Source organism: Saprospiraceae bacterium (assembly GCA_016712145.1).
In the GTDB taxonomy this organism is placed as follows: domain Bacteria; phylum Bacteroidota; class Bacteroidia; order Chitinophagales; family Saprospiraceae; genus Vicinibacter.
Genome location: JADJRO010000001.1, coordinates 1,211,099 through 1,672,471, shown reverse-complemented (window position 1 = coordinate 1,672,471; position 461,373 = coordinate 1,211,099). Strand labels below are relative to the sequence as shown.

General features: G+C 35.6%; 356 protein-coding genes, 7 tRNA genes and 11 pseudogenes. 209 read left to right on the top strand and 165 right to left on the bottom strand.

Features of this window, described 5'->3' with window-relative positions; genetic code table 11:
- The first annotated feature begins 4 nt into the window (after positions 1–4).
- The 3 genes from IPK91_07160 to IPK91_07150 all read left to right on the top strand — a co-directional run bounded on the left by IPK91_07160 (position 5) and on the right by IPK91_07150 (position 6,351).
- On the top strand, positions 5–1,765 hold the full coding sequence (locus IPK91_07160) for a hypothetical protein (GenBank protein MBK8297043.1): 1,761 nt from the start codon (positions 5–7) through the stop codon (positions 1,763–1,765).
- Between the two features lie 196 nt (positions 1,766–1,961).
- On the top strand, positions 1,962–4,712 hold the full coding sequence (locus IPK91_07155) for a TonB-dependent receptor (GenBank protein ID MBK8297042.1): 2,751 nt from the start codon (positions 1,962–1,964) through the stop codon (positions 4,710–4,712).
- A gap of 121 nt (positions 4,713–4,833) precedes the next feature.
- Positions 4,834–6,351 (top strand): amino acid permease, encoded by a 1,518-nt coding sequence (locus IPK91_07150; protein ID MBK8297041.1) that lies wholly within the window; start codon positions 4,834–4,836, stop codon positions 6,349–6,351.
- On the opposite strand, the gene IPK91_07145 is transcribed toward IPK91_07150, so the two are convergent.
- From IPK91_07145 to IPK91_07120, 6 genes are all read right to left on the bottom strand, one after another.
- Positions 6,293–7,969, bottom strand: coding sequence for an Omp28-related outer membrane protein (locus tag IPK91_07145; GenBank protein MBK8297040.1), 1,677 nt, complete (start codon positions 7,967–7,969; stop codon positions 6,293–6,295). The genes IPK91_07150 and IPK91_07145 overlap by 59 nt on opposite strands.
- A gap of 401 nt (positions 7,970–8,370) precedes the next feature.
- Positions 8,371–8,616: a membrane protein insertion efficiency factor YidD gene (gene yidD / locus IPK91_07140; protein ID MBK8297039.1), complete on the bottom strand. Its 246-nt coding sequence runs from the start codon at positions 8,614–8,616 to the stop codon at positions 8,371–8,373.
- 8 nt (positions 8,617–8,624) lie between these two features.
- Entirely contained in the window at positions 8,625–9,800 is a 1,176-nt protein-coding gene (locus tag IPK91_07135; protein MBK8297038.1) for a hypothetical protein, read from the bottom strand.
- A gap of 344 nt (positions 9,801–10,144) precedes the next feature.
- Positions 10,145–10,226, bottom strand: a tRNA-Leu gene (locus IPK91_07130).
- Positions 10,227–11,243: 1,017 nt separating this feature from the next.
- On the bottom strand, positions 11,244–11,603 hold the full coding sequence (locus tag IPK91_07125; protein MBK8297037.1) for a carboxymuconolactone decarboxylase family protein: 360 nt from the start codon (positions 11,601–11,603) through the stop codon (positions 11,244–11,246).
- Between the two features lie 28 nt (positions 11,604–11,631).
- Entirely contained in the window at positions 11,632–12,099 is a 468-nt protein-coding gene (locus IPK91_07120) for a hypothetical protein (GenBank protein ID MBK8297036.1), read from the bottom strand.
- A 32-nt stretch (positions 12,100–12,131) separates the two neighbouring features.
- On the opposite strand from IPK91_07120, the gene IPK91_07115 reads away from it, so the two are divergent.
- Both IPK91_07115 and IPK91_07110 read left to right on the top strand, forming a co-directional pair.
- On the top strand, positions 12,132–13,244 hold the full coding sequence (locus tag IPK91_07115; protein ID MBK8297035.1) for an AI-2E family transporter: 1,113 nt from the start codon (positions 12,132–12,134) through the stop codon (positions 13,242–13,244).
- Between the two features lie 114 nt (positions 13,245–13,358).
- The gene (locus tag IPK91_07110) at positions 13,359–14,033 is read left to right on the top strand and encodes a hypothetical protein (protein MBK8297034.1); all 675 of its coding nucleotides are present in this window, start codon (positions 13,359–13,361) and stop codon (positions 14,031–14,033) included.
- Between the two features lie 254 nt (positions 14,034–14,287).
- Here IPK91_07110 and IPK91_07105 read toward each other — a convergent pair whose 3' ends face one another.
- Positions 14,288–14,668, bottom strand: a complete 381-nt coding sequence (locus tag IPK91_07105; GenBank protein ID MBK8297033.1) for a DUF2237 domain-containing protein — start codon at positions 14,666–14,668, stop codon at positions 14,288–14,290.
- A gap of 315 nt (positions 14,669–14,983) precedes the next feature.
- Here IPK91_07105 and IPK91_07100 point away from each other — a divergent pair, with 315 nt between their 5' ends.
- The 8 genes from IPK91_07100 (at position 14,984) to IPK91_07065 (ending at position 23,180) form a co-directional block, all read left to right on the top strand.
- Positions 14,984–15,877 (top strand): OmpA family protein, encoded by an 894-nt coding sequence (locus IPK91_07100; protein MBK8297032.1) that lies wholly within the window; start codon positions 14,984–14,986, stop codon positions 15,875–15,877.
- A gap of 432 nt (positions 15,878–16,309) precedes the next feature.
- Positions 16,310–17,131: a MotA/TolQ/ExbB proton channel family protein gene (locus IPK91_07095; protein MBK8297031.1), complete on the top strand. Its 822-nt coding sequence runs from the start codon at positions 16,310–16,312 to the stop codon at positions 17,129–17,131.
- 24 nt (positions 17,132–17,155) lie between these two features.
- Positions 17,156–17,761, top strand: a complete 606-nt coding sequence (locus tag IPK91_07090) for a biopolymer transporter ExbD (protein MBK8297030.1) — start codon at positions 17,156–17,158, stop codon at positions 17,759–17,761.
- A gap of 33 nt (positions 17,762–17,794) precedes the next feature.
- Entirely contained in the window at positions 17,795–18,361 is a 567-nt protein-coding gene (locus tag IPK91_07085) for a biopolymer transporter ExbD (protein ID MBK8297029.1), read from the top strand.
- A 47-nt stretch (positions 18,362–18,408) separates the two neighbouring features.
- Positions 18,409–19,227, top strand: coding sequence for an energy transducer TonB (locus IPK91_07080; protein MBK8297028.1), 819 nt, complete (start codon positions 18,409–18,411; stop codon positions 19,225–19,227).
- Positions 19,228–19,625: 398 nt separating this feature from the next.
- The gene (gene rmuC / locus IPK91_07075) at positions 19,626–20,933 is read left to right on the top strand and encodes a DNA recombination protein RmuC (GenBank protein MBK8297027.1); all 1,308 of its coding nucleotides are present in this window, start codon (positions 19,626–19,628) and stop codon (positions 20,931–20,933) included.
- 211 nt (positions 20,934–21,144) lie between these two features.
- Positions 21,145–22,233 (top strand): hypothetical protein, encoded by a 1,089-nt coding sequence (locus IPK91_07070; protein ID MBK8297026.1) that lies wholly within the window; start codon positions 21,145–21,147, stop codon positions 22,231–22,233.
- The gene (locus IPK91_07065; GenBank protein ID MBK8297025.1) at positions 22,164–23,180 is read left to right on the top strand and encodes an Omp28-related outer membrane protein; all 1,017 of its coding nucleotides are present in this window, start codon (positions 22,164–22,166) and stop codon (positions 23,178–23,180) included. Before IPK91_07070 ends, IPK91_07065 begins: the two co-directional genes overlap by 70 nt.
- A 232-nt stretch (positions 23,181–23,412) precedes the next feature.
- On the opposite strand, the gene IPK91_07060 is transcribed toward IPK91_07065, so the two are convergent.
- The 4 genes from IPK91_07060 to pyk are packed head-to-tail and all read right to left on the bottom strand — an operon-like array spanning position 23,413 to position 28,478.
- Entirely contained in the window at positions 23,413–24,627 is a 1,215-nt protein-coding gene (locus IPK91_07060) for a peptidoglycan DD-metalloendopeptidase family protein (GenBank protein ID MBK8297024.1), read from the bottom strand.
- On the bottom strand, positions 24,624–25,394 hold the full coding sequence (locus tag IPK91_07055; protein MBK8297023.1) for a DUF4292 domain-containing protein: 771 nt from the start codon (positions 25,392–25,394) through the stop codon (positions 24,624–24,626). Before IPK91_07055 ends, IPK91_07060 begins: the two co-directional genes overlap by 4 nt.
- The gene (locus IPK91_07050) at positions 25,391–27,031 is read right to left on the bottom strand and encodes a tetratricopeptide repeat protein (protein ID MBK8297022.1); all 1,641 of its coding nucleotides are present in this window, start codon (positions 27,029–27,031) and stop codon (positions 25,391–25,393) included. Before IPK91_07050 ends, IPK91_07055 begins: the two co-directional genes overlap by 4 nt.
- Positions 27,032–27,053: 22 nt before the next feature.
- Positions 27,054–28,478, bottom strand: a complete 1,425-nt coding sequence (gene pyk, locus IPK91_07045) for a pyruvate kinase (protein ID MBK8297021.1) — start codon at positions 28,476–28,478, stop codon at positions 27,054–27,056.
- 153 nt (positions 28,479–28,631) lie between these two features.
- Between pyk and IPK91_07040 the strand changes: the two genes are divergently transcribed.
- The 4 genes from IPK91_07040 (at position 28,632) to IPK91_07025 (ending at position 31,900) form a co-directional block, all read left to right on the top strand.
- On the top strand, positions 28,632–28,868 hold the full coding sequence (locus tag IPK91_07040; protein ID MBK8297020.1) for an acyl carrier protein: 237 nt from the start codon (positions 28,632–28,634) through the stop codon (positions 28,866–28,868).
- Positions 28,869–28,938: 70 nt separating this feature from the next.
- The gene (fabF, locus tag IPK91_07035) at positions 28,939–30,180 is read left to right on the top strand and encodes a beta-ketoacyl-ACP synthase II (GenBank protein ID MBK8297019.1); all 1,242 of its coding nucleotides are present in this window, start codon (positions 28,939–28,941) and stop codon (positions 30,178–30,180) included.
- Positions 30,181–30,251: 71 nt separating this feature from the next.
- The gene (gene rnc / locus IPK91_07030; protein MBK8297018.1) at positions 30,252–30,938 is read left to right on the top strand and encodes a ribonuclease III; all 687 of its coding nucleotides are present in this window, start codon (positions 30,252–30,254) and stop codon (positions 30,936–30,938) included.
- Between the two features lie 14 nt (positions 30,939–30,952).
- Positions 30,953–31,900, top strand: a complete 948-nt coding sequence (locus tag IPK91_07025; protein MBK8297017.1) for a hypothetical protein — start codon at positions 30,953–30,955, stop codon at positions 31,898–31,900.
- 340 nt (positions 31,901–32,240) lie between these two features.
- On the opposite strand, the gene IPK91_07020 is transcribed toward IPK91_07025, so the two are convergent.
- The 4 genes from IPK91_07020 to IPK91_07005 are packed head-to-tail and all read right to left on the bottom strand — an operon-like array spanning position 32,241 to position 34,634.
- Positions 32,241–33,086: an arsenite methyltransferase gene (locus tag IPK91_07020; protein ID MBK8297016.1), complete on the bottom strand. Its 846-nt coding sequence runs from the start codon at positions 33,084–33,086 to the stop codon at positions 32,241–32,243.
- A gap of 45 nt (positions 33,087–33,131) precedes the next feature.
- The gene (locus tag IPK91_07015; protein MBK8297015.1) at positions 33,132–33,464 is read right to left on the bottom strand and encodes a winged helix-turn-helix transcriptional regulator; all 333 of its coding nucleotides are present in this window, start codon (positions 33,462–33,464) and stop codon (positions 33,132–33,134) included.
- A gap of 48 nt (positions 33,465–33,512) precedes the next feature.
- Positions 33,513–34,082, bottom strand: coding sequence for a hypothetical protein (locus tag IPK91_07010; protein ID MBK8297014.1), 570 nt, complete (start codon positions 34,080–34,082; stop codon positions 33,513–33,515).
- Positions 34,083–34,106: 24 nt separating this feature from the next.
- On the bottom strand, positions 34,107–34,634 hold the full coding sequence (locus IPK91_07005; GenBank protein MBK8297013.1) for a sigma-70 family RNA polymerase sigma factor: 528 nt from the start codon (positions 34,632–34,634) through the stop codon (positions 34,107–34,109).
- 279 nt (positions 34,635–34,913) lie between these two features.
- Here IPK91_07005 and IPK91_07000 point away from each other — a divergent pair, with 279 nt between their 5' ends.
- Positions 34,914–35,933 carry a proline iminopeptidase-family hydrolase gene (locus IPK91_07000; protein MBK8297012.1) on the top strand — a complete coding sequence of 340 codons (1,020 nt, stop codon included), beginning with the start codon at positions 34,914–34,916 and terminating at the stop codon, positions 35,931–35,933.
- Between the two features lie 6 nt (positions 35,934–35,939).
- On the opposite strand, the gene IPK91_06995 is transcribed toward IPK91_07000, so the two are convergent.
- From IPK91_06995 to IPK91_06985, 3 genes are all read right to left on the bottom strand, one after another.
- Positions 35,940–39,563: a gliding motility-associated C-terminal domain-containing protein gene (locus tag IPK91_06995; GenBank protein ID MBK8297011.1), complete on the bottom strand. Its 3,624-nt coding sequence runs from the start codon at positions 39,561–39,563 to the stop codon at positions 35,940–35,942.
- Between the two features lie 77 nt (positions 39,564–39,640).
- Positions 39,641–40,672, bottom strand: coding sequence for a hypothetical protein (locus IPK91_06990; protein MBK8297010.1), 1,032 nt, complete (start codon positions 40,670–40,672; stop codon positions 39,641–39,643).
- Complete coding sequence (locus IPK91_06985) at positions 40,641–41,510, bottom strand: hypothetical protein (protein MBK8297009.1); 870 nt, start codon at positions 41,508–41,510, stop codon at positions 40,641–40,643. The genes IPK91_06990 and IPK91_06985 overlap by 32 nt, the downstream gene beginning before the upstream one ends.
- 989 nt (positions 41,511–42,499) lie before the next feature.
- On the opposite strand from IPK91_06985, the gene IPK91_06980 reads away from it, so the two are divergent.
- Positions 42,500–45,316, top strand: coding sequence for a TonB-dependent receptor (locus IPK91_06980; GenBank protein MBK8297008.1), 2,817 nt, complete (start codon positions 42,500–42,502; stop codon positions 45,314–45,316).
- 103 nt (positions 45,317–45,419) lie between these two features.
- Positions 45,420–47,246, top strand: coding sequence for a T9SS type A sorting domain-containing protein (locus IPK91_06975; GenBank protein ID MBK8297007.1), 1,827 nt, complete (start codon positions 45,420–45,422; stop codon positions 47,244–47,246).
- A 610-nt stretch (positions 47,247–47,856) separates the two neighbouring features.
- Here the strand turns inward: IPK91_06975 and IPK91_06970 are convergent.
- Complete coding sequence (locus tag IPK91_06970; GenBank protein MBK8297006.1) at positions 47,857–49,428, bottom strand: GNAT family N-acetyltransferase; 1,572 nt, start codon at positions 49,426–49,428, stop codon at positions 47,857–47,859.
- A 238-nt stretch (positions 49,429–49,666) separates the two neighbouring features.
- Between IPK91_06970 and IPK91_06965 the strand changes: the two genes are divergently transcribed.
- Together IPK91_06965 and IPK91_06960 are read left to right on the top strand one after the other, a co-directional pair.
- The gene (locus IPK91_06965; GenBank protein MBK8297005.1) at positions 49,667–50,686 is read left to right on the top strand and encodes an alkaline phosphatase family protein; all 1,020 of its coding nucleotides are present in this window, start codon (positions 49,667–49,669) and stop codon (positions 50,684–50,686) included.
- Positions 50,687–50,705: 19 nt separating this feature from the next.
- Positions 50,706–51,527, top strand: a complete 822-nt coding sequence (locus IPK91_06960) for a UDP-2,3-diacylglucosamine diphosphatase (GenBank protein MBK8297004.1) — start codon at positions 50,706–50,708, stop codon at positions 51,525–51,527.
- A gap of 15 nt (positions 51,528–51,542) precedes the next feature.
- Here the strand turns inward: IPK91_06960 and IPK91_06955 are convergent, their stop codons facing one another.
- From IPK91_06955 to IPK91_06880, 16 genes are all read right to left on the bottom strand, one after another.
- Positions 51,543–51,839, bottom strand: a complete 297-nt coding sequence (locus IPK91_06955; protein MBK8297003.1) for a winged helix-turn-helix transcriptional regulator — start codon at positions 51,837–51,839, stop codon at positions 51,543–51,545.
- A 230-nt stretch (positions 51,840–52,069) separates the two neighbouring features.
- Positions 52,070–52,972, bottom strand: coding sequence for a 4-hydroxy-tetrahydrodipicolinate synthase (locus IPK91_06950; protein MBK8297002.1), 903 nt, complete (start codon positions 52,970–52,972; stop codon positions 52,070–52,072).
- A gap of 48 nt (positions 52,973–53,020) precedes the next feature.
- Positions 53,021–53,986, bottom strand: coding sequence for an acetyl-CoA carboxylase carboxyltransferase subunit alpha (locus IPK91_06945; protein MBK8297001.1), 966 nt, complete (start codon positions 53,984–53,986; stop codon positions 53,021–53,023).
- A gap of 341 nt (positions 53,987–54,327) precedes the next feature.
- Entirely contained in the window at positions 54,328–55,239 is a 912-nt protein-coding gene (locus IPK91_06940; protein MBK8297000.1) for a hypothetical protein, read from the bottom strand.
- The gene (nrfD, locus tag IPK91_06935) at positions 55,214–56,536 is read right to left on the bottom strand and encodes a polysulfide reductase NrfD (GenBank protein ID MBK8296999.1); all 1,323 of its coding nucleotides are present in this window, start codon (positions 56,534–56,536) and stop codon (positions 55,214–55,216) included. Before nrfD ends, IPK91_06940 begins: the two co-directional genes overlap by 26 nt.
- 9 nt (positions 56,537–56,545) lie before the next feature.
- Entirely contained in the window at positions 56,546–57,481 is a 936-nt protein-coding gene (locus IPK91_06930; protein ID MBK8296998.1) for a 4Fe-4S dicluster domain-containing protein, read from the bottom strand.
- Between the two features lie 364 nt (positions 57,482–57,845).
- On the bottom strand, positions 57,846–58,181 hold the full coding sequence (locus IPK91_06925; GenBank protein ID MBK8296997.1) for a cytochrome c: 336 nt from the start codon (positions 58,179–58,181) through the stop codon (positions 57,846–57,848).
- Positions 58,182–58,368: 187 nt separating this feature from the next.
- The gene (locus IPK91_06920) at positions 58,369–60,621 is read right to left on the bottom strand and encodes an MMPL family transporter (protein ID MBK8296996.1); all 2,253 of its coding nucleotides are present in this window, start codon (positions 60,619–60,621) and stop codon (positions 58,369–58,371) included.
- A 42-nt stretch (positions 60,622–60,663) separates the two neighbouring features.
- Positions 60,664–61,176 (bottom strand): hypothetical protein, encoded by a 513-nt coding sequence (locus tag IPK91_06915; GenBank protein MBK8296995.1) that lies wholly within the window; start codon positions 61,174–61,176, stop codon positions 60,664–60,666.
- A gap of 102 nt (positions 61,177–61,278) precedes the next feature.
- Positions 61,279–62,232 carry a hypothetical protein gene (locus IPK91_06910; protein MBK8296994.1) on the bottom strand — a complete coding sequence of 318 codons (954 nt, stop codon included), beginning with the start codon at positions 62,230–62,232 and terminating at the stop codon, positions 61,279–61,281.
- 16 nt (positions 62,233–62,248) lie between these two features.
- Positions 62,249–62,497 carry a hypothetical protein gene (locus IPK91_06905; GenBank protein MBK8296993.1) on the bottom strand — a complete coding sequence of 83 codons (249 nt, stop codon included), beginning with the start codon at positions 62,495–62,497 and terminating at the stop codon, positions 62,249–62,251.
- Positions 62,498–62,647: 150 nt separating this feature from the next.
- Positions 62,648–63,424 carry a YceI family protein gene (locus tag IPK91_06900; protein ID MBK8296992.1) on the bottom strand — a complete coding sequence of 259 codons (777 nt, stop codon included), beginning with the start codon at positions 63,422–63,424 and terminating at the stop codon, positions 62,648–62,650.
- Positions 63,425–64,215: 791 nt separating this feature from the next.
- Entirely contained in the window at positions 64,216–64,395 is a 180-nt protein-coding gene (locus IPK91_06895) for a GIY-YIG nuclease family protein (GenBank protein MBK8296991.1), read from the bottom strand.
- A gap of 219 nt (positions 64,396–64,614) precedes the next feature.
- The gene (locus IPK91_06890) at positions 64,615–64,812 is read right to left on the bottom strand and encodes a GIY-YIG nuclease family protein (protein MBK8296990.1); all 198 of its coding nucleotides are present in this window, start codon (positions 64,810–64,812) and stop codon (positions 64,615–64,617) included.
- Positions 64,813–64,851: 39 nt separating this feature from the next.
- Positions 64,852–64,925, bottom strand: a tRNA-Asp gene (locus IPK91_06885).
- Positions 64,926–65,064: 139 nt separating this feature from the next.
- Positions 65,065–65,856: a M48 family metallopeptidase gene (locus IPK91_06880; protein MBK8296989.1), complete on the bottom strand. Its 792-nt coding sequence runs from the start codon at positions 65,854–65,856 to the stop codon at positions 65,065–65,067.
- A 223-nt stretch (positions 65,857–66,079) separates the two neighbouring features.
- On the opposite strand from IPK91_06880, the gene IPK91_06875 reads away from it, so the two are divergent.
- Together IPK91_06875 and IPK91_06870 are read left to right on the top strand one after the other, a co-directional pair.
- Complete coding sequence (locus IPK91_06875) at positions 66,080–66,529, top strand: DUF4397 domain-containing protein (protein MBK8296988.1); 450 nt, start codon at positions 66,080–66,082, stop codon at positions 66,527–66,529.
- 46 nt (positions 66,530–66,575) lie between these two features.
- The gene (locus tag IPK91_06870; protein ID MBK8296987.1) at positions 66,576–66,752 is read left to right on the top strand and encodes a hypothetical protein; all 177 of its coding nucleotides are present in this window, start codon (positions 66,576–66,578) and stop codon (positions 66,750–66,752) included.
- Between the two features lie 156 nt (positions 66,753–66,908).
- Here the strand turns inward: IPK91_06870 and IPK91_06865 are convergent, their stop codons facing one another.
- Positions 66,909–70,061: a M1 family metallopeptidase gene (locus IPK91_06865; protein ID MBK8296986.1), complete on the bottom strand. Its 3,153-nt coding sequence runs from the start codon at positions 70,059–70,061 to the stop codon at positions 66,909–66,911.
- An 84-nt stretch (positions 70,062–70,145) separates the two neighbouring features.
- Here IPK91_06865 and IPK91_06860 point away from each other — a divergent pair, with 84 nt between their 5' ends.
- The 11 genes from IPK91_06860 to IPK91_06810 all read left to right on the top strand — a co-directional run bounded on the left by IPK91_06860 (position 70,146) and on the right by IPK91_06810 (position 77,104).
- Positions 70,146–70,487: a DUF2853 family protein gene (locus IPK91_06860; GenBank protein ID MBK8296985.1), complete on the top strand. Its 342-nt coding sequence runs from the start codon at positions 70,146–70,148 to the stop codon at positions 70,485–70,487.
- An 85-nt stretch (positions 70,488–70,572) separates the two neighbouring features.
- Entirely contained in the window at positions 70,573–71,163 is a 591-nt protein-coding gene (locus tag IPK91_06855; GenBank protein ID MBK8296984.1) for a hypothetical protein, read from the top strand.
- 50 nt (positions 71,164–71,213) lie between these two features.
- The gene (locus IPK91_06850; GenBank protein MBK8296983.1) at positions 71,214–71,636 is read left to right on the top strand and encodes a 2Fe-2S iron-sulfur cluster binding domain-containing protein; all 423 of its coding nucleotides are present in this window, start codon (positions 71,214–71,216) and stop codon (positions 71,634–71,636) included.
- Positions 71,637–71,679: 43 nt separating this feature from the next.
- Complete coding sequence (gene paaA / locus IPK91_06845; protein MBK8296982.1) at positions 71,680–72,612, top strand: 1,2-phenylacetyl-CoA epoxidase subunit A; 933 nt, start codon at positions 71,680–71,682, stop codon at positions 72,610–72,612.
- Between the two features lie 92 nt (positions 72,613–72,704).
- The gene (paaB, locus tag IPK91_06840; protein MBK8296981.1) at positions 72,705–72,986 is read left to right on the top strand and encodes a 1,2-phenylacetyl-CoA epoxidase subunit B; all 282 of its coding nucleotides are present in this window, start codon (positions 72,705–72,707) and stop codon (positions 72,984–72,986) included.
- Positions 72,987–73,748, top strand: a complete 762-nt coding sequence (gene paaC / locus IPK91_06835; protein ID MBK8296980.1) for a phenylacetate-CoA oxygenase subunit PaaC — start codon at positions 72,987–72,989, stop codon at positions 73,746–73,748.
- A 48-nt stretch (positions 73,749–73,796) separates the two neighbouring features.
- Positions 73,797–74,279, top strand: coding sequence for a phenylacetate-CoA oxygenase subunit PaaJ (gene paaJ / locus IPK91_06830; GenBank protein ID MBK8296979.1), 483 nt, complete (start codon positions 73,797–73,799; stop codon positions 74,277–74,279).
- A gap of 17 nt (positions 74,280–74,296) precedes the next feature.
- Positions 74,297–75,073 carry an enoyl-CoA hydratase/isomerase family protein gene (locus tag IPK91_06825; GenBank protein ID MBK8296978.1) on the top strand — a complete coding sequence of 259 codons (777 nt, stop codon included), beginning with the start codon at positions 74,297–74,299 and terminating at the stop codon, positions 75,071–75,073.
- A gap of 12 nt (positions 75,074–75,085) precedes the next feature.
- Positions 75,086–76,228, top strand: a complete 1,143-nt coding sequence (locus IPK91_06820; protein ID MBK8296977.1) for an NAD(P)-binding domain-containing protein — start codon at positions 75,086–75,088, stop codon at positions 76,226–76,228.
- A gap of 334 nt (positions 76,229–76,562) precedes the next feature.
- Positions 76,563–76,808, top strand: coding sequence for a type II toxin-antitoxin system ParD family antitoxin (locus tag IPK91_06815; GenBank protein MBK8296976.1), 246 nt, complete (start codon positions 76,563–76,565; stop codon positions 76,806–76,808).
- Positions 76,805–77,104, top strand: a complete 300-nt coding sequence (locus IPK91_06810; GenBank protein ID MBK8296975.1) for a type II toxin-antitoxin system RelE/ParE family toxin — start codon at positions 76,805–76,807, stop codon at positions 77,102–77,104. Before IPK91_06815 ends, IPK91_06810 begins: the two co-directional genes overlap by 4 nt.
- Before the next feature lie 50 nt (positions 77,105–77,154).
- Here IPK91_06810 and IPK91_06805 read toward each other — a convergent pair whose 3' ends face one another.
- Entirely contained in the window at positions 77,155–77,949 is a 795-nt protein-coding gene (locus IPK91_06805; protein MBK8296974.1) for a hypothetical protein, read from the bottom strand.
- 160 nt (positions 77,950–78,109) lie between these two features.
- Here IPK91_06805 and paaI point away from each other — a divergent pair, with 160 nt between their 5' ends.
- Entirely contained in the window at positions 78,110–78,529 is a 420-nt protein-coding gene (gene paaI, locus IPK91_06800; protein ID MBK8296973.1) for a hydroxyphenylacetyl-CoA thioesterase PaaI, read from the top strand.
- A 51-nt stretch (positions 78,530–78,580) separates the two neighbouring features.
- Here the strand turns inward: paaI and IPK91_06795 are convergent, their stop codons facing one another.
- The 3 genes from IPK91_06795 to IPK91_06785 form a co-directional block, all read right to left on the bottom strand.
- Complete coding sequence (locus IPK91_06795) at positions 78,581–78,994, bottom strand: DUF1761 domain-containing protein (GenBank protein MBK8296972.1); 414 nt, start codon at positions 78,992–78,994, stop codon at positions 78,581–78,583.
- Positions 78,995–79,026: 32 nt separating this feature from the next.
- Entirely contained in the window at positions 79,027–79,440 is a 414-nt protein-coding gene (locus tag IPK91_06790; protein ID MBK8296971.1) for a hypothetical protein, read from the bottom strand.
- A gap of 138 nt (positions 79,441–79,578) precedes the next feature.
- Positions 79,579–80,169, bottom strand: coding sequence for a YceI family protein (locus IPK91_06785; protein ID MBK8296970.1), 591 nt, complete (start codon positions 80,167–80,169; stop codon positions 79,579–79,581).
- 414 nt (positions 80,170–80,583) lie between these two features.
- Between IPK91_06785 and IPK91_06780 the strand changes: the two genes are divergently transcribed.
- The 5 genes from IPK91_06780 (at position 80,584) to paaZ (ending at position 86,001) form a co-directional block, all read left to right on the top strand.
- A complete protein-coding gene (locus IPK91_06780) occupies positions 80,584–80,919 on the top strand; it encodes a carboxymuconolactone decarboxylase family protein (protein ID MBK8296969.1) in 336 nt (111 codons plus the stop codon).
- 19 nt (positions 80,920–80,938) lie between these two features.
- Complete coding sequence (gene arsS / locus IPK91_06775; GenBank protein MBK8296968.1) at positions 80,939–81,976, top strand: arsenosugar biosynthesis radical SAM protein ArsS; 1,038 nt, start codon at positions 80,939–80,941, stop codon at positions 81,974–81,976.
- Positions 81,977–82,120: 144 nt separating this feature from the next.
- Positions 82,121–83,329, top strand: a complete 1,209-nt coding sequence (locus IPK91_06770; GenBank protein MBK8296967.1) for an acetyl-CoA C-acyltransferase — start codon at positions 82,121–82,123, stop codon at positions 83,327–83,329.
- 120 nt (positions 83,330–83,449) lie between these two features.
- Positions 83,450–83,908 carry a hypothetical protein gene (locus IPK91_06765; protein MBK8296966.1) on the top strand — a complete coding sequence of 153 codons (459 nt, stop codon included), beginning with the start codon at positions 83,450–83,452 and terminating at the stop codon, positions 83,906–83,908.
- A gap of 11 nt (positions 83,909–83,919) precedes the next feature.
- Positions 83,920–86,001: a phenylacetic acid degradation bifunctional protein PaaZ gene (gene paaZ, locus IPK91_06760; protein MBK8296965.1), complete on the top strand. Its 2,082-nt coding sequence runs from the start codon at positions 83,920–83,922 to the stop codon at positions 85,999–86,001.
- Between the two features lie 3 nt (positions 86,002–86,004).
- On the opposite strand, the gene IPK91_06755 is transcribed toward paaZ, so the two are convergent.
- The gene (locus IPK91_06755) at positions 86,005–86,733 is read right to left on the bottom strand and encodes a helix-turn-helix transcriptional regulator (GenBank protein ID MBK8296964.1); all 729 of its coding nucleotides are present in this window, start codon (positions 86,731–86,733) and stop codon (positions 86,005–86,007) included.
- The gene (locus tag IPK91_06750; GenBank protein ID MBK8296963.1) at positions 86,717–86,878 is read right to left on the bottom strand and encodes a hypothetical protein; all 162 of its coding nucleotides are present in this window, start codon (positions 86,876–86,878) and stop codon (positions 86,717–86,719) included. Before IPK91_06750 ends, IPK91_06755 begins: the two co-directional genes overlap by 17 nt.
- Before the next feature lie 153 nt (positions 86,879–87,031).
- Between IPK91_06750 and IPK91_06745 the strand changes: the two genes are divergently transcribed.
- Both IPK91_06745 and IPK91_06740 read left to right on the top strand, forming a co-directional pair.
- Positions 87,032–89,173 (top strand): TonB-dependent receptor, encoded by a 2,142-nt coding sequence (locus tag IPK91_06745; protein MBK8296962.1) that lies wholly within the window; start codon positions 87,032–87,034, stop codon positions 89,171–89,173.
- Positions 89,174–89,177: 4 nt separating this feature from the next.
- Positions 89,178–89,798 (top strand): HmuY family protein, encoded by a 621-nt coding sequence (locus IPK91_06740; protein ID MBK8296961.1) that lies wholly within the window; start codon positions 89,178–89,180, stop codon positions 89,796–89,798.
- Positions 89,799–89,862: 64 nt separating this feature from the next.
- Here the strand turns inward: IPK91_06740 and IPK91_06735 are convergent, their stop codons facing one another.
- Complete coding sequence (locus IPK91_06735; protein ID MBK8296960.1) at positions 89,863–91,023, bottom strand: DUF3179 domain-containing protein; 1,161 nt, start codon at positions 91,021–91,023, stop codon at positions 89,863–89,865.
- 24 nt (positions 91,024–91,047) lie between these two features.
- The gene (locus tag IPK91_06730; GenBank protein MBK8296959.1) at positions 91,048–91,770 is read right to left on the bottom strand and encodes a hypothetical protein; all 723 of its coding nucleotides are present in this window, start codon (positions 91,768–91,770) and stop codon (positions 91,048–91,050) included.
- Positions 91,771–91,901: 131 nt separating this feature from the next.
- Between IPK91_06730 and IPK91_06725 the strand changes: the two genes are divergently transcribed.
- From IPK91_06725 to galE, 4 genes and pseudogenes are all read left to right on the top strand, one after another.
- The gene (locus IPK91_06725; GenBank protein MBK8296958.1) at positions 91,902–92,966 is read left to right on the top strand and encodes a hypothetical protein; all 1,065 of its coding nucleotides are present in this window, start codon (positions 91,902–91,904) and stop codon (positions 92,964–92,966) included.
- Positions 92,967–93,052: 86 nt separating this feature from the next.
- Positions 93,053–93,883: an SPFH domain-containing protein gene (locus IPK91_06720; protein ID MBK8296957.1), complete on the top strand. Its 831-nt coding sequence runs from the start codon at positions 93,053–93,055 to the stop codon at positions 93,881–93,883.
- A 133-nt stretch (positions 93,884–94,016) separates the two neighbouring features.
- Positions 94,017–95,776, top strand: a pseudogene (locus tag IPK91_06715) (excinuclease ABC subunit C).
- Positions 95,773–96,798, top strand: a complete 1,026-nt coding sequence (gene galE / locus IPK91_06710; GenBank protein ID MBK8296956.1) for a UDP-glucose 4-epimerase GalE — start codon at positions 95,773–95,775, stop codon at positions 96,796–96,798. Before IPK91_06715 ends, galE begins: the two are co-directional and overlap by 4 nt.
- A 2-nt stretch (positions 96,799–96,800) precedes the next feature.
- Here galE and IPK91_06705 read toward each other — a convergent pair whose 3' ends face one another.
- Entirely contained in the window at positions 96,801–97,346 is a 546-nt protein-coding gene (locus IPK91_06705) for a metal-dependent hydrolase (protein ID MBK8296955.1), read from the bottom strand.
- A gap of 85 nt (positions 97,347–97,431) precedes the next feature.
- Positions 97,432–98,595 carry a radical SAM family heme chaperone HemW gene (gene hemW / locus IPK91_06700; protein MBK8296954.1) on the bottom strand — a complete coding sequence of 388 codons (1,164 nt, stop codon included), beginning with the start codon at positions 98,593–98,595 and terminating at the stop codon, positions 97,432–97,434.
- Here hemW and IPK91_06695 point away from each other — a divergent pair.
- Together IPK91_06695 and IPK91_06690 are read left to right on the top strand one after the other, a co-directional pair.
- A complete protein-coding gene (locus IPK91_06695; GenBank protein ID MBK8296953.1) occupies positions 98,549–99,835 on the top strand; it encodes a hypothetical protein in 1,287 nt (428 codons plus the stop codon). The two genes, hemW and IPK91_06695, sit on opposite strands and share 47 nt — an antisense overlap.
- A gap of 17 nt (positions 99,836–99,852) precedes the next feature.
- Positions 99,853–100,338, top strand: a complete 486-nt coding sequence (locus IPK91_06690; protein ID MBK8296952.1) for a hypothetical protein — start codon at positions 99,853–99,855, stop codon at positions 100,336–100,338.
- Here the strand turns inward: IPK91_06690 and IPK91_06685 are convergent.
- From IPK91_06685 to IPK91_06665, 5 genes are read right to left on the bottom strand one after another with little or no spacing between them, the layout of a single operon-like run.
- On the bottom strand, positions 100,325–101,245 hold the full coding sequence (locus IPK91_06685) for a hypothetical protein (protein ID MBK8296951.1): 921 nt from the start codon (positions 101,243–101,245) through the stop codon (positions 100,325–100,327). The two genes, IPK91_06690 and IPK91_06685, sit on opposite strands and share 14 nt — an antisense overlap.
- Positions 101,242–101,877 (bottom strand): O-methyltransferase, encoded by a 636-nt coding sequence (locus tag IPK91_06680; protein ID MBK8296950.1) that lies wholly within the window; start codon positions 101,875–101,877, stop codon positions 101,242–101,244. The genes IPK91_06685 and IPK91_06680 overlap by 4 nt, the downstream gene beginning before the upstream one ends.
- Before the next feature lie 41 nt (positions 101,878–101,918).
- The gene (locus IPK91_06675) at positions 101,919–104,744 is read right to left on the bottom strand and encodes a gliding motility-associated C-terminal domain-containing protein (GenBank protein MBK8296949.1); all 2,826 of its coding nucleotides are present in this window, start codon (positions 104,742–104,744) and stop codon (positions 101,919–101,921) included.
- On the bottom strand, positions 104,654–106,330 hold the full coding sequence (locus IPK91_06670; GenBank protein ID MBK8296948.1) for a hypothetical protein: 1,677 nt from the start codon (positions 106,328–106,330) through the stop codon (positions 104,654–104,656). The genes IPK91_06675 and IPK91_06670 overlap by 91 nt, the downstream gene beginning before the upstream one ends.
- A complete protein-coding gene (locus tag IPK91_06665) occupies positions 106,327–110,727 on the bottom strand; it encodes a gliding motility-associated C-terminal domain-containing protein (protein ID MBK8296947.1) in 4,401 nt (1,466 codons plus the stop codon). Before IPK91_06665 ends, IPK91_06670 begins: the two co-directional genes overlap by 4 nt.
- Before the next feature lie 207 nt (positions 110,728–110,934).
- Here IPK91_06665 and IPK91_06660 point away from each other — a divergent pair, with 207 nt between their 5' ends.
- Positions 110,935–112,230, top strand: a complete 1,296-nt coding sequence (locus IPK91_06660) for an aminotransferase class V-fold PLP-dependent enzyme (GenBank protein MBK8296946.1) — start codon at positions 110,935–110,937, stop codon at positions 112,228–112,230.
- A 393-nt stretch (positions 112,231–112,623) separates the two neighbouring features.
- Here IPK91_06660 and IPK91_06655 read toward each other — a convergent pair.
- The 18 genes from IPK91_06655 to IPK91_06570 all read right to left on the bottom strand — a co-directional run bounded on the left by IPK91_06655 (position 112,624) and on the right by IPK91_06570 (position 130,565).
- Positions 112,624–112,708: transfer RNA gene (locus tag IPK91_06655), tRNA-Leu, on the bottom strand.
- A gap of 121 nt (positions 112,709–112,829) precedes the next feature.
- The gene (locus IPK91_06650; protein ID MBK8296945.1) at positions 112,830–114,257 is read right to left on the bottom strand and encodes an SET domain-containing protein-lysine N-methyltransferase; all 1,428 of its coding nucleotides are present in this window, start codon (positions 114,255–114,257) and stop codon (positions 112,830–112,832) included.
- Positions 114,258–114,375: 118 nt separating this feature from the next.
- A complete protein-coding gene (locus IPK91_06645; protein ID MBK8296944.1) occupies positions 114,376–115,497 on the bottom strand; it encodes a hypothetical protein in 1,122 nt (373 codons plus the stop codon).
- Positions 115,481–116,029 carry an SET domain-containing protein gene (locus IPK91_06640; GenBank protein MBK8296943.1) on the bottom strand — a complete coding sequence of 183 codons (549 nt, stop codon included), beginning with the start codon at positions 116,027–116,029 and terminating at the stop codon, positions 115,481–115,483. Before IPK91_06640 ends, IPK91_06645 begins: the two co-directional genes overlap by 17 nt.
- A 66-nt stretch (positions 116,030–116,095) precedes the next feature.
- Positions 116,096–116,734 carry a 7-carboxy-7-deazaguanine synthase gene (queE, locus tag IPK91_06635; protein ID MBK8296942.1) on the bottom strand — a complete coding sequence of 213 codons (639 nt, stop codon included), beginning with the start codon at positions 116,732–116,734 and terminating at the stop codon, positions 116,096–116,098.
- 14 nt (positions 116,735–116,748) lie between these two features.
- Positions 116,749–117,303, bottom strand: coding sequence for an HAD-IIIA family hydrolase (locus IPK91_06630; protein MBK8296941.1), 555 nt, complete (start codon positions 117,301–117,303; stop codon positions 116,749–116,751).
- Positions 117,304–118,002 carry an NTP transferase domain-containing protein gene (locus IPK91_06625; GenBank protein MBK8296940.1) on the bottom strand — a complete coding sequence of 233 codons (699 nt, stop codon included), beginning with the start codon at positions 118,000–118,002 and terminating at the stop codon, positions 117,304–117,306. It abuts the gene before it with no gap.
- A gap of 2 nt (positions 118,003–118,004) precedes the next feature.
- Entirely contained in the window at positions 118,005–118,583 is a 579-nt protein-coding gene (locus IPK91_06620; protein MBK8296939.1) for a D-sedoheptulose 7-phosphate isomerase, read from the bottom strand.
- A 4-nt stretch (positions 118,584–118,587) separates the two neighbouring features.
- The gene (locus IPK91_06615; GenBank protein ID MBK8296938.1) at positions 118,588–119,613 is read right to left on the bottom strand and encodes a dehydrogenase; all 1,026 of its coding nucleotides are present in this window, start codon (positions 119,611–119,613) and stop codon (positions 118,588–118,590) included.
- A complete protein-coding gene (locus IPK91_06610) occupies positions 119,600–120,733 on the bottom strand; it encodes a glycosyltransferase (GenBank protein MBK8296937.1) in 1,134 nt (377 codons plus the stop codon). The genes IPK91_06615 and IPK91_06610 overlap by 14 nt, the downstream gene beginning before the upstream one ends.
- A 5-nt stretch (positions 120,734–120,738) precedes the next feature.
- Positions 120,739–121,677, bottom strand: coding sequence for a glycosyltransferase family 2 protein (locus tag IPK91_06605; protein ID MBK8296936.1), 939 nt, complete (start codon positions 121,675–121,677; stop codon positions 120,739–120,741).
- Positions 121,678–121,782: 105 nt separating this feature from the next.
- Positions 121,783–122,307, bottom strand: a complete 525-nt coding sequence (locus tag IPK91_06600; GenBank protein MBK8296935.1) for a DUF4199 domain-containing protein — start codon at positions 122,305–122,307, stop codon at positions 121,783–121,785.
- Positions 122,308–122,391: 84 nt separating this feature from the next.
- Positions 122,392–123,663, bottom strand: a complete 1,272-nt coding sequence (locus IPK91_06595) for an amidohydrolase family protein (protein MBK8296934.1) — start codon at positions 123,661–123,663, stop codon at positions 122,392–122,394.
- A gap of 3 nt (positions 123,664–123,666) precedes the next feature.
- A complete protein-coding gene (locus IPK91_06590) occupies positions 123,667–125,301 on the bottom strand; it encodes a hypothetical protein (protein ID MBK8296933.1) in 1,635 nt (544 codons plus the stop codon).
- Positions 125,298–125,696, bottom strand: coding sequence for a BatA domain-containing protein (locus IPK91_06585; GenBank protein ID MBK8296932.1), 399 nt, complete (start codon positions 125,694–125,696; stop codon positions 125,298–125,300). The genes IPK91_06590 and IPK91_06585 overlap by 4 nt, the downstream gene beginning before the upstream one ends.
- 61 nt (positions 125,697–125,757) lie before the next feature.
- Entirely contained in the window at positions 125,758–127,275 is a 1,518-nt protein-coding gene (locus IPK91_06580) for a right-handed parallel beta-helix repeat-containing protein (GenBank protein MBK8296931.1), read from the bottom strand.
- Positions 127,276–127,611: 336 nt separating this feature from the next.
- Positions 127,612–128,235: a hypothetical protein gene (locus IPK91_06575; GenBank protein ID MBK8296930.1), complete on the bottom strand. Its 624-nt coding sequence runs from the start codon at positions 128,233–128,235 to the stop codon at positions 127,612–127,614.
- Positions 128,220–130,565, bottom strand: coding sequence for an AAA family ATPase (locus IPK91_06570; protein ID MBK8296929.1), 2,346 nt, complete (start codon positions 130,563–130,565; stop codon positions 128,220–128,222). Before IPK91_06570 ends, IPK91_06575 begins: the two co-directional genes overlap by 16 nt.
- 362 nt (positions 130,566–130,927) lie before the next feature.
- Between IPK91_06570 and IPK91_06565 the strand changes: the two genes are divergently transcribed.
- Positions 130,928–131,617, top strand: coding sequence for an OmpA family protein (locus IPK91_06565; GenBank protein MBK8296928.1), 690 nt, complete (start codon positions 130,928–130,930; stop codon positions 131,615–131,617).
- 237 nt (positions 131,618–131,854) lie between these two features.
- Here IPK91_06565 and IPK91_06560 read toward each other — a convergent pair whose 3' ends face one another.
- Positions 131,855–133,519 (bottom strand): amino acid permease, encoded by a 1,665-nt coding sequence (locus IPK91_06560; protein ID MBK8296927.1) that lies wholly within the window; start codon positions 133,517–133,519, stop codon positions 131,855–131,857.
- A gap of 276 nt (positions 133,520–133,795) precedes the next feature.
- Here IPK91_06560 and IPK91_06555 point away from each other — a divergent pair, with 276 nt between their 5' ends.
- The 3 genes and pseudogenes from IPK91_06555 to IPK91_06545 all read left to right on the top strand — a co-directional run bounded on the left by IPK91_06555 (position 133,796) and on the right by IPK91_06545 (position 137,134).
- A complete protein-coding gene (locus IPK91_06555) occupies positions 133,796–135,196 on the top strand; it encodes an arginine decarboxylase (protein MBK8296926.1) in 1,401 nt (466 codons plus the stop codon).
- Positions 135,197–135,265: 69 nt separating this feature from the next.
- Positions 135,266–136,135: an agmatinase gene (gene speB, locus IPK91_06550; protein ID MBK8296925.1), complete on the top strand. Its 870-nt coding sequence runs from the start codon at positions 135,266–135,268 to the stop codon at positions 136,133–136,135.
- A gap of 25 nt (positions 136,136–136,160) precedes the next feature.
- Positions 136,161–137,134: pseudogene (locus IPK91_06545) on the top strand (deoxyhypusine synthase family protein).
- 9 nt (positions 137,135–137,143) lie between these two features.
- On the opposite strand, the gene IPK91_06540 reads toward IPK91_06545, so the two are convergent.
- The 3 genes from IPK91_06540 to IPK91_06530 all read right to left on the bottom strand — a co-directional run bounded on the left by IPK91_06540 (position 137,144) and on the right by IPK91_06530 (position 140,733).
- A complete protein-coding gene (locus IPK91_06540; protein ID MBK8296924.1) occupies positions 137,144–137,590 on the bottom strand; it encodes a TraR/DksA family transcriptional regulator in 447 nt (148 codons plus the stop codon).
- A gap of 780 nt (positions 137,591–138,370) precedes the next feature.
- Positions 138,371–139,414: a magnesium/cobalt transporter CorA gene (corA, locus tag IPK91_06535; protein ID MBK8296923.1), complete on the bottom strand. Its 1,044-nt coding sequence runs from the start codon at positions 139,412–139,414 to the stop codon at positions 138,371–138,373.
- Positions 139,411–140,733, bottom strand: a complete 1,323-nt coding sequence (locus tag IPK91_06530; GenBank protein ID MBK8296922.1) for a polysaccharide deacetylase family protein — start codon at positions 140,731–140,733, stop codon at positions 139,411–139,413. The genes corA and IPK91_06530 overlap by 4 nt, the downstream gene beginning before the upstream one ends.
- A 47-nt stretch (positions 140,734–140,780) precedes the next feature.
- On the opposite strand from IPK91_06530, the gene IPK91_06525 reads away from it, so the two are divergent.
- The 3 genes from IPK91_06525 (at position 140,781) to IPK91_06515 (ending at position 146,079) form a co-directional block, all read left to right on the top strand.
- Complete coding sequence (locus IPK91_06525; GenBank protein MBK8296921.1) at positions 140,781–141,551, top strand: hypothetical protein; 771 nt, start codon at positions 140,781–140,783, stop codon at positions 141,549–141,551.
- Between the two features lie 39 nt (positions 141,552–141,590).
- On the top strand, positions 141,591–142,466 hold the full coding sequence (gene lipA, locus IPK91_06520) for a lipoyl synthase (protein MBK8296920.1): 876 nt from the start codon (positions 141,591–141,593) through the stop codon (positions 142,464–142,466).
- A gap of 97 nt (positions 142,467–142,563) precedes the next feature.
- Positions 142,564–146,079 (top strand): gliding motility-associated C-terminal domain-containing protein, encoded by a 3,516-nt coding sequence (locus IPK91_06515; protein MBK8296919.1) that lies wholly within the window; start codon positions 142,564–142,566, stop codon positions 146,077–146,079.
- Between the two features lie 137 nt (positions 146,080–146,216).
- Here IPK91_06515 and IPK91_06510 read toward each other — a convergent pair whose 3' ends face one another.
- The 4 genes from IPK91_06510 to meaB are packed head-to-tail and all read right to left on the bottom strand — an operon-like array spanning position 146,217 to position 149,704.
- Positions 146,217–146,465 carry a hypothetical protein gene (locus IPK91_06510; protein MBK8296918.1) on the bottom strand — a complete coding sequence of 83 codons (249 nt, stop codon included), beginning with the start codon at positions 146,463–146,465 and terminating at the stop codon, positions 146,217–146,219.
- Between the two features lies 1 nt (position 146,466).
- A complete protein-coding gene (gene bcp / locus IPK91_06505; GenBank protein MBK8296917.1) occupies positions 146,467–146,955 on the bottom strand; it encodes a thioredoxin-dependent thiol peroxidase in 489 nt (162 codons plus the stop codon).
- 17 nt (positions 146,956–146,972) lie between these two features.
- A complete protein-coding gene (locus IPK91_06500; GenBank protein MBK8296916.1) occupies positions 146,973–148,700 on the bottom strand; it encodes a M23 family metallopeptidase in 1,728 nt (575 codons plus the stop codon).
- Between the two features lie 5 nt (positions 148,701–148,705).
- A complete protein-coding gene (meaB, locus tag IPK91_06495; protein ID MBK8296915.1) occupies positions 148,706–149,704 on the bottom strand; it encodes a methylmalonyl Co-A mutase-associated GTPase MeaB in 999 nt (332 codons plus the stop codon).
- Positions 149,705–150,032: 328 nt separating this feature from the next.
- Between meaB and IPK91_06490 the strand changes: the two genes are divergently transcribed.
- From IPK91_06490 to IPK91_06475, 4 genes are all read left to right on the top strand, one after another.
- Positions 150,033–151,253, top strand: coding sequence for an IscS subfamily cysteine desulfurase (locus IPK91_06490; protein MBK8296914.1), 1,221 nt, complete (start codon positions 150,033–150,035; stop codon positions 151,251–151,253).
- Between the two features lie 77 nt (positions 151,254–151,330).
- Positions 151,331–151,726, top strand: a complete 396-nt coding sequence (gene iscU, locus IPK91_06485; GenBank protein MBK8296913.1) for a Fe-S cluster assembly scaffold IscU — start codon at positions 151,331–151,333, stop codon at positions 151,724–151,726.
- Positions 151,723–152,049 (top strand): iron-sulfur cluster assembly accessory protein, encoded by a 327-nt coding sequence (locus IPK91_06480; GenBank protein MBK8296912.1) that lies wholly within the window; start codon positions 151,723–151,725, stop codon positions 152,047–152,049. Before iscU ends, IPK91_06480 begins: the two co-directional genes overlap by 4 nt.
- A 52-nt stretch (positions 152,050–152,101) precedes the next feature.
- Positions 152,102–153,394: an O-antigen ligase family protein gene (locus IPK91_06475; protein MBK8296911.1), complete on the top strand. Its 1,293-nt coding sequence runs from the start codon at positions 152,102–152,104 to the stop codon at positions 153,392–153,394.
- 14 nt (positions 153,395–153,408) lie between these two features.
- Here IPK91_06475 and IPK91_06470 read toward each other — a convergent pair whose 3' ends face one another.
- From IPK91_06470 to IPK91_06450, 5 genes are all read right to left on the bottom strand, one after another.
- Complete coding sequence (locus IPK91_06470; protein ID MBK8296910.1) at positions 153,409–153,924, bottom strand: hypothetical protein; 516 nt, start codon at positions 153,922–153,924, stop codon at positions 153,409–153,411.
- Between the two features lie 66 nt (positions 153,925–153,990).
- A complete protein-coding gene (gene rseP, locus IPK91_06465; protein ID MBK8296909.1) occupies positions 153,991–155,328 on the bottom strand; it encodes an RIP metalloprotease RseP in 1,338 nt (445 codons plus the stop codon).
- A 78-nt stretch (positions 155,329–155,406) separates the two neighbouring features.
- Positions 155,407–157,065, bottom strand: coding sequence for a DEAD/DEAH box helicase (locus IPK91_06460; GenBank protein ID MBK8296908.1), 1,659 nt, complete (start codon positions 157,063–157,065; stop codon positions 155,407–155,409).
- Positions 157,066–157,210: 145 nt separating this feature from the next.
- A complete protein-coding gene (locus IPK91_06455) occupies positions 157,211–157,543 on the bottom strand; it encodes an RNA-binding protein (GenBank protein ID MBK8296907.1) in 333 nt (110 codons plus the stop codon).
- A gap of 134 nt (positions 157,544–157,677) precedes the next feature.
- Positions 157,678–158,358 carry a hypothetical protein gene (locus IPK91_06450; GenBank protein ID MBK8296906.1) on the bottom strand — a complete coding sequence of 227 codons (681 nt, stop codon included), beginning with the start codon at positions 158,356–158,358 and terminating at the stop codon, positions 157,678–157,680.
- 102 nt (positions 158,359–158,460) lie between these two features.
- Here IPK91_06450 and IPK91_06445 point away from each other — a divergent pair, with 102 nt between their 5' ends.
- The 5 genes and pseudogenes from IPK91_06445 to IPK91_06425 all read left to right on the top strand — a co-directional run bounded on the left by IPK91_06445 (position 158,461) and on the right by IPK91_06425 (position 167,623).
- On the top strand, positions 158,461–160,353 hold the full coding sequence (locus IPK91_06445; protein ID MBK8296905.1) for a hypothetical protein: 1,893 nt from the start codon (positions 158,461–158,463) through the stop codon (positions 160,351–160,353).
- Positions 160,343–161,449: a DNA-protecting protein DprA gene (gene dprA, locus IPK91_06440; GenBank protein ID MBK8296904.1), complete on the top strand. Its 1,107-nt coding sequence runs from the start codon at positions 160,343–160,345 to the stop codon at positions 161,447–161,449. Before IPK91_06445 ends, dprA begins: the two co-directional genes overlap by 11 nt.
- Positions 161,450–161,601: 152 nt before the next feature.
- Positions 161,602–162,588 (top strand): alkaline phosphatase, encoded by a 987-nt coding sequence (locus IPK91_06435; protein MBK8296903.1) that lies wholly within the window; start codon positions 161,602–161,604, stop codon positions 162,586–162,588.
- A gap of 523 nt (positions 162,589–163,111) precedes the next feature.
- Positions 163,112–167,038, top strand: a complete 3,927-nt coding sequence (locus tag IPK91_06430; protein ID MBK8296902.1) for a T9SS type A sorting domain-containing protein — start codon at positions 163,112–163,114, stop codon at positions 167,036–167,038.
- 227 nt (positions 167,039–167,265) lie between these two features.
- Positions 167,266–167,623 (top strand): annotated as a pseudogene (locus tag IPK91_06425) (four helix bundle protein).
- A 235-nt stretch (positions 167,624–167,858) separates the two neighbouring features.
- Here the strand turns inward: IPK91_06425 and IPK91_06420 are convergent.
- Positions 167,859–170,162 (bottom strand): DUF3494 domain-containing protein, encoded by a 2,304-nt coding sequence (locus IPK91_06420; protein ID MBK8296901.1) that lies wholly within the window; start codon positions 170,160–170,162, stop codon positions 167,859–167,861.
- A 402-nt stretch (positions 170,163–170,564) separates the two neighbouring features.
- Here IPK91_06420 and IPK91_06415 point away from each other — a divergent pair, with 402 nt between their 5' ends.
- A complete protein-coding gene (locus tag IPK91_06415; GenBank protein ID MBK8296900.1) occupies positions 170,565–170,927 on the top strand; it encodes a DUF3127 domain-containing protein in 363 nt (120 codons plus the stop codon).
- Positions 170,927–171,475 carry a hypothetical protein gene (locus tag IPK91_06410; protein ID MBK8296899.1) on the top strand — a complete coding sequence of 183 codons (549 nt, stop codon included), beginning with the start codon at positions 170,927–170,929 and terminating at the stop codon, positions 171,473–171,475. The genes IPK91_06415 and IPK91_06410 overlap by 1 nt, the downstream gene beginning before the upstream one ends.
- 35 nt (positions 171,476–171,510) lie before the next feature.
- Here the strand turns inward: IPK91_06410 and IPK91_06405 are convergent, their stop codons facing one another.
- The gene (locus IPK91_06405) at positions 171,511–172,980 is read right to left on the bottom strand and encodes a proline--tRNA ligase (GenBank protein ID MBK8296898.1); all 1,470 of its coding nucleotides are present in this window, start codon (positions 172,978–172,980) and stop codon (positions 171,511–171,513) included.
- Between the two features lie 181 nt (positions 172,981–173,161).
- On the opposite strand from IPK91_06405, the gene IPK91_06400 reads away from it, so the two are divergent.
- The 6 genes from IPK91_06400 to IPK91_06375 all read left to right on the top strand — a co-directional run bounded on the left by IPK91_06400 (position 173,162) and on the right by IPK91_06375 (position 179,683).
- Positions 173,162–174,400, top strand: coding sequence for a hypothetical protein (locus IPK91_06400; GenBank protein MBK8296897.1), 1,239 nt, complete (start codon positions 173,162–173,164; stop codon positions 174,398–174,400).
- Between the two features lie 57 nt (positions 174,401–174,457).
- Entirely contained in the window at positions 174,458–176,032 is a 1,575-nt protein-coding gene (locus IPK91_06395) for a hypothetical protein (protein MBK8296896.1), read from the top strand.
- Between the two features lie 106 nt (positions 176,033–176,138).
- Positions 176,139–176,903: a peroxide stress protein YaaA gene (gene yaaA, locus IPK91_06390; GenBank protein ID MBK8296895.1), complete on the top strand. Its 765-nt coding sequence runs from the start codon at positions 176,139–176,141 to the stop codon at positions 176,901–176,903.
- Between the two features lie 8 nt (positions 176,904–176,911).
- Complete coding sequence (locus tag IPK91_06385; GenBank protein MBK8296894.1) at positions 176,912–177,817, top strand: penicillin acylase family protein; 906 nt, start codon at positions 176,912–176,914, stop codon at positions 177,815–177,817.
- Positions 177,733–179,331, top strand: a complete 1,599-nt coding sequence (locus tag IPK91_06380; GenBank protein MBK8296893.1) for a penicillin acylase family protein — start codon at positions 177,733–177,735, stop codon at positions 179,329–179,331. Before IPK91_06385 ends, IPK91_06380 begins: the two co-directional genes overlap by 85 nt.
- Positions 179,318–179,683 (top strand): hypothetical protein, encoded by a 366-nt coding sequence (locus IPK91_06375; GenBank protein ID MBK8296892.1) that lies wholly within the window; start codon positions 179,318–179,320, stop codon positions 179,681–179,683. The genes IPK91_06380 and IPK91_06375 overlap by 14 nt, the downstream gene beginning before the upstream one ends.
- Here the strand turns inward: IPK91_06375 and IPK91_06370 are convergent, their stop codons facing one another.
- From IPK91_06370 to IPK91_06360, 3 genes and pseudogenes are all read right to left on the bottom strand, one after another.
- Complete coding sequence (locus IPK91_06370) at positions 179,684–181,324, bottom strand: hypothetical protein (GenBank protein ID MBK8296891.1); 1,641 nt, start codon at positions 181,322–181,324, stop codon at positions 179,684–179,686. It lies immediately after the preceding gene.
- On the bottom strand, positions 181,318–181,743 hold the full coding sequence (locus tag IPK91_06365; GenBank protein MBK8296890.1) for a DoxX family protein: 426 nt from the start codon (positions 181,741–181,743) through the stop codon (positions 181,318–181,320). Before IPK91_06365 ends, IPK91_06370 begins: the two co-directional genes overlap by 7 nt.
- A 16-nt stretch (positions 181,744–181,759) precedes the next feature.
- Positions 181,760–182,109 (bottom strand): annotated as a pseudogene (locus tag IPK91_06360) (iron-sulfur cluster assembly accessory protein).
- Positions 182,110–182,215: 106 nt separating this feature from the next.
- Between IPK91_06360 and IPK91_06355 the strand changes: the two are divergent.
- The 12 genes from IPK91_06355 to IPK91_06300 all read left to right on the top strand — a co-directional run bounded on the left by IPK91_06355 (position 182,216) and on the right by IPK91_06300 (position 200,484).
- Entirely contained in the window at positions 182,216–182,686 is a 471-nt protein-coding gene (locus IPK91_06355) for a hypothetical protein (protein ID MBK8296889.1), read from the top strand.
- A 99-nt stretch (positions 182,687–182,785) separates the two neighbouring features.
- A complete protein-coding gene (locus tag IPK91_06350; GenBank protein MBK8296888.1) occupies positions 182,786–184,408 on the top strand; it encodes an ATP-binding cassette domain-containing protein in 1,623 nt (540 codons plus the stop codon).
- Between the two features lie 118 nt (positions 184,409–184,526).
- Positions 184,527–185,075, top strand: a complete 549-nt coding sequence (locus IPK91_06345) for a glutathione peroxidase (GenBank protein MBK8296887.1) — start codon at positions 184,527–184,529, stop codon at positions 185,073–185,075.
- A 639-nt stretch (positions 185,076–185,714) separates the two neighbouring features.
- Positions 185,715–195,353, top strand: coding sequence for a hypothetical protein (locus IPK91_06340; GenBank protein MBK8296886.1), 9,639 nt, complete (start codon positions 185,715–185,717; stop codon positions 195,351–195,353).
- 8 nt (positions 195,354–195,361) lie between these two features.
- The gene (locus IPK91_06335) at positions 195,362–196,339 is read left to right on the top strand and encodes a hypothetical protein (GenBank protein MBK8296885.1); all 978 of its coding nucleotides are present in this window, start codon (positions 195,362–195,364) and stop codon (positions 196,337–196,339) included.
- Positions 196,340–196,399: 60 nt separating this feature from the next.
- A complete protein-coding gene (locus IPK91_06330; protein ID MBK8296884.1) occupies positions 196,400–197,509 on the top strand; it encodes a T9SS type A sorting domain-containing protein in 1,110 nt (369 codons plus the stop codon).
- Positions 197,510–197,740: 231 nt separating this feature from the next.
- Complete coding sequence (locus IPK91_06325) at positions 197,741–198,700, top strand: Fic family protein (protein ID MBK8296883.1); 960 nt, start codon at positions 197,741–197,743, stop codon at positions 198,698–198,700.
- A 438-nt stretch (positions 198,701–199,138) separates the two neighbouring features.
- Positions 199,139–199,211: transfer RNA gene (locus IPK91_06320), tRNA-Gly, on the top strand.
- A 101-nt stretch (positions 199,212–199,312) separates the two neighbouring features.
- A complete protein-coding gene (locus IPK91_06315; GenBank protein MBK8296882.1) occupies positions 199,313–199,663 on the top strand; it encodes a four helix bundle protein in 351 nt (116 codons plus the stop codon).
- Between the two features lie 111 nt (positions 199,664–199,774).
- A tRNA-Leu gene (locus IPK91_06310) sits at positions 199,775–199,860 on the top strand.
- Between the two features lie 118 nt (positions 199,861–199,978).
- The gene (locus IPK91_06305; protein MBK8296881.1) at positions 199,979–200,248 is read left to right on the top strand and encodes a helix-turn-helix domain-containing protein; all 270 of its coding nucleotides are present in this window, start codon (positions 199,979–199,981) and stop codon (positions 200,246–200,248) included.
- Complete coding sequence (locus tag IPK91_06300) at positions 200,248–200,484, top strand: hypothetical protein (GenBank protein MBK8296880.1); 237 nt, start codon at positions 200,248–200,250, stop codon at positions 200,482–200,484. Before IPK91_06305 ends, IPK91_06300 begins: the two co-directional genes overlap by 1 nt.
- 207 nt (positions 200,485–200,691) lie before the next feature.
- Here the strand turns inward: IPK91_06300 and IPK91_06295 are convergent, their stop codons facing one another.
- From IPK91_06295 to IPK91_06245, 11 genes are all read right to left on the bottom strand, one after another.
- Positions 200,692–201,036, bottom strand: coding sequence for a GNAT family N-acetyltransferase (locus tag IPK91_06295; protein MBK8296879.1), 345 nt, complete (start codon positions 201,034–201,036; stop codon positions 200,692–200,694).
- The gene (locus tag IPK91_06290; GenBank protein MBK8296878.1) at positions 201,033–201,491 is read right to left on the bottom strand and encodes an HAD family hydrolase; all 459 of its coding nucleotides are present in this window, start codon (positions 201,489–201,491) and stop codon (positions 201,033–201,035) included. Before IPK91_06290 ends, IPK91_06295 begins: the two co-directional genes overlap by 4 nt.
- A gap of 151 nt (positions 201,492–201,642) precedes the next feature.
- A complete protein-coding gene (locus IPK91_06285) occupies positions 201,643–202,986 on the bottom strand; it encodes an NAD-binding protein (protein MBK8296877.1) in 1,344 nt (447 codons plus the stop codon).
- Positions 202,987–202,993: 7 nt separating this feature from the next.
- The gene (locus IPK91_06280; protein ID MBK8296876.1) at positions 202,994–204,259 is read right to left on the bottom strand and encodes a tyrosine--tRNA ligase; all 1,266 of its coding nucleotides are present in this window, start codon (positions 204,257–204,259) and stop codon (positions 202,994–202,996) included.
- Between the two features lie 192 nt (positions 204,260–204,451).
- Positions 204,452–204,853 carry a hypothetical protein gene (locus IPK91_06275; GenBank protein MBK8296875.1) on the bottom strand — a complete coding sequence of 134 codons (402 nt, stop codon included), beginning with the start codon at positions 204,851–204,853 and terminating at the stop codon, positions 204,452–204,454.
- Positions 204,850–205,887, bottom strand: coding sequence for a hypothetical protein (locus IPK91_06270; protein MBK8296874.1), 1,038 nt, complete (start codon positions 205,885–205,887; stop codon positions 204,850–204,852). The genes IPK91_06275 and IPK91_06270 overlap by 4 nt, the downstream gene beginning before the upstream one ends.
- The gene (locus IPK91_06265) at positions 205,884–207,332 is read right to left on the bottom strand and encodes a hypothetical protein (GenBank protein ID MBK8296873.1); all 1,449 of its coding nucleotides are present in this window, start codon (positions 207,330–207,332) and stop codon (positions 205,884–205,886) included. The genes IPK91_06270 and IPK91_06265 overlap by 4 nt, the downstream gene beginning before the upstream one ends.
- 14 nt (positions 207,333–207,346) lie before the next feature.
- The gene (locus IPK91_06260) at positions 207,347–207,541 is read right to left on the bottom strand and encodes a hypothetical protein (GenBank protein ID MBK8296872.1); all 195 of its coding nucleotides are present in this window, start codon (positions 207,539–207,541) and stop codon (positions 207,347–207,349) included.
- Between the two features lie 176 nt (positions 207,542–207,717).
- On the bottom strand, positions 207,718–208,368 hold the full coding sequence (locus tag IPK91_06255) for a phytanoyl-CoA dioxygenase family protein (GenBank protein ID MBK8296871.1): 651 nt from the start codon (positions 208,366–208,368) through the stop codon (positions 207,718–207,720).
- A 404-nt stretch (positions 208,369–208,772) separates the two neighbouring features.
- On the bottom strand, positions 208,773–209,021 hold the full coding sequence (locus tag IPK91_06250; GenBank protein ID MBK8296870.1) for a hypothetical protein: 249 nt from the start codon (positions 209,019–209,021) through the stop codon (positions 208,773–208,775).
- Positions 209,022–209,662: 641 nt separating this feature from the next.
- On the bottom strand, positions 209,663–210,721 hold the full coding sequence (locus IPK91_06245) for a type IV secretion system DNA-binding domain-containing protein (protein ID MBK8296869.1): 1,059 nt from the start codon (positions 210,719–210,721) through the stop codon (positions 209,663–209,665).
- 231 nt (positions 210,722–210,952) lie between these two features.
- On the opposite strand from IPK91_06245, the gene IPK91_06240 reads away from it, so the two are divergent.
- From IPK91_06240 to IPK91_06230, 3 genes and pseudogenes are all read left to right on the top strand, one after another.
- A complete protein-coding gene (locus IPK91_06240; GenBank protein ID MBK8296868.1) occupies positions 210,953–211,747 on the top strand; it encodes a hypothetical protein in 795 nt (264 codons plus the stop codon).
- A 179-nt stretch (positions 211,748–211,926) separates the two neighbouring features.
- Complete coding sequence (locus IPK91_06235) at positions 211,927–212,616, top strand: recombinase family protein (protein MBK8296867.1); 690 nt, start codon at positions 211,927–211,929, stop codon at positions 212,614–212,616.
- Positions 212,574–213,659, top strand: a pseudogene (locus tag IPK91_06230) (recombinase family protein). Before IPK91_06235 ends, IPK91_06230 begins: the two are co-directional and overlap by 43 nt.
- A 48-nt stretch (positions 213,660–213,707) precedes the next feature.
- Here the strand turns inward: IPK91_06230 and IPK91_06225 are convergent.
- The 4 genes and pseudogenes from IPK91_06225 to IPK91_06210 all read right to left on the bottom strand — a co-directional run bounded on the left by IPK91_06225 (position 213,708) and on the right by IPK91_06210 (position 217,446).
- Positions 213,708–214,025: a hypothetical protein gene (locus tag IPK91_06225; protein ID MBK8296866.1), complete on the bottom strand. Its 318-nt coding sequence runs from the start codon at positions 214,023–214,025 to the stop codon at positions 213,708–213,710.
- A gap of 286 nt (positions 214,026–214,311) precedes the next feature.
- Complete coding sequence (locus IPK91_06220; GenBank protein ID MBK8296865.1) at positions 214,312–215,682, bottom strand: hypothetical protein; 1,371 nt, start codon at positions 215,680–215,682, stop codon at positions 214,312–214,314.
- A complete protein-coding gene (locus IPK91_06215) occupies positions 215,679–216,401 on the bottom strand; it encodes an alpha/beta hydrolase (protein MBK8296864.1) in 723 nt (240 codons plus the stop codon). The genes IPK91_06220 and IPK91_06215 overlap by 4 nt, the downstream gene beginning before the upstream one ends.
- A 125-nt stretch (positions 216,402–216,526) precedes the next feature.
- A pseudogene (locus IPK91_06210) lies at positions 216,527–217,446 on the bottom strand (DUF4268 domain-containing protein).
- Between the two features lie 451 nt (positions 217,447–217,897).
- Between IPK91_06210 and IPK91_06205 the strand changes: the two are divergent.
- Both IPK91_06205 and IPK91_06200 read left to right on the top strand, forming a co-directional pair.
- Complete coding sequence (locus IPK91_06205; GenBank protein MBK8296863.1) at positions 217,898–218,233, top strand: helix-turn-helix transcriptional regulator; 336 nt, start codon at positions 217,898–217,900, stop codon at positions 218,231–218,233.
- Between the two features lie 6 nt (positions 218,234–218,239).
- Positions 218,240–218,743, top strand: a complete 504-nt coding sequence (locus IPK91_06200) for a hypothetical protein (GenBank protein MBK8296862.1) — start codon at positions 218,240–218,242, stop codon at positions 218,741–218,743.
- Positions 218,744–218,764: 21 nt separating this feature from the next.
- Here the strand turns inward: IPK91_06200 and IPK91_06195 are convergent, their stop codons facing one another.
- Genes IPK91_06195 through IPK91_06170 form a run of 6 tightly spaced genes read right to left on the bottom strand, consistent with a single transcriptional unit; the run spans position 218,765 to position 227,761 of the window.
- The gene (locus IPK91_06195) at positions 218,765–221,068 is read right to left on the bottom strand and encodes a helicase (GenBank protein MBK8296861.1); all 2,304 of its coding nucleotides are present in this window, start codon (positions 221,066–221,068) and stop codon (positions 218,765–218,767) included.
- Positions 221,038–221,934, bottom strand: a complete 897-nt coding sequence (locus tag IPK91_06190; protein MBK8296860.1) for a DUF1837 domain-containing protein — start codon at positions 221,932–221,934, stop codon at positions 221,038–221,040. The genes IPK91_06195 and IPK91_06190 overlap by 31 nt, the downstream gene beginning before the upstream one ends.
- 18 nt (positions 221,935–221,952) lie before the next feature.
- The gene (locus IPK91_06185; protein MBK8296859.1) at positions 221,953–222,528 is read right to left on the bottom strand and encodes a restriction endonuclease subunit S; all 576 of its coding nucleotides are present in this window, start codon (positions 222,526–222,528) and stop codon (positions 221,953–221,955) included.
- Positions 222,471–224,492, bottom strand: a complete 2,022-nt coding sequence (locus IPK91_06180; GenBank protein ID MBK8296858.1) for an N-6 DNA methylase — start codon at positions 224,490–224,492, stop codon at positions 222,471–222,473. Before IPK91_06180 ends, IPK91_06185 begins: the two co-directional genes overlap by 58 nt.
- A 3-nt stretch (positions 224,493–224,495) precedes the next feature.
- Positions 224,496–225,245 (bottom strand): TIGR02391 family protein, encoded by a 750-nt coding sequence (locus tag IPK91_06175; protein MBK8296857.1) that lies wholly within the window; start codon positions 225,243–225,245, stop codon positions 224,496–224,498.
- Positions 225,246–225,247: 2 nt separating this feature from the next.
- Entirely contained in the window at positions 225,248–227,761 is a 2,514-nt protein-coding gene (locus IPK91_06170) for a DEAD/DEAH box helicase family protein (GenBank protein MBK8296856.1), read from the bottom strand.
- A 235-nt stretch (positions 227,762–227,996) separates the two neighbouring features.
- On the opposite strand from IPK91_06170, the gene IPK91_06165 reads away from it, so the two are divergent.
- The 3 genes from IPK91_06165 (at position 227,997) to IPK91_06155 (ending at position 229,962) form a co-directional block, all read left to right on the top strand.
- A complete protein-coding gene (locus tag IPK91_06165; protein ID MBK8296855.1) occupies positions 227,997–228,347 on the top strand; it encodes a hypothetical protein in 351 nt (116 codons plus the stop codon).
- 167 nt (positions 228,348–228,514) lie between these two features.
- Positions 228,515–228,994: a JAB domain-containing protein gene (locus IPK91_06160; GenBank protein ID MBK8296854.1), complete on the top strand. Its 480-nt coding sequence runs from the start codon at positions 228,515–228,517 to the stop codon at positions 228,992–228,994.
- Between the two features lie 26 nt (positions 228,995–229,020).
- A complete protein-coding gene (locus IPK91_06155) occupies positions 229,021–229,962 on the top strand; it encodes a DUF1738 domain-containing protein (protein MBK8296853.1) in 942 nt (313 codons plus the stop codon).
- Positions 229,963–230,026: 64 nt separating this feature from the next.
- Here the strand turns inward: IPK91_06155 and IPK91_06150 are convergent, their stop codons facing one another.
- The 9 genes from IPK91_06150 to IPK91_06110 all read right to left on the bottom strand — a co-directional run bounded on the left by IPK91_06150 (position 230,027) and on the right by IPK91_06110 (position 235,651).
- Positions 230,027–230,290 (bottom strand): hypothetical protein, encoded by a 264-nt coding sequence (locus tag IPK91_06150; protein MBK8296852.1) that lies wholly within the window; start codon positions 230,288–230,290, stop codon positions 230,027–230,029.
- Positions 230,291–230,747: 457 nt separating this feature from the next.
- Positions 230,748–231,110, bottom strand: coding sequence for a hypothetical protein (locus IPK91_06145; protein ID MBK8296851.1), 363 nt, complete (start codon positions 231,108–231,110; stop codon positions 230,748–230,750).
- A gap of 98 nt (positions 231,111–231,208) precedes the next feature.
- Entirely contained in the window at positions 231,209–231,520 is a 312-nt protein-coding gene (locus IPK91_06140; GenBank protein MBK8296850.1) for a DUF3892 domain-containing protein, read from the bottom strand.
- A 237-nt stretch (positions 231,521–231,757) separates the two neighbouring features.
- Positions 231,758–232,258, bottom strand: coding sequence for a hypothetical protein (locus IPK91_06135; protein MBK8296849.1), 501 nt, complete (start codon positions 232,256–232,258; stop codon positions 231,758–231,760).
- Positions 232,259–232,282: 24 nt separating this feature from the next.
- Positions 232,283–232,660: a hypothetical protein gene (locus tag IPK91_06130; protein MBK8296848.1), complete on the bottom strand. Its 378-nt coding sequence runs from the start codon at positions 232,658–232,660 to the stop codon at positions 232,283–232,285.
- Between the two features lie 38 nt (positions 232,661–232,698).
- The gene (locus IPK91_06125; protein ID MBK8296847.1) at positions 232,699–233,100 is read right to left on the bottom strand and encodes a hypothetical protein; all 402 of its coding nucleotides are present in this window, start codon (positions 233,098–233,100) and stop codon (positions 232,699–232,701) included.
- 169 nt (positions 233,101–233,269) lie between these two features.
- A complete protein-coding gene (locus IPK91_06120; GenBank protein ID MBK8296846.1) occupies positions 233,270–233,932 on the bottom strand; it encodes a response regulator transcription factor in 663 nt (220 codons plus the stop codon).
- A gap of 9 nt (positions 233,933–233,941) precedes the next feature.
- On the bottom strand, positions 233,942–234,715 hold the full coding sequence (locus IPK91_06115) for a hypothetical protein (protein ID MBK8296845.1): 774 nt from the start codon (positions 234,713–234,715) through the stop codon (positions 233,942–233,944).
- Positions 234,716–235,315: 600 nt separating this feature from the next.
- Positions 235,316–235,651 (bottom strand): hypothetical protein, encoded by a 336-nt coding sequence (locus tag IPK91_06110; protein ID MBK8296844.1) that lies wholly within the window; start codon positions 235,649–235,651, stop codon positions 235,316–235,318.
- A 330-nt stretch (positions 235,652–235,981) separates the two neighbouring features.
- On the opposite strand from IPK91_06110, the gene IPK91_06105 reads away from it, so the two are divergent.
- From IPK91_06105 to IPK91_06065, 9 genes are all read left to right on the top strand, one after another.
- Complete coding sequence (locus tag IPK91_06105; protein ID MBK8296843.1) at positions 235,982–238,837, top strand: T9SS type A sorting domain-containing protein; 2,856 nt, start codon at positions 235,982–235,984, stop codon at positions 238,835–238,837.
- Positions 238,838–239,247: 410 nt separating this feature from the next.
- A complete protein-coding gene (locus tag IPK91_06100) occupies positions 239,248–241,029 on the top strand; it encodes a hypothetical protein (protein MBK8296842.1) in 1,782 nt (593 codons plus the stop codon).
- Positions 241,030–241,758: 729 nt separating this feature from the next.
- Positions 241,759–242,529, top strand: coding sequence for a hypothetical protein (locus IPK91_06095; protein ID MBK8296841.1), 771 nt, complete (start codon positions 241,759–241,761; stop codon positions 242,527–242,529).
- Positions 242,530–242,547: 18 nt separating this feature from the next.
- Positions 242,548–243,417 (top strand): hypothetical protein, encoded by an 870-nt coding sequence (locus tag IPK91_06090; protein ID MBK8296840.1) that lies wholly within the window; start codon positions 242,548–242,550, stop codon positions 243,415–243,417.
- Between the two features lie 156 nt (positions 243,418–243,573).
- A complete protein-coding gene (locus tag IPK91_06085) occupies positions 243,574–245,016 on the top strand; it encodes a type IV secretory system conjugative DNA transfer family protein (protein ID MBK8296839.1) in 1,443 nt (480 codons plus the stop codon).
- Positions 244,997–245,155, top strand: a complete 159-nt coding sequence (locus tag IPK91_06080) for a hypothetical protein (protein ID MBK8296838.1) — start codon at positions 244,997–244,999, stop codon at positions 245,153–245,155. The genes IPK91_06085 and IPK91_06080 overlap by 20 nt, the downstream gene beginning before the upstream one ends.
- A gap of 137 nt (positions 245,156–245,292) precedes the next feature.
- The gene (locus IPK91_06075) at positions 245,293–245,538 is read left to right on the top strand and encodes a hypothetical protein (GenBank protein ID MBK8296837.1); all 246 of its coding nucleotides are present in this window, start codon (positions 245,293–245,295) and stop codon (positions 245,536–245,538) included.
- Positions 245,535–246,503, top strand: a complete 969-nt coding sequence (locus IPK91_06070) for a relaxase/mobilization nuclease domain-containing protein (GenBank protein ID MBK8296836.1) — start codon at positions 245,535–245,537, stop codon at positions 246,501–246,503. Before IPK91_06075 ends, IPK91_06070 begins: the two co-directional genes overlap by 4 nt.
- 374 nt (positions 246,504–246,877) lie before the next feature.
- Positions 246,878–247,660, top strand: coding sequence for a hypothetical protein (locus tag IPK91_06065; protein ID MBK8296835.1), 783 nt, complete (start codon positions 246,878–246,880; stop codon positions 247,658–247,660).
- Between the two features lie 62 nt (positions 247,661–247,722).
- On the opposite strand, the gene IPK91_06060 is transcribed toward IPK91_06065, so the two are convergent.
- Together IPK91_06060 and IPK91_06055 are read right to left on the bottom strand one after the other, a co-directional pair.
- Positions 247,723–247,974 (bottom strand): hypothetical protein, encoded by a 252-nt coding sequence (locus tag IPK91_06060; protein MBK8296834.1) that lies wholly within the window; start codon positions 247,972–247,974, stop codon positions 247,723–247,725.
- A gap of 23 nt (positions 247,975–247,997) precedes the next feature.
- The gene (locus IPK91_06055; protein MBK8296833.1) at positions 247,998–249,071 is read right to left on the bottom strand and encodes a hypothetical protein; all 1,074 of its coding nucleotides are present in this window, start codon (positions 249,069–249,071) and stop codon (positions 247,998–248,000) included.
- A 444-nt stretch (positions 249,072–249,515) separates the two neighbouring features.
- Between IPK91_06055 and IPK91_06050 the strand changes: the two genes are divergently transcribed.
- The 4 genes from IPK91_06050 to IPK91_06035 all read left to right on the top strand — a co-directional run bounded on the left by IPK91_06050 (position 249,516) and on the right by IPK91_06035 (position 253,905).
- A complete protein-coding gene (locus IPK91_06050; protein ID MBK8296832.1) occupies positions 249,516–249,833 on the top strand; it encodes a hypothetical protein in 318 nt (105 codons plus the stop codon).
- Positions 249,834–249,932: 99 nt separating this feature from the next.
- Positions 249,933–251,549, top strand: coding sequence for an AAA family ATPase (locus IPK91_06045; protein ID MBK8296831.1), 1,617 nt, complete (start codon positions 249,933–249,935; stop codon positions 251,547–251,549).
- A gap of 165 nt (positions 251,550–251,714) precedes the next feature.
- A complete protein-coding gene (locus tag IPK91_06040; protein MBK8296830.1) occupies positions 251,715–252,050 on the top strand; it encodes a T9SS type A sorting domain-containing protein in 336 nt (111 codons plus the stop codon).
- A 70-nt stretch (positions 252,051–252,120) separates the two neighbouring features.
- Positions 252,121–253,905: a T9SS type A sorting domain-containing protein gene (locus IPK91_06035; GenBank protein MBK8296829.1), complete on the top strand. Its 1,785-nt coding sequence runs from the start codon at positions 252,121–252,123 to the stop codon at positions 253,903–253,905.
- Positions 253,906–253,980: 75 nt separating this feature from the next.
- Here the strand turns inward: IPK91_06035 and IPK91_06030 are convergent, their stop codons facing one another.
- The gene (locus IPK91_06030; GenBank protein ID MBK8296828.1) at positions 253,981–255,195 is read right to left on the bottom strand and encodes a site-specific integrase; all 1,215 of its coding nucleotides are present in this window, start codon (positions 255,193–255,195) and stop codon (positions 253,981–253,983) included.
- Between the two features lie 119 nt (positions 255,196–255,314).
- Between IPK91_06030 and IPK91_06025 the strand changes: the two genes are divergently transcribed.
- From IPK91_06025 to IPK91_06015, 3 genes are all read left to right on the top strand, one after another.
- Positions 255,315–255,394, top strand: a tRNA-Leu gene (locus IPK91_06025).
- A 102-nt stretch (positions 255,395–255,496) separates the two neighbouring features.
- Positions 255,497–255,775, top strand: coding sequence for a four helix bundle protein (locus IPK91_06020; protein MBK8296827.1), 279 nt, complete (start codon positions 255,497–255,499; stop codon positions 255,773–255,775).
- A complete protein-coding gene (locus IPK91_06015; GenBank protein MBK8296826.1) occupies positions 255,744–256,163 on the top strand; it encodes a fibronectin type III domain-containing protein in 420 nt (139 codons plus the stop codon). Before IPK91_06020 ends, IPK91_06015 begins: the two co-directional genes overlap by 32 nt.
- A 224-nt stretch (positions 256,164–256,387) precedes the next feature.
- Here IPK91_06015 and IPK91_06010 read toward each other — a convergent pair whose 3' ends face one another.
- Together IPK91_06010 and IPK91_06005 are read right to left on the bottom strand one after the other, a co-directional pair.
- The gene (locus tag IPK91_06010) at positions 256,388–257,227 is read right to left on the bottom strand and encodes a hypothetical protein (protein MBK8296825.1); all 840 of its coding nucleotides are present in this window, start codon (positions 257,225–257,227) and stop codon (positions 256,388–256,390) included.
- A 68-nt stretch (positions 257,228–257,295) separates the two neighbouring features.
- Positions 257,296–257,880: a sigma-70 family RNA polymerase sigma factor gene (locus tag IPK91_06005; protein MBK8296824.1), complete on the bottom strand. Its 585-nt coding sequence runs from the start codon at positions 257,878–257,880 to the stop codon at positions 257,296–257,298.
- A gap of 211 nt (positions 257,881–258,091) precedes the next feature.
- Between IPK91_06005 and IPK91_06000 the strand changes: the two genes are divergently transcribed.
- The 16 genes from IPK91_06000 to IPK91_05925 all read left to right on the top strand — a co-directional run bounded on the left by IPK91_06000 (position 258,092) and on the right by IPK91_05925 (position 273,434).
- Positions 258,092–258,775: a hypothetical protein gene (locus IPK91_06000; GenBank protein MBK8296823.1), complete on the top strand. Its 684-nt coding sequence runs from the start codon at positions 258,092–258,094 to the stop codon at positions 258,773–258,775.
- Between the two features lie 13 nt (positions 258,776–258,788).
- The gene (locus IPK91_05995) at positions 258,789–259,106 is read left to right on the top strand and encodes a hypothetical protein (GenBank protein ID MBK8296822.1); all 318 of its coding nucleotides are present in this window, start codon (positions 258,789–258,791) and stop codon (positions 259,104–259,106) included.
- 43 nt (positions 259,107–259,149) lie between these two features.
- Positions 259,150–260,133, top strand: coding sequence for a protein kinase (locus IPK91_05990; protein MBK8296821.1), 984 nt, complete (start codon positions 259,150–259,152; stop codon positions 260,131–260,133).
- Positions 260,134–260,175: 42 nt separating this feature from the next.
- The gene (locus IPK91_05985) at positions 260,176–261,630 is read left to right on the top strand and encodes a serine/threonine protein kinase (protein ID MBK8296820.1); all 1,455 of its coding nucleotides are present in this window, start codon (positions 260,176–260,178) and stop codon (positions 261,628–261,630) included.
- A 5-nt stretch (positions 261,631–261,635) separates the two neighbouring features.
- Positions 261,636–263,162 carry an FHA domain-containing protein gene (locus IPK91_05980; GenBank protein MBK8296819.1) on the top strand — a complete coding sequence of 509 codons (1,527 nt, stop codon included), beginning with the start codon at positions 261,636–261,638 and terminating at the stop codon, positions 263,160–263,162.
- The gene (locus IPK91_05975; protein MBK8296818.1) at positions 263,156–264,100 is read left to right on the top strand and encodes a hypothetical protein; all 945 of its coding nucleotides are present in this window, start codon (positions 263,156–263,158) and stop codon (positions 264,098–264,100) included. The genes IPK91_05980 and IPK91_05975 overlap by 7 nt, the downstream gene beginning before the upstream one ends.
- A complete protein-coding gene (locus IPK91_05970; protein MBK8296817.1) occupies positions 264,097–265,773 on the top strand; it encodes a serine/threonine-protein phosphatase in 1,677 nt (558 codons plus the stop codon). Before IPK91_05975 ends, IPK91_05970 begins: the two co-directional genes overlap by 4 nt.
- Before the next feature lie 26 nt (positions 265,774–265,799).
- On the top strand, positions 265,800–266,465 hold the full coding sequence (locus tag IPK91_05965; GenBank protein ID MBK8296816.1) for a hypothetical protein: 666 nt from the start codon (positions 265,800–265,802) through the stop codon (positions 266,463–266,465).
- Positions 266,462–267,055, top strand: a complete 594-nt coding sequence (locus tag IPK91_05960; GenBank protein MBK8296815.1) for a hypothetical protein — start codon at positions 266,462–266,464, stop codon at positions 267,053–267,055. Before IPK91_05965 ends, IPK91_05960 begins: the two co-directional genes overlap by 4 nt.
- 11 nt (positions 267,056–267,066) lie before the next feature.
- Entirely contained in the window at positions 267,067–268,293 is a 1,227-nt protein-coding gene (locus tag IPK91_05955; GenBank protein ID MBK8296814.1) for a hypothetical protein, read from the top strand.
- Positions 268,290–268,796: a gliding motility-associated C-terminal domain-containing protein gene (locus IPK91_05950; protein MBK8296813.1), complete on the top strand. Its 507-nt coding sequence runs from the start codon at positions 268,290–268,292 to the stop codon at positions 268,794–268,796. The genes IPK91_05955 and IPK91_05950 overlap by 4 nt, the downstream gene beginning before the upstream one ends.
- A gap of 2 nt (positions 268,797–268,798) precedes the next feature.
- On the top strand, positions 268,799–270,490 hold the full coding sequence (locus tag IPK91_05945; GenBank protein MBK8296812.1) for a hypothetical protein: 1,692 nt from the start codon (positions 268,799–268,801) through the stop codon (positions 270,488–270,490).
- Positions 270,474–271,448, top strand: coding sequence for a type IX secretion system membrane protein PorP/SprF (locus tag IPK91_05940; protein ID MBK8296811.1), 975 nt, complete (start codon positions 270,474–270,476; stop codon positions 271,446–271,448). Before IPK91_05945 ends, IPK91_05940 begins: the two co-directional genes overlap by 17 nt.
- 9 nt (positions 271,449–271,457) lie before the next feature.
- Positions 271,458–271,772 carry a hypothetical protein gene (locus IPK91_05935; GenBank protein ID MBK8296810.1) on the top strand — a complete coding sequence of 105 codons (315 nt, stop codon included), beginning with the start codon at positions 271,458–271,460 and terminating at the stop codon, positions 271,770–271,772.
- Between the two features lie 510 nt (positions 271,773–272,282).
- A complete protein-coding gene (locus IPK91_05930) occupies positions 272,283–273,002 on the top strand; it encodes a hypothetical protein (protein MBK8296809.1) in 720 nt (239 codons plus the stop codon).
- A 15-nt stretch (positions 273,003–273,017) separates the two neighbouring features.
- Complete coding sequence (locus IPK91_05925) at positions 273,018–273,434, top strand: DsrE family protein (GenBank protein ID MBK8296808.1); 417 nt, start codon at positions 273,018–273,020, stop codon at positions 273,432–273,434.
- A 46-nt stretch (positions 273,435–273,480) separates the two neighbouring features.
- On the opposite strand, the gene IPK91_05920 is transcribed toward IPK91_05925, so the two are convergent.
- On the bottom strand, positions 273,481–274,101 hold the full coding sequence (locus IPK91_05920) for a hypothetical protein (GenBank protein MBK8296807.1): 621 nt from the start codon (positions 274,099–274,101) through the stop codon (positions 273,481–273,483).
- 479 nt (positions 274,102–274,580) lie between these two features.
- Here IPK91_05920 and mnmA point away from each other — a divergent pair, with 479 nt between their 5' ends.
- From mnmA to IPK91_05905, 3 genes are read left to right on the top strand one after another with little or no spacing between them, the layout of a single operon-like run.
- Positions 274,581–275,681, top strand: a complete 1,101-nt coding sequence (mnmA, locus tag IPK91_05915; protein ID MBK8296806.1) for a tRNA 2-thiouridine(34) synthase MnmA — start codon at positions 274,581–274,583, stop codon at positions 275,679–275,681.
- Between the two features lie 7 nt (positions 275,682–275,688).
- The gene (locus IPK91_05910; GenBank protein ID MBK8296805.1) at positions 275,689–276,480 is read left to right on the top strand and encodes a hypothetical protein; all 792 of its coding nucleotides are present in this window, start codon (positions 275,689–275,691) and stop codon (positions 276,478–276,480) included.
- Positions 276,477–276,995, top strand: coding sequence for a hypothetical protein (locus IPK91_05905; protein ID MBK8296804.1), 519 nt, complete (start codon positions 276,477–276,479; stop codon positions 276,993–276,995). The genes IPK91_05910 and IPK91_05905 overlap by 4 nt, the downstream gene beginning before the upstream one ends.
- On the opposite strand, the gene IPK91_05900 is transcribed toward IPK91_05905, so the two are convergent.
- A complete protein-coding gene (locus IPK91_05900) occupies positions 276,992–278,299 on the bottom strand; it encodes a hypothetical protein (protein ID MBK8296803.1) in 1,308 nt (435 codons plus the stop codon). The two genes, IPK91_05905 and IPK91_05900, sit on opposite strands and share 4 nt — an antisense overlap.
- A gap of 66 nt (positions 278,300–278,365) precedes the next feature.
- Here IPK91_05900 and IPK91_05895 point away from each other — a divergent pair, with 66 nt between their 5' ends.
- The 13 genes and pseudogenes from IPK91_05895 (at position 278,366) to IPK91_05835 (ending at position 322,879) form a co-directional block, all read left to right on the top strand.
- Positions 278,366–278,974, top strand: coding sequence for a uridine kinase (locus tag IPK91_05895; protein MBK8296802.1), 609 nt, complete (start codon positions 278,366–278,368; stop codon positions 278,972–278,974).
- Positions 278,975–279,348: 374 nt separating this feature from the next.
- On the top strand, positions 279,349–283,365 hold the full coding sequence (locus IPK91_05890; GenBank protein MBK8296801.1) for a hypothetical protein: 4,017 nt from the start codon (positions 279,349–279,351) through the stop codon (positions 283,363–283,365).
- Positions 283,366–283,943: 578 nt separating this feature from the next.
- Positions 283,944–288,050, top strand: a complete 4,107-nt coding sequence (locus tag IPK91_05885) for a hypothetical protein (GenBank protein ID MBK8296800.1) — start codon at positions 283,944–283,946, stop codon at positions 288,048–288,050.
- A pseudogene (locus tag IPK91_05880) lies at positions 288,050–288,163 on the top strand (hypothetical protein). Before IPK91_05885 ends, IPK91_05880 begins: the two are co-directional and overlap by 1 nt.
- On the top strand, positions 288,155–296,782 hold the full coding sequence (locus IPK91_05875; GenBank protein ID MBK8296799.1) for a T9SS type A sorting domain-containing protein: 8,628 nt from the start codon (positions 288,155–288,157) through the stop codon (positions 296,780–296,782). Before IPK91_05880 ends, IPK91_05875 begins: the two are co-directional and overlap by 9 nt.
- A gap of 228 nt (positions 296,783–297,010) precedes the next feature.
- On the top strand, positions 297,011–299,452 hold the full coding sequence (locus IPK91_05870; protein ID MBK8296798.1) for a hypothetical protein: 2,442 nt from the start codon (positions 297,011–297,013) through the stop codon (positions 299,450–299,452).
- Between the two features lie 8 nt (positions 299,453–299,460).
- Positions 299,461–299,808 (top strand): hypothetical protein, encoded by a 348-nt coding sequence (locus IPK91_05865; GenBank protein ID MBK8296797.1) that lies wholly within the window; start codon positions 299,461–299,463, stop codon positions 299,806–299,808.
- Positions 299,809–299,939: 131 nt separating this feature from the next.
- Positions 299,940–302,234, top strand: a complete 2,295-nt coding sequence (locus tag IPK91_05860; protein MBK8296796.1) for a hypothetical protein — start codon at positions 299,940–299,942, stop codon at positions 302,232–302,234.
- A 204-nt stretch (positions 302,235–302,438) separates the two neighbouring features.
- Positions 302,439–306,866 (top strand): T9SS type A sorting domain-containing protein, encoded by a 4,428-nt coding sequence (locus tag IPK91_05855; protein ID MBK8296795.1) that lies wholly within the window; start codon positions 302,439–302,441, stop codon positions 306,864–306,866.
- A gap of 228 nt (positions 306,867–307,094) precedes the next feature.
- Positions 307,095–314,726 (top strand): HYR domain-containing protein, encoded by a 7,632-nt coding sequence (locus IPK91_05850; GenBank protein MBK8296794.1) that lies wholly within the window; start codon positions 307,095–307,097, stop codon positions 314,724–314,726.
- Complete coding sequence (locus tag IPK91_05845) at positions 314,665–319,302, top strand: T9SS type A sorting domain-containing protein (GenBank protein MBK8296793.1); 4,638 nt, start codon at positions 314,665–314,667, stop codon at positions 319,300–319,302. Before IPK91_05850 ends, IPK91_05845 begins: the two co-directional genes overlap by 62 nt.
- A 279-nt stretch (positions 319,303–319,581) precedes the next feature.
- On the top strand, positions 319,582–321,597 hold the full coding sequence (locus IPK91_05840) for a M36 family metallopeptidase (GenBank protein ID MBK8296792.1): 2,016 nt from the start codon (positions 319,582–319,584) through the stop codon (positions 321,595–321,597).
- Between the two features lie 55 nt (positions 321,598–321,652).
- On the top strand, positions 321,653–322,879 hold the full coding sequence (locus IPK91_05835) for a M36 family metallopeptidase (protein ID MBK8296791.1): 1,227 nt from the start codon (positions 321,653–321,655) through the stop codon (positions 322,877–322,879).
- Positions 322,880–322,969: 90 nt separating this feature from the next.
- Here IPK91_05835 and IPK91_05830 read toward each other — a convergent pair whose 3' ends face one another.
- From IPK91_05830 to IPK91_05820, 3 genes and pseudogenes are all read right to left on the bottom strand, one after another.
- On the bottom strand, positions 322,970–324,331 hold the full coding sequence (locus tag IPK91_05830) for a DUF4403 family protein (protein ID MBK8296790.1): 1,362 nt from the start codon (positions 324,329–324,331) through the stop codon (positions 322,970–322,972).
- Between the two features lie 94 nt (positions 324,332–324,425).
- Positions 324,426–326,341, bottom strand: a pseudogene (gene acs / locus IPK91_05825) (acetate--CoA ligase).
- Positions 326,342–326,398: 57 nt separating this feature from the next.
- Positions 326,399–327,283, bottom strand: coding sequence for a sterol desaturase family protein (locus tag IPK91_05820; protein ID MBK8296789.1), 885 nt, complete (start codon positions 327,281–327,283; stop codon positions 326,399–326,401).
- A 148-nt stretch (positions 327,284–327,431) separates the two neighbouring features.
- Between IPK91_05820 and IPK91_05815 the strand changes: the two genes are divergently transcribed.
- Positions 327,432–327,893: a hypothetical protein gene (locus tag IPK91_05815; GenBank protein MBK8296788.1), complete on the top strand. Its 462-nt coding sequence runs from the start codon at positions 327,432–327,434 to the stop codon at positions 327,891–327,893.
- Between the two features lie 14 nt (positions 327,894–327,907).
- On the opposite strand, the gene IPK91_05810 is transcribed toward IPK91_05815, so the two are convergent.
- On the bottom strand, positions 327,908–328,540 hold the full coding sequence (locus tag IPK91_05810; protein MBK8296787.1) for a hypothetical protein: 633 nt from the start codon (positions 328,538–328,540) through the stop codon (positions 327,908–327,910).
- A 21-nt stretch (positions 328,541–328,561) separates the two neighbouring features.
- Positions 328,562–329,449, bottom strand: a complete 888-nt coding sequence (locus tag IPK91_05805) for a hypothetical protein (protein MBK8296786.1) — start codon at positions 329,447–329,449, stop codon at positions 328,562–328,564.
- Positions 329,450–329,591: 142 nt separating this feature from the next.
- On the opposite strand from IPK91_05805, the gene IPK91_05800 reads away from it, so the two are divergent.
- The 3 genes from IPK91_05800 to IPK91_05790 all read left to right on the top strand — a co-directional run bounded on the left by IPK91_05800 (position 329,592) and on the right by IPK91_05790 (position 336,087).
- Positions 329,592–333,110, top strand: coding sequence for a T9SS type A sorting domain-containing protein (locus tag IPK91_05800; protein MBK8296785.1), 3,519 nt, complete (start codon positions 329,592–329,594; stop codon positions 333,108–333,110).
- A gap of 9 nt (positions 333,111–333,119) precedes the next feature.
- Entirely contained in the window at positions 333,120–333,845 is a 726-nt protein-coding gene (locus IPK91_05795) for a DUF3667 domain-containing protein (protein ID MBK8296784.1), read from the top strand.
- 67 nt (positions 333,846–333,912) lie between these two features.
- The gene (locus IPK91_05790; protein ID MBK8296783.1) at positions 333,913–336,087 is read left to right on the top strand and encodes a S46 family peptidase; all 2,175 of its coding nucleotides are present in this window, start codon (positions 333,913–333,915) and stop codon (positions 336,085–336,087) included.
- A 6-nt stretch (positions 336,088–336,093) separates the two neighbouring features.
- On the opposite strand, the gene IPK91_05785 is transcribed toward IPK91_05790, so the two are convergent.
- The 7 genes and pseudogenes from IPK91_05785 to IPK91_05755 form a co-directional block, all read right to left on the bottom strand.
- Complete coding sequence (locus tag IPK91_05785; GenBank protein ID MBK8296782.1) at positions 336,094–337,215, bottom strand: T9SS type A sorting domain-containing protein; 1,122 nt, start codon at positions 337,213–337,215, stop codon at positions 336,094–336,096.
- A 14-nt stretch (positions 337,216–337,229) separates the two neighbouring features.
- Entirely contained in the window at positions 337,230–339,050 is a 1,821-nt protein-coding gene (locus IPK91_05780) for an ABC transporter ATP-binding protein (protein MBK8296781.1), read from the bottom strand.
- A 38-nt stretch (positions 339,051–339,088) separates the two neighbouring features.
- Complete coding sequence (gene accC, locus IPK91_05775) at positions 339,089–340,435, bottom strand: acetyl-CoA carboxylase biotin carboxylase subunit (protein ID MBK8296780.1); 1,347 nt, start codon at positions 340,433–340,435, stop codon at positions 339,089–339,091.
- 12 nt (positions 340,436–340,447) lie between these two features.
- Positions 340,448–340,945 (bottom strand): acetyl-CoA carboxylase biotin carboxyl carrier protein, encoded by a 498-nt coding sequence (accB, locus tag IPK91_05770; GenBank protein MBK8296779.1) that lies wholly within the window; start codon positions 340,943–340,945, stop codon positions 340,448–340,450.
- A 3-nt stretch (positions 340,946–340,948) separates the two neighbouring features.
- A pseudogene (gene efp, locus IPK91_05765) lies at positions 340,949–341,514 on the bottom strand (elongation factor P).
- Between the two features lie 106 nt (positions 341,515–341,620).
- Positions 341,621–343,054, bottom strand: coding sequence for an OmpA family protein (locus IPK91_05760; protein ID MBK8296778.1), 1,434 nt, complete (start codon positions 343,052–343,054; stop codon positions 341,621–341,623).
- Between the two features lie 172 nt (positions 343,055–343,226).
- A complete protein-coding gene (locus IPK91_05755; GenBank protein MBK8296777.1) occupies positions 343,227–343,736 on the bottom strand; it encodes an asparaginase in 510 nt (169 codons plus the stop codon).
- A 308-nt stretch (positions 343,737–344,044) separates the two neighbouring features.
- Between IPK91_05755 and IPK91_05750 the strand changes: the two genes are divergently transcribed.
- Complete coding sequence (locus tag IPK91_05750; protein ID MBK8296776.1) at positions 344,045–345,265, top strand: T9SS type A sorting domain-containing protein; 1,221 nt, start codon at positions 344,045–344,047, stop codon at positions 345,263–345,265.
- A 116-nt stretch (positions 345,266–345,381) separates the two neighbouring features.
- Here IPK91_05750 and IPK91_05745 read toward each other — a convergent pair whose 3' ends face one another.
- Positions 345,382–345,852, bottom strand: coding sequence for a hypothetical protein (locus tag IPK91_05745; GenBank protein MBK8296775.1), 471 nt, complete (start codon positions 345,850–345,852; stop codon positions 345,382–345,384).
- 138 nt (positions 345,853–345,990) lie between these two features.
- On the opposite strand from IPK91_05745, the gene IPK91_05740 reads away from it, so the two are divergent.
- Together IPK91_05740 and IPK91_05735 are read left to right on the top strand one after the other, a co-directional pair.
- On the top strand, positions 345,991–348,096 hold the full coding sequence (locus IPK91_05740; protein MBK8296774.1) for a thioredoxin domain-containing protein: 2,106 nt from the start codon (positions 345,991–345,993) through the stop codon (positions 348,094–348,096).
- A gap of 10 nt (positions 348,097–348,106) precedes the next feature.
- Complete coding sequence (locus tag IPK91_05735; GenBank protein ID MBK8296773.1) at positions 348,107–348,862, top strand: 1-acyl-sn-glycerol-3-phosphate acyltransferase; 756 nt, start codon at positions 348,107–348,109, stop codon at positions 348,860–348,862.
- Between the two features lie 173 nt (positions 348,863–349,035).
- Here IPK91_05735 and IPK91_05730 read toward each other — a convergent pair whose 3' ends face one another.
- The 5 genes from IPK91_05730 to IPK91_05710 form a co-directional block, all read right to left on the bottom strand.
- Complete coding sequence (locus tag IPK91_05730; GenBank protein ID MBK8296772.1) at positions 349,036–349,401, bottom strand: methionine-R-sulfoxide reductase; 366 nt, start codon at positions 349,399–349,401, stop codon at positions 349,036–349,038.
- A complete protein-coding gene (msrA, locus tag IPK91_05725) occupies positions 349,398–350,057 on the bottom strand; it encodes a peptide-methionine (S)-S-oxide reductase MsrA (GenBank protein MBK8296771.1) in 660 nt (219 codons plus the stop codon). Before msrA ends, IPK91_05730 begins: the two co-directional genes overlap by 4 nt.
- 273 nt (positions 350,058–350,330) lie before the next feature.
- Entirely contained in the window at positions 350,331–351,512 is a 1,182-nt protein-coding gene (locus IPK91_05720) for a T9SS type A sorting domain-containing protein (protein MBK8296770.1), read from the bottom strand.
- A 16-nt stretch (positions 351,513–351,528) separates the two neighbouring features.
- The gene (locus IPK91_05715) at positions 351,529–352,698 is read right to left on the bottom strand and encodes a hypothetical protein (protein MBK8296769.1); all 1,170 of its coding nucleotides are present in this window, start codon (positions 352,696–352,698) and stop codon (positions 351,529–351,531) included.
- 14 nt (positions 352,699–352,712) lie between these two features.
- On the bottom strand, positions 352,713–353,882 hold the full coding sequence (locus IPK91_05710; GenBank protein ID MBK8296768.1) for a T9SS type A sorting domain-containing protein: 1,170 nt from the start codon (positions 353,880–353,882) through the stop codon (positions 352,713–352,715).
- 153 nt (positions 353,883–354,035) lie between these two features.
- Between IPK91_05710 and IPK91_05705 the strand changes: the two genes are divergently transcribed.
- The 7 genes and pseudogenes from IPK91_05705 (at position 354,036) to IPK91_05675 (ending at position 359,103) form a co-directional block, all read left to right on the top strand.
- Positions 354,036–356,096: a sensor histidine kinase gene (locus IPK91_05705; GenBank protein ID MBK8296767.1), complete on the top strand. Its 2,061-nt coding sequence runs from the start codon at positions 354,036–354,038 to the stop codon at positions 356,094–356,096.
- Positions 356,096–356,734 carry a response regulator transcription factor gene (locus IPK91_05700; protein ID MBK8296766.1) on the top strand — a complete coding sequence of 213 codons (639 nt, stop codon included), beginning with the start codon at positions 356,096–356,098 and terminating at the stop codon, positions 356,732–356,734. The genes IPK91_05705 and IPK91_05700 overlap by 1 nt, the downstream gene beginning before the upstream one ends.
- A 157-nt stretch (positions 356,735–356,891) precedes the next feature.
- Positions 356,892–357,206, top strand: coding sequence for a DUF3817 domain-containing protein (locus IPK91_05695; protein MBK8296765.1), 315 nt, complete (start codon positions 356,892–356,894; stop codon positions 357,204–357,206).
- A gap of 74 nt (positions 357,207–357,280) precedes the next feature.
- Positions 357,281–357,787, top strand: a pseudogene (locus tag IPK91_05690) (TIGR00645 family protein).
- A gap of 21 nt (positions 357,788–357,808) precedes the next feature.
- Positions 357,809–358,420 carry a YceI family protein gene (locus IPK91_05685; GenBank protein MBK8296764.1) on the top strand — a complete coding sequence of 204 codons (612 nt, stop codon included), beginning with the start codon at positions 357,809–357,811 and terminating at the stop codon, positions 358,418–358,420.
- A 269-nt stretch (positions 358,421–358,689) separates the two neighbouring features.
- A tRNA-Met gene (locus IPK91_05680) sits at positions 358,690–358,762 on the top strand.
- A gap of 206 nt (positions 358,763–358,968) precedes the next feature.
- Positions 358,969–359,103 carry a GIY-YIG nuclease family protein gene (locus IPK91_05675; protein MBK8296763.1) on the top strand — a complete coding sequence of 45 codons (135 nt, stop codon included), beginning with the start codon at positions 358,969–358,971 and terminating at the stop codon, positions 359,101–359,103.
- Positions 359,104–359,522: 419 nt separating this feature from the next.
- Here the strand turns inward: IPK91_05675 and IPK91_05670 are convergent, their stop codons facing one another.
- The gene (locus IPK91_05670) at positions 359,523–360,104 is read right to left on the bottom strand and encodes a PorT family protein (GenBank protein MBK8296762.1); all 582 of its coding nucleotides are present in this window, start codon (positions 360,102–360,104) and stop codon (positions 359,523–359,525) included.
- A gap of 609 nt (positions 360,105–360,713) precedes the next feature.
- On the opposite strand from IPK91_05670, the gene IPK91_05665 reads away from it, so the two are divergent.
- On the top strand, positions 360,714–361,346 hold the full coding sequence (locus IPK91_05665) for a sigma-70 family RNA polymerase sigma factor (GenBank protein ID MBK8296761.1): 633 nt from the start codon (positions 360,714–360,716) through the stop codon (positions 361,344–361,346).
- Complete coding sequence (locus IPK91_05660) at positions 361,327–362,208, top strand: hypothetical protein (GenBank protein MBK8296760.1); 882 nt, start codon at positions 361,327–361,329, stop codon at positions 362,206–362,208. Before IPK91_05665 ends, IPK91_05660 begins: the two co-directional genes overlap by 20 nt.
- Here IPK91_05660 and IPK91_05655 read toward each other — a convergent pair.
- The gene (locus tag IPK91_05655) at positions 362,195–365,149 is read right to left on the bottom strand and encodes a CHAT domain-containing protein (protein ID MBK8296759.1); all 2,955 of its coding nucleotides are present in this window, start codon (positions 365,147–365,149) and stop codon (positions 362,195–362,197) included. The two genes, IPK91_05660 and IPK91_05655, sit on opposite strands and share 14 nt — an antisense overlap.
- A 439-nt stretch (positions 365,150–365,588) precedes the next feature.
- Here IPK91_05655 and IPK91_05650 point away from each other — a divergent pair, with 439 nt between their 5' ends.
- Positions 365,589–369,356 (top strand): T9SS type A sorting domain-containing protein, encoded by a 3,768-nt coding sequence (locus IPK91_05650; protein MBK8296758.1) that lies wholly within the window; start codon positions 365,589–365,591, stop codon positions 369,354–369,356.
- Between the two features lie 339 nt (positions 369,357–369,695).
- Here IPK91_05650 and IPK91_05645 read toward each other — a convergent pair whose 3' ends face one another.
- Entirely contained in the window at positions 369,696–370,361 is a 666-nt protein-coding gene (locus IPK91_05645; GenBank protein ID MBK8296757.1) for a PorT family protein, read from the bottom strand.
- A 425-nt stretch (positions 370,362–370,786) separates the two neighbouring features.
- Here IPK91_05645 and IPK91_05640 point away from each other — a divergent pair, with 425 nt between their 5' ends.
- The 8 genes from IPK91_05640 (at position 370,787) to IPK91_05605 (ending at position 385,419) form a co-directional block, all read left to right on the top strand.
- On the top strand, positions 370,787–371,722 hold the full coding sequence (locus IPK91_05640; protein ID MBK8296756.1) for a DUF1295 domain-containing protein: 936 nt from the start codon (positions 370,787–370,789) through the stop codon (positions 371,720–371,722).
- Between the two features lie 432 nt (positions 371,723–372,154).
- Positions 372,155–375,220, top strand: a complete 3,066-nt coding sequence (locus IPK91_05635) for a T9SS type A sorting domain-containing protein (GenBank protein MBK8296755.1) — start codon at positions 372,155–372,157, stop codon at positions 375,218–375,220.
- Positions 375,221–375,553: 333 nt separating this feature from the next.
- On the top strand, positions 375,554–376,021 hold the full coding sequence (locus tag IPK91_05630; GenBank protein MBK8296754.1) for a T9SS type A sorting domain-containing protein: 468 nt from the start codon (positions 375,554–375,556) through the stop codon (positions 376,019–376,021).
- A 20-nt stretch (positions 376,022–376,041) separates the two neighbouring features.
- Positions 376,042–377,817 (top strand): hypothetical protein, encoded by a 1,776-nt coding sequence (locus IPK91_05625; GenBank protein ID MBK8296753.1) that lies wholly within the window; start codon positions 376,042–376,044, stop codon positions 377,815–377,817.
- 33 nt (positions 377,818–377,850) lie between these two features.
- Positions 377,851–378,186 (top strand): hypothetical protein, encoded by a 336-nt coding sequence (locus tag IPK91_05620; protein ID MBK8296752.1) that lies wholly within the window; start codon positions 377,851–377,853, stop codon positions 378,184–378,186.
- A gap of 359 nt (positions 378,187–378,545) precedes the next feature.
- A complete protein-coding gene (locus IPK91_05615; GenBank protein MBK8296751.1) occupies positions 378,546–381,806 on the top strand; it encodes a PKD domain-containing protein in 3,261 nt (1,086 codons plus the stop codon).
- 362 nt (positions 381,807–382,168) lie between these two features.
- A complete protein-coding gene (locus IPK91_05610; protein MBK8296750.1) occupies positions 382,169–384,271 on the top strand; it encodes a PKD domain-containing protein in 2,103 nt (700 codons plus the stop codon).
- Positions 384,238–385,419: a PKD domain-containing protein gene (locus IPK91_05605; GenBank protein ID MBK8296749.1), complete on the top strand. Its 1,182-nt coding sequence runs from the start codon at positions 384,238–384,240 to the stop codon at positions 385,417–385,419. The genes IPK91_05610 and IPK91_05605 overlap by 34 nt, the downstream gene beginning before the upstream one ends.
- A gap of 222 nt (positions 385,420–385,641) precedes the next feature.
- Here the strand turns inward: IPK91_05605 and IPK91_05600 are convergent, their stop codons facing one another.
- Together IPK91_05600 and IPK91_05595 are read right to left on the bottom strand one after the other, a co-directional pair.
- A complete protein-coding gene (locus IPK91_05600) occupies positions 385,642–386,682 on the bottom strand; it encodes a mannose-1-phosphate guanylyltransferase (GenBank protein MBK8296748.1) in 1,041 nt (346 codons plus the stop codon).
- A gap of 200 nt (positions 386,683–386,882) precedes the next feature.
- Complete coding sequence (locus tag IPK91_05595) at positions 386,883–388,178, bottom strand: pyridoxal phosphate-dependent aminotransferase (protein MBK8296747.1); 1,296 nt, start codon at positions 388,176–388,178, stop codon at positions 386,883–386,885.
- A gap of 86 nt (positions 388,179–388,264) precedes the next feature.
- Between IPK91_05595 and IPK91_05590 the strand changes: the two genes are divergently transcribed.
- From IPK91_05590 to IPK91_05570, 5 genes are all read left to right on the top strand, one after another.
- A complete protein-coding gene (locus IPK91_05590) occupies positions 388,265–388,996 on the top strand; it encodes a TIGR00730 family Rossman fold protein (GenBank protein MBK8296746.1) in 732 nt (243 codons plus the stop codon).
- Between the two features lie 79 nt (positions 388,997–389,075).
- Positions 389,076–389,819 (top strand): energy transducer TonB, encoded by a 744-nt coding sequence (locus tag IPK91_05585; protein ID MBK8296745.1) that lies wholly within the window; start codon positions 389,076–389,078, stop codon positions 389,817–389,819.
- A 16-nt stretch (positions 389,820–389,835) separates the two neighbouring features.
- Positions 389,836–390,567 carry a hypothetical protein gene (locus tag IPK91_05580; protein ID MBK8296744.1) on the top strand — a complete coding sequence of 244 codons (732 nt, stop codon included), beginning with the start codon at positions 389,836–389,838 and terminating at the stop codon, positions 390,565–390,567.
- Complete coding sequence (locus IPK91_05575) at positions 390,479–391,795, top strand: amino acid permease (GenBank protein ID MBK8296743.1); 1,317 nt, start codon at positions 390,479–390,481, stop codon at positions 391,793–391,795. The genes IPK91_05580 and IPK91_05575 overlap by 89 nt, the downstream gene beginning before the upstream one ends.
- A gap of 477 nt (positions 391,796–392,272) precedes the next feature.
- A complete protein-coding gene (locus IPK91_05570) occupies positions 392,273–393,433 on the top strand; it encodes a PLP-dependent transferase (protein ID MBK8296742.1) in 1,161 nt (386 codons plus the stop codon).
- Between the two features lie 135 nt (positions 393,434–393,568).
- Here IPK91_05570 and IPK91_05565 read toward each other — a convergent pair whose 3' ends face one another.
- The gene (locus IPK91_05565) at positions 393,569–395,821 is read right to left on the bottom strand and encodes a hypothetical protein (protein MBK8296741.1); all 2,253 of its coding nucleotides are present in this window, start codon (positions 395,819–395,821) and stop codon (positions 393,569–393,571) included.
- A gap of 1,391 nt (positions 395,822–397,212) precedes the next feature.
- On the opposite strand from IPK91_05565, the gene IPK91_05560 reads away from it, so the two are divergent.
- The 9 genes from IPK91_05560 (at position 397,213) to IPK91_05520 (ending at position 404,636) form a co-directional block, all read left to right on the top strand.
- Positions 397,213–397,704, top strand: a complete 492-nt coding sequence (locus IPK91_05560; GenBank protein ID MBK8296740.1) for a UpxY family transcription antiterminator — start codon at positions 397,213–397,215, stop codon at positions 397,702–397,704.
- Between the two features lie 170 nt (positions 397,705–397,874).
- Positions 397,875–398,381, top strand: coding sequence for a hypothetical protein (locus IPK91_05555; protein ID MBK8296739.1), 507 nt, complete (start codon positions 397,875–397,877; stop codon positions 398,379–398,381).
- Positions 398,382–398,539: 158 nt separating this feature from the next.
- Positions 398,540–399,427 carry a toll/interleukin-1 receptor domain-containing protein gene (locus tag IPK91_05550; GenBank protein ID MBK8296738.1) on the top strand — a complete coding sequence of 296 codons (888 nt, stop codon included), beginning with the start codon at positions 398,540–398,542 and terminating at the stop codon, positions 399,425–399,427.
- Positions 399,428–399,594: 167 nt separating this feature from the next.
- A complete protein-coding gene (locus IPK91_05545; GenBank protein MBK8296737.1) occupies positions 399,595–400,758 on the top strand; it encodes a hypothetical protein in 1,164 nt (387 codons plus the stop codon).
- A 423-nt stretch (positions 400,759–401,181) separates the two neighbouring features.
- Positions 401,182–401,796 carry a hypothetical protein gene (locus IPK91_05540; protein ID MBK8296736.1) on the top strand — a complete coding sequence of 205 codons (615 nt, stop codon included), beginning with the start codon at positions 401,182–401,184 and terminating at the stop codon, positions 401,794–401,796.
- Positions 401,797–401,882: 86 nt separating this feature from the next.
- Entirely contained in the window at positions 401,883–402,788 is a 906-nt protein-coding gene (locus IPK91_05535) for a T9SS type A sorting domain-containing protein (protein ID MBK8296735.1), read from the top strand.
- A gap of 199 nt (positions 402,789–402,987) precedes the next feature.
- Positions 402,988–403,464 (top strand): hypothetical protein, encoded by a 477-nt coding sequence (locus tag IPK91_05530; protein ID MBK8296734.1) that lies wholly within the window; start codon positions 402,988–402,990, stop codon positions 403,462–403,464.
- 41 nt (positions 403,465–403,505) lie between these two features.
- On the top strand, positions 403,506–403,826 hold the full coding sequence (locus tag IPK91_05525) for a hypothetical protein (GenBank protein MBK8296733.1): 321 nt from the start codon (positions 403,506–403,508) through the stop codon (positions 403,824–403,826).
- Between the two features lie 297 nt (positions 403,827–404,123).
- The gene (locus tag IPK91_05520) at positions 404,124–404,636 is read left to right on the top strand and encodes a GNAT family N-acetyltransferase (GenBank protein ID MBK8296732.1); all 513 of its coding nucleotides are present in this window, start codon (positions 404,124–404,126) and stop codon (positions 404,634–404,636) included.
- A gap of 197 nt (positions 404,637–404,833) precedes the next feature.
- Here the strand turns inward: IPK91_05520 and IPK91_05515 are convergent, their stop codons facing one another.
- On the bottom strand, positions 404,834–405,799 hold the full coding sequence (locus IPK91_05515) for a dienelactone hydrolase family protein (GenBank protein MBK8296731.1): 966 nt from the start codon (positions 405,797–405,799) through the stop codon (positions 404,834–404,836).
- Positions 405,800–406,239: 440 nt separating this feature from the next.
- Between IPK91_05515 and IPK91_05510 the strand changes: the two genes are divergently transcribed.
- From IPK91_05510 to IPK91_05495, 4 genes are all read left to right on the top strand, one after another.
- Complete coding sequence (locus tag IPK91_05510; GenBank protein MBK8296730.1) at positions 406,240–406,605, top strand: DUF4406 domain-containing protein; 366 nt, start codon at positions 406,240–406,242, stop codon at positions 406,603–406,605.
- Positions 406,606–407,067: 462 nt separating this feature from the next.
- Positions 407,068–407,517: an SRPBCC family protein gene (locus IPK91_05505; protein ID MBK8296729.1), complete on the top strand. Its 450-nt coding sequence runs from the start codon at positions 407,068–407,070 to the stop codon at positions 407,515–407,517.
- 19 nt (positions 407,518–407,536) lie between these two features.
- Positions 407,537–407,953: a glyoxalase/bleomycin resistance/extradiol dioxygenase family protein gene (locus IPK91_05500; GenBank protein ID MBK8296728.1), complete on the top strand. Its 417-nt coding sequence runs from the start codon at positions 407,537–407,539 to the stop codon at positions 407,951–407,953.
- An 84-nt stretch (positions 407,954–408,037) separates the two neighbouring features.
- Complete coding sequence (locus IPK91_05495) at positions 408,038–408,571, top strand: GNAT family N-acetyltransferase (GenBank protein ID MBK8296727.1); 534 nt, start codon at positions 408,038–408,040, stop codon at positions 408,569–408,571.
- Positions 408,572–408,984: 413 nt separating this feature from the next.
- Here the strand turns inward: IPK91_05495 and IPK91_05490 are convergent, their stop codons facing one another.
- Both IPK91_05490 and IPK91_05485 read right to left on the bottom strand, forming a co-directional pair.
- Positions 408,985–409,656 (bottom strand): fibrobacter succinogenes major paralogous domain-containing protein, encoded by a 672-nt coding sequence (locus IPK91_05490; GenBank protein ID MBK8296726.1) that lies wholly within the window; start codon positions 409,654–409,656, stop codon positions 408,985–408,987.
- A 143-nt stretch (positions 409,657–409,799) separates the two neighbouring features.
- On the bottom strand, positions 409,800–410,036 hold the full coding sequence (locus IPK91_05485; protein ID MBK8296725.1) for a T9SS type A sorting domain-containing protein: 237 nt from the start codon (positions 410,034–410,036) through the stop codon (positions 409,800–409,802).
- A gap of 191 nt (positions 410,037–410,227) precedes the next feature.
- Here IPK91_05485 and IPK91_05480 point away from each other — a divergent pair, with 191 nt between their 5' ends.
- The 5 genes from IPK91_05480 to IPK91_05460 all read left to right on the top strand — a co-directional run bounded on the left by IPK91_05480 (position 410,228) and on the right by IPK91_05460 (position 416,601).
- Positions 410,228–411,007, top strand: a complete 780-nt coding sequence (locus tag IPK91_05480; GenBank protein ID MBK8296724.1) for a hypothetical protein — start codon at positions 410,228–410,230, stop codon at positions 411,005–411,007.
- 190 nt (positions 411,008–411,197) lie between these two features.
- Positions 411,198–412,325, top strand: a complete 1,128-nt coding sequence (locus tag IPK91_05475; protein ID MBK8296723.1) for a regulator — start codon at positions 411,198–411,200, stop codon at positions 412,323–412,325.
- A 197-nt stretch (positions 412,326–412,522) separates the two neighbouring features.
- The gene (locus IPK91_05470; protein ID MBK8296722.1) at positions 412,523–412,885 is read left to right on the top strand and encodes a hypothetical protein; all 363 of its coding nucleotides are present in this window, start codon (positions 412,523–412,525) and stop codon (positions 412,883–412,885) included.
- Between the two features lie 708 nt (positions 412,886–413,593).
- Positions 413,594–414,499 carry a BlaB/IND/MUS family subclass B1 metallo-beta-lactamase gene (gene bla, locus IPK91_05465; protein MBK8296721.1) on the top strand — a complete coding sequence of 302 codons (906 nt, stop codon included), beginning with the start codon at positions 413,594–413,596 and terminating at the stop codon, positions 414,497–414,499.
- A 554-nt stretch (positions 414,500–415,053) separates the two neighbouring features.
- A complete protein-coding gene (locus IPK91_05460; GenBank protein MBK8296720.1) occupies positions 415,054–416,601 on the top strand; it encodes an SDR family oxidoreductase in 1,548 nt (515 codons plus the stop codon).
- Positions 416,602–416,695: 94 nt separating this feature from the next.
- On the opposite strand, the gene IPK91_05455 is transcribed toward IPK91_05460, so the two are convergent.
- A complete protein-coding gene (locus tag IPK91_05455) occupies positions 416,696–417,310 on the bottom strand; it encodes a nicotinamide mononucleotide transporter (protein ID MBK8296719.1) in 615 nt (204 codons plus the stop codon).
- 71 nt (positions 417,311–417,381) lie between these two features.
- A complete protein-coding gene (locus IPK91_05450) occupies positions 417,382–418,356 on the bottom strand; it encodes a hypothetical protein (GenBank protein MBK8296718.1) in 975 nt (324 codons plus the stop codon).
- Between the two features lie 106 nt (positions 418,357–418,462).
- Between IPK91_05450 and IPK91_05445 the strand changes: the two genes are divergently transcribed.
- The 10 genes from IPK91_05445 to IPK91_05400 all read left to right on the top strand — a co-directional run bounded on the left by IPK91_05445 (position 418,463) and on the right by IPK91_05400 (position 434,201).
- Positions 418,463–419,179: a ribonuclease H-like domain-containing protein gene (locus IPK91_05445; GenBank protein MBK8296717.1), complete on the top strand. Its 717-nt coding sequence runs from the start codon at positions 418,463–418,465 to the stop codon at positions 419,177–419,179.
- Positions 419,180–419,276: 97 nt separating this feature from the next.
- Positions 419,277–420,170, top strand: coding sequence for a T9SS type A sorting domain-containing protein (locus IPK91_05440; GenBank protein MBK8296716.1), 894 nt, complete (start codon positions 419,277–419,279; stop codon positions 420,168–420,170).
- 23 nt (positions 420,171–420,193) lie between these two features.
- On the top strand, positions 420,194–420,862 hold the full coding sequence (locus IPK91_05435) for a ribulose-phosphate 3-epimerase (GenBank protein MBK8296715.1): 669 nt from the start codon (positions 420,194–420,196) through the stop codon (positions 420,860–420,862).
- 49 nt (positions 420,863–420,911) lie between these two features.
- A complete protein-coding gene (locus IPK91_05430) occupies positions 420,912–423,422 on the top strand; it encodes a TonB-dependent receptor plug domain-containing protein (GenBank protein MBK8296714.1) in 2,511 nt (836 codons plus the stop codon).
- Positions 423,423–424,144: 722 nt separating this feature from the next.
- Positions 424,145–425,272: a hypothetical protein gene (locus IPK91_05425; GenBank protein MBK8296713.1), complete on the top strand. Its 1,128-nt coding sequence runs from the start codon at positions 424,145–424,147 to the stop codon at positions 425,270–425,272.
- Positions 425,269–425,835, top strand: a complete 567-nt coding sequence (locus IPK91_05420) for a hypothetical protein (protein MBK8296712.1) — start codon at positions 425,269–425,271, stop codon at positions 425,833–425,835. The genes IPK91_05425 and IPK91_05420 overlap by 4 nt, the downstream gene beginning before the upstream one ends.
- Before the next feature lie 111 nt (positions 425,836–425,946).
- The gene (locus IPK91_05415) at positions 425,947–426,996 is read left to right on the top strand and encodes a toll/interleukin-1 receptor domain-containing protein (GenBank protein MBK8296711.1); all 1,050 of its coding nucleotides are present in this window, start codon (positions 425,947–425,949) and stop codon (positions 426,994–426,996) included.
- Positions 426,997–427,068: 72 nt separating this feature from the next.
- On the top strand, positions 427,069–429,138 hold the full coding sequence (locus IPK91_05410; GenBank protein MBK8296710.1) for a DUF4062 domain-containing protein: 2,070 nt from the start codon (positions 427,069–427,071) through the stop codon (positions 429,136–429,138).
- Positions 429,125–430,204, top strand: a complete 1,080-nt coding sequence (locus IPK91_05405) for a tetratricopeptide repeat protein (GenBank protein MBK8296709.1) — start codon at positions 429,125–429,127, stop codon at positions 430,202–430,204. Before IPK91_05410 ends, IPK91_05405 begins: the two co-directional genes overlap by 14 nt.
- A 148-nt stretch (positions 430,205–430,352) precedes the next feature.
- Complete coding sequence (locus IPK91_05400; protein ID MBK8296708.1) at positions 430,353–434,201, top strand: DUF4062 domain-containing protein; 3,849 nt, start codon at positions 430,353–430,355, stop codon at positions 434,199–434,201.
- Between the two features lie 125 nt (positions 434,202–434,326).
- Here IPK91_05400 and IPK91_05395 read toward each other — a convergent pair whose 3' ends face one another.
- The 5 genes from IPK91_05395 to IPK91_05375 all read right to left on the bottom strand — a co-directional run bounded on the left by IPK91_05395 (position 434,327) and on the right by IPK91_05375 (position 439,648).
- Positions 434,327–436,924: an AAA family ATPase gene (locus IPK91_05395; GenBank protein ID MBK8296707.1), complete on the bottom strand. Its 2,598-nt coding sequence runs from the start codon at positions 436,922–436,924 to the stop codon at positions 434,327–434,329.
- Between the two features lie 15 nt (positions 436,925–436,939).
- Complete coding sequence (locus IPK91_05390) at positions 436,940–437,197, bottom strand: hypothetical protein (GenBank protein MBK8296706.1); 258 nt, start codon at positions 437,195–437,197, stop codon at positions 436,940–436,942.
- 130 nt (positions 437,198–437,327) lie between these two features.
- A complete protein-coding gene (locus IPK91_05385; protein MBK8296705.1) occupies positions 437,328–437,555 on the bottom strand; it encodes a hypothetical protein in 228 nt (75 codons plus the stop codon).
- Positions 437,556–437,602: 47 nt separating this feature from the next.
- Positions 437,603–438,655, bottom strand: a complete 1,053-nt coding sequence (locus IPK91_05380; GenBank protein MBK8296704.1) for a hypothetical protein — start codon at positions 438,653–438,655, stop codon at positions 437,603–437,605.
- A gap of 501 nt (positions 438,656–439,156) precedes the next feature.
- Positions 439,157–439,648, bottom strand: a complete 492-nt coding sequence (locus tag IPK91_05375; protein ID MBK8296703.1) for a hypothetical protein — start codon at positions 439,646–439,648, stop codon at positions 439,157–439,159.
- Positions 439,649–440,086: 438 nt separating this feature from the next.
- Here IPK91_05375 and rpsP point away from each other — a divergent pair.
- From rpsP to IPK91_05345, 6 genes and pseudogenes are all read left to right on the top strand, one after another.
- Positions 440,087–440,537 (top strand): annotated as a pseudogene (gene rpsP, locus IPK91_05370) (30S ribosomal protein S16).
- A 157-nt stretch (positions 440,538–440,694) separates the two neighbouring features.
- Complete coding sequence (locus IPK91_05365; GenBank protein ID MBK8296702.1) at positions 440,695–442,083, top strand: hypothetical protein; 1,389 nt, start codon at positions 440,695–440,697, stop codon at positions 442,081–442,083.
- Between the two features lie 146 nt (positions 442,084–442,229).
- On the top strand, positions 442,230–443,228 hold the full coding sequence (locus tag IPK91_05360) for a hypothetical protein (protein MBK8296701.1): 999 nt from the start codon (positions 442,230–442,232) through the stop codon (positions 443,226–443,228).
- Between the two features lie 6 nt (positions 443,229–443,234).
- Positions 443,235–444,050 carry a 3-deoxy-8-phosphooctulonate synthase gene (kdsA, locus tag IPK91_05355; GenBank protein MBK8296700.1) on the top strand — a complete coding sequence of 272 codons (816 nt, stop codon included), beginning with the start codon at positions 443,235–443,237 and terminating at the stop codon, positions 444,048–444,050.
- 1 nt (position 444,051) lies between these two features.
- Entirely contained in the window at positions 444,052–445,605 is a 1,554-nt protein-coding gene (locus tag IPK91_05350) for an FAD-binding protein (GenBank protein ID MBK8296699.1), read from the top strand.
- Between the two features lie 69 nt (positions 445,606–445,674).
- The gene (locus IPK91_05345) at positions 445,675–447,732 is read left to right on the top strand and encodes a tungsten formylmethanofuran dehydrogenase (protein MBK8296698.1); all 2,058 of its coding nucleotides are present in this window, start codon (positions 445,675–445,677) and stop codon (positions 447,730–447,732) included.
- Positions 447,733–448,189: 457 nt separating this feature from the next.
- Here the strand turns inward: IPK91_05345 and IPK91_05340 are convergent, their stop codons facing one another.
- The 4 genes from IPK91_05340 to IPK91_05325 all read right to left on the bottom strand — a co-directional run bounded on the left by IPK91_05340 (position 448,190) and on the right by IPK91_05325 (position 455,318).
- On the bottom strand, positions 448,190–450,154 hold the full coding sequence (locus tag IPK91_05340; protein MBK8296697.1) for a caspase family protein: 1,965 nt from the start codon (positions 450,152–450,154) through the stop codon (positions 448,190–448,192).
- Positions 450,155–450,252: 98 nt separating this feature from the next.
- On the bottom strand, positions 450,253–450,978 hold the full coding sequence (locus IPK91_05335; protein ID MBK8296696.1) for a hypothetical protein: 726 nt from the start codon (positions 450,976–450,978) through the stop codon (positions 450,253–450,255).
- A 329-nt stretch (positions 450,979–451,307) separates the two neighbouring features.
- Entirely contained in the window at positions 451,308–452,030 is a 723-nt protein-coding gene (locus IPK91_05330; protein MBK8296695.1) for a hypothetical protein, read from the bottom strand.
- Between the two features lie 141 nt (positions 452,031–452,171).
- A complete protein-coding gene (locus IPK91_05325) occupies positions 452,172–455,318 on the bottom strand; it encodes a CHAT domain-containing protein (protein ID MBK8296694.1) in 3,147 nt (1,048 codons plus the stop codon).
- Positions 455,319–455,688: 370 nt separating this feature from the next.
- On the opposite strand from IPK91_05325, the gene IPK91_05320 reads away from it, so the two are divergent.
- The 3 genes from IPK91_05320 (at position 455,689) to IPK91_05310 (ending at position 458,639) form a co-directional block, all read left to right on the top strand.
- The gene (locus IPK91_05320; GenBank protein ID MBK8296693.1) at positions 455,689–456,252 is read left to right on the top strand and encodes a sigma-70 family RNA polymerase sigma factor; all 564 of its coding nucleotides are present in this window, start codon (positions 455,689–455,691) and stop codon (positions 456,250–456,252) included.
- 4 nt (positions 456,253–456,256) lie between these two features.
- Positions 456,257–457,066 (top strand): DUF3808 domain-containing protein, encoded by an 810-nt coding sequence (locus tag IPK91_05315; GenBank protein ID MBK8296692.1) that lies wholly within the window; start codon positions 456,257–456,259, stop codon positions 457,064–457,066.
- A gap of 61 nt (positions 457,067–457,127) precedes the next feature.
- Positions 457,128–458,639, top strand: coding sequence for a hypothetical protein (locus IPK91_05310; protein ID MBK8296691.1), 1,512 nt, complete (start codon positions 457,128–457,130; stop codon positions 458,637–458,639).
- 8 nt (positions 458,640–458,647) lie between these two features.
- On the opposite strand, the gene IPK91_05305 is transcribed toward IPK91_05310, so the two are convergent.
- The 3 genes from IPK91_05305 to IPK91_05295 all read right to left on the bottom strand — a co-directional run bounded on the left by IPK91_05305 (position 458,648) and on the right by IPK91_05295 (position 461,272).
- A complete protein-coding gene (locus IPK91_05305) occupies positions 458,648–459,445 on the bottom strand; it encodes a T9SS type A sorting domain-containing protein (protein MBK8296690.1) in 798 nt (265 codons plus the stop codon).
- 60 nt (positions 459,446–459,505) lie between these two features.
- Positions 459,506–460,393, bottom strand: coding sequence for a hypothetical protein (locus IPK91_05300; protein MBK8296689.1), 888 nt, complete (start codon positions 460,391–460,393; stop codon positions 459,506–459,508).
- A 225-nt stretch (positions 460,394–460,618) separates the two neighbouring features.
- Entirely contained in the window at positions 460,619–461,272 is a 654-nt protein-coding gene (locus IPK91_05295) for a c-type cytochrome (protein MBK8296688.1), read from the bottom strand.
- Positions 461,273–461,373 lie beyond the last annotated feature (101 nt).

Genomic DNA, 461,373 nt, shown 5'->3' with positions numbered 1-461,373 from the left:
TTATATGAAGAAAGCTTTACACCTTTTATTTTTTTTACTTTTTTTCTACAACGTTAATAGCCAAAAAGTTGTGGTTAATTCACCTTCATCTTTGTATGGCATTTATCAATTTGGAAACACCCAACAAGGTACAGCAAGCCAATGGGGTGCTGATTTATTATCTAATGTTTGGACTGCTGATGCAGTATTAGTTCAAACAAACAGCGCAACAATCCCAACACAAGGTTGCGATACCATTGTAAACAAGGCAGCATTGGCCGGTAAAATTGCATTAGTTGACCGGGGAACCTGTAATTTTAGTTTTAAAGCACTCAATGTTCAAGATTATGGAGCGATTGCCTGTATTATTTTTAACAATGCACCTGGTGCAGGTGTAGCAGGTATGGCTGGTGGCACTTTTGGTGGATCTGTTACCATACCAGTCGTAATGTTATCTTATGAAGATGGTTTAAAAATTAAAGCTGCTCTTGCTAATGAATCAGTTAATATTTCAATTGGTAATATTAGATTTTCTAATGATCTTTCTACTAATAATAGACCAGGTATTAGCCATGCTTCCTTTGGAACCTATCCATTTTCGTGGATTAAGAAAACAGGTGATTATCAATTAATTCCGGGCTCAACAGTTAAAAATGTTGGGAACAATTTAATTTCTAATGCAAAAGTAAATGCAAAAATCAACTTTACACCTACTGGAAGTTCAACTAATGAGTTTTATAATAAAACTTCTGCTGATGGCATTTTTGTTGAAATAGATTCAGCCTATGATATTATTCTGGATTCTCAGGACTTATTAGGACATGCTAATTCAACTGGGAAAGGGATCATTTCCTATGTGATCAGTTCTGATAGTTCAGAACAAATTTCAATTGGAGATAATTCTGCTACATCAGAATTTTATTTATCTAATAATATTTTATCAAAATCCAGACTAGCTGCTGATGGAAGAAACCCATTTATTACGAATAATTATCGTCGTGGTGATGGGACCAATGCTGAATATATGACAGGTTTTAAAATTCCTTATGGTAAAGGATGCAAAATTGATTCCATTCTATTCAGTTTGGCATCAGTTGCTCCTGCAACATTAGCTGGCCTAACTCCAGAAGCAAATTTATATGGATGGCAGGACTTAAATGCAGATGGTGATGCTTCAAATGATGAGTTAAGCTTCCTTGCTTTAGGAACCTATACCTTTGACGCCGGTGATACAAGAACTTCAGCAATAGCTAGAGTACCATTGGAGGATTTTAATACCAGTGAGGCCGGTTACACTATTCCTGATGATAATATTAATGTTTTTGTGGGGATTAGATATTCAGGTACAGATCAAGTTCCATTTTTTGGTTTTGACGAAGGAATGGATTATACTTGGAATAATGGCTTATTAAATGCTGCCGGACAGTTAACAATAACAGATATTCCTTATCTTGGTATTTCAAGTTATGATCCCAATACCGGCGTCCCTGATGTAGACAATGCATTTTCTTTTACAAATTTCGAAGGTGCCTTAGCTGCTTCTTTAGTTTTTTCCGGTAATTGTTTTGTTGTTAGTTCTAAAAATTTGGAAGAAATAAACGCTCAAATTACTATTTCACCCAATCCAGCGCAGGAATTTTTACAAGCACAAATAAAATTGCAGGAATCTACTTCAAAATTAAGTTATAAGATATATAACAATTTTGGCAAAGTTATTTATACAGGAGAGAATAAAATAAGCTCAGATCAATATTTAGAGCGTGTTAATTTGAATAATTTCGTTTGAGGTATTTATTATTTCCAAGTGATTTCAGACAAAGGACAAAAGTCAATATCATTTGAAGTCATGAAATAATTCGTAAAATTGATAGAATAAAGAAAGGCTGTTGGCATTATTGCTGACGGCCTTTTTAGTTTTATCAAAGAATTTTAGATATTAAAAAATATGTTTAATTTCACTTATTCAAATTAAAAACCAAATTATGAAAAGAACAGTGTTGTTTATATTTTTTAGCCTGATGTATTTATTACAGCTTGAAGCCCAACGCATCGTAAATGGTACAGTGCAAGATGCCACTGGGAGTCCACTCATTGGCGCCAGTGTGTATGTGGTGGGTACTACCACGGGCACCGTATCAGATGCAAATGGTCGATTCAGTATTAAAATGAATGAAGGCCAGCAATTGCAAATTAGTTTGGTGGGTTATAATCCAGTCACTATTTCTGATTTTAGCAATCCAAATCTGATTATTAATATGGAGCCTTCGATGACGGCTTTAGAACAAGTGGTTGTCGTCGGTACCCGCAGAGCCAATCGCATCCAAACCGAAACCCCCGTGCCGGTTGATGTATTGCAGGTAAGTCAAATGCAATTTCCAACCGCAAAGATGGATGTAACATCCATGCTCAATTTTGCAGCTCCATCTTTTAACTACGCCAAACAATCGGGATCAGATGGTGCTGATCATATTGATTTAGGTACACTCCGCGGAATGGGACCGGATCAAACCCTGGTCTTAATCAATGGAAAACGCAGACATCAAACTGCTTTTGTTTCAGTATTTGGTACCCGGGGTCGTGGTAATTCTGGAACGGATTTAAATGCAATTCCTCAATCTTCCATTGACCGCATTGAAATATTACGCGATGGTGCTTCTGCTCAATATGGGTCAGATGCCATCGCAGGCGTTATGAATATTATTTTGAAAAAGAATCCCGGAAAGTTGACTGGAAGCGCAGGGTACGCTGCGTATTATGACAATAAATACAATACGATTTTATCTAAAGATCAGGGCTATCAGGAATATGATAAAAAAATGGATGGAGCCACTTTTAATGTAGGTGCCAACTATGGGATTTCTCTAGGTAGTAAAGGAGGTTTTTTAAATATTGGAGCTGATTTTGCGCAGATTGATAAAACCTATAGACAGGATCCCGACCAAATCCTTCCATTCAACATCTATCGTAGAACACATGGCGATGGTTCTGTAGATGCATATGGCGGTATGGCCAATTTAGAATTGCCATTAATGGATGATAATAAATTGAATGTGTATGCATTTGGTGGATACAATTTTAAAAAGTCAGATGCCTTCGCATTTACCCGTCGCTTTGATGACAATCCAGAACGTTTTCCAACAGATGATCAGGGAAACTTAATACCCGTTCCTGGAATCATTAAAGCCACTGCAGATGGCAGTAGTTTTTATTACAATCCACACATTCAAACGGAAATTAAAGACCTATCTGGTGTAGCCGGTTTAAAAGGTCAACTAAGATCAGGTTGGGATTGGGATCTTAGTGGAAGTTATGGAAAAAATGATTTTCATTTTTTCGGGGATCAAACATTTAATGCAGGTTTAGGGGCAAGTAAAACGCATTTTGATGATGGTGGATTTAGTTTTTCACAAGCTATCGGCAACTTGGATATTGGAAAAGAATTTCCATCCATTTTAAGTGGATTGCATCTAGGCTTGGGTGCTGAATTCCGTTCAGAAAATTATCAATTGACGGCGGGTGAAGAGGCCTCTTATGCAAATTATAATGTTGATAAGCCCAGCGGTTCTCAAGGCTTTCCTGGTTATCAACCGGGTGATGAAGCCGATGAAACCAGATCAACCTTTGGTTTCTATACCGATCTCGAATTGGATGTTACAAAATCCTTTTTAGTAGCAGGCGCTGTAAGACTGGAAAATTATTCTGACTTTGGTTTTACCGACAATTACAAATTGGCTGCTCGCTATAAAGTTGATAATATGACCACATTGCGCGGCTCTGTCAGTACGGGTTTCCGTGCACCTTCCTTACAGCAAATTAATTTTAGTTCCACCTTTACCACAGTGCAAGGTGGATTGATTTCAGAAGTAAAAATTGCACCCAATTCGAGTCCGATTACAAAAGCAGCCGGTATCCCCGAATTGAAAGAAGAGGTTTCAACAAATTATAATGTGGGTGTCAGCATTCGCCCAAATAACAACATTACATTTTCAGTCGATGCGTATCGCGTCCTTGTTAAAGACCGCGTTGTTTTATCCGGACAATTTAGTGCGGATGATGCCAGCTTGAGTGCTGAATTGCGACAAACTTTACAAGACTTGAAAGTCAGTTATGCACAGTTTTTTGCCAACGCGGTCAACACCACAAATTCCGGCATTGATGTGGTGCTGGATTGCAATCATAAATGTGGCATGGGTAGCTTACGCTATTTGTTTACTGGAAATGTGCAGCGTATGGAAATTGATAAAATTAATGTGCCAAAAGCATTAAGTACTTCACCCTCTAATATTGAATATTTTTATAGTATCCGTGAACAAAACTTTTTATTGGCATCTGCTCCAAAAACAAAATTTGGAATGAGCCTGGATTATAATTGGAAACGTTGGACCATCGGTACCCGTGTAAATTATTTTGGCCAGGTTAATTTATACGGTTACGGTGATTTCGCAAGTTTGTTGCCCGAAGTTCCAACAGATGCGGATGAAAATGTACGGGTCGCTGATTTGTATTTATACAAACCAAAATGGGTTCAAGATGTATTTGCATCAGCTAAAATTATTGACGGACTTACCTTATATCTCGGTGTTGATAATATTTGGAACGAACATCCAGACTTGGGTTATGTACCGAGTGCTGCAGGATGGGCTTACAACAATGAAACCGGCGGTCCCTGGGATGCAGTCCAAATGGGCGGCAATGGTCGTAAATTGTTTGCACGCTTAGGATTTAATTTCTAAGTAAAGATTTTCTTGAGCAATCTTTCTGCATTCCCATCTCTTCCCAAACCAAGGGTTTAAACCCTTGGTTTGGGAAGAGATGGGAATGGGAAAGGAATGCTTTTTCCGATTGAATCATCCCATGCCACAACTCTCTCGCCAACTTAGCTATTCAACACTCTTAGCCATTGTCATTGGAGCCGTCATAGGATCCGGTATTTTTTTGAAGCCGGCCAGCATGGCCATCCAATTTCCTTCTATTTATGGGATTTTGGTTCTTTGGTTGTTTGCAGGAACTATTACACTTATCGGTGCATTGACCAATGCAGAAGTTGCTTGCTTGTATCCGGAGACGGGCGGACAATACGTATTTTTTAAAAAGATGTTCGGTGATTTTGTTGCATTCTTATACGGTTGGGCCTCAATAGTTGTTTTTAATACAGCCGGCATTGCGTCCATTGCATATGTAGCTGCTTATTATCTGGATTATTTAATTCCATTATTTCGGTTTCCAACAAACATCGAGCAAATGTATTCTTTTCATTTGCCGGGTGTCGGTACGTTTTATATTTTGGAAATGTTTGGTAGGAAAATCCTCACGATCGGAGTGATCATTTTTTTTACCATTTTTAATTGTTACAGTACACAGCAAAGCAGTTGGATACAACGTTTTTTGACCGGATTAAAACTTGGTAGTATATTTTGTGCAATCCTATTTTTGTTTTTGTTCTCGCAAAATAATTTTATTTCAAGACCACAAACACCACTTCTTGATAGCAGTTTAGGATGGTCAGGATTTATAGCAGCATTGGCAGGTGCATTTTGGTGTTTTGATGGTTGGAATAATCTCAGTTTTGTTGCAGGAGAAATTAAAGATCCAAATAAATCCATAGCCAAAAGTTTGCTTTTTGGATTGCTGGTTTGTACTGGAATTTATTTATTATTTAATACCGTATTGTTTTATGTACTTCCGTTCAATGAAATCCAGCAATCAGAGTTTGTAGCTGCAACCGCTATGGAATATGTATTTGGCAGCACCGGTGGATTGTTAATTAGTTTTATAGTCATCATTTCAGTATTGGGCGCTGTAAATGGAAATGTCTTTGCTTGTTCTCGGGTGACCTATTCCTTTGCTATCGATCATCGATTTATATCCGGCATTGGTACGATTCATCCAAAATACCAAACTCCTTTTAAGGCCATTATTGTCAATTCAGTCTGGGCATGTTTATTTGTATTGTCCGGTTCATTTGATCAATTGACTGACATCTTGATTTTTGTAAGTTGGATTTTTTATGGATTGAGTGCATCCGGTGTTATAATGTTACGGTACAAAAACCCACAACTTGAACGACCTTATAAAGTGCCATGGTTTCCGTATTTGTCAGGTTTGTTTGTAGTGTTTACTGGATTTTATTTGTACACCACCATTTACAATGATTATATAAATTACATGAACGGTTCACAACCGGTACTCAAATGCATTGTAGGCCTGTTGTTAATTTTAGCAGGAATTCCTTTATATTTTATTTCGAAACGGGCAAAAAAATCGCCACGATTAAGCTCAATCCTGGCGATTTTATTATGTGTTGATTTATTTATTAAAAACGAATCAACCGGCTGGTACCGATCAATTGATTATTTTGATTCAGTTGAATAAAATAAACCCCACTGTTTAGATTTTTTAAGTTCAATGGAATTTGATTCAATCCACTAGTTATATAAATTGATTGATCATCAAGCTGATTTCCGTTAACATCCAATATTAATAATTGAGCAGTTCCTGATTGATTGCTGTTGTATTCAAGAGTACTAAAGTCACTGACAGGATTTGGAAATAGTTTTAAACGAGTCGAGTTGGAGACATCCTGATTTGAAACAGTAACGGTATACGTCCCAAAATCACGTTCTGCCGTGCCAACACCTAATACTCTTTGTTGAATAATCAAGTTTATTTGTTCATCAAAAATTTTATACGTACCATTTAAACTGCTGGTAGAGTTGATGGTTTGTACGGTATAACAGCGGTCTTTATCAAGATTCAGAAAGTAGGTTCTGGCTATGTTGTCAGGAAACGGACCATCAGACAAAATCAATTTGCCCTGATCGTCTTTAATGGTAAAGCTTAATAAGGCAGGTTGGGCACCTGGCTTCATTTCAAAAGTCGAATTTAAAGTGGTGGAAGGTGCTGCCTGAAACGTTAAGAGTGCAGCATTGTTGATGGTATTGATATCACTGCCTCCATTTACTTGTTGCACTTCAATTTGCATGGTATTCTGACCTTTGTATGCAGTATAATTGATTGCAGGCAACACGATATCAACTTCTTTTAAGAAATCCAGTTTACCAGTCCACTGATAAGTAGAAGGGCTGCCGCCATTTACACGATAACTAAAATCAAGCGAAGTCACGGGTAGATTTCCGGTATTAATAATTTTTACAATCGGGGCAGTTTGATTTCCACAAATTACTGTATCTGTAAAGTTACCAGTTGGGTTTGCTTGTTTAATCGCAACATCCAAACCTGCGGTAGGGGTAAATAGCACTTCTTTGTTTTCAGATTGATGAATTTCTTTAGTGGCATGATCCTGAATAAATGCAGCCGTCTCCAGATTTTTAAAATTGTATAACTTGTCAAATTTATAAACGTACTTAAATGTTTTCGTTTGACCAGGTTGATTGATATCTGAAATCGAAATTCCTTTTGAACTTGGCAGGTATTTTTTCATTACATGGTAGAAATTCTTTTCTCCATTGGTGCCTGGCGGACTGGTCCAACTTATAATTTTTTCCAAAACGGCAATGCGCAATACCGGTTTAGTAGTGCTTGCACCGGTCAGTTTAACCGTCACTTCAACTTCAATTGAGTTGTAGTCAGGCAATACGGTATTGCTGATGCTGATTTCATAAGGCGAAGGTTTTAAATATTCATTTTGTATGCTGGCATCTGTGATGGTGGCAGTTGGATTTCCTGAGCTGTAGGCATCGAGAAAAATATCAGGAACTCCTGTAACACCATAATAATTTACCCGGTCCTGTACTTCTCCAGGATTGTCTTTGTTCATAGGGTCTACGCCTGGCCAGCTTACCTGATGCGTGATTTTTGTAATTTTAGTTTTGTTGCGTTCCAGAATGGGTTGTAATTGTGGATTGATTGCAGCACAAGGTCCACAGGAAGCCTGAGTAAAATGTTCAATCAACACTTTACGTTGGGATTGCCCCAAAAGGGAAGCAGTCCAAAGACAAAAGAATAGAATGCTTAGGTTGAAGGATTTCATAATTTTTTAAATAAGGACTTAAAGGTAATGGATGTAGTCAGATTTTGGAGGGGCCTTAGTCATTTTTAACGTAAAAATTCCCTGCCTTGATAAATATTAGCATAATTTCTAAAACCAAATAAAACATTGTCTGTTTGCATCTGAACGGAAGTATCCGAAAGAGCCTCCCCGGTAGTTGTCTTATAAATCTGTCAAAGGACAAAGGTTGGTTATTGTTGCTGCCGGGGATTTTTTAAAAATATTGCTTCTGTAACAAAAGCCAGCCAAGAAGCTATAAAGCTGTTAAGCTGAAACGCTCAATTTCAGACTCCTCTTCTCATCTTATCCACCTCTCCACTCCTCCCTCTAGCCTCTAGCCTCTAGCCTCTAGCCTCTAGCCTCCTCCCTCTAGCCTCTAGCCTCTAGCCTCTAGCCTTCTTCTTAGGTACCGGATCTGCTCCACTTTTGCCCCAAGGATGACAACGACTGATGCGCCGAAGTCCTAACCAAAAACCTTTAAAAATTCCCCACTCTTCAACTGCCTGAATCATATAGGTAGAACAAGAAGGTTCGAAACGACAATTTTTTCCTAATAGGGGAGAAAGTAGGTATTGATACGCTTTAACGGGGATTATAATCAAGTATTTGAGCACCTTCAAGTGAATTATAAATTGAATTATTTTACTTTATCTTTTATGATGTTTTTTACCTGACTTTTAAGTTTCTCAACAGCATCCAATAACAGCGTTTCGTTGCTTGGAAAAGCTACTAAGCGGCCTTTTAATATGCGTTCACATTCATCGGTTACGTAGCTCCGATCCCCTTTAATTAATCTGGCCATTTTGTTTTCAAACACGCCTTCTACTTGCAAGCTTTTAGTATATTCAATATCGGAAGATCGTACATTAATAAATTCCAATCGACCTCCAACCAAGACGGATTTGAGTTGACTAATTTCTTCGATGGTTGCAACATAACGGCTTACAACTTTTTCTTTAATTTCTTTACCCAGAGAATCTCTTCTTGGTTTATCATTTCTATCTTTCACCACTTCTTCTTTAGTGATTTCATTTACATCATCATATATCCTTGTTTTTTCACGTTCAGGACTAAATTCCATTTGAGTTAAATTGAGTAGGATGTAATGATCGTAGTTTAATGCTGGATTTGCTCTAACATCAACATGTTTAAAGTTAGCATTCAATCCACCCACACTCCATTTTAATAATTCAGCTTCAACATCTGCAGGTATTATCTGGTTGGTTTGATTATTTATTTTAACCAGATAATTTTCCATGCTTAAATTGAGAGCATCTTTTTTTAACTGTTCTTTTTCTTTGTATTGACTAAATAAACCATCTATTTTATAGAGGTAATTATAAGCTTCCCGTGCAGCGTTCTTATCACCACTTCTTCTAGATTCATCAATTAGACTGAGTGCGGATTGATAATAAAAATCAGCAGTATTGCGCTTGGATTCTTTTTTAAGTTCATCAATATTTACAAAATTAAAAGTGGCTTGATATCCATCATTTGTTTCCAAAGGCAATAATCCTTCAATTTTATTTTGCCTGGAAGTAATTTGATTGTGGATGGAATAAACTCGGGTCCAGTTTTCTGGAATGTTTTCATCACGCAATGTTTTTTCTGTCCTCAAATCACGGTCCTGTGCTTTTTTAAAAGCATATTCCAATGCAATGACTTCATCTTTCTTTTTATTTTTCTTTCCGGCAAGTTTGTGTACCAATTTATCAATAGCCTGATCATATTGACCCTTGTCAATCATTTTATCTACATTAGCACACGAAGCTAAAACCAACAAGGAAAGCAAATAGTAACATAGATTTTTCATTTCATTTGAATTTATAATTAAGAATGTAAGACTACAAACAAATTGTATTTAATTATAGGATTTAAATTGGTATAAAACGCTTAATGAGTTAAAAGGATTTAATAGAGTTTTAACGGAAGTGTTAAGGAATTTGAAAATGTTTCAATAGTTCAATGTTCCAATGTTCCAATGTTCAAATGTTCCAATGTTCCAATGGTTTATTATTACAATTTTAAAATTATAGCATTGTACCATTGCAGTATTGAACCATTGTAGAATTGTACTATTGCAGGATTGTAGCATTGAACCATTTAATCCACCTACAGTTTACAGCCTATAGACTTCCTCTCTTAAATCTTCACAAGTGCCCGGAACAGAAGTCGAATCTGCACACCTTTCGGCATACGCCCCTCAAACGTACGTGTCTACCAATTTCACCACCCGGGCAGAATGGGGCAAAGATAAAACGGGAATGTTTGTTTTTTCTACTCTTGGTCGCAGTCAAGGATAATTTGTTGAACGGATTTTAGGTTCAGTTTAATTCCAAAAGCGTAAACCTTCATGTTTTAATGCCCTAATTATCAAGCCTAATATACAAATCAATAATTTTTAATAAATATTTAATATTATTATATTATGTAATATATAATTCATTTATTTGCAGTGTTTAATATGTATTAAATCTCCAAACAGCTTAATGTCTTTATAATTAATAATATTATATATAAACTTTTTTATAATATTTTTCGTTGATTATTTGGATATTTGAATGCTAGAATTTATTTTTACGTCAAATCCCAGCGACAGTATATCTATAACGATCAGATACCCTATCGCTCCATTTTATAAGTTTTAATTCAAATTGGTTTATCCAATTCAACCAGACATCTATTTAATTTTAGATAAAGAACGTAGTTTTCTTATTTTGAGACCTTAGTCGAAAGAGCCTGAATTTGCGCCTTGCAAATTTGGGCTTTTTTTTTAGCGATAGGCTATAGTCTTTGGTCTATGATCAGCTTCACCCCACTCGTTACGATCCCCTAACAACTAATTAATTTCTCGCGGAGCCGCAGAGCCGCAAAAAGGACAATTAATAATTAATAATTAAACTTAAAGCATTCAACTGTCACCTAACACCTACCAACCATCAACTATTCTCACCTCTAGCCTCTAGCCTCTAGCCTCTAGCCTTTAGCCTCTAGCCTTTATCCTCTAGCCTCTAGCCTCTAGCCTCTAGCCTCTAGCCTCTAGCCTTTATCCTTTAGCCTCTAGCCTCTAGCCTCTAGCCTCTAGCCTCTAGCCTCTAGCCTCTAGCCTTTATCCTTTAGCCTCTAGCCTCTAGCCTTTATCCTTTAGCCTCTAGCCTCTAGCCTCTAGCCTTTATCCTTTATCCTCTAGCCTCTAGCCTCTAGCCTTTAGCCTCTAGCCTCTAGCCTTTATCCTCTAGCCTTTATCCTTTATCCTTTATCCTTTATCCTCCTCCCGATTCCCAATCAATTCTTCCCAATACTCAGCCGCCCTTCGCGTGTGTGGAATACAGATCGAACCACCAACCATATTGGCGATTGCAAATACGTCATAAATCTCTTCTATACTCACTTCATTTTCAAAACATTTTTGTAAATGATATTTGATGCAATCATCGCAGCGAAGTACCATGGAGGCAACTAGTCCCAGCAATTCTTTGGTTTTCACAGGAAGGGCTGACTCCTGATACATTTGATGATCCAAAGAAAAAAATCGTTTTAAAGGAAGGTGATCGTGCGATAAGATTACATCGTTCATCCGAGATCTGTAGTCATTAAATTCCTTTACAAGTGACATGGTTTTATTTATTTTGAATTTGCTAAGATTAAACTGTGTTTCGATTGTATTGTTTCCAAATACTTGCAATCATTTTTAAGGGAATACAACATCCGGAAAAAATAAAGGCGCTGGCGAAAAAGATCATTTCAGTTCGAATATAAACAGACAAGCTGGATTGATCGGCTTCATTGAGATGTGAAACAAATTCCTGAATTCCAACTTCATCCAGATACCCTTTGAATCCATAGAACGAGGTAATGCCCCAAAATACGACCGGTATCATTAAGAAGAGTACGACCAACTTAAAAGGGATCCACCAGGCATATGGGGTATATTTCCAAAGAAAGATCCATCGGACAAATAAGATCAATCCCAAAATATAAAAAAAGTTGACCGTATAAAATTCAAATTCAATTTTGTAAAAATGGATTGGAAACAGAATAAGTCCTGCCAACAGCGCTGCTGATATCCACCAAATGAGTTCGATTGTCCAAATATTACGAAGAACGTTCATGATTTGTTTTTAATAGAATTTTAGATCAATCCGTGGAAAAGCGTGTAAATGTAAGCCACAGCTTCCTCATTGAATTGTATCTTTACTCCATGTGGCAAAAATACTACCGGTACATCATCGGGATCGGTATCTTGATCTTTTTATTATTTGTACTGAGTTATTTCAGTGAAGTCGTAAGTTATATTCTTATTAGTTGGGTACTCAGTATGATTGGTCAACCCATTATGGGTTTCCTATTGGTCCGCCTCCATTTGTTGCGTTTTCCTTTTGGAAAATCATTAGCTGCTTTGTTAACCTTAATCAGTATGTTTAGTATTTTAGGGGTTTTGCTTTGGCTCTTTGTGCCTTTGGTAATTCAACAGGCAGTCGTTTTATCTAAAGTTGATTTTAATGAGATTTCTTTGGCTTTGCAAGAACCCATCAACAAACTGAATTACTGGTTGCGTTCAATGGGTTTGGAGCCTGGACCCAGTGCGGGAGACCAGGTTAAATCGTTTATTGGATCTTATTTTGATCCCAGCCACATCAGTGATTTTTTTGGGACCTTACTCAGTAAAGCAGGATCCATATTTATTGGCTTGTTTTCAATTTTGTTTATCAGCTTTTTTTTCTTGAAAGAACGTGGATTATTTACAGAAATCGTGGAGTCATTTGTCCCTACCGGACAAGAGCGAAAAATTCGGAATGTCATTGATGATGTAAGTATTTTATTAACCCGTTATTTTGGAGGGATTGTCCTTCAAATGACCATTCTTATGCTCCTTTCAACAGGATTTTTAAGTTTTTTCGGAATCAAAAATGCCTTATTGATTTCATTTTTTTATGTCGTTATGAATATCATTCCTTATTTAGGTCCGGTGATCGGTGCAGCTTTTGCTTGCTTACTTACAATTTCCTCTAATCTGGAAATGAATTTTTATTCACAAACGCTTCCTTTGTTATCAAAAGTGTTGATGGTTTTCATCGTTATTAAACTTCTGGATGATTTTATAATCCAGCCATATATTTTTTCGAAACGCGTACAAGCACATCCTTTGGAAATATTTATTGTCATTATGATTGGCGCCAGAGTGGGTGGAATTATTGGAATGGTTGTAGCAATTCCAGCATATACGATTTTCAGAGTATTGGCTAAAACCTTTTAAGTGAATTTAAAGTGATTCGTAAAATTACAGAAGATTTAAGAACCAAGGAATTGACAACAGAAGAGGATTAATTTTGAAATATATTTGTTTCATCAGCATTAACAAATAAATACTATGTATTCCGATATTCAACACGCATTTGAAGGGTATCTGCAAAGTTTAAGCAGCATGATTCCATCGATAGTAAATGCTTTAATTATTTTAATTATCGGATGGATATTGGCAAAAATTATCCAATGGCTGGTTTATAAATTAAGTCATGCATTGGGAATCGATCGATTGGCTCAAAAATCCGGTGTACATCGGTTCCTTGAAAAAAGAGGCATTAAACGGGGTTTTTCCGGACTCGCTTCTTCTATCTTTTTCTGGATGATCATTTTGATTGTGATGGTCAAATTTTTTAATCTCCTGGGTTTAGAAGTTGTATCCGATTTACTCAATCAGTTTTTGTTTTTTATCCCCAATGTCTTAATCGCATGTGTTCTTATTATACTTGGCTTTTATCTTGCAGAATTTGTTTCCAGCCTGGTAGTAGGATCATTGGAAGAAAGCAGTTTTGAAAACCCTGAATTGATTGGCAAATTGGTTTTCTACTGCATTGGTTTTTTTACACTGGCAATAGCCCTAACCCAAATTGGAATTGGTGAAACCATCATCACCAATGTGGTGAGTATATTTTTTGGCTCCATTGGATTGGCCTTTGCCATTGCATTTGGACTGGGTGCAAAAGACTGGGCATCTGGTATTATGAACAAGTATTTTTGGAATTCCAAAGATTCGGAAGAATGAAAATTGGAATCAATGTTCCAATTTTTCAATCCTGCAATGTTCCAATCATAAGATGTTTCAATTGAATATCAAAAGCTAGGCGTAGCTTGCAGCTACGTCAAACGGGAAGAAGAAAATGCTACAATGTTTCAATGCTGCGATGTTCCAATCTAGCGATATTTTAATAATGCAACATTTCAATTTAATATCCAAAGCTAGGCCTGGCTTGCAGCTACGTCCAACGGGTCCATTCAGAAATACGGGGCAGTGTTTTTTTACGACAAACTGTTGGTTTCAACTTTAAATTCCAACAATACTTCAAACGGAATGTATTTTAAAACATCTTGATTCGTAGATTCCAAAATAAGTTCAGGAGCAGCACCGGCTTCCCAGGCCTCTTTCCATCTCAAGGCACATAAACACCATTGATCACCGGGCTTAACTCCGGCAAACTGATATTCTGGTCTTGGGGTAGATAAATCATTGCCTCTGAGTTTTGAGAATTCAAGAAATTCAGTTGTAGCGCGGATGCATACCGTATGCATTCCAAGATCATCAGCCCCAGTTGTACAACAGCCATCGCGGTAAAACCCGGTTAAAGGATCCATACTGCAAGGCACTAAAGGCTTTCCAAACACATTTAATTTTAAGTTCATCAATCTATATTTAACTGAATATCAATTATTTATATTAACACAGCGGCTCAGTTTGTAGAGTTGAATCTGTAGTCTATCTAAAATCAGTTGTCAGCAAGTAGTAATCAGAAGTCAAAATTTGTCCACTATAATCTAATAGTCTTATAGTCTATCTGTCTTATAGTCTATCAGCCTTATAGTCTATCAGTCTAATAGTCCAACAGCCCTTTCAACCTATTTCCTCTTCTCCACATCATTAACATATATTTTATCAATAAAACGTGTCAAAATTGTACTTTTGTGGCAAATTTTAAAATATTTAAACAATATACCAAAATGAATAAGATTGTAACGCTTGCTTTTTCTGTTTTGTTCTTAGCTTCTTGTGTATCAAGTAAAAAATACAAAGATCTTCAGTCTGAAATGGAAAATGCTAAAATGAGTTTGCAAAAATGCAATGACAACCTTGCAAACTGTGAAACTGAGAAAGCTAAAATAGCTTCTGATTGCAAAAGTCAGGTAGCTACCTTGGATGCTGAATCCAAATCCAAATCAAGCAAAATTAAATCGCTTGAAGAGCAAATGGAAATGCTGAAAAAAACCAATAACAATTTATTGGATCGTTTATCAGATTTATCCATTGTAAGTAAAGCAGGTGCAGAAAGTATTAAGAAATCCTTGGATGCCTTGAATGAAAAAGATCGCTACATCAAGGATCTTAACAATGCGATGGCTCGTAAAGATTCCCTCAATATGGCATTGATCCTTAACCTGAAAAGATCGCTTTCAGGTATTAATTCTGAGGACGTAAATATCGAAGTTAAGAAAGGCGTTGTGTTTATTTCGCTTTCTGATAAAATGTTATTTAAAACAGCGAGTGCAAGTATCAATGAAAAAGCAGGAATGGTTCTTGAAAAAATTGCTAAAGTCTTAAATGATCATAAAGACCTGAACATTATGGTTGAAGGCCATACGGACAATGTACCGATGTCTAATGACTGTGTAGCAGACAACTGGGACCTGAGTACAAAAAGAGCAACTGCAGTGGTTCGTATGTTGGAAAAGAAATACAAAGTGAGCCCAAGTCGCATGACTGCAGGAGGTCGCTCAGAATATGATCCAAAAGCAGCCAATGACAATGCAGAAGGAAGAAAAGCAAACCGTCGGACCGAAATAATTCTGGTACCACAATTAGATCAATTCTTTAAATTGATCGCCCCTCAGAGCTAAGCCCTGATAAAAAATTAATAGCTAAAATGCCATGTACATTCCTTTTGTACGTGGCATTTTGCATTTTTATTGACTCGAAATTTTATTTTGCCAGCTAAACAGGATGGAAACCCATTAAAACCTGAAAAATTGGAAGGATTCAATACGTTCTCAAGATTATATTTTGGTAACATTAAAATGTCTGTTTTATTTATAATGTATATAAGATCAAATAATAGCGCATTATGTATTATAAATATAATTAATATATTTTTTTTTAAATTTCCATTTCCTGCAAGCACATTTTTTCAACGAAATCGTTTTATCATTACGCAAACAAGAGGAAATACCGCTATGCTAAAACTTTGCATTTGTTTGGTTTGGCTGTTTTTTCTTCTATCATTTTAGAATAAAATTTTTTAATTCATTCAAAACTGTTAATTCCAGTCGGTTATGAGTAATCCAAACACAAAGGGTGCAGAAGCATCCAGTAGTAAATTCAGTTCGTTATTTGCAGCCATTGTTATCCCTGTGGCAATCGTTGTAGGTGTATTAGTTTACATGTTTATTCTTGGAAGTCCAGCTCACTTTGAAGGGGGCGATCCAAATGGACATCCCCATCCCGGTGATTATTTAGGGATGATGTACAAAGGAGGAATTCTGGTTCCAATCCTTATGGGTCTTTTTATGATTGTTATTGCTGTAATTATCGAACGGATGTTGACCATTGGTGCTGCATCAGGAAAAGGTTCGATTCAGGGGTTTGTTCGCAAAATCAAACAACTCTTAGATGGAAATCAAATCGATCAGGCCATTGCTGAGTGTGACAAACAAAAAGGTTCTGTTGCCAATGTGATCCGTGAAGGTTTGACAAAGTACAAAGAGATGACAAAAGCTACAGATCTTGATAAAGATCATAAAGTATTGGCTATCCAAAAAGAAATTGAAGAATCGACTTCTTTGGAATTACCCATGTTGGAAAAAAACCTGGTAATTCTTGCTACGATTTCTTCAGTGGCAACCCTTTTCGGATTATTAGGTACTGTATTTGGAATGATCCGAGCATTCTCTGCCATTGCAACCGCAGGAGCTCCGGATGCAGTAGCCTTATCAACGGGTATTTCTGAGGCTTTGATCAATACGGCTTTAGGTATCTCTACCTCTGCACTTGCCATCATATCATACAATTATTTCACAACAAGGATTGATGGATTGACTTATGGTATTGATGAAGCGGGTTTTACAATTGCTCAAACATTTGCTTCCAAGCATTAATCTATAAACCACTAGCATACCATTATGCCAAAGGTTAAAGTTCCACGAAAAAGTACGGCCATTGATATGACTGCGATGTGTGATGTCGCATTCTTACTATTGACCTTCTTTATTCTTACTACCAAATTCAGACCACAAGAGGTTGTGCAAATTGACATCCCTTCTTCAACGGCCCAAATTCCAATTCCAGATAAGGACATATTAATGATCCATATTTCACCGGATGGAAAAGTATTTATGGGTTTGGATGATCAAAATACCCGTTTGGCTTTATTGGATAAACTGGAGGAAGCCTACAGTATAAAATTTTCACCAAAACAACGGGATGCATTTCGACTCACTGAATTGTGGGGAATGGATATTCGCCAGTTGCCTCAATTTTTGGATCAGGATATTAATACCCGTGCAACAGCTGCACAACCAGGTATGAAAATTGATACCGCGGGAGGTGAACATCAATTGCAGGACTTGATTTTATTTTCAAGACGTGCCAATAATAATTTAAGAATTGCCATTAAGGCAGATAAGACAACTGAATACAAAGCCTTTGATAAAGTAATTGAAACGCTTCAGGAACAAAAAGTCAATCGTTTTAATTTAATTACATCGGCTCGAACCGGTAAAGAGTAAAATCATTTTTAAAGCAAACAATTCAAATGAATTATGGCTGAAATGAATGTCCCGGAAAGTGGGGCGAAGAAAGGAAAAAAGAAGGCGCGATCGAAAAAGATGTCTACTCGTGTAGACCTTACAGCGATGGTGGATCTGGGCTTTTTATTGATTACCTTCTTTATGTTGGCAACTACCTTCAATAAACCCAAAACCATGGAGGTAAATAAACCGGCCAAACAAAAGGAAGATGTTGAAGAACCACCCATCAAAATGTCCAAAACTGTCAATTTCCTTTTGGGTAATAATAATTTAGTGTATTGGTATGTATCTCCGGATGAAATCAATGCCGATACCAATTTGGAATTAGACAGTGTGGATTACAGTGCCAATGGCGTTCGTCAAATTATTAAAAGGAGAATCAAAGAAGTCCACGAAATGTGGACGGATACGACCAACTTGTTTGTAATGATTAAACCCTTACCAGGGTCTAAATACAAAAACATCGTTGATATTCTGGATGAAATGACCATTAACAATGTTCGGACTTACGCAATCTTAAAGCCAAATGATCCAGTGGACAGTCTGGTTTGTTTAAAGATTGGTCAATCCAGGAAATAAATTGAAGAAATTTTTGTTATACCATTAATACGCTTAAATAAAAAGCAATGGAGAATAAAGATTATATGAAACTAAGCATGGATGAAATCGTCTTTGAAGGACGAAATAAATCCTATGGTGCCTATTTGTTGCGTAAAATTTACGACGACAACATGGCTCGTTCTGCCATTTTGGGCATCTTGCTTTTTATATTGGGAATCAGTATGCCCATGATCATTAAAATGGTGAAAGGTTGGATCCCTGAAAAAGCAGATAAAGAAATTATGAAAGAAGTGGTTTTAGCAGATGCACCACCGCTGGATCCTAAAAAACCACCGCCACCTCCTCCACCAAAAGTAGAGCCTCCACCAATTAAAGATCAAATAAAATTTGTTCCCCCGAAGGTTAAAAAAGATGAGGAAGTAAAAGAAGAAGAACCACCACCTCCAACAATTGAGGAAATGAAGGATAAGGAAATTGCCACAGAAACGAAAGAAGGCGATAAAGATGGAATCGATGCATCCTTGCTTGAACCTCCTCCACCAGTAGTTGAAGAGAAAAAGGAGGAAGAGGTATTTAAGTTTGTTGAACAAATGCCCGCATTTCCAGATGGCGATGCAGCCATGATGAAATACATACGTGAGCACATCCGTTATCCGGCTATTGCCAAAGAAAACGGAATTGAAGGAACCGTAGTAATCCAGTTTGTCGTAACCAAAGATGGCGACATCCAAAGGGTACAGGTTGCCCGAGGCATTGGCGGCGGTTGCGACGAGGAAGCTTCACGGGTAGTCAAATCCATGCCAAATTGGAAACCAGGCAAACACAATGGCAAAGCCGTCCCGGTGAGTTTTACGCTCCCAATCCGATTTAAGTTGGAGGGCTAGTGCTCCTGCGAAGGATATTTTTCATTTTATTGGGAATCAGCTACATCGTCTTGGGTGGGTATGTATATTTCTACCCTATAATTTCAGCACCTTGGGGCTATGTGTTTTCTATTGCCTGCATCCTCTACGGAAGCTGGAGAATTTACAGAGGGCTAAAACTAACAGAATAATTAATTTAACCAACCCATTTCAAAACCCGGGATCACTCAAATTTGTTTTAATTTTAATCCATGCAATCATTTGATTTTATTTCGCTCTTACTCGGGCTTGCAATCGGTCTGATATTTTTTTTACTCAATTATTTAAACCAAAATAAGAAAGGAGAAGCACTTAGAAATTTGTGTAGTTCGCAGGAAGCTCGAATAAAGTCAGCTGATGAACGACTCAAGGAATATGATATGCAATTATTGCAGAATAATTTAAAACTTGAACAGAAACAAGGTGAACTCAATAGTTTGATTTCTGAAAATGCATCGCTGTTGAGTCATATTCAAAATGCTAAGGAACAGTTGCAAAAAGCAGTTGGTGAATTAACTGAACAAAAAAATGAGAATTACGCGCGCCAGAATGAAATTAATCAGCTGAAACAAAACCTGGCTGAAAGCAAAACTCAAAATCATTTTTTTCTTGAAAAACTGGAAAACCAAAAACGTGATTTTGAAGAGATGAAGAATCGTGCACAGTTGGAATTTCAAGAATTGGCACAAAAAATTCTGGAAGAAAAATCCCAGAAATTTACATCTGCCAACAAAGAAAATCTTGACAGTCTTCTAAAACCTTTGGGTGAAAATATAGATCAGTTTAAAAAACGTGTCGAAGAAACTTATGATAAAGAATCGAAGCAACGTTTTTCACTGGAAGAACGTGTCAAGGAGTTGGTTGAAATGAATCACAAATTAAGTAAGGAAGCCAATAACCTTGCATCAGCACTTAAAGGACAATCTAAAAAACAAGGAAACTGGGGTGAAATCATATTAGAAAGTATTTTGGAAAAATCAGGTTTGCAGAAGAACCGGGAATATAAAGTTCAAGTCAGCATGCAAACCGAAGATGGTAAACGCCTTCAACCGGACGTTGTGGTGTATTTACCTGATAACCGGACGATCATCATTGATTCAAAAGTTTCACTCATCGCTTACGATCGTTTTTCATCTTCTGAAACAAAAGAAGATCAGGATGCAGCTCTTAAGGAACATGTAAAATCCATGTACCAACATATTGATCAATTAGGTGATAAAAAATACGATACCTTAGTTGAAAGCCTGGATTTTACCATGATGTTTGTACCAATCGAACCGGCTTATCTCATTGCAATGCAGGAAGATCAGGAACTGTGGGCCTACGCCTATGCCAAACGAATATTGTTGATTAGTCCGACGAATTTAATCACCTCCCTAAAATTAATTGCTGACCTCTGGAAGCGCGAACAACAAAGTAAAAATGCATTGGAAATTGCCAAACAAGGAGAACGTATGTACGACAAAATCATTGGGTTTTTAGAAAGCATGGAAGATGTTGGCAAGCATCTCAATAAATCACAGGATGCATATCACAAAGCAGTTGGACAGTTACGAGATGGCCGTGGAAGTTTGGTCAGTCGCGCTGAAAAAATGAAAAAACTTGGACTCAATTCTCAAAAAGAAATACCCGGAACCCTAATGTCTTTTGATGAATCAGAAGAAGAAGAGGAAACAGACATAATTTAATATTTCATAATAGTAATTTTCAAACTAAACGAAAGCTAGCCGTAGGCTGAGCCTACTCCCAGCGTAATATGTTGCAGGAGTAGACCTAGAATCAGCCTAAGTCCTGCAAAGCGATCCATTTCAACCACAAAACGTTAATTTTCAGCTCATTTTTAATCTAATCCTTATATTTGGAGCCTTTAATAATTTATTCACAGAAAAAATTACTGATATGAAGAGAATTTTACTATTGATTTTCATTGGAGCAAATTTCGGCAATGTGTTTGCCCAAAATTCGTTTTCGGACGATTTTGAGGCATACACAGCAGGTGCTTTCCTTGGGGTTAGTTCAACTAAATGGACTACCTGGAGTGGCGTAAAAGGGGGTGCTGATGATACCAAAGTGAGCAACGAACAAGCACACAGCGGCACAAAATCCATTAAATTTTTAAGTACCGCCGCAGGTGGAGGGCCAGCTGACGTGATTCTTCCATTTGGAGGCCGTAAAACCAGTGGAATATTCACATTGGAAATGTGGATGTACGTAGTAAATGGCACAGGTGGTTATTTTAATTTCCAGGGAAATGCCGCAGTTGGAGGAATCTGGTCTTTGGATGCATTTTTTGATCCTAACGGAGATGTTCGATTTACCTTAGGTACGGGTGGTGCAGGAACGATCGCAAAAGGTACACATCCGAAAGATGCTTGGTTTAAAATAAAAGTGGTTGCCAACATGACCGATAATAATTGGGAAGCTTTTATTGATGATAAATCCCTTGGATCCTGGGCTAATCCAAACAATGCTGTGGCTTCAATGGACATTTATCCAACCAGTTCAAATAACCTTGCGACTTATTATGTTGATGATGTAAGTTATACCTACGAACCTTTTGTTGCACTTAATCTGGATGCTACTTTATCTGGTGTTACCGTTAGACCAAAAAATTTGACTGGAGGTACAGCACCTGCATCCATAAAAATTAAAAATGTTGGACGTACTAAAATAACTGCTGCCGAAGTGCAATGGTCTGTAAATGGTGGACCAATAACCACAGAAAATTATGCTTTAAACTTAGACAGTTTAAAAGAATCTGCTATCCTGCCATTGAGTGGAAGTATTAATTATGCTGCAGGAATTGGTAAAATTGATATTGCAATTACTAAAGTAAATGCAAGTGTAGATGATAAGCCATCAAATAACAGCCGCTCTGTACCATTAAAGGAGTTACTCCGGCTCCAAATAAAAAAATTGTGGTTGAAGAAGCAACCGGAACCTGGTGTCAGTGGTGCCCAAGAGGTGCTGTTTATATGGATTCTCTAACAAAATTATTTCCACAACATTTTGTTGGAATTGCAGTCCACAACAGAGACCCTATGACAGTAGCAAATTATGATGCTGGGATTGCTACTTTCCCTGGCTTTTCAGGATATCCAAGTGTAATCATGGACAGAAAAAATTTATTAGATCCAAGTGGAATGGAACCGATTTTTTATGATCATGTGGTAGAATTGACACCAGTAATTATTGATCTTGGTGCAAAATATGATGCAGCTACCCGCGAAGTTACTGTAGAAGTTAAAGCGGACTTTGAAGAATCGGTACAAGGAGATCACCGCTTTAACATGATGGTAGTTGAAGATGGTGTTAAAGGAACAGCATCAACGTATAACCAATCGAATGCATATGCAGGTGGCACAAATGGTGTTATGGGTGGGTATGAAATTTTACCCAATCCAGTACCAGCTGCTCGAATGACATACAATCACGTTGCACGTGCAATCATGGATGGTTGGTCTGGTGTGCCTGGTGATTTACCTGATGATATTCCAGCAGGAACCAGTTATATTAAATCTTATAAATACATTATACCAGCTACAACGAATCTTGCAAAATTGAAATTTGTTGGAGTCATCTTAGATCCTAACGGAGAATATATTAATGGAAATGAAGCATCTTTTGATGAAGCTGTGGCTAGAGGATTATTTACTGCAACTGGAGATCCATCCGTTTCAGTAAGTAATTTGAATCCAACGCCTAATCCAGCTAATTCTATAACTGAAATCAGCATCAGTTTAAAAGAGGCAACTGCTTTAAAAATAGAGCTGTTGGATTTAACCGGTCGCGTCGTTTCATCTAAAAATTATGGTCAACAATCTGGTGATATTATTTTACCGATTCAGACTAACTTGTTGGAAAACGGAAATTATATGATCCGTTTATATCAAGGAACTACTTTACAAACTTCTAAATTAATTGTTGCTCATTAAAGAACAATTGGATATTAAAATAAAAAAGCCATTCCATTGGGATGGCTTTTTTATTTTCAATCGATTTAATAAATTTAACATTGACCAATGTGAATGAAAATACATTTCAAAATATATCAAAAGACCATTTGCTTTTCGAATTATTTTTTGGCAGACTGAACAAAAAATTATAGTTTTTCTGCTATTAAAAATTAGACTTTGTATGATCCTGTGATAAAATAAGAACCGCGAATTATTTTAAAAATTTCATTGGATTTGTAGGTGTTTTGCCTTGCCAGGTTTCAAAATGGAGTTCATAAAATCCCTGTTCGTTTTTAGCTGCTTGTCCTATATTAGTTCCACTTTCTATGCGTTCTCCATTCCGAAGTAACACTGAATTTAGATTGGAATACACAATGTAATTATCATCAGATTTTGTAATTAGTAAATACAATTGATTGGGCATTTTTCGAATTTGAACAACTTCTGCTGGATTGGCTGCACTCACAAAAGGATTTTGTGATTGAAGATCGATTCCATTGTTGCGGATGACCAGATTTTTATTACCGGATTCCATGTTTTTCCCAAATCTCGAAATGATTGTAGGGGACTGCATGGGATACCGCATCCTTTTAATCTGATTGGTTTTTGAAGTGGATGTTTTCGTTTTTACAAGCTCATGAACGCTGGCCTCTATCCATTTAGTCAGCGCTTCTTTTTTCCTTTTGTAATTCGTAAGGGTTGCATTGAGATTAGCCTCTTTACTATCCAATTCTTTAATAAGCAGTCCCGAACTGGATAGATCTTGTTTTAAACGCAGTTCTTCGGATTGAATATTCTTCAATAAGGAATCCTGGGTATTTAATTCCAGTTTAAGCTTTTGAAAGTTTTTTGTATACAATTGATTCCAGGTTTTTAAAGAATCCAGCGTTTGTATTCGTTGCTTTTCCAGTTTTTCCAATAGATACCATTTTAAAACTTTAGCATCCAGATCCTCCGGATGGAATAATGTCAACATGGGATTATAGGTAATTCGGTGAATAATCTTATTCTTTACCAAAACAGCATATTGTTCTTTAAAACGTTGCAGTTTTAATACATTGGACTTATTTTGCTCTTGTAAATTTTTTAATTCATTCTGTGTAGTGGCTAATTCATTCGTAAGTGCATTTTGTAATTCAGTTCGGTACGAAATCTGACTTTGATACAATTCAAGATTTTTAAGAAGTTGATTTTTTTCCGATTTATTTTGCTTGATCAATTGACCAGTCTGGTCAATGGCCTGTTGAATCTCTTTAATTTGACTATCCTTTGGTTTATTTGCTGGATTGGTTTGGCTAGTTAATTGGTACCATAAAATAATGCCAATAGGTATAAACAAACTGCTGCAAATCGCATGAAAAATGTACCTATACTGTGGATGTAAAAGGAAATTTATGCGAATGGATTTTAGGGTGAATTTGTTCATCTTTTTTTATAGTGATCGGGAATGCTAAATTTTACCTGATGGATTGGATCCAACTTAATTTCATTCCAAATTAAATCCAAATTTAAAACAGATTGATCGATCGATTCAAATTCTATTTGAAATTTTGAAGGAATTGACCTGTTTTCAAGTTTTAAATAGTCGCTTACGATTAGATTTAATGCATATTGTGAATTTTCCAGTTTAAAATCTTTACACAACACTTCTGGATTGGACAGGGTATAAGCAATAGCATACGCTTTTGAATTTCCTTGAAGTATAAAATTAAAAGCAGAATCCGTTACATGATATTCCATAAATTCTTTTATAAAGCATCCACTGCTTAACAAATTTTGTAACCAGTCAAATTTAATTTCCAATTGATATTGATTTTGTAAATCGGAATAGTTGAGATTTGAATATTCCTGATTTAAGCGGTCTATTACAAGGATGTGATCGGGCAATAATAAAATTCTAAAAGCCTCCACTCCTAATTTTTTTAATGAAATTAAACAGAGGCTATCTTTTATTGCGTAAAGTGTAATGCGGGCATCCTGACGGTCATTTTCAAATCGATACCGAATGGATCCTTTACCCATAAAGTAGTGTAAATTTTGATTTGCAGTTATTTTATTAAGCAAGCAATCGACATTGCAAGAGTCTAGTTTCTTTGCATTCGAATTGCGGTCGATTTCGGATTGCTTTTTAGCTGTATGGCAAGAAGCAATCAGGATACACAGGATTACTAAATTTAAAAGCAAAAATTTCATTTTCCCTTGCTTTGAAGCATAAATGGATACTCCATGCGTTCTTCTGAAAATTCATTGGCTGTTACTAATGAGAGATTAGCTTGTTGCGTATCTCCTAAAGCTTCATAAACGGATGCAACCATTTGAAACAATTCTTTCTTTTTCGCAATAGGGAATTTTAATGTTTCTTCCAGGTAATCACGTGCTTTTGCAAAATCTTTCCGATTGAAATAAATTTGTGCAATTTTGTAAAATTTGGTTGCAAAATGAATTTGACCTGATTTCAAAAGCGTAGCGAGTGTGGCATCACTAATTGAACCATTGATAACAGATTGATCGAGTGAATATTCCAATAATGCAAGTTCATTGTAGTTTGAACGCAAGGCTTGCTGCCATGCGGAATCAGACGCAACCAATATTTGATTCATTTTATACAATCGCGCAGCAAGTATAAGTGCATCTGTATTTCTGACTGGATTGTATTTTACTTTTAAAAGCAGGGTTTTTAAATCCGACTCAGAAAAATTAAGTTTATGTAACTGTAACGAAGCTAAGAGTTGACAGTAGTTTGGAAAACTTTGTGCAGGGTAGAAATCCATACACATATTTGAATAATAAGAAAGTGCATTCCAATGTTTTAAAGAAATAATGCAATTCAATAAGTTTTCCCAAACTGAATAGGGGACTGTACCTAACGAAATTGTTTTGATATAAAATCGGCAGGAGTGCACTAAATCATCCATTTGAAAATGCAAATCAGCCATCAACGCATATGATTTTGGACTCTCCGGATATTGTTTGATTAATTCACTGGTTAATGGAATTAACGATTGAATTCCTTGTGTATTCGAATTTTTTATATAATCAGTCAGCGTTTTGATGATTGTTTTAATTTTTTCATCCAATGAGACCGTTGTGTTATTTATTAAATTTGTTAAGTTTTGTTGGGCTTGTTGATTTTGTGATTCGACATCTACAGATTTAGTTTTTAAGCCATATTTATTTAATAGGTCAGTATTGTTTTCTTCGAGGGCGATGGATCTGATTTCTTCAATTAATTCTAAATGACCAGGATATTTTACCAAGCATTCTTCCAGCAAGCTCAATGCTTTTTTAGATTTTTTTTGAAGAACTAAAATTTTGGATTTTTTAATGCCAATGGGTGGTAGGAGTCCAAAATGTAATTGCGATGCATTCAATACGATCAAAGCATTATCAAAGTCTTCAGCTTTGAGATAATTTAAAGCTGCATTGTCGTAATAAGTATAATTATCAGGTTCCAATTGACTCAATTTCTGATATACTTCTGCAATGATTTGAAACTGCCCGTAATCTTCTGCCAGATTCGCTTTCAGAATCAAATACCATTTATTCTGAGGTTCAGCGGCGATGCTTTCGTCAATGGCACTCATAGCCTCGTCGTGTTTACCTTGTTCCCGATAAATACGAGCTAAATAATAATTGCTGACTCCTTTGGTTTCAGGAGCATATTTAAGTTTAATGAACAAATCAATGGCTTTTTGCCGATTACCGATTTGTTCTTCTTTCAGGGCATCAATTAAAATACCTTGGTTCAGGAGGTTTTTTTCAACTTCCTGACTAAATGCTGTGAAAGAAACTAAAATGTTAATTAAAATTGTATGATATAATCTATGCATGGTTTAGACATAAGGGCTAAAATTATTCTACTTCAGTTACCTTGAGCATGTTGGTCCGCAATTTTTTATGAATGGGCATGCTACCGGTATTAACAACGAGATCTCCCGCTTTCAGTTTATGATCTTTCTTTAAAATTTCAATAAGATCTTCAATAGTTTCATCGGTTGAACTCATTTTATCATAATAATAACATCGAACGCCCCAAACCAGATTTAAAGTTCCCAGCATGTGCGTTGCACTGGTAAAAATATAAATCGGGCAATGGGTTCTGTAGGAAGACGTTTTAAAGGCAGTGTAACCGGAAATCGTGAGCCCAATGATTGCTTGGGCTTTGATATCTTCTGCTGTCTTTGCAGCATTAAAACATACCACATCCGACAAAAAAGTAGAGGATTTATCGGAAGGACGGGGTCTTTTAGTTAAAATAGCATAATGTCTTTCTGCTTCAAAGATGATCTTATTCATTGCAGTAACCACTTTTACGGGATGCTTACCAACAGAGGTCTCAGCCGATAACATGACTGCATCTGTACCATCCAATACCGCATTGGCCACATCGGTTACTTCTGCACGTGTTGGACTCGGATTATTAATCATACTATCCATAAGCTGTGTAGCCACGATCACCGGTCGGGCACGTTGAATGCATTTTGTGATGATTAGTTTTTGAATCGTTGGCAATTTTTCAATTGGAAATTCAACGCCCAAATCCCCACGGGCGATCATGATGCCGTTGCTGATTTTAATAATGGCATCTAAATTTTTAATGGCTTCCGGTTTTTCAATTTTGGCAATCACTTTGGCCGGATGTTTGGCTTTTTCTACTAATTGAATGAGCTCTTCAATGTCTTGAGCTTTTCGTACAAAAGAAAGGGCAATCCAGTTGACTTTGTGTTTGAGTATAAAATCAAGGTCTTTGAGGTCTTTTTCAGTTAATGAAGGCAAGGATATTTCAGTATCCGGAAGGTTAACGCCTTTGTTTGACGATAAAATACCACCAAAGAGACATTTCAGTTGGACTTTATCAATTCCATTGGTGGTAAGAACCTCAAATACTAGTTTTCCATCATCGATTAAGATGGTTTCTCCAACTTTGACATCTCGGGCAAAGTTTACATAACTCATGTAAATCTGTTCTTTTGTTCCAATGCATGGCTTATTTATAAAGTTTAATACCTCACCCGGCAGAATTTCCAAACCATTGTTTTCGATGGTTCCAATTCTTAATTTAGGACCCTGTAAATCACACAAGATGCCCACATGGGTATCAAATTTTTCATTGATTGCATGAATATGCCGAATTACCTTTTCATGGTCTTCATAGCTTCCATGTGAAAAATTAAGCCTGAATACGGCTACGCCTTCTAAAGTCAAAGCCACCAATTGATCATAAGATGATGAGGCTGGTCCGACTGTCGCTACAATTTTAGTATTATGGTGAATCATAAAATAATTATCAGATTTAGGGAATTATTTAGCAAAACTTTGGTTTACAATGTAAAACAGGGCTAAGGTCTTTAAAAAAAGCGAAAATTATTTTGGTAATCCTTTAATGAATCCCTTAATTTGCGCCTTGATTATAAAAAAATCTAAATTATCATGTCAACAATTGCTGAAAGAGTTAAAAAAATTATCGTAGACAAATTAGCTGTAGATGAGGCTGAAGTTACCATCGAAGCGAGTTTTGTTAATGATTTAGGTGCAGACTCCCTTGATACTGTGGAACTTATCATGGAATTCGAGAAAGAGTTTGATACATCTATCCCAGACGATCAGGCAGAAAAAATTCAAACTGTAGGGCAAGCTATTGCCTACCTTGAGGCTAACTGTAAATAATCAATTTAATAATTTGTTATTTTAGCATGCCTTTTGAATGGTTCAAGGGCATACGAACAATAATTAGCGAATGAGACGGGTCGTAGTAACCGGAATCGGCGCATTAACGCCTATTGGCATTGGCCAGGATGCTTTTCTTGCAGGTTTACAAGCAGGAAGGAGCGGTGCTTGTCCAATTAGTTATTTTGATGCAAGCCTGTTTCGGACGCGTTTTGCCTGTCAGCTTAAGGATTTTAATGTTGAAAATTTCTTAGATAAAAAAGAAGCCCGAAAAATTGACCCATTTTCTCAATATGCCTTAATTGTAGCTGAAGAAGCCATGAAAGATTCAGGGATCCAATTGGATCAGGTGGATTTGGCTCGATTTGGTGTAATCTGGGGATCTGGAATCGGCGGATTTAATACGCTTGAACATGATATTTCTGAAGCAGCTTTAGCGAGCGGACCACCGCGTTATAGTCCTTTTTTGATACCTAAACTTATTTCAGACATTGCACCAGGTCATATTTCTATAAAATATGGCTTGATGGGTATTAATTACGGGACCGTGTCGGCTTGTGCTTCCTCAGCACATGCCATTTCAAATGCTTTTGATTATATTCGTTTGAATAAAGCGGATATGATGGTAACCGGAGGTTCAGAAGCTGCAATTACCCGCGCCGGGGTAGGAGGATTTTCCTCCATGAAGGCATTGTCTGAGCGCAACGATGATTTTATGACGGCATCAAGACCTTATGATAAGGATCGGGATGGATTTGTCTTGGGTGAAGGTGCAGGTTCCCTGATTTTAGAAGAATACGAATCTGCCAAAAAACGCGGAGCTAAGATATATGCAGAAATGGTTGGTTCTGGCGCTACTGCAGATGCTTTTCATATCACGGCCCCCCATCCGGATGGACTGGGTGCCAGTACAGCCATGCATTTGGCTTTAAAGGAATCCGGCTTAAGCCCTTCTCAAATAGATTATATAAATACCCATGGTACGTCCACACCTCTAGGTGACATTGCTGAGGCCAAAGCAATTGTAAATGTTTTTGGGGATGATGCTTATAAAGTTAATATCAGTTCAACTAAATCTATGACTGGCCACCTCCTGGGTGCTGCAGGTGTTATAGAAGTTATTACTGGAATTATGGCCATTTTACATGATTTTATACCACCTACCATTAATCACTTTACTGAGGATCCGGATTTGGATCCAAAACTAAATTTTACTTTTAATGAAGCACAAAGTCGAAAGGTAAATGCTTTTTTAAGTAATACCTTTGGATTCGGAGGGCATAACAGTTCAGTGATTTTTAAAAGATGTTAGGATTCCTAGTTAAGTTTTACAATAAGACCAATCACAAGTTTTTCTCTAAGGATAAACATTTTGCAGAGCGTTTGCATCATTTAATTGGATTTACTCCATCCAACATCTACATTTTTAAACTGGCTTTTTATCACAAATCCACACTCAATAATTTTCCTAACGATACCAATGGCTTGTATCAATCCAATGAGCGGCTGGAGTATCTTGGAGATGCTTTATTGAGTTTTGTGGTTGGAGAGTATCTATTTAAAAAATACCCTTCTGCCAATGAAGGATTCCTCACCAAAATGCGTTCTAAAATTGTAAAGCGTAAAATGCTTAATTACATAGCCGAACAAATGGGCTTAGATCATTTGATGATGGAGTTTAATCAAACAGCCATTTCGCAATCGATGTTGGGCAATGCATTGGAAGCATTGGTGGGTGCAATCTACATTGAGCGTGGGTTTGAATTTACAAAACACTTTATACTCAGTGCCATCCTCAAGAAATTCATCAACATGGATCAACTGGAAGAATTTGATGATAATTACAAAAGCCAGTTGTTGGAATGGTGTCAAAAGCATTCCAGAGAAATTGATTTTAAAGTATTGAGTAAATACAAAGTAGATAAAAGGGATCGCTTTAAAGTGGGTGTATTTATCGACGGACAAGAAATATCTTCAGCAGAAGATTACAACAAGAAAAGTGCGGAACAATTTGCATCCGAATTGGCAATCCAACATCTTGGGGTTAAGGATGATCCTGATAAGGATTAAAGCGCTTATTAATTATGGCGGAAGCCCAATATTTTAAAAGGCTCAATTTTCAAAAAGAGCAAAAACTTCTGGAAGCCGTTTCACTATTTAATAGTTGGTTGGATGAATTATTGATTGCAGGCATTTCACAACTGCAACATGATCCTGATAAACTAAACGAAATTGCAAGCCGTATGGTTGATTACGGTGCTCCAGGGATTGCTAGGAAATTGCGCATGATTCCAGAGCGAATTGCTAAAGGATCCAATTGGATGGAATTTACCTTCCAACAATTGGGTGAATTTTATTTAGTAGTAAGGTCCTTTAAAAACATAGTTGCGTTGAATGAATTTGAAAAGGAGGACTTGTTAAACTATTGTGGAATTCCATTTACAAAAACCAGTTTTTCTGAAAGTTCTTTTTATACAGACGATTGGCTTTATCTCGGAACTGTTTCTGAAAAGGAGGATAAATTAATTGTAAATCGAAACTGGTTTTATGGTTTGAATTGCAAGTCTTGTGTATTGTTTTTAGAATTTCAATTCAATCGGTTTGTTCCAATCAAGCAATTTAAAAATGGCAGTATTTACAAGAGCTCGGTACAGTTTTATCCATCTGCTTCACCACAACGAATTAAAGAAATGCAATCCGAGTCCAGTTACCTCGCTTCAGAGTATTTTATTAAATCACATACAATAGAATCCGCCTTGGATCTTTACTGCGAACGGATTTCTATAAATCCACTATTAAAGCAATATTGTTTTATTCTCAATTCTGTAAAATTTACTTCACACCAGGAATCCTGGTATCTAAAAAGTGAATCCGGACAATTGATTCGATTGACAAATAGTATCGCTGAAATTCAACAGCTGCTCACCTATACAGCGAATATTCAAAATGTTATCATCGGAGAGTATGAAAACAATTCTTTAAATGTTTTTTCTGTAATAATGGATTATGAAATAGTTAGTATAATGCAATAAGTTTAGTAGAATTAAGCTCAAGAAATTGAAATTTTAATAGCGGATGTTTGACTATCAGAAGCTCAGATTGATTCTTCGATAGGATTTGCGGAAATAAAACTCAATATAATTTAATCAAAAAGATCAGTTCCTGAAGTTATCCCCGCGGAGGGTAGAGTGAAGTATTTCGCAACGAGGTACCTCTTAAAGAAAGAGCAGGATTTAATCTTTTTTCAACATATTTCGCAACGAATCATCGCCGTGGACGGCTTAAGAAATGAGTCGTTCTAACCCCAAAAATCCAATCAGCTAATTCCTTTCAATTTTGAGCTGTCTATCTCAGACTTATTCACATCTTCAATTAACTACAACAACCTGGGGCACAACAAGCCGATTTATTTTTTGGTTTACTTGCAAAGACAGTGATGCTTTCGATACCGTATTCCCCTGCATGATACTGAGCTAATTGATTCGCATCCAGATACTGATTTAAAATATCATCTGGTATCCTTATGGGTTTTTGTTTTTGAATTTGGATGTTTTCAAATTGAAGTTCCTGAATGTGGTCGATATAGCTTTGTTTTTGAATTGCACCGGAAACACATCCAGCATACATTTCGGCACTGGCTAAAACTTTTTCTGGCAGTTGACCAAATAACACGATATCAGAAATACTAAAATGTCCACCAGGTTTAAGCACCCGATATATTTCAGAAAATACCTGTTTTTTATTGGGCACTAAATTTAAAACACAATTACTCACAATGACATCGACCGTGTTATCAGCTACTGGCATGTGTTCAATGTCACCTTGTCTGAATTCAACATTGTGGAAGCCAAGTTTTTCTGCATTTTGTCGTGCGCGTTGAATCATAGCTTCTGTAAAATCGATACCAATCACTTTACCATTTACTCCGGTTTCAGCACGCGCTACAAAACAATCATTCCCCGCTCCAGAACCTAAATCCAGAACTACATCGCCTTCTTTAATTTGGGCGAATGCAGTTGGAAGACCGCATCCCAATCCGAGATCGGCGTCTTTTTCATACCCACTTAAGTTTGAGTAGTCATCGGTCATTATGTTGTAAACCTCTGTACTGCAACCAGATGCACCGCAACAAGACGCTTGATTTACATCCTTATCCTGTAAGGCGATTTCCGAATATTTCTGGCGAACCATTTCTTTAATTTCCAAATCTGTTTTCATAAATTATTTTTTATTAAAACGTAATATTACGATAAAAGGTTTTGGTTAACAACAATTATTTATAGATTTTTGTCCGACATCAAAAAACTTCCCGATGCTTTCACTCATAGCGGACCAGGTTTTAGGATCAATGCAGTAACATACAGCAGGACCTTCGATAGTACCCTGAATGATTCCGGCATCTTTTAATTCTTTTAAATGTTGGCTAATAGTACTTTGTGCAAGTTGGATTTCATCCACGATGTCACCGCAAATACAGCGTTGTTTCTTTAGTAATAGTTTGATAATTGCTATTCGTGCAGGATGAGCCAAGGCCTTTGCAAATGCTGCTAATTTTATTTCGTTCTTTGAAAATAATTCTGTTTTACTGGCTCCCATCTCTTTTTATCGCAAAAATACGATAAATCAATGAAACCTACCAGCCTATCAGGCTGCAATTTTAAGCCACTGAAGAATGGCTTTAGTTGGTTTTTCAGAAGTAACTTCGATATCGTGTTCTTCCCCAATTTGCATGGTAATATAATCTCCTGCTATCATAGAAACCTCCCTGCAATTGCCGTTTTGATCTTTGATGTGGCAGATGCAACTACCTTCTAAAATCATAAAACTCTCTAGCATATCATGATGAATTTCTTCAGGTACCTTGTTTCGAACCCAAGCTACAAATAATTGGACTTTATCATCTTGATGGATAGGCTCTAAATGAATATCCTCAAAATCCTTAGGGGGCTCAATTCCTTTTAATGCAAGTGTCCAATCAAGAAGATTGGATTTTTCTGTCAAAAGTGGCGGGTTTTTTAAGTCTATAATTTGCCGTCCGGCATTTAACACGGAAATCTGTTCTAATATTCGATTCTTAAGGTCAAAGGATGGGGTCTCTTGAAAACAACGTGCATATTGCTCCAAAGCATGTTCAGTTTGCTGAATTATTTCAGAATTCTGGTTTTCAATCCAATCTGAAATTTGAGTTTTGTTAATTGTTAGATCTTTTCTCAAGCTCGCTTTTTTAATTTAACGGAATTAAACGGGTTTTGGTTGTTCAAATAATTCTCTTAGCTCCCTCAGACCATTCCGAGCACGCGTTTTTACAGTCCCAAGCGGTAAGCCGTACTCTTCAGAAATTTCCTGTTGAGTAAGGCCATCAAAATACATCCACTCCAAAACCTTTCGGCAGGAAGGATCGATTTTTAATACCAATTGACGTAAATCAAGGGTATCTTCTTGTTGAGAAACGGATAGAACACGGCTTTCTATAGATACGAGAGAATCCAGATTTTGGTTTTTGGTTTCCCTTATAAAATGTTTGGATCTTGTATGATCAATCGCTGTATTTCGGGCAATATTAATTAACCAGGTTGCCAGACTCCCTTTTTCCACTTCGTAAGTTCCTATATAACGCCATATTTTCACAAAGCAATCTTGCAACAAGTTTTCTGCATCTTCCTCTTTTGTCACAATTCGTTTGATGATCCCAAACAGGGTGGCGGCATAATGATCGTATAAATATTCAAATGCAGCATTGTCCCCTTGTTGCAGTCGATCGATCAATGTCTGGGTATCCAGTTGGCTGTATTTTTAAATTGAAAATCAGAATTTTATATAAAATGCGCGCACTGGCGAATGAATTTAAACCAAAGATAAAAAAAACCTTGTATGTTTTAACTGAAATCCAGATTCATCTTGAAATCGTATCTATAGGTATCTTGTTTAAGCGGTAAATTTGATTAATTTTGATTGGTGTAAATCGGGACAATTTTAATTAGCTCCTACTGAGATAAAATTGGTTTTCATCTTGTATAAACTGTATTTTTTTTTAAAATCTTTATTATGAAACAAGTTATTTGGGTGTTCCTTTTAATTTTAGCTGCATCCTGCCAGCCAATTGATCAAAAAAAATCAATGGATGGATCCGTTTCTGATTATTGTGATTTGGCTGAACCTGGAATCAAATCGGGAGGGGTACGCCTGATTTCTGTTGAAAACAGAAAATATAAGGTTTGGACCAAGCGTATCGGAAATAATCCCAAGATAAAAGTATTGCTACTTCATGGTGGACCGGGTGCAACGCATGAATATTTTGAATCTTTTGAGAGTTTTTTACCAAAAGAAGGCATTGAATTTTATTATTACGACCAATTGGGTTCGGCATATTCTGATCAGCCAAAAGACAGCAGTCTCTGGGTGTTAGATCGTTTTGTAGAAGAAGTTGAAACAGTTCGTAAAGCCTTGAATCTTGATAAAGACAATTTTTTTCTACTGGGTCATTCCTGGGGTGGTATTCTTGCAGCCCAGTATGCTCTTAAATATCAACAGCATTTAAAGGGCTTGATCATTTCAAATATGATGATGAGTGCACCTTTGTATGGAAAATATGCAGAAGACGTTTTAGCAAAACAAATGGATCCCCTGGTGCTCAAGGAAATTCGTGAAATAGAAGCTAAAAAGGATTTCAGCAATCCACGATATATGGAATTGTTAATGCCCAATTTTTATATCAAGCATATTTTAAGATTGCCTATAGAAGAATGGCCAGATGCAGTGAATAGAGCTTTTGCTAAATTAAACAATACAATTTATACGATGATGCAAGGTCCAAGTGAATTTGGACTTTCCGGAAATTTGGAAACCTGGGATGTTACTAAAGAATTAAACACAATAAAAGTTCCAACCCTGGTGATTGGTGCAAACCACGACACCATGGATCCGGAACATATGAAATGGGTTGCAAGTCAATTTGAAAAGGGTCAGTTTTTATTATGTCCCAATGGCAGTCATATGTCTATGTGGGATGATCAAACGATCTATTTTACCGGCTTGATTTCCTGGTTAAAAACAAATGGAATTTAAGTAAATTTATTTTAATAAACTGATATTTCCTTTTTTTGAATAGTTTCTACCTCCTATGCAAAGGACTTCAAGATAATAAGCAAAGACATCCGGACTTAATTTCTTGTTTTTGTAAGTTCCATCCCAACCTACATTCAATTGGTTGGATTCAAAAACTTTTTCTCCCCAACGATTGTAAATAATTAAATGTATGTGATTGATATTGTTACCTCTGACATAAAGTACATCATTGTGTCCATCTTCATTGGGTGAAAATGCATTTGGAATGAACACAGTGCTCGAATCACAATCAGGAAATACAACTTTAATAGTAATTTGAAAAACATGAGGACAATTGAATCGATCGAATACAGTGACTTTTAAACTAAAATCATTTTTTGGGATAATCGTGATACAAGGACAACTGGGGCAATCAATAAATTCATTGGATTCCCATTGATATCGAATACCTCCTTCAACACAATATGTTGCAGCCTTGCCCGAAAACAAAATGCTATCACCTATAAATCGGATCGTATTGGTATCTTCCAATACTTTTAAATAAAAACTGTCTGTTCCTGGGCAAAAAAATTCATCTTTAAAATGAAGTAAAATTCGCTCATCCTTCCAAATAGGTAGTAGCTGCTGAAAGGCTCGCTCATCAGAAATGGATGCACCTTCCCATTTATAATTTTTGCGGTTGCCCGCATCCAGAGCAATAAATTCTCCTGGGCATGCCTCATAGTAATAGACTTTATTTTCTGGAAGTTTTCTTAAGTTGAGTTTATAATGAATGATTCGGTTGCATTGATCAGGGAAGGACTCTAACAAGCTCCATTCTAAAGTAGTATCTTGACTTAAATTAATATTTGAATGGTATACAAATTGACTGCAAGTGTCGCAATCAGTGGTTCCTTGTGTCCATACATACTGAGCATTTGGATCAGGCGATATCCCAAGGAAGATGCTATCTCCAGCACAAATGGTAAATGAATAAACTTGTTCAATTGTTTGGTTGATATGAAGGCTAATGGTATCCGAACGGCACAGGCAATTCGTAGTCACTAATATAAAGTTGCAACTGCGAAGGCCAGATTCAAAAGGGATGCTATCAAATAAATAGCTTGAATCACGGTCAAAATAGTCTCTATTAATGCAAACCGTGAAGAAGCCTTTATCCGTAGAATCAATTATTTGATTTGAATTAAAATCTGCATACAATTCAAAACATAGCTTGTCTTCGTGTATCAAAAGGGCATTTTTTAAAGTAAAGGAAAGTCTGAGCAATTGGATTAGGCTATCTGTTGAATTGTATATATGCAAACGATCCAACTCAATGGAAGGGGCTTCCAGTTTAAAGCTCTGTTTATTCATGCCTGACTCAATGAAAACCGGACAAAGTTCCTGATTGGATTTACACTTTGTTTCTACATTCCGAAAGCAAATTAATTGAATCTGAAATTCCTGACATTGCAATTTTGACAATCCTTTCAATTTGAATACGAACTGAATGCTATCTCGCGCAGCAATGTTTTCTGGAATTTTTAAATGCAATACAGTGTATCCATTTTCTTGAATAATTATTGGATTTTGTTGGATGAAATTTTTAATGGGAATCAAAGAATTTGTTACATATTCCAGGGCCTCTGGAATTACAATCATAATGCTGTCGCCTGGATTCGTTATGCCATTTCGGAAAAGATTCACGTATACCGGAAATTCGTCCACACAATTCACTATAGAATCTGCTTTGAAATTTACAGAATATTTAAGGGGAATTTCAAGTCCGCTGATTTTAATCAGTTGACCCGTTTTTAAAATGGAGTTTGTGGGTCTTTTACAGGCATCAAATCCCTTAAACTCGAATTCAGGAAATCCATTTACTACGGATTGACAACTTGTCAATAATTTTAATTTCACTAAAATACTGTTGTTGGGAATTTCAGTAATTCCTGCCAAACCATTGGACTGGATTTGAGGGATGAAATTTGCGAAAGTCCATCGGAACAGACCCGGAGAAATCAGAATCGCTGTAGGTAATGGTTTAAATGGACTTCCTTTTGGATAACTGTATAAAGCCTCTGCAAGCTCAATTCCAGGAGGAAGGGTATAATTCAATAAAATATCATAAGCTGCACCTTTATCAGCATTATAAAGTTCCAATTCAATTTCAGGCAGTGTGTCACATAGCATCACTTCTTTTTGCAATTGATTCAGATCGAGTTCGAGCTCTGGTAGATCTGGAAGCAGTATAAAAATAAAGGTATCCAAATTACAGGTATCTTGTAATTGGATATCTTGACCTTCACAAAACCAACGACTCAAGAGGATTAAGCTGTCTGTTTCGCATGCCTGGAAATCCGCCAGAATATTCAATTGGTAATTTTGCAATGGTTTCAAATCGATCAATCTGAAGTGCATGCTATCAATTATGTCAATTTGACCTCCCGGATTAATTTGCAAACGAATATTTTTTATTGAATTGTTGTTTGAAATAATTTTAAATTCAAATCCGCCAGGAAGTTTTAAATTATTTATAAGAGCGCTTGCTGAAATTTTACCTGAAGACCCAAATAGAATTTTTGATGAAAAGCTGAATTGCTCATTGCCATTATATATTTCTAAAGTATTGGCTCTGGAGTATAGTATTTTTTCATAAAATCTTGAGATGCTATTTATATCGTAAAATTTAGTTTGTTGAATTCCATTGATATAATAACTTGAAATCAGCGTATTGGATCCATCCCGAAATGTTTTACAATCCGTAACATGGGCATAAGGAGTGATTCTTATGGTATATGCTTCATCAAATTGGTAATTCGCTAAAGTATCGGGCGGAATTTCCCAAAAAGCACCGCGTTTTCTGGCTAAAAAATGTTTATCAAAAAGAAGTTGATTGCCACTTGAGTCTGAATAAAAGAATTCCAGTCGAATGCTATCAACTAAAATATTGTTATTGTTTATTTGAATGCGGAATGAATCTAAGCCATAAAAAGGTCTGAATTCATAAGGAAAAAAGTTATTGAGCTCTTTGGTTCCTTTAATGGTTGCCCTGGATAATTCTATGTAATTATTACATATCAATAAATTCGTAGAGCTTTGATCAAAAGATATCCCAAGGCTTGCTTGAATAATGGTATCAATTTCATGCATGCAGGAAAAAGGATCCACTGTTAAATGCGATCTGTCAATAAAAAAAGCCCGGTAATTGATTGGTATACTTAAAATACGTTCACCAACATAATTTGCAATTCGTCCAACGATTACGGCATGGATTTGGTCGCCTTGCTCGAATCTAAACCCATTAGGCAAATTAGCTCCATATGTATTAAGAAGTTCAGGGGTAATTGGAATCATTATGCCACGTCCATAGCCCGTGCGGGCAGCAATCGTATATTCGCAGTTTGGGATTCCTCCAGGTTGTTGATAATTTGTAAAGAGTGGGTAAGAACATTTGTAATTAATCTGTGTCGAACTGTCTATTATTTCCAATTCAGTAAACACCGTATCATAGCTTAAATTCGAACTTACAAGGAATACAATTGAATCGTAATTATATTTTGATTGATCTTTAACTACCCTGGTAAAATATTCATGCACAATGGTATCTCCGGTTATAAATCGTTTGGTTGCAACCTTGCTTAGATCCAATGGAGCAGATTCAAAAATGCGATCATTATCAGAATCTGCATAGCCATAATTTTTCCGAAATGTTTTAATGGTTCCATCTAAATAAGCGAAAATACTGTCTTTGTGTGCCGGAATTTTTTACATTCGACATCAAAATTATAAACTGCAGTGTTGCATGGACCGCAATCGAATTCTCGATCCGGACAACTTAATTGGGCAAATATGCAAATTTTTGCAGCAAGACTTGTAATTAGCTGTTGTTGATTGGGACAAGAAGAAAGAAAGAGCGTATTGAAGAAATTTTGATTTTTAGTTTTACACAAAAAGTCGCAATCTAAATAGATAGGAAATTCATGAAGGAGATCCAAATTAAATGGTGGCGCATAGGTCAATTGGATGATCAGACTGGAATCATCCAGTATTTGTTTACTTACAGGTGATTTTCCATTTAGAAGAAAACTTGTGTCAGCAAGCCGGATTGGACAGGGTAATGCAAAATTGAGGATCAGATATTGATTGCTTATATTTTTAGAAAATTTGAATTTGCTTTGAATTAAATAATTCTTGTTCTCAGATAATTCTCCAAATGCATCTTTGATGGTATAGTCTATAGTGAAATTTTTTGAAGGGTTTATAATTTCTCGTGTATTGTTAACACTAATTTGTTTGCTATTTTGTACACAACGGGATTCATATTCATATGAAAAATACCAAAACATATTGGATTCAATCTGACAAGCAAGGCAGGTAATGTAATTAAATTCAATTTTAGCTTCCTGACCTGGTAAAAGCGAAGCCATTCTTAAATGAACATAGGCATAGCCATCTGAAGTTTGGCAAGTGGATAAAGTAACTTGTTCCATAAATTGTGTATCAAGAATTGTTGATGCACCGCTCATTTTTAGACTGTTTCTTAATATCCCAAATGGATTTTGAGAACTTGGATTTAAAGTAGTTCTTAGAATAATGTGAATGCTATCAGCAACTTGCATTCCAGTATTTCGAATCGTTAATTCTTGAATGGCACCTTTATCAGAGCAAATACAGTTCGGATAATTTGTATTGCTTGAAAATTCCAATTTAGCTAGCTGGGCAGGTTTAAAAAAAATCGATAAAACTGTACTCTTCATATTTCTGGCAACTGTCTTGAAAACAGCTCCAGTATGCATTAAATTTTGATTGGATTTTTTCTACCACGCAGGATGTTTGTTCTATTTGTTCTGTTATTATAATGGTTTCATCACGTTCAAATAAACTATCCCGATCTCCAATTTTTGTAAAATCTGTTTTTGTTAATTCTAAGTTTAATAGCTGATCTGTTTCAATAATCGTATTGCCGTTAGTGGACTGAATACGAATTGGATCGTGGTGGTCTTCAAAGAAAAATGATTCCAATGAACCTAATCGACTGTTTGTGATTTGAATGCTCCGTTGCAGTTTCGATCCTGTGGGAGTGCTAATGGGAGAAACGTCTTGAATTACCAAAAATGGAGTTGCTATTTTATAAGGTTGTAATGAACTCGCAGAATCTGCGCTAATCATACTGTAAAAAGCCCATTTATTGCTAAAGCTTATGGATTGATTGATTTGATCTAAAAGGCTGCATTTAAAGCTAAGACTCAATTGAATTTTTAGGCTATCCAAAGCTTTCAATAAGTCAACTTGAAATTGGACGCGATTTAGTTGGGAAATATTGAGTTCGCTGGCACCTTGTACACTTCCGGGAACATATTCAATCCCAATGGGCAATTCAAGCCACAATGTCGCATTGGTAATATCAATGGTACCTGTATTTATCAATGTGCTACCAGCTTCTGCGGTTTGACAGAGTTGGGCATTTACGGGGTCTGATACAAACAACTTGACCTGTTGGCCAAAGCCTAAGAAATGGCTATAAAGCACTAATAGCAGGATGTTAAAGCTGCAATTTCTTCTTAAATCCATTCGAATTTGCTGAATATTCATCATGGGAATTATCAGGGTCGGCCAAGCAAATATAAAAAATTAACGATAATCATCCAACTGAACCAGAGGGTTTTAACTCTTTTTAGTTCAAATTTTAACCCTGAAACAGCCAGTTTAAATCAGGATTTTGTTTGGGGATTTGAATTCCATGATTTGTGTTTTCCTTTATTTTAAAAATACAATTAGCACACAATTACTTAACATAAAGATCAAATAAGGATAATACTGGCATAATGGATCTGGAATCACACTTGTTGTAACTTTGTATTGTATACTTTTTAAAGAAAATGTTGAAAAATTGTATTGCTGTTTTATTGTTATTTTTAAAACCCTAAAATTTACAATAACAAGCAATATTACTTAAACAGGCGGATTAGTAAAGATTAAGAAATTTGTAATTCAACAAATTGAATGAATCGAACTATCAGCAAAGTAAGTAAGCAACGAACTATTTTTATTTAACATAGAAAATTGCATGTTTCAATATTAATTTAAAAGTATTTCAATTAGATTTTAAATAATGGATCGTATTATTATTTTTTCTACATGTTAATTTAGAAAATTTAATAGTCTATAAAGAATCATTTCAACACTTTTTTACAGCAGCTACCTGTTTGTTCAGGTGGCTGTTTTTTGAATTTCTATGGTATATACATTGTTTTTTATTGACTAATAATTTTCTGTGTATAAAATTATCTGTCCCAAATGGCCTGAAATATGGAGCTTTCAGGTGTATTTCAACTGTATAAATATAAACTTAATATCATCCTGAAATTAAGTTAAAGTCTTAATTTAATATTTTGTATTTAATTATTTTCTGTTTACCAGTTCCGTTAGAATGGTTTCCTATTTTGGTTTTGCAACTTCTGTGTTAAATTCTCTAATAACTTTAATTTGCCTTAACAAAAAATCTATATTTAATATTAACTTAATATTGCGTCGAATTCAATTGGGATTGGCAGCGGTAACTTTGCAACGTAAATATAAACGCAATGAAATTAACGCAAATGAACCTAAACTACAAGAAAAGCAATTTTCTTTTGGTTTTTTTATTCCCAATATTGAGTTCTTTTTCAATATCGCAGAACCTCAGTATTATTTCTGGAAAAATAATTGATAAAACCAATGGAGAAGCATTGATTGGAGCAACAATAATTTTAGAAGGAACTACAAAAGGAGCTGTTACCGATATCGAAGGAAATTTTAAACTAACAGTTGAACCTGGCACCTATACGGTTAATATCCGATATATTGGTTATGAACCAGGAATCATCAAAATTGAAACAAAATCAGATGAAGTAATTCATCTTGATTTTGCAATGGAAGAGGCAAGAGCTCTTTCATTGAATGAAGTCGTTGTATCGGCTACACTTGAAAAATCAAGTGATGTAGCCATGAACATCGAATTACGAAAAGCAGCTCTAATCGCTAGTGGAATAACAGCTTCCGAAATTCGAAAAACCCCAGACCGCACCGTAGGGGATATACTTAAACGAGTTACAGGTGCTTCCATTCAGGAAGGACGTTTTGCAATTATTCGCGGCATGAACGATCGGTATAATGCCGGTTATTTGGATGGCGCTTTGTTATCTTCTACGGAATCGGATCGTAAGGCATTTGCTTTTGACGTGGTTCCTGCAAATTTAATTGATAATTTAATGATCGTCAAAGCAGGTTCTGCAGAATTAATAGGCGATTTTGGTGGGGGTGTAATTAAGATTAATACCAAATCTGTTCCTGATAAATTGGTCCAAAATATATCTGTAGGCGCTCAATACCATTCGCTTACAACATTTAATGACTTTAAACAATTTAAAACCTATGCATCTGAAAAGTTGAACTTTTTGAGCGAAGAGCGAAATATTCCAAGTTTTGAAGAGGGTGCTTTAATATTATCTTCTACTTTTCCAAGCAGTGCAGATAAAATCAGGTTGGGTGCTATATCTAAAACATTTAATAATGATTGGTCAAGTAGTTCAATTAATGTAACTCCCAATGCCCGATTAGCATATTCAATTGGATTTCCAATTCAATTGAATGATTATAGAAAATTAGGTGTGATATTTGCTTTAAATTATTCCAATACACGTAGAATATCTGGAAACGAGATCAATTCGTATGATGGTGCTGGACAGGTATCGGGATTTACTGATAAATCCTATCTTAGGAATATCACCACGGGTGGAATTTTCAATTTGAATTATATAGGTGCGAATACGCAAATTAATTTTCATAATTTATTGAACATTAATACAGACAATAATTCAATTTACAGAACGGGTACTGCAAATTTTACAGATGTTCTAACGGTTCAAAATACAGCTAACGTAATAAATTATAATCGACTATACAATGGCATAGCTTCTTTGAAACAACTTATTGGAGATAGTATATTATGTGTAAATGCTTCTTTGAGCTATTCAAACGTACATCGTGAAATACCGGATTACCGAATTGCAAGTTATTTCAAATTGCCTGATTTTCCATCTTACCAATTAACATTAGGTGATTTCTTTAATTCTAGTACCGGACGATTTGCATCCAACCTGGATGAAAATTTATACAGTGGAACAATTGAACTCACTAAGAAAATCAGAACTTCTAATATTAAAACTGAATTTAAAACAGGTTATTATTTTCAAACCAGGAACAGAACATTTGAAGGAAGAAGTTTTGTATATGGGGGTACACCCAATGAGACTACTTTAAACCCTGAAATTGATTTGGGTTCAAAGAATATTGATGCAACAAAATTATTCCTTATAGAAAAAACATCAAACGACCTTGCGTATTATAGAGGTAAATCTTTTGTAAGTGCATTTTATGGTTCGGTTGATCAGAATTATTTCAATAGATTCAGAGCAATTTATGGATTGCGTTTTGAAGATATTGATTTGAATGTAGACAATCAAAAAGTGAATGCGCCAATAGCAGACATTAAGAAAATGTCTATTTTACCTTCTGTAAACCTCACCTATTCATTGAATGAAAAAACGAATATAAGAGCAAGTTATTTCTCTTCAGTAAACAGACCTGAGTTTCGTGAACTTGCACCTTTTGCCTTTTACGTATTTGATAAAAATGCCGAGATCAGGGGGAATAATGATTTGAAGATTGCAAATCTTAGGAATTTTGATATTCGTTATGAATTTTATCCTCAAGGCGGACAGTTGATTTCAATTGGTGGTTTTTATAAATCAATTGAAAATCCTATTGAACTGAGCTTGGATATTACTCAAGCTCAAACAACATTTACTTTTCACAATGAAAAAGAATCAAGAATTTACGGTATTGAGCTTGAATTGAAAAAGAAATTGGACTTTATTGGAAGATCTGATTTATTCAGAGACTTTGCGGTTTATTCCAATTTTTCAATAATACATTCTGAACTGAGTTTTAAAGAGGGCTCACAAGCTAAGTCTAACAGGCCATTGCAAGGACAATCACCCTATATTATTAATGCGAGACTCCAGTATGAAAATCCAAACAATGGATGGTCTTGTAATATCGGTCTTAATAGAGTAGGACGTAGGATTGCTTATGTGGGTGTTGATCCAAAATATGGTAATACACGACAAGATATTTATGAAGAACCCCGCACCGTAGTGGATTTACAAGTGGGTAAAACATTTAATAATATCAACATCAAGTTGACTTTAGGGGATTTATTGCATAAAGATTTAATTTATTATCAGGATGTAAATAATGATGGTAAATACACTTCTTCAAATTTGCAAAATTCTGATAGGTTGATGTTCATTTTTAGCAATGGATTTACCTCGACATTAAATCTTAGCTATTCATTTTAATTTAATAGACTTGATACAAATGAATTCAAATAGTGGTTCCGTCATTTTTGACAAAAGTATATTAATAATAATACTAATTGTAATCTAAAATAAATTATTCACCATGAAATTGAATTTACTTGTACTTATTACATTGTCGATTTTTATTGCAAATAGCAATAATGCACAAAGTAATTTTAAACTTACATCCACAGATTATGTGGGTGCGTTCTCTAAGGACCTAACGAATGATTGGACAACAGGCTGGACCAATTTTGATCCAAAAAACACGAATTATCCAGATCCAACAGACACAACCACATTGAATGGGATGTTGTCAAGTTTGGCAATACCTGGAGAAAAAAATATTGACGGAGGGACAACACTTACCTTGGATGCATCAAAAGTGTATTTGCTTAAAGGATTTGTAGTCGTAAGAAACGGCGGTAAATTGGTAATACCAGCGGGTACCATTATCCGTGCAATAGCAGATTTAAATGCATCCCCTAAGAATTATGCATCCATAATTGTAGAGCGGGGAGGAAAAATAGAAATAACGGGTGATAGAAATAATCCCGTTGTAATCAGTTCGGCAAAAGCAGCAGGCAGTCGTGAACGAGGAGACTGGGGAGGCCTATTGATCGCAGGAAGATCCATACATAATTTATGGAATGCAGGCACAGATGCCGTTCAAATGGAAGGATTTAACAATGTAACATTTGATGCAAATTTGGCTCGATTTGGAGGAACAGATCCACTTGACAATTCAGGGATCATAAGTTATCTGAGATTGGAATTTGGAGGTTTGGCATTTGAAAATAATAAAGAGATCAATGCATTGACATTGGGTTCAGTAGGATCTGGTACCGTAATCAATCATGTTCAGGCATCTTATTCAAATGATGATTCATTTGAATGGTTTGGAGGTTCAGTAAATTCGAGCCATTTGATTGCATGGAAAGGAACAGATGATGATTTTGATACAGACAACGGATACAATGGAATTAGCCAATTTGGAATAGGAGTACGCGATTCATCATATTATGATTTGACGTACGCATTGCCATCTGGATCATCAACATCAGAAGGATTTGAAAGCGATAATGAAGCAACAGGAACTGCAAATTTAACTGGACCCTATACAAGTGGTGTATTTTCAAATTATACGATGGTAGGTCCCGTTCCGGTAGGTACAAAATATACTGACTTAAATTCAGTAGCAAGATCAGCATTCCGTCGAGGAGCACGAATCAGAAGGAATTCCAGTTTAAGAATCGTCAATAGCATCTTCATGGGCTATAGAAATTTTTTAATGATAGATGGAGATAGTTGTGTACGAAATACAAATTATCCTGGAGCATTGTCATTGGTAAATCCAAATACACCAGTAGATGTAAAAAGCAAACAAATTTCATTTGCAAATAATTTAATAGTCAATACAGGATCTGCATATACAACAGCAGGTGATACCACAGCAAATGGATTGGTAGAAGTATCACGTGGAGCAGGTTGTGGACCCAAATTGAATGCACTGACAAATTGGTTAAGAAGTGGAGGAGATTTAGCAAATAATATTGATCCGGTGCCATTTACAATGGGTACCGTATTGATAAATCCATTGGCTGCTTCAACAACTCCAGATTTTCGTCCGGTGTCCATTATTTCGCCAGCATGTGAAGGCGCTAATTTTAATAACAATCCGGTATTAAATAATCTTGTTAGTACGCATGAAGAAATTGAAAATGCTAAATATCAGGCTGTATATCCAAACCCTGTAGAAAATGGCATTTTAAATTTTGGACATGAAGTACTTTCCTTTGGTATATTTGATCTTTCAGGAAAATTAATACTTCATGGATTTGATTCAGACCATGCAAAGGTGAATGGATTGCCACAAGGAATTTACTTAATCAAATTGGAAGGCAGAATTCAAAAATTTATTGTACAATAATCTAATTAGTGCAGATAAGAACTATTGGTTTCATAGCAAGTAATATTTTGTAAACACATTGTTTATATTTACACAAGGCCATTTCGTTGCGGAAATGGCTTTTTTTTTTTTTTTTTTTATTGATTTTTCATTTTAGCATGAATTTAAAATAGTAATAACAAATCGTTATTAATTTCTTAATATTTTAATTGTGCAAGTAGTTAGCGGCTTAAATATCTTTGAGTGATTGAATTTTAAATTATTAGCATTTAATAATTTAAATTTCAGGAAAGCTGAATGCTGTTTATTTGCTGATAATTGTGTGTGATACTATTGGAAGTTGTTTAATATAATGGTTCTTGTTGATTAAGAGCTTCCAAGTCTTTATAAAAAGAGGATCTAGATAGCTAGGTCCTCTTTTTTCTATTTAATCAGAAATTGTCATAGGAATTCTATTGCGAACCAAAATAACTTAAAATACTGAACACTTTTTGAATTTCGTACCTATCGAAATTAGTGCGTTGATTCTACCTGATTTTTTTGTGTGGAATCAAGTCTTAATTTATCTTTTGACGTTCACTACAAGTTTAAATTGTAAAAAAATTGTCAGCTAGGATGGAAGTTTGTTATTTTAAGTAATGTTTTTTGTGTTTTCAGTTTGTAGTGTATTGTCTAGTATATGTTTGAATTCAGTATTGATCTCCTGATAATCTAATATCAAAAGCGCATCTAAAACATTTTGAAACTTAGGATCTTTGTTAAAAGCAAGAACTTTTGCATTTTGTTTAAGGTACTGCCTCAGCAAGACGGGAAGTTTAATGGCGTCTGCTTGTATTTCTGAAATAAGTTGGTCGAATTTTTGAATATCTTGTTCAAAATTCCGAATAATTATATTCTCAGTTCCTCGAATATTTACAAATTTAAAAGGTTTACGGGGTTTAAAGAACAAGCTGAATTCTGTGTGTTTATAATATTTGCTTAAATAATCAATGATCAGAAGTCGGCTAATTTTTGAATATTCCTGACTTATGCTTACTGGTCCAATAATATAGCGATTTTTAGGGTTTTTGAAAATGTATTGATAAAGTGCTTTCCACATTAGCAACAACAGGAAATTGGACTTTTGATATTCAGGGATGATAAAAGATCTTCCAAGTTCTACAGTTTGCAAAAGGGTTTCAGTGAATTCGGTTTTAATTTTAAACAGACTTGAAATATAGAATCCCTTTTTACCAAAATTTGGGATAATTTGGTGGCCTTCAGCAAAGCGATATCCTCCGACAATTTTCAATTTAGTCGAATCCCATACAAACAAGTGTTTATAGATTGGATCATATGAATCCAGGTCTACAACAAATCCAGTGCCTTCTTTGGCATTTCTGAATGTCAATTCGCGAAGTCTACCAATTTCTAACATACAATTGGGAGCCTTATTGAAATCTATAATGTAAAGTTCAAATTCATTCCATTTTGCAATACAATGTTCGACTTTTAAAGATTTAATTTCATCAGATAATGCGTTTGTTGGTATTGGGCTAATTATTTCTTGTGGAATGGTGTTCCCTGTAATCCATTTATTTAGTTGGATCAGTTTGTTTTCTTTCGACCCGGTTTCCAAGATTTTAAGTCTACTTATTAAATACCTTTTAAGTTGAGAAATACCAACAAAAGATTTAAGTTCGGAATGTTGAATTGAATGGCTGACTCTTAATATATATTTTATAAAATCCGTTTCTTTTGGATTTGAAAATTCATTAGATTTAAACACAGTCTTTAACAATTGTTTAAATACTTTTGAGTTTTCTGTGATCAAATTGCAAACAACGATGGATGGTTTAGATTCTAGTAGTTGTTGTAATTTGTTATTTTCAGATTTTACAATATTCACAATACTAAGCCAGTCAAGGATTTGTTCCTTGGTATTGGTACCAAGCAGCAGAACAGTAATCGTTGGATTTGGGGATATGGGCTTTGAGGAAAGTGAATCAACAGGAATTGAATCGACGGCAGGTTCACCATTCGTTGTTTTAAATAATTTTATATCATGATCAGGGTTCTGACTTTTAATTGTCTGTAATAGCCAATTAATATTTTTTTCAGATATTGATTTGTTACAAATAATTAAACCCTGATCTTGATTTATTTTGAGTCGCTTGCAATCCTTATTCGAAACATAAACGTTTTGGCTATTTATTTGCGACATGTTATATTAGAAATATTAACTCAAATATAGAAAGCTTGATTTGAAATCCATTGCGTAGCATGAAGCGAATCTATTTGTTTACATTTTAGTAATATTAATTTAATAATAGTTTTACAATAGGAAAAAACATAATGACATATTTAATATTATTTTAATGTATAAATAATAATTCGATAATGCTCGTTATTAGCTGAATCCTTTTTAGTCACGCTAATTTTGTACTTATAATCCAATTCCGATGCGTGACTTATTTTTAATTATTTTAATTGTATTCTCGTGTATTACATTTAGTTTATACGGGGCAGAACGAAAGGTGTTGCTTATTGGCATCGATGGCCTTCGTTCTGATGTAGCATTTCTTGCAAATACGCCGAATATTAAGTACTTGGCAAACAATGGTTTTGGTACCTATAATTCATGGCATCAGGATATCACCATTTCTGGCCCATCCTGGTCTAGTATATTATGTGGTGTTTACCATGACAAGCATGGAGTTCTAGATAATTCATTTAATGGAGCTTGTTATACGAAGTATCCTATGATCAATACCTTGGGCAAACGGATAAATCCAAATTTGAAATTTGGAATGTATATGGAATGGGATAAATTAGCAAATCAATGCAAGCAATTGCAATGGGATGAGTTAATTGAAGGCAAATTAGGTAGAACTGGACGCACCCAGCGAGAAGGATCGCAATGGTTGAAACAGACGGATTTGGATTTTTGTTTTATTTATTTAGGTGCTGCGGATTGCATAGGTCATATAAGTGGATTCAGTTTGAATAATCCATTTTATGTAAATGCTGTTGAACGAATTGATAAGGCAGTTGGATCTTTTATTGAAGCTATTAATAGTAGACCAAATTATGAAAATGAGGATTGGTTAATTCTTTTGACTACAGATCATGGAGGTTACCTGTTTTCACATGGTGGACTTTCTGTAAGCGAAAGGCAGTTAGTTTGGATAGCATATAGCGATCGAATTAAAAAAGTGAAGGTTCAAACTGTTGATTGTGGAAACATGAATGATGCTTGTAATCCATATACTAGTAAGGATTACAGAAGCTGCCCGGTGCAAGTTGATATTGTAGCAACTTCTTTGGATCACTTATTATACAGAGAAAATCAAGATTTATACAGTTGCAGTAATTGCAACATTGAGGGCAGGTCCTGGTTAAATGAAATGGGATTAAGTAACAGCAGAACGAACGATACTTACATCGCCTTGAACGGTTCTGGATTACATGGAAGGAAATGAAATTAATATTGTAAAATAAATGGAACGTTCACTTCGTATTGTGGTAATTTCTGATGTACATCTGGGAACATTTGGTTGTCAAGCTAGAGAATTATTAAATTACTTGCAATCCATTAAGCCAGAAATACTGATTTTAAATGGTGATATTATTGACGGTTGGCAGTTTAATAAAAAATATTTCCCACCAATTCATATTCAGGTTATTTATGAAATAATGAAAATGGCAATGCAAGGCACTAAAGTTTATTATTTATCTGGTAACCATGATGAGTTTATACGAAAATTTATACCATTCTATTCCGGAAATATTTATTTTCGAGACCAACTTTTATTAGAAATGGATGGAAAACGGCATTTCTTTTTTCATGGAGATGCTTTTGATTTTTCAGTACAATTTTCTCCATTTCTGGCTAAAATAGGTGGAATTGGTTATGATACTTTGATTCGGATCAATACAATTTTAAATAACATCCGTTTTAAACTTGGATTAGAACGTGTATCGTTTGCACATCGAATTAAATCCAGTTTAAAACAAGCTATAAATTTCATTCAAAATTTTGAGGATGCAGCAGCACAGTATGCTAGTTCAAGAAATGCAGATGTAGTCATCTGTGGTCATATTCATATTCCAAAGATGAAGAGCATTGATTTAGGGAATAGAAAATTAACTTATTTAAACTCCGGAGATTGGGTGGAAAATTTAACTGCCTTGGAATATAAAGATGGAACCTGGTCAATCTATCAATATGATGAAATGGAATACCAATATTTAAATCGGCATCTAATTTTTAAGGAAGCTCCAGCAAAAGCATTTAGTGAGGTAATGTCTTTAAGCCTCTGATAATTTTTATTCGAATCAAATCATATTAACATCGTGAGTTTCCAATATAATTTTATATCCAACTCCTTTAATTGATTTAATAAAGCTTTTATCTATTTTTTTTCTTAATTGTACTATGTGTACATCAACAGTGCGATCATTCGATACCAATGGGTTGTCCCAAATTTGTTTATAAATCTGTTCTCTTGTATATACACGACCTGGATCTTTGCACAAAAGACTCAATATTTGAAATTCCTTTCGGGTCAAATCCTGGATAATCTGTTCATCCTTAACTACCTGATGACGGGTGCTATCTACAATGAGTTTCATTTTTACAGGTTGTTAGTGTATTCTATCTACCTGTAAAGCTACCAGCAAATTGTAAGTCTAAGGTTTAGACTAAATTATGAAATTATTAAGTTTAAGCAATCTGCCCAAAACCCTAATCCTATTTGAAGCATTTTTTAAGCAAGGTATTTACAGCAGTAAAATCGAAGTTTTTAATAACGAAAGTCCTCGTCTAAAGTGTATTCGTAGAACCGCTATCTTAAAAAAAAGTATTAAATGGAATCAGTTCCAATTAGATTCATTTCCTCTACCAGCTTATTAAAATTAGTTTGACTCATAGGGACAAGCGGCAATCTCAAATTGTTTTCACACAAACCCAAATGGAAAGCGGCAGCCTTGACTCCTGATGGATTCCCATCGATATAAAGCCATTTATGCAAGTCAAATAATTTTAAATTCAATTGCTGCGCTTTAGTAAAATCACCATTTAATGCATATCGGATGATATTTGAAAACATGCCAGGATAGATATTGGCGATTACTGAAATCACACCGGTTCCACCAATTCCTATTAAACCCAAGGCTAAAGGATCATCTCCAGAAAGAACTTGAAAATGAGCCGGTTTATCTTTTATAATTTTTGTTGCTTGTGTCAAATCGCCGGAAGCTTCTTTGATAGCTGCAAATTTATCTGAAGCAAATGCCAATCGGAGGCAGGTTTCAGGACTAATATTTGATGCGGTTCGTCCGGGAACATTGTAAATTACAATGGGGAGATTGGAGTGTTCGGCCAATTCCATATAATGTCTGTAGATCCCTTCCTGGCTTGGTTTATTGTAGGCTGGACTGCTAGATAGAATGCCAGAAAGTCCTTCAGGATTGAGAAGTTTGCATTCCCGGATTAATTCTGCGGTATTATTTCCACCAACCCCAGCAAGGATCGGGATCTGGCCATAGCAAATTCTAATCGTGTGGTAGATCACTTCCAAGCGTTCATCAAAACTTAAGGTCGCTGCTTCTCCGGTACTGCCCATGCTCACCAAATAATCTACCCTTCCATGTATGCAATGGTTAATTACAAGATTAAGTGAATCATAATCTACATGTCCAGTTTTTGTAAATGGTGTTATCAGTGCAACTCCAGTGCCTCGTAAAAAGTCGTAATTGGTATTCATTGCAAATTTAGTTTCTGAACAGATCGAAGATAGAAAAATTAAATTTGATTACGTTTTAATGGGTTCTTCAATAAATTTACCCATCGCACTGTATTTATCGATTCGTCGGCTTAATAAAGTTTCAACAGGTAATTGTTGTAGTTCATTAATTTGATTCAGCAAATGATTCTTTAAAATAGTCGCCATGGTTTCAGGATCTGAATGAGCTCCTCCAATGGGTTCGTATATAATCCCATCGATTAATCCAAAATCTTTCATGTGATCGGCTGTCAACTTTAATGCTTCAGCAGCTTGTTCTTTGAAATTCCAACTTCGCCATAAAATAGACGAACAAGATTCTGGTGAAATTACTGTGTACCATGTATTTTCAAGCATAAATACGCGATCACCAACTCCAATACCTAATGCTCCTCCGGAAGCGCCTTCCCCAATGATATAACAAACAATCGGAACTTCCAATTGGGCCATTTCAAATAAATTCCGTGCAATGGCTTCCGCTTGTCCTCTTTCTTCTGCTTCTATTCCGGGGTAAGCACCTGGAGTATCAATTAAAGTGACCACTGGGATTTTAAATTTTTGCGCCATTTTCATTAGACGCAATGCTTTGCGATATCCCTCCGGATTTGCCATTCCGAAATTTCTTAATTGGCGCATTTTAGTGGTATTGCCTTTTTGATGACCAATGATCATTACAGTTTGACCATCAATTTTACCAAGTCCGCCAACGATGGCTTTGTCATCCTTTACGGTACGATCCCCATGAAGTTCAATAAACTTTGAACACATGTTTTTAATATAGTCTAAGGTATAAGGTCGATTTGGATGTCTTGATAAACTTACCCGCTGCCAACCAGTTAAATTACTGTAGATTTCTTTGCGTTTATCCGAAATTTTTAATTCGAGTTCTTTTATTTTTTCGGACATATCAATGTCGCTATCTTTTGCAATTTTCCGTAGCTTTTCCAGATCTCCAAATAGTATTTCCAGAGGCTTTTCAAAATCCATAAATATCATAAAATCAAAATTTTATGGCATTTCAGCCGTAATCAATCCGTTTCGTTTTAAAAGCCAAGTTAAAGGAAAGTCGGCTGAGAATATTATTATCGGACTACTTTTTCTAATAAGTAATATAAATTGTTATTAATTAATATTATATACATTAATAATAATAATAATATAAATCAAAATTTGTAACTCCAACCGCTGTATCGAGGAAATACTAAAAACTCCATCTATGGCTTGACTATGGGCTGATTTGGATATTAAAAAGCTTCGTTTCTATGAATGACAGCCCGGTTGATTTCCAGTTAATAAATAGGTGCCAATTGAATTGTTTAAAAAATTTTTGGTTTAATTTATTTCTGTAAACCCAATCGTCTAATTTTAAAAAATTGGAGGATTAAATAAATTAATGTACCCCAAACTGAAAAAATGATGGAGTATGCCAACACTGCCAACCAAACAGGAACTTTATCCCCCCTCGCCCACAGACTTCTCGCTTCAAAATGGGTATTAATAAAATGGCTTGGTATACCCCAAGGTACTTGAAGTGAGGTTTCAAGATTTCCAAAGAGTTCATGATCTTCAATTTTTGCAACTAAGTGAATCATTCCAGTTTGATCTCCAGGTATTGAATCCAATTCAAAATCAGCAACCCCCCTACCGGTAGAATCTGTTGTTATTGTTGCTTCTTTATTTATGGGTAAAACAGATGCTAACCGTTGTACTCCAATTTTTATTTCAACATCCACTGCAGGAATCCAACTGGTATCTTCCAGGCTTAAGACTTGGACCAGTAGCTTTTTTATTCCATCCTCCTGAATCGTATCCAATTTAATTTTTGCCTTTGTAATTTCAACTTCTGTTTCCAGTATTCCCATTTCATCTACAGAATCAAGTCTTGCAATAAATAGATTTGGATTGGTTGATTTCCATAGATCAGCAAATACTGGACTGATAACTGTTTGAATTCTACCCTGGTCATTGGTTACAAAATCACCAATTTTATTTTTTTCATCTTCTGCATCATTTATATAAATATGAATTGGACGGTATGAAATCGGATCTAGACGCTCTTTCGATTTTATTAATCCTTGAAAATTAAGAAACTGAATTTTATTTTCTAAATTAAAATAACTTAGTTTAAGGATGGCTTTCTTTTTTACTACAGGGACAAGCGTATCAGACTGACTAAGTATAATGTTTAGCTGACTTGTAATAAAAACCAAGATGAGTGCTAAATTAAATAAGATGCTCTTCGTTTTCATCTTCACCAATTATTGTTTCATAAATAGGAATTACAGGAAATACTCTAGCGAATAAAGTAATGATCAATAAAGCACCAGCAAGCGATCCAAAAGCTATAGCCCATTCATGCCAACTTGGAAAATAGACTCTGAATTTTTCAGGTACGTCTTGCATGGGAAGAAAGGGGTGTAACAAAGTAGGGGTCACAATGAGATAGCGCTTAAACCATGCTCCCACAACCACCATGATGCCTGCAATAAATACTAACATGGGTTTTCTGCCAGCTTTTGTAATTAGAATTGCTATTGGAAGCAACATCCCAACGATGATTGCAAACCAAAACATAGGTGCAAAATGTCCGGAAAATAATTCAGTAAGATGAATTTCTTCCGGTTTTTTCATTTTAAATGCAGGGACTAAGTATTCATTGACATTGAAGTATAAATAAAGAAATGCCAATAAAACCACCGCTTTTCCCATTCTGTCAAAATGCTTTTCGGTTATATAATCACTCAATTGATACATTTGACGGAAGACATACATCGCAATGACAACAGCACCAGCACCTACAAGAAATGCTCCTGAAACAAAATAGGCACCAAAATTTGTACTGTCCCATCCGGGTCTGTAGGTGGTTGCAAACAACCAGGACGTAACGGTGTGAATGCAGAAGGCCACCGGAATGATCATGATGCTTAATATTTTAATACTGTGATTGTTTAGTTGTTTTTGAACTTTGCTACCAGTCCAAAAAGATCCAAGCCAAGTGTAAAATGTACGCATCCATTTCGGCATATCTTTACTTTGTTTTAAAAGTATTTTTATATCCGGAAGCAATGGGAGATATAAGAGTAACAAACTGATTATAAAATAGGTACCGATTACAACCACATCCCAAATGATAGGAGACTGTAGCCTGGGGTGTAAAAACAAATTGTATAAACGTTCGGGACGCCCCATATCGACGATGATAATCAACGATGCAAAAAATATAGCACTTACTGCAATAATCTCTGCGATTCGTGTAATGGGCGTACTCCAATGAATGTTTGCCAGTCGGAATATTGCTGTTATTAATGATCCAACCAAACTAATAGCCACAAAAAACACAAAGTTGGAAATGTAAATACCCCATGAAACATAATCCCCCATCGCTGTGACCACCAAACCATCGCGAAGTTGACAATAATAGGCATAACATCCGACGATGCAAATTGCTATTAGAAAACCAAGCCACACTTTTCCCACTTTTCCAAATGCTCTTGGTTGAGTATCTTTTATTATTTGTTCTGTCTTGGAAATTGTAACGGCATTCATAGCTTGGATTTAATGTGAATGTGAATTTGCAGGGGCTTGATTTTCTAATCCGCTTTCATAGGGAAAATTTCTACTTACCGGAGGTAAATAATAAACACTTGGTTTAGTACCTAAATCTTCCATCAAACGGTATCCGGCTTTGTCTTTGATTAATTCAGAGAAGCGAAACGTTTCAGCGCCATTAGTTACAGAATCTTCAATAAGGTCCCCAAAAAAGAAAACGCCATTCGGGCAAGAAGACACACAGTGCGGTAGTTCTCCTTTTCTTACAGCATCCGGACAAAAATCACATTTGCCAACTGTTCCTTTCTTTTGAGGCGTACTGCTTTCACAGTCATAAGCTTTTTGGGCAATTTCTAATGGGATATCTGGTTCCTCCCAGTTAAAAACTCTGGTTGAATATGGACACGCTGCCATACAAAAACGACAGCCCACACAACGATCACTATCAATTAGTACAATGCCATCTTTTCTTTTAAACGTTGCATCTACTGGACACACTTTTACACATGGAGGTTCGTCACAATGCATGCAAGTGGTTGGCTGCCAATATGGCGCTGTATGTTCAGCTTCCTGCATTGAATATACTTTAATCCAATTTTGACCGGGGTGAACATGATGCACATGATTACAAGCTTGTTGACATTTTTTAAGATTTTTGCAACGCGACAAATCAATCACCATTACAAATTTTTTACCCTCAATTCCAATTCTTGCTTCTTCATTTGATATTGGTGGTAAATCTGGAACTGGTTTTAAAAATGCGCGATCCACCTCAATGATCTCTCCATCTACCGATAATAATTTTACCATGTCTCCGGATGGCAACCCGGATTCATCCGTAATAAATGGATGTTGTTTTTGATCACACGCATTCAACATCAAGGCAGAGATCAGGCCTCCTCCAAGAAAAGCTCTTCGTGTTTGTGATTTATTATTGTCCATGCTCACGATGATTTTAATTATTTATTTTTAATCCAGGAAAAGATATCTGAAGTGTAAATTTTAGTTCCCTTCTTATTTAAATGTTTTGTATCTACCTCAACTAATTTACCATCTTCAGTTAGAAATTTCATACTGCTTTTTGGTTTTGAAGTAAAAAGTTTAAATCGAATTGCGGTAAGAAGAATTGCAAAGCCGCCCATCCACACAACGAAGTTTTTTCTTGATATGTTAGTTTTAAATAAATTCATATTGCAAAAAATTAATAGAAAATCTGTTCAATCCAAAATACCGAGGATTAAAGAATGATGTATTTATAAATAATAGGAGCTGCCGGTACGATGACCGGCAGCAAATATGAAAAGACTTACTTTTTTAAGGTTCTGATGAAATTTACTAAATTCCAAATATCATCGGTATCCGGAATTTTCTTTTTGAAACTTGGCATGTCTTCTCTGCCTTCCAAAGTTTTATAAAAAATGGAGCCATCAGTTTGTCCCTGAAACTTTGCAATTGTAAAATCCCCTGGTTCTGTTTTAAGTTGGGCAGCTTTGGATCCATCCCCCATTCCGGTTTTGCCATGACAAGACTGGCAATGTCTGGTCCATAATGATTTACCAGCTGCTATAGAAGCAGGACTGCTTTTTATAGGATTAGCTACACCAATGGCTTTTGCTGGCGCATTCCAGGCATTTTGAGCCATTAAATTTTGAGAATAAACGATAAAAACCCCGGTTAGAATCGAGAGATAAAGGGCCTTTTTTAATAAATTTTTCATTTTAGATAACATTTAATTTTTTGAAAATTGAATCGAAATTCATTATAAGTGCAAGGTAGCATACTCCGTTATACTGACTATTGATACCAAGCATGTATTACTATGATAGTTATCAGTGGTATTGGTTATCAATAAACTTGTTAAAATATTTACGAATTATAAAAGGCAGGAGAGTCAAATGGCATATCCAAACAAAAACGATGCTCATTGAAATCATTATGCCCATTGTATAAATCCCTTTAAAATCAGAAATCAATAAACTTAAAAATCCGCTCAGCAGTATTAATGACTTGATAGTTAATGGTTTAGCTATTAATACACCAGTAGCTCGTAAGGCATCATCCAAATGTTTGGATTTTGAATTCTCAGTTTTAAACCTATTTAAAAAATGAATGGTATAGTCCACAGAAAGAACAAAGGCAAAAGAAAAAAGGATGGCAGTATCTGCTTTTAGATAAATCCCCGTTAATCCCATAAAGCCGGCTAATAGAATCATAGGGAAAAGAATGATAAATAGAGCAATGGGAATTAACCATGCCATGTTAAAATAGGTCCACATCAGGATTGATAAAATGAAAAGTGCAATCACAAGGCTTGGTAACATTGTTTCAATCAGCGAATAGGGAATCAGTTCCATTGTATATGCAGCTCCGGTTTGCTGGACTTTGAACGGCATTTGGTTGGAAAAACCTGTGATTTTTTTATCGAACGTTTGCTTTTCTATTAATTGTAAATCAGCTCGAGTGCCACTAATTCTTAACTGTTGACCATCTTCTGTTAGGTAGCGTCTGAGATCTTCAGCATATTCTGTCTGCATTATATTTTGCAGATACCCATTTAATTGAGACTGTTCTTTTGGAAATTCATATTCCGTTGGATTGCCTCCATTATATGCTTTGTTGGTTGCTTTAATAAGTGAAACAGGAGATCGGATTAATTGTAAATTACAGGAATCTTCCAGAAATTGTATGAATGTATCCACTTTTTGCAATTGCGACAACTCATAAAAGCTTTCATTCTTTTTCGTATTGGTTAACACAATCTCAATGGGGTAACTTCCGCCAAATTCTTTTTCAAAAAACAACAAAGCGCTCGTTATTGGGTGCTTTGTTGGAAATTCGTTTAAATGACTTCCATTGATCTTAATTTTAGTGATAAAAAAAATTGAAACGATCAATATAGAAAAACTAGAGACTATTATTTTTACAGAGTGTTTCACTAGGAAATTGTAAAATCTAGTATAAAAAGGATACCATGTTCTGTGTGATAGTTCAGTTCGAACATTTTGGAATCCGGGAAGGAATCTTTTTAGAAATAAAAGGCTAGTTACAAACACAATCATTATTCCAAGCGCGGTAAATAATCCAAAAGTTTGTAAAGCTTGAATATCCGAAAAAATTAAGGCAAGAAAGCCAATTGCACTGGTTATTGATGAAATTAAAACAGCCTTTTCACCGGTTGAAAGGCTATTATAAAAACGGTTGTTGTGGTTACGCGATGTCTCTAGCTCCGTGTTTATTGAAATCAGATGAATGATTCCGGTAAGGCAAGTTGTTATAAGAATAATTGGCAACAAACTACTTAGTAAATTTATAGTTTGGTTTGAATACGCCATGATAGATAATACAATTACCAGGCTAATAGAAAGGGCTAGTATTGGAATGAACAATTGTTTTATTGATTTGAATATTAAAACCCAACCTATAGTGATAAACAAAAAGGAAATTATTGAAAATCGAATAGCTTCTTTTTTTATTTGTTGTACATAAGCTTGTTCGATGAGTTTTGCTGAAAGAATATGAACCTGAGAGAGATTCAATTTATTTAATTCAAGCATCAACTTATTATTAAATACATTGAATTGGGTACTTATAAGCGGTGTTTTAAACAAGACCGTCAGTGCACACGCTTTGTGATTCTTAGAAAAGAAGTGTTTATAATATTCTGGGGATGAGAAAATATAAAGTGAATCTTGTTCATAAAGTTCCGGCTTGTCAATCCGAACCAATGATCTTGCATTAAATTCATTATTTGTAAAGTAGATACAATTTAAATTGGTAATGGAATATACTTTTGAAATAAATTCCTGAGAGCTTAGAAAACTACTCAGACTATCCAGTTTATATAAAAAATGTTGGTTAAAAATGCCGGCATTTGCAGGAATTACAATGATCATGGCATTTTCATCAACATGAGCGTCAAATGTTTCCACAAATTCATCGTAGAATTTAGTATCTGAGCTTGTGGATGGGAATAATTTACGCAGATTGAAATCAAAATTTAGATTATTATAAGTATAAATCGAAAGGCCGAGCAACACCATGCTGGCTATCAGGCTTATTTCAAACTTATATTTAGTTGCCATATATTAAGGCTCTTAATCTGATTTGTTGGTCTGTGCGTTGCATTATTTGACTTTTAAATAATAATGAAGTCCTTGCTCTAAATTAGTTATATCAATCCAGACGGGATGTTTATTTCCATTAAATACAATTAAACCATAGGGATCATCATAGGCATCAAGATCAATTATATTTTGAATACCGGTGTCATGTTTAAATACAAGAAATCTAACATTTTGGGCATCCACAATATTTAACTCACTCCAATTGGATCGAATTACTTTTTTAGAATATTTTATTTGAAATTGAAGTTCATGCAACGTACCATCCAGTATTTGTGGATCTGTAATCGATTGAATCGTTTTCAATTGAATGGAATCCGGGTAATAAAAGACAGCTGTTGGACCTGTAATTTCTAAACTATCTGAATAGTTTGATTTGGGTTTATGCTTAACTTGTTTATTTGTATTTGTTTCGATTCCGGATCGTTCGCTTTTTTGTTTGCATGAAAATAGAAAGCATACCTCCAATGAAAGAATTAGTAATACAGTGAAGCATAGGTTTAATCTATTGTACATGGTACAAATGTATTAATAAATTAAAAAACCCCGAATCGTTTAGTATTCGGGGTTTTATAATACTGAAATTGAATAAAATTAGGTATAATTAGTTAATACTATTCAATTCCACAATCTGGTAATGTTAAATCCAATTAAAAAGGTTCCGCCTTTTACTGTATTGTTATTGGCATCTTTGTAATCTATTGGATTGTTTTTATTGAAAATATTGTTGCGCTGTGGATTTAAGAAAGCATAATTACCTGCAAAAATTTGAAATGAGTGGCCGCTGGTATTGAATTCAAATCCAAAGGAAAGGTTAGGATTCGGATTGTTAATCGTGTGCTTCGTGATGGGCTGATCGTAGTTAGCCATTATTGAAATGGATTCAGTTAATTTGTATCTACCTGAGAATGCGATCGCAAAATGATTGTGATTCATTTCATTTCTAATCTCTTTTGTAGAGTCATTGACTTGAAAATAATAGCCGTTCACAAAATTTTGGTGTGAAACGCTTGGTGCAACTTGAATCGATAGTTTGTCAGTAATCTTTCTGGCAATAATCAATTGATTAAAAAAGCGGAGCCGGTCTGTTTCATATTTGTACAAGCTCTTATCAGGATCTTCTTTAAGATCGTATGACATATTTCCATAGTAAGTTATACTGACAGGAAATGTCCAACTATCCTGAGTTTGTTTCAAAATAGCATATTTTATACTGCCATCTAAGATCATGCGTTCTTTTGTCAACCCACAACCAACATTTAAGTTTTGAATTGGGGCATAACTTACACCAAATCGAATATTTGATGGTGCAAAGAGGCCGTACAAATCTTCAAATCCATTGTTTACTTTTCCAAACCTGTGTGCGATGTCAAACTCGAAGGTACCTTTATAAGGGACCATAACGGTTTGGTTGTCAATAAGCCAAACACTTTCAAAGGTGTTTTTTACATATTTTCGTGGAGCTTTTTCCACGCTTGTTTCTAATTCCTGTGCCATGACCCAGCTAAAACAAGTTAGAAAAAATATAAAGCTGATGCCCAGTTTTATAATAGAGATTTTATTTGCTTTCATAATTTTCGTTTTAATATCAATTATTTGGTGCTCCGTTTCGAATCCAATCGTAAATCAATTGTTTATCTGCTTTAGATGGAATAAACTCTGACATAGCTCCGTTTACCTGCTTGTAAAGAATGCTTTCTTTTGGTAGCAAAGTATTTACAAATCCACCGCTTGTTATATTTCTAAACGAGAGTGATACATCTTCCATATAAGGCTTATGAGCTCCATTTACATGGCATCCTACCGCTGTGCACTTTGCATTAAGTAGTGGGGCCAAATCATTTTTAAAGCTGACTGATTGCGGCGGACCATCCGGGTCTCTTTCAGGGCTAATTACATCTTCATAGCAACCTATTATCAGAAAACCAAGAAGAAGTATAGTAGCCAGTTTTTTTATATTGAGGTTTCATTGTATTGTATTTTGGATTTATTTATTATGAAAGTTAGCATTGCACTGAATTTCTATAATGTCTGCAATACTGGTGCTGGTAATGCCATAATCTCTGCAATTAAACTGAAAACTTAATTGTAATCCAAATACATCATAAGCTGCAGCAGTTCCAAATTGAACAGTTTGCTTTGGAACATAGCTCAGTTTTGCAGGGATTGTTTTAGTAAGGGGTGCTGTTAATTTTCCCTGATAAGTTAAATCAAGCGTTACAATATACCCATTGCTTGCAGGGTCAAATTTTATTTCTTTGGTTTTAATTTTTGCTAAATTTTGTGGAGTTAAGTTTTGTGTTCCTGTAACAATCGCTACAGTACCCATTCCAGCAACATTGCAACCCGCATCTCTACCAGGTTCACCGGTATTAGAGGTATTGATCTGTACATATCCGTTAAAATAACTTTTAGCTGGTTCATTTTCATAAAATGCCCAGGAAGAATCTGGTAAGGGTTGTGTAGTAACAGTGTAATTGATAGCCTTTGCATCGATGACATCATGCAATCCAAATTGATTGAATCTACCTGTCAGCAAACCAGATGCTCCAACATATCGTGTTTGCCATAGTACACTGGAATGTACTTTATCAAATTTCCATTCATTGGGATTTCCTGTTGTAAGGTTTCCAGGTAAATGAACATTTGTTCCTCTTGTTATTTTAGGACCTGATGGAGTGATATTATCATCATCGTGTGTGCAAGTCCAATAAACTAGGGCTGTAGTTACTATAGCCATTAAGAAATATACCTTCGATTTCATATTAAATAATTTAATTTTAAATAGTTAATTTTTCACAATTTTAGTTTTGATTAAATTATTTAATGATGACGGGGGTCAAACGATCGAATGATATCTGTCAAGGAGTATAAATATTCAAAGTGTATTAAGTTTTTTTGATTGCTTCTTAATTTAAGTTTACATGTACTTTATCTATACTAAATTTTTTAGTAAACGATTCACAAGCCTTTTGAAATCAAGTAGAATTAGTATAAAATAGCTATAAGCAGTAGGAATCTATCAGATCGAATTCAAACTCAACTGACAATTCTGGATTTATCAATTCGTTTTGAGAAAACTTAAGTGAAACAAGCGATAGGTTTGAAAATATTTTTGATCCATTCAAATTTATACCCAGTTTAAAGTGTTTGAAGACAGCAGGTATCATCATTGTGAAATTCAAAAAAGACTTTAGAGATGAATGAATTTCTGAAGCCAAAGAGTTTCCAAACGATTCCTTATGGATTGTTTGGAAAATTAAAATCAATAAAAGGAGTTTTAGGCTTGCATTTCAGATACCCTCACAAAAGGGTGGGGACCTGAGTTGCGGACCGGACGGGAGCGAGTCCCCATAGCATTGTGGGGATCGAACTCGTCCCCACAGAATTGTGGGGACCGAACCCGTCCCCACAGGATTGTGGGGATGACAGTGCGGCATACAAACAATGAGGAATTTAGAATTTAAGGAATAAAAGTCTTGACAATATTTTTAGGAGAATCAATCAAAGCCAAGATCCTTTCATTAGGCGCTTTTTTCAAATTTTTTTCCCTAATCAAAGCATCAGACTTGGAAGAAAACTGCTCAACATAAACCAGTTTCCAAGATTTAATTTGGAAGTATATTTGGATAGACCATCATTATGTTGCTTAAGTCTAAGAACGGGGTTCAGAGAAAACCCTTTGTAAAAAGTACAATTTTGCAAACTGACAATGATGTAGACAAAAAAAGGCATATAGAAAAAAAAAAGCTCCACCAAATAAGTGAAGCTTTTGCGGACCGGACGGGAACCAGTCCCCATAGCATTGTGGGGATCGAACCCGTCCCCACAGGATTGTGGGGATGACAGGGCGGCATACAAACAATGAGGAATTTAGAAATTAAGGAATAAAAGTCTTGACAATATTTTTAGGAGAATCAATCAAAGCCAAGATCCTTTCATTAGTCGCTTTTTTCAAATTTTTTCCCTAATCAAAGCATCAGACTTGGAAGAAAACTGCTCAACATAAACCAGTTTCCAAGGCTTAAATTTGGAAGTATATTTGGATAGACCATCATTATGTTGCTTAAGTCTAAGAACGGGGTTCAGAGAAAACCCTTTGTAAAAAGTACCATTTTGCAAACTGACAATGATGTAGACAAAAAAAGGCATATAGAAAAAAAAAGCTCCACCAAATAAGTGAAGCTTTTGCGGACCGGACGGGACTCGAACCCGCGACCTCCGCCGTGACAGGGCGGCATTCTAACCAACTGAACTACCGATCCAAAGTAGAAATTGGAGGTGCAAATTTACAATTATTCTATTGTTTTCAAAGGATTCGAAAAATTAAAACTCAAATCACATTAAATTAAAAAATAATATATAATTTTTTAATAACCAATTATAAATATATATAATATTTATTTAATTTGGTTGATTCTTATATTTTTGAATGGCTTCCCGAATTCGTTCGATCCGATTTTCAGGATCTGGGTGTGTGCTCAATCGCTCCGGGGTTCTGTTTGGACCACTTGCAGCTTTTAAAATTTCCATGACTCCAATCAATTCTTCTGGATTGTAACCAGAATCCATCATGAGTTTCACTCCAATATCATCGGATTGCAGTTCCTGATCTCTCCCATAAGGCATAGAAAAAAATTGATTCAGTAAGGCAGAAACACCTTGTCCGGTAGCATAATCTCCTGTTGCGACCGTTGCTGCACCCGATAAGCCTTCAAAAAGTTCGGTCTGTGTAATGCGTTCGCCGCCATGTCGTGCGATGACGTGACCTATTTCATGACCAAAAACCCCTGCCAGCTGATCTTCATTTTTCAATTTATTAAATAATGCGGCGGTGATAAATACCTGTCCTCCCGGCAACGCAAATGCATTAATAACTTCCTCATCGGCCAATAAATGAAAATCATATTGATACGGTGTTTTACTAGCTATAGTGCTTTGCACCAGCTTTCGACCCACACTTTTTACCAGATCTTGTCCTCGTTGATCAGGATGTAAACCCCCGTGTTGTTGAATCATTGCTGGAGCCGTATTTAAACCAAGCGCAATTTCTTGTTCAGGACTGATACCAACGTGTTGATATTTGCCGGTATATTCATTGTAAGTCTTTGTGCTACAGTATTTAAAGTACGAAAAACCTGCAATGATTAAAGCCAATATCAGGGTGCTTCCAATTCTTGAGTTACCGAATCCCATCTGACTCACTGGGTTCCGCTCGTTGGACCTTCGTAGTATACTCATTTCTATATTTTTTCCAAATCTACAAAAGCTTTTTTTTGATGCACTATAAAATGAATATTTGCGTTTAATTTGTTTCTGTAGTATATTTACAGAACGAATCGCCCTCTTTCAATATTCTTATTAAGCACTAACCCTATTTTCTGGGAAATCTTTTTGATCACCTAAATTTATTTGTATTATGAAAAATTCAGTTTTTACTACTGCAATAGTAGTCCTTTCCATCGTTTGTTCATTTTTTGGCTGCAGCTCATCAGACGATGGTCCTTCTGGCCCATCTAAGCTTATGTTTATAAATGGTATTTTAGATGGAAAATTAAGTACCGTTCTGGTAGAAGATTCCGTAATTGTTGCTCTTACTGCTGGGTTTGGTGGAATTACACAATATCAGGAAATCAATAGTGGGAATCAGAATTTTAAAATTCGGGATAATATATCGAATGCATTTGTTGTAAATGCCAATTTTAATATTGGATCTGCTAAAAATTATTCGTTGATGGCCATAGGGACACTAAGTTCACCCGAACTCATAATCAATGAGGATGATTTAAGTGTTGCAGATACAACCAAAGGGTATATTCGGTTAATCAATTTGTCTGCAAATTCCAATCCAATGATCATCATCCATTAGTTCAGGAGCTGATTTGGTTTCTGGAGTAAATTATAAATCAACCTCCTTGTTTACAAGTTTGACACCTGCTAAACACGACTTGACCATAAAATCCGGTGCGACCGTAGTTGTTAGTATATCAAACCTAAATATTCTTCCAAATAAGAAATACAGCATTTTGATTACAGGTTTAGTAAATCAGACTCCAAAGGCAAGCTATAACATCATTGTTAATAAACTGTAAGGGTGGATTTGGTTAAACTCCCCGATGCCAGGTTATTTAATTTAAGTATTATTACTAAGTTTGGATAATTCATGCTGCAAGTTATTGCAAGCAGTGTTGAAGTATATTCTGTTAGATTCTCCAATGAGTAATTTAACCCTCAAAGGTTTATTGTAATTAAATCTGTAAATGTTTTAACAATTCTCTGAACTCAGGAACCTGCAAATTAATTGAAAAGCAAACCCGGTTCCAATAGGAATTGTTTTCAACAGAATTGTACAATGTATTAATATACTTTGAATTAACCAATGGGAAGTAAATACAAAACCGATCGTATAGTAAATTCAACTGGATGCCACCACTATAAATAATTCTATTTTTTGCTTCTATTTGTTTTTGATCGTAATACCCTAAATCTAAATATGGTTTAATGAACGTACCTATTTTTGGGATAGGCAAATCCGTTTTTAAATTTAATGAGCCCACAAATCGATTGCTATTGCCAATGTTATCGCGTTGTCTTGCTCCATGATTCAATTTAAATCCACCCTGGCGAATAAAAATTTGTTGTGCGCTTAATCCATGATCTGCCGATCTTCCAAGAAAGAGCGCTTCATTTTCACCGTCTAAATAGTTTTGAAAAGCCAAGCCAGTTGATCCAACATAAGAAGTCGTTTTAGAGCGACTGGAAATAGCATCTGATTGTCGTTCACTGTTGTATGGGTAACATGATACATACATCCTGGCTGAAAAATAGCGCTTATTACGATAACGGAACTCTTTCTGAAATTGCATTTCAAGGTTGACTAGGGATTGTGTCCCACCGTAAACCAGAGCATGTTTGTAGAAGTTTAGGTGTAAAGCCAATTCAGAATTTCCTAAAATTGAAAACTGATTGTATTGATAGTTTAGTTTATGCGCTGAACGCCAGAAATCAGATACCGTACCATTGGTTGTTAAACTATCATCAAAGCGAAGGTATTCATCCTTGATAAAATAACTGGTCCATTGGATGTTTGAAGTTCGGTTTAAATAGGCTTCATGACTAAAATCTAATTTTAAGTAAGGGCTTAATTGGTAATATGCTAATGTATTTCCTTGTAATTCGTTAAATGCATACGTTTTTAAATTTAAACCAAGCTTGATTGAATGAATGGATTGATCCGCCACATACCAGATATAACTTAGTTTGGATTGGCCACTTAACGAATTGCTTTTTAAACTATAAAAAGGCACTAGATCCATTCTGAAATTTTGACTGGGTAGCCAGGGTTTTGAAATAAACAGCCCAATTTGAAGTCCATTGTATTGATTGTAAGCCAGACAGGGTGTTAAACCAATATCTGTTTGATGGTTTTGATCAATCAATGGAAACAAATGAAATTTTAACGCCTCTGTCTTTTTAAATATACCTGATGGCCGGATGTAATTGTTGTAATCTTTTAAATCAAACGAAATGTGATTGGGGTCCAGGCTGATATAATCAAAAGCTAATTTCGGAAGTTGTATGGTTTTCGAACCTGTAAATCCATCGATCCATTTTACATAGACAGCGCTGTCATTTTTGAACATTCCAATTTGAATCGGTGCATCAATTGATTTTTTATTGCAGATGGTTACTGATATAGAATCCCCTTTTGTTTTTATTTTAGACAATGCATAATCACATTTTCTTTCCGAACTAAGCAAGCCATCAAACAGCCAGGAATAATTGCTGGAAGTTTTTTGAAAGAATATGTTTTGCAAATCTTCCGGGTATGGATGTTTAAATTTCCATGCTTCATAATAGGATTGCATGATTTCATTGAATTTTGTCTTACCAAGATAGTGTTCTATATATTCAAAAAACCAGGCCGTTTTATAATATACATCCAATCCATAGTTTAATTCACTAAACATTTTTGAATGCTTGTTTGGGTATTGATCTATGGCCTGTTTTGCAAATAATTGATACTGTAACTGTTTAAAATTGGTATTGCCTGTAATCTTTTTTAACGGACCTGTTAGTTCAATATATGTTGACTGTGCTTCTGCACCACGAACATACATGTTTTCATAAAATGTATTGATCCCTTCATCCATAAATGGATGCTCACGCTCATTGCTTGCTAATATTCCATACAGCCAATTATGACCAACTTCATGAGCAATGACTTCGTCTAAATACGTTTTGCTATAACTTGGGCCGATCACGGTGATCATGGGGTATTCCATGCCGCCACCTACACCCAAACTGCTTTCAACAGCACTTGCTTGAGGATAAGGGTAGGTTCCAAGTTGTTCTGAATAAAAACGAATCGACTTTTTAACGGATTGTATGGATTCATCCCAAAGATCTGGAGAAGTGAAATAACTTTGACACAATACCGAACGAACGTTTGTTAGTTGCACAGTATCCTGCTGGATTAAGAAGGATTTGTCTGCAAACCAGGCAAAATCATGAACGTCCTTAGCAACAAATTGAAGTGTTTTTAATTGAATAACCGACTCAACTAAAAACAGACTGTCTGCTACCGTTTTATTTGTAAGAACATCCTTGGTGAATTGGATTCGTTGATTAATAAATTCGCGTTCATTTTCAGTTTCCAGTGTTCCGGTTGCAGCTACAACATAATTTTTAGGAAGCGTAATCTGTACATTAAATTGACCAAATTCTGAATAAAATTCACCTTGATCCAGATAGGGCATTAGGTGCCAGCCTTTCCGATCGTATACCGCAGGCTTTGGAAACCATTGACTGATTTGGTAGGATTGTCCAATATGGCCCATTCTACTGACCGTAATAGGCAGTTTAACATAAAAAGGGGTTTCTATTAAAATACTGTCTCCGGGTTGTAATACCTCTGGTAACAGGAGCCAGGCCATATCTACAGGCAAATTGGATTGATCGAGGACAGCAACTAAACCGTTCACTTTAAATTGAAGGCTATCTATAGATCCAGTTTCCGATTCATTCGCATTATAAAATTTCAGATCTCCCTGTCGAATTTTCTGCCTGGCAAATTCAGTTTTTTGATTTTTATAGGCATTCGGCCATAAATGAAATCCAATTTTATCCAATAAATCCGGACTGTTGTTTACATATTTTAATTTGAGAAAAGCAGATAGCGCATGGTTTTGATCATCCAATGTAACTTGAATCGTGTATTCCAAGCGTTGTTGAAAATAAGGCGTTTGGGCCTGTATTTTAATGCTCCAATCAAAAATTAAACAAATGACCAGTATTACGAATTGAATTAAAATCTTGGATGACCAATTACGATTTCTGTTTCTTTTGTTCAAAGCAGTTTGAAGGTTGTTAGAAGATGAAATGACAGGTATTAATGGCATTTTAAGCAAGGGATGATTTATTTAAAATTGTATTCTGCTGAGATGGATTTCGTAGTAACTTTAGGACAAATAAACCAAAATTTTATGAGTGCGTTTGATGATAAATTAGATTTTCTGCTTGGTGAAGCCACAAAACTGGGTTTGAATGTAAATCTGGACTTGTTTTCAAAAGTTGCAAAAGGATTGGGTCCATCCTTATACAGCGACGATGCCTCCTTGGTGTCAAGTTCTGATCCAGATGAAATGAATCGGGTTAAAACCAGTTTTTTAAATGGAAAACTAGGAATAACCGATGATCAAGCCATTGAAGAGGCTTTGGCTGAAGTTACTGCCCAGTTCGGCTCCAGTAATCGAAATAAATATCGGGCAATATTTTATTACCTTTTAGTAGAAAAATTTGGAAAAGGCTCCGTTTATGGGGATTAAATTTTAATAAATTCCATTTTTCCAAAAAGAATTTGTTTGAATAATTGAGTATTGAACTCTGCTGTGATTATGGTAAATTTGCGCTATGTCACATGAATTGTACGAGTTAAAAGTACAAAATATAAGCCGCGAAACCGATGATTGTGTAAGTGTTGAATTTGCAGTTCCGGATTCATTACAAGATATTTTTCAATATTCACAGGGCCAATACATTAGTCTTGAAAAGGAACTAAATGGTCAACTTTTACGCAGATCGTATTCCTTGTGTTCCGCCCCTTTTGAAAAAAAATGGCGCATTGCAGTAAAAGAAGTGCACAATGGGGTTTTTAGTTGTTTTGTAAATCAACAACTTAAAATTGGAGATATCCTTTCCGTTCAAGTACCAGCAGGACGATTTTTTACAAAACTGAATCCAGAACAATCCAAACGATATGTTTTTGCAGCGGGAAGTGGTATCACACCGATTCTGGGAATTATTAAACAAATTTTAAAGGTAGAGCCCGAAAGTTCTGTACTATTATTTTATGGCAGTCAGCGAACGGAACAAATTATATTTTTGGAAGAATTATTAGCGCTTAAAAATTTAAATAAAGAACGCCTGGCACTTCATTTTTACTTTCTAGAGAAGAAACAGAAGAAGAATTATTTCACGGTCGAATCAATGCAGAGAAACTAAAGCGATTTACGCAAAGCATCTTTAAAATTGAAGACATCGATGAGTTTTTCATGTGCGGGCCAGAAACCATGATCCTTGAACTTCGTGAACAACTTCAGCACATGGGAGTGGATCCTCACCATATCCACATGGAATTGTTTGGAGTGCAAATCCAAAAACCAAAACCACATTTTAATCATGCATCGGATACTGAAATCTGTTTAGTTCGCATGACTTTGGATGGGCGCACCTTTGAATTTAGTTTGCCTTTTAATACAGATAATTTATTGGATGCAGCTTTAAAGCAAGGTGCAAATTTGCCCTATGCATGCAAGGGAGGGGTTTGTTGTACATGCAAAACCAAACTTGTAAAAGGCGATGTAGAAATGATGGTTAATTATGGATTGGAAGCAGATGAAATTGAAAATGGATATATTTTAAGTTGTCAATCCTTTCCGAAATCATCAAAAATTGAAGTTAATTTTGACAAATAACAAGCAGTTAATTAATTGAACCCATTAGTAAATAATACAGCCTATGTTGCGCATTGATTTGGAAGGACATTTTCAAGAAAAAATTGACAAAGAAGATCGGATTGAAGCAAAAGATTGGATGCCTGAGGCTTATCGGAAAACATTGATTCGACAAATCAGCCAGCATGCTCATTCTGAAATCGTTGGGATGCTTCCTGAAGGAAACTGGATTACCCGAGCACCCAGTTTAAAACGTAAAGCCATTTTGTTAGCAAAAATTCAAGATGAAGCAGGTCATGGATTGTATTTATACAGTGCGTGTGAAACATTGGGGATTGATCGGGAAGAATTACTAAATGAATTACATACAGGCAAAGCAAAATATTCGTCGATTTTTAATTATCCGGCATTGACCTGGGCCGATATGGGTGCAATTGGCTGGTTAGTAGATGGAGCGGCTATTATGAATCAAATCCCTTTATGCCGAACTTCTTATGGACCTTATTCAAGAGCCATGATCCGGATTTGTAAGGAAGAAAGTTTTCATCAACGACAAGGTTATGAAATCATGTTGACCCTTTCCAAAGGTTCTGATGAACAAAAAAACATGGCACAAGATGCCTTAAACCGATGGTGGTGGCTAAGTATCATGATGTTTGGTCCAAATGATAATGATTCTACGCATTCAGCGCAAAGTATTAAATGGAAAATAAAGCGTTTTTCTAATGATGAATTGCGCCAACGATTTATTGATATGACCGTTCCACAAGCTGAATTAATTGGTTTAAAAATTCCAGATCCGGATTTAAAATGGAATGAAGAACGTAAATCCTACGATTTTGGAAAAATTGATTGGGATGAATTTTGGAATGTTGTAAAAGGAAATGGTCCGTGTAATAAACAACGCCTTAAGGATCGAATTCAAGCCTATGAAAATGGTGAATGGGTTCGGGATGCTGCGGTGGCGTATGCGGAGAAGAGGAGGGAGAAAAATTAATTACGAATTACGAATTACGAATTACAATGATTTTATTTACTAACAGCCCAACAGCCCAACAGTCTAATAGTCTAACAGCAAAAAAACCTCTTATGAAAAACTGGCCCTTATTTGAAATATTTATTCGGAGCAAGTCCGGATTGAATCACAAACATGTTGGAAGTTTGCATGCAGCAGATGCACAAATGGCAATTGAAAATGCGCGCGATGTTTATACACGCAGACAGGAAGGCATTAGTATCTGGGTTGTAGAATCAAAATACATAAGTGCTTCGGATCCGGTGGATAGTGATCCCTTTTTTGAACCTGCTTTGGATAAAATTTATAGGCATCCTACTTTTTACGATTTGCCGGATGAAGTAAAACACATGTAAATGAATACCAATTCTCAACATAAAATTGATTACCTGCTTTATCTTGCCGATACTGCTTTGATATTGGGTCAACGTCTTGGGGAATGGTGTGGTCATGGACCGGTTTTAGAGCAAGATATTGCTATGACCAATATTTCTTTGGATTACATAGGTCGCTCCAGATTGCTTTACCAATACATTGCTACACTTTCTGAAACAGAAACAGATGAAGATCGGCTTGCTTTTTTAAGAGATGAGCGTGAATTTAAAAATGTATTGATGGCCGAACATCCAAATGTTGATTTTGCGTATTCTGTTGGTAGGCAGTTTTTATTGGAAGCTTTTCATTTTCCCTATTATACTGCTTTAAAAAACAGTGCAGATCCTCAGCTTGCAGCGATCGCAGAAAAAACGGTGAAAGAAACAGCCTATCATTTAAAATGGAGTGCAGAATGGGTCATTCGATTGGGTGATGGCACCTCCGTTTCACATCAAAAAATGCAAACGGCTTTGGACGAATTATGGTCCTATACAGGAGAATTATTTACACCTGCCATATACGAACAAAGCATGCTTGAAGAACAAGTAGCACCGGATTTAAGCTTAATTCAAAACAGCTGGAATCAGAAGGTACAACAAGTACTTGCTGAAGCCACTTTGGTTCAACCTCAAAACCAGTGGATGCAATCAGGAGGGAAAACAGGCATTCACTCAGAAGCTATGGGTTATATATTAGCAGATATGCAATACATGCAACGCTCCTATCCGGGATTGACCTGGTAAGGGATTGCCCATGGATGGAGTTCCAGCCTTTTATTGATAATAAACAAGATGATCACAAGGGAACATATTTTCGAAATTTTAGAAACCATATTGGATCCTGAAGTTCCCGTATTGAGTGTTGTGGATTTGGGAATTATTCGCAAGGTAGAAATCCTTGATGAACACGTTAAAATTCAAATTACACCAACCTATACCGGTTGCCCTGCAATGAAATTGATTGAAATGAATTTGCAAGCGGCTTTTGATGTAGAAAAAATTTCAGTAAGCATCGAAACGATTTTAAGTCCAGCCTGGACAACCGATTGGATGAGTGCCAGCGGAAAACAAAAATTAAAGGAATACGGCATTGCAGCTCCTGTTGGATTTTCAGGACGTATTCCAGCATTATTTGAAAGAGAACTTGCGATTGCTTGTCCCCGATGCCAATCAGAACACACAGAAAAAATCAGCGAATTTGGTTCGACAGCATGCAAAGCACTTTACCGATGTTTGGACTGCAAAGAGCCCTTCGATTATTTTAAATGTCATTAATGCGTATATTTGAAAGTATGGAATTTATTAATTATCAATTGGAGGATTCAATAGCCTGGATTACTTTAAATCGGCCACAGGTTTTTAATTCATTTCATCGGGGAATGGCTATGGAATTAATTCAATTATTGGATGCCATTCAGGCAGATGATTCCGTTCGATGTGTAGTCATTACAGGAACAGGGAAAGCATTTTGCGCCGGACAAGATTTGCAGGAAGCCATGGATCCTGAAGGTCCGGGATTGGAAAAAATATTGAAAGAACATTACAATCCAATCATCTTAAAAATCAGAAACTTGGATAAGCCGGTTATTGCTGGTGTAAATGGGGTTGCTGCAGGAGCAGGTGCCAACATTGCATTGGCATGTGATGTGGTGGTTGCCAGTGAATCTGCTTCATTCATTCAGGCATTTTCAAAAATTGGATTGGTACCAGATAGTGGTGGCAGTTATTTTTTACCCAGATTGATTGGGTGGAATAAAGCATCCGCATTAATAATGACAGGTGATAAATGTACAGCTAGCGAAGCTTTCCAATCAGGAATGATTTATAAAATGTTTAAAGACGAGGAGTTTAAAGAGGAGCTTAATAAGCTGGCATGTAGAATTGCACAAATGCCTACCAAAGCATTGGCCTTGACTAAAAAATTATTGAATCAAAGTTTTGGCAATAATTTAGAAGAACAATTACAGGCCGAACTTCAGTATCAAAAAGAAGCCGGTGAGACAGCGGATTACAAAGAAGGAACGCAAGCGTTTTTAGAAAAACGGATGCCAGTTTTTAAAGGCAAGTAAGATCATCAATTCATGAAAACATTTAAAATAGGAGTCATAGGTGCAGGTACCATGGGAATTGGAATTGCACAACTTGCAGCACAATCTGGTCATGAAGTGATCTTGTATGATGAAATGGAAGCAGCCATGCAAGCTGCACAAAAAAAATTACAAGAGGTTTGTAATAAGCTGGTGGAAAAATCCAAATTGACAGCCCAGGAAGCCGTGGCGATCATGGGTCGGATTTATTTTGTCAATCAGTTGCAAGCTTTTGAATCCTGTCATTTGATAATTGAAGCCATCGTTGAAAATTTACAGATCAAAAAAAGTTTATATTCAAAGCTGGAACCAATTGTTTCCCCAGAATGCATACTTGCCAGCAATACGTCTTCATTGAGTATTTCAGCATTGGCTGCAGCGTGCAACAATCCATCACGTGTTATTGGACTGCATTTTTTTAACCCGGTACCATTAATGCCTTTGGTTGAAATCATTCCGGCTGTTCAAACCAATCGGATTCATGTCGATGCATTGCAATCCCTCATGGAGTCCTGGTCAAAATGGCCGGTTGTGGCAAAGGACACTCCTGGTTTTATTGTAAACCGAATAGCGCGTCCGTATTATTCAGAAGCGATCCGTATCTACGAAGAAGGCTTTGCAGATTTTGCAAGCATTGATTATGCTATGACCAGTGTGTATGGATTTAAAATGGGACCTTTTGCCTTAATGGATTTTATTGGCAATGATATTAATTACGCAGTGACGCATTCAGTTTGGGAATCTTGTTTTTTTGAAAGCCGATACAAACCCTCGTTTACACAACGCAATTTAGTAGCAGCGAATTGGCTGGGAAAAAAAACTGGTAAAGGATACTATGATTATTCAAACGAACTTCCCGGACCAAATATCAAGGATCCTGAATTAATTAAAAATATAGCCTGGCGGATTTTAGTAATGCTTATCAATGAAGCGTACGATGCCTTGTATTATAAATTGGCAAGTTATCAGGATATTGAAGCGGCAATGACCAAAGGTGTCAATTATCCAAAAGGCTTATTGTCTTGGGGAGAAGAAATTGGGAAACAACATTGTATTGATACCATGAATCGCTTGTATTTAAATTATAAGGAAGAGCGATACCGCGTCTCTATAGGCTTAACTAATCATGTTTATTAATTTTAACTGAATGTTAGTATTCCTTTTAAAACAGTGATATTGTTCCATTGCTATTGGTAATCTACATTGCTTTGTTTTCGACAAGTTGATTTCCTGGAAGGAAGGTTTTTTTCTTTACCAAAGTTATTGTGGTTATACTCACAGAGGAAGTTGAAAATATTGTCTGGGTGTCTTTTAAGTTATAAATTATTGATTATTGTATCAAGAGTCTAACAAGCAGGATCAGAAAATTTAAATTTTGACGGAGAGGTATTTTTAACTAAAAAAGACTTGGTTTGTTTTAATTATTTATTGACAAAATTACCAAAAATTGGTATTTTTGTAAAAAAATAGCATGTCTAAAAACACATCGATTTCACTTGGGGATCATTTTGAGGAGATAATTGAAAAAGGTATTAAATCTGGAAGATTTGCCTCAGCCAGCGAAGTAATAAGGGCAGGATTAAGGCTTATTGAAGTTGAAGAATCAAAAATTCAACTTTTAAAAGAAGCCATTGAAAAAGGAGAAGAAAGTGGATATGTCAAAAAATTTGATCCAATAAAACACCTGGCTAGTTTGAACGACAAGCACGCTAAATGAAATTTCTTTTTGAGTTAAGTAATTTGGCTAAAACAGATTTAGAAGAGATTTGGATTTACACAGTAAATGAATGGTCCATTAGGCAAGCAAATAGTTATTATAAGTTTATTATCTCAAAAATTGAAGATATCTGTAAAAATCCAGCAATTGGAAAGTCAATTGCCAACATCAAACAAAATCATAAGGTTTTAAAAGTAAAATCGCATCTAATTGTATACCAGATAAAGGATGAAAAAATATGGATCGATAGGATCTTGCATAAGAGCATGGATGTTGAAACTAGAATAAAAAATTAATGCAACCTTCATAGCAAATTTAACCTATCTGCTGATAAAGGTATTCTCATTTATTCCTTATAAAACAGTGATTTTATTCCATTGCTACTGGTAATAAGCATCGCGCCGTTTTCTATATAATATTTTCCCAGATGGACTGTATTGGTTTTGCCATCTTCTATAGTAACCAGATACAGTTGATTGGATACATTGTACCAAAATACATTGGGCAATGCCTGAAAACCTCCTTCACTTTGTCCTAAATAATTGGATCCGCTGAGGGTTGTTTGAGATCCTCCATCGGCTACTGCGCCGTTGCTGTAAAGGATTAATTTTTGACTTGAACTCGCACCCATATAAGTATCTCCAAATCCAGAATTGTATTGTTCTTCTTTTCTCCAAATTCCGCTTAGTTCTGGATTGTGTTGAGCCTCTTTTGGAAATTTAAAATTTATGGCCTGGTTACTTGGGCTTGAATTTGAATGAGCAGGTGGCTTAGCATCAGATGCTTGTTGATCCTGGTTCAAGTTAAAAATCAGAGGTTCTGTCATTCCAATCTCTGCTAAAAATAAGGAGACGATTAATTGTTGTGATTCCAACTTTGCAGTAAATTGAAAATCAAGTCCCATGGATGCCTCGGTAGCGAATCCTACTAATTGGGATTCTTTTAATTCAGCTTTGATGTTGAATTTTTGCTGACTGTCTTCCATAGTCCCTTGAAACTGATTGGCAGAAACGAGTTGCAAATTGAGTTTAACCTGATCTCCATTGACCTGTCCTGAATACGTTCCACTAAAGGATGTTTGAGAAAAAAGACTCACAAAATAGCAGGTGGTTAACAGTAAAAAGCAAGTTGTTTTTTTCATGTGAGTTAAGTAATTAATCAAAGTTAAACAATTAAATCTGAATCAAGTATTTGAGCAAATATAGATGCTAGGGTAGTGTAGTAGTAGAACTTCAAAGGGTTTTAGGTCTGGACTTTATAAATGATCCATTCATTGATTACTTTTGAATAAAATTGAAGGCATGAATTTAAAGTCCAGGGTAACGGAAATTGTGGATCAAATGTATTTTAACGATCCTTTCAGTTTGTGGTTGGGTATTGAACGAATTGAGGAAGGCTTGGGGTATGCAAAAATTCGGATGAAGGTTCGTAAAGAAATGTTGAACGGATTTGGGGTAGCTCATGGTGGGATCAGTTTTTCATTAGCAGACAGTGCATTTGCATTTGCCTGCAACAGCCATGGAAAACATGCGGTATCGATAGAGTGTTCGGTAAATCATGTGCGGCCTATTTTTGAAGGAGACGAATTAACTGCAGAAGCCAAAGAAATATCCAGAACCAAGACCTTAGGAAACTACGACGTGGTGGTCCGCAATCAAAAAGAGGTCATTGTGGCATTATTTAAAGGCCTTGTTTTTGTAAAAGATGCTGAATGGAAATAAAAAAACCGTTGAAGCGAACTCCAACGGTTTATAATAAATGAGCTTATTAAATTAAGATCTTCCCAACCACCAGCCGACAAGTCCGGCAGAGATGGCCCACATGATTGTAGAAATCATGACATCTAAAAGGGCGCCACTCATTTGCATGCAATTGGTTGTACCGTACATCAGCATGTCCCATCCAAATGAAAAAAGAAAGCCAATGATAGCTCCCGCTTTAGCTCCACCCATAAAAGTTGTAATTCCTGCCCAACTGCTCCACATAAATGCTACCAGATAGCCAATGACTAGATTACCTATAATCAATGCCCACCAAACCATTTCGCTGTCTGCACGCATTACATTGGTTGCTGATCCTGCCATTCCGGCCAAGGCCTCTTTAAAAAGGATTCCATAAAATAGCCATCCTAAAAGGAAAGACGATAAACCGCCAATTACTGCGGCAATTATAATTTTTGAATTCATAATCGTTTGTTTGTAATTAAAAAATTAAGAAATTAAGATCTGCCAAGCCACCATCCAATCACAGCACCGGCAGAAGCAGACATAAAAATTGAAATTGGAACATCCATAAAGATGCCATTAAGCTCCATCATATTGCTGGTTGCATACATAATGAGGTCATAACCTATAGAAAACAATGCACCAACGGTAGCAGCAGCTTTGGCACCTCCTGCCCAGCTGGTTACACCTGCCCAGTTACCAAGAATGTAAGCCATCCCTAAACCCGTAGCAATATTGCCAATGGCAATTGCCCAAAGAAGCATATCTGCTTCCCCTCTCATGACACCGGTGGCGGAACCCATGGAGCTGTTCATAGCATCTTTCAGTAAGACCCCATAAATCAACCAACCCAGCAGGAAATAACATACCCCGCCCAGTAGGCCAGAAATCAATGTTTTTGTGTTCATAAAATTTTTGTTTTGTTTGAAAAAAACGTTTTGTCATTTCAAATATACGAAATGTTTGATATGAAGGTCAAGTATGAACATAAAAAAACCGCTGCAAATAATTGCAGCGGTTTATATATTATAAAATTATTTAATTTGTTATTTCTTGGTTACAAGCTTTACATTGATATCAAATTCATCAAAAATGGTTTTGTCGCCCAAGTTTTCAAAAAAGGATCCTGAACCATATTTTACATTATAATCAGCACGGTCAATTTTTATTTCTGCATTGGCAATTTTATTGCCATTTTCTTCTTTAACTGTTGCAGAAAATTTAATAGGTTTTGCAGTTCCTTTAACGGTTAAATTTCCGGATATTTTATAAAGTTCATTCCCTTGGTGCATTGCTTGCGTAATTACAAATTTTGCAGTTGGATGATTGGCAGTCCCAAAAAAGTCATCGCTTTTTAAATGACCGACTAATTTATCTGCGTATTCACCGGTTAAATCAGTGCAGAGAATACTGGTCATGTCAATTTCAAAACTTCCACCTACAAGTTTGTTTGCATCAAATTTCAATTCACCGGATTTCATTTGGATGGATCCTTGGTGTTTTCCCGAAACTTTATAACCAGTCCAGGACACAGACGATTGTTGTAAATCCACTTTATGTGCTACAACAGCTGGTTTAAAACCAGATTGAACCAAAAATAGGGTTCCTAAAAAGCATAGTAAAATCATTTGTTTCATTGCTATTAATTTAAGTTTTTATTTAATGTAAGTAAATGTATTATTCATTCAAATTGTTTAACCGATTTAATAAACTGATTTCTTTTTAACACCAATTTAACTAGCATTCAGTTAACATGTACTGCGAATTAACTCAGGTATAATGGGCAAGAAATTAAAAGGTTTAGTTTATTATGTTAAATGCTTCACTGACCCGCTCGAAACAAGAATTTTCAAGGATGAATTGGTTAGTTTAAAAACTTTTTTGGATCCAGGTACGGGATCTCAATTTATAAAATTGATACGATTCCATTATAGGAGCTGGCAAATTTTATAAATTTAACTAAGCCAAGTATTTTAATAGCCTATGCACTTTAATTTGTCCTTGATGAATATAGTGTAGGATTCAATTATATTTGCAGAAACTTAATTTAAATGAGCAATCACTATTACAACGCAGTTGATTTATCCAAATTTGGAAATATAGGAGAATTTAAAAAGGATCTTGCAGACAAATTTTTTTCCTGGTATGGAGATGTATTTAATGAAGGGGCTTTAACCGTTCGCGAAAAATCATTGATTGCACTGGCTGTAGCTCATGCAGTCCAATGTCCTTATTGTATCGATGCATATAGTACTGATGCCTATGAAAAAGGATACAGTGAAGCACAAAGGATGGAGGCCGTGCATGTTGCTGCCGCTATCCGTGGAGGTGCTTCTTTGGTTCACGGGGTTCAGATGATGAATAAAGTGAAGGAAATCAGTATGTAATTAGTACGGCATTCAAAGTATGAAAAGTTTAAAAGCAATGCATCATGCATTGGCAGATTCAGGGTATCAGATTAATTTATTAGAACATGAAGCGAATTTAATTCCCTTCACACAAAAATTGATTGAGTCTAATCTATATCCATTGCAACCAAGAAATCTGGAAATCTTTCAGATTAATATTGGTAAAATGTGTAATCAAACCTGTAAACATTGTCACGTGGATGCAGGTCCGGATCGTAAAGAGATCATGACGCAAAACACTATGGAAACTTGTTTGAAAATTTTACAATCCAACAAGCTGTTTACTGCAGTTGATTTAACTGGTGGAGCTCCTGAAATGAATCCGCACTTTCGTTGGTTTGTCGAACAAATCAGAGCGCTTGGAATTCATGTGATGGTTCGATGTAATTTAACCATTATCCGTGCCAATAAAAAATACCATGATTTACCTGATTTTTATAAATCAAATCAGGTGGAAGTGATTTCTTCATTGCCTTTTTATTCTAAAGATCGTACCGACAAACAACGCGGAGATGGGGTTTTTGAAGATTCCATTGAAGCTTTACAAATGTTAAATAAAGTTGGTTACGGACTGCTAGACAGTGGACTGATTTTAAATTTAGTTTATAATCCATCTGGAGCATTTTTACCTGCTGATCAATCCATCCTTGAAAAAGAATTTAAACAAAGTTTACAGCGGGATTTTAATATTGTTTTCAACCAGTTGTATACAATTACTAATATGCCAATCAGCAGGTATCTGGATTATTTATTGGTAAGTGGTAATTATGAAAATTATATGAATAAACTCATTCAATCATACAATCCAATTGCTGCTTCAAACGTCATGTGTAGAAATACCTTGAGTATTGGATGGGATGGATTCATATATGATTGTGATTTTAACCAAATGTTGGATTTGAAAGTACACGCAAACAGTCAGCACATCGATGATTTTGATATCAATGAACTGATGCACCGGAACATCGTAGTCAACCAACATTGTTTTGGATGCACTGCCGGTTCTGGCAGCAGCTGTGGTGGAACCCTTGCTTAATTTAAACCTGTTATTGGACCGACATAAACCTTTCAATGAGCTTATTGTTTTGCTGTCTATCGGGACAATCTGGTTGACATAAATTAGCTAATTTTGCTTAACAATTGCTCGGGTTTTTTATAATATATTATATAATTATTTAATATGAACGAATGTTACCTTGTCAATGGCATCCGCACTCCCATTGGTAAATTTGGCGGAAGTTTGGCAAACATTCGTACAGATGATTTAGCAGCACTTCCCCTTAAATGGTTGCTTGAATTGAATCCAACCATGGATCCAATGCGTGTTGATGATGTATTATTGGGTTGCGCCAACCAGGCTGGTGAAGATAACCGGAACATTGCCCGAATGGCCTTATTATTGGCGGGTTTACCCTGGAGCGTTCCTGGAGAAACTGTCAATCGATTGTGTGCTTCAGGTTTGGCGGCAGCAGTTAATGGCTTTCATGCAATACGATCTCATGAAGCAGAGTTGATTATTGCCGGAGGAGTCGAAAACATGACACGGGGTCCCTGGGTTATTTCAAAAACATCCACTCCTTTTGGCAGAGATGCCGAAATGGCTGACAGCAGTTTCGGCTGGCGTTTTATTAATGGTAAAATGAAAACGCTTTATGGCACAGAAGCGATGGGAGAAACTGCAGAAAATCTGGCTAGAAAGTATTCAATATCGAGAGAGGCTCAAGATGCATTTGCATTTCACAGTCAGCAAAAAGCGTTTGCAGCTCAACAGTCCGGTCGTTTGGAAAAAGAAATTCATCCAATTGAGTTGCATTCAAAAAATGGCAACGTTTCGATATTTGACAAAGATGAATTTATAAAAGGATCTACAAGTATAGAAACACTCTCCAATTTAAAACCGGCATTCGATAAATTGAATGGTACGGTAACTGCTGGAAATGCATCTGGATTAAATGATGGTGCCGCGGCCATCTTGCTGGCATCCGAAAAAGCGATACAAGAACATCAACTGAAACCATTAGTGCGCATTGTTTCCTCAGGAGTCAGCGGAGTCGAACCTTCTATTATGGGAATAGGTCCAGTGCCTGCAACAGCAATCGCACTAAAACGTGCAGGATTAAAGTTGGATGATATGGATCTTATTGAATTAAATGAAGCCTTTGCTGCACAAGTTTTATCTTGTCTAAAAGAATGGAACATCGAATGGAATGATCCTCGCTTAAACCCAAATGGGGGCGCAATAGCACTTGGACATCCTTTGGGTATGTCGGGCACACGTTTATTACATTCTGCGGCCATTGAACTGCATGTTCAACAAAAGAAATTTGCATTGGTTACCATGTGTATTGGAGTTGGACAAGGATATGCTTGTGTGTTGGAAAGAGTTTGATTAATTAAGAATTAAGAATTTCGAGCTACGAATTTTTTGAACTTATTTTAGTATTTATTGCTTTGTTTAGGAAATACTAATTTTTTTTTTTAATACGTTGTTTTTGTTTTAAAAATTGACATGAAAGAAAATTTTCTTAAAAATGAATACCTTCCATTGATTCGCAGTTTGAATCCAGACAGCAATCGAAAATGGGGAAAGATGAATGTGCATCAAATGATAGAACACATGACCCAAGCATTTAGAATGGGAAATGGAAGGGATATCTATACCAGCATTCTTACTCCAGATGAACGAATTTTAAAAGCACAGGCTTTTGTTATTTCGGATATTCCTTTTAAAGAAAATACAAAAAACATTTTACTTCCAGATGAACCACTCCCAGTTGAAAAGCATTTGTTGGAGGAAAGTATCACTGAACTGGAAACAGAAGTAAATCATTTTTTTGAAACCTGGTCAAAAAATCCTCATGGTATTATAAGAAATCCTTTTTTTGGAGATCTTGATTACGAACATTGGGTTGGACTTCTTTACAAACATGCCTGGCATCACTTAAATCAATTTGGCATTACACAATAACTAATTAAGCTATGAGTAAACTACAAAGTTTTGCATTAGGTTCCTGGATTGAAGGCGATGGGGAAGGTCAAATTTTACTGAATGCTGTAAATGGTGAACCCATTGCATCGGTATCTAGCAAAGGACTTGATTTTTCAGCAATGCTCAATTATGCCAGAACCCAAGGCGGTCCTGCATTACGAGCCATGAGTTTTCAAGAAAGAGGCAGAATGTTAAAAGCATTGGCTTTGTATCTCTCTGAGCGGAAATTAAATTATTATCCACTTAGCTATAAAACGGGTGCAACTAAAACAGATAGTTGGATCGATATTGATGGAGGGATCGGTACTTTATTTGCATATTCAAGTCTGCGAAGAAAATTTCCCAATCAGTCTTTTTATGTCGATGGTGAAATGGCCGGTTTATCTAAAAACGGCAGCTTTATTGGACAACACATTATGGTGCCTAAAGAAGGGGTTGCTATTCATATCAATGCATTTAACTTTCCGGTATGGGGTATGCTGGAAAAAATTGCTGTTAATTTGTTGGCAGGAGTTCCTGCAGTTGTGAAACCAGCAACCATCACAACATTTTTAGCAGAAGCAGTTGTTAAAGATATCATAGCATCTGGCATCTTACCAGCTGGTGCTTTGCAATTGATTTGTGGATCAGCGCATTCAATTTTGGATTCAGTTACCAATCAGGATGTTGTAACCTTTACTGGGTCTGCCAGTACAGGACGCATGCTTAAATCGCATCCACAAATTTTAAATGAATCGGTCCCTTTTAATATGGAAGCGGATTCATTGAATGCTTGTATTTTAGGTTTAGATGTCGCACCTGGATCCGCAAATTTTGATTTATTTATCAAGGAAGTGCACCGGGAAATGACTGCAAAGTGCGGTCAGAAATGTACCGCCATTCGACGAATTATTGTACCACAACAATGGATTGCTGAGGTGCAAGCTGTATTGTCACAAAGATTGCAAAAAACCATTATTGGAAATCCGGAATCAGAAGCAGTGCGCATGGGTTCATTGGCTGGAATTACTCAATTAAATGAAGTAAAAGAACGGGTAGCTCAATTGAGTGAATTTTCTAAAATAGTTTATGGAACCTTAGATTTTCCAGAAATTATAGGAACAGATTCTAAAGCCGGTGCATTTATGTCTCCCATACTTTTGTTAAACGAATTTCCATTTAAAAATTTAATATCCCATGAACTGGAAGCATTTGGGCCAGTGAGTACGATATTAGGATATAATACAACAGAAGAGGCGGTAGCAATTTCTAAGTTGGGTAAAGGTTCATTAGTTTCTTCCATTGTTACAAACGATCCTAAAATTGCAAGTGAATATGCACTTCAAGCGGGAAGCCATCATGGCAGAATTTTAATTCTTAACGAACGATGTGCAAAAGAGAGTACCGGTCACGGTTCCCCAATGCCTTTGTTAATGCATGGCGGACCAGGCCGTGCTGGTGGAGGTGAAGAAATGGGTGGTATTCGCGGAGTAAAGCATTACATGCAACGTGTGGCCTTGCAAGGTTCTCCGGAAATGGTAACTGCGATTACTCAAGTATATCAGCAAGGAGCTTTAGCAAATCAAACTCCAATCCATCTATTTAGAAAATATTTTGAAGAATTGCAAGTTGGAGATCAATTGATTACAGCAAATCACACCGTTTCAGAAGCCGACATTACCAATTTCGCAAACGTTAGTGGGGATAACTTTTATGCACACATGGATGCAACCTCTTTGGAAGGAACTTTATTTACAGGAAGAGTAGCACATGGGTATTTTATTTTATCCAAAGCGGCCGGTTTGTTTGTCGATGCAAAAAAAGGTCCTGTATTATTGAATTACGGAATTGATGAATGTCGATTTACAAAACCGGTTTATCCAGGCATGACCATTGGTGTAAAGTTGACCGTAAAAGAAAAAGTAGATCAAGATAATACAATTAAAATTCCTGCAAAAAACGAATCAGAACTTCAAGAAGAAGTGAAGTGTGGAATTGTCCGCTGGTTAGTTGAAGTAATAGATCAGTCAAATGAAACGGTTGCTATAGCTACTATTTTAACAATGGTAAAGAAACAACAACAAGGAAATTAGATCTTAGGAATTGCTGCTTAGCTTTTTCGGCGTGACTCCAAATTGTTTTTTAAATGCTTCAATAAAATGGCTTGTATTGCTATACCCAATTTCAAAAGCCGCCTCTTGAACCTGAAACTTGCCGGAGCTTAATAATTGTTTCGCTAATTCTAATTTATGAGCCATCAGAAAATGATAAGGGCCTTGTCCATAAATTTCTTTAAATCCGGTTTTTAATTGAAATTCATTTAGCTGAACTTGCTTTGCAAGTTCAGGAATTGTTGGAGGTTTTCTATAATTTTTTATTAAAATTTCTTTCGCAGCTTTAATTTTTCGCACCGTAGTCTCATTTTTTAGAAACGGACAATTTTCTGTAGTTTGTGTTTTTTCAGAATAGAGTAAACTGAATATTTCCAGTATTTTAGCTTGAAAAAATAAGCGACTGTAATTTTGCAACTTACTTTTTTGTAACACCTGGTTAAGTACAACCATTAATTCTGCCGGTGCTTCTTTTTCTTCGTAGGATTTAGAATGAATAAAGGAAGGATTAAAAATAGGAGCTGCCTGAGTTTCCGGACTGTATAGCTGGTGTAATTTTTGCAGACTTAAATGCAACCAGATAATTGATGATGGAGTTTCACATTCAAAACTACATTCTAATTCTTTTTCGGGATTGTAAATTATGAAAATCTTTTCTGGTTCAAGTTTGCGGCTATAAAATGGACTAAATCTAAAATTAATCGGAGTATTCAAGCAGAAAAAAATGAACCCGGAGCTTACTTAATTGGTGCGATTCAATTTGAAATTCAGGATTTAAATCAATTACAGCTAGTTGTAAATCGGGTTCATCAAAACAAGGTTTGGTATTTCCGATCTGGGTATTTTTTTTATTGGGCATGATAGGATTTTAAACAAGCAATCAGCTAAAATATGACTGTTTGGCCATATTATAGGATCAAAGTAAAAAAAAAATGGCTAAATTCATACGCCAAGATATAACGTTTTGGGGTAGGCTTTATTCTGAATGGGTTATTTTTAAATTCATTGCTGTATGACTTTTGTGGTCCGAATGAGATTGTTGACCATTATATGCCTGATTTTCCTATTGAATAAGCTTATAGCCCAATCGGATAGCATTCAGCTCAATGAAGTAATAATTACTGCTACTAAAACAGAACGGAGTATTGGGACAGTCCCGATGCCGGTTTCTGTTATTAAAGCTAAAATGATCAACCTGAGTGGATCAAGCCGTCTGCAAGATATTCTCAACGAACAAAGTGGTTTAAATGTAGTTGCTCAAATCAATGGTTTTGGGAATGGCATTCAAATGCAAGGTTTAAATCCTGATTACACTATGATATTATTGGATGGTGAACCGATTATCGGAAGACTGACTGGTAATCTTGAATTAAATCGGGTCACACTGGCCAATGTAAAAAAAATTGAAATTATCAAGGGCCCAAGCTCAAGTTTGTATGGCTCAGAAGCCTTGGGTGGCGTTATCAACATTATTACAAAATCTCCCTTACAAAGTCAATTGGATTTGGGTTTGAAGTATGCCACAAACAATACTGTAGATGCATCTTTAAATACCAATTGGAATCATTCCAATTTAAATGTCAGTCTATTTGGAAATCATTACAGAACCGCTGGATTTGATTTTCACCCTGATATTTATGGACAAACGGTGTCACCGTATTCTAATTCCACCTTGCAGTTTCAGATTAAGCAAGACTGGAATGGTAAACATCTTTTATTGTTGAATACAAAAGCTTTTAGAGAAAATCAGGAAAACAACTACCAGGTTGTTAATGCATCAGATTCAATCCGGGTCTTTGGGAAAACGCAAATCAATGACTACAGTATTTCACCACAATACAAATTGAAAATTGGAGAACGGGCATTTGTAAACCTTACAAGTTATGGAAGCATGTATCAAGCATACACCTATCTAAATCAAAATGTCAGTGGGCTTGCATACTATACAGATAGTTTTGAACAACGATTGTTTAAACCGGAAATTCAGGCAAGTTGTTTTTTTAATGCTGCACATAAATATACAATAGGTGCAGGTTTGGCATATGAAGGTGTAAAAACCAACCGCTATGATGATGACAAGTTTCGGATTCAACTAACCAATTATTTATACATACAACATGAATTCAGTTGGCGCAATAAAGTCGAATGGGTAAATGGAATTCGTTATGATATGAATCCTGTTTATGGCAATCAATGGAGTCCGAAAACAGCCATTCAATGGGCAGTGTTTCCTGAATTAAAACTAAAAACTTCTTTTGGAACCGGATTTAAATCACCTGATTTTAGATATTTATATCTGAACTTCAGAAATGCTGCAGCCGGATATTTTGTGTATGGCACCAGTGAGTTAAAATCTGAATTGGAATCATTAGATCAAAAAGGTGAAATTCAGCAATACCTCTATGATGTCAATTTAATTGGTAAACTCTTTCCTGAAAAATCAATTGCTATTAATCTTGGAGCACAATATGATTTTCATTCTAAAGCTCAATTTGAAATAAATTTATTTAGAAACGATTTAAAGAATTTGATAGAAACACAGGCAGTCGCAATTACTAAGGATCTCAAGACAATTTATTCATACTCAAACATAAAAAAAGCATATACACATGGAATTGAGGCCAGTATTCGATTTAAAATTAAGGATTGTATCCAGACTGAATTAAATTCCCAGGTATTATTTGCTAAAGACAAGGAAGTTTTAAAATCTATTGAAGATGGTCTTGTTTTCGGTAGAGACCCAGTAACAAAAGTAAGTTATCAGATTTCAAAATCTGATTATTTCGGTTTGTATAATCGTTCCCGGCATACTGAGTCGATTAAATTATTTTACGAAAATTCTAAATCAAATTGGAATGCTTCATTTAGGCTTATCTATAAAAGTAAATTTGGAATTTCAAATACTGCTGGCAGCGTTCAGGGGAATGTAAGGCCATCATCAGATGCCAATTCAAATGCAATATTAGATCGCTTTGATCATTTTGTTTCTGGTTATTTTCTCTGCAATATTTCCATTTCAAAACTTTTTTATTCTAAATTAAAATTCCAGCTTGGTGCTGACAATTTATTTAATTACAAAGATCCAGACCGAATTCCAAATTTATTTGGACGCAATTTGTATATCACTATTAATTATAAACTTATAAAAAATTGAAATTATGAAAACATGGTATTTATTATTGGGAGTTGGAATTATAAGCAGCCTACTTTCATGCAGTGATGATGATCCAATTACAGGAGTTAACATTCAAACTGTAAATATTAACAATCTGGCTGCAGATCCTGCCACATCTTATGATCCGAATACCGGTGCACCTTCAGGGTTTTCAAATTTATTTACCTTTTTTAGATTTTCAGATAGCACGATTGTACCGAATTCCGACAGCGCTACTGCAAAATGGGATATTGCATTTCGTTCAACAACAATTTTAATCAATAGTCAATCCAGTGGACCCGGTCAAGCTGAAGCATTTACATTTAATGGTTTATTTTCTGATTTAAAAGTAATTCCACAAGATTCGGTTTTCAAAAAGGACCTTACACCAACAGAGCTTGCTATCGGTAAATCTTGGTACAATTATGATCCGGTAAGTTATATTATAAGTCCAAAGCCAGGTAAAGTATTTGTAATAAAAACAAATAATAACAAATATGTTAAAATGGAAATTTTAAGTTTTTATAAAGATGCTCCGGCAAATCCAAATGCCCAAAGGGACCCTGCGCGATATTATAGTTTTCGCTATGTCATCCAAAATGATGGAAGTAAAAAATTTGAATAGATTGAAATGCGGTTTTATAGAAAGCCCGATAATTGTTATCGGGCTTTCTAATTTAATTACCTGTTTAATAAATTCGAGAATTTGAATGAAAGGTTCTCCAGCTATGCCAAAATTCCTGGTATGCCGGTAAGGATATGAGATTTTTGGATGCATCAGTTTCTGGGCAATCGATACACTTTCCATTTAAACTATAACGAAACTGATCCAGGAAGATGGTGTCTTGTTTAAGGTTGATGTTTTTAAATTCGAACGGGACTTCAAAAGCAAAATAGTCTGCATTCGAAGTTGTCAATGTGATAAAGCAATTTTGACCACCTAAATTAAACACAATTTGTTTTTCGCGTTGCAGACGATTCCAATCAATTGCTAGATGTTCATTATTTTTTGAGATGCCAATGACCCAGGATTTTTCTCCCCATGAGCTTGTATCAGTCTTTGTTAAAGATCCTTTTGACTTTCCTTGTTCAAATAATGCCAGACTATCATAGCTTGAATTAAAAGCAGGATCCGCCTGCATGATTTTACTGTTTGGATATAATGCCAACCATTGAGCTAAACTGAGCTGTGTACTCGGAAAAAGTTCCAGCATTTGGCCTTTCAAGGGTCCGGTAATTGCTTCTCCATTTTCTTGTCGCCACCAGCTTCCGGTTTTTGAATCTTCAAACATTGCATTGAACTGATCCATCCCAACCAGTCGAAAAGTTTCCGTTTGCCCATTAACTTGTGGTATAAAAACTCTTCCGGAGCGACATACAGAACAATAACTAATTAATGCATCCTGCCCATTAATTTGATCACGAACCTGATGGTGGTAGGTTAGAAATGAAATGGGATAGGCTTTTGCTTCTTGACCTTGTTGGATTCCAATAATTTGACGGGTTAAAGGAATCTTATTTTCTGAAGAATTTTTTAAAATGAGTTGTTTTGGTTGATAAAACATAGTGTCAGCCATCATTTGAGTTTCTATGAAAGTAATTGAAAAAATCACAAACACAAGAAATAGCATACTTTTTATTTTGGACTGCTGATATGCAAAGTGTAGGTTTAGTAAAATTAATAAACAACAAATACTTCGAATCAACCATCTGTTTTGATGTAATCCATAAGCAATATCCACAGTTTGAAATTTTTGACTACCAGGAAGTGGCATTATAAAATAGACTCGCAAGAATTCAAACAGTAGGAGGGCCAACAAACTAAAGAAATACCACTTTAACGATTTCATATTGAATTGAGGCGTTGGATACTATTAAAATAGATATTGGTTTCCATCTGGAAGTTCAAATCCAAGGAGTCCCTGAACTGAATAAAAGATTTTGTATTTTTCATTGGTCTCATAATTTGAATAAACTTGTTGTAATTTTTTACCAGCAACGATCAATTCAGGATCGAATGCATAATTCGATTTAAATAAATTGGAAATTCCTCGGTCTAAAACTGGAAACTTTAAAGTATGCACTTTTTCCCCAGACAGCGTGCCATTATTTAAAACAAGGCTTATTTCTAAAATATCGGCCATTTTGAGTTGGTCTAATTGGCTGTTAAGTTCGTCTAAGAAGACATATAATGTAATGTGTATTTCACGAATTGCTACCAATGCGGTCTGGTTGATTAATTTACATTGATATACCCTGCTTGCATAGAATACCTGGTTTGTTTTTGAAGAATCCTCATAACAAGGAATTTCAAAGAATGAGCGTTCACTTTTGGAAATTATCGGGAAACTATCCACCCTAAAAGGACAAGTTGCTCCAGTTTGAGAACTGGCAATCAAAATTTGACCGCTATGATAAGGGATCCAATCGAAGCTAACTTCAGCTGGTCTCAGCGACTCCAATTCATAATGCCGAGAGCAGGGTTCAAAATCAGATTCTGGAACATTGCAGTTTGTTAAAATCAATACCCAAAGGCCAAGAAATAACAAATTGATAAGGCAAAGTGAAGAATCCAGACAGACGAATTGAAATTTCAAAAATTAAAATTTATTTAAATGATTGATTTACATTGAATTATAATACAAAACCGGGGTTTTGTTAATGGCTCTCAAAGAAAAGAATGAAATTAATAAAACTTAGGAATTTTGTGATCTTAAATAAATGTCTGATGAAATTCAATACAGTTTTAGTTTTAATGGTATTTGGAAGTCTCTTTAATTTACTTGGTTGTAAATCTGAACCAAAAGCGTTGCCTGAACAAGCACAAACAGCCCAGGCAATTGCTGACGAAAATCTTGCCGGATCAACCTATGCAGTAACCCTGGATGGAAAACCATTAAAGGAATTGCCGGAGCCGGATTCCATTAAAACACAGAACAACGCAAAATTGGATGCAAGCCGAAATTTTTATCTGGGCCATTTGGACGATGTGAAGTCTTATGTTTCTTATGGTGCCCAAAATTTAAAATGCGGTTATGTTGAAAATGCCATTCAGGTTTTGAGTAAAGGCATTGAACAATTTTCAAACACAGCGGATCTGTATTTATATCGAGGCATTGCTTTTGTTCAGGGCAGGCAATTTGGTCCTGCCGTAAATGATTTTTGGAAAGCAGGAAAAGCGGTTGAAGGACAAAAAGATGTGAAAGGGATGCTTGAAAAAACAGAGATCGAGAAAAAAATCAATGCAGGCATGCATTATGAAATTTACAAGTGGATGGGATTGGCATTTCAATGTCAAAATGATTTTCCAAACGCTGAAAAAATGTTTGAAGTCTGTGGTGATTTTTCAACTAATTCAGATTTGTATTGCATGGCTTATTATTGGCAGTATCAGGCCTATAGCCGATCTGGCAGAGTACAGGATGCAAAAAACATATTAGAATCTGCAGATCCAAAGATGTTTATCATGCCTGTTACAAAGCCCTATTTAGATGCATTGTTATATCTTAAAGGAAGCATTAAAGAGTCGGAATTAGTAAATCTTGACCAACTTCCAACGACTTCTGAAGAAGCATTGGCTTGGACTGTTAAAGCATATGCAATCGCTCTTAAAGCGGAATTGGCAGGAACTCAGGATAAACAAATTCGTGTCCTTGAAAAAATCGAGAGCAGTCCGTTTTGGAATCAAATGGCTTACATAGCTGCAGAAGCCGATTTACATCGTTTAAAAGGCTTTAAATATGAAGAAATGAAAGCCAAAGAACTTAAATCAAACGGTAAAAGGAACCAATAATTCTATTAGTGTGTTAAATAGTATACTGGCCATTTAGCCAGAATTTATTTGTTTAACTATTTATTGACCGTTTAATACGAAAACACATGGATGAAAAAGTGTTTAAACCAATTTCGGGTTGGATCATGCTATTGTTCGCCTTGGTAATTGTAGTATTGATTGTTCTAGTTGAAGATCCTGTATTTAAAATTATTTCAGGATTTGTCCTTGCCTTGGTTTTACTGGGTTTTATAATTGTAAACCCAAACAATTCCAAAGTAATGACACTTTTTGGAAAATATGTTGGTTCGATCAAGCAGGATGGATTTTATTGGGCCAATCCGTTTTTTCTAAAAAGAAATCTATCCCTTCGTGCTCGGAATTTTGAAAGCGATCGCCTAAAAGTGAATGATAAACGCGGGAATCCCATTCAAATTGGGGTTATCCTGGTTTGGAAAGTAAGGAATACGTTTAAAGCACAATTTGAAGTTGAAGATTATTTGCATTTCGTGAAAGTGCAAACAGATGCAGCAGTTCGGAAACTTGCAGGAAGTTTCTCCTACGATCATGTTGATGACCATAAGGAAATTACCCTACGATCAGAAGAAAGTGAAGTGAATAGAGTATTGGAAAAAGAACTTCATGAAAGGCTGGAAATTGCTGGCATTGAAGTTTTAGAAGCCAGAATTGGCTATCTAGCCTATGCTCCGGAAATTGCTGCAGCGATGCTTAAAAGACAACAAGCAGAGGCGATTGTATCGGCTCGATATAAAATAGTTGAAGGAGCTATTGGCATGGTAGATGGAGCTTTAAAGCAATTGTCTGATAAAGGAATTGTCAAAATGGACGATCATGAAAAAGTGAAACTGGTCAGTAATCTAATGGTGGTGTTATGCTCAGATAAAGAAACCGTTCCGATCGTTGAGGCTACTGCCTAATTAAGTTATTAAGTATCAAGATATTCAAAGCTTCTAAAGCCTGCGCTTTTGGATTATTTTTGCATTCGTGACTTTAGATGACTTTAAATTGATTCTTGATTCCATTCCCAGAGATCCCGGGGTATATCGCTTTATGGGAGCTAAAGAGGAAATTCTTTATGTTGGGAAAGCTAAGAATCTAAGAAATCGTCTCAACACCTATTTTGGAGAAAAGAAATACATACTGGCAAAAACCAAGGCATTGGTGCGCAAAGCCAAATCAATTGAATTTACAATTACTGACTCAGAACAAGATGCGCTTTTATTAGAAAATTCCTTAATTAAAACCCACCAGCCCCGGTATAATGTAATGCTCAAGGATGGGAAAACCTACACCTATATTTGTATAAAAAAGGAAGATTTTCCAAGAGTATTTTTTACACGTAGATTGATAAAAGATGGTTCTGTTTATTTTGGACCCTATGCATCTAAATATAAAGCTGAAATTATTTTGGATTTGATAAAAACACTTTTTCCACTTCGAACTTGTAATTTAAATTTAAGTCCTGTTGCCTTATCCAGAAATCAATATAAAGTTTGTTTGGAGTACCATATAAAAAACTGCCATGGCCCTTGCCAACATTTTGAATCTGTTGAAGATTACAAACTTAAAATTGACCAGATTAAAAATATACTCAAGGGGCACTTGAAAAAAGTTAAAGAATTTTTACTCTCCCAGATGAATGGCTTTGCAGAGAATATGGAATTTGAAAAAGCACATCAATGTAAAATTAAATTAAATGCATTTGAAGATTATCAGGGAAAGTCAACCGTTGTAAGTACTTCAATTAAGGATGTGGATGTGTTTTCTATTGCATATGATGATCAGGAAGCCTATATTCATTTTTTAAAAGTAATTGACGGTGCTGTAATCCATACGTATACACTCGAAGCAACAAAAATTGTGATGAGGATCCGGCTCAGATCTTAGCATTAGCTATTCCGGAGTTGCGGGATAAATTTGATAGCCAGGCTCCTGAAATTATTGTTCCGTTTCATGTATACATCCCTGATGACAAAACAGAAATTACGGTTCCTAAGTCAGGTGATAAGAAAAAATTATTGGAATTATCAATTAGTAATATTCAATATTACCAGCTTCAAAAAAAGAAGGAGCGAATGAACCATGGCACCAAAATGCTTCCTTATGAACGCATTTTGAAGACCTTGCAGGAAGAATTGCAATTAAAAGAACTTCCGATCCATATTGAATGTTTTGATAATTCCAATATTCAGGGATCAAATCCAGTGGCCGCTTGTGTAGTGTTTAGAAATGCGAAACCATACAAAAAGGATTACAGGCATTTTAATATCAAAAGTGTGGTTGGGCCAAATGATTTTGCATCCATGGAGGAGGTTGTTTACCGCCGATACAAACGATTGCAGGATGAAGGACAAAGTTTACCCCAATTAATCATTATTGATGGCGGAAAAGGTCAGTTATCCTCAGCTATAAAATCCATTGAGGCATTGGGATTACAAAATCAACTTGCAATTATTGGTATTGCAAAAAAATTGGAGGAGATTTATTTTCCAAACGATCCAATTCCATTACATATCAATAAAAAAAGTGAATCTCTAAAGTTAATCCAGCAATTGAGAAATGAAGCACATCGATTTGGACTGAATTTCCATAGAAATCAACGCTCAAAAAATTTTATAAAAACAGAATTACTCAATATCAAGGGGGTTGGTACCAAAACAGCACAAAAAATATTGACAAAATTTGGTTCGATTCAAGGTTTGAAGGATGCAGAGAAAGACGAATTGCTTAATTTGGTTGGTCCCGAAATTACTAAAAAAGTGTTGGATTATTTTGACCAAACTGTTTTGGAATTTAAAAATGAGGAATGAATACTAAAATAAAAATAGCGGTTACTGGTGGATGTGGGTATATCGGGAGTCATGCAATCATTGATCTGTTGAATTCCGGATATGATGTAATTTCTGTTGATTCATTGGCCAATAGTTCGGAGGCTGTATTGGATGGGATTCAAAAAATTACAGGTAAGCGAATTATTAATTACAGAATTGACCTGTCTGTTGAAAATTCCTGGCGCGAGTTCGTTTCAAAAGAGAAGGACATTCAGGGAATCATTCATTTTGCTGCATTAAAAGCAGTGGGTGAATCCGTTCAACATCCATTGACTTATTATAAGAACAATGTAGGTGGATTGATAGAAGTTTTAAAATGGATGAAATTTGCAGGCATCCCTTATCTAATCTATTCATCATCATGCACGGTGTACGGTCAAACAAACGACTTACCAGTTACAGAAGCGACTGCTTTTGGTGAAGCAACTTCACCCTATGGAAGGACAAAACAAATTGGCGAATGGATGTTACAAGATTTGTTTACAGGTCCTGATCAAAAAGCGATTTCACTTAGGTATTTCAATCCAGCTGGAGCTCATGAGTCCGCTTTAATTGGAGAAGCACCAACAAATCCGGCTTTAAATCTGGTACCGGTAATTACTGAGACCGCTATTGGAAAGCGCGATCAATTTATTGTTCATGGAACAAATTATAATACGCCGGATGGAACTTGTATCCGGGATTATATTCATGTAATGGATTTGGCAAATGCTCATACTAAAGCCTTGAATTATTTAATGAATCATTCGGATGGTTTACCTTTTGATGCATTTAATCTTGGAATTGGGAAAGGTCATAGCGTGTTGGAAATGATTCATTCCTTTGAATTGTTGAGTGGTGTTAAATTGAATTATCAGATGGGCCCAAGAAGACCAGGGGATACTGAAAGTATTTATGCGGATAACACAAAAGCTATTCAGTTATTAGATTGGAAACCTACGAGAAACCTTGATATGATTCTAGAATCTGCCTGGAAATGGGAAAAAAACAGAATGTCCTGATTTTATTTATTAAAAAAGTATTTCCTCCAATAATATCCGGAAATCAAAACAAATCCTGAAACGAACCCTATAAACTTCATTTCTTGTTTAAATATGGAAAACCCGAAACTTGTAAAAAATGCTTCAATATGCATGGACGAAACAGGTATTGGCCTAATTGGAAAGAAAAAACGTTCGTTGTAAACTGGAATAAAAAAACCAACTCCCAATCCTCCATCTGTCATCGCATCCAATAAACCATGACTTAAGGTGATTATAAAAAAGAAAAAACTTATTAAAAAGCGGTCGATTTTAGTTTCACATTCATCGTTAAAAAATAGATAACTTACAGCTACTCCAGTGATGATTGAAAAGAGAATGGAATGTGAAAATCCCCTGTGACCCCACACCGAACCATAACGAATGCCTGCTTCAAACCCAATCACATCCAGATCCGGGATCGTTGAACAAACCATTGCTAAAATTAGGCTGAGCAATAATTTGTTTTTAAAGGGTCTGAATGGACTCAAACTAAGTGCGAAAATAGCATGACCGATTGCTGAAGGCATTTATAATTAAATTACGAATTTATAATTGCGAAATTGTACTTGCTAAATAAGACCAACATAAAGTTACATAATAAAATTATAGTAATTATTTATCTCTAACTACAAACAAATCTGAACTTACAGAATCTGCAATCGTTTTTCCTTGACGGGTTAATTGAAAACGACCATTCAGGAATTGGATATTTTTTAAATTAAGCTGCTTTTGCAATGCGGTTTCTGCATATGTTAAAAACTCTGGAAAATGATTCGCTATATATTCTAAATCAAGTCCTTCTATTCTGCGGAGTTGCAGCATCATATACTCGTTGTAAAGTTCATTAGCATTTAATTTTTCTTGCATAGAAAACGATTCCTCACTGATTAATGCTTTGATATAAGCATTATTATTTGATACATTCCAACTTCTATAAGGGTGTATATAGGAATGTGCTGATGGGCCAAATCCAAGATAGGGAATCCCTTCCCAATAGGAACTATTATGTTTTGAGCGAAACCCAGTTTTGCTAAAGTTTGAAATTTCATAAGCTTCATAATTATTTAATTCACAAAAGTCTAATAAATAATTCATCTGCCGAATCGTTTCTTCATCAGGTGGAATTGTTATTTTTTTTTCATTAACTAAATGATGCAGCGATGTGCGTTCTTCCAGTGTCAAAGAATAAGCTGAAAAATGGGGTATATTATATTTTATAAGTTCATTCAGATTGTATTTCCATCTATTTTGGTCTGTGCTTGGAAGCCCATACATCAAATCAATACTCAGGTTTGTAAATCCAGCATTTATAACAGTTTCAATAGCATCCCGAGATTGATTGGCAGTATGTGATCTATTCATCCACTTCAAGTCCTCTTCAAAAAAGGATTGTATGCCGATACTAATTCTATTGAAGCCCAGATTTAATAAACTCGTTGAATAAGCATTTGTAATATCATCTGGATTGGCTTCTATGCTTATTTCTACTTCAGGTAATAATTGGTAATTGCCTTTTATGGTGTGTAAAATTTCATACAGCTCGGTTTCAGTAAATAAGGAGGGGGTCCCTCCACCGAAATACAAGGTATGGATGGTATGATTAGGTAGATTAGAAGCCCGTATTTTTATTTCTTTAAGCAATGCTTGAACTAATTCGTTTCGTGTACTTAAATTCGTGGAGAAATGAAAACAACAATAGCTGCATTTTCGTTTACAATAAGGAATGTGTATGTATAATCCAGCAGGATTGAGATATGGTCTATTGGTTTCACCCATCCAGATATTAATTTGGTTAGTGGTTATCTATGCGGGTATTGCCGTTGGGATCTCTCAAACAGATCATATTAACTTGTCGAATCAGGAAAAACCAGATAGCAATACGTTTCTAATTGCAAATGTAAAGGATACTCATGAACTTAAATTAAAAATTGAACATTGGATATTCAAGCAATTGCAAGATGGTCATTTGCTTGCAAGTCAAGATTCAGTTTTTTTAAATCCTCCGATTCATGCTAAACTTTATAAGGGTTCGCAATATAAAATGGCTCTAACGGAATTGGATAGCTTAGAATCAATAGTTGGTAATTTTTCGAATAAGCGTTTTTTTCAGTTGCAGCCAGCGGATCTTGTCAATTTGATGAATGCATGGGTTCGAAACCAGGCAAACTTAGGATATCCATTTTGTAAGATTGAATTGCAAGGCGTTCGCGTTTTAAATGATACCCTCCATTATCAAATCAATAAGATCCTGGGTCCGAGAATCCAGTTTAGGCAAACAGAACAAAGGAACAAGAAGCCTTTAAGAGATTTTGTATTAAATCGGTTGACCAGAATTTTTCCTGCATCAATTTACAATCAAGAATTGGTTGAAAATATCCCATTTGTATTTAAGAATATACCTGCAGTGCATTTGAGCAGTGAGCCACGGGTTTTATTTTTAGGAGATGAAGGAATCGTATGGCTTTATCTGGATAAAAACAAATTAAATCGATTTGACTTTATATTGGGATTTAGTCCAGAAACAGGTTTAAGCTCCAGGAAATTCAGACTCACAGGTGAAGGTGGTTTTGAATTGCATAATGCTTTTCGTATGACAGAACGTATTTTTATGAAGTATGAAAATTTGAATGATCAATCTCCACGGCTGAATTTGGGATTTGAATTTCCATATTTGAACTATTTGCCGATAGGGGTAAGCCAATTAATTAATTTATACAAGTATAGAGAAGAGTACTTTGATTTATATAATCAATCAGGCATTAGCTATCCAATTGCATTCAATCAAGGAATCAAAGCAACATTCAATTATCGTTCTTCTAGCTTATTAAATCCGGATACTTTGCGTTTGCTTAGTACCAAACGATTGCCAGAGCAGTTAGATTACCGGTATCTTTCTGGAGGCTTTAGCTATCATTGGACCAGTCTGGATAATATAAACCTACCTATTAAGGGATTTCAATTTCGTGTAAATCTGCAATATGGAAAAAGAAGATTAAGGAAAGTAGCATTTTATTAGCTTATAATTCAGATGCATTGAATGTAAAGCAGCAATACGATAGTTTAAATATTAATCAGGATCAGGCTTTAATTCAATTAAATTTAGATTACTATTTGAAATTGAGCCGACGGCACACATTCAAGTTGAGCACAAATCTCCAAAGCATTTTAGCATCTGGAAGTCTGGTGTCAAATGAGCTTTTTAGAATTGGAGGCTTTAAAGATTTGCGCGGTTTTGATGAAGATTTTTTTAAAAGTTCTGATGATTTAATTCAAACACTTGAATATCGATTTTTCCTTGATCGAGCAAGTTTTATTAATTTGTTTGTTGATATGGCTTATTTAAATCAATCAATTGGAACTGCTTTTGAGTGGACCTATAATATGGGTTTTGGAACGGGTATTCAATTTCAAACTAAAAGTGGTAATTTTAGTTTACAATATGCATTAGGACAATCTAAAGATCAGACACTTAGCTTTTCAAATGGAAAAATTCACTTTGGATACACTAATTTCTTCTAAATTGGCCTAACCAATTTCTAAAAACTAGTTTGATTTTGCAAATCCAATGCGTATTCCAAGTATATAAGTAGTAGTGTTCTATTGCAGCTCCAAAGCTTTGTATAAACTTTGCAATTCCTGGAATCATACTCCCTTCAAAATCAAGGTATATATCTTTTCCGGAATATGCATGTATCGTATGATCCAAAATTGCATGCATTGCATCTACAGATCGACCCTCCGATGTGGAACAAGAATATAAATAGACGATCCGATTATTAAAATGGGTAAAAAAGGCCATTGCAATTGGATTTTGTTTACTATCCATCACATATTTAATAAATCCATGTTGTTTTTCAATGCAAGTAGAAATGAGGCTTGAAAGTAGTTGCGCGTTTTTATAAGCGTCCGGGATTGTTTTATTGCTGTTATTCAAGTAAAATTCAGCAAATTGGAATGCATCAATACTGAAGAGGACACTGTGCTTATTTTTATTCAAACTGTTTTTTAGTCCTGAGGAGTAATTTTGACGAATGTGTTTATATTCAGGTTGCAGGTAAAGAATATAATTGTTTCGTTGCACTTTAGTAAATCCTGCTGGTAATAAATTAATGTTTTGAGACCATGAAATAATTCCACATGGAATTTTAGAAGTAATTATTTCTAATAATTTATTTTCAATATTATTTTCATGATTTGTATAAATTGGATCCAACCGTTGAACTCCTGGAGGTAAAAATGCATTTATACCGATGAAACTTTGTTTTACTGGAACCAGAACAATACATCCATTTTGTTCAACTAAATAGCAATTTTTAATTAACAGTTTAAAATACCAGGCTTGGTGTACCAGATTTCCATGGTTACTAATTTTCATTGAAACCTGTTCAGGGTACAATTCATTATTTGAAAGAAATTGAGCGCTCACCCTGTTTGTTTTATCGAAATACTTAATCCGTCACGTAATGCTAAAATTTGTGTTTCCCAAAGAGGGGATTGCCGTAACCGTTTATTAAAAAGATCCAGCGTGTTTGTTTCTTCATCTTTTTCAGAATCCAATACTTTTCCATACCAAAGTACATTATCTGCAATTAAAATGGCTCCTGGTTTAAGTGTTTCTTCTAAAATATCAAGGAATTCCAAGTATTTGTTTTTGGCAGCATCAAGGAATACGAGATCCCAGGAATAATTTAAATTAGGAATTAGCTTCAGTGCATCACCATAATGATAATGAATTTTAGAAAAATAGCTTGACCTAGAAGCAAATGATGTGACGATATGTCTATAATCTTCAGTAATTTCAATAGTATGCAATTCCCCATTTGGTATTAAGCCTTCGGCCAAACACAATGCACTGTAAGATGTAAATGTACCAATTTCAAGTATGTATTGAGGTTTACTTAGTTTAGAAATCAGACTGAGTAAGCGACCTTGCATTTTGCCGGAAACCATTTGCGGAGCAATGGTTTGTAAATAGGTTTGTCGTTCCAATTCATTCAAAACAGCATCTGGCTGGTGGGTATGACTTTCACAATAAAGTTCAAGATCCCTTTGATTCATAAATGTAAATTATAAGACAAATAAGGCTATTAACAGGCTTATTATTGGATTAAGCTGATGTCACCTGTATAAATTTTAGGCCCATCCACTTCTTGAATTTCTACCATATAAATAAAAACACCCGGATTTAATTTTTCATGTGATCCACTAGTGCCACCCCAGCCATCTTTTTCTGAATTTAATACAAAATTTTCTTTTGAAAATACAAGATTACTCCAACGGTCGTAAATATTAAAAATATTTATCGGAGAATCTGAAGGTAAGCCTATTGGATAAAAATAATCATTGATATTATCACCATTTGGAGAAAAGGCATTTGGAAAATAAACCTTACTCTCTTTTTTTACGATTACCTGTATTGTTGCTGTTGCTGAACATCCATTTTTATCAATAACGGTAACAGTTATTAAATCGTCATGATTTGCTGTAATCTCTGGATCCGGACAGTTAGAACAAGATAATTGATCTGAAGGCGTCCATAGGATGCTGTTGATATCAATAGGATTTGAAAGGATCGTTAAATTCAATGTTTGTTTAGATCCAAAGAGCAATTCAATTTTAGGTGAAACCAATATTCTAACATCGCCTGTTTCAATAATGTTAAAAGCCACATTAAATTGACAACCATTTGCATCTTCTACAATTAAGTTATAATTTCCAGGAGCAAAATCGATTGTAGAGATGTCATTGATAAAATTAACGCCATTATCAAGAGAATATTTATAGGGCAGTTTTCCCCCTATAATTTGGTTTATAAGCAATTTACCATTATTTCGATTGCAACTTGATGAAACACTTTGGGTTGAAACGTTTTGAATTCTATTGGTATCCTCCAGAATATCTATAAAGCTAGAATTGCTGCAACCGCTTCGTGGATTGGTTATCGTACAGAAATAACGACCTGGAATTTTTGTTGCAAATTGAGGAAGCGTATAATTGAAACCATTTGGTCCCGTCCATTTCATAGTAAATCCTTGCAAACTGGAAGAAGCTTTAACCGGCGCACTGTTTCTAAGACATGTGATCGTATCGGCTGAAAGACTTAAATCAGGTGTCATCGTATCAATACTGATTTGAACCATTTTAATTAATTTACAATCTGCAGAATTGGTCACCGTTACAAGATAAGTACCTCCCATCTGTATTGTAGGATTTTTAAGTGTACTATTAAAATTATTCGGCCCACTCCAATTAAAGTTCAAATCGGTATCGTTGCTATTTAGCGTTAAATTAATTGAAATGCGTTTACAATTTAAACTATCATTAGCTACAGTAAAAGTTGGAAGTTTTCGAATATCTTGAATCGAAACGCTGTCTGAAGCAATACAACCGAAATCACTGGTTAGAACCACCTTGTAAGTTCCTGGTTCGATTGCCACTATTGAGTCCGTATTTGCTGAAAAGCCATTTGGTCCAATCCAACTAATTGTTTTAGTTTGATTTGTGGATTGGATTTTTAAATTGACCGTACTGTCTTTACAACTGATAAAATTATTACTGGCTATCAAGTTAAGCACAGGGATATCAGCAAATTTTGAAATGAAAATTTGCTTTATCGACTCACAACCATTTGGATCGGTTACTTTCAATGTATACAATCCGGAATCTTGTATTTCTGGTCGTGCCATGTTTGAAGTGAACCCATTCGGGCCTGTCCATTCAAAAAGTACACCTTGTGTTGCAGATCCCGCCCGAATTATTAATTTTTGTTTAATGCAACTTAATGTATCATCACTTGCAAATATGTCAGGGAGTTGATCCTTTTGAAATACAAAAATTGAATCCGTAAAAACACAACCATTCGTTCCGATAATTGTCAAAACATAAAACCCACTTTTTGTTATGGTGGGATTCACAAGATTTGAAACAAAATTATTAGGACCTGTCCATAGAATTGGAAGTCCGGCTGGCGTGTTTAGTGCTCTGATGGATGCAGTGCTTTTGCATTGTATTGTGTCAGCTTCCAATTGTGCACTTGGTTTTACAAAATCTTCAATAATATTTATAGTTTGAGTTTGAGTGCATCCATTTGATCCAGTAATCTGGAGCATATAATTACCCCCTGTGGTTAACAAAGGATATTTTAGTGAACTAGTAAAGTTTGCGGGTCCAGACCAATTGAATTTGGAGATACTGGAATCTACTGTAACACTTGGAATAACAGCCGTGCGGATACAATTTAAGGTATCCCATGAAATTTGTAGCGAGGGCAAAGCTTTGTCTTCAGCAATCGCAATGTCAATGGCATTCGTGCAACCATTAAATCCAGTCACAGTTAGTTGATACGTTCCTTTTTCTTTTACAACAGGATTCAATTGTTGACTGACAAATCCATTGGGTCCAGTCCAGGAAATCGTTTCAACCGACGAACTCGTAAGTTTTAATATCAGGCTATCTTTAGTGCAGGTTAAGGTATCAGGAAATCCGAATAAACTTGGGATTGTAACATCTTTAAATATGTTGATGCCTTTATTGACACTACATCCATTGGGCCCTGTTACAATTAAGGTATAGTTTCCAGAATCTGAGGCTGTGATATTTGATTGGTTAAAAATGGTATCAACAGGTGTAATCCATTTTATTTGAGCTCCTGTAGTATTGCTTCCTCCATTTATTTGGATGCTTGGTTTGCTACATGTAATGGTGTCATTATTTGAAATATAAAGATCGGGCACATCAGAAGATTTGACAACAAAAATTGAATCAATTCCCTGGCAGCCAGTTCCTGTTGTAATTTGGACCACATACCAACCTTGATCTACGACAAATGGTTGCCTTAAATTTGAATTAAATCCATTTGGTCCCGTCCAAAAATCGTTGCACTGGTATCGGTAAGCAATTTTAATTGTACGGATTGAATTGCGCAAGTTAAGGTGTCAGCATTAATTGCTATCGCTAGTGAAGTTTGTAAGTCTTTTACATAGAACGAGTCGATTTCCTGGCAACCGAAACTATCGAGTGTGGTTAAATAATACCAACCCGTATCTTTCACAATTGCATTTATAGAAGAATCTTTTTTAAATCCTAAGGGTCCTTTCCAAGAATAAATTGGTTTTAGTCCAATTGATTCTGCCTTTAAAATGGCTGAATCTATATTACACGTAATGCTATCACCAATAATTTCAGCCTCAATAAAACTTCGGTTGTCTTTGAGATCTACTTTTGCGGTAGATTCGCATCCATAGGAATCTGTAACTTTTACTGTGTATTCCCCAGCTTCAGTTAAATTATAAATATTGGCACGTGTATTATAATACCCATTGGGTCCATTCCATTCAAATTGCGGTGAACTGGATTTGCTACTGGCTTCCAAACTTCCGGTTGGATTTTTGCAATCGATATTGACAGCTTTTATTTTGATATCTGGAGGTGTGGTGCTGCCGTTTACCATTACCATAACTTCCTTTTGACACCCATACAACCCGGTTATTTTTAAAGTATATGTACCGGGGGTATCTATTACAGGTGTGAGGGTTTTATCTCCACTTACAATATGACCATTTTTTGTTGACCAATCATAGCTAATTCCTGGACCGGTAGAAGATCCTGAAGCATCTATCGTTAGTGGTCTATTCGTACAATTGATATCATCAACAGGATTCACATCTGCAATCAAGTCATAAACTGTTACAGTAACCTCATCTTTTTCTTCACAACATTCTTTTACAGTAATGTCGTCAATGGCGCACATACTCGCAGCTCCCGTTCCACCATAATTTGCTAAACAGAAATTTGCGGTTGTAGCATTCCCTGAATTCCATATGAAACTTGCATCTGCTTCAACACAGGTGCCGCTAATAGCATCTATGCTTCCTACAAAACTTCCATTTACTAATAATCCAATTGTGGGAGGTGGGCCAAAAATATAGGGGATTCCAAATACTTTATATTCAATTTTATAATCTGTATTTTTACTAACATTAATTTGTTGACACCAAATCATGACATTTGATGAAGTTGGAGTAATGGCCATTGTAAAGCTACCAATATTCGGATTGCAACCAAATGCTTGTGCAATTTGTGGAACTGACATTATCATATAACCACCAGTAGATCCTATTAAATTCGGTATGGTATTATACTGAGTATATTGACTGGTTGAAGGATTTATAGAACCTGTTTCAAATCCACCATTTGCAATTAAATTTCCTGACATGGCTCTTGCTGTCAAAGTATACGTTGTAGTCATGCTGGGGTTTGCAACAGGATTAAGTGCATTTGGATTACTCAATCCATCCGGAGGTTCCCAACTGTAATTTGTTGAATTACTAACCGTCCCGGATAAATTTTTTCCTTGACCTGCACAAATTGTGATATCCGGTCCAGCATTCACAGTAATCCCACAGGAATTGGGCATAGCAAAATGATGCTGAGAATTGTTTTGTGCTTGACTATTGATCAAGCATGGAATAAGCAAGCACAATAAATTTATAATTCTTCTTGTTTCTTTCATCTAATTAATGTTACATCTCCTTTTACGACCCATTTTAGTCCGTTTATTAATTCTACTTCTCCCCAATAAACATATACACCGGGATTGCATTTTTCACCTTTGTAATTTCCATTCCAACCATGAATTAAATCATTTGGTAGGAATTCTTTTGATTCAAAAACCCGATTGCCCCAACGATCGAAAATCTGGAAAATATTAATTTTAGTCACTTCTGCTTTAGATCCAAATATGGTCAACCAATCATTGATATTATCTCCATTTGGGCTAAATACATTGGGCACCCAAACTTTTGGTATTTCAACTAAAATGCGGATTCGTTGAGTAGACTCACAACCATTGGTATCTATGACTGTAACAGTATAAAAACGACTTACCCATGGATTGGCAAATGGATCTTCGCAATTTGAGCAGCTCAAATCATCCGTTGGGCTCCAACTTATTGAATCAATTAATCCCCTGTCTGACAGGATGTTTAAATCCAGTTTAATTGAATCACCTAAACTAATGGTAATTTCAGGTTGGAGATTCGTTTCAATGTAAGGCAACTCAATAATATCAAAATCTTTCTGAAATTCACATTGTTGATTATCAATTACGAATAATGTATAATGCCCTGCGACCAATTGATTCAGATTGGGATTACCAGAATAGGTTTTTTTGAAATCAATTGAATATCTGAGATCTGAATGTCCGCCAATTACTTTGGCAATTTGTGCTGAGCCAATTTTATTTCCACAGGTGGGGTTAGTAGGTTGGATGAGCACATCAGTGATAATCAAACTATCAGCAAGAACGGTTTGTGTTTTTTGAGTGCGACATCCATTTAAAGGATTTACAATTTCTGAAAGGTAAGCACCAGGTTTTTTGGTTTTATAGACTAACTGATTCGTTAACAAATTGCCTTGAGAATCTTTCCAGCTGAAAATACCCGGATTTATATTTGTAGATGCAATCAAGTTAGCTTCTGTATGAATACAATCTATAGTATCTGATTGTGTTTTTAATTCAGGATGGATGGTATCTATGGAAACAAATACATTTGAAGTTTGAGTGCAAAAGTTTTTTCCTGTTACATTGATTGTGTAATTTCCAGGAATTGAAGTGTTTATTTGACGGGAATTTGATTTAAAATTTCCAGGACCCGACCAATCATACAACAATCCATTTGTTTGAGACATTGCCTGGATTTGTGCAAGTTGTTTAATACAATTCAGGGTATCATCTTGTACTTGAAGATCTGGTGAAATCGTATCAACAGCTATAAAAATGGTTTGGGAATTTGTACAATAATTGGGTGCAGTTACGCTAAAACTATAAGTACCTCCTTCTTTTGTTTTAATAGAATTTGAGTTCACCGTTTGCATGTTGCTCAGTGTCCAGGATCCAACCAATTGAATTGGCATGACCATAGCAACCAAGTCAACTTCTCGTTTCATACAATTTATTGAATCAAATTGTAATTGAAGTCTGGGTTTAATAGTATCTATTAAAATATTCAGACTATCAAGTGTTGTGCAATAATTTGTACCTGTAAGTTTTAGAGTATAATTTCCACCGGAGCTAATAATGGGATTTTGCAAAGAAGAAGTAAATCCACCCGGTCCACTCCAAGCAAACGATTGTATAGGATCCTTTGAACTAAATCGAAGGCTGGTTTGTGTTTTTAAGCAATTTAATGTATCTGAGAAAACAATTAATTGAGGAGAAATGGTATCCTGGGGCACAAAGACTTGTAAAATAGTGAAACAATTTTCTGGTGTAGATACCTTAATTGAATAAATACCTCCCTTTGTTACTGAGATATTTTTTGAAGATGAAATAAAACTACCAACTTCATCGGTCCAACTATAGTTCAGGCTATCCCTTGTTGAGCTAGCAGTTAAATTTCCAATTCGCTTTAAGCAATTGAGTGTATCTGTAGTTGTCTGGAGATCTGGTTTGCGAATGTCTTGTAAAATTGTCAAGATCGCACTGTCGCTACAACCATTTTTACTTTGGGATTTTAAAATATAACTTCCCGGCTCTTTTATATAGGGATTTAATTGGTTAGATGAAAATCCATTCGGACCAATCCATTGAAAAATTGCAGTCGGATCAGAACTACTTGCTTTTAATTTGATGCTATCCTTACTGCAAGTAAGGGTATCATCACTTAATTGTAAAATCGGTTTTGTGATATCTTCATAAATATGAAGTAATAAACTTGATTGGCACCCATTGGATTTTCTTGCGGTTACTTGATAATCACCTGCCAAATTGATCAATGGGTTTTTTAATGTACTATTAAATCCTGATGGTCCAAGCCAACTATATTGAGAAGTTCCATTGTCAGAAATGAGAAAGTTAAGTTGAGTTTTAATACAAGTCAATGTATCATTCATGCCAGTAAGCAATGGTCTTAAAGTATCAATAGAAATGAACACATTTGCAGAATCCTGACATCCATTTTCAGCGATGGCATTTAAAAAATAGTTACCAGGTACATCCACCCAAACGGTATCTGCTTGTGACTTAAAATTGTTTGGACCGCCCCAATTTAATATTAATTTAGAAGTACTTTTTTTAGGAAATAAAGCTATTGTTGTTTGACTGCAATTTAATGTATCTGGAAGCAGTTGAATGTTAGGAGCTAGGGTGTCTATTGGTATGTCTAAATTTAATATTGAAACACAACCGTTGTCAGATTCCACTTGAAGTGAATGCCTACCTGCAGTGGCGGTCCGTATCGATAACGAATCAAGCCACCTATAATTTCCTAAATTTTGCCAAGACGCTGATTTTACATTTCGATTGCCGGTAACTAAAATATCAATAGAGTCTTTCAAGCAACTGAGTGTATCAAAACTGTATTTGAGAATCTGTGCTTGTTTGTCCTTTAATATCCGTACCGAATCAAATTTAATACAACCAGTTGGAGAAGTTACTTTTAAATAATACCAACCACTATCAACGACATTCCATTGAGATTTTGTTGAAGTATCCTTAGAAGGTCCTATCCATTCAAATAAAGAGCCTGGCACTGTTGAACTTGCAATTAAGTAAGCAGTATCTGTTTTGCAATTTATTGAATTTGATTGAATTTGAATTTTAGGATTGTCGCTTCGCTCGAAAATAGTAACCGAGTCAATTGTTTTACAATTGTAGTCATCCGTAATCGTTATGGTATATTTCCCAGCTTCTGTCACAACAATAAATGGGTCTAATGAATTAAATCCATTGGGACCACCCCATTTATAATCTAATGGAAACACGGTACTTCTGGTATTTACGGTTACACTCAGTCGATTACATCCCAATGTATCTTTAGTTATAATTTGAAGATCTGGAGGAGTTATATTTCCACTTACAAGGATAGATTCTGTTTTACAACAATTTGGAATTGGAGAGCATACAGTAAGAAAATAAGTTCCGGGTCCTTTAATTACAGGTTCAAGTGTATTCCCACCTGAAATAATTTTTCCATCCGCACTGGTCCATTGATAGGTCCATCCAATTCCAGTAGAGGAGGCTTTTGCATTTAAACGAATACTGGGTTTATCGCAAGTAACAATTTCTGGATCTTCGATTGAAATAATAATTTCCTCCACTTCAATTTTCATGGTGTCTTTGACTTCACAAATTTTTCTAAAACCAAGATCATCTATAGCAAAGTCATTTCCACCCGTTGCTGTATTTTCATTTAATATGCATATTTCTGCATTGGTATTGGATCCAGAATTCCAGGTTACTTCATATTTTTCCCATTGGCAAACCGTTCCACTAGATGAAAAATTTGGACCAATTGGGCTCCCATTTATTGAAAACTGCAATACAGGGGGAGAAGCAGACACCACCGAGGTGATCCATGCTGTAAAGACATAATCCATATCTGGCATTACGACAATGTCTTCACACCAAACATTTTGAAAAGCGGCTGACCCATTTATTACCATCATCATCCCACTGCCGGAAGTATGGTCCATGCAAGGAGCAAATCCAGTATGTCCCAATTGTGGATTATTTATAACGTCATAGGTACCCTCACAATCTAAATATCCAAATCCATAACAGGATGTGGTTCCAACCATATAATCTGTTGTAAACCCAGTTCTTCCTGCTTCAAAGTTTCCATTTATAATTAGATTTTGAGTACTTAAGCCTCGGGCTGTTAAAATATATTCTTGTGGACCGGAGACGGTCGCTTTTGTAACAGGGGATTTCGGATTGCTAAGTCCTGTGGGCGGTTCCCAAAAAATTTCTTGAATACTGCCAGTTACTTTTCCATTAATCATAACCATGTCGCCGGGCCTACAAACCTTCAAATCAGGTCCGGCATCCACACTGATGTTACACTGTGCCAATAGGTTTGACCCATTTAGAATGGAGAGGAATATCAGAATTGGTAGGAATCTCTTCATATTAAGCTGAACTTCAAATTTAATACCTGAATCAATCAAATGCAAATTGCTTTGGAACCATTTGTTGACAAAGCTTATACATATTAATGTAAAGTAAATACAATTATAAAATAGCAGGCTTCCCTGTCAAATATCCCTTACTCAATAAAAATATGACCGATTTGGCGTTAAGGGGTTTTTAGCTTTCAAAATTGTATATTAACTTGCATGACTATGCATCGACGATCAGCACTGCAGTGGTTTGGCTCCTTAACAGCCGGAACCCTATTACAACCTTCGGGAACCTTAAAGGCTCTGGGGAATTCATATGATAAGTCCAAATTTCAAATGGAGCAATTGATTAAACCATGTGAAAACGAGGAAGATTTTTGGCATCAGATCCGACAGGCCTATTCAGTGTCTTCAAGTATAATAAATTTAAATAATGGGGGCGTATCTCCTCAACCCAGGGTCGTGCAAGAAGCCGTTGAATTTTACAACCGATTAAGCAACGAAGCTCCATCTTATTATATGTGGAGAATTTTAGACCAGGGGAGAGAACCCCTCCGTGAAAAGATGGCCAAAATTGCAGGATGCCATGCAGATGAATTGGCTTTTAACCGAAATAGTTCGGAAGCTCTGGAAACAATTATTTTTGGATTGCGATTGAATGCAGGAGATGAAGTCGTCCTCACAAAACAAGACTACCCAAACATGATCAATGCCTGGAAACAACGAGCGCATCGGGATGGGATTGGTTTAAAGTGGGTTAATTTTAATTTTCCAATTCAGGAGGATGACGAAATTGTAAATGCATTCGCCAGGGAGTTTAATTCAAAGACAAAAATTGTTCAAATAACCCATATGATTAATTGGAATGGTCAACTATTGCCTTCCAAAAAGATTGCGGATAAAGCGCATGCATTGGGTATTGAAGTTTTAGTGGATGGAGCTCATAGCTTTGCTCATATTCCTTATGCAATTCCAGATTTAGGGGCAGATTATTTTGGAGCCTCACTCCATAAATGGTTGAGTGCTCCATTTGGTAGCGGATTGCTTTATGTTAATAAGTCAAAAATTAGTAAGCTGTATCCTCTTTTTGCAGGTGGAGATCCTGAAAGTACAGACATTCGTAAATATGAAAACCTTGGGACGCGGTCATTTGCAATCGAACAAGCCATTGGAAATGCAATTGATTTTTATGAAATGATTGGAGCTGAACGAAAATTCAACAGGTTGTATGAATTACAACATTATTGGACTGAACGGGTAAAAGATCATCCAAATGTACAGATCAATCATCCAATGGATAAGCATTACAGCGGAGCATTGGGCAATGTGGGTATTAAAAATAAAAAACCCGAAGATTTAGCGTCATTCTTATTTGAAGCATACAAGATTCATTGTGTAGCGATTAACTGGGAAAATATTCATGGTGTGCGTATTACTCCAAATGTTTATACCACAAAAGCTGAATTGGATAAATTGGTCAAAGGAATTTTGGAATTCGCCGATTCAAAATAACAAGATAAAACCATATAATTTATAAGCTACAGGTGTTTATTAGAAATTACTCCTTATCTCAAATTTGGGATAAGATTATTATTTCGAGTAAAAATATTTTCAAATTCGAGATGCTATTCGAAATTCCTAGCAATTAAAATTCTCACTTCGCCTTGATATGGATTTTTTAGGAGGCGTATTTTCATTATTGTATTTTTAACTCACAAGCTATTGCTTAAGAAAATTCTGAGCTAATTCTGTTGTTAAGTTCTTAGCAACGTATTATTTCAATTAATTTTTTGGATTTGAATCTAAACAATTTGAGATTCTAAAAATTAAAGGCTAAAATACTAAGGGAGCCATTGGATAAAAAGCTTCCTTAATCGTTGAATGAAGGGTGTTTCCAAAAAAATGTGCCGAAAGTGGGACTCGAACCCACACGACTTTTAGGGTCACTGGATTTTGAGTCCAGCGCGTCTACCAGTTCCGCCATTTCGGCATTTAATTGGCCTGCAAAGCTAAAAACGATTTGATTATATCAACAAGTAAATTCAATAAAAAAGAAATTTATTATATTATAATAATAAATAATATGAATATTATTTATGAACATTTTAGTCCTATGCGAGTGCTTTGACTGTTTTTTTACCGGCAGGTTCCTTTTGATTACTAATCCAGCTACGGCAATTCGGACTTCCGCAAGTGCAAACAAACGCCTCCATTTGGTCATCCAGGAATGAAGCATAATCAAGTGTCAACTCTTCATTTTTTTCAATATCCCTGGAGGCGATCACATTTAGACCCGAATATTGAGTATTTGGGTTACAACTGTGATTTTGTGGAGCCCATTCTTCAGGACGGGTATCCCACAATATATATACATCTGAGCCAACAGGATAGGCGTATTTTCTAAATAATTCCTTTTCAGCTGCATTCCAGTTTTTATCTACAAACGCTTTGGTCACAATACGTTGGCTTCGCTCTTCTCCTCTAAATACGACCTCGCCTTTTCTGATTTTTAAATTCGCATAAATTCCATAGCCGGATATGGAATTCTTTTTGAGGTAGAATTTCTTTTGTTTACGTTTATGGCGATTGATGCCTTCGCGAATAATGTGTTGCAAGAAGCCGGCCTGGCCAATTCCATCAAGATTTAAAATATGATCTGCGGAACCTTCAAACCCAACTGGGTAAAATACGGAACAGGTAAAGTTGACTTCTAAAAAATATAACTTACCTTTTGGATTCATACGAAAATCCAATCGGGCATATCCTTTTCCTCCAAATTCACGGAATATTGCAGAAGCTGCTTTTCTTAGTTTTCGCTCAATAGTTTCTTCGCGACATGCAATATTGCTTTCTGGATGCAATTCAGAAGTTTTTAAAGCATAAGTTTTAAATGAAAATCCAGGAGGAAAGAGATATTCAACGGGCTTAAAACTGATGCATTTTTTATCATCCTTAAGATCTGCTGCTACCAATATGGTGAATTCTCTGCCTTCGATAAACTCTTCCACCATAACTTCACCAAACTCTTCTAATAAATCTCTTACTTTAATAAAAAGCGATTTTTCATCCTGAACAAAAGAATGATCATCTACCCCCAAACTATCTCCGGCTTTGGAAGGTTTAATGAATAATGGAAATTTTAATTGAGTTGTAAGATCATTTAGGTCATCTAAATTTGACACCACCCTAAAATTTGGCACTTCGACTCCTGCAACATGCGCAACATACTTCATCAGTTCTTTTGATGGGTCATAAAGTTCTTGCGTTGGGCCTGTATATGGTAAATTTAATAAATCTAAGGTATAGATTACATCAATTGATGGAACGTCCCATTCTAAGTATGCCTCACACAGATTAATAAATATGTCATAATCTTTATTGGCCAGAGCTTTTAATTGCTTATACGTAGTAAGTTTATTAAGAAAAACATGATCTACCTCGTCATTAGGTAATAATGAACTGAGATTTCTTGGTGGATCATATTTTTTATAATCTACATTTGAAGGACTATAATCGGGTTGAAGTACACAAACTTTCATGGATGGATTCTAAAATAAAGCACTAAAATAAGAAGCTTTATTATAATAAACTTGATATATGATACTTTTCTTTAACTTATTTAATTGTGATTTTAAACTTCAAAATAACTTATTGATTTCATTGGTTTGATTTTTCAGCATGTCTTAAATAAGCATCATATAAAACTTCTTTAATCAAAAAGCTAAATTTCGTATTTTCAAATCTCAATATAGCACCAATGCTTGTATAGTTTTCATCTTCTGATAGGCCGCATTGAGCATTTACTTCCAGAACCTGAATTGATCCAGTTGCTTTATTTCTTCTTAAGTCAACTCGCCCATATCCTGTTCCATTTAGTGCACAATATGCATTCCAACTGATTTCTTTAATTTTAGAAATTAATGTTGGATCCGGAATGTGATAATGCCATAGCGCTTTTTCATCTTGCAAAGGGGCTTCGTGTTCATATATTTCCCATAAGCGATCAAAGGATAAAAATTTTTCATTAGCCGGTAAACTCTCATCAAACAATCTTTCAACCGGAGCATAGATTTTTGATTCCTTATCATGTCGTTCGCTTCCGACAATTAAAGTGGTGTATTCTTCTCCATCTATAAACTCCTCAACAAACAAGCCTCCCTTAATAAAATCCCATCCATTATAACCATTTTGGATCGTATCGATATACGTTTTAAATGATTCGGGATTGGTAACAACAGCATTTAATCCAAGCCCAAGACTCCCTGCAGATATTGCAGGTTTTATAATAACTGGGGGCTTAAGTGTATTAAACACCTTTTTTATTTCAGGATTTTCAGGGTTAATGATCAACCACTTGGGTGTTGGAACTGCATGTTGATCAAATAATTTCTTCATCGGAATTTTGGAGGTGGTGATTTCATAAAAATATGGATCGGATCCTGTGTAAATCAGTTTTAAAGATTCAAGTAATTTGACGACTGATAATCCAGGAACCCCATTTTCTTCATCCCCATCACACAGGTTTAAAATTAGGGGCACCTTTGGAAAGGACTCAGCTTGAATATTCCGAATAATTGCATCATAATTTTCCAATGAAACGGATTGCCATTTCCAATCCAAGCCTAACTCGGCAAATACCAGGGTGTATTCCTGGATACTTTGACTAAAATCATAATAATATTGAAGATTTGGATCTTCCGTTTTCAAGTATGGGGCTAAAACCCAAACAAGCCAGTTTTTATCGTTTAAAAAGTGATTAATATCACAATTCAAAGACATGCTTATGGATCTTCTTTAATTTGCCTTGAATGAAATCTGTAAAGCGATATTTGCGAATGTTTTCCTCATTGAGGTAGCGGGCTCCTTTGATTTCATTTAAACAATGAGGGCTCAAGCATTGACAATCAAAGGTCTCTTCCATATCCCATTCAGTGGAAGGATAAAAAAAAGTAAATTCTTCCCCTCGTTCTATGTTTCTTATACATTTGAATTTAAAATCATTTGTATCGAAAAAACTATTTGGATCGCAACTATGATTTACATACTCCAAATAGAGTGGTGAAAGAATAATATGTTTGTCTTCTCCGGTTTGCACCGTATACCGGCTTGGACTGGATAAAATTTCAGCATAACTGAAATGACAAATTATAGATCCCTTTTTAAAATCTTTGAGCGCAATCAGTCGGTTTTGTTGAAGTTTTGGGTCAAAATCAATTTTAGCAAAGCTGGATTTAGTTTGCTGTCTGTTGGCTATTTCCATCAGGACTGGTTCTTGTTTGTAATTGACTGCAAAGTAATGCAGATTATTCATTCATTAATTTATTCCAATCCAAAATTTCTTTAATTTTTTTTCAACTAACATATAAAATGTTGAAAACTAACGGATCCCTAATATTTTATGGGATTGTAGGCTTAATTTCCATTGTGGGTTTTCTAAACAATACTTCATGGATAATTTGATATTTTCTTGAATTTGACTTCCATCCATTGGTTGGATGTAAAAATGTTTGAAATCCATCCACTCAAAATCTTTCGGATTTAAATCTTCCTGGGGATATACAAATTTAAGTTCATCACCCTGTTTGACTTTAATTTGGCTGGCTGGTTTCGGACTCATGCATACCCAATCAATAGACTCTGGCAGTTCTATGGTTCCATTTGTTTCGATACCAATTTCGAAACCATTCAAATGGAACGCTTCGATAAGTGATTTATCCAATTGCAACAACGGTTCACCACCAGTACAGACAAAGTATCGTTTACATTTCGGACTGGAATGCTTAGGCCATAAGTTTAAAATTTCATTAGAAAGTGCTTCAGCTGTTGCGTATTTACCACCAAAGCTTCCATCGGTACCAACAAAATCAGTATCGCAAAATTTACAAATTGAAGATAAACGGTCAGCTTCTCGGCCATTCCATAAATTACATCCACTAAAACGCAAGAAAATCGTCGGCCTCCCAGTTTGAGCACCTTCACCTTGTAAGGAATAAAAAATTTCTTTTACGGCATACATACTAGCTGTTCAGTTTAGTTATTTAATATTGCCGGTAGCACTTCAGTTCTCAATTGTGCCAAAGATTCAATGATATAATCGGGATTTATGTCTTGGAATCGATTGTCATTTTTATACTTAATCATCCCTACTGAAATCAATCCGGCTGACTTTGCAGCTTCTATATCTCCCGGACTGTCTCCAATCATAATAAGGATATCTTGCTTTAATGTAGGAAAATCCAAAATAGCCTGTTCAATCATACCGGTTTTTGGTTTCCTGCAATTGCAATTTTGATCTATTAAATGTGGACAATGGTATACAGCATCAATTCGACCTCCAGCGGCAATGGTTTCAGACACCATATAGTCATGAATCTTTTGAAGGGCCTCCTGAGTCATTCGCTTTTTCCCAATTCCTTGTTGATTAGTAACTACAATAATAAAGTTGCTGGATTTTGAGAGGTATTGAATTTCACTTAAAAAATCGGGTCGAAATACAAATTCAGGAATGGATTTTACATAATCATTCTCTATTTGTTGGTTTATAATTCCATCACGATCCAGAAAGATACTGATTTGTTTTTTCATTTAGTTTCTATCTACCAGTAAGGTTTGAGACCTCGAAAAATCTTCGGGTACACCAATATCAATAAACAATTTTTCCATAGGTGCTGCATAGATTTTCCAATCGTTGATTTTTTTCTCAAGGATTTCTGTTTCAAATGAAAACACAGCTTTAAGCTTACAATTTAAAAAAGCTTGTTTAGATATTAAATAAAATCCAGCATTGATATAGGCCTTGGAAATTGGTTTTTTTTCGTGAAAGTGCCTTATTCGCCCTTCGTCATCGAAATCCAAACTACCAAATCGATCTGGATTTTCAATTTCTGTAGTTGCCAGAATTAAATCTGCATGTTTTTGGTGGAATAGTCTTTCCATTAGCTCCAAATCAGCAGGAAAATAAGTATCCCCATTGGTTATAAAAACATGAGAAGATTTAGCTGCCTGAATCGCTTTCGCGATGGCACCTCCTGTTCCCAGTGCCTGATCTTCAACAATAAGGGTCTTATTCAAAGAAGGAAATTGCGAATTCAAATACCCAATGACTTGTTCGCTTAAATACCCTAATGAAAAAATGAAGTGCTCAATTCCGGATTGCAATAAGTAATTGATCTGGTATTGAAGAAATGCTTTTCCATTAACTGGAGCAAGACATTTCGGCAGGTTAGGGAGAATGTGTTGGATTCGACTTCCTTTGCCACCGGCCAAAATGATTATTTCTTTCAAAATCAAGAATTAAAGATTCGTTCTTCGACCATTTGGCAAATAATATGTCCCAAAAGGATATGTGACTCCTGAATCCTAGGGGTATCATCTGATGGAACTCCGATCCAAAATTGACAGATTTCTTTCAATTGGCCGCCTTTTGAGCCTGTAAGGCCAATTGTAATCATATTTTTAGCATTGGCAGATTCAATAGCACGAATTATATTTTTTGAATTTCCAGATGTACTAAGTCCAATTAAAATATCATCTTCTTGTCCAATCCCTTCAATCAGTCTTTGGTAAACAACTTCATAACTATAATCATTGGCTACAGCGGTAAGATAAGAGGTGTTGCAATGCAAGGCTTCCGCGGGCAATGCAAGACGGTCTGTATAAAATCTTCCGGATAATTCTGCAGCAAGGTGTTGCGCATCGGCTGCACTCCCTCCGTTTCCACAAAAATAGATTCGTTTTCCTTTTTGTAAAGATTTAATAATTTTCAGGCTAACTTGTTCAAGTTGTTCAATGATTAACTCATTACTTAGTAATTTTAATTTTACTTGAATGGATTCTTGTATAATTTCTCGAATAATTTCTTTCATAAATTTAATTTATACGCCAACTCTGTACGCCGTGCTTTGTAAATTGAAAATTCAGGAAGTACCCTTTATGCTTTTGTAATGCTTCGATAACTGCATACCGTTTGTTTTCAGGACAATAGAAAAACATAAAACCACCACCACCTGCTCCAGATATTTTACCTCCTGCCGCACCTGCTGTACGTGCAGATTCATAAATTTCGTCTATATATGGATTGCTGATTAAGCTGGCCATTTTTCTTTTTTGATGAAAGCCAAAATCCAATATTTCACCAATTACGCCCATTTTTCCTTGAAGCAAAGCATCTTTCATCCGTTTGCTTTGTTCTTTTAATTGATGCATGGCTTCAATAGAATCTTCTTTTTTATTGATTACATTTTTTTGTTGTTCTTTAATGATGTCAGAAGATTCTCTATTTGTTAGAGTAAAATAAAGCAAGAGGTTATTTTCAAGTTCATGCAAATATTCAGATTTAATTCTAAGTGGATTTACAATGACATTATTGTCTTCATAAAATTCCATATAGTTAAATCCACCAAACGTTGCTGCATACTGATCTTGCTTCCCACCAGCAAGTTTTAGTTCGTTTCGTTCAATATCATATGCTAAATGCGCCAGATCGTAATCACCATAAGGAATATTTAGCAGCTCTGAATATACTTTTAGGATGGCGACAACCAGCGTTGAGGAGGTTCCCAAGCCACTGCCAGCCGGAACGTCCATAGAAGTTGTAAGTTTAAAACCGCATTCAGGAAGCAAATGTTCTCTATACAATCGATTGTAAATTCCACATTGCAAATTAAACCCTTTTACTGAATCAAGGATCCTTCCTAATGGAAATGAGGCCTCAAGTTTTTGATCAATCGAATGAAAAATAATTTGTTTTTCGGCAATTAATTCAATGGTAGCATGGGCAAATTGTGAAATCGTTGCATTCAATACGGCACCCCCAAATAACTCACTGTAAGGACTTACATCTGTGCCGCCACCAGCCAGGCCTAATCGGAAAGGTGCTTTGCTACGAAATATCATGATAAAAGTTTACAAGCTGATTAACAAAATGATGCCAGCTAAGTTTAGCCCGTATCGTTTGAATTCCCTTAATAAAATAAGATGGATCCAATTCAAAAAACTGAAGTACTGCATGACTTAATGCCAGGGGTGTTGGTTCACATACAATACCGGCAACCATGTGGGGTACCATTGCTGGCAATCCTCCAACATTACTGACAATCATAGGCTTTTCAAAATGGTAAGCAAGTGGACTCACACCACTTTGGGTTGCATGCCGATAGGGTTGAACCACGACATCTGCTGCAGAAAAATAATATCTGATTTCACTGTCAGGAATAAAATGAGTGTGTAATAACACCTTGTCAGACAGATTTAAATTTTCAATAATGGTTAGATACGGTTTTGAATCTTCGTAAAATTCACCAGCAATTAAGAGTTTGATCTTTGAATTTATTATTTCAGTATGGGAAAAGGCTTCCAATATTAAGTCAAGTCCTTTGTAATTCCGAATAAAACCAAAGAACAATACGATTTTATCCTCTTGAGAAATATTTAATTTTTCCCGTGCTGTTTTAATATCCAATGCGGTACCGAAATTATCATACAGTGGATGCTCTAAGGTCATATTGGGTACATTTGGTCTTAGTGTTAGTAAGTCTTTTTGTACTTTTTCACTCATAGTTATAAATCCTTGTGGACTGCTGATAAAATACTTTGTAAACCATGTATCACCAGGCCTTCTTTCATGAGGGATTACATTGTCAGCAATGCATATTATTTTAATTGATTTATCCATTTTAACCAATCGCAGGATTGTACCCAAACAGGGTCCCATAAAGGGAAGCCAGTAGCGAACAATGATTAAATTGGGTTTATATTTTCGAATACGCCTTCCAGTCTTAATCCAATTAAATGGGTTTATGGAGTTAATGCAAACGTGAATGTCTAAATCTACTGGAGGTTTTTCATCAGAGTATTGGCTCGTTCCTGGAAATAAAAGGGAAGGATATTGGAGTGAAAAAGTATAAATCGAAGCTTCCCAGCCTATTTCTTTAAATGCTTTGCAAAGTCTTTCGTCAAATGATGCTAATCCACCCCGAAGTGGGTATGCTGGGCCTATAATAGCCAATTTTAACATGGATATTAATTAAGGCTTTTATCAATGAGATAGGTATTTCGTTCAGAGGCATTTCTAGTAACCAATTCTGCTAAAAATCCTGTAAGAAATAGTTGTGAACCTATAATCATAGACACTAAAGATAGAAAAAATGCAGGTCTTTGAGTAATTCCCATTTGTCCATAAGCATATTTTGTAAAGGCTAAATAAGCTACAAAACACAAGCCTAAAAAAAAGACTAACAAACCAACCGATCCAAAAAAATGCATGGGCCTTTTACCAAATCTACCAATAAACATAATGGTTGAAAGGTCCAAAAATCCATTAATGAAACGGCTCATTCCAAATTTGGAATACCCATATTTTCTGGCACGATGCTGAACAATTTTTTCTCCAATTTTTCGAAAACCTGCCCATTTTGCTATTACTGGAATGTATCGATGCATTTCTCCATAAACTTCTATGGATTTAACAACTTCTGAACGGTATGCTTTTAAACCACAATTCATATCGTGAAGTTTTACACCGCTCATCCAACTGGTCACTCCATTATAAATTTTGGATGGAATGTTTTTCGTCAAGGCATTGTCGTATCTTTTTTTCTTCCAACCTGAAACAACATCATAGCCGCCTTCTTTAATCATACGGTATAATTCAGGTACTTCTTCCGGACTATCTTGTAAATCAGCATCCATTGTAATTACAACGTCGGCCCGACATGAATGAAATCCAGTATTTAATGCGGCCGATTTTCCATAATTTCTTCGAAATTTAACACCTTTAATTTGAGGGTGTTTGAGGTTTAATTGCTCAATCACAGACCAGGTTTGATCCGTACTCCCATCGTCAATGAACCAGATTTCATACTTAAGGTCAGTTGGATCTAAAACTTTTTGGATCCACAAAACCAATTCTGGAAGTGATTCTTCTTCGTTAAATGCGGGTATAATTAATGCGAGATCCATCTGGCAATTGTATTGTAAAAATAGAAAGGTTCTGCCATTCTTTTAGATATATATAAATTAATTGTATATATGTGCCAATTATCTCTATAGAACGGGCTTTCAGTATCAATATTTTGAGAACAATTCTTTAGGATCATTCTTTTTTACAACAGCTGCAATAATGCAAGCAATAATAAAATAAATGATCATTGCCCAAAAAAACATCATTATATAATTACTAAATGTAGCAAAATTTTGAGTCTCAATTTGCGCTAATTGTTCTTCAGCTGCTGCATCTCCCATCCAGGACCGCATACTCTCGATCATTTTTATGGCTTGTTCTCGTTGCTTTTCTTGTAATCCAGGGTCAATAAATTTTACAAGGATCCAACTAAAAAAGCTTGTAAAAAAACTAGAAACTATAGCGCACAACCAAATTGGAGTTAATGCTAATTTCCAGCTGATAAAGCCTCCCAATTCTTCTCTTTTTTCAATACCTGCACGATACATAATATAAATACCAAAACAAAAGATAAGGATAGCAGCCATTACATTTTCCATCATGCCCAATAAATAAAGGAGCAAAGTGGTTGCAATGGAAATTCCAGCCCAAATGAGTCCAAGTTTTATTGTTGATTGATATGATTTCATAATTCCTTAAATATAGTGCTTACAAATTTACCAAGTATATGGTATTATTTAAAATTATCATCCATTTCATAGCATTCTAGTATTTTAACTTGAATAAAAACTGGATTTACTATAACATCCTAAAACTTTTCCCTTGAATGTTTTACCACTAAAAGGACTATTTTTTGAAAGCGAAGCACTGTCTGCCAGCTCATAAGTCCATTCTTTATTTGGATCAAACCAAGTAAAATCACCCGTAGAACCAACTTGAATGCTGCTGATTGGTATTTGGAGGATTTTAGCAGGGTTGATACTAACTGCTTGAACCCAATGCTCAATTGAGAGTTCCTTTCCCAACAATGTGGAATAGGCGGCAAATGCCGTTTCTAAATTAATTGCTCCAAAAGCAGCGGATTGAAATTCTAAGTCTTTCATTTCGATATCCCATGGAGTATGATCCGAACAAATAATGTCAATGGTGCCATCTTGTATTCCTTTAACAAGTGCTTTCCGATCCCGTTCTGACCGTAAAGGGGGTTCCAATTTAAGATTTACATTAAAATCTTCAAGCTGTGTATCATTGTACAATAAATTAAATACAGATACAGAACAAAATAAATTTTTAATTTTTGACTTGTCAATCTTCAGTTGACTGACTGCTTCTGCGGTAGATAGTTTATGAATTAATAATCTGGATTGTGTATATTTTAGAATTTCAATATCCCGATAAATATGGATCGTTTCTGTCAAAGAAGGTATTCCTTTGAGTCCTAAAGAAGTACTCGTATAAGCTTCATGCATTTGTCCTGATCCAGCAATTCCTTTATCAATGCATGAATTAATAATCAATCCATTAGGAATGAGTCTCACATATTCAAGCGCCCGCATTAAAAGTCCACTTTTTTGAATGGGTCTTTTCCCATCTGAAAAAGCAATGGCTCCGGCTTCATCCATTTGAAGTATTTCAGCGAGTTCTTCTGATTTGCATTCTTTGCTCAAGGCACCTATTGGATATATATGAACTGGTAAATTCGAAGATTTGGTTTTTATAAAATTTACTTCGGATTTAGAATGTATAACTGGATTTGTATTTGGAAAACAACATATTGAAGTATATCCTCCTTTACAAGCGGCATTTGCAATTGATTCTAAGGTTTCTCTGTGTTCAAATCCAGGTTCGCCATGCAGACATCCCAAATCAATCCAACCAGGAGACAAACACGTATCTTTTCCTTGAATTTCTTTTACTTTCTTACTCAGGTTGATTTTCGCTTTAATTTCAACAATGGTTCCATCTTTAATCCAGACATCACGCACAAGTTGGTGATTTGGACTATTGGGATCTATGATCCGGATGTTTCTAAAAATACATTCCATATTCTAATGATTTTTCCAAAACCGGATTAAAAGGGATTCAATAATCAGAAATATAAATGATGCAATTAATAAATACCACCAAAGAAAGGGGCCTGATCGCTCAGATTTAATTACACTCGTAAAATCGGAATTGTTATTGTCATTTATTAATTTACAAAATCCCCCATAATATTTAGATAATTCTTCCGGTCTTATGACAGCTAAATTGGATTCCCGCCTGCTATCATTAAAGGCTGAATAAGCTAATAGTTCTTCTTTATTGTTGATCGTATAAATTCCTGCGGTTTTAAGTTGATCGTATAAGTCTATAATTAAATTTTTAGCGGAAATTCTAAATGAAGGAATAAATGTTTCAGGACCAATCAAACTGACTATAAAATCTTGTTCATTGATATTTTCCTGAAGGGTCAAATTAATTTGTGGATTATTACTTAAATCATAAGTATAATTCTGGTTTCTTTCTGATGCGATCGCTGCTTTAAATAGTAATGGTAAAAATATTTCAGCATTTTTTGATAAGTCATTAAATTTTTGATTCAAAGGGCATGCTGAAATAAAAACAGACGCATTTCCGGCTTTAATCCGGCTTATCATTGGCTGCCCGTCGCGAAACGTAACAATCTGTTCATAAGGCGCCCCACCGATCAGTGTATAATGTCCAAAACTTGTAGGCAATTTAATTTGATCTCTCGTCGGATTAAAAACATCTTTAAAGATATCTGAATCTAGATTGGCATGGGTGGCAAGTTTTCTTGCGGTATCGAAATTTGTAAATTGTGGAATATTTAAAACAGAAAATAAATGAATATTATCATTTTGCGCAGTTACTGGTCTTGGGAAGATAAATAAATTGCAAGCTTGTTGTGTCGCTTTTTGCAATTCAGTTGCCATTCCAGTGCTTATATCAGCCAATTCATTTAAAATAATCAATCGAAAACTTCCAAGTTTACTATAATCAATTTGATTTTGCTGTTGACTTTTAACTTTAAAAAAGGGTATTGATTCCAATGCTTTTAATAAAATTACTGGAATTTCTTTTGAATAGAGAACCAACACATCAATTTGTTGGTCCGTTTTACAACACATATAATAGGAATCATCAAATTGAACTGGGAAATCTTTTATTTTGATGATAATTTTTTGCCAGGACTGATCAGGGACTTTTATGTAAAAAGTATCTATTTTAGATTTTCCAGTTTGAATAAAAATAGGTTTTCCAGGATATTCTTGTCCGTTAATAGAATAAGAAGTACTTAAATTTTCAACCGGACTGTTTCCAAAATTACTTACTTTATAAATTAAAGCGTGTGTTTGCCCTGGGAGTAATACTGGGGAATCAAAATAGGCTGTATCAATACTGACATTATTTTCTTCTACACTTTGAATAGGCACTAAATTGATTTCAAGGCTTGAATCCACTAAATTTGAATCCAGGTCACAAATGGACCTTTGAAAGTCGGATAATAAATACGCGGTACCGTGCGCGACCCCTGCATTCTTAAAACATTGACTTTGCTTTGCAATAATTTTCGATAAAGGTTGAACAGCAGGCCCACTTTTAATGTCTTCCAGAAAAATCAATGCATCATCTTTTGATACAAGCCTTTGATGTTTACCTTCAAAATCATTGGTAATCAATTGAAAGCGATCATTATCTGAAGAAGCGCGGATAATATCCCTGGTTGTCTTTTTGCTTTTTGTAATAAGCTGCCATCCTCAGAATTCGCATTCATGGACCAACTATTGTCTATGTAAATACTGATGGATTCTGTTTGCTTTATTGCACTTCGACCGGAGTTTGAAAATGGTTGCGCAAATGCAAGGATCAAAGCTGCCAACGCAAAAAGTCGGGACAACAGGATCAATAAATTTTTAATACGATTTCTGGTTGCAGTTTCTTCAACCAATTCCTTAAGAAAGCGAACATTGGTAAATTCAATTTTTTTATACCGTCTAAAATAAAAAAGGTGAATTAAAACAGGTATTGCTAAAATGAATAGAGTCCAAAGAAAAGTAGGAAAAACAAATTGCATGTTTCCGAGTAGGTGCCTGCAAAGTTATATAAAATCCAGTAAATTCCTTATAAATTCAGGCTTAAAGCCTCTTTTTTATTTCAATTCGATCTGAATGACTGCTTTTTTCATTAAAAACCTGAATCGTGTAAAATCCAGCTTCTAAACCGTTAAAATCCATTTCAAAGGCATTTTCTTCATTTTTATGTTCACGTATCACATTGCCTTGAAAATCATATACTTTCACATAGAATGGCATGTTTTCTTCGTTCCAAACCGTATAAATCTTTTGGTCTTTTGTATACAAACTGCTCCAATAGGATTTAATCCCTGTGGAAGGAATTTCTGTTTTGAAATTTTTTAACGAGGGTAGAATTCGATTTGTAAATTCTATGGCCCCAATATCCACATGAAAGTCTACCTTTCGTTTGTTACCTTCATAATCGGTATCAGATATCAAACTATCAAGACCGGCATTGATTGCAGGACTATTCCCTTTTAACCGAAAATTGAATTGATCATTTCCTGGTTTAGCAAACTCAAACATTGGATCTGCTTTAATGGCCCCATTTCCATATTCACTGTTGACACAATTGTATTGCAAATTATTTTTTATAAGAATTTCTCTGCTCACTAATGTTGAAATTCCAGATTTGCCTTCCGAGGAATAAATGATATTATTTAATACATTAATATATTCACTTCCAATCAGTTGGATCTCCGGATGCTTGCAAATGTGATTTTCAGAGTTTCTATAAAAACTGTTATTTATAAGATCGATTCCAAGGGCATTTTCCATCCAGATGGCTCCGGAACCATTGGTATATAGGATATTATTATGGATTAAAACTTTGGATTTATATCGACTTTCAGCTTTTTCTGCCATGTGTACCCGCATTACAGGACTGCAGGAACTTACCAGACTGGAATCATTGACACTGTTTTTTTCAAAGGTATTCGATTGAATAAAACTATGTAATCTATTGATATCATCCGTAAAAACGCCATTCCTTAATTCCAAAGTTGCTTGTCCTCCTGCTTGTAGGGCATTTTTAAAAAATTTATTATAACTTAAAGTAAGATAATCGAAATAATTTGCAAATACAGCACTTCCTCGGTGGTCTTTGATGAAATTATTGTATAACTTAATATGGTTGCAGGGTGCCTCATAGCTGCCGTCCAAATAAATCCCTGTAGTAATGGAATCTGATATCTGTGTTTGTGTCCCAAATATTTTTTGTGTCTGAATTGTAAGTCCTTCGATACTTACATAATTGCAGGAGCTTAAATGGATTCCGTATTTAGTCTTTACTTGTAAAACAGGTTGATGATTTCTGTAATTTTTAAATACAATCCATGCATTCTCTGTTCCGCTTTTATCAAAATCAATCAACGCCTCGGAATCTGAATAATAATCTCCTTTCATGATATAGACCGTATCCCCTCCAACGGCCATGTTTGCAGCTTTTTGTAAAGTTCTAAAAGGAAGAAACCAATGAGTCCCTTTATTAAGGTCATTCCCAGTAACAGAAACATAGATTCCTTTACCAGAAGCTGGAACAAATAAACATCCTAACAGGAATATTGAAATAAACCGCATATCGAACTATCTAATCAGGCAAATTTAGTCTAAAGAAGACCTAACTTGGTCAAACGCTGCTTTTAATTTATATAAATTGTAAGGTTAAGGGAAATGTTTTAAATGTAGCTGAAATTTTTAAGTTACAAATCAATTATTTCGCAAGCTTTATTTTTTATAGAATTGGTGAAAAAATGATTTCCCATTTAATTAAGATTACAATTTTTGAAAATGAATCCCAGGTAAAGAAAACCAAATAAAATTCCTTTAATAAGCCCCGTAATTTATTATTCGTTTTGATAGATTTAATGATTTCAGGACTTGTATGAAATTTATAAAGCCCAAGAGCATGATTTATCAGGCCTTTACTTTATAATAGGATTCAATCAAATTTTTATAAAGGCTGGATGTGTTTAATACATCTTCATTACCAATTAAGATGATTTGATCACGTGCTCTGGTAAGCGCTACATTAAGTTTTCGATCAACCCCATCAGCATTTACTGAGCTGATTTGGATCATCTGGGAGGGGTCAGAGATAACCGTTGAAAGTATAATAATATCTCTGGAGCCACCTTGATATCGTTCAGCGGTATCTACCGTAATCAGATTTTCATCCAGGGCAAGGACTTGAAGTTGCTGTTTTATTAATGCGATTTGTGCCCTGAATGGAGTAATAACACCCAGGGTTAAATTGGTCCAGTTTATTTGTTGTTCTTGGTACAAAATATATAGAGATTGAACGATTTTAGCAACCAAAATGGCTTCAGTTAAATTTATTTTTGCTTGTACTGAATCCGTTTCATTTTTACAATCAATAAATACAATGCGTTCGGTACAATGCCAAGAGGAATTTGAATTTGTTTTTTTGAATTTTTCAGAATAATTTTCAAGCTGTTTTAAACCAAAGTCATCTGGCAGGGTTTGAAGTCTTTCCTGATAAAAAAACGTTGATGGAAATTCCATTAATTGTCGATGCATTCGACCCTGAAAATGAAGCATATCATAACAGTGGGTCCAATTTTTTGTTGGACAATATTTAACATGCGTTCAAAATAGGACGTGCTCAAACTTTTAAATCCTTGTTGGAGTAGCAATTCAGATTGAATTTTAGATTCATCCTCAGTTTGTGCCGTTACAGCTGGTAATTGCATATGATCTCCAATCAGTATAAATCGTTTGAATCTTGATAGGATTCCAATTAATTGCGATTCTAGTATTTGGCTGGCTTCGTCTATGATAACGGTATCAAAATTTTTAAGTTGGAATAATTCACGTTTTCCTTGAATGGATGCAAGGGTTGCGGTAACGATTCGGGTACTGTTGATCAATTTTTGCAATTCTCTTCTGGTTTTAAAACCACTTATTTTTTCTTCCAATAAGTTTTTTCTGAATTTTGGATGCACTGCATAGCGCGAACCGATTCGTATAAAATCCAGATCACTCGATAGATTTATGGATTCAATAGCCTCACAGATTTCATCTACCGCACGGTTGGTGTAAGCAAGTAATAAAATAGATTCCTTGCTATTCTGAAAGAGAGATGCTGTAAGATATTTAATAACCATACTCGTTTTACCACTCCCAGGAGGACCCCATAAAAGAAAATAATCTTTTGACTTGAGTATTTTTTGTAAGACAGATTGGATTATGGAAGGTGTGTTTTCAATTAACGGAATTCCATTATTTAATATACCAGGTTCTTGCAATCCTAATAACAAGGCTCTTTTGGTTTCTTCCGACTGACAAAATTCTGTAAGTCCTTGAAATTGTGTTGTAAAATTGCGATCCATGGAATCATGTTCTAAATTCCATTTTTTACTTTGAGCGATTGCAAGTTTTGGAAATTGTCTGGTTCTTAATCGGATGTGGTATTCTGAAGGAAATTGTTCTATCAAGGTACATTTATAAACTTGCACTCGCAATATATCCGGTTGTTGATACAACACCAGGGTATCCCCAATTCGAAAATTTGATAAAATTGAAATCTCCTGTGGAAATTTAAGAATAAGAATCGGGTAGTCATCCCGGGGAGTAAGCATCGAACTAATTTCTAAACCAGGCAAAATCATAAAAAATTCAATTTTTTCTGATTCTGACAACAGCCATAAAGATGCAAGTCCTTCAGTATACTGAATATTTGCTCTGCCTAATTTAGCAATAAATTGTTCACGTGCAATAAAACCTGAAAACACTTTGAAGTATTCTTTTTCAAATGAATTTAAGCTTTTATAAATGTTAAGTAAAAATCCTGCATCTCTTTTTGTATAAGATTCTGAATTACTAAAATGCTTATCATTTAAACTGTCCAGAATAAAAGTATCTTCTTTTTTTCTGTAGGCGAGATGTAAATGCATTAATATTATGGAATTCCTTATTTGAATTAACTCGTGTATGATCTCTTCTATAGCCGGTGCAAAGCGGAGTGAATTTTCAGACTGACTGGAATAAAGTACATGGCACTTGATGCGTGAATCATTTCCATAAACTGATTGAATTAATAAATAATACAACATGATTTGTGCATGATGATCCGTATTAATTCCATATTTGTTTGGTAAATAGGGTTTGCCACTTTTTAGTTCGAGAATCCAGTAAAATGCTTTTTCATAATTTTCATATAAGACATCCAGTCGTCCTTGGATTCCAAATTGAACAGAATAGAAACTAGGTTCTAAGAGACAGTCTTTTAATTGGATTTCTTCTACATTGAAGCGGCTATCAATTAGGGTTTTTATGTTGTAAAAATGTTGACGGACCGTGTCATAAAATTTTTCAACCTGTACATCATCAAATAAGGAAAAAGCTAAAGGATTGTGTTTAAATAATTGGGTGATTAGATCTTCAAGTTTTAAATCAGGGTTTAGTATTAATTCATCTAAAAATAAATTGACTGAGGTTCCGATCAATGTTGAAAATCCGGGTGGATTGTACCAAAAGTTTGAAACCAATTGTTTTAAAACCTGACTGCCTTGATGGTTAAAACAAGAAGCAACTGAAGTTACATCGATCAAGTAATCAGGCAATAAAACAACCGCATCTGCTTCCCAAACGGAATCATGCTGTATTAATCCATGAACATATAAATCAATAGGCCCTTGCAGGTAATTAAAAATTTGGGACAGTTGTTTTTGAGTTTTATCTGTAAGTTTTACAGTAGTTAAAAGCTGTATGTCCTCCTGATTTTCAAGAAGATAAAACCTCAGTATTTTCTCTTCCTGGGAATACTCAATAGCATGAATTCTAGTTGATTTTAAAGATTGGGATCTTGTCGGTTCTATTACATTTTTACCTGAGAGGGTAGATTCCAAAGGGTTCATTTTATTTTAAGGATGGTGTTCGTCCAAATGTATGAAAATTTTATTGTACCGTGTAAAATGTTAATTATCAACAATTTAAAAACACGTTGCGTCACGGAATTCATTTTTTGTCGTTAGTATTTATAAAGGCTGAATGATTTCATTAGGCTGGTTCAGGAAACCCTGCATGGCTGACTATAAATTTTTGGTTGGCAAATTATTATTTGTTTTTTTGTGACTTTTATGCTTTAAATTTTAAATAATTGTTAATAGTCCTTAACTGGAGAAACATTATTTTGTTATCTTCGTTTTCCTAATATTGGTTTTTAGCATTAAAATCGTAACTATCAACAAATAAGTCATCAATACAAACCATGAAAATTTCAATTAAGCCAATACTGTTTCAGAACAAGCGACAGGAAATTGTATTTATGATTGCATTTATGCAAATGTTGCTTTTGCTGATGGCTTTTTTATTTATGCAATGTAAAAAAGCTGAAAAGTTGCCTTCTGGCAATTCGCCTTCGGAATCGACGGCGGCTGTAGACACTTCAAAAAAAGCAACTTATTTAGTCGATACAAATTACGTTCCGATTGCATATCATCATCCAGAAACAGTTAAACAAACTTTAAAAAATCTGGAAGCCCTGCATTTTACAGAAGGCGGTATTGCTGCGCAGGTTTTAGATTATCTAAAGCGAGGTGATAATGATTTTGGAGAAGATTTTAAATTTATCTATTTACAATTTAAAGGTCGAACTGCTGAAATCATCGAAAAGTTTAATAAAGAAATTCCTGAGTTGGCCAACATCATGAATAGTTTTCCCAATTTAAAAGTTAGGTTAATGGCCTATACAGATGATATTGGTGATGAAAAGGCAAATGAAATCCTGGCAGAAAAGCGAGCAAAAGCTATTCAAAATCAATTGGTAGCTGCAGGAATTGCAACCGATAGAATTCAAATTAAATCCTTTGGTGAAAAATATCCAGTTGCAAACAATAAGACGTTTGACGGTCAAATGCTTAACAATCGTATTGAGATGTTGATCATTAGTAAATTTTAAATACTTAGAAACACATAAGAATTTTACCTACTACTTAAAAACCGGTGTTTAAATGTAAACACCGGTTTTTTATTTTTTGGAGCCCTGTAACGTGCTTAAAGAGTATATTCTTTGCCAGTTAAAAAAGAATGGTTTTGCTAACAATCTTGATATAAGTTTTTTTTTATAAATTCAGAAAAATTTGAAATTGAGATTTTCTAGCCTAAATCCGATTCAAATAGAATTTATTTATTGTTATTAATTGAGACGACTTTTTCTCATCCCGTAATAAAAATAGATAATCAAGCCAATCAATAACCAACAAACGAACCAAGCCCAGTTATTTGCCGTCATTCCAGTTAGTAAATACGAACAACTGGAAACTCCAAGTAAAGGGATCAGGGATAAATTTTTCACATATGCCAAACCTGAGAGAATTAATAGTAAACACCAAAAAATTATGCTCGAAATTTTTAAGGTTTCTTCGTTGCCATCCAAAACAAAAAGGTTTTTAAAATAATCTGGAAATAGAAAATTAATGATAAAAAATGTGAATAGAACCATCACAGGAAATACAAATTTGCCATTGATGTATTTTAATTGAAATCTACCTGCAATTTTTTCTTTTCTTGGAATGAGTAAAATTCCACCACAAACAAGGGCAAATGCAAATAAAGTTGCAATGCTTGTAAAATCCAATACAAACGTTTTATCAGTAAAAAGTATAGGAATACCTACAACCAAACCAGTAACGACTGTTGAAAACGAAGGGGTAAGATATCGTGGATGAATTTTTTTGAAAGCAGGAGGCAACAATCCATCACGACTCATGCTCATCCAGATCCGTGGTTGACCCATTTGAAAAACCAATAACACACTGGTCATTGCTATTACAGCTATAAATGAGACAATTAATTGCATCCACGCATTGTGCTTCATTTCAAAAATAAATGCCAAAGGATCTCCAACGCCATCAAATTGTCTGTAATCTAAAACACCGGTCAATACAAGTGCAAGTAAGATATAAATGACCGTGCAAATGACCAGCGAATAAATCATTCCTTTTGGTAAGTCCCGTTGAGGATTTTTGCTTTCTTCCGCAAAAACACTGATCGCATCAAATCCAATGTATGCAAAAAATACCCCACTGACCGCACTCATCACCCCACTAAAGCCGTTGGGTAAAAATGAAGGATGGCCTTCTGAATTTAAGGGCATCCAGTTTCCTGCCTGAATGTACAAGGCACCCACAGCAATCACTAAAAAGATCACCAATAATTTTAGAGCGACCATGACGTTGCTAAAATTTCTGGATTCTTTTACACCTATATATACTAGTATTGTAATCAACACATTGATAATAAGGGCAGGCAGGTCTAATATAATTCGAAGTGAACCAAACATGGGTGCATGATTCCAAGCGGCGATCAATTCGGCATTTGTAGATTGGTTGGCAAAAGCTTTTTTAGCTTCAAGGTAACTGCAGGTCAGATATTCAGGAATATGAATGTGCAATCGTTGCAACAAGGAGGTAAAATAATCGCTCCACGAAAAAGCTACATAAATGTTGCCAATTGAATATTCCATTAAAAGTGCCCAACCAATGATCCAGGCGGCTAATTCACCAAAAGAAACATAGGCATAGGTATAAGCAGATCCAGCCACAGGTAATCTGCTGGCAAATTCAGCATAACACAAAGCAGTAAATCCACAGGCAATGCCTGTTATAATAAATAATAAGACAACCCCGGGTCCTCCTTTAAAGCAAGCTTCGCCCAGACTGCTAAAACTTCCGGCCCCTATAATTGCGGCAATTCCTAAAGCTGTTAAATCCTGAACGGTTAACACTTTATGAAGGCTATTGGTATGAGAGGCTTCAAGAAATGAAGCCATTGATTTTTTACGGAATAATTTTTCTAACATATATTAAAATTATTTAATATGATTTTTAGATTGCTCGGTAAACATAGTCAATTTTATGGTGAAATGGCTTGGGATCATGTAGCCTGTTTCCAGATCAAAGGGGGCGAAAGCTTGCTTTTATTCAATAAATGAACCGTTCAGGATCTGATACAGAATCTTTGACAATCGACTTCTGATAATTTTTAGCAAATTCACAGGTCCATTTACTATTTTAAAGCTTCAATCTACCCATTTTCCAATATATTTGTGCCCTTATAGAAAAACGATTATGCCGAAATGGTAAATAAATATTTTGACCTCATTGACCAGTCTTATTACTTTCCACAGGAAAGTTTTGATCTGGAAAAAGACGAACTCATTTTCAACGGAATTCCGGTCATGAATCTGATTGAAAAATATGGCACACCTTTTAAAATGACCTACCTTCCCCGCATTGGAGATCAAATTAAAAAAGCAAAAAACCAATTCAATAAAGCCATGAAGTCATTAGACTATGATGGCAAATACTTTTATTGTTATTGTACAAAATGTTGCCACTTTTCATATGTTCTAAAAGAAGTATTGCAGCACGATGTGCATTTGGAGACATCCTCTGCTTTTGATATCGATTTGATTGAAAATCTTTATAAAAATGAGTTGATTGACAAAGATCAAATCATTGTAAATAATGGATACAAACCCAGACAATATTTGCAGAATATCGCAAATTTGATTAATTCGGGATTTAAAAATGTAATACCGGTTTGTGATAATATTTATGAAGTAGATCGCTTTGATGAATTGATTCATAAAAAATGCAAAATTGGACTTCGTGTCGCAACGGAGGAAGAACCCAGTTTTGAATTTTATACTTCTCGATTGGGTATTCGATCTTCACAAATTGTCCAATTCGCAAAAGAAAAATTTAAAAAGCATAAAAAATTTGAATTGTATATGATTCATTTTTTTGTGGATACAGGTATTAAGGATACTGCATATTATTGGGGTGAATTAAAAAAAGGAATTAGTACATATACCGAATTAAAGAAGCATTTTCCATCTATTAAAGCCATTAATATCGGGGGTGGCTTGCCCATTAGGAATTCACTGGGTTTTGAGTATGACTACAAGTATATGATCAATCAAATAGTAAAAATGATCCGGGACAGCTGTGATGAAGCGGGTGTCGATCATCCGGATATTTTTACAGAATTTGGTAAATATACCGTTGGCGAAAGCGGAGCTACAATTTTCTCTGTACTTGAACAAAAGCAACAAAATGATTCTGAAATCTGGTATATGGTTGACAATTCATTGATGAATACCTTACCGGATAGTTGGGGAATCGCTGAACGATTTATACTTCTTCCAATCAATAAATGGCACAATGATTATTCTAGAATCAATATTGGTGGATTGAGTTGTGATAATTCAGATTATTACAATACGGAGGCATTAAATCAACAATTGTTTTTGCCCAGATACAGCCGAGAAGATAAGGAGCCCTTGTTTCTTGGATTTTTTCATACCGGAGCTTACCAGGATGCTTTGTCAGGGTATGGAGGCATAAAACATTGTTTGTTGCCATCGCCAAAACATCTCATAGTAGATCGGGATGAAAACGGAAATCTTGTAGACTGGATTTATAGCGAAGAACAGACTTCAAAAGATATGTTGAAAATTTTGGGCTATAATTAGTTAAGGAATTTTGATTAATTTTATTCCGAACCCTGAAATCGGTTTTATTTCATTTGAATTAAACACATTATGAAAGAAAAAATTCAAACCTATGCCGGTATTCCTGCAAAATATGCAAGCTATGATTCAGCAGGTGTATTGTTGACATCTATACCTTTTGATGGAACGAGTACCTGGGGTAAGGGTGCTGATGAAGGATTTAAAGCATTTATGGATGCCTCTGCCAATATGGAACTTTATGATATCGAAACGCAGTCAGAGCCCTATAAAAGAGGCGTTTTTCTGGAAAAACCTTTAAAAGTTAAAAAATCTACACCAGAAGAAATGGTTGAGATCGTTTATAAAACAGCCATCCAACAAATCAAATCCGGCAAACTTCCAACCTATTTTGGAGGAGAACACAGTATCAGCATTGGAGTTTTAAGAGCATTTGCACAGAAGCACAAAAACCTAACAGTTGTTCAATTAGATGCACATACCGATCTGCGTCAGGAGTATATGGGCACAAAATTCAATCACGCATGTGCATTGGCAGAAGCTCAGAAATATACCAACTTGATCCAAGTTGGAATCAGGAGTATGGATATCAGTGAAAAAAAATACCTTCAAAAAGAAAAGGTTTATTTTGCTCATCATATCATGGATAATGATTTTTGGATGGAGGAGTCTTTGAAAAAGATGACAGACAAGGTTTACATCACGCTCGATTTGGATGTTTTTGATTCTTCCTTGATGCCAAGTACGGGTACCCCTGAACCTGGAGGCATGCAATGGTATCAAGTGTTGCAATACTTACGCATGATATTTTTAAGAAAAAAAGTTGTAGGATTCGATATTGTTGAATTAGCACCCAATCCACACAATCAGGCGCCAGATTTTTTAGCTGCCAAACTCTATTATAAGATGTTGGCTTACTATTTTGAACGTTCTGCAAAATAACTTTATAAAAGATTATAATAAATTTATGAATAAAGGTCCGGTTTCTCAATTTATAGCACACCATTACAGACACTTTAATGCTGCTGCTCTTGTGGATGCAGCAAAAGGGTATGAATTGCATCTTACAGAAGGCGGGAAAATGATGCTCACGCTGGCAGGTGCAATGAGCACTGCCGAACTGGGTGTATCACTGGCAGAAATGATCAGGCAAAATAAAGTCGATATTATCTCATGTACAGGTGCTAATTTAGAAGAAGACCTGATGAATCTGGTTGCACATTCACATTATAAACGAATACCACATTATCGGGATTTAACGCCACAACAGGAATGGGAGCTTTTAGAGCAAGGGCTCAATCGGGTGACTGATACCTGTATTCCGGAAGAAGAGGCTTTTAGGAGATTGCAAAAACATATTTATGAACTTTGGAAAGATGCTGATACTACCGGGCAACGTTATTTTCCACATGAATATATGTACCAAATGCTATTGAGTGGAGTACTTGAACAATATTATGAAATTGACCCCAAAAATTCCTGGATGCTGGCCGCCGCTCAAAAAAATTTACCAATAGTTTGTCCGGGTTGGGAAGACAGTACCATGGGAAATATTTTTTCATCTTTTATTATTAAGTCAGAATTAAAAGCATCCACGATGAAAAGTGGCATCGAATACATGGTGTTTTTAGCGGATTGGTATCGTAAGAATTCAACCGGGAAAGGAGTAGGATTTTTTCAAATAGGGGTGGCATTGCAGGCGACTTTCCAATTTGCGTGGTTCCCATGATGTATCAGGATTTGGAATGGCACGACGTACCATTTTGGTCTTATTTCTGCCAAATATCAGACTCTACAACCTCCTTTGGATCCTATTCAGGTGCAGTACCCAATGAAAAAATTACCTGGGGTAAACTGGACATCCATACACCAAAGTACATTATTGAAAGTGATGCAACAATTGTTGCTCCTTTGATTTTTGCCTGGATTCTCGGCTGGTAAAATGTGATTTTATTCTAATGGAGGATTGTCTTCCTCTTCTTCTTCTGAATACATGGTTGAATCATTCCGCACTTCTGCAGGTGGAGCAGATGGAAGCTCACTTTCTTTAGCTTTTACACTTTTTGTAGCATGAGGAACTAATAACAAGCGCTGTTTTTCAATTAAATCACCGGTTACAGTACAAATACCGTAGGATTTATTTTTAATTCGAACTAAAGCCATTTCGAGGTTTTGAATAAACTGCTTTTGTCGTTCGGCCATTTTTGTAAGAAACTCTATTTCAGTATGAATAGAACTATCATCAAACCAGTCTCCACCTTGTTCGTCAGCCATATTATCTCGCAACTCCATCATTTGTTGCTCAATATCCTCCAACTCTCTTTTAGTGCTTTCCAGCTTATCATCTATGACTTTTTTAAATTCAATCAATTCCTCATCTGAATACCGAGTCTTCATACGTTTTTAAATTTGGGCAAAATTAGATATATATATTTTCTTGATGTGAAAAATTTATTCTTTTACAAGACAATAATGCAACATGCTGATAAACAACACATTAAAAATTAACAATAATATAATATATAAGAAAATTATAATACATGTTGATTTCGATTGCTGGGATTGCTTCGTTTTGATGAATCGGTAGTTGCTTGGTACCTTACAAAATTTAACGTGTTATATGTTACACTCAATATTATGTAAAAAAAAATTATCTTTTTTTTTGAAAATGAAATAATTTAACACAGGACTATCAAAGCTTTGTTATACCTTTGATCTATCCATGAAGGATGCTGTAAACAGGAGTTTTAAACAACATTTAGGAATTTTGATTATTGCGCCTTCATCTTCAAACAACAAAAATCTTCTTTATTTTTTTATTTAAGGCGCTTAAGCTGATAAGCTTTTGGTGTTTTTGGTAATAACTAACTACAAGCGGTTGTTGACTGGTGATTTGATCCAATTTTTAAAAGTATTCATGTTGCATAAATCGCCAAATAAATTATAAATATTACATATATTATTATTTTATATTTGTACGAATATTAATCCATGAACTATAAATCCAATTATTAATGAAAAACCTGTTCAAAAAGAAAACTTCCAAAACGGAAGCAAAAACAGAAGAACGGAGGTTTTTTGAATTCCAAAAAAGAAAATCCTGACACCGATTTAGTTTTAGAAAGTTTACCTAAAGGTGATTTTCTTGAAACTGATGAAGATTTGGGGTATTGTTAATCAAATCATCTTCTTTCGTTTAAGAAAACCAATCATTGTAAATACGACCACACTGATTCCGATCCACCAGATTAAGTAGCCGTATTTCCATTTTAATTCTGGCATGAACTCAAAATTCATTCCGTAGACACCTGTAAAAAATAAAATGGGAATCGACACGGTCGAAACCATTGCCAGCCATTTCATATCTTTATTCATTTGCAGATTGGTACGGCTCATCACCAATTCTCGAATCCCATTGAGCAATTCTCTTTGATTGTCCAGCGTTTCTATTAAATGTTGAATATTGTCTTGGAGATCTCTTAAAAATAAAAAGGTTGAAGCATCAATTAAATTCGTCTCCAGGTTTTTTAACTGATTGATTTCTTCTCGCAACGGAAAAACCACCCGTTTCATAGCTAAAATGTTATTTCGTAATATGTGTAAATCTTCTAAATGGAGGACAAACTTTTCTTGTAATACCTTCTCTTCCATAACTTCAATCTCATCGTGAAATGCTTCTACCGTAATGTAGTAGCGGTCAACCAAATAATCGATGATGGCATAAAATAAATAGTCCGATCCCCTGGTACGAATTCGGGATAAGGGCATTTGCATACGATTTCGAATGATAGAAAAACTATCATCCGGATCTTCTTGAAAACTGATCAATACACTTTTATTAAGGTATACCGATATCTGTTCTTTTTTTAATGTTTTCGTTGCTTTGTTGTACTCTACATTGTAAATAATTCCAAAAAGGGCTGCATCATAATCTTCAATTTTAATTCGGTGACCGGGATCCAATACATCCTCCAATATGAGGCGGTGAATATTAAATTTTTCCCCAAGTTGACTAATCAGATTTACATCATTTATGCCTTTAAGGTCTAACCAATATTGGAATCCTTGTTTCAAATTAAGGTTTAAGCACTCTTTTTCTGAAAGTTCGGAATAATCGTTTGGGTTGTATTGAATTCCTTTAACAATAGGTTTGACATCCAATTGCTTGCCTGTGTAGACCAAACTACCGGGAGAAAGTCCAATTTTCTTTTTGTTGCTCATGTTGTTTCTGTGCGTTTATTAAAATAGTCAATTATATCATCAAATACGTGATCCCAGCCTGTCCATTCTCCTTTAAAATCAAAACTGCTGTTATGCCATATCAAATGAAATTGCCCTCCATACTTTTTTACCAATTCAAATAACTGAATTATGGATTCTTTAGCTTGTTCCGGACTATATTTTAAATAATCCAGGTAAGTCCGATCCATACAGCTAATCGGTATTAATTTTAAATTGCTTTGCATTTCATTTTTTAAATCATACCAATAAAAGGGCCTACAAGTTCCTGCTCTGAACCCTGTTTGATCTGCAAAACCCAAACTGTAATCTATTAAAATATTATTTTCGATTAATGCCGGATAGGTTTTATCAACTTGTAACCGAAGGAAATGCTGTCGGGAAGATTTGATTGGAATGCCACAAGCGGTTTCTAAGTTTTGTTTTTCAATTTTTATTTTCAAAGATGCATCCATCGTATTATAAGATGGATGCAAACCAATTGTTCCTATAGTTTTTAGAAAATCTAATGTTTGAAGGACTGGTTTCAATTTTAAGGAATGATTTTTATCATAGCTACTGTTTCCTCCACTTAATATAAAGAATGTCAATTGTTCTTTAGCAATTGGAGTATGAAGAAAATGGATCGTACTGTCAAATGGATCCTTTATCAGTCCACAATAAATTTGAATTCGTTCAAGATAGGCATTGTATTTTCCATAAGCAAAATCACGGAGGGTGCCTGCCAATTTTATACCAGTGGATTTATATTTATGCTTATAAAATTGGTCAATGTCAATGCCTATGGACCATTCTGGTTTATATTTTCTAATTGGCAAGCTTATATTAAATGTAATTTCCAAGGCTTTTAGAAAATTAAAAATCCATTCGTCAACAACTGCTTGTTGTAGCACACCCTGTTTTGCCAAAATACTAGATGATGCATTGAATCGGTGGTGTTTATCTATCTCATGCAATTGGTACTCTTCCACACGGGCTAATAAATAAAATACGGCTGCAAATAAATCAAACCGATCACTTTCTAAGTCTGGAAAAATTTGGAAATATTGCTCAGATTTCCTGATTATAGGTTCTGTTAATTGCTCCAGTGGGTGGTATAAATTGCCACTTTCTTTAATAAAATATTCATTGGATTTGATAGAAGTTCTGCTGTAATTGATAGAGGGTCCTGGATATACCGTAAATTCTTCTATTGATGTCGTAATTCTGAAGCTGGTAGCAGTTATATAACTTTGTAAAACAGATACTACATACTGTAAGCGTGGATGGATCGTTTCATTAAATAGAAGAATTTGATTCAAAGGGCTATTTTTGTTGCTCCAATTTAAAAATATTGTACTTTTAGGATGTGAAAATAATACAGTTCATTCTCTGCTTGGGTCTTTGGATTGAATTATCCGCACAATCCAAGTCATTGGTCGATATTCCAGCTTCCGTTAGGAAAGGGATTATTTATAAATCTGAATGGTCTATGGACATTGCTTTGCACACAAATGGCTTTTTTCTGGGCTATAACAAAGCAAAAATTAAAAACTACCACACAAGTACATACCTTCACGGCGATTTGGGTTTTTTGTATCACCCTAAAGAAACCCGCTCAACGAAGCCTAATAATAGTGGATTTAAGAGTTTTAACGCCTATAAATTCGGAAAACAAAACCAGCTGATCAATCTTCGGATTGGGCGTGGCATCATCAAAACTCTCAGTGAAAAAGCTCGAAATAAGGGAATTGCATTGGGTTTAAGACTTGAAGGGGGCGTAACCTTGGGATTATTAAAACCAAATTATTTAAAAATTTCTGACGAACAAGACGGTCATTTTGCAATAAAAGATATCAAATATTCAGACAATCCGGTTGATTTTCTAGATCCAAACCATATTTTAGGCGCTTCTAGTTTTTTTAAAGGAATTGGAGAAATCAGCCTGGTTCCAGGTATGTTTGCCCGAGCTGCAATTCGCTTAGATCCTGGTGCCTTTGAAAAAATGGTTCGCTGTTTAGAAGCTGGAATCCAATTAGACCTTTACACAAAAAGACCTGCAATCCTCGCCAATCATAGCAATCCGCTCAGCTATATAAACCTTTACCTAAATTTGCAGTTAGGTAAAAGAACGAATTAATTTTAAGTAATTTACATATAGTAAAATTATATAATATAAATGATTGAGTTGGATATCGTTCAGGATTCTTCTCCCAGAGCCAGACGTCCTGAATGGCTTCGGGTTAAATTGCCAATTGGAGAGGACTACCGCCGGGTTCGGGAACTAGTCGATCAGTATAAATTGCACACCATTTGCCAAAGTGGTAATTGCCCTAATATGGGCGAATGTTGGGGTGCCGGGACTGCAACTTTTATGATATTGGGCAATGTTTGCACACGTTCTTGTAGTTTTTGTGCAGTTAAAACCGGCCGCCCGCCAGAATATGATGTAGATGAACCTCATCGGGTTTCCGAAGCAATCCAACTCATGAAAGTCAAACATGCAGTTATAACCTCTGTTAATAGAGATGAACTTCCGGATCGAGGGGCTGAAATATGGTACCAGACGATCCATTTGGTAAAACAACGATGTCCTGAAACGACGATAGAAAGTCTCATTCCAGATGTTAAATCCAATTGGGATGCACTGATTCGAATGATCAGTGCAGGGCAAGAGGTCGTATCACACAATATGGAAACAGTGGAGCGACTGTATAGACTGGTTAGACCCCAAGCCAAATACAGCAGGAGCCTGGAGCAAATAAAACGTACAAAGGACTATGGAAAACGGACTAAAACTGGGATCATGCTTGGTTTGGGAGAGCAAAAACCTGAAGTGTTAAAAGCAATGGATGATTTACTGGATAATGGTTGCGATGTATTAACTTTGGGGCAATATCTCCAACCCACTAAAATGCATCTGGAAGTGGACCGTTATGTGCACCCGGATGAATTTGCGGAATATAAGGAGATAGGACTTTTGAAAGGTTTTGCTTTTGTAGAAAGCGGTCCGATGGTTCGAAGCAGTTACCACGCTGAACGCCATCTTGGATAATTTTTAAAAAGCAGACTTTACCATTTTTCAAAGCTTCAAATTTCAATCCCTGGATTATTATTGTACAATACTCATTACTAGATAAACTAGTTACAACATGCACCGTAGATTTATTTTATTGATTTTATTAAGTTCCTGGATATTTGCAAGTCAGGCTCAAAATTATGTAGTCAACTCATCAAATGATGTGGATGATGGTATGTGCGATGGGGTGCATTGCAGTTTGCGTGAGGCTATAAAAGCTGCTGAAGCTGACGGAACGCCTTCCACAATTGCATTCAATATTCCTTTAGCGGGACCTCATCTTATTAATCCGACGGGCCCTTTTCCTAATATTACACAGCCTGATTTAAAGATTGTTGGGGAAACACAACCTGGTGGACCAGGTGCTTTGGTCATAGAATTTAATTACAGACAGTTTTTTGGACTCCCTTTTTGGCAAATCCTCGCTCCCAGATTTTCTATCAGTGGATTTGAAATTCGTAAATTTTTATTTGAAAATCCTGGAGAAACGATCATGCAATTTGGGAACGGAGCGATCCCAGCTGCTAACTGCCAAATTCGTAATTGTGCAATTTATGAAGACAATTCTTTTGTGCCCGGCCTTAGTAAACAACTTATTACTGTTAGCAATGCACCGGATCTAGTTATTTCTAATAATAAATTTGGAATTGACTTTGCAGTTTCAAATATTTTTAAAATGGAAGGCTACCTTGCTATTGAAGCTACTCAAGGTGGTACTTTGGTCACCATTGATTCAAATATTTTTGTCAATAAAGTAAAAATGATTGACGTAAAGGGTGGTGATGTCTTTATTTCAAAAAATATTTTTGGTGCGGTTGATACCAATAAGGCAAATAATTTATTGCTTCCAAGTTTTGCAATCGTTTCTAGTAACAATTCCAAATTAGATGTTATAGATAATTTCTTTTTTGGAATCACAAATGCTGCGATCTCTTTGGCTAATTCCAGTTGGATTCAATTTATTTCTAAAAACAGATTTTATAATAATTCAATCGACTTGATTTCAGCTGGTGGAAACGGACTCCCAGTGCTTGTTTCTGATAATACAGCTCGCGATGGTAAATATTTTGTTTTTTCTCAAGACAATCTAGAATTGTATGTAGAACGAAATAATATTAATAATTACGATACCGTAATTTATAATTTAAACGAGCCCCTTTCTAAAAAAATCCGTTACATTGATAATCGGATGACTTGTATTAATGACAAAGTGATCGTAATGGATCCATCAAAGTTTCCAGCACATCCGGTTCCTATCATCTTGACGGTCAATCGCAATCAGATTACAGGCGCAGGCTTTCCAAATGACAGTGTCATCGTGTATTCCAATAACAGAATTTTATGCCCAAATGCGGTTTGTCAAGGTGGTGTAGAGCTTGGAAGAACGCGTTGTGATGCAACAGGAAATTGGATTTTAAATGCAGCATATCCTAATAGAACCAGTATTTCAGCATATCAATTTGAAAGCAATCCTGCTACACAACCAAGTATCTATTCTGAGTTTTCAAACTGTTACCAGTGTCCGGGTCAAGTTAAAATAAACTTTACACCAAGCTTGTGTTCAGGTCAAACGGTTACTTACAGGGGAAAAGTTTATTCCGAGGCTAACCCAAAGGATTCCACTTTTGTTAGAGGAGATGGAGTGAGCGTTTGTGATTCTGTAGTTTTAGTCAGTGTTAGTTTTACACCCAATTACCGAATCAATTTAAGGCCTAATTTATGCATTGGAGATACCCTTCGCTTTGGACTTGTTGAAATTCATAAATTTCATTTGACAGATTCCATTGTTACCAAAACGGCCTCTGGTTGTGACAGCGTTGTTACAATTGTAGCAACAGAAGTTGGCGCCGGAACTTTTGCACAAACTATTTGCGATAATGCCTCTGTAACAATCGGAGGAACTCGATTTGATAAAAACAACCCTTCAGGTGTTGCTACAATTAGTGGTGCTGCTTTAGGTGGTTGTGATAGCGTCGTGACGGTCAATTTAACCATCAATAATTTTACAGAATCTTTTATAAGATTAAATATGTGCCCGGGCCGGGATACATTGGTTGCAGGAACTTTATTTAATCAGGCAAATCCAATTGGTGATGTAACATTAAAAAACGGTTCCAGCACCGGTTGTGACAGCTTGATTCACGTAAATCTAAATTATCCAGACAACACGGGAAGGTTTACTGCAACCATTTGCAGAGGAGATAGCATATTAATCATTAATGAATATTTTTCTGAAACAAAAACCAATGGTCAAATTATAATTGCTAATGGTTCCAGTTTTGGTTGTGATAGCATTTTAGATGTCAGTATTAATTTAATACCTAATTCTCAAGGAAGCTATACCAATACCATTTGTCGTGGCGACACACTGAATTTACATGGAGAGCAATTTTTTAATGGAAAAACTACAGGAACGATCTTGTTGGCAAATCAGGCAGCAAATGGATGTGATAGCATGATTCAAGTGGCGATATCCATATTGCCTGATGCAATTGGAAGTTTTGATACCACACTTTGTGAAAATCAAACCATAACATTGTATGGCCAGGTATTTTCATTGGCACGCCCCAGAGGCAATTTAAAAATCGATAATGCCTCCTCCAGAATGTGTGACAGCTTTGTTATGGTCAATGTCAATTTTGTAAATGAAGCAATGGGTAGTTTTACACCTTCAATTTGTCGTAAAGGACAAGTTCAGGTGGGCAATCAAGTCTTTACTGCCAGCAACCCTACAGGTCAGGTCCGTTTGCCCGGAGCTTCAGTTGCAGGATGTGACAGTTTGGTGAATGTTGCCGTTACAATAATTCCTTCCATCGGAATCAATTTTACAGAAAATGCTTTAAAATGCAATGTTGCAAACACAGGGTCACTTACCTTAAACAGTATAAATGGTGGAACAGGCAATTACCAAATTTCAATTGACAATGGGGGATTGATCAATTACACTCCGGGTCAAACAATTCCAAATTTAGCTCAAGGAAATCACAGCATTCGAATTGTTGATCAAACGGCTTGCGCTACGATTTATAATTTTAATATAGCTAACTCACAAAATCTATTTTTGCAACTGCCAAACGATACGGTAATTAAATTGGGGAATGTTGTAAATATTACAACACAACTTAATTTTAATCCAACCAGCATTCTTTGGGATCCAGATCTTTATTTAAGTTGTAATAATTGTTTAAATCCGCAATCCATTCCGGATCAAACGATTACTTATATGCTTACCGCACAGGATTCAAACGGATGTGTCATTAAAGATGAAATCACTATTACAGTCTTAATTGACGAAGCAGATATATTTGTTCCTACTGCATTCTCTCCAAATGGAGATAATATCAATGATTTCTTCCATCCAGTATTCAAGTTTCCTGAGAAAACATCCATTCTGATATTTAGAATTTTTGACCGCTGGGGGAATATGGTTTACGAACGCACGAACGGATTACCAGGAGACCCTTTTGGTTGGGATGGCACCTTTAATAAAGACAAAATGAATCCTGGCGTGTATACGTTTGCAATCCAATATGCCGGTGAAGACAAATTGGGTAAATGGAAAACAAGTGATGTAACCCTGATAAGGTAAATCAACAATAAAGTCACGCTATAAGCTCTGAGATAAAGCTTGCATTTTTTTTAATTTGGGTTTTACGTCTGTAAATATGAGGAGTTAAAAAGATGCGTAACGAAGTATAAGGAACTTTTAAAGCTTCCCTATACAATTTACTTTGGTTGATAAGCCTCATTCAATTCATAATCCATTCCACAAGCAGGACAAACTCCGGTTGTATCACTTCCGCTGCCTTTGCAATGCATTGGACAAATGTATTTTGAAGTGAATTCCGGACCGGTGTTGTCAACTTTTTCCATTACAGGCTTTTCTGTTGAATTGGTTTCAGCTGGTTTGTTTTTGCATTGAAAATTAATGCTTAAGCTTAACAATAAAATACTCGAAAGAATTAGATTTTTCATATTATGAATTTATAGATTCTAGAATTTGTTGGTGGTGAATAGCGGAATCAACAGGATATATAATCTTATGAATTTTATGATGTTTGTTTAAAATGTACGTTGTGCGATGAATCCCATCGTAAACAATTCCCATGAATTTTTTAGTACCCCAAACATCATAGGCACTTGCAATCCGATGATCTGTGTCAACAATAAGATCGTAGGGTAAATCAAACTTTGAAATAAATTTTTGATGTTTCGCTTCAGAGTCGGGGCTTATACCAAATAATGCAGCACCTGCTAATTTTATTTCGTCAAAGTTATCCCGTAAGTTACAAGCTTCTTTGGTACAGGTAGGTGTATTGTCCTGCGGGTAGAAAAATAATATGATCCAATCTGCTTTAATATGCTTTAATTGGATGGTACTCCCATTCTGTATTTTGGATTTAAAATCGGGAGCATTATCCCCAATTTGTAATTTAAAATGAGGCTTGTAATCTGATTGATTCATTCAACCAAAGGTATAAATTAACTTCGAACAAAAGTACCCGAGTATGTTTTTGCATTCCCAAGGTAATCACTAACACTGATTTCATAAGCGTGTTTACCTTTTCCTAACCAGTTTTCAAAGTTGTGACGGATGGAATTAGATTTTTTATCATATTCCATCAATACCCATTGACCATCAATTTTTAAATCGTAACGAATTGCTGGGACTTCACGACTGGTTGAAATGTTGTCAAACATTCGAAAAACCAATTGATTTTTTAAAACTCCTTTTCGCTTTTTACTGACCAATAAACTCAATTTGGGGGCGGTGGTATCCACCATGATCGAAAAGGGTCCTAAGGATCTTGCACGACTAACTAATAGATCGCCTTCCCAGCTTCCACCTATTGATTGAACAGATTTACCTTTTTGAATTGCAATGAAACATTTGTTTCGCAGATGCAATGGAATCTCTTTCGTAGCTTTTAAACGAATTTCAGCAGCTAGATGAACTGGAGCATTTGCCGGACGCAATCCTGTCCATTCAGTAAAAGCTAAACGGGACGGATTTGTATTCGTACATAATTTGCAATTTAAATCTTCGTAAACAGAACCTGCAGGGTAAGAAATTCTGGCAAATTCATTTTGAAACAATTTAGATTGATCATGATAAATCCAATCAGCCAGTTCCATTTTTTTTATAGGTGTTTTAAATGGACGTTTCACAATTTTAAATTCAATTTCACTTTCATTTCCCTGTGCATCTCCTGTTACCAGTCTAACCTCATGTTGTAAGCTATCTGCCATGTAAAAGAATCCATCATTTTGAACAGTGAGATAGGTATTCATTTTATTTCCAGACAATAAAAAACAGCGATGAAATTGTCCTCTGGCCTTTGCTTTTGCATTAAAATCTATATGCGCATTGATATATTTGGTATCATCACGCTTCCACTTGTCTGCACTAAAATGATAAAAAAGTCCGCCATCAATATATAACTGAATGGATTTGATTCCCGTGGTATTCCAGGATTTATTAGAACGGTCGAACGCATCCATGCTAACTGAAAACACATCACCTGCAACTTCTATTGCATTCTTCGCATTTGTTAATTGGGTTTTAGTTAAAACTTTTGACGATGTTTCCTGACCAGCATCATCATAACCATAAATTTTTACACGTCGGATTACCGGTGCAATATTGTCTTCAAGAGGTAATCCAAAATGCAAGGGGTCCCAAACCTCATCACCAGTTGCATTTCGTACCTCAAAGTGTAAATGTTTTCCTCGGCTGGCTCCTGTATTTCCCATATAAGCAACCAAATCACCTGCTTTTACAGGAAAATCATCCGGATCAAAATGAAGATCTTGTTGATAGGATTTGAGCTCATATTGTTTTGACTTTATAAAATCACTCAAATCTTTTCTAAAATCATGTAAATGAGCATAAACTGTCATCAATCCATTGGGATGCGAGATGTACAGACTTTTACCAAGGTTGTCGGGTTCAATCATTATTTTGGAAACATACCCATCTGCAGCAGCCAGGATATCATCACCTTGTGGACCATGTGAAGATCTAATATCGATGCCACCATGAAAGTGATTGTTTCGTAGTTCACCAAAACTACCGGTGATTGAAAGTTGATGACGCACCGGAGCGACCAATTTAAATACGGAAGGTATGGTGTTTACATCTGGATAGCTGGCATAATCAATTTTAAAGGAAAAGCAAAGCCAGATGAAAACCCAAATACCTTTTTTCATTTCTACTACTTCTTATTAAAGAGCGCAAAAATAAACGCTAAGCTGATATCTGTTGCCTCTTCTGGACTAATTTCACGATGAAGGATGTTTTTTTTAGTTTGAATTAGAAATGCACTTAGTTCCGGATTTTGTTCCAGGGTTTCCCATAATTTCTCTTTGAGATTTTGATTAAAATAATCAACCATTTGTTGCTGCCTGGAAGCTTTAATAGCTTGATTTTCTTCAATATACAGTTTAAATTTTTCTATTTCCTGTACCAGATTATCTATTCCTTTGTTATGCAGTGCACTGATTTTCAATATTTTTCGATCCCATCCAGGATATCTGCTTTGTGTAAATTGGGATGCCGCTAGCAAATCTTTATAACTGGAAATCAGGCGAATGTCTTTATCATCGTCTGCTTTATTTAATACAATGATATCGGACCATTCTAAAATTCCCTTTTTGATTCCTTGCAAATCATCTCCTGATCCAGGCAGACTAATTAAAAGGGTCAGATCCGTCACGGTGGAAACGAGGTATTCTGATTGACCAATTCCAGCGGTTTCAACCAGGATGTAATCAAATCCGGCAGCTTCACAAAGCCATATACTTTCGCGGGTATGCCGGGCCACACCTCCAAATTGATTTCCTGTCGGACTGGGACGTATAAAGGCATTGGCCTCTATTGCAAGATTTTGCATACGGGTCTTGTCGCCCAGGATACTCCCTTTAGTAAGCGCCGAACTCGGGTCAATGCTCAAAACAGCTACTTTATAATTTTGTCGGATTAAATGCAGTCCGAGCGTTTCAATCAAGGTTGATTTCCCGGCACCTGGAGGTCCTGTAATCCCAATTCGAAACGAATTTGAATTCAATGAACCCATTTGATGGATCAATTGAGTGGCAATGATTCGATCTTCCGGAAGCTGACTTTCAATAAGGGTTATTGCTCTTGATAAGGCATTTCGGTCTCCACTGCGAATCGAAGCCATCCAGGATGTAATAGTTTCCGGAGTATACAATATAATTAAATTTAATGTATAAAATACTATAATTCAGCAACAAAATTAAATATTTTGCCTGATTAATCCAAAGCTATTTATTGAATTGGGGTCTCGATTTTTAATTTAAATGGGATATGTTTAGGATTATGAAAATTAAATTTTTGCAAGCAAGGACATTTCGCACGGTCCAAACTTTTTCAAGATTGGATTTTTAAATATTATGACAGAAAAATTAAGGATTGGAATTTTATTCTGCTGGGCCCATTGGATGAAAGGAACATTAAACCAATCCGCATTCACTGTGTTATCTTTGTATCTCAATAAAATGCTATAAATCAAAAGCTTAATGTCTTTACACAAAGTTTATCTGGACAATAATGCAACCACTCCTTGTGACCCAAGGGTTGTGGATGCGATGTTGCCTTATTTCTATGAACATCCTGGAAATGCAGCCAGTAGGAGTCATCCCTTTGGATGGGAGGCTGAGGCAGCTGTTGACATCGCCCGTCAACAAATTGCTGATTTAATTGGTGCAGATGAGAAAGAAATCATATTCACTTCTGGAGCAACTGAGGCTGATAATCTGGCAATCAAAGGTGTTTTTGAAATGTATGCCCGTAAAGGCAAACATATTATAACTTGTAAAACAGAACATAAAGCGGTTTTAGATACCTGCAAAGCCCTTGAAAAAAGAGGTGCTGAAATCAGTTATTTAGAGGTAGCCTCTGACGGTTTAATTAATTTACAGGAACTGGAATCATTGATTCGTCCAGACACAATTTTGGTTTCAATTATGTGGGCTAACAATGAAACAGGAGTGATACAACCTATGCGCGAAATAGGTGAAATCTGTGCCCGCAAAGGGGTGTTATTTATGTCAGATGCAACCCAAGCCGTTGGTAAAATCCCCGTAAATCCACGGGAAAATGGAGTTCATCTGATGGCGTTCACAGCTCATAAAATGTATGGTCCAAAAGGAGTTGGTGCTTTGTATGTGAGTCGAAAAGATCCTCGTGTAAAAGTTACCGCACAAATGGATGGTGGAGGTCATGAAAGAGGGATGAGAAGCGGAACTTTAAATGTACCTGGCATTGTTGGATTTGGTAAAGCAGCAGCTATTGCTAAACTAGAAATGCAACAAGATGCCGAGCGTCTGTCTAAATTACGGGACAAATTGGAAAGTCGATTAAAATCTGAAATGGAGGAAGTCTATATTAATGGAAATGTACTTCACCGCATGCCGCATGTTACCAATATGTCTTTTAAACACGTTGAAGGAGAAGGATTAATGATGACCTTTAATCAGGATATTGCTTTGTCTTCAGGATCAGCATGTACTTCTGCTTCTTTAGAGCCAAGTTATGTTTTGGTTGCTTTAGGATTAGGAGATGATTTAGCACATTCTTCGCTTCGGTTTTCCTTAGGTCGTTTTACCTCCGAAGCAGATATTGACTTTGCCATTGAGGCAATTAAAAAGGGAGTAAATCATATGCGCGATCTTTCTCCCATATGGGAAATGTATAAAGAAGGAATCGATTTAACAAAAATTGAATGGAGCGCGCATTGATTAATTACGAATTAGGAATTACGAATTACGAATGTTTACACCTAACAACTATCACCTAACAACTATCAACTAATATTATGGCTTACTCAGAAAAAGTGCTTGATCATTTTAAAAATCCAAAAAATGTTGGAACATTAGATAAAGCAGATCTAAATGTTGGAACAGGATTGGTTGGCGCGCCAGAATGTGGTGATGTCATGCGTTTGCAAATTAAAGTAAATCCTGAATCAGGACTTATTGAAGATGCAAAATTTAAAACCTTTGGTTGCGGTTCTGCAATTGCTTCTTCTTCATTGGCAACTGAATGGCTTAAAGGAAAATCCTTAAATGAAGCTATGGAAATAGACAATATGGCCATCGTAGAAGAACTTGCCTTGCCTCCGGTTAAAATCCATTGTTCGGTATTGGCTGAGGATGCAATCAAAAGTGCTATTAAAGATTATAAAGAAAAGAATACCGTGCCTGTTGTATGATTTATCTTGGAGCATCTGCTAAAGAAAAAATTGAACAATTACGCAAAGAAGCGGGAATTGGATTGGATCATTTCATACGTGTTTCGGTTACAAGTGGGGGTTGTAGCGGATTAAGCTATAATATGGATTTTGATAATGCCCCCCAACCAAATGACCAGGTTTTTGAAGACAATGGTGAAAAAATTGTGACCGACCTAAAATCATTCTTGTATTTATTTAATTCTACTTTGGAATTTTCAGGAGGGCTTCAAGGTAAAGGCTTTTATTTCGAAAATCCAAATGCATCACGTACTTGTGGATGTGGCGAAAGTTTCGCTGTCTAAGTTAGTATTACAATTTAATACTTTTTCTATTGCAATAGTTAGAAGTTAAACTATGCAACCAACTGAATATCGAATTTCTTTTCTTGAATTCAGTTTATACATTTATATTTTACTTTGTGGATTTCAAAATATCTTGCATCTTCCATTATTGGAAGAAAAATTGCAAGTTTCTGATTTGTGGTTTTTAGTCATTTTGTTCCAACTTGAATATTCCTGGAAAACATTTCATCTCGTTTTTACTAAATTAAGTTCATTTAAATTTATAAGGATTTATGGCGTTCTGTTAATAGCTTTTCTCAGTATTAACTTCATTTCTTGTTTGATAAATTTTTCTACAGGAGGCTTGTTGGACTGTATTGGTAAACTGTATTTGGTATCAATGCATATTGTATTCATCGCTTGCTGTGTGGTTCTCAATTCGTCAAATCCACAAGTAAGAATCTTCCGGGCTTTTATTCATTTAGCTGTGATTATTTCTGTCATTGGACTTATAGGTTGGATTCTAAGTATTTGCGGAATCGAAAATCTGACCACAGAAATCTACAAGGGATATCCATATTTTGGAGATGCCCATCGAATAAGAGCATTCAGCCCGACAGCTTCATTTTACATCTCAATTGTAAGCATTGGCATTGCATCAGCGCTTTATGAATTTATATTTCTGTCAAAAAGAAACGTATATGGATTCCTGGCATTGTTGATGAGCTTAGTAGCCGTATTATGCTTTACAAAATCCTTTTTGTTTATTCTTTTGATTTGGATACTTTTCTTTCTGTTTAAAATACAGGCCACTTTTAAATACATGCTCTTCATTACAGTTGTGTTTTTAGCTGCGCACTTAGCAGCTACTCATTTTTTATTTATATCAAAAAATCAATTTAATAATTCAAGCCTCCTCAATGGGCCCTTTGCTTCTGGAGAAATACTGTATAAATCCAATGAATTTGCAATTGCGGCAAGTTCCTATTATCAATTAAAAAAGACAAGCTGGAAAATTTTTGCAACAAATCCATGGTGGGGGATTGGACCTGGTAATTTCAATCATGAAATTGCCAATTTAAAAATGCAAGGAAATTACCCGGTGCAACTATCAAATTATGATCCGCATTCTACGATATTGGGTGCTTTGGCAGAGACAGGTTTGTTTGGTTTCTTGATTCTGATAGTAATGGTTATTTTTTATTTAAACTGTTTGAGTTGGTATCAAATAAAGAAAGATCCGATTACTTTTTTATTACTCGTGTTGGTATTGATAATTGGTGCAGAGGGACTCTCTATGGATGTTTTGAACTTCCGGCACTATTGGATTGTATTATCTCTGGTAATTTGGAATCGTATAAAATGAAATAAATTGACTGATTAGATTTCGCTTTCTGAATTTGACAAATTTTCACGTAAACGAATAAAGTACTTTAATTTAAAATAATAAAATTTCATGTGATTTAGTATTTCTGGATCGCGATTACCCTGGTCGAAGTCTCTAAATATTGGATGAATCTTATTTTGAGCATTGGTTTCAGCTAAACTAAGTTCTTCCATTAAGCGATTTAGTTGTTTGGTATCCTGTAATTCTTTTGCTTCAAAGATAGCTTCGTGTAATTCCATCATTTGAATGAGAAATTCTTGTGGCAATGTCTGTGTATTTTCCTGAATCGGACCCTCAGTCAATTCAATGATATATTTTAATCTGCTGAGTGGATTTAAGAGGATTTTGTATGCTTGGTTATTATAAGCTGTGTGAAAATCAAGATCGGGTTTATTTTGATTTATATCTGGATGAAACTCGCGACTTTTTTCATAATACTTTTTGCGCAATAGACTGAGATCAATTTCATGAGCTATTGGTATGCCAAAGTGTTCAAAGTAATTTTGCATATAGGTAAACAATTAAAACCACAGATTCGAGATTCAGTGGATTGCCAAAACGGATAGCGGATCAATTTATTTACTAAATCCTCTGACTACATCCAATCCGTTGGCATACAACATTAAAGCCATTAGTAGGAAGAAGCCAATCATCGTTGCTTTTTCCACAATTTTATCTGGTACTTTTTTGCCAGTAACCACTTCGATTAATAAGAATACAACATAGCCGCCATCTAATGCCGGAATTGGCAACAAATTCATAAATGCTAAAATAATAGATAAGACAGCTGTCATTGCCCAAAATGCATTCCAATCCCAAGTTGCCGGAAACATTTTTGTAATGGATGCAAATCCTCCTAAAGAGTCTTTTGCTTTTATAGTTCCTGCAAACATTTGTTTGAATGCTTTCAACTGGGTAGTTAATATATCAACCCCTCTGGTCACTCCTGCAGGAAGTGCAGCTAGAAAACTATAATTTTCAGTTTCTACTTTAATAAATTTATCGATGGACTCCCATTGTACACCTAACATTCCTTTATCATTGGTAGTAATGTTAATAGCCAGTGTATCCATGCCACGTTTTAATTGAATTTCAAATGGCGTGTTGATTTTTCCTTTTATCCGTTTTGTAACATCCTGAATGTACAGGGTGGATTCATTATTTACTGAAATAATTTCATCACCCGCTAAAATTCCTTGTTGTTTAGCAGGGCTGCCGTCAGCGACGATTGCAACCTGGGCTGGTAAACGAATTGTCCATAAATCCAGACTTTTAAAATCAGGTTTAGTCAACAAGCTGATGTATTTTGGATCAACTGAAATATGTTGAGATTGTCCATCTCGAATGATTTCAACTTGATGGGATTCTTCAAAAATAAGTGTTTTTAGAAGCGTTCCTCGATCAAATCGATCGATAGCAACCGATCCAATTTTAGTTATTTGATCACCATCCCTGAATCCCATGGTATATGCCAAACTATCAACGGCAATGCCGTATTTCATTTCTTTAGTTGGCACGTATTGAATGCCATCTTTCCAAATTAAAATTGCAAATACTAAAAACCCAAATATAAAATTAACCGTAACGCCACCAACCATTATGATCAGTCGTTGCCAGGCTGGTTTTGAACGAAACTCCCATGCTTTAGGTTCCGATTGTAATTGTTCGAGGTCAAAACTTTCATCGACCATTCCTGCAATTTTAACATAACCACCTAAAGGGAGCCAACCGATTCCGTATTCTGTTTCGCCAATTTTTTTCTTAAAAAGAGAAAACCAGGGGTTAAAGAAAAGGTAAAATTTCTCCACCCGTGTTTTAAACCATCTGGCTGGAAAGAAGTGACCGCATTCATGGATAACTACCAGAATGGTTAAGCTAAGTAAAAGCTGACTAATTTTAATTAAGATGTCCATTGCTATTCAATACTACGTTTAACAGCGTTAAATTAAAATTGTTTTTTGAAATTTAGCTTGATTAACAGGTTTTAAACGTTAATCGGGTTTTTTAATTTGAATTTCCCGGCCTTTGTATTTTAAATTTTTACAATGCAACAACTTGGTAGAGGATTCAGGATCGGTCATAAAATAGGAATAGGTATTTTTCATATCAATATCCCTGATTACGCGTCCACTGATTTTAGTCAATTTAAATATTTCCTCACGTATTTCATCATATTTTAAATTGTCTTTGCGACCGAGATTAATATGCAATCGCACATTATTTGATTTTTTAGATGGAGCTGAAGATTCAGTACGTCTTCTGGATCCACCTCGACCGCGACTGTCTCCGGATCTGTCATGATGGCTGCTACCGGAACTCAATTTTTCTTCTACATTAATATCCGGCATGGAAAGATAATTGGAATTAAATTTTTTCATTTCAGAATGTAAAATAATTTCAACCAATTTTTCTTTATCCATTTGCATTAAAGGCCAAACCCATTCATTCTTAAAAGGTATTAATTTAGTTTCATCGACATCGTTTGTGATTTGTTCGATAAAATTCACAATCCTTGCCTGATAAACTTCTTCTGCACGTGGAATGGTATAGCGCTCAAATTTTAAATTGGCCATCCGTTCAATCCGGTGTAATTTATAGGCTTCTTTAATGTGCAACAGTACAATTGAAAAACCTTTCTGGCCAGCACGTGCCGTACGACCACTTCGATGTGTATAGTTTTCAATATCATCCGGAAGATGAAAGTGAATGATGTGAGTTAAATTTTTAACATCGATACCTCGGGCAGCTACATCAGTTGCAAATAAAACTTTTACTGATTTATGTCTGAATTTACTCATGACTTTATCCCGTTGGCGCTGTTCAAGATCGCCATGAAGGCAATCTGCGGCATAGCCATCTTTCAACAGGATGTCACTTATCTGTTGTGTTTCAATTTTTGTATTACAAAATACAATGCCATAAAAGTCAGAATGAAAATCTACAATTCGTTTGAGTGCAACGACTTTATCTTTTGCTTGTACGACTGCATATTGATGGGTAATATTTGGCTGCATCAGGTTTTTCTTCCCAGCAACCAATTCTTTTGGGTGATGTAAAAACCGACCCGCTATTTCTCGAATTTCTGGCGACATGGTTGCAGAAAACAAAGCTGTTTTCTTTTCAGCCGGAGTGTGTGCTAAAATGGATTCCATGTCTTCCCGGAAACCCATATTAAGCATTTCATCGGCTTCATCAAGAATTACAATTTTTACCTGGTTAATCTTGACGCTTTGACGTTCCATTAAGTCCATGAGTCGACCCGGTGTAGCCACAACGATATGAACCGTTTGACGTAATTCTTTAATTTGAGCAGAAATACTGCTCCCACCATAAACAGCCAGGATGCGTACACCTCTTAAATGGCGTGCAAACTTGTTAAGGTCTGATGTGATTTGGAGACACAACTCTCTGGTAGGTGCGATGACCAATGCCTGGGTAAATGGTTTATCCAGTTGAATATTTTGTAAAATTGGGAGTCCAAAAGCGGCAGTTTTGCCGGTACCGGTTTGAGCTAATGCTATTAAATCATGTTCCTGATCTAATAAAACCGGAATTGCTTTTTCCTGGATTTCGGTTGGAGTTGTATACTCTAAATCTGTAATGGCTTGAAGCAACTGCGCCTCAATACCTAATTGCTGAAATGCTGACATTGAAATGTGAAATGGAGAATGGAAAATACGGTTAAAAAAATACCTGCCACGGTTGGGCAGGTATTTTTTTTTGTTCTGTTTATATCATTTAATTTCAACAACAAACTTGTTGAAGAAACGACATATTCTGCGTTAAAGACCAGAATTAAAATCTTCTGCGAAAATCACGGTTGTTTCCACCACCGTTGCCGCCGCTACCACCACCACCTGGGCGGAATGGACGTCTTTCTTTTTCTTGTGGTGGTCTAGCTTCAGATACGGAGATCTGACGCTCTTTAATGGTTTTTTGATCGAGATTTGTAATCGCTTCTCGACCTTCATCATCGTTAGGCATCTCAACAAAAGCAAATCCTTTGCTTTTGCCAGACATCTTGTCGGTAATGATTTTAACTGAAGTAACTTCACCAAATTCTGAAAACATGGCTTGAAGTTGGGCTTCCTTGACGCCATAGTCAAGGTTTCCTACATAAAGATTCATTGAAAAAAATATTTAAAAATTAAGAAAAATTTAGACGGGTAAGATAAAATTGATTGATAGGCAATAATATATATAAGGCAAAGGTATTACAAATAAATTGAAATAAATTATAATTTTTTTGAAAAAAAAAGATTTTAATCCCTCTGAGGTCCATTTAATAAGAGCAAACGGATCCCAAAATGCTTAAAATTACCGGATTGAATGCCTGTAGATCCATTAAGTGTCTGTTCTAATGGGGACAGATCAAATTGCTCCCAGGGCAAAAAATAGTAGGGTTGCAATGCGATTCTGCATACAGAACCATTTGATAATCCGACATTTATATAAAATTGGGAACCCCAGGCAGTTTGTCGGGTAATTTGAGTTTTGTTAGTATTTGGGGTAAACTTATCCTTAATGCTCAAATAATTGAGATTAATTGAAGTGCCGAATTGGATCCACTGGCTCCCTGTTTCCAATAAAAAATTATAGGATTCTAATTTATAATATATCGTTCGATTGTATTCCAGATTGTCTGAAGGATTGAGGCCTTCAGCCTTGGTATTGGCTTGACCATAGGTCCAATTAAATCCACAGGACCCAATCCTTCCTGTGTATCGAAGTCCAATTTGCAGGCCATTTAATACTTTAATAGCCCCAAAACCAGAGCTTAACCAAGCATTTGAAGCGTTGTATTTTTGTAAAATCTGGGTGTTTTCAGCTAAATCCATAAAAGACAAACCGTAACCAACCTGAATATTAATCTGGGCAATTAAGCTAGCTGAAAATAGAAAGCTGCATAGGAGGCTTAAAAAACGGGGGGTATAAGCTTTCAATATTTGAGAAAAACCTTTGAACCACAAACATATTAATTATTTATTTAATATTAAAATTTTTTTTGCTTTTCAATATCTTGCAGCACGGATTAAAAAAATAATATGTCAAAATCATTAACATTCAACAGGTTATCCTCTACAAGCTTGCGTAATTATTTTGTCTACCTGATCTTATTCGGATTATCATTTGCATTATACAGAGAAGCTATCGGGTTTGGATATGTATTGGATGATGTGATTGTTTTGTCTGAAAATAGTTTTGTCCAAAAGGGTTTTAAAGGAATTAAAGACATCCTGAGCAAAGAGAGCTTTACGGGATATTTTGGTACACAAAAGGATCTGGTAGCCGGATCGAGATATCGTCCATTATCTATTGTGAGTTTTGCAATCGAACACGAATTTTTAGGGAATTATCCGGCTGCAAGCCATCTGATTAATATCCTCTTGTATGCATTCACTGCATGTCTGATTTTTCGTTTGTTTCAATTGTTCAACATTTCAAAACCGGATTCGCCCTGGTATCTTGCTTTGCCCTTTATAGGAGCTTTGCTGTTTGTTGCACATCCCATTCATTCTGAAGCAATCGCCAATATCAAAGGCAGAGATGAAATCCTTTGTTTGTTATTTGCAATTGCAGCATTGATTTCCTGGATTCGCTTTTATGATACAAAATCCAAAGTACATGCTGGTGCATCGATGTTGTGGTTTTGTTTGGCTTTGTTTTCAAAAGAAAATGCAGTCACCTTTGTATTAATTATTCCACTGACAATTTATTTTTTTAGATCCTCACCTTTAAAGTCGAGTTTATTGAATGCTTGGCCTTTATATCTATGCTTTGTTTTTTTTATTCTCGTTCGTTGGAAAGTAATTGGTTATTTTTTAAGTAATGGAGTTGTAATAACCGATTTAATGAATAACCCTTTTGTAGGCATGAGTTTGGATGAAAAGGTAGCAAGTATTTTTTATACGATTTTGTGGTACTTTAAATTACTGATTTTTCCACATCCCTTAACACACGATTATTATCCTTACCATGTGCCTAAAGTAGGATTTACAAATATCATTCCGATCGTATCAGTTTTAGTTTGTGCCATCTTGTGTTGGTTGGCCTATCATTTTCGTTCAAAAAATAAAACCATCAGTTATTCCATTTGCTATTATTTTATCACGTTTTCGATTGTATCCAATTTTGTGTTTCCTGTAGGAACATTTATGAATGAACGATTTTTATATATGCCGTCGCTTGCATTTAGTTTGGTTTCTGCATTCGCAATAAGTAAATTGATAGAATTTCAAAAATACAAAATACCGGCAATGCTGTTTACCCTGTTGGTACTTATTGCCTATAGCTACAGAACCCTAACGCGTGTACCAGATTGGAAAGATGGATTTACTTTAAATTTATCTGCAGTAAATGTTTCAAAGAACAGTGCCCGGATCAATTTATTTACAGGGGTATCTTATTATCAAAAATCACAGCCGGAAGATAATGAGGCAAAGAAAATGGAGTATTTAAAAACTGCTGAAATGTATATTGACCGTTCCTTGGCAATTTTTCCTGAATACGGCCAAGGCTTAAATATGAAAGCAGGAATTTTGGCAGAATATCTTAAAAAAGATAATGATATTCATAGTTTTCTTAAAAAACTGGAACCGGTCATTAAAGCAAAACCTGATTTGGATTTTGTGACAAAGTATATGGAGTTTTTGACCAAAGACCCTGAGAATAATGGAATTATGTTGCCTTATTTAAAACATGTAGGATACGACTTGTTGTATAAAGAAAAACGCAATTACCAATTCGCATTACACTTTTTAGGTATGGCATATAAAATCAATGATCACGATCCGGAAATCTGTTATTATATTGGGCTTTGTTATCAGGAGATGGCACGATTTGGGAAAGTAAGCAGTGCCAAAATCCAGGAATTTGAGAACAATGCTAAAGCCTTTTTTAACCAGGCCGCATCACTAGACCCTAAATATGCACAATGACGAATTGCTCTATGCAGTAGCACTGACAAAAATTGAAAAAGTTGGAGCGGTAACCGCAAAAAATCTGATCAGTTATTGCGGCAGTCCGCAAGCTGTTTTAAAAGAAAAGAAACAACATCTATTGCGGATCCCGCAAATAGGGGAGGGTATTGCGCAGGCGATTCAGGATCCTACAATTTTTTCTAAGGCTGAGGAGGAATTGCGTTTTACTGAGCAAGAACAGATTCAAGTAATTTATTATCAGGATACGCTGTATCCAACCCGCCTAAAAAATTATCAGGACAGTCCCTTGATCCTTTATTATAAGGGAACTTCGGATTTAAATCAGGAAAAAATAATAGCGGTCGTAGGTACCCGAAAAGTTACAGAATATGGAAGAAGGTTGATCCAACAATTGATTGAAGGCATCCGCGATTTAAACATCTTGGTGGTAAGTGGTCTGGCTTATGGGGTCGATAGCCTGGCACATAAAAAATGTGTTGAAGAACATATAGAAACAGTTGGCATCCTTGGTCATGGTTTGGATCGTATGTATCCAGAAGTGAATACCCATTTGGCCAAACAGATGCAAATGCATGGCGGTGTTTTAACAGAGTTTGGAATGAATACCAAACCGGATCGGGAAAATTTTCCAAAAAGAAACCGAATCGTTGCCGGAATGAGTGATGCTGTTTTGGTAATTGAAACCTTGCGGGAAGGCGGAAGCATGATTACTGCATCTTATGCAAATCAATACAATAAAGATGTATTTGCATTTCCGGGTAAAACTTCAGATGCCTACAGCAGTGGATGTAATTTTTTAATTAAAAATCATCAGGCACAGCTCATTGAGTCTGCTGAAGATTTGATCCTTAACATGCGTTGGGATGTGGCCGCTAAATCACCAAAAGGCATTCAGCAATCCTTGTTTGTTGAATTAGATGCATCCGAAAAACAAATTATAGAAATTTTACAAAATAATAATACAGTTCCTATCGATTATTTTTATCAAAATACGGAATTTAGCCCCAGCCAATTGGCAAGTGTGTTACTGAACCTGGAGTTTAAAGGATTAATACAACTTGAACCTGGAAAAAAATATTCACTCGTTAATTAATTAAAATGAAACTCACACAAATCTTGTTGTTGCTTGTTATTTTAACATGTTTTAATTCCTGCGGAATTCATGATTCACAGCAAAGCTTGGTTGCAGTGAATTCGGATTTAAAAATTCAAAGTAAAAAAACAGTTCCTAGAAATATAATATTGATGATAGGAGATGGCATGGGAGTGAGTCAGATTACGGCTGGTTTGTATTCAAATAACAATTCCCTCGAGCTCGAACGCTGCACCCATATCGGATTGCATAAATGTCATTCTGCGGATGATTTGATTACAGATTCTGCAGCGGGAGCGACTGCGTTTTCAATAGGAATGAAATCAAATAATAAGTATTTGGGATTGGACTCCTTGGGATTTCCACACCAAACCATTTTAGAATATTTATCCAGCAAGAAATATAAAACCGGATTGTTGGTAACTTCAACCATTGTACATGCAACCCCTGCTGCATTTTATGCCCACCAAAAATCAAGAAACGACTACGAAAAAATTGCAGTTGATTTAATGGCAACGGATGTTGATTTATTCATTGGCGGTGGTAAGAAGTATTTTAACCGTCGTACTACGGATAGTATAAATTTAATTGAAGCATTAAAAAACCGGGACTATCTGGTTCAGGATTATTTTGATCAGGATTTGAATGCCTGGCAATTTCCATTAGGACAAAAATTGGCATTTTTTACAGCGGATGGCGATCCGGAAAAACAATCTAAAGGTCGAACCTATTTACCTCAGGCAACTGCAAAGTCAATTGCATTTTTAAATCAACCATCCAGTAAAGGATTTTTTCTGATGGTAGAAGGTTCGCAAATTGATTGGGGAGGACATGATAACGATGCAAATTATATCATATCAGAAATGCTGGACTTTGATAAAGCCATAAAGGAAGCTTTGGATTTTGCAGCAGCAGATCAAAATACCCTGGTTGTTATAACAGCTGATCATGAGACAGGTGGATTGGCAATTATTGGCGGTGAAAAATATGGAGCCCTTAAAACGGCATTTACCACAGAACATCATACGGCAGATTTGATTCCGGTTTTTGCCTATGGACCCGGAGCAGAATTGTTTTCTGGGATCTATGAGAATACAGAGATTTATAAAAAAATGATGCAATTGATGGGGAAGGAATAGCTTGAAGTCTTAAGCTGTAAAGCTAATAAGCTGGCAAGCTATATGCATTGGATTCCGACATAATTTTTAAATTGCCTAAAGTCATTCCACATCCTTCATAAAGAGTATAAAGGCTTCACAACATATCAGCTTATCTACTTATCAGCTTATTAGCTTTTCAGCTTGATATCTTAACAGCTTTATTCACCAATCCAATTTCTACTCATATCTTAAATATCAACACTTTATAAATATTATAAAAAAATATATAAAAATAATTCATATATAATTTGCTTTATAATCTAACTACTATATATATTTGTCCCATATATAAATAATATTTATATATATACCTACCTAACCTGAGCAATCCACCATTGGTGGATGATGTTTTCATCTGATAATAAGCCTTCAAAAGAAATACCTTCTATTTCAGGAAACTGAAGCTCTTGAAATCGTCGGTTACACTGTAAAATGATTTTGTTGCGCCCGGTATTCTTCGATCAAAGAAACCGGTATGCAGATTACTTAAACCTTGAAGCTTATGCAACCGATAACTACATTTGGTTTCGGATTAAGAAAACTACGCCCTTCGGGGTACCTCCTTCCTTTTAATTGGATGTTACTCTGTTTCATCTTGTTAATTGCGAATTCTACGAACTACCTTTCTGCACAATGTCAATTGGCTTGTAAGGGAAAAGTCAATGTTTCAATTGGCTTTGGTTGCGAGGCTGAAATCACTCCCCAAATGTTATTGACAGGTGGAGTCGATGGCTGCCCTAATGCCCGTTTTCGGGTGGATGTATTGGGCTATGACCGCAAACCCATCCCTTCTAGTCCATTTGTTACGGGAGCTTATCTGAAACAAGAACTCATTGCAATGGTGTATGATTCCAACAGTAAAAATTCGTGTTGGAGTAAAATTTATGTTGAAGATAAATTCGGTCCTTACATCGAATGCAGAATGGACACCGTTTATTGCAACGATACCCTTGCATTTTCAACACCGGTATATTATGATAATTGCGATCCCTATCCAACGATTAGTTTATTAAGCGAAGAAGTTGAAAATATTGATTGTGATCCATACCTGCTAAAAAAATTAACCCGCTATTGGCAAGGTGTAGACAATCTTGGTAATAAGGGAAAAATTTGTACTTCCATGTTTTGGTTGAAACGAATTCCAATTGATTCTGTTTCCTATCCAAAAAATTTTAACAAAGCAACGGATTGCATTTTAGAATGCAATGGTGTTTATGAAAAAGATGCCAATGGCCATCCGCATCCAAATGTAACCGGTGTACCCAATGTACACGGACTTTCCTTGTGGCCTTCTTATTTGTTTTTTTGTAACCTCTCTACGAATTATGAGGATCAAGTTATAGTGGATCTTCCTTGTAAAAGGAAAATACTGAGATTGTGGAAAGTTGTGGAATGGTGGTGTGGCACGGCTGTCGTACACACCCATCCACAAACCATTGAAATTTTAGATACCAAACCTCCGGTATTGCATTGTCCTTATGATTTTACAGTAACCACCGCTGGTGGATATATCTGTGAAGCCAATGTGTGGATGCCTGAAATTGCTGTACATGATAGTTGTCAAAATCATGTCACGGTAGATATCTATTATCCTGGTGGAATTTTACATAATTCCAATGGAGGCTATATTAAATTATTACCGGGAATCAACAAAGTGGTCTATGTTGCCAGCGACAGTTGTTATAATTCGGATAGCTGTGAAGTCTACGTAACTGTTTATGATAAAACACCACCTGTAGCTGTATGTCAACAAAACACCGTAGTCACGTTGACTCGGGATGATATTGTTGCAGTTCCAGCAAGCGTTTTTGATGATGGTTCGTATGATGATTGTCATATCGACAGTTTATTGGCCAGAAGAATGGATAATGGAGATGCCTGTAATTTTCGGGATACTTTTTTTAGACCTTTTGTAGAGTTTTGTTGTGAAGATGCGGGCAAAGAAGTAATGGTCATCTTCAGAGTTGTTGATAAATCTGGTAATCACAATGATTGTATGGTACGCGTTGAAATACAAGATAAAACGCCACCCGTCATTAAATGTCCACATGATTACAGCGTGACGTGTTCAAAACACAATGATACCATAAATTTAAAACGATTTGGTGAAGCAACTTACTATGATAATTGTGTAGTCCACATGCATGAATACGTTGATTCATTTTTAAATCAGTGCGGTTTAGGCTATATCGAACGGGTATTCGTGGTTCGCGATAATATGAATCGCTATGATAGTTGCCGTCAGCGGATCACTGTCTATGATGATGATCCTTTCGATGGAGGCGATATTATCTGGCCTTATGATTACCATGTAAATTCATGTGGTGGTGATTTAGATCCAAAAAATTTACCGGATACGTTTGGTTATCCTATTTTCATCGACAATGATTGTTCTTTAATTGGAACCAGTTATGAAGATCATCAATTTAATTATGTACAGGATACCGCGGTTTGTTTTAAAATTTTAAGAAAATGGAAAGTTATTGACTGGTGTCAATGCTATTATGATACCCAATTAGGTCAAACGGTTTGTCCGAGTTGGCATCACGAACAAATTATCAAAGTAAGTAACAAGAATCCACCAAAAATATTGGATGACTGTGATACCGTGCGGGTGTGTATAACAAATCAAAATTGTTTAAAAGAGCGCGTTACCTTGAGTCATGAAGCGAAAGATGAGTGTACTCCGGATGATCGTTTGTTCAGTTCCTTCAAATTGGATTTATACAACAATGGTTTGTTTGACAGTACCTATGCAGTTATAGGAAATAAAATTTCATTTGATGGAGAGTTACCTATTGGGGAACATCGTTTCTTGTGGATTTTTGATGACCTGTGTGGAAATCGCGAAATTTGTACACAAATTGTTCAGGTTAGAAATTGTAAACCCCCTACCGCGTATTGTTTAATAGGTATCAATATCAATATCATGGGCATTGATACCAACGGAGACGGTCGTTTAGAAGGCATGATTGATGTTTGGGCCAGTGATGTTGATAAAGGAAGTTACCAGTATTGCGGGAATCCAGTGACGCTGTCATTTTTCAGTGATACAACTATTAAATCGATCCGATATACTTGCGACAGCTTGGGTATGCATAAAGTAAATTTATGGGTAACGGATCAAACAACAGGCTTGCAGGATTATTGCACGACAACGATTACAATACAAGATAATAATAAGGTGTGCGGAAACAGACCTACATTAAATGCAAACCTTGCAGGATTAATCGTTACTCCTTTTGATCAACCGGTCAGTGAAGTAACCCTTAGGGTAGATGGCCCACAGGGCATCTTGCAAAAAGAATTTAATGGAAGTTTTGAATTTACGAATCTCCGGATTGGAGACGATTATAAAGTTACAGCATTGGTTGATAAAAATTATCTCGATGGGGTAAGCACAATGGATATTGTAAAAATTCAACGACATATATTAGGCACAGAAATATTTCCATCGCCCTGGCATTTATTGGCTGCAGATGTCAATGGTGACCATAGAGTAACCGCTGCAGATATTGCTGCCGTAAGAAAATTAATCTTAGGCGTTGATGGAAAATACAAGAGCAATTTATCCTGGATGTTTTTAGACGCAAACTATCAGTTTCCAGATCCCAATGATCCATGGATAGAGAATCTGCCAGCTGAATATAACATTATCAGTTTAGCAGGACCTATGATGTATGCCGATTTCAGAGGAATCAAAGTAGGGGACGTGAGTCAAACTACCTGGAATGGTTTACACCATGCAGAGACGCGCAGTTTGAAAAATATGGAATTGGAACTGGGCGAACCGGTCAACAAGCATCTTGTACCAATATTTGCCAAAGAGGCTATGCGTTTAAGTGGCATGCAGTTTACTTTGAAATTTAATTCAAGCCAATTAAACATTACAGGAATTAAACCCGGTAAAATTGCAATCATGGATCCAAATATCGGCTGGGCGTATATTGATAAATCGTATATTCTGGTTTCGTGGAATGCAGATCAGGATGTTGATATTAGCAAAGGGGATCTGTTGTTTTTTATAGAAACGGATCAGGATCTTACAGAACAAATTGTTTCGTCTATTGAATTTAATTCTGATGTCATCAATGCAGAAGCGTATACTGAACAGGATGAAATTTTGGGAATCCATATAAGCAAGAACGAATTCAATCCAGATGAGGACATTATTATTGGCGAACCAGTGCCCAATCCATTTGCACAACTCACGACGCTCAAATTTTATTTGAAAGAGCGCACAGATATTCAATACAGTATTTCAGATTTAAACGGAAAATTAATCTATCGTAAAAAAGAAAGCTACCAAGAGGGACAGAATACTTTGACTATTAAAAAGGAAATCTTGTCCGGACCTGGAGTTTATTTACTGAAGATGGAAGCTGGGGAATACACTAAAAGTATCAAACTCGTGCTGTTTGACAACTAGGCTTCAGGTTTAAATATCATATTACAGTGAACCCTTCTCGTTGCAAAACGGGAAGGGCTTTTTTGTAAAGGGATTAGGCTGATGGACTTTTAGACTTTTAGACTGTTAGACTTACAGGCTGATAGGCTGATAGACTAATAGGCTATTAGGCTGCTGGTTAATTATTTTATTATTTATTTACCTATAGAGTGTATTTTTGAAGAATAAACACCTAAAATATTTTGACTATGAGAGATTACACTAAGTTGCGTGCATTTATTTTATCAGATGATCTTGTAAGGGAAGTTTATACCTTAACCAAGAGGTTTCCAAAAGAGGAAATTTTTTGGTCTTACTTCACAAATTCGAAGATCTGTAATAGCAGTTCCTTCTAATATTGTTGAAGGGAGTTATCGTGACAGCCAGAAAGAATATTACCGTTTTCTCGAAATTGCTTTTTCTTCTCTTAAAGAAGCCCACTATCAAATAGGGTTAGCGGTAAAATTGAATTTCTTAACAAAAAAGGAGTTGGATTTATGTGAATCGAAATTTATTGAAGCTGAAAAGGTTTTGGCGGGCCTAATCCGAAAACTTAAAACACTATAGAGGAAAATCAGAGTAAAGAAATTTGCTATTGTCTATTAACCTAACAGTCTAACAGTCTAACAGCCTAATAGTCTAACAGTCTATCAGCCTAACAGTCTATCAGCCTAACAGTCTAACAGTCTAACAGCCTAATAGTCTAACAGTCTATCAGCCTAACAGTCTATCATTCTAACAGTCTATCAGCCTAACAGTCTAACAGTCTAATAGCCATTAACTATCAACTATCTGCAATCAACTATTTATAAATTAAAATTTTTCGATTTATTACCTGGTCCCCGTTTGTGATTTTATAAAAATAGATTCCAGGGTTTAGTTCGTCTGCATTGAGTTCCAATGTATTCATTTTGCCTTTTAAAATTTCTCCCTCAAATAATTTTGAAATCAACTTGCCCGACAAATTATAGAGTTGAATTTCAACATAAGAATCCTTAGAAAGATTTTGAAATAACATGGTGGCTTTTGAATTGAAGGGATTTGGATAAACATAAACGTCTATGTTATTCGTTTGCGGTTTATTATTAAAATCCGAGTTATGATTGTCAGACCTTGAAGTAGAAGATCCTTGAAATAAAACGACCACGGTAGCTGAACAGGTATTCGTGCATCCATTTGCATTGGTGGTTGTAACAACATAGGTACCGGGAGCTGAAACGGTTATACAACAGATTTTTGCACCATTATTCCAATTGTAAGCAAGATAGCCACTGGTTGCACATAAAGTAGTCGTTTCCCCAGCCCAGATTTCTCGAAGCCCTGAAATTGTGCAAGTTGGATTTTTAATTACTTGAATGCTTTTATTGCAGACACTTCTACAGCCATTCGAACTAGTAACAGTTACGGCATAGTTTCCAGCTTTAACAATGTTTATACAATTGGCAGTGCCTCCTGTACTCCAGGCATATTTTGCAGCCCCAGGCGGAGCGCACAGTTGCTTGCTTTGGCCTTCGCACAAACCATTTGTTCCGGCAATGCTGCATCCTGGTAACGGATAGATAGTTACAACGACACTGCAGGTATTTGTACAGCCAGCTTTTTTTACTTTTACTGAATATGTTCCAGCAGCAGTTACTTTGATGCTGCTCGCAGTTGAACCTGTACTCCATAAATAAGTGGTTCCACTGCCAGTTGGGGCTGATAATAGGGTAGCAGTTCCTTGACAGATTGCAGTACCCCCTGATATCAAACAAGGTGGAGCATACGAAACGGATTTGCTACAAACGCTCGTGCAGCCAATTGAATTGGTTACGGTTACAAAATAAGTACCTGGAACGGTGATATTGGTGCAATTTGAAGTCGCACCTGTACTCCATAAATAACCAGTCAAACCGGAAGGAGCACAAAGCTGGACTGTTTGTCCCTGACACAACCCTTGATTACCTGATATCAAGCAACTGGGTGGATTAATCACTGTGATGGTGACCGAATGCGATAAATCACATCCTGTGGAAAGTATAGTTTCTTTAAGCGTGTATAGTGTTGTTGCTGATGGGTTAGCAATTGGATTAGCGATTGCGGAAGAACTTAAGCCGGTTGCAGGTGTCCATAAATAACTATGGCCTGCGATAGGGCTGGTTCCAATTTGAATGCTTGCTCCTGTTCCACTGGAATTTGAAATACAGATTGTACGGTTTGGTCCGGTGATAGCCAATGGCAAAGGATTTACAATTACCTGGATGTGATTTGAAACAGCACTTCCACATCCTGTAGTAACGGTTACAAAATAATCTCCTGCGGTGCCAGTTGTAATGGATGGACTCGTTGCTCCGGTGCTCCAAGTTCCTCCTGGATTTCCAGATAAGGTCACCTGATCACCTTGACAAATTGTAGTAGAACTGGAAGCTGTTATCGTTGGAGCAATGGGATTTAACACCAGCGTTACCACATTATTATGCAACGAAATGGCTCCTGCTTGTGAAAGTGCTCTGCCAAGTAATGAAGAACCTTCTAATAAACTAATTGCGCCATTTACAAGTAATGTTCCTCTAAAAACACTGCCATCTCCCAATGCAAACGCACCATTGATTTGCCAAAAAACATTGCATATTGATGCAGAATTTATCAAAATTACATTTGTAAACGTACTGGTAGACAATGCACCATTGATCTGAAATATAAATACTGCATTTGGATTCCCTTGTCCATCTAAAATTAAATCTCCATTTAAACTGGATGCACCTCCCAAACAATAAATGTTTGGAGTCAACAGTTGATTGTTTCCGAGGGTTGTTCCAATTACCAATCCACATGTTAAGCCAGCAAGGTAACTGTAAGCAATTGCTACATCGCTTGCAGCTTGTGCGGAAATTGGATCCGCCACATGAATTTGTCCGACCAAAATGCCCGGAGGGAAACCAGTAAATGCACCCACATTTGTTCCTATATCTCCGGTTACAGTTGAAGTACCTAAATTGTTAAAAGCTCCTGCTGCAGTAAATAAGGTAAAACTGGATGTAACACCTAAATTAGGAACTTGACTAAAATTTGTATTCGGTAACAAAAAGAAGATTGCAATCAGTAATGGAAGGAATTTAATTTTCATGATTTTAAATTTATTATCCCCGATTGGAGGCACATTTGTGAATTTTTTTTTTTCAATTCTAAAGATCGCATAACTTCAGTCGTACGCATTACATAAATACTTGTCAGAATTACATCTATTCCACATATAAATTAATCTTATATAATAATTGACATTATTAAAATGCTTATCAAACCAACTCAAATTCTAATTCAATCAGAATTTATTCAATAATATAAAATCAGGAAATGCATTTAAATTTTATAGAGATTGGTGGGTATTGCAAATTAGTTTTTTGCAAAATGATATCAATTTTTTCTGCCTGATTTTAAAATAATAGGGTCGATTAGAACAGGTAAAACCCTATTAATTGCTCATTTGTACAATGCTTTAATTTTTTTACCTTTGTGGAAAATCTGCAATATGAGTTTTCAAATAAATGGCAAACTGGTTAAGAAAATGGACGCTGAAAGTAAGACAGCCAGTTTTACGACCAGAGAGTTTGTAATTGTCACCCAGGAGCAATACCCACAGTATGTAAAATTTCAATTGGTACAGGATCGATGCGGTGTAATCGACCGCTTTAATGAAAATGATGAGATCACAGTCCATTTTGATTTACGAGGACGTGAATGGCAGGGTAAATATTTTACCAACTTAAATGCCTGGAAAGTAGATGCAGCACAGGCTTCTGGAAATTTGGCCGGACAGGAATTGGTTGCAGATAAAGATGCACCGGATCCGTTTGCAAATGCCTCAGAGAATTTTGACGACCTGCCTTTTTAATGTACGCTTTTTTTAGAGCGGTCTTTATTGGTGCATTGGTCTTGTGTGCTACGGTAGGATTTTCACAAGACATACAATTTATGCGGAGTTATTACGCAGATGATTTTCGTGATTGGATTTTTTTCGATACAGAAGATCAGGAAATTGGAAGTTTGCGTGCCCGTTTTCAATTAAAGGAAGACTACAGCCAATGGGATTTTAGATTGGGAGAGTTTTCCGGTTTTATATTGCAGCGATGGAATGGCCGTGCCAATGAATGGGAAATACGATCTGGAAATACATTTATTACAGTTTCAGCAACCTGGCCTGGTCAATTTGACTCCTGGCGAATTACAAGCAAAGACCAGGTGTATTATTTAATTCGCGATCGGGATCCACAGGATTTTAATTGGGAACTTAGCTATAATCAAAAAACGCTGTGTCGGATATACAATATTTATTTTCGAGATCCCCGAGATTGGGAAATCGAAAAATTTGTTGAAGTACTGGATCCTGCATTAGAAATGACGGCCTTGTTTTTAGTTGGTTTTTATTCTGTAAAAGAGTAAAACAAAAAATTGATTTGAATCCGCCAGTAAAAACTTCAATATGCTTTCGCAAACAGCACCCTTCTTTTAGATTCTTTTCCAGTTAATATGCATGTGCCGATTTCTTCTTTTGCATCCAATGGAATGCAACGAATCGTCGCTTTGGTTAATTCTTTGATTTTATTTTCGGTTTCATCGGTACCGTCCCAGTGTGCGTAAATGAAACCCGGACGCTCTTCCAGAATTTTTACAAATTCATCCCAGCTATCTACTTTATGAGAATTTTCTTCCCGAAAAGCTAAAGCTTTTTGAAACATGTTGTTTTGGATTTCATTCAACAAATCTGCAACGTGACTTACGACTTGATTCGTTGGAATGCTTTGTTTTTCTTTGGTATCTCTTCGAGCAACTTCCATGACTCCTTGTTCAAGATCACGGGCACCAATTCCAATCCGCACAGGAACTCCTTTCAATTCATGTTGTGCAAATTTAAATCCCGGACGATTTTTATCATCCTTATCGTAAAAACAGCGGATGCCTAGTGCGCGAAAAGCATCCATCAATAAATTTGCATGCGCTTCAATTTCTTCGCTGGGCTTTGGTATGGGTACGATTACTACTTGTTGAGGCGCAAGTTTTGGTGGAAGTATTAATCCATCATCATCCGAATGAGCCATTACCAATGCACCAATTAAGCGCGTACTAACACCCCAGGAAGTAGCCCACACATATTCTTCTTTATTTTGATCGGTCAAATATTTCACTTGAAATGCTTTTGCAAAATTCTGTCCGAGAAAATGAGAGGTCCCGGCTTGTAAGGCTTTACCATCTTGCATCATGGCTTCAATGGTGTAGGTTTCATCTGCACCGGCAAATCGTTCGTTGGCAGTTTTATATCCCTTGATGACCGGAATGGCCATGTAATCTTCAGCAAACCGTGTATAAATTTCGTGCATTTGTTCAGCTTCTTGAATGGCTTCTGCTGCAGTAGCATGCGCAGTATGACCTTCCTGCCATAAAAATTCGGTAGTCCGCAAAAATGGGCGGGTTCGCATTTCCCAACGCACAACATTGGCCCATTGATTGATTAAGATGGGTAAGTCGCGATAGGATTGGATCCAATCCCGATAGGTATTCCAGATAATTGCTTCAGAAGTGGGCCGTACGACCAGTTCTTCGTCGAGCTTGGCATCCGGATCCACCATTAATTTGCCTTTTTGATTTGGATCTGCTTTTAATCGGTAATGGGTCACTATGGCACATTCTTTTGCAAATCCTTCTGCATTTTTTTCTTCCGCTTCAAACAGACTTTTAGGAACGAATAATGGAAAATAAGCGTTTACATGTCCGGTGTCTTTAAACATCCGGTCGAGAATATCGCGCATGTTTTCCCAAAGGGCATATCCATGCGGTTTAATTACCATGCAACCCCGGACGGCCGATTGATCTGCTAATCCGGATTTGTAAACGATGTCATTGTACCATTGCGAATAATCCGCGCTTCTTGTACTGATTTCTTTTGCCATATTAAAAAGTCTTATGATTAAACTTTTATGCTAAATACCCTGTCTTAACTATGTGGGGGGGCATGTTAAAAAAATTAACCCATTACACAAGAAATCTTAAATGGATTTTAACTAAGCCCGGACACAAAAGTAATAAATTGCAGACGTTATCTATATATTAGACCATAAATAACAGAAAACCATGAAAAACACGTATCAACAGCTCGTTTTCGCAAGTTTCTTAGTTTTAATATCACAAGGAATAAAAGCACAATTTGATGATGTGTATTACGATCCTAGTAAAGTTCGTAAAGAAGACAACTATTATAAGGAAACCATCAAACCGAATGAGAAAGAAATTCGTCCGGAAGATGACTTAAAATCAAAACAGCAAGAGGAATCTTACAAAGATTCAGGTGACTATGATGATGAATACAGTGAATATGATGATCAGGATTATTATTATGCATCCCGCATCAAACGCTTTCACAGACCCTATAGAGGATTCTCCTATTATGATCCTTGTTATGTAGATTATTATTTTTACGATCCTTTTAGTTATGATCCCTGGTTTTTTGAACGGGATATTTACTCTGCGTCCTGGTATTATTCTCCCTATTACAGTTATACCCGCTATCATTACCGCCCATGGAGATATAATTATTGGAATTATTGGGATGGATATTATGGCTGGGGATGCAATCCTTACAGCTATTCGTATTGGCCGGGAAGTTATTACTCAAATAATTATTACTATGGGGGAAATTATTACAACAACTACCACAACAACCACCATGGAAACGGTTATAATGACAATCCAAAAGGGACCTATAAAGGAAGTCGTGGATTTGGGTTGACCAATACCTCTAAAAGAGGACCTGTTCGTGTGTACAATCCGTCTCCAAAAGTATTTACGGATTTACCAGGCGATCATGTAAAACCTTCACCAGAAAAACGGGTGGTGCGTTCAGCCGATGGGGATTCCTATACTCCAAGACCGGAATACAAACCAGAACGCAATTCAGTAAGAAAAGAATTGCCAGGAAATAATAACGAGACACCCAAACCAGAACGGGGTGGAGGAAGAGATACTTATAAACCGAAAGAAACTCCTGGCGAACGGACTGCACCGGATAGACAAACGACTCCACCTAAACGGGAGTATCGTCCAGAGCGATCTGAACCTAAACCAATGGATAATACAGCGCCTCCTAAACGCAAAGAACGCGAAGAAGGGGACCGCTTTAAACCGCATCGCGATTTTCAATCGGAATCACCTTCCATGCCACGTCCGGAATCTAAACCAAGAGAACGGTCGGAATTTTCACAACCTAAAATGGAACGGACTGAATCAAGATCCCCTAATAATTCGAATTCCAATTCAGGATCAAATTCGAATAAAGAGTCATCCTCGGGAGGAAACCGTCGCACACCCAGATAGGATGAATGAAATTCCTTCAAACTGGATTCTGATTAATTAATATTCAACAAAAGCTAAATGGCTAAATTTAAAATTGGCACCTTGTTATTGCTGTTCATTTGGAGTGAACTTCTTTTCGCACAAACTGCTTCAGAAGCACTACAATACAGTTTAACCCGTTCGGTAGCAACTGCACGATTAAACGGAATTGGAGGCGCTATGGGCGCTTTGGGGGGTGATTTTGGAGCTATCGGAATCAATCCTGCAGGATTAGGCTTATTTAGAAAATCAGATTTTTATATTTCAATGGGCCCTGCCTATTTCCAAAACAATTCAATACTTAAGGGCACAGGAAATGATCGTTATGATGAAGGTAAGACTACATTTAATTTTAATGGATTGGGTTTAGTAATCACTAATGAACCAATAGGCAGTAATTGGAAAAATTTAAGTTTTTCATTGCAGATTGCTAAAGTGGCGGATTTTAATCAAAACACCTATTTCAAAGGAAAGAGTCCGGGCTCAATAACAGATCGTTTTTTAGAATTGTCATTAGACCCAACTCAAAGTGGATTGATCGGTTTGGATCCGAATGATCTGGATGATTTTGAAGCAGGGCTTGCATACGAAACCGGTGCCTTGTTTGATCCGGTTGGAAATCCAAATCAGACTGTTTATACAACCGATTTATTAGCCTATGCAGGAACGGCAATCCCTAAAGAACAATTATTGAAAACCCGAGGAAGCATGTATGATTTTTCAATCGGATTTGGTGGAAACTACAAAGAAAAATTAGCACTGGGTGCCGTAATTAATATTCCAACTGGAAATTTTAAACGCAACAATACGTATAAAGAATACGAATCAACCCGGGATGAATTTCTTCCATTCATCGATCTTGAATTCAAGGATAAATTGGAAACAGAAATTTCAGGTGTTAATGCCAGATTGGGCCTAATTTATAAACCGATTCAGGCATTGCGATTTGGAGTTGCCTGGCAATCACCTGGTGTCTTGAGTTTAAAAGATAAATTCAATACGGAATTAAGCTATACCTATTACAATGGCAGGAGAGATACTAGTCTTACTGCGTATTCACCGGATGGGGAATTTAATTATCGATTGCGTACGCCCATGCAATGGGTTTTGAGCATTGCAGCCATTGGAACTTACGGTTTCTTATCTGCCGATATTGATTTTGTAGATCCTTCAACTGCAAAATACAATCTTACCTCTGATAGTGACAATCCTTCTGATTACGAATATGAAAAACAATTAAATTCAGATATTAAAAAGCAATACAAGCCAAGCATTCAATACCGTTTTGGAGGTGAACTGGCTTTAAGCAAATACCGCTTCAGGGCAGGTTATGAATTGATTCAACAAGCTTATAAAAATGTCGATGAATACAATCCGGGATATAGTTTAGGAGTAGGCTATCGTGGCAATCGGAGCTATCTGGATTTCTCATTCCGTCGTACTAATTTTAATCAATCCTATGCACCTTACAGCACGGGTAACTCAGATTTTGATGGCAACGGTACCATTGATGCGCCGACACCCTTAGTCAATCAGGAATCGTTTTATCAAGCATTTACCATTACGTTTGGATTTAAGTTTGGAGCGATTCGATCGTATTCTTATGAGGATTAGTTTACTAATGAGTTGGGTCAAATTTTTTTAATAAGTTGATGTTCTAAAAACCGGATTGGATTAGAAGCATCCAATAATTTTGTATCTATGTACCAGAATTACTGGTATGCTTGCAATTGTATCCCCTTCCAAGGATCTGAATTATAAATCACCCATTCCTATTCAATCCGATGACTTGCCTCGGATGGTGGATCGTTCCATGGATTTAATAGCTGCACTGCGAAAGAAATCCGTTAAAGCATTGATGAAGCTAATGGATATTAGTGAAAAATTAGCTCTTGAAAATTTTCAACGCTATCAAAATTTCTCACCAGCGTTTATACCTGCTAATTCGAGACCAGCCATGTTTGCATTTGCAGGCGATGTATATCGAGGTTTAGACGCATATACTTTGGATAAAAAGCAGATTCAATTTGCAGCAAATCACGTTCGAATTTTATCTGGCCTATATGGTTTGTTAAGACCATTGGATTTAATGCAAGCCTATCGTTTAGAAATGGGCATTCCCTTAAAAATAAATCGCAAAAAAAATTTATACGGTTTTTGGGGTGATTCTGTAACAGCGTTGTTGCAAGAAGATTTAAATAAAACCAACAGCCAGGCCCTAATCAATTTAGCATCTCAGGAATATTTTGATGTTTTAAATTTAAATAAAATTGAACAGCCGGTAATTCACATTCATTTCAGAGAATACAAGAATGAAACCTTGCGCTTTGTAAGTTATACTGCAAAAAGAGCCAGAGGGCTTATGGTACGCTATTTGATTTTAAATAAACTGACAAAGCCGGAAGCACTTAAATTATTTAATTTTGAAAACTATGCCTTCGATCCGGAATTATCCAGTTCGACAGAATGGTTTTTTATCCGATAAAATTTTATATGAAATTTTTTAAAATACTGATACCAGTTTTCTGTTCGATTGCCTGGTATATCTTATTAAATCGTTCCTTAGTAATTGGGGATTCGAGTTTACCACCTCTTGGCAAATTTTTCAGTCCTGCTACTGGTTTTTGGAAAAATGTCTTGCATCCGGATGCTGTATTTCCAAAGACAATTCATGGATTGGCTGATAGTTCGCAAGTAGTTTTTGATGAGCGATGGGTCCCGCATATTTTCGCCCGATCTGCAAAGGATGCTTATTATATACAAGGTTATGTGCATGGTATGATGCGCTTGTGGCAAATGGATTTTGCCAGTCGCGCGGCAGAAGGAAGGATCTCAGAACTCATTGGTCCCAAAGCACTTGATTTTGATAAAAACAAACGGCGAAAAGGCTTGAAAGAATCTGCGCTAAAGAGCGTTGAAGCCTGGCGGTGTTGTCCGGAAGCCTTTGAAATGGTGCAGGCATATTCCGATGGATTTAATGCATATTTAAATACATTATCCGAGGCAGATTTACCCATTGAGTTTAAATTAATGAATTACAAACCAGAACACTGGAGTCCATACAGATCTTCTTTATTTCATAAAAGCATGTCGGAGGTTTTGTGTGGACGCGATATGGATATAGAATTGACCAATGCCCGCAATTATTTTGGAGCAGATTTTAATTTTCTATTTGAGGAAATGGATTCACTTACAGATCCGGTTATTCCAAAAGGAACTAGCTGGGATTACATTCAATCCATTAAAAAGATTCAAGCGCGAGTTTTGGCTTATTTGAAAATTTTGACTGGCAATCTGAAAAAGGAAACGCTGGATTGGGAAGTAATAATTGGGCAGTGGGTCCCACTAAATCAAGTACCGGAAATCCAATTCTCTGCAATGATCCCCATTTATCATTGACTTTGCCTTCCATTTGGTTTGAACAACAAATTCAAACACCGGATATGAATGTATATGGAGTAACATTTCCTGGGATACCGGGAGTCATCATTGGTTTTAATAAAAATATTTGCTGGGGAGTCACCAATGCTGGTTGGGATGTGATGGATTGGTATAAAATTAAATGGAAAGATGCAGCAAAAACTGCGTATGAATTAGATGGTCAATGGATACAAACAGAAACGCGCATTGAAGTCATTAAAGTAAAAGGAAAACCAGATGTTATTGATTCCGTCTTATTGACGAAATGGGGTCCAGTAGTTTATACAGATGCCGGATCAAAAAAACAGGATTTAGCCATGCATTGGATCATTCAGGATCCATCTGATAAATTTGAGATGAATACGTTTTTTGATTTGAATAAGGGAACAAATTATACAGATTATCGGGCAGCAATTACTCAATTTCCGTATCCAGCTCAAAATTTTGCATTTGCATCAACCAATGGCGATGTTGCAATATCTGTGCAAGGCAGGATGCCCATTAAAAAAAATCAGCAAGGACGTTTTGTGTTGGATGGATCAGAAAGTAAAAATGCATGGCAAGGATTTCTTGAAATGGATGAAATACCTAAAGTATTGAATCCTTCCAGAGGATTTATTTCGTCAGCAAATCAGCGCTCAACGGATTTGTCATTTCCAAATTACTACAACAATGGTGATTTTAGAGATTATCGTGGAACTTTAATAAATCGTTTGTTGGAAAAAAAGGATCGCTGGAGCGTTGAGGATATGAAAGCCTTGCAATACAACAGTTACAGTTTGCGGGCAGAAACGGCATTACCAGCCATGTTAATGCAAATCGATTCTTCAACATTGACAGCAAATGCTCAAGCGATTTATACCAAATTAAAAAACTGGAATTACAATTACGATTCTACAGCTATTGAGCCGGTGTATTTTGATGTTTGGTTTACTTGTTTTCATAAAATGGTTTGGGATGAACTCTTGCTCGACAGTACTAAAAAATATGTTGCGATTCCATCCGATGAATCCACCATCAATTGTTTGCGTTTAAAACCCAAGAGTAGCTATTTTGATTTAGTTAGAACGCCTGCCATTGAAACTGCACAAGAAATCGTGCAATTTGCTTTTGATAGTTTAATCTATTATGCAAACAATCAACTAAAAGTAAAAGATTGGGCCGCATATAAAGATGCAAGCATTTCACATCTGGCAAAGATTCCATCTTTTGGAGTTTCTGTAAGAACTTCCGGAGCTGCAGACATCATCAATGCACATGCTAAAACCTTTGGTCCTTCCTGGCGCATGATCGTTGAACTGGGAAAAACAAAAATGAATGCTTATGGAATTTATCCGGGAGGACAATCCGGGAATCCTGGCAGTCCACATTATATGGAAATGATTGATACTTGGTCAGCCGGAAACTATTACGAACTTAAATTTTTAGATACCATCCCGGATTTAAATTCCGGTTATAAATTAATTCAATTTAAATGCAATGAATCAAAATAAAACCAGATTTTTAATTTTAACAATTTTAATGGCGATAGCTTCTTTGTTTATTCCATTTTGGTTTGCCGTTTTTATTTTAGCAATGGGCTGCAGTATGGTGTTCGAAATTTCACCAGGAATTAAAATCGTTTCGCATTTTATTATTTATTATGTTGTATGCTTGGCATATTGCATCTATGCAATGTTGAATGGGAGCAATTCGCTGGTACAAATGATTTCAGGTGTTTTTCAAGGAGTAGCACCATCGATTCTGGTGGTTTTGACAGGTTTTATTTACGGTGTAACCGCTTTATTAGGAGCCTGGACAGGCAACTCCCTGCGAAATGTATTTTGGCCAACCGAAGCCAATTAATTATTTATAAACCTGGAATGAATTTCCGTACAATAAAGAATCATTTGCCAGAATTCGTATAAAATACGTTGCAGGCATTTGATTTTTAAAATCCAGTTCGATTTGTTGATTTTCAATAGAAGTTAAATTTTTAAAATAACAGCTTCGTCCATGAGCATCCTGAATCCAAATAGAAGCCTTTTTAATAGCAGTCTTGGTTTTAAAATAAATTTTTATTTTTTCAGTAGCAGAATTTGAATTCACCTGAAATGAAAAATCTTTCTTTGGTGTATAAAAGTTGCCAATATGATTCGGGCTAGCTGGTATGTAATTAATTTTTATTAAGTACGGATTGCTGATAGTATGTTTTGCCTGATCTTTTTCCCAGGGATTTCGTTCGTTGGTTGGATTGTAAATGCCGCCAAAAAGGGTTCCGATGAAAACTGAATCATTTGGAAGTTTATTTAAATCAACAATATCCTGAAAAAACAATGGCAGATCCGGACTTAAAAGTATTTCAGAATTGGTTCCAAAATAACCGGGCAATTCTTCTTTCAACAAGGATTCTTCAAAGTGCCCGTTGTGTTTGCGTGTAAGACAACTGACAGATTTTACAAAGGGAACGAGCGGATCTTGCACGATTTGGTTTAAAGAGTCTCTATAGTATTCAGCCATTCCTCCAAAAAAAACCTGATGAAATTCATTGTTAATGGAATCGTAGAGACCTATTCTCGAACACGTGTAAGATGCCAGTTTATGATCAAAATCAAAACGTTCCTCATAAGTTGTGCGATCAATAAGAGCCGTATTTAAAAAAGGTCGATTGATGTTGTATTGGAATACCCCTGAGAAGACCATCAATTTTTTATTCCCTTGTTCATCGATGATGGGATTTAAATTAAAATCCCGGCGATGAAAATTAAAGTCATTACGAATTTCTGCAAGCGTATTGATGTAAAAAGTGTCGGGTGTATTTTGGAGGCTAAACATTCGATAGGCATCGGTATAACGTTGCACTGTTTTACTCGCATCGTCGTTGTACTTTCCAGAAAAATAGTGACCCCCAACTAAATAAAATATAGAATCCAGGATGCGAAGCTGACCCCCGGCGATTGCGAAGGTATCATCAACCACATATTTAATTGAATTGCTGATATCTTGTTTTGTGAGAATGCTTGATATGATATTTTTTAAATCAAATCGTGCAAATACAGAATAGGTTTTGAATTCACCCAGCACTGATTGCGCATATCCTCCCATCAGGTAGAGGTAAGAACTGTCTTGCACAAATTCAGCATTAGAAGCAGAAAGAAAATCAAACAATTCAATCGGAAGTCCATCTAAATTTTGTTCAATGATTTGATTGGTTTGGGTATTCCATAAATACATGGATGAATTGTTGGAAGTAATTTCAAATCCGGTTTTTTTATCGTGGATACCATCTTTTCGTCCTCCAATTATTAATACATGGGGAGGCATAACCGCATAAGCAAACGAATGGATCGCAGGCCAATCCGGAATTTTTACAGTATCGAAACGGAAACTACCCAACGATTGGGCAGATGCGGAGTGCGTCGCAACAATAACCAAAATAAAAACTAAACATCGGAACCAAGCTTTTGGAAGCTGTTGAATAGCTCTGAAATAAAAACGAATCACCATTTCTCTTTTGGTAATTTGGTTACGCCAAAAAAGCGACGCACGCTGTATTTACCAGTGCCATAAACTAATACGTGGATCATTCCACCAATAAATGCAATATTTTTCATAAAGTGGATCGCTTGTACATTGCGTATGTGACGAGGATCATCCCAAAATGAGTACACAATAAAGGTAACCGGGACCCAATAGAGTAGTAATAATGTAACCGCTAAAGCAGGACGGTATCCAATCAACAGGAAAATGCCTCCAACCGCTAAGGCCAGGGCAGTGCTGTAGATCAGCAAGTCAGGATTCCAGGTAAGTCCATATTCCAACATGGTTTCTTTGGTACGATGCATAAACCATACGGAAGTAAAAGCTTCAAAAAGGGAGATCGTTGCGATCATCGCCCGTGCTAATAAATCAAATAAATCTTTCATTTGGGTTTGAGTCGGCTTAGGCTGAAAAGGATTGCCCACAGCCACAGGTATCTTTTGCATTTGGGTTAACAAATGTAAATCCACGGTTATTAAGACCTTCTACCCAGTCAATTTGCATTCCGACCAAATAAAGAGAATGTGCCTTATCCATTAAAACTTTGAAACCACCTATTTCAAAAATTTGATCTTTTCCTGAGCCAAGTCAAATCCCATAACATAGCTAAAGCCGGAACAGCCTCCGCCTTTTACACCTACTCTAAGTCCATGACTATCAGGTATTTGTTGCTCATTTTTGATGCGCTCCAATTGTTTGATAGCGGCATCTGATATGGATAAGGGCGCTTCAAGGATGGTTTCAGTCTGCATAAACAGGTATTTAATATTTAAACACAAAGTTAAGGCTTTTGGTTCTTTACAAACGGATTAAAGCCAGCTCTTGTAATTGATTAAATTTGCAGCCAATTTGATAGGAATGAATGATTTTTTTGAAGTTTTGAAGTACACCCTCCCATCAACCGTAGTTTTTCTGACGGTCTATTTCTTACTTAAACAGTATTTTGAGCAGGAGCGCATCAAACTATACACTCTTCAAAATAAAGAGCGGTATAAGACCAGCTTGCCATTAAAATTGCAGGCTTATGAACGCATTACCCTATTTCTTGAGCGATTAAAAATCACAAACCTGGTACTTCGATTTCCAATTTCCGGATCAAAGCCAGCGGAATATTGTGAATTGCTTTCTATGGGGATTCAACAAGAGTTTGAACACAATTTGGTGCAACAATTATACGTCAGTGAAAAACTTTGGGAAATAGTGGTATGGACCAAAGAAGAAATTTTAAATGAAATTGATCGGACAGGTCATGAATTAATATCAACAGATTTAAATACCTCTAAAGATGTTTTAATCACCCATTTACATCAAAAACAACACCGATCTTAGATAAGGCACTTTCTGCAGTAAAAAAAGAAATTCAATTGTTAGTGTAAATTATTTTTTAATCCATTTTATTTTTTTAGAAAAAACAAATATTTCAGCAAAATGATCAGCACTACGAATGTCAGCCTGGCTTATGGAAAACGAATTTTATTTGATGAAGTCAGTATCAGTTTTACCAAAGGCAATTGTTATGGCATTATTGGAGCCAACGGAGCAGGTAAAAGTACCTTTCTTAAAATTCTCAGCGGAGAATTATTTCCCAATAAAGGAAGCGTAGATATTTCTCCTGGAGAGCGATTAGCAGTACTCAAACAAAACCAGTTTGAGTTTGATAATCATTCTGTATTGAATACGGTATTCATGGGCCATAAAAAATTATGGAATTTGATTTTGGAGCGGGAAGCATTGTATGCAAAACCAGATTTTAGTGAAGAAGATGGAAACAAGGCAGCTCATCTGGAAGAAGAGTTTGGTGAAATCGGAGGTTATGAAGCAGAAAGTGAAGCTGCAACGTTATTGAGTTCGTTGGGAGTTCCGGAAACAATGCATTCCAACTCAATGAGTGAAGTGGCGTCTAATCTGAAAGTGCGTGTGTTATTGGCGCAAGCTTTATTTGGGAATCCTGATATTTTGTTGTTGGATGAGCCTACCAATGGATTGGACGTTGATACCATCAAATGGCTGGAAAACTTTTTAGCAGATTATGAAAACATTGTGGTGGTTGTAAGTCACGATCGTCACTTTTTAGATGCAGTTTGTACGCACGTTGCAGATGTGGACCGTCAAAAAATTGCGGTGTATACTGGGAATTACAGTTTCTGGTACGAGTCCAGCCAATTGGCTGCGAGACAACTATCAGATAAGAATAAAAAAGTCGAAGATCGCAGAAAGGAGTTGATGGATTTTATTGCCCGATTTTCTGCTAATGCATCAAAAAGTAAACAGGCAACGTCCCGGAAGAAAGCATTAGAAAAATTAAACATCGAACAGATTCATCCTTCGTCCAGAAAATATCCGGGCATTGTTTTCAAACCGGAACGGGAAGTTGGAGATCAAATTCTGAATGTACAACATCTTGGCGCCGTGGTAGATGGGCAGGTATATTACAAGGATATTTCTTTTGTGTTAAACAAGGGTGATAAGGTAGCTATTATCAGCAAGAACCAAAATGCCATCCATCACTTTTTTGATGTATTGTCAGGCACCAAGGAAGCTCCGGAAGGAAGCTACAGTTGGGGCACCACGATATCCAAGGCATATCTTCCATTGGATATCAGTGAGCATTTTCAAAACGAATTGAACTTGATGGATTGGTTGCGTCAGTATGTTCCCGCAAGTTATACCGATGTAGATGAAGTGTTTTTAAGAGGCTATCTCGGTAGAATGCTTTTTAGTGGCGATGAAGTCATGAAGAAATGCAAAGTTTTGAGTGGTGGTGAGAAAGTGCGTTCTATGCTCAGCATGATGATGTTGCAAAATCCCAATGTCTTGTTATTGGATGAACCCACCAATCACCTGGATTTGGAAAGCATCCAGGCATTCAATGAAAACATGGTAGCATTTAATGGCATTGTGTTGATCAATTCTCACGATCATACTTTTTTACAAACTGTGTGTAACCGGATTATTGAAATCACACCCAATGGCTGTATTGATAAACTGATGAATTTTGATGAGTACCTGGCAAATGAAGCAGTCCTGGAGCAGCGAAATAAAATGTATTAATTTTTAATTCCAATTTTCAAATTTACAGAGCGATTCATTTTTAAGTTTAAAAACTTTAACAAGACACTCGTGTTTAGTTTGTAAGGCTTCTGATTTACACAATTTAATGTTTTTAAAAATGAAACACATTTTACTTTTTGCTTGTGGTTTTTTATTTCTTAACCAATCCTATTCCCAACAAATGAATCTAAAAACACTTTATGATTTTAAAGCGCTTACCATTGACGGCCAGGAATTTGATTTTAATACACTCAAAGGCAAAAAAGTACTTATTGTAAATACAGCTTCCTTGTGTGGCTATACCCATCAATACAAAGAACTTGAAGAACTGTATACGATGTTTGGCGGTGAACAATTTACGATTATTGGCTTTCCTTCAAATGATTTTGGGGAACAGGAGCCCGGCAGTAATACGGAGATCAAAGAATTTTGCAGTAAAAACTATGGAGTATCTTTTCAAATGATGTCCAAAATTTCAGTAAGTGGAGAACATACAGACCCTTTGTATAAATGGTTAACTACGAAAGAAGAAAATGGGGTACAAGATGCCCCGGTCAAATGGAATTTTCAAAAATTCTTAATTGATAAAAACGGACAATGGGCTGGAATGATAGCCCACCGTGAAAGTCCATTGTGTGATCCGATTGTCAATTGGATTAAAGAGTAAATTGAATTAGTCAGCCCCACAACGTATTTATTCAGTTTGTTTTATTGCAATAAGCTGAATACAAGCGTTATAGTTCCCTCAAAGAATAGTCACCCTTATAACCGAAATACTTCATTGATAAAACATAGGTGTTTTGATCGATCCTACCTATGAATTTTTATAATGTATAGGGGTACAGACTCAAGGCAGAAGGTGCTTTTCTGCAATTGTTATCATATTTGATTAAATCGTAATATTACAAACATATAATTGGATATTAATATTAATTAAAAATTAATATATCATTATTTTTAAAATATACAATATAAAATTTGTTAAATAAGTAACAATAGTTTTCCTTTGCATCGAAGCTGGGACCTGTAACCCAAAACCAGGCTCAAAAACCGATGAAGCAAAGTAAGTGCATATCACTTCTTTTGGTTGGACTTATTAATAGTCGATCGAAGCAAGCAACTCCAATGTCATGGAGTTCAAAATCATCTCTATTGATTATACGATCAATTAGTCTGACACCTATTCAAACAAGTGAACCGGTTGTTTCAACAGCGAATCTTTTAATGACGAATTCATTTAGTTTTTTTGCCATGGGTTCCCATTTATTTACAAGCAAATCAATTTCTCATTTCAAAACGAAAACGTATGAATCATTTAATTTCCAGGCTTAGTTTTTATTTAATGAGCCTTTTCTTTTTAGTATCATTTTCAGAAGTGAAAGCAACTGAATTTGGTTCTGGTGACTGGGATGTATCCTACAATACGTGTGGAGGATACATGGAAGTAAATATACTTTATTACAATAAGGATGGCATAAATGATTGGATGGAATGGATGTATTTATATTACAAAAAATCCAATGGCGATTACGAACAAGTACTAGCATGGGCGAATGATGATAATTATAATATTGATGGTCATTGTTGTTCTGACAATACGGACGGCACCCCTTTCATTTATCATATAAATAGTCCAACGACCTGGACTTTTTTCTATGTTGAGTTTAGTAATAACGATTTGGTTAAAATGAAGATTCGGATTTACAATTTGCCTGCAGATTTAATGGGAACCAATGTTACAATGCGAATCAATGGTTTTTGGCATGGTGGAGGTGGCGATAGCGATGTAAGTATTTCAAATTGGGAAAAAACTACTGCAACCACTTCGATCAATGCACCGACTGCTTTGTCTGCATCCTTTGATGATTATTGCGAGAAGGTAAGGGTAGCTTGGACAAATCCTGCAAGTAATCCTTGCCCAACTGGAGATTGGAGAGTTTATGTTTATAGGAATAATAACTTTTTAGGAGATGGTGGAAAAAATGGATATTACGATGACTTTACTGCTGTTAAAGGAGTGACTTATTCTTATAAAGTAAGAGCGTTGTTCCAACCTAATAATTATATAGATAATTACTCTGGGTATACCGATCCACCAGTTGACGGAAGGGTGATTGGACCATTAGATCCTCCTACAAATGTTTCAGCCTCAACCGACCGATGTGATGGAAAAATTTTAGTGCAATGGCAATGGCCTGGATCGAATCCGGTTAATTTTCAATTAGAACGAAGTACTGCACCAAATTCCGGATTCAGTATATTATCCAGCACAATCGCTGGTGGAAGCAGATCCTATTTAGATGCTGCAGTATCTGCTAATCTAAATTATTATTATAGACTTATAGCAAAAAATACCTGTGGCGATTGGTCAACTACTTATTCAGGAACAATCAGTCCGCCAGGTAATGCTGCTGGAATTCCTAATGAGCCTACCGGAGTAACAGCAATGGCAGACACCAACAAAATAAAAGTCAATTGGGTTGATAATTCGAGTAATGAATCCGGATTTATTTTGGAGCGAACTTTCACCGGCGGAGGTGCCGCATTGTTGATAGAAGTCCCCGCCAATACCACCATGTACACAGATTTAGATGTCAATTTGTGTGTAACCTATAAATATAAAATTAAAGCAAAATCAGCTTGCTACCCAACAGGCAATGGAACTAAGTTTGCGTCTGCTATGTTAACCCCTATGCTTGAACAAACTTATGGAGCTAACGCGTTGCAAGCTTCCAAAGGATATTTTACAGATAAAATTCAATTGGAATGGACGAATGGAAATGAAAATATTATTAATAAGCATAAAATTTATAGAAGAATTCTGGGAAGCCTGGATTCGTTTTCGTTATTGGCATCTGAAAATAGTGGTTCCAACATTTATGTAGATCAATTTTCAGAAGCAGGTGTATTGTATGAATACCGCATACAAGCTGAAGGTTTGTGTGAAGCGACCACTGTGTATTCTAATACTTCTGAATCCATTGGATTTCGTACTAAAACAGGAACTGTTACCGGACAAGTCACATACTCTGGGGGCATCGCAGTAAAAGACGTTAAAATTTCTTCTGAAAATACATCTGGAAATAATGGAAAAAGTTTACTTTTTGCAGGTGGCAATCTAGTGATACCAAACAGTCCATCGCTTGCATTTGGTTCGAATTTAATTCTTGAAACCTGGATTCGACCGACTTCGTATGCTGCAAATTTTACCATTTTTGAGAAAGTAAATTGCTTCAGTTTAAAATTCATTCAAGCATCCAATCAATATAGATTGATAATTTATGAGAGCCCAGCAATTAGTTCAACTTTAAATATTTCAAGTTCAAATATTCCAATAAATAATTACAGTCATATTTTAGCTCAAGTGACCAATGACAGTTTGCAACTATTTGTCAATGGACTCAGAGTAGCATCTCAGGCAGTACCCGCAAGCTTTTTGCCCACGGTCGATATCAATGAAACCAGTAACAACCTGACCATTGGGAATGGTTTGATGGGGAATTTGGATGAACTTCGAATCTGGAATATGTCAAAGACAAAGCAAAAGATAGCACAGGATTTTGCCCGCATCATTTCAGGAGGTGAACCTGGAATCGCCCTATATTTAAGAATGAATGAAGGCCTTGGCAACTATGCTTACGATGGATCAAAAAATGGAAATTTATTTAATAAAAATCATGCAATTTTTTCTGGTTCGGTTTCTTGGTCAAATACAGTTCCGACAACATCTCAATTAAGCTCTGCCGGATATACAGATGTATCGGGTAATTATACCATTGTAATACCTTACAACAATGCCGGAGAAGTATTTGTATTAACTCCCAGTTATCTTGCCCATGAGTTTAATCCCTCTACAACGGCGTTATTTATTGGTGATGGAGCTTCAGTCCACAACAATATAAATTTCACAGATAAATCTTCATTCCGTGTTCAAGGAACATTAAATTATCTGAATACAACATGTGGAGTAGGTGATGCATTCATAAAAATTGATGGAGATTTATTGATCGTAAATGGTACAGCTGCAAAAACAGATCCTACCGGAGCATTTGATGTTCAAGTTCCGATTGGTGAACATTTTATTCAAGCGGAACAACCCGGACATATTTATTCGGTAAACAGATTTCCTGCCACAGGTAAATATAATTTTCAGGATGATTTGGCTGGAATCAGTTTCATCGATTCTACTTTAATTAAAGTAGTTGGTCGAGTAGTGGGTGGATTGCGTGAAGCTTCTAAAATTCCCGGACTTGGTAAGTCTAAAAATAATATTGGAATAGCAAAAATAATTTTAACTTCTCAACAAGGTGGTGGTTGTTCTAAAGATACCATCATTACAGATCCACTTACCGGTGAGTTTGTAACATTTATTCCCCCTTTGAAATATGTACCTAGTGTTCAGATTTTGAATAACCCGACTATTAATTTTGGAGTATTGAGTTTATTGGATCTTTCGGGTACACCCATACTTACCACAAAGTATGATACCGTGTTTAATACGCAAGGTGGGGTAGTAAGTGTTGATTCGATTCAGTTTCACAGGCAACTTGATTATATCTATCGGGTGAATCCAGAAATTGCAGTTTATGATAAGGACGGTTTAAGTCCATTTATTGGAGATTCGGTATATACGCACACCAACAATGTAACCATGGTTACTACGACTCGCAATTTGCGCACGGATCCATTTCGCTGGCCCGTTTTTCATCAAGGAGATGAAAATTTTCAATACAGATGTTTGATCAAAGTGTATGAATCTTATACCAACTTTGATATTTTACCATATAAAATAGACAGTGTGCCAACAACGGATGGAACACTTAAATTTGATAATGAATTGTCTCATCTACCAAAAGTTGAATTGGATTTATCTGAAGTAAATACCTTAGATAGTTTAAAGACTTTGATCTATTCTTTTAAACCAGGCATACCCAATTTTATTGAAAATTTATCCATTCCTGAATACAGTTATACGCGGAAATTTGAAATAAATTTAATTACCAGTGGCGGTACTTCAATTCCTTGGTTGCCGGTTCCAGTAGGAATGATTCCTACAGGAGGAGATGCAACGTTTCATGGTTATTTGTTAGGAACACAATCAAATGGTGCACAATTTGTGACCTTTGGTCCTCAAGTTCCAGAATATATATTACGAGATCCCCCAGGATCTGCAAGTACAGCAACCCGATCTGTTGGTTCAACAAAATCTGAAATGACTTCCTGGAAATGGAATCTTGGAGCAGCAGTTCATACCAAAGACTATATTTATGTTGGAGCAAAATTTACAGCGGGTTTTGGAGTATTGTTGGAAACCGATGTAGAGTCTAATGTCTCTGCTGGATTTAAAGCTGAAATCGGTGGAGGAAATAATGGCACACAATCTGTAGTTACAACCAACACTCGGGAGTGGTCGACTTATGGAGGTACTGTAATTTCACCCGGTGCAAATAGTGATCTGTATATTGGAAAATCGAAAAATCTCCAATTTGGTGTTGCTGAAGAATTAGCAATTATTCCGGATGGACTCTGTACAGATGTCCAATGCATAGGTGGCAGTTCATCGCAACCCGGTGGTGCTTTTTCATTCGCAAAAAAATATGGATTGTCTGTGGTACCCGGTGGTTATCAAACTCAATTTATTTTTAATGAATACGATATTAAAAATTTCACGATTCCAAATTTGCAAGTTTTACGCAATTTAATGTTGCAGAGCAATCCTAAATATTTGAGTAAATTACCCATAGGACATGCGAATTATGGAAAAAATAACGATGATAAAGCCTTTGGTGTTTTGGCATCTACCCAAACACCCTATACCGGAGAATATGCAGATTTAGATGGTCCTAGTTATAAGTACAGTGCCATCAACTTAATAGATAGTTTGAATGGTGATTCTGTAAGACTAATAAACAATCAAATTCGTCTTTGGACTGAAGCCATCCGATTGAATGAATGGGAAAAAGTGAATATTAAAAATCAAACCGCAATTGATAGTTTAAAACAAATTGAGCTGGATAATCTGGATGATGAATATTCAGAAGTTAAAGCCGCTTATTACTCATTAATTGTTGCAAATGGTTTGGGTGGCATTGTGATTGCTTACGGATTGATAGCCATACCGGTTCCGGGCACTGCATTTGCAGGGTATGCTACATTTGCCATAACTACTGGAACTGGAATTGCCCTCGCAGAAATATTTGAAGAGTTTCAAACGTATCTTGCACTGAAACAACGAATTGAAGATAAGTTTGCGAGTCTAGGTTCACCTACTAATTATACTCTGACTGGTGGAACTTCCATTTCATCCTCCATGAGTCATCAAACGGCTAGTTCCTATACACAATCCGTAGAATATGCTACTACTGCCAATTTACTGTTGGAAGTAAAAGGAAAAATCAGCAACAATGGAGTTGGTTTTGAAAAAGGCATTGAAATGAAATTTACTAGTGGCAGAGACTGGACACATGACGAAGACAGTTCAGAAACAGTTTCCTATAAATTAGACGATCCGGACATTGGTGATTTTTATTCAGTAGATGTGTTCCCTTCTATTTTAGGATGGGGTCCAATTTTTAAAAACAAAGCAGGAGGAGCTACTTCTTGTCCACATGAACCTGAAACTAAAACAATCTATTACAATCCGGGGACTATAGTCAGTGAAAGAACTCTGCAAATTGACAAGCCCTCCATCAGTGCCAGTCCAACCATTCAAACCAATATTCCGGTGGATGAACCAGCCGTATTTAATCTTACATTAGGCAATGAATCAGAGATTGGTTTTATAAATGGATTTACGGTGGATGTGGTAGGAGCTACCAATCCATTTGGTGCCATTGTAGCAATCGAAGGATTTCCTTTTCAGAATGTGATCATTCCAGGGGGTACTTCGATCAACAAAGTTCTGACCATAAGAAAAGGTCCAGGTGCAGTTTATGACTATGATAATATTTTAGTTACAATCCATTCACAATGTCAATATACAGGAGGTGCAGGATTTAATACAGATATTGTAGATTCTGTCTATCTGTCTGCCCACTTTTTACCTTCTTGTTCTAAAACAAGTCTGGCATATCCTGAAGATCAATGGGTATTAAATAATTCATTTCATGATACCATGCCGGTTGCAATTGTAGATTATAACATCAACTTCTTTGATCTTGAAAATTTGCGATTTGATTATAAACCATCCAGTTCACCCAATTGGATTGGATTGGAAACATTTTATAAAGACACAACAGGATTAGGCGATCCAAATGCTAAACCTATTCCACAAAACACTCCGTTTACTTTGTACGATTGGGACGTATCACAACTTACTGATGGAGCTTATGATTTACGAGTGGTTTCTAATTGTGCTTTAGCGGAAAAAGTATCCGAAACCCATTCAGGAATCATTGATCGCATCAATCCCCATGCTTTTGGTGCACCATCACCTGCAGATGGAATTTTATCACCCAACGATGAGATCTCTATAAAGTTTAATGAACCCATCGATTTGGGATCTATTAATCCAGCATTTAATTTTGATATCAGAGGAATTGTAAATGGAACCGATGTTGATCATGCGACTTCTCTATTGTTTGATGGGATTGATGATTGCATGACTATCAATGGAGGAGTGCCTTTAGACAATCGTGATTTTACTATTGAATTGTCTATAAAACGAGCTTCTTTGGGGCAACAAATTATATTATCTCAGGGAGTAGATGTCAATGAACGCATTTCACTTTCATTTGATGCAAATAATAAATTGGTATTCACGATAAATAATTCGACCGTAACATCAACAACAGCAATTAATGATTTTAATTGGCATTTTATTGCTTTAAGTTATAATTACAAAACGGAAACTGCTACAATGTACCTTGCAGATGCTGCAACAACGGCAACAGTTATTAATACAGGAGCTACCAGCATTCTTGCCAAGTATATTGGATCTTCCAACATGATTATCGGAAAAAACAGTGTAGCAACGCAACCGGTATATCCATTTAAAGGTAACATTCATGAATTGCGAATTTGGAGTAAGGCACGTTCTTTGGCAGAATTTTCACTTTATAAATCCAAGTTGCTGGCAGGTACAGAAGCAGGATTGTTATTCAACTGGAGAATGGATGAGGCGAGTGGTAATTTATCAGTCGAACATTTAAAACGTAGAGATGCAATCATCAATGGTCCAACATGGCAAATTTCACCCAATGGATTTGCTGCTGATTTTACTGCAGCAACTGCTTATGCGAAAGCAAGCACCGCCAATATTGCCATCACCGATGAGATGGATTTTACATTGGAGTTTTGGTTTAAATCCAATCAAGCAGGAGTAGCCAGTTTGTTTTCAAATGGAACCGGAGATGGATTGCAATCGGATTCATTGGTATCCTGGAATATTGAAAAAGATGCAGCAGGTATGATCCACGTCAAACACAATAAAGTAGATTTTGTAGCTACCACAAAAAATTATTTTGATGGAAGCTGGCATCACATGGCATTGGTAATGAAACGGGAAGGCAATTTATCCGTTTACATGGATGGCTTGTTTGAGAGTTCGATGTTGGCTACTAATTTCAGGCAATTGAGTGGAGCATGCATGTATCTCGGTGCAAAAGGATATACCATTGCTCAAACTGAAACCGTCAATAATTATTTTAAAGGAGGCATGGACGAATTCCGCTTTTGGAATTTATCCAGAACCAGCGAACAAATTTTACGCGACAAGCAAAACAGGATGATTGGTGATGAGCTTGGATTGGAAATGTATTTGCCGTTTGAAGCATATACAAAAGATCCAAGTGGCATTCACGTATTAAGTCAAACCTTTATTGATCAGGCTTTGGTCAAACATACAATCACTCCGAATGGAGCTACGTTGGTCAATGTTACACCTACAATTAAAATTCAAAGACCGATTCGACGCATTGCATTTGATTATTCTGTAAACAATGATCAAATTATTTTAACGCCAACCACAGCACCGGAATTGATTGAAAATGTTACACTGGATATTACAGTAGAGGGGATCAAAGATTTACATGGCAATGTGATGGAATCTCCTGTAACCTGGATTGCATATATTGATAAAAATCAAGTGGTATGGCAAGATCAGTTGTTGGTTTATTCAATAATCCGCGGAGATAATCTTGCATTTTCTTCAGCAATTTACAACCGGGGTGGACAAGCTAAAAAATTTGATATTGTCGATATCCCATCCTGGTTGACAGTCACACCTACTACGGGTACGATTGCACCAAACAGTGTGATTCCTGTAAATTTTAAAGTTGATCCATTGATCAATTTGGGACAGTATAATGTCAATCTTGGTTTGTTGACAGATTTTAATTACAAAGAAAAATTGAGTCTGGATCTTAAAGTCAATGCAAAAGAACCGGATTGGGTTATTGATCCATCCAAATTCGAAAACACCATGAGTATTATTGGGCAAGTAAAAATCAATGGAGTTTGGTCCACCGACGTCAATGACAAGTTGATGGTTATGGTTGGGCAGGAAATACGCGGGATAGCCCATGTGGAATACGTACCACAGATCGATAATTACCGAGTATTTTTAAATATTTACAGCAACCTTTTAACCGGAGAAGCATTGACCTTTAGGGTATGGGATGCAAGTGGTGGAAAAATTTACTCAGATGTTACTGTTGTCCCAGCCAATCTGACCTTTGAAGCCAATTCCATTGTTGGAACATTGATTGATCCAAAAATATTTCAAACCAATGCCAATGTGTCTTATGAATTTCCAATCAAGAAAGGTTGGAATTGGCTTAGTTTCTTTTTAACCACACCCAATCCATTGGATTTAGGAACAATTCTTGCATCTGTTGCAACTAATGGTGATCAGATTAAAAATCGAGATGCATTTGCAAATTACAATGGAACCCTTTGGACTGGATCTTTGGTTTCAGGTGGAACGCCTTATGGCATTCGACCAGAATCCATGTACAAATTGTATAAATCGGTAAATGATACTTTAGTATTAAAAGGAACGGTAACCAATCCGACTTTAAAACCAATTACACTTACAACAGGTTGGACTTGGTTAGGTTTTATATCCATCCGTCAACAATCTGTAGCCCAAGCATTGGGGGGATTAAATCCAGCCATTGGAGATGTAATTAAAAGCAAAACAAATTTTGCAATGTATAATGGCGTATCCTTAGGTTGGGTTGGTAGTTTGAAAACATTGGTACCCGGAGAAGGATATATGTATAAATCCAATGCAACACCAAGTAAAACATTCTACTTTCCTATTGCCGGTATGTTTGATAATTTAATTGATTTAACGGTGCGGACCGGAGATGAAGACTATTGGGAAGTAGATCACAGTGCTTATTTTTCCAATATGACTATTGTTTCGGAAGCATTGAATCCATGTACAGAAAAATTTAAAGCAGGGCAGTATGGCATTGGATTTAAAGATGCAAAAGGAACATGGAGAGGAAAGGCACCATTCGAACAATTGTACGATAAGGATTATGGATTTATTACCATTGCAGGTGATCAGGATGAATCTCTGGATGCTTACTTGATTGACAAGAAAACAAATGTGAGTTATAACTTAAATCATAAATTGATGTTTGGATCAAATGATGCATTGGGAAGTATAGATTTCCCATACCTCATTGAAATTCCTAAATCAATTTGTGAGAAATTATCTACAGAAGAAAACAAAGAACGATTCAGTGTATATCCACATATTTTTGAAGATCAGATACACATGGAATACAATGCAATTCAAGCGGATCCAACAGCAATTATTAAAATAAGTAACTTTCAGGGAAAGGTCTTGTTTGTTAAGCAAATTGATTTGAATGAAGGATTTAATTTAAAGCACATCGATGTTTCTAAATTGGATTTAGTGCCATCCGGATACATCTTTGAATTAATTACGTCGGACAAACAAAAGTCACAGACGATATTTAAAACCTATTAAAAATTTGTATGATTCATACAAAAATTTGGACTAAACTGTTTATTGTGATTGCTGTAATGGCAATCACAATAACCGTCCAATCTCAACCCAACTGGAACTTCGATCCGGCCTTGTATGAATACACCATGACTTTGACAGGTGTAGCAGTAATTCAGTGTAAGGAGTCTAAAGACGAACGCGATATGATTGGAGCTTTTATTGGAGGTGAGTTGCGCGGTGTGCAACGTTTTGATGGCGTCGTAAATGATCGCAATTATGCTTATATGGTTATTTACGACAGCATTATTAGTGGAAACCAAGTACACTTTAAATTGTATGATGCATCCCAGGATAAGATCATAGATCTGCCCCAGCATCTAATATTTACAGAGAATGGTAATATCGGCAACGATGCAGATCCCTTTGTCTTTGAGCCGGTTCCCGATTCCTTGAAAATTGAAATCAGCCAATTGAGTGTTTATAAATATTCAAAAGTGGGTGATACGCTTTTACAATTTTGGACAAGCAATGTAATGAAAGACAGTTTGGAGTCAGAGTATCAGTTTATCTATGATTCTTTGGGAGTAGATAATCATTATTTTAAAATTCATGGACAACAACTTGTATTGGATGAACCAATAGATCAAGTCAGTCAGACAAATTTAAAGCTGCACATTGTATCAAAGACGAGTACTTCGTGTTCTAAAGATATAAATTTTGTTTTAAACATCAATGAAGTAGTTTCTGCGAAAGAGGCTGATTCAAAATTGGCATCACACGCCTTTGTGTATCCAAATCCGGCTTTTGATAATATCTATTTAAGTTCCTTATCAGATACCCGGAATGTGCAGTTATTTGATCCAATTAAGAATCGGTTTTCAGCTATCAGTATAGAATCCGGCAACCGAATTGCAATTGATCATTTAAAGAATCAGATTTATTACTTAGTGATGCATTCAGAATCTGGCTGCGAATGGATCCGTTTTGCAGTGGTTAGAGCTGAGTAAAAAAAATTAAAAATTAAAAATTAAGAATTAAAAATAGTATTTTGCAATAAATTTCCTGTTATGAAAGCTAAAAACAAAGCAGCTTTTGTGATTGCACTAGTTGTTGCAAGTTTATTTTTCAATCCATTTATTTTTGGCCGCAGTTTGAAGCATGCCGACCTGATTTTGAATTGTCCAGCTAATCAAACCGAGGCTGCTTGTCAGACGCAATCCAGTATTGATGCTAAATTTTCAAACTGGCTGAGTACGGTAAGTTTTACTGGAGGTTGTAATGTAAATTTATCTAATAATAATTCCGGTGCACCGCCGGCCTGTGGCGGAGTAGTGGTAGTAACATATACGGCAACCAGTACCTGTGATCCAACGGTAACATGTTCGGCTGTTTTTAGTGTAACGGCTGCTCCTCCAGTTGTTTTAGTATGTCCTATGAGTCAAGTAGAAGCTTCATGTCAGACGCAGGTAGCAATTGATACCTTATTTGCTATCTGGTTGCGGACCGTTTCATTTTCTGGTGGCTGTAATGCTGCATTAAGCAATGACAACAATGGAGCTCCATCATTTTGTGGGGGTATCAAGACTGTGTGGTTTACGCTAACTAGCGATTGTGAGCCTCCAAAAACCTGCAATGCTACATTTTCTGTTACCGATGCACCACCGGTTATATTAAACTGTCCAATGGACCGTGAAGAAGCAGCCGGACAAACGCAATCAGCAATTGATGCAAAATTTTCAGCTTGGTTGGCATCTGCAAATTTTAGTGGAGGATGCAATCCAATTTTTTCAAATAATAATTCAGGTGCTCCACCCAATACGGGAGGTTCTACAGACGTAAGCTTTGAAGTAAAGAGCAGTTGCGAATCCCCTAAAACCTGTACGGCTAATTTTACTGTAAAATTTCCTAATGACTTGGAAGATGTGGGCATAATTCAGGCAGTGCGTATTGCAACAAATCCTGTTACTGATTTTGGATATATCCTATTTAAAATTAATCAACCTGCAGTAGCACACATCGAGCTTTTAAATGCTTCCGGTCAGATCATTTGGAAAAGCATTTGGTCTAATTCGACGGATAAGATTCCAATAGATTTTAGAACCTACGCCACGGGTATATACTATTTGAAAATTACAGTGGGAAATTCTGTTAGGTATTATAGGTGGATGCATATTTAAGGTTCCGGACAGGTATGTATATGCAATTCAAAATATAGTAGAATTTGAATTTAATTATTTTTTAAAGCATTCATTCAAGGCTTACTTTTCAAGAGTTGTCTTTCGACCGGAACTTTGTGCCAGAAGTCCGAGCTTATGCAATCCCAAATCCTTGAGCCATTTTTAACTTTAAGTTGGGTTCAAATTTAAATCTTTTACGTACATTTGATAGTATCAAATGATAGTATCAAAATGCCAAAGCCACCTTACGAGCTGAGTTCAGAGATATTAAAAAGCATTACTTCTATTTCTCAAAAAATTGGAGAAGTAAACGCCAGGTATTTAGTAAAGCAGAATCCAAAGCTTCGAAAGCAAAACCAAATCAAAACCATTCATGCTTCGTTGCGCATTGAGGGAAATACACTTTCGGAAGAGCAGATTACTGCAATTATTGAAAGCAAACGAGTCGTTGGCCCAGTAAGAGACATTCAGGAAGTGGTAAACGCATTGGCAGTTTACAAAGAGCTAAAAAAATATGCCCATGATTCGGAAAAAGATTTTTTAATCGCACATAAGCAATTGATGATTGGACTTGTAGAATCTCCTGGAAAATATAGGACAAAAGCTGTTGGAATCGTAAAAGCATCAAAGCTTGAACATATTGCCCCTCCACATCAGAATATAAAATATCTCATGGGTAATTTATTCAAATATCTACAAAACAAAACCGAATTAACACTGATAAAATCTTGTGTTTTTCACTATGAATTGGAGTTTATTCATCCTTTTATGGATGGGAATGGTAGAATGGGAAGACTTTGGCAAACATTGATTCTTATGAGTGAATATCCGCTGTTTGAATTTTTGCCATTTGAAACCATGATTTCTAAAAATCAAAAAGCGTATTATAGGGCACTTTCAATTTCTGACAAGGAAGGAAAGTCAACAAAGTTTATAGAATTTATGCTAGGTATCCTGGATAAATCATTAGATGAATTACTTGAATTGGGTACAAAAAAATTAAATGAAACAGAACGGTTGGCTCAATTTTTAAATGATTCCTCCCAAACTTTTACAAGGAAAGATTATTTGAAACTATTTTCCGAGATTTCAACGGCTACAGCCAGCAGAGATTTGAAAAATGGAGTTCAAAATGGACTCATCGAAAAATTTGGTGACAAAAAGACAACGCAATACAAGAAGAAAAAATAATGCAGCTACCTTCAACAATGATTTTTCTAAATTACAAGCCATTTAAACTTTCAAAAATGAAATCTTTGATATTTAAGAATTTCTATTGTCCTAAAATAGCTATACAAGCCAATAAATAAATCCCGTCATTTAGCAACCAATCATTTTAGAATGGAAACATCGCTTACACTTCAGGGATTGGTATTTTTTTATTAGGAAACAAATAGCGACATAAAAACGTAATATCTTAAATTTGAGAAATATATATATGTTATAAATAGTTAATATTAATCCATATTGCAGAATATATTTTCAATTTCATTAGCAGGAATTCCCTGAAATTGTATATTTGCAGTCCCTAAAAAAATAGCCAGCTTATTTAATGAAATAGCTGGATGAAATACCAAATTTTGATTTTTTTCCTGGATTTTAAGGAAAAACCAATCAAAATGATATTATGCGGGAGTAGCTCAGTTGGTAGAGCACGACCTTGCCAAGGTCGGGGTCGCGGGTTCGAGTCTCGTCTCCCGCTCAAATTAGTGGTCAGTAGTCAATAATCAGTAGTCAGTAAATGGTTGGCAGTATTCGATAGACTTTGACACAAATGATATTAACACTATTTATGAAGACACCATGTTCAATGAAAAGTATCGGGTTCGGACTTTTGATTTTGCATTGCATGTTTTGCAATATTTAAGACAAATACCTGACAATCAAGAATCTAGAATTCTTAAAAACCAAATAATTCGATCTTCAACTTCAATAGCTTCTAATTTTAGAGCAGCTTGTGTAAGTAGGTCTGAAAGAGAATGGTATTCTAAAATCAGTGTAGTTATTGAAGAAACTGATGAAACACAGTTCTGGCTTGAGCTTTTAGAGCACTTGTATCCAGAAAATATTAGAGGATTAACACTACTTAGAGTAGAATCCACCGAACTTCTTAAAATATTTTCAAAAGCAAGGGGTAAACTAAATTCCAAATAATATCTTTGCGACCCTATTTATTACATAGGTAATAAAAATTCAAGTTTAAAGTCAATGTTTAGCATCTTAAGTCTTACTGACTCCTAACCACTGACTCCTAACTACTGAATTGCCCAGGTGGTGGAATTGGTAGACACGCAGGACTTAAAATCCTGTGGTCAGTGATGGCCGTGCGGGTTCAAGTCCCGCCCCGGGTACTAGGTTCGGAGAAATCCGGACCTTTTTTATTTTAGTCGGGTCGAACATAGGTCGAACATTTTACACCATTCTATACATATTTATTTTCCTTCGTAATTTTTTGCGTATTTTTATTCTATGGAAGTCATTTGTCTGGAGGATGAAGCCTTTTACTTGTTGATTGAAAAGGTAGTCTCAAGGATTAAGGAAAAGGAAGGTATAAAAGAGGATAAATGGATTTCCGGTGATCAAGCCATGGATAAGCTAAGGATTAAAAGTAAGACTACTCTTCAAAAACTTAGGGATGAAGGGAAAATCCGATTTTCCCAGCCGGAAAAGAAAATTATTCTGTATGATACTGATTCTATCAATGAGTATTTAAATAAACATTCAACCGATAAGTTCTGATGGATATAGAAGAAATTCAATTTATTGTCGGATTTAATAATGCGTATATTTTGGCTCAATATGAGCCTAAAATGCTTGCTTTATTATTAAAGGATATTCGACCAATTAATTCATACTTATCTGGCATGTCTTCTGGGCAAAGAGAATATGAATTGGGGTATACAAATAAGTCCTTAAATGATTTGGGAAAGATCAGACAAAAGTATCGGGATGAAAAAAATATTACAAAAGATTAGAGGAAAAATTTTAATAATTACAATATCTTGTATTAAAATTCCAATAGATTTAAATCTAAACATCTTTCGTTGTGAAAATTATTCTTTCGCCTCTATCAAGCCTTGTATAATTCAATACTTCAAGACCTAACTGATTTAATAAATTTATAGAAGCCGAATTGCTTGGATGGACACATGCCAAAAGTTTTGAATAGCCCAATTTTATTCCTAATTCAATTTGTGCTTTTCCAATTTCTTTACCAAATCCTTTTCCCAATTGTTTTTACAAATTACAAATCCAAACTCAATATCAGTATTATTAAATTCCTTATTAAGATGTAATCCTGCAAAACCAATTATTACATTTGTCTCCTTAATAAGCAATGTTCCCAATCCAATTAAAGAATCTGTACTAGCGAAATACTCATTCACAAACACATCAAACATTTCAAATTTAACAGCACCTTTGAAAACGAATTTCATTACTTCATTGTCGGAGCAAATTTTTGACAATTCTACTTTATCTGTTAATTGATAATGTTTTAAAATAAGTCGGTGTGTTTCCAGGATCATTTGATTAATTTTAGGAGGTCTATCAATTCTTCTACTGTATCTGTTGGATAAATTCCAGTAATAGCAGGTGTTTCTGAAGCAAACTTGCCCTTTTTAAACCAAACTGTTATACATCCTAATTCGATAGCAGGTTTAATATCTTTCATTAAGTAATCCCCAACGACTAAAGTTTCAGATGGTAAGCACTCCATTGATTGCATCGCTTTCTTATAATTACTTTTTTTGCTAATATTTCCTTTTGTAAAGTAAATTTTGTTTACATAGCGAATGTAATCTTGCTGGTAAAGTAACTTTTCTCTGTCTATATTACCTGCTTCTTTTCTACTTACGATACATATATCAATTTTATTTTCTTTAATTTCTTTCAATAGTTCAGTGGCCCCCACATTCTCTCTTTGTGTATCATGATTAAGCAGAGTTCTATTAAAATCAAAAATGACAAGTTTTACTTTCATGTATATTCATATGACTAACATAACTTTCTACTTTTGCAGATTATTTAATTTATCAATATTCTCTTTTAGAAATATATCAAAAAACTAAAAACCAACTGGTAGTCTTGTCAAAACTAACCTAAATTTTATGAAAATTAATAAAAAAATATAATTACACAAACTCATCAAATTCAATACCTGATTCATTAAAAAAATCACTAAGATTTGTTTTGTTAATTGCATCATTAATTATGTTGTTATTATACCTTATTGGAGATGCATTATAGAATGCAAGCCCACGCTTAAGATGTTGCAATAATTCTTGGGCTTTTTTATCATATTGGTCACTAAAGTTTCCAGTCAAAATATATTTCGCTGCTTGCCTTGCTCCACCTAATTTTGCTGAGCAATACAATAACATAGAAACATAGGGCATAATGGCTTCACCATGCGCAATAGAAGCTTTTTTAGGTTTGTGCTTTGGTAAATGGTCATCTGCAATATATTTAATCCCTTTAGACAAACTGTCTATTTCACTATTTATTTTTTTAACAACCTCTGCTAATGAAAAATCTCCTTTAGCAAAATTATCTATTTTTATTCCACCTCTTTCATCTATTGAAACATCGACAATTATAGACTTATTTTTCATTAAAGAAATATCATTAAACATTAAAACGTCTGGGGATGATTGCCCCTTAACAAAGGCAGTAAGAATAATCGCACTAGCATTATTTACTAATTCTGATGTTAGAACTGAACCTTTTAAAACTTTGATTTTTGGTTGATCGGTATACTTTTCTTTAAGTTTTTCAACTAATTTTTCGTTAGGTTCAACAATAATTATCTCTTCACATTTATCAATACCATTTTTAAGAAATTCATTAACAGAAGCACTGCCAACAACTCCACCGCCGGAAATAATAACTTTTACATTATTTTGCCCATGTTCAATAAAGTTTTTTACCGCAAATTCCGAAGCTATTTCTCCTGCAAACACGGACATGGCTCCTCTTATTGGAATTATAGTGTCGGTACCGATATTTGATCCATCAAAAATTGCACAAAAATTTCTTTTCTTAAATAGAAAACCAACTCCACTTTCATCATCAAATGCTCCTGAATGCAATGCACCTATTCTTAAAAATGGACTTGGAATAAATGTTTCATAAGCGCAAGGCTCCTTTAAAGCATGAACAACATCTGGTGCAGGCATTGAAGACAATTGATGCTCAAATAAAACTTGTCCTCCAATTTTTAAATACGAGCTATCAAGAAAGTCAGCCCTAGTTCCTGCTCCTTTTATGAAAAAGAAATCAAGTCCTACTCCATTCAATTCCAACCATTTTTTAATTGCTTCGACTTGTTCTGGAACCAAACCAACACGAGTTTCACTTTCTTTTTTATTTCCACTTTCGTCTAATCCTTCGCCAATGTGCTGATCAGTGCCAAGTAAAAATATTGCTTTTTTGCCACTTAATTTTTCGACAGTAGGGAATTTATCTAAGTATTTCATCCTCAACTTATATTAAATTTATGAGAAAATAATTTTTCTTACCTTTTCTAACCACAATAAATTTTTCTTCTATAAAAAGTGTTTTTGTAATTATCAAATCTGTTTGGGAAACTTTTTCATTATTGAGATATATTCCTCCACTATCAATCAGTCTTCTTGCATCAGCCTTCCCAATAATAATTTGGTTTGTAACCAAAAAATCAATTATATTAATATTACCCTCCTCAATATCTTTTATTGGGAAATTTGAAGAAGGTACATCATCAAATATGTCCTTAATTTCATTGGCAGTCAATCCTTTCATATCGCCACCAAATAATATCTGAGAAGCAGATTTAGCCTTGTTTAGTAAATCAATTCCATGAACTATTTTTGTAATTTCTTCAGCCAATACCTGCTGTGCTTTTCTTTGACCTGGATTAATTTTAGTTTCGTTTCCAAGTCCATCTATTGATGCTTTATCAAGCCAAGTAAAGTATTTTAAATATCTAATTACATCTTCATCTGCTATGTTGAGCCAAAATTGATAGAACTTATATGGTGAGGTTAAATTTGCATCAAGCCAAATTGTACCTGATTCTGTTTTCCCAAACTTTACACCTGTTGACGAGGTTACTAATGGGAAAGTAAGTCCAAAAGCTTGTTTTCCTTTTTGCTTTCCGATTAAATCAATTCCGGCAACAATATTACCCCATTGATCGCTACCTCCCATTTGAACTGTGCAATTATTTTTTTCATATAAAACAAGAAAATCATAGGCTTGTAAAAGCATATAGCTAAACTCTGTGTATGAAATCCCTTCTTCTTCTCTTTTTTTTACGGAGTCCTTAGACCGCATGTAATTAGTCGTGAAATATTTACCAATATCTCTCAAAAATTCCATCATTGAAACAGAAACTAACCAATCGGCGTTATTTATAATTGAAGCAGGATTATCATTAGTCTCGAAATCAAGAAAACGCGAAAGTTGTTTTTTTATACCATTCAAGTTTTCTTCAATTGTTTCTGGAGTTAATAATTGCCGTTCTGTTGTTTTACCACTTGGGTCGCCTATCATACCCGTACCGCCACCTACAACTGCAATAGGTGTATGTCCAAATTTTTGAAGGCGTGCAAGGCACATAATCGGAAGTAATGAACCAACATGTAAGCTTGCTGCCGTTGGATCAAAACCGATATATACTGTTACCCTGTTTTCAGCCAATTGCTTTTCTGCATCATTAGTGTAGTCCTTTACTACATCTCTCCATTGAAATTCTTGAAATATGTTCATTTTATTTAATATTAATCACGCTTTAAAAATAAAGGTAAGGAAATCTAATTATTTTTAATTCCTTAATAACTATTTAATTTTGATTTAATTTATTATGCTTGAAATTACCAAAAAGCCGTTAAATGATATTCTTTGTTCAAGTATAACCGAATTATTACATTTAAACAACCTATAATAGTTGCTTGAAAGGTGCTAATTTACTACTAAAAATCTACAGTTATGGTGAAAGTCATAAGAAAGCCAATAAAGGGACATATGCCATTTTACATCATGATAAATATATAGGCAATGCAATTCACCAAACCTTGAATTCCATAATGCCCCAGGAAAAACTATCTTATAATTCTCCCATTCCTTAGGTATAAGTTGTGAATTACTGATAAGGCTTAAAGCCTGTTTATAGCTAAACAGTGCATTACATTTTTTACCCCTATTCAACATCTCAGTTCCTGTTACATACTCCTCGTCTCTCGAAACAAAGTCCCATAAACAAAACTTATTTACAGGAATTATTTTTACCGATAAATTGTCCTGATTATTAATTACTTGCCATCCTTTTTTTTGCAATTTTTTGATCAAGTTATATTTTTTCATTTTGCATCATTGAAAGCATTCATAATTATATTGTACATTTCTTTACTCATTCTACTTCTTATATTTTGGTTACTATTTAATAGAGAAACTAATTCAGATGAATTCGATATTAAATAAAAATTTATTAATCCAAATAAATATTTCGAATCCTTACTTGATATTTTTATTCCCCTAAATTTAATAATTTTCATCACTTTTTCACAATAAGGCTGATTTATTAATTGTCTATTTAGAATTTTTTTACAAGCATAAGTATAAGGGTCGCTATTTAAATTTAACTTCTCCGAAATCTCTAATTTTAAATCCATATATATTGATTTTAATAATTTAATACGTCTATAAATATCCCTTGCTGATAATTCCCTTATGATCAAGGCTTGATTTAGTTTTTTCTTATAAAATTTAGGGAGTATTTGTAATTTAAAAGAATTCTCAATTCTCCATTTAGGATGTGGGAAAATTGAACCATTAACTAGGTAAATCAATTCAACAATATCGGAAATAGCATTATTCAATATAAAGTGGGCATTACTTATTAATCCCCTATGGCATTGCTTAAGAGGATGAAATTCAATTGATGCTGGCAACATGGCAAATATTTCAATAAGCCTTTTGCTGGCCTGTTTCTTGAATTGCTTTATTTTATGCTTTATTAGATTCGTTATTTTATTTTGTTTATCAAAGGCAACTATCCCATTCATATAAGCTTCAACTTTTACAGCATTCCATGTTGAAGATTTTTCTAGTATAAAATCCTGCTGATGGATATTGAATGATAAATATTTATTTCGTGAATTTAGGATTTCAAATTCAAACTCGAATCCTGGAAGCCAATTTGGAATTTTATTTAGAGGCTTTATAACAAATACAGAAATATCAACGTCTGAAAATTTATCAAAATGTTGTTTCATGCCTAATCCACCAAGTAAAACAATTCCCAATACTTCAGGCTTTTTAGATAGTCTAGTAATAAAATCATTAACTGTTGCTTGAAACAAAGGGTCGATTGAATTATTAGAAATAGCGATTTTCATTTTGGGTAGTTTGCTTTAAATTCATTAGCAGTCAATGGCTTAGTTGGAAGTTTATCAAAACACACTTTTTCACTATTTAATAATTTCATAAATCTATTTATTTCCTTGGATCCAACAAAAGGAGACATTGGATAAATCTTAAGAATATTTAAACATTTTATGTTTAAAAACGACTGATAATTCGCCGCAAACCCAAGTATTGGAACCATTTTGGAATTATTTCTTGATATAAATCCAAAGAAATTGAAGCAATATGTGTTCATCTCTTCAATAATTTCTCCACTAACAATATTAAGATTGGAATACATATTGGTATACTGCTGAATAATTGGAATAACTGCAATACAGAAACCTTCACCAAACTCATTTATAATTTTAAATTCATCTTTATTTAGACTTGAAAGTAATTTATCCTTTATTTTCATCATTTGAATTACATAATTTTGGAAACCGTCATATCCTATCTCTTGTAAAGCAATCCATGCAGAAATAATCCCATCACCACTTCTTGAATGCTCTATAGTGTGGTGCTGAATAAAATTATTTCCAGGCTTATCAAGTTGATTTTCAATCAGAGTCATTCTGTTTATGGAGTCCAAATGCTTTTTATCTCTCACTAAAAAAACACTTGTATTGTAAGGACTAAATGCGTTTTTGTGAAAATCAATACCCGCAGAGTCAGCATATTTAATTTGTGCTATTTTTTTGTATGTTTTATTTATCTTCTTAATAATATCAGAATTTACATAATATGATTTTTGCTCAAAGTTAAATTTTCTAAAAACTAACCAAAGCCAACCTATTACAGAATCAACATGAATATGTGGTGTATAATCAAGTTTAAAATTCTTAACCAAGGACTGAACAATAGCATAAATTGATTTGATAGGATCAATTGCATTATTTATTGAATTTCCTCCAGAAAGAATAATGCAAGCAATTTTCTTTTTTTGTTGAATTAATTTAATTAATATTTCTTTAAAGACTGATAATACAACTCTGTCTTTTTTGTCGACTTTGACTCTTATGCAGTTTGATGTGCCAAGTCCAAGAAGATTGCAAACATACTCTATCGAATAATGGCAAGAATCCGATGTAATAACAACATAATCTTTATTTACTATTCCTTGCGTTATAGTTGATCTATCACTTTTATTAATACCTATTTTTACTGCATATATTAATGAAGCTTTCCCCCCAAAAGTAAATACCCCATCTACTAAGTCCTTATTCCATTGAATCAATTCCTTCAATTTATAGATAACTTCTTTTTCAAAGGGAATAAACTGGCCGCTTACATAATCCCAAAGACAATTTGGATTGTATAAGTTTACTAAAACACGAAAAGCCACCGTGTCTATAAGCGGGGAAGGATTTATATTATGCATTACAAGAGGATGTTGCCATCGAATCATGTTTTCAAAAACTTCAACAGCTCTTTCCATAACTTCCGACCTTGCTATTCCAAAATCTGGTATTTTTTAAACTCTCTGGCTTGACCATTGCTCGACTTGCTATTAAATTTTGGTGCCTTAAGATCGTATTTATTTTTAACAATTTCATGTAATAATAAAATTGCTTCAATCACATCTTTGAAATTACTTTCGTCAATATCTAAGAAGTAGTTTTTGTATTTTTGAAATGAATCCTTCATAAATTTATTAAATTAGAGATCACTCTCTTGTATGTCATCCATAAGTATAATTTGATCAAATGGCGAATAATAATTTGCCCCTGTTCTCCACCCTCCAACATCTCCAAGCAATCTTCTTTGCCTTGTTGTGCATTTCAATAATAGCTGTTCGCCGGCAGATATATAATCATAAGGTTTCATAAATAGTTGATTGTAACAAAAACTAAACTTTTACGCTCAGTCAATGATCTATTTATCGTTGCGCCATGCCATAAAAGATGCGAAAATATTACGACATCTCCGGCATTAACTTTTAGTTGTTTAAGGGCATTGGACATTAAATACTCATTTTCCTTACTTTCGTCAAAATAATTTTTATGGCTTCCAGGAAAATATATAAAGTTGCCAGAGTCTTTTTCTTTAACATCAGTTAGAAAGTATTGAACTTTTATTTGAAAATTTAAACCTTTACTTGAATATTCTATCTTTCTCATTGCCTGGCCACCGTCCGTATGAATAAATCCTTTGAAATGATCTCCAGGGGGTCTTATTATTGCATGAGACATGGCTAATTGAATATGATAACCTAACAGCTTTAAAACTATACTAAAGGTTGAAGGATGATCTATTAAGTTAATAAAGTTATGATCTTCTGATACAATATTTTTCCAATCTAGTCCAACCGAGAATGGTCTTTTTAAGATTAGCTCTTTTTTATCTAAGTAAAGTTTATCTATGCATAAATTATAAAGCTCAATTTCAGTTCTACTCAAAGCATTTCTAATAATCAGAAATCCATTTTTATCGAAGTTCTTTTTTTGAACATTTAACCTTTTCGAATTTTCCATAACAATTTGATGTATTTTATTTTAATATTTAAAACCAACATATATTTAATTTTGGTTTTACTTAACACCAATTAGCTAAAACAACGCATTTTATGTAAGATTTACCTAAGCCCTATACTAATTTCAATTTTAAAGAAATAAAAATCAGTTCTGGACCATACATGATTGCACTACAGACTACAAATCTCAGATAAATATAACTTACTAGGAATATTCCTTGTATAAGTTTCAAGTGATTTTATTTTCTTCAATTCGCATTTCTTGGCATAAGACTTCTAAGTCTCCTCCATTTTAGTGATGTTCTTCAAAATTAAATTAATTATAGAACCCAGTCAACTGATACTCAAAGTTTCGATTAGAATAGAATAAAAAAGCCCAGCATATTATTTTGCTAGGCTTTACTTTTAATACCATCCAAGTCTACTTTTAACAAGCTTTTTCCTACAAATTCCGTCTTGATGACAAAGAATGCACTTCATTGCTGGAGCTGTATGTTCACCAGAACCGATTGAACCCAATTGGCCACCAGTAAAGCAAGCCGTGTAACTAACAGCTTGACAGCTAGAATTCCGATTCTTACATTCTTCCATTTCTTCAAAGGATTTGTTTTGCTTTTGAAGTAATACTTGGTTGAGACGAATTTGATTTTCCATGGTCTACATTATTAAATTGTGAATAACAAATAGCTCTTAACTAAAGAGCTTTTTTTTAGGTATGTGTATCACAAACGCAAAGAACAGCTCTCTAGGATGAGGGACTGTAATAGCGATAAAAATTGTAGCCAAAGAATTTCATAGTTGCCTTTAGAGTATATCAAAACTTGAAATAATTGTCAAACAGCAACTGCAGTTCAGAATATTTTTCATTAGAATTAGTCAATAAGTAGGAATATTACATTTTCAATTATTTTTTGGATATATATATCCACTTGATCCTTGTCATTAATAGCAAAGGGAAGAAGGCCAATTTCCTTTTTTAAATCATTCATCATTAGTTAAAATTAATCTAATTTGAAATGCTAGAATGGTGAATATTACAATTAATACCAATCACTTTTCAAATTAAATTTTACGGTTAATTTCAGTCTACTATTCATTATGCCAAAACCACGTTAAAGCCATCGACAATGCATCAAATAAACCGATATTCCTATCCTCGCTCATCCATGACTTTCTGTATTAGTCTACGAGTACTTTTTCCAGTTCGAGAAGATTGACAGCTACCCCAAAATTAAGACCCATTTTCATCCAAACAGTCCGCAATCAAGAGTCACTTTGAGGTTTAATTTTACAAACTAATTATAAGAAATCGTGTTCCCACTAAACGGTCTACTCGGCTTCCCATCTATCATTAGCTTTAAATAAATCCTGTAGTTTGGGAGATTAATAAAATCTTCTACATCAAATTCCGGATACATTTCCTTCGCCATATGCATGGCGTCTTCTGTGCCTATTCGGAATGATATTACTGTTCCAGCATTGCCGAGTACAGCACTTTTGATATCAACATCCAATTGATTCATGTATTGGTGTGCCAAAGTCATCCCTACTTTGAATTTGCGCAATTCAGAAAACATATTGACCAAAGATAATGTGGTGAAATTGTGAAATTCATCCATGTAAACCATAAATGGAATTCGTTTTTCTTCTTCGGTATCCACTCGACTAAAAGAAGCCGATGCAATGGAAGTTATGAAAAGTGCACCTAGGATATGGGCAACATCTGCACCGACATGGCCTTTTGAAAGATTGACTAGTACAATTTTCTTTTCATCCATTGCTTTTCGTAATGAAACTTCTTCCTTATTCTCAATTAAAACTCGTCTAATTGCCGGATGCACCAGCATACCACCAATCTTGTTCATTACCGGTAGTAAATCATATTTCATATATTCCGGAAATTCTCTTTCCCAGAATTTCTTTACACTTTCACTTTTGACATATCGAAGAGCATTTCTTCTAAAGCTTTTATTCAGTAATATTTCAACAATATCACCAACATTAGCTTCTGGCTGATCAAGCAAGGTTAGAATGGCGTGCCTTAATATATGCTCCAATTTGACTCCCCAAGCACTATCCCAAAGCTTTGAGAACACATCTAAGATACCGGAAGCAACCAAAGACCTTTTTTCCAAGCTAACTCGTTTAAATGGATTATATCTGAGATTTAGTTTTGGGTCGGTAATATTGAAATAAATTAAATCATTTTTACGACCTTCAGGAATAGCCTTCACAACCTTTTCCACTAGATCTCCATGAGGGTCAAGTAAACAGCATCCTCGTCCTGCATGAATATCTTGCATAATCATTGTTTCTAAACAAGTCGATTTTCCAGTTCCCGTTTTACCAATCATGTAAGTGTGCATTAATCTATCTGTTTGTTTGATGCCAAACAGCTTATTTTGATTCCGGAAGGTGGTTCTTCCAAAGTAGGTAATATCAGAATTAAGATTTTTAGGGGTGTTTTTTCATAGTCCATGAATTGATTATACGACCTGATAAATTTAAACAGAGACAGCAGAAATTTCCATTATGTCATTAAATGCCGTCTAGATATCGACTATATCCTGATTAACATTAAGTAAATGGATAATAAGGAAAATAAATTAGCAAACTGGATACCATTTCCAAGAAAAATATCTTCGGATTTTCGCAATGGAGTCATCACCTTAAGTGAGATGCAAGTTTACAACTGGCTCCGGCTTAATGCTAATCCTTATGGAATTGCTACCACCAGTCTAACAGACATCTCAATAGACCTATTTAAAGGTAGAAAGTCAGAGAATTCAATCAATAAAATACTTTTGGCCTTAAAGCGGAAGAAGTGCTTGTATTATAAGAGAAGAACTGGAAGCAGAGGTTCTTTTGAAGTTCGTTTTGGTGAATTCATTTTACCTTCAGGGCAAATTAATACTCTTGATAGATTCTTTGAAGCAGAGAAAGGCAGAACATTTGATATACAATCTGGCATTAGTGAAGCAGAACAAGAGCAGAACTTCGGTTGTGAATGTCAGAACTTTAGTGATCTAAAAAGCAAGATAAAATCTGTTGCTTTATCATTTTCAGTCAATACTGATGGCAGGACTCATGATATCGACAATGATAAAGAAAATAATATATCGACTTCCATTAAAGCAAAAACAAAGTTATCGGATTTCGAACCTCGGAATCTTGATGAACAACTTTGCTTAAATATTGCTACCAACCTTAAGGAAAGATATATAAATTTCATGTTATCTACTTTTAACAAATATGGCAAAGATACTCTGGAAAAAGTATGGCGTATTTTCAATGAACATGAATCAAAGACCGCTATTAAAAACCGTGGAGCATATTTTAATTCTTTGATTAAGAGGATTACCAATAATGAAAAGATTTAAAGTCATGGATCTTAATCCCGAAAAAGAAATAATTTTTTCAGATGTGGAATTGGAAAATATTTCCGGCTTCTGTTCTCTCTTACAAAAAATCCGAAATAGACTTATTTCTGAAGGATATTCTATTGAAGAGTTGAAAAAGCAACTATCCGATCAAAATTTACTATGATATAATTAATCTAATGAAAAAAGTAGAGGAGGAAAAACCATATAAAAATCACTATTTGAGCTACAATCGCAAAAGTACGGATGATGTGGATAATCAAAAAAACTCTTTAGCCTACCAGGTAAGTGAAGCAATTCCATTTGCCAAGACAAATCATCTCCCTATAGCTTTTGTTGATATTGATAACTTTTGCAAGGGCGGTATCATAAGAGAAAGCCATACTGGATTTAAAGAAGATGAAGATTTCGAAATTGATGAAGGTGGAAAAGTCACATATAAAATTGAGAGACCAAAATTCTTAAGATTAGTAAAATTTCTAAAGGAAGGATATTTTAAGGGAGTTATTTTCCTATGTTGGGATAGGGCAAGTCGGAATAAAAACGATGATAGTGTTTTGCGGAAATTAATGAAGCAAGGAGTTGATATTCGATTTGTGCAAGCTCAATATGATTCTGATAGCAGTGCCGGAGAGCTACACATGGATGTGGATTCAATGTTTGCTCAGCATTATTCCCGAGTAATAAGTGAGAAAGTTTCAAATCAGAATAAAAAGCTCCGTCAGGAAGGAATTTGCACTTACCGAGCTCCGGTTGGATATTTAAATGTAGGGAAAGCGGAACACAAACCAATTGATCCCATCAAGGCTCCAATAATTAAAGCAATTTTGAAAAATATTCTGAGGGTACTTGGAGTCTTCATGATTTAACAGAATGGGCAAAACAACAAGGACTTACAATGTCTCCTTCAAGACGAAGGAGAACTTCTGCGGAAATGCTATCTGATGAAGTAATAAAACTAGAACCGATTTGCAGAATACCAACTTATCAACAAATTCATCGAATTCTCAGCAATCCATTCTATATTGGAATGATCAATGACAAGGATTCTGAAAATGGATTACGCCTCAGCAATAGTCATCAACCCCTTGTAAGCAGAGAGCTTTTTAATCGTGTTCAGTCAATGTTAATGAAAAAACGAGTAAGTGTTCATTATACTGAAAAGCTAAAATTGCCATATCGTGGTTTGATTCGCTGTGCAAACTGTCAGCGTATCTATACTCCATACGTTAAGAAAGGCATTACTTATTATGGTGCAAGATGTGAAAAGACTTGCCCTAATCCCAATAAAAGTATTAATGCAAAATACATTGAATGCAAGGTTGGTGAAGTTATGAGCAAGCTTTATTATTCTGAGCAAGAACTTGAAGAAATTGATAAGCTTGTAAAAACTGATTTAAAATCCCTCGAATCTAAGCGACAAAAGTCCTTGGAGCAAACTGAACGCCAAATGAGTAAAGTCCGGGAAGACCTTGCTTACCTTCGAGAAAACCGATTGTCGTTACTAAAAAGCACAGTATATTCTCCCGAAAGCTTCCTTCAGGAAGAATCAAAGTTAATGGAACGTCTCCAGAACTTGCATAATGAAGAAAACGCATCGGACATTGCGATTGATGAAGTAGTAAAAGACCTTGTGATTCTTTCCGAACTCTTAAAAGATGCTTATTTATATTATTATTATGCGCTTCCGTTTGAAAAAGAAGAACTCATGCAAAAAGTCTTTTCCGAACTCAATTTATTTGATAATACCCTTACATATAAAGCTAAAAATGGATTTAAGCTTCTTGAACGAAGCGAACATGCACTATGCGGGCCTAATGTTTGGATTTCAGAACTTGTAATGCTCCATCCACTAATAAAGACAAGTATAGCAGAATTAAGGAATTATTCTATGTTATACCAAAATGAATAGCCGAATCCATAAGAATCCGGCCATTTTTTGTAATTTTTTCAATAAATTTTAATCATTCTCAACTCCAAGCTCCAAACGAATATACTCTTCTGCATCAGCAAACATTGGATAGAAGGTATCTTCTTCATTTGTACCTTCAACAGGTAGCTTTTTTGAATAAGCACTATCCGGTCTGGCACTTGATAATCCTACTGTCTGAAAATAAAGTGCTTGGGCTAATGCAAAATCAGGATAATAATACCCTATGCATATTTCATTTTTTCTTGCGCCAGGAGTTGCAAACATTTCAGGACAATCCTCCTGCATAAGTTGCATTTTTTTCAGAATGTCATCTTGAGTGATTTCATTTAAAATTACTTTTGTCATAATATTATATTTTAATGAATAAAAATTTAGCAATTTTAAGCTTCCATATAAGTGAAAACCTAAAATAACTAAACTTTTATTTAAAATTAAATTTCAAATAACCCCTGAATTTCAGGTAAATCTTACCATATATTAGAAAAAATACAAGGATGCGGGCGTAGTGTGTGGTTTTCCGAACTAATAATGTTACATTCACTGGTAAAAATAAGTATAGCAGAATTAAAATATTTTGATAGTAAAGATTGATTCTTACAGATAGCGATTAACTGGGCTCGTCCCTTAGGCGTTATTCTAAATTTTGAATTTCCTCAATCGAGTGATTTTTTTTAAAAAACATTGAATAGTGGTAAACAATAAAACTATTATCTTCAATGTGTTCAAGCATTTTTTCTTTCTTTTTCCAAATTACGTTCTCAGGCATAGTTATTGCGCTTAATTTTTTACGGTTCCATTCTTTATCATTAATAATCACTTTTGTAAACCGCTTAAAGCACCTATAAAAATCTTCACACAAATATTGAGGATTTTCAAGGTTAAAATCGACATGATGAATTATTAAGTAGCTATTATTCGAATAATTGTCTGACATTTCTAATAGTCTCGCACTATGTGTAACATCTGCATCAAGATACACAGGTTTGTTGACGATAATAATTTTCCTAATTCTATTCTCTTTTGGAGAAAAGTTGCTTATTTTCTCCACAGCCATCTTTAGATCAATTTTCATCAACTGACATACTGCCAGAGCTACCAGTGATTGTTCAATAAATAGTCTAGTTGGAATATAAAGCGTAAGTTCAATTATCCTGTCAAAAACACTTACTAGAACTTTATTATACTGGGAACTAATAAGCATTATATCGGCATTAATATTAACATTTGCAGAATATGTAATAGCGACATTATAATTAATAGTTAATAAATAATCGTCAGCTTTATTAATAACTGCTTTTGTATTAGGTTGTATTATCTGGATCTTACCTTCAAATATATCTTTTAATGAATTAATAGTCTTAACACCAATATGCATATTTTTAATGTTTAGCAATACTGCGATATTTGGTGTAATTAATTTGGCAAGTTCAAAAACATGGTGTTTCCTATATAAAGACATTTCCAACACCACGACCTCATGAAAATATTCTAAGCAATTGACAATATATGAAAAAAGCGTAAGTGGTGTAATTCGCTTGGTGTACACTCTCAAACTGGAATATTTTGTCGAAATCACATCTTCTAATAATGCGGTGGCAGTTGTTTTACCAACAGAACCAGTAATTGCAACTATCTGGGGATCTACTTGAGTTAACACATAATGGAAAATGGATTTGGCAAAACCTATAATATCATTCACTACTATTAACTTTACAGAATTATTTTCAATTTCTTTTAAAGTACCATGATCAATCACATAAGACCAATTTTTGTATGTCTCTATTTTATTTTTAATCTCTTTTCCTCTATCAAATACTTCGTTATACCAGCCTTCTAATTCCGGCTCATTATCATAAACACAAAAATATAGTACGTTATTATCAATTAACGGGTTACTATTAATTTTAGCAATATCCAAAAAATCAAACTCTTCATCACCATTGAAATTAACAAAATCCGCTTCGTGATCAATTAATTTAAGTATGCTGACATTAAACTTCATGTAGCGAAACATTTAATAATTTCAACTATCTGTTCATAGTTAGTAGTCGCAATATCATGTCCTCCCCCTTCAATAATGTGTAGATTATCCAAAACTTTGCCTTTGCCAATTCTTGATTTAAATACCTGTGGTGGTGTTGCGGAATCTTTTTCACCAAAGATTAAAAGTATTTTATCATTTGGAATCTTTATTAATTCATCTGCCAAATCAATCTTAACAATATTAAGATATGAATTTCTCAAGAATTTAGTTCCTTGTAAATAAAAAGAATTCTTTATTATAAATTTAAGATAAATGTGCCTTAAGTATTTTGATATAAAGAGTGGAACTAACTTTTTCCCAATTGTTAAATATTTTGTTTCTTTTCGCTCTTTATAAGCTCTTGTTATGGCTGGTGAAACTAAAATAATTTTTGAGTTATTGTGATAATTTAATTTCCATTTAATTGCAACAGCTCCGCCAAAAGAGTATCCAAGAACATAATCTGGTTTTATCCTAGACTTTAAAATAAATTGCTCAAAGAAATCGGCGTAATCTTCAAGATTCCAATCTTTTGGTGGCTCCGGTTCACCGCAAAATCCAGGTAAATTCAATTTAATTACATTGAAATATTTTGATAACTCTATAATAAAATCATTTCTGTTTGACCAAGCATCTTTACAGCCATATTTTGAATAATTAGTATAATTCCAGCCATGAATTAGAAAAACGTTTTCCATATTATTATATATTATCTAGTTCATAAAATTACATAATAACTTACAATTTACTAACTTATTGACATAATATTTAGGCTTTCTAATTAATAATGTTCCATTCACTTTCAAAGAAAAGTATAGAAGAATTAAAAATAATTAGGAAAGACTAATTTAAATTTCTCAGCAACACCAAGAAGCCATGAAAAGTAAGTTTCCCAATTTTGCTCCTGTTCGAAATATCCAGTATATGAAACTTTAATTCTACTGGCCTTTTTTTCCGGAAGTTCCATCCACTCTAATTTTTCACTTAGTTCGTTTTCAATCTCGCTTTTTACGCCTATTAATTTCGTAAATAATTCCTTATTATCAGGAATATATACTTCAACCCCAAATAGATTTTCCCTTGAATTTATTGTAAGTGAAATATGACAATCACTACTCCCAATACTTATGTTAGTCCAGTGTTGAGGATAGCTCTTTTGGAAGCGTAGAGATGTGTTCGTTTGTTTCGCATAACTTTTAAAAGCGTCCCAGAATTGCAATTGTTTAATCTTTGTATCTGTAAGCTCAGTGCTATCAACAGAACTTTTTACTACTTTTGCCCAATCATTTGGTTTAGAGATAATCTCAAACTTAGGTGCGAGTGGCGAATCAGCGATTTGCCATAACTCTATTTTTAATAAATAAAACCAATCTCTTCAATAGTGTTTTCATTGAGCCAATCAATTGCACGCCGGTGTTCTTCTCTTACATTTTTAACAACCCAAATAATAATTCGGGCATCATAACCGGAAGCATAAGTGATAATTTTACCCAAGTGGTCATGATTAGTTATTTCTAATTGATTTTCTATAATTATTTTATGTCCAGTGTTTTCTTCTTCTCCCAGAATATCAACATTAAAACTACCGACTTTCGCTTCGGTTTGGATGAGCTTAATGTCAAATCCAATCTCATTGCTCAATAATAAAAGATTTTCTTCTTGAGCTAACCATCGGGTGAAATCCATAGCTTCGTGTTTCCACCCCTCTCTTAGTTCAACCTTTTTAAGTTTACCTAGACTCATACTTTTTATATTAGCACAAATAATAAAAAATGCATTACTCAGCAAATATATGAAAATACGACTTGACAAAATGTAATTAACTATTCTAAAATACAGGTATCACGAAGGACTGTATGGGTTAACATCTTGACTTCAGATACTTCCTCTCTTATTTCGATTATGAACCATGTAATCGAATTTAATTTCCTTAGCAACGGTGCCTTTGCACCGTTGTATTGCAATCTGCGACAACCTTCAATATGCACAGCATTTGCGTTTCGACAGGGGCAGAGGCTCCTGTTTTATAATTTTATATTAATCGGATACTTATTGAAGCATAAATTTATAACCAAACATGGATCTAGGGCGAAAAAATTGACAAATTGGCAATTTCTACCGTCTACGATTGATAACTTTAGAAGAATAAACTTATGGCATCAGGATAAATAATTCCTGGTGCCCATTTTAATTTATGACTTCTCCACCAAACTATTTAAAAGTATATCGCAAACGGTCCGGATTAGTCCAGGAAGATATTGCCTTTCTATTGGATTTACCGGATTACTCCAACATTTCCAGATATGAAAAAGGTCAGAGAACTCCAACCATTGAACTATTACTTATATATCATCACTTATTTGATGTCCCGATTGAATCCTTGTTCGAGCAGGAATCTCAGATTATTAAATTAAAACTTATCCAGAAATTAATTCAATTAGTACCAGAATTAAAAAAAGATCAAATAACATTAAAGAACACCCAAAGAATTAGATTTCTTGAAGAAACCATTAAAAAATTAATTAGATAATATCACATGAATACACAAAATGAAAAATCAAAAATTGTTTATGCTATTTATCCAAATGCCAATGGCTTTGGCTTTGTTTACATGAGTGGACCAAGAAAATTAATTGATTACGGAATTGTCCGGATGAACCCCATCTGCAATTTCCGGCTTTTGGATAAAATTAAGGATTCAATAACTTATTTTAAACCAATGGTTTTGATATTGTTAGACCCGGAAGGTAAATCATCAAGAACCGGAAATCGAATCAGAAGTTTGATTTCAAGAATTACAGCTTTTGCAAAAAATGAGAATCTTCATGTGGCTCATATTTCGAGAGATGAAATCCGGGATGTATTTGAAAATTTCGGAGTTACCTCCAAATTTGAAATTTCTCAATGGTTATTAACAGAGTTTAAAGAACTTGAAACACGCCGACCAAAAAAACGCAAACTCTGGACTAGCGAGGACAGGAATACAGGCCTATTCGATGCTCTATCGCTTGCAATGGCATGGTTTTATATGTATAACTAATTAATAAATAAAATCAAAATTCTATACATTTCTATTTTCTTTTCTTTTGATAATCTTTTCTACCCTCTCAAAAATACCATTCTCATATTGATCAAATTGAGACTTAATATTGTCTGAGTTTGTTGGGTTTTCATAATAATCAACAATTGAGGAAGGTACTCCATAATCACTTGCAATTCTTCCGTTTTCTGTTATTGCATTGTATTCAAGCTTGGTAAGCAGTCGGTCAATTCCATTAATATTTTCAAATGTATTGCCAGTATTTTTAGACTGAGAGAGTTTATACATCACATTGAATACTCCTAAATATTTGACAACATGGTATTTAAGAATATTGTAAACAAAATCAGAAGTTTCAGTAATTGCTTCATCAATACTTATACCATGCTTTAATTTATATCTAATAGAACCTGAAAATCCTTCCGAAAGATAAAAGTAAATTAAATGGGTCAAAACAGAGTATTCCCCATTTTTTCCTTTATATTCAATTAAAAATTTCATTTTCGGATTAAGAACAATTGGCTTGATAATATTTAAAACAGTTTGAAACCCATCATAATCAATATTTAATTTAAAATTTATTTGTCGAATCAATGCTTTAATAGAACTCAACTCCGCTATAGTCATATTTTGAATACGATCATAAAGCTGAATCTTATGCAAGCGACTTACGACTTTATAAAGAGCAAAAACGAAATCCGGGATTCCACGCTCTTCCTGCATTGAAACAATATTCAACTTCCTTTGTCTATCTTCAGGCTTAAGGAACTCCTCAATTGTATAGAACAAATCAATCTCATCCTTTTGTGCGTCAAGATCATAATTTCTATGCTTGATCCCTTCAGCTTCAGAATTTATTGCATTCATAAATTTGTTATTTAAAACAATTACTCTCCCACTATAGTGGAATAAAAATCTTCCTGCTCTACCAGCAATATTCTTTGCATCAAACTTTTTCAATTCCTTATTTCCTTTCTTGTGGTGAAGCACAATCAAATTTTTTGCCGAAGTATTCACTCCTTCCGTAATGGTTGTGGTTGAAATTAGAACTCTTAATAATCCATTATTGAACAAAGAGACAATCTCTTTTTGTAGATACTTTGGAACCAAGCCATGATGAATTCCAATTCCTTGTTTAAGTGCTTCAATTAGAGTCCAGTCTTTATTGAAGTTTTCTTCAATATGAGATATAAATTCAGAATATTCTGCATTATTATGATCACTCAACAATCTAGATGCCAGCAATTTTTTTGCGTATGATTCAACTGAAGCCTTGGAATAGCAATACACAATAGAATTCTGTTTAATAGAAATTACTGATTTTAGCGTTTCAGTTAATAGTGTATCTTTTTTGTTACTTGAAAAATCTAACGTCAATTCATCATCTACAGTATATTCTCGACTACCTTTAATATCAACATATGTTTTATTCACAATTTCGTAATTGTTATAATCCATCAATTCGATTTGATTTTCTGAACAAAAACGGTCAAATGACGAGTTGTATTTTGGATCATTCTGTTGAGTAAAATCTATGTATGGACCTGCCAATAAGACATCAACATGAGGTTGTAGTAGTTCAAACACCGCTAATCTATATGCTACATCTCTTTCATTTTCTCGTACCTCTTCATCAATGATGTATTCATTATCAATTTTATAAACTTCATCTATAAATGCAAAATCGAATTTTATATCACTTGTTTTATTTTCAATGAATGAAAGAAATCTTTCAGGTGTGTAGATAAATAAATTCTTCTCACTAAACTCTCTTACTTCACTCAGTGTGTGAATATCATAGTTATTCAAAAAATACTGATAGTTATGTGAGGATATGAGCCGTTCCAAATTCTCCGAGAGAAGTGCAATTGTCGGAAAAATCAAAACCACATTTTTATACTCCATCTTTTTGATTATTTCAAAAACGATATGTGTTTTGCCAAATGAAGTGCTAGCAGAAAGAAAATACCTATTGAGCGCACCCGGGGTATACTTTTCTAATATCCGCTTTTGAAATTTATGAACCTTGATTTTTTCATCTAAATTCAAAGTACTTTCGTAAAATATTGCAGAAAGTGTATTTAGGTCAAAGTTTTCAATGGTAGTACTTTGATTGAACTTATCTAACAAATCAAAAAAGTGAGGAATTCCGATTATATTGGAAATAAATTTCAAAAACCTCCTATCCGATTCTGTTATTTCTTCTCCTTTTATCTTATCAAAGTAGGTGCAAACAGTTTTTATCAAATCATAATCTTTGATTTCACCGTTGCGATATTGATTGATTCCAATTATTACAGAAGTTGCTTCTTTGATTTTATCCATGATAATACATCTATTTTAATTGCTTTTACGTCTTCTACAGGAATGAAAACAAAGTATAAAAAGCAAGGAACCGACAATGCATATTCTTCCACTATATAATTCTTTTTGATATATTCAGGAATAGCTTTAATGCTTGCGTCATATCCATCTTTGTTTTGTTGAAATAAGATTATTATAGGATACACTAATTCAATTTGATATTTATTTAGTTCATTTGTAATAATAATATTCGGATTCTTATCCCAATCATTCAAGAGTGCTTCAAGTGTTGAACCTTGAATATTTAATCTGTCTTTGTTCTTTCGTAGTGTAAGAAGATTTTTCCTTAGGTAGTCATCCGATAGCGCTAGTTTTATTTTTATCAAAACATCATTAACAGCTTGCGTGTAGTTCTGATGAAATTTAGTTTCTCCTACCCACAATTGTATTTTAGAATCACTTTCTATAAGGTGATAAGCATCATAGCCTTTGGATTCAGAATTCTCTAATGGATTATACAAGACACCTCTTGCAATCAAGGCATCAACGCCAAATATTATTTTCAGGATTGCATACAAAATGACCTCGCCGAAAAAACCATACTTTAATTGTGTTTTGTCCGAATCATTTTCATCAAATCTGATTCTGTCCTGAAAAGCGATTGTTTGAAGGTCATTGTATTCCTTTTCGTTTATTTCAAATTCATTGAATGAATATTCAATAATTGAGTTATAAATAATTTCTGCAAGATCGTTCTTATTGGTTGCTTCGTAACACTTGTCATTTAAGTTTGAAAAAATTGTTCGTTCTATGTTTGCAACAGTATTTGGCAATTCATATTTGAACAGAATAGTCTTTTTAACTAGGTCCAGTAATTGTAGCCTCATGTTTGGTATTCACAAATTTTATTCCTCTGCTGCTAATGTCATTATTCCCTCACTCATTGCATAATCCTTAGGTGCTGCCTGCCATAACTTATTAATTTCATCTTTTATTTTTTGCTCAAAAATTTCTACGAGTTTCTTGTTTGAGTTTACCAATGCTTGTTCATCTTCAATGCGCTTTACAATTTCTTGTTGAACACTAATTGGTGGAAGTGGAATTTCTAAATTCTCAACATCTGTCTGGTTTATACTCGGGTAAGCTCCCTTTCCCATTTTACCAATCATTTGATTTTGCATAAAATCAGTAAATAATGACTCATAAACATATTTTGGAAGTACTTTCTCCTTACATCTTAAAACAGCAAATCCAGTAGATGCAATTGAATTCTTCGGGATATTTGAGAGCAAAGCAAATGCTTTCAAATTTGGTCTAACTGTTGATAGCAAAACATCATTTTCCTTTATTTCTCTTCTTGCTCTACTTGGTGCATCATTTACATCCAATATATTTTCAATTGAGTATTCACCAGTTTTATTATTTACTGAGGAAATATCAAAATAAATAAATTTACCATCTTTAGCAACCTTATTTGGCAAAGTATTTTTGGATTAATTTCACATACTTTCACCAACTCCATCATTTGCCAATTTTCTTTTATATCAAATTCTGGTTTGTAGTTTTCTACTACTTCTTTAGCTCCGTTGATAATGGATTGATACTTTTTAATCTTAGAAACAATTGCGTTTTGAATATTTAAGGGTGGTAATGGAATCTTAACACTTCTAACAAGTTCACTATTCAGATTTCTAACAACTCCACCTGTTGCCAATCTTTCATACTGTTCTTTTGTTAAATCGCTTCTTAAAACTTCATACAAATAATCTTGGTTGATTCTTTCCTTGTCTTTCATTCGCAAGAGAAGCCAACCGTCATGAATTGCTCCAGTTATTTTTACTATATATGGCCGTCCAAAACTCATGGAGTTCGAGAGAATAAAATCTCCATCATAAACCATTCTTGTTTTCTTCAAACCTTCCTTCTTTATTTTTTCTTTTGTGCTTAAAACGAATTTAGCATTTTCAGAAACATCACCAATTTTAATCCAGTTAATTCCTTCCTGTTCTTCTGTGATGTATTGTTCAATTGGCCTTGGTGAACCACCTCTTTGTATTTCGCAAATTTCTGAAATTGCAACCATTTCAAAATGGCTCTGCTTTACATTTACATTTTCACGATAGCGATCAACAGATAAATTATATTCTTCTTTCTCGGCGATTTTTTTCTTTTCTATTAGGAAAACATTTTTGCTTTCACTTTTAAATTCTTTAGTGCTCTCCAATGCAATTTTATATTGATGCAATGATACCAACACTTCAGTTAAATCGTTATTGCCAATCTCCTTTCGTTGCGCTCCCAGGTCAAACCCATCAGCTTCCACTTTAGCAAATAAAATATTATCAGTTTTCTTTGCAAGTACTCTGTCTAAAAATAAGATAGAAGTCTTTACACCAGAATAAGGGTTAAAAACTCCTGCAGGTAGAGATACGACTGCCAATAAATAGTTATTCTCGATTAGATATTTTCTTAATTGTTTGTAAGCACCATCGGATTTAAAAATAATCCCTTCCGGCACAATGATTCCGGCACGACCATTAAGGGTTAAGTGTTCTGCCATGTAATCCACAAAGAGTACCTCACTGCGGTTTGACTGAACTGAAAACCGCTTATGAGGTTGAATACCGCCTTTTGGTGACATAAATGGTGGATTGGCAAGAATAACATCAGCATTTTCATCCCAGCGCTTTTCATCGGAAAGGGTATCGTATTCATATATTTTTGGCTCCGGAAATCCATGTAAATACATATTGACCAAAGCCAACTTTACCATGTCAGGAGATATATCGTATCCTGTCAGGTTATTCATTAGCTTTAATTTTTCCTCGGGAGATAGAGGCTTGTCTTTATTGGTCTTTAAAATATGTTTATATGCAGAAATCAGGAAACCTGCGGTGCCACAGGCCGGATCAAGAATCTTTTCAGTCTTCTTGGGGTCTATAACGGCCACCATAAAATCTATGATATGACGAGGAGTCCGAAATTGACCAGCATCACCTTGACTACCTAATACAGAAAGTAAGTATTCAAAAGCATCACCAAGATCCTCGCTGTGTTCATAAGTAAACTCATTTATTTCCTTAAGAAAAAGAGAAAGTGTTCTTGGGTCATTGTATGGTAAGAATGCACCTTTAAATATATCTCTGAATAATTGCGGGATGTTTTGATTTCTGGATAATGACGAAATAGATTGCGTATAAAGATCAAGCCGTTCTTGACCAGATAGTTTTTGATCCAAAAGTTTTGTCCAAGCGTATTTAGAAAATCCATTGGCAAAAAATTTAGCTTCACCACCTAACTCTTGGGATTCCTTGTCCATATCATCCATAAATTTATAGATGAGTGCTATAGTGATTTGCTCTACTTGTGCTTTAGGATCAGGAACTTTACCCACAAGAATTTGTCGTACAGAATCTATTTTTCTTTTTGTATTTTGGTCGAGCATAGTTTATTTTCTATTGATTAAATCATACGCCAAGCTAGCTAGTGATATGTAATGGATGGCTAAATTTTTATCAAGACTTTTAGCTGGGGTATGAGCTTTTTCATTTCGCAGATTCTGAATTGACATATGCAGAAATTTAACTCCTTCAAAAAAATCCTTTTCGGCATCATCTTTGGGCTTCCTACCAAATATTTTTTCTGTGTTTGCATCTGCAAAAGCAAGATGTGCCTGTTCCTTTCCAGTAATTTCCTTGAGTTTTTGCCTTACTATTTTATAGGATTCTTCAACTGCATTGTAATAATGACCGTCGTTTAATAGCTTTTGAACATGATCAAATATTTCTTTCTGAAGCTTAATATTAATATTCCCATTTTTAAAACTTGCTTCTGACTTTGTTTCTATTATTAATTTTCCGTCAATAAGTTTTTCAGAGATTGATTTTGCCTCTAAGATTACTTTTTTTGAAAAATCTTCTTGATTTAATTTACCTAGATTAATTTGATTTTCTATATATTCTATAAGCTTTACTATACTTTTTCCTACTATTTTATCATCTGCATTGAGCCAAAACCCACGAACTCTGTTGGCCTTAGAGCCACTTGCATAAATATATTCCTTATTGTAGATATCAATATCTACATCATCCCTAAAAAACTCACCCATTGTCCTATCCGAGAAATTAAGTACATAGCCACTATTCATTTGGAATAGTTTTTCAAGTATTTGCTTTTCTTTTGTCGTCAGATTCGCCATAATTATAGATATTGATTAATAGGAACATAATCTTTTACGTAATCAGGAATAGTTTCCCTCCATCCATTCAGTGCTTTGAATTCCGACATGGAGAATCCACCATACACATTCAGATCGGCAAAATGCTTGTTATTAATTATTTGGCGGAATTTATCATCTGCAACATACGCCTTTAGGTAATTTTTGATGTGGGGTACATATTTACTTTCCGGCTTGTATATTGAAATAAATTTATCGCACTCATCTTCGATCTTTTCGTCTTTGGATTTAAATCCATCGATAAAGCCAAATGCACGTTCCAGAAATTCCCGCCATGTAATCCGGCGATCAAGGTTTTCGCTTTTCCGTATTTTATCAAGATTCAAAAACAATTGAGGTTTATCCTCATACTTATCTCGAACTATCTGTATGGCTTTTTCCCATTGCTCATTTTCAATAGCTGATTTTACTTCAGTATCCTTATGTAATTCCTCTCTGGCTTTCTCAAATAACTTACGGTCAACCTTCATTCCTTCAATTCCTATAGGTGTCTCCATGATTGACTTAACTTTATCAGGATTAAAAATCTCTATCTGGTCAATATCAACACCCTTAGGATCACTGCCACCTGTACTTTTTTGTTTTATTGGAATTTTTAAAATTTCATCGTAGTCAAATTTTTCTTCAAAATATTCGCAGTTGGCAAAGAAGTCGAAGAACTTGAAATTTTGCTTGGTCGCTTTGTGTTTTTCTCCGTACTCATCTGTATATTCAAAGCTGTGCTTGCGAGTGCCTCTCCCTTTAATCTGTATGAAATCCGTTGGTGAAAAAATAGGACGCATCAAGGCGAGGTTTAAAATATCTTCACAATCATAACCAGTGGTCATCATACCTACCGTAACGCAAACTCTGGTCTTGCTAGATTTGTAATTATCTAAGATTCTGGTGTGACCATTTAAGTTGTTATTGGCGAAGTTTATTGTGAATTGTTGTGCATCCTGGATGTTTGAAGTTATTTGCAAAGCAAAATCAGAATTGTATTTACCAGGCCATAATTGACTTGCCAATTGATTCAAAATCTGGGTAATCTTTGATGCATGTTTTTGACTCACGCAAAAAATAATACTTTTACCAATCTCTCCGCTAATAGGATCTCTAAGTGCATTTTCAATAAAGGCCTGGCAAAATACAGTATTTGTTTTTTCAGAAAAGAATTTCTTCTCAAAGTCTCTTTGAAAAAATGATTCTTCACTTTCTCCGCCTTCTTCGTTGTCCACCATTATGGAATAACCTTTTTCGGAAAGTAATTCTGTTGTTATGTCAGTTCGTGCATCAGAAACAATTGGGTTTATTAAAAAACCATCTTTTACTCCATCTAATAAACTAAACCGGAAAGTAGGTTCTCCATTTTTACACCCAAATGTCATATATGTATCCAATAGCTGGCGACGCTCCCAAGCACGAGGGTCTTTCTGAGATAACTTCTCGGAATCAATATTCTTGAGGTAGTCTTTTGGAGTTGCGGTAAGTCCTAATTTATATCCTACAAAGTATTCAAAGACTGCTCTAGAATTTCCACCAATTGCTCTATGAGATTCATCAGCAATGATTAAATCAAAATCCGTTGGTGAGAAGAGTTTTTTATATTTATTCTGAGTCGATAAACTTTGAACTGTTGTAATAACAACTTCCGCCTTTTTCCAATCATCTCTATTTTGTTTATAAACAACTAGGGTAAAATCATTACTTAAATATCTATCAAAATTCTTCTTTGCTTGTCCTTCTAGTTCCAGCCGATCAACAAGGAAAAGAATGCGTTTTGCGTTACCAGTTCTTAAAAAGAGTTTTATTACTCCAGCAGAAATTAAGGTTTTTCCGGTTCCAGTTGCCATTTCAAATAGAAAGCGGTCATTGCCTTCTCCGGCTGATCTTTGTAGTGCGTGAATTGCTCTTAACTGATATGGTCGTAAAATCCGCAAATTTTCATCCCAGAGATATTGATCTCTTGTTGCTTCATTTTGGTAGAGAGGGTCATTTTTAAAATTAGCATTTTGAGTTAAAGCAATGTAATCGGAATCTACTTTTTCTTCTGTTAATCTTTTATTGTTTGGTTGAAATCCCTGACGATGTTTTAATGATTCTTGGGTAGGAAATTCAGTAATGATTTCCGGATCACCACGTTCCAAATCCCAGAAAAAGTGGAGATTACCATTTGATAAAATTATGAATCGTACATTTTGAGATTGTGCATATCTTCTAGCTTGCTCTTTGCCATCAAGAGGATTCTTGTCTTCCTTTTTGGCTTCCAATACCGCTAAAGGAAATCCATTATCATCTAAAAGAAGAAAATCAATAAAACCTTTTTTTACAGATTCAAAGTCATCACCGAGTTGATCAGTAAAGGACTTGGCAATTTTGACATTTATTTCCAGAGCAATATTGGAGAAGCCTTTTTCACTGTCAAAAAAACTCCATCCGGCATCTTCAAGGAGTTTATTTATTTTGATTCTGGCTTTTGCTTCTTTTGAATTGGCCATATTGTTTTATCGTGTTTCTTTGTTTGATTGAACGTAATTTAGTATAGCATTTTTAAGGGTTCATTACAATTGGATTCCGGTTTGGTTAAATTTTATTAATTTCATGGGTAAATATAGCTAAAATATTAAAATTCAGTGCTTTACCTTTTGTAATTTAGAATTAAATACACTAATTTTGTGAATAATTGGTTTTAACCCGTAATTTTACTTCTTCATTAATTTTTAATTCAATTCAATGGAAATAAGAGAATTTGAAACTAATAATAATTTTTTTTTAACAGAATGTGGAACATGTTCTGGTTGGACATTCAATGTTTCTTGTAATAAATCTTTGAAGCAAGGAATTATCCAAATATCGAAATGCAAAAACGAAAATCAATACACGGTTGAGGCAACTTCTCTTGAGGAAGATTGCAATATTGAAAATAGAGATTATCCAACCGAAAGAGATGCACTTATTAGGTTTCTTTCTCAAAATTTTATGAGAATAGATAATAGCGATCCATGTGAATCATTTCATGAAGATCATCCATTATGTCCAACATGTAATGATGAAACAATTGCGAGTGAAAATGAGCTTATCTAATTAAGAGTTGCATTTATTAACTTAATCTACAGTAATAAATTATTATTTAAATATCATTGATGCATAAATGAAAATTGCCAAGATGACAATTTCTACCATCTTGGTTTAATGCATCGTCAATATTACACTGGTTTGGAATTATTCTTTAACAATTTAAACCAGTAATTATGAAAAATCAAAATGGCGAGAGCCAAATACCTCCACTTTTGCAAGTAGCTGAAGTAAAGGTTAAGTATCAATCCAATTTACCATTATCTAACCATCTAAGAGTTAATAATTCTTCGGATGCAGAAAAGATATTCCGGATTAATTGGGGTGATGATATGGAGTTGGTTGAGGAATTCAATGTGTTGTTCCTTAACCGAGCAAATTATGTAAAAGGTCTATTACGACTAAGTCGTGGCGGATTGACTGGAACTGTAGCTGATCCACGGATTTTATTTGCCACTGCATTGAAAGGTCTTGCTGTAGGAATTATTGCCGGGCATAACCATCCTTCAGGTTCTTCTAAACCAAGCACCCAAGATATTGAGTTGACCAGAAAGTTGAAAGAGATTGGAAAATTCCATGACATTCAACTAATTGATCATATCATTCTTACACCACAATCCGGATTTTATTCCTTCGCTGACGAAGGAATGCTCTAATTCACTAACCTCTAAATTTGATTGAAATGAAAAATAATAATAGCGAAGAAGCTGTCATTGGTTCTCCGATTCCGAAGATAGACTTATATCATGAGGTGACGAATAAAATTATAAAAATGTTAGATTCCGGAGTTGCTCCTTGGCATAAACCTTGGAATTCCTATGGTTTGGCTAGAAACTATGTTTCTGGTCATATATATAAAGGTATCAATTACATCTTGATGAATTTTTCAGAGCATAGAATTCCTTACTTTCTGACTTATAAGCAGGTTAAGGAATTAGGAGGCGTTTTGAGATTAGGAGCGAAAGCGGAGAAGGTCATTTACTTTAATTTGGTATATAAGAATTTAGAAGGTAGTAGACTGAGTGAAAATGAAGCTAAGGAGATGATAAAGAGTAAAATAAAGGTAGAAGTCTCTCGTCTAATTAAATACTATCCTGTCTTCAATATTGAAGATGCGGAAGGTATATCAATAGGAATGCAGGATTTAGAACTGAGTCCAAATGAGAAAATCCGAACTTGTGAAGATATTATTGATAACATGCCAAATAGACCACCGATTAAATTCATAGATTCCGATCAAGCCTATTACTTACCTTCAAAGGACTATATTAATATGCCTAAGATGGAGCAATTCCAATCAAGCTTTGCATATTATGCTTGCTTATTTCATGAGTTAGCTCATTCGACCGGACATAAATCTAGACTTAATAGAGAAGGAATTGTAAATTCTGAAACTTTTGGAAGCGTGGTTTATAGCACCGAGGAACTCATTGCCGAGCTTGGAAGCTCTTATTTATGCTCAATAGCACAAATTGATAATGATACCCTTTTGCAAAGAAGTTCTTCATATTTATATGATTGGTTGAAAGTTCTAAAGGAAGATAATCGATTTATCTTTAAGGTTGCTTCACAGGCTCAAAAAGCGGTTGATTATATTTTAAACCGGAAACAGTTTGAAGGCTAATAACACCTTCCATTCTAAAAACATCTATTGCACAATCCCTGTAAAAACAGGGATTTTTTTTTGATTAATTCTTTCGTGTTACCAGAATATTAACTACAAAAAAGCTATCGCGATGCCGATATTCCATCCAAAATCTAATTGCACTAAATCTCCCATAAACATTTGAAAATCCAAAGTCAATCATCACAAAGTGACTACCACTTGTTCCATTACCTAAAAAATCTATATTGGCAAAGGCACTGTCACCCAAAAAAATAAAATACCTTTTTTTATTTGATTTGAATTTTGAAGCCTTCAATAAAATATCATCGCAAATATTTTGCATCATAAAAATGTTGATGCAATTGAATTCCTATTCTCCATCGATTGGAAAAACGTAATTAAAATCTAATCAATAAGTTATTTAATTTTTGGACGTAACTAATTGCTACTTTGATAGTATTTATAATGTGCTTTAAGCAGTGTATATCATTACATTAATTTTCTTATTTCATTTAAAGTTGAATTTACAATGGATGGTATTTCCTTCCTTTCAATTTGCAAGTAATTTACTTGACATTTCTTAAATACGTCTACTGCAATACAATACTTTGGATTGAGTACATTTTGTTGTGAGAAATGCAGCTTAAGGTATCTATATAATAGGTCCGAGAACATTGCTAATTCCTCGATTCGAAAACCATTCAATTTGGCAATGAACCATATTGCCCCTACTTCTGTTTTATCATCACCTAGAATTGTAAAAACATGCTGAGGAGTAATTTGTATTTGAAGTCCTCTGATTATTAAAACAGATTTTTCTTTATGCTTCTTTTGAAAGACCACTTTTTAGTTGCTCTCCATTTTTTTAGGTCAAAATCCTGATACGTCGATAAAATTTCAATATTTCTACTATACATTGTTTTGATTCTAGTAGAGTCTGTCTTATTCATTTTTGCCTTCAATTCATCAATTTTGTCTTTGATAGCTTCTAAGTCGTTTAACTTATAACTATTGCTAATTGCACTCAGGCAACTAATCCAATAATCCCCACCTCCTTCTGAAGCTAATTTCACCTTATCAACCTTTAGGCTGGTCACGAAATTCTTTTTACTTCGAGCAGACTTTCCTCTGAATTCAATAAGATTTTTTATTGTTAAACTTCGCATGCATAAATATTAAATTAATACTCACAACATTAAATTTAATGAGCTTGATTTCAATTAATGAATTAGAGGAATTGATTTTTAGATAGGATAATTAAAAACTAAGGTGATATCCAATCAAAATCGATAAGATGAGCTAAATTATCTGTTCTTTGGTTGTCAGGATTTGATCTTAAGTATTTACCATTGAACCCATTTACAACCTGGACATTTTCTCCGATACTCCACCCAGCAGTAATATAATTCCATACCCATGTGGTAGCACTGTTTCCGGAAGTTTCTAAAAGAGTAATCGCTTGTGGTTTTGATATTTTAGTTGCTCTGCTTGTGGTTTGCCCACCGGTATGAAATGCATAATGTGTAATTACATTGCTAGAATTTTTCCAAACTCCCGAAATTCTATAAATTGGCATTTATTTAATTTTTATTTTGTTAATAGATTTTATTGCGAAGTGAAAATTCCTAATTTCAAAATTGTATATAAATATAAACGGGTTTATATTTTAATTATTCTTTTAAGAGAAATTGTGTATCAAATCTTTCTTTGCAAATTAGCATAACGCTTTCTCTAATGCAGGATGCGGATGAACTGCGGATTCAAAGGCTGTGAAATTTTGTAGGTTGTCATGACTTCCAATCCACACAAATATTTATAATTGATTGTCTTTTTCAGCCTCAAGCGGTGCGGACATTTTTTTAATTAAAGCTTCCATATATTCTTGCAACATAGCAGGAGGAGGTACAGGAACCAACCTTACTCGAAGGAGGCTTGAACCTTCCACTTTATAGTCATATTTACTAGAATAAGATGCATTTACAGATGCAGTAAACGGTCCGAATCCTCCACTAGCGGATACACCAATTTTAGCTTCGGTAGAAGTGGCCATTGTAATGGCCATTTTTACTTCAATAATAGATTCTGCAAATTGATAGTATCCTGGGAAAAAACCTAAAGCAATTAATGCGAATTCTACTTCTTGTGACGGATCAGCAATACTTGGTAATTTAATTTTGGTGTCAGCCATGAATTTTGCCACTTTAGTGCTGTTCAAATCCAATTTAGTTTGAGCATCGGCGATACCTAAGGCTAATTTTTGTACCATTTCCGGAAATGGTACATTTAATAATTCTTGTCCAACGTTGTTTGGCATAATAAGAGGTTTTAATTATAGAAATTAATCAATTTTAGTTTTCATAATTGGTTTTACTGAGAATTTGATTGTGCTTACACTTTGTGGATTTAATTCGGAAGGATTAAGTTGAGTAAAGTAAAGTTTTTCCGATTCGAGCGAAATTCCACCCTTTATTTCGACATCAAAATCTTCAATCTCGAACCTTGGTACATTTTCATTTTCTGCAAACTTAATTGACTCATTGTTTACATTATTAAGTGCCTCTTTAAAATATCCGGCAATATCTTCAACTGTTTTTTTGTTCCTTTGACCGATTGGTTCGTTTTCAGTAAATTGAATCCCTGGGTTTTCTCTAAATAAATTTATTTTTTGATCAATCAATTTTATTTTATCCTCTATTAATGCAAGATCGGATTCCAACTTAGAAATGCGTTTAGAATTTAAGTTAAACGGCCACATTATACTTTATTGAATATTTCCAATGAAAATGGTTGTGGAACTGGCACAATTCTAACTTTGATTGAACTGCTTCCCTCTGATTTATAATTATAACTATTTTGATATTTAGCATTAAATGGAGTAAAAAATAATTTCTTTTTATTTGTTTCTGTTGTTTCATTTTCTTCGTAATAGACTGCCATTTTGAGTTCAACCTGGACTTCGGGTATTTGGTACCATGTTGCTTGATATCCCAAATCCTGCAACTCTTTATTCAGGATGCTTGTTTCAATACTTTTCTGTAATTCTAGTGAATGAGAATCCATTGCCTGCTGTGCTTCAGCAATATCCTTTCCAATCTCACTTATAAAAGAGGTCAAAGGACTTATTAAAACTTCATGATAATTAATTTCTTTTGGCATTAGATAAAGCTAGAGTAATAAAATAGTTTAACTTAAAAGCAAATATAATTTTCAAAATGAAATACTCGCTTACGACAAAAGTATCGGAAATGAATGATATTGATTAATTATTTTTAGCATTTTCCAATTACTATAAATGGTAATTTTGCAAGCCTTAATTTTGATAAACTCAAAGGAGAATATTATGCTTGGCACAATACATAAGAAGCTCCGCAGTATTATGGGATTTAGTTTTTCTTAGCAATGCTGTTCTATATTTATCAATTGAATCTTTGCTTTTAAATAATTCCTTACTTATTTGCTTTGATGTTTTTCCTTTAGAAATAAGTCTTAATAAATTCAATTCAGTCTCACTGAATTCCACCAAAGCCATCTCCCGCAAAGGGTTAATATGATTTTTATTAATTACATCTTTAAGTAGTGCTTCCTTTACAAATTCATTAGAATAAACTCCCTCTTCTAATATTGACATGATTGCTAAATGAACCTCTTTTGGTTTTGCCGTTTTAACCAAATATCCATTGACTTGGGCTTCGAAAGACTTCACAACGAAGCTAGGTTCATCATACATAGTCAACATCAAAATTCTTACGTTTTTATCTCTTTCTCTGATTCGTTTGCAAGTTTCAATTCCATTAAGATTCGGCATGTTCAAATCCAAAATTATCACATCAATAAGATTCGAATTATATTTCTCAAGTAATTCTTCTCCACTATTAGATTCAAAGACTACATTTAAATCATTGTAATCATCTAATAATCGAATAAAAGATGCTCTAAATATATTATGATCATCTATAACAGCAACTCTGATCGGGCAGGAATAATTCATAAATAGCAACTAAAGTAAAGGAATTTTAATAAATATATCATAATCATGCAAATATACATTTGTATTAAACAATATAGATCCTCTAAGCATTTTCAGTTTTTGTTCCAATATTTTTAAGCCCAATGATTCTGTACTTCTCAACCAACCGGCATAATCTTGAGCACTTATTTTCGTTCCATCGTTGCTCAAATAAACTTGCAAATTAACTTCATCGGATTCTAGTCTTAACTTTATAAACTTTGCTCCTCCATGCTTAATCGCATTTATTATAAGCTCTTGAATAATTCGGTAAATAATTAATTGTTCAAAAGATCCAATATTTAATTCACAAATTGTCGAATGTAATTCCAAATTAACTTTTTTTGAATTATTGATTACTTTTGAAAAATCACTTAAACCAAATAATAATCCGAAATTTTCAATAGCAGCTGGATGCAGTTGATGAGAAATTGTGCGAATTTTTCTAATTGCAAGTTCTAAATTATTAATAGCAATTAATATATTATTTTCGCAATCATTATTTGATTTATCGACTAAGCTATTGAGATTAATTAGCGCACTCACCAACACCGGAGAAATATCCTCGTGCAATTCTTCTCCTAATAATTTGCGCTCATTTTCTTGAGATTTAATTATTGCCTCGGTAAGTTGTTTTTCAAAAATGCTTTCTCTATTAGCTACTCGATTTTGAACAATTGCTACAAATACAATAAGTAGAGAAACAAATACTAATAGAAGTAAAGTGTAGAGAAGAATATAATTTTCAATTCCTATTGAATCCATAAAAACCCTACAAAAATTAGTATGTTTTTAATTATATTCAATATATTTTGTCCCTCCCAAATATAAATAAATAGTTCCTGTTTAATGGGTAATAGCTGTGTTCCTAGCAAAATTAGCCAGGAACAACCATAGTATATTAAAAAAGCAGAAATAATCCAAAACATTGGTACTTTAACAATATTTTTAAACATGGGATTTTTAATCTGATTTACAAAGTATAACAAACAAAATAAAAAGACCATAAAAGCTTCAAACATTCCAGAATAAGGACTGAAATGCTCAGTAGAGTCAAATATAAAGAAAATAATCAATAATAACGTGTAGGCAAAAATTAATAAATATATCTTTTAATATTTGAAAAAACCTCAGAGGAAGTATATAAAAATTGAACTATTGTAAAAAATTCAATAAAAATTAGTACGTAATAAAATAATATATTATTAAGACCCTTTATAGCAAATGTAAATGCGATAATTTCAACAGAAGCATTAATAATACAATAAATTACTATCCAATAATATAAAGTAAATCTATTTAATTTCAATAAGCAATAAATTGCCAATGCAACTGTTGAAAATATCGAAAATGTTGTTATTAAATTCAACCTAATGATGTTAATGGGGCGCAATAAGGCGGACATGGGGTTGAGAATTCTAGAATATTTCCACTCGTCATATCATTTCCATTCTCATCAACACCAACCAGGACAAAACGCCGCTTGGAATCATAATATCCGTTATAAATCCGAATTCCTTCACAACCTGATTGATCTAAAATCTCCTGAATTCTGTCTTTTCCAAAAGCGGAGGCTTTTGGATTTGCTTCATTTATAGACAAACTCAAATCTCCTTGCAAGGTAATCCAGGCTGAGACCATATCCTGCCCTTGACTTAGAGTAATAAAACTGCCCGTTGTTGGGCTAAAAGACTCTGGCATAAATTTGAAATTTAAAAATGGTGATTAATTAAGATATCAAAACAAATATCTATTTGATTTGATAATCCAATTATCTTAATATTTACAAATTGCGAAATAATTATAAAAATACTATAAATAGTAATTATTCATTACTATAATTTGTAATAATTTAATAACAGAAAGCAAAACTAACCTATCAATAATACTCAAATAATAAAATACTACAAATAGCAAACAACAATTACTACAAATAAATATTCCTGTAGCCATAGTAACCATAGTTTTGACGCAATTACCTAAAGTAATTCAAATTTAAATTTCTATTTCTTTAATTTTAAACCACAATTTATGTCTAACTTGAATTCAAGAAAAAGGCCATCTTCCCTTTCTCTTTTAGTATTTATACTATTAATAAGCATGGTTAAATTAACTGATCTAAATGCAAGTTGCACATGCGGTGGTAGCCCAACTGGAACAATAGGTGATGGCTCAAATATGCCTAAAGCTATTTCTGGCTATGTTCCAGGAAATGGAATTATTACTAGTGGGTGCTACATTGTAAAAGGCTTTGTATATCTCGATATAAATATTCTAATTACAGGTGGTCGATTTGAAATGGAGGCAGGTGCAGAAATCAGAGTACCTAGTGGCAAGAAGTTAACTATTAGAAATGTTACAGACAATGGTGGAATCTATGGTTGTGATGCCTTATGGAGAGGTTTAAATATAACAACAGGTGGAACCCTGGAAATGAATGGCACAATTATACAAGATGCCCAATATGCAGTTAAAGCATCCGGAACGGCAAATATTATGATAAACAACAATACTTTCCTACACAATTATATTGGAGTTTACATTCCTACAACCGGAACAAACGCTATACATAACGTTAGATTAAATGCTTTCTCAAATACATTTGACGCTCCAGCGATTGGTGGTATATATGGCCTTTTGCGATTTAGCGGATATTCTGGAATAAGTCCAAGTACAAATAGTAGAGCCTTTGCGGGTTTTGAAATCAATAATGCAAATATTCAAATCGGTAGTCTTGTGGCAGGATACTTTGGCACAAATACCGTACAGCACATGCGTGTTGGTGTATATGCTAAAAACAGTACTATACAATGCGACTATCTAACGGCTTCAAATTTAATTCCATATTACAGCAATCGAGATTACACTGGACCAGATGGAATAGGAATTCTTGCATTCAATACCACTTTAGTTGCTTCACACAATACTATTTCAAACTGCTTGGGGGGAATTACTGGAAATGGCTCTTGGTTAAAAGATATTTATGATAATGAAATATACAGCATTGATGTGGGTATTTTAGACCGCGGAGCATTCAATTCTCCAACCATTATAAATAATTCTATTCAATATTTTAGAAATAGAGGGATTGAAATATCCAAAGCAAATAGTCTAATTTATCCGATGATTAGCACTAATAGCCCAATTTCAACAAATGGCACCAGTCCCACCACTAACTACAATTCAGTTGGTATAAAATTAAACTTAGTGGGAAATAGATCTATTGGTGGTGTGCTTGAATACAACGATATCCATATTCATTCCAATGGAACCGGAATTCATAATAATGCTGTCACAAATATCGGTTCTGGTTTCAATGATGTCAGATTCGATGATCTTTCCCAGACCGCAACCTTGGGAATAGGTATTTTACACACAGACTCAAAGGATTGTTTTGTAATAGACAACTCAGTAATTGTTGAAGATGAGTTTGAAAATATTACTTGCTTTTACAGTGAAGTAACTCCAAATACAATTTACTGTTGTAATGGTGTATCAGGTGCTACTAATGGATACGTATTCTCAGGAAATTGCAGGAGATTAAATTGTTTTTCCCATAATGTAATAGATGGAGAAGAAACTGGAGTTTACTTAGATTACTCATCAGTTATTGGGAAGCAGTTTGACAGAGGAAACAATTGGAATGATGATAATTATTCTTTAGCTAGTGCAATAGGATTAACAAATGCGATAATACTCTATGAATCCAAGTTTTACATTGAATCTTGCGATCAACCACTTTGGCCTCCAACGATATTGCCAACTCAAGCTGATTGTGGCCCTGGTTGGTTCACTTTATCTGATGGAGAATCCGAAGATTGCAATGAAGATTCTGGTTGCGACCCTATTTTCCTTAGTCCTGACCATGATGTAAGCTTTGCTCCATTAGACTCTGCAGACATTCTGGTATCAAGAGGTCAATTTAAATCTGGAGAATTTGGATTTTCACTTGATTATGAATCCAGAAAAAGCCTTTTTGAACGAATGTGGTTTGACCCTTCCAGTCATAGTCAAAATGCATATATTGATAGTTTTTATTCAGCCTCGTCTAGCAGTACCATTGCTGACTTTAACAATATTGCTAGGAAAATTGATACTTTATTGCAATACTCAAACATCGAACTTGACACAATTGAGTCTATAGTAAGTAAATTGGCAATCACTAGAGATACTATGCGAATTTTGGATAGCCTATTTTATTTGTCTGCTAATCTGACTGACAGCACACAATATATAACCTTGCGAGATACTAGCATGGGATTATTAGATTCTCTTACATTGTATTACCAGCAAGTACTTCGGGATTATAAAACCAGAGTCCTGTCTGGGAAAAGCGCGTTAATATATTTAAATAGTATAATAACCCCAATAAATAAAATTGATTCAAACGAACAAATTGTAAATGATCTGTATCTAACACAACTAATGGAAGATGATTTTCACTACGATAGTATGCAAGGTGTTCTACTATTGAGTGTAGCAAAACAATGTCCTCGGGAAGGCGGTTCCATAATATATAAAGCAAGGATATTATACCAAATTGTAAAAGATACTTTGTTTGATGATTCCTCATGCAAATTAGCTCCAACTGTTGTAAGATCAAATAAAGACAAAACGAATAATATAGAAATTATATATTCACCAAATCCAGCCCACAATTCAATTACTCTCGAATTGATAGATTTAAAACAAAATGAAGAGTTTTCCATCGCAATTTTAGATCTGAATGGACGGGATAAATTTACACAAAAAATCACAAATCCAAAATCAAGAAATGTCACATTAACAATTCCAGACAATCTATATGGCATTTATATTGCTACTATTAAAGGCAAGGATGATGAAATTCTACACAAACAAAAATTGGTTTTCGTAGGAAATAGATAATTCTTATGAGCATGCTTACTCGAGTGGCAGTCTGCAATATAGCCACTCGAGTATTTTGCTTTAATGAATGAAAATCTAGCAATATTTTGATAATTGCGGCAACAGCGATATTTTTGGCTATCAAGCAAACGAATTCCTAATGAATCTCGTACTATTATTGTTGCCATTTAAACTACTTTCCTTTTTGCCCTTTAAGCTTAATCATTGTGCTATAAAATTTACAATTTTTCCAGAAAGTGCAGATAAAGCTCCCCCCTTCTTGCTAAATAATTCAAATCATATTATATTTATTAATAATGTGTTATTTGAAAAATATTATTTTATTCGATTTAATTTAAACCTCAAAGACTTTCATAATGATGGAAGTTTTCGTGGTTTAAATTATTTATTCACTTTTAAAATTTAATTATATGAGAAATTATTTCTTCTTATTCTTCGTTTCATTTCTATCCATCCACTCAAATGCTCAAAAACACGATTTCAAATGGCTCTTGGGATACAGCTTTGCGGACAATCCTTTAGATACTGGATTTGGCTCCAGTTTTATTGATTTCGATACCCCGAGTGGCAATCCGTTGCTGTACGAATCAAAATATAAATTAATTGATTTTCAAATTAGTTCTGCCAATATTTGTGATTCAAAAGGAGTATATCAATTTGCTTGTAATGGTGGCTTTGTAGAAGGACCTAATGATAAATTAATGGAAAATTCAGACAATTTATCTGAAGGATTAATGTATCCATTGCTTGGCACATCGTCATCACAAGCAATATTAATATTACCTAATCCAATTTCAACAAATCAATATTTCCTATTTCATAAGGATCTTACTTATATTGATAACTATGGATTAGCAAATTCCGAATTATACTACTCATTAATAGACATGAACAAAAACAACGGAAATGGTAAAATGGTTGTTCGCAAACAAAGTCTATTAAAAGATACATTAGACGATGCGTGCCTTACAGCAGTAAGGCACGCAAATGGTCGAGATTGGTGGGTAATTGCTTCCGAAGATACCAAAATATCGTATTACATTTATCTAGTTACATCAAATCAAGTTAAATTAATTAGAAAGCAAGAGTTTGCTGGATTTAAATCAAGTGGAGAAGGCGGACAATCAACTTTTTCAAATGATGGAAATTACTTTGTTAGTTCATCAGTAAATCATTTATTTGGACATTGTAATGTGTTTTTAAGCAAATTTGATAGATGCATTGGTCAAATTGTAGATTCAAAATTAATTAAAATATATAGTTGGGATGGATACTATAGTGGATGTTCTTTCTCGCCTGACAATAAGTATCTATATGTTTCTACTCATGATAGTTTATATCAAATTGAATTTAAAAATGATTTAAGCTTTAGTAAGAATACTGTTGGCTATTATGATGGATTTAAAGAACGTCTTACTCCTAATTGGGTAATGGCTACACAATTTGGCATGATGCAATTGGCTCCTGATGGAAAAATTTACAATTCTGGAGTTGGTAGCACTGTAAAATCGATTCATGTGGTAAACAAGCCAAATAAATATGGCGAAGAATGCAATTTCTTACAGCATTCAGTTAATTCTGCAACTTTTAAATCATGTCTCCCGAATTTTCCAAACTACCGATTAGGTCCAATCGATGGAAGTCTATGTGATAGTCTTGGCATAGACAATATACCTTGGTCTTACTGGAGGTATGATCAAGATACTGTAGACTATTTAAATTTTGAGTTTACAGATTTAAGTGCTTACAATGTTGAAGACTGGTTTTGGGATTTTGGAGATATTTCTAGTGGCGATAAAAATAAAAGCAACTCTGTCAATCCTATACACAAGTTTTCATCAAATGGAGTTTACAATGTTTGTCTAACCGTTAAAAACAAATTTGGGTACAACACTATGTGTAGAACCATAAACATTGGCAATGTGGTCAAAACCAAAGAAAAAACTTTTATTCCAGACATTCAGTTTTGGCCAAATCCATGTAAAGATTATTTTGTAGTTAATGTGGCAGATTATAATCCAGAAAAAATGATACTTCATTTATTTGATAATCAAGGAAAACAATTGATTTCTCAAAGACTTTATCAAGGAAGCAATATATTCAATGCAGAATTTTTAAATCTTGGAGAATATCACATATTAATTCACGAAAATGGTAAAGAATTGAGAACAGAAAAGTTGGTAAAACTTTAAGTTTTTTAATTAAATCATTTAACCACTGCAGTTTTATCGCAGTGGTTTTTTATTTTACAACAAACACTTTTAAATCGTAGATTCAGCAAATTTTCGAATTACAATTTTTCTATCTAAATATTACTATTTATAGTAATGCCGCCAAACAAGGTAATTTAAGTGCTTGTTTCTCAAAGCTTAAGTATCAAATCTAATACTTCAATTTTAATTTCAAATTCTCAAATTACAGTTACGTATCAAAATGCTGGCAGCGGATTTAATCTTTGATGTATCTTGAATGTAGACCCGTTCATTTTCAAACGAAGCAAATAAGACGAACAACCACAAAAGGAAACAAGCTTGAGGCCTATGCTCAAAGTGTAAATTGTCTTGGTCAAATTTGTAATTATGGCAGTAGTTCCATTATTTAAAAAATAAAAAAAGAAGCCGGCCACTGCTTTGCCGTGCCGGCCTCTGATATTGTCTCCGATCACCCTGAACAAGTCTCGGATTCAAAGAAGAGGTCAATGATAACCCATTCAGAGGCATTATATACCTCTTTATGAGAAGTATCAACCACGGCAATTGTGGATAACCGGCGTAAACTCTTGCGTCGATGAAAAAACTAATAAAATATAAGGGCTCTTTTGATTCTATTCCTTTGTGCCATCACTCATTAGTAGAGTCTCGAATTACATTACCCATGAGGCAACTCATTAATTATAAGTTTACATTAATAAAATTTTCTGCATGAAAAATTTAATCCTTACCTCATTATTCTTAGGCATTGTTTCGTATGCAGTTCAAAGTTGGAACGAGCAACGTATACAAGCTAATGTAAAAGTAGAAACATTTGTGGATGCATCTACAATTAGTTATTCGGCAATTTCAGTCACCTTCTATCAAGACGCAAGCGGAAGTATAAAAGACAATGGTATTGAAATAATCTCGACCGAAATTTTCATGCCATATTTTGATGACGTAACCAGGGATATTCAATTGTCCTTTGGAATTATCGACAATTTATCAGCAGAAAAACTTATTGCAGTCTCCATGGCAAAACTAAACTTTTTCAAACCGACACTTCAGGATTTAAGAAACCTAAATGTTGTCGAAAAAAGAAAGGAGAAAGAACGTTTTGAGTCTGCTTTGAAAAAGTATAAAGTAGATAGCATTCAGTACTACCAAGATCGACGCACTAAATTTGAAGATTTTTGTAAGAGGGCTGAAACCGTTTTAGACGTATACAGAACTAATCTCTCTGGACAAACTGATCTTAAAACAGCAATTGATATCGCTGATAAGGTATTTGAGTTTCCGGATTTCAGTTCCAGCAAGAATTTCCTTCTGCTATATTCAGACGGTCAGGATACCTATCACAGAAAGATAAAAAAGCTACGCAACAAAGCCGAAGTGATTTTGATAAACGCGGGGAGAGATATTCCTACATCAGTTGATGCAATCATTTCAAAAAAATTACAGTCGCCGGAACAAGCGATTAAATATACATTAATTCCTTAATCATTTAAAATACTTATAATGAAAACAAGTAGACTCGATGCTCATAAAGCAATAAAGGAAATTCAGAATCTGGTAAAAGATTTATTGAATCTGTTTCTCTTCTGCAAATCCAGAAAAGAAGAGGTAGCTAAACTCAAAGAGAGTATGGATGAACTGGACAAAAGTAATCCAGAATACAATGAAATATTATTAGACAATCGTGAAAATATTCGTATGAATTTCAGATTGATAATTTTGATCCTCAGCTTCTTTATAGACTTCTTTCTTCTTTATGAAGCATTGATCATTCTTTGCGATCAATTCGGTTGGTCTGAAGTATGGAAATTTTTGATTCCGGCGATTCTGATAATTCTAGAGGTTGCTGTAAGTTATTTTTCAATTTTATACTCACGAGATGCAGATAAACCATCACGGATTTCCAGAAAACTTCAGTATTTCATTCTGCCGGTGTTAGTTGGCTTCTCCATTTTGGCTGTCTATTTCCATTTTCAAGGATACAATCCAGATATTGACGGAGCATTATTCGGTTTTCTGACCTTTAGAATTACGATACAGTTAATTATGCTTGTTTCAAGCATAATGCTACACCTGTGGTTGATCTTAAACGCTGAGGATATGGCTGAGGCATTGGCATATCTGCGGTATAGGAACGCTAGGAAAAAGATAGATAGCATAATAATAAACATTGAGGAATCAAATGCAGCCAGATACTATCCTGAATTCACAAGGCTTACCCACAGATTTGTCAGAGATAAAAACATTTTCGTGACTAGTTATCCTGAAATGCAATTCGATTTTGCCGCTTCAATGCCACAAGAACTAATTGATGGCATCAATACCGTAATGGGAAGGGTTGTAATCGGAAATACAAGTCCAAATCCTGGATAAAATGGAGTCAAGGTCAGGTCAGGTTTTTTTCAAAATGTTTCGAACGTTAATGATCATTAGCGTAAAATTGTTGGCTTTAACGTTCGCTTTTCTTTGTAAAATTTCTGGTTCCGTGCTTCTGAAAACCGGAGAGGCATTGGAGAAAATGCTCATGAAATGATCTCAATTATTAAAATTGCGTTTGATTTGGTATATCTACTACTGGATGAAGTTGTTTCTATATTTTTTACAATGATAACATCATTAATCAGTCCAAAAAGAAAGACTGAATTTGATGCAAATTTTGTTTCTACCAATGAAGTTTTGAGCAAGGAAGAATTAGGATTTTGCCTTACTGGAAACTATAGTTTATCAATAGCCGATAGCTATAAAAATGCCATTGCGCTAGGAGGATCGGGATCTGGAAAGAGTTCTGCGGTTTTGATAAATAGTGCTTTACTTATGGCTAAGGGAAATTCAAGCCTTGTAATTAACGACCCTAGTCATGAGATTCGATTAAAGGTATCTGGCGCATTAATGGCGGAAGGATATGAAATAAAAGTCATTAATTATAGTAGTCCAGTTTCGGAGTGTTTTAATCCACTTAAACGATGCAAGACCATTTCAGATATTCAGAAGCTGGCTTCTTTGCTTGTGCGAAACTCATTAGGAGATGCTAAAGATCCGTTCTGGAATAAGTCTGCGGAGGCGATCATTTCACTCTTCATTAGATATCTGATTTTTTATGCAGAGCCGGAACATCGAACGCTCTATAATGTACTCCACTTAGTCAATGTATTTGCGGGTAGTCCGGAAAAAATAGACAGGCTTATTGTAAAAACTAAGGATGAAAAAATGCTTTCAGAATACAAGGCATTTGTTTCGTACGGCGACAAAACCTTGTCTTCGATACTCGCAACAGTAAAGGCTTCATTAACATTGTTTACAGATGATGTAATAGCATCCATAACTTCAATTGATACGATTGATTTTGCGGAGTTTAGAACCAAGAAGGTGGCATTGTTTATTAACAATTCAGTGCCAGACATGCACTATTATGGAGCTTTAACTTCTCTATTCTTTCAGCAATTTTTAAATGAATTATTGGTGCGTATTCCAGATAAGAATGAAAATAGTATCTTCTTTCTTCTTGATGAGGCATCGTCAATGTATTTGCCGGGACTTTCAACCACAATTTCAAATATTCGCAAATACAATAGTGGAATACTTTTAATCTACCAAGACTATCATCAGCTAGAACATATTTATGGAACTTATGAAGCAAAGAATATTACCGCTAATTGCTACGCCAAAGTCTATCTCCCTGGGCAACCTATTGGAACATGCAAGGAGCTTGAAACAATTTTAGGACGATTTGAGTATTTGGGTGAAGATGAAGTTAGACATACGAGACAACTCATGACAGCAGATGAAATTAGGATGACGGACAAAGCAATTATATTGATTGGAAACAAACCGCCAATTCATGCACAACTAAAACCATTTTACAATGACTGGAGGCTAAATTCAATGACAAAAAGACCTCCTTATGAGCCATCCAATAAACTTCCTTTTGATGTACCACCTTTAATTCAATTGGATGAAGAGAAGAAGGCTTAATTCCAAAAGCAATTTATATTCCCATTTGAAATCCAGTGGTATTCTTGAAAACGGAAACCATGACGAGATTCAAAAAATTAAAAAGAGTATTGGAGAGAATATAAAAGAAAATGGAGGAACAATAAACGAAAAATGGTAAATGAAATCACCATTTCTTTTACCCGAGAAGAGTTCAAAGAAATTAGTAATGAATCAAAACGACATAAATTAAACAGAACCAATTTTATTAGGCAAGCTTGCTTTGCATACCTAAATAAATCTTTCATTGTACCTGATTTGAAAGAAGTCAAAAAAATATCTCAAATTCTTACAATGTCATATAACTCTATTCAGGAAATGACAGAAGAAAATAAAATTGATTTTAAATCCGGCAAATCAATTTTTGAAGCCGTTTACAAATTGGAACGAGAAATACTTCCGGTTTTAAAAAATCCAAAATCTTTAGAAGTATTAATCAAAGAGCATATTTTGAAAAATACCAAGAACAAAAACTCATTGATTGAATTCATTAATTCAATATGATTCTAAAGAATCTCACAAGAAGATCAAATACTGGCCAATTGGTAAATTATCTTTTCAAACAGGAAAAAGATAATAAACCAAAGCCAATTTTAAAGCACAATTTAAGAAGTCGAACGACCAAAGGTTGGACAAAGGAGTTGGATAAAAATTTTGAATTAAGATTAAATAGACGGAAAGACAGCATCCGCCTTCATCATACAATCATTTCCTTTTCAAACAAGGATAAAAAACAAATTAATCCGGAATTGTTAAAGGACATAACTAAAAAATACATCGAACTTCGAGGCAAAGACAATATCTATTTGGCTTCGTCCCATCATGACAAAGAGCATATCCACCTTCATATAGTTATGTCCTCTACCAAATTAATCACCGGTGAATCCAATAGAATTTCAAGACAGGAATTCAGAGACTTGAAACTCGCTTTGGATGAGTATCAAAAAGAAAGGTATCCTGAACTTGTAAATAGCCTGCCTGCTCACGGGAAATCACAAAAACTTCAGCTTTCTGATCCTGAGCTTAAGCTTCAGGATCGTGAAGGAAAATTATCACAAAAGCAAGAACTTTTGGGAACCGTTCAGTCGGTTTTTGATCGATCAAAATCGCTTGATAATTTTCTTTCTGAGCTCAAATCCGAGGGATATAATTCGTATAGCAGAAGTGGTAAAGTATATGGAGTAGAAGATGAATCCGGAAGACATTACCGTTTCAAAACTCTCGGATTTGACCTCAATAAGCTGGAGGAATTAGACCAGAAAGATCAAGAAGAAGCTAAGCAACTTCAAGAGCTTTCCAGTCTAAGGGATTTCAAAAGTCAGGATAAAGAATTGGAAGATGTGTTTGAAAGAGAAATTGATGATGAACGAGAGAATGAATCAGAAGATGCAGAATCCAACGATATAGAAGTTGAAAATGACGATTTAGATACAGAAGATTCGGAAGATGAGGATTCAGTAGATGATTAGCTCAGGATGCTTATTTGGGTAAGTTGCAAGATTGCATTTCGCCATGGCGATATGTATATCTGCCTTAAGGCGAAATGCAATCTTGGCGGGAGACCCGCACCCCTTTTGTTTATTGAAATCAGTTGGCTAATTTAATCGTAAATTTAAGTTTTAATAAATATGCTTGGGCGATGGAATCCTTAAACTTAACTGATCTTCCACAAGATCCCATTGAATTGAGAGGCCTGCTATTCTCTCACGGCATTGATGCAAGAATAAAATCGAGCCTAAATTATATCCAGATAGAGTTTTCAAACAAACATTTGCTTTACAAATGTTGTAATTACTTTGATTACGTTTATATAGATATATTCAAAGCAACTTATTGGGAGGAAATGAAACATGGTGGTTTTCCTTGGATAGAATCAAAAGATCAATTTGATTATTCAATCAAACACGCCCTAATCGGTTCTTACAAAGCAGCCATTGACCATTTAAGAAGTTGTTTAGAATTGTCTTTGGTTTCGGTTTATTTTGCCTTTCAAGAAGATACTGCTGAACATTGGAGTGTTCAAGAAAATATTAAAGCATTTTTTGAAAAAGAAAAAAGGTGGTTAAATTCCTTATCAAATACTCCCTTTTTTTCAGAGATGAAAAAATTGATCTCAGAAAATCATAGGATAAAAAAAATAAACCAAAACCACACTTGGTTGAATGAATTATCAAAAACCTACGGTGCACTTTCCGATTACACACACATCAAAGGATTTAGCTACGGAATACAAAATTTGAGTTCTCCTGATATCAGAATTAGTGGAAGTAGTATTCCAAAAATTGAAACATCAAGTTTGGATAAATACTTATGTTTACTAATTCAAACAGTAGAACACATTGTAGTTCTGACTTCGTTATATAACCCAATTATATTAATTGAATTACCACTTACTGAGAAATTCGGAATTAATGAACCAATTGGGTTTATTCATCCAGGGCAAACAGAAATCGTGAATGAATTAATAAATGTGAAGTATAAAATATTCTTCGAACAATTAAAAAATGAGGACGAGGATATTGCTAGTATCATTGAATGGGTAAATTCTCGGCCTGACTTAACAGATGCTGATATTCAAAAACAAATTGAGGATTTTAACGACCTGCTATACAAAAAAGAAGCTTAATGAGTTTTAACATACATACTTTGAGATATTTTGGAATAATAGTAATTCCATTTAGATTCAGCTTAATTACTTACGCTTAAAATGAGGTCGTTGTGATCTAAGACATACAATTGAAATCTTTGGTTGTTAATAATCCAAAATCTTCCAGGCCAGTTTCCATCATGTAATTGTGCAATTTCAATAGATGATTCAAAAAAATCATTTCCATTTTTATCAATTCCAAATTCCGCAACAAGTTTGTTAACCAAAACGGCAACCTCCCATTCAAAAATAAAAGATGAATAGTGCCTAAAATGTTTAAATAATTGAATCAAAAATTTTGAACTTGGTAATTGTGTTAATTGAAGTCGGTTAAAAAGTATAGAATAGGATAGTCTAATTTATGTAAAACATACTGATTTAGATTGCCATCCAATCCCTGCTTAATTATGAGTGATGTTTGTAGACAATTATTAATCGCTTCACCTAAGCTCAAATGCGAATTGATATTCAGGGTCGCTATTCCAAAATATGTCCAAATAAATTCTTTGGTATTACATACTATTGTTTCTATATTAAAATATTCATATAGTGCTTTGGATTTATGATAAGTATTCTTGTCATCTGTTACAAAAAAATCACAATGCGCGCCATAATAAGCATGAAATGCATCCTGAATTAAATTTTTCATTCGCTTATCTCTCTGATATCCCAAAAAATCAAGCAATATGTAATGATTTGTAAAAATATCGAATTTGGATGGTTTCTTGTTTTTAAATTGAGACTTAATATTATTCTCAGCGAATTCTTCAAAAGTCATATTTAGAATGCTATTTTTAAGTCTCTTGCTTATTTCTTTAATTGGATTTTCACATTTTGAATAATCTAATAGCAATCCAGCTTCTTCAAGAACAGCATTTCTTAATTGTCTATACATATCAGGATCTTCATGGTATCCAGCGATTATATCGAATGATCCTTTCAATAAATCATAATAATTTGTGTTGGATTTATTCAAACAGAAAGTATCTTTGAATTTATCAAATTTTGGAGGCAATAGTTTATATTTATCAGGATCAATTCCAGAAGGAATAAGTTTGAGCTTATCTAAAGAAGCATTTAGGGAGTCGTTCAAATCTTTGTTGGAAAAATAATTTAGAAAATTATCGAAGTTTCCAACCTTGATTGAATCACCCTCCAATAATTCAGCGAAGTACTTATTTATTGGATAAGCAAATGGATATGTTGATTGGCTTTGATAATCATATAAAATACAATTATTAGTCGTTAATTTTTCAAGATAGAGTAAATCCAGTTCCGTTTGAATTTTACCTGTTTCACTTTGCTTGTAGCTAGTTAATAAATCTGACAGGTGGGCAGATGAGTATGGAATTAATACATTATTGGTATTCTTAGTTAAGATTCTATTCAATGAGATATATGGCTCCTCGAAATCATGCAGATTCTTAAGCGATGAAATAACTCCCCAATCTAGATATGTCCTAATCACAAATACCAAACTTTAAAAAATATGCCAAATCAAAATTTAATGTTCTTTTGGCCGATTTTTAAGTCATTTTCCTGATATTTGGCAGGCATGACACAAATTTGTCATGTTTGTGGTATAAACTAGGTACGGGAATGGCTTCATGAGTTAACATCTTCGCGATTCGTAATCTGGCTTAGGCTCTAAGCAATCCTTACGGGAGACTTGCACCACTAATAATTTAAAATTAATCACTTGAAGTAGATTAAATCGAAAACCTCAATCTTAAAATTTATTTAACTTTAAACAATATTGGCATAAATATATGTCATTTTGGCTTATATGTTTCCATGGCACAATTTTCGACCTAAAAAATCTAAATTCAATCAAATGGTAGACATAAATACAATTAAAAGACTGACTAAAAAATTAGCTCTAATGAATCTTAAAAGATATAATTCTCTAAATGAAGTTAGAGATGACTTTAATAAAATTGCTATTGAACTAAATGATTTTGTTGCTGAGAATGGACATGTAACTCAAGTTCTAAATAGGGCCTCAAAATACTTTAATTTATTAACTGAAGAAGATTTCTCATCCAATGATCGAGAATTATTGAATGAATCTAAAGCCATTATTTCAAAATTTACCACAGAACTTAATAGTTTGCTTAATAATTGGAGGAGTCAGTTGTCTACTGAGAATTAATACTTGATTGCCTGAAATATCAATTGATAAAAAATAAAATGGAATATTAAAAATGATAGGCTTTGACAAGAATTTATTTGCTTCACTATAATTTATTTTATGAAACCAACTTTCAACATTCCAGGAAACGGTAATTCTTCAACGAAAAATTCTATTTCGCATGAAGGCCCAATCGTATTAATTGGTAAAAATGGTTCTGGTAAGAGTCGATTAGGAATATGGATTGAACAAAATGCACCAAATATCTTCAAGATTAAAAGAATATCTGCACAGAAAGCTCTTCAAATACCTCCTAACATATTAATTCAAAATTCAGAGAATGCAGAAATTGAATTATTGTATGGAGTTACTGGTCAGCCAGAAAACTATCTAACTAAACTAAGATATCTTTACCAAAACAAGCCACATAACTTTGTTCTAAATGATTTTCAAAGAGTTCTTTCGCTATTATTTTCAAAAAAAGCCACTAGGGATAGTAATGCAATCAAGGAATTTAAGAGAACAGGTGCAATGAGTTCAATCTCTAAGGATGAAATAGATTTCATTGAAGATATCTGGAAATTAATATATCCCCAACGAGAAATAATGCTTGTTGATTCTAAAGTTCAGGCCAAGCATCCCGCTTTTGCAACTTCTTATGATGGCACGGATATGTCCGATGGCGAGCGAGTAGCTTTGTATCTAATGGCTCAAATATTATGCATCCCTGAAAAGAGCATTATTATAATAGATGAACCAGAAGTTCATTTGAACAGAACTATAATATCTACACTATGGGACAAACTCGAAGATTACAGACCAGATTGCCTTTTCATATACATCACCCATGAGCTTGAATTCGCACAATCAAGAAGAAATAGTAAATCCTACTTCATTTCTTCATTTGATGGCACAAATTGGAATTATACTGAAATATCTGGAATTGAAAGACTTCCAAGAGAAATACTTATGGATTTAATCGGACCAAGAAATAAAATTCTGTTTGTTGAAGGTGAAAAACAAAGTCTAGATTATCAACTTTATAATCAGTATTATTCCGGTTTTAAAGTAATTCCTGTAAAGTCTTGTGAAAATGTTATTAAATACACCCAAAGCATTAATCAAAATAGTACTTTACATGCTTTTGAAGCTTTTGGCATAATTGATAGAGATCATAGATCGGAAGATGAGATTGCAAAATTACAATCGCATAAAATATATACATTGAACCTAGCAGAGTCAGAAAATCTTATGGTAACTGAACAAATAATGGAAGCAGTCGGCAATTATTTAAAATTTGGAGATATTAAACAAATAATTCAAGATGTTAAAGATGAAATAATTAATCGCTTATCAGTTGAAATAAATAATGAGAAACAACCGACGGACTTTGCAAGTCAACAAATCAAATACGAATTAGGTAGCTTCGAAATCGACCATAGAAATTTAAGTAAATTAAATGATCATTTTAATACACTTATTGGCTCAATCAAAATAAATGAAATTTTTGATCATCATCGTTCTAAGTTAGAAAACATTGTTAGCTCAAAGAATTATGGTGAAGCGTTAAAGTATTATAATAGGAAAAGTCTAGTTACAATAGTTGCTAATAAATTAGGTATGACTAGCGAGGCATATCGAAATCATATTCTATACTCAATTCAAGAGGAATGTGAAAATTGTCAAAAAGATAATATTTTGAACGCCTTAGAAAATTATTTGCCCATAATTTCTTAGTAGCATTACAGCAGAGTTTTTTTGAAATTAGAAATTTATTACTGAATCCAGCGCTTCATCAGTATCCTTATTAAGGAAGTTAGATTGTCAGTTGCCAATAGTTGTTCTAGATCGGGCGGAAGATCTGTGATTCTGGCAAGACAATTATTTCAATTACATGAAAATTTGGATTTTGATAATGATACACTCTGTCAACCTGAATCGGAGCCACTAATCTTGGGAACAGGATCATCTAATAACACCAAGTTGCAGTTAAATGTATATCCTAATCCTAATAATGCCAACTTCGTCATTGAAATCAGAAACCGGAATATTCCGTCTAATTCAAAATTGTATATTTATGATTTAAATGGAAAGGAAGTATTTAACAAACTAATCTTAACTGAAAGCCAGAAAATCGTAATCTCACGAGGAGAAATTGGAATGGAAGGGGTTTTTATTTGCAAGTTGATTTCTAGTGATGGTCTTTTATATTCTCCTAAAATTGTCTTGAAAAAATAGATTATTCTTAATTTTGTATTTACCGAATTCAGTTGAATTCGGTAAATACAATTTTTACTAAATTAAATGAATGCGAATTATCTATCTAATTTGTATATTTTTTTTTATCCAAAGTAATTCCATAAATGGTCAAAAATATGATTATACCTGGCTTTGGGGATACGATGCAAGTGATAATGTATCAGACACTACCTATGGCACGACAGTTATGGATTTTAATACAAATAGTCTTTTCCCTAAGATATATTATGATGGCTACAAATTGATGGACTTTACCTATTCATCAGGAATTAATTGTATTTCAGATTATAAAGGAAAATACATGTTTGCTTTCAATGGCAAGGAATTTGAAAATTACTCAAACGAAAAAATTAAAAATTCAGACCCCCTTTATATTTATTATACGGATGAAATTCCTGCATTTGGCATCTGCTCTGGCTTAGTGCTTCCACATTTTACTATAGAAAATCGTTATTTCATTTATTTTATTATCTATAAAATTATTAGATCTGCTAATCCTTTCGGTGCTGGATTTAAAATAATTCAAAGCGAAATTGACATGAATTTAAATAGTGGGAAAGGAGAAATGATTAACAAATACCAGCTTATTTATCAAGATACTTTAGAATATAGTACTCCGGTTGCCACAAAACATGCAAATGGAAGGGATTGGTGGATAATAATGTCAAAGCGTAATTCTAATGTTTACCATACATTTTTATTAAGTCCGTACGGGGTTTCTTTACACCATACCCAACAGATTGGCGAGCCAATTATTACTGATTGGGGTCAAAATGCTTTTTCACCTGATGGAAATTATTATGCGAAAAATTCAGAATCCGAAATAAAAGATTCAAGTTATTTTCTGCTTTTTAATTTTGATCGATGTACAGGACACTTATCAAATAGTCATTCATTTAAATTTAAAACAAATAGCCAGGCAAGTGGAATTAGTTTTTCTCCTAATTCTAAATATCTTTATATAGCACATCTTTTTGATTTATTCCAAGTAGATTTAAGTGATAATCAATACCAATTAGAAAGTGTTGTTGTCTATGACAATTTTATTGGAGACATAGATAGAGGATTTCCGTACAAAAATGCATTTGGTTTTATGCAAATTGCTCCTGATGGTAGAATATATAATAGTCCAATTTTTGCGGGTGCTACTTATTTAAATGTCATTGAGTATCCTGATAAAAAAGGGTTTCAGTGTAACGTAAAACAACATGGACTACGACTACCTGCACCACAAAGAACTATGCCTGTTAATCCGAATTATAGACTTGGGCCCATTGATGGAAGTATATGTGATAGTTTAATGATTAATAATTATCCTGTTGCTGAATTTCGTTATAATCAAGATACAACCAATCCTTTAAAAATAGAATTTACCGATCTAAGTTATTATGAACCTACTGAATGGTTTTGGGATTTTGGTGATCCCAGTAGTTCTATGCCAACTTCTATAGACACATCTCCAATTCATACATTTTCCACGACAGGACTTTTTAAAGTATGTCTTACTGTTAAGAATTCAAATGGACAAAATACAATTTGCAAGAATTTGCAATTAGGCACTGTAGCTACAGAAGGAACCGATAAAAACAAATCAATTGTATCGATTTATCCAAATCCGGTCAAAGATAGATTCAATTTAATAATTAGCGATTATTTACCAAGCGATGCTCGTTTAATTATTTCTGATGGGGTGGGTAAGGAAATTTTTAGATCCAAAATCTATCATGGGTGGAATAACATTAATATTCAGAATTTACCAAACGGAATTTATTACTTTTCTTGTTATGAAAAGAATTTAGAAATTGGTAAAGGTAAATTGGTTAAATTGAATTAGTGGTAATTGCACTAAATGGCTGAAATTCTAGATCAAATTCTGCCAATCTTTTTCGGACTAGATTGATTATAAAATCTAGTATTTAAGAACACTACTTAGAGCTTCATCAGCTTCTTTATTGATAAAATTTGATTGGTACCCAATAGTCGTCAATATTGATGTATGTCGATATAGCTTTTGTAGCATCTGAATTGGAATCTTATCACCGGATAAATTTCCAAAAGTATGCCTGGCTATATGCATTGTGAGCTTTTTATTGATGCCAAGTTCAAAGGCGAGTTTTTGCAACGCTTCATCTATAGTCTTAGTAGCATTAGAAATTTTCTTCTGCACTTCAAACAAATCGGACTGATTACGGACATTCTCCAGATTGGAAAAAACGAATCCAGTTTTATTTTTCGTCTTGAGCATATAAAAAGTCAAAATTATCGAGGCCTTTTCTGGTATTTTTAAAGAACCCCCTTTCGCGTTTTTACCCATAGTATAAGTTAGTCTGCCATTATCAATATCCGACCATTTCAATCTAAGCAAATCAGAAATACGCATTCCGGCAAAGTAAAATGACAGGAGCCATAAATTACGAACATGATTCAATGAAGATTCTACTGACAATTTAGCATTCTCGAGTTTTTTAACTTCTTCAATAGTGAGACTGACTTTTTGTGAGTCTGGAAATTTTATTTTTATCTTATCCTTACCAAATGGGTAATACTTTGGGTCAACAAGATTCCCTAAAATAACTTGTGAGAATATTGAACGTATAACTACAAGATGATTTACAATAGTCCTATCCGTTATCTGTCTTGTTGATTTTAGGTAAGCTTTAAATTTATTGAGTAGCGGAATAGTAATTTCCTGAAAAGTAATATCTCCTCCTTTAGAGAATTCATAGAATCTAGTGATCCTTGGCTTATCGGCTGAATACCTATTATACTTACCTTGCTTTTTTAAATTATCCAAATATATTTCAGCTTGGCTTTTAAAGGTGGTGTTATCGTTATTAGTTAATCTTTGCTTTATGGATTTAGCAGAAACTACTTCCTTTTCAGTAGCCAACTCTAGGTATTTGCCATTTGCCTCCGTTAACTTTCGTAGCAGATACTTATTTAACTCTGCATGATTCGAATTGGTCTTCTTTACTTTTTGTTTTGTCTCATCCCAATCAATTGCATCGATGTATTGGCCAATATGAATTAGTGATGCTTTCCTATTTTTAATAATCTGAATACAAATTGGGAACTTTCCTTCCTTGTTTGCTTTCTTTCTCAGAATAAGTTTAAGCGATGCCATAAACAAAGATAATACTTTTGGGTCGAACATAGGTCGAACATTTTTTGGTTTTATATGGTCTTATGTGTATTAAAACAAAAATTATAATGTTGTAATTTAAGGTTTTACATATTTATAAAACCACATGAAAGCATAATTGGCAGGACTTAAAATCCTGTGGCCAGTGATGGCCGTGCGGGTTCAAGTCCCGCCCCGGGTACAAAAATCAGAGCGAGAAACAGAGCGAGAGCGATGGTTCTTGCTCTGATTTTTTCTTCATTCTCATTCTGTTTCTCACTCTTTTTCAATCAGCATCGAGAACATGTTTGAATTCCAAAATCTGGAGATCTATAAAAAAGCCAAGGCATTTCATGTTGCAATGAATTTACTGATTCAAAAAACCAAATTGCAAAAAAACATTGTCGATCAACTATATAGGGCATCTTTCAGTATTTCATTAAATATTGCGGAAGGATCCGGAAGATTTTCAAAACCAGATCGTAGGAATTTTTTTATTATATCAAGAAGTTCAGTTTTTGAATGTGTTGCAATTGTTGATTCCATTTTGGATGAAGGACATTTTTCTAATGCGCAACACTGATTTTCAACTGAGTTATAGATACGAACTCTCTTATGGAAAATGGAGTACGTATATACCTTGGATTGGAACAAGTGGTCCAGGATTGCAGCATGTATTTACCAATCTTTCTCCAAATAAGCGATACCAGTTTCAAATACGTGCTAAATGCTTTAATGCCTATTCTCAAATTACTACTGGAAATTTTACCACTTTAAATTCCTATAGTCCGGATGAGATAGGGAGTAGAAATTCAAGCTCCGCTAAAAATGAAATTCATAGCATCCAATTAATTCCAAATCCAGCGAATGATAAAACAACAATTTTTGTGGAAGGATTTTCAGAGATTTCTAAAAGTATCCATTTGTTTGATTTGTATGGAAAATTAATTTATAGTGTGAGTATAGTATAGAAGGAAATCAAAAATTTATTGAACTCGATATCCTCTAGCTGAATCTTGACTCTGGAATTTACTACGTCAGGGTTTCAGATGAATTGAATCAACTTTCCTAAAAATTAATTATAAGTAAATTATGATAGTTTAAAAAATACGGTTTAGTAAAATGAATATCGTAAAATTTACTTGGTCGCAGTTTAAATTAGATTCAACCAGCTAAAACATAGAAGTTTCCAATATTAATGCTTTTTCAGATTTGTAAATTTGTGAAAGCAGTCTCTTGTATCTATTGTAATTAGCTCTTGCTTATCGATCCATGTAATTAAATTGCCATGATGCTTATCAAAGCAGTTTATAATACGCTTTAGTTGATCATCTCCAACAAAACTTAATACCAAGGTATCATTTGAAATGGAATAACTGTTTTGGAGGCCAGATTTAATGATTACTTTGACATTAAAACTATCTACTTTTATTGTGTTGTTTAACTTATATAACTTGTTTTCAAAAGTAGCATTTTTCTGTTTTGAATGATTGTTTGCCTGATTGGGATTCGTTAAAATTATGGTCCGATCACTGTTATTGATTGGTTCATGTGGATTTTTACCTGCTTGAGAATTACCAGGTCTGTCAAGTTCAGTTTGTTCATTCTTACTGTAAGCAATATCATTTTCCCCTTGAATGACGGAGCTTACAGACTGGTTTGATATTTCAAGTGATATTATATTGAAGGAATCTGAATTCTTTTCATTGATAGTTTTTTGAATTTGATTTGGTGCGTGTTTTGTTATTGATTGAATTCTATTTGAACTATCATTTTGACCGGAATTATCCGATAGGATTGATTCGGATTGAATTAACACATTTGATTCACCGGCTTGCATCCATTGAAAGTAAAAAAAGCAAAAACCTAGAATACAGGCAGCTGCAATTCCTGTCCAAGGTAGAAATTTTCTAAAAATCAATTGCTTCGTTTTGTTTCTTGTCCGGATTTGTTGAATTCGTTTTAATTTATGTTCCCGTTCAAGATGAGTAACCGCCTTGGAAATTAAATCTTCAAAATTATCATTAGTGTTCATTTAAACTTTAATTTATATATATAATTGAGGGGTACTGAATTGTTATATTATATTAATACTTTTATTGGCTAAATGTCTCCAAAATAGTTGGGATATTTTTTTACCAAAATATTTCTTAACTTTTTAAGGCATTTTTCACGCCTACCTCTTATTTTACCAGCCTCCAAGCCTATTAATGTTTCACTGATTTCCTTATCACTCTTTTTATCGTAGATTCGAAGCGTTATTATTTTATAACAAATGGGGTCAAGACTTGATAATCCTGAGATTATTGCCTGGTCCTTAAATCCCATCTCAATAAAATCATCTTCAGATTCGGGAAAATGTACAAAATCCGATCCCAGGGATGGTAAGTTTCTTTTCCTTCTTTTTAATTCATTAAGCCATTGATGCTGGGCAATACTATATAAATAGGTACTTATCTTAACGGTTGCTTTATATAAAAATTTACCCGCCCGGATATTTTCATATAAGATAATTAAAGCCCTTTGTTCAATTTCATCGGCATCGTGGTAGTCTCCTCCATTATTAATGACAAAGTCTCTAAGCAGCTTGGTATGACTTTCAAGAAGGGCCTTATAAGCCCAATCTTTGTCATTTTGGAGGCCTTCAAATAATTCCTTTTCAGTTGGTATAAAAGGTCGAGAGAACATTCTACTAATTATTCACAGGAATTGAATTGCAAAGTTAATTGACATTCCATTTAATTAAATTGTTATATATTATTGACTTCAAAAGAAATACATATAAACTATTATTATATGTATTAGATTGGATTGAAATTTTAAAAAAAAAATGAGGTTTTAAGGCGACAAAGTCGAAAGAAATCTATTAATATTGAAAAACAATAACTTCAAACCAATTATGAGAAAATGTAAGAATTGTAGTTACAAATTGATGGAATATGACCCCGACCAATGTCCACAATGCGGATCAAAAGATATACTAAAAGATACTTCGACCTTTAACACGGTTAAAGGCGAGCAAGATCAAATTGAGCAAAAGCATACTAAAATGGGTCGACAATTTGACGATCTGGAACCAATCAATATGACAGTAAAAGGTAAACAGATGGACAATCCAAATTCGCCCGGACAAGCACCAAACCAGTGTCCACATTGTGGTTATCCATTAATAATAATTAGCTCCGTGTGTCAAAATTGTAATAAAAGTATTGCGCAAGCAAAGCAGGATGATCATCAAATTGTGAACAGCAAAACAATTTCTTTAAAAGACTTAATTGAATCTGAATCAAATGAGAGTCGACCCTTTATGGAGCTTATTCCACTAAACAAAGGGGAGGGACCAATCAAAATAAAATTAAAGGATGGGGGTGAAAGGGTGTTAGGCAGAATCGAAATTGACCCACAAGACGAAAGCTTAAGCCAGAATCAGCATGTTAAATTTAGTTTCAAAGAAAAAAACTGGACATTAGATAATGTTGCCTCAAATCAAGCCGTATTTAAAATGGTGCGCACAGAAGAAAAGCTACAAGATGGAGATATAATTATGATTGGTAGGAATAAGTTTTATCAAGTCAAGTTGTAAATCTATCTTATTAATGTCTATTTATCAAGAGCATACAGGTCATTCGACCGATTTTCCGGGAAGAATTAAATTCCAGCAAGGAGACATCTTGAAATTTATTAATGGGGAACAGTTTCGCGTTACAAGTGTATTAGGAGAAGGCGGTTTTGGTACCGTATACAAAATAAACAACTTGGATAACCAAAACAGTTTTGCTTTAAAATTATTGGAATATTTTAGAATGAAACCTTCAGAAATTAAGCAGATTTCTAAAAGATTTTATGAAGGTTATAAAGCAGGACTAATTTTATCTGATTATCTGGTAAAAAATCATAGTTCAGGTTTTTTTTAATGGCAATCCTTTTGTAATAATGGACTATTGTCCCAATGGAAATTTGTCAAATAACAAAAACCGCTATCGATCAGAATATGATGTTCTGAATCTCACCAGTCAATTATGCGCAGGATTAAATGATTTACATAGAAATGGTTTTGTGCATAGGGATTTTAAGCCAGAAAATATATTGTTTGATCAATACAATACTGCTAAATTATGTGATTTTGATATTTCAGGCAGATTTGGTTTGAAAGATACCAGATTGACTACTATGAATGATAGTGGTGAAGTTGTAGAGGTTTATGGTACACTAGCATATTCAGCACCCGAACAAATGGATCCAAAAGGTGCATACAAATATTTAGGACCACAAATGGACCTGTTTTCTCTTGGAGTAACGCTCTATGAAGTTTTGTCAGGGGGCAAATTGCCTTTTGGAACTTATCAAGAGATTAAGGACACCCCATTAAAATATACTAAAAGGATTAAAACAAAAAAATATCAACCTATCAGTGAATGGAGATATGACTTGTCAACTAAATGGAGTTATTTTTTTGAAAAGACACTGGAACCAGACCCGGCCAAAAGACCAAGTAAAATAAATGAAGTCTTAGAAATGCTTGATATTGATATGCCTAATAGTAAATTCAAATCAAGCGAATCTAATGAACCTAACACCTTAATTGTAAGATCCGGCGATAATATAGGTGCAATATTTTCCTTGGAAAAACTGTTTCGAGATGCAGGGAAGAATATTATAAGAATAGGAAGAAGGGATGAAGGAAATAATTTTAACGAAATTAATTTAGATGAAACTCAAAGTTCCTACATATCAAGAAAACATGCTACAATCGAGAAAATAGGAAATAGGCATTATATTCGGGACGGTCAATGGAATATGGATTCAAGCAAACCAAATTGGACGTTTTCTTTGAATGGTACTTATTTAAATAATTCAAAGCTGTTACCAAATGAATCTCGTTTACTTGAATCTGAGGATATAATATCTCTCGGAAATGTAATTCTTCAATACTTTTTTTAAATGGTCATGATGGAGCCTGGAAATAGAATTGATACATTTACCTTGAAACGTCTAATTGGCAATGGCGGTTTTAGTACGGTTTGGGAAGTGGAAGATACACTAGGTCGTCAATTTGCAATGAAAATATCAAATTCGGATCCATTTTCCAGGAGAACTGCGGAATTGATAATTCAAGAAGAATATTTTAGATCTAAAGATTTAGTACATCCAAATTTATTAATTCCTATAGGCTATCAGCAAAAAGAGGATGGCTTTTCTTATGTAGTAATGCCACTTTGCAAGTGCAGCCTAATGGATGAAATAAATTCTAGAAAATTAAAAGTTAAAAGTAAGGTCAATGGAATTTTTGATCCTTTATTTAGTGAATTGGAAATAGCTAGTCTAATTCATGACATATCAGATGCACTGGTCTATTTGAAACAAAATGGAATCGTACACAAGGATATAAAGCCTGATAACATAATGATTATGTCTCAAGGTGCCAGGGTTAAATTTCTTTTAGCAGATTTTGGAATTAGTGAAAATCACAGTGTTTCTAATTTATCAAGAGAAACTGTAGATATGAATTCGAAAAATCAAGGAATTTCTAAAGCCTATGCCCCTCCTGAGATTTTTAAAGGTCAGGTAAATTCAAAAACTGATATTTTTTCGTTGGGAGTCACCCTCTTTGAAATGATAACTGGTAATGTTCCTTTTGAAAATCAAGGAAAGGTTTATGGTGAAAATAGCAAGAATAGCAAAAAGAATGTTTTTGATGAATGCCCCATCGAAGTTGTCGGTATTTTAAAACAAATAATTAATGTCTGTTTGCAATTCGATCCAAAAGAACGTCCTTCCCCGGAAGAATTGACAAAATGGGGAAACTACTTTCTCGAAAATAATTTTTGGTTACCAATTAAGCGAAATTCGGAACATGTTATTAATGCGAGGAAGATATCGGCTGGATTAATTGTTATTTGTTCTTTAATTGTTTTGATTGTTGGTTCTGATTATTTGTTTCATAATTATAAAGTAAAGCTTGTGAATAATTTAATAAGTAATGGTGAATTGAAAAAGGCAAGAGCGGAATTTGAGGATACTAAGTTCTGGTTTTTTAGTTCCAATGGTTTGCAAGAAAAAAAAGATAGATTGGACCAAATACTGGCTAGTAATCATCAAAATTACTCGGTAGGCAATGGATTTTTAATAAGTGTAGATCCTACTGGCACCAAGCAACTTTTGGACCAAAACTTTAAAATACTAGCCTCTGGATCCATTAGTGAAATTATTCCATTAACAGAAAATGTGTTTTTGATTCAACAGCAAGAAAATAATCAAACTTGTCCGACCTGCTGGCTGGTTGGATCACATGGAGCATTAAATGCTAAACTTACTAATAATACTTTCGAGCGGAACGAGCAGAAGTTTTCATGCCGATTGGCTTTTAAAAATTCGGATGAAAGTATCTTCATCGTGGACTGCGAAGGACTTAAAATGCAACTAACCAACTTAAATTAATTAATATGTCAAGGCCGACACAAAAACAAAGTTTTGGAAATACAATTCGTCAGGGAATTCAGATGCTCTCTGGAAAAAATGTTGAGAATTATACTCTGGTCTTTTTAGATCCAACTTCTGAAGAATCCAGAAATAGCGAACAAACTATTTGGAATCCATACATCACGATTGGCCGTGGTAGAGATTGCACCATCAGATATTCTGAGGTGTATTCTACTGTATCCAGGCGTCATGCAACAATTAGTTTAAACGCTGGTCGCTATTTTTTGGAACCGAATGCCGATGCAACAAACCCAACTTTGGTAAATGGTCAAACAGTGCAAGGAAGCAAAGAACTTCAAAGTGGTGATGAGATCCGATTGTCTTTTGAGGGTCCAAGGATTCGGTTTATAAATACCCCAGCAACTAAGAGTACCGCAAATATGAATTTCACGCAGCGATTTAGAGAATTCGGTAAGCAAGCTTTAAGGCCCTACAAACAAGCCATTGCAATTTTGAGTTTCTTAATATTAGGATTATCCACTTTTTTAATTTGGAACATTTTCAAATCAAATGAATCTATAACGAATATCAATCAAATAGTTGCAAGTCAAGATACTATAATTAAGACACAGATAAAAACTATTGAAGAGCAAAAAAAAGATATTCAAATGACAAAGGAATTATTTGATAAAATTGATAGGCGTACTGCTAGTGGTAGAGAAATTATTACTAAACCTATCATAGGGCCAAGTCTAAATCAATCCATGCCATCTTCTTTAAAAGAGCTTGAAAATAGTATTTATTTTATTTACATTACCAGTGTGCAAGTTTATCATCCTGTAATTAATAATGCTTCAAAGCCCTTTGAATTGGATAAGGATCTTAATTATAGATGGTCTGGAACAGGATTCTTAACAGAGGATGGTTCTTTTATTACTGCAAGACACGTAATTCAACCATGGAAATTTAACGTAAAGTGCGGAGGCATGGAGTCTGATGATATGGATCAACAGGTCAAAACATTTCTAAATAATGCTGAAATTATGAACGGCACGGTGAAAATCACTTATAAAGCAGTTGCCCCGAATGGAGATAATTTTACGTTTACAAACGCAGATGTTAAAATGGATGTTTCAAAAGATGTATTGGATTGTGGAGGTGGTGATAAGGGATTTGGTATAAGTAGATGTATAGAAGGGAGCACAGATTGGGCTGTATTCAAATTTGCAAATAAGAAAGGAAAATTAAAAGTTAATAATGAATTAGCAAAAGGACTTCCAAAAGGTACTGAAATTATTGGTTTGGGATATTCTTATGGTGATTGGTTGCAATCAAACTATAGAATTGAACCACTCTTAATAGAGGGGAAAGTAGTACAATCAAGAACTACCAACGGAATGATATCAGTAGCCGCATCGGCATTAGCACCAGGAAGTTCTGGGGGTCCTATAATGATTAAAATGGCTGATGGAACATATGATGTAGTAGGTATTATTAGTAGTAGATTATCCGAAGTCCAATTTTTAGTTCCGATTTCAGAAATATGGTAAAAACATTTAAAATGAGAATATACTTTTTTGTATTAACGTTTCTGCTTGCCAATATGCTTTTTGGGCAAGACACTATGCGCATTGAAGACATTTTAAGAAAAGCTAAAAGTAAAAACCAATCTGGCAGTGGCTGGCGTATAGAAAACACTTCATCAATAAGTGGTCCTGCCCAAGATCAACTTTCTAAAGCCTTGGATCCATATGTATTTGTTGTTGAAACACAATATCGCTTAACCAAGGATGGAAAAACTTATGGCAAAGAAGATTTGGCATATTTTGGTCATGCTTATGGTCTAGCAATTTCTCAAGGCAAAGAACTATGGATGGATCCAATGTTGGTTAGACCATGGACTATTGATGCCGATTATGAGGATTTTAAAACTGAGTATGATGCCAAGTTGCATCAGGTTAATACAACTGCTATAATCAATGGAGCCGGTGATGAATGGTCAGCAAATAATTTTGAAGGTAAGGTAAATGATCATAACATTGGAATTATCAATTTTTTTGGTAGGTCATATCAAGCACTAACATCTTCAGAAAATTTAAATTCTAATGGTATGTTAGTCCTTTATTTTGGTAGCTGGGATCAACCAATTGACTCCATGCAAAAAAAAGTTCAATTTATCCAAGCTGATTGGAAAGACGGAAGAGCTGCGATTCAAATTGGCGACCATAAAAATTTACTGGGCGGTTTTTATCTTGAATGCATACCGGAAAGGGGATCTATAAAACTTAAATTAGCTGGAATTGTAGTTAGTTCGACAAAGAATCTTAAAATTAAAGAACTGCTTTCAATCCGCTCAGATGATAAATTGCCAGCAAAAGAGGATCACAAGGATGTACCTGATAAAAAGAATCAGCAAGTTAAAGCGGAAAAACCGAGAATTACTGAAATTTCAAATAAGAAGAACAAGAAAAGCAGTTCTAAGAAATGAATTTGACTTCAATTGAAACTAAAACTGCTTGGATGATCCGACTGTCTGGCTTCACGGATGTTGGAAAAATTCGGGAACACAATGAAGATGACTATAGGATCTGTTGTGATTTAGAGCAAGGTATTTGGGGGCATAGCCAGGAAGAACGGAATCCTCTTTCCAAATCAGGAGCCTTAATGGTTGTAGCTGATGGGATGGGAGGTGCCGATGCAGGAGAAATTGCATCCAGACTTGCAGTAGAAGCAGTAAAAAATTATTTTTTAGAATTGATTTTAAGCGAAAATGCCACTGATGATGCAATTAGGGATCATTTGAAACTTGCATTTAATAAAGCCCTTCAGGCGATTTCTGCAGCCATTGAAATAAATCCTGCATTGTATAAAATGGGGACCACACTTACAGTTGCTTGGTTGATACCGCAAGGCATGTATATAGCTTGGATTGGGGATAGCAGGGCTTACCTATTTAATAAAAATGGAAGATTAAATTTACAAGTCGATCAATACAAAAACTGTTCGGACCGACTTAAGATTTTGACAGATGATCATTCATTGGTATGGCAAGAAGTAATTAAAACAAATGGGGCTTTCTCAGCTGAACAAGCAAGGGTATCACCTGAAAGCAACATTATTTTACGATGTCTAAGTAACGAATACTTAAATGATGAACCCGATCTTGTTGGGCCAATTAAAATTCAAAACAATGACCGTATCCTTCTCTGTTCTGACGGGCTCAATGGGATGCTTCCAGATACTAAAATTGAAGAATTAATTGCAGAATATGAAGATGATTTAGATGCAGGAAATGCTTTGCTTGATGAAGCTAACCAAGCAGGAGGCAAAGATAATATTACTGTATTGTTGGCTTCAATTTTTGGTCCGGAGAATAGCCAACCTGGAGTAATAGAATCAACAACAATCAATTTTGATAAAACTTATAAAAAAAGAAAAACTACCCAGAAAAAATGGTTGATATCCGTTACAATTTTTTTAGTTATTCTTGGTTTATTATTTTTTATTATTTGTGTCGCCAATAAATCTTTACATACAAGTTCCTTGTCTTTTGACAATGCACCAACTCCTATTATTGGTACAAATAAGTTGGATGCAAAAAAAGACTCCCAGACAAACGAAATTTTAGTGCAAAAGCCTAAAACTAATGGAAATAATAAAAATGATTTGAATATCAAAAATAATTTATCTTATGTAGTTAACGTTAATTCTTCAAAAATAAACAATGACACTCCATCAAGTAAATTAGAAAGTAGTATCGTATTACCAACAAAACTACCAATTAATTTAAATGCTATACCTCCTAATAATAAGGATATTAAAGTGATACAGGAAAAACAATACCATACAATATATGTAGAGCAATGTAAAGATGGAAGACTTGAAAGCTGCGGCTCTGCAACTACAAAGGTAGAAAGAGTAAAAAGTCATAACGCTACAAGCAATAATGTATATTATTATAATAGTAAAGACGATTCCAATAAATTCAAAAATAGAACTGCATGCAATGAAGCAAAAATAAATGAACTTCTTCAATCAACTAACAGTGTAGAATTAACCATTGAATTCAACCTATTGAGAGAGCCAGGTGAAAATTGCAAGGATGCAATAATCATTAATATCAAAAAGATTTCTTCAGAAGATAAAAGGATCTTCAAATAATGATGTCAGAAAGTAAATATTGTAATTTGAAATCAGGTATATTAATCCTTTTAATTAGCTTGATGATCTATGGGGCTTGCACTCAGGGCAAAACTACTGAATCCCGTTCCAGGCTTAACTTTACTATAAATGGGGATAACGCGCAGCCTAAAATATTATTAGGAATATTAAATAAAACTGATTCGAATTTGTGTTATAAGGCATTGGTTGGGATCCCAATTACCCTAAAGACAGAACTTGAATATGAAATCGCTCAATGGACCATAAATGGAAAGCCGTATTCTGGCCAAAAAATTCAATTCCAACTTGAAAAACCTGGAATATTTGAGGTGGTTTTGTTTAATAAAACCACCTCTGAAATCTGTAAAAAATTCATATATATTCGAACCAATGAAACTCAAACATTAAGATCTGATTTTAATGGAGATCTTTCCAATTTTAATTGTAGCAAATTGCAATTTTCAAACAATCGCTTTTATGCCACCATTTCAGGTTTGCCGGATGGTTTATACCATTTAATTGTCTTAGAAAACAGGAAAATTAAAAATTATCGAACCAATTCAATTAATAGAGAAGCTATTATTAGATTTGATACCTCATATTCAGTCAGACCGGAGGTAATACTTAGAAGTGTTACCAATAGTTTGAACAATGGAATAAATTGTATATTTTTAGCCAACCAATCTTTATGAAGCATTTTAAATATTTTCTTCCTTTGATATTTGGTTTATTTTATAATCCAATAAGCTATTGTCAGGCCCCTACACTGGCAGAAATTGAGCAACGAGCGCTGGAAAAGGCTCGAGAATTGGGTGACCTGCTTAAAATTATCGGAGACAAGCGAAATGACCGAAAAATCCGTCAAAATGCAAAAGATCTTGCTATTGACTTATTTGAAAGTGATTCGAATAAGATTGAGGTTATTTCAAAATTATCGAAGAAGAAGTCAGTTTTTAGTATCCGGGAGTATCTGAATAGACTAGACCATTTACCATATGATGATGTTCAAATTGAATGGAAATACATTCAGGTGGTTGAAGATATAAAGCAAAAAGAGGATGGCAGTTATTATGGTAAGCTTAGAGTGTATCAATTATTTGAAGGCCAGGGCGCAGACAAAATTGCGGCATACAAAGACATAACTGAGAAAGACATTGAAGTTAAAATCCAGGATCAGCAAATCGAAACCGGTCTAGGTGCAGGAAGGAAATATTTTAATTTGAAATTTGGTGATATGACTGTATATCGTTTATTGGATGATACAGATAAGAATAAGCCATGAAAAAATTGTGCATGAGTCTAATTGTTTTATGCTTGTTTGCTAAAGTACTTTCGGTAAATGGACAGTCAAATGCCTACTATATTCAAAAGGCAGATAATTTTGTTAAAAATTTTCATGCCCAACTTAACAACATACATAATAATGCTTTTTCAGTGATCAACCTGGAGAATGAAGCCATTGCAATTGTTCTGGATGAAATGATAAAAGATAGAGATATGACATTGCTTTATGACAATGTCGCAAAATCATACATTACCAATAATTATGTCAGCGCACAGAAGTATATGGATATTTACCAGGCGTATTTTAATGATAGATTGAATAAATTTAATGGAGTATATTCAGTGCAATGTACTTTTGGAGATTTCAAAGAAGATACCGTTTATAATGATACCAGTGGTTTAAACAAGGTTTGCAGAATCAGCCGTGTTGTAAATATTCACTATATCAATGAAAAGGAAAAAAAATTGCATCGGTCCGATACGATATCATTTTTTGTGCTTTTTGAAAAAGGTAATCCAAATACTAGATTAATTATTGGTTCAGTGAAATACATTCCATTGCCTCCAACCCCTGTAGTGCTTGATACTGATGGTGATGGAATTCCAAATCAAAGAGACTCATGTGTTTTGCTACCTGGTTCAGTAAATTGTTTTGGGTGCCCGGATACTGACCTGGACGGAATTTGCGACAAAGAAGACCAGTGCATTGATAAGTCAGGACCTATGGAATGCAGTGGTTGTCCGGATACAGATGGTGATGGGATTTGTGATCTCGAAGATCTTTGTCCTATTGATAGTGGTTCTGTAAAAAATTATGGGTGTCCTGATATAGTAAATAAGCCTACATTGATTGAAATTGGTAGCTATCCTAAACTTCAAATACCATTTTCATTTGATATCGAGCAAATAGTAAATGCACCAAGTCATGAATATGAATTGGAATTGAAATCAGGCTATAAATATGATTTAAGCGAATTTTATCTTGATGACTTCAAGGGTGATGAAACTTTTAAAATTGCGATCAAAGTAATTTCAAATAGAAAAAGTAATAACATTTTAATTGAAACAGATTTAATTGGTATAACTTTATCAAATGGTAAGTATGTATTGCTTACGTCAATCAGTAATGATATTTATATTAAATCAGATAAGTTAATTACAATGAAAAAATTATATGACATTGATTTAAATTCACAAGAATTGTTGATAACTGAATTAAAAAATGCCTACAAATGAAAAATTTAATTTTAGCAACATACATGATACTGTTTTTCTTTTATGCATTAGCGCAATCTCCATTTCATGCCGATTTGCAGTTAATTGGATGCGCTGGGAGTAATGTAAAGTTTGCATCAAATGATTGGCAAGTTTCTTATTCTGTAGGCGAGATTACAATAAATCAATCAGCTACAAGACGAGAAGGATTTCAACAAACGTATAGTAACTCAATAAATCCACCTTCAAAATCAATATCGGAAGACTATAATTCAATTATTACGCCTAATGGAGATAGTTATAATGAATATTTTACTTTAAACCCACAGTTGATTGAACCTGCTATTTTTACTGTATACGATAGATGGGGTACAAAAGTATACTTTGAAGAGAATTTTGACAACAAATGGAATGGTGTCGATTTAAGTGGAGATCATTTGCCTGATGGAGTTTACATATATTTGATTGTAAGCAAACAAAAAAAATTATTATATAAAGGCACCATTACTATCAAACAACAATAACCATGAAAAACAGCATTCTACTTCAAGTTATTTTACTTCTGCTGACTAGCAAAATTATTTTTAGTCAAGCCATTCCAAACAAATTTAACTACCAAGTATCTATACGCGATGATAATGGTGATCCAATTGTTGATAAAGAGGTGAGTTTCAGGATTAGCATTTTAGTAAATCCGAATAGTCCATCAAATTTTTCTTATAGGGAAGAACATTCAAAAGTTTTCACTTCAAATGGTGTGGCATCTTTTATAATTGGAAATGGGAATACAAAGTATGGTAGGTTTGATACGCTTTCATTTCAAACTCAAGCATATTTTTTAAAAATTGAATTAGACGAAGGTAACGTATCAAATTTTAAAGATCTTAGCATGGCTCAATTGTTAAGCGTGCCTTATTCTATGGTGGCAAAACAATTAGATAAGAACAATGCACAAATAGGACAAGTACTAAAATGGGATGGATCCAAATGGAAGCCAGACATTGATAATTCTTCCGGAGGAGGAACATTAGCAGGCGATGTAACGGGATCTACTAGTTCTAATAAAGTAGAAAAGATTCAGAATAGACCTGTATCAGCAACAGCACCATCCACAGGACAAGTTTTAAAGTTTGACGGAACGCAGTGGAAGCCAGACATTGATAATTCTTCCGGAGGAGGAACATTAGCAGGCGATGTAACGGGATCTACTAGTTCTAATAAAGTAGAAAAGATTCAGAATAGACCTGTATCAGCAACAGCACCATCCACAGGACAAGTTTTAAAGTTTGACGGAACGCAGTGGAAACCAGACATTGATAATTCTTCTGGAGGTGGAACATTAGCAGGCGATGTTACAGGATTACAGAATTCTAATAAAGTAGAAAAGATCCAAAATAGACTTGTTTCGGCTATAGCTCCAAGTTCTGGTCAAGTTTTGAAATTTAATTCTAGTACTAATACATGGACACCAAGTGCTGATTCGGATCAACAAACATTAAGTATAGTTGGAAGTGCTTTGTCAATTTCAAATGGTAACAGTATAAATTTACCAAATAACAATGGAACTAACTTATGGTCTACAATAGGTAATGCTATTTATAATTCGAATCAAGGCCCTATTAAAATTGGATATAATAGTCCCACTGATGGAGAATTGATTGTGCATAAAGGGAATGAAAAACCTACAGACAAAATATTATTTTTTGGATATAAAATTGGAGCAAGTCCTAATTTTGGGAGTTTAGCAAACATTGGGATACTTGACAAGGGAACCAATATTTTAAGAATTGGTTTTAGATATACAGGTTCAACTTATGAACTTTTTGGTACTACTAAGTCATTCGTTGTTGATCATCCAAAATATTTCGATAGTTTAATTGTCTATACATGCATTGAAGGTCCAGAAGCTGCGGCATATGAACGTGGCACTTCCAAACTAGTCAATGGTAGAGCTGACATTAAGTTCTCTGAACATTTTGGTTTGATAATTAATCCTGGTACACTGACCATTCAACTTACACCGGGATCTCTTGAATCCAAAGGATTAGCAATAATTGAGAAAAATGCACAGGGGGTTACCATTGGGGAATTGCAAAATGGGAAGGGAAACTATTCCTTTGACTGGGAAGTTAAAGCGGTCAGAAAGGGTTTTGAAAACAATCGGGTAATACGCCATATTAGCGAATATCAAATCAATCCCAATGAATCTCAAAAATGAATTGAATGCTTGTTTTGCATTGACAGTTGAGATTCTATTGCTATCTGTATTTTCTGTTTCTGCACAACTAATTCCTATATCTTATAATTTAAATAATAGAACTTTAATTAATATTTCCGCCCCCCATACTGAAAAAATACAAAATAATTTCAGTCCGGTACATGAGCTCGTGATCTTGAATAGAACCCAATGGACAGGATTAGATCAAGGCCTAAAATGGAATGGAATAAGTTATGATATCAATTTGGACGAAAATACCAGAGTAGGTTGTAATATCTATCATGAATCATTTGGTCCATTAAAAAGTCTATTTGTTGCAGGAAATTATGTTTATAATTTAAATATAAATTCTTCAAATCAAATTTCTGGAGGAGCTTCTATTCAATACAATTTAAATCAACTAAATACTTCAAAAGCTTCTGTGACCCATCCTGTAGACCCATTGTTAGAAAATAATCCTTCAACATCATTTATAAGTTTTAGTCCTGCAGTATGTTATTCAGGTGTAATTCCTTCTTCTGACATAGGTTTGGTATTTGGGGCTTCTTATCATAATGCTTTAAATATAGAGATTGGAAAATTTAAAGCTTTTACTCCATTACAGGTTTTGGTGTTTAATGGATCATTAATAAAATTTTTGTCGCCAGGTTTTAGAGATGTGAGTTCTATCGAAGGAGGAGTGGTTTATAGAAAATACAGTTCAATATCTGATGATGTTCAACTCTATTTAAAATATAATTGGCATGGAAAGTTAAATATACGCCCCGGACTAAGATTTGGAATAGCTCAAGAATTTGGTGTACACGGCTTGCAAATGGATATTGGTTTTCCTCTGGCTAAAATATTTAAATTAGAAAGAAAAATAATTGACCTTAACTACGTATTCGAATTGCCATTTCCTTCAAGTCCAGCCGCATTTGGAACAACTCATGAAATAAGTTTGTCAGTCCTATTTTAAAATTAAATTATGAAATACCTTTTGTTGTTATTTGCCTTTCTCACATTTTCTGAGTCATATAATCCAATTATATATGAGAATTATACTAAAAGTCTAAAAAAAGGAACTCAGTTTTCTCAAGAAAGGAAAAGATGTATTGGTATAAATAGAAGAAATGCTCAATGCGGAAATAATGCAAACCCAGGAAGTAATTATTGTGATTGGCATGAACCAAATAGAATTAGATGCATAGCAATAGCAAAATCGACTGGGCGTCAATGTAATAATTCACCAGACCCAGGTAGTAAGTATTGTATGGCTCATAGTAATAGAAAATATAATTAGTTTGTTTAATTTACAAATATGGAATTTGATGGTTATAATGATATTAATATTCCACTTCTAAAAATAGAATGACACTTTAGTCTTTCTTTTCTTAGTAGTTGGGTATATTTAATATTGTGGATAATTGAGATGAGTCCATGGGAATAGTTACGTTACAATAATTGTCTTTTAGTGAAATTTTATTGGAATTGAATTTAAGCCAGGTGATTCTGCATACTTATAAGGATTACTTTTCTCCAACTATTCCCTTCCTACCCAATCTCCCATACTTATGGGATTGACATGGGATATACTTATCCTCATCTTTGCTTGCGATAGTATTTAATGACATTAATAGAATTGCATTTTCAACCAGGCTTTTTGGGAATTGTAATAAAGAAGTTTTATTTAATGGTATTAAGACTTTAGATAATTCTCGATAAGTGTTTCACTTGTTGTTTAAAATATACATGAAATGTTTGTTCATTAAAATTTAAATCCAAATTATTTTACGCAATAAATAAAATAAAAATGACTGACGACAAATTAAATCAAACCACCGAGCGCAGAGGTTTTCTCGGTGCCATTGCAAGTGTTGCAACTGCACTTGGATTAACTGCCATTGCTTCTCCGCTCAATCTCGTTGGACAACAACAGAAACCAACTACTGCAAAAGCGCGCCCACCGGCAACGCATCCAGCAGATTTATGGTTTAATAAAATAAAAGGTACCCACCGTGTCGTTTACGATGCTCCGCATCCAAATGGCTTGTTTCCCTTTGCATGGCCTAAAGTTTTTTTATTAACTAACGGAGCAACCGGAAGTCCTCCGAGTGATTGCGGTGTAGTGGTCGTGCTGCGTCATGATGCTATTGCCTATGCTTTTGAAGATCGCTTATGGTCCACTTATAAATTTGGTGAGACGTTTAAGGCAGAAGATCCCAAAACCAAAACTCCTGCAACGCGAAATCCTTTTTGGATGCCTATGAAGGGAGACTTTAAAATTCCTGGAATTGGTGAGGTTGAAATTGGAATCAATCAGTTGCAATCCCAAGGTGTTTTATTTTGTGTTTGTGAAGCTGCAATCACGGTTTACAGCGCAGTAGTTGCCGAACAGATGGGCAAAGTGGCCGCAGATGTTAGAAAAGATTGGATCGAGGGATTACTTCCCGGAATTCAATTGGTTCCTTCTGGTGTTTGGGCTTTGGGTCGTGCTCAGGAACATAAGTGTAAATATATTTTTGCAGGATAAAATAAGCTCATTGAAATGAAAAACGCAGTGCTATTTAGTTGTTTGCTCTTGTTGTGTGGCAATATTTTAAAAGCGCAATCCGCTCCTTATAACGTAGTATTTGATGTAACTTCAAAAGATACAATTGTCCACCAAATGGTCATACGTTGGATTAAAGAAATTACAAATATGTCTCCGGATGCAAACATTGAAGTCGTCTTTTATGCAAAATCAATGGATATGATTACCACCGGCAACTCGGTGGTTTCTAATGATGTTATTAAGTTTGCTGCGAAAAAAAATGTCACGTTTAAAGTATGTGAAGTTGCACTGAAAAACAATGCATTGGATAAATCGCAACTTTTACCTGGCGTCCAAACGGTACCGGATGGGATTTATGAAATCATATCCCGCCAACACGAAGGCTGGGGTTACATCAAAGCAGCGCGATAGTTAAAATGTATTTGTAATTAAAGACTTATAAAATAGAAATTGAATTCTATTTAAATTTATATTGAAATCCTAGTCCATAACTCCAAACAGCAGAACTGCTGCTGAGTTTATGGTGCAATCCAAGTTCAGGACGGATTGCCCATTTTTGAAGATTCTTACTTACCCCAAATCCGATTGAAACAGAATAGAAACGTTCAAAAGAACCACCGACTGCAATTTCCATTTTCGGAATCAGTGAAATATCAAGATATTGACTGATTGGTTGGGTTAATATAATTTTAGGACTTAGGGTAAAGAGTTTGCCTTCATTGCCAAAATAAAAACTCAAGGGAATGCTGGCAGCAATTTTATTTTTATAAATTGAATATTTCGGACTTATACAGAAATGATGATTTAGGTCAACCAAACTTAAATAAGAATAACTCAGCTGTAAATCAAATCGATTTGTAATTCCATATCCGAGACGAAGTCCAAAATTCCTTATGTATTCGTTATCCTGGTATTCCGGTGAATGATCACATACCAATTGAAGACTGGAATAATAGGAACTTAGATTCATGCCTTTTTTACCAAGCGTTGAGGCAGATTCATAATTTTGGTTTAACTGTGCTTTTAAACTAAAAGTTAAAGCAATTAAAAAAAGAAATGAAAGGGTACATTTTTTCATGTTGCTTATTTTATGGTTTTAATTGGTTATTGTTTATGATTATGTTTAAAAAATTATAATAATTCACAAATGTCAATCACCTAAGTCCCATTAGCTAATAATTTTCACGCAAAGACGCAGAGGAGACAAAAAGCAATGAAGCAAAGAAGCAAAGAAGCAAAGAAGCAAGGAAGCAAAGAAGCAACGAAGCAAGGAAGCAAAGAAGCAAAGAAGCAAAGAAGCAAGGAAGCAAAGAGATGGCACTGTTCCTGCTATCAACTATCATCCACCAACTATCACCTATTTGCTGATTCATTTTCAATACATCCATTCCCCTTCACGAAAACAATTTCACTGAAAAAATCTTAATAAAGATAAGAAATTGCAATTCATGTTGCATTCAAATCGGGAAATTGATCCTAAGAAATCTGATATCCCATGAAATTAAATTAATATTACTGATTATTATAATGTATTATATCTTTGTATCTTAGTCTTTTATGAGTAAAAACGGCAAAATATTGGTGGCCATGAGTGGGGGTATTGACAGTACCGTTACGGCGCTATTACTGCATGAAGCCGGATACGAAGTGATTGGGGTAACCATGAAAACCTGGGATTATGCCAGTTCGGGATCCTCCAAAAAGGAAACGGGCTGTTGCAATTTGGACTCCTTACAAGATGCCCGGAGAGTGGCTGTTGATATGGGTTTTCACCATTTCATACTGGACATCAGGGATGAATTTGGAGATGCGGTTATTGAAGATTTTGTGGATGAATACCTTGCCGGCAGGACGCCAAATCCTTGCATCCTGTGCAATACACACATCAAATGGAATGCGCTGTTAAAAAGGGCAAATACCTTGGATTGTGAATTCATTGCAACGGGTCATTATGCGCGAATTCATCAAAAGGATGGCCGTTATTTTGTTTCCAAAGCCCATGATCTCAATAAAGACCAGTCTTATGTACTTTGGGGTTTAAGTCAGGAATCCCTGCGTAGAAGCATGTTTCCCTTGTCTGAATTATTAAAACCGGAAGTTCGTAAAATTGCGTACGATCGGGGTTACAGCGATCTGTCGAAACAAGCTGAGAGCTATGAAATTTGTTTTGTTCCGGATAATGATTACCGGGGTTTTCTAAAACGACGCGTTGAAGGATTGGAGGAAAAAGTAAAAAATGGAAATTTTATTGACAAAAATGGAAATGTCATTGGCCAACATGAGGGCTATCCTTTTTTTACCATCGGCCAACGCAAGGGTCTTGGAAAAGCGTTTGGCAAACCCATGTTTGTGGCAGAAATTTTTCCGGAAACCAATGCAGTGATGTTGACTGAAGAAGACGATTTAATTCGTCAAAAGTGTTTTGTAAATAAAGTCAATTGGTTAAAATATCCTGAAACAAATGCCAACACGGAATACGTTACGAAAATAAGATATAAAGATGCAGGTCATCAATCAATCGTTAAGTCTACAGGAGATCATTTGGAAATTGATTTTATCGGTCCGGTAAAGGGAATTGCTCCCGGCCAATCTGCTGTAGTTTATGAAGGAGACGATGTGGTTTGTGGAGGAATTTTATATCGATCAATAATTAATTAATGCATCCATGATAAATTTCAACATTCCAATTTCATCAAGAAAAAACAGAAGCAACATCTTACATGCGCTTGTTTTTGGAATGTGTATATTGACTTGGTGTGCTTGTTCAAAAAATGAAACCGATCCATTAGATGATGAACAGCTTGGATATAATTATTTTCCAATAAGCATTGGCAATGAATGGATCTATCAAACAGATTCAATTATTTATTCCTTGCAGGCTACAGTTCAAATTGATTCTTCCCGTTCGTTTATTCGTGAAGTCGTCGTTGACACGTTTAGAGATGCAGTCAATCAATTAATTTACAGGCTGAATGTATTTTATGCCAGGGACACTTCATTGGGCTGGGAATTGATAAATTCTTCGTTTATTGAAAGCAATTCCTTGCATGTAATTAAAAAGGAAAATGGATTGTCATTTGTCCGTCTGGTGTTTCCGGTGTTAACCAACAAGGCATGGGATGGCAATAGCATGATACAACCCAAAACAAGCATAGTGATTCGCGGTGAATTGCTGGTTGCTTTTGATGATTGGTATTACCGGTACAAGTATGTAGATAAACAAGAGCATATTGGAACAACTGTTTACGATAAAGTATGCAAGGTGGTGGAAGTTGATGACGAAGACATTATCAGCAAGCGGTATTCTGAAGCACGCTATGCGCGAGGCATTGGTTTGGTATTTCGCGAACTGTGGATTTTGGATACCCAGAATACCAATCTGACCCAATCCTTCAGAGATCGCGCGGAAAAAGGTTTGATATTAAAGCAAACGCTTGTTTCATCCAGGATTTTATGATTCAATTAATTGAAGCAGGAAAATCGTATAAAGTATATGGACTCAAAGGAGCCCTTTGGATCTCTATTGATAAAGCATACCAGGCATTTGTAAAAAAAAATAAGGTCATTTTTTTTAATGTTGAAGGGAATCCAATTCCATATTTTATAGACAAAATTTCTGCTGACGAAAGTTGGTTGGTAAACCTACGCGATGTTACCAATCCGGAAGACGCTGCCCTATTGAGTAATCAAACCATCTATGTGGATCAATCCAGAATGAAAGACGTTCCAGACACGACGCAATCAGAAGAAGAAATAGAACCCAGTTGGGTCGGCTACATTTTAATGGATGAGACTTCAGGACAATCGGGTATCATACAGGCAATTGAAGAATTTCCCCAACAATTGATGGCGGTTATCTTGTATCAGAATAAAGAACATTACATTTTGTTACGGGATGAATGGATAACAGAAGTGGATGATACTAAGAAAACCATTCACATGCAATTACCAGATGGGATGTTCGAACTTTAAGCCTGATAGATCATACCAGCCACGCAGGCGGTCATCAGACAAGCAATGGTTCCTCCAATCAGTGCTTTAATTCCCAACAAACTTAAATTCTCCCGTTGATTTTCAGCAAGTGTACTGATACCACCAATTTGAATTCCGATACTGGCAAAATTTGCAAATCCGGAAAGCGCATACGTTACAATCAAGGTTGATTTTGAGAAAGGCTCTAAAATATTTTCATTCAACATTTTTGATAAAGTGCCATACGCATAAAATTCATTGACCATCATCTTCTCACCTAATAATTGACCAACCGATAAGATATCTTGTAAAGGCGTACCAATTAACCAGGCTAAAGGTGCAAACAAGTAACCAAACAAGAGCCGCAGACTCAATCCGTCGTATCGGTTGTTGGTCCAATCAATGATGATCGCATTCAAATGAGTTAAAGATCCTATTTTCAATAACAAGGCATCCGTCAAATAAATCAGGGCAGTAAATACAATCAGCATCGCACCCACATTGACGGCTAATTTTAGACCATCTGTTGTTCCCATGGATATTGCATCCAATGCATTTCTACCCAAACTTGATTTTGGAACTTTAATATCGCGTTGCAAGTTGGATTCATCCGGATTTGGAAACATAATTTTTGAAACTACGATGGCAGCTGGGGCAGAGATAATAGATTGAGTCAATAAATGAAGTGCATAATAGGATTGTGCAGCCGGGTCTGTTCCGCCAAGCATTTGTACATAAGCACCTAAAACCGAACCTGCAGTATTTGCCATGCCACCAACCATAATCAATAAGATTTCGGATTTATTCATGGCTGCTAAATAAGGTCTTATCATAATCGGTGCTTCTGTTTGACCCAGGAAAATATTAGCAGCGGTGGATAAACTTTCAGCACCCGAAAGTTTCATCGATTTTGAAAGCAACCAGGCAAATAACCAACATATTTTTTGAAGGATGCCTAAATAATAAAGCAAAGCAGACAGAGCAGAAAAAATGATGATGGTGGGAAGCACTTGGATTGCAAAAACAAAAGCCCAGGCTTGTCCGGGGTCTGCTAAATTCCCAAATAAAAATTCTATGCCTTTATGAAAGATTCCAATGAGGGTTACAAATCGCGAAGAGATCCATTGGAAGATGATGTGAATAAAATTTACTTTCATCACACCCAATGCAAACATGATTTGCAAAAAGCAGCCAACAGCTACTAATTTCCAATTAATATTTTTCTTGTTGTTGCTAAATAAATAACTTATTAAAATCAAGGAAGCCAAACCAATCACCCCTCGAAGTATTTCAATTCCGTTCATACCTTGAATAAAAAAATGAAAAATAGAAATAAATACTCAAATTTATGCTTCTGAATTGATAAGTATATGTTTATAGGAATTTGCGGGGGAAGTGGGGCCGGTAAAACGGCATTCATTGAAAATCTGAGAAAACGGTTTTCAGAGGAAGAACTGGGATTGATTTCTGAAGATAATTACTACAAACCCAGCCAATTCCAAACCATGGATCCACAAGGTGTCATCAATTTTGATATCCCTGAAGCCATTGACCATGAGTTATTTATTCAGGATTTGTACAAATTGCAAGCAGGCGAGCCGGTGATCCACAAAGAGTATACCTTTAACAACGACAGCCAGGAATCAAAGACCATTCACATAAAACCTGCTCGTATTTATATCATTGAAGGGCTGTTTATATTGCATCATGAGGATACCAGATCCTTATTGGATCTCTCTGTTTTGATTCATGCAAAAGATAATTTGAAAATTATCAGACGAATCAATCGGGATAAAACCGAACGAAATTATCCTTTGGAAGATGTGCTCTACCGGTATGAGCATCATGTGGCACCGGCTTATGATAAATATATAGAACCCTATATTGATGAGTTGGATCTCATTATAAACAACAACAAAAGTTTTGACCGGGGAGTAGATGTCTTGACAGCCTATATCAAAGCACAGATTAATAAATAGGAATTGCAACACAGGCTTACCTGTTGAGGGATTCGGATCCCTGAAAATTATTGGTCAACTAACATGGTCTCAAACATGCAACATTCAATATATTGAGTAAAACCCGTACAAGATTGCAGTATTGCAGAATTGTACCATTGCAACATTCCTTTCCCCTCAAGCTACATTTTACATTTTTTAATCATATGAATTAATTATCATACATAATTATATTAATATATGTAATTAGTTATTAATCATTAATATATAATAGATAACTTCTTTAAATAGTTATCAAATCCGGACGCATTATAAATAATTGGTATATATTTTGAAGGGTATGCGGCAAGAGCTAAGCTTACACGTGATTACTCTAAACCTTAAACTGTTTATCCATGAACCGAAGTTTGATTTTATTTAAATGGCTCCGTTTGTTTTTTGTGCTGGGATGTTGGATCCCTACAATCGGAATTGCAGCCAACAAGGCAAATGCCACCTTTTTGCCACCTTTGGCATGTAATGATGTTGTTCAGATTTCATTAAATACGTTTTGCCGGGCAACGGTAACACCTGAAATGGTCTTGGAAGACATGATCGGTGTTGCTGCCGACTACACCATTCAAGTGTATTACAAAGACGGCTCTTTGCAACCCGATTTATTATTTGACGCCAGTGATATTAGAAAAACCTACAGTTTTAAAATTTGGCACAATGCATCCGGCAATTCGTGTTGGGGAAAAATATATATCGAAGACAAATATCCGCCAGAACTTATTTGTGCACCTGATACCGTTCGTTGTGGTGATACCATTACTCCCGAAGTATTGGGCTTTCCAATCCCTTCTAGTTTTATAGTTTCCATTGATTCGATTGGACCGACTTCGTATCTGGTCAATGGTTGGGATTATTGTGGTGCTGTAATTTTAAGTTATTCAGATAATGTAAAAACATTTCCATGCGACAGTTATTGCATTCGTAGAATTATAAGAACCTGGTGGGCGGAAGATGAGAGCGGAAATACTTCACATTGCAGTGATACCATTTGTGTAATTCGCCCTACGTTCATTGACATCGTATATCCGCATCACTATGATGATTTTGATAGAAGGCATATTGCATGTGATACCATTTATCCCAAATTACCAAATGGTGCACCATCTCCAGCTTTTACCGGTTGGCCTGTACCATCAGGTTGTACCACATTGAATGCCAGTTATTCGGATTTAATAATTCCAATTTGTGGAAGTAGCTATAAAATTCTTCGTCGTTGGGTTATTTTGAATTGGTGTGATGGAGACATTATCGAATACAACCAGATTATTAAAGTGGTTGATGATAAAGCACCAAAATTCAGTTGTCCAAAAGATCTTACCATGGGTATGCAAGCGTATTCTTGCAGTAGCTACGGTAAATTGCCCGCACCAGATTCTGTGTATGATTGCAGTGATTGGCATTATGAAATATTTACCATGCTTGCAGATTCTAAATCAGGGACACCTCAAACTCGGGGTAAAACCTATTTGGTTTATGATTCCATCCAGCAATCTTATTTTTTAGATGGCGCACCGGAAGGTAGAATTTGGATTATTTATCAATTAACAGATGTTTGCGGAAATCAATCAACTTGTACCATTGAAGTAGGTGTAGTTGATAATTTGGCGCCCATACCAGTTTGTGACCAAAAAACGGTCGTATCCTTAAATATAGATGGAACTGCAAAAGCATATGCATATACTTTTGACGATGGCTCTTTGGATAATTGTGGAATCGATTCCTTTAAAGTTCGCCGAATGGACGATCCATGTAAAACTGGATCTGACATATTTGGGGATTATGTATGGTTTTGTTGTGAAGATGTAGGAAAAACCATTCAAGTTGTTTTACAAGTTTCAGATTTTTATGGAAATAAAAATACTTGCATGATAGAAGCTACTGTTCAGGACAAAGAACCACCGGTAGTTATTCCACCAACAGATATAACAGTAGAATGTACGTTTCCAATTGACTGGAATAATTTAAGTCAATTTGGAGTTGTCCGATACCATGAAGCAGATCGCCAGCAAATTATTATTGCGGATCCGTATTATCAAAAATCAAATTACATAGCTGGACGCGATGGAATTGCTTTCGATAATTGTGAAGTTCAATTATCCGAGCGTTATGAGAAATACATCCAGTGTAATTCGGGAACCATTGTTCGTTGGTTTGTTGCAACAGATCGACAAGGTTTAAAAGATTCCGCATACCAATTAATTACAATAATTAATTCACACAAGTTTAATTCATTAGATATTCACTGGCCGGATGATGTAACCATCTATTCATGTGATAATGTACAAACGCATCCGGATCAAACTAAATATCCATGGTATGATAATAAAAACTGTGCACAAATTGCTGCAAATTATACAGATACCAAATTGTTTGTGGCTGATAGTACCTGTTTTAAAATTATCAGACATTGGGTAGTTATTGATTGGTGTCAATACGATCGCAATGATCCAAACTCTTATTGGGATCATACACAAGTGATTGCAGTAAAAAGTTCGGAACCACCTACGATTGAATCTTGCGGTCCGGTTGAATTTTGTGATCAAAATGCATTTTACAATGGTACGTCCAAGCAATGTCTTGGAAGTTATAAACTTGAAGGGAAGGGATTTGATGATTGTACCGAACCACAAAATCTGATATGGAATTACCGTCTCGATGAAAACAACGACGGTAGTTTTGGTCCGGTTAAGTCTGGAAGCGCTACAGCAGGAGTGCTGCCAATTGGTACGCATCGCTTGCGTTGGATTCTTACTGACCAGTGTGGTAACAGTTCGACCTGCGACCAGGTATTTACAATAAAAGAATGCAAGAAACCAACACCTTATTGTATTAATGGAATTGTAACTGTGGTTATGCAAGGCAATGGAACCATTACCGTATGGGCGAAAGATCTCAATCTAAATAGTTTTGACAATTGTACACAAACGGATCAATTGCGCTATTCATTTTCGCCTGATATCAAAGATGTTTCGATAACTTATAATTGCGACAGTTTATTCAGGCAGCGAGTGGTTACAAAAACAGTTCGGGTGTATGTAACTGACGAATATGGAAATCAGGATTATTGTGAAACTACGATTCGGATTCAAGACAATAATAATGTGTGTCCAACCAATGGTCCGGGATTTAACTTATCAGGAAAAACGAATAAGGAGAATGCAGATGCAATTGGAAATGTAGAAATCTCATTTCATGAACCAACAACGGGAAGTGCCCTTTCACAACAAACCAGTAATCCAAGTGGAAATTACGCATTCCAGGATTTACAGTTAATTGAATTTTATCTTACAGCGAGCAAAAACGATGATATAACCAATGGCGTAACTACACTTGATATTGTATTAATACAGCGACATATTTTAGGATTGAAACAGTTAAATTCTCCATATAAAGTATTGGCAGCTGATGTAAATAATTCAAAAAGCATTACAGCACGAGACGTTTCAGATATTAGAAGAGCAATTCTTGGAATTACCACTGAATTTCCAAATGCAACACCGGTATGGAAATTTGTTCCAACTTACCACCAGTTTGCAGATTCTGAAAATCCCTGGGATGCTCCATCTTATATAGACAGCAAAGAATTACAAGATCGTTTTAACAATGCAGATTTTACAGGTATTAAAACGGGAGATGTTGATTTGTCAGCAGTATCTAATTCTAAAGATGAGAAAAGCATCAACCGGGCTGAATCTTTCAGTTGGAATATCGGACCGATTGTTCGTTTGGAAAATGGTTTGTATCGAATCGATATACAAGCTTCCAAAGATCAGCGAATCGATGGATTTCAGTTGGGTATCAAAACGCGATTTGATAATTTGCAATTCGTTGATTTAGTATCAGGTACCATTGCAATTGAAAAAGAAGAATACAAGCTAACAGAAAAACAACTAAAAATAAGTTGGGCATCCAATGCAAGCATGGAAATCAAAAATTCAGATATCTTATTTTCGATTATCTTGAATGATGTTCAGAAAACACAATTGGATAAATCATTTTTTGAAGGCATCGCTGGTTTTCTGAGCGAAGTGTATTTCAATGATCAAGCGCATCCATTAAAAATAGGAGTTTCAGGAAAACAAGCAGTTGATTTACCAATGATAACATCTCATTCATTGAGTCCAAATCCATTTTCCGAAGAATCTATTTTGCGATTTGAATTGCATGAGCAAAGCCTGTGTCAACTTAAGCTATTTGACCTAACTGGCAAATTGATATTGAGTAAAGAACTGACAGGTGTACGCGGTAATAATGAAGTAATCATACACAAGAAGGAATTAGGTTCCGGTGGATTGTTTTACTATGTTTTATCATCAAGTTATGGATCTGTATCCGATCGAATGATCGTCCAGGATTAAGTTTATAGGTTTAATTACAGTATTTAAGCCGGTTTGGATAGGTTCCAAACCGGCTTTTTCAATTTTAGGTATCTATAAAAAGCTTTGGGTTCATTTTACCGCTTTTTACAATGGATATCCATTGGGTTCAACAAAGCAAAACCCCTGGCAAGAAATGAAAGCTAAAAGAGGCAAGAAAATTGCCAGTGGTTGCAAAAGCTTAACGAATTACCCAAACTCAATGAATTAGGAATCATAATGTATATAAGTGTAGAATGATATATGTAACGAATTTATATATTTTTAAATTCGAAGGGTTCGATTTCTAGTAAAATATATAATTAGCTATTAATCAAATATATAAACATTATAAATTAGTATAATATTTAAATATAAATAAATCATATTTAATTTTTTTTAATGTTTTGATGATTAAATTGTAATAAGTTATATATTTGCATTGGAGATATATATAGTATTTTCATCCCACTAGTCTCCATCTCTTTAGTAATCAACGAGTTAGCAACTGGTTTAGATCATGCTGCGCGTGCAGACCGTCTGAATCTCACAATTTTGAGCCAAACTTATTGATTCATAAAATGAGAAAACTAATACTTACACACACAACTGGATTTTTTCATTTGACATGTTCCACAATGGGATTTCGTCGGATGTCTTTGCTGTTAGTTCCAGCATTGATTTTATTTTGTCAAACACTTACGTATACGCAATGTCAGACAAAGCCAAATGAAATCCAGGGAATTGTATTCCTGGACCAGAATTACAACGGACAATTGGATGCACAAGATCTGGTCCAATCACAAGTCAAGATTTTGGCTTTTGGGAAAGATGGACAACTTGCCGCACAAGCCATTTCGGATGGAAATGGGGCTTACCGCCTCAGCGGTCTGGTAAATAACATCGTGTACCGCTTGGAAATGCAAAAGCCAGCTAATTTCTATTTTGCAAAATCATCTGCTCAAGGAGCTCACGACATTCGTTTTACAACGGCACCTGCTTGTGATGTTAATTTTGGATTGCAAAATAAAGAAGCGCTCTGCGCACCAGAAATAGCAAATGTATTTACAACGTGTTTTGTAAAAGCAGATGGTTCGGATGCAGCACCTACCTTGATTCAAATGCCTTTTCAATTTAAGAGTTCGACAATGCCTTCTAAAATTGCGATGCAAAATCAAACAGGATCGGTTTGGGGTTTGGCATTTAATCGTTCAAGACAGGCATTGTATTCATCCGCATTTATTAAATACGGAGCCGCATTGGGCGTAGGTGGTTCAGGAGGTATTTATATTACAGATCCTGCAAAACCAAGCACAGAATTATTTATAAATTTAAATACCTATGGTATTCAAACAGGTCCTGGACAATTTTTGAATCCTTTAGATTGTGGATACTCGAAACTTGTAGGAAAAAGTGGTTTGGGGGATATGGATATTTCAGATGATGACCAGTATTTATTTGTAACGAATTTATACAATAAGTCCCTGGTTATTATTCCTACAGATCATCCAACGGCATCTTCTATTTTAGAAATTAAAATACCGGATCCTGGATGCAATCAGGGTGATTATGTTGTTGGTGCGGTTGAATATTACAATGGTCAGGTTTACTTAGGAGTTACCTGCACAGCAGAAACCAGCAAAAATAAAAGCGACTTTGCATTTCATATTTATCAGTTTAATCTGATATCTAAATCGTTTAATCTTATTTTTTCAAGTTCATTTGCCCGTGAGTATTGGTTAGCGAACCCAACAGTGGAGCGTCCAGTTTCACAATGGCTTACCAATATCGCTTTTGCAGATGACAACTTTATGATTCTGGGTATTGCAGATCGGACAGGACACACCTATTGTGATCCAGTCTATCCATTAACCGGAACTTATGGAGATATTTTAATGCTGTATAAAAGCGGCACCTCCTGGTTTCTAGAAAATAAAGGAGTGGCTGGAAGTCGCACTGGTAGCGGACCGTATAATTTTGAAGGTCCTGGTGGAGGTGAATTTTTTGGAGACGATTTTTGGACCATTGGTCCTGGATTGCACCCTGAAACTTCCTTTGGAAGTGTTTGTGTATTGAAAGGCACACCGAGTGTTGTCAATGCCGTCTTTGATCCAATTTACGAATCATTTGCAGGTGGATTACACAAGTACAGTGTGTTAAATGGTAAAAAATCGTCTGCTATTCAATTGTATAATTCATCCAGTTCGGCTTATGGAAAATCTTCCGGATTGGGTGACATGGCTTTATTGTGTCCACGAATTCCTTTGGAAATTGGAAATTATGTCTGGATAGATGACAATGAAAATGGTTTGCAGGATGCAGGCGAACAAGCAATTCGCAATCTTCAAATTTCATTGTATGACAGCCAATGCAATTTAATTGGCACTACCACAACAGATGCCAATGGAAACTATCTTTTTAATAGTTCGAATGTAGATCTTGATGGAGATGGAATAACCGATCCAATTAAGTCATTTGAAGATTACTTTATTCTTGTCAATGATCCTGCATTTAACAAATCGCTTTTAAAATTAATTATAGCAACAGATACGTTTAAATTAGCAATTCATAATATAACATCAGGAATTGAATTAATAAATAGCGATGCTGATTTAACTTCAGTTCCGGGATGTCCTGATTTTGCAGGGTATCCAGTCATTAAAGTTCACACAGGTGGATCTGGTCAAAATGATTTTAGTTTTGACATGGGTTTTGTAAAAACAAAACCTGTTCAGGTGCCAGTTCCAGAAAAAATTTATGACCTTGCATTAATTAAGCAAGTAAATGGTTCTAAAACCGTAAAAACCGGAGATGTAGTTACATTTAATATTCTAGTACAAAATCAAGGAAATCAGGCCATCCCAAACATTGAAATTACCGATTATGTAAAAGACTATTTCACATTTGAACCTGGTTTAAATCCAGCATGGACCTTTGACGGAACACAAGCACGCTACAACATTAGCACAGGCTTAGATCCACAAAAGGAACTGATCGTTCCGATTCATTTGAGATTAAATAAATCATCCAAGCCTTCTGAAATTATCAATACAGCAGAAATTTCAAAGATGACGGATGCATCCGGATTGAATTTAAAAGATGAAGATTCAACACCAGATACCATTGAAGATAATGATAAAGGGGGTATTCCAAATACGGATACAGATAATGTACTGATTTCAAATCCAAACGATGAAGATGATCATGACCGTGAATCTTTGCCATTGGTTGATTTGGCTTTATTAAATAAAACCAGCAATACGGCACCCGTTAAATTAAATGAGATTGTTCAATTCAATATGGAAATTTACAATCAAGGAAATGTAGCTGTTAATAGTATAGACCTTGTAAATTATATTCCATCAGGTTTTCAATTCGAACAAGTATTAAATCCTTCATGGACATTGAATGGCACCAAAGCCTTATTGAAATTGAATGAGATTATTTTGCCGGGTCAGTCGAAAACAGTAAGCATCGCACTTCGATTGAAATCAAGAGATTTGACAAATTTGATAGATGTTGCGGAAATAGCTGCTATGTATGATGCTTCTGGTGTTAGTCTGAAAGATTATGATAGTACGCCAGATCAAATTCAGGGCAATGATGTAGGCGGTGTTTTGTACGCTAGTACTGATAACATGATCCTGGATGATGGAAGTATTGATGAAGATGATCAAGATCCAGCATCAATTCAATTATTGGATCTTGCTTTAATTCTTACAACTACTGAGACAAAACCAGTAAAAAAGAATCAGGATGTTTTGTTTCAGGTTACAGTATGTAATCAGGCGAATACACCTGTAAGAAATATAGGAATTGTAAATTATTTACCCGCTGGTTTAGAAGTAAGTCCATTTGACAATCACGGTTGGTTTAAAGTGGGTACTGTATTAAGAAATGTAATTGCAACTGAACTTGCACCGTCTGCATGCACTACCCTAGATTTATTAGTTCGTGTCAATCCCAATGCAAAACCAAGTGAATTGCTCAGCAGGGCCGAAATTACTTCTGTTGAAGGATTGGGTTCAGAAGATTATAGCAATCGCGACTGGGATTCGAATCCTGATTATAATGATGGGAATGATGCCGGTGGACAGGTATTTACTGCTACTGATAATATTTTTAACGGGGATGGCATCTTTGATGAAGATGATTCGGATCCGGAAGCATTATTGCTAATGGATTTGGCTTTAATTAAAAAATATACTTCCGGAAGTTCATTAAAGTATAATGGAACGGCTTCATTTTCGATTCAACTATTTAACCAGGGTAATGTAGCTGTACGTGATATTGAAATTACAGACCTAATGCCTAATGGTTTTGAGTTAACACAAGAATCAGCAGCCAATGGCTGGAGTGTTATTGGAAATCAATTGACCTATACAGGAACCAATACATTGCAAGCAGGTGCCAGCTTTAGTGTTAACTTATCTTTAAAAAATATCGCAAGTGTTAATCCTTCCGTATTGATCAATCGGGCAGAAATTTCAAAAGCATTCGATTTGAAAGGAATTGATATTTCTGATCGTGATTTTGATAGCACACCGGATACCGATCCAACAAACGATTTAGGTGGAGAGGTAAACACGATAACAGATAATGCAATAGATCTTGAAGCTTCAGTAGATGAAGACGATGAAGATCCGGCCGGTATCCCGGTATTTGACTTAGCGCTAAGAAAAAATTAATTGGAGATCGCATTGCATACCGCAAAGGAGATACGGTTGAATACAAAATTGAAGTATTTAATCAAGGCAATGTAATCGCTAGAAATATTGATGTAGTTGATTATTTGCATGCAAGCTATATCTACCTGCAAGAATTAAATACAGATTGGACTTTAGTAAATCCAAACGTAGTATCAATCAAACATATAAATCAATTGAATCCAGGTGAATCGTTTGCGGTTACCATTCAATTAGTAATTAAAGTGTTGGATGAAGGAAAGTTTATACCAAATTATGCTGAAATAGCGTATGCTGAAGATAATGCTGGAAAAATTGCTGTTGATTTTGATTCAAATCCGGATGCAATCAGCGACAATGACAAAGGAGGAGTTCCAGGTTCGGCAGAAGATAATGTACTCGACGACCATGGTGCGTTGGATGAAGATGATCATGATGGTGCAGAATCCAATCCTGTAAATTTTGACCTGGCTTTGGTAAAAGATATTGACCAGGCAATTGTTAAAAAAGGAGAACCCATTAAGTTTAGAATTCGGGTTTACAATCAAGGAATTGTAAAAGCAGATGAATTGGAATTGGTTGATTACATACCAGATGGTTTGGAATTGGAAGATGCTGATTGGGAGATTCGTCATGTAGAAGCCGGTATTACCCGTGCTTATTATAATATGACTCCTAAAAATGGTCGATTGCCACAAGATGGATTGTTGCCTGGTGATAGTGTGACAGTTTATATAAACCTTCGTGTGAATCCAAATCAGCTTCCAGGAATTTTAGTAAATCGTGCTGAAATATTCCGTGCTGTAAATTATGGAAATGTTATTGACGATGATTCAAACCCAGATGATGATCTTGGAAACGACAAAGGGGGAATCGTTTTTGACGATTCGGATGGAAGTTCGGCAGATCCATTTCCAGAAGGATTGGAAGACGAAGACGATGCAGATCCTGCTGGAATTATTGTGGTTGATTTGGAACGGTCTGTTCCATGTTTCTGTTTGGATAATGCAACTACACAAGACAACGGACAGTTTTATGAAGAAATTTCATTTAGGTCCATTTCCGGAGATTCGTGGTTTATTTATCAGGTAACTGGATTTTATCATGAGCTCAGTCAGTCCCCACCTAACATTCCAATTTTTTTTATTACTGGACCGGGTGGATATATTTTAGATGAAACTAATCTAGGTGATGGTACCAGTATATACACCATTCGGGGAATTCATATTGATGGCATAGGGTATTCCTTTATTTTATCCAATCAACACGGAGTAAAACTGAATACCGGGGTTAATAAATGTTTTTATAAAGATCCTATTTTATTAAAATCACAAAATAATGTTTGTGCTGGTCAAACAATCCGTTATGAAGTTAAGAACATTCCAAATGCAGTTTATAATTGGACTTTATTAACCGGTGGTACAATTGTTACCAATCCATTTAAAAGTGCAATTGATGTTCAGTGGACAGGTAATATTGGATCTACGCATGTTTTAACAGTTGATGTTGATCAAACGGATTCTTGTTACAGTCCGTTACAAATTCCTGTAACCATTGGTTCTACTTCTGGACCTATCAGTTGTATAGGAGCAATTCAGGTTTCATTGGATAATAATTGTCAGGTACAAATTACTCCACAAATGTTATTATTGGGTGGCCCATATGATTACAATTCGTATGCAGTCATGGTATTTAATAAAGATGGATCCATAGTTCCAAACAGTGTTTTGTACTATTCTCACATTGGAAAAACATTGGTTGCAAAACTTATTAATGTATGTAATGGAAATTCATGTTGGGCAAATGTTACGGTAGAAGACAAAGTAAGACCAACCATTGTGTGTTTAAACGACACCATTGATTGTACATTGATGCGTTCTTATCTAAAACCATTTATCAGTGATAATTGTGATCCAAATCCAGAACAAATCGTATTGGATGAAAGAATAGAAAATACACCATGCGATCCTAATTATTCTAAAATTGTTACCCGGGTTTATATTGCAAAGGATCATTCCGGAAATGTATCACTTCCTTGTACCACAAACATATTTTTACGACGTATTAACCTGGATTCAATTGTATTTCCAGATTCTTTAATTCGGGCAAATTTAAATCCACTAATTTGTTCAAGATTTGCAACAGATTCACTGGGACATCCATTGCCTTCAGTTACTGGTATTCCTACGTATCGCGGATTACCTGCTTGGCCTAATACAGACAATAAATATTGCGATTACGCAGTAAGTTATGAGGATATAGATTTTATCAATGGTAAAAATTGTGTGCGAAAGTTGATACGAAACTGGAAGTTTACGATTTGGTATTGTACAACTTTTGAACAAGTGAATTATCCACAATTAATAGAGATTATAGATACCATTGCACCGACCATTGAGTGCCCATATAATATTATAACTACAACAAATTCTAGGACCTGTGATCGGGATGTTTGGATTCCAATGCCAAAAGTGTTTGATAGTTGTGGAGAGATATCACGCATTGATTTATCCTATGATGGGGGATTTGTAAAGGATTTTAAAGCATCCTATGTGAATCTACCAGAAGGAGAATACTTGTTGCGATTTACAGTGTACGATTTATGTTACAATTCATCAACCTGTAATATGGAAGTGGCGGTTTATGATCGCACACCACCTGTTGCTGTTTGCGACCGTCAAACAGTAGTGACCTTAGATCGGTTTGGAGAAGTTTGGGTTCCGGGAACTGTATTTGATGATGGAAGTTATGATGATTGCCATATTAAGTCAATGCAGGTGCGCCGCATGAGCCCTAATTCACCTTGTGATCAGGAAGGTCAAGTTTTCAGAGATTCCATAAAATTCTGTTGTTCTGATGTAGGCAAGGATGTGATGGTTATGTTTAAAGTAACAGATGCTCATGGCAATGAAAATACGTGTATGGTATTGGTAGAAGTACAAGACAAAACCATTCCACATATTTATTGTCCACATGATGTGACCATCAGTTGTGATTATCATTTTGATTTAAATGATTTGTCTGAATTTGGGACTCCAACGGTTTCTGATAATTGCAATTTGATCTTTAGAGATAGCCTGGATGTTCAAATCAATCAGTGTAGAGAGGGATATATTGATCGCATTTTTATTGCAGGGAATTCATTTGGATACGATGTATGTGTTCAACGTATAACAGTTGAAAATCCAGATCCATTTAGTTCAAAAGATATTGTATGGCCAAAGGATTTAGATACCAATACCTGTATTTCAAATGGTTTATTACCAGAGACCTTGCCTGCAATTTATGGGTTCCCACGAATTACAGAAGATTTTTGTGATTTGGTTGGTACTTCCTATGAAGATCATGTGTTCAGATTTATAAACGGAAGCGATGCTTGCTATAAAATTATTCGTAAATGGAAAGTAGTAAATTGGTGCAGATACAATTCTCCAATTTTCTTACCAAACAATAATCCAGCAATTTTCGTCCACGAACAAATCCTCAAAGTATTTAATACAGAACCACCCGTATTTTTAACTGGATGCAAAGACACTACATTTGCGATCATTGATACGAGTTGTTCAGGAGGTGATGCCTATTTGGTTGCTACTGGACATGACTTATGCACACCTGATAATGAATTAATTTGGGAATACCATATTGATTTAGACCGGGATGGCATTGAAGATTATTCTGACTTGGGAGTTGGTGCTAAAATCGATGCAAGTGGTTTTTACAGACTAGGGAAACATAAAATAAAGTATGTTTTTGAAGATCGTTGCGGTAACAAAGCAGTCTGTGAGCGTAATTTTGAAATTATAAACTGCAAACCGCCAATTGCCTATTGCAGGGTTGGACTTTCAACTTCTCTGGTACCAATGGATTTAAATGGAAATGGAAGTATCGATGCAGAATTGGTTACAATTTGGGCTAAGGATTTTGATCAGGGTTCGTATCATCCATGCGGATATCCTATTACTTATTCCTTTGGAAGAGATACTTCTAATAAATCAATAACCTACGATTGTGACAGTATTGGCCGTCGTGTAGTTACTTTATGTATAACAGCATCTAATGGAAAACAAGCATGTTGCAATACGTTCATTGATATTCAAGACAACAATAAAATTGATTTATGCGGTTGTGTTAAATTTCCACCAAATGTTACCATTACTGATTGCAGTCAACAGACTAATCCTGAAATAATTAATTCTAAACCTTCAATTGGTAATTGTACAGGTTGTACTCATAAATCAACAAATTACAAAGACAGTATCGCATTCAATTACCCGAATGCATGTTTTGCTGTTTACCGAAATTGGAGAGTTGATTTTGAATGTGTTGGTGAACCAAACAGAACGTTTGACCGTACGCAATTGATCGTAGTTACTACAGATTTAAAGGAATCTGATATTGTATGGCCAAAGGATTCATTCATTGTTGATAATTGTATTGGTTCGATTGATACTGCATTGATTGGTGAAGTTCCACGCTTTTGTGTGCACAATGGAAATGTGATGTTGATGTACACCGATAAAGAAATAAGACGCGAACAAGATTGTATTTTTTATGAAAGAATCTGGACTGTATTTAGTAAATGCAATCCATCACAATCATATGGTTTCCGCCAAGTATTAAAAGTGATTGAAGGAGCGGGCATACGCTTTATCGTACCAGACAATATAACCGTTACCGATTGCAAGAAGCCTTTGTTGCCGGATTCTTTAAATGGATTCCCGCGTACCAATTGCCCTTGTAATTTTACAGTGCATAATTTTAAGGATTCCATTGTAAGTACTATTCCAAATACCTGTTATGTAGTTTACCGAAAATGGACTTCTACTTTTAATTGTCCACCATTGGCAACTGGAACATTTACGGGAACTCAGATTATTACTGTCCGAATTAATTTAGATCCAAATGATATTATATGGCCATCGGATTCTGTGTATGTAGACAATTGCAGAGGTTCTGTTGATACTTCTATTATAAATAACGTTCCGAGATTAAGAAAGGATTACTGCGGGTATGTAAGCATTCGATTTACAGATCAGATTATCTTACAAAATGACACCTGTCGAAAAATTCGCAGAACCTGGACAGTTGGAAATGAATGCAGTGCAGGTCAATTCAGACAGCAATTCAGCTTCAATCAATTATTGAAAGTTGTAAAACCTAATGGACCGCAAGTAGATTTCCCGGATGATTTAACGATAACAGATTGCAAGAAGTCATTACTACCGGATTCCTTAAATGGGTATCCAAAATTGAATTGTCCTTGTAATGTATTTACGCATACTTATCAGGATTCTGTAGTACAAAATGTTCCAAATACCTGCTATGTTATTTATAGAAAGTGGACTTCAATCTATAATTGTCCTCCAGAGGTAAGTGGAACCTTTAAAGGAACTCAAATTATTACAATTCGGATTAATCTTGATCCATTGGATATAAAATGGCCAAAGGATACAGTAGTTGTAACAAATTGTCCAGGATATGTTGACACATCCTTGATAAATAATGTTCCAAGATTAATGAGAGACTACTGCGGATATGTAAGCATTAAATTTTCTGATCAGACCATTTCAACCAATGATACGTGTAAAATCATACATAGGACTTGGGTGGTTGCAAATGAATGTAGCTCAGGGCAATTCCGTCAGCAATTTAACTTTAAGCAAGTTTTAAAAGTTACAAATCCAAATGGGCCTAGAATTAAATTCCCGGCAGATTTAACGATTACAGATTGCAAGAAGCCATTTTTACCAGATTCATTGAATGGCTATCCAGTAGCTCTTTGTACCTGTGATTCCATTAAAGCAAGTTATAAAGATGATACAGTATCTACCTCTAATGTAGAGGTGTGTTATATTGTTGAGCGAAATTGGAGTGTGCGTATTAAATGCAAACCAAACTACGATTCCACGATATTTCATATTCAACGGATCACCAGAGATGTCGATTTAAATCCGAATGATATCATCTGGCCTGTTGATACGGTGACAACCTTCTCCTGCAATCCAAATTTAAATCCAGGCATTACTGGATCGCCCAGTTTGCGAAGGGATTATTGTGGATTTGTTACATTTACTTTCCGGGATTCAGTTGTTGGAAGTGGTGAATGTCGGACTGTTTTAAGAAAATGGACTGCTGTGAATTCATGCAGTCTGAATCAACGTCCTATGTTTACGCAGCATTTAATTACAAAGAATCAGGAGGCGCCATCTATAACCTGTCAACCAGATACCATTGTAAGTGCAGATCCAAATTCTTGTGGAGCAACATTCCAATTGAGAAATCCACGATTAAATAATTCTTGCAATACAGGTGTTACATTTACAAACAATGCACCCAGTACGTTTCCGGTAGGAATGACTTTTGTGGTGTTTACTGCAAAAGACAGCTGCAACCATACTGCTACTTGCACTGTAAAGGTTACTGTAATCGAAGACATTCCGCCTCAAATCAGTTGCCCGGCGAATGTAACTATAGATTGTAGCATAAATACCGATGATCTGACAAAATTTGGGATAGCAAATGCAGGAGACAATTGTCCTGGCGTAGTAATTATTGAAACGGTTACCAGATCTCAGAATATTTGTGGTATCGGATCAATTACCAGAAAGTTTGTTGCAATAGATGCTTCTGGCAACAGGGATTCTTGTTTTCAGACCATTGTTATTAACAATACAGATCCATTGGAAGATCAGGACATTAATTGGCCGACCTCTCCAATTACAATAGATGAATGTGAAAGCATTGATCCAGCAAACACAGGATTTCCTTCATTTGATACTGCTGGAATCAGTTGTTTCAAACCATTGATAACTTATATTGATACTAATCTCTGCAGAATTAGAAATACCTGTGATATTGAAAGAACCTGGACAATTTTTGATAGTTGTAGTAATGCTACCTTCAATTTTGTCCAACTTATCATCAGAGATGATCCAAACTCCCCAAATATTTTGGGTGTACGGGATACAACCGTATATGCGAATGATTCGACCTGTAATAATTTTATAATCTTAAAGGCACATGTAGATAATTGTGATTCTGCTTCGATCATCATCACAAACGATTCTCCTTATGGCTTTAATGATTTTGAAGACGCCTCTGGATTTTATCCACCGGGTGTAACTACAGTGATATTTACTGCAGAGGATGCATGTTGTAATATTTCATCGAAATCTGTGCGGATTACGGTGATAGATACCGTTGCTCCAGAATTTACATGCAGAAAAGTAGTTAAGAAAATTCGCGATAATGGTTGTGCAGATTTCAATGCCAGAGATTTTATAGCGAGAATACGTGATAATTGTACGGATTCTATTTTAATTAAATCATCATTCGATCGAAATGACTTTAATGACACCATTCGAACTATTTGTTGTGATTCAATAACAAATTTTGAGTATACAACTGCAGTGGTAGTTTATTTTATGGACTTTGCTGGGAATATGGATTCATGCAATACGTTCTTGCAAGCGGTGGATCAAGACACGATTTGTGGTATCACCTTCTCGTCGCATGTGAAAGGTTTGGTTCAAAGCAGAAAAGGAATCTACATGCCTGGAATCGATGTGATGCTTAATGAAGGTATCAATGGTTCAACTCAAACCAGAACGGATGGTTTTTATGGATTTTACAATATGCCAAACGGAGGTAGTTATAAAGTGGCTGCACAACATGATATTAATCCACTAAATGGCGTTTCTACGGCAGATATCATCCATATCCAGCGCCATATACTAGGAATTGCAACGTTTACAGATCCTTTGAAATTTATTGCGGCGGATGTAAACTCCAATAAGCGCGTTACAGCGGCGGATGTTGTGGAAATCAGAAAGTTGATTTTAGGTAAAACAGATCGATTTGCAAATAGTCCAAGTTGGAAATTTTTATTGACGGATTATCAATTTAAAGATCAGGAAGATCCATTAAATGAAAACTATCCAACCAGTTTCCAGATTGACAATATTAATAAAAACCATTACATCAATTTTACGGGTATTAAAATTGGGGATGTAGACGATTCCAATAATCCGTTACAATTCAATGACAAGGTTGCGGTTAGGAATCAAAATACCCGATTGTTAGTTGCAAATGACTTAAATCTTCAAAAGGCTCAAGATTATGACGTTGAGTTTAATTTGAATCGATTTGATGAATTGGATGGGATGCAGTTTGAAATCCAGTTGGACCCTGCAAAGGCGAGTATTGTAAGTGTTTTAGAGGATGCAACAGGAACACTTTCTGAGGAAATGTACCAGTTGAATGCTGAAACCAATAGCATACGGGTATCCTATGTTAAAAGGGAGTATACTGAGAATGATTGGGTCATTAAACTCCGAATTCGCGCAAATGCTAATTGCAAATTGAGTGATATAGTTGAAATGAATGCAAATGCATTTAACTCTGAAGTTTATTATACCAATGGGGAATCAGCACCTTTACGGGTTGATTTTATAAATCAGTATAGTGGACAAGAAGGAATTAGTTTGTTTCAGAATATTCCGAATCCATTTAAACAGTCTACAATTATACCATTCCAAATATCGGAACGATCTGATATTGAAATGCGTATCGTGGATATAAATGGCAAGTTAATTTATGAAACAAGGGCGACCTATAATAAAGGGTATCACGAAATCGAAATTCAGAAGAATCAATTAGATCGGAGCGGAATATATTATTACCAGCTTAAATCAAATAAATACAATTTATTCAGACGCATGATTTTGATCGACTAAGGTCTGAAGAAATAGTGTGTAGTAATCGGTTTCGTTTTTCAGCTCCTGTAGGAATGCAGGAGCTGTTTTTTTATTTTTAAACAAAGTTGTTTAAAAATAAAATATGTGAAAAATATATAATATGTTAATTATTTGATTTATGTTTGCCTCAGATTTCCCAAAATCTATACTTATTAGGGCGTTTGCCGGATTTAGCGAAGATATTTTTTCATATTCAAATTCTCAAGAATGAAAATTACTACTTCGCTGATTTTAACTATTGGCATTTGTGCTTTTATGTTTAATAATGTCCTGTTTGCACAAGTAAATTGTGCAAATGATGTGACACCGCCAACTGTGTTGACTTGTCCACAGGATTTTACCTTTGATATTACCAGCGGTGTTTGTCAACCAAACTTGTATTGGCCTCCTCCAACTGGTTTTGATGATTGTCATACCATTTTAAATGGGTTTGTCAATACCACTACATTTTCAAACTGGACTCAGTCTGTAACAGGTGCTGGTGGAACTGCAGTATTCAGTAATTTCAATCCGGATTCGATGCGAATACGGGGCACCACAGGAGGTACCCCATTTAATAATTCGAATGCAATCATGTGCTATACTGCAGCATGCAACGGTACCATCAGTTTCAATTGGAGAGCTCGCAAAACCGCATTAAGTGCCTCTTTTATTGGAGATCATGCTTTTTATTCATTAAATGGAAATACAGTTCAATTAACTCCAAATGGATTGGGTTCCTTCGCAACTGGAAGCGTCAACATCCATGTCAATTTAGGAGATATTTTGTGTTTCTTTGTTCAATCCAATAATACAGGTCCACAGACGATGTTGACCATTTATGATTTTGTTTATGATAATTTGAGTGTATTTCAAACCGCAGGTCCCCATCCGGAATCAAGTCCTGGAGCTGGAAACGGAACTCCGGTAGGAGCAGGGGTTTATCCAATTGAATATCATCTTGTAGATTGTGCTGGGAATATTAGTTTGTGTTCATTTACAGTTACTGTTACAGATGGCCCCCCTTCAATTACCTGTCCTTCCAGTGCTACTATTTTGTTAGATACCTTTGATTGCAATCGGGTCTATTGTTATAATGTGGAAGCAACAGATAATTGTATCAATACGAATCCGGTACTTCCTCCAGGATATCAATTTTTAGGAATTCATAATGGGAATACCTATTTTATTTCGCCACCAGGATTAGCTAATCAAACCAATTGGTTAACGGCCAATACCATTGCGGCTAACTTAGGAGGACATTTGGTTACGATTGAGGATGCAGCTGAAAATAACTTTTTAACTTCCAACATACCAACACTGTTAAGTTTATTTGACAATCAGTATTGGATAGGATTGAGATATTTTCCAATAGTTGGAGATTATAAATGGACAACGGGAGAACCCTTGGGATTCACAAATTGGGGCCCGCTGCAACCTGGTTTTATTGATGGAGATTATGTTTTCTTTTGGGATCTGATAGCTGGTACCTGGTACGATTTACCAAATGATTTCTTTAGTAGAAGACATATTATTGAATTTGAAGGGGGACTCCAAATAAAATTAATTAGTGGTATACCCTCAGGAAATCCTTTTCCTCCGGGAGTTACTACCAATGTGTATCAAGTGTGTGATGCTAACGGACAAACTGCAACCTGCAGTTTTAATGTAAATGTGATTGGTTCAACAAGTATTTCATGCAAGAATATCAATGTATCACTTGATGAAAATTGTCAGGCTTTAATAACACCTGCCATGTTACTCGCAGGATCTTATAATTGTTACGATGTATTTAATGTGAGTTTGAGTTATTATGGTCAACCAGTGCCTAATCCGGTTGATTCCCATTATTTATATAAACATTTAGTCGCGACTGTAACAGATCCAACTACAGGAAATAGTTGCTGGTCAGATGTACTTATCGAAGATAAATTAGCACCTACCATCATATGCAGAGCGGATACGACAGATTGTTATTCTTTTCATTTTAATTACCCTTTAAACTATGAGGGATTTGATTGCAGTCATTATTCAGTTAAGACAATTGATGAACGAATAGAACATCTTTATTGCAATGAAGATTATATTAAAGTGGTTTATCGTGATTTACAAATAACAGATTACAGTGGTTTGACGGACGTTTGTACAGATACCATTTTGGTGGAAAGAATTGCAGCTGATGATATTGACATTTATTTACCAACAAGCACTTTAAATTGTTCAAAAGTTATTGAACTAGATGCAAATGGTAACCCAAGCCCTTTGGTTACAGGAATTCCAGGTTTTACATTATATACAGGGACATGGCATCTCATTTGGCCATTAAATGAATTATTGGATTGTAATATTTGGGTTGGTTATGAAGATATAGATCTTGGCGAAATAGGCTGCGTTCGGAAGATTATGCGTACCTGGACGGTTCGTGAATGGTGGTGCAACACCGAAATTGTCAGAACAGCTCCACAGCTTATTATTATCGAAGATACTGAAGGCCCCGAAATCACACACATGCCTTACGGATTTGAAGCTACCACGGGAAGGAGAGATTGTGAAGCACGGGTATTGTTACCAAGCATCGAAGCAGTAGATGCCTGCCATAATAATTTGCGAATCGATATCATCTATCCAGGAGGTGTATTGGAGAATCGAAATGGGGGGAAGCGTATATAATAATCCATGTGAGAGATGAAACAGAACCGGTAGCGGTATGCGATCGCAATACGGTAGTAGCATTAAATCACAGTGGCTACAACTGGGTACCGGCAGAAGTATTTGACGATGGCAGTTTTGATGAATGCCAGTTACATCACTTTGAAGTCAGACGGATGGATGACCAAGCATGCGGAGCGAGAGGAGCAGATGATTGGGGTCCGGAAGTAGGATTTTGTTGTGAGGATGTAGGCAAGACCATCATGGTAGGATTTAAAGCAATCGATCACAGTGGGAATGAAGCGATCTGCATGGTAAGTGTAGACGTACAAGATAAAGACATCCCGTTGATCAGCTGTCACCAAATATTACAGTAGATTGTCGGTTTGATATAGACCGGAATCATTTAGAAGTATTTGGAAAAGTAGTAACGGAACAAAGTTTAAGAGAGAAGATCGTAATCGATCCAAACTACTGGCATAAAATTGGAGGCCATCCATTAGATGGCTTGGCAGAAGATAATTGTCCACCGGAAATAGTAGAAGAAGTAGACTATGGCGGATTGAATCAATGCGGACTAGGCTATATCTACAGGTATTTCAGAGCTAAAGACCAACAAAATAATTACAGCCCATATTGTTTGCAGATCATATCAGTAATCAATCACGAAAGTTTTGATGTCAATGACATTGATTTTCCGGATGATCTGGATACATTTGGAATCTGCAATCCGGATGAGTTGATCCCAGAGCGATTAGCATACCCATATGGAAAACCAGTCGTGAATGATGACGAATGTAGTTTAGTAGGGTATGCGTATCACGACCACGTATTGTCAGCAACAGTACCCGGGGATCCATGTTTTAAAATCATACGGGTATGGAAAGTCATCGATTGGTGTCAGCGGGATATAGATAACAATGTGATCATCTGGCAGGATACACAATACATCAAAGTAAGAAATTTAATAGATCCAACAATAGATCGTATAACGAAGGATACAGTAATATGTAGTTACGATGTAAACTGTAGGCCGATCCCGGTAACATTTTCAATAGAAGCAGGAGACGATTGTACAGATCCGTTGTTGATGCTGTATACGTATAAGATAGATTTTGACAGCGATGGAACGATCGATGTAGTGAGAGCAGGAATCGGAGAACGAGTCGCAAGTGGGACGTGGCCATTGGGAAGACATACGGTGAAGTGGGAAGTAGAGGATCGATGTGGCAACACAGCGAAAGAAAGTTTTATAATGGATCTAAGAAATTGCAAACCACCGGTAGCGTATTGTTTGAATGGGGTATCGACCAATCTAACGCCAATGGATTTAGATGGAGACGGAATACCTGATACAGCAATGGATAGCGTATGGGCAAAAGATTTTGATGCGGGCTCATATCACAATTGTGGATATTATGTGACATTAAGTTTTTCAGCCGATACGAATGATAAATACCGAGTGTATGATTGCGATGATCGGGGCTTGCAAGCAGTCGAGTTGTGGGTAACAGATATCAATGGCAATACCTCATTCTGCAGAACGTTTATCGACGTACAGGATAACTTGGGATTTTGTCCACCGAATATCCGGAATTCGAATGTAGAAGGAATCATAACGACGGAGAAAGATGACCGGGTACAAAATGTATCAATCAATCTGGTAAACAGCGGACTGAATGAAGTGAAGACAGATATCGAAGGCAAGTATTCATTCTTACAATTACCAAACGGACAAAGCGTAACGGTAAGTCCAAGTAAAACAGACGGCTGGTTGAATGGAGTAAGTACAGCGGATATAGTAAAAATCCAAAGACACATATTGGGATTAGAACCTTTGAGTACAGCCTATAAAATGATAGCAGCGGATGTCAACCGGAGTAAGAGCATCACAGCAAAAGATATATCCGATTTAAGAAGATTGATCTTGGGTGTTACTAACGATGTACCGGGAAATACGAGCTGGAGATTTGTACACCAGTTGTATTCATTTAATGATGTAACCAATTCATTAAATGAAAACTTCCCAGAAAGTTATGAGATCAATGGATTAACCACAGATATGAAATTGGATTTCTATGCAATCAAAACGGGAGATGTAACAAATAATGCATTGACCAAAGGATTTGGAAACAGCACGACACGAAGTAATAAGACACTGGAATTAGAAACACCAGAACAACAACTGGAAGTTGGTCAAACGGGAGAAGTAGTGATCAAAGTTAAAAACGGGTCGGACTATGAAGGAATGCAGTTTACCATACAATGGGATTCAAGAAAGTTAGACTTGGAAGGAGTAGAAGGCAACACTGCGATCCGCGTACGGGATGATAATTATTCAACGCAACATGCAGCAGAAGGTAAATTGACATTTAGTTACAATGGCCCGATGACAAATGGAGAATGGATCTTGAAGTTGAAGTACAAAGCCAAACAAAACATCCGGATGTCAGAAAGCCTTGTAGTAAATTCAGGAATCACACCAGCGGTATCGGTAGTAAAAGCAAGTGGAGAAGAAGGTCAGGTGGTCATGAATTTTGCAGGAATGAGCGAACAGGAATTTGTAGTAATGCAAAATGAACCAAATCCATGGACGCAAGAGACGACAATAGGAATGATGCTGCCACAAGCAGGAGAAGTACAGATCAGTATTTATGATCTTGCAGGAAAAATACAGTTAAAAGAACGGGTAGAGATGAAAAAGGATATAATGAATACCAATTATCCAATGCAAAGATCAGTCAGGCAGGAGTATACTATTACCAAATTGACTATCAATCAAATACTGTTACTAAAAAGATGATTATTACAGAGTAAGAAATCAAAAATAGAAGTAGTGAAAAGCCCTTGGATGTAAATCCAGGGGCTTTTATTTTAAAAAATATGTGAAATAATTATAATATATAAAAAAAAGACTTAAGTTTGCAGTAGGAATTATCCCAATTGTATTCCTTTTAGCACAGTTCTCGGATTTAGCGAAGTAATTTATTTACTAAAATCCATTCAAATGAAATTTACTACTTCGCTGATTATCAGTTTATTATTTCTCCAATTTACGGTGGTTTCTCCGACAAATGCAGGCATTGTATTTGATGGGAGCTTTGGTACAAATGCACCAGCTGCATTTGTTGGGCCCTATCTCATGACCCCATTTGCACCGGATACTAGACCATATGGAAGTGAAACCCAAGTATTTACCGATGCCAGTCAAACAACAGCCATTGATTTTTCAGCAGCTGCCGGCCATACAGCTATTGGTGTTGGATGGGCTACCTGGTCACATGGATATTTGGGGGATGTTTACTTTGTAAATGATCAAACAATTACCATTACGCTGCCTTTTGGTACCAATGCATTTTATGTTTATGTGGAGCCAAATGTATTTTCAGATTTTGATGTGGAGGCATTTGCAAATGACGGAACCTCCTCAGGATTAATTTCTGTTTCAGGGATTGCAGGAGCTACAGGTTTTGCATTTTATACAACTCCGGGTTGTACTTTGACATCCATAACAATCAATGTAGACCCAAATTCTGTGGGTTTTGCAATTGGGGAGTTCGGAATAAATCTATGTGCTCCGAATGGTGCCTTGTCTTGTAAAAATATAAATGTTTCTTTGGATGAGAATTGCCAGGCAACAGTTACACCTACTATGGTCTTGACTGGTAGTTATACGTGTTATCCAGCATTTGAAGTGAATCTTACCCATTATGGTAAACCGGTTCCGAATCCTATCAACGAACTTTACTTAGGTCAACATATTACTGCAACGGTATTGGATACATTGACCGGCAATAGTTGTTGGGCAGATATAGTCATTGAAGATAAATTGGCCCCTACCATCATATGCAGGGCTGATACTACGGATTGCTATTCATTTCATCATTTTTTTCCATTAACTTATGATGGATTTGACTGCAGTCATTACTCAGTTAAAACAATAGATGAACGGATAGAGCATTTTGATTGCAATGAAGATTATTTAAAAGCAGTCTATAGGGATCTGCAAATTACTGACTACAATGGGTTGACTGACGTATGTACGGATACTATATTAGTAGAACGGATTCGAGCAACAGATATTTACTTGCCATATTTACAATATGATTTACAGTGCGATCAACCTTATTATCAAGATGCAAACGGGAATCCGAGTCCATATGTAACCGGTTTACCTTATTTCTATTCACACGATTTATCATACATTCAAATTTGGCCTCTAAATCTAATTTTAGATTGTAATGTTTGGGTTGGGTATGAAGATTTGGATTTAGGTGAAATTAATTGTGTCCGTAAAATTATGCGAACTTGGACAGTACGGGAATGGTGGTGTAATCAAGAAATTGTAACGAATTCATTGCAATTAATTATTATCCGAGATGAAGTAGGTCCAAAAATCACGCACATGCCATACGGATTTGAAGCTACCACGGGAAGGAGAGATTGTGAAGCACGGGTATTGTTACCAAGCATCGAAGCAGTAGATGCCTGCCATAATAATTTGCGAATCGATATCATCTATCCAGGCGGTGTATTGGAAAACCAAAATGGGGGTTATGTAAATTTACCAGTAGGAGAAGATACAGTATATTATAGAGTGTATGACGGCTGTTACAATTTAACAGAAGCGTATATAATAATCCATGTGAGAGATGAAACAGAACCGGTAGCGGTATGCGATCGCAATACGGTAGTAGCATTAAATCACAGTGGCTACAACTGGGTACCGGCAGAAGTATTTGACGATGGCAGTTTTGATGAATGCCAGTTACATCACTTTGAAGTCAGACGGATGGATGACCAAGCATGCGGAGCGAGAGGAGCAGATGATTGGGGTCCGGAAGTAGGATTTTGTTGTGAGGATGTAGGCAAGACAATCATGGTAGGATTTAAAGCAATCGATCACAGTGGGAATGAAGCAATCTGCATGGTAAGTGTAGACGTACAAGATAAAGACATTCCGTTGATCAGCTGTCCACCAAATATTACAGTAGATTGTCGGTTTGATATAGACCGGAATCATTTAGAAGTATTTGGAAAAGTAGTAACGGAACAAAGTTTAAGAGAGAAGATCGTAATCGATCCAAACTACTGGCATAAAATTGGAGGCCATCCATTAGATGGCTTGGCAGAAGATAATTGTCCACCGGAAGTAGTAGAAGAAGTAGACTATGGCGGATTGAATCAATGCGGACTAGGCTATATCTACAGGTATTTCAGAGCTAAAGACCAACAAAATAATTACAGCCCATATTGTTTGCAGATCATATCAGTAATCAATCACGAAAGTTTTGATGTCAATGACATTGATTTTCCGGATGATCTGGATACATTTGGAATCTGCAATCCGGATGAGTTAATCCCAGAACGATTGGCCTATCCATACGGAAAGCCAGTAGTGAATGACGATGAGTGTAGTTTAGTAGGGTATGCGTATCACGACCACGTATTGTCAGCAACAGTACCCGGGGATCCATGTTTTAAAATCATACGGGTATGGAAAGTAATCGATTGGTGCCAGCGGGATATAGATAACAATGTGATCATCTGGCAGGATACACAATACATCAAAGTAAGAAATTTAATAGATCCAACAATAGATCGGATTACGAAGGATACAGTTATATGTAGTTATGATGTAAACTGTAGACCGATTCCAGTAACATTTTCAATAGAAGCAGGAGACGATTGTACAGATCCGTTGTTGATGTTGTATACGTATAAGATAGATTTTGACAGCGATGGAACGATCGATGTAGTGAGAGCAGGAATCGGAGAACGAGTCGCAAGTGGGACGTGGCCATTGGGAAGACATACGGTGAAGTGGGAAGTAGAGGATCGATGTGGCAACACAGCGAAAGAAAGTTTTATAATGGATCTAAGAAATTGCAAACCACCGGTAGCGTATTGTTTGAATGGGGTATCGACCAATCTAACGCCAATGGATTTAGATGGAGACGGAATACCTGATACAGCAATGGATAGCGTATGGGCAAAAGATTTTGATGCGGGCTCGTATCACAATTGTGGATATTATGTGACATTAAGTTTTTCAGCCGATACGAATGATAAATACCGAGTGTATGATTGCGATGATCGGGGCTTGCAAGCAGTCGAGTTGTGGGTAACAGATATCAATGGCAATACCTCATTCTGCAGAACGTTTATCGACGTACAGGATAACCTTGGATTTTGTCCACCGAATATCAGGAATTCGAATGTAGAAGGAATCATAACGACGGAGAAAGATGACCGGGTACAAAATGTATCAATCAATCTGGTAAACAGCGGACTGAATGAAGTGAAGACAGATATCGAAGGCAAGTATTCATTCTTACAATTACCAAACGGACAAAGCGTAACGGTAAGTCCAAGTAAAACAGACGGCTGGTTGAATGGAGTAAGTACAGCGGATATAGTAAAAATCCAAAGACACATATTGGGATTAGAACCTTTGAGTACAGCCTATAAAATGATAGCAGCGGATGTCAACCGGAGTAAGAGCATCACAGCAAGAGAAATATCCGATTTAAGAAGATTGATCTTGGGTGTTACTAACGATGTACCGGGAAATACGAGCTGGAGATTTGTACACCAGTTGTATTCATTTAATGATGTAACCAATTCATTGAATGAAAATTTCCCAGAAAGTTATGAGATCAATGGATTGACATCCGATATGCAATTGGATTTCTATGCAATCAAAACGGGAGATGTAACAAATAATGCATTGACCAAAGGATTTGGAAACAGCACGACACGAAGTAATAAGACACTGGAATTAGAAACACCAGAACAACAACTGGAAGTTGGTCAAACGGGAGAAGTAGTGATCAAAGTTAAAAACGGGTCGGACTATGAAGGAATGCAGTTTACCATACAATGGGATGCAAGAAAGTTGGACTTGGAAGGAGTAGAAGGCAACACGGCGATCCGCGTACGGGATGATAATTATTCAACGCAACATGCAGCAGAAGGTAAATTGACATTTAGTTACAATGGCCCGATGACAAATGGAGAATGGATCTTGAAGTTGAAGTACAAAGCCAAACAAAACATCCGGATGTCAGAAAGCCTTGTAGTAAATTCAGGAATCACACCAGCGGTATCGGTAGTAAAGGGAAGTGGAGAAGAAGGTCAGGTGGTCATGAATTTTGCAGGAATGAGCGAACAGGAATTTGTAGTAATGCAAAACGAACCAAATCCATGGACGCAAGAGACGACAATAGGAATGATGCTACCACAAGCAGGAGAAGTACAGATCAGTATTTATGATCTTGCAGGAAAAATACAGTTAAAAGAACGGGTAGAGATGAAAAAAGGATATAATGAATACCAATTATCCAATGCAAAGATCAGTCAGGCAGGAGTATACTATTACCAGATTGACTATCAATCAAATACTGTTACTAAAAAGATGATTATTACAGAATAAGAACATAAACTTAAACTGTCAAAATACAATAGCCCTTACAATTTGTAAGGGCTATTGTATTTTAAGGGTATATGATTGGTTTTTTTATAAGTATTGTTGGAATATGTGTGGAAATGATATTAAAAATTATTATATTAAAAAAAAACTATATATATTTGCCTGAATATTCACCCTTAAACTGAATTCTTTGGTGCAAGCGATTTGGTAAAACCAAAACTACCGAATCACATGTACTCAAAAACCGATACAATTGCTACATATTGCAGTACGGCTAATTCTTTATTCCACGCTATTGGAAAAGGAATAATTTTTAATAAGGTATTTGAATCGCTTTACCTCAAAATCCTGCAAAATTTAAATGGAATTATAAACCACAAACGGCAATTGTCGTTTTTAGTTTGTTTTGTTTTTATACTGGGTTTTAAGGTAAATGCTCAATTTACCTGCGGGACGCCGCCGAACATTTTTTTCATCAATGCCACGGATACCGCTCAATGCTTTATTTCAAATACTCCAAGACTAGGTGAAAATTGCTGTAGCGGAACAAATCGCTGCGTTCGATTTAATATAACATTTTCCAAGCCTTTGTGTTTTAGTTTGACCTATACTGGAGGAATGCATTCTGTTTGGCAAGATGATTGCACAATGCCTGTCCCAAATCTTGATAAAATTATCCCTACACTTCCTGGATCCATGAGCCTGCTAGTTTGTAAGGCAGGAAATGATGCTCAAACCTATACGATCTGTTCTAAGTTGTGTTGCACTTTAGATGTTGACTGCCCGCCTGATGAAAATTATCAATGTGTTGAAGATGTTCCAACTCCTGCTTTAGATACAGCTGCATTCAGAGCCTTAGGAGGTGGGGTCAACGATTTTTGCGATTCAGTTAAAATCAGCTATACAGAATCTCGCAATATGGGAACTGCTTGTATAGGAGATACACTTAAAATTTTAAGAGTTTATAAAATAAAAGATTCAAAGGATTCAATAAGTTGTGCAGTTACTTATAATGTAGTTGATACGACCAGACCAATGATAACCTGTCCGATCAATGTAACTGTAAATTGTGATGCAAACAATCAACCACCGGCAACAGGTGTAGCAACTGCAACAGACAATTGCACGAATGTGGTAACAAATATCAGTTCATCAGACAATCGTACCAACGGATCTTGCAATGACAATTATTTAATTACCCGGACCTGGACAGCAGTAGATAGTTGTGGAAACACCAATACCTGCAATCAACTGGTAACGGTACAAGATACCACCAGACCAATCATCACGTGTCCGATAGACGTAACCGTAAATTGTGATGCGAATAATCAACCACCGGCAACAGGAGTAGCAACGGCAACAGATAATTGCACGAATGTGGTAACGAATATCAGTTCATCAGACAATCGTACCAATGGATCTTGCAATGACAATTATTTAATCACACGGACCTGGACAGCAGTAGATAGTTGTGGAAACACAAACTCTTGCAATCAATTGGTAACAGTACAAGATACGACCAGACCAATCATCACGTGTCCGATAAATGTAACCGTAAATTGTGATGCGAATAATCAACCACCGGCAACAGGAGTTGCAACGGCAACAGATAATTGCACGAATGTGGTAACGAATATAAGTTCATCCGACAATCGCACCAATGGATCTTGCAATGACAATTATTTAATCACACGGATCTGGATGGCAGTGGATAGTTGTGGAAATACAAATACCTGCAATCAACTGGTAACCGTACAAGATACGACCAGACCAATCATAACCTGTCCGATCAATGTAACTGTAAATTGCGATGCGAACAATCAGCCACCGGCAACAGGAGTTGCAACAGCAACAGACAATTGTACGAATGTGGTAACGAATATAAGTTCATCCGACAATCGCACCAATGGATCTTGCAATGACAATTATTTAATCACACGAACCTGGACAGCAGTGGATAGTTGTGGAAACACCAATACCTGCAATCAACTGGTAACAGTACAAGATACCACCAGACCAATCATCACGTGTCCGATAGACGTAACCGTAAATTGTGATGCGAATAATCAACCACCGGCAACAGGTGTAGCAACTGCAACAGACAATTGTACGAATGTGGTAACGAATATCAGTTCGTCAGACAATCGTACCAACGGATCCTGTAATGACAATTATTTAATAACACGGACCTGGACAGCAGTAGATAGTTGTGGAAACACCAATACCTGCAATCAACTGGTAACCGTACAAGATACCACCAGACCAATCATCACGTGTCCGATAAATGTGACCGTAAATTGTGACGCGAACAATCAGCCACCGGCAACAGGAGTAGCAACGGCAACGGACAATTGCACGAATGTGGTAACGAATATCAGTTCATCCGACAATCGCACCAATGGATCCTGCAATGATAATTATTTAATTACCCGGACCTGGACAGCAGTAGATAGTTGTGGAAATACAAATACCTGCATTCAACTGGTAACAGTACAAGATACCACCAGACCAATCATCACGTGTCCGATAAATGTAACTGTAAATTGTGACGCAAACAATCAACCACCGGCAACAGGCGTAGCAACGGCAACAGACAATTGTACGAATGTGGTAACGAATATCAGTTCATCAGACAATCGCACCAATGGATCCTGCAATGACAATTATTTAATAACACGGACCTGGACAGCAGTAGATAGTTGTGGAAACACAAACTCTTGCAATCAACTGGTAACCGTACAAGACACCACCAGACCAATCATCACGTGTCCGATAAATGTGACCGTAAATTGCGATGCGAACAATCAACCACCGGCAACAGGAGTTGCAACGGCAACAGACAATTGCACGAATGTGGTAACGAATATCAGTTCGTCAGACAATCGCACCAATGGATCTTGCAATGACAATTATTTAATCACACGGATCTGGACAGCAGTAGATAGTTGTGGAAACGCAAACACTTGCAATCAATTGGTAACGGTACAGGATACCACCAGACCAATCATCACTTGTCCGATAAATGTAACCGTAAATTGCGATGCGAACAATCAACCACCGGCAACAGGTGTAGCAACTGCAACAGACAATTGCACGAATGTGGTAACAAATATCAGTTCATCAGACAATCGTACCAACGGATCTTGCAATGACAATTATTTAATTACCCGGACCTGGACAGCAGTAGATAGTTGTGGAAACACCAATACCTGCAATCAACTGGTAACGGTACAAGATACCACCAGACCAATCATCACGTGTCCAATAGACGTAACCGTAAATTGTGATGCGAATAATCAACCACCGGCAACAGGAGTAGCAACGGCAACAGATAATTGCACGAATGTGGTAACGAATATCAGTTCATCAGACAATCGTACCAATGGATCTTGCAATGACAATTATTTAATCACACGGACCTGGACAGCAGTAGATAGTTGTGGAAACACAAACTCTTGCAATCAATTGGTAACAGTACAAGATACGACCAGACCAATCATCACGTGTCCGATAAATGTAACCGTAAATTGTGATGCGAATAATCAACCACCGGCAACAGGAGTTGCAACGGCAACAGATAATTGCACGAATGTGGTAACGAATATAAGTTCATCCGACAATCGCACCAATGGATCTTGCAATGACAATTATTTAATCACACGGATCTGGATGGCAGTGGATAGTTGTGGAAATACAAATACCTGCAATCAACTGGTAACCGTACAAGATACGACCAGACCAATCATAACCTGTCCGATCAATGTAACTGTAAATTGCGATGCGAACAATCAGCCACCGGCAACAGGAGTTGCAACAGCAACAGACAATTGTACGAATGTGGTAACGAATATCAGTTCATCCGACAATCGCACCAATGGATCCTGCAATGATAATTATTTAATCACACGGACCTGGACAGCAGTTGATAGTTGTGGAAACGCAAACACTTGCAATCAATTGGTAACCGTACAAGATACGACCAGACCAATCATAACCTGTCCGATAAATGTAACTGTAAATTGTGACGCGAACAATCAACCACCGGCAACAGGAGTAGCAACGGCAACAGACAATTGCACGAATGTGGTAACGAATATCAGTTCATCCGACAATCGCACCAATGGATCCTGCAATGATAATTATTTAATTACCCGGACCTGGACAGCAGTTGATAGTTGTGGAAACTCGAATTCCTGCAATCAACTGGTAACAGTACAAGATACAACCAGACCAATCATCACCTGTCCGATCAATGTAACTGTAAATTGTGACGCAAACAATCAGCCACCGGCAACAGGTGTAGCAACGGCAACAGACAATTGTACGAATGTAGTAACGAATATCAGTTCGTCAGACAATCGCACCAATGGATCCTGCAATGATAATTATTTAATCACACGGACCTGGACAGCAGTAGATAGTTGTGGAAACGCAAACACTTGCAATCAATTGGTAACAGTACAAGATACGACCAGACCAATCATCATCTGTCCGATAGACGTAACCGTAAATTGTGATGCGAATAATCAACCACCGGCAACAGGTGTAGCAACTGCAACAGACAATTGTACGAATGTGGTAACGAATATCAGTTCATCAGACAATCGTACCAACGGATCCTGTAATGACAATTATTTAATTACACGGACCTGGACTGCTGTAGATAGTTGTGGAAACACAAACTCTTGCAATCAATTGGTAACAGTACAAGATACGACCAGACCAATCATTACCTGTCCGATAAATGTACCCGTAAATTGTGATGTGAACAATCAACCACCGGCAACAGGCGTAGCAACTGCAACAGACAATTGTACGAATGTGGTAACGAATATAAGTTCATCAGACAATCGCACCAATGGATCCTGCAATGATAATTATTTAATCACACGAACCTGGACAGCAGTGGATAGTTGTGGAAACACCAATACCTGCAATCAACTGGTAACAGTACAAGATACGACCAGACCAATCATCACGTGTCCGATAGACGTAACCGTAAATTGTGATGCGAATAATCAACCACCGGCAACAGGTGTAGCAACAGCAACAGACAATTGTACGAATGTGGTAACGAATATCAGTTCATCCGACAATCGTACCAACGGATCCTGTAATGACAATTATTTAATAACACGGACCTGGACAGCAGTAGATAGTTGTGGAAACACAAACTCTTGCAATCAATTGGTAACAGTACAAGATACGACCAGACCAATCATCACGTGTCCGATAAATGTAACCGTAAATTGCGACGCAAACAATCAACCACCGGCAACAGGAGTTGCAACAGCTACAGATAATTGCACGAATGTGGTAACGAATATTACATTCAGTAACAATCGCACCAATGGATCCTGCAATGATAATTATTTAATCACACGGACCTGGACAGCAGTAGATAGTTGTGGAAACGCAAATACCTGCATTCAATTGGTGACAGTACATGATACGACCAGACCAATAATATCGTGTCCAATCAATGTAACTGTAAATTGTGAGCCAGGTATACAAGCCTCAGCGACAGCTACCGACAATTGTACAAATGTGGTTATGAATATTTCATTTAGTGATACTCAAGCTAACATTTCCTGTAATAACGGTTATGATTTGATACGCACCTATACGGCAACGGATAGTTGTGGAAATTCAAGTTCTTGTATTCAGATTATTACTGTTCAGGATACTACTGAACCAATTATTGTTTGTCCTTCTTCACCACAAATAAGAGGAACTGAACCAGGTGAATGTTTTTATTTTGTTGCGGGAATTGAATTAGATGCTCTTGGGTCTGACAATTGCACTCCACTAAATGATTTGATCTTTTTCAATTCATTTAATGGTGGAAATTCCTTAGATGGACAATTGTTTTTAAAAGGCAGTCATTTAATTGAATGGACTATTTCTGACAATTGTGGTAATATATCAACTTGTAATTTTGTATTGAATTTGGTAGATAGTGAGAAACCTGAAATAGTTTGTCCTCAGAATATAGTAATACCATCCAATCAACAAACATGCACTGCAACGGTAAGTTATCCAGATCCAACGCTGTTTGATAATTGTCCTTGTGCATCAATCAAAACAATACCAGGTTATATTTTGATGGATACATTTGGAGGGCATGCTTATTATTATTCAATAGCACCAACGAGCTTTGTAAATGCTGCTGCAAATGCAATTTCTGCAGGAGGTCATTTATTAACCATTACAACTCCAGCTGAAGATTTTTTCATAGCAGCCAATAGTTATTTTGAGCGATGGATTGGCTTATCCGATCAAACCATTGAAGGAACGATGCAGTGGATTAATGGAGAGCCATTTGTTTACAACAATTTTTGTCCAGCTCCGGGATTTCAGAATGATCCTGCACAGGATTTCGTTTTTGTGGGTCAACTGAGCTGCAGTCCGGACCAATGGGCATTTAGTCAGGATAATGTATTGAGACAATCCATATTGGAATTTGATTATGTACCGCTGGATACATGCAGGATTGAATTGCTGAGTGGATTAAGCAGTGGATCTGAATTTCCATATGGAATAAATAATGTGCAATGGATTGGTTATGATGCATCCGGAAATACGGATACCTGTACCTTCAGTGTTATTGTGAGCGATGGAGGAGCGCCATCAATAACTTGTCCTCCTGCTATATCCATTAATTGTGATGTAAGCCCAACACCAGCAAATACGGGGAATCCTATAGTACTTGATAACTGTGATCCAAATCCAACTGTTATTTTTAGAGATGTTTTAGATAATGGTCAATGTCCTCATACCTATTCTTTCACCAGAACCTGGGTGACATTTGATGCAGCTGGCTTAAGAGATAGCTGCGATCAATTCATAATGGTTCAGGATACTACTCGCCCAACGATCAGTTGCCCAAAAAATCGAACGATTAATTGTGAAGATCTGGCTCAAATTAATGCTTCAGGAACTGCAACTGCAACTGACAACTGCACCAGTGTAGTTACCAATATTACGTTTAACGATCTATTGAATGCGGGTTCGTGTTTGGATAATTTTACGGTCAACAGAACCTGGATTGCTGTAGATAGTTGTGGAAACAATACAAGTTGTGTGCAATTTATAAACGTTCAGGATACGACAAGACCTCTGCTTAGTTGTCCGCCAAATATGACTGTAAATTGCGATGCGATTATTCAAGCACCTTATACAGGTACAGCCATTGCAAGCGACAATTGTACCGATCTGATTACAGATTTAACATATACTGACAATCGCACCAATGGATCCTGCAATGACAATTATTTAATTACACGAACCTGGACAGCAGTAGATAGTTGTGGAAACACAAATACCTGCAATCAACTGGTAACAGTACAAGATACCACCAGACCAATCATCACGTGTCCGATAAATGTAACCGTAAATTGTGACGCAAACAATCAACCACCGGCAACAGGAGTAGCAACCGCAACAGATAATTGCACGAATGTGGTGACAAATATCAGTTCATCAGACAGTCGCACCAATGGATCCTGCAATGACAATTATTTAATCACACGAACCTGGACAGCAGTCGATAGTTGTGGAAATACAAATACCTGCAATCAACTGGTAACAGTTCAAGATACCACCAGACCAATTATCACGTGTCCGATAAATGTAACCGTAAATTGTGACACGAACAATCAACCACCAGCAACAGGAGTAGCAACGGCAACAGATAATTGCACAAATGTGGTAACGAATATTACATTCAGTAACAATCGCACCAATGGCTCCTGCAATGATAATTATTTAATCACACGAACCTGGAAGGCAGTAGATAGTTGTGGAAATACAAATACCTGCATTCAACTATACCACTCGCCCGGTTATAAGCTGTCCAATTGATTTAACGTTTGATTGCGATGTTTTTAGTCAGCTACCTAACACGGGAGTGGCTACTGCAACAGATAATTGTACGGATGTTATTACGAATATTGTTGTTACTGACAACAGAATTGATGGAACCTGCAGCAATAACTTTCAAATAGAAAAAACCTGGATTGCAACAGATAGTTGTGGGAATACGAATCGTTGTATACAAACGATTACTGTACAAGATACCACCAGGCCAGAAGCTAACTGTCTTGATATAGAAATAGAGTTTGATCAGGATAGTATCGTTGTTCTTGATCCATATCAGATAAGTGATGATAGCCGCGATAATTGCGATGTCGATCCGATTTTAAATCTTGATATGGATACAATTCGATGCAATTTGGGAATGGCTAGTGTAAATGTTATATTGACGGTAACGGATAGTTGTGGTAATTCTTCAACATGTATTTCTGTTGTTTCTATAATCGATCGAGTAGAGCCGGTTATGAACTGCATTGGCGATTATGACCTTGTGCTGGATGGTTGTGAGTGCTTTGGAAATCTTTTAAGAGATCATCCATTAAATTTTTATCTTAATGCAACAGACAATTGTGATACCAGTTTGACGTTCGTCCAATTAGCCCCGGCGGGAATTCCGGTTGATTCTATTCCGGTTGGAACACATATTTTTACATTTGTAGCAATTGATGATTTTGGAAATGATGATACCTGTTCATTTACTGTTCATGTATTGGGTGCTATTACTGGTGATATTTCTTGTAAATCAAATGTCAATGTATCATTAGATCAAAATTGTGAAGCTTTAATAACTGCCCACGCAGTATTGGCAGATAAAAATTGTGAAGAACGGTTTTATGATGTTGAGTTATTTACTAAGTATGGAATTCCTTTACCCAATGACATTGTAACATCAAATTATGTCAATGCAGAATTGATTGTAAAAGTCACAAGTTTATGTAATTTTAACTCATGTTGGTCAACGATTAAAGTTGAGGATAAGTTTCCTCCTATTTTAATTTGTTACACAGATTCAATTTATTGTGGTTTAGGAACAATCAACCCACTTCCAAAAGTAATTGAGAATTGTGGCCCATATACATTGAACTTGATTGATGAGAAGCATCAACCAATTGAATGCGATCCATTGGTCATTGGATTAATTCAAAAAACGTATCAGGCAATTGACGCTTCAGGAAATGTAAGCGATACCTGTACCATGAATATTTATACAAAGCGATTGTCATTGGATTCAATTATTTTTCCAGGCTCCTTGCGATTACCATGTTCGGATAAACTCGTTTTGGATAAGAATAACAATCCTGATCCATTGATTACAGGTACACCGTTCTTTAATAGCATCGATTTGTATTATCCTAAGAATTTTATTTGCAACCTATTTACAACGTATGAAGATTTGGATTTAGGTGAAATTAATTGTGTCCGTAAAATTATGCGTGTTTGGACGGTTCGCGAATGGTGGTGTAATACAGAAATTGTGAGAACGGGTATGCAGGTGATCGAACTTTTTGATAATCTGGGCCCCGAAATCACGCACATGCCATATGGATTTGAAGCGACAACAGGAAGACGGGATTGCGAAGCACGGGTATTGTTACCAAGCATCGAAGCAGTAGATGCCTGCCATAATAATTTGCGAATCGATATCATCTATCCAGGAGGTGTATTGGAGAATCAAAATGGGGGTTATGTAAATTTACCAGTAGGAGAAGATACAGTATATTATAGAGTGTATGACGGCTGTTACAATTTAACAGAAGCGTATATAATAATCCATGTGAGAGATGAAACAGAACCGGTAGCGGTATGCGATCGCAATACGGTAGTAGCATTAAATCACAGTGGCTACAACTGGGTACCTGCAGAAGTATTTGACGATGGCAGTTTTGATGAATGCCAGTTACATCACTTTGAAGTCAGACGGATGGATGACCAAGCATGCGGAGCGAGAGGAGCCGACGATTGGGGTCCGGAAGTAGGATTTTGTTGTGAGGATGTAGGCAAGACCATCATGGTAGGATTTAAAGCAATCGATCACAGTGGGAATGAAGCGATCTGCATGGTAAGTGTAGACGTACAAGATAAAGACATCCCGTTGATCAGCTGTCCACCAAATATTACAGTAGATTGTCGGTTTGATATAGACCGGAATCATTTAGAAGTATTTGGAAAAGTAGTAACGGAACAAAGTTTACGGGAGAAGATTGTAATCGATCCAAACTACTGGCATAACATCGGAGGCCATCCATTAGATGGCTTGGCAGAAGATAATTGTCCGCCGGAAATAGTAGAAGAACAAGACTATGGTGGATTGAATCAATGCGGACTAGGTTATTTCTATAGATATTTCACGGCGGTAGATCAACAAGGCAACAGAAGCCCGTCATGTTATCAATTAATCACAGTAATCAATCACGAAAGTTTTGATGCCAGTGACATCGACTTTCCGGATGATCTGGATACATTTGGAATCTGCAATCCGGATGAGTTGATCCCAGAGCGATTAGCATACCCATATGGAAAACCAGTCGTGAATGATGACGAATGTAGTTTAGTAGGGTATGCGTATCACGACCACGTATTGTCAGCAACAGTACCCGGGGATCCATGTTTTAAGATCATACGGGTATGGAAAGTAATCGATTGGTGCCAACGGGATATAGATAACAATGTGATCATCTGGCAGGATACGCAATATATCAAAGTAAGAAATTTAATAGATCCAACAATAGATCGGATTACGAAGGATACAGTAATTTGTAGTTACGATGTAAACTGTAGACCGATCCCGGTAACATTTTCAATAGAAGCAGGAGACGATTGTACAGATCCGTTGTTGATGCTGTATACGTATAAGATAGATTTTGACAGCGATGGAACGATCGATGTAGTGAGAGCAGGAATCGGAGAACGAGTCGCAAGTGGGACGTGGCCATTGGGAAGACATACGGTGAAGTGGGAAGTAGAGGATCGATGTGGCAACACAGCGAAAGAAAGTTTTATAATGGATCTAAGAAATTGCAAACCACCGGTAGCGTATTGTTTGAATGGGGTATCGACCAATCTAACGCCAATGGATTTAGATGGAGACGGAATACCTGATACAGCAATGGATAGCGTATGGGCAAAAGATTTTGATGCGGGCTCGTATCACAATTGTGGATATTATGTGACATTAAGTTTTTCAGCCGATACGAATGATAAATACCGAGTGTATGATTGCGATGATCGGGGCTTGCAAGCAGTCGAGTTGTGGGTAACAGATATCAATGGCAATACCTCATTCTGCAGAACGTTTATCGACGTACAGGATAACCTTGGATTTTGTCCACCGAATATCAAGAATTCGAATGTAGAAGGAATCATAACAACGGAGAAAGATGACCGGGTACAAAATGTATCAATCAATCTGGTAAACAGCGGACTGAATGAAGTGAAGACAGATATCGAAGGCAGGTATGCATTTATGCAAGTACCTAATGGACAGCAGCTAGAATTAAAACCAAGTAAAACAGACGGATGGTTGAATGGAGTAAGTACAGCGGATATAGTAAAAATCCAAAGACACATATTGGGATTAGAACCTTTGAGTACAGCATATAAAATGATAGCTGCAGATGTCAACCGAAGTGGAAGTATTACTGCAAAAGATATATCAGAATTGAGAAGGCTTATACTAGGTATTACTGATGGAATTGAAGGGAATACAAGTTGGCGATTTGTACATCGTTTATATGCATTCAATGATATCAACAATTGTTTATCGGAAAATTTTCCTGAATCCTATTGGATGAAACCTTTGCAATCCGATATGCAATTGGATTTCTATGCTGTTAAAACAGGAGATGTAACGAATAGTGCTGTTACAAAAGGCTTTAATTTGAGTAAAGATCGAAATAGAAAAGTGCTTGAATTAAGCATTGAAGATCGCATGCTTAAAAAAGATCAGTCTGAATTTATTGAATTGAAAATTAATAAGGGCTTGGAATTTGAAGCAGTCCAATTTACTTTAGAGTGGGATCCACAACAGTTGGAAATTGAAGATATTGAAGGCAATACTAAACTTAAAATAAGCGGTGAACATTATTCATTGATGCATTTGGCTGATGGTAAACTAAGTTTTAGTTGGAATGGCGCATTTCCAGAATCAGATTGGTTGTTAAAATTAAAAGTAAAGGCAAAAAAAGCAGTGAAATTATCAGAAGGACTGCGTGTAAGTTCAACTGTAACAACTGCGTTGTCTGTACTCAAAGCAACTCAAGAGGAAGGCGAAGTTTCATTAAATTTCAATGGAATGATGCTTCATGAATTTGTGGTATTGCCAAACGAACCCAATCCATGGAATACTAAAACGACCATTGGATTATGGATGCCTCAGGAGGGAGCAGTAAGTTTCAGTGTATATGATCTGTATGGTAAATTGTACTTGAAAAAAGATCTGCAATTCGGAAAAGGCTATCAGGAGATTCAATTAGACCCGTCTGGTTTGGATCAAAAGGGAGTCTATTATTATCAATTGGATTATCGCAACCAAAGCATTACAAGAAAAATGATTCTCAGCGAATAAGGTCAAACCCTTATTAGGAGTTTAAAAATCAATAAAACGAAAGGCCTGTAAGCAATAGGCCTTTCGTTTTTTTATGCAGGTATTTTGAAATGCAGCAAGCGCAGGGTACGATCCATTGATATTCAATAATTTATAAATTAAATAAATTACATATATTAAATATAATTAACTTATATATTATTGTGAATCAATATTATATAGTATATATTTTATAAATATGTAAATTATTTATAATATATTTGTTAGTTGAAATATGAAATTAACTTTCAAATGTAAATTATGAATCCAGGATTATTCAGGCGTTTTTTAACAGTAATTTTATTGATTTCAAGTTTTTCAATAAGCCTTTATAGTCAACAGGCTGGATCATGGACATTAAATGATATTCAACAAAAAATCAAGGATCCGCTTTTTAGTAAAGAATCATTTCAAATTTCAAGTCAATATTTGGATGAGCATACCGGTATCAGACATATCTACCTTCATCAATTTTTGAATTCAATTCAAATCATTCCAGTTGATCTTGCTTTTCATTTTAATAAAAATGGATTATTAGTTTATTCAACTGGAACTTTTATATCAAATCCAGATGCGAGGTTATTAAATAAGCGTGCAAGATTTAAGGCTGATCAGGCAATCCAACAATTATTTAAGATTAAATCGATTGAGTTAGAACCAACTGACCTTTTAATGCCAAGAACTTTGCCAAATCCCGGTACTGAAATTCCAATAAAAGTCAAACAATTGCCAGAAGATAAATTAACCATAAGGGAAATTTATTATTTAAATGGTCAGCAAGAATTAATACCGGCATTTATTATTAATTGGAACCGTAAAAACCTGAATGAGTGGTTGCAGTTATATTTAGATGGCATTAGCGGCGTGCTGCTTGCTGAATACAATCAGATACAATCCTGTGATTTTGAGCATATGACCTTTGAAAGTAAAAGTTTATTTCAAGTTCATAAGCAAGAAGAACCTTTTTTGCCAATTGGTAATTATCGTGTTTTTTCAATGCCAACTGAAAGTCCAATTCACGGTACAAGGGACCTTGTAAATCAACCTTGGTTAAAAGCAAGCAATGCAAGTCCATTTACCTGGCACGGAGATGGAAATTTTTTATACTATGCCAGCCGAGGCAATAATGTGGATGCTTATGAGGATAGTGATGGAGATGACCAGGCAACAGGAGGGGATGCTGCACGTGCCTACGGAGGTTCTCAATTAAACTTTGATTTTAATTATGATCCTTTATTAACACCCTTACAAAATAAAAATGCAAGTGTTACCAATTTATTTTATTGGTGTAATTTAATGCATGACGTTTGGTATCAATATGGCTTTCATGAACAAGCAGGAAATTTTCAAATTAATAATAATGGCAAAGGTGGTTTGGGAAATGATTATGTAATTGCAGAAGCAATTGACTTGATTAACAGTGCACGAAACAATGCAAACTTTGGAACTCCCATTGATGGTTATCCGGGTGTAATGCAGCTCTATGCATGGCAACCACCTGTTCAAGATCAGTTATTAATAGAATCCCCCGCTTCAATTGCAGGAAAATATACCTATGTACATACCCCAATCAGCCCAATAATTTATGCACCAATTTCCAGACAAATTGTGTTGGTTAAGGATGGATCAAGCTATCCAAGTTATGCCTGCTCCAATTTAATTAATGCCGCTGAAGTAAATGGTAAAATCGCTATGGTAGATAAAGGAATTTGTTCATTCACCGGTAAAATGTCACGAATTCAGGCAGCGGGTGCCGTTGCTGTAATTATTTGTAACAATGATAACAATCCACCTTCAGGTTTTGGTGGTTGGACGAATGGATTGACTATACCGGCAGTTATGCTTTCTAAAAGCGATTGTCAAAAAATTAAAGTTGAATTGAGTAAGGGGGTTTACAGTACCATCTTGCCAAGTTCGAAAATTGAATTTAAAGTGAATCAGAAATCCTATGTGTTTTCCAGAGCTTCATTTGGGCCAGTGATTCCAAACTTAAGTTCAACATTGGTTCAGGCAATGGACAATTACAACATGCTTACCGATGCTTGTGACTTTATTACAAATGGAAATCAATTAGCTGGAAAAATTGCGATTATTGATGAAGGAAATTGTGAATTAACGTATAAAGCATATCAAGCGCAAAATTACGGAGCCGTTGCAGTGGTAATCTGTAAGCAAAATACGGGATATCCTGATTCAATTCCTAAAGGAAGTTATGGGCAATATCTTCAAATTCCCTTGATTGAATTGAGCCAAGCCGATTGTCGGAAATCAAATTAATTCCATCTCCAACGGCCAATTTGTAAACCAATCGCCTCAATTATTAGATGGGGATATGGATGCAGGCATCATATGCCATGAATATGGCCACGGAATTAGTAATCGGTTAACGGGTGGCCCAGCAAATGTTTCTTGTCTCAATAATGCCGAACAAATGGGCGAAGGGTGGAGTGATTATTTTGGATTGGTGATGACCATGAAATCTACAGACCTTGCTTATCAAAATAGAGGGATGGGTGTATATGCAAGTGGACATGCCATAAGTGGTGTTGGAGTTAGACCCTATCCTTATAATGTTGACCTAACTGTGAATCCTGCGAACTACAGTCAGTTGAGTGATATGGTTAAAATTTCACAGCCGCATGGGATCGGCTATATTTGGTGTTCGATGATTTGGGATATGACTTGGGCTTTAATATCTCATTATGGCATGGAACCTGATATTTATATTTCTAATTCGTCAAAAGGTAATAGCATGGCTTACCGTTTGGTAATGGAAGGTCTTAAATTGCAACCGTGTTCGCCTGGTTTTGTAGATGGACGCAATGCCATATTAAAAGCTGACAGTTTGTTGTTTGGCGGAGTTCATTCATGTTTAATCTGGAATTGTTTTGCAAGACGCGGACTGGGTTTTAGTGCAAATCAGGGAAGCAGCTCAAGACGTGACGACGGGATTGCTGCAAGTGATTTACCTTCTGGCTGCAACTTAATGTCGGATTCAGAATTGTTTTCATCCGTTTTTTTAGCTGACTATGAATTGATATTAGTAGCCCAGGCACAAGAAAATTCTGTTTTATTAAATTGGAAATTAGATCCATTCTATCAGGATAAAAATTGGATCCTTGTTAGGCGCCAGGGAAATTCAACAGATGAGAAAATTATTTACCGATCTAATGGTTTTTCACATTCAATTCCAGAACTTGAAGATAAGGACGTAAAACGTAATGAAACCTATTTCTACCAATTGCGGATCCAGGATGGATCTGAGATTGTCGCGCATTCAGATTGGATTAAATGCAAATTAGATGTTGGAAATGATCAACTTACATTATATCCAAATCCAGTCACAAGCACACTTTTTATCAATCCAGATCCTAATGATTATGGAACCTTCGAATTGGAATTGTTCAATCAATCCCTCCAGTTAATAGAGGGGCGTACTCTAAATTATAAAAAGGGGGACTTGCTTAGTTTAAATTGTGCAGGTTTGCAAAATGGAATTTATTTTATTCGGATGAAATCTGGAGGTGAAATTAAAACACGTAAGTTTGTAAAACATTAGAGAATCTCTGAAAATTTAATAGAACATTTTATTTTTAATTAAAATAATCGCATCTCAAGCAATTTTTATTGCAATTAATATGTACTAAACTTATCTTATTAATAGACGGTCATCAATCGTCTTGATGTTGGCTCCAATTTTTAGAATGCTATGAATATTAAAATACATTCTAAAATTGACAAATTTAATATCCTTGATTTCGTAGTGTGATAAATCACCCTCTAAAAACAAGCCTGGGATAACCTCTGTATTGTGTATCATGTGTTGAACCTGATTTACATAGTCGATTAAGCTTAGATTGATTTGCTCTTCAATGGCTTTTTTTAATTTATTTTGTGCTATTCCTTTAACCAGGGAAAACATAATTTTATCCATTTTAGGTCCACTTACAGGTTTTAATTTTAAATGCTCAAGCTCAATGCTTTTGGATTCTAACTGGTAAACAGGATCAAAAAATAAATCCATTTTTCCTTTGTATGCACCTGCAAGTTCTAAATGAATAATCATGGTTTGGTTTACACCTTCCATGTGAATTTTTTTTACAGTCAACTGACTAATTCCAGAACCGAACGGCTGGTTTTCAATTGATTCTCGAACCATTTGTTCTATATACGGTAAGGGAATTCTTGATTGGATGTCAAACGTCGAATTGTTGTCAAAATATGGTCTGATTGAAAAAGTCATATCATTTTCTAATTCAACCGGACGCGTTTCAGCTACAACGGATTCAAAGTAAATCATGCATGGAATCACTAATTCAGTAGAAGTCATAGACATCGGACCCAGTGCAATTTCCTGTGGACTTGCAAAAATATGGATGATACTGTCTTCTGTAGAATATAAAGCTTTATTAAAATATTTTCTTACTGAATTTTTTATTTTATCCAGCTTAACATTTTTTTGAATGGTTTCATCAATAGCTGTACAAATAACTGATTTATATTTTTTTAATAAAAAATTTGAAATTTGTTCAATGGGTAATGAAATTCCAACAATGTTTAATATCGGTTTATTAATCCATCTGTGTGAAACCAATTCAGTTTTATTTAACAATTGATCTTGAAAGATATCAATACTGGTAGAGAGCTGGATTTCTATTTCTGCTTTTGCTTTGAGCTTACTTAAAAACCCTTTTGGGCTAATTTCAATTTGCAATGGAATTGAATATAAAAGTGCATTATTAATTGTTTGAATGTCAAGTGGACCAGAAATCCTGGTTTGAATTTTATAGTCTTCTTCAAATGTAAATCCATCATTAAAGGAATTGGTAACCACTTTATTAATGACTCGGTTTAATTCGAATCTTGAAATTTTAACGGGTAGATTTAAATTGGAGGTCATAAGCGTTGGAGGAGTAATAATTAAGTCAGTTTGTTCCGGATGTAATTTTTTGGTACAGCGGTACTGAAAAACTAGTAAGATGAATGCTAAAAGCAGATATTTTCTATTCATAAAAACAATTGCAGACTATAATAACTTAACTCTTGCTTATTTAGTATTTAAATAAAATAAATGATTGTGATTTCTTAGTTGAATCAAAATTAAATTACAGCAGCCTGTCCCTAATGATATCATCTACTACTGCGGGATCGAGTAGGGTAGAGGCATCTCCTAATTCATGGAGTTCCCCTTCTGCTATTTTTCGTAAAATCCTACGCATTATTTTCCCACTTCTTGTTTTTGGCAATCCGTTTACGAATTGAATTTTATCGGCTTTAGCAATAGGACCTATATGATCCATGATGTGATCGTTAATATTAGCTTTTATTTTTTCAACATCGGACTCCTGTCCATTGTAAATTACAAAGGCATAAATAGCCTGACCTTTAATAGGATGTGCGTATCCCACCACAGCACTTTCTGTCACATCTTCCAGGCTGTTGATGGCATTTTCAACTTCGGCGGTACCAATTCGATGCCCACTGATTTTTAAAACATCATCCACTCGGCCGGTAATTCTATAAAATCCATTCGCATCTCGTTTTGCTCCATCTCCTGAAAAATAGAGATTTTCAAATCGATCAAAATAATTTTTTCTGAAACGTTCATGATCTTTATAAGTGGTTCGAAGCATTCCAGGCCAAGGAAACTTGATGCATAAAAATCCATCTGTTTCATTATCCAAAATTTCTTGACCATCATCTGTAACTAGGCAAGGCTGTATTCCAGGTAATGGTAAGCTTGCATAGGTTGCTTTTTGAGGAGTGACGCCTGCGAGATTTGAAATTAAGATGCCTCCGGTTTCGGTTTGCCACCAGGTATCTACAATCGGACAGTTGGAGTGACCAACTTGTTCAGAATACCATTCCCAGGCTTCTTCATTTATGGGTTCACCAACAGATCCTAAAACTTTTAAACTAGAAAGATCTTTATCCTGAAGCCAGGAATTGCCATAACTCATCAAACTTCGAATGGCAGTTGGTGCTGTGTACAGAATCTCGGCTTTAAATTTTTCGATAATTTTCCAGAATCTGTCTGGTTCAGGCCAGGTAGGAATGCCTTCAAATAACAGTGTTGTCGCTCCTGCACACAATGGACCGTATACAATATAGCTGTGTCCAGTGATCCAACCGATATCAGCCGTACAAAAATGAATTTGGTTTTCCTGGTATTGAAATACGTTTATAAAACTGTAGCAAGTATAGATCATATATCCTGCACACGTATGAACAACCCCTTTTGGTTTACCGGTAGATCCGGAGGTATACAAAATAAATAACATGTCTTCTGCATCCATGGATTCGGGAGGTATGCTTAATGACTTTACCCGATCTATTTTAGTTAGTTCTTCATGCCACCAAAAATCACGTCCTGTTGCCATTTGTGTTTTAGAATGGGTACGCTGATAGACTATAACTGTTTTTACAGTAGGACATTCTAACAACGCTTCATCAACGATTGATTTTAATTCAATTGATTTGGACCCTCTAAATGCTCCATCACAGCAAATGACACAGCTTACTTCAGCATTCTGGATCCTATCAGTCAAACTTTGAGCACTGAATCCGCCAAAAACCACATTGTGTATTGCACCAATTCGTGCACAGGCTAACATGGCAATAACCACCCTGGAACCATCCCCATGTAAATACAAACCCGATCTCCTTTTTGTACCCCATGCATTTTCAAAACGGCAGCAAATTCACAAACTGACTGATGCAATTCGTTGTATGTTATTTTTCGTTCTGGTTCAGATGGATTATTTGACTCCCACAAAATGGCGAGTTGATCCCGTTTAGTTTCTAAATGACGATCTAAACAGTTTTCAGTAATGTTGAGTTTGGCACCCTCAAACCATTTTATCCTGGGTTCTTTAAAATTCCATGACAAAACATGATCCCATTTTTTATAAAAATTGAAATGGGTTGCTATCTCAGCCCAAAATCCTATTGGATCCTCAACACTTTTTCTGTAGTGCTGGTCATAGTTTGATTTGGACTTTATTTGAAAAGGAAATGGCATGAATATTTTTTGCAAAGATAAAGTTCCTGACAGGAAGCAATGACTTTATTAGCACCCTTAATTCTTTAATTTCTTCAAGGCTGCTTTTATAGGTTGTGTCATTTGACTAAAAAAACTTTTTGGAAATGTATCGCAATTTTCAAATCCTAATTTTTCATCGCGACCATTGGAAGGCATATACACGGTACCGTATAAATAATCCCAAATGCTTAAGCTCAATCCATAATTAACACCATAAGATCCTTTGGGTAAATTTTCAGCATGATGCCAAATATGCATTTGTGGTGAATTAAAAATATATTGTAAAGGTCCTAGAGGTAAGTAAATATTAGAATGATTGAGGTGACCAATTGCCAGGGCAAAAATATGTACGACAAAAAAATCAGTCAAACCAAAACCAATCATTGCAAGGGGTATATATTCCAAAGTACGGTAAACAATTGTTTCCATAAAATGGTAACGCAAATGAGCCGCAAAGCCCATTTGCTGAACGGAGTGATGAACTTTATGAAATTCCCATAAAGCAGGTACCCGATGTAAGAGTCGATGGACATTCCATTGAATAAAATCCCTCAAAATAAACATCGTTAGTAATTTAAGCCAGAGTGGCCAGCCACCAATTTCAATTGCAACTAAATTTTGAATTCCAAACCATGCTAAAAATTGGTTAAACATCTTTACAATTACATCTGAAAATGCATTGTAAACGATTAATGAAAAAATAAAGAAATTGAAAAACATATAAAACGCATCAAGCCAAAAATCCTCACGGAACCGCCCTTGTTCTTTTCTCCAGGGAAATAGGAGTTCTAAGGTAAATGCAAATAAAGAAACTCCTATGAGCCAATAAAAATAATTGTGCCAGCTGGGGTTGCTGATTTCATTAATAAAATAGCTCCAGTACGATTGATAGGCATTTTTAATGGTTTCCAGATAAGACATATTTAAAAAGGATAAGAGTTAAATAGAATAGAACATTGTTTGACCAAATATAGTAGAAATACTGGATTCTTAAAGACTGATAATTATTTTACAAAATTTAAACCAGCATCTTTTATCTTTGAATATTCTTTAAACACAATGTATTGATATGTACGATTTATTAATGGTATTACATTCCTGGTTGCGATGGGTCGTCGTGGCCTTAGCAATTTGGACGATTCTCGAAAATTATAAGGGCTGGAAATCTGGCTTAACGTACAATGCAGGGGTAAAAAAATGGAATACATTTTTTATCGCCTCATTACATACCCAACTAGTAATAGGATTAATACTGTATGCATTTGTATCTCCAATGATGCAAAATATTTTGAGTGATTTTGGAGCTTCAATGAAGAATTCTGAGACTCGTTTTTGGAGTGTAGAGCATATTTTCGGAATGATTTTGGGAATTGCAATCGCTCAAATTGGAAGTATTAAATCTAAAAAACAGGCAACAGATAGTGCAAAATATGAAGTGGCCTTCAAGTGGTTTTTAGCTGGATTTATTATTATCTTGCTTATGATCCCTTTTGGAATCTGGAATATCGAGCGGCCGTTTTTTAGATTTTAATTGAAGGTTTCTGTTTATTTGTTGCATACGCGATCCCCTGCACCTAAAGGTGCATAACGACAGACTTCATACACTATACTAAGTTCCATTTCAATATCTAATGTAAAATGGGCGAGTGCACCTTTTGGCAGACCCTCTCCGGTCATAGTAAAACTTAAATCCGTGTCAAAGGTATTTGCTGCATACCGTTCAATAGCTCGTCTAAGCTCAGTAACTCCTTTTGAATTCAATTGTTGATTAATTAAGGTGCTGCCAATCACCAGTGGTAGAAATAAATTCTGTTGATCAATTAACAGAAAATTAAAAGAACCATCAGTAGTCACCACATGAATATCTACAAAAAGACTGCGGCATCCATTGTCAGCAGCAGCTGTATAATTTAATTTAGCTGAACTTAAGCTGGCTTTTTTAACCGTCGCATCTGCTGGAATTTGCATGGCTTTTTTAACATTTTCACCGGTAATTTTATTAGCATATCCAAACGGTTTTGCATCATTGATGGTAAAGGGTGCCTTGATATTTACTTTACGTGTTTCTGTGAAAATTTGATCCAGGCACGCATCATCTGAACCACCTAAATATTCTTCTAGGCCGCAACAACCGGACATTAAAACAAACAGCATCGAGAAAAGTGCTAATTTTTTCATGATCTTTTTTTTTTATAATTTTTAGAAATCTAAAGATAATCCCAAGGCACCGGTAACCGGTCCAGAATAATTAATGGCTCCATGAACATTTAGAATCCATAGTTTTAAAGAAGCAGATAATTCGGCAACAAAATGATTGTCAATGCCAATTTTAAGTTCTTTGGTTTTTACTTCTTCATCTTTGGTATAGGTATAGCTGAGATCTGTTTTAGCATCCTGATATCCTAACATCAACTGAGAAGACCACCAACGACCCGATTTGCCAATGTGCAAGGATCCTAAATGCATTTTTGAATTAATATAAGGATCATCTTTAAACTGATGAAAATAATATCCAACTGAAAGATCGATGGGTAGTTTTGGAAAGTATGGATTGATAGCATGTCGAAAGCCTAATCCCAATAAAGAAAGGGAACCTAAATTGTCATCCAATTCGATGGCAAAATAACGACCCGACAGTTCGGTATTAAAGAAACCACCAATTGTTATTTGTGGACTGGCCATGGGCAAAGCCTTCAAATTATATCCACCTGGAAATATATAACTGGTTCCATTAACACCATTTACTTCCACTGGCTCAATAGCACCTATAATCGTAGGGGCTTCTGCCGTTGAAAAGGGTTCAAAAGATTCATTAGTTTTGGCAGTAAAGGTTTTCTGTGCAGATGAAGGATAGGAACTCATTACATTAATACCAATTCGTATATAAAAACTGCTGTCAATAGCCGACCATTCTCTTAAACCTGTATTCAAGTTTGCAGTCATAAGTTCAAAAAGTGGCTGTACGAAAGGTCCGGTGTTATCATCAATGTATGTATTGAGAAAATCTTCAACACCCTCCTGGCTCTTAACTTCATTCACAGTCAAGCTAAAAACAAAAACTAAGCTTGCAAAAAAGACATTCCGCATGGATAAGATTTTTAGTATTTGAAATAGGCTTCTTCGTTCAAATTTACTATAAATATGGTTAATTTTAATATCCCTCCTGATTTTATGTTTTTTTTTACGGTTTTCCGGCATTTATTGCCTTAATTTTGAGCAAAGATTTAAAATGAGAATACTAATTGGACTGATCTGTTTGATGGGTTTTATAAATGGTTCACAGGCACAGGTAAAGTTGCTTCAGGATTATATAGAACAAGGAAAATCTTACCAGGAAATCTGTAGCAAAGCCGAAAAATTAATCCGAAAGAACAAACTAGAGGATGAAAGCTATCGGGAAAACATCTTTAGAAAGAAACGCAAGAAAAAAGATTTTCTGGATGACGAAAAATTGAAATTCGAACGCTGGAAATGGTTCTGGAGAGACCGGGTTACCGAAGGGGGTGCCTTTCCTGATTTACAAAGACAATGGCAATTGTACAATCAAATTACTCATGAAGCGCGTACAAGCTATCGAAATGCACCTTCATGGAAACACGAGGGTCCAAACAGAAATTCTGGGGGCTATTGGGGTATGGGGCGGACTACGCACATTGCTTTTCATCCAAATCAACTTAACACATTTTTTGTAGCTTCACCCAATGGAGGGCTTTGGAAAACAACAAACAATGGCTCAACTTATAGTTCTATTGGTGACAATTTACCTTATCAACCTGTAGGTATTGTACTGATAGATCCTCAAGCACCCAATACCCTCTATGTCAGTTTAGGTGAAAAAGATGGATGGTGGCAATACAATTTGGGAATTTACAAAACAACCGATGGAGGATTGACTTGGAAACCTACCAATCTTAATTGGAAACTTACGGATAATAAGGTAATTTATGCATTGGAAATGAATCCCCTAAACTCCTCTATTTTAATTGCAGCTACCAATGATGGCATTTATAAAACATTTAACGGAGGAACCACTTGGTCTAAGATCAGGACTGAGAATTTTTCAGATATAAAATTCAAACCGGGTGATACTTCGATTGTATATGCAGCTCTGAATGATTATTGGGGGAATTGCAATGTCTTCAAATCCACAGATGGAGGAAATTCATTTACTAAAGTCACTGATTTTGGTTTGCAAAAAGCATTTTTGCGATTAACCACTACAATTGATGATCCGGAGTATTTAGGTATAAATATGAGTGTAGATGGGGCTAAGAAATTTTACCTTTCAAAGAATTCTGCAAAGGATTTTAATTATATTTCTGATATGCCGGAGAATTCAGTTTTGTATTTCTCTCAACAAAATAAATCCGTTTTGTATTGTGGTTACGTGGTTATTTATAAATCAACCGATGAAGGCAAAACCTGGAACCAAATTACGGATTGGTGGGCTAGTGGCCAGGGTTATCCGGAAATCCATGCGGATCATCATTATATTGCCTCTAATCCAAAATCTAAAAATGATTTGTATTTCTGTTGTGATGGCGGATTATATCGGTATCATGAAAATACAGAAAGTTGGGACGAATTGGTGAATGGTCTTGCTATTACTCAATTTTATAAATTGGGAGTTTCTACAACCATACCTCCTGTTATCATAGGAGGTAGCCAGGATAACGGAGGTTTTTTAAAGCGCGCCAATGGATCCTGGTCAAATACCAATGGAGGCGATGCCATGTCTCAAGTTGTCGATCCAACAAATCAAAACATTGCCTATACAGAATATTGGGGTGGAAATGCCGTGTATCGAACTACCAATGGATTTAATGATCTGAAGGAGATTACTCAAAACATTGGTGCAGAATTACCAGGTCAATGGGTAACCCCTTTTAGTTTAAATCCACAAAACCCAAAAACTTTTATCATTGGCTACAATGATGTCTTTGTCAGCTTCAATCGAGGGAATAGCTTTATTAAAATTACAAATAATCTTACAGGAAATAAGGACAACGATTTAAGGGAAATTAAAATAAGTCCTGTTGATACCAATTTGCTGGTTGGATTTAGATCAAACATCATGTATGTTTCAAAAGACTTTGGAAAAACCTGGAAAAATACTTCTTTAATTACCAATCTTGAAATTACAGGAATTGAATTTCATTCAAAGGATACCAACAGAATGTGGTGTACACGGGGAGGTTATGGAGCCTTAAAAGTGATGACATCCAAAGATAAAGGAACTAGCTGGAGCAATATCACAAAAAATTTTGTAAACACTCCAGTCTCTTGTATTGCATTTGATGAAGCATCAAATACTTTATTTGTTGGGACAGATTTTGGTGTTTTCTTTTCTGATGCAGATAATATTGATTGGCAATATTATGGCATTGGCTTACCCCATACTGCTGTGACAGATCTTAAAATTCATCAGGCTCAACGCAAACTTTATATTTCAACTTTTGGAAGGGGATTTTATTCAATTGATTTACCGGATTGTGCACCTGCGGTAATCAATCTTGAAGTAGCTGTCAATAAAAGAAATTTTGAAAAAGCAGACACTTTAAAAATTTGCGCAGGATCTACCATCCGATTAAAAGCTCAGGATAGTTTAAAAGGTATTTTCAGATGGAAAGGGCCTGGTTTGGATACAAGCATCTTGAATAATCCACAAATAGATCTGGGTTTTTTTAATACCATTCAGAAGAATGGTAATTACAGTTTGGAATTTACTTCTGAAAAAGGATGTAAGCGATTGGATACCATAAACATTCGGGTACTCAACAAACCCAATCTTGAAATCAAACAAAGCCATCCCTATTTTGATTGCAACCACCAAACCATTAGATTAATTCCAAATTTAGCAATGGATACGATCAATTTTACATATCGATGGACCCATGCAAATGGATTAGATACGGTTGCATATTCGTTAGATATCAATCAGGAAGGAGATTATCAATTGGAGTTAACCAATAAATCTGGAAACTGTGCATTTTACTTTAATACTAACATTTATAAGGTGGAATCTTCTTCTATTCAAAACAAACAATTTGTTCATAATAAGTGCTATGGAGAAGCGCTTGGATCTTTGGCTTACACTGAATCCGGTGGGAAAGCTCCATTAAACTATTTATGGTCCACGGGCGATACTAGCAGATGGATTACAAATTTGAAAGCCGGAATCTATTATTTAACAATTACAGATGCGAATGATTGCAAGACATTGGATACCTTTCAAATAAATGAACCGGATGAAATTAAAGTAAGCCTTGCAATCAAAAATTCAAGTGGAACGGATGGAAGCATCATGGCAATGGTACAAGGAGGTGTTGCTCCTTACAAATACAGTTATTCTCAGAATGGAACTTTAATTGCTTTGAACCCTGATATTTTTGACTTGAAACCTGGTGTATACGATCTTGAAATTGAAGATGCAAACGGATGTATTGTATCTCGTAAAAATATTGTAGTTGAACAACTAGTTGGAAATTCAAATCTGACGAAGTCCGATATTCGATTTTATCCAAATCCGGTAAATGATGTATTGTATTTGCAATTTGATAAGCCACAATACAATACTCCGGAGTTTATGGTCATCAATGCAACCGGACAAATTTGCCCTGTTTCTATTAAGCAAAAATCACATGGAACGATGCAGTTGAATGTCAGTCAATTGATCCCAGGAGATTATATTCTAAAGTTTAATGGTTTTGAACAGCAAATAGAATTCCGATTTGTAAAAGTGAAATAATCTGGATACGTGTCTGTGCATTATTGTCCGAATTGTGGTGGGGAAGTGACAGCCCGTTTTTGTGGACAGTGTGGTGCAAAATACGGTAAAAAGGACCTTGACCTAAAATCGCTTTTTCAGGTTGTTTTTGAAACCATTACGAATTGGGAACAGAAAATGCTGGTTACCTTGCAGGTTTTGGCAAAGGAACCTGGGAAAATAGCCCGAGCCTTTATTGGAGGAGAGCGGAGAAAATATTATCATCCAGTAAAATTTCTGCTATTTTGGGCAAGTGTCAACTTATTTATTGCACTGACGCTCAAAGTGAGTTTTGGTGAAATCGATACCAATTCATCGGAATTGGAACAACGATTCAATCTATTCATTCAAAATTATATTTCATTAATCTATGCGTTTTCTGTTCCTATGATGGCTTTAGGTCCTTTTTTAGTATTCAGAAAACTCGATCCTGTATTTGTGAATTATAATGTGATGCTCTGTTATATAGTTGGTGCCGGACTGTTGATTAACATTCCATCGTATCTTATGGTTGCTCTGTGGAGAGATGCAGAAATTTTAAGAAATATTATCGGGCCTTTATTTCCAATCGTATTTGCAAGTTATTTCTATCATTCTTATTTCAAAAATGCATTATGGAAATCTGGAGTTGCCGGTGTATTAACCGCATTTTTTCTCTTTTTAGCATCCTTGATCATACTAACCACAGTTTATACCATTTTTCAGCTGATTGAATAAGTCCTTTTTATAAAATATTTTTTTCCGGTGTACCTTTGTGGGACACATTAACTTTAATTCAAATTGAATGTTTAAACAGAATCATTTTTTTGCAATCTGCTTTTTGACCATTTCTCAGTGCCTATTTGCTGGAGAAGGCATGTGGCTTCCCATTTTTTTAAAATCTTTGAATGAGAAGGAAATGAAATCTATGGGAATGAAAATTTCTGCGGATGATATTTACAATATTAACAAAGGGTCTTTAAAAGATGCCATCGTTCAATTTGGTGGGGGCTGCACGTCTGAGATTATTTCAAACGAAGGGTTGATGTTGACAAACCACCATTGTGGTTTTGGGTATATTCAAGCGCTGAGTTCAGTAGATAAAAATTACATTCGTGATGGATTTTGGGCACGAAATAAAGCAGAAGAACATGCTTGTTCAGGTTTAACTGCAACTTTAATCGTCCGCATGGAAGATGTTACCAGTAAAATATTGGAGGGTGTTGATTTAAAAATGAGTGAACTCCAGCGAAGAAATAAAGTTGATGAGAATATTGAAAAGTTAAAACTTGTGTTACCTAAAATGGCAGATCAGGATGTGATGATCCGTGCGTTTTATAATGGGAACCAATATTTTGCTTTTGTGACTGAAACGTATAATGACATTCGTCTGGTTGGTACTCCACCAGAATCTATAGGAAAATTTGGAGCAGATACAGACAATTGGGTTTGGCCAAGACATACGGGTGATTTTTCACTTTTTAGAATTTATGCCAACAAAGCCAATCGTCCTGCTGCTTATTCTAAAGACAATGTTCCATACAAACCAAAACATTTTCTTCCAATTTCTTTAAGCGGAATAAAAGAGGGGGATTTTACCATGGTTTTTGGTTTTCCAGGTCGCACAACGGAGTATTTAATTTATGAAGCCGCCCGCCAGCAAGTCGATGTATTAAACCCTGTTCGAATCAGTTTGCGAGATAAGGCTTTAAAAATAATGGATAAATACATGCGTGCAGATGAGAAAACAAAAATTCAGTATGCATCAAAATATGCAGGAATCGCAAATGCATGGAAAAAATGGATCGGTGAAAATCTTGGGATGCGAGTTACCAATGGATTAGATAAAAAGTTACAGGATGATGCTGTTTTTCAAAAACGGGTCGAACAAAACCCAAAATTTGAATCGTATCGCAAACTCATTCCTGATATGGAATTTTTATATAAACGGCTGGAACCGTTTACAAAGGCCAGAGAATACTATGCAGAAACGTTTGTCAGAAATGTCGATGTGTACGATTACTATCAACTGGTTAAGTCATTGATCAATACATATGAAGGGAGAGGTGAAACAAAATTTAATAGTAGTAAAGAAGATGTTTTGAAAAATGTGGATGCCTACTTTAAAGATTTTAATACATCTATCGATCAGGAAATATTTACCAGTCTATTAGAACAATTTATTAAAGAGATGAATCCTGCGTTTGTTTTTAATTCTTTAAAAGAAGATTTGAATAAACACAAGGCAGATTATAAAGCCTTTACTAAGGCCCTTTATTCCAGCAGCAGGTTAACTAATAAAGATAGTTTGGCAATCCTTATGGCTCTGGATTATTCACATTGGATTAATGCAGTGAAATCAGATCCGCTCTATCAGTTTTATGAAGACATGAATTTTTATCAAAATAACGATATCAATAAATTGTGTTTTGAATTGGAAGAGCAAATCAATGCACTCCGACGTACACACATGACTGCTCTGATGGAAGTGATTCCTGAGAAAAAATATTATCCGGATGCAAATTCAACACTCCGAATAACATACGGGAAAGTAGAGGGTTTTAAACCACGTGATGGCGTTCATTATCTTTCCAAAACCACATTGGATGGAGTTATGGAAAAGTATGTTCCGGGCGATTATGAATTTGATGTACCTAAAAAATTGCAAACCTTGTTTAAGAATAAGGATTATGGTATCTATGGGGATGATGGCAAAATGCCATTAGCATTTATTGGATCCAATCATACTACAGGTGGTAATTCCGGAAGCCCTGCCATTGATGCCCATGGAAATTTAATCGGATTAAATTTTGACCGGGTATGGGAAGGTACCATGAGTGATATCAATTATGATCCCAGCATTTGTCGTAACATCATGGTTGATGCGAGATACATTTTATTTATCATTGACAAATTTGCCGGAGCCAAATGGCTGGTAGATGAAATGAAATTGGTTTATCCTAAAGGAAAAAAGAAATAACGATTCTCATTCAACTATAAACCGGGCATTTCCAAGTTCTTGAGCCTTGTTGTCTAGTAACTGGAAAATATAAGTCGCAGCTTTTAATCCATGGATTTGAATCGGATGCGATTCATTTTCTATCAATTGAATTTTAGCTGACTGAATCGTTTTACCAGTAACATCTAAAATGCGATACGTATACCTTCCGCCAGGTAAAGAATAATTACTTACTAAGAGCAGGTCTTGTGCTGGATTCGGATAAAGACTCAATGCAACTGAATTCGTTCCATTTGCAGTTTGTAATTGAATCCGATCATCTGGTTTGTATTGCACGGCTGCTGGCAAACCAAGACTGTCTGTTGTTATATAGGCTATATATCCTTTTGTTTCATTGGATATAAAAGCATATGCTGTTGTATTTAGATCTCCAAAAAAACCGGCAAATAGACCACTAGCTAAACCGGTTACATCAATCCAACCCAGAAATTGTACTTTGGCATCGATGGTTGTTTTGCTTACGGTATTGATTTTTTCGCGCAATACCTCCCAGGATTTAGCTGGTAATTTTAAAGTTCCCCATGCATCGGCTTCTTTGTGAAATTTCGTGTTAAAATTAACCCGAAAAGAATCCGGTTTTAAGGGCAATGAATTTAATAAGCTATCGGGTAGAATGCTGGATGAAAATGCAACAGAACTGATCGTTTGATAGGAAAGTGTATCTAAACAGTTTTCAGGATAACGCAAAACAGTAGCCGGCTTAGGAAATACATTGGCACCCCCCAAACCGGGTATCGGACCTCCTCCGCGAGTGGCAGTTCCTAAAAGATCTACCCGATTTGCATACATTCTGTAATACATTTCAGTAATTCCTTGAAAAACGACTGCATCGGCTGTTGGAAAACTGGACGCATTTACACCCGCACTTTTCGGTAAATACACTTCAGAACGACGCACATTGGAATTTAAATTACTGAAATCCCAAATTTGATTAGGTCCAGGATTTCCCAATGCAATTGAACCCACTACGGTATCGTAACGATACCCAAAGGAATCTCCAACGGCTGGTCTTACAGCACTTGTGATGGTAGTTTGGGCATTTGCAGTCCAGGCCAATGAACATAAAATCAAGCTGTATAGATAATTCATACTTTTATTAAAATTTATTGAAATGATTGTAAAGATACAAAGCTGCTGTATTCACCTCCCTTTTTTAATAGAGATTCATGATTGCCTTCCTCCAGAATTTGTCCTTCCTTCAAAACGATAATCTTATCAGCTCGTTGAATGGTAGATAAGCGGTGCGCTATAATCACTGCGGTACGCCCTTCAAGGATTTCTGTCATGGCCTCCTGTATAATTTTTTCTGAGGCAGTGTCCAAAGCAGACGTAGCTTCATCTAAAATCAGAATTTGTGGATTTCTGATTAAAGCTCTCGCTATGGTTAATCGTTGGCGTTGTCCGCCACTAAGTTTCATTCCACGGTCTCCAATGGTATATTCCAGCTGTTCAGCTTGTTCGGATACAAATTGCTCTGCATGCGCTGCGCTCAAACTTTCCCAAATAGCGGATTCAGATTGTTGGTCCTTTCCAAATAAGATATTGTTTTTTATAGTATCATTAAATAGAATTGGATCCTGGTTAACCATTCCCATTAAACTTCTTAAATCCGTTAATCGAATGTCACGAATATCAACACCATCGATGGTGATTTTTCCTTCAGTAACATCATAAAAACGTCCGATCAAATCCACCAAAGTCGTTTTCCCTGAACCGGATGAACCAACAATGGCCAAAGTACTTCCTTTTGGAATCACCAGATTAATATTTCTTAAAGCATAAGCATTTTGATTCGTATATCTAAAACTGACATTTTCAAAACGAAGCTCGTGTTTAAATAGATTCTTTGATAATGCATTGGGATTGTCTCTTATTTGGTCTTCTGCATTTAATACCTGATTGATGCGATCTGCGGCAGCCATTCCTTTTTGAATATTAAAGTAAGCATTTGATAATGCTTTAGAAGGTTCGATTACATTAAAAAATGCATACAGGAATGCTAAAAATACAGAGCCGGACATTTCATTTGCAAAAACCAATTTGGCTCCATACCATAACAAACAGCAAACCACTGTGATTCCTAAAAACTCAGACAAAGGCGATGATAAATCCCGTCTACGATAAATTCGGGTTACCATGTTTCGGTATGCATCCAGGATTGAATTAAATCGTCCGATTACATAATTTTCTGCACCAAAAGATTTTATCACGCGCAATCCTCCAAGACTTTCTTCCTGTACAGAAATTAAATCGCCCATTAAATGCTGTGCAGTATTTGATTGTTTCCTCAATGTTCTGGAGATACCCCCTATGACAAGTGAGGTAAACAACATCAACATGAACACAAATAAAGTCAATGCAGGACTGGTGTAAATCATAATGGCCATACTGCCTAATATCAATAATGGATCTTTTACAAGTGTTTCAAGGGTAGATAAGATGCTGAATTCTATTTCCTGCACATCCGTAGTCATTCTTGAAATTAAATCGCCTTTCCGTTCTTCAGAAAAATAGGATAGAGGCAAACTCATAAATTTATTGAATAAATTTTGGCGAAGTTTTGCGGATACACCTACCCGGACTGGGGCCATGGTATGAATTGCCAGGTATCTAAAAAAATTCTTTAGAAAAAAAATAGCAGCCAAACCTCCACAAATAATCATCAATCGCATATTCGGATCGTATTGATTGATCCAAACGCCAAATCGATATTTAATTAATCCTATAAAATCACTGATACTTTGTACCTGACCAGGATCCTGAAAACTTGGCATCTGTTTTTGGAAGAGCATTTCAAACAAGGGAATGATCGCAGGAATGCTCAATACTGTAAAAAGTGTAGCCAGGATATAAAAAAAGAAATGAGCCAGTACTCGGTATTTATAGTCCCGGAGCAGACTCATCAATTGTAAAAATGCTTTCACTCAATAATCAATTGCAAATGAACTGATTTGTTCATTGATTATTTCTGGGGTTCCAGTTTAAAATTATTTAAGAAGCCGGTATGAAAATTCCCTGCTCTAAAATCAGGATTTTTCATAAGCTGCTGGTGAAATGGGATGGTGGTTTTAATTCCTTCCAGAATAAACTCGTCTAAAGCCCGTTCCATTTTTGTAATGCATTCCTCGCGGGTTTGAGCTTTACAAATTAATTTAGCGATCAGCGAGTCATAATATGAGGGTACCGTATAACCAGCATACACATGCGTATCTACCCGGACACCATGTCCTTTAGCCGTATGCAATGAGGTTATTTTGCCTGGGTTGGGTCTGAAATCCATATAGGGATCTTCAGCATTGATCCGCACTTCCAGGGCATGCATGGCTGGAAAGTAGTTTTTACCAGTAATCGGGATGCCGGCAGCAACCTTAATTTGTTCTTTAATCAGATCGTGATCAATCACTTCTTCTGTAACCGGATGCTCCACTTGAATCCGGGTATTCATTTCCATGAAATAGAAATTTCGGTATTTGTCCACCAGAAATTCAACGGTTCCAACCCCTTCGTAATCTATTGATTTACCTGCTTTAATGGCTGCTTCCCCCATGAGCTCCCGAAGTTCGGAAGTCATAAAAGGCGATGGACTTTCCTCCACTAATTTTTGGTGACGGCGCTGTATTGAACAATCCCGCTCTGAAAGATGTACCACACGACCGTGTTGATCGCCAACAACCTGAAATTCTATGTGTCGGGGTTCTTCAATAAATTTTTCAACATAAATCCCATCATTAGAAAATGCGGCTTTTGCCTCTTGTCGGGCAATATTCCACATGGATTCAAATTCATCTTCTTTCCAAACGATGCGCATGCCACGTCCTCCACCTCCGGCGGTTGCTTTCAGAATAACCGGATAACCAATGTCAGAAGCGATGCGTTTGCCCTGGGCTATATCTTGTAATAAACCGTCTGAACCTGGAACAACAGGAACTCCGGCTTTGATCATGGTATCTTTTGCGGTGATCTTATCACCCATTTTGCGAATTTGATCGGGTGTGGGGCCGATAAATTTGATTCCGTATTGATGACAAATTTCAGCGAACTCTGCATTTTCGGCTAAAAAACCATAACCAGGGTGAACCGCATCGGCATTGGTGATCTCAACCGCGGCCATAATTTTTGGTATGTTGAGATATGATTGGGAAGAAGCTGGCGGACCGATACAAACAGCTTCATCAGCAAAACGGACATGCAGACTTTCGCGATCTGCGGTTGAATAAATTGCAACCGTTTTTATACCCATTTCACGGGCCGTTCGAATGATACGTAGCGCGATTTCACCGCGATTTGCGATTAATATTTTATTAAACATGCGGGGTATAAATTAGGGTTCGACTAAGAATAAAACCTGGTCGTATTCAACCGGTGAGGCATCTTCAACCAGTACCTTAACAATCTTACCCTTCACTTCACTTTCAATTTCATTGAAAAGTTTCATTGCTTCGATGATACAAACGGTTGATCCTACTTCAACGGGATCTCCAACTTTTACAAATTGGGGTTTATCTGGTCCGGATGCCCGATAAAACGTACCAACCATGGGAGATTTGATTTCTAATAATTTTTTATTTGAATTGGCTTCTTCTTCAGAAGCAGCTTTTGAAGCGGAGGTTTCTTCTGCAGTTAAAACGGATCTGGAAACCGGTAAACTCGCTGGAATTGCAGGAGCAGCCGGAATATATGGAACCGAAATTGACGGATTTGTTTTGACTTCCTTGCCTGTTTTAATTGTCAATTCAAAATCACCTTCTTTCATTTTAAAAACAGAAAGATCAGATTTGCTGACCAGACGTATAAGTTCCTGTATTTCTTTAAAGTTCATGATTTATTGTTTTACGCGTTCAATATACTCCTTTGTCCTGGTATCAACCCGAACATGGTCCCCTTCTTCAACAAAAAGTGGCACCTTTACCAAGGCACCTCCTTCTAAAGTGGCCATTTTTTGTGCATTGGTTGCAGTATTTCCACGGACACCAGCTTCGGTTGATATAACAGCCATGACTACATGGGCCGGAAGATCCACTGTTAATGGAATTTCCTTTTCTACATGATACAAGACTTCTGCTTCCATTCCCTCTTTAAGGAATTCACCATTTTCGATCAGATTGATATCAATGGCCTCCTGGTCATAAGTCTCTGAATTCATAAAATGGTACCCAGAATCATCTTTATAAAGGTACTGCATTTTCGCCTTTCCACCCGAACATCATCCACATCATGACCGGCTACAAATGTATTTTCTACAACCTTTCCTGAAGATAAACTTTTCAATCGGGTTCTTACAAATGCATTTCCTTTACCGGGTTTGACGTGCTGAAATTCAACAATCACGTAAATATCGTTATTAAAATTAATACACAAACCATTCCGAATATCTGAAGTATTAGCCATGAGATTTTTTTTTAAGAAGGCGCAAAGATAATCCAGAATGCCCTACTAAAAAGCAGTATTCAGGCCTTATAGCCTAAAATAATAAAGCCAAAATCGGTTTTATGACCTACCTGGGTACTAAGTTGAATTCTACCCGACGATTCAAATAACGACCGGTTTCATTATTATTGCTTGAAATGGGTTTAGCAGACCCAAAACCGGCATAACTCAATCTGGAGGCATTTACACCTTGAGAAATCAGGTATTCATAGCAGACTTTTGCCCGACGTTCCGATAAATCCAAGTTGAATTTAGCTGAACCTGAGTTGTCAGTATGTCCATGAATAGACAAATTGTAATCCGGATATTTTCTCAATATTTTGGATACTTTATCTAAAATATTAAAAGATTCAGATTGCAAGGTTGCACGACCAAGGTCAAATTGTACGGCACGCATCGCAAAATCCAGGGTTTCTTTGTCAGCCTTTTCAATTGCTGGGCAACCCTTATTGCTTGCAGGTCCAGGAGTATTTGGGCAACTGTCGATTTTATCCATAACACCATCTCCATCTGAATCCGGACAGCCTTTAAATTGTACCAATCCTGCAGTAAACGGACATTCATCCTGATCGTCCGAAATACCGTCTGAGTCACTGTCTTTTTTTAATTCATCTGGACATCCTGCTTTCGATTTAATACCGGCAACATTTGGACATTTGTCATCTTTATCCGAAATGCCATCGCCATCTGAATCCGGACAACCATTAAATTCGACTAATCCGGCTTTATCCGGACATTGATCTTTTTTATCAGAAACCCCATCACCATCCGCATCTGCTTCAGGGCAACCTTTATTTTCTTTGATTCCTTTAAGATTAGGACATTCATCTTCATTATCTGCAATGCCATCCTCATCGGTATCAGGACAGCCCATAAATTTTTCAATTCCTTTTAATTCCGGACATTTATCGTCTTTATCAGGGATGCCATCACCATCTGAATCCGGGCAGCCCATGAACTTGGCTATGCCGGGTGTATTTGGACACAAATCAAATTCGTCTATGATGCCATCTTTATCGGCATCAGGTTTTTCCATAATAACTTCTTTGTTTTGGTTTTTCTTATTTCCCAGTAAATACACAAAGCCAAAATGATGTTGGATATGCGATTCAGAATTCGCAATGTTTAACCTGTAATCTGATTGCCAATGAAGGTAAAATTGTGGGTGAACCATAAAATTAATTCCAAGTCCAAGTGGAACTTCTACTCCAAAATCGCCTTCTTTTGGAATTACAAAATTGACTCCTGCAACCAAGATCGGATTGGCCCACCTTGATTTTAAAACATGTAAATTGCCTTGCGCGCCCAAAGTAAAAAATGGATTTTTTATTGATTCATTGGTGCTGTCTTTATAAATACCCAATCCAAATGGAATTGTTACAGATAAATTATGCGGAAAGTTGCGGATGTAAGCCAATTCAAATCCATTTTGAAACTGGCGAAAAGCTGCAGCGTCTTTATCCCTAAATGTATTGTAATCAAACAAGGTTTTACGTGCCATAAGCCCCTGTTTAAAATCGGAAAATTGAGCTTGAAGAGGGCTCATCATGTTAAAACATATAAAAAATACTAAACAGAGTACGTGTTTCATATAGGGTTTTTTGACCATGCAAAGGTAGGTGAAATTTAGAGGAATGTATTGAAATTTGGCAGTTTGTATCATTAAAATGAACTTAATAAGTTGCTTCAAAAAAACCGGTTCCTGTATTCTTTTTAACCTGATCCCATGGAAAGAAACGTCCATTCATTACAATGTAAACACCCGGATTGAGAGTCTGGACAAAAGCAAGTGCGGACCCCAGGTTAAAAAAACCATCTGATGAATTTCCAAAAGCATATGGAATCATGGCGCCGGTTATTACGATCGTTTTCCCTTGAAGTGATGCTTCTGCCAGGACTTTAGCCGTTAAACTCATGGTATCCGTACCGTGAGTAATTAATATGTGATTTGAAATCGATTTTTTGCAATTGTGAATGATTATTTGACGGTCTTCTTCAGTCATTTCCAGACTATCCACCATCATCAACGTTTTAATGTCGATGTCAAGGGTACAACGGCCCCGTTCCATCATTTCGGGCAGGTGGGTGTCTTTAAAAAAGAGCTGGCCATTTACAAAGTTGTATTCTTTGTCAAAGGTTCCACCAGTAACAAATATTTGAATGAAATCAGTTTTTGGGTCCATACAAGCAATCAACTACTTCCTTCAAAAATAGGGCCAGATCTTTTATAAGTATAAGTTAAATTAATTTTTAATATGTAAAAAATATGTTATATATTTATTCTTGAAATATAGTCTTTTATATTTAGAAATGAATCCTTATACGCTTGTCTTATTGAAAACCAGGACTTGCATTATAAAAGTGTAATCAGCACATAATCAATCGTTTACACATTTTGATTTTTCTGAAATTTATACATTGTAGCTATTGGCATATTATTTGCGACAGCTTGCTTGCATTCTAATTATTCACGCCCGGTTAAGTAAAATCCATGCAAACTAATTTTATTAAGCTATTTTTCTTTGTTATAGGCTTGGTCCTTTGTTCAACTAAACAATTGCACGCGCAATGTGCAAATGCTACCTTGACACTTAATGGATTTAGTGCGGTTGGTGGTAGCGGAACCTACGATGATCCGGCTATTGGAATGGTCTCCATTGATTTTTGTATCAAACTGGATAAATACTTTGAGTTAAATACCAATTGGGTTCATGGTGTTTTCATTTCATTTGATCAAATTCCTAAAGGGGTTAAGATTTGCGAAGGCCCTACCGGTTCACAACCCTGTCAACATGGAAGTCGCTTTTGGGTATTTTTAGATTCAACCAAAGCAGCTCAAAATAATTTGCCTGGCCCTGGATTTTATGTTGACGAAGGGGATGGCAATCCGGCAAATAATTATGGAGACAATGGAATTGGAACGCCTCAAGCAACTTTTCCAGATTTAAGACCCTTCTGTTTTCAAGCAAAAATTGATTGCAATGTCAGCTCAGCAATGGCTTATTTACCTAAAATCACGATAACGGGTGACGGTACTACGGGTGCCTGGGAAAATGGAGCCTGCGATGGGGACGTGTTTCGAGCTATAGACGGAGGTCCAAATGGTAATGGAACCGTTGTGGTATGTGGCGCCGTATTACCTGTAAAATTATTGAGTTTTACCGGGGAGGCTCAGAGCAATGGAAATGCCCTTAAGTGGTTGGCTTCTTCGGATCAGCTATTTTCTCATTTCGAACTTGAACGCAGCAAAACAACGTCTGCGCGTTTTCAGACTATCACAAAAATAGAAGCTAAAAAAGGGAACACAGGCAACGGCAGCGAAATTGTTGAATACAATTATTTTGATCCTGAATCGAATTTAAATAGCTATTACCGACTTAAAATGTTGGAAAAAGATGGTTCTTTTAATTATTCAAAAATAATATCCATTCAAAATAAGGACAAAGGATTTACAGGTAAGCGATTTATCATCTATCCAAATCCAACTTCAGATATCTTACAAATGCAAAATGAAGCAGATGATAAATTGGGGCCCTTGGAGTGCAGGATCTATGATATTTGCGGACAATTAATGGCGAGCATTCCATTTAATGTAGATCGGTCAAGTTCAAATTTATATTTTGACATCAGCGAACTATCTCAAGGAGTTTATTTTGTCGATATCTTGTCAGGAGAGCAGTCCATCGAAAAGCTGAATTTTATTAAACAGTAGTTGGGGAAAAGCTGATAAGCTATTAAGCTAAAACGCTAAAACGCTATTTAGTTATTTAAGTAAAAATGGAATGAGTCTATTGCATTTTGTCTGAAAGGATAAAACAGCCTCTTCTCCTAAACAACCTTATCTGCACAATACGATGAAGCAAATGCATCGGGTTTTGCTTTAAAGATAAAACCCATACTTAAAATATATCCCATGGCTTCTTTTAATGCAGTATTTGATTTAAAACCAGGATCCGTATTTATGTCTGCGTGAACTTCCAGTGCAATGCTATATTTTTCAAGCAGATCACACAATTGATATGCAATTTCGATTGATTTGGCTACTTCAGTAATCATACGTTCTTTAATGCGCATAATCCCTTTGTGTGTTGAATGGTGAATAAACATAAAACCACCCCGACCTTCTCTTACAAAAACGATCACCGTAGCAAAGTCAACATGATCCATTCGAGTTTGACTATCGGTGCCAATGCATAATTTAAGTTTGTAACCTGCTGCTTGTTCGCGGAGAATCGTCTGTTCAACCGCATCTAAAATTGGGGTATCTATCAAATCCCCATTTAATCGTCGCCAACTCATGAGATTTTGGAATTTAGCTTAAAAATAGTTAAATTTTTCATATTTGTATTGCGAATTCTAACGCACATTCTGAATGCAGGGTTACCGTATTAAAGCTTACTTTTACACGGCTTTTCAAAAAAAAATAAATTCAGATACATGTATATATTGAAACATGGGATTCCCTTATTGCTTTTTTTGCTTTTAATAGCATGCAAACCATCCAGCAGTCAGACAGAAACAAAAAGTAACCATCTAATCAAAGAGCATTCAACCTATTTGCTTCAACATGCCCATAATCCGGTCGATTGGTATCCCTGGTCGGATGAAGCCCTGGCAAAAGCTGTAAAAGAAAATAAACTGATCATTGTGAGTATTGGCTATTCTTCCTGCCATTGGTGTCATGTAATGGAAAAAGAATCTTTTTCGGATACCGCAGTCAGTCGTATCATGAATACGAATTTTGTTTCCATTAAAGTAGATCGTGAAGAACGTCCGGACATTGATAATATTTATATGGAAGCTTGCCAAATCGTAAATCAAAATGGAGGATGTGGCTGGCCGCTAAATGCTATTTGCTTATCAGATGGAAGACCGGTTTGGGTAGGGACCTATCTTACAAAAAACGAATGGATGCATTTGTTAAATCAAATATTGGATGTTTACAAAGAGGATCAGAATCAATTGCAAAAAGCGGCTGCACAAATTGCAAACCATCTCCAAAGTGAGCAGCAATTTAATGTGAATGATCAGGAGCTCAGATTTGAATCAAAATTCATGACAGACGCTCATGCCAGAATCCTTGCATCACTTGATTTTCAAAATGGAGGTCGATCCGGACAAATAAAATTTCCATTGCCTCCTTTGTTAGAATATAATTTAGAATACGCATTTGCAACTAAGGATATTAAAACCAAGCAATGGCTTGATCTCAGTTTGACCAATATGATGGAAGGTGGTATTTACGACCAGTTGGCCGGTGGATTTGCAAGATATTCTACGGATGCAAAATGGAATGTTCCACATTTTGAAAAAATGCTTTATGACAATGCACAATTAATCAGCATCTATGCAAATGCATATAGGTTTACTAACAACCAGGGATATAAAAATTTAATTACGGATTGTACTAAATTTATGTTTAATGAATTTAAATCTCCGGAAGCCGCATATTATTCTTCTTTTGATGCAGATTCAGAAGGAGAGGAAGGCAAGTTTTATGTGTGGACTTTAAATGAACTTAAAACAATGCTGCCGGATGCAAACCAATTGAAACTGGTTATAGATCATTTTGATATCACCGAAGCTGGAAATTGGGAACATGGAAAAAATGTGTTAAAAATCCACATGACTCAAAAGGAATTGGCATTAAAATATAAAATTACAGAAACAGAAGTTGGATCTCAATTGGAAAATGCAAAGCAACAAATGCTTGCCTATCGAAATAAGCGGACTAAGCCAGGACGTGATGAAAAAATAATTTGTTCCTGGAATGCCATGATGGTTCAAGCATTGTGCGATGTATATGCAGCAACGTCTGATAAGTCCTATCTGGATGAAGCTATAAAAACAGCAAATTTTATTAAGACGAAATTGCTGCAGAATGATCTTAAATTGTTTCGAAGTTATATGAAGGGTAAAACCGGGGCGCAAGGCTTTTTGGATGACTACGCGTTTACAATCTTAGCCATGATCAGGCTTTATGAAGTGAGTTTTGATGAAAGCTGGTTGCAGCAAAGTAAAGCGATCTGTGATGTAGTAATCAAAAATTTTACCGATGAATTCGGATTGTTATTTTATTACACTTCTTCGGAAGATAAAGCCCTCATTGCCCGCAAAAAAGAATTATCAGATCAAGTTATTGCCTCTTCCAACTCGTTGATGTGTGAAGTGCTTCATAAATTGGGATTGTATTTTTACAATGAATCCTATTTGGATCGTTCCAAAAAAATGCTTCACGCAATTGCTCAACAACAAGAACTTATGGATCCTATATTTATTTCGAATTGGTTGCGCATTCAAATTGGATTTGTAAAACCTCTTTATGAAGTTGCTATCGTTGGCAAAGACTTTGCTGCATTGCATACCAGTATATTAAATAAATACACCCCCAACGCCATCTTGTTGGGTGGAGCTTCTGAAGGCAGTCTGGAGTTATTGAAGGAAAAATTGCAAGAAGATCAGACATACATTTACGTTTGCAGAAATAAAGTCTGTAAGTTGCCGGTACAGGATGTTAGTAAGGCCATTCAATTAATGAATTAAGTTGAATGGAATGATTGTATTCAAACCATTGGGCTATTTACTCGCAGCGATTCGTTTTGCCATAATCATTGGCACGATGGCTGTATTGATTGGGATTGGATTGATGTTGATGAAGTTAAAACTAGCCAATCAGGAATTGGCATTTGCCATTCGAATGTATTGGTGTAAAATGGCCTTGTGGGTATTGGGTGTGAAGGTTCACAAATCTGGAACGGTTGATGTAAGCGATGGCAATTTATATGTTGGAAATCATCGGTCGTTTGTGGATCCCTTAGTTGCATTTAGTTTTATTCGAAGAGCTTATGGCGTTAGCAAAAAAGAGGTTTCTGGATATCCATTAATACATACCGGAGCTGTTCTCTCTGGAATCATTTATGTTGACAGGCCCAATTCTGATAGCCGGCACACTGCAAAAGCACAGATTGAAGAAAATTTACGCATTAACCGGAGTATTTTAATTTTTCCGGAAGGGACCACCACGACAACTCCTGAAACTAAACCTTTCAGAAATGGATCATTTGAAGCTGCAGCTGTCTCAGGCCATCCTGTAGTTCCATTTGCTTTGGAAATGGGAAACCCTGAAACTGATTTTTGGCATGAAGAAAGTTTAATGGGTTTATATTTTAAAACATTCTCCAAATGGAGAACGCACATTTATATTCATTTTTTCGATCCCATTTATGGCTCCTCCGGCGACCAATTGGCAAGGCAAGCAGAAACTATGATAAATGAAAAGATCAAGGAGTTTCAAAAAAATTGGAAATAGTAGGGAGGGAATGTTGCAATGGTACAATTCTGCAATTCTGCAATTCTGCAATGGTACAATGTTAAAATGTTTTTAATGGTGTAAACTAATTTTTTGATGGTTGTTCCAACTATCAACTATCAACTATCAACTATCAAACTATCAACTATCAACTAACAACAATCAACTAACAACTATTTAAAATCAATTGAAATCGAATTCACACAATGCCTGACATTTTTTGGTGTAAATTTTTCTCCTTTAAAGACATGTCCTAAATGGCCACCACAATGGTTGCATAAAATTTCTACGCGACGGCCGTCTGCATCCGGTTGGTAGCGGATTGCACCGGGAATTTCATCATCAAAACTGGGCCAGCCGCATCCGGAGTCAAATTTAGCTTCGGATTTATATAATTCTGCATCGCATTGTTTACAAACATAGGTTCCGGTTTCATAGTGTTTGTTGTAAATGCCTGAAAAGGGTAATTCGGTACCTTTCTTTAAAATGATCCGTTGGTCTTCGTCTGTTAATTTATTATAGTCTTTAGGATCTTTCATTTTTTTTTAAGTTTTCCTTCAAATTTAGCTTTGAATGTTTTCACTTTAGGCGCTATGACCATTTGACAATACGGTGCAGATCCATTTAGATTAAAATAATCCTGGTGATAATCTTCTGCTGGATAAAATGTTGTAAATGCTGTAACTTCTGTAACAATTGGATCTTCCCAAATTTGTGTTGCCACTTCAGATTTTGATTTTTCAGCTGCATTTTTTTGTGCTTCGCCGTGATAAAAAATGGCTGAACGATATTGGGTACCGGCATCAGCCCCCTGGCGATTTAAAGTTGTTGGATCATGGGTAGTCCAAAACACTTCAAGAATTTCTTCAAAGCTAATTTGTTTTGGATTGAAATGAATCTGACACACTTCAGCATGTCCGGTAGTGCCGGTGCATACTTCGCGATAGGATGGATTTTTAACACCGCCCCCTGAATAACCGGATTCAACTTTTACAACTCCATTGAGATCTTGAAAAATTGCTTCTACACACCAAAAACAACCGGCCCCTAAGGTAGCTATCTCCAAACTATCGTTTCCTGTTGTTTGATCCTGAATTGTAGTCATAGATGCATTCATGGTTTCTTGTGAACTAATGGGTTTTGGCTGGTTTTGGCAGCCAGCCAGACTTAATACTAAAAAACTCAATACTTTCATTCGAATTAATAAATTTCCTGGTTCAATAACAAATAATCATCAATTTAGTTCGATGAAAAGGAAACGTTCAAAATAAATAGATTTTTGTGCTTTCAAAATTTTTCAATAGAAAATGGATCGGAAAAGAAACTTGACCAAATTCTAATTTAGACATACGCTTGCAATTGAAATTTGGATTCCGGACGAAGTATTTTAGATTGTAATAATAAAATAGCCCCAATTTCTTAGAAATTTGGGGCTTCATCCAGTAGGTATTTTAAAGATGGTAAACAATTACTCAAAAATGATCCTTCGATTTATTTTTTGATGTACAGTGGTTATTTGTAATAAGAAGATACCCGAGCCAATCATCGATTTCTTTAAAGTGATTGGACTTGTCAATGGCAGTTGCTGATTATAAATTTGTTGTCCCATGATATTAAAAACCTTCAAAGTCTGTATGGGTGAATCCAATGTATTTGATAACCGAATGTTTATTTCATCCGATGCTGGATTGGGATAAATCAACAGGGAAGAATCTTCATTTTTGCTTTCTGTCGAACTGATTCGTGATACAGATTTAAAAAATTCCCAAAACAATTCAGCTTCAATTGGAGGATTTGGTAATTGATTCAGGTAGTTGGTTCCATTGAAATATTCATGTTCTAACCCATAAAAGATGCTCCATCTGAAGTATCCCTTTGATTCACCCGGCAGGGGATCGGTAAAAGTATAATGGATAATGTAGGCATTTGAGTCTTTGGAATAATTCCAACTTAAACCCATAGAGGTAAGGTGGTTGGAAAGGTTATTGGAATTCACTGCAACAGCAGTATCGTTAAATGGGCAGGGTCTTCCCAATCTATCTATAAAATTATGATCATGAGTTCCACGGATAGCCCATGTAGGAACTTTGGGATTCATTGGTTTAATATCTCTTTCATCCAGATTACCACTTCCGCATCCAACTGCAGCAAAGACTCCAGGCATTTCAATCGTTAATTTTGGAACCATTGTGCCACCACTTGAAAATCCGGATGCAAATATTTTATTTGCATTTATAGGTATAATAGCTGATATCGTATCAATCATTTTATAAAAAAAGGGAATATCATCTCTTAGGGTATCACCTGGGCAAAGTATCGAAAAGGTATTGCCATGACTCCACTTTGTTTGAACCCCTTCTGTAGTACAATAAATAAGTGCAGTAGGAAACACAACTATAAATTTTTCACGCTCTGCCACTTCCTTCCAACCTGATATATTGTAAAATTGCGGTCCGGATTGATTGGAGCCGTGCAACATAAAAACCAAGGGATATCCTCCAGCAGGTGGATTGCCTGAAGGTTTAAAAATTACCAGTTCACGCAGTTCATTATTGATAAACAGTTTTGCATCTATCCGTTCTTGAGCAATACCATAATTATAAAAAATCCATGAGCATATTAAAGCGAAGTATTTAATTTCCTTGATCATAGGTTGTTGTTTATAGTTATTTGAAAATAATTTTATTTGAATAAACCTGATGATCAGTTTGCAAGGTTAAGATGAACAATCCAATTCCTGCTTCTGATTTTTTTATTAGAAGTTCGGAGACGTTGTTGTGAATGCCACTGCTTCGTATTTTTCCTGAAGCATCCTGGAGTTTCCACAAATAATTTCCATCATATTCAGGGATTGAAATTTGTACGACGTCTGAGGAGGGATTGGGAAATACACTGGCTGTTGGAATTAATTTGGAGTGATCTGAATTTTTTACAACCACACTGGATTTAAAAAATTCCCAAAACAATTTAGCTGCTTCCAATCTAAAATTCATTCCATTTGGATACACATGGAACATATCATTGACCAATGTAAATCGATACAATTGTCCGGTATCTCCGGAATTACTTTCTTTAAAATCATAGCTGTGTGTAATGGCTGTTTCAAATTTTGTGAAATTTTGAGTTACACCTTGACAATCAATCATCCGTTGAAGTGCTCTGTTAAAATAGACTAACACCGAATCATCTCCGAATGGAATTTCAGTGAAGGGGGGTCTTATCGATTTGTCATCTCTTGTTCCCATCATGGCCCATACGGGAATGCGATGGATTGGTTTTGCAGAATCACCAACTGGTAAAAAGGAGCCGGATCCAGCGCATGCAGCAAAAACATCTCCGGCATCAATAGCTAGTTTATGAATCATTCCACTTCCATTTGAAAAACCTGAAGCAAAAATCATTGCAGGATTGACTGGAAACGTGTCTGCAATTTTTTTAGCCAACAGTTTTAAAAAATTGACATCACTGATGTAGTTCTGTGGTGGTCCTGAACATGGATTATCCGTTACTTGTCCGTTTACCCATCTTAAACCATGGGTTTCTACACTGTCATCCACATAACACCATCTCAAGGAGGTAGGAAAAACGGTGATAAAATTTTCTTGTTCGCCTAATTCCTTCCAACCGGATACATCATAAAAGTATGGTCCATCTTGATTTGTTCCATGCAACATAAATACAATCGGATATCCTCCAATCGGCGGAGGGCTGCTCGGTTTAACAACAATACTTTCTCTGAGTCGGCCTTCGGACATTAGGTTTATATCATAACGTGTTTGAGAGAATAAACTTACTAAGCAAGTCATATAAACCACACAACTGAGATTAAATTTCATAAGATTCGGATTCATTAGTTAAAAATAATTTTTTGACTTAAAACACCTGTGCCAAGGTCTGCACGAAACAAGAATAAGCCGGTTCCTAATTCCGATTTTTTGAATTGTACTGCCTCGCCGTTCGCTTGATTCCCTTTTAATCGTAGGTTTCCCTGCGTGTCATAAAGACTCCAATGATAATTTCCATGATATTCAGGAATAGAAATTGTTACGAGATCATTGGAAGGATTTGGATACGCATAGATGCCAATTGATCCCTGATGTTGATGCTCGGTTGCAACGGCTACCGAACGTTTAAAAAACTCCCAGAAAATTAATGGGGCACTTACAGGATAATTTGCACCATTGGGATATTGATGGGTCATTCCTTTTAACAAGGTGAAAATATATGGTTTGGAAATTTCACCGGCTAAATTTTTTGTAAACTGATAGGTATGTGCACTATCCTGTTCAATTTTAATAAATGCGGTATCCAATCCCTGACAAACCAAAGCCCGGTTGAGAGAACCTTTTAAATAACCTAAGATCGAATCACCACCAAAAGGCAATTCAGTAAATGGAGGAACAATAAATCGGTCATCTAGTGAGCCCACCATTAACCAAACAGGAATTCTATGAATTGGGCGAGCAGAATCTCCGACGGTTAAATTTGCGCTGGTTCCTGCAACTGCTGCAAAAACATCTCCGGCATCTATAGCCAGTTTATGTATCATCGAACAACCATTCGAAAAACCGGAGCAGAAAATCATAGATTCATTTACAGAAAAGGTATCTGAAATTCGCTTTGCGAGTACTTTTAAAAATTTTACATCATCTACATAATCCTGTGGGGGTCCGGCACATGGAAAATCCGTAACATTTCCATTTACCCAACGGGTATTGTTTTTTTCAATACCATCTTCTATGAAACACCAACTCAAAGAAGATGGAAATACTGTGATAAAATTTTCTTGTTCACCAACTTCTTTCCATCCTGAAATATTGTAAAATTTTTCACCATCTCCGCTGGTTCCATGTAACATAAAAACTACCGGATATCCACCGGGTGGTGGTGCTGTACTTGGGACTACAATGATGCTTTCGCGCATCCTGCCATCTACAGGAAATTGAACATCGAAGCGACGTTGACTAAATACCTGAAACAGGCATCCTAAAATAAATCCGATTGTAAAAATTCTTTTCATATGCATTTTATTTAATGGTACAAATTTAGACTTTTATGGGTGTGATGACTTCACCCCAAAGGGTGATTTCTTTTAGTTTTTTCAATATCACCCCAAAGGGTTATTGAAAACCTGCTGCATCAATCTATCTTTGGATTCAGATTTTAAGCTCTATTGAAACAGTTAAAAGAAATATTCCTGCTGATTTTTAGTTGGTGCCTTTTGTTTTTTACAACACAAGCTCAGAATCATTTGGCACCACCAGATCGTTTTCAATTAGAATCGATGGCTATAAAATTGATAGCCGACAGCCCAGAAAATGCTAATTCAATACTGAGTAAGTGGATTCACTCTTATCAAGAGCAAAAAGAATCCAGACTGGAAAATTTATGCAATGTGTACCTGGCAAAGGCATTTATTGAAATGGACAACTCAGAAGATGCCGTGGTGATTCTAAATAAACTGATTCCAAATTCTGAACCATACACTGAAGCCATGGCCTTGAAAACCCTGGCAACTGTTGATTTTAAGAACGGTCGTTTTTTTGCATCCACAGTAAAGATTCGCTCTGCAATGGATCTTGCAAAAGCCAATCGGGAGGAAAGCCTGATGGCGTCTTTGCAGGAAGACTTAGCGCTAGTATTTGATAAAATCTCCAAGCCGGATAAAGCCATTCAATTTTACAGACGATCGCTGCAATTGTTTACAAAATTAAATAACAAATCGGCCATGCAAAAAAATGCACTGTCATTGGGCCGCATTTATTTGTCATTGGAGAAATTGGATTCTGCATATTATTTTATCAATCAAAGTTTGGTTTTATCAACGCAGGAAAATTCAACAAATGCGTTCTATGAATCTAAAATTGAACTGGCCAATTTATATTATATTAAAAAGGAGTATGCCAGTATGAAGGAAATCATTCAGGAGATCGATACTGCAGCCGCTAAACCAAAACAGGATTTTTTTAATGTTCGATTATTTGTACTTAAGGGAAATTATGCAATGGCCCTTCATTCAGAATCAGAAGCACTGGAAGCATTTAACAAAGCTGAATCATTGTCCCACCAGGGATTTACTCCATTTATTGATTATTATATTAAATCGAATCTAGCGGAAGCCTATTATCGCAATGGAAATTTATCAAAAGCATATGAATTGGTCAAGTATTTAAATCATAATAGCAACAGTTATTCGAGTAAGGAAAATCAAAAGCTGGCAGAAAGCATCGCAAAGAATTCAGAGTTAACGATCCGGGACAAAGAAATAGACTATTTGAAAATTCAAAATCAGTTGAATGAAGAGCGATTGAAACGGGAATTGATGTTAAGAGAGGGTCTTCGAAGAGAAAATGCACTGAAGGATTTTTCATTAGCACAAGAACAACAATTAAATGCAGCAGCGATTCGGGAAAAGACATTGCAAGCACAACAATTGGAAAAGGAAAAAGCACTGAGCTTGTCCTTAATTCGGGAAAATGATTTGCGAAAAGCAACGCTGGCAGATGAACGCAATTTTCAAGCGTTCCTGTGGACCGGTATTATTTTATTAATGGCATTGGCTTTATTGGTTTTTTATTTATTTAGGAAACAGCAGGAAAAAAATTCAATTATTCTTAAACAAACCAAAGACCTGGAATTTGTCAATAAAGAAGTGCACCATCGGGTTAAAAATAACCTGCAGGTAATTTCGAGTTTACTGGATTTGCAGTCAAAATATACCCAGGATGTGCGGTTTGAAAGTTTGTTGAATGAAAGCAAACACCGGGTGCAATCCATGGCATTTATACATCAGAATCTTTATGAGTCCGCTGGCATGAATATGGTGGATATGCCCAACTACATTCAAAATCTGGTAGATCATCTGTGGACAGCCTATCAAAGAGATGGCGAGCAGGTCGAGATCGAAGTGGATGTCAAACCCATGCAATTGCATATGGATCTGGTGGTCTCTATAGGAATGATCATCAATGAGTTGGTGACCAATTCTCTAAAATATGCTTTTGTTGATCGGACGAATGGAAAAATTTGTGTTGCACTTTCAGAAACGTCGAATTTGTTTCAACTTGAAGTATCAGATAATGGAATCGGTATTCCGGAATTCATAGATGTTGCCGGTGCAAACAGTTTTGGTTACAAGATGGTCCGTGCATTTGTTCAAAAACTTAAAGGAACGATGCAAATTGCTCGTGATCATGGTACAACGATTCAAATTCAATTTACCAAGAGATCCTAATGGAAGCTATCAATTATAAAGTACGCGTATTGATCGTTGAAGATGAACCATTGATTGCAGAAAATATAGCCATGTATTTAAACAATCATGATTACGAAGTGGCTGGTATTGCTTATGATTACGAAGAAGCCATTTTGAAACTGGAACAAGAAAAACCAGACATTGCGCTGTTGGATATCAATTTGGAAGGGGAGCGTGATGGCATTGATGTGGGAAAATTTATACATGATAAAATGGGCATCCCTTTTGTTTTTTTAAGTTCGTATTCAGACAAAAACACTTTGGAGCGAGCTAAACACATACAGCCTTCAGGGTATTTGGTTAAACCATTTCACGAAAAGTCATTAATGGCTACCCTAGAAATTTCGTTATCAAATTTTGCAAGTGATGGAAACAATCAACATGCTGCGCTCCATTTTGATAAAATAAATTTGAAATTGAGCAATCCACTCTCTCAGCGTGAAATGGAAGTTCTTACTTTGATTTATTCCGGTAAGACCAACCAGCAGATCATACAGGAGCTATTTATTTCAATCAATACCTTGAAGCGACATATTAATAATGCGTATATGCGTTTGGAGGTCAATTCCCGAACTACTGCGATAAAGAAATTGAGGGAATTGATGAATTGGAAATAAATGTATTTTGGTATGAACCTTTCAGCAGTAAAAGGTATTTATACCTGGAGGCATCCAGGAAACTTTAAAAGATCCTAAAACTCAGAAAATAGTATTTTAAGTCCAGTACTTGCCTGATTGTTGTTAAATGAACTTATTTTCACAAATTAATAGTTAAATGCTTAATTCAAATTTTAAAATTGGCATAGCCCGGTTTAGAATGATTGCAATCTGTGAAGGCATTTCATACCTGGTTTTATTATTTATTGCAATGCCTTTAAAATATATTGCTGATTTGCCACAAGCGGTACTAATAATAGGATGGATTCATGGAATTTTATTTATAGCCTATATGATTGCCGGGCTCCATGTAGCATTAATAAATAAATGGGAATTAAAAAGAATTTTATATGCCTTTATTGCATCACTGCTCCCATTTGGGCCATTTATTTTAGATCAGAAAATTCTAAGCAAGGAATTACAGGAAGTTTAGAACTTGGGTAAGTAGCCCCCAAAATTAATTAAATTGCACTGAGGCAAAGTATATTTGTATTTACAAAAATCATTATGAACAAATTTGAAACAATATTTGAACGACTCATTTTTAGCAGCCGTTGGTTGCAAGCTCCACTTTATGCAGGACTTATAATTGGAGGTGTTTTATACGCCTATAAATTTATAGTAGAATTAATTCATTTATGCACCTCGATAACCGTAATTTCAGAAACTGCATTAATGCTCGGTGTGTTGACATTGGTAGATATTACCATGGTAGCAAATTTACTTATAATGGTCATTATTGGTGGGTATTCAACATTTGTAAGTCGATTGGATATTGATCAACATTCGGACAAACCGGAATGGCTGCAAAAGGTAGATGCAGGAACTTTGAAAGTAAAATTAGCTGGTTCCTTAGTTGGTGTGTCAGGAATTCATTTATTATAGATATTTATAAACATTGAAAACAAAGATCCGGAAGATGTAAAATGGCAAGTAATTATCCATATTGTATTTCTGATATCTTCTTTGGCACTGGCTATTACAGAAAAAATATTGCATTCGAAGCATCCTTAATTTAAAATTAATTATTAAAAGATGAAGCTACCGGTTTGTTTTGCAGAATTCATTGGGATCCTTGGTGTTCTTTCACTAGTATCAAATAAATTTCATACAGATGTTTATAAAGTCGATACCAATTTAAGTTCGTTGGAATGGATTGGAGAAAAAATCACAGGCAAGCACCATGGAACGATTAAATTTCTTAATGGAGAAATCCGTAATAACCACGGCACCATAACGGGTAAGTTTGAATTTGATATGAATTCAATAGGATGTCTTGATTTGGAACCTGGAGCAAATAGAGAAAAGCTTGAAAATTTTCTTAAGTCCTCGAATTTTTTTGACGCGCAAGTATATCCGAAAGCAGTATTTATTCTAAACTCCGCAATCCCAGTGAAGCCAGGTGACGGAATTAATTATACCCATACAGTAAAGGGGCTGCTCACCATCAGGGATAAAACGAATGAAATTTCATTTGGAGCAAATATTAAAATAGAAGGAAGTCAGTTCTCATGTCAAGGATCAGTATCCATTGACCGCACCCAATACGATATTAGATATCGTTCTAAAACATTCTTTCCGGATATTGGTGACAAGGTGATTTATGATGAGTTTAAATTAAACTTTAATGTGATTGCAGGTAAATAAGTGCAAGGTATTGAGGCGGGGATTTTGAAATGATATAAATTATTTTGCATGTGTGAGGGGGATGGGAATTTAGTATATACTTCTGTAGAATGATCAGGTTATTAAGAACCTGGCTATTATGAAATTTGAATAATTGATTTACAATTATTCCAAAATTAGGATTTTTAAACAGGGGACACTATAAGATATTCATTAACAGGCAGTTAGTATTTAATTTTGCTTTTAGTTCGTCAATATACCAGAAATAGCGTATCTTTGCACCCTCATATCGCGGAGTGGAGCAGTTGGTAGCTCGTTGGGCTCATAACCCAAAGGTCGTAGGTTCGAGTCCTGCCTCCGCCACAAAAGAAAAAGCCGGTTTAAAAAGCCGGCTTTTTTTATTAAAGGAAAGTTGATCGAGAGCAGACGAAGCTTTGCTTGTCGGCATGCTGACAATTCCGGAAATGGGACAAAAAAAGAACAATGGGTTTGATCTGGAATTCGTCAGTATCCTGCCTCCGCCACAAAAGAAAACGCCGGTTTAAATAGCCGACTTTTTTATGGAGGAAATCTATACAGTTTACGTTTTATATTCTGCTATATTCGATAAAATCTATATCGGTTATACTAATAATTTGATTCAACGATTTCAATCACACAATCAATTAGGAGTTAAAGATTGGACAAAATATTCAAGAGGTTGATATGAATGTATTGAGATCAGTAATCTAAATTTACATAAGCTTAAAAATGAATTTAACTGCTTACTAATTCATGCCCACTAATTTCTGCTCTCCGACTAATTCCTGACCACTAATTATTGATTACTGTTTAAGGGGTTGTTCCCATCAAAATGGGTAAAACAGGGTAAAAGAATCTGGTTAGTTTTGAAATTGACCTAAATTTTGGAAAAGGAAGCTTAGACTCATCCAGCTACCAACCTCGATGTATCTATTCTTTATACTGCCTGCATTGACATCGTAACTACAAGTTTCCATCTCAGTTAAGGATGGTAACCCGATCTTATTACTTTATTTACCACTAGCTTAAGAAAGCCATATTTTATACATCTTGTCAAAAAAAAAGGGCCTTTCGGCCCTTGTCAATTTCTTAAAAATTCTGCTTAATTGTGTTTAAGTAAGTAGAATAGTCCTACTTGAATTCCTTGATTTTTTGAAGTAGCCGAACCTTCAGAATTGATGTTGCTCAATCCTTTTACATACCTTAGGTCAATTCCAAATCCTGTTGGTGGGTGTACATAACTAATTCCGCCTGCGATGCCAACATCAAATGAATTTAGTTGATCTTTTACATCAACATTGGAACTTCCGGTTTTTTGTTTGGCATTTAGTAACAGTCCAAATTCCGGACCAGCTTGAATCCGAAACCCATTGTTGAACATATATTGAAACAAGATGGGTAACGTAATGTAACTCAAATTAAGCTTGGTATCTTGATTTGAAATGCTGTTTTGAGCTCCTTTCATTGAAAATTGGAGTTCAGGTTGCATCGCAAAGTGCTTGGTAAAGTGGGTATGGCCAATCAAACCAGCATGCAGGCCCAGTTTTGAATCGTTAGTTGAACCAGGGTCATTTTGAATGGTGAAAATATTTAATCCAGCTTTAAAGCCTAGATTTAAATGTTGTGCAATTGCAAACTGCGTAACTAAAAAGAAGATCGAGATTAAAACAGATTTTAAATTCATATTAATTTTTTACTTGATGATTGATTCTATTTTTTGGTCAATTGGGAATTGATATTTGAAACTAAATCTCGAATTATGAATTGTAGATTCAGCAATCCGATATACTACACATTACAATTTGCTCAGTTTGTAGTTTATTTTTCCAGTAACGAAGCGAATGAGCAGTGTCATGAGGACTACGATCAGCAGGATATATATATAGCCGTCAATACTTGACTTGAGATTTACTGTGGTCCAAAGAACTAACAAGACTGATGCAAGTATATAAAGAAACAAATTCATAATTCTAAGGATGGCGATTTATTCTTGGTGTAAGTTTGCAATTAATTACGTTTAATAACTTATGCAAATTTGAGTTTTAGTTACATAAATCACTGATAATCAGATTGTAATTTGGTTTATTTCTTAAGTTTTGGTATGTATTATCCAAATGAAGATCATTTTGAACTATTTTAGTCTTGAACACCTAATTTATTGAACTTATAAATATTTAGCTATTTTGTAACAAATTTTAAGTTACCGGTTACATTTTCTTAGAATTCAACATGCACATATGAAAACGATTGGAACCCTCAATTTTAAAAGTCTAATTAGTTATAGTTTAAAAGTATGAGTAGAATTCTAGAGACTTTTTTTAATAGGGAATCCAGTAATATAAATAAAAGATATTTGGATCCAGCTTTGTTATATAGCGATTTAAAAATTGAGGAAGGAATGGCCATTCGTTTTTTGTACTCAAAATGTTCTGCGACGATTTATAAATTGGGAAAGCAATTTAATCTTACAGATGAGGATATTGAGGAGTTAATTTGCGATTGTATTACTTTATTAATCATGAAAATCAGGGAAAACAGTTACACATTTCAACAAAACAATCCTGCTACCTATGTGATCGAAGTAGCAAAAAATAAGGTCAGAAATTATAACCGTAAAGAAACTAAAAACCAAAGTATTGACTTGGAATCAGCTGCCGAACCCTTTTTTGAAATGGATTTGGTTGGAAGTGATAATGAAGATTTGATTAATAAATTATTGTTTAAATTGGATAGCAATTGTCAAAAATTGATACGTTTAAAATATTTTGATGAATTTCAAGATTCAGAAATTATTATTACAGGTTTGACACAATATACAACGGTGGATGCATTGAAAAACCATAGATCAAGATGTATGAAAAAATTGGTAGAGTTGACACAGAATAAATCCTTAAATATTTTAAGAAATGAGCAATCAAGAGGATAAAATTGAGAGTTATTTATTAGGACAATTATCAGGTTCAGAATTACAAGAATTTGAAATTGAATTAAAAAATAGTCCGGAGTTGCTGCGTTTAGTTGATCAACACAGAACGGTTATTAAAAGATTAGATGCTTACCGAATCCGAACTAAAGTTAAATCGGAAATTGCAAACAATTCCCAAAAACAAGGTAATTCAAACCTGAAGTGGGTTATCGGTGTAGCTGCATCTTTTCTGATCATTTCAATGATTACCTGGTTCTTTATATTGAGTGATAATAGCTTTAAGAATGGAGAGTTTACTCATGAAGGAAGTGACGATATAAATCAATCTTTTGATAGCCTTAGTCTTAAGATTAACCCAATTGACACAAGTGAACAACTAGCAGCAATAGATGAAAATCAAAATGAATCAACAACGACTGAAATTATAGGAAGAAGGAAAATCGCCACGTTATTTCTTGTGTTTCCTATGTTGACACATGTACGGGACTTGGAAAAATTAGATAGTTCTGATATTAAAAACTCATTTGTAATGGCTAAGCAAGCTTTTGATAAGCAAAACTATAAAGAAGTCCTTAAGTATCTAGATCGTTATAAGATTAACCCGGATGATGGGGAGTTGCTTTTTATACGGGCTATTTCAAATTTCAAAACGGGTGCATTTGATAAAGCAGCACTTGATTTTAATTTACTAAAAAGTAGCTATCAATATAAAGCAGAAGCTGATTTTAATTTTATGCTTTGTAAGTTGGCTCAAAATAAGATTCCAGCAACGTTGCAGTTGATAAATTCAATGATTAAGGATAAAGAGTATCAATACCGGAGTCAGGCCATTGCTTTGAAAACTAAGATTAATTTAGAATAGCCCCCATATTTCCAATTGGAATGAACCCAGCCCAGAAGAATGGATGCGAGGCTTGGCCTGGATTGTTTTTCATATAGTTTCGTTTTGCCTGAGCAAGCGCAGTGTGCTTTTGTTTGCCAAGCTTCAATTCCGTGTAAAACTGATCAACTAATTGCATGGTCGATTTATCATTTACTTTCCAAAGCGTTGCGACAATGCTTTTGACACCTGCATGAGCAAATGCACTTGCAATGCTTACAACGCCTTCCCCACGATGAATTTCTCCATTGGCTGTTTCACATGCAGATAGAATAACCAGGTCTGCATTTAATTTTAAATTATACAATTCTGCAACTGATAATAAATCATATTGATCTTGATTTTCCTGTGATGAAAACGCAATGAATGAAAAATCACCATCTTTATAATTTGCCTTGCCATGGGTTGCCAAGTGAATGATATGGTAGTTTTTAGAAAGTTCCTCAAATTTTTGTCTGGTGGCGTCTTGACCGGTAAGAATCATCGAATTGTTAGGAAAATTAGTTTTGGCACGTACTATTTCTTCCCCTGAATATGGCAAATTTGTAAGTTCGTATCGCTGTGCCATTTCCTTTTGGGGCACATCATCTGGCCGTAATTGTTCTTTATTAAAAAATGGAGCGAATCCTAATAAATTCACCGTGTTTTTATGAATTGTGTCGACCCGGGACATTTCAACCAGCATGCCTGAAGAAAAAGAATATTGGATTGAGTATCTATTGACCAGAAATGGAAATGTTTTAAAATTTGAAGGATCTCTTGGTTGGGCAGTTAAAAGTGCATCAAAAGGGATATTTCCTAAGATTGCATCCGGAATGATGATTAATTCTGGTGTTAAATAATTGGCAACAGGCTTTAATAGGAGATTGTAGAGATTTCTTGCAGATTCAATATAAGTATCTAATTGCTCCTTGTACATTCTATCAGTTCGAACTTTTGATGTGTGGTATGCATAAATACTGTTGTTGAGATTTTTTATCCAGGTCTTTAAAGCAATATCAATTTTGATCTCCTTGACATATGAATTTGATTTTTGGATAATAAAAACGAATAAGCTTGAATCGCCACAAAAATATTCCAAAATGGTTTGATTGGGTTTTATCAATTCTTTTACTTGTGGAATGGTAACAGTTTTGTGATCAAATTTTTTACTTAAATAGTGAGGATATTTATTTTCAAGATTTGTGATTAATTCTTGTCTTTGTATTTTGGTTTTAAAAATGCTTGTGTTTAGCTTTAAAACATTGGTATCAGTAAGTGAATAATTATTGTTTTCTAAGAGAAAATTACGGTGTTTCTCGAGCTTTGTAATTTCTGATCTATACACGGAGTCTTGTGTTAGCAAATCGGGTGGTATCCCTGAATTAATTAGTGCATTATTATCTTTAAATTGAAAGTACAACAAGTAACTATGTAAAAATTCATTTAATTCCCATATGCGATGAATTGTCGTAGAATCACTTTTTTTTCCATTATTTAATTTTAAATGGCCGTTTATACATTTTTCAAAAATACTCACTGCATCAATTAGCAGATTTCTTATTTCAGCTGGATCTTTTTTATTAATCAATTTATTTTGAATTTTATATGTGGCAGAATCATAATGGTATAATGATTTAGCCAAATAATATGAATCTCCTGTTTTATTAAAATAGGAAGCATTAAGATTTCCTAATTCTTTTTCTACCGTATAAAGGCCATCATACGCATTTCCATAAAGGGCAATGATTATATTTTTAGAGTTATTTAATGCAGCTACTGATGAAGTATAGTCTCCTTGGGCTGTTTTTACTCTGCCTATATACAGTAAAGTCATGGCAAGATCAGATGAATCATTGTTGTCAGCGGGTTTTCCAATGTTTTCAAGAGCTTTATTAAACCAAGTTTGAGCTGAAATTAATTCATTATTTAGCAAATAAGCTTTACCTAGGTTTATACAAGCATATCGGTATATTTTCTCTTTTTCTAGACCTTGCAGCATTTCTATCACATTCTGACTGGCAACTAAAGCATTGTTAGGATCTTTTAAAGTATAATACGCATCACTAATTCTGGAATAACATTGTGAAACCTTCTGGGAGTCTAGTGGGTTCAGTTTTAAGGAAAAATCCAAAGCTTTTTGGAAATACAGTAAAGCCAATTCGATTTTATTTAAGGAATGGTATGCTCCACCAATTTCCAGAAGGCATTGGGTCGTTTTATTGTCTTTTGGGCTGCTGCTTCTTTCCAGATACCAAATTGCTTGTTCGTTTAGAGAAATACTTGATAAATGGTTCGCTTGATTTTTATAATTGGAAGCCAGCTGCATTAATACTGAAATACAATATTTTTCTTCTACTCCGTATTCGGGCTTTGTCAATTCAATAGCTTGCTCATAGTAAAGGGTTGCTTGTTTGAAATTACCGCTTAAATTGTACAATTGGGCGACCAACAAGTAAGTTTTTATAATTTCTGTAGCATTTGCAAAATAAGAATTTTGGATTGACAATGCCTTTGTACTAAGCTTAATAGCCTCACTAATATTTCCTGTCCGGAATTCGATATAGGCCAAATAATAAAATGCTTTTGCTATTTGTATTTCATATTTAGGAGTATAGCTTTCCCAGATTGAATTCGCCTCAATTAATAAATCTTTTGCTCTGGTATAATTTTTAAGTCTGTAAATCGATCTTCCAAATTGATAGGCGGCTTCAGCAAGTTCAGGGGATGATTTTGAAACATTATTTTGATAGAAATTATACGCAATTTCAGCTAGTTTGGAAGATTCTTTAAAGCTATCTAAATCAAATAAAGTGCTTGATTTACTTAGCAGGTTTCTTGCTTCTACGGAATCTATTGTGATGTTTGGAACTTTATTCTGGGAGAAGCTATCATTTGGGAACATCCAAAGGCATAGGAAAAGAAGCATGCCAGATTTTTTCATTGACAGAATTTTATTTTAAGCTTAAATTATTTTGTATGCCATGACTTTGTATTTGTAAATATACCAATTGTTTGAACATGATGGCATTCATTGTTTAATTGGATAGCTTGTGAATGTCTTTTTTAACATAAAATTAATTGGTATTTATTCAAAAGCTTTTATAATATAAGGGTAATGGACTCTGATTTCAACGTATGTGTGTATTCACCATCATAAGCTTAATCCTCACAGTAAGGAAGTTAAAATTGGCTGTAATAGTATGCAATAGGGTTTTCATTGAATATGGAGTAAATTCACTATTGTCTTAGAGTTCTATCTGGTTCATGGTTATCTGACAAAGTTTTTTAAAAAAAAATCAGTATTTGGGTTACAATTCCGGTTTAAATGGAGATGAATGGTTTGATATACAAAATTTCGTCACTTTTTAAATTTATCTTTTATGGAATTATTTTACTCATGGAATAACAGAAGACCTGTATTTTATTCTCTAAACTTGTTTTTATGGATGTTTTTGATCCAATTTATTTTCATTTTCCAAAATAGACTTGAAGCTCAAGTCTCCTGTTGCAATATCCTAACAAATGGAAGTTTTGAATCTGGAAACTCCGAATTTACCTCGGGTTTACCTCAAAACTGCATGTGTACTGCAGGATCTTACTGCATTGGGCTTAATTTTCAATCAAAATGCAGTGGTTGGCCTAATTTGTCAGATCATACCGGAGGTGGTAATTTTTTAATTATAGATGGTCACCCATCCAGCCCGGTAGATGTTTGGACTAAGTCTACACAAATTGTTGCAGGTACCAGCTATTGTTTATCTTTTTGGGTTGCCAGTGTTTATAGCGATCCATTTTCTCTTGGACTTGCGGTAAACGGAATCCTTGTTCCAGGAGCAACTTTTAATGTTCAACAAAATGTTCCAGGATGGACTCAATATACCTTCAATTGGATTGCCGCAGTACCGGGTGGAACGTCAATTTCAATCCGTCAATTAACTGGAGGAGCTGTTCGGGATTTTGGATTGGATGACATTGAGTTTGGGTCTCCAATTTCTGCAGGGTTCAACTTTCAAGTCAATCCAATTTGTGGTTTATCAGTAAATTTTACAAACACATCTGTTGGACCTTCCCCAATAACTTATTTATGGAATTTTGATGATCCTGGTAGTGGTTCAAGTAACACATCTACTTTATTAAATCCATTTCACATGTTTTCAGATTGTGGAGTTTATAATGTTTGTTTGACGATTACAAGAGGTTCATGCACAGAAACAATTTGCAAAAAAGTAATTGCAAATGATCTCATTCCACCAAAAGCCATTTGTCAAAATATTGGTTTAGTATTAGACGATAGTTGTAAGGCTTTGGTTACTCCAAGTTTAATTGATGGAGGCTCTTCAGACAATTGCGGAATCAAATTCATGACCGTCAATCCTTCAATTGTTTCGGGTTGCGGAATTTCTCAAGTTTCATTAATCGTTGAAGATTTTTGTGGAAATAAAAGTTCTTGCATTGCAGATGTACAAACTATAGAAACAGTGCCACCAATTATTGTTTGTCCGCCAAATAAAACTTTTTCAGCCTATCCACCGGATTGTACTTTAAAAGTGGATAGTATTAAATGGGTTGCCGTTTCTGATAATTGCAGTATTCCAACGGTATCCTATCAAATTAGTGGTGCCACTCAAACATTTGGAATAAAAGATGCCAGTGGTGTGGTATTTAATCAAGGGGTTTCTACTGTGACCTACATTGCAACGGATGCTTGTGGCAACACTGCTTCATGCAGTTTTACCATCACTATTAATTGTGGTTGTTGTCCATTAGGCTCAATACAAGGCCCGAATATGATTTCTAACCCAGATTTTTCTGCAGGCATTTCAGGATTTAATTCTGATTACAGTATACTAAATCCAATTTGTACACCGGGACTTTATAATGTTGAATCCAGCATTCCTGTTTCAGGAATGTGTGTTAATTGGAATTGTGTGGATCATACAACAAATTCCATTACTGGGAAAATGTTTGTCGCTGACGGCAGTCAAACCATTGGATTGGCAGCATGGCGCCATCCAGTATCGCTTGCACCAAACACCAATTATTCATTTTGCGCTTATGTAAATAATTTAAATGAACCCATCCTTGACAGGGATGATCCAATAGTGGAAGTTTATTTAGTGCCGCAGACCGGACCTGCTATTTTACTTGCAACAAGGACACTTCCTGAATCTCCGGATCAATGGGAATTTATCAGTGGAAATTATTTTACACCTGCGCTAGTTTCAAATCCTTATAACTTAGAATTTCGTACGGCTTCAACTTCTTACGAAGGAAACAATTTTGCAATTGATGATATTAGTTTTAATGCTTGCTTAAAGATGGATTCATGTGCTTGTGGTCCTTTTGAATTCTTTTATAGCATTGGCAGAGGTCCATTACTACCTAAAAATTGTGGTGATACATTAACGGTACCCGATCAAAGTTATCCTATAGGTTTTTTAAGTTCATTTCAATGTTTAGGACTAAATTGTCCTCAAACAACCATAGATTGGCAATTGACGGGTCCAACTGGGTTTAATACCATTTCACAAAATGGAGTTGTAGCATCACCCAATTTTACCATACCAATCTCCAATGCAACATTTAATTACCCAGGATTGTATACACTTACAATTATTGGCCATTGTGGACAAAATAGATGTCCTTGTACAATTTATTTTTACAAACCGGATTGTTCTTGTGAAGGAAATTTGGTTTTAAATCCGGGATTTTACGAAGGAGCAATACCAGGTGATCTAGGATTTACAGGTAATTCTAATAATTGGAATGTTGCAAGCGGATCTCCACAAGTAGCTTTTAGTGATTTTTGGTGTGATGAAGTAAGTATCCAACTATGGGGTAAATTGGATGCCTGTGAATCCATTTGTCAGCCATTTGCTTTTCAAAATGGGCACGCTTATTCTGTTGATTTTTTTGCAAAATTTGTCAACTTAACTACATTTAATAATGTACAGTTTGAGTTTATTGCTGCCATTGGTTGTATTGATCCTATTACTAATTCAAACTGGGTTAGTATGGGCATTACACCTCCAATTTCTAGTACTTCGTGGGCATCTTTTAGTTTACCAGTTTGGACCGCACCATTAAATCAAACTTTTGATCACTTGATAATACGGGCTACAAGCAATCAAATTGCAGAAACACCATTTGGGAGAATAGACAATATATGTATTAAGGATGTTACGGTTCCTTGTGATAGTATTGACCATGCAAAAGACTTGGTTGCACATTATCCTTTAGACAATTTAATAAATGCAAGTGCTCAATCGGTACCTGATTTGAGTACCAATAATATCAATGGGATTGGTGGTGATTTAGCTCCTACAAATGCAGCGTTGCTAGGTGGCCATTTTAATGGTACTTCAACATTTGTTGATTGTGGTCCAAACACAAGAGGCATTACAGATAAAGTTTCTTTATGCGCATTTGTAAAAACCACAGAAAACCAAAACGGTATGTGGGTAGCTGGGCAATATAATGTTGCAAATGATCATGGTTATTCATTGCAGATTGGGGATAGACAAAATAATTTTATTGGCTTTCCTGCATTTGCTGGACGTGACGGAACCGGAGTTTATCATTCATCTGGATTTAATACTAACGGCCCTCAAATCAATGATGGAAAATGGCATTGCTTGGTTGGTATCGCTGGTAATAATACATGGTCAATATACGTAGACGGTATACTAGTTAGCAGCCAATCGGGCACAACCAACAATCCAATTTCTACTAGTTCTATTAACGAACCTTTTACAATAGGATATCATGCTACAACTACACCTTTATGGTATAATGGTGAAATGGGTGACATTCGATTATACAATAGAGTACTTACAGAATGTGAAATTGATTCTTTCTGCCTTATAAATTTTCTTACATCTTCGAAAGATGTTGTAAAGTCCGAATCCTTTCAAATTTATCCAAATCCTAACAGCGGTATTTTTACTGTTAAATTGAATGATTCTCATACACTGCATTCAAAGTTAAGAATACTAGATATGACGGGTCGTGTATTGCACACGCAATTGCTATCAGAAAACAGTTCCACAGAACGTATTGAACTTGAACATTTGGATGATGGTGTTTACCTGATTCAATTGATTTCAAAAGGCAAAATAGTAGCTTGTGAAAAGTTTATAAAACATTAAATTCTTTCGTTTATTTAATTTATAATTAATCGCTCTGGTATTTATTTATCAGAGCGATTTTTTTTTAATTTGGATTTATGGATATTCTAGCTCAATCAAATGATGCGACGACTGATTTTAGAATATTAATTTTACGTTACTGGCAGTTGAAATGGACTGATTTAATAAAATAACGGAATCAGTGTCTTATTCTTTACTCAATAATTCTTCTAATACTTGTTTTAGCTTGGTGAGTGAATTGCAATAAATACCCAAAGCACTTGAAGTTTATTTAAATATTGAATCAGTTAAACACCTATTAAACAGATTCGTTTAAATGATTTTAGGTGAGTATAATTTTCAATTTAAAGACGATCTGTGTCCTAGTATATAAAACACACCCAGTTGAAAACCTTGGTTCTTTGAAGTTTCAGGACTTTCAGAATTGATATTTGCCAGTCCTTTTACATAACGAAGGTCGATTCCAAAACCAGTTGGTGGATGAACATAACTTAAGCCTCCGGCTAATCCAAAATCAAGTGATTTAAAATCGTTTTTGACATCAATGGTCAAACTGCCTGTTTTTTGTTTTGCTTGTAGCAGAATACTAATTTCAGGACCGGCTTGTATGCGGAATCCATTATTAAACATGTACTGAAATAAAATTGGAATTGAAAGGTAGTTTAGACGCAGTTTATGGTCCACATTGGCAAGTCTGTACAAAGCACCTTTAGAGGAATAAATTAATTCAGGTTGTACTGCAAAATGTGTCGTAAAATGAATGTGTCCAATTAATCCACCATTGATTCCGATTCTTGGATCAAAAGAAGAATTATCGTTGTTATCAATATTAAATACATTTAATCCGGCTTTAATGCCCATGTGCAGGTGTTGAGCATTTAAGTTCTGCGTAGCTATCAAAACCATGCAGGTCATTACTATTTTTATATTCATATTAAATTGTTGTTTTTGTTTTATCTTGATGATCATAAGTTGACAGGTTACTTTACTTTTGAAATGACCCAAGTTAAGTCATTTTGTTCTGTAGGATATTTTACTTTCAAATACAAGTATAATTTTTGGATTCATTCATATTAATGTGATTTTTCCAACAGCATTACTTTTCGATAAAACCAGATTCGAAATAACCAATGAAAAGTAGATGCATTGATCTCAATTGGAATTTAAGTTAACCGAAGTCCATAATACTACTAAAGAACCGGTTAGTAAATTAACACAGCCATTCATGAGCTGAATGAACGATTAAATTCTAATTGTAAAATTCATAGTAAATCTTTTAAAGGAATTATGCGATTGCAGGTTATTATTGCATAAATCACACATTTTTATATTATTCCTTTATAATTCCATAAATTATCTGCATGCTTGAACCGTAGTTTACATATTTTGTGCTTTAATTAAATCTATTAAAATAGCGTTTGAAAATGAATATACTCAAAACAGCAGGTTTGCTGATAATTACCTTGATGTTGGTTCCTGTGTATGCTTATTTTTATGGAAAATCTCTTGGTCCCATAGAATCAGAGGCGCTTTCAACTTTAATTAGAATTTGTTTGGGATCAATTTTATATTGTTTTGTGATTTCAGAACTTACAAAAAATTACAGTCAGGTAGATAAATTGTGGAGTCTAATACCCATAGTCTATGTTTGGGTAGTTGCCGCTTATGGGGACTATGCACCCCGATTCATATTGATGGCAGTTTTGGTTTCAATTTGGGGTATTCGTCTTACTTATAATTTTGGTCGCAGAGGTGCCTATCATTGGAAATTCTGGGAAGGCGAAGAAGACTATCGATGGCAAGTCCTGAAACAGAAACCAGAATTTAAAGCACCTTGGAAATGGACTTTATTTAATTTGTTTTTTATTTCGATCTATCAAAATATGCTGATTTTACTTTTCACGCTGCCTTCCTTGGTGGCACTTCAAAATAGTGAACAAGTATTGGGCTTTTGGGATTATTTTATTGGAATCACCATGTGTTGTTTAATAATTTTTGAAGCCATCGCCGATCAACAACAGTGGAATTTTCAAACTCAAAAGTGGGCCCTTCTAAAATCGGGAAAGCCGATACCCAAAGAATACGAAAAAGGTTTTATAACTAAGGGACTTTGGGCGCATTGTCGCCATCCAAACTATTTTGCTGAACAAGGAATCTGGTTTTGTTTTTACCTATTTAGTGTTTCTGCCAGTGGACAATGGTTTAACTGGAGTATCTTAGGTGCTTTGTTACTCATCTTATTATTTCAGGGAAGTGCCAATTTTAGTGAGGAAATAAGTGCTGGAAAATATCCGGAGTATAAATCATACCAGAGCAGGGTTAGTAAATTTATTCCTTTTTGGAAGGCAGGTTCTGTATTCAAGTAAATCGTCAGGATCATGATTTGTTGTAATTCAGACTTTGTCTGAATTACTGGATTTCAGGATGCTTAGGATTTTTAATGTTGTGACTTTGAAATGCGGATATGAAAGCAAATTTAAATCCTGTTAAATCCCCGCCTGCCAGAGCTGAATTGTAACAAATTAAAAAATTATCATCAGTCAAATCGGGCAGGCTGATTCAGACAAAAGGAGGGAAGCTTATTGCAAAGAAATTTATAAAAGAAAAGTCTTTAGAAAGGTCTATAGAGAAATGCTGCAATCTTACAATGTTACAATCTCTTTAATCCCAAAATCCTGAATATCTTGATTCCGACAGTGGAAAATGAATTTATTCAATAACAAACAACCTCGATTCCGTTTTTTGCGTATGATCTTTTTAACAAGGCTCACTACTTTAATCATTTTAAAATGCGCATCATGTGGCATCAGATCGTTGTGAAATTCCCATTGTCGGTTATTCTGTTGAGTGTTTACACCCAATTATATTCCCAAACTTTACAAGTTCCGGGATTGATTTCTCCTTCGGATCAATCTACGCTTCAGGTTTTAGGGACCCGCTTAAAATGGAATCTCAATTCTGAAGCAACCAGCTATACACTCAGGATTTATTCAGATCAGAATTTGACAAAGCTTGTTTTTAAAGATGATCAAGTAACCAGCACCAGCAGGGTTGCAGAAAACTTGCAATACAATACGGTCTATTATTGGACCATACAAGCATTTAATTCAAGCAGAAACAGTCTTGAATCCAAGGCCTGGTCTTTTCGAACCATGCCGCACAATGCGCAGGCAGTCACAACACATCCCCGCTTATTAATTACACAAGAAGATCTTCCGCGCCTGCAGTCCTGGGCCAATGCAAGCAATCCAATGTATCCGGCATTCAAACAAGTTTTGAATAGCGCAATCCAAACCTATGATGCTAAGTTTTTTCCAGGTGGAATCGCTAATCCGAATTGGCCGGATATAGGCAACACGACGTGGTCAGCTTATGTTACAGAATCGTATGCAGAATTTTTTGCATTTTGGTCATTAATAGATCCGGATCACACGCAGAGACCTGTTCATGCACAACGTGCCCGAAATTTGTTGATGTATGTGATAGATCAAGCATTATTAGGTCCGGCCACAGGGGTACCATTTCGCGATCCTGGTTTCATGACCTATGACCGTTCGCGCGTTTATGGTGAAGGCTGTCCGCTTACAATGGACTGGATTTACAATGCAAAAGATATCAATGGAAAGGACATCCTGACTAAACAAGATAAAGCTAAAATCAGAACGGTGTTTTTGCGTTGGTGTGAAGAACAGCTGACTGCATACAATCATCCAACTCCAATTGGATTAATCAATGACAAACAAATTCAAATAACCAATCGGTGGATATTAAATAATTATTATTCCGGTCATGCACGGAATATGACCTTTATGTCACTTTCCATCGATGCTGAAGATGATCCGGAAATCAATTCGAATTTGCATTATTCAGCACTAGGAAACAGTTTACGCAGTTATCTTTTTAATGCAACCGGTGCCTGGTTGTATGGACAATATGCTCAATATGAAAAACCAGAAATTGTTGCAGCAGATTACAACATTCCAAATCACGGTTTGGGTATGGGCAGTGGCGGATTATCTGTTGAAGGCTCTTTGTATGGTTTGAGTATTGGTTGGGTCGCGCAACAAATGCTTGCACTGAAAACAGCTGGTTGGGCAGATGAAACGATTATTGGCAAGCAAGCAAAACTTTTGGAAAGTAGCTATTGGAGTCGCTTGATGGAAGGCATGCTTCATCAAATTGCTCCAGAGCCCTACATTCCACCACAAGCCACTTATTATGGTCCGATTTATCCAGTTGCTAATTATGGAGATTTGTTGCGAACTTGGGTAACTCCTGAATTAATGCAATTAGCTGCACCAATCGGTTTAATTGATATGAAATTAGGTACGAATCCAGCACGATTAAATCAATGCAGGTGGTTTTCAAGAAATGTATTACAAGGGGGAGCAGGTTTATTAAATTATAGATTGTCAAACACCTGGTCAGGTAGCAATGCTACCGATGCCTTATATTATTTTTTACTATTTGATCCGGCTGCTAAAGTTCCAATTGATCCTCGACCTGATTTAAATACAACATTTGTGGACACTGCTTTCAATAAAATATTGTCTCGAACAGATTGGACTGGAAATGCTTCTTGGTTTAACTGGCAGTGTCATTGGACCAGTATCAATCATCAAAGTGGGGATGGCAATCAATTTGAATTTTTTAGAAAAGGGGAGTGGTTGATCAAAGAACGAAGTGGGTATACCAATGATGGCATTGGATATACTTCTGCGTTTCACAACACGCTTGGATTACAAAATACATTGCCTGCAAATTTACAATGGTATGAAGCGCCAACCATCGAACGAGGTGGTCAATGGACACAGGGAGTAAATGCAGGCGATCCGTATGTGATCACCAGCATCCATCCAAATTTTGTTTATGCAACCGGCGATGCAACCAATTTATACAACCGACCCAACCCATTCAGTGCCAATAATGCATCAACTGATATAGAATTTGCAAGCCGATCCATTGTCTGGTTGAAACCAGATCACATCATTATTTATGATCGTGCAAAATCAAAAGTACCAGATCGTTTCAAACGATTTTATATTCAATTAACAGCAGCTCCAGATGTTTCTGGAAAATCCATGCAGGTGTCAACTCCCGGTGGGCAAAACGTTTTCTTATCCAATCTTTTACCTGAACATGCCGTATTAACTCCATCCGTTGCAGAAGACATTCATGTTTTGGCTCAAGAGGAATTTACTACACACCAACTTAGCATTGAGGATCCGGCCAACCCGCAAGATGTTCGTTTTTTGAATGCAATCCAAGGAGCTGATGGAAATGCATCCGCTGATTCCGTTTTGCTAATTCAATCGGATTCAGGGACTGCATTTGAAGGTGCTGCAATTAAAAATACTTTGGTGTTGTTTCCAAAGATCTGGGGCGAACAATTAAAAACCACCAGTTATATTATTCCAAATCACATTACAAAACATATTGTCACAGGATTAATACCGAATGGAGGCTATCAGGCAACATTGCTTCCAATTGGATCTCTTTGTCGGGTAGAACTCAGTCCGGGTAATCAATTGCATGCAGATTCCGGTGGCGTACTCATTATAGATCACAGCCTTACCGATGTAAAGAATACTAAACTCCTGGAGTCTGCAAGTTTGCAAATGAGCCCTAACCCTTTTCAATCCAACATACAAATACAATTTGATTTAAAAGAGTCTGAGGTTTTGAGTCTGTATATTTTAAATAGCAATGGGCAGAAAGTCCAAACCGTTTTTAAAAATAAATATTTCCCTAAGGGACAGATTCAACATACTTGGACGACAGCACATATTGCAGCTGGAAATTATTTGGTCCTGTTGCAATCTGGCCAAAATGTTTTAGCCCATGCTTTTATTTGCAAACAATAGAAGTCGGAATAAATTGGATGAAACGCATCGATTCTATTAAATAGATATTGATTGAAGGAGGAATTACATTTTAGTCATTGAATGTTTCCGAATGCTAAAGTAGTTTATGTAAAAAATAATTTGTTCAACACACACATCTGAAAGCCCCGTTCAAGGGGTTTGGGGTTCAGATGAATTTGGATGGAGAACAACTTTCAAATTTATCGGGAATTGTCAATTCTAAATTTCGATTCCTAAAAAAAAATTACGTTCGAAGCAAGACCTGAATACTTATCAGCCGTTTGATTGAGAATTGTCACCCAATTACAAGCAAATTTGTAGTAATATTGGAAGATGAAAGCAATTTTGTATCTTCCTTTATGTATGGTTTTAATGTCCTTAAATCTGGCCGGGCAATATGCCATTGATGCAGCTGGATCTTATGTTAAAAATGGAGCTTATTCTGCAGCTTATTCGGTAGGTGAAGTATCCACTTTAACGGTAAGGGGTGTACATTCAACGTATGTTTCCACGTCGGGAGTCATACAACCAGATCCATTAAGTATTACCGGAACGAAAAATCCAGGAATTGCTACCATCCGAATATATCCAAATCCGGTAAATGATTTCCTGAGACTTGAAACGGACCGAACTGATTTAATTCAGTATGTCATTTATTCAATGCAGGGTAGCTTTTTGGCACAGGGAACTGTCAGGGGAATGTCAGTACAACTTGATTATTTGACACCGGGCATGTACCTGATCAAATTTAGTTTAGTTGATTTTCATGAAAGTCAGTCTTTCTTAATTTCCAAACTATAATGTCCAAACAATTTTTCAATATGATGAATCTATTTACATTTTTTAAATCCATCGCTAGGATTAATTGCAGTCAGTTTATTATTTTAATTTCTAGCTTGCTTCTATTCAATAGCAGCACTGCACAAATTCCAAAAGGTTTAAATTTTCAAACCATCGTGCGCGACAATACCGGCAAGCCATTGGTATCCCGGAATGTGAATTTTAAGTTTTCGATTTTGCAGGGTGGTACCAGCGGAACGTTGGTGTATGCTGAAGAACACCGGGCCATAACCAATGAATTTGGTTTAGTAAATTTATTGCTTGGCTATGGTTTTCCGCTTAGTGGAAAATTTGATCAAATAAAATGGGCTGATGGAAGTTTGTTTTTAAAAACTGAAATAGATCCCAACGGTGGAATCAACTACGAGTTATCCAATGTATCTCCATTCTTAAGTGTGCCTTATGCACTCTATGCAGAAAATACCCAACTGACTGCCGGTCCAGGAATATTAATTGAAGGAAACAAAATCAGCAATACCGGAGATCCAGACCCTGCAGATGATTTAAAAAACGGTTCACCGGTTGGTGGTGATTTATCTGGAACCTTACCCAATCCTAAAGTAACGGGATTGCAAAACAGGCCAATCATGGATATCAATCCACAATTAAATCAAGCATTGGTTTGGAATGGAACCCAGTGGTTGCCAGTAAGTGTAGACCACGATCCAACTAATGACTTGTTGATAAATAGTCCTGCAGGAGGTGACCTCATTGGAAATTTACCCAATCCTAAAGTAATTAAATTAAATGGGTTTCCGCTTGCTTCAACTGCACCAGATTCAGGGGATGTGTTGGTTTTTTCACAAGGAGAATGGAAGCATCTGCCTATTGGATCATCACCATCCGCAGGAGTTTGGAAACGCAGTGCAAATGACGTGGTCCTTGAAGATCCTGCTGGAATTCAAAGGGTTAATGCTTCAAATGCATTGATACAAACACAAAATTCATTTGCTGCCTATAAGGGAAGTGATAGTACTGCAGTTTCACCAGTTGGCATTCAATACATCCAGGGTAGTGGTGCAATGCAAGCACGATCCTTTCAGGGCGCCAATACGCATGTATTATCTTATGGGAACAAATATTTGTATGGCCTTAATAGTTTTACAATTGGAAGTCCCTATGCAGAATTGGAATTTTGGAATAACGATCTCAGTCAAAAAGAAATCCGAGCTGCATTAAATCCATTTGAATTACGCTTTGATGTGGCAACACCAGATCGGGGTGGATTTTATTATGGAACCGGATTTACCATAGATCGAAAAGTCAAAGATTCACCACTTGAATATGCAGGAGTTGAATTGCGGGATAGCAGCATGTATTTCTACAGTGGGAATAAGGATTTTGCAGGGATCGACGTAGCTACAAATTATGGTGGAGGACTCTTTACCTATGATAAGAATGGAAAAGATCGTATGTATTTTTCTTCATTAAATAGCGACCAGACTCAACCGTATATCGGATTGTTTTCAACAAAGACGAATCGGGCTGTTGCAGAATTGCAAAGTTTTAATTCAGCAGGCGAATTTGTTTTGTACAATTCCAATACGGATCAATTTAATGTTTATGCGGGATATTCCACCAACGGACCTAATTATCCATGGCTTGGTATTGGAGATGCAAATGGAGGAAGTTCGGCTGGAATGTATTTAAGTACGAATGGACTTGGGACCATTTTTGCTGACATAAAAAATTTCAGAATGGATGATCCTGCCGATAAAGATCGTGAAATCTGGTATGCATGTATCGAAGGACCATAAGCCGCTGCTTATGAGCGTGGCACAGGGCATTTAGTGAATGGAGAAGCTTTTGTATTCTTCTCAGAGCATTTTAAAAAAGTAATTAATCCTCAATCCATTACAGTGCAACTAACTCCCGGATCTGCAGAAACATTCGGAGTGGCAGTTGTTGAAAAGAATGCTGATGGATTTCGAATTAAGGAATTACAAAAAGGAACAGGCAACTTTAGCTTTGATTGGGAAGTTAAAGCAGTGAGAAAAGGTTACGAGTCCTATGAAGTGTATCATAAGAAAGAAAATTTACGAGCGGTGCATGAAACTTCAGGATTTGCACCATCAAATAAACAGATTCATTCCATGCGGCATAAATTGGATCATAGTTCAAAATAGCGAAAAAGAATCTGATAGAATCAGATTTCTCAGGCAGGTATGTGATTGTCAGCAAGCAGTCAGGCAGGAAATATTCGGTTTCAGTGGTGATTCACTAATTAAAATTTGGCGAATGAGCTAAATTTGGCACAGTTTTATGGTTATTATCAGTAGGTAGCATTGAACACTGGCCTGAACACTGGCCCGGATATAATTGCAAATTAGTTTCTAAGACTTGGTAGATAAATGTAAAAATTCTTGAAGGCGAATCGAATTCTAAGTTCGATTCGTTTTCAATAATTTATTGTTAAAGTGCTGACAACTCATAAAAGTATAGTTGATAGTACCTATATTACGTTAAATTTTAATTTTAATAATACATGAAATACAAATTACTTCTGGTTTTAACTCTTTTTATTTCTGGGTTGGCAGTTTCTCAATCTGTCATTTTTAAACCCTTTGAGTATCCCTTGTCTCATCAAAAATTTTCTTATTTAAGTGATTACAGTTTATTGCAAACACAAGTTAGCGATATTCAGAAAATTTTAAACAATACTCAAGGTAATATTTTTAAACTCATTTTAAGGACTCCTGAACAGGCTTTTCAATTGGAGTTGACTGAGTATAATTTGAACAGTACAGATCGCATGCGCACTACAGGTGGATTGGATGCAATCAAACAATTGCCTAAGCGAACGGACCTTCGTACGTTTAAGGGTACTGTAAATGGATTAAACAATTCGTTGGTGTCCATGACCATTGCAGATGGATATTTACACTTAATGATTGATGATAGAATCAATCGATATTTTCTTGATAAAATTGAAGATGTTGATCATGTTTTTTCAGGTGAAGAAAATGGCCAGCGTTTTGTTTTGTATAAAACCAGTGACGTACTTCCTGTTCCAGGTGTAAGTTGCGGATCTACAGAGCTCACTAAAAATTTACATCAGGTTCAACAACAAGTAAAAGTTACAGGAGTATTCAGAAACCGTCCATGTTTAACATTGTTCATCGGACTTGCTGCCGATTTTAGTATGATTCTTAAACAAGGTGGACCTGCGAATGTAGATAATTTTATGTCAGCGACTTTAGCGGATGTTCAGACCGTTTTTGACGACGAGTTTGTATATGAAATCGAGCTAGTACAGTCAGCCACATATATTGCAGATATGATGGCAACAGACCCATTTAATGGAATTACCAATATCAATACCCAACTAACCCGTTTTGGTCAGATAGCTAATATTATTTTTTCAGGACAAAACCACGTAGTTGGAACTTGCTGGTCTGCAAAATACCAATTGCCAGGGACCGTAGGAGTTGCTGATCAACCGGGAGTTTGTTTTGCAACGAAATACAATGTTTGTAGTTGCTTTGCACCAGGTCAAGGGACCCAGGCACTCTATTTAACACTGCAAGCACATAATTTAGGACATAATTTTAACTGCATTCACGACAGACCGGGCGGTGGTACCATCATGGATGGTGCAAGTTTAGCAAATACCAGTGTGATCTGGAGTTTCTTGTCAAAAGATGCTGTTAAAGATTTTATTGAAATGCAAGGATTAGCCGGTGCATGTATGCCATTTTGTCCAGGTTCCGGCATACCAATGCCGGATTTTAGTTCAGATATTGTGTACGGTTGTCAACCTATGACGGTGAAATTTAAAGACCTTTCATCCAATGCAACTGATTTTAAATGGACCTTTCCAGGTGGAATTCCGGCAACTTCTACCGATAAAAATCCTGTTGTTGTTTATTTGGTCGCTGGAAAATACGAAGTATCTCTGGAAGCAAGTAACCCTAGGTGTAAAATGTCCATTACAAAATTAAATTATATAGAAGTAAATGATAAACCAGCTGCTAATTTCAATTATGGAATCAATGGCAAGGAAGTATTTTTTACAGATTATTCTGCAAGAGGAGTCGAGTACTTTTGGGATTTCGGAGATGGAGAAACCAGTGAAGAACAAAATCCTATCCATGTATTTGAACGCGATACCTGCTACAATGTAAAACTTACCGTGGTTAATGATTGTGGTTCAAATACCATTACCAAACGAGTTTGTGTGGTTAGTTTACCAGTTGCAGATTTTGATGCAGATACCACCGCAGGTTGTGCTCCAAAAATTATTAAGTTCATAGACAAATCAACCAACAACGTTAAGAAATGGGAGTGGTTGTTTACGGGAGGCAATCCATCCGTGTCCTTTGCACAAAATCCAATTGTCCGCTACGACAATCCAGGTACCTATGATGTCAAGTTAACAGTTTACAGTTCATCATCAAATAACAAGTTGACTAAAAAATTATACATCACCATAGATAGTTTACCGGATGCAGAAATATCAAATTCGCTCAATGGTAGTATTGCAACATTTACCGGAATTTCAAGATATGCCAAAACGCATTTTTGGAATTTTGGAGACAATACAACAAGTACAGAGATCAATCCGGTACATAATTACAATGACGGCCGGTATGAAGTAATGTATATCGTAACCAATGGTTGCGGAAGTGATACAGCAAGGACAGTGGTTACGATTGGAGCAAAACCAATAGCTGGATTTCAGGTAGCGGATCCAAAAGGATGTTTGCCATTTACGGTACAGTTTCAAAATACATCTACGATAGCAGCAACAGACTACAGATGGTATTTCCCGGGTGGAAATCCATCCACCAGTACCCAGAAAAATCCAGTGGTTACGTACAACAGTGTAGGTAAATACAATGTAAGTTTAGTAGCCTCCAATTTTCAATATTCGGATTCAGTAGGTTATGCTGATTTTATTGAAGTTAAAACAGTTCCTACAGTAGACTTTACCAATTCAATCATAGGATTTAAATCCGCATTTACCAGTCAGGCGACTGGAGCCAATTCCTATTTTTGGCAATTTGGCGATACAAAAACCAGTACAGAAGCAAACCCGGTACATGATTATGGAGTGGAAGGAGAATTTGATGTACGGTTGATTGTATCCAATGATTGCGGTCAGGATACATTTGACAAACACATCGCGGTGTATCTGGTACCAAAAGTAGATTTCACAGCAGATACAATCAGAGGATGTGTACCCTTCACAGTAAATTTCAAAGACAAATCCTCGATAGATGTCAATGAATGGAACTGGGAATTTGAAAATGGAAATCCAGCGACCTCAACGCAAAAGAATCCAGTAGTAACGTATACGAAGAAAGGAAAATTTGCAGTCAAGCTGACCGTAAAGAATACAAATGGAAATAATGGTCGGACCAAACTGCAATACATAGTAGTGGTATCTTCGGTGTTGTGTCCAGAAAAACCAAAGAAAGACCGGAATTTAGTGGATAGTAAAATTATAGAGTTTCCATTCGATTTAGGATTTGAATCAAGATCCCGAATCAATGAGATGAGTGAAGAAGTACCGTTTGTATATCCAAATCCTGCCAAGGATTACCTAACGGTTGTAACAGAGGCAAGCAGCAGCAATCCGGTACAATTGGAATTGTACAATTTATCCGGAAACCGGATGGCAAAGTACAAAACCAATGATACGGTATATAAAATACAAACAGAAAGCTTGCGAAGTGGAACGTACTATTTGCGAATCCAGGATGGCACCAGTGCAGTCATTCGCAAATTTGTGATATCAGAATAAGCTTAAAACAGCATATAATAAAAAAGCCCGTGATCGAAATCATGGGCTTTTTTATTGAATCTGATTTGTTGAAGGCTCGCTTCGATTACTTTTCGTATTTAAGATCTAATATTTCAAAATATAATTCTGAATCCTCAAATATTATGGTCTATATTCAAAATATAAAATTGATTAATTGTCTATTTAGAAATATTATATTACTTGCTTTTAATTGTAAGGACAGGGAAGATAAATTGCTAGTATAAAAAGTAAGATTCAAAACCATTGATATTATTCAACTGAAAGGCTATTTGAGTGTTAAAATTCTGTTCAATTTTGTATAATTCACTATTTTTCGCTTCTTTTCTAAACTTTCTAAAAACATGAAACACATTTTACCCCTGATTTTAATGTTTATCTACTGTCAAATGGCCAATTCACAGACGGTTGTGATGAAACCATTTGATGCACCCGCAGCACATAGTAAGGTATCTTATTTAAAAGAATACAGTTTATTGCAGACCAGTGTAAAGGATATTCAAAAAGTCTTAAACACGACACCCGGTAATATTTACAAGCTCATATTGAGAACTCCAGAGCATGCATTTCAATTAGAGCTTTTTGAATATGCTCTGAGTGCTCCAGACCGGATCCGGACCACGGGAGGCATCGATGATATCAAAAGGCTTCCTGCAAGGACAGACTTACGCACATTCAAGGGAACTGTAAATGGTATCAATAATTCATTGGTGTCTATGACCATTGCAGATGGATTTTTGCACCTGATGATTGACGACCGGAGCGAGCGTTATTTTATAGATAAAATGGAAGATCCTGATAAACAATTTATCAGTGAAGAAGATGTCCAGCAATTTGTTTTGTATAAAGCCAGTGACGTATTGCCTGTTCCAGGAGTAAGTTGCGGTGCAACGGCTTTGAACAAAGGTCTTGAAGATGCAAAGCACCAAGTTCGTATTCATTCAGATTCAAGAAACAGAGCATGCTTAACTACTTTTATTGCATTGGCAGCTGATTTTACAATGTTTCTAAAACATGGTGGTCCAAATGGTGTGGATAATTTTATGATGTCCAACCTGGCGGATGTTCAAACTGTATTTGATGATGAGTTTTATTATGAAATTGAATACGTTCAAACAGCTACCTGGATCGCTGATATGCCAAATACGGATCCATTTAATGGGATCAATGATATTTTTGCTGAGTTAGATAAATTCAGACAAATAGGAGATATTTTATTTGCTGGTGCCGGTTATGTAGTTGCAACTTGTTGGACTTCAAAATTTACATCAGGTGCCATTGGAGTTGCTTATTTACCCGGTGTCTGTTATGCAGACAAATACAATATTTGCAGTTCGTTTATTCCAGGCAGCGGCCCACAAGTGCTCTATCTGACATTACAGGCACATGAATTAGGACATAACTGGAATTGTCAGCATGACCAACTCAGTGCAGGTACCATTATGCAGGCTACGATTAATCCCAGTACCATCTGGAGTTTCATGTCCAAGGATGCTGTTAAAAATTATATTGAATTCCAAGGTTTAGCAGGTGGATGTTTGCCATTTTGTCCAGGTTCTGGCGTTCCAATGCCCGACTTTACTTCTGATAAAGTGTATGGTTGCCAGCCAATGACTGTAAAATTTAAAGATTTGTCTACCAATACAACGGATTGGAAATGGTCATTCCCCGGTGGAACACCAGGAACTTCTACAGAGCAAAATCCAACGGTTGTGTATCGGGTTGCTGGATTCTATGAAGTCAGTCTGGAAGCAAGCAATCCACGTTGTAAAATGTCCATCACCAAATTGAATTATATTGAAGTGAATGATGCACCCATTGCTAATTTTAGTTTTGGAGTCAATGGAAAGGAGGTGTTTTTTATTGACCTTTCTCAAAGGGCAAAAGAGTATTTATGGAATTTTGGAGATGGTGAAACTAGTGAAGATCCTAATCCTCAGCATACCTACGATCGCGATACCAGTTATGATGTGACGCTTACAGTTATTAATGACTGCGGTACTCATACAATTAAAAAACGGGTAAATGTGGTGAGTCTTCCTATTGCAGATTTTGAAGCAGACACCACCGGTGGCTGTGCACCAAAGAATATCAAATTCATAGACAAATCCACGAACAATGTAAAGAAATGGGAATGGTTGTTTACAGGAGGAAATCCATCAGTTTCCTTTGCACAAAATCCAATTGTCCGCTACGACAATCCAGGTACCTATGATGGCAAGTTAACAGTTTACAGTTCATCATCTAATAACAAACTACCTAAAAAATTATACATCACCATAGATAGTTTACCGGATGCAGAAATATCAAATTCGCTCAATGGTAGTATTGCAACATTTACAGGAATATCAAGATATGCAAAAACACATTTTGGGATTTTGGAGACAATACAACAAGTACAGAGATCAATCCGGTGCATAATTACAAAGACGGACGGTATGAAGTAATGTATATCGTGACCAATGGATGTGGAAGTGATACAGCCAGGACAGTGGTTACAATAGGAGCAAAACCAATAGCCGGATTTCAAGTAGCCGATCCGAAAGGATGTTTACCATTTACCGTACAGTTTCAAAATACATCGACAATATCAGCAACGGATTATAAGTGGTATTTCCCAGGAGGGAATCCATCAACCAGTACGCAGAAAAATCCATTGGTTACCTACAACAGTGTAGGTAAATACAATGTAAGTTTAGTAGCCTCCAATTTTCAATATTCGGATTCAGTAGGTTATGCTGATTTTATTGAAGTTAAAACAGTTCCTACAGTAGACTTTACCAATTCAATCATAGGATTTAAATCCGCATTTACCAGTCAGGCGACTGGAGCCAATTCCTATTTTTGGCAATTTGGCGATACAAAAACCAGTACAGAAGCAAACCCGGTACATGATTATGGAGTGGAAGGAGAATTTGATGTACGGTTGATTGTATCCAATGATTGCGGTCAGGATACATTTGACAAACACATCGCGGTGTATCTGGTACCAAAAGTAGATTTCACTGCAGATACAATCAGAGGATGTGTACCCTTCACAGTAAATTTCAAAGACAAATCCTCGATAGATGTCAATGAATGGAACTGGGAATTTGAAAATGGAAATCCAGCAACTTCAACGCAAAAGAATCCAGTAGTAACTTATACGAAGAAAGGAAAATTCGCAGTAAAACTGACCGTAAAGAATACAAATGGAAATAATGGTCGGACCAAACTGCAATACATAGTAGTGGTATCCTCGGTGTTGTGTCCAGAAAAACCAAAGAAAGACCGGAATTTAGTGGATAGTAAAATTATAGAGTTTCCATTCGATTTAGGATTTGAATCAAGATCCCGAATCAATGAGATGAGTGAAGAAGTACCGTTTGTATATCCAAATCCTGCCAAGGATTACCTAACGGTTGTAACAGAGGCAAGCAGCAGCAATCCGGTACAACTGGAATTGTACAATTTATCTGGAAACCGGATGGCAAAGTACAAAACCAATGAAACGGTATACAAAATACAAACAGAAAGCTTGCGGAGTGGAACGTACTATATACGAATCCAGGACGGCACAAGTGCAGTCATACGCAAATTTGTGATATCAGAATAAGCTTTAAAACAACAAACAATAAAAAAGCCCGTGATAAAAATCACGGGCTTTTTTATTGATCAAAAAAAATGTTATTAAAATTTTATCACGAACCAAAATTTCTTTAAACGCACGCGAGTCGTCAACATGATAATGACAATACTTTCGGTTAAACCATTCTTTGAGCAATGATTATATTGAGCTTTTGATACTCAACCGAAAATTCTGTGAGGTTAAAATGGACTAGGTTTTAGTTTTTCCAAATTGTGTCTCTACCAGTGCTACAATTTGTTTAATGGTTTGTTCTTCCTTTCTGTGACAAATCAGTAAAACATCGTTTGTATTAATTACCAACAAATTATCCAATCCATGTACAACAATTAATTTTCCTTCTGCATCCTTGATTAAATTAGAACTGCTTTTGTTTAATAAATAGTCAGGCGCAAGGGCTGCATTGTGATGTTCATCTTTTTCAAGTATTTCGTATAAAGAGCCCCAGGTACCCAGATCGGTCCAACCAAAATCAACCGTTTTAACTTGGACGTTTGGAGATTTTTCCATCACCGCATAATCAATTGAATCTGATGGACATTGATCATACAGTAAGGTAATATCTGAGTCTTGATTAAAGTCTTTAAATAAATTGAATAGGGTAGGTGCGTATTGTTTAAACTCGTTTAATATTGTTTGAACATTCCACAAAAACATTCCTGAATTCCAAACATAGTCTCCACTTTCAAGATAGGATTCGGCTGTTTTTAAATCGGGCTTTTCCACAAAGCGATTCACCGGATAGATCGTTTGATCCAATCCCCGTTCTTTATCAAAATTAATATAACCGTATCCAGTATCAGGTCTGAAGGCGTGGATGCCAAAAGTCATTAAGTAATTAGGGTGTTTATTAATAAATTCAAATCCATGTTGAATGTCTTCAATAAATTGAGATTCATTTAAAATAAGATGATCGGATGGAGCAATAAACATTTGTGCATCCGGATCAATCGCTGCGATTGTTTTAGCAGCATATAAAATGCAGGGTGCTGTATTTTTTCGACTGGGTTCCAGTAAAACCTGTTTTGGATTTATTTCAGGCAATTGTTGATATACCAGATTTTCATAATCTACATGACTCACTACCCAAATATTGGAAGGTGGTACTATCTTACATAAACGATCATAGGTCATTTGGATAAAGCTTCGTCCACTATCCAGGATATCTAAAAATTGTTTTGGTTTTTGATTCCGGCTTAATGGCCAAAAACGACTTCCAATGCCACCTGCCATAATGATCGCATGTTGATTTATTTTTTGCAAGGCTTCTAATTTAATGTTACGATACTACGATGTTACAAAGCTACAATTTTGAGAGTAAGTAGGAGTAGTCTTTAGTCTGTAGAGAGGAAGTAGGAGTAGTCTTTAGTCTGTAGAGAGTCTATAGAAATGCCTGGCACCAAAACAAACTGTCACCTATCAACTATCACCTCTCAACTAGCTTCCAATTGCTCCATTCCTTTTTGAAAGCCGGAAACGATGGCATCGACATGATCTTTTTCAAGTGTACCTACAGAAATACGGTACCAATCGGAATCATCTGATGAACCAAATGCCTTAAATGGAACAATGGCAATTTTACAGGTATCCAATAAAAATGCGGTTACCATTTGTTGGGTTTCCAGCACGTTTGAGCCGTTAACCGATTTGCCTTTCCAGGGACACTGTACGGTTAAATAAATAGCAGCTTGTGGATTTATTATATCTATTGGAAAACCCATGTTTTTTAATTTAAGAATCCCATCATAGAGTGCGGTTAACCGATGATGGATCTCTGGTTTAAACCAATCGAGGTAGGCTTGCACGGCTTCTGTATTTTGTAAAAACCAGGCTGTTGCCATTTGTTCTGCTTTGGGTGCCCATGCGCCTATGTGAGATAATATGGCTCGCATCTGGTCAATCAATTTCTTTGGACCAAAAGACCAACCCACCCGCACACCGGTAGCTGCAAATACTTTAGAGAGCCCATCCACATAGATTACATAGTTTCTCAACGCCGGTTCCAAACTGACGGGATCGTAATGTTTGGTTTCACCAAAAGTTAATTCCCAATAAATTTGGTCGTACATGATATACAAAGGCTTTTGATTACCGGCTCTGCGTTCATTTTCTTTTTTAACCATCTGACAAATTTCTAAGAGCGTCTCTCTTGCAAATACAGTTCCAGTAGGATTTTGAGGTGAACACAATGCAATCAGGGTAGCCTTTTCAATGAATGGTTTGATATCAGCAGCCGTGGGCATAAAATTTTGAGCCGCACTCACTTCGAGGGCTTGTCCGTAAGCTTCGCTTAAATGACAATAGTGGTTATTATTCCAGGAAGGGACCGGAAACAATACCAAATCCCCTTTATCCAGTAAGGTTTTGTAAATAGCATAAATTAAGGGTCGTGCGCCTCCGGAAACCAATATTTCATCCGAACTGTAGTCTAATCCCAATTTCTTATGGATTACGGTGGATAAAATTTTTCGCAATTCAGCCATCCCATTTGCCGCCGGATAATTGGTATGTCCGCATTGGTAAGCCTTTATTATTGCCTCTTCAAGTTCTTTGGGTATTGGAAAAATGGCTGGATTAAAATCTCCGATCGTTAAGTTAAATATTTCTTCGCCTTGCTGAATTTTGTGGTTTACTTCTGAAGCTAATTTAATGATTTCAGAAGGGATTAAGGTTTCGGCCATATGGGAAGAATTCCTTAAGAGGGCAAGATTGCCAGTAGTCGCTTGCATAAGCCAGAGTTTTTCGGTTGCTGCAAAATATTAAAAATTAAACATATACCTTAATTTTTTTTAATCTTGCGCTGATTATTAAGGATATGAGCACAAATAACAAATTAAATAATATTCAATACCTGAATGGTCCTATGAGCAGGTTTGCCGAGTTGCGATTTGCTTTTGATGTCTTTTGGGATCTGTTTACGGGAATCCGAAAACTCTATTTTACAGGCCCTTGTGTTACAATTTTTGGATCTGCCCGATTTAAAGAGGATAACCCGTATTATAAGATGGCCGAGCATTTAGGTGCCGAAATCGCTAATTTGGGATTCACCATCATGACGGGTGGAGGTCCAGGTATCATGGAAGCTGCTAACAAGGGCGCTCAATCAGTCGGTGGCAAATCTGTTGGGTGTAACATCGAATTACCTCATGAGCAAATTCCAAATCCCTATTTGGATACCTGGGTGAGCATGAAATATTTTTTTACGCGCAAAACTATGCTGATTAAATATTCCTACGCGTTTATTGTATTACCCGGTGGTTTTGGTACCATGGATGAATTTTTTGAATCCATGACCCTCATTCAAACGGGTAAACTCATCCATTTTCCAGTAATCATTTATGGAAAAGAATACCATAAAGAACTTTGTGATTTTCTGGATAAAATGGAACAGGAAAAAACAATTTCTCCCATAGACAGAGATCTTTTTTTGGTATCAGACAGCCCAGAAGAAATTATTCAACACATTAAATCAAATTTCAATATTAAAAAGGTCTTACAACCGTTTAATATTAGTCAGCCGATAAAATGGTTGTTTGAGAAGAATTAGTACGAATCGATTGCAACAAGTTTACTGTTTAACAGTCTATTAAAACAAGGGCAGTTCGATTGTTCCCGAAATATAATTCATGACACCAGAAAAGACACCGATTCAACAAAGCGTTTTCGAAAACAGAAATACGAAGTACGGTGCTTACCAGTTAAGAAGACAATACAATCACAATATGACTTTGGGCATGTTGATTTCAGTAAGTGTTTTTTTAACAGGGGTCCTTCTGTATAATATCAATTGGAGTGATACAGATGAGTACCAAATGATGCGGGAAGTCCAACTCGAACCAATTCCTGAATTGGAATTGCCTAAATTTAGTATTAAACAAACAGCCCCTACTCATGCTGAAAAAAAATCAAGTCCAAAAGAAAATGAACAGAAAAAAGTAGTAAAGGAAGAACCAAAACAAAAACCGCAAACACAAAAACAAGAAGCATTGGATACCATTGTAACCAAAACACTTGACGAGATGCAATCAAAATCTTCTGAAACAGAAGGCGAGCAAGCCTTTGATTTTGTTGATGTCATGCCGCAATACCCAGGTGGCAGTTCCACTTTGTCGCGTTTTATTTCATCCAAATTGGTTTATCCAAATACAGCACTTCGCAATAAAATTGAAGGGGTCGTGATCGTTGGATTTGTAGTTGACAAAGAAGGAAAAGTACGCAATCCCCGAATAATTAAATCCTTATATCCTGCATGTGATGAAGAGGCATTGCGCGTTCTTCGATTGATTGATCAATGGATTCCAGCAAAGAATGCAAATAGGAATGTCAGTTTTAATTTTAAGATGCCAATTGAGTTTAAGTTAAACCGTTGAGTTTTTATTTGTAATCATGGAATTGCAGTTAATTCAGGATTTATTGAGTACACTGATGTTGCCTTCAAGGCTTGATGAAATTCATCTTGATGAAATACAACGAAGTATTTTTATTAAGCGAGATGATTTAATTCATCCAGTAATAAGTGGAAATAAATGGCGCAAATTGGACGGGCATATCCAGGAATTTATACGTTCAGGTGCAAATCGCATGGTAAGCATGGGGGGTGTGCACTCCAATCATTTGCATGCCCTGGCTTATGTTAGCAACTTTTTGAAATGTTCCTGTGATTTGTTGGTTTATGGTTGGCATGATGCCATCTTAACACCTACCTTAAAAGATGCAATGAATAATTCTGCGAATTTGCATTCTTTAACACGGAGCGAAGCGCAACAAATCAGAAATCAAGGCATTGGAACTATTTCTGATAAATGGACAGATGCCTATTGGATTCCTGAAGGAGGCGGTGGAGATACAGGCAGCATCGGTATGGCAAAACTGGTACATGAAATGCCTGATGATTTTGATCAGGAAGAAAATTTACTTCTTTGTCCATGTGGTTCCGGGACTAGTCTGTTTGGATTATTAGAGTTCACTAAAAAGATACAAGTTGTAAGTTTGAAAAATGTAGTTAATGCAAGTTATCCCAAATTAAACAATGCGAGGCTTCGTTGGATTCAGGCTATTGAAAATAAATCCTTTGGGCATTTTCAGAGCAGCATCCACAGCAGCAAATGCGGCTATTAGTCCGACGATATTTTTTGGCGCCTGGATATTTGGTGGTTTGATTGCAATATGTGGAGCGCTTACCTATGCCGAAATCGGTTCAAGGTATCCTGTAACCGGAGCCTATTATAAAATATTTTCTGAAGCTTATCATCCTTCGGTTGCTTTTGCAATTAATGGAATTGTACTGGTGTCGAATGCGGCTTCCCTGGGTGGGGTTGCACTTATAGGAAGTGATTATTTGTCAGAAGTGGTTTTTGCACAGCCGCCAACAGATGCAATAAAAGCATTGATTGGAATCGGGGCGATTGCGTTATTTTATGGAATTAATTTGATGGGCTTGCGAATCAGTTCGAAAGCACTCAATGTTTTAATGTTTATTAAAATTGGGATGATCTTGTTAATTATTTCTTCCTTATTTTTTCCTTCAACCCATGTCATCCAAAATGAAAGTTTGGTGCAGACGGATGCACTTTCGTGGAAAAGCATAGTGGCTTCTTTTGCTGCTTGTTTGGTTGCTGTTTCATTTACATATGGAGGGTATCAGCAAACCATAAATTTTGGTGAAGAAATTCAATCACCTAATAAAACGATTTCGAAAAGCATTTTTACAGGTATTCTGATAGTAATTGCATTGTATCTTTTAGTCAATCTGAGTTATTATAAAGTAATTGGCTTTGAAGAATTAAAATCAGCAAAAGGGATTGCAGCCTTGGTAGCAGGAAAGCTGTTTGGTCCATTTGGAAAGTCCTTATTTGCGATTTTATTATTTCTTGCCGTATTGGCTTATGTAGATGTGATGTTGCTGAGCAATCCCAGGGTTATGTCCGCCATGAGTAAAGACGGCATGTTGCCGGCAGCTTTTAGTAAAAAATATGGCAAACGGGAAGTCCTCACGGTTGGATTGACCGCATTCAGTTTAATCAGTATGATTGTAATATTTTATGCTGAAACATTTGATCGCATACTCGGTTTTGTTATGATTTTGGATTCATTGGGAATGGCCACTTCCGCGGCAACTTTATTTTATTTTCGAAGAAAATCCAATACCACTTCTTCCGCTGAAATATATAAGATCAAATATTATCCCTGGATGCCGCTCTTGTTTATTATCACCTATATCTTTGTCGGACTTGCCTGTATATATGCCAATCCGTCCTATGGAGTGACCTCGCTAATTGTATTTATAGCACTTGTTATGGTATATTTTATTATTAAGAAAATGGGGAGGGAGGAGACAAGGGGATAAAGACCAAGGACTAAGAATGAAGAGACCATAGACCAAGGACTAAGAATGAAGAGACCATAGACCAAGGACTAAGAATGAAGAGACCAAAGGACCATAGACCATAGACCAAGGACTAAGAATGAAGAGACCATAGACCAAGGACTAAGAATGAAGAGACCATAGACCAAGGACTAAGAATGAAGAGACCAAAGGACCATAGACCATAGACCAAGGACTAAGAATGAAGAGACCAAAGGACCATAGACCATAGACCAAGGATGAAGAGACCATAGACCAAAGGACCATAGACCAAAGGACCATAGACCATAGACCAAGGATGAAGAGACCATAGACCAAAGGACCATAGACCATAGACCAAGGATGAAGAGACTATAGACCAAAGGACCATAGACCATAGACCAAGGACGAAGAACGAAGAGACAACCATTGACCACTAACAACTATCAACTATCACCTAACAACTATCAACTAACTTCAATGGATTTATCATACATACTCAACGAACTTGGAGAAGAACGCGATCAGTATTTTAATGCGATTGCCCCACCTATCATTCAAACCAGTAATTTTAAATTTAATACGGTGGACGACATGCGTCAACGGTTTAAAGATGAATATGGAGGATATATTTATTCTCGTGGATTAAATCCGACTGTTGATATATTGAGAAAGAAACTTGCTGCGCTGGATGAAGCAGAAGACGCACTTGTTTTTAATAGTGGAGCCTCAGCAATTTTTTCATCGGTAGTACCTTTTGTTTCTTCAGGGGATCACATTATTTCTGTGAGAAATCCATATACCTGGGCACAAAGATTGTTTAATGAGTTTTTACCGCGCTTTGGTGTACAGACTAGTTATGTTGAAGGAAAATTGTTGAGTGATTATGAAAATGTTTTTCAGGATAATACGAAACTGATTTATTTAGAGTCACCGAATTCCTGGGATTTTGGTTTGCAGGATATTGAAGCCATTTCAAGGTTTGCAAAGACTAAAAACTGTCTGGTTGTCATTGACAATAGTTATTGCAGTCCTTATTACCAAAAGCCTATTTTATTAGGTGCAGATTTGGTATTGCAATCAGCAACCAAATACCTGGCAGGTCACAGCGATGTGGTATGTGGTGTTTTAACTGGGCGAAAGGAATTGTTGCAGAAAATTTTTAATCTTGAGTATTTAACTGCCGGAAATGGCATTCAACCTTTTAATGCCTGGTTATTGATGCGGGGATTGCGAACCTTGCCTGCCCGGATGGACCGCATTGCAAAGACTACACAAACTGTGATTGAATATTTAAAGCAACATCCTAAAATTGAATCCGTAGTTTTTCCATTCGATGCTGATTTTCCACAAGTAGAATTGGCGCGTAAACAAATGCAGGGAGCTTGTGGCTTGGTATCATTTGTAGTTAAAACAACAGATCCAAAAAGCATTGAACGTTTTAGTGAATCATTGAAGCACATTATGATGGCGGTTAGCTGGGGTGGTTATGAAAGTTTGATCATTCCACGTATTGCCGGTATGGAATTAAAAGATTTTAATCCGCTAGACCCAATGCATCGATTGATCCGTTTGTATATTGGTTTGGAGGATGCAGATTATATTATTGCAGATTTAGAACAGGCTCTCAGGTGTTTATAAGGAGTTAGGAGTCTGTAGCAAGGAAGTCTTGAGGAAAATGCTGCAATGGTACAGTGCTGAAATGGTATTAGCTTTTCAGATTAATAGCTAAATGAACTTGTTCCTACAGACTAAAGACTATAGACTGCAGTCTGTTTACTCCATAACACAAATTTTTTGCACCAAATGCATTTCACCCAATTCAACAAGCAGAAAATACATGCCGCTCTGAGTTGGAGATTGAATGTTTTGTCGTTGAATACCAGATTCAATAGTTTGAACATCCTGCAAAACAAGTTGACCATATAGATTAAACCATTTGTATGTAATTGATGCCTCATCCAAATTATTAATTAGCACAAAACTCTGTCTATGTTGTTGGATTAAATTTGGAGTAAAAATTATTGAAGATAAATCGCTTGCATTCGGAGTTATTGCTGCTCGTTCGTCAAACAAGCGATCAGGATATTCCGGACTGGTAGTTTTATAAAAATGTAAATCAACACAAAGTGTATCTTTTATTATACAGTTTATATCGGTAACGGTCCATTCAAAACAATAATATCCATAATTATATGCCGAGATTCTTGTTTTAGGATTGGTCGGATCATCAATCCGCACAGGATGCGGTCCACTGATCAATCGCCAGATGCCATTGGGATGATTTTTGGCATCGAGATAAGCAGCCAGTCCACGCTTTTCAAAATCTTGTCCGGCGATGGTGGTTTCCAAAATGACCGGTTTGCATTTTTGACAACTGCTTCCACAATCTGTATCATAGGTCAGACAAATGCGGCCTGTATCCTTTGCATTTAAATTCCAAACTACATCCACTACACTGCTATCAGGATTTGAAATAATGTTTCCGCCATTAACTGTCCAATGATAGGCTTTTACATTTCCAGGTAAAAAGGAATCCACCCAATATTTAGAAAGATTGTCAAAGCAATACACTTTATTTCCATTCAGTTTGAAAGCACATTCAGGTGCTAAATTTCCTTCGTTAAAGGATTCGCAAAATGTTTTAGAACAATAAAAGAAATCATTATTATAATAAGTAATTACTTCTACTTGTAAACAGTAATCTTCTTTGATAGCAGGTACTAAAAGTCGCTCATCGAAACTTACACGTCTTCTAGCAGGATCATATTTCTTAAACCAGTGGTAATTAAATTCATAGGATTCACCGACATTACAAGGTTTTGTAATTTTTATATTGGGAAGCAATTCTACATCACCTCCAAAACAAATAATTGACCAGGACGGAGCAAAATCCACATTGATGGTTGTTAGTATTATCGAACTGTCGCACAGATCTGGATTCGTAGTATTTGGGAGTTTAATAAATGCATTTTGCAAACACAAGCCCTGTCTTCTCCCCAGAATATCAATATAGGGTTCGTTATTACAACCAATGTATTGCACAATAGCCGGAACCGGTTCTTCCAACACTGTAAATTCAACTACAGAATCATAGTAACAACAATTCTTTTTATCCCGTAAGTGCTCGCGATAAATGCCTGAACTCTTGATATATTGAGAATGCCATTTATATCCTGATGAGCCGACCGCTTCATGACAAAGTCTTCTAGGGTTGCCGAAACGATCCGGAAGACCTGTCACTTCAATGCTAGCGCATTGAGGGCCTTCTTGATCACAGATACTGTTTGGGTTTTTTGGATTGCGTATATAAGCGGTTACACACAATTCGTAGGTGCCACCAGTTGGAATTAAAAATTCAATGTTGTCTTCATAGAGACCTTCTGCTAATAATTGTCCATCCAATTCCCAAACATAATAGACATTGCATAAATCACCCATGCCTTGTATAGAATAACTTTTATAACATCCTGGGCAAACATTTTTAATTATTTGACTTGCCTCATTATTGATGTAACCAATAGGATCTACTTTAGGTGAAGCACCCCCTGTAGTATTTATTGTGAAATCGCAAACATCTCCATTACATCCATCAACCCATAAATAGTATTGAACGCATTTAGATAAATTCGCATTGATGGTAGCGCTACCTCCCGGTGGAACGCAAGGGCTGGACTGGCAAGCAATCGGCTTAGAGCATTGACAATCTTCAATGATTCCAAATTCCAATCCCTGGCTATTCGAACAACTGCCTACTGATAGCGTCACACTGACATTTCCGCCATTGGTAAAAAATCCAATCCAATTGGTATTTTCAGCTTGACCCCCTTGCGAACAAATCGGCGAGCAGCTACTTGGAGTTGTGCTGGTATTCGAACAGGTATAACCGTCAATTTCTTCCAGTGAGCAAAAAAACGGCGCATTGGCACAGGTGGTGCCCATAGCAGGACTGCATTGTGCAGCTAGTTTATTAAGACCAGCTATGGATAAAAACAGCATCCATACCGTAAAATACAGTTGGTTCTTCATAATCATATGATTGCCTAAGATACGGAATCGCTGCCTAATTGGAGGGATCAATTTTTGTCTAAGGTCTGTAGTCTGTAGTCTGTGGATCTTGGAGCATGATTGATGCTTTTAAGCCTAACCAAATTGCAGCATTGCAGCATCGAAAAATATCAGCCCGCCCGATCCGACTGATGATTCATTACAAATCTTATTGACAAATTCAGAACCGTCGGGCGGGCATTTTCCTATAGCCTCTAGCCTCTAGCCTTTAGCCTTTAGCCATTAGCCTAGTCTTTCACCCATAGATAGCTAATAGATAAAGAATAGATACCCCGTAGATGCTCCCATGTTCAAGAAAGCCTGAAGTAAGGGAGATCAAATTTTCTCATAATTCAGAACCCATGCGAGCCGGTATTTTACCCATTATGATGGGAACAACCCCGGGTCAGTATGGGAAGAAGATGGGAACAAGAGGGGGAGAAGTAATGCTGCAATTTTGCAATGCTGCAATTTTCCAATGCTGCAATTCTACAATGAGGAAATACTGGAATCTTATAATCCTGAAATAGGGACCAATTGATTTCCGAAATGCTTGATTTGAAAATTGTCATTTATTGGATTAATTTAAAAAATAGGTAGAAGGTATTGAGCTTTGGTTAAAACCTTTAAACCATAATAAAACAAACTCTTGTATGTTTTTTGGATTTAAGTCTGGTTTAATAAACATTGGGTTTATTACAATATAAAGCATTGATTAGTAATTATATATATAACATAAAGATTTTTAACTAAATTCCCAATTTCGATGTTTTATTTAGATCCATATTTACCTATTCGAGACATCCATTGAAAACATAGTAGCATTGCAGCCTTGAAACATTTCAGCAGTTTGCCTCTAGCCTTTAGTCTGTAGTCTTTAGTCTTTAGTCTATAGTCTATAGTCTGTAGTCTGAGGAGCATGATTGATGCTTTTGAGCCTAACCAAATTGCAGAATTGCAGCATTGCTAAATTTCAGCATTTTTCCTCTAGCCTCTAGCCTCTAGTCTTTAGTCTGTAGATGTCTGATTGAAGAATTTGAGCTCAACCAAATTGCAGCATTGAAAATTTTAGCATTTTCCTCTAGCCTTTAGCCTCTAGCCTCTAGCCTTCAGTTAGCATTGCAGCATTGGAACATTTCCTCCCGCCCTCCCGACGTTCAGACCTCCAGACCTCTTCCAGACCTCTTCCCGCCCTCTTCCAGACCTCCAGACCCTCAGACCTCTTCCAGACCTCTTCCCGACCTCTTCCCGATCTCCTCCCCAATCTTCCGGCATTTTCCCTTAAAACAAAATATTTCTTCCTAAAATTAACCATTCACCATTAAAAATTAACCATTACCATTTATCTTCGCAATACAACCAACCCGATCAGCATGACAACCTGGAAGGTCCTTTATGTCAAAAGCAATTACGAGCTTAAAGTAGAACAACAATTAAAGCTACTTGGCATAGAGCATTTTTTGCCGAAAGTGCAGGTTTGCAGAAAATGGTCAGATCGGATTAAAAAATTGTTGGTACCCGCATTTCCATCTTATTTATTTGTACGCATAGACGAGAATGACCGCAGTAAAGTGTTTAAGGTCCCGGGCATGTTGAAATACGTGCGTCATGAAAACCGGGATGCAGTATTAAAAGAAGAAGAGTTGGATTTAATGCGAAACAGTCAGTCGATGCTGGTACCTGAATCTTTAAAAACCATCCAAAAATTAAAAGGCCAAATGATCCGCATTAAAGACGGACTCTTAGCTGGAAAAACGGGTTTGTTGGTTGATTTCATAGGAAAAAAATTCGTTCAGATGCATCTGGAAACCATCGCAATGGGATTTTTAATTGAATTGCCTGTGGAGCAGTTGCAGTTGGACTGAGCTTTTATAAATTGAATCCTATTGAATTTTCACTCAGTCAGGTTTTTTTTTGTTTTTTATGGGACTGGGTGCGGCGAAGCCGTGTTTGGGTGGAATGGAAATGGTTAAAAAAGAATTGAAATATTGTAGATGATGAGATTATGGAAGTACTCCAATTTAATTGAATCTCAATGAGAATACACTTTCTATTTTATTTTTCTGTGATTATCATATTGCTTGGTTGCAATGAAAATCCTATAGGCCTTACAATTCAAGAAGCAGAAAAAAAGGGTATTTTCTTTGATAGCTTAAATTTGGTTTATAAAAGTGCCATCAGTGTAGATACTTCTAATGCAGTCTTTAAAACTGAAAGCGATATGGAAAAAGCATCTACTGCCTATCAGAATTTATTTGATGAATTTGGTAAATATTTAAAAGCGAATCAGTTTAACTGGCCTTTTGCAACCAGCTGTTTTCAAAAAATATACATCAATGAAAATGGTAAAATAGATTATTTTTTATTCAACTTTCTAGGTGAACCGCCATACGAAGTAACAACCGATCAAGAAAACAAATTTAAAAGTCTATTAAATGAATTTATTAAAGATTATACATTCCCATTCACAACCAGCATGAAGCATTCTCAATGTGGGACGGTTGTTTATGGATTAAAGAAGGAAAAACAGAATCAAAAATAAGCAAGTTGATAAGAAATTGGATTTTCGTAAAATTGGCAATTGTTTAGATTAAATGGATTTATATATATAAATTGCTTGGTGTAATAATTGCGGAGATATAGATGTTATGTGCCATAATTTAACGCACCTTCAAACAATCAAACTAAAAAGATAAACATATGTATCGTAAAGGAATATTTATCAGCTATAGCCATCGAGACAAAAAGTGGTTAGACACAATTATGACTTTTCTTAAACCTTATACAAGAGAAGAAAAGATATCAATTTGGAGTGACGAACAAATAATGCCTGGTGTTCGTTGGGATACTGAAATAAAAAAGCAACTGGAGACATGCCGAGTAGCTCTCTTGCTTGTAACACCCAATTTTTTAGCTTCAGATTATATTGTTGACAAAGAATTGTCCTTAATTCTGAAAAGAGCAGAAGAAGGAGAACTAATAATTTACTGGATAGCAGTAAGTCATTCTGCATATAATCTTACAGAACTTGCCAAAATACAATCAGCGAACAACCCTGCTAAGCCATTGGATGAATTAAATAAATCAGAAAGAGATAAAACCTTAGTAAAAATCTCAGAAAAAATAGCTAATGCAATGGATATAAATGCAATTAGTAATGTTTTAAAGATTATTGATGATTTTGTGCCGCAACAAAAAGCATTTGTAGATAATGTAGAAGTTGATAAACGTCCAAAAAACTATTCAATTCAAGCTCATCAGGAACATGATAAAATTGAATTAAAGAGTAGAGATAATTATGTAGTTGAAACGATAACAGCCGAAGATTTAGAAAAGCTTGACAGAAATTCTAAGATACTTATTAGAAGTTATGAAAACACAATGAAAGACTTATTTGAACGATGGGCGGAATTACAACCAAAAAGTTACTCAAGAGACCCAATTATCCGACAAGACGCAAGAGATGAAATGACAATAGTTAGACAGGACTTGTGCTCTCAATTAAATGCTATTCTGAACTATTTGCAATCAATGCATAAAAATTTAGACGACCACTACCATCACGTTAGACACATTTGTTTACAATGACCATTACGGCACATAACAGCACATTTGCGATAGGCGGGCTTTCGTGCCCCAAAAATGCCTACGGGTCCAAGAAACTTTGTATCTTCGAATGAGCATTTGTTCCAAGGAACCCGCCCATCGCAAATCTGCGGAACGTTCTTGAAATTTAAAAAATATAATACAATAAAATGAAAAAATATTTTTTTGCCACGATGTTCATTCATTTTACATTTTTGGGATACGCTGAAACTGTAAAAGGAAAATTTAGATATTCCGACCAAGACCCTACAACTGGTGCCATAACATTCAAACCAATTATATACTCAAATGTGGAAGTATGGAGTATTACGCCAGGAGGAACATGGCAAATTGAAACCAGAACAACAACAGATGTAAACGGAGAAATCAATGTTTTAATGCAATGGAAAAGGGCAAGAGTAACGTATGGAATTCGAATAGTTGCAGAAAATTACGCTTGCCGAGTTAATACTCAAAGAACTTGGTCAACTTTTTTTACTCATCCTATGTTGAATGGAAAAGAAATTAAAAAGGTTGTACGAAACAAAAATGATGTCTTGGATTTTAGTTGTGATTTTACAGATTTATATATTTCTCAACACTTCAATGTTTGTTGTACTATTTTAAAAGGGTACGAATATGCTGCAATGCATAGAGAGCCAACTGAAACGGATATTGTTCATCAAGTCGCCGTTTCCTCTGAAATTATTCTTGCTAATTCATACTATTCTACAGCGGCAATTCAATTGAAGCCTGAAAATTATTTTGAAGATCTCCTGATATTACATGAATATGCTCATCATATAGAATTTTGTGTGAGTACATTTGGAATGATAATAACTAACCATGATGGCTGCAATATGGATGGTGTTTTTGGAGGATTGACCTCGTTGAAAAGAGAGGAAGCCGCTTGGATGGAAGGATACGCTAATTTTTTTGCACAAGCAGTCAATCGAGCCTTCCCCTTGGAAAAATTTGTTGGCAATTCAGGGTCATTAAGTGGTTATATGTTAGAGTATCCACATTGTAATGCTTCAACGTACCAAGCCAATGAAACTGAACTATATATTGCGGCTGTGTTATGGGATTTGATTGATGACTTTTCTCCAAATCCTAACGAAATTTATGATGATATTTATCAAAACCTAGACGAGGAAATATTCTACGTTTTTGATAAAGAACTTGATAATGGTGCATGGCCTACTTTTTTCACGCTTTTTAAATGCATGGAATGGTCGCGGCTATGCGAATATCAACAAGATAATATGCCAAAACAATCAAATGTTATTCACCAATTCCGTATTTCGGAAACTTTCAGGCAAGGCAAGTTTTAGACAATTATCGAATACTCTTTTTGAAGTTCAAGTGGACGCTTACGATGAATGCGAAGACTTGGTAATGGTCGATGTTTATGATGAAAGTAATAGTTTTATTAGTAAATCGAGTACAAAATTTACCATAAACACTAATTGTAGTACTACAAAAAAAAATAAAAAGAAAATAATTCAAACTGGCAATAAGCCAATTGAAATCACTATTCCATGTGAAACAATAACATGCTCAAAGGCTTCATATAAATTTGTTTTACAAAAAGTAGGCTATTTAAATGGTGTAACATATATAAAGATTTCTAAGGACTCTTGTAAGTAATCAATCCAAGAACAACGGTTTTACGAAAATGCCGCCCGAAATCCAACACACAGAGCCAACGCATGGCGACACATTCGTAAAGCCAAACCGTTAGAGGACATAAACAGATGAAAACCAAAAGATTAATATTTTACTTCGCAATATCAATAATAATTTCCTGTGACCCTGAACAAGCGGGTCCTGAATCAAATTGTACTTTACAACCACTCTATAAACTTAATCACCATTTTATAGCGGCAGGAAAGGTATTTGATATCAGAACTGACCCACCAAAGGAAATCAAGAATGGAAAAATAGAATATGGGTTAAACCTTCAATTTATTTTTTCTCAAATCAATAAGCCCTTTACTTATCCTTATACAGAGTATTTTGTAGATAGCATAGAATTTTCAAATCCAAATTGGGCAATAGTTAAAATTTTTGAAAGTGATAATTTTCGAACATACGATTACTTCAGAATTGATTGTCAAATAGAACTTGAGTCATCCGAAGGCAATTTGTTGTTGGAATTAACAAAATCAGGTGAAGAAATATCAGAAAAGCGATTTGCTATTTATGATTATAAAAGAAATAAACATAACCAGGATTCATTCTCCTTCATAGAATTCAGATTAGGATCATTTGCATCATATGAAGACATTATTAGACAATTTGCTAAGGACAATTCTGGTAAATACGACACAATTGCAATTGAAATGGTACAAAATAGAACAATTGAATAATACGTCCTCTAACATAGTACTTGCGTTCAAGTCGCTAATATATTCAATTTTCACTTTTGGGTGATAATGTGATAAAAATGATATACATGAAAATAATTAACTTTGTATTATGCTTGTTGTTAATTTCTCCAATATGTGGATTGTCACAAAATTGGGCTCCAACTGGTGCGAAATGGCATTTTTCAAAATTTTATGATTATCATAAAGATATCGAAGAATTCACCTTAATTGAATCAGTTGGGGATACTATTATAAATGGCATCCCTTCAACTCATTTAACTATTACAAATAATTGGGCTTGCTCAATAACGGATAATAATGTTTTTATGTATCAGACATTGGAAAATAAAATTTACGTAAAAATTAATAGTGAATCGGAATTTCATATGCTGTACAATTTTTCAGCTGAAATTGGGGATTCTTGGAAATTCCCTATTATGTTTAACTCAATGTATACAGATACACTAAAATATACAGTAACTAATATTTTTACAACCAGCATAAATGGTCACGAAAGGAAAGTTTTATCCTGTAATCTTGAGTTTAATCATGGAGTTTTTTGGTATAGAGTATACACTACTCAATTGATTGAAGGCATAGGAGATATCCAATACATGTTTCCCTGGCAATCTCAATTGTGTGACGAAGATTACATTTTTGGACTGAGGTGTTATGAAGATTATAAAATTGGTCTGTACCATTATAATACCGATGTAGCATGTGATTATATTCTAGAAACTTCAACATCTGAATTAGACCAGAACTATGATATAGAGCTATTTCTTAATTCATCCTTAAACAGGATTTATTTGAATAGTCCAGAATTAAATTATTTGAAAATTGAAGTAATTGATTCACAAGGAAAAGTTTTATTGAGAGAAGATGGCTTTTTAACAGAAATTGTGCTGAATGAATTAGCACCGGGACTATATTTTTTAAGAATAGTTAATAGTAGAGGAAAAACCATCGTTAGACAATTAATAAAAAATTAAAACGAACCGACAACATCGGCTATAAACACAAGCCAGCGACCAAGCCCAAGGCAAATTCGCTTTAAGCCGACGCTCACGGCGAATTTGCTGGCACGTTGCATAGCCAACCGTTATGCATCCCGCTTGGGCGACCTGCAAACTTGAAATTTGATAGCTTTGAATGAACATTTTTTTTTTGATACAACTAAAACAAAGACGAATGACTAAATATTACTTATACAATCCAATTTATTCGCTGCTTTTGGTATTCGTATTTTTTTTTTTTTCCTGCAACCGACAAGATAAAACAAGCACACTTAAAGACCCAACTACTTCTATACAAAGTCCAACAGTAATTAGAAACTTTAAAGCGTTTGCTGTGGCCCCAGATTTTGACACTACTTTAGTTAGTCAATATATCCGAAGTATTTTTCAGGATTCGAAAGGGAATTTATGGTTGGGTACATTAGGCGAAGGCGTCGTGAGGTATGATGTAAAAGCGTTGACCTACTATTCCAATCCTGAAGGTTTTAATAGCACCTCTGTTTATGCAATTAATGAAGATAATAATAGTAATCTGTGGTTTGGAACCGACCAGGGAGTGTACAAATATGATGGAAAAACATATAGAAATTACAATCAAAAAGATGGACTAAATCATATTGATATAAGTCGAAAAAGTATTCTTGTTGATTAATCGGGTACAATTTAGGTAGGCACTCACTATGGCATTTAGCTTTGTTAATTCCACGCCTTCCTTTAGATAGCAAAGAGTTTGGCCAGGCCTGGAATGCATTGACAAACTGGGCAAAGGATAAAACTAATTCCCGAATAGTAAGAGTAAATTCTATCCAAGGACTTTTTGAAATGCTGAATCAACAAGACGATTTAAAAAAAGATTTTAGTTTGACTTTAACAGAACTTGAAAAGGAATATATTCCATCAATCAATGCAAGAATTAGGAAAATCAGAAATTCTAGCCGCTACCAGTCCCTAATAGTAATGCGATATACGGGGACGTTTATGGCTAACAGGCAACAAATTGTATCGGCAACTTAAAAGATAGGCACATATCAGATTTCTTTCGAAGTGTTTGTGGTATGCCAGAAAGTGCTTAATCAGTTTTTGCAACAACAATATAAGAGGTAATAATTATTTGGACGTTGGGAGCTATAAAAGCAAATTTATTCTCCCAATGAGTAACTTTTGCATAATTAAAATGGAATGTTTGGATTAGTATCACGAATTTGACAAACCATTGCTAAATTTGATCTAAAACAGTATGATCTTAGAATTGCTTCTATTTGATTTTCAAACTGGACCGGTGAACCTAGTTAATACTTTACTGTAAGCCAAATGAAACTTAAAACGCAAAGACTTCTAATCCGAAAATTCGAATCTGCAGATGCACAAGTTTTATTTGAACTTGACTCAGACCCAGAAGTAATGAAGTTTATTAGTGGAAAGATGCCTCTATCAATTGCGGATTCGGCTAAAGCAATAAATAGGCAGCTTGTATATTATGAAAGACATAAAGCACTTGGCATATTTCCTGCCTTCCTTATAGATACAAAAGAATTTATTGGTTGGTGCGCTCTAAGGTACTTGGACACCTCAGATAAAATTGAAGTTGGTTACAGGCTGAAGAAAAAATTCTGGGGGAATGGCTATGCAACAGAATTAACTAAAGCTTTATTGAATTATGGTTTTGAGAATTTGAATTTAAAAGAGATTTATGCAGTGACACATCTCGATAACATTGCATCTCAAAAGGTTCTGATAAAATCTGGTCTAAAACGTATTGGGCAAGACACGTATTATAATAATAAAGTGACTCTGTTTAAGATTGAAAACCAAATTAAAACCTAACAGAACCTAGCCACTAAGTGAGATTTTGCGTTCTATTGACAGTTAAGGTGTGAATTTAAGATCATTTTTTCAATAAAATTTTGTGTTAGATGCCCCGCTCTTTGGGTAACTGCAAAACGTTATTCATTCTGCCTTACTTAATTAAAATTTTCTTAAAAAATAACCCTTTCATTTCCAGTGCAACTGAACAACTATTCTTAAGGCAATTTAAATTGTTTGAACCATTCCCAATTGTGCAATGCTCCATTTAAAGGGTGATTAATACCATTTGGATATTCGTGTTGAAGGTTTTTTATTTCAACTATTCTAAAAGTATTTTCAGGTATTCCACTGAGACCATAATAATCTGCGTAAACGATTGAACTGGTATCCCCAAATAAATTATAATTTTTATCATTCAACTCAAAACATCGGATATAGGGATCGACCTGAACTTTATATAAAAAGGGATATTTTGAATAAACGGATTCAAATCCCATAGGTATTGAATCGTTTGAAGAAAGGCCTAAATTGGTCAATATTTTTCCATCCTGATTTCCAAATATTAACATTACTGGCAACTTTCTGGAAGGTATTATTGTGGTATCTCTAGGCATAGCTCCCCCTCCACCAGTGGAAGTGGATGCAGCAAGTTCATTGGACATATCGAGGGCTGTTCTAGCCGCAAATTCACCGCCGTTTGAAAATCCTACTGTATAAATTCTATGTGAATCAACATTATAATTTTCCTTTAGTTGTTTAATGATTTCACGAACAAAATGAATATCATCTGTTGGAATTTCTCCATTACAATAGGTATAATTTGCTCCAATGACATTCCATTTTGTAGTTTGTTCCGTATTGCCATCCTCTGATATACAATATGAAAGCGCCGATGGAAAAACGGTCAAAATATTCTGAACATCACCTACTTCCTTCCAACCGGAAATATTATAAAATTGTTCACCAGACTGACCTGTTCCATGAAACATAATCACTACGGGTGTTTCATGTTCATGGGAGTAAGCTGGAGGTACGTGGACAAAATAAATTCTTTCCTTCCCATCAACTTGGATTTTAAATTGATTTTTACCAATTGTAAATGTTGGTTTATCTGGGTTTTCTTCAGAGCAAGAACTTAATATGAATATTAAAAGCAGATTTAGTACATAAGTCAGTTTCATAATTAGTTACAGTTTGTTAAAATTCAAAAAAATAAAATAACAATGCAAAAGTGAGCTGATATTTATAAGAATGGATCACCCTTTTGGGTGATTTTTTAAATCTTATAAATTTATTTATTTTTTTTCATGATCATGGCGGATGCAAATTGATTAAATAGTCTCTAACAATTGGTGAGTCCGTATAGGATCATTAGTTTTCTTATCCAATTCTTCATCGTACACATGCCGACCCAAAATGCCCCACACAAACAGGCAGGTAACTAATGTAAATCGCATTTAATTACCTTTGTGAGAGCGACAATCAATATTGCAACGGATGAACAGCAGCGCACCAGTTAGGACAAGATTGAAATTTATTTTAAAATTAAGGACGATGTTCAGTAATTAAACAACGATGCTGTTAATCTTTTTTTTTATAGACTTCATTAATCCCTTCTTCTTTGGCGGTAAACTTAACAAAAAAACATATTAACATGATAATTGGAGTAGCAGGACCTTACTCGGCGGACACCGCTGAACAGAGACAAATAAATTTAGACAACATGAATAAGGTTGCAGCTAGACTTCTTGAACTTGGACATATACCAATAATCGGAATGAATGCTGCCATACCAGTATTAGAACATGCTAATGTATCGGACAAATATAAATGCACAATGGACATTTCTCTTGCCGTTATTAGTACGTGTGACGCTTTATTACTTTTAGAAGAAAGCCCGGGCGCTAATAAAGAAAGGGACTTAATATTAGCAAAAGGCCGACCTGTATTTAAATCAATTGACGAAATAGTTGCGATAACTAAATAGTAAATTGACTAAGGCTATAAGCCAATTGCTTACAGTTAATTAACGTAAACAGGTAGAATCCCTTTTTTATGTCTCGAACTGTCCTGCGTCGAATTTCTACACTAAAAACACGAAGAGGCCTTAGACTTAATTTTTTCTTGTTTTTGACTTCCATTTGGTTGACTTTCTGACCAGATTTTGGTCATCTTATTTCAGGCACAGCCATTTATTGAAATTAGTATTTGACATGCCTAAATAATTTTTAATGAGTTTCAATCGACATTTTAACATATAGGTATTAATTTTGGAGTAACTGCTCTGTGATAAATTTGCAGCTGGGTATTTAACTTAAATTCTAATATTTGAAGGTATTTCTTATCAACACATCTATCCGCAAGTTCTTTAAAATTCATGTTAAACTATCCTTATCCGCATGAGTGGATATTAGAATTGATTTCTATATTTGTCTCAAAGTAAAAATAAATGCCTACCAATAAAGTCAGCCTTCACCGAGTCTTAGCAGCTCCAGTCGAAAAAGTATATAAAGCATTTACAGATGCAGATGCTATGGCTTCCTGGTTGCCTCCTTATGGATTTGTATGCAAAGTACATAGCATGGATTTTAGAGTGGGAGGGAACTATAAAATGTCGTTTATAAATTTTACAACAGGAAACGGACACTCGTTTGGAGGAGAGTATTTGGAAATTAAACCGAATGAACTCTTAAAATATTCCGACCAATTTGATGATCCCAATTTACCTGGTCAAATGATTACTACCATTGAGTTTAAAAAAGTTTTGTGTGGTACCGAACTTTTTGCAACGCAAGAAGGAATTCCCGATGTGATTCCAACTGAAATGTGCTATTTAGGCTGGCAGGAATCCTTGGACAAATTGAAACGCCTGGTCGAACCCAATATTCCGGACGCTTAATTAATCTCATCTTTTTAGTATGGCAAAGCAAATATTTATCAATTTGGTCGTAAAGGACCTTCAAAAATCTATGGACTTTTATACCGCATTGGGCTTCACCAACAACCCTCAATTTTCTGATGACAAGGGGAAATGTATGGTCTGGAGTGAAACTATTTTTGTAATGATCATGACAACCGAAAAGTTTTCAAGTTTCGCAACTAAGCCCTTAGCAGATACCAAAGCAAATTTGGCGGGAATTTATGCATTGTCCTTAGATAGCGTGGACGAAATGAATACCCTGATGGGGAAAGGTCTGCAAGCAGGTGGAACCGAACCAAGCGAACTAAAAGATTATGGATTTATGCAACAAAGAACCATAGAAGATCTGGATGGCCACACCTGGGAATTTTTCTATATGGACCTGTCTAAATTTCCAACAGAACAAACTGCATAACAATAAGAGCATGCTGATTTGCTTGGTCTCTAAGTGTAAGCTTTTGCCTCTGTATCCATCTTCGGAAATAAATAACAGGATCGCATGATGAATATGAAATTCAATCCATTTCCAAGCTTAACAACGGAAAGACTGAAGCTCAGACAATTGACACCGGATGACCGGCACGATATTTTTGCATTGCGTTCTGATCCGGTAATAAATACCTATTTAGACAGAGCTTTTTGTAAGTCTACAGAAGATGCTTTAAATTTTATTTATAAGGTCAATGACAACATTCAAAAAAACAATTCCGTCTATTGGGTAATCAGCTTGAAACAGACAAATACATTTGTAGGAACCATTTGTCTCTTTGATTTTTCAAACGAAGAAAGTAGCTGTGAAATAGGCTACGAACTCATGACAAAATTTCAAGGACAGGGTATTATGAAAGAAGCGGCTGTAAAAATTATTGACTACGCATTTCACACAGTATTGGTTCGAAAAATAGTAGCTTATTCCCACCAAGACAATCAAAAGTCAACAAAACTTTTGACAGGAATTCATTTTAGTAAATCCTTAAAAATTAATAAAGAAAACCCAGATTTACAGAAGTACACTTTGAACAACTTGCTATAAAATGACTTCAACCCAACTCAAAGCCCTTGAATAAAAAATAATTTTAGATTTTAATTTTATTTCAGTTTAGGTCTTCTATATGAAAGTTATTATGCCACCACCACAGCCTGCGCTATCCTAGACGTAGTATTTAATCTTCAATATTATATTGCAATTTTTGATCCTCTGACTCATTGAAAGAAACTTTTGTGCCTTGGTGCAGGCATAACTCCAATTGTTATTGAAAATTGAGCATTGTGAATTAAGCATTTTTTTATATGCTTGTAATAATGAAATTTTTAATGCTCAATAAGCAATGATCAATGTAGGTAACAATAAAAAATTTGCCTTCATCCTTTCTCCCCTCTAGCCTCTATTGAATTACTCTTAAGTCAAGTCACATTCAAAAGCGACAAGCTATCAATATTTAAATTTCAATCCTTGACGCATCGAACAGAAAGTCCCATTTTCTTGTCGGAGGTGGATTTATAAATCGATCCACTGCCAGAGTATAAATAGTTTGAATATGCATTTGCCATTCGATCGACTTCATATTCACTGGTGGCTGTCCACCAATAACCATAACGTAAATTGTAGTAAAAGTTTCCCGATTTACCCATGTAACCACCACCTTTGGCTGTAAACTTAGAGCTATTGCTTGCTCCATTATTCGGAGTGTCCCATTGATCTGTAACGGTTCCTTTAAGACGACCGCCGGCATCGCCTAATCCACCTAAAGTATTAATTAATGTATCCCAATCTTTCTTGGTGGCAACATGAAATCCAGTCGGACCCAGTTTTTTTCTTTTAGATACGTCTGTTTTGGAAGCTTCATCCCAAATTCCTGCAACCGCATACCAATTATACAACTTTCCGAATTTTGCTGCATAATTGGTGGAGTCAAAATTGTAATAACAATAAGCTCCAGTTGTTAATCCGGCCCATTCTGCAGCACTTGTGATCTTGGGTATGGGCGTGCCATCATTGTATTTGGGAGCATTTAAATTGTAATTCATCCAGGATTGGCTGCCAATGGTTACAGTTGAAACTTGAGCTTGCAGCATTCCAAAAAACAAACAGATTGCAAAAAATAGAGAATTTTTCATTGATTTTAAATTTGAGTATACAATAATAGTGCACTAATTTAGATAAGATTATCATCTGTTAGGAAAATTATTTTAATAAAGTTTAGGTATTCTCATTTGAAAGCCCCTTGAATTTCACATCCATTTAAAGAAAGGTGTTTTAACTAAGTAGGTAAAAAAATGCCATACAGCTCAATTGATTCCAGATTCAGTTGACCCTTCCCTGAAAATTCACCCTGCTGAATGAGCTGTCCCTGATTTGAGCTGAGTGTATATTGGATTGGTTTATTAATTTCGGATGTCATACTCAAAAAATTGGCAGCCGGATTGGGAAATAGTTTAATGCCAAGAATATCCTTCTGAAATTGTGAATTGGCGGTGGGAATTTTTTTGACTAGCATGTTTACCAATTATTAGTCTTGAATGTTAAACGAAACAATGTTCAAGATTGAAGCTTATTTGATTGTGCTATTGAATAATTTATCTAGTTGCAAATCTATAAATATTTGGATTTCAATAGGTATCTAGCTATTGATTTAATTATTATATTTGTTTTTTAGAATCTGAAGACCAATTATAAAAAATTACTATTATGAAGCAGCAAAGTATTGTATTAATAGACTTAATTTTAATCTTAATGTTCATAATTAGTTTTAGTTGTTCTGAACAAATAGAAGAAATAAAAAAGGTAAAGGAAATCAAACTAATTAAAATTGAGTCTAACGCCGATGGTAATATGTGGATAGAAAATTATTTTTATAATTTAGATGGGGTGCTTTGTCAAGTTGTAAATTCTGAATCATTTAGAGGTAGATATGAAATTCAATATTTAAATAAAAAATTAACGGAATATTCAATGTTCAGAATAGCTGATGGTAAAAAATTATTCAGGGATTCAGTTGCATACGATTCACTTGGTCGAATTCAGAAAATATTCAACTATTCCATTAATTCAGGTACAGAGCTGCCATTGACTTGGATTTATGAATATGAGTATGATCATTTAGGTAAATTATCAAAAAGGAGTTTCTATTCTAAAATCGCAGAAGTATATTTTTGGTATGAAAAATATTTTTGGAATGGAAGCAATATTATAAGAATGGAGGAGTATTGTGAAAGCAAAGAGATTTGTTACGAATACTTTTATACTTACGATAATAAGGTAAATTACAAGGCAAATATCCCTATTTATATTTCAGACCCATTAAATTGGTGTGAAAATAACGTTACTAGTATGAATTGGTATGACTACCATGGAAATTTAGATATAATATGTCGGCCTTGTGTAACTTCTTATAAGTATAATTTAGAAAATTATCCGATCGAGATAATTACAAATTGGGGGTTCAGATCGATATTGACTTATAAATGATTGCAATCACGAAACTCGTTAACCATCTAAAAAATATTAGATGCATTGAATGTCTTTAACCATATTGTAAAGAAAATAAGAACAAAGAGCATATAGCTATTTTCATGCAACTAAATGCAAAACAAAAGCAGCAAATGACGACAATTATTTTTCAGCTACAAATTTATTGGTTGCTATTTTTTAGTTTTTTATTCTTTCTTGCTCTAGCCAAGTAAATACAAGCTCAACTAAGGAGACATCTTTAGCATTAGATTCGATCCCTGAAATCATAGGCACTTCGCCTGCATTAAGTGGTCAGGCGGCTTCACCTTTAAATGATCCGAGCCTTGTAAGTCAGTATATCCGATGTATTTTTCAGGATTCAAAAGGGAATTACTGGTTTGGTCCGGCTGGACAAAGTGTAGCTCGATATGACATCAAAACTTTAAGGTATTTTAGCAGAGCGGAGTTTTTTCAGGGCAATATGCGGGTAAGCACAGACAATTGGAATAGTGTGCATGCAATTGCTGAAGACCATCAGGCGAATATTTGGTTTGGTACAGACTTTGGACTCGTAAAATACAGTGCCAACCATTTAAACGGACAGGAAAACGCATTTAGAACCTATAATGAAGTCCATGGACTCAGCAATATAAACATTGGTCGAAAATGTATTCTTGTAGATAAATCAGGAATACTTTGGGTAGGCACCGGAGGCGGTGTTTTTAAATACAATCTGACGGCAGATACTATGGCTGGGAAATGTTTTATTCCGTTTCAATTGATTCCTCCGATAGCTATTAAAGACATCATGGAAGACAAGTCTGGAAGTATTTGGTTTGCTACACAAGACCAGGGAATTTTTTGTTATGATCCACATTTACCAAATGGGAAAACAATTAAGAATATTACTGGGAAAGATGGTTTGGGAGATAATTATGCAGGCGGCATGATCGAAGATCAAATTGGAAATTTTTGGTTTACAGTTAAAGGTGGAATTTGCAAATACGATCCTAAGCTTCCAGAAGGGCATGATAAAGCATTCACTTATTTAACATCTAAAGATGGAATAGGAGGTACAGAAATTTGGGGCATCTATTTGGAAAAGCCGGGCATCATTTGGATTACTGCCAGAGGCAGTACGACACGATTCGATCCTTCTCTTGGTATTTCAAATCCAAAGGCGTTTACCGTATTTACCCAAGAAGACGGGATTAACTGCTGTGTTCAAAGTATGTATCAAGATAGATCAGGAAGGATGTGGTGGGGCGCAGGCGCCGGACTCTACCGTTTTGATGGCAAACGATTTTATCAGGTAAAACAAAAAGGCCCTTGGTAGAAATAAATTTCCAACGAGTTGCTTAATAAATATGTATTTGATCAAACATCAATCTGGAATGCGTGTAAATTTTATTCTCGTTTGCAGATCTGGAGTATAAATAGTCTATTTTTACCCATGAGATAGGATATAGAGATGCAATACATGTGTCACCTATTTTAGATTTATACCAAAATCTAAATTAAAACTATTAAATAATGATTTTCGAAAAATTAGTTCCGAATATATTCTATGTGGATATAAACGAAGGCTTGAAATTATTTGTAGACTGCTTAAATTTTACGATTGAACATGATGAACTAAAATCAGATCAAGCATTTTGCGTATTGGAAAAAGATGGTTTAAGAATCAATCTATTTCAAAATACCGCACTGGCAAAGGAACATAATCCTGAATTTCGATTAGTAACAAAAAATATTGAGGAAGTCTATGCCTTCGTTTCGAAGAGGAATCCAGAATTCCTTCATCCAAATTTAAATAAAATTACACTTCGTCCCTGGGGCGCAAAAGAATTTGCATTGATGGATAGGCAGCTTGGAATTATTATTCAACAATGGTAAGCACAAGATTAATAAAGACATCGTGTTAATAATAAATTGAGTGACGTGTTTGTTTTTGCATTTGGAATTTTATTTATATTTGAGCTCACTGAATAGGAATTTCCCGGTCTTTTTGATGATCCGTTTTAATGCCAGCATATTATGACTACACAATTTAAATATGTTACTCTTTTATTACTAATCTTTTGTAGGCTCACTACCTATTCTCAAAATCCCTTGTTTGAATCAAGAACCGATTTTAAAAAATACTACGATCAGTTTAATGTCGAGGGTTCATTTGTGCTTTATGATCCGAGTCAAGATCAATACATTGTTTACAATCAGGCTCAATTTGAAAAAGCATTTACTCCTGCGTCCACCTTTAAAATTTGCAATTCACTCATTGGATTGGAAACGGGGGTCATTAAAGACGAGCATTTTATGATGAAGTGGGACAGCATGATGTATTTAAATCCTAACTGGAATGGAGACCAGGATTTAAAAACTGCGATTGAGAATTCTACCGTTTGGTATTATCAGGAACTTGCCCGACGCGTGGGGGGTCAGAAAATGAAATACTGGCTGGATAAAGTGAATTATGGGAATGCAGACACATCTGGTGGCATTGATCAGTTTTGGTTAAGCGGTGGACTCCGGATCAGTCCAGCACAACATATTGATTTTCTCAAGCGACTTTATAAAAATACCTTACCTTTTTCGCAACGCTCCATGGATATTGTTAAAAAGATACTGATTACTGAACAGACAGCTTTTTATACCATTCATTCAAAAACCGGCTGGGGTTGGCAAGACAATACAGAGATTGGATGGGATGTGGGTTATATTGAAACGAATGGGTCGGTTTACTATTTTGTAAATTGTATACAAACAAAAGATTCTACCCATACCGAATTTTCAAGAGCACGCGTTGACATCGTAAGTTATATTTTGAATGATTTGAAATTAAAAAACTCTGTAAATTTAAAAATCACACCAGTCACAGATGATTATTATGTATTCACAAGTTATAGGCCGATCAATGGAAAGCCATTTCCATCAAACGGAATGTATTGTGTAACCGATCAGGGGGTCGTTTTGTTAGATACACCTTGGGATAGCACCCAATTTCAACCTCTGCTGGACAGCATTACAAGTAGACACAATAAAAGCGTGGTGGCTTGTATTGCAACACACTACCACGACGATCGAACGGCAGGACTTGATTTCTATAAAAGCAAAGGCATTGCTACGTATTCATCCAGACAAACTTTAGCATTGTGCAAAAAGCATCACGAAAAGCAAGCAGCATTTTATTTTATAAATGATACCACGTTTACAATAGGCAATCAAAGATTCCAGACTTATTATCCAGGTGAAGGACATACTAAGGATAACATTGTGATTTGGTGCAAGGATGCTAATATCTTATATGGCGGTTGCCTGATAAAAAGTACTGAAAACAAAGGACTCGGAAATATCGCTGATGCAAATTTAAAAGAGTGGCCGAATGCAATTAAAAAGCTACAGAAGAAATTTCCAAAACCAAAATATGTTATACCCGGTCACTTCGGGTGGAAGAGTAATAAAGGCTTGCAACATACACTGAAGTTGCTTAGAAAAAACAAGGTGAAATAGACTATCTTTTTTAAAATATTGCCATTTTTCTATACTACAGTTCTAAAATATTTTAATCTATAAATATTTTATATTAATCAGCCTAATAAAAAACAGTTGTTGAAGGCGTCCCGCCGAAACCAAAGGGGATAAATCATAAACAAAAAACAATCACCTGAATACAAGATAAATTTTTATTCAAACCTCGGCGGGACGCCTTCGGTAACTTTTTTTTATAAACAACAGCATTACAAAGTATATTATAAATAGAGAAGTCTAGCTATTTCAGGTAAAACGACAAACAGGGACCATTGACGATAGACCATTGAAAGAAAGACCATTGACCATTTATTACTAAAAACAAACAACTATCAACTAATTTAATTTCTCACAAAGACTCAAAGACGAAAAGAAGAAAATTACGAATTACGGAATTACGAAAATTGCGAATTCTCAACAACTATCAACTATCAACTACCAACTATCAACTACCAACCATCAACTACCAACCATCAACTACCAACTATCATCTATCAACTATCCCCTAAATTCCTATTTTTGCGTCAAATTCACTTATGTCCCAAAATTCTTCTAAAAATGACTTGCTGTCTAAAGATTCAATTGAACGATGTATTCAATTGATGCATTATTTATGTGAAAACGGAGATCAGTTAGGACATATACAAGCCGAGCAATTGGATGCTTTGCGTAAAGCATCGGGCATATTTTCAAGACCGGATCGGAAGGAACGTAAGAAACGATTGAAAGGACTTAAAAATCTGGAGAACCAAAAAATTAAAGAACACAATCGTAAAAGTTTTGCAGCAGCAGGGATTCGCAAAGCACGAACCGACACCGTGTTTGTAGCTCCCATGCAGTTACCGGAACAGGAAACGCAATCAAAAGTCAAGCAATATTTAAACAGTCCACGCAATTGTTATATCTGCAAAGCGGAATATACAGAAGTGCATCATTTTTATGACGCCATGTGTTTGGCTTGTGGCGATTACAATTATGCCAAACGATTTCAACATTGTGATCTCAGCGGACAAGTTGCACTCATTACCGGTTCGCGATTGAAAATAGGTTATCAGGCGACACTTAAATTGTTGCGTTCGGGTGCAATTGTGATTGCAACAACTCGCTTTCCGGTCGATTCTGCATTGCGATATGCCAAAGAATCCGATTTTGTTGATTGGAAAGATCGCTTACACATCTATGGTTTGGATTTACGTCACATTCCAAGTGTCGAACTTTTTTGTTCGCATATCCTGCATCAATTTTCCCGATTGGATTTATTAATCAACAATGCAGCACAAACCGTTCGACGTCCTCCCGGATTTTACAGCCATCTTTTAGAAACTGAATCCATACCCTTTGAGCAATTGCCGAATGCAGCACAAAGTCTTTTATCCAATCATCATCGGGTCATTCAACAGTTAAACCAATTGCATGCCGATAAACAGGAATTACAATCCTTACCGGTAAGTTGGGATGTACATGATTCCGGAATCGGACTCAGTGCTTCAGCAGCATTATCACAAATACCCTATAAGATAGACAAGACGATCGATGCAGCGCAATTATTTCCCAGTGGCGCATTGGATGCCGATTTGCAACAAGTCGATCTGCGCAAAACAAATAGCTGGAGATTAAAGTTGGGTGAAATTGAAACAGCTGAAATGATAGAAGTCCAATTGGTCAATGCCATTGCCCCGTTTGTATTAAACAATCAGTTGCTCCAGCTAATGAAACGCGACCATACCGGACAAAAGCATATTGTCAATGTAACGGCTATGGAAGGAAAATTTTATCGTTTTACAAAAGCAGCAAGGCATCCACATACCAATATGGCCAAAGCTGCACTCAATATGATGACCCATACAGCTGCAGCCGAATTGGCAGAATATGGAATTTTTATGAATGCAGTCGATACCGGCTGGGTAACCGATGAAGATCCTGTTGAACTTGCCCGCTATAAATCGGAGGTCCATGATTTTCAACCTCCATTGGATATTGTGGATGGTGCTGCACGTGTTTGTGATCCCTTCATAGATGGAATCTTAACTGGCAAACACTGGTGTGGAAAATTTTTAAAAGATTACATGCCGATTGATTGGTAAATTTCAGTCTGTAGTCTGTAGTCTGTAGTCTGTAACCTTCAGCCTCTATCCTCTATTCTCTATCCTCTATCCTTTAGCCTCTAGCCTCTAGCCTCTAGCCTTTCTTCATCCTCCTCCACTTAATCAATCCATAACAAGCAAGTATTAAGAATATAAAAAATTCAAAAGATACAAAGGCGATCCCTTTTTGTAAATAGAGATATACGCACAAAATATCTACAGCAATCCATAAAATCCAATTTTCAATAAATCGTTTGGCCATTAGTGTATTGGCCGCAATGCTGGTTACAGCAACCCAGGTATCAGCATAAGGATAAGCAGCAGCTTCCGGAAAAGTTGCAGGAAAATGGATATGAATCTGACTCATGAAATAACCAAGTACTGCTGTAAAAATTACAATCAATCCGGCTAAGTAAATTCGTTGGTTTGTTGTGAGCCATTTTAATGGGAGCTGCGAACGCTTTTCATTTTTCCAATTATTCCAGCCATAGACTGCGATCCCAAAAAAATAAATTTGTAAAAACATATCCGAATACAATCGGACGTGGTAGTAAATAAAAAAAGCACTGACGATATTGAGTATGCCGATTGGCCAGGTAAGTATTTTTTCTTGTGCTGCCAGATACACAGCCCAAATGCCAGCAACAACTGAAAACAACTCAAGGGCACTTACCCCGTAAGTGCCAATCGTGAAAACGATGTAATCCATAGGAATTCGAAGCGTTGAACCATAAGGCTTAAAAACCCTTGAGCCTTAATTTCAATGTTAAGCAGCTTCCTTTATTTTAATTTCAGTGTTGACGTTCCAGCCAAATAGCCTTTATTGAAAACCTCGATCTGATATACACCTGCACTGAATCCACCAGGATTTTTAAACTTGGCACAGATTTCTTTTTCATCATGGGTATAAGGAGCCATAACAGCTGTTGAATATTTAATGGTCTCACCATTGGAATCGTTGCGAAGTACACCGGAACCTTCAGATTCAATTGCCTGTGTTTCACCTGTTGGATTGATGATGCGGACATAAAATTTTTCACTTCCGGCTTCAGCATTTTTATTGACGGTTGTTTTAAAACAAACTTCTACAAAATCGGTTTCATTGGCTCTGGATACTGATTTTGGTTTTTTACCTTCCCGGTTTTGATATGCGTCTGCATTGATCTTTTGTACAGGAATGGATGTTGCACGATTTACTTTTCTGCTGAGTTGATCTTTTTCTTTAGAAAGATTTTCTTTCTCACTGCTTAAGTTTGTTTTAGCTTCTGTTAATTGTTGATTTTCTGCAGACTTGGTTTGTAAATCTTTAGTAAGATTTTCTTTGTCTGATAGCAAAGCAGTATTGGAAGAACTCAGGCTTGCGTTTTCTGATTTTAAGCGATTGATTTCTGTAATATACTCTTGGGTCTTGGTACGCATTGATTCCATTTCTTTGCGGGCAATTGCAAGGTTCTTGCTATCTTTCAACAGTCCGGTCACTTTTTCTTTTTGGATGCGGAGATCTTCTTTTTGAGCATCAATGACTTTGTTTAATTCTTCATTATTGGTTTTCATATCATTGAGATCACTCACTGCTTGCTGATACTCTTTGTCAAGTTTAGCCTTGGCATCTTCCAATTGCACCAGCTCATTTTCTTTAGCTACATTGTCTTTTTGAAGATTGGAGTTGTTTACAAACTGGTAAACGTTTAAGCCAAATAAGCCTACTAAAAGGATAATTACGAGGGCTTTAATACTTTGATTGGAATTGGCCATATCTTATTGTTTTTGTTATAGTGTAAAATTAACTGCTTTAACGCAAAAATTCTTATTTTTAGTTTCTGAATTGCAAAATTCAGGGTTTACCCTGATTGATAACATTATGGAACTATCTAATATATTATTTATTGATATTGAAACCGTAAGTCAATATCAAGCCTATGAATCCCTCGATTTTCAGTGGCAATCTATGTTCGAAAGAAAGATTCGTTATTTTCAGGAAAAGGAGCCAGATAAAACCCCGGATCAGTTATATCTCGATAAAGCAGCCATTTACGCTGAGTTCGGAAAGATCGTTTGCATCGGCTTGGGTTTCTTTCACAAAGGCCAATTGCGGATCACAACCCTTTGTGGAGATGACGAAGCTGAACTCATCGAAAAGTTCTTCCAAATCGTCCAAAGTCATTTCAATAATCCAGATAAACATTTCATTTGCGGACACAATATCAAAGAATTTGACGTTCCCTACATTTGTCGGCGTGCCTTGATAAATGGGATTGCCTTACCGGCCCTCTTTAATATTTCTTCTAAAAAACCCTGGGAGTTAAAATACCTGCTCGATACCCTGGATATGTGGAAATTCGGGGATCAGAAAAATTATGTTTCCCTCGAATTATTAACGGCTTGCTTCAATTTAGAAACTTCAAAATCTGATATCGATGGATCGATGGTTGGAAAAGTCTATTACGAAGATCACGATTTAAAACGTATTGGGGAATATTGTTCCAGGGATGTTTGGGTCACTGCCAATGTATTTTTGAAAATGTCACTCAAAGAAACCATTCCCTTTGAATCCGTGCATTTTACAGATTCTAAGTAACTAATACATTAGCAAAACAATTATTCGTATAAACCATTCACAATGAATGGATTGGGTTATATCTTTACCTAAGACGAATCGATTGAATCCCCCCGCTATGAAAAGGTCTCTTTTACTTACACTTATTTGTTTTATTTGCATTTCTGCCCATTCGCAAAAATGTATTGACACCGTTACCAATGGTTTGACCATAATCAGTAAAACATTTGTATCCGGTTCTGATTGTAATTTTAAAATCAAGTTTTGTGTTCGAAAAGTAAGCGAACAAGCACATCATATCGTGTATACCATCAAGTATAGTTACGGAACGCTTACACGAACCATTTATGTTTCCAATGTATCCGTCGGCTCTGTAATTTGTGAAGTGTTTGAATTTACAGCCGATTGCAGTTCGACAGCTTATTGCGCTGCCCACGGAAAAACAGTCAACCACACCCTATGCGGTGCAGTCGATGAGCAAATTATTCTACCTATCAAACTGGTAAACTTTAGCGCAGAAAATTCTTCGATCGGTTTGGTTGATTTAAAATGGCAAACTGCTACAGAATCTAATGTGTCTCATTTTATAATTCAGCAAAGTGCAGATTCCAAAAAATTTAATGAAGTTGCTAAAGTAAAAGCAACAGGTGAAAGTAACTCTTTGCAAAGCTACAGATATCAGTTAAAGACGAATCCAACCGGCAACTTGAGTACAAGCCAATATTTCCGTCTAAAAACGGTTGATCGCGATGGCTCTGAAAGTTTTAGCCCAATTGTGAGTCTGAAAGATAAAACCCGTAAAAAATTGGAAGTCTATCCGAATCCGGCTTCAAATTCCATTCATTTCAATGTACAGGCAATTGATGGGATTCCTATGAAGCTTTATAATATTCATGGGCAAAGTTTCCAGATTAATCTCCTGGACGGACAAACCATAGACCTTAGCGAACTGCCAAATGGAATTTATTATTTGCAGGTTCAAGATGAACTCGTCCGGTTTCTAAAAAATTAGACCTATTTTTGCATTCATTCGCAATGCATTTAATAGCTCCATCCTTACTTAGTTGTGATTTCCTCCGGATCGGAGAAGAAATTGATTGGATCAATCAAAGTAAAGCAGATTGGTTTCATCTGGATGTGATGGACGGCCAATTTGTACCCAATATCAGTTTTGGCTTACCTGTCATCGCTGCAGTCAAACGCAAAGCAACCAAACCCTTGGACGTTCATTTAATGATCCTACAACCTGAAAAGTATATTTCAGATTTCAGGAAAGCAGGTGCGGATAGCATCAGCGTGCACCTGGAAGCGTGCACCCATTTACATCGGGTCATTCAACAAATCAAAGAAAGTGGTGCCCTTGCGGGTGTGGCTTTGAATCCACACAGTCCCGTACAAGCTTTATTTGATGTATTGGAAGACGTTGACGTGGTTTGTTTGATGTCTGTTAATCCAGGTTTTGGCGGACAAAAATTTATTTACCGCAGCCTTCAGAAGATTAAAGAACTCAAAGAAGAAATTGTAAAACGAAATCTTTCTACCAAAATTGAAGTTGATGGAGGTGTTGGACTGCAAAATGCAGAAGTTATTTTAAAAGCTGGCGCAGATGTATTGGTTGCAGGCAATGCGGTATTTGGAGATCCAAATCCAGCTGGAGTGATCAGCCAATTAAAATCCATTTCCGTTAATTCCTTTGAGTTTTAAGCTGATAATTTTGTTGAATCGCATCGTCAACACCAGCAATCACCTTCCTTTGGAAAAATTCTTGTTAGTATTCATAGTGGCCGTAATCAGTTTATTTCAAACGGACGCACAAATTCAAACAATTCTTGTAAATGGAATTGTCCTTGATGAAGAGTCAGGAACTCCTATTGAACAGGTAATTATTTATATACCGGAACGTTCTTTTTATTCAGAATCTAAACTGGATGGACACTTTAGCATCCAACTTCCGGATCAAGCTGAATGGAATTTGAAATTCAATCGCTTGGGTTATCAAACGAAAGAGCTTGTATTGAAGAAATCAGATGTGCATGCGGATTTCATTTTAAAACTATCCCTTAAAAAATCGATCAGCAAAGAAATTGAAATCGTGGATAAGAAAGACAACGAGGGCTCAACCGTTCGCGAGCAAGTTGAAGCTTTTCAATTGTTGCCCAGTGTAAATTCAAACCTGGAAAGTATTTTGCCTGTGATTGGTTTGGGCGTGCGAAGCAGTGCCGGTGGGGAGTTGTCTTCACAGTACAGTGTCAGGGGAGGCTCTTATGATGAAAACCTGGTTTTTGTAAATGATTTTGAAGTGTTCCGACCGCAACTCATTCGCAACGGACAACAAGAAGGACTTTCATTTCCAAATCCTGATTTAATCAAAGATTTAAAATTTTCATCCGGTGGATTTGAATCGCGTTATGGAGATAAAATGTCATCGGTTCTGGATATACGTTATAAAACACCCGATCGCTTTCGTTCGAGCCTTGTGTTAAGTCCATTAGGTGCCAGTGCACACCTGGAAGGCTCGAAATTATTTTCGAAAGATGCCGTAAAAAAGTTCAGTTACCTGTTGGGAGTGCGTTATAAAACCACAAAATATTTATTGAGTAGTTTGGATGTAGAAGGCGAGTACCAACCTAATTTTTTAGATATACAATCTTTTTTAAGTTACAGTTTTAATAAACACTGGAAACTTTCATGGATCGCTAATTTTAATAAAAGTGTTTATAAATTAATTCCTGAATCTTCCAGTGTTGCAAAGGGCTCTTTTTTTCAGGTGATCAACCTGAATACTGTTTTTGAAGGAGCAGAGGAAGATGTGTTTGAACAGAACATGAGTGGATTGAGTTTGAATTATTTTTCTGATAACAAACGGAATCCTTATTTTTTTAAATTGATTTCATCGATCCACCAGGGATATGAAGCCGAGCAATTTGACATTTTAGGATATTATCGATTGGTTGAAGTTGAAGCAGGAAATACAGATGAAAAAGGAAAAGAAGTTAAACTGTGGGGTGAAGGAACCCAGCATCTTTACAATCGTGATTTTTTAAATACCTTGATTTGGAATCAGGAAGCCCGTGCTGGTATAGAATTTAATTTTCATTCCATCCAGCATTTTGTGCAAGCCGGAATCTTTTGGAAAAATGAACACATTGAAGACAAGATCAATGAGTGGGAGCGTTTGGATTCAGCAGGATATTCACTGCCCTACGATGAGAGCCGCTTGGTATTAAATTACGTGTATAAAACCCAAAATAATTTTACAAATAATAAAATGGGATTCTGGTTTCAGGATGATATGAGTTGGTTGATTGCAAGCAAACAATTATTAAAGATCACTCCAGGCCTACGATTTCACCACAGCGATTTAAATCGTGAATCCTTTATAAATCCGAGATTAAAACTGGAATGGATTCCAGTGCAAAATGACAACCGCATTCATGTATGGTTAGCAGGAGGTTGGTATTATCAGCCCCCTTTTTATCGAGAGATGCGATTGGTAGACGGAAATTTAAATTTTAATCAACAAGCTCAAAAATCAAATCAATTGCTTTTGGGAATTCAACGAGATTTCCGGATGCCAAAAATCAGCCCGTCACAATTCAGATGGATTTCAGAGATCTATTATAAAAACATGTGGGATTTGGTATCCTATGATTTGGAAAATGTGCGCATCCGTTATTCTGGTATCAATGATTCCAAAGCATATGCCATTGGATGGGACAATCGGATTTACGGTGAATTTGTACCAGGAGCAGAATCCTGGGTCAATATTTCATTTTTGAGAACCCGCGAACGGCTGAATGGAATTCAACACAAAGAACGCGATATAGAAAATCCGTCAGGCAATGCCATTAAGGATGTCCCCAGGCCTACCGATCAATTGTTTGCTTTAGGAATGTATTTTCAGGATTACTTGCCTAAAAATGATCGTTTTAAAATGCATTTAAATATTAATGTAGCGGGAGGTTTACCCTATGGATTAAAAGGAGACAATCTTATTTTTAGAAACGACAAAAGACTCAAAGCCTACCACCGCGTCGATATTGGTTTTTCTTTTTTAATGTGGGATCAAAACACTCCAAACAGAGGATTCCGTTTCATGAATTTCACCAGACAAACTTGGTTAAGTTTGGAAGTGTTCAATTTACTAAAAGTAAAAAACGAAGCATCTGTGAGTTGGATTAAGTCTTTGTACAATTACCAATTTGCCATTCCAAATTATCTGAGTTCGCGGAGGATTAATTTGAAATTGAGAATGGATTTTTGATAGTGGGTAAAAAACTTTAATTGAATTTGTAATAAATTGAATTAGTTTGAAAATGGATACATTAAAATATTTTATAATTAATTGTGTCAATAGTTAAAAATTAAAGATTGTTCACTTTAATTTTGTTTGATCACAAACATTAAATATTGATTGATCCAGTTACAATGTTGCCAGAAAGCCTATCTGAACCAAAGCGCCTACCTTTAAAAGTTGACTCAAATAAAAAGCTGGCCAGGATCTACAAGCACCTCTCCTTACTTGAATATGAGAATAACAATGTGATGGAGGCCATTGGTCTTCAGGAAAAGGCAATAGCATGGACTAAGAAAGGTCTTGATATCGATTCACTTCGTTTGGGAGAACTGTACAGAACACTTGGTAAGTATTTTATAATTACAGAACAGTGGGAAAAAGCTAAAAATAACTTTTTTCTTGCAATAGATTGTCACATTGCGGAAAGGAAAGAATCTATTTCTGTAAATACATTGAAATGTTTTGGTAGTCTATGTTATATTGAGAAATGCACCAACTCTTTATTTCATTTTGACACGTATTTTAAAGGGTTCGAAACTATGATTCAAGGAAAATCTGTTAGATATGAGGATTTAGAAAGGAATAAGGAATTTTGTCTGTTGTATTCAAAAATGAATTATCATTTGAATGATCGGAATCTTATTATTTCAAAATATTCATTATCGCCCTTGTTTTCGGAATACTATGAATTGATCAATGAATTTGAAAAGCAAGATGAATATCAGCAAGCCATTAATATAGTAAATAGAATACTTGAATTAATTGATAAACACATAGCAACTGATTTTGAAAATAAAATCAGAGCTTTATTAAAGCTTGCAATGCTTAAGCGGCTTATTTATCAGCCCGAAGAAGCAAAAGTAATATTAGAGAAAGTTGAAAAGATATTTTCTTCTTCGCAATCGGTTCCAACTTATTATCTTACAAATTTAGTTTATGAATATGGTCAAACAGAGCAACAACTGGGAAACTTGCAATTGGCAAAAAAGTATTTTTTGAAAGCGAATGAATTAAATAATTCTGAACTTATTAAAAGTGCTTTGCCATTATCTGTTATTTTGTTTAGTTTGGCAGAAATTGAGTATGAATTAAACAATTATAAATCTACAAGAATATGGCTATTGCAATGTTTGGAAAGTATCCAGTCAAATAGAAGCGGATCTGATTTTAGTATAGCAAGGGTTTATGAAAAACTTGCTCTTATTGAACTGGCTCTGAACGGAAGAGATCATGCAAAAACATATTTCCTTCTGGCAATTGAGCAATCTGGAAATAAATTATTTCCAGATTATAAATTTATAGCTTCTTTGTATCAGCGCTTGTCTAAATTGGAGAGTGAAGACCAAAATGAACAGAAGTCACTTGAATATAAGTTAAAATATTGCGAAAACAATCTGCTTGATCCTGAGGATTCAGTGAGGTTAACAATTCTCAATTATTTTCATAGGGCGAAAATTTTATTTAAAATGGGTAACTTGGATTTTTGTCAAAAATATCTTGAACTGGCTTTGTCTTTGTATCCAAATATGTTTTTAGGGGATATCAGACTTTTCGCTAAGATGAATACGCTTTTTGGTTTATCTTATTTAAAGTCAGATCGATTTAATGAGGCAATTCGATACTTAAACCGTACACTAAAAGTGATCCCATCATGGGTATATGCATTAGTGTGTCTCTCGGTTATTTTCAAGAATAGAAAATCAAAACTTGACCCCTTAAAGGAACAAATTATTCTGGATAAATTGGCTGCCATCACTCAAAATAAGGAATTATTGGATTATATTTCCGAAAGAAGAAATGAATTAAGTCAATCATGATATTTGTTTTTGTGTACAATGCAAAAGGTATTTTATGGGAAATGCTTAAAGGCATGATATTTTTTACGGGATTGGGTATGATAAGTTATTTTATTTTTAAGTTTTTTCCAATTTATGTTAACTTGGTTGTGAGTAAATTCAGTTCCTGGGGCATTCACATACCAGAGCAAAAGAAAAAAATACTCTCCAACTTTCTACGAATATATCTTAGTACCCATTTTTTCTTTGTGATCCTTATGCAGTTTATGCCGGATCCAAGTCGTTTTGAGCGATATTATGTGATGCCAAATGCTTTTTGTACATTTTGGATCTTGGCTTGTTATAAATATGTGCGAGTGCAATATGCTCAAGACTGGAAGCCTTTAAGGGTGTTATCCAAAAGGAGTAGAATTCAAAACTATTGCTTGTGGATTCTGATTTTTGGTACTTTGATTTTTTTACTCAAGGGATATTTGTTTGAACCAATTCCATATTATGTAGTATTTCCACTTCTTTCTATTGTGACGACTTGGGTGCTTATTATTTGGAGGAATATTATTAGAGAAGATCAAATTATTACTTGAGGACTCCATGAAGGGGTATTGATTGTATTAATAAACCGCATCTAAAAGATACCAAGTTTTTTAGTTCATTATTTTTTATATTTACCTCCAGTAATTTAAATAAATATTGACATGGAAAGACCAATAAGAGTCTTTATAAGCTATTCACACAGGGATCAGGAACTTGTGGATAAGTTGGCAAGAATTATTAAAGATGCTGGAATGATCGCCTTGTGGTCTAAAAATTTATCCACGGGGCTTCCTTTTGGAGAAGAGATCAAACGCTTTATTGAGCATGCTCATGTGTTTATGCCAGTCTTGACAGAATCTGCTTTTTCAAGAGGTTGGGTTCATCAGGAAATCGGATATGCTATTGGATTGCATATTCCTATTTTTCCGGTTACTACAGAGGAAATTATTGAAAGTGGAATGTTGCAGCAACTTCAAACTAATAAATTGAGTAGTGATTTAGAACAATTAAAAAATGAGTTACATATTGATAAATTCAAATCGTTATTAAGAAGTGAAGCATTACCAGCTTTATACCTCAAAGCAAATCATGTAGAAGATCGTGCAAAGATGATGCAGGAGTATGCTGATAATGTAAGTAAAGTGAGTGAATCATGTCAGTTAAATCCATTTAGTGCCATTCGACAGAAAGGAGGATTGAGTTCTTTTCACATACCTGATAAGCCAATAGCTCATGCTGACTGGACAAATAGATATGCTCCGGAAACAAGAGGACAGCTTCATAAGAAATTGCAACGGGCTGAACGGGTTGCCTTATATAATCATGCTATCGAAGAAGGATGTAGGTTAATAATCAACCCTTACTATTCAAATTTAGGTCGGAGTTCCCTTGCAAAAAATACCAGAATTAGTAATTTAATTGAGTTTCTGGAATTGATGCCAGAAAACAAAGTAGTAATAGCAATCCAAAATTTGCAAACAGAAATTGCCTCCCTGACTATGGTAGGTGATTGGTTTTTAGCTGAGTCTGTATCTTATCGGCATGGAGATGGTTTCACCCATACATTTTTTACACGCAATGCATCTGAAATCTCCAAGCGCATCGATGAATTTGAAGATGAATTGGCAGATTTGCTTAAAGAATTGAAATGGACTGAGGAGAATTCAAGAGATAGGGCAGTGGAATATTTGAAAGGTTTGCTAATGGAGTGAATCAATGCTTCATACAATTATAATTAGATGGTCCAACTATTTAATCATTAGTTCTTTAAATCTGAAATCAAGGTGATTTTATCTAAGCAAGAGTCCAAAAGGAGCATTCGTATTTTCGTCTCTTCCACGTTTAAAGATATGGTTGCTGAACGCGATGAGTTGATGTCCCATTGTTGGCCAGAGTTAAGGCGATTTTGTAAAGAAAGATATTTGGAATTGATAGAGGTTGACCTTCGCTGGGGGATTTCTGAAGAACAAGACAAAAGAAACGAAACATTGAAATTATGTTTGAATGAGATCCATGAATGCAGACCTTTTTTTATTGGGTTACTGGGAGAGCGATATGGATGGATTCCGGATAAAGAAGTTTATAATCCTGACATTTTGGAAGAGCAATCCTGGTTAAGGGATTTAAAGGATCGGAGTGTTACAGAATTGGAAATAATGCATGGTGTGTTAAACAATCCTAATTTAACTGGTCGTGCATTTTTCTATTTCAGGGATCCAAATTATATTAAAGGAAAAGGACAAGAATTTATTTCTGAAAATGAAGAAGCTGAAAATAAGCAAAAAGCATTAAAGGAAAAAATAAAAAGTTGTTGTAGGCAACACAGTATTCTACTAAAGGAAAATTATAGTAATCCCAAGCAACTTGCTCTGGATATATTGGAAGATTTAAAACTTGCAATTGAAAAAGCATATCCATTAGAACTGGTACCAGATTCATTGACCAGAGAGTCTTTAGAACATGAAGCTTTTGCTGAAAGCAGACGCAAGACATATATTGGAAGACAATCTTATTTTGATCGGCTTGATAAACATGTAACCGAAGAAGGAACACCATTAGTAATTACAGGAGAATCCGGAATAGGAAAGTCAGCATTGTTGGCAAATTGGACGAAGCATTGGAAAGAAGCGCATGGAGACGATTTTATCTTTCAACATTACATTGGAGGTACAACAAAAAGTGGAGATCATTGGGCCCTCATGAATCGGTTAATGTCTGAAATTAAACGCTGGACTGACGATCCAAGTGAATTGCCTAAATCGCACGATGAAATCTTAAGGGACTTTGGTTCCTGGTTGGTTAGACTGCGAATTAAAGCTGAGCAAAATAATGTGAACGCTATACTTGTAATTGATGCGCTTAACCAGTTAGAAGATAAGGATAATGCTCACATTCTGGGTTGGTTGCCTGATTATCCTTTTTTTGGTTCTTTACGACTAATTCTTTCTACCACTAAAGATAGCATGCTGGAAATCCTTGACAAGAGAAACTGGAAGTCTTTTGAGGTAAGCGTATTGGGAGTGAGTGAAAGGCAACAAATGGTTGTTGATTACTTGAAAAGGTTTTCAAAAAAACTGGATGAGAAATATCTGAATTTGATTTGTTCATCATCTCGAGCGGAGAATCCATTATTTGTAAAAATCCTACTTGATGAATTGCGAATCACTGGTACACATGAAAAACTGGAAGAACGGATTCGGTTTTATCTGGATGCAGAAAGTATTTCCAATTTATTGGATCGCATTCTGGACAGGTATCAAAAAGACTATGACAAAGACAGACCAAATTTGGTTGAAGAAACCTTAGGATTAATTTGGTCTGCACGAAGAGGATTGTCAGAACAAGAATTATTGGAATTATTAAAGTCGGATGATCATCCACAGCTTCCACATGCTATTTGGAACCCATTAAGATCTGCTCTTGCTGAGTTCTTAATTGATAAAAATGGCATTCTAAATTTTTCGCATGATTTTTTAAAAAATGCTGTTGAGGAAAAATTTGTATATAATCAAGACAAGCAAGATGACTTTCGATTGCATTTAGCAGATTACTTTGAAAGAATTCCGATTACAGAGAGGAGTTGTGATGAATTGCCTTGGTTGTTGAAGGAGACGGAGTCGTTTGAGAGAGTGAAAAGCTGTTTATTAAATCTTGACAGATTTGTATTTATTTACATTAAAAATAATATAAAAGAACTTATATCGCTTTGGATGCTTTTAGACGATGGAAGCATTCGACCTACATACCTAAAATTATTTAATGAATATATATCAAATCCTGAAACCAAAATTAATGACAAAATATTTGTAGGAAATATAATAAGTATATTTTTTAACAGATTTGACAGATTTTAAATATTCTGAATTAATACTTTATAAAGTAATTGAAATAGTAGAAAAAAACGAGTATAGCGCCAGTCGAGAGCTTGGAACTTCAATTCATAATTATGGATTGTCATTGTTTAAATTAAACAGGTATGAAGAAGGAGAGTATTTTCTAAGAAAAAGTATAAATATTATAATAGAAAATTTTGGAAAAAATGATTTTCGTGTTGGACAGGCTTTAAATTCATTATCTCAATGCTTATCTAAATTCAAACCAAATGAAGCGTTGAATCTTTCATATCAAGCACTTTTGATTCTTGAGAATCATTATGGTAAATATCATTTTGAGCTAACAAATTGTTTAAATAACCTAGCATTAATTTTTATTGAAAAAAATGAATTGGTTGAAGCTGAAGAAATATGTACTAGGATTGTTTCGATTTTAGAAAATATATTTGATCTTGATCATCCTAATTTAATAACAGTGCTGAATAATTTATCTCATATTTATCAACAAACAAATAGAGTAAATGAAGCAAAAGAATTGTTAATAAGAGCAATTAGTATTACAGAAAATAATTTTGGCGTTTTTCATGAAAAATTAGCTTATTATTCAAACAATCTTGGTGCCTTATATCAAAAAATTGGTGAAATTAGTAAAGCTGAGTCCTTTTTTAAACAAGCATTAAATATATTTGAAACAAAGTATAACAATAATAAATTAGAAGTTACTGCTAGCTTAAATAATTTGGCTCATTTGTATCTTGAGGAAAATCGATACCAAGAGGCTGAGCCTTTGTTTTTAAAATCACTTGAAATCAAAAGAAGTTATTTAAAAAATGACAACCCTGATATTGCTTTATCCTTAAATAATATAGCATTGTTATATTTTAATACAGATCGAATTAAACAATCGATTCCAATGTTCAGGTCTAGTTTTGAAATATTAGTTAAATTTAGTCGAGCAAATGGATATTCACATACTAATTTGGAGGGGGTACTTGATAATTTTACTTATGCATTGCACAGCGATGGTTTAAGCGATAGCGAAATAATTAATTTAGTTAAGGATATAGCACCAGAAATTACAATTTAATATCAACTGGTTAATGTTTTCATATCCAACTAATCCTATAATGGATATTGTGTAGAATCGAGCTTAAAGTTAAAAAACTAAATGTATTTTTGATACTACAGAGATAATTTTTATTTAAGTAAATATTTCAATTCAAAGCGAGAAAAATATGTCAGAATTCATCAGTTGGAAAGCACAGCCCATCTTTATCTCAAGCACATTTACTGATATGATGGCAGAGCGGGATGCCTTGCGCGATTTTGTATTCCCTGAACTAGCTGAAAGGTTAAGGGCTCGCCATATTCATCTTGAGCCTATAGACCTTCGTTGGGGGGTAGAAACCACAGATAAAAAAGAGCAGGAAGAAAAAGAATTACTGGTACTGAAAGTGTGCCTTGATGAAATAGACCGATGTAAACCTTTTTTAATCGGGCTTATTGGTGACCGTTATGGATGGGTGCCTCCGGCAGGGAGAATGAAAGCCGCTGAAAATGAGAAGGGATTTGCGAGTACCATAGAAAATAAAAGTATTACCGCTCTTGAAATTGAATATGGCGTACTATCCAATATGGATCAAAAGTTAAGAAGTCGTTTCTATTTCAGAGAGCCATTGGATTATGATAAAATGCCACCGGAAAAGGCCAAAGAATTTTCTGATATGCACAATCCCGAGCTGGACAAAGTTTTTGCAGAAAACAGATTGAGGGATTACAAAGCAAAAATTGTTGCCAAAGTCGGAAAGGAAAGAGTTTATACCTACACTGACATTGAAGATTTTAAAAAGAAGGTGCTTGAACAAATCTGGACAGAATTAGATGCACAGACCAAAGAACTGGAAGATACCCGCCCTAAAACCTGGCAACAAGAAGAGCGGCTTTTCTTGGAAGAGTTCATTGAAGAAAGAACCATTGCTTTTAGTGGAAGAGAAGATGTTATAAATTATCTGAAAGAATTTGCCCATTCTCCTGTAGGTTATGATAACATCGGAATCTGCTTAACGGGAGAATCCGGCAGCGGTAAAAGTGCCCTCTTTGCAAAGCTCCATAAAGAACTTCAACAAGAAAATGTTTTTATTATTGCCCATGCTGCCGGTATCAGCCTCCGGTCCAACAGTCTGGAAAACATGCTGATGATATGGATAGAGGAACTTGCAGAGAAACTAAAAATAGACATCAGTGAACAATTACAAGACAAAAATAAATTTGATGATCTTACCAAACTTTTTGCTGAGTTACTTTCGCGAACTTCTGTCGATCATAGGGTAATTGTAATGGTGGATGCACTCAACCAATTTGAGAGAACCGCGCATGCAAAATATGTGAACTGGCTTCCGGAGTTATTACCAAAAAACGTAAAGTTTATATTTACTGCAATACCCGGTGAAGAAACAGCCAACCTCATTAAACGGAATGGAATAAAAGGTGAAGAACTGAAACCAGTGACGAAAGTGGATGCCGAAAAAATAATAACCGCTATTAGCAAACGGTACCGCAAATCTTTGAATCCGGAAGCAATAGAAATTTTGTTGAACAAGAAAACCGATAAGGACGTATCTGCTTACAACAATCCTTTGTGGCTGAATATGGCAGTAGATGAATTTCTGCTGTTGGATGAAGATGATTTTGCCGAGATGAAAGCTTATGGAGGAACCGCAGAAGAAAAACTAAATAGACTTTTACTAAACACTGCTCATGATATGCCGGCAGACATTGAAAGTATGTATACGTATCTTTTTGACAAAACGCGGCAACGGTTTGGAAAAGAATTTGTAAATACATTTTTCAATTACATCGCATTGGCAAGAAATGGTTTGCGCGAAAGCGACATTGAAATATTAATAAATGATTATTCAAATCAAAAATGGGATGTACTGAATTTTGCCGCTTTGAGAAGATATTTAAGGGCACATATTGTAAGAAAAGGAGAAGAAGGCTTATGGGATTTCAAACATGTTCAGGTAAGAACAGAAATTTACAAAAGCCAGTTAGCAAGTATAGAACAAAAAGTTATAGCGAACCAGCATATTGCCGCATATCTTGAGGCATTACCCAATGATGATTCTTTGCGAATGACAGAAATTATGTGGCATTTGTTTAAGGCAGACGATAAAGTAAAAGCAGTAAAAATTTATGGAAGTTTTGAGTTGGATACTTTGCAAACTAAAGAACATTCGAAAACACTTGTGGATATCATTCTTGAAGACGTAGGCAATGTAAAATGGATTTCAGATATACTCGAGATGGAAGATATGGATGAATCTGTTAAGGGAACCACTAATATTAATTTTTTGTTCGAACTCAGCGACCAACTTAAAGATTCTGTTCGAATAGAGGAGCAAAAATCCATTTACCTTTCTGTATTCCGTTCAACTCTATATTTATCATTAAAAAGGCCTGACTCTGCCGAATGCTCTAGGAATTTGTCTTTTTCCTATCACAAGGTAGGGGATATAAATCAATCACTAGGCGATACGAAAAGCGCCTTTTTAAGTTACGAAAGCTCAATCAAGATCCTAGAAGAATTACTAAAAAAAAACCCTGAGTCCGATAAAATCAGTAGGGATTTGTCACTTTCATTTAATAGAATAGGCAATATATATAAAGATCATGGCGATACGAAAAACGCAATTAAAAGTTTTAAAAGTGCTTTAGATATAGTTGAAAAATTGCTAAAAAGAAATCCCAGCTCAGTACTTTTTGCAAGCGATTTGGCCTATTCTTATAATCTTATAAGTGATATATATGAAAGTCATGGCGACACTAAAAGCGCGTTGGTTGGGTATCAAAGCGCTTTAATAATCATGGAAGAATTATTAAAAAGAAATCCTGAATCAGCCCAATTCGCCGAAGATTTAGCTTATTCCTATACTATGGTGAGTAAAATAAATTTTGCACATGGAGATACCAAAATCGCTTTAACCTTTCTTGAAAGCTCTTTAAAGGTCCGGAAAGAATTACTAAAGAGAAATCCTGAATCAGCGAAATATGCAAGTGATTTGGCTTATTCGTTTATCAATTTAGGTTATATATATCAGGCTCATGGAGATATTAAAAGCGCACTTTTTAATTTCGAAAGCTCCATGAACATACGGATAGAATTGTTAAAAAGGATGCCAGGCTTAGTAGAATTCGCCAAGAATCTGTCAGTGTCCTACATGAAAGTAGGCGATATTTATAATTCAATGGGTGATACTGTAAACGCTCTATCTCTTCAAGAAAGCTCTTTAAAGATCCGGAAAGAATTACATGAAAATAATCCTGAATCAGTAGAATTCGCCAGAGAATTGACACTATCATATGAAAGATTGGGCAATATTTATATAGAACTTGGCGATAGTAAAAGCGCTTATATAAATAATACAAAAGCGCATAAGTTAGCTGAAGAATTAATTAAGAAAGATCCTGACTCTGCATTGTTTTTGCAAGATTTAGCTAGATCATATGATAGAATGGGCGATTTAGATAATGCAATTGGGGATTCCTTAAGTGCTCGAACTAACTATGAAAGCTCATTGAAAATTAGGAAAGAATTATTAAGTAGAAATTCCAATTCAGCGGTATACGCAAGGGGTGTGGTGGTAAGTTATAATAAGTTGAACAAATCGCTTGAACTGATTGAAGCATTGAAATATATGAAAAGGAAAAATATGCATATGGATCCTCCTTTAGTTGAGTTATGCAATCAACTTGGGATACCAATACTGATGGCTGCAAATAATCTAATTGAAAAAAGTGAAAAAGAAACTACTTCAAATAATGCATTAGATGCAGCGGAAAATTGCTTTCAGGATCAAAAATGGAAAGAGGCAGAGCAATTATTTTTAAATCTTCTGATGCAAAATATTGTCGCTGAAAATTTACAGTATAAAATTGCAGTTTGCATACTTAATGGAAATGATGAATTATCGAACAACGAACGCAATAGAGTAGTAAATTTAATTAAACAAATGAAAGGACTTGGGAAAATTATCGAAGCGGATGAAATTGAACAATTGCTTTCAAAGAAAAATTTGGATTAGTTCTCATATTTAAGCCTTTAAAATGATTTGTTCTTCATGCTTTTAGCTGTTCACAAAGTTTTTAAAACTAAATTTAGAATAAAAATTGGATATAAAATTGTGGAAATTATTTATAGGACCATAATTTATTTATCCCTCTCCACCACAAACCCCACACGCTCCAGCAGCTTCGGTATCAATCGAATTGCATTACGGTCTAATTCTTTTACATCTTCAGGTAGTTTATTCCATGGAATCAAGCTGTTGTGAATTTTTAATTCATCGACTCTTGGCTCACCGTAGGTCCAGCCTTTTGAAATCTTTTCAGTCATCCAGCGATCGTGCTCTACTTTGGCCATTTCTTCCAAATCATTAGAATCAAACTCACGTATGCCGTCTTTTTTATTGCCTGAAATAATATTATAATTGAATTTATCGAGCTTGCGAAGAATGTCCATGGCCTGTTGTCGATTGGAGTCTTTGGAAGATTCGTCCAGCTGATCCCAAGGTTTCATGGTAGGTTTATTTTCACCTTTGGCTTTTTCGTTTTCCAACCAGCTGTTGTGCATTTCTATTGCTATGATTTCGATTGCTTCTGAAGGCAGGTATTGTTCATTCATGAGTTGCTGAAAAAGAGTGTTGTCTAAATGCATGTTTAATAGTTTATCCGAGGGCAAGTTTGATTTCTGAAAACCTTTTGCATTTTGTAAATCACTCATGGCAATGATTGCTTCCAGCGATCTGGATCCGTGTTCAAATGTTGGAATCTTCAATAAGGCTCCTAATACTTCATTTCCAATTGAAATTTGTTTATTTCGATCAGCAATTCCTGGGATTTCAAGTAATTTACTCCTTAAAACCATGGCTCTTCGCAAAGGGTACAAGTGATCTTCCGCATCTCTGCAATCAATCCCTTTAATATTTATGTATCCCTTTAGCCTGCTTATAAAGTCTTTTGCTTTGGCTGATTTGTAAGTTTTTTGAATCGCTGCATAATTGGATTCATCTTCAGAACTTTTTAAAGGAGCACAAAATTCTTCAAAACTTTTTCGGGTGCCGCCGGCAAAAATGTAAATTCCTTTTCCTACAGGATGATTCACTTCGCCTTCTTTAAATTCACCGTCTTGCATGGGTGCTAGAAAATATTTTAACCAGCCTAATTCCTGACCATTCAAGCTGCTGTCGAATTCGTCAAAAAACACAATGGGTATATTTCCTTTTAAACTGATGTCACGCGATTCCTGAAATACCTTAACCAGGTCTTCATAAGAATCAAATTGTGACAGATTTTTCTCCAGGATCGTCATCTGTTGTCCCAGAGATTTAATGATCTTTTTAATTCCAAATGACTTTCCTGATCCAGGCGGACCGAATACTGCATAGGATAAGGGCTTTTTCTCGTTGGGCCTGCTTAAATACTCCATGACCATTTTCCGGAATGCCCTGAAATTTTCAATTTCTTCCCGGTCAAACGTTTTTAATTCAGAAAACACCCCGACAGGGACCATATTTAGAAAACCTGAACTTCCTGATATAACGTAATTGAATGCAACGTTTTCAATCAATACCTTGCTATCGGAAAGTATGGTACTCACCAATGATTTAGAAGATCGGTAATTCGAAATATCAATAATATGAATATTTTCTATTCCTTTCTTTTCATTAAAAATTTGATGCACCGGATAATCTAAATTATTTTCTTTAGTTAATGTATATCCCAGGCTCAAGCAATTTAGAGCGGCTTGCATACCCGATAGAATGGAGTTTGAAATCACATCTGCCTGGGTTTGTGATGCTTCTAATTGTTCTTTAATACCATTTTGGTCTGGTAAATTCAGCGTAGAATAAGGATTCAGAAAGTTTCTTGTAAATGCAACCACAAAAGCGCTGGTTAGCCCTTGCATAGTTCCTTCCGCTGAATCTTTTATTTCTGCTTCGCATTTTTGAGGAAGGTAATAAAGTCTGTATATTGAATTTTGTTTATAATCTATTCGGTCAGACGTTTCCTTTTCATTGTAAATAGCCAATACAGCTTCCAGTCCAAATCGTATCAGGATTGCCTTGCTCTTATTCAAATGTTCAAAATAGGAATTTGTAAGTTGAGCCTCCAGAAAATCAGCAAGGGTTGAATCCCAGGAAAGTTTTTTACGGATTGAAATCCCATGATCCCTAAGGTCATCGGCATTTATTATCGAAATGAGATTCTGACCATATTCTGTTGCGATATGTTCGAAAAATTTATTACCTGTTGCCGGTCCATTTAATTTATAAATGATATGTCCTTTAGGATTGAATGTTTTTAGATCCTTTAGCAAATGATCTGGCGTGTGCCTTAAATCATTGCTGAGGTCATCTATTATCATAGCATCAAAATCTTTAAGATTTTGTGCCTCGTTTATTTTGTATTCGGAAGACTTCACTACAGAATATCCAAAAAACTCTTTTATGTGATAATTAGATTCAGTTAATTTGCCCTGATCAACTTTTGAGATGGTTTGGATACGGTCTCCAGAAGAAGTCATTCCCATATTTATGTTGGTATCAACAATAAGTTGGTATTCATTTTTAAAAGGATCTAGAAAATAAGCGATTAAATGACTTCCTCCAGGTAGTTTATTAAAAATGACCCGATTGTTTTTTTGCCAATTGATTAAAGGCTCAGGATTACCCTTTGGATTTATATATTTTTCTGTTAAAATTAACAAGTCTTCAATGGAATCGCCGGCTAGGAATATTTTTTTCATGGATAAACTAAGTTTTTATGGTTTAACTTCCAACTCCGATGATTGCATCAACAACATCCAATCCTGGTTTTCCTGCAACATAATCGTGTCTGTTTCTCTTAATAATTTATAAAATTCTTCAGTAGTGTCAACGGCTTCATATTTCTCTTTAAGATCTGTTAATATTTGTATCATACTTTCACTCCTGCTGGCATTTCTGGAAAATTCCCTTTGATTCCGGATGCCGTCAAATGCAGCGGCTAGGGGCAATAACAAAAGCGTAATTAATGTCATTACTTCTTCAAACTGAGTAAATTGAAAGCCATTGTTTCTTAAATAGCAAGAAATAATATGCGCGCCTGCAAGAAATAAAGCGGCTCTAAAAAGCCATACGCCTCCTTTTTCTAAATTTAAATTCCATTTGTTATTTTTGGCGGCATATTTTTTTTTGAAAGTTCAATTGACCATCTATCCAGGTATTTTTTATATAATTGTTTATTTCATTTAAAGATGGGTTGGTTTTATCAAAAGAATTGATTTTATTCAGCTGATCTTTTATCTCATTGTAGGCATCAATTGCCCACCCGTACTGCTCCCTTTGTTTTTTATTTACTTGTCTTAAGCTTATTTTTTCTAAAGGAACTCCAGCCACAAAGAGATAAACTGTCGAACGCAATTTCTCAACAAGAAAACGATTGGCTAACCAGTTTTTGTGAAATCCTTTTTGATTGGCCGTTTTATTATAAGCAAGATACTGAGTAGAAGAATGAATTCAATGATAAATGCAACCAGGTGATTGAAGTGAAAAATTACGGCTATTAAAATAGTAGTGACGGCAAGAAATGACAATGCATACACGATAAGTCCGGTATTTTCAAAAATTCTTTTACTTCGCATTGCTTGTAAATCTGCCAAAGCAAAAAGTGGAAGTAAATAATTTTTAAGTTTCTCAAATCGAGCTGTTCCTACAAATTGAGTTTCTTGATTTTCTTCTTTATAAAATTCTCCGAAATTATTATTAATGGCAGACTTAATGCTATCAACATTTGTATGGGCAGAAGTTAAGGAAATTAGCTTTTGCACAGGTTCAAAGTGAAGTTCCTTGTTAAAATCAAAAGCAATCTTATTGGGATCCAAACTGGATATAATAATAATTGGACATTGTTGTTCTCTGGCATAGTCTATAATTTCTGCAGTTCCACCTTTGCCTTTAGCTGCTTTTCCATCCCAAATGGCAATCAAAACATCGCAATGAGCTACTATATATTGGCCTGCTTTTAAATAAGCTTCATTTCTTGCTTCCTGCAAATCAGTTGTAGGAACATTTTTTGAAAGCGGAGTACTTTTTAATGAATAAATGAAATCAGCTTTGTTTAATAAATTATGAAATTCTGTTTTTGAATCCTCGGTCTGGAAATCTTGAGTGTAATCATTAACGTCTAATGGGAGAATGACATCAAGTTTTGAATTCGGTAAATCTAACACTGCGTCTGCTACGATTCGGTCAGCTCCTTCGGCCAGGCTGCTCAAAATCGTATAAACCAATGGAATGTCTTTTGCATTGGCTTCACAAGTCTTTCTTACACGATTGCTATAAAATTTTATTAAGCTGCTATTGGTTAGTGTAATAATTTCTCCTGATTTGCTAAATCCTAGCAATTGTTTTATTTTCGACATTAAAACTTCTGAATCTGGAAGATTCTTCCTGTGTCCGGTTACCCCGATTCTAATTCTGTAAGGAGTTTGATCCATTTAATATGTTTAGTTTGAATATTTATCAGCTAATGTAAGAATAATCCTAGATTATGCATTCGATCCTATCTAAAGAAAATTTAAATGCGGGAAAGTCATTCTGATACCCGAATGATCATTTGCGGTGCAAGTAAATAGGGTAGATTGGCAATTTATAATAACTTGTTGTTTGTACAATTGAGCAATTATTTTTTAATTCAAGCACTTACGGGCATTCGATATTCAACAATTTAAATTGTAGGCGAAATAAATTCACTTTCTATTTACAGAACCCGTTTAATGGTGAAATATAATATTCAGAAACTTGGCAACTTTTTGCCAATTATAAAGAAACAGAAATTCATCTTAATTATAAATCTGAACAATGGGTAATTGTGGATTAAATAAATTTGAGAGCAAATTATTTTCTTCCACTAATTTTTAATGAATTGGTGAAAATTCGATAGGTAGTAAAAGAATTTGTGTTCACTATTGATTATTCAAACTGAACTCACCATGGATTCACTTCTCATAAACCTGCAAGTAATCAATATAAGTCCCTGATTGATTTGTCAATGACAAAGTAAATGAAGTATACGCAGGTAAATAGATGTTTTCCTTAAATTGGATCGTTTGCCAGCCATTCAATGTGCTAAATAGACTATAATGTAAGGAGTCAATATACAAGTCGGTATGATTAGAAAAGCCAGGTGAGTTCGCAATGATCATCACATTTATATGAGCATCATGATCTAAAGCTGGAAATGTTTTTTTGAAATGATCATAAAAACAGCCGCCTGCAAATACTGCTGAATGCTTTCCAAAAGCACCCATTGCGGTATCAGAAAGCCAACAAAAATCGACATGTTGGAATTCCTCAATATCGGATGCGGTTTCAAAACTATTGGTATAAATAAATTTAGAGCGAGAAGCTGATGGCATTTCATCCTTAGTACAGGATATAGATATCCCAATTAAACTGCAAATTAAAATTAATACATGGAGCGATTTCATCTCAGAAAGGTTCAAGACCTATTTTACTGCAAATTAAGCTTTATTTGAAAAAAATCTTAATGTCGATTTTAAAATTGAACCTTAATTTTAAAGCAAAATTTGAAATCAGCAAACTCCCGCATCCCAAATTCAAGGCTTCAGTCCCGAGTTTGGGATTGCCTCCAGCCCCAAATCAATAGTCAGCAATTAGTATCCAGTGGTCAAAAAAGCATATGACCTAGGGTCAATGGTCAAAGTTTCTAGCTTAATAGCTTAATAGCTTAATAGCTTAACGGCTTAACAGCTTATAGCTTCTCCCCCCAACTCCCCTCATTAACAATTTAGAAATTACCATTAACAATTATCCACAAATTCTCCCTATATTTGCAGCCCTTAAAGTCGGTCGTGTCTGTTTTCAGAGTAGACCGATTGAGGTCTAAACTTTTAAAAATTTAACAAATGGCCGTTAAAATCAGATTACATCGTAAGGGACGCAAAAAAAGCCCCATTTTACCACATTGTTATTGCCGATTCAAGATCTCCACGGGATGGAAGATTTATTGAAAAAATTGGTATTTACAACCCAATTTCTAAGCCTGCAACCATCGATTTGGACAGAGATAAAGCCTTCGAATGGTTGATGAAAGGTGCAGAACCTACAGACACAATCAATGCAATTCTGCGTTACAAAGGAGTGCTTTACAGAAAGCACCTGGCTCGTGGTGTAAAAAAAGGTGCACTCACTCAGGAAAAAGCAGACCAAATGTACCAGGATTGGATTGCAGCTAAAGAAGGCCAAATTGCTATTAAAGTGGAGGCAAGAAAGCAGGAAATTACCGATTTCCATACTAAATTGAGTGGAGAAGCTAAAACCAAAGAAGCTCCTGCTGCTTCAACTGAAGAAGAATAAAATAAGTTTTTTAGTAAATTTATAAGAATATAATTTTAAAAACAAAGATTTATTTTAGTATTAAGTCTGTTTTTAATAAAAATTCCAAATTAACTGAACCTGGACTGGGCTCAAATCCGTCCGGGTTCTTTCATTGAAAAAACATAAATTTAGAAGCATGCAAAGCTTACTTCAAGATTACAAAGAACGCCTTCAAGGGGTCGCTGAATTGATTCAGGGTTCGGATGAATTAGCCACTTATCTGGAAGAAGAAACCCCGGAACTTTATAAAGCGCTTCAGGATGCTTACGAACCATTGATTGCAGAAATTTATCAGGAAGTTGCTGATAATCACCCTTTGCAATTACCTGAATTGGAATTGGTCCTTATGAATCCATTTTTTGAAGGCTTGTTTTTACCACGTATTTTAGGCTACAATGTCTTACGGGGTGAAATCAATGATCAAATAAAATACGCACGTCCACAAGAAGCATTTAAGAAAATACTCTTAGCAATTGCAAATTCAACCAATTTTGATGCCATTCGCCAACGGATTGGCCAGACAGTCCAGTTGGGTTTTGCACTCAGCAGCGATATTTGGATAGCGAACTTATTAGATAAAGTAGATAATAAAAAAGTAAAGGCATTTTTACAATCTATGATTCACGATCGTTTTCGGGATCTGGAGGAAAGACGCAATTTACTGAGCCGGTATAAAAAACAGTTTACGCATTACAATTTTTTATACACCAGTTTTCCAGAGACTGTTTCTGAATTGAAAATGGAGGCTACCGCATTGAGAAGCTTTTTATTAAACCGGATCGCCTTTAATAACAGTCATGATAGTTATATCGATGAAATCCATAAATTGATTGGACAAAAAGCATTTTATAAAGAACCGGAGTTTATTGAAATTATTGCAATCATTTCGAATTTTATAAATCTGAATCAAACTGAAACGCAACATCTTTCAAATGCCTTGAATTCCTGCAGGTACGAGAATACCCAATTCAACCAAATCTATTTTCAATTTTTGAAAAATTGCTACAGACAAGGCGTTCATTTTGGACCCGATGCAGATCGCAAATTTTTTGGTTTGCTCAATAAGAATGAAGGGGATGATTTGATTAAATATTACAATCTTTTAGAAACGATTCATACGAAAGGATTTATTCATGAAGATGCCCTGGATGCAGTCAATGCATTTTATGCTCAATATGAAGGGATGTCTATTAACAACGAATGTCTTCGATTGGAAATCTTACAACTATTCCATAAGGTGGTTGATAATTTAACAGAACCCGAATATCATTCGTTTTTTGAATTGCAAAAGACTTTTGCGGATTATATTAATACATTTGGAAATTCTGCTTTTAATCAGGAAACAGAAAGCATGTGTATGAATTATGTAAAACGTTTACTTGCTTTCTATAAAGACAAACGCAGTAAAGAGTATCAGGAAGTTAAAAAAGCGGTAAGTTCTGGTTTTACAGAATTGGAATTTTTAACAGAGAAAGAATTGGTGGATCTTTTTAAGATTAAACGAAAAAAGAAGGAGACTGAATAATCCTTGTCTTTACCTAATCTTATAAAAGCTTACGCTAATATATAGTAATCTAATAGCCAATTATTTAAAATTCAATCAGGAAGCGATTGCTGAATTGAAAAAGCTTTGATTAATTTTGTTCAAAGCCCCATCACAAAAACAACGAATTGGCCAACAATCCAAATATTGTATATCTTTTACTATGGCATCTCAATCAGTACCATTGGTTTGAGCTACCAGGCATCGGCCGTTTTAATGGAACGAAGCGAGCTGCATACATTCATCATATCGAGCAAAAGATATATCCGGGATCCATCGACTTGCAATTTGAATCAGGCATTACATCCAATACCGAACAAATGCTCAGCCAAATGGTGGATGAAACGGGCTATTCACAAGAATTACTTGAAGAACATTTGGCAGCTTTGTGTCAGTTTATTCAGGATTCATTAAAAGGAACACCATCAGTTTACTTCGAACCCTTTGGTCATTTGTACAATCTAAATGGCAATTGGATTTTTAAACAAAGTGAACACAACATTCATCAGGATTTTTATAAACAGTCCCCGCTTCCATTAAAACCCATTCAATTTAAAAATGAGGAAAAACAGATTCCCATTGAAACAAAGATTGCTATTCAGACTCCAAAGAAAAGTTATGAATTTCGTTCACTTTTAATAGCACTTGGAATTTTATGGTTAATTTTTCTTTGCTTGTACTTTTGTCCAAATAGAAAATCAAACACAGAGATCATCAAAAGTCCGCTTGGGGATTCAACAAATGGCGCTCAAGCAATGCCTTTTCAGGATTCATTGGATCCTGAAATAGCTCCTTTGGATTCGCTGGCAACCAGTGTGCAAGAACCGATTTCAAATCAGGACAGTTTGACAAATGAAATTCAAATCGATGAATCAAACGTGCAACATTTAAATGATAGCATTCAAAATAAACCTTGTGTTATTATCGTGGGTTCATTTATTAAAATCAATAATGCCAACAGGCTTTCAGATAAATTGCAACGGGATAAGTATAAAGTATATCGCGGTCAATATGAAAAATTTAACAGAGTAGGAGTGCAGTTTGATTGCTTTAAACAAGATTTAAAAAAAGTATTGGAAGATTTAAAAAAACACTATCATCCGGATGCCTGGGTTTTAAAATATTAACAAGCTATGAGTAATTCACTAATAAACAGCATTCAACAAACCAGGTTGAATAACTTTTTTCTGATTGCCGGACCTTGTGTGGTCGAATCAAAAGATTTGTGTGAAGAAATTGCCGGAACCGTTCAACAAATTTGTTATGACTTGAGCATACCATACATTTTTAAAGCGTCTTACCGAAAAGCCAATCGTTCACGCTTAGATTCATTTACAGGGATTGGGGATGAGAATGGTTTGGATATTTTAAGACACATTTCCAAAACCTATCAGGTTCCTGTTACAACGGATATTCATACCGATGAAGAAGCAGCGACCGCATCCGCATTCGTTGATATTTTACAAATTCCAGCTTTTTTATGCAGACAAACCTCCTTGTTGGTTGCAGCTGCAGAAACTGGAAAAGTAGTGAATATAAAAAAGGGACAATTTATGAGCCCTGAAGGAATGCGTTATGCAGTTGACAAAGTAAGGCAAGCAAACAATCAACAGATTTGGTTGACCGAACGAGGTACTACTTTTGGATATCAGGATTTAGTGGTTGATTATCGGGGCATTCCAGCAATGAGGGCATTTAATGTTCCCGTAATTATGGATTGTACCCATTCATTACAACAGCCGAATCAAAGTTCAGGGGTTACAGGGGGACGCCCGGATCTGATTGAAACTATCGCCAAAGCAGCCATAGCGGTTGGCGCAGATGGATTATTTATTGAAACACACCCAAAGCCAGAAATCGCAAAATCCGATGGAGCTAATATGTTGCGTTTAGAATATTTAAAACCGCTGCTGGAGAAACTTTGCAAAATTCGCAAAGCGATTGATTAGTATGCAGCTGGTTGATTATCGTTTGCTTCCAGAAACCAGTGACAGCGAGGATGCACATCGCAAAGCCATTGCTGAACAATTACCACAAACCGAGGGGTCTGGTTTTCATTACAAAATAGTCAAACGAAATATAGATGCCCGTGCGAGAAATGTATATTTCGTTTTTCGCGCTGAAGTGTATCATGATTCGATTCCTAATACAATTCCAGTTGAATTTAATTACAAAAATGTATCAGATGCAAAACCTGTACATATCATTGGTGCTGGACCCTGTGGATATTTCGCAGCATTAAAATTGATTGAGTTGGGATTAAAACCAATTCTTATCGAACGAGGTAAGGATGTGCGCGACCGGCGTAGAGATTTAAAAGGGATTCAACAGGATGGAATTGTTAATCCGGATTCAAATTATTGTTTTGGAGAAGGTGGAGCTGGTACGTATTCAGATGGAAAATTGTATACGCGTTCAGATAAAAGAGGAAGCATTCAATCCGTTTTAAATACATTAGTTGCACATGGCGCAGATCCGGAAATCGTAATCGATGTTCACCCGCACATTGGAAGCAACCGCCTTCCGGAAATTGTAGCAAATATTCGCAATACCATTTTGAAATATGGTGGTGAAATTTATTTCAATACAAGATTAGAGGATTTTGAAATCGAAAACAGCTTGCTTAAAAAAATTGTAACAAATAAGGATTCCTATTCATGTACAGATGTGATTCTTTCAACCGGTCATTCTGCACGCGATATTTTTATGTTATTGCAAAATAAAAATTGCACCATTGATTGCAAACCTTTTGCTTTGGGTGTTCGAATTGAACATCCGCAACAGGTAATTGATCAGATACAGTATAAACAAAATCCAAGACATGCCAAATTGCCAGCGGCGAGTTATAGTATGTCCTGTCAGATTCAAGGGAATGGAGTCTTTTCATTTTGTATGTGTCCGGGAGGACTGATCGTCCCGGCAGCCACCGCAACCGGTGAATTGGTTATGAATGGAATGTCATTGTCTCGACGAGATTCACCCTTTGCCAATAGTGGTTTTGTGTGTTCTGTAGATGCAGTCGATTTTAAAAAATTCGAGCAGAAAAAGGCGTTACAGGGTATGTATTTTCAAAAGGAAGTTGAACAAAAAATGTTTGACCTGGGAGATGGATCTCAAAAAGCTCCGGCTCAACGAATTCGGGATTTTATTGAAAAACGAAGGAGTTCTGATTTGCCGGATTGTTCGTATATACCAGGAATCCATTCTGCTTCATTGGATAAAGAATTACCTCATACAATTTCCGAACGATTGCGAAATGCATTTCTTTATTTTGGAGAACGGATGTCGCAGTTCTTGCATCCGGATGCAATCCTGGTAGCTCCTGAATCCAGAACGAGTTCTCCTATAAAAATCCCAAGAGATCCCCAAACACTCATGCATCCTGAAATCAGTGGCTTGTTTCCGGCTGGTGAAGGTGCAGGGTATGCCGGCGGAATTTTATCTGCAGCTATGGATGGTCAACGGGTAGCTCAAGCAGTTTATAATAAAATATACCAGGTTTAGGATTGAAGGATGTTTATAAAATAGATTCAATAAACAAAGTTTGGTTTAATACTTTTGTATTTATAAATTATGGCGAAAACAAGTAAATTCAAAATAGATAAAGAAATTCTGGAAAAAGCCTTTCGTTTAATGTGCACTGCAAAATGCTTGACGGAACATTATGAGGCAAATTTTAAATTTGTTTCTAAATATGTACATGCAACTTCCAGAGGACACGAAGCTGTTCAAATTGCTTTAGGCCTGCAATTAACTCCGGATGATTTTCTATCTGCATATTATCGGGATGATAGTTTATTGTTAGCGATTGGAATGCAACCCTGGGAAATTATGTTGCAGCTTATGGCAAAGCGGGATGATCCATTTTCAGGAGGCAGATCTTATTATTCACATCCCAGTTTAAAAAGGGATGGTATGCCAAAAATTCCGCATCAATCTTCTGCTACCGGGATGCAAGCCATTCCATCAACAGGGCTCGCAATGGGTTTGCAATATCGTACCATTGCAAAATTAAATCCTACAAAAGGGATTTCGATTTGTTCGCTGGGGGATGCATCAATCACAGAAGGAGAAGTTGCAGAAGCGTTTCACATGGCTTCATTAAAACAATTGCCCATTTTGTATTTAATCCAGGATAATGAATGGGATATCAGTGCGCATGCATCTGAAATCCGTAAAGGAAATGCAATGGATTTTGCGAAAGGATTTCCTGGTTTGGAAGCAGTAAGTGTTGATGGGACTAATTTCGAATTGTGTTATGAAACATTTACTACAGTCTTAAATAAAATACGGAAAGAACAACGTCCTTTTTTGGTACATGCAACCGTTCCTTTATTAAATCATCATACCAGTGGAGTGCGCAAAGAATGGTATCGGGATGATCTTGAAAAACAACAGTTGGATGATCCATTTCCAAAATTTAAAAATTACCTGCACCAAAATGGTTTCAGTGATACCTATCTTGGTCAATTAGAATTTGAATGTAAACAGCTCGTTGAATCTGATTTTGAACGTGCACGATCTGCACCCGATCCGGAACCTGCCGATTTATACCTTCATGATTTTGCACCTGCAGTCGTCCTTGAAGAAACAGGCAACCGACAACCCGAAACCGGTGAAGAAAAAGTCATGGTGGATTGTGCGTTGTTTGCAATTGATGAATTGATGCAGAAACATCCGGAGTGTTTACTCTACGGACAAGATGTTGGAAAACGTTTGGGAGGTGTGTTTAGAGAAGCTGCAACCTTAGCACAAAAATTTGGAGATCATCGCGTTTTCAATACACCAATTCAAGAAGCATTTATTGTTGGCAGTACCGTGGGCATGTCTGCCGTCGGATTAAAACCGATCGTTGAGGTTCAGTTTGCTGATTATATTTGGCCGGGTCTCAATCAGTTATTTACCGAAGTTGCCAGATCGTGTTATTTAACAAATGGAAAATATCCGGTGAGTATGATATTGCGCGTTCCAATTGGCGCTTATGGCAGTGGTGGACCTTACCATTCATCAAGTGTTGAATCAGTTGTTTGTAATATAAAAGGAGTTAAAGTGGTGTATCCTTCCAATGGAGCTGATTTAAAGGGTTTGATAAAAGCAGCTTATGAAGATCCAAATCCAGTGATTATTTTTGAGCATAAGGGTTTGTATTGGTCTAAAGTGCCGGGCACCGATGCAGCCAAAGTAATTATGCCTGATTCAGATTATAAAATTCCATTGGGCAAAGGCAGGATTGCGCTGCAAGCAGATGAAGATACTCTTCAAACGACCCTTGTTATTATAAGCTATGGCATGGGTGTACATTGGGCATTAAACGCAGCAAAAAATTTTAAAGACCGAATTGAGATCATTGATCTCCGAACACTTGTTCCCTTGGATGAGGAATTAATATTTAATTCTGTAAAAAAACACAACCGTTGTTTAGTGCTTACAGAAGAAACACTTGAAAATAGTTTCGCCCAGGCACTTGCAGGAAAAATCAGTGAACGATGTTTTAAAGATTTGGATGCACCGGTAAAATCCATTGGTTCCAAAAATTTGCCGGCCATTCCGTTAAATAGCATTCTTGAAAAAGAAATGTTGCCAGGCATGGATGAAATTCATGCAACCATTCAATATCTTTTGGATTTTTAAGGATTGAAGGCCTATGATTTTATCTACAATCGTTGTGACGCTGATTTTACTTTAAGTTTCGTTTGAGAGCCCAATTCAAATTAAATCATAGTTAAAAGAATCTATTCACCAAATGCATAGTCATTAATATGCTGAGGCTATAACGATACGATTAAGTTTAAAGAGTTTTATACTCGTAAAATAATTTAAAGAAGCATCTTGGTTTAATGGGCAATGCAATAAAAATGGGAACAAAACGCGTGTGTCTATCAAAAGCGTCTTCTTCAGATAAGCCTTTTACTTCTTTTGGTCGAATACAATAAGCAAAAAAAACATACCATTGAGCCTCCTATTGAAATGAATCATTTTGAAATGTAATAAAATTGTTGAATTTAATTTTGAATGCTGCGAATTCAATGGGGTTCATTGATGAAAACAATACGAATAGAGAGCCTGTCTAAGTCTTGATTTTTTAAAATTAGTTTATTTTTATACAATACGTGCTGATGCTAAGTTCATCTTTTGTTGGAATTCCAAATGAGGCTTCTATAGTTCCTGCTTCCTGGCTGATTTGTTTAATCCAATTCCCAAGTTCTGCTTGATTACTTGTTTTTAGAGATCGGGTAGCATCCATTCCATTAAAGTCAATCGGATTTGCACTGAGCAGGAGTTTTAAAAAATAAGAACCTTTCGGCGGTGTAATTTTGAATGTGGGGGATTGATAGGAATTACCAGAGACTAGATAGTAATCGCTACTGGCTTTAGATTGTTCCGGGTAGATCCGTTGGATACTGAAATCTGGCTTGATTTCCATAAGTGAAAAATAAAAATTCTGAAGCCCTGTATTTTTTATTGTAAATGAAATGGTATCGTTTAAATTTAAATTAAATACCTGGTCTTTCAATAGGGTAGCATGGTCCTGACGTGACATCGTTAAATCAGCCCTCAGTTGATCATTTTCTAATTCAAGTTTCTTAAATTGTTGTGATTTCTGATATTTAATTAATAGTCGTTTGATATCATCAATTTCGTCTAGTTCATTGCTGGCATCTAATTGTTGCTGGTAAATAAGTTCGGCATCTCGATTATAAATACTCAGATTCGCTGAGTTTGCAAAGCCTTCAGGATTTTCAAAGTATAAATCTGGATCTGTATCAACTTCTTGAAAGGCTGCTAAACTGAGTACTGCATCCCGAATTCGATTGCTAAGCAAAGAATCTTTTAGCAACAATTGCAACCGTGTTTTATCATTGCCGTATTCGATTTTAGAAACAATTGCTTTTGCATTTCGAAGTTCTTCTGCGGGTATATTTCCATCTAGTAAAACATCCGCATCCAATGCAGCACTTTCATCAACAATTCCTTTGGCAATATATTTTTGTCCTGTTGTATCACGAATCGATGCTGAATAGAATAGAATTTCACTACCAGCATAAATATGGTGTAATATACCCTGATCAATTAGCACCATGTTGTTACTGATGATATCCCGGACGCCAATAAATTTTGACAATTGTTTTATTTGATTATTAAAAACACAATATTCAACCGGGCCTTCTATTTGTGGATGTTGGAGCCCGGTATATGCTCTTACATTGCTTGTAATATTTTGATGGAGTTCAGAATAGCTTATACAGGGTTTATTTATTAATAGATTTTTACATAGGAAATAGCTAAATAATCCATACGGCTGGGATAATGAAAGGGGAGTTTCATATGATTTTTCATTGGGACTTGAACTGGACATCGAAATAAGGGGGGCCATGCTGGCGTTCGCTCCTATTGATTTAATCAACAGCCCATTGCTGTCTGATTTTGAATTCATTTGGGTAGTGATATATTCGGCGTTTGCCATGATAACATCTGTTCCCCGGCCTGTTATTTTGCCACGAGTACTGGTTCCGGAATGACACGCATCGGTGCTTACAAATAATTGCCCTTCACTGCCGATTAGAATTCGTATTTCAGTTATCAGGGAATCCAGTTGATCATCTGTCAATAAATTTTGTCCTTCATTCACTTTTGATTTGTAATATTTTGGGGAATCAAAGGGGACAAACGCTTCATCATATCCATCTATTTCATCATCGTTTTTATCTTTTAGTTGTTGCCCGTGTCCACTAAAATGTACATGCACAATGGATTTAGGACTTATTTGTTTTTTTAACAAATCAAATGCTTGTAAGATTTTAGATTTTGTCGCTTCTTCGTTGATTAAACTGGTGATGTTAGAATTGGGAAAACCAAGTTTAATTAGAGTGGATCTGACAAGTTGAACATCCGCATCACCATGCAATGCTTCCCACTTGCTTTCAAGTGGATAAGCACCAATTCCAACTAAAAGTGCATAAGCAGGATGAGTATCTAAGGGTATACTTTGAGATAGTGCATTAGAGCTTCCTATTGCAATAAATAGCAAGCAGAGAATTTGGTAGCGCTTCATTTTATTCTATTATTGAGCAATTATTAATAGTTTTTAAATAAAGGCAATAGCTGATTGGGTACATTTCCTTTCTGGTTCTTCGAATTGTGACATCCATATTATATGCTTAAACTTCCTGTCCAAAATACCAATGGAAAAACGTCTGATTCATGAATAACACGCACACGCCAAAGCCTTGCAATGCCCAATGGATCTGTAAACCCTGTGATCAATAGGGGATCGGTTGGACTGCCTTTTATAATGCTGATTGCTGGACTATGCTCGAGATCTTCTCTGTTTTCAACCAACACCTTGAAATTATTTTTGCTGCCCAAGGAGTTAAAATAAGCCTGAACATATCCACCTATCGAGGCATAAGGAGCTATGAATTCCGTTTGGATCAACCGAATAGCTTTTCGTTCCTCTAATAGAAGCGATACCTGGATTGGTTTTATGCTAAATGCGATTACATCAGGTTTAATGTGTTGTTGTAAGATAGTTAATCGAACACGGTCCATTTCTTGATTTTGATTTGTAGTTTGAAAGTTAGGAACTTCTGAATCATTTTCTAATATGGGGTCACTTGTTTTTAATGTCACCAACTCAAAACGAGTCTTTTTAATGTCCTGAATTACTATTTCATTATCAGATTGAATTTTTATTTTTATGGAATTTTCACCTGTAAGGTCAGAAATACTTAACTCTTCAGAATATTTAAGCATGGATTGATTTCTTTCTTCAGGAAAGGCCTGATGATTGGAATTGCCTTCATTGGTTTCGCACGAACTTATAAAAATAAGTAGGGATGCAAGAAAATAGTTTTTGAAATAAAATAGATTTTTCATAATTTAATTTTAGGGGTGGTTAATATGCAATTTGTTATAAATTGCAAATATTAATTTAGGTTATCATGGCATTCTTTAATTTTATGAAATTTATAAATTGAATTAAGGTTAATTCATGCTGTACCTGATTTATTTGATTTGGTATTCTGAAGTTATAAATCATTGCTAGTGCTACGAACTCATTTTAACATTGAAAATAAGTACTTAGTAGTTTTAAACAAGTGGATTTAATATCAATTCCAATTTAATGTGGATTGAAAGTCCAAATCAAATAAAAAATCACAAGAGGCTTACGGACCTCTTGTGATGAAATAGTAGTATGCTTGTGATTACCAGAGTATAATAATTCGATCTGAAAAGCGATTGTTGAGGCTGAGTTCAAAATTAGATTTTACCTTATTCGTAAATTTGATGGCACGATCTAGAAGTGAAAATGTCGGTGCAAGGTATTGTACGTTGCAATCAGCACAGAGACTGGATGCGCAATTGATACGGAATGCATCTGATGCTTTTACCCTGCCTGTTACATAAACAGCTTTTACGCTGTGATTTTTAAAGGTAAATTTATATGCATTCGAGCCTGGCAATAATTCAGGTCTTGCAAATTCGATTCCATAGAATTTTACCCATTTAGCAAGGTGTACTTCAATAACTTCAATAACTACATCTTGTAATCCGGATCGGTCTTCAAGTTTAAAGGTATTGGCAGCTTCAGGTTTACTTTCGTTGTATCCCAATTTATCAGTTAAATAGAGCTTAACGGTTTCACTGGTCAGTGCATGTAACAGCGTTGGATCCTTTGTAGTAATTTTAATGGCAATTCCACTTTTTTTGGCATCATCAAACAAGGTTAGATATTTAAAGTCTTCTCCATGACTGTTGTAAAGTGGATTTGAACGAAAAGCTAATTCTTCAGATGCTACAGGTAGAATGGTGTAATCCACTTCTGGAAAATCTAATGGTTCTACTGCAGTTTCAGAATCGCAGGACAGCAAGGATGAAAATAGCAAACTTGCTAATAGGAAGTACTGGAATTTAAAATACGTTTTCATTGTAATAAAATTTAGGGTGAATAAAATTAATTTCAAATTGTAATTGCAAAATCAGCAGTTGGTTATCAGTTTACGGATGATTATTTTAATAATTTACCAATATGAATCCTGCCCAAAAATAGGGATTGCCATATTTCTCTTTTAAGCCCATTTGTGCTTTTGTAAATGCAGTCGGGATATCATATTTTTGGTAATCCAATAGTGATAAAACTGTTGCATGAGTTCCTGAGTTTGAAAATCCTGAACTTCCCATAAAGACATGATGATTTTATCTACACCGGCAATTTGAAAGGCTCGTTGTAAGCCAAGTACGCCTTCATTGCCGTTTATATCACCAAGTCCTGTTTCACAGGCTGACAATACTACCAGTTTAGTATTGCTCAAGTCCATCTGGCTCACTTCCAATGCGGTCAGCACCCCATCATTCGTGTTTAGAAATTCTTGTGGACCTGATTTCCAGGCATTGTATCCGTTTGCAAGAAGCAAGCCTGAGCGCATCATGGGCATTTTTTTAATGGCTTGAAATGAATCTTTAGTATTACTTAATTTATTAAGTTGTTCTAAAGAAATAAAATAGCCATGGGTTGCAAGGTGTATGATATCTGGTGATTTTTTGCCTTGCCCCAATTTATTAAATTGTGCTTCAGTTGCTTTTGAACCTAAATAGGCATTTACCTTTACACTAGATTTTTTTAATAAATTGCTAATTAGTGTAACTTCAGTTTGAGTGTGTTTTAAATCTGGCCATTCTGAAGCATTCGATTTGTTAGATTTAAATGCCGGCATTGAACGACTGGCTAATGCTCCTTGCAGTGTCGGTTGGTTATTCGTGGCAGTGTCTTTTTCCATGTAATTGATTCCACCAAACAATTGTGCATTTTTAAGAGGGCTTGCTTTTGTATGAATATGCATAAGATCCCTGCTGGATGCCAATTGAATGACTTGGTAATTTTGTCCAAAAACTTTAGTATCTGCTGTTGGAATTGCTTGAATGTTAATTTTATGCAGCCCACCAGTTGGAGCATAGTATATGGTCTGTACATTTTTTAAAGACGGCAACAGAGGTTGAATTAAAAATTGAAATAAATAATTGCCATTCGCTTCTTGTATGGGTTCAAACCCTCTGGCCGCAACACTGTAAACGGCATTCACATAATCCGCTTTAAGAATCTCGTTCTTGGGAAAAAATTGGGTAAATTTATATTCACTCCCAAGTTTTATCATTACAGGAGTTACAGAGTTTGCATTAAATACAAATGCAATAAATTGAAGACTGTCAACTTTTAAATCATTGGAAGTATTAATTAAGGATATTTCAACCACAGATTCACCAGTGTTTAATTTGGATTTAATTTCACTAAAATGTACATTTTTTGTAAAGCGTTCGTAACCTGAGAGATTTTTGCATAGACGTTGTTCTAATGCTTCGATCGTTTTATTTATACTTGTGATATAGTCTTTATTAGGCGTTTGGTTTAGAAATTCTTTAATGGATAACTTGCAGTAATATTTAATGCTATCATATAATTCTTGATGAATTTTATATTTCCCTACCAAGCGTTGAATTTCTTGTTGGTAATTCAGGCTGAATCCCTTGTAAAATAATTCGTTATCATATGCTTCTACGAGTAGTGCTTTTTCTGGTTTAGGACAATTCAGTAAGAACGCATTAAATAAATTGATCCCTCTTTTGAATGTTTTAATGAAACCATCTACTTCAGTAGGTGCTAAATACTTGAATGAGTCGTATATGATCTGTTTGCGTAATTTACTTGCTTCAACAAAGAGCTGAGTTGCTTTATCATATTGTTTCATGTTGGTATAGAGCTCAGCCAAATTGTCAAGAATCCATAAATAGGTTTTATTATAGTTCCCAAAATGTGTTTCGTAGTAATTTTTTACCTGCAAAAGCGTTTTTTCTGCTTTTTCATACTGTCCTGTTCTAGTATATAATAATCCTAAATTGATGGAAATAAAGGGAAATTTCATTTCATGGTTCTTGTTAGTACTAAGGCTGATTGCTTTTATATAAAGCGATTCTGCTTTAGCAAACTGTTCTTTCATTAGGTAGAGGCTTCCCAATCTGCTTAAATTCTCAGCGATTGTATAATGACTCAAGCCATAAAGTTGTTGACGTAGTATATTGCTTTTAATTAACAGGACTTCCGCTTCATCCCATCTCTTTTCATTGTAGCAGATGGTTGCAAGAATTTCCAGGCATTGTATGTATTCTGGTCCATTCATCATTGCATTTGATTCGAAATTGAGTTTAGCATCCATTGCCAGTGTTTCTGCAATTTCCCGTTTTCCAAATGAATTGTTTAGGGAGGCAAGACTGCAAACGATACTATTGTACACGATAGAATGTACTAGATTATTTTCCTTTGCAATTTTAATAGCATTCGTTAGGATGTTTTCGCATTGATTTAAATCTCCAAGTTCGCGATACAGCTTTGCCTGGATTTTTGAAAGCTGCAAAAAGGCAATGCTATTCAATCCAAAGACCTGAGTGCAGGTTGCCTCAGCAGCAAGAAGCTGAGATTTAGCCGAATCGTAATTCTGAAGCGCTTGATACGAGCTTGCTAAGCCAATTTGTAGGTGATATTTTTCTATTGGGTTTTTTTCAAAGTAGGTCTCGAATCGCTTTTGGGTAACGAGTAGGGTATATAAAGCCCTCTCCATTTGGTTTTGGTCACGAAATAATTCGGCTAATTTTAATTGACAAGTTATCCATTCAGCGTGCTCAGGGTATAATTTTGGTACTATCTGGTTTAATGTAAGTTCGAAGGATTGAATCCAAGCAGTATCATTGGTTTTATTATAATTGAGGATGGTTTGTAATTTTAATGCAATCAGGCTGTTGATAACTGATAGAGGAGAGTTTGATGATTTTACTTCAGACATTAGTTCGTTCAGGCCTACATGGGCCAAGCTGAAAGCATTTACTTGTATTTGTAATTGTATTAATTTTAATTGTAAATAGTATTGGGATTGAATGTCCATTCTACAAAATGCCTCTTGGGTAATAAAATGATTTAAAATTGCTTTTGCTTGTTCCCATTTACCCTGATATTCCAGTAAGTACGATGCTTTAACTGATTCTGGCAATCGTTCTGATTGTAATAAGTCCGTATTGTAAGCAACATTTAAATACGTGAAGGGTGTGCTGGAGTCAATTCCAATTTCTTTAGATGTGCTTAGTTTATTTAAGCACTCAATTAGTTTATCTTGAGCGATTGCACATTCTGCTAGGATCAGGATGCAAAGTGATAAAATAATTTTCTTCATGGTTGTAAAATTTATATTTCAAAGGTATGCTGTATAAAAGGCCATCCTGAAAATGTAGTTTTGGGATTCACCTGGAATAGAGATAATTTGAAATCAAATAGTTATTTGTACATACTTTTAATAAGGAAGCAGTTAAATACATTAATGGTAAAGACTATTTGTATTGTATTCAAATTAAGTATATTATGCTATAATTTGTGGGCTGTTTCCGGATTGGTACGGAATTGAAAATCTGATTACAGCGTCAAAATTCTAAATGCTTCTTTTGCTTTTTAAAATACTACTAAAGAACCATTTTGAGCAGTTTTATTGATTTTGTGGAATCATTTCAATACAAATATTCGTTAACAGTTTAAATGAATTTAAAAGCATGAAAGAAGAACAACTTATTCAGGAACTACGCGATGGACAAGACAGGGCATTCAGTTTTTTATTTCGCGAACACTTTGCAAGTACCTTGCATTACATCACCAACAACAGTGGTACGCGTGAAGACGCAGAAGATGTTTTTCAGGAAGCTTTGATCGTTTTGGTAAGAAAGTTACGGGAGCAAACATTTGAGCTTAATGTGAAAGTAGCCAGTTATTTGTATGCTGTTGTTACAAAGATGTGGTTGTATAAACTCAGAAGTCGGCGTGGAATTTATGAAGATTCTGATTTATTAGACAATCACATGGATCCGAATAATTATTTTGAGCAGAGTGATAACCAGGAGGCTCAGTATGCAATTGTAGAGCGTACAATGACCTTTCTTAAAGAAGAATGTAGAGATATGTTGAAATTGTTTTATTTCGAACGGAAATCAATGAATGAAATCGCAGGTGTATTAGGCTATTCTCAAGATTTTGTAAAAGTTAAGAAGAGTCGGTGTATGAATGAACTTCGGAAAAAACTACTTCAACATGAAGAATTCCAGAATTTAGTTAAATTATAATCACATGATGAAATCAGAAATTAATCAATTGGATTTGTTTGATCAGTACCTGTCCGGCACCTTGGATGAAAATCAGAAGGCTGCATTTGAGGAGAGACTTTTAGTGGATGAGGAATTTTCTCAATCATATAAATTATTTAAACAAATGGTTGCAGGAATTCAGTATGCTGAAGAAAACAAGATGAGGCGACAAATTCGTGGAATCATAAATAAAGAGAAAAACTATTTTTTTACACATATAACCCTAAAAAAAATGAAAAAGTATTTTAGTCTTCAACTAGCGGCCGCCGCTGCGGTGCTTTTGTTATTGTCAACCGGGATTTACTTCTACCTAAATAAAGGAGATTTGAGTCAGGAATCTTTTGCTGAGATCCAAAAGATGGAAATTCGTGATGTGAATGCCTATATGGAACAATTACATGCTCCGGGCTTCGCCAAAATGGATGAAAGTCGTTTAGATAGTTTGCAGGCTGCGCTTGAATTGTTTGAACTTGGTAAAATCAAAGAAGCAAAAGTATTATTCAATTCGTATTTAAAGCTTTACCCTGATGATGCCCTGGCAATATTTAAAATGGGAGAAATTGAAATGAGCGATCAAAATTATGATAAGGCCATTGAAAATTATAAAATGATCGTTCACCTCAATGATTTTGAACTAAAGGATTATGCCCAATTGCATTTAGGACAATGTCTAGTATTGTTTGATGGTAAACAGTCAAAACAATTGGCTATTAAATATTTTAAGATGGTATTGGATCATCCCAATAACAGATTGCATCCAGTTGCCAAAGCATATATTGAAATGAACCAGTAATTTTTTTAATTAAAAGTATATGTACTTCAGAACCTTTGTTATTCTAATGAACATTTTTTTCATGATTCCGAGTATTCATGGAAATGAATTGAAAATCGAAACAGCCAAACGTGTGCTGGATAAGTTGTATCAGGCCAATGGGAATCTGATTTTCATTAAGCCGGGAATCCGGATATCGGATAAAGAGTTTGCAGTAGCCCAATATTTAGCCGGTGAAAATGTCATTATTCTGGAGCGAAAGTTGCTTCAATTGTGTTATGAGTTTGGTACGGATTCGATGAATGCACTTGCGTTTGTTTTGGGGCATGAGTTGATGCACTGCAGCTCAATTCAAAGCAAAACCAAAAATTACAAAACCAATTTTTTAGCCAGATCTCATGAGCATACAACTCCTGATGAGGACGAGCGAATGGCAGATGTGCAAGGCCTGTTTTCCTGTTGGCTTGCAGATTTCAATGCATCTGCCATACTTCCGGATTTACTGACAAAAATTTATTCAAGTTATGGTTTGGAACAGAAGTTAAAGGGATATCCTTCATTGAATGATCGAATGAAAACTTCTTATGAGCTTAGCGATCAGGTTAAATTAATGATACAGCTATTTGAAAATGCATCGTATTTAATTGCAGCAGAAGAATATCAATTGGCACGAAATTCATTTCTATACTTGGAAACCTTCTACCAGAGTTATGAAATTTACAATAATATTGGAATTTCTTATTTGTTAGAAGCATTGGAATTACAGGACAAAGAAACAAACTTTATTTATCCAATTGTAATTGATCCAACAAGCCGTTTGAGTAAACTTAATACTGCAAGGGGAGCGCAAGATGCTGCTGTTGCAGCGAAGCGATTGGATTATCTGATAAAAGCACAAATGTATTTTAACAAGGCTTTACGACTCAACTACAACTATTTTACAGCAGAGCTCAATCTTATGTGTGTTCTAGATTTAATAGGCAATAGTAAAGAAGTAATTACCAAATTTAAAGAAACGGAATTGGCAAAGCGCAAACTGATGGGATTAATTTCAGGATTTGAGTTCAATCAGGGAAGGGCTGTTTTAGCCTTGGCTTATTTAAAATCGAATCAAAGCACGGAAGGCATGGCACTTTTAGATAAAATTATCCGATTTTCTGCGGATAGTATGTTGGTCAGGCAAGCCAGGTGTAATAAAGATTTGCAATTACAAAAGTTCTGTTCCATACAAGTCTCAAAGTTAGATCCTCAGTTAATCAATTCTAAAAGATTGGTGGATGGAGTAAAGCTTCACAGACAAACTTATATAGGCAATCAAATCAAGTTGATTGATCAATATGAAGTTTCTATTAAGTCCCTGCCAGAATCCACGATCTATGTTTATTCAAAAAACAAACAGGTTCAATTTGTACTGCAACGAGTTGAGAAAGGAAGTTTCTACAATAAATCAGTTAAATTAAATGTTGGAAACGCTATAGTAAGAGCAAAATCAAATTCAATCTGCAACTATAAAGACAACAAGCTGATTCTTCTGGTAAACAATGAATCCAATCGAGTCAAAGAGGTCGTGTATTATAATTCCTTTGGAGGTTAAGAAAATACTTAACGAAGGTACAAACGACTTGAATGCTGATGTGATCCGGAATGGACATGAAACAGATAAACGCCTTCAATAAGTGTTTGCAATGAGATGGAGGATTCTAATTTTCCGGATTGGATTTGCTGTCCATTCAATGCAGTCAATTCATACGTATAGTTTGATGGATTTTCAAGTCCTAAAATAACCAGCGTGTTTGCCAATTGAACTGCTTTAAATTGTTCAAATGGATTCACTACATCCTGTGTCGAAGTTGGAATTTGAAAAGTAACCGTTTTTAAACTTTTAACCGTATTGTCCTTGCTTTTATCTCCATCGCCATTTGCAAGCATGCCGGTAAAATAAAAAGTAAGCTTATTATCAGTAACACTCGCAGGTGCTTTCCATTTAAAAGTCCAGTTAACCTGACCGCTATTAAAATTTTTTGCTAAGGCTTGGCGTGCATACGTTCTGCCGGTTGTATTGTCTTTGGACACATTTACTTCAGCATTTCCTGTGAGTGTACCGGTAAATTTATTGTTGATATCTAAAGAAGTAAGCTGGAATCCGGATCGGATGGCATCGGCACTGTTGGTAAGTGTAAGATTGTAAACCTGGTCTGCTAATACCGTATCCGGAATGCCACCAATAGATACAACACCTGTAAAGGATCCTCCTGAATGACATCCGGAAGGCATACAGGAGGTTTCACCTGGAGCTCCCGTATTTCCTAGAGGTGGATTTCTTGGTTCAGGTAATGAGCTTACAAACAGTTCGAAAACTGCAACACAAGCTATCAGGCTTATGGATGTCGTACGTTTCATTGAATGCATTAACTTGAGTAATTCTATAGCAATACGCAGAATGTCTAGTTCTGGTTGCTTTTAAATTTTATTCTTCTTTAATTGAAACACCCGGGATAAGTTAAATCCGAATTGGATATCTCCATCCAACCAGGAACCATTTTCTTCATTGATGTAAGCGCGTTCATTCATTCCGGTTGCATTTGAAAAATGCAGTTGAAATACGTGGCCACCCGTTTCTATGTCCACACCAATTGATAAAGGATTGTTAGAATAATCTATTGGGAAACTATTAAATGGCAGGGAATAGTCAATTACAACGGCCATGCGTTTCGTGATTTTACAACGTGCACCAGCGCCAAGGGCATAAAGATTATTTGGAATTAATTGGTTGTCAACAATGTTGTCATGAACAAGGGTCGGACTTAGCTGAACCGAAATACGGTCATTTATTTTTCTTCCAATGACTACTTGATGATAATAAGAAAGTCTTCTTGCAAACGTAACTTTTAATTCAGGATCTACTAATGGGTTTTTTAAACCGTTGCGTATAATTCCGGAAGTCCAAATGACACTCAATGGAAATGATTTTGCGCCTGTAGATTGCCAGAATATCCGGTAGCGTAAAAAACCATCCAACTCTTTTTTAAAGGTACTGCGTCCAATTCCAACAGTCATGTTTTTAGTGATACCATAATCAAATCCCATGCGCATGCTTGCCTGATCCAATCCAAAAAATTCCTGATATCCTTGATTCACTGGACCAAAGCGGTGTAAAATTCTAAAATCCAACACACCGGCACCAAGCATCTCCATACTGTGGCTGTTGATGACTCTTGGAGATTTAAATGCATTGGTAACTTTAATATTTTCTGGATCAGTATTTCCCAAAGCATCCAATAAATCTTGAGAGCATAAGTTGGAAATATTAAATAACAATATAAAAAAGGCAAGTACTAATTTTTGCATAAAGAAACGGTTGACGTTTTAAATTTTTAATTTTCAGGTCTAAGCACTATTTAAAGAATCGATATAAAAAACACATTTTAAATTACTGCTAATTTATAATTTGTTCAGCAACTAATTTGGATGTAAGCTGCGCCCATGTTTTGTTATTGCAATTCGTCCCGCGAGTACGCGGGATGTACGCTTCGCTCCCATAATTCGTAATTCGTAATTTGTAATTCGTAATTATTAATTATTCTTCGCGCCATCCTGGACCCACTTTTTAATTTGTTGAATTTTACAATCCGGAAGTTTATTCCCATTTTTTGGCATATTGACGGTGTTGCCATCGCGGATTATTGAACTAATTAAAGATCCGTCTTCAACCGTTGTTCTGACACCATTGAAATTATTGTAATCAACACCACCCTGAGGTCTTGGTCCTGCATGACAACCATTACAATAAAGATCTAAAATTGGTTTAACTACACTGCTATAGCTTACAAAACTTGTATCACATGCTTCCACCATACAAATTGCATTCTGTGCTCCTTGTTCTATCCAAAGCGAAATCGTGGTAATTTGTTCTTTGCTCAACCTGTCATAGGGTTTTGGAGGCATTGGACTAAAAGGACTGGTGATCACTTTGTACAATTCACTTTTGCGATACGAACCGGGTTCAACCATTCGTAAGATATCGTTGTATTGGGTCAGGTCATAGCCTTTTTCATAAGTTGCTGGATTATGACATCCTTCACGGGCGCAGGTCGATACGATCAATGGCAAAACTTCTTGCTCGAAACAAACTTCTCTACCATCTGAGATATATTCATTTGTACAAGATGACAAAAAAACAATTACAGATAGGAATGGAATAAATTTATTCATAAACTGAAAATGCATAATTTAAGCTTGCAAATATAAGGAGGGGCCAGAAACATCGATAAATTGCTTGTTAAACCAACAAAAATACCTCCCGAAGGAGGTATTTCAGTAGCTGAACC

What these genes read in the sequence shown, in the direction of transcription:
- IPK91_07160 (MBK8297043.1), top strand. Translation starts at nt 5, where the DNA reads ATGAAGAAAGCTTTACACCTTTTATTTTTTTTACTTTTTTTCTACAAC.
- IPK91_07155 (MBK8297042.1), top strand. Translation starts at nt 1,962, where the DNA reads ATGAAAAGAACAGTGTTGTTTATATTTTTTAGCCTGATGTATTTATTA.
- IPK91_07150 (MBK8297041.1), top strand. Translation starts at nt 4,834, where the DNA reads ATGCCACAACTCTCTCGCCAACTTAGCTATTCAACACTCTTAGCCATT.
- IPK91_07145 (MBK8297040.1), bottom strand. Translation starts at nt 7,969, where the DNA reads ATGAAATCCTTCAACCTAAGCATTCTATTCTTTTGTCTTTGGACTGCT.
- IPK91_07135 (MBK8297038.1), bottom strand. Translation starts at nt 9,800, where the DNA reads ATGAAAAATCTATGTTACTATTTGCTTTCCTTGTTGGTTTTAGCTTCG.
- IPK91_07125 (MBK8297037.1), bottom strand. Translation starts at nt 11,603, where the DNA reads ATGTCACTTGTAAAGGAATTTAATGACTACAGATCTCGGATGAACGAT.
- IPK91_07120 (MBK8297036.1), bottom strand. Translation starts at nt 12,099, where the DNA reads ATGAACGTTCTTCGTAATATTTGGACAATCGAACTCATTTGGTGGATA.
- IPK91_07110 (MBK8297034.1), top strand. Translation starts at nt 13,359, where the DNA reads ATGTATTCCGATATTCAACACGCATTTGAAGGGTATCTGCAAAGTTTA.
- IPK91_07105 (MBK8297033.1), bottom strand. Translation starts at nt 14,668, where the DNA reads ATGAACTTAAAATTAAATGTGTTTGGAAAGCCTTTAGTGCCTTGCAGT.
- IPK91_07100 (MBK8297032.1), top strand. Translation starts at nt 14,984, where the DNA reads ATGAATAAGATTGTAACGCTTGCTTTTTCTGTTTTGTTCTTAGCTTCT.
- IPK91_07095 (MBK8297031.1), top strand. Translation starts at nt 16,310, where the DNA reads ATGAGTAATCCAAACACAAAGGGTGCAGAAGCATCCAGTAGTAAATTC.
- IPK91_07090 (MBK8297030.1), top strand. Translation starts at nt 17,156, where the DNA reads ATGCCAAAGGTTAAAGTTCCACGAAAAAGTACGGCCATTGATATGACT.
- IPK91_07085 (MBK8297029.1), top strand. Translation starts at nt 17,795, where the DNA reads ATGGCTGAAATGAATGTCCCGGAAAGTGGGGCGAAGAAAGGAAAAAAG.
- IPK91_07080 (MBK8297028.1), top strand. Translation starts at nt 18,409, where the DNA reads ATGGAGAATAAAGATTATATGAAACTAAGCATGGATGAAATCGTCTTT.
- rmuC (MBK8297027.1), top strand. Translation starts at nt 19,626, where the DNA reads ATGCAATTATTGCAGAATAATTTAAAACTTGAACAGAAACAAGGTGAA.
- IPK91_07070 (MBK8297026.1), top strand. Translation starts at nt 21,145, where the DNA reads ATGAAGAGAATTTTACTATTGATTTTCATTGGAGCAAATTTCGGCAAT.
- IPK91_07060 (MBK8297024.1), bottom strand. Translation starts at nt 24,627, where the DNA reads ATGAACAAATTCACCCTAAAATCCATTCGCATAAATTTCCTTTTACAT.
- IPK91_07055 (MBK8297023.1), bottom strand. Translation starts at nt 25,394, where the DNA reads ATGAAATTTTTGCTTTTAAATTTAGTAATCCTGTGTATCCTGATTGCT.
- IPK91_07050 (MBK8297022.1), bottom strand. Translation starts at nt 27,031, where the DNA reads ATGCATAGATTATATCATACAATTTTAATTAACATTTTAGTTTCTTTC.
- pyk (MBK8297021.1), bottom strand. Translation starts at nt 28,478, where the DNA reads ATGATTCACCATAATACTAAAATTGTAGCGACAGTCGGACCAGCCTCA.
- IPK91_07040 (MBK8297020.1), top strand. Translation starts at nt 28,632, where the DNA reads ATGTCAACAATTGCTGAAAGAGTTAAAAAAATTATCGTAGACAAATTA.
- fabF (MBK8297019.1), top strand. Translation starts at nt 28,939, where the DNA reads ATGAGACGGGTCGTAGTAACCGGAATCGGCGCATTAACGCCTATTGGC.
- IPK91_07025 (MBK8297017.1), top strand. Translation starts at nt 30,953, where the DNA reads ATGGCGGAAGCCCAATATTTTAAAAGGCTCAATTTTCAAAAAGAGCAA.
- IPK91_07020 (MBK8297016.1), bottom strand. Translation starts at nt 33,086, where the DNA reads ATGAAAACAGATTTGGAAATTAAAGAAATGGTTCGCCAGAAATATTCG.
- IPK91_07015 (MBK8297015.1), bottom strand. Translation starts at nt 33,464, where the DNA reads ATGGGAGCCAGTAAAACAGAATTATTTTCAAAGAACGAAATAAAATTA.
- IPK91_07000 (MBK8297012.1), top strand. Translation starts at nt 34,914, where the DNA reads ATGAAACAAGTTATTTGGGTGTTCCTTTTAATTTTAGCTGCATCCTGC.
- IPK91_06990 (MBK8297010.1), bottom strand. Translation starts at nt 40,672, where the DNA reads ATGAAGAGTACAGTTTTATCGATTTTTTTTAAACCTGCCCAGCTAGCT.
- IPK91_06985 (MBK8297009.1), bottom strand. Translation starts at nt 41,510, where the DNA reads ATGATGAATATTCAGCAAATTCGAATGGATTTAAGAAGAAATTGCAGC.
- IPK91_06980 (MBK8297008.1), top strand. Translation starts at nt 42,500, where the DNA reads ATGAAATTAACGCAAATGAACCTAAACTACAAGAAAAGCAATTTTCTT.
- IPK91_06975 (MBK8297007.1), top strand. Translation starts at nt 45,420, where the DNA reads ATGAAATTGAATTTACTTGTACTTATTACATTGTCGATTTTTATTGCA.
- IPK91_06970 (MBK8297006.1), bottom strand. Translation starts at nt 49,428, where the DNA reads ATGTCGCAAATAAATAGCCAAAACGTTTATGTTTCGAATAAGGATTGC.
- IPK91_06965 (MBK8297005.1), top strand. Translation starts at nt 49,667, where the DNA reads ATGCGTGACTTATTTTTAATTATTTTAATTGTATTCTCGTGTATTACA.
- IPK91_06960 (MBK8297004.1), top strand. Translation starts at nt 50,706, where the DNA reads ATGGAACGTTCACTTCGTATTGTGGTAATTTCTGATGTACATCTGGGA.
- IPK91_06955 (MBK8297003.1), bottom strand. Translation starts at nt 51,839, where the DNA reads ATGAAACTCATTGTAGATAGCACCCGTCATCAGGTAGTTAAGGATGAA.
- IPK91_06950 (MBK8297002.1), bottom strand. Translation starts at nt 52,972, where the DNA reads ATGAATACCAATTACGACTTTTTACGAGGCACTGGAGTTGCACTGATA.
- IPK91_06945 (MBK8297001.1), bottom strand. Translation starts at nt 53,986, where the DNA reads ATGATATTTATGGATTTTGAAAAGCCTCTGGAAATACTATTTGGAGAT.
- IPK91_06940 (MBK8297000.1), bottom strand. Translation starts at nt 55,239, where the DNA reads ATGAAAACGAAGAGCATCTTATTTAATTTAGCACTCATCTTGGTTTTT.
- nrfD (MBK8296999.1), bottom strand. Translation starts at nt 56,536, where the DNA reads ATGAATGCCGTTACAATTTCCAAGACAGAACAAATAATAAAAGATACT.
- IPK91_06930 (MBK8296998.1), bottom strand. Translation starts at nt 57,481, where the DNA reads ATGGACAATAATAAATCACAAACACGAAGAGCTTTTCTTGGAGGAGGC.
- IPK91_06925 (MBK8296997.1), bottom strand. Translation starts at nt 58,181, where the DNA reads ATGGCTCAAAATGCCTGGAATGCGCCAGCAAAAGCCATTGGTGTAGCT.
- IPK91_06920 (MBK8296996.1), bottom strand. Translation starts at nt 60,621, where the DNA reads ATGGCAACTAAATATAAGTTTGAAATAAGCCTGATAGCCAGCATGGTG.
- IPK91_06915 (MBK8296995.1), bottom strand. Translation starts at nt 61,176, where the DNA reads ATGTACAATAGATTAAACCTATGCTTCACTGTATTACTAATTCTTTCA.
- IPK91_06910 (MBK8296994.1), bottom strand. Translation starts at nt 62,232, where the DNA reads ATGAAAGCAAATAAAATCTCTATTATAAAACTGGGCATCAGCTTTATA.
- IPK91_06900 (MBK8296992.1), bottom strand. Translation starts at nt 63,424, where the DNA reads ATGAAATCGAAGGTATATTTCTTAATGGCTATAGTAACTACAGCCCTA.
- IPK91_06895 (MBK8296991.1), bottom strand. Translation starts at nt 64,395, where the DNA reads ATGCCTTTTTTTGTCTACATCATTGTCAGTTTGCAAAATTGTACTTTT.
- IPK91_06890 (MBK8296990.1), bottom strand. Translation starts at nt 64,812, where the DNA reads ATGCCTTTTTTTGTCTACATCATTGTCAGTTTGCAAAATGGTACTTTT.
- IPK91_06880 (MBK8296989.1), bottom strand. Translation starts at nt 65,856, where the DNA reads ATGGGATTCGGTAACTCAAGAATTGGAAGCACCCTGATATTGGCTTTA.
- IPK91_06875 (MBK8296988.1), top strand. Translation starts at nt 66,080, where the DNA reads ATGAAAAATTCAGTTTTTACTACTGCAATAGTAGTCCTTTCCATCGTT.
- IPK91_06865 (MBK8296986.1), bottom strand. Translation starts at nt 70,061, where the DNA reads ATGCCATTAATACCTGTCATTTCATCTTCTAACAACCTTCAAACTGCT.
- IPK91_06860 (MBK8296985.1), top strand. Translation starts at nt 70,146, where the DNA reads ATGAGTGCGTTTGATGATAAATTAGATTTTCTGCTTGGTGAAGCCACA.
- IPK91_06855 (MBK8296984.1), top strand. Translation starts at nt 70,573, where the DNA reads ATGTCACATGAATTGTACGAGTTAAAAGTACAAAATATAAGCCGCGAA.
- IPK91_06850 (MBK8296983.1), top strand. Translation starts at nt 71,214, where the DNA reads ATGTGCGGGCCAGAAACCATGATCCTTGAACTTCGTGAACAACTTCAG.
- paaA (MBK8296982.1), top strand. Translation starts at nt 71,680, where the DNA reads ATGTTGCGCATTGATTTGGAAGGACATTTTCAAGAAAAAATTGACAAA.
- paaB (MBK8296981.1), top strand. Translation starts at nt 72,705, where the DNA reads ATGAAAAACTGGCCCTTATTTGAAATATTTATTCGGAGCAAGTCCGGA.
- paaC (MBK8296980.1), top strand. Translation starts at nt 72,987, where the DNA reads ATGAATACCAATTCTCAACATAAAATTGATTACCTGCTTTATCTTGCC.
- paaJ (MBK8296979.1), top strand. Translation starts at nt 73,797, where the DNA reads ATGATCACAAGGGAACATATTTTCGAAATTTTAGAAACCATATTGGAT.
- IPK91_06825 (MBK8296978.1), top strand. Translation starts at nt 74,297, where the DNA reads ATGGAATTTATTAATTATCAATTGGAGGATTCAATAGCCTGGATTACT.
- IPK91_06820 (MBK8296977.1), top strand. Translation starts at nt 75,086, where the DNA reads ATGAAAACATTTAAAATAGGAGTCATAGGTGCAGGTACCATGGGAATT.
- IPK91_06815 (MBK8296976.1), top strand. Translation starts at nt 76,563, where the DNA reads ATGTCTAAAAACACATCGATTTCACTTGGGGATCATTTTGAGGAGATA.
- IPK91_06810 (MBK8296975.1), top strand. Translation starts at nt 76,805, where the DNA reads ATGAAATTTCTTTTTGAGTTAAGTAATTTGGCTAAAACAGATTTAGAA.
- IPK91_06805 (MBK8296974.1), bottom strand. Translation starts at nt 77,949, where the DNA reads ATGAAAAAAACAACTTGCTTTTTACTGTTAACCACCTGCTATTTTGTG.
- paaI (MBK8296973.1), top strand. Translation starts at nt 78,110, where the DNA reads ATGAATTTAAAGTCCAGGGTAACGGAAATTGTGGATCAAATGTATTTT.
- IPK91_06795 (MBK8296972.1), bottom strand. Translation starts at nt 78,994, where the DNA reads ATGAATTCAAAAATTATAATTGCCGCAGTAATTGGCGGTTTATCGTCT.
- IPK91_06790 (MBK8296971.1), bottom strand. Translation starts at nt 79,440, where the DNA reads ATGAACACAAAAACATTGATTTCTGGCCTACTGGGCGGGGTATGTTAT.
- IPK91_06785 (MBK8296970.1), bottom strand. Translation starts at nt 80,169, where the DNA reads ATGAAACAAATGATTTTACTATGCTTTTTAGGAACCCTATTTTTGGTT.
- IPK91_06780 (MBK8296969.1), top strand. Translation starts at nt 80,584, where the DNA reads ATGAGCAATCACTATTACAACGCAGTTGATTTATCCAAATTTGGAAAT.
- arsS (MBK8296968.1), top strand. Translation starts at nt 80,939, where the DNA reads ATGAAAAGTTTAAAAGCAATGCATCATGCATTGGCAGATTCAGGGTAT.
- IPK91_06770 (MBK8296967.1), top strand. Translation starts at nt 82,121, where the DNA reads ATGAACGAATGTTACCTTGTCAATGGCATCCGCACTCCCATTGGTAAA.
- IPK91_06765 (MBK8296966.1), top strand. Translation starts at nt 83,450, where the DNA reads ATGAAAGAAAATTTTCTTAAAAATGAATACCTTCCATTGATTCGCAGT.
- paaZ (MBK8296965.1), top strand. Translation starts at nt 83,920, where the DNA reads ATGAGTAAACTACAAAGTTTTGCATTAGGTTCCTGGATTGAAGGCGAT.
- IPK91_06750 (MBK8296963.1), bottom strand. Translation starts at nt 86,878, where the DNA reads ATGCCCAATAAAAAAAATACCCAGATCGGAAATACCAAACCTTGTTTT.
- IPK91_06745 (MBK8296962.1), top strand. Translation starts at nt 87,032, where the DNA reads ATGACTTTTGTGGTCCGAATGAGATTGTTGACCATTATATGCCTGATT.
- IPK91_06740 (MBK8296961.1), top strand. Translation starts at nt 89,178, where the DNA reads ATGAAAACATGGTATTTATTATTGGGAGTTGGAATTATAAGCAGCCTA.
- IPK91_06735 (MBK8296960.1), bottom strand. Translation starts at nt 91,023, where the DNA reads ATGAAATCGTTAAAGTGGTATTTCTTTAGTTTGTTGGCCCTCCTACTG.
- IPK91_06725 (MBK8296958.1), top strand. Translation starts at nt 91,902, where the DNA reads ATGAAATTCAATACAGTTTTAGTTTTAATGGTATTTGGAAGTCTCTTT.
- IPK91_06720 (MBK8296957.1), top strand. Translation starts at nt 93,053, where the DNA reads ATGGATGAAAAAGTGTTTAAACCAATTTCGGGTTGGATCATGCTATTG.
- galE (MBK8296956.1), top strand. Translation starts at nt 95,773, where the DNA reads ATGAATACTAAAATAAAAATAGCGGTTACTGGTGGATGTGGGTATATC.
- IPK91_06705 (MBK8296955.1), bottom strand. Translation starts at nt 97,346, where the DNA reads ATGCCTTCAGCAATCGGTCATGCTATTTTCGCACTTAGTTTGAGTCCA.
- IPK91_06695 (MBK8296953.1), top strand. Translation starts at nt 98,549, where the DNA reads ATGTATAATCCAGCAGGATTGAGATATGGTCTATTGGTTTCACCCATC.
- hemW (MBK8296954.1), bottom strand. Translation starts at nt 98,595, where the DNA reads ATGGGTGAAACCAATAGACCATATCTCAATCCTGCTGGATTATACATA.
- IPK91_06680 (MBK8296950.1), bottom strand. Translation starts at nt 101,877, where the DNA reads ATGAATCAAAGGGATCTTGAACTTTATTGTGAAAGTCATACCCACCAG.
- IPK91_06670 (MBK8296948.1), bottom strand. Translation starts at nt 106,330, where the DNA reads ATGAAAGAAACAAGAAGAATTATAAATTTATTGTGCTTGCTTATTCCA.
- IPK91_06665 (MBK8296947.1), bottom strand. Translation starts at nt 110,727, where the DNA reads ATGAAGAGATTCCTACCAATTCTGATATTCCTCTCCATTCTAAATGGG.
- IPK91_06660 (MBK8296946.1), top strand. Translation starts at nt 110,935, where the DNA reads ATGACTATGCATCGACGATCAGCACTGCAGTGGTTTGGCTCCTTAACA.
- IPK91_06650 (MBK8296945.1), bottom strand. Translation starts at nt 114,257, where the DNA reads ATGAAAGTTTGTGTACTTCAACCCGATTATAGTCCTTCAAATGTAGAT.
- IPK91_06645 (MBK8296944.1), bottom strand. Translation starts at nt 115,497, where the DNA reads ATGTCTTTGAATTGTGATATTAATCACTTTTTAAACGATAAAAACTGG.
- IPK91_06640 (MBK8296943.1), bottom strand. Translation starts at nt 116,029, where the DNA reads ATGAATAATCTGCATTACTTTGCAGTCAATTACAAACAAGAACCAGTC.
- queE (MBK8296942.1), bottom strand. Translation starts at nt 116,734, where the DNA reads ATGTATGCCGTAAAAGAAATTTTTTATTCCTTACAAGGTGAAGGTGCT.
- IPK91_06630 (MBK8296941.1), bottom strand. Translation starts at nt 117,303, where the DNA reads ATGAAAAAACAAATCAGTATCTTTCTGGATCGTGATGGAATTATAAAC.
- IPK91_06620 (MBK8296939.1), bottom strand. Translation starts at nt 118,583, where the DNA reads ATGAAAGAAATTATTCGAGAAATTATACAAGAATCCATTCAAGTAAAA.
- IPK91_06615 (MBK8296938.1), bottom strand. Translation starts at nt 119,613, where the DNA reads ATGATATTTCGTAGCAAAGCACCTTTCCGATTAGGCCTGGCTGGTGGC.
- IPK91_06610 (MBK8296937.1), bottom strand. Translation starts at nt 120,733, where the DNA reads ATGTTAAAATTGGCTATTATAGGCCCAGCATACCCACTTCGGGGTGGA.
- IPK91_06605 (MBK8296936.1), bottom strand. Translation starts at nt 121,677, where the DNA reads ATGGATCTCGCATTAATTATACCCGCATTTAACGAAGAAGAATCACTT.
- IPK91_06600 (MBK8296935.1), bottom strand. Translation starts at nt 122,307, where the DNA reads ATGAAATCATATCAATCAACAATAAAACTTGGACTCATTTGGGCTGGA.
- IPK91_06595 (MBK8296934.1), bottom strand. Translation starts at nt 123,663, where the DNA reads ATGGAATGTATTTTTAGAAACATCCGGATCATAGATCCCAATAGTCCA.
- IPK91_06585 (MBK8296932.1), bottom strand. Translation starts at nt 125,696, where the DNA reads ATGCAATTTGTTTTTCCTACTTTTCTTTGGACTCTATTCATTTTAGCA.
- IPK91_06580 (MBK8296931.1), bottom strand. Translation starts at nt 127,275, where the DNA reads ATGCGGTTTATTTCAATATTCCTGTTAGGATGTTTATTTGTTCCAGCT.
- IPK91_06575 (MBK8296930.1), bottom strand. Translation starts at nt 128,235, where the DNA reads ATGCATCGACAATTAATGGAATTTCCATCAACGTTTTTTTATCAGGAA.
- IPK91_06565 (MBK8296928.1), top strand. Translation starts at nt 130,928, where the DNA reads ATGAAAATTTCAATTAAGCCAATACTGTTTCAGAACAAGCGACAGGAA.
- IPK91_06560 (MBK8296927.1), bottom strand. Translation starts at nt 133,519, where the DNA reads ATGTTAGAAAAATTATTCCGTAAAAAATCAATGGCTTCATTTCTTGAA.
- IPK91_06555 (MBK8296926.1), top strand. Translation starts at nt 133,796, where the DNA reads ATGGTAAATAAATATTTTGACCTCATTGACCAGTCTTATTACTTTCCA.
- speB (MBK8296925.1), top strand. Translation starts at nt 135,266, where the DNA reads ATGAAAGAAAAAATTCAAACCTATGCCGGTATTCCTGCAAAATATGCA.
- IPK91_06540 (MBK8296924.1), bottom strand. Translation starts at nt 137,590, where the DNA reads ATGAAGACTCGGTATTCAGATGAGGAATTGATTGAATTTAAAAAAGTC.
- corA (MBK8296923.1), bottom strand. Translation starts at nt 139,414, where the DNA reads ATGAGCAACAAAAAGAAAATTGGACTTTCTCCCGGTAGTTTGGTCTAC.
- lipA (MBK8296920.1), top strand. Translation starts at nt 141,591, where the DNA reads ATGATTGAGTTGGATATCGTTCAGGATTCTTCTCCCAGAGCCAGACGT.
- IPK91_06515 (MBK8296919.1), top strand. Translation starts at nt 142,564, where the DNA reads ATGCACCGTAGATTTATTTTATTGATTTTATTAAGTTCCTGGATATTT.
- IPK91_06510 (MBK8296918.1), bottom strand. Translation starts at nt 146,465, where the DNA reads ATGAAAAATCTAATTCTTTCGAGTATTTTATTGTTAAGCTTAAGCATT.
- bcp (MBK8296917.1), bottom strand. Translation starts at nt 146,955, where the DNA reads ATGAATCAATCAGATTACAAGCCTCATTTTAAATTACAAATTGGGGAT.
- IPK91_06500 (MBK8296916.1), bottom strand. Translation starts at nt 148,700, where the DNA reads ATGAAAAAAGGTATTTGGGTTTTCATCTGGCTTTGCTTTTCCTTTAAA.
- IPK91_06490 (MBK8296914.1), top strand. Translation starts at nt 150,033, where the DNA reads ATGTCTTTACACAAAGTTTATCTGGACAATAATGCAACCACTCCTTGT.
- iscU (MBK8296913.1), top strand. Translation starts at nt 151,331, where the DNA reads ATGGCTTACTCAGAAAAAGTGCTTGATCATTTTAAAAATCCAAAAAAT.
- IPK91_06480 (MBK8296912.1), top strand. Translation starts at nt 151,723, where the DNA reads ATGATTTATCTTGGAGCATCTGCTAAAGAAAAAATTGAACAATTACGC.
- IPK91_06475 (MBK8296911.1), top strand. Translation starts at nt 152,102, where the DNA reads ATGCAACCAACTGAATATCGAATTTCTTTTCTTGAATTCAGTTTATAC.
- IPK91_06470 (MBK8296910.1), bottom strand. Translation starts at nt 153,924, where the DNA reads ATGCAAAATTACTTTGAACACTTTGGCATACCAATAGCTCATGAAATT.
- rseP (MBK8296909.1), bottom strand. Translation starts at nt 155,328, where the DNA reads ATGGACATCTTAATTAAAATTAGTCAGCTTTTACTTAGCTTAACCATT.
- IPK91_06460 (MBK8296908.1), bottom strand. Translation starts at nt 157,065, where the DNA reads ATGTCAGCATTTCAGCAATTAGGTATTGAGGCGCAGTTGCTTCAAGCC.
- IPK91_06455 (MBK8296907.1), bottom strand. Translation starts at nt 157,543, where the DNA reads ATGAATCTTTATGTAGGAAACCTTGACTATGGCGTCAAGGAAGCCCAA.
- IPK91_06445 (MBK8296905.1), top strand. Translation starts at nt 158,461, where the DNA reads ATGTCAAAATCATTAACATTCAACAGGTTATCCTCTACAAGCTTGCGT.
- dprA (MBK8296904.1), top strand. Translation starts at nt 160,343, where the DNA reads ATGCACAATGACGAATTGCTCTATGCAGTAGCACTGACAAAAATTGAA.
- IPK91_06435 (MBK8296903.1), top strand. Translation starts at nt 161,602, where the DNA reads ATGATAGGAGATGGCATGGGAGTGAGTCAGATTACGGCTGGTTTGTAT.
- IPK91_06430 (MBK8296902.1), top strand. Translation starts at nt 163,112, where the DNA reads ATGCAACCGATAACTACATTTGGTTTCGGATTAAGAAAACTACGCCCT.
- IPK91_06420 (MBK8296901.1), bottom strand. Translation starts at nt 170,162, where the DNA reads ATGAAAATTAAATTCCTTCCATTACTGATTGCAATCTTCTTTTTGTTA.
- IPK91_06415 (MBK8296900.1), top strand. Translation starts at nt 170,565, where the DNA reads ATGAGTTTTCAAATAAATGGCAAACTGGTTAAGAAAATGGACGCTGAA.
- IPK91_06410 (MBK8296899.1), top strand. Translation starts at nt 170,927, where the DNA reads ATGTACGCTTTTTTTAGAGCGGTCTTTATTGGTGCATTGGTCTTGTGT.
- IPK91_06405 (MBK8296898.1), bottom strand. Translation starts at nt 172,980, where the DNA reads ATGGCAAAAGAAATCAGTACAAGAAGCGCGGATTATTCGCAATGGTAC.
- IPK91_06400 (MBK8296897.1), top strand. Translation starts at nt 173,162, where the DNA reads ATGAAAAACACGTATCAACAGCTCGTTTTCGCAAGTTTCTTAGTTTTA.
- IPK91_06395 (MBK8296896.1), top strand. Translation starts at nt 174,458, where the DNA reads ATGGCTAAATTTAAAATTGGCACCTTGTTATTGCTGTTCATTTGGAGT.
- yaaA (MBK8296895.1), top strand. Translation starts at nt 176,139, where the DNA reads ATGCTTGCAATTGTATCCCCTTCCAAGGATCTGAATTATAAATCACCC.
- IPK91_06385 (MBK8296894.1), top strand. Translation starts at nt 176,912, where the DNA reads ATGAAATTTTTTAAAATACTGATACCAGTTTTCTGTTCGATTGCCTGG.
- IPK91_06375 (MBK8296892.1), top strand. Translation starts at nt 179,318, where the DNA reads ATGAATCAAAATAAAACCAGATTTTTAATTTTAACAATTTTAATGGCG.
- IPK91_06370 (MBK8296891.1), bottom strand. Translation starts at nt 181,324, where the DNA reads ATGGTGATTCGTTTTTATTTCAGAGCTATTCAACAGCTTCCAAAAGCT.
- IPK91_06365 (MBK8296890.1), bottom strand. Translation starts at nt 181,743, where the DNA reads ATGAAAGATTTATTTGATTTATTAGCACGGGCGATGATCGCAACGATC.
- IPK91_06355 (MBK8296889.1), top strand. Translation starts at nt 182,216, where the DNA reads ATGAATGATTTTTTTGAAGTTTTGAAGTACACCCTCCCATCAACCGTA.
- IPK91_06350 (MBK8296888.1), top strand. Translation starts at nt 182,786, where the DNA reads ATGATCAGCACTACGAATGTCAGCCTGGCTTATGGAAAACGAATTTTA.
- IPK91_06345 (MBK8296887.1), top strand. Translation starts at nt 184,527, where the DNA reads ATGAAACACATTTTACTTTTTGCTTGTGGTTTTTTATTTCTTAACCAA.
- IPK91_06340 (MBK8296886.1), top strand. Translation starts at nt 185,715, where the DNA reads ATGAATCATTTAATTTCCAGGCTTAGTTTTTATTTAATGAGCCTTTTC.
- IPK91_06335 (MBK8296885.1), top strand. Translation starts at nt 195,362, where the DNA reads ATGATTCATACAAAAATTTGGACTAAACTGTTTATTGTGATTGCTGTA.
- IPK91_06330 (MBK8296884.1), top strand. Translation starts at nt 196,400, where the DNA reads ATGAAAGCTAAAAACAAAGCAGCTTTTGTGATTGCACTAGTTGTTGCA.
- IPK91_06325 (MBK8296883.1), top strand. Translation starts at nt 197,741, where the DNA reads ATGCCAAAGCCACCTTACGAGCTGAGTTCAGAGATATTAAAAAGCATT.
- IPK91_06315 (MBK8296882.1), top strand. Translation starts at nt 199,313, where the DNA reads ATGTTCAATGAAAAGTATCGGGTTCGGACTTTTGATTTTGCATTGCAT.
- IPK91_06305 (MBK8296881.1), top strand. Translation starts at nt 199,979, where the DNA reads ATGGAAGTCATTTGTCTGGAGGATGAAGCCTTTTACTTGTTGATTGAA.
- IPK91_06300 (MBK8296880.1), top strand. Translation starts at nt 200,248, where the DNA reads ATGGATATAGAAGAAATTCAATTTATTGTCGGATTTAATAATGCGTAT.
- IPK91_06295 (MBK8296879.1), bottom strand. Translation starts at nt 201,036, where the DNA reads ATGATCCTGGAAACACACCGACTTATTTTAAAACATTATCAATTAACA.
- IPK91_06290 (MBK8296878.1), bottom strand. Translation starts at nt 201,491, where the DNA reads ATGAAAGTAAAACTTGTCATTTTTGATTTTAATAGAACTCTGCTTAAT.
- IPK91_06285 (MBK8296877.1), bottom strand. Translation starts at nt 202,986, where the DNA reads ATGAAATACTTAGATAAATTCCCTACTGTCGAAAAATTAAGTGGCAAA.
- IPK91_06280 (MBK8296876.1), bottom strand. Translation starts at nt 204,259, where the DNA reads ATGAACATATTTCAAGAATTTCAATGGAGAGATGTAGTAAAGGACTAC.
- IPK91_06275 (MBK8296875.1), bottom strand. Translation starts at nt 204,853, where the DNA reads ATGAAAAAATATAACTTGATCAAAAAATTGCAAAAAAAAGGATGGCAA.
- IPK91_06270 (MBK8296874.1), bottom strand. Translation starts at nt 205,887, where the DNA reads ATGAAAATCGCTATTTCTAATAATTCAATCGACCCTTTGTTTCAAGCA.
- IPK91_06265 (MBK8296873.1), bottom strand. Translation starts at nt 207,332, where the DNA reads ATGGAAAGAGCTGTTGAAGTTTTTGAAAACATGATTCGATGGCAACAT.
- IPK91_06260 (MBK8296872.1), bottom strand. Translation starts at nt 207,541, where the DNA reads ATGAAGGATTCATTTCAAAAATACAAAAACTACTTCTTAGATATTGAC.
- IPK91_06255 (MBK8296871.1), bottom strand. Translation starts at nt 208,368, where the DNA reads ATGGAAAATTCGAAAAGGTTAAATGTTCAAAAAAAGAACTTCGATAAA.
- IPK91_06250 (MBK8296870.1), bottom strand. Translation starts at nt 209,021, where the DNA reads ATGGAAAATCAAATTCGTCTCAACCAAGTATTACTTCAAAAGCAAAAC.
- IPK91_06245 (MBK8296869.1), bottom strand. Translation starts at nt 210,721, where the DNA reads ATGATTGGTAAAACGGGAACTGGAAAATCGACTTGTTTAGAAACAATG.
- IPK91_06240 (MBK8296868.1), top strand. Translation starts at nt 210,953, where the DNA reads ATGGATAATAAGGAAAATAAATTAGCAAACTGGATACCATTTCCAAGA.
- IPK91_06235 (MBK8296867.1), top strand. Translation starts at nt 211,927, where the DNA reads ATGAAAAAAGTAGAGGAGGAAAAACCATATAAAAATCACTATTTGAGC.
- IPK91_06225 (MBK8296866.1), bottom strand. Translation starts at nt 214,025, where the DNA reads ATGACAAAAGTAATTTTAAATGAAATCACTCAAGATGACATTCTGAAA.
- IPK91_06220 (MBK8296865.1), bottom strand. Translation starts at nt 215,682, where the DNA reads ATGAAGTTTAATGTCAGCATACTTAAATTAATTGATCACGAAGCGGAT.
- IPK91_06215 (MBK8296864.1), bottom strand. Translation starts at nt 216,401, where the DNA reads ATGGAAAACGTTTTTCTAATTCATGGCTGGAATTATACTAATTATTCA.
- IPK91_06205 (MBK8296863.1), top strand. Translation starts at nt 217,898, where the DNA reads ATGACTTCTCCACCAAACTATTTAAAAGTATATCGCAAACGGTCCGGA.
- IPK91_06200 (MBK8296862.1), top strand. Translation starts at nt 218,240, where the DNA reads ATGAATACACAAAATGAAAAATCAAAAATTGTTTATGCTATTTATCCA.
- IPK91_06195 (MBK8296861.1), bottom strand. Translation starts at nt 221,068, where the DNA reads ATGGATAAAATCAAAGAAGCAACTTCTGTAATAATTGGAATCAATCAA.
- IPK91_06190 (MBK8296860.1), bottom strand. Translation starts at nt 221,934, where the DNA reads ATGAGGCTACAATTACTGGACCTAGTTAAAAAGACTATTCTGTTCAAA.
- IPK91_06180 (MBK8296858.1), bottom strand. Translation starts at nt 224,492, where the DNA reads ATGCTCGACCAAAATACAAAAAGAAAAATAGATTCTGTACGACAAATT.
- IPK91_06175 (MBK8296857.1), bottom strand. Translation starts at nt 225,245, where the DNA reads ATGGCGAATCTGACGACAAAAGAAAAGCAAATACTTGAAAAACTATTC.
- IPK91_06170 (MBK8296856.1), bottom strand. Translation starts at nt 227,761, where the DNA reads ATGGCCAATTCAAAAGAAGCAAAAGCCAGAATCAAAATAAATAAACTC.
- IPK91_06165 (MBK8296855.1), top strand. Translation starts at nt 227,997, where the DNA reads ATGGAAATAAGAGAATTTGAAACTAATAATAATTTTTTTTTAACAGAA.
- IPK91_06160 (MBK8296854.1), top strand. Translation starts at nt 228,515, where the DNA reads ATGAAAAATCAAAATGGCGAGAGCCAAATACCTCCACTTTTGCAAGTA.
- IPK91_06155 (MBK8296853.1), top strand. Translation starts at nt 229,021, where the DNA reads ATGAAAAATAATAATAGCGAAGAAGCTGTCATTGGTTCTCCGATTCCG.
- IPK91_06150 (MBK8296852.1), bottom strand. Translation starts at nt 230,290, where the DNA reads ATGATGCAAAATATTTGCGATGATATTTTATTGAAGGCTTCAAAATTC.
- IPK91_06145 (MBK8296851.1), bottom strand. Translation starts at nt 231,110, where the DNA reads ATGCGAAGTTTAACAATAAAAAATCTTATTGAATTCAGAGGAAAGTCT.
- IPK91_06140 (MBK8296850.1), bottom strand. Translation starts at nt 231,520, where the DNA reads ATGCCAATTTATAGAATTTCGGGAGTTTGGAAAAATTCTAGCAATGTA.
- IPK91_06135 (MBK8296849.1), bottom strand. Translation starts at nt 232,258, where the DNA reads ATGCCAAACAACGTTGGACAAGAATTATTAAATGTACCATTTCCGGAA.
- IPK91_06125 (MBK8296847.1), bottom strand. Translation starts at nt 233,100, where the DNA reads ATGCCAAAAGAAATTAATTATCATGAAGTTTTAATAAGTCCTTTGACC.
- IPK91_06120 (MBK8296846.1), bottom strand. Translation starts at nt 233,932, where the DNA reads ATGAATTATTCCTGCCCGATCAGAGTTGCTGTTATAGATGATCATAAT.
- IPK91_06115 (MBK8296845.1), bottom strand. Translation starts at nt 234,715, where the DNA reads ATGGATTCAATAGGAATTGAAAATTATATTCTTCTCTACACTTTACTT.
- IPK91_06110 (MBK8296844.1), bottom strand. Translation starts at nt 235,651, where the DNA reads ATGCCAGAGTCTTTTAGCCCAACAACGGGCAGTTTTATTACTCTAAGT.
- IPK91_06105 (MBK8296843.1), top strand. Translation starts at nt 235,982, where the DNA reads ATGTCTAACTTGAATTCAAGAAAAAGGCCATCTTCCCTTTCTCTTTTA.
- IPK91_06100 (MBK8296842.1), top strand. Translation starts at nt 239,248, where the DNA reads ATGAGAAATTATTTCTTCTTATTCTTCGTTTCATTTCTATCCATCCAC.
- IPK91_06095 (MBK8296841.1), top strand. Translation starts at nt 241,759, where the DNA reads ATGAAAAATTTAATCCTTACCTCATTATTCTTAGGCATTGTTTCGTAT.
- IPK91_06090 (MBK8296840.1), top strand. Translation starts at nt 242,548, where the DNA reads ATGAAAACAAGTAGACTCGATGCTCATAAAGCAATAAAGGAAATTCAG.
- IPK91_06085 (MBK8296839.1), top strand. Translation starts at nt 243,574, where the DNA reads ATGATCTCAATTATTAAAATTGCGTTTGATTTGGTATATCTACTACTG.
- IPK91_06080 (MBK8296838.1), top strand. Translation starts at nt 244,997, where the DNA reads ATGAAGAGAAGAAGGCTTAATTCCAAAAGCAATTTATATTCCCATTTG.
- IPK91_06070 (MBK8296836.1), top strand. Translation starts at nt 245,535, where the DNA reads ATGATTCTAAAGAATCTCACAAGAAGATCAAATACTGGCCAATTGGTA.
- IPK91_06065 (MBK8296835.1), top strand. Translation starts at nt 246,878, where the DNA reads ATGAAACATGGTGGTTTTCCTTGGATAGAATCAAAAGATCAATTTGAT.
- IPK91_06050 (MBK8296832.1), top strand. Translation starts at nt 249,516, where the DNA reads ATGGTAGACATAAATACAATTAAAAGACTGACTAAAAAATTAGCTCTA.
- IPK91_06045 (MBK8296831.1), top strand. Translation starts at nt 249,933, where the DNA reads ATGAAACCAACTTTCAACATTCCAGGAAACGGTAATTCTTCAACGAAA.
- IPK91_06035 (MBK8296829.1), top strand. Translation starts at nt 252,121, where the DNA reads ATGCGAATTATCTATCTAATTTGTATATTTTTTTTTATCCAAAGTAAT.
- IPK91_06030 (MBK8296828.1), bottom strand. Translation starts at nt 255,195, where the DNA reads ATGGCATCGCTTAAACTTATTCTGAGAAAGAAAGCAAACAAGGAAGGA.
- IPK91_06020 (MBK8296827.1), top strand. Translation starts at nt 255,497, where the DNA reads ATGTTTGAATTCCAAAATCTGGAGATCTATAAAAAAGCCAAGGCATTT.
- IPK91_06015 (MBK8296826.1), top strand. Translation starts at nt 255,744, where the DNA reads ATGAAGGACATTTTTCTAATGCGCAACACTGATTTTCAACTGAGTTAT.
- IPK91_06010 (MBK8296825.1), bottom strand. Translation starts at nt 257,227, where the DNA reads ATGAACACTAATGATAATTTTGAAGATTTAATTTCCAAGGCGGTTACT.
- IPK91_06005 (MBK8296824.1), bottom strand. Translation starts at nt 257,880, where the DNA reads ATGTTCTCTCGACCTTTTATACCAACTGAAAAGGAATTATTTGAAGGC.
- IPK91_06000 (MBK8296823.1), top strand. Translation starts at nt 258,092, where the DNA reads ATGAGAAAATGTAAGAATTGTAGTTACAAATTGATGGAATATGACCCC.
- IPK91_05995 (MBK8296822.1), top strand. Translation starts at nt 258,789, where the DNA reads ATGTCTATTTATCAAGAGCATACAGGTCATTCGACCGATTTTCCGGGA.
- IPK91_05980 (MBK8296819.1), top strand. Translation starts at nt 261,636, where the DNA reads ATGTCAAGGCCGACACAAAAACAAAGTTTTGGAAATACAATTCGTCAG.
- IPK91_05975 (MBK8296818.1), top strand. Translation starts at nt 263,156, where the DNA reads ATGGTAAAAACATTTAAAATGAGAATATACTTTTTTGTATTAACGTTT.
- IPK91_05970 (MBK8296817.1), top strand. Translation starts at nt 264,097, where the DNA reads ATGAATTTGACTTCAATTGAAACTAAAACTGCTTGGATGATCCGACTG.
- IPK91_05960 (MBK8296815.1), top strand. Translation starts at nt 266,462, where the DNA reads ATGAAGCATTTTAAATATTTTCTTCCTTTGATATTTGGTTTATTTTAT.
- IPK91_05955 (MBK8296814.1), top strand. Translation starts at nt 267,067, where the DNA reads ATGAGTCTAATTGTTTTATGCTTGTTTGCTAAAGTACTTTCGGTAAAT.
- IPK91_05950 (MBK8296813.1), top strand. Translation starts at nt 268,290, where the DNA reads ATGAAAAATTTAATTTTAGCAACATACATGATACTGTTTTTCTTTTAT.
- IPK91_05945 (MBK8296812.1), top strand. Translation starts at nt 268,799, where the DNA reads ATGAAAAACAGCATTCTACTTCAAGTTATTTTACTTCTGCTGACTAGC.
- IPK91_05940 (MBK8296811.1), top strand. Translation starts at nt 270,474, where the DNA reads ATGAATCTCAAAAATGAATTGAATGCTTGTTTTGCATTGACAGTTGAG.
- IPK91_05935 (MBK8296810.1), top strand. Translation starts at nt 271,458, where the DNA reads ATGAAATACCTTTTGTTGTTATTTGCCTTTCTCACATTTTCTGAGTCA.
- IPK91_05930 (MBK8296809.1), top strand. Translation starts at nt 272,283, where the DNA reads ATGACTGACGACAAATTAAATCAAACCACCGAGCGCAGAGGTTTTCTC.
- IPK91_05925 (MBK8296808.1), top strand. Translation starts at nt 273,018, where the DNA reads ATGAAAAACGCAGTGCTATTTAGTTGTTTGCTCTTGTTGTGTGGCAAT.
- IPK91_05920 (MBK8296807.1), bottom strand. Translation starts at nt 274,101, where the DNA reads ATGAAAAAATGTACCCTTTCATTTCTTTTTTTAATTGCTTTAACTTTT.
- mnmA (MBK8296806.1), top strand. Translation starts at nt 274,581, where the DNA reads ATGAGTAAAAACGGCAAAATATTGGTGGCCATGAGTGGGGGTATTGAC.
- IPK91_05910 (MBK8296805.1), top strand. Translation starts at nt 275,689, where the DNA reads ATGATAAATTTCAACATTCCAATTTCATCAAGAAAAAACAGAAGCAAC.
- IPK91_05905 (MBK8296804.1), top strand. Translation starts at nt 276,477, where the DNA reads ATGATTCAATTAATTGAAGCAGGAAAATCGTATAAAGTATATGGACTC.
- IPK91_05900 (MBK8296803.1), bottom strand. Translation starts at nt 278,299, where the DNA reads ATGAACGGAATTGAAATACTTCGAGGGGTGATTGGTTTGGCTTCCTTG.
- IPK91_05895 (MBK8296802.1), top strand. Translation starts at nt 278,366, where the DNA reads ATGTTTATAGGAATTTGCGGGGGAAGTGGGGCCGGTAAAACGGCATTC.
- IPK91_05890 (MBK8296801.1), top strand. Translation starts at nt 279,349, where the DNA reads ATGAACCGAAGTTTGATTTTATTTAAATGGCTCCGTTTGTTTTTTGTG.
- IPK91_05885 (MBK8296800.1), top strand. Translation starts at nt 283,944, where the DNA reads ATGAGAAAACTAATACTTACACACACAACTGGATTTTTTCATTTGACA.
- IPK91_05870 (MBK8296798.1), top strand. Translation starts at nt 297,011, where the DNA reads ATGAAAATTACTACTTCGCTGATTTTAACTATTGGCATTTGTGCTTTT.
- IPK91_05855 (MBK8296795.1), top strand. Translation starts at nt 302,439, where the DNA reads ATGAAATTTACTACTTCGCTGATTATCAGTTTATTATTTCTCCAATTT.
- IPK91_05850 (MBK8296794.1), top strand. Translation starts at nt 307,095, where the DNA reads ATGTACTCAAAAACCGATACAATTGCTACATATTGCAGTACGGCTAAT.
- IPK91_05840 (MBK8296792.1), top strand. Translation starts at nt 319,582, where the DNA reads ATGAATCCAGGATTATTCAGGCGTTTTTTAACAGTAATTTTATTGATT.
- IPK91_05835 (MBK8296791.1), top strand. Translation starts at nt 321,653, where the DNA reads ATGGATGCAGGCATCATATGCCATGAATATGGCCACGGAATTAGTAAT.
- IPK91_05830 (MBK8296790.1), bottom strand. Translation starts at nt 324,331, where the DNA reads ATGAATAGAAAATATCTGCTTTTAGCATTCATCTTACTAGTTTTTCAG.
- IPK91_05820 (MBK8296789.1), bottom strand. Translation starts at nt 327,283, where the DNA reads ATGTCTTATCTGGAAACCATTAAAAATGCCTATCAATCGTACTGGAGC.
- IPK91_05815 (MBK8296788.1), top strand. Translation starts at nt 327,432, where the DNA reads ATGTACGATTTATTAATGGTATTACATTCCTGGTTGCGATGGGTCGTC.
- IPK91_05810 (MBK8296787.1), bottom strand. Translation starts at nt 328,540, where the DNA reads ATGAAAAAATTAGCACTTTTCTCGATGCTGTTTGTTTTAATGTCCGGT.
- IPK91_05805 (MBK8296786.1), bottom strand. Translation starts at nt 329,449, where the DNA reads ATGCGGAATGTCTTTTTTGCAAGCTTAGTTTTTGTTTTTAGCTTGACT.
- IPK91_05800 (MBK8296785.1), top strand. Translation starts at nt 329,592, where the DNA reads ATGAGAATACTAATTGGACTGATCTGTTTGATGGGTTTTATAAATGGT.
- IPK91_05790 (MBK8296783.1), top strand. Translation starts at nt 333,913, where the DNA reads ATGTTTAAACAGAATCATTTTTTTGCAATCTGCTTTTTGACCATTTCT.
- IPK91_05785 (MBK8296782.1), bottom strand. Translation starts at nt 337,215, where the DNA reads ATGAATTATCTATACAGCTTGATTTTATGTTCATTGGCCTGGACTGCA.
- accC (MBK8296780.1), bottom strand. Translation starts at nt 340,435, where the DNA reads ATGTTTAATAAAATATTAATCGCAAATCGCGGTGAAATCGCGCTACGT.
- accB (MBK8296779.1), bottom strand. Translation starts at nt 340,945, where the DNA reads ATGAACTTTAAAGAAATACAGGAACTTATACGTCTGGTCAGCAAATCT.
- IPK91_05760 (MBK8296778.1), bottom strand. Translation starts at nt 343,054, where the DNA reads ATGGCACGTAAAACCTTGTTTGATTACAATACATTTAGGGATAAAGAC.
- IPK91_05755 (MBK8296777.1), bottom strand. Translation starts at nt 343,736, where the DNA reads ATGGACCCAAAAACTGATTTCATTCAAATATTTGTTACTGGTGGAACC.
- IPK91_05750 (MBK8296776.1), top strand. Translation starts at nt 344,045, where the DNA reads ATGCAAACTAATTTTATTAAGCTATTTTTCTTTGTTATAGGCTTGGTC.
- IPK91_05745 (MBK8296775.1), bottom strand. Translation starts at nt 345,852, where the DNA reads ATGAGTTGGCGACGATTAAATGGGGATTTGATAGATACCCCAATTTTA.
- IPK91_05740 (MBK8296774.1), top strand. Translation starts at nt 345,991, where the DNA reads ATGTATATATTGAAACATGGGATTCCCTTATTGCTTTTTTTGCTTTTA.
- IPK91_05735 (MBK8296773.1), top strand. Translation starts at nt 348,107, where the DNA reads ATGATTGTATTCAAACCATTGGGCTATTTACTCGCAGCGATTCGTTTT.
- IPK91_05730 (MBK8296772.1), bottom strand. Translation starts at nt 349,401, where the DNA reads ATGAAAGATCCTAAAGACTATAATAAATTAACAGACGAAGACCAACGG.
- msrA (MBK8296771.1), bottom strand. Translation starts at nt 350,057, where the DNA reads ATGAAAGTATTGAGTTTTTTAGTATTAAGTCTGGCTGGCTGCCAAAAC.
- IPK91_05720 (MBK8296770.1), bottom strand. Translation starts at nt 351,512, where the DNA reads ATGATCAAGGAAATTAAATACTTCGCTTTAATATGCTCATGGATTTTT.
- IPK91_05715 (MBK8296769.1), bottom strand. Translation starts at nt 352,698, where the DNA reads ATGAAATTTAATCTCAGTTGTGTGGTTTATATGACTTGCTTAGTAAGT.
- IPK91_05710 (MBK8296768.1), bottom strand. Translation starts at nt 353,882, where the DNA reads ATGAAAAGAATTTTTACAATCGGATTTATTTTAGGATGCCTGTTTCAG.
- IPK91_05700 (MBK8296766.1), top strand. Translation starts at nt 356,096, where the DNA reads ATGGAAGCTATCAATTATAAAGTACGCGTATTGATCGTTGAAGATGAA.
- IPK91_05695 (MBK8296765.1), top strand. Translation starts at nt 356,892, where the DNA reads ATGCTTAATTCAAATTTTAAAATTGGCATAGCCCGGTTTAGAATGATT.
- IPK91_05685 (MBK8296764.1), top strand. Translation starts at nt 357,809, where the DNA reads ATGAAGCTACCGGTTTGTTTTGCAGAATTCATTGGGATCCTTGGTGTT.
- IPK91_05670 (MBK8296762.1), bottom strand. Translation starts at nt 360,104, where the DNA reads ATGAATTTAAAATCTGTTTTAATCTCGATCTTCTTTTTAGTTACGCAG.
- IPK91_05665 (MBK8296761.1), top strand. Translation starts at nt 360,714, where the DNA reads ATGAGTAGAATTCTAGAGACTTTTTTTAATAGGGAATCCAGTAATATA.
- IPK91_05660 (MBK8296760.1), top strand. Translation starts at nt 361,327, where the DNA reads ATGAGCAATCAAGAGGATAAAATTGAGAGTTATTTATTAGGACAATTA.
- IPK91_05655 (MBK8296759.1), bottom strand. Translation starts at nt 365,149, where the DNA reads ATGAAAAAATCTGGCATGCTTCTTTTCCTATGCCTTTGGATGTTCCCA.
- IPK91_05650 (MBK8296758.1), top strand. Translation starts at nt 365,589, where the DNA reads ATGGAATTATTTTACTCATGGAATAACAGAAGACCTGTATTTTATTCT.
- IPK91_05635 (MBK8296755.1), top strand. Translation starts at nt 372,155, where the DNA reads ATGTGGCATCAGATCGTTGTGAAATTCCCATTGTCGGTTATTCTGTTG.
- IPK91_05630 (MBK8296754.1), top strand. Translation starts at nt 375,554, where the DNA reads ATGAAAGCAATTTTGTATCTTCCTTTATGTATGGTTTTAATGTCCTTA.
- IPK91_05625 (MBK8296753.1), top strand. Translation starts at nt 376,042, where the DNA reads ATGATGAATCTATTTACATTTTTTAAATCCATCGCTAGGATTAATTGC.
- IPK91_05615 (MBK8296751.1), top strand. Translation starts at nt 378,546, where the DNA reads ATGAAATACAAATTACTTCTGGTTTTAACTCTTTTTATTTCTGGGTTG.
- IPK91_05610 (MBK8296750.1), top strand. Translation starts at nt 382,169, where the DNA reads ATGAAACACATTTTACCCCTGATTTTAATGTTTATCTACTGTCAAATG.
- IPK91_05600 (MBK8296748.1), bottom strand. Translation starts at nt 386,682, where the DNA reads ATGGCAGGTGGCATTGGAAGTCGTTTTTGGCCATTAAGCCGGAATCAA.
- IPK91_05595 (MBK8296747.1), bottom strand. Translation starts at nt 388,178, where the DNA reads ATGCAAGCGACTACTGGCAATCTTGCCCTCTTAAGGAATTCTTCCCAT.
- IPK91_05590 (MBK8296746.1), top strand. Translation starts at nt 388,265, where the DNA reads ATGAGCACAAATAACAAATTAAATAATATTCAATACCTGAATGGTCCT.
- IPK91_05585 (MBK8296745.1), top strand. Translation starts at nt 389,076, where the DNA reads ATGACACCAGAAAAGACACCGATTCAACAAAGCGTTTTCGAAAACAGA.
- IPK91_05580 (MBK8296744.1), top strand. Translation starts at nt 389,836, where the DNA reads ATGGAATTGCAGTTAATTCAGGATTTATTGAGTACACTGATGTTGCCT.
- IPK91_05575 (MBK8296743.1), top strand. Translation starts at nt 390,479, where the DNA reads ATGCGAGGCTTCGTTGGATTCAGGCTATTGAAAATAAATCCTTTGGGC.
- IPK91_05570 (MBK8296742.1), top strand. Translation starts at nt 392,273, where the DNA reads ATGGATTTATCATACATACTCAACGAACTTGGAGAAGAACGCGATCAG.
- IPK91_05565 (MBK8296741.1), bottom strand. Translation starts at nt 395,821, where the DNA reads ATGAAGAACCAACTGTATTTTACGGTATGGATGCTGTTTTTATCCATA.
- IPK91_05560 (MBK8296740.1), top strand. Translation starts at nt 397,213, where the DNA reads ATGACAACCTGGAAGGTCCTTTATGTCAAAAGCAATTACGAGCTTAAA.
- IPK91_05555 (MBK8296739.1), top strand. Translation starts at nt 397,875, where the DNA reads ATGAGAATACACTTTCTATTTTATTTTTCTGTGATTATCATATTGCTT.
- IPK91_05550 (MBK8296738.1), top strand. Translation starts at nt 398,540, where the DNA reads ATGTATCGTAAAGGAATATTTATCAGCTATAGCCATCGAGACAAAAAG.
- IPK91_05545 (MBK8296737.1), top strand. Translation starts at nt 399,595, where the DNA reads ATGAAAAAATATTTTTTTGCCACGATGTTCATTCATTTTACATTTTTG.
- IPK91_05540 (MBK8296736.1), top strand. Translation starts at nt 401,182, where the DNA reads ATGAAAACCAAAAGATTAATATTTTACTTCGCAATATCAATAATAATT.
- IPK91_05535 (MBK8296735.1), top strand. Translation starts at nt 401,883, where the DNA reads ATGAAAATAATTAACTTTGTATTATGCTTGTTGTTAATTTCTCCAATA.
- IPK91_05530 (MBK8296734.1), top strand. Translation starts at nt 402,988, where the DNA reads ATGACTAAATATTACTTATACAATCCAATTTATTCGCTGCTTTTGGTA.
- IPK91_05520 (MBK8296732.1), top strand. Translation starts at nt 404,124, where the DNA reads ATGAAACTTAAAACGCAAAGACTTCTAATCCGAAAATTCGAATCTGCA.
- IPK91_05515 (MBK8296731.1), bottom strand. Translation starts at nt 405,799, where the DNA reads ATGAAACTGACTTATGTACTAAATCTGCTTTTAATATTCATATTAAGT.
- IPK91_05505 (MBK8296729.1), top strand. Translation starts at nt 407,068, where the DNA reads ATGCCTACCAATAAAGTCAGCCTTCACCGAGTCTTAGCAGCTCCAGTC.
- IPK91_05500 (MBK8296728.1), top strand. Translation starts at nt 407,537, where the DNA reads ATGGCAAAGCAAATATTTATCAATTTGGTCGTAAAGGACCTTCAAAAA.
- IPK91_05495 (MBK8296727.1), top strand. Translation starts at nt 408,038, where the DNA reads ATGATGAATATGAAATTCAATCCATTTCCAAGCTTAACAACGGAAAGA.
- IPK91_05490 (MBK8296726.1), bottom strand. Translation starts at nt 409,656, where the DNA reads ATGAAAAATTCTCTATTTTTTGCAATCTGTTTGTTTTTTGGAATGCTG.
- IPK91_05485 (MBK8296725.1), bottom strand. Translation starts at nt 410,036, where the DNA reads ATGCTAGTCAAAAAAATTCCCACCGCCAATTCACAATTTCAGAAGGAT.
- IPK91_05480 (MBK8296724.1), top strand. Translation starts at nt 410,228, where the DNA reads ATGAAGCAGCAAAGTATTGTATTAATAGACTTAATTTTAATCTTAATG.
- IPK91_05470 (MBK8296722.1), top strand. Translation starts at nt 412,523, where the DNA reads ATGATTTTCGAAAAATTAGTTCCGAATATATTCTATGTGGATATAAAC.
- bla (MBK8296721.1), top strand. Translation starts at nt 413,594, where the DNA reads ATGGATATTGTTAAAAAGATACTGATTACTGAACAGACAGCTTTTTAT.
- IPK91_05460 (MBK8296720.1), top strand. Translation starts at nt 415,054, where the DNA reads ATGTCCCAAAATTCTTCTAAAAATGACTTGCTGTCTAAAGATTCAATT.
- IPK91_05455 (MBK8296719.1), bottom strand. Translation starts at nt 417,310, where the DNA reads ATGGATTACATCGTTTTCACGATTGGCACTTACGGGGTAAGTGCCCTT.
- IPK91_05450 (MBK8296718.1), bottom strand. Translation starts at nt 418,356, where the DNA reads ATGGCCAATTCCAATCAAAGTATTAAAGCCCTCGTAATTATCCTTTTA.
- IPK91_05445 (MBK8296717.1), top strand. Translation starts at nt 418,463, where the DNA reads ATGGAACTATCTAATATATTATTTATTGATATTGAAACCGTAAGTCAA.
- IPK91_05440 (MBK8296716.1), top strand. Translation starts at nt 419,277, where the DNA reads ATGAAAAGGTCTCTTTTACTTACACTTATTTGTTTTATTTGCATTTCT.
- IPK91_05435 (MBK8296715.1), top strand. Translation starts at nt 420,194, where the DNA reads ATGCATTTAATAGCTCCATCCTTACTTAGTTGTGATTTCCTCCGGATC.
- IPK91_05420 (MBK8296712.1), top strand. Translation starts at nt 425,269, where the DNA reads ATGATATTTGTTTTTGTGTACAATGCAAAAGGTATTTTATGGGAAATG.
- IPK91_05415 (MBK8296711.1), top strand. Translation starts at nt 425,947, where the DNA reads ATGGAAAGACCAATAAGAGTCTTTATAAGCTATTCACACAGGGATCAG.
- IPK91_05400 (MBK8296708.1), top strand. Translation starts at nt 430,353, where the DNA reads ATGTCAGAATTCATCAGTTGGAAAGCACAGCCCATCTTTATCTCAAGC.
- IPK91_05395 (MBK8296707.1), bottom strand. Translation starts at nt 436,924, where the DNA reads ATGAAAAAAATATTCCTAGCCGGCGATTCCATTGAAGACTTGTTAATT.
- IPK91_05390 (MBK8296706.1), bottom strand. Translation starts at nt 437,197, where the DNA reads ATGACATTAATTACGCTTTTGTTATTGCCCCTAGCCGCTGCATTTGAC.
- IPK91_05380 (MBK8296704.1), bottom strand. Translation starts at nt 438,655, where the DNA reads ATGGATCAAACTCCTTACAGAATTAGAATCGGGGTAACCGGACACAGG.
- IPK91_05375 (MBK8296703.1), bottom strand. Translation starts at nt 439,648, where the DNA reads ATGAAATCGCTCCATGTATTAATTTTAATTTGCAGTTTAATTGGGATA.
- IPK91_05365 (MBK8296702.1), top strand. Translation starts at nt 440,695, where the DNA reads ATGCAAAGCTTACTTCAAGATTACAAAGAACGCCTTCAAGGGGTCGCT.
- kdsA (MBK8296700.1), top strand. Translation starts at nt 443,235, where the DNA reads ATGAGTAATTCACTAATAAACAGCATTCAACAAACCAGGTTGAATAAC.
- IPK91_05350 (MBK8296699.1), top strand. Translation starts at nt 444,052, where the DNA reads ATGCAGCTGGTTGATTATCGTTTGCTTCCAGAAACCAGTGACAGCGAG.
- IPK91_05345 (MBK8296698.1), top strand. Translation starts at nt 445,675, where the DNA reads ATGGCGAAAACAAGTAAATTCAAAATAGATAAAGAAATTCTGGAAAAA.
- IPK91_05340 (MBK8296697.1), bottom strand. Translation starts at nt 450,154, where the DNA reads ATGAAGCGCTACCAAATTCTCTGCTTGCTATTTATTGCAATAGGAAGC.
- IPK91_05335 (MBK8296696.1), bottom strand. Translation starts at nt 450,978, where the DNA reads ATGAAAAATCTATTTTATTTCAAAAACTATTTTCTTGCATCCCTACTT.
- IPK91_05330 (MBK8296695.1), bottom strand. Translation starts at nt 452,030, where the DNA reads ATGAAAACGTATTTTAAATTCCAGTACTTCCTATTAGCAAGTTTGCTA.
- IPK91_05325 (MBK8296694.1), bottom strand. Translation starts at nt 455,318, where the DNA reads ATGAAGAAAATTATTTTATCACTTTGCATCCTGATCCTAGCAGAATGT.
- IPK91_05320 (MBK8296693.1), top strand. Translation starts at nt 455,689, where the DNA reads ATGAAAGAAGAACAACTTATTCAGGAACTACGCGATGGACAAGACAGG.
- IPK91_05315 (MBK8296692.1), top strand. Translation starts at nt 456,257, where the DNA reads ATGATGAAATCAGAAATTAATCAATTGGATTTGTTTGATCAGTACCTG.
- IPK91_05310 (MBK8296691.1), top strand. Translation starts at nt 457,128, where the DNA reads ATGATTCCGAGTATTCATGGAAATGAATTGAAAATCGAAACAGCCAAA.
- IPK91_05305 (MBK8296690.1), bottom strand. Translation starts at nt 459,445, where the DNA reads ATGAAACGTACGACATCCATAAGCCTGATAGCTTGTGTTGCAGTTTTC.
- IPK91_05300 (MBK8296689.1), bottom strand. Translation starts at nt 460,393, where the DNA reads ATGCAAAAATTAGTACTTGCCTTTTTTATATTGTTATTTAATATTTCC.
- IPK91_05295 (MBK8296688.1), bottom strand. Translation starts at nt 461,272, where the DNA reads ATGCATTTTCAGTTTATGAATAAATTTATTCCATTCCTATCTGTAATT.